Annotated in this window: 428 protein-coding genes, 5 tRNA genes and 2 pseudogenes; 255 read left to right on the forward strand and 180 right to left on the reverse strand. The window is 70.7% G+C overall.

Features of this window, described 5'->3' with window-relative positions; genetic code table 11:
- The first annotated feature begins 1,617 nt into the window (after positions 1-1,617).
- Complete coding sequence (locus tag FHX33_RS13830) at positions 1,618-2,040, forward strand: hypothetical protein (RefSeq protein WP_039924132.1); 423 nt, start codon at positions 1,618-1,620, stop codon at positions 2,038-2,040.
- Between the two features lie 419 nt (positions 2,041-2,459).
- Here the strand turns inward: FHX33_RS13830 and FHX33_RS13835 are convergent, their stop codons facing one another.
- Positions 2,460-2,786 carry a MerR family transcriptional regulator gene (locus FHX33_RS13835; RefSeq protein WP_039924134.1) on the reverse strand — a complete coding sequence of 109 codons (327 nt, stop codon included), beginning with the start codon at positions 2,784-2,786 and terminating at the stop codon, positions 2,460-2,462.
- A 100-nt stretch (positions 2,787-2,886) separates the two neighbouring features.
- Here FHX33_RS13835 and FHX33_RS13840 point away from each other — a divergent pair, with 100 nt between their 5' ends.
- The 6 genes from FHX33_RS13840 (at position 2,887) to FHX33_RS13865 (ending at position 8,982) form a co-directional block, all read left to right on the forward strand.
- Entirely contained in the window at positions 2,887-3,171 is a 285-nt protein-coding gene (locus FHX33_RS13840) for a hypothetical protein (RefSeq protein WP_039924135.1), read from the forward strand.
- Between the two features lie 74 nt (positions 3,172-3,245).
- On the forward strand, positions 3,246-3,674 hold the full coding sequence (locus FHX33_RS13845) for an Hsp20/alpha crystallin family protein (protein ID WP_021765466.1): 429 nt from the start codon (positions 3,246-3,248) through the stop codon (positions 3,672-3,674).
- Between the two features lie 219 nt (positions 3,675-3,893).
- Positions 3,894-4,811, forward strand: coding sequence for a carbohydrate ABC transporter permease (locus tag FHX33_RS13850; RefSeq protein WP_021765467.1), 918 nt, complete (start codon positions 3,894-3,896; stop codon positions 4,809-4,811).
- Between the two features lie 3 nt (positions 4,812-4,814).
- Complete coding sequence (locus tag FHX33_RS13855; protein ID WP_021765468.1) at positions 4,815-5,747, forward strand: carbohydrate ABC transporter permease; 933 nt, start codon at positions 4,815-4,817, stop codon at positions 5,745-5,747.
- Positions 5,748-5,788: 41 nt separating this feature from the next.
- On the forward strand, positions 5,789-7,162 hold the full coding sequence (locus FHX33_RS13860; protein WP_021765469.1) for an ABC transporter substrate-binding protein: 1,374 nt from the start codon (positions 5,789-5,791) through the stop codon (positions 7,160-7,162).
- An 80-nt stretch (positions 7,163-7,242) separates the two neighbouring features.
- Positions 7,243-8,982, forward strand: a complete 1,740-nt coding sequence (locus FHX33_RS13865; protein ID WP_183428634.1) for a glycoside hydrolase family 35 protein — start codon at positions 7,243-7,245, stop codon at positions 8,980-8,982.
- A 21-nt stretch (positions 8,983-9,003) separates the two neighbouring features.
- On the opposite strand, the gene FHX33_RS13870 is transcribed toward FHX33_RS13865, so the two are convergent.
- Positions 9,004-10,956, reverse strand: coding sequence for a beta-galactosidase (locus tag FHX33_RS13870; protein ID WP_021762742.1), 1,953 nt, complete (start codon positions 10,954-10,956; stop codon positions 9,004-9,006).
- Between the two features lie 65 nt (positions 10,957-11,021).
- Here FHX33_RS13870 and FHX33_RS22180 point away from each other — a divergent pair, with 65 nt between their 5' ends.
- The gene (locus FHX33_RS22180; RefSeq protein ID WP_051336948.1) at positions 11,022-11,858 is read left to right on the forward strand and encodes a MurR/RpiR family transcriptional regulator; all 837 of its coding nucleotides are present in this window, start codon (positions 11,022-11,024) and stop codon (positions 11,856-11,858) included.
- A gap of 5 nt (positions 11,859-11,863) precedes the next feature.
- Here FHX33_RS22180 and FHX33_RS13880 read toward each other — a convergent pair whose 3' ends face one another.
- Positions 11,864-14,098: an FAD-dependent oxidoreductase gene (locus FHX33_RS13880; RefSeq protein ID WP_183428635.1), complete on the reverse strand. Its 2,235-nt coding sequence runs from the start codon at positions 14,096-14,098 to the stop codon at positions 11,864-11,866.
- Between the two features lie 133 nt (positions 14,099-14,231).
- On the opposite strand from FHX33_RS13880, the gene FHX33_RS13885 reads away from it, so the two are divergent.
- Entirely contained in the window at positions 14,232-15,740 is a 1,509-nt protein-coding gene (locus FHX33_RS13885; RefSeq protein ID WP_039921977.1) for a glycoside hydrolase family protein, read from the forward strand.
- 62 nt (positions 15,741-15,802) lie between these two features.
- On the opposite strand, the gene FHX33_RS13890 is transcribed toward FHX33_RS13885, so the two are convergent.
- Positions 15,803-16,639 (reverse strand): alpha/beta fold hydrolase, encoded by an 837-nt coding sequence (locus tag FHX33_RS13890; protein WP_021762737.1) that lies wholly within the window; start codon positions 16,637-16,639, stop codon positions 15,803-15,805.
- A gap of 166 nt (positions 16,640-16,805) precedes the next feature.
- Complete coding sequence (locus FHX33_RS13895; RefSeq protein ID WP_021762736.1) at positions 16,806-17,744, reverse strand: NADP-dependent oxidoreductase; 939 nt, start codon at positions 17,742-17,744, stop codon at positions 16,806-16,808.
- A gap of 113 nt (positions 17,745-17,857) precedes the next feature.
- On the opposite strand from FHX33_RS13895, the gene FHX33_RS13900 reads away from it, so the two are divergent.
- Positions 17,858-18,391, forward strand: a complete 534-nt coding sequence (locus FHX33_RS13900; RefSeq protein WP_021762735.1) for a MarR family winged helix-turn-helix transcriptional regulator — start codon at positions 17,858-17,860, stop codon at positions 18,389-18,391.
- 183 nt (positions 18,392-18,574) lie between these two features.
- Here FHX33_RS13900 and mraY read toward each other — a convergent pair whose 3' ends face one another.
- Entirely contained in the window at positions 18,575-19,681 is a 1,107-nt protein-coding gene (gene mraY / locus FHX33_RS13905; RefSeq protein WP_021762734.1) for a phospho-N-acetylmuramoyl-pentapeptide-transferase, read from the reverse strand.
- A 103-nt stretch (positions 19,682-19,784) separates the two neighbouring features.
- Entirely contained in the window at positions 19,785-20,810 is a 1,026-nt protein-coding gene (locus FHX33_RS13910; protein ID WP_021762733.1) for an aldo/keto reductase, read from the reverse strand.
- A gap of 169 nt (positions 20,811-20,979) precedes the next feature.
- Here FHX33_RS13910 and FHX33_RS13915 point away from each other — a divergent pair, with 169 nt between their 5' ends.
- On the forward strand, positions 20,980-21,558 hold the full coding sequence (locus tag FHX33_RS13915; protein ID WP_021762732.1) for a TetR/AcrR family transcriptional regulator: 579 nt from the start codon (positions 20,980-20,982) through the stop codon (positions 21,556-21,558).
- A gap of 11 nt (positions 21,559-21,569) precedes the next feature.
- Here the strand turns inward: FHX33_RS13915 and FHX33_RS13920 are convergent, their stop codons facing one another.
- Positions 21,570-21,743 (reverse strand): hypothetical protein, encoded by a 174-nt coding sequence (locus tag FHX33_RS13920; RefSeq protein WP_021762731.1) that lies wholly within the window; start codon positions 21,741-21,743, stop codon positions 21,570-21,572.
- Positions 21,744-21,910: 167 nt separating this feature from the next.
- On the opposite strand from FHX33_RS13920, the gene FHX33_RS13925 reads away from it, so the two are divergent.
- From FHX33_RS13925 to FHX33_RS13935, 3 genes are read left to right on the forward strand one after another with little or no spacing between them, the layout of a single operon-like run.
- On the forward strand, positions 21,911-22,708 hold the full coding sequence (locus tag FHX33_RS13925; protein ID WP_021762730.1) for a helix-turn-helix domain-containing protein: 798 nt from the start codon (positions 21,911-21,913) through the stop codon (positions 22,706-22,708).
- Positions 22,709-22,748: 40 nt separating this feature from the next.
- Positions 22,749-23,780: a GlxA family transcriptional regulator gene (locus tag FHX33_RS13930; RefSeq protein ID WP_039921975.1), complete on the forward strand. Its 1,032-nt coding sequence runs from the start codon at positions 22,749-22,751 to the stop codon at positions 23,778-23,780.
- A gap of 17 nt (positions 23,781-23,797) precedes the next feature.
- Positions 23,798-24,340 carry an MmyB family transcriptional regulator gene (locus tag FHX33_RS13935; protein WP_155829004.1) on the forward strand — a complete coding sequence of 181 codons (543 nt, stop codon included), beginning with the start codon at positions 23,798-23,800 and terminating at the stop codon, positions 24,338-24,340.
- Here FHX33_RS13935 and FHX33_RS13940 read toward each other — a convergent pair.
- From FHX33_RS13940 to FHX33_RS13950, 3 genes are all read right to left on the reverse strand, one after another.
- Positions 24,241-25,173, reverse strand: coding sequence for a helix-turn-helix transcriptional regulator (locus FHX33_RS13940; RefSeq protein ID WP_021762727.1), 933 nt, complete (start codon positions 25,171-25,173; stop codon positions 24,241-24,243). The two genes, FHX33_RS13935 and FHX33_RS13940, sit on opposite strands and share 100 nt — an antisense overlap.
- A 99-nt stretch (positions 25,174-25,272) precedes the next feature.
- A complete protein-coding gene (locus FHX33_RS13945) occupies positions 25,273-26,520 on the reverse strand; it encodes an MFS transporter (RefSeq protein WP_021762726.1) in 1,248 nt (415 codons plus the stop codon).
- Complete coding sequence (locus FHX33_RS13950) at positions 26,517-27,578, reverse strand: helix-turn-helix domain-containing protein (RefSeq protein WP_021762725.1); 1,062 nt, start codon at positions 27,576-27,578, stop codon at positions 26,517-26,519. Before FHX33_RS13950 ends, FHX33_RS13945 begins: the two co-directional genes overlap by 4 nt.
- Positions 27,579-27,791: 213 nt before the next feature.
- On the opposite strand from FHX33_RS13950, the gene FHX33_RS13955 reads away from it, so the two are divergent.
- Complete coding sequence (locus FHX33_RS13955; RefSeq protein ID WP_051336947.1) at positions 27,792-28,337, forward strand: MmyB family transcriptional regulator; 546 nt, start codon at positions 27,792-27,794, stop codon at positions 28,335-28,337.
- 105 nt (positions 28,338-28,442) lie between these two features.
- Positions 28,443-28,724 carry a hypothetical protein gene (locus FHX33_RS13960; protein WP_021762723.1) on the forward strand — a complete coding sequence of 94 codons (282 nt, stop codon included), beginning with the start codon at positions 28,443-28,445 and terminating at the stop codon, positions 28,722-28,724.
- A gap of 3 nt (positions 28,725-28,727) precedes the next feature.
- Here FHX33_RS13960 and FHX33_RS13965 read toward each other — a convergent pair whose 3' ends face one another.
- A complete protein-coding gene (locus FHX33_RS13965) occupies positions 28,728-29,873 on the reverse strand; it encodes an FAD binding domain-containing protein (protein WP_039921974.1) in 1,146 nt (381 codons plus the stop codon).
- A gap of 96 nt (positions 29,874-29,969) precedes the next feature.
- Between FHX33_RS13965 and FHX33_RS13970 the strand changes: the two genes are divergently transcribed.
- Entirely contained in the window at positions 29,970-30,947 is a 978-nt protein-coding gene (locus FHX33_RS13970) for a Dyp-type peroxidase (RefSeq protein WP_021762721.1), read from the forward strand.
- A complete protein-coding gene (locus tag FHX33_RS13975; protein WP_021762720.1) occupies positions 30,944-31,405 on the forward strand; it encodes a nuclear transport factor 2 family protein in 462 nt (153 codons plus the stop codon). Before FHX33_RS13970 ends, FHX33_RS13975 begins: the two co-directional genes overlap by 4 nt.
- Here FHX33_RS13975 and FHX33_RS21380 read toward each other — a convergent pair.
- Positions 31,402-31,887 (reverse strand): MarR family winged helix-turn-helix transcriptional regulator, encoded by a 486-nt coding sequence (locus tag FHX33_RS21380; RefSeq protein ID WP_211235394.1) that lies wholly within the window; start codon positions 31,885-31,887, stop codon positions 31,402-31,404. The two genes, FHX33_RS13975 and FHX33_RS21380, sit on opposite strands and share 4 nt — an antisense overlap.
- Before the next feature lie 73 nt (positions 31,888-31,960).
- Between FHX33_RS21380 and FHX33_RS13985 the strand changes: the two genes are divergently transcribed.
- Positions 31,961-32,395: a hypothetical protein gene (locus FHX33_RS13985; protein WP_021762718.1), complete on the forward strand. Its 435-nt coding sequence runs from the start codon at positions 31,961-31,963 to the stop codon at positions 32,393-32,395.
- A 9-nt stretch (positions 32,396-32,404) separates the two neighbouring features.
- Here FHX33_RS13985 and FHX33_RS13990 read toward each other — a convergent pair whose 3' ends face one another.
- A complete protein-coding gene (locus FHX33_RS13990; protein WP_021762717.1) occupies positions 32,405-33,013 on the reverse strand; it encodes an AAA family ATPase in 609 nt (202 codons plus the stop codon).
- Between the two features lie 19 nt (positions 33,014-33,032).
- Positions 33,033-33,650 (reverse strand): TetR/AcrR family transcriptional regulator, encoded by a 618-nt coding sequence (locus FHX33_RS13995; protein ID WP_021762716.1) that lies wholly within the window; start codon positions 33,648-33,650, stop codon positions 33,033-33,035.
- 119 nt (positions 33,651-33,769) lie between these two features.
- Between FHX33_RS13995 and FHX33_RS14000 the strand changes: the two genes are divergently transcribed.
- From FHX33_RS14000 to FHX33_RS14020, 5 genes are all read left to right on the forward strand, one after another.
- Positions 33,770-35,098: an MFS transporter gene (locus FHX33_RS14000; protein ID WP_021762715.1), complete on the forward strand. Its 1,329-nt coding sequence runs from the start codon at positions 33,770-33,772 to the stop codon at positions 35,096-35,098.
- A 31-nt stretch (positions 35,099-35,129) separates the two neighbouring features.
- On the forward strand, positions 35,130-36,074 hold the full coding sequence (locus FHX33_RS14005; RefSeq protein WP_021762714.1) for a sugar phosphate isomerase/epimerase family protein: 945 nt from the start codon (positions 35,130-35,132) through the stop codon (positions 36,072-36,074).
- Positions 36,071-37,618: a GMC oxidoreductase gene (locus tag FHX33_RS14010; RefSeq protein ID WP_021762713.1), complete on the forward strand. Its 1,548-nt coding sequence runs from the start codon at positions 36,071-36,073 to the stop codon at positions 37,616-37,618. The genes FHX33_RS14005 and FHX33_RS14010 overlap by 4 nt, the downstream gene beginning before the upstream one ends.
- A gap of 109 nt (positions 37,619-37,727) precedes the next feature.
- Complete coding sequence (locus tag FHX33_RS14015) at positions 37,728-38,168, forward strand: MerR family transcriptional regulator (RefSeq protein WP_021762712.1); 441 nt, start codon at positions 37,728-37,730, stop codon at positions 38,166-38,168.
- Entirely contained in the window at positions 38,165-39,190 is a 1,026-nt protein-coding gene (locus FHX33_RS14020; protein WP_183428636.1) for an NAD-dependent epimerase/dehydratase family protein, read from the forward strand. Before FHX33_RS14015 ends, FHX33_RS14020 begins: the two co-directional genes overlap by 4 nt.
- A gap of 19 nt (positions 39,191-39,209) precedes the next feature.
- Here FHX33_RS14020 and FHX33_RS14025 read toward each other — a convergent pair whose 3' ends face one another.
- The 3 genes from FHX33_RS14025 to FHX33_RS14035 are packed head-to-tail and all read right to left on the reverse strand — an operon-like array spanning position 39,210 to position 41,400.
- Complete coding sequence (locus FHX33_RS14025; RefSeq protein WP_021762710.1) at positions 39,210-39,641, reverse strand: VOC family protein; 432 nt, start codon at positions 39,639-39,641, stop codon at positions 39,210-39,212.
- A gap of 52 nt (positions 39,642-39,693) precedes the next feature.
- A complete protein-coding gene (locus FHX33_RS14030; protein ID WP_021762709.1) occupies positions 39,694-40,827 on the reverse strand; it encodes an epoxide hydrolase family protein in 1,134 nt (377 codons plus the stop codon).
- 27 nt (positions 40,828-40,854) lie between these two features.
- Positions 40,855-41,400, reverse strand: a complete 546-nt coding sequence (locus FHX33_RS14035) for an SHOCT domain-containing protein (RefSeq protein WP_021762708.1) — start codon at positions 41,398-41,400, stop codon at positions 40,855-40,857.
- Positions 41,401-41,565: 165 nt separating this feature from the next.
- Between FHX33_RS14035 and FHX33_RS14040 the strand changes: the two genes are divergently transcribed.
- The 3 genes from FHX33_RS14040 (at position 41,566) to FHX33_RS14050 (ending at position 43,609) form a co-directional block, all read left to right on the forward strand.
- A complete protein-coding gene (locus FHX33_RS14040) occupies positions 41,566-42,003 on the forward strand; it encodes a VOC family protein (protein WP_039921972.1) in 438 nt (145 codons plus the stop codon).
- Positions 42,004-42,009: 6 nt separating this feature from the next.
- Complete coding sequence (locus tag FHX33_RS14045) at positions 42,010-42,651, forward strand: winged helix-turn-helix transcriptional regulator (protein ID WP_021762706.1); 642 nt, start codon at positions 42,010-42,012, stop codon at positions 42,649-42,651.
- Positions 42,652-42,715: 64 nt separating this feature from the next.
- A complete protein-coding gene (locus tag FHX33_RS14050; protein WP_039921979.1) occupies positions 42,716-43,609 on the forward strand; it encodes a DUF5996 family protein in 894 nt (297 codons plus the stop codon).
- 27 nt (positions 43,610-43,636) lie between these two features.
- Here the strand turns inward: FHX33_RS14050 and FHX33_RS14055 are convergent, their stop codons facing one another.
- Entirely contained in the window at positions 43,637-45,847 is a 2,211-nt protein-coding gene (locus FHX33_RS14055) for an alpha-galactosidase (protein WP_183428637.1), read from the reverse strand.
- Between the two features lie 93 nt (positions 45,848-45,940).
- Here FHX33_RS14055 and FHX33_RS14060 point away from each other — a divergent pair, with 93 nt between their 5' ends.
- Positions 45,941-47,107, forward strand: coding sequence for an ROK family transcriptional regulator (locus tag FHX33_RS14060; RefSeq protein WP_183428638.1), 1,167 nt, complete (start codon positions 45,941-45,943; stop codon positions 47,105-47,107).
- A gap of 4 nt (positions 47,108-47,111) precedes the next feature.
- Here the strand turns inward: FHX33_RS14060 and FHX33_RS14065 are convergent, their stop codons facing one another.
- Entirely contained in the window at positions 47,112-47,948 is an 837-nt protein-coding gene (locus FHX33_RS14065; protein ID WP_183428639.1) for a PfkB family carbohydrate kinase, read from the reverse strand.
- 26 nt (positions 47,949-47,974) lie between these two features.
- The gene (locus tag FHX33_RS14070; RefSeq protein ID WP_021759493.1) at positions 47,975-48,769 is read right to left on the reverse strand and encodes a GntR family transcriptional regulator; all 795 of its coding nucleotides are present in this window, start codon (positions 48,767-48,769) and stop codon (positions 47,975-47,977) included.
- A 127-nt stretch (positions 48,770-48,896) separates the two neighbouring features.
- Here FHX33_RS14070 and FHX33_RS14075 point away from each other — a divergent pair, with 127 nt between their 5' ends.
- Genes FHX33_RS14075 through add form a run of 3 tightly spaced genes read left to right on the forward strand, consistent with a single transcriptional unit; the run spans position 48,897 to position 52,267 of the window.
- Positions 48,897-50,315 (forward strand): MFS transporter, encoded by a 1,419-nt coding sequence (locus FHX33_RS14075; RefSeq protein WP_021759495.1) that lies wholly within the window; start codon positions 48,897-48,899, stop codon positions 50,313-50,315.
- Positions 50,316-50,339: 24 nt separating this feature from the next.
- On the forward strand, positions 50,340-51,308 hold the full coding sequence (locus FHX33_RS14080; RefSeq protein WP_021759497.1) for a nucleoside hydrolase: 969 nt from the start codon (positions 50,340-50,342) through the stop codon (positions 51,306-51,308).
- Positions 51,302-52,267 carry an adenosine deaminase gene (add, locus tag FHX33_RS14085; protein WP_183428640.1) on the forward strand — a complete coding sequence of 322 codons (966 nt, stop codon included), beginning with the start codon at positions 51,302-51,304 and terminating at the stop codon, positions 52,265-52,267. The genes FHX33_RS14080 and add overlap by 7 nt, the downstream gene beginning before the upstream one ends.
- Before the next feature lie 27 nt (positions 52,268-52,294).
- Here add and FHX33_RS14090 read toward each other — a convergent pair whose 3' ends face one another.
- The 7 genes from FHX33_RS14090 to FHX33_RS14120 all read right to left on the reverse strand — a co-directional run bounded on the left by FHX33_RS14090 (position 52,295) and on the right by FHX33_RS14120 (position 59,473).
- Entirely contained in the window at positions 52,295-53,137 is an 843-nt protein-coding gene (locus FHX33_RS14090; protein WP_021762592.1) for an alpha/beta hydrolase, read from the reverse strand.
- A 92-nt stretch (positions 53,138-53,229) separates the two neighbouring features.
- Positions 53,230-54,957, reverse strand: coding sequence for a long-chain-fatty-acid--CoA ligase (locus tag FHX33_RS14095; RefSeq protein ID WP_021762591.1), 1,728 nt, complete (start codon positions 54,955-54,957; stop codon positions 53,230-53,232).
- 63 nt (positions 54,958-55,020) lie between these two features.
- Positions 55,021-55,842 carry a tyrosine-protein phosphatase gene (locus FHX33_RS14100; protein WP_021762590.1) on the reverse strand — a complete coding sequence of 274 codons (822 nt, stop codon included), beginning with the start codon at positions 55,840-55,842 and terminating at the stop codon, positions 55,021-55,023.
- A 242-nt stretch (positions 55,843-56,084) separates the two neighbouring features.
- On the reverse strand, positions 56,085-56,693 hold the full coding sequence (locus FHX33_RS14105; RefSeq protein ID WP_021762589.1) for a response regulator: 609 nt from the start codon (positions 56,691-56,693) through the stop codon (positions 56,085-56,087).
- Positions 56,690-57,718, reverse strand: a complete 1,029-nt coding sequence (locus tag FHX33_RS14110; RefSeq protein ID WP_248616246.1) for a sensor histidine kinase — start codon at positions 57,716-57,718, stop codon at positions 56,690-56,692. Before FHX33_RS14110 ends, FHX33_RS14105 begins: the two co-directional genes overlap by 4 nt.
- Before the next feature lie 10 nt (positions 57,719-57,728).
- Positions 57,729-58,625: a UbiA family prenyltransferase gene (locus FHX33_RS14115; RefSeq protein WP_183428641.1), complete on the reverse strand. Its 897-nt coding sequence runs from the start codon at positions 58,623-58,625 to the stop codon at positions 57,729-57,731.
- A 65-nt stretch (positions 58,626-58,690) separates the two neighbouring features.
- Entirely contained in the window at positions 58,691-59,473 is a 783-nt protein-coding gene (locus FHX33_RS14120) for a methyltransferase domain-containing protein (RefSeq protein ID WP_021762543.1), read from the reverse strand.
- Between the two features lie 34 nt (positions 59,474-59,507).
- Between FHX33_RS14120 and FHX33_RS14125 the strand changes: the two genes are divergently transcribed.
- The 3 genes from FHX33_RS14125 to FHX33_RS14135 all read left to right on the forward strand — a co-directional run bounded on the left by FHX33_RS14125 (position 59,508) and on the right by FHX33_RS14135 (position 62,415).
- The gene (locus FHX33_RS14125; RefSeq protein WP_021762542.1) at positions 59,508-60,542 is read left to right on the forward strand and encodes an alpha/beta fold hydrolase; all 1,035 of its coding nucleotides are present in this window, start codon (positions 59,508-59,510) and stop codon (positions 60,540-60,542) included.
- Between the two features lie 83 nt (positions 60,543-60,625).
- On the forward strand, positions 60,626-61,291 hold the full coding sequence (locus FHX33_RS14130) for a class I SAM-dependent methyltransferase (protein ID WP_039921841.1): 666 nt from the start codon (positions 60,626-60,628) through the stop codon (positions 61,289-61,291).
- A gap of 101 nt (positions 61,292-61,392) precedes the next feature.
- Positions 61,393-62,415 (forward strand): alpha/beta hydrolase, encoded by a 1,023-nt coding sequence (locus FHX33_RS14135; RefSeq protein WP_021762540.1) that lies wholly within the window; start codon positions 61,393-61,395, stop codon positions 62,413-62,415.
- Positions 62,416-62,558: 143 nt separating this feature from the next.
- Here FHX33_RS14135 and FHX33_RS14140 read toward each other — a convergent pair whose 3' ends face one another.
- On the reverse strand, positions 62,559-63,593 hold the full coding sequence (locus FHX33_RS14140; RefSeq protein ID WP_039921851.1) for a PDDEXK nuclease domain-containing protein: 1,035 nt from the start codon (positions 63,591-63,593) through the stop codon (positions 62,559-62,561).
- 186 nt (positions 63,594-63,779) lie between these two features.
- Between FHX33_RS14140 and FHX33_RS14145 the strand changes: the two genes are divergently transcribed.
- The 7 genes from FHX33_RS14145 to FHX33_RS14175 all read left to right on the forward strand — a co-directional run bounded on the left by FHX33_RS14145 (position 63,780) and on the right by FHX33_RS14175 (position 69,778).
- Positions 63,780-64,556 carry a C40 family peptidase gene (locus FHX33_RS14145; protein ID WP_021762538.1) on the forward strand — a complete coding sequence of 259 codons (777 nt, stop codon included), beginning with the start codon at positions 63,780-63,782 and terminating at the stop codon, positions 64,554-64,556.
- A gap of 36 nt (positions 64,557-64,592) precedes the next feature.
- Complete coding sequence (locus FHX33_RS14150; RefSeq protein WP_021762537.1) at positions 64,593-64,871, forward strand: hypothetical protein; 279 nt, start codon at positions 64,593-64,595, stop codon at positions 64,869-64,871.
- Between the two features lie 110 nt (positions 64,872-64,981).
- Positions 64,982-65,425 carry a hypothetical protein gene (locus tag FHX33_RS14155; protein ID WP_021762536.1) on the forward strand — a complete coding sequence of 148 codons (444 nt, stop codon included), beginning with the start codon at positions 64,982-64,984 and terminating at the stop codon, positions 65,423-65,425.
- Between the two features lie 173 nt (positions 65,426-65,598).
- Positions 65,599-66,729, forward strand: a complete 1,131-nt coding sequence (locus FHX33_RS14160) for an AI-2E family transporter (RefSeq protein ID WP_021762535.1) — start codon at positions 65,599-65,601, stop codon at positions 66,727-66,729.
- Between the two features lie 94 nt (positions 66,730-66,823).
- Positions 66,824-67,594, forward strand: a complete 771-nt coding sequence (locus FHX33_RS14165; RefSeq protein ID WP_183428642.1) for a FadR/GntR family transcriptional regulator — start codon at positions 66,824-66,826, stop codon at positions 67,592-67,594.
- On the forward strand, positions 67,591-68,859 hold the full coding sequence (locus FHX33_RS14170) for an MFS transporter (protein ID WP_183428643.1): 1,269 nt from the start codon (positions 67,591-67,593) through the stop codon (positions 68,857-68,859). The genes FHX33_RS14165 and FHX33_RS14170 overlap by 4 nt, the downstream gene beginning before the upstream one ends.
- 79 nt (positions 68,860-68,938) lie before the next feature.
- Positions 68,939-69,778 carry a helix-turn-helix domain-containing protein gene (locus FHX33_RS14175; protein ID WP_183428644.1) on the forward strand — a complete coding sequence of 280 codons (840 nt, stop codon included), beginning with the start codon at positions 68,939-68,941 and terminating at the stop codon, positions 69,776-69,778.
- Between the two features lie 100 nt (positions 69,779-69,878).
- Here FHX33_RS14175 and FHX33_RS14180 read toward each other — a convergent pair whose 3' ends face one another.
- Positions 69,879-70,970: an NAD(P)-dependent oxidoreductase gene (locus tag FHX33_RS14180; RefSeq protein ID WP_420870889.1), complete on the reverse strand. Its 1,092-nt coding sequence runs from the start codon at positions 70,968-70,970 to the stop codon at positions 69,879-69,881.
- Between FHX33_RS14180 and FHX33_RS14185 the strand changes: the two genes are divergently transcribed.
- Entirely contained in the window at positions 70,872-71,765 is an 894-nt protein-coding gene (locus FHX33_RS14185) for a LysR substrate-binding domain-containing protein (protein WP_183428645.1), read from the forward strand. The genes FHX33_RS14180 and FHX33_RS14185 overlap by 99 nt on opposite strands.
- Positions 71,766-71,843: 78 nt before the next feature.
- On the opposite strand, the gene FHX33_RS22185 is transcribed toward FHX33_RS14185, so the two are convergent.
- Positions 71,844-75,323 carry an Ig-like domain-containing protein gene (locus tag FHX33_RS22185; RefSeq protein WP_039921603.1) on the reverse strand — a complete coding sequence of 1,160 codons (3,480 nt, stop codon included), beginning with the start codon at positions 75,321-75,323 and terminating at the stop codon, positions 71,844-71,846.
- A 428-nt stretch (positions 75,324-75,751) separates the two neighbouring features.
- Between FHX33_RS22185 and FHX33_RS14195 the strand changes: the two genes are divergently transcribed.
- Together FHX33_RS14195 and FHX33_RS14200 are read left to right on the forward strand one after the other, a co-directional pair.
- A complete protein-coding gene (locus tag FHX33_RS14195; RefSeq protein ID WP_021761230.1) occupies positions 75,752-76,540 on the forward strand; it encodes a hypothetical protein in 789 nt (262 codons plus the stop codon).
- An 82-nt stretch (positions 76,541-76,622) separates the two neighbouring features.
- Positions 76,623-77,513: a L,D-transpeptidase gene (locus tag FHX33_RS14200; RefSeq protein ID WP_021761228.1), complete on the forward strand. Its 891-nt coding sequence runs from the start codon at positions 76,623-76,625 to the stop codon at positions 77,511-77,513.
- A 5-nt stretch (positions 77,514-77,518) separates the two neighbouring features.
- Here the strand turns inward: FHX33_RS14200 and FHX33_RS14205 are convergent, their stop codons facing one another.
- The 6 genes from FHX33_RS14205 to ctaD all read right to left on the reverse strand — a co-directional run bounded on the left by FHX33_RS14205 (position 77,519) and on the right by ctaD (position 83,449).
- Positions 77,519-78,934: an MATE family efflux transporter gene (locus tag FHX33_RS14205; protein ID WP_051336922.1), complete on the reverse strand. Its 1,416-nt coding sequence runs from the start codon at positions 78,932-78,934 to the stop codon at positions 77,519-77,521.
- A 92-nt stretch (positions 78,935-79,026) separates the two neighbouring features.
- Complete coding sequence (locus FHX33_RS14210) at positions 79,027-79,506, reverse strand: MarR family winged helix-turn-helix transcriptional regulator (protein WP_021761224.1); 480 nt, start codon at positions 79,504-79,506, stop codon at positions 79,027-79,029.
- 124 nt (positions 79,507-79,630) lie between these two features.
- A complete protein-coding gene (locus FHX33_RS14215) occupies positions 79,631-80,803 on the reverse strand; it encodes a thiolase family protein (RefSeq protein ID WP_021761222.1) in 1,173 nt (390 codons plus the stop codon).
- Positions 80,804-80,875: 72 nt separating this feature from the next.
- Positions 80,876-81,487: a vitamin K epoxide reductase family protein gene (locus FHX33_RS14220; protein ID WP_021761219.1), complete on the reverse strand. Its 612-nt coding sequence runs from the start codon at positions 81,485-81,487 to the stop codon at positions 80,876-80,878.
- A gap of 4 nt (positions 81,488-81,491) precedes the next feature.
- Complete coding sequence (locus tag FHX33_RS14225) at positions 81,492-81,740, reverse strand: hypothetical protein (protein WP_183428646.1); 249 nt, start codon at positions 81,738-81,740, stop codon at positions 81,492-81,494.
- Positions 81,737-83,449: an aa3-type cytochrome oxidase subunit I gene (ctaD, locus tag FHX33_RS14230; RefSeq protein WP_021765771.1), complete on the reverse strand. Its 1,713-nt coding sequence runs from the start codon at positions 83,447-83,449 to the stop codon at positions 81,737-81,739. The genes FHX33_RS14225 and ctaD overlap by 4 nt, the downstream gene beginning before the upstream one ends.
- Positions 83,450-83,587: 138 nt before the next feature.
- Between ctaD and FHX33_RS14235 the strand changes: the two genes are divergently transcribed.
- The gene (locus FHX33_RS14235; RefSeq protein ID WP_051337095.1) at positions 83,588-84,211 is read left to right on the forward strand and encodes a helix-turn-helix domain-containing protein; all 624 of its coding nucleotides are present in this window, start codon (positions 83,588-83,590) and stop codon (positions 84,209-84,211) included.
- On the opposite strand, the gene FHX33_RS14240 is transcribed toward FHX33_RS14235, so the two are convergent.
- Both FHX33_RS14240 and FHX33_RS14245 read right to left on the reverse strand, forming a co-directional pair.
- Positions 84,208-85,101 carry a hypothetical protein gene (locus FHX33_RS14240; RefSeq protein WP_021765773.1) on the reverse strand — a complete coding sequence of 298 codons (894 nt, stop codon included), beginning with the start codon at positions 85,099-85,101 and terminating at the stop codon, positions 84,208-84,210. The genes FHX33_RS14235 and FHX33_RS14240 overlap by 4 nt on opposite strands.
- A gap of 95 nt (positions 85,102-85,196) precedes the next feature.
- Complete coding sequence (locus FHX33_RS14245; RefSeq protein ID WP_183428647.1) at positions 85,197-87,743, reverse strand: MMPL family transporter; 2,547 nt, start codon at positions 87,741-87,743, stop codon at positions 85,197-85,199.
- A gap of 84 nt (positions 87,744-87,827) precedes the next feature.
- Between FHX33_RS14245 and FHX33_RS14250 the strand changes: the two genes are divergently transcribed.
- From FHX33_RS14250 to FHX33_RS14260, 3 genes are all read left to right on the forward strand, one after another.
- Positions 87,828-88,409 carry a TetR/AcrR family transcriptional regulator gene (locus tag FHX33_RS14250; RefSeq protein WP_021754402.1) on the forward strand — a complete coding sequence of 194 codons (582 nt, stop codon included), beginning with the start codon at positions 87,828-87,830 and terminating at the stop codon, positions 88,407-88,409.
- A gap of 190 nt (positions 88,410-88,599) precedes the next feature.
- The gene (locus FHX33_RS14255; protein ID WP_155828932.1) at positions 88,600-92,103 is read left to right on the forward strand and encodes a DUF7507 domain-containing protein; all 3,504 of its coding nucleotides are present in this window, start codon (positions 88,600-88,602) and stop codon (positions 92,101-92,103) included.
- Positions 92,104-92,133: 30 nt separating this feature from the next.
- Positions 92,134-92,541, forward strand: coding sequence for a hypothetical protein (locus FHX33_RS14260; RefSeq protein ID WP_021754405.1), 408 nt, complete (start codon positions 92,134-92,136; stop codon positions 92,539-92,541).
- A gap of 80 nt (positions 92,542-92,621) precedes the next feature.
- On the opposite strand, the gene FHX33_RS14265 is transcribed toward FHX33_RS14260, so the two are convergent.
- Positions 92,622-93,287, reverse strand: coding sequence for a TetR/AcrR family transcriptional regulator (locus tag FHX33_RS14265; protein WP_021754407.1), 666 nt, complete (start codon positions 93,285-93,287; stop codon positions 92,622-92,624).
- 96 nt (positions 93,288-93,383) lie between these two features.
- Between FHX33_RS14265 and FHX33_RS14270 the strand changes: the two genes are divergently transcribed.
- Positions 93,384-95,111, forward strand: coding sequence for an MDR family MFS transporter (locus tag FHX33_RS14270; RefSeq protein WP_246397383.1), 1,728 nt, complete (start codon positions 93,384-93,386; stop codon positions 95,109-95,111).
- A gap of 23 nt (positions 95,112-95,134) precedes the next feature.
- Entirely contained in the window at positions 95,135-95,629 is a 495-nt protein-coding gene (locus FHX33_RS14275; protein ID WP_246311529.1) for a MarR family winged helix-turn-helix transcriptional regulator, read from the forward strand.
- Positions 95,630-95,662: 33 nt separating this feature from the next.
- On the opposite strand, the gene FHX33_RS14280 is transcribed toward FHX33_RS14275, so the two are convergent.
- On the reverse strand, positions 95,663-96,799 hold the full coding sequence (locus FHX33_RS14280) for an ABC transporter permease (protein ID WP_183428648.1): 1,137 nt from the start codon (positions 96,797-96,799) through the stop codon (positions 95,663-95,665).
- 53 nt (positions 96,800-96,852) lie between these two features.
- Here FHX33_RS14280 and FHX33_RS14285 point away from each other — a divergent pair, with 53 nt between their 5' ends.
- A complete protein-coding gene (locus FHX33_RS14285) occupies positions 96,853-97,620 on the forward strand; it encodes a hypothetical protein (protein ID WP_246397386.1) in 768 nt (255 codons plus the stop codon).
- A gap of 11 nt (positions 97,621-97,631) precedes the next feature.
- Positions 97,632-98,219: a DUF4865 family protein gene (locus tag FHX33_RS14290; protein ID WP_021764322.1), complete on the forward strand. Its 588-nt coding sequence runs from the start codon at positions 97,632-97,634 to the stop codon at positions 98,217-98,219.
- On the opposite strand, the gene FHX33_RS14295 is transcribed toward FHX33_RS14290, so the two are convergent.
- Positions 98,206-99,216 (reverse strand): PHP domain-containing protein, encoded by a 1,011-nt coding sequence (locus FHX33_RS14295; RefSeq protein WP_021764321.1) that lies wholly within the window; start codon positions 99,214-99,216, stop codon positions 98,206-98,208. The two genes, FHX33_RS14290 and FHX33_RS14295, sit on opposite strands and share 14 nt — an antisense overlap.
- A gap of 51 nt (positions 99,217-99,267) precedes the next feature.
- Here FHX33_RS14295 and FHX33_RS14300 point away from each other — a divergent pair, with 51 nt between their 5' ends.
- The 3 genes from FHX33_RS14300 (at position 99,268) to acs (ending at position 103,147) form a co-directional block, all read left to right on the forward strand.
- Complete coding sequence (locus tag FHX33_RS14300; RefSeq protein WP_021764320.1) at positions 99,268-99,825, forward strand: dihydrofolate reductase family protein; 558 nt, start codon at positions 99,268-99,270, stop codon at positions 99,823-99,825.
- Between the two features lie 58 nt (positions 99,826-99,883).
- Entirely contained in the window at positions 99,884-101,071 is a 1,188-nt protein-coding gene (locus FHX33_RS21980) for a Fic family protein (protein WP_021764319.1), read from the forward strand.
- A gap of 84 nt (positions 101,072-101,155) precedes the next feature.
- Entirely contained in the window at positions 101,156-103,147 is a 1,992-nt protein-coding gene (gene acs / locus FHX33_RS14310) for an acetate--CoA ligase (protein WP_021764318.1), read from the forward strand.
- Between the two features lie 324 nt (positions 103,148-103,471).
- On the opposite strand, the gene glgX is transcribed toward acs, so the two are convergent.
- On the reverse strand, positions 103,472-105,556 hold the full coding sequence (gene glgX / locus FHX33_RS14315) for a glycogen debranching protein GlgX (protein WP_021764317.1): 2,085 nt from the start codon (positions 105,554-105,556) through the stop codon (positions 103,472-103,474).
- 222 nt (positions 105,557-105,778) lie between these two features.
- Here glgX and FHX33_RS14320 point away from each other — a divergent pair, with 222 nt between their 5' ends.
- Complete coding sequence (locus FHX33_RS14320) at positions 105,779-106,030, forward strand: toxin-antitoxin system toxin component HicA family (RefSeq protein ID WP_021764316.1); 252 nt, start codon at positions 105,779-105,781, stop codon at positions 106,028-106,030.
- Positions 106,027-106,353, forward strand: a complete 327-nt coding sequence (locus FHX33_RS14325; RefSeq protein WP_021764315.1) for a type II toxin-antitoxin system HicB family antitoxin — start codon at positions 106,027-106,029, stop codon at positions 106,351-106,353. Before FHX33_RS14320 ends, FHX33_RS14325 begins: the two co-directional genes overlap by 4 nt.
- On the opposite strand, the gene treZ is transcribed toward FHX33_RS14325, so the two are convergent.
- Complete coding sequence (gene treZ, locus FHX33_RS14330; RefSeq protein WP_183428649.1) at positions 106,350-108,068, reverse strand: malto-oligosyltrehalose trehalohydrolase; 1,719 nt, start codon at positions 108,066-108,068, stop codon at positions 106,350-106,352. The two genes, FHX33_RS14325 and treZ, sit on opposite strands and share 4 nt — an antisense overlap.
- Positions 108,065-110,413, reverse strand: coding sequence for a malto-oligosyltrehalose synthase (gene treY, locus FHX33_RS14335; protein WP_420870890.1), 2,349 nt, complete (start codon positions 110,411-110,413; stop codon positions 108,065-108,067). The genes treZ and treY overlap by 4 nt, the downstream gene beginning before the upstream one ends.
- A gap of 191 nt (positions 110,414-110,604) precedes the next feature.
- Between treY and FHX33_RS14340 the strand changes: the two genes are divergently transcribed.
- From FHX33_RS14340 to FHX33_RS14350, 3 genes are all read left to right on the forward strand, one after another.
- A complete protein-coding gene (locus tag FHX33_RS14340; RefSeq protein WP_021765607.1) occupies positions 110,605-110,778 on the forward strand; it encodes a CsbD family protein in 174 nt (57 codons plus the stop codon).
- 161 nt (positions 110,779-110,939) lie between these two features.
- Positions 110,940-111,473, forward strand: coding sequence for a DUF6611 family protein (locus FHX33_RS14345; protein WP_021765608.1), 534 nt, complete (start codon positions 110,940-110,942; stop codon positions 111,471-111,473).
- A gap of 49 nt (positions 111,474-111,522) precedes the next feature.
- Entirely contained in the window at positions 111,523-111,804 is a 282-nt protein-coding gene (locus FHX33_RS14350) for a hypothetical protein (RefSeq protein WP_021765609.1), read from the forward strand.
- 27 nt (positions 111,805-111,831) lie between these two features.
- On the opposite strand, the gene FHX33_RS14355 is transcribed toward FHX33_RS14350, so the two are convergent.
- From FHX33_RS14355 to FHX33_RS14365, 3 genes are all read right to left on the reverse strand, one after another.
- Positions 111,832-112,683, reverse strand: a complete 852-nt coding sequence (locus tag FHX33_RS14355) for a 3-hydroxyacyl-CoA dehydrogenase (RefSeq protein WP_021765610.1) — start codon at positions 112,681-112,683, stop codon at positions 111,832-111,834.
- Entirely contained in the window at positions 112,680-113,360 is a 681-nt protein-coding gene (locus tag FHX33_RS14360; RefSeq protein WP_183428651.1) for a TetR/AcrR family transcriptional regulator, read from the reverse strand. Before FHX33_RS14360 ends, FHX33_RS14355 begins: the two co-directional genes overlap by 4 nt.
- A gap of 79 nt (positions 113,361-113,439) precedes the next feature.
- Complete coding sequence (locus FHX33_RS14365; protein WP_183428652.1) at positions 113,440-114,189, reverse strand: DUF308 domain-containing protein; 750 nt, start codon at positions 114,187-114,189, stop codon at positions 113,440-113,442.
- A gap of 136 nt (positions 114,190-114,325) precedes the next feature.
- Here FHX33_RS14365 and FHX33_RS14370 point away from each other — a divergent pair, with 136 nt between their 5' ends.
- Positions 114,326-114,688 (forward strand): DUF2200 domain-containing protein, encoded by a 363-nt coding sequence (locus FHX33_RS14370; protein ID WP_021763817.1) that lies wholly within the window; start codon positions 114,326-114,328, stop codon positions 114,686-114,688.
- Positions 114,689-114,709: 21 nt separating this feature from the next.
- On the opposite strand, the gene FHX33_RS14375 is transcribed toward FHX33_RS14370, so the two are convergent.
- Entirely contained in the window at positions 114,710-115,654 is a 945-nt protein-coding gene (locus FHX33_RS14375; protein ID WP_021763818.1) for a quinone oxidoreductase family protein, read from the reverse strand.
- 311 nt (positions 115,655-115,965) lie between these two features.
- Here FHX33_RS14375 and FHX33_RS14380 point away from each other — a divergent pair, with 311 nt between their 5' ends.
- The 4 genes from FHX33_RS14380 (at position 115,966) to xrtR (FHX33_RS14395) (ending at position 118,776) form a co-directional block, all read left to right on the forward strand.
- Positions 115,966-116,130 (forward strand): LPXTG cell wall anchor domain-containing protein, encoded by a 165-nt coding sequence (locus tag FHX33_RS14380; protein ID WP_155829056.1) that lies wholly within the window; start codon positions 115,966-115,968, stop codon positions 116,128-116,130.
- A gap of 12 nt (positions 116,131-116,142) precedes the next feature.
- The gene (locus FHX33_RS14385; protein WP_021763820.1) at positions 116,143-117,498 is read left to right on the forward strand and encodes a glycosyltransferase family 2 protein; all 1,356 of its coding nucleotides are present in this window, start codon (positions 116,143-116,145) and stop codon (positions 117,496-117,498) included.
- Between the two features lie 106 nt (positions 117,499-117,604).
- Entirely contained in the window at positions 117,605-118,186 is a 582-nt protein-coding gene (locus FHX33_RS14390; protein WP_169730346.1) for a hypothetical protein, read from the forward strand.
- Between the two features lie 65 nt (positions 118,187-118,251).
- The gene (gene xrtR / locus FHX33_RS14395; RefSeq protein WP_039922854.1) at positions 118,252-118,776 is read left to right on the forward strand and encodes an exosortase R; all 525 of its coding nucleotides are present in this window, start codon (positions 118,252-118,254) and stop codon (positions 118,774-118,776) included.
- Positions 118,777-118,818: 42 nt separating this feature from the next.
- Here the strand turns inward: xrtR (FHX33_RS14395) and FHX33_RS14400 are convergent, their stop codons facing one another.
- Positions 118,819-119,793 (reverse strand): helix-turn-helix domain-containing protein, encoded by a 975-nt coding sequence (locus FHX33_RS14400; protein WP_021763823.1) that lies wholly within the window; start codon positions 119,791-119,793, stop codon positions 118,819-118,821.
- 85 nt (positions 119,794-119,878) lie between these two features.
- Between FHX33_RS14400 and FHX33_RS14405 the strand changes: the two genes are divergently transcribed.
- From FHX33_RS14405 to FHX33_RS14415, 3 genes are all read left to right on the forward strand, one after another.
- Complete coding sequence (locus FHX33_RS14405) at positions 119,879-120,097, forward strand: hypothetical protein (RefSeq protein ID WP_021763824.1); 219 nt, start codon at positions 119,879-119,881, stop codon at positions 120,095-120,097.
- A 32-nt stretch (positions 120,098-120,129) separates the two neighbouring features.
- Positions 120,130-120,783 carry an HAD-IA family hydrolase gene (locus FHX33_RS14410; protein WP_183428653.1) on the forward strand — a complete coding sequence of 218 codons (654 nt, stop codon included), beginning with the start codon at positions 120,130-120,132 and terminating at the stop codon, positions 120,781-120,783.
- A 132-nt stretch (positions 120,784-120,915) separates the two neighbouring features.
- Complete coding sequence (locus tag FHX33_RS14415) at positions 120,916-121,917, forward strand: aldo/keto reductase (protein ID WP_021762819.1); 1,002 nt, start codon at positions 120,916-120,918, stop codon at positions 121,915-121,917.
- Positions 121,918-122,010: 93 nt separating this feature from the next.
- On the opposite strand, the gene FHX33_RS14420 is transcribed toward FHX33_RS14415, so the two are convergent.
- The 3 genes from FHX33_RS14420 to FHX33_RS14430 form a co-directional block, all read right to left on the reverse strand.
- Entirely contained in the window at positions 122,011-122,376 is a 366-nt protein-coding gene (locus FHX33_RS14420) for a hypothetical protein (RefSeq protein ID WP_039922054.1), read from the reverse strand.
- Between the two features lie 197 nt (positions 122,377-122,573).
- On the reverse strand, positions 122,574-123,563 hold the full coding sequence (locus tag FHX33_RS14425; protein ID WP_246397392.1) for a quinone oxidoreductase family protein: 990 nt from the start codon (positions 123,561-123,563) through the stop codon (positions 122,574-122,576).
- An 8-nt stretch (positions 123,564-123,571) separates the two neighbouring features.
- Complete coding sequence (locus tag FHX33_RS14430; RefSeq protein ID WP_021765299.1) at positions 123,572-123,868, reverse strand: GNAT family N-acetyltransferase; 297 nt, start codon at positions 123,866-123,868, stop codon at positions 123,572-123,574.
- Between the two features lie 189 nt (positions 123,869-124,057).
- Between FHX33_RS14430 and FHX33_RS14435 the strand changes: the two genes are divergently transcribed.
- The 4 genes from FHX33_RS14435 to FHX33_RS14450 all read left to right on the forward strand — a co-directional run bounded on the left by FHX33_RS14435 (position 124,058) and on the right by FHX33_RS14450 (position 125,952).
- A complete protein-coding gene (locus FHX33_RS14435; RefSeq protein WP_183428654.1) occupies positions 124,058-124,858 on the forward strand; it encodes a dienelactone hydrolase family protein in 801 nt (266 codons plus the stop codon).
- A complete protein-coding gene (locus tag FHX33_RS14440; RefSeq protein WP_021764872.1) occupies positions 124,858-125,256 on the forward strand; it encodes an MmcQ/YjbR family DNA-binding protein in 399 nt (132 codons plus the stop codon). The genes FHX33_RS14435 and FHX33_RS14440 overlap by 1 nt, the downstream gene beginning before the upstream one ends.
- 36 nt (positions 125,257-125,292) lie before the next feature.
- A tRNA-Arg gene (locus FHX33_RS14445) sits at positions 125,293-125,365 on the forward strand.
- A 107-nt stretch (positions 125,366-125,472) separates the two neighbouring features.
- Positions 125,473-125,952, forward strand: coding sequence for a nucleoside deaminase (locus FHX33_RS14450; protein WP_021764871.1), 480 nt, complete (start codon positions 125,473-125,475; stop codon positions 125,950-125,952).
- A gap of 55 nt (positions 125,953-126,007) precedes the next feature.
- On the opposite strand, the gene FHX33_RS14455 is transcribed toward FHX33_RS14450, so the two are convergent.
- Positions 126,008-128,596 carry a family 78 glycoside hydrolase catalytic domain gene (locus FHX33_RS14455; protein ID WP_183428655.1) on the reverse strand — a complete coding sequence of 863 codons (2,589 nt, stop codon included), beginning with the start codon at positions 128,594-128,596 and terminating at the stop codon, positions 126,008-126,010.
- Between the two features lie 172 nt (positions 128,597-128,768).
- Here FHX33_RS14455 and FHX33_RS14460 point away from each other — a divergent pair, with 172 nt between their 5' ends.
- The gene (locus tag FHX33_RS14460; protein ID WP_183428656.1) at positions 128,769-129,800 is read left to right on the forward strand and encodes a LacI family DNA-binding transcriptional regulator; all 1,032 of its coding nucleotides are present in this window, start codon (positions 128,769-128,771) and stop codon (positions 129,798-129,800) included.
- Positions 129,801-129,803: 3 nt separating this feature from the next.
- Here FHX33_RS14460 and FHX33_RS22190 read toward each other — a convergent pair whose 3' ends face one another.
- The gene (locus FHX33_RS22190) at positions 129,804-130,712 is read right to left on the reverse strand and encodes a CPBP family intramembrane glutamic endopeptidase (RefSeq protein ID WP_021760773.1); all 909 of its coding nucleotides are present in this window, start codon (positions 130,710-130,712) and stop codon (positions 129,804-129,806) included.
- 97 nt (positions 130,713-130,809) lie between these two features.
- On the opposite strand from FHX33_RS22190, the gene FHX33_RS14470 reads away from it, so the two are divergent.
- The 11 genes from FHX33_RS14470 (at position 130,810) to FHX33_RS14520 (ending at position 142,014) form a co-directional block, all read left to right on the forward strand.
- The gene (locus FHX33_RS14470) at positions 130,810-131,406 is read left to right on the forward strand and encodes a class I SAM-dependent methyltransferase (protein ID WP_021760775.1); all 597 of its coding nucleotides are present in this window, start codon (positions 130,810-130,812) and stop codon (positions 131,404-131,406) included.
- 140 nt (positions 131,407-131,546) lie between these two features.
- The gene (aqpZ, locus tag FHX33_RS14475; protein ID WP_021760777.1) at positions 131,547-132,329 is read left to right on the forward strand and encodes an aquaporin Z; all 783 of its coding nucleotides are present in this window, start codon (positions 131,547-131,549) and stop codon (positions 132,327-132,329) included.
- Between the two features lie 99 nt (positions 132,330-132,428).
- The gene (gene cspE, locus FHX33_RS14480) at positions 132,429-132,632 is read left to right on the forward strand and encodes a transcription antiterminator/RNA stability regulator CspE (RefSeq protein ID WP_021760779.1); all 204 of its coding nucleotides are present in this window, start codon (positions 132,429-132,431) and stop codon (positions 132,630-132,632) included.
- Positions 132,633-132,749: 117 nt separating this feature from the next.
- The gene (gad, locus tag FHX33_RS21715; protein WP_021760781.1) at positions 132,750-134,105 is read left to right on the forward strand and encodes a glutamate decarboxylase; all 1,356 of its coding nucleotides are present in this window, start codon (positions 132,750-132,752) and stop codon (positions 134,103-134,105) included.
- Positions 134,106-134,163: 58 nt separating this feature from the next.
- The gene (locus FHX33_RS14490; protein WP_183428657.1) at positions 134,164-134,766 is read left to right on the forward strand and encodes a TetR family transcriptional regulator; all 603 of its coding nucleotides are present in this window, start codon (positions 134,164-134,166) and stop codon (positions 134,764-134,766) included.
- Between the two features lie 84 nt (positions 134,767-134,850).
- Complete coding sequence (locus tag FHX33_RS14495; RefSeq protein WP_246397396.1) at positions 134,851-136,551, forward strand: MDR family MFS transporter; 1,701 nt, start codon at positions 134,851-134,853, stop codon at positions 136,549-136,551.
- A 115-nt stretch (positions 136,552-136,666) separates the two neighbouring features.
- Positions 136,667-136,951: a hypothetical protein gene (locus FHX33_RS14500; RefSeq protein WP_021758324.1), complete on the forward strand. Its 285-nt coding sequence runs from the start codon at positions 136,667-136,669 to the stop codon at positions 136,949-136,951.
- A gap of 50 nt (positions 136,952-137,001) precedes the next feature.
- Positions 137,002-137,403 carry an SRPBCC family protein gene (locus FHX33_RS14505; RefSeq protein WP_039921192.1) on the forward strand — a complete coding sequence of 134 codons (402 nt, stop codon included), beginning with the start codon at positions 137,002-137,004 and terminating at the stop codon, positions 137,401-137,403.
- Between the two features lie 96 nt (positions 137,404-137,499).
- Positions 137,500-138,057, forward strand: coding sequence for a dihydrofolate reductase family protein (locus FHX33_RS14510; RefSeq protein ID WP_021758326.1), 558 nt, complete (start codon positions 137,500-137,502; stop codon positions 138,055-138,057).
- 233 nt (positions 138,058-138,290) lie between these two features.
- Positions 138,291-140,021, forward strand: coding sequence for an ABC transporter ATP-binding protein (locus FHX33_RS14515; RefSeq protein ID WP_039921187.1), 1,731 nt, complete (start codon positions 138,291-138,293; stop codon positions 140,019-140,021).
- A gap of 1 nt (position 140,022) precedes the next feature.
- Positions 140,023-142,014, forward strand: a complete 1,992-nt coding sequence (locus tag FHX33_RS14520) for an ABC transporter ATP-binding protein (RefSeq protein ID WP_021758328.1) — start codon at positions 140,023-140,025, stop codon at positions 142,012-142,014.
- Between the two features lie 68 nt (positions 142,015-142,082).
- Here FHX33_RS14520 and FHX33_RS14525 read toward each other — a convergent pair whose 3' ends face one another.
- Positions 142,083-142,364: a hypothetical protein gene (locus FHX33_RS14525; RefSeq protein ID WP_021758329.1), complete on the reverse strand. Its 282-nt coding sequence runs from the start codon at positions 142,362-142,364 to the stop codon at positions 142,083-142,085.
- A gap of 140 nt (positions 142,365-142,504) precedes the next feature.
- Between FHX33_RS14525 and FHX33_RS14530 the strand changes: the two genes are divergently transcribed.
- Positions 142,505-143,467 carry a formylglycine-generating enzyme family protein gene (locus tag FHX33_RS14530; protein WP_021758330.1) on the forward strand — a complete coding sequence of 321 codons (963 nt, stop codon included), beginning with the start codon at positions 142,505-142,507 and terminating at the stop codon, positions 143,465-143,467.
- A gap of 20 nt (positions 143,468-143,487) precedes the next feature.
- Here FHX33_RS14530 and FHX33_RS14535 read toward each other — a convergent pair whose 3' ends face one another.
- Entirely contained in the window at positions 143,488-144,030 is a 543-nt protein-coding gene (locus FHX33_RS14535) for a type 1 glutamine amidotransferase domain-containing protein (RefSeq protein WP_021758331.1), read from the reverse strand.
- Positions 144,031-144,085: 55 nt separating this feature from the next.
- On the opposite strand from FHX33_RS14535, the gene FHX33_RS14540 reads away from it, so the two are divergent.
- Positions 144,086-144,910 (forward strand): aldo/keto reductase, encoded by an 825-nt coding sequence (locus tag FHX33_RS14540; RefSeq protein ID WP_021758332.1) that lies wholly within the window; start codon positions 144,086-144,088, stop codon positions 144,908-144,910.
- Here the strand turns inward: FHX33_RS14540 and FHX33_RS14545 are convergent.
- Positions 144,852-146,096, reverse strand: coding sequence for an MFS transporter (locus FHX33_RS14545; RefSeq protein WP_021758333.1), 1,245 nt, complete (start codon positions 146,094-146,096; stop codon positions 144,852-144,854). The genes FHX33_RS14540 and FHX33_RS14545 overlap by 59 nt on opposite strands.
- A 210-nt stretch (positions 146,097-146,306) precedes the next feature.
- Between FHX33_RS14545 and FHX33_RS14550 the strand changes: the two genes are divergently transcribed.
- Positions 146,307-146,882: a TetR/AcrR family transcriptional regulator gene (locus FHX33_RS14550; protein WP_039921190.1), complete on the forward strand. Its 576-nt coding sequence runs from the start codon at positions 146,307-146,309 to the stop codon at positions 146,880-146,882.
- A 103-nt stretch (positions 146,883-146,985) separates the two neighbouring features.
- On the opposite strand, the pseudogene FHX33_RS14555 reads toward FHX33_RS14550, so the two are convergent.
- From FHX33_RS14555 to FHX33_RS14595, 9 genes and pseudogenes are all read right to left on the reverse strand, one after another.
- Positions 146,986-149,122 (reverse strand): annotated as a pseudogene (locus FHX33_RS14555) (S9 family peptidase).
- Positions 149,123-149,126: 4 nt separating this feature from the next.
- Complete coding sequence (locus FHX33_RS14560; RefSeq protein WP_183428658.1) at positions 149,127-150,626, reverse strand: FUSC family protein; 1,500 nt, start codon at positions 150,624-150,626, stop codon at positions 149,127-149,129.
- A 40-nt stretch (positions 150,627-150,666) separates the two neighbouring features.
- Complete coding sequence (locus tag FHX33_RS14565) at positions 150,667-151,560, reverse strand: ROK family protein (RefSeq protein ID WP_183428659.1); 894 nt, start codon at positions 151,558-151,560, stop codon at positions 150,667-150,669.
- Positions 151,557-152,297, reverse strand: coding sequence for a copper homeostasis protein CutC (locus FHX33_RS14570; protein ID WP_183428660.1), 741 nt, complete (start codon positions 152,295-152,297; stop codon positions 151,557-151,559). The genes FHX33_RS14565 and FHX33_RS14570 overlap by 4 nt, the downstream gene beginning before the upstream one ends.
- Positions 152,294-153,292 (reverse strand): asparaginase, encoded by a 999-nt coding sequence (locus FHX33_RS14575; RefSeq protein ID WP_183428661.1) that lies wholly within the window; start codon positions 153,290-153,292, stop codon positions 152,294-152,296. Before FHX33_RS14575 ends, FHX33_RS14570 begins: the two co-directional genes overlap by 4 nt.
- On the reverse strand, positions 153,285-154,220 hold the full coding sequence (locus FHX33_RS14580) for an amino acid ABC transporter permease (RefSeq protein ID WP_021763341.1): 936 nt from the start codon (positions 154,218-154,220) through the stop codon (positions 153,285-153,287). Before FHX33_RS14580 ends, FHX33_RS14575 begins: the two co-directional genes overlap by 8 nt.
- Entirely contained in the window at positions 154,217-154,861 is a 645-nt protein-coding gene (locus tag FHX33_RS14585; RefSeq protein WP_021763342.1) for an amino acid ABC transporter permease, read from the reverse strand. The genes FHX33_RS14580 and FHX33_RS14585 overlap by 4 nt, the downstream gene beginning before the upstream one ends.
- A 66-nt stretch (positions 154,862-154,927) precedes the next feature.
- Positions 154,928-155,872 (reverse strand): glutamate ABC transporter substrate-binding protein, encoded by a 945-nt coding sequence (locus FHX33_RS14590; protein ID WP_021763343.1) that lies wholly within the window; start codon positions 155,870-155,872, stop codon positions 154,928-154,930.
- 118 nt (positions 155,873-155,990) lie between these two features.
- Complete coding sequence (locus tag FHX33_RS14595; protein ID WP_039922480.1) at positions 155,991-156,743, reverse strand: amino acid ABC transporter ATP-binding protein; 753 nt, start codon at positions 156,741-156,743, stop codon at positions 155,991-155,993.
- A 160-nt stretch (positions 156,744-156,903) separates the two neighbouring features.
- Here FHX33_RS14595 and FHX33_RS14600 point away from each other — a divergent pair, with 160 nt between their 5' ends.
- From FHX33_RS14600 to FHX33_RS14615, 4 genes are read left to right on the forward strand one after another with little or no spacing between them, the layout of a single operon-like run.
- Complete coding sequence (locus FHX33_RS14600; RefSeq protein WP_021763345.1) at positions 156,904-158,106, forward strand: ROK family transcriptional regulator; 1,203 nt, start codon at positions 156,904-156,906, stop codon at positions 158,104-158,106.
- Positions 158,103-159,035 carry a Gfo/Idh/MocA family protein gene (locus tag FHX33_RS22195; RefSeq protein WP_338092033.1) on the forward strand — a complete coding sequence of 311 codons (933 nt, stop codon included), beginning with the start codon at positions 158,103-158,105 and terminating at the stop codon, positions 159,033-159,035. Before FHX33_RS14600 ends, FHX33_RS22195 begins: the two co-directional genes overlap by 4 nt.
- A 10-nt stretch (positions 159,036-159,045) precedes the next feature.
- On the forward strand, positions 159,046-160,746 hold the full coding sequence (locus FHX33_RS14610; protein WP_039922890.1) for a glycoside hydrolase family 13 protein: 1,701 nt from the start codon (positions 159,046-159,048) through the stop codon (positions 160,744-160,746).
- A gap of 60 nt (positions 160,747-160,806) precedes the next feature.
- A complete protein-coding gene (locus FHX33_RS14615; protein ID WP_039922891.1) occupies positions 160,807-161,247 on the forward strand; it encodes an SRPBCC family protein in 441 nt (146 codons plus the stop codon).
- A gap of 7 nt (positions 161,248-161,254) precedes the next feature.
- Here the strand turns inward: FHX33_RS14615 and FHX33_RS14620 are convergent, their stop codons facing one another.
- The 3 genes from FHX33_RS14620 to FHX33_RS14630 all read right to left on the reverse strand — a co-directional run bounded on the left by FHX33_RS14620 (position 161,255) and on the right by FHX33_RS14630 (position 164,730).
- Positions 161,255-161,839 (reverse strand): TetR/AcrR family transcriptional regulator, encoded by a 585-nt coding sequence (locus tag FHX33_RS14620; protein WP_039922883.1) that lies wholly within the window; start codon positions 161,837-161,839, stop codon positions 161,255-161,257.
- 55 nt (positions 161,840-161,894) lie between these two features.
- Positions 161,895-164,174 carry a transglycosylase domain-containing protein gene (locus tag FHX33_RS14625; RefSeq protein ID WP_039922885.1) on the reverse strand — a complete coding sequence of 760 codons (2,280 nt, stop codon included), beginning with the start codon at positions 164,172-164,174 and terminating at the stop codon, positions 161,895-161,897.
- A gap of 91 nt (positions 164,175-164,265) precedes the next feature.
- Positions 164,266-164,730 carry a MarR family winged helix-turn-helix transcriptional regulator gene (locus tag FHX33_RS14630; protein WP_021763844.1) on the reverse strand — a complete coding sequence of 155 codons (465 nt, stop codon included), beginning with the start codon at positions 164,728-164,730 and terminating at the stop codon, positions 164,266-164,268.
- Between the two features lie 375 nt (positions 164,731-165,105).
- On the opposite strand from FHX33_RS14630, the gene FHX33_RS14635 reads away from it, so the two are divergent.
- The 3 genes from FHX33_RS14635 to FHX33_RS14645 all read left to right on the forward strand — a co-directional run bounded on the left by FHX33_RS14635 (position 165,106) and on the right by FHX33_RS14645 (position 167,791).
- Positions 165,106-165,783, forward strand: coding sequence for a PadR family transcriptional regulator (locus tag FHX33_RS14635; RefSeq protein ID WP_021763845.1), 678 nt, complete (start codon positions 165,106-165,108; stop codon positions 165,781-165,783).
- A 161-nt stretch (positions 165,784-165,944) separates the two neighbouring features.
- Positions 165,945-166,958: an ABC transporter ATP-binding protein gene (locus FHX33_RS14640; RefSeq protein WP_338092034.1), complete on the forward strand. Its 1,014-nt coding sequence runs from the start codon at positions 165,945-165,947 to the stop codon at positions 166,956-166,958.
- Positions 166,955-167,791, forward strand: coding sequence for an ABC transporter permease (locus FHX33_RS14645; protein WP_021763504.1), 837 nt, complete (start codon positions 166,955-166,957; stop codon positions 167,789-167,791). Before FHX33_RS14640 ends, FHX33_RS14645 begins: the two co-directional genes overlap by 4 nt.
- A gap of 111 nt (positions 167,792-167,902) precedes the next feature.
- Here FHX33_RS14645 and FHX33_RS14650 read toward each other — a convergent pair whose 3' ends face one another.
- The gene (locus tag FHX33_RS14650) at positions 167,903-168,604 is read right to left on the reverse strand and encodes a winged helix-turn-helix domain-containing protein (protein ID WP_183428662.1); all 702 of its coding nucleotides are present in this window, start codon (positions 168,602-168,604) and stop codon (positions 167,903-167,905) included.
- Between the two features lie 395 nt (positions 168,605-168,999).
- Positions 169,000-169,632, reverse strand: a complete 633-nt coding sequence (gene upp / locus FHX33_RS14655) for a uracil phosphoribosyltransferase (RefSeq protein WP_039922897.1) — start codon at positions 169,630-169,632, stop codon at positions 169,000-169,002.
- A 38-nt stretch (positions 169,633-169,670) separates the two neighbouring features.
- Here upp and tadA point away from each other — a divergent pair, with 38 nt between their 5' ends.
- The gene (gene tadA / locus FHX33_RS14660; RefSeq protein WP_039922898.1) at positions 169,671-170,138 is read left to right on the forward strand and encodes a tRNA adenosine(34) deaminase TadA; all 468 of its coding nucleotides are present in this window, start codon (positions 169,671-169,673) and stop codon (positions 170,136-170,138) included.
- Between the two features lie 11 nt (positions 170,139-170,149).
- Here tadA and FHX33_RS14665 read toward each other — a convergent pair whose 3' ends face one another.
- Both FHX33_RS14665 and FHX33_RS14670 read right to left on the reverse strand, forming a co-directional pair.
- Positions 170,150-170,878, reverse strand: a complete 729-nt coding sequence (locus tag FHX33_RS14665; protein ID WP_021763879.1) for a glutamine amidotransferase-related protein — start codon at positions 170,876-170,878, stop codon at positions 170,150-170,152.
- Entirely contained in the window at positions 170,875-171,837 is a 963-nt protein-coding gene (locus FHX33_RS14670; RefSeq protein ID WP_021763880.1) for a cation diffusion facilitator family transporter, read from the reverse strand. Before FHX33_RS14670 ends, FHX33_RS14665 begins: the two co-directional genes overlap by 4 nt.
- 22 nt (positions 171,838-171,859) lie before the next feature.
- Here FHX33_RS14670 and proC point away from each other — a divergent pair, with 22 nt between their 5' ends.
- A complete protein-coding gene (gene proC / locus FHX33_RS14675; RefSeq protein ID WP_183428663.1) occupies positions 171,860-172,708 on the forward strand; it encodes a pyrroline-5-carboxylate reductase in 849 nt (282 codons plus the stop codon).
- 97 nt (positions 172,709-172,805) lie between these two features.
- Here proC and FHX33_RS14680 read toward each other — a convergent pair whose 3' ends face one another.
- The 3 genes from FHX33_RS14680 to FHX33_RS14690 form a co-directional block, all read right to left on the reverse strand.
- The gene (locus tag FHX33_RS14680) at positions 172,806-173,402 is read right to left on the reverse strand and encodes a hypothetical protein (RefSeq protein ID WP_248616223.1); all 597 of its coding nucleotides are present in this window, start codon (positions 173,400-173,402) and stop codon (positions 172,806-172,808) included.
- A gap of 415 nt (positions 173,403-173,817) precedes the next feature.
- Positions 173,818-174,489 carry a potassium channel family protein gene (locus FHX33_RS14685; protein ID WP_021758525.1) on the reverse strand — a complete coding sequence of 224 codons (672 nt, stop codon included), beginning with the start codon at positions 174,487-174,489 and terminating at the stop codon, positions 173,818-173,820.
- Positions 174,482-175,918, reverse strand: coding sequence for a TrkH family potassium uptake protein (locus FHX33_RS14690; protein ID WP_021758523.1), 1,437 nt, complete (start codon positions 175,916-175,918; stop codon positions 174,482-174,484). Before FHX33_RS14690 ends, FHX33_RS14685 begins: the two co-directional genes overlap by 8 nt.
- Positions 175,919-175,984: 66 nt before the next feature.
- On the opposite strand from FHX33_RS14690, the gene FHX33_RS14695 reads away from it, so the two are divergent.
- The 5 genes from FHX33_RS14695 (at position 175,985) to FHX33_RS14715 (ending at position 177,524) form a co-directional block, all read left to right on the forward strand.
- Entirely contained in the window at positions 175,985-176,407 is a 423-nt protein-coding gene (locus tag FHX33_RS14695; RefSeq protein ID WP_021758521.1) for an ArsR/SmtB family transcription factor, read from the forward strand.
- Between the two features lie 94 nt (positions 176,408-176,501).
- On the forward strand, positions 176,502-176,717 hold the full coding sequence (locus FHX33_RS14700) for a helix-turn-helix domain-containing protein (RefSeq protein WP_021758519.1): 216 nt from the start codon (positions 176,502-176,504) through the stop codon (positions 176,715-176,717).
- A 70-nt stretch (positions 176,718-176,787) separates the two neighbouring features.
- The gene (locus FHX33_RS14705) at positions 176,788-176,886 is read left to right on the forward strand and encodes a 30S ribosomal protein bS22 (protein WP_003792170.1); all 99 of its coding nucleotides are present in this window, start codon (positions 176,788-176,790) and stop codon (positions 176,884-176,886) included.
- Between the two features lie 81 nt (positions 176,887-176,967).
- Positions 176,968-177,231: a glutaredoxin family protein gene (locus FHX33_RS14710; RefSeq protein ID WP_039921259.1), complete on the forward strand. Its 264-nt coding sequence runs from the start codon at positions 176,968-176,970 to the stop codon at positions 177,229-177,231.
- Positions 177,228-177,524: a Dabb family protein gene (locus tag FHX33_RS14715; RefSeq protein ID WP_021758515.1), complete on the forward strand. Its 297-nt coding sequence runs from the start codon at positions 177,228-177,230 to the stop codon at positions 177,522-177,524. The genes FHX33_RS14710 and FHX33_RS14715 overlap by 4 nt, the downstream gene beginning before the upstream one ends.
- An 86-nt stretch (positions 177,525-177,610) precedes the next feature.
- Here FHX33_RS14715 and FHX33_RS14720 read toward each other — a convergent pair whose 3' ends face one another.
- The 3 genes from FHX33_RS14720 to FHX33_RS14730 are packed head-to-tail and all read right to left on the reverse strand — an operon-like array spanning position 177,611 to position 179,425.
- A complete protein-coding gene (locus FHX33_RS14720) occupies positions 177,611-178,312 on the reverse strand; it encodes a GntR family transcriptional regulator (RefSeq protein ID WP_183428664.1) in 702 nt (233 codons plus the stop codon).
- Entirely contained in the window at positions 178,312-178,995 is a 684-nt protein-coding gene (locus tag FHX33_RS14725) for a GntR family transcriptional regulator (RefSeq protein WP_021758511.1), read from the reverse strand. The genes FHX33_RS14720 and FHX33_RS14725 overlap by 1 nt, the downstream gene beginning before the upstream one ends.
- Positions 178,996-179,038: 43 nt before the next feature.
- Positions 179,039-179,425, reverse strand: coding sequence for an SHOCT domain-containing protein (locus tag FHX33_RS14730; RefSeq protein WP_021758509.1), 387 nt, complete (start codon positions 179,423-179,425; stop codon positions 179,039-179,041).
- Positions 179,426-179,517: 92 nt separating this feature from the next.
- On the opposite strand from FHX33_RS14730, the gene FHX33_RS14735 reads away from it, so the two are divergent.
- A complete protein-coding gene (locus tag FHX33_RS14735; RefSeq protein ID WP_183428665.1) occupies positions 179,518-181,449 on the forward strand; it encodes a hypothetical protein in 1,932 nt (643 codons plus the stop codon).
- 39 nt (positions 181,450-181,488) lie between these two features.
- Positions 181,489-182,343, forward strand: a complete 855-nt coding sequence (locus tag FHX33_RS14740; protein WP_021765102.1) for a polyphosphate kinase 2 family protein — start codon at positions 181,489-181,491, stop codon at positions 182,341-182,343.
- Between the two features lie 49 nt (positions 182,344-182,392).
- On the opposite strand, the gene FHX33_RS14745 is transcribed toward FHX33_RS14740, so the two are convergent.
- Positions 182,393-183,679, reverse strand: a complete 1,287-nt coding sequence (locus FHX33_RS14745; RefSeq protein WP_338092035.1) for an isochorismate synthase — start codon at positions 183,677-183,679, stop codon at positions 182,393-182,395.
- Between the two features lie 133 nt (positions 183,680-183,812).
- On the opposite strand from FHX33_RS14745, the gene FHX33_RS14750 reads away from it, so the two are divergent.
- The 4 genes from FHX33_RS14750 (at position 183,813) to FHX33_RS14765 (ending at position 188,583) form a co-directional block, all read left to right on the forward strand.
- Entirely contained in the window at positions 183,813-184,958 is a 1,146-nt protein-coding gene (locus FHX33_RS14750; protein ID WP_183428666.1) for a demethylmenaquinone methyltransferase, read from the forward strand.
- The gene (locus FHX33_RS14755) at positions 184,958-186,037 is read left to right on the forward strand and encodes a polyprenyl synthetase family protein (RefSeq protein WP_179700228.1); all 1,080 of its coding nucleotides are present in this window, start codon (positions 184,958-184,960) and stop codon (positions 186,035-186,037) included. The genes FHX33_RS14750 and FHX33_RS14755 overlap by 1 nt, the downstream gene beginning before the upstream one ends.
- Positions 186,038-186,055: 18 nt before the next feature.
- Positions 186,056-187,438, forward strand: coding sequence for an FAD-dependent oxidoreductase (locus FHX33_RS14760; protein WP_021758680.1), 1,383 nt, complete (start codon positions 186,056-186,058; stop codon positions 187,436-187,438).
- Between the two features lie 143 nt (positions 187,439-187,581).
- Positions 187,582-188,583 (forward strand): alpha/beta hydrolase, encoded by a 1,002-nt coding sequence (locus FHX33_RS14765; protein WP_021758678.1) that lies wholly within the window; start codon positions 187,582-187,584, stop codon positions 188,581-188,583.
- On the opposite strand, the gene FHX33_RS14770 is transcribed toward FHX33_RS14765, so the two are convergent.
- Both FHX33_RS14770 and FHX33_RS14775 read right to left on the reverse strand, forming a co-directional pair.
- The gene (locus FHX33_RS14770) at positions 188,570-189,058 is read right to left on the reverse strand and encodes a YajQ family cyclic di-GMP-binding protein (protein WP_021758676.1); all 489 of its coding nucleotides are present in this window, start codon (positions 189,056-189,058) and stop codon (positions 188,570-188,572) included. The genes FHX33_RS14765 and FHX33_RS14770 overlap by 14 nt on opposite strands.
- Before the next feature lie 90 nt (positions 189,059-189,148).
- Positions 189,149-190,405: an ROK family transcriptional regulator gene (locus FHX33_RS14775; RefSeq protein WP_039921285.1), complete on the reverse strand. Its 1,257-nt coding sequence runs from the start codon at positions 190,403-190,405 to the stop codon at positions 189,149-189,151.
- Positions 190,406-190,508: 103 nt separating this feature from the next.
- Between FHX33_RS14775 and FHX33_RS14780 the strand changes: the two genes are divergently transcribed.
- The 7 genes from FHX33_RS14780 to FHX33_RS14810 are packed head-to-tail and all read left to right on the forward strand — an operon-like array spanning position 190,509 to position 197,407.
- Entirely contained in the window at positions 190,509-191,582 is a 1,074-nt protein-coding gene (locus FHX33_RS14780; RefSeq protein ID WP_021758672.1) for a substrate-binding domain-containing protein, read from the forward strand.
- Between the two features lie 44 nt (positions 191,583-191,626).
- Positions 191,627-192,670: an ABC transporter permease gene (locus tag FHX33_RS14785; RefSeq protein ID WP_051336907.1), complete on the forward strand. Its 1,044-nt coding sequence runs from the start codon at positions 191,627-191,629 to the stop codon at positions 192,668-192,670.
- Positions 192,667-193,458, forward strand: coding sequence for an ATP-binding cassette domain-containing protein (locus FHX33_RS14790; protein ID WP_021758668.1), 792 nt, complete (start codon positions 192,667-192,669; stop codon positions 193,456-193,458). The genes FHX33_RS14785 and FHX33_RS14790 overlap by 4 nt, the downstream gene beginning before the upstream one ends.
- The gene (locus FHX33_RS14795; protein ID WP_021758666.1) at positions 193,458-194,450 is read left to right on the forward strand and encodes a nucleoside hydrolase; all 993 of its coding nucleotides are present in this window, start codon (positions 193,458-193,460) and stop codon (positions 194,448-194,450) included. The genes FHX33_RS14790 and FHX33_RS14795 overlap by 1 nt, the downstream gene beginning before the upstream one ends.
- A complete protein-coding gene (locus FHX33_RS14800) occupies positions 194,447-195,328 on the forward strand; it encodes a sugar phosphate isomerase/epimerase family protein (protein ID WP_021758664.1) in 882 nt (293 codons plus the stop codon). Before FHX33_RS14795 ends, FHX33_RS14800 begins: the two co-directional genes overlap by 4 nt.
- A gap of 16 nt (positions 195,329-195,344) precedes the next feature.
- Positions 195,345-195,989, forward strand: a complete 645-nt coding sequence (locus FHX33_RS14805) for a nucleoside/nucleotide kinase family protein (RefSeq protein ID WP_039921283.1) — start codon at positions 195,345-195,347, stop codon at positions 195,987-195,989.
- Positions 195,986-197,407, forward strand: coding sequence for a family 43 glycosylhydrolase (locus tag FHX33_RS14810; protein WP_021758660.1), 1,422 nt, complete (start codon positions 195,986-195,988; stop codon positions 197,405-197,407). Before FHX33_RS14805 ends, FHX33_RS14810 begins: the two co-directional genes overlap by 4 nt.
- Positions 197,408-197,491: 84 nt before the next feature.
- Here the strand turns inward: FHX33_RS14810 and FHX33_RS14815 are convergent, their stop codons facing one another.
- Both FHX33_RS14815 and FHX33_RS14820 read right to left on the reverse strand, forming a co-directional pair.
- On the reverse strand, positions 197,492-198,529 hold the full coding sequence (locus tag FHX33_RS14815) for a YeiH family protein (protein WP_021758658.1): 1,038 nt from the start codon (positions 198,527-198,529) through the stop codon (positions 197,492-197,494).
- Between the two features lie 112 nt (positions 198,530-198,641).
- Positions 198,642-198,956 (reverse strand): YbjQ family protein, encoded by a 315-nt coding sequence (locus FHX33_RS14820; protein ID WP_021758656.1) that lies wholly within the window; start codon positions 198,954-198,956, stop codon positions 198,642-198,644.
- 357 nt (positions 198,957-199,313) lie between these two features.
- Here FHX33_RS14820 and FHX33_RS14825 point away from each other — a divergent pair, with 357 nt between their 5' ends.
- The gene (locus FHX33_RS14825) at positions 199,314-199,529 is read left to right on the forward strand and encodes a DUF2283 domain-containing protein (protein ID WP_021758652.1); all 216 of its coding nucleotides are present in this window, start codon (positions 199,314-199,316) and stop codon (positions 199,527-199,529) included.
- Between the two features lie 92 nt (positions 199,530-199,621).
- Positions 199,622-199,999: a helix-turn-helix domain-containing protein gene (locus FHX33_RS14830; RefSeq protein WP_183428667.1), complete on the forward strand. Its 378-nt coding sequence runs from the start codon at positions 199,622-199,624 to the stop codon at positions 199,997-199,999.
- Positions 200,000-200,033: 34 nt separating this feature from the next.
- Here FHX33_RS14830 and FHX33_RS14835 read toward each other — a convergent pair whose 3' ends face one another.
- Entirely contained in the window at positions 200,034-200,594 is a 561-nt protein-coding gene (locus tag FHX33_RS14835) for an ATP-dependent Clp protease proteolytic subunit (protein WP_155829085.1), read from the reverse strand.
- A gap of 166 nt (positions 200,595-200,760) precedes the next feature.
- Here FHX33_RS14835 and FHX33_RS14840 point away from each other — a divergent pair.
- The 3 genes from FHX33_RS14840 (at position 200,761) to FHX33_RS22200 (ending at position 202,747) form a co-directional block, all read left to right on the forward strand.
- Positions 200,761-200,842: transfer RNA gene (locus FHX33_RS14840), tRNA-Tyr, on the forward strand.
- Positions 200,843-200,983: 141 nt separating this feature from the next.
- The gene (locus FHX33_RS14845; RefSeq protein ID WP_183428668.1) at positions 200,984-201,796 is read left to right on the forward strand and encodes an inositol monophosphatase family protein; all 813 of its coding nucleotides are present in this window, start codon (positions 200,984-200,986) and stop codon (positions 201,794-201,796) included.
- 54 nt (positions 201,797-201,850) lie between these two features.
- Entirely contained in the window at positions 201,851-202,747 is an 897-nt protein-coding gene (locus tag FHX33_RS22200; protein ID WP_183428669.1) for a peptidoglycan DD-metalloendopeptidase family protein, read from the forward strand.
- 40 nt (positions 202,748-202,787) lie between these two features.
- Here the strand turns inward: FHX33_RS22200 and FHX33_RS14855 are convergent, their stop codons facing one another.
- The 3 genes from FHX33_RS14855 to FHX33_RS14865 all read right to left on the reverse strand — a co-directional run bounded on the left by FHX33_RS14855 (position 202,788) and on the right by FHX33_RS14865 (position 206,668).
- Positions 202,788-204,518 (reverse strand): glycoside hydrolase family 13 protein, encoded by a 1,731-nt coding sequence (locus tag FHX33_RS14855; protein WP_021754440.1) that lies wholly within the window; start codon positions 204,516-204,518, stop codon positions 202,788-202,790.
- A complete protein-coding gene (locus FHX33_RS14860; RefSeq protein ID WP_183428670.1) occupies positions 204,515-205,639 on the reverse strand; it encodes a LacI family DNA-binding transcriptional regulator in 1,125 nt (374 codons plus the stop codon). Before FHX33_RS14860 ends, FHX33_RS14855 begins: the two co-directional genes overlap by 4 nt.
- A gap of 147 nt (positions 205,640-205,786) precedes the next feature.
- Positions 205,787-206,668, reverse strand: coding sequence for a pentapeptide repeat-containing protein (locus FHX33_RS14865; protein ID WP_183428671.1), 882 nt, complete (start codon positions 206,666-206,668; stop codon positions 205,787-205,789).
- Positions 206,669-206,804: 136 nt separating this feature from the next.
- Between FHX33_RS14865 and FHX33_RS14870 the strand changes: the two genes are divergently transcribed.
- The 4 genes from FHX33_RS14870 (at position 206,805) to FHX33_RS14885 (ending at position 208,995) form a co-directional block, all read left to right on the forward strand.
- Positions 206,805-207,761: an aldo/keto reductase gene (locus FHX33_RS14870; protein ID WP_183428672.1), complete on the forward strand. Its 957-nt coding sequence runs from the start codon at positions 206,805-206,807 to the stop codon at positions 207,759-207,761.
- Positions 207,762-207,868: 107 nt separating this feature from the next.
- Positions 207,869-207,940 (forward strand) — tRNA-Thr (locus FHX33_RS14875).
- Between the two features lie 29 nt (positions 207,941-207,969).
- A tRNA-Met gene (locus FHX33_RS14880) sits at positions 207,970-208,043 on the forward strand.
- Between the two features lie 100 nt (positions 208,044-208,143).
- Positions 208,144-208,995, forward strand: a complete 852-nt coding sequence (locus tag FHX33_RS14885; RefSeq protein ID WP_248616286.1) for a MerR family transcriptional regulator — start codon at positions 208,144-208,146, stop codon at positions 208,993-208,995.
- Between the two features lie 11 nt (positions 208,996-209,006).
- Here FHX33_RS14885 and FHX33_RS14890 read toward each other — a convergent pair whose 3' ends face one another.
- Positions 209,007-210,932 (reverse strand): DUF6807 family protein, encoded by a 1,926-nt coding sequence (locus FHX33_RS14890; RefSeq protein ID WP_338042939.1) that lies wholly within the window; start codon positions 210,930-210,932, stop codon positions 209,007-209,009.
- A 40-nt stretch (positions 210,933-210,972) separates the two neighbouring features.
- Complete coding sequence (locus FHX33_RS14895) at positions 210,973-212,346, reverse strand: MFS transporter (protein WP_021764630.1); 1,374 nt, start codon at positions 212,344-212,346, stop codon at positions 210,973-210,975.
- Between the two features lie 210 nt (positions 212,347-212,556).
- On the opposite strand from FHX33_RS14895, the gene FHX33_RS14900 reads away from it, so the two are divergent.
- The 3 genes from FHX33_RS14900 to FHX33_RS14910 are packed head-to-tail and all read left to right on the forward strand — an operon-like array spanning position 212,557 to position 214,270.
- The gene (locus FHX33_RS14900) at positions 212,557-213,045 is read left to right on the forward strand and encodes an SRPBCC domain-containing protein (protein ID WP_039923454.1); all 489 of its coding nucleotides are present in this window, start codon (positions 212,557-212,559) and stop codon (positions 213,043-213,045) included.
- The gene (locus tag FHX33_RS14905) at positions 213,042-213,359 is read left to right on the forward strand and encodes an ArsR/SmtB family transcription factor (protein ID WP_021764632.1); all 318 of its coding nucleotides are present in this window, start codon (positions 213,042-213,044) and stop codon (positions 213,357-213,359) included. Before FHX33_RS14900 ends, FHX33_RS14905 begins: the two co-directional genes overlap by 4 nt.
- A gap of 53 nt (positions 213,360-213,412) precedes the next feature.
- Positions 213,413-214,270 carry a patatin-like phospholipase family protein gene (locus FHX33_RS14910; RefSeq protein WP_221209638.1) on the forward strand — a complete coding sequence of 286 codons (858 nt, stop codon included), beginning with the start codon at positions 213,413-213,415 and terminating at the stop codon, positions 214,268-214,270.
- 7 nt (positions 214,271-214,277) lie between these two features.
- Here FHX33_RS14910 and FHX33_RS14915 read toward each other — a convergent pair whose 3' ends face one another.
- From FHX33_RS14915 to FHX33_RS14925, 3 genes are read right to left on the reverse strand one after another with little or no spacing between them, the layout of a single operon-like run.
- Positions 214,278-214,577, reverse strand: coding sequence for a DUF2277 domain-containing protein (locus tag FHX33_RS14915; protein ID WP_021762132.1), 300 nt, complete (start codon positions 214,575-214,577; stop codon positions 214,278-214,280).
- 44 nt (positions 214,578-214,621) lie between these two features.
- Positions 214,622-215,347, reverse strand: a complete 726-nt coding sequence (locus FHX33_RS14920) for a FadR/GntR family transcriptional regulator (protein WP_021762130.1) — start codon at positions 215,345-215,347, stop codon at positions 214,622-214,624.
- Positions 215,348-215,386: 39 nt separating this feature from the next.
- Positions 215,387-216,181, reverse strand: a complete 795-nt coding sequence (locus FHX33_RS14925) for an SDR family NAD(P)-dependent oxidoreductase (protein WP_021762128.1) — start codon at positions 216,179-216,181, stop codon at positions 215,387-215,389.
- 97 nt (positions 216,182-216,278) lie between these two features.
- Between FHX33_RS14925 and FHX33_RS14930 the strand changes: the two genes are divergently transcribed.
- From FHX33_RS14930 to FHX33_RS14965, 8 genes are all read left to right on the forward strand, one after another.
- Positions 216,279-217,004, forward strand: coding sequence for an SDR family oxidoreductase (locus FHX33_RS14930; protein ID WP_039921696.1), 726 nt, complete (start codon positions 216,279-216,281; stop codon positions 217,002-217,004).
- A 161-nt stretch (positions 217,005-217,165) separates the two neighbouring features.
- Positions 217,166-218,506, forward strand: coding sequence for an ABC transporter substrate-binding protein (locus FHX33_RS14935; RefSeq protein WP_021762124.1), 1,341 nt, complete (start codon positions 217,166-217,168; stop codon positions 218,504-218,506).
- Positions 218,507-218,572: 66 nt separating this feature from the next.
- Positions 218,573-219,499 carry a carbohydrate ABC transporter permease gene (locus FHX33_RS14940; RefSeq protein WP_021762122.1) on the forward strand — a complete coding sequence of 309 codons (927 nt, stop codon included), beginning with the start codon at positions 218,573-218,575 and terminating at the stop codon, positions 219,497-219,499.
- Positions 219,496-220,419: a carbohydrate ABC transporter permease gene (locus FHX33_RS14945; RefSeq protein WP_021762120.1), complete on the forward strand. Its 924-nt coding sequence runs from the start codon at positions 219,496-219,498 to the stop codon at positions 220,417-220,419. Before FHX33_RS14940 ends, FHX33_RS14945 begins: the two co-directional genes overlap by 4 nt.
- A 68-nt stretch (positions 220,420-220,487) precedes the next feature.
- On the forward strand, positions 220,488-223,373 hold the full coding sequence (locus tag FHX33_RS14950; protein WP_183428673.1) for a glycoside hydrolase family 2 TIM barrel-domain containing protein: 2,886 nt from the start codon (positions 220,488-220,490) through the stop codon (positions 223,371-223,373).
- On the forward strand, positions 223,373-223,903 hold the full coding sequence (locus FHX33_RS14955; protein ID WP_021764653.1) for a gluconokinase: 531 nt from the start codon (positions 223,373-223,375) through the stop codon (positions 223,901-223,903). The genes FHX33_RS14950 and FHX33_RS14955 overlap by 1 nt, the downstream gene beginning before the upstream one ends.
- Before the next feature lie 66 nt (positions 223,904-223,969).
- On the forward strand, positions 223,970-226,336 hold the full coding sequence (locus FHX33_RS14960; RefSeq protein ID WP_021764654.1) for an arylsulfatase: 2,367 nt from the start codon (positions 223,970-223,972) through the stop codon (positions 226,334-226,336).
- 44 nt (positions 226,337-226,380) lie between these two features.
- Positions 226,381-228,471 carry a vWA domain-containing protein gene (locus FHX33_RS14965; RefSeq protein WP_183428674.1) on the forward strand — a complete coding sequence of 697 codons (2,091 nt, stop codon included), beginning with the start codon at positions 226,381-226,383 and terminating at the stop codon, positions 228,469-228,471.
- Positions 228,472-228,517: 46 nt separating this feature from the next.
- Here the strand turns inward: FHX33_RS14965 and FHX33_RS14970 are convergent, their stop codons facing one another.
- Positions 228,518-229,534: a LacI family DNA-binding transcriptional regulator gene (locus FHX33_RS14970; RefSeq protein ID WP_021761657.1), complete on the reverse strand. Its 1,017-nt coding sequence runs from the start codon at positions 229,532-229,534 to the stop codon at positions 228,518-228,520.
- A gap of 79 nt (positions 229,535-229,613) precedes the next feature.
- Between FHX33_RS14970 and FHX33_RS14975 the strand changes: the two genes are divergently transcribed.
- From FHX33_RS14975 to FHX33_RS14995, 5 genes are all read left to right on the forward strand, one after another.
- Positions 229,614-230,978 (forward strand): ABC transporter substrate-binding protein, encoded by a 1,365-nt coding sequence (locus tag FHX33_RS14975; protein WP_039921643.1) that lies wholly within the window; start codon positions 229,614-229,616, stop codon positions 230,976-230,978.
- A gap of 13 nt (positions 230,979-230,991) precedes the next feature.
- A complete protein-coding gene (locus FHX33_RS14980; protein ID WP_021761653.1) occupies positions 230,992-231,906 on the forward strand; it encodes a carbohydrate ABC transporter permease in 915 nt (304 codons plus the stop codon).
- 4 nt (positions 231,907-231,910) lie between these two features.
- Positions 231,911-232,849, forward strand: coding sequence for a carbohydrate ABC transporter permease (locus tag FHX33_RS14985; RefSeq protein ID WP_021761651.1), 939 nt, complete (start codon positions 231,911-231,913; stop codon positions 232,847-232,849).
- A gap of 2 nt (positions 232,850-232,851) precedes the next feature.
- A complete protein-coding gene (locus FHX33_RS14990) occupies positions 232,852-234,966 on the forward strand; it encodes a glycoside hydrolase family 2 protein (protein ID WP_021761649.1) in 2,115 nt (704 codons plus the stop codon).
- Positions 234,967-235,052: 86 nt separating this feature from the next.
- Positions 235,053-235,397 carry a carboxymuconolactone decarboxylase family protein gene (locus FHX33_RS14995; protein WP_021761647.1) on the forward strand — a complete coding sequence of 115 codons (345 nt, stop codon included), beginning with the start codon at positions 235,053-235,055 and terminating at the stop codon, positions 235,395-235,397.
- Here FHX33_RS14995 and FHX33_RS15000 read toward each other — a convergent pair whose 3' ends face one another.
- The 3 genes from FHX33_RS15000 to FHX33_RS15010 form a co-directional block, all read right to left on the reverse strand.
- Positions 235,398-235,775: a VOC family protein gene (locus FHX33_RS15000; RefSeq protein ID WP_021761644.1), complete on the reverse strand. Its 378-nt coding sequence runs from the start codon at positions 235,773-235,775 to the stop codon at positions 235,398-235,400. It lies immediately after the preceding gene.
- A 91-nt stretch (positions 235,776-235,866) separates the two neighbouring features.
- Complete coding sequence (locus FHX33_RS15005; RefSeq protein WP_021761643.1) at positions 235,867-236,259, reverse strand: SRPBCC family protein; 393 nt, start codon at positions 236,257-236,259, stop codon at positions 235,867-235,869.
- A gap of 133 nt (positions 236,260-236,392) precedes the next feature.
- Positions 236,393-239,077, reverse strand: coding sequence for a lamin tail domain-containing protein (locus FHX33_RS15010; RefSeq protein ID WP_021761641.1), 2,685 nt, complete (start codon positions 239,075-239,077; stop codon positions 236,393-236,395).
- A gap of 174 nt (positions 239,078-239,251) precedes the next feature.
- On the opposite strand from FHX33_RS15010, the gene FHX33_RS15015 reads away from it, so the two are divergent.
- The 3 genes from FHX33_RS15015 to FHX33_RS15025 all read left to right on the forward strand — a co-directional run bounded on the left by FHX33_RS15015 (position 239,252) and on the right by FHX33_RS15025 (position 244,672).
- Entirely contained in the window at positions 239,252-241,606 is a 2,355-nt protein-coding gene (locus FHX33_RS15015) for an FUSC family protein (protein WP_338092036.1), read from the forward strand.
- 106 nt (positions 241,607-241,712) lie between these two features.
- On the forward strand, positions 241,713-243,092 hold the full coding sequence (locus tag FHX33_RS15020; RefSeq protein ID WP_021764985.1) for a flavin monoamine oxidase family protein: 1,380 nt from the start codon (positions 241,713-241,715) through the stop codon (positions 243,090-243,092).
- Between the two features lie 239 nt (positions 243,093-243,331).
- Positions 243,332-244,672: an alpha/beta hydrolase gene (locus FHX33_RS15025; protein ID WP_183428675.1), complete on the forward strand. Its 1,341-nt coding sequence runs from the start codon at positions 243,332-243,334 to the stop codon at positions 244,670-244,672.
- A gap of 9 nt (positions 244,673-244,681) precedes the next feature.
- Here FHX33_RS15025 and FHX33_RS15030 read toward each other — a convergent pair whose 3' ends face one another.
- Positions 244,682-246,181 (reverse strand): MFS transporter, encoded by a 1,500-nt coding sequence (locus FHX33_RS15030; protein WP_338042906.1) that lies wholly within the window; start codon positions 246,179-246,181, stop codon positions 244,682-244,684.
- Between the two features lie 51 nt (positions 246,182-246,232).
- Here FHX33_RS15030 and FHX33_RS15035 point away from each other — a divergent pair, with 51 nt between their 5' ends.
- Positions 246,233-246,943, forward strand: coding sequence for a TetR/AcrR family transcriptional regulator (locus FHX33_RS15035; protein ID WP_021762514.1), 711 nt, complete (start codon positions 246,233-246,235; stop codon positions 246,941-246,943).
- Between the two features lie 30 nt (positions 246,944-246,973).
- On the opposite strand, the gene FHX33_RS15040 is transcribed toward FHX33_RS15035, so the two are convergent.
- Positions 246,974-247,900 carry an aldose 1-epimerase family protein gene (locus FHX33_RS15040; RefSeq protein ID WP_021762513.1) on the reverse strand — a complete coding sequence of 309 codons (927 nt, stop codon included), beginning with the start codon at positions 247,898-247,900 and terminating at the stop codon, positions 246,974-246,976.
- A 128-nt stretch (positions 247,901-248,028) separates the two neighbouring features.
- Here FHX33_RS15040 and FHX33_RS15045 point away from each other — a divergent pair, with 128 nt between their 5' ends.
- From FHX33_RS15045 to FHX33_RS15055, 3 genes are read left to right on the forward strand one after another with little or no spacing between them, the layout of a single operon-like run.
- Complete coding sequence (locus FHX33_RS15045) at positions 248,029-249,702, forward strand: circularly permuted type 2 ATP-grasp protein (RefSeq protein ID WP_183428676.1); 1,674 nt, start codon at positions 248,029-248,031, stop codon at positions 249,700-249,702.
- On the forward strand, positions 249,696-250,622 hold the full coding sequence (locus tag FHX33_RS15050) for an alpha-E domain-containing protein (protein WP_021764031.1): 927 nt from the start codon (positions 249,696-249,698) through the stop codon (positions 250,620-250,622). Before FHX33_RS15045 ends, FHX33_RS15050 begins: the two co-directional genes overlap by 7 nt.
- Positions 250,619-251,479, forward strand: a complete 861-nt coding sequence (locus FHX33_RS15055) for a transglutaminase family protein (protein WP_183428677.1) — start codon at positions 250,619-250,621, stop codon at positions 251,477-251,479. The genes FHX33_RS15050 and FHX33_RS15055 overlap by 4 nt, the downstream gene beginning before the upstream one ends.
- 106 nt (positions 251,480-251,585) lie before the next feature.
- Here FHX33_RS15055 and FHX33_RS15060 read toward each other — a convergent pair whose 3' ends face one another.
- Positions 251,586-253,058, reverse strand: coding sequence for a PucR family transcriptional regulator (locus FHX33_RS15060; protein WP_183428678.1), 1,473 nt, complete (start codon positions 253,056-253,058; stop codon positions 251,586-251,588).
- A gap of 95 nt (positions 253,059-253,153) precedes the next feature.
- Between FHX33_RS15060 and gabT the strand changes: the two genes are divergently transcribed.
- The 4 genes from gabT to FHX33_RS15080 are packed head-to-tail and all read left to right on the forward strand — an operon-like array spanning position 253,154 to position 258,403.
- Positions 253,154-254,515 (forward strand): 4-aminobutyrate--2-oxoglutarate transaminase, encoded by a 1,362-nt coding sequence (gene gabT / locus FHX33_RS15065; protein ID WP_021756424.1) that lies wholly within the window; start codon positions 253,154-253,156, stop codon positions 254,513-254,515.
- Positions 254,512-255,999, forward strand: a complete 1,488-nt coding sequence (locus FHX33_RS15070; RefSeq protein WP_183428679.1) for an NAD-dependent succinate-semialdehyde dehydrogenase — start codon at positions 254,512-254,514, stop codon at positions 255,997-255,999. The genes gabT and FHX33_RS15070 overlap by 4 nt, the downstream gene beginning before the upstream one ends.
- Before the next feature lies 1 nt (position 256,000).
- Positions 256,001-256,870, forward strand: a complete 870-nt coding sequence (locus tag FHX33_RS15075) for a universal stress protein (RefSeq protein ID WP_183428680.1) — start codon at positions 256,001-256,003, stop codon at positions 256,868-256,870.
- Positions 256,871-256,882: 12 nt separating this feature from the next.
- Complete coding sequence (locus FHX33_RS15080) at positions 256,883-258,403, forward strand: APC family permease (protein ID WP_021763648.1); 1,521 nt, start codon at positions 256,883-256,885, stop codon at positions 258,401-258,403.
- Between the two features lie 72 nt (positions 258,404-258,475).
- Here FHX33_RS15080 and FHX33_RS15085 read toward each other — a convergent pair whose 3' ends face one another.
- Positions 258,476-259,912, reverse strand: a complete 1,437-nt coding sequence (locus FHX33_RS15085) for an MFS transporter (protein ID WP_021763647.1) — start codon at positions 259,910-259,912, stop codon at positions 258,476-258,478.
- A 213-nt stretch (positions 259,913-260,125) separates the two neighbouring features.
- Between FHX33_RS15085 and FHX33_RS15090 the strand changes: the two genes are divergently transcribed.
- The 3 genes from FHX33_RS15090 (at position 260,126) to FHX33_RS15100 (ending at position 263,239) form a co-directional block, all read left to right on the forward strand.
- On the forward strand, positions 260,126-260,764 hold the full coding sequence (locus FHX33_RS15090; RefSeq protein WP_021763646.1) for a Type 1 glutamine amidotransferase-like domain-containing protein: 639 nt from the start codon (positions 260,126-260,128) through the stop codon (positions 260,762-260,764).
- A 45-nt stretch (positions 260,765-260,809) separates the two neighbouring features.
- A complete protein-coding gene (locus FHX33_RS15095; protein ID WP_021763645.1) occupies positions 260,810-261,235 on the forward strand; it encodes a hypothetical protein in 426 nt (141 codons plus the stop codon).
- A gap of 189 nt (positions 261,236-261,424) precedes the next feature.
- Positions 261,425-263,239 (forward strand): Ig-like domain-containing protein, encoded by a 1,815-nt coding sequence (locus FHX33_RS15100; protein WP_039922694.1) that lies wholly within the window; start codon positions 261,425-261,427, stop codon positions 263,237-263,239.
- A gap of 78 nt (positions 263,240-263,317) precedes the next feature.
- Here the strand turns inward: FHX33_RS15100 and FHX33_RS15105 are convergent, their stop codons facing one another.
- The 8 genes from FHX33_RS15105 to FHX33_RS15140 form a co-directional block, all read right to left on the reverse strand.
- Positions 263,318-264,490, reverse strand: a complete 1,173-nt coding sequence (locus FHX33_RS15105) for a glycoside hydrolase family 1 protein (RefSeq protein WP_021763643.1) — start codon at positions 264,488-264,490, stop codon at positions 263,318-263,320.
- Positions 264,491-264,531: 41 nt separating this feature from the next.
- Positions 264,532-265,392: an alpha/beta fold hydrolase gene (locus FHX33_RS15110; protein ID WP_183428681.1), complete on the reverse strand. Its 861-nt coding sequence runs from the start codon at positions 265,390-265,392 to the stop codon at positions 264,532-264,534.
- Positions 265,389-267,056, reverse strand: a complete 1,668-nt coding sequence (locus tag FHX33_RS15115; RefSeq protein ID WP_021758240.1) for an ABC transporter ATP-binding protein — start codon at positions 267,054-267,056, stop codon at positions 265,389-265,391. Before FHX33_RS15115 ends, FHX33_RS15110 begins: the two co-directional genes overlap by 4 nt.
- Positions 267,053-268,021 (reverse strand): ABC transporter permease, encoded by a 969-nt coding sequence (locus tag FHX33_RS15120; protein ID WP_021758241.1) that lies wholly within the window; start codon positions 268,019-268,021, stop codon positions 267,053-267,055. Before FHX33_RS15120 ends, FHX33_RS15115 begins: the two co-directional genes overlap by 4 nt.
- Positions 268,018-268,998, reverse strand: coding sequence for an ABC transporter permease (locus FHX33_RS15125; RefSeq protein WP_021758242.1), 981 nt, complete (start codon positions 268,996-268,998; stop codon positions 268,018-268,020). The genes FHX33_RS15120 and FHX33_RS15125 overlap by 4 nt, the downstream gene beginning before the upstream one ends.
- A gap of 3 nt (positions 268,999-269,001) precedes the next feature.
- A complete protein-coding gene (locus FHX33_RS15130) occupies positions 269,002-270,615 on the reverse strand; it encodes an ABC transporter substrate-binding protein (RefSeq protein WP_021758243.1) in 1,614 nt (537 codons plus the stop codon).
- Between the two features lie 156 nt (positions 270,616-270,771).
- Entirely contained in the window at positions 270,772-271,869 is a 1,098-nt protein-coding gene (locus FHX33_RS15135) for a LacI family DNA-binding transcriptional regulator (protein WP_179700159.1), read from the reverse strand.
- A 109-nt stretch (positions 271,870-271,978) separates the two neighbouring features.
- Positions 271,979-272,206 (reverse strand): three-helix bundle dimerization domain-containing protein, encoded by a 228-nt coding sequence (locus tag FHX33_RS15140; protein WP_039923557.1) that lies wholly within the window; start codon positions 272,204-272,206, stop codon positions 271,979-271,981.
- A 58-nt stretch (positions 272,207-272,264) separates the two neighbouring features.
- On the opposite strand from FHX33_RS15140, the gene FHX33_RS15145 reads away from it, so the two are divergent.
- Together FHX33_RS15145 and FHX33_RS15150 are read left to right on the forward strand one after the other, a co-directional pair.
- Positions 272,265-272,963, forward strand: a complete 699-nt coding sequence (locus tag FHX33_RS15145) for a PhzF family phenazine biosynthesis protein (RefSeq protein ID WP_021764773.1) — start codon at positions 272,265-272,267, stop codon at positions 272,961-272,963.
- Positions 272,960-273,865: a Vgb family protein gene (locus tag FHX33_RS15150; protein WP_021764772.1), complete on the forward strand. Its 906-nt coding sequence runs from the start codon at positions 272,960-272,962 to the stop codon at positions 273,863-273,865. Before FHX33_RS15145 ends, FHX33_RS15150 begins: the two co-directional genes overlap by 4 nt.
- Positions 273,866-273,920: 55 nt before the next feature.
- Here the strand turns inward: FHX33_RS15150 and FHX33_RS15155 are convergent, their stop codons facing one another.
- Both FHX33_RS15155 and FHX33_RS15160 read right to left on the reverse strand, forming a co-directional pair.
- Positions 273,921-275,414, reverse strand: a complete 1,494-nt coding sequence (locus FHX33_RS15155) for a catalase (RefSeq protein ID WP_183428682.1) — start codon at positions 275,412-275,414, stop codon at positions 273,921-273,923.
- A 12-nt stretch (positions 275,415-275,426) separates the two neighbouring features.
- Positions 275,427-275,873, reverse strand: coding sequence for a Fur family transcriptional regulator (locus tag FHX33_RS15160; RefSeq protein WP_021759423.1), 447 nt, complete (start codon positions 275,871-275,873; stop codon positions 275,427-275,429).
- Between the two features lie 105 nt (positions 275,874-275,978).
- On the opposite strand from FHX33_RS15160, the gene FHX33_RS15165 reads away from it, so the two are divergent.
- Positions 275,979-276,479: a DUF4190 domain-containing protein gene (locus FHX33_RS15165; protein WP_155828976.1), complete on the forward strand. Its 501-nt coding sequence runs from the start codon at positions 275,979-275,981 to the stop codon at positions 276,477-276,479.
- A gap of 16 nt (positions 276,480-276,495) precedes the next feature.
- Here FHX33_RS15165 and FHX33_RS15170 read toward each other — a convergent pair whose 3' ends face one another.
- Positions 276,496-278,223, reverse strand: a complete 1,728-nt coding sequence (locus FHX33_RS15170) for a cation:proton antiporter (protein WP_183428683.1) — start codon at positions 278,221-278,223, stop codon at positions 276,496-276,498.
- Positions 278,224-278,251: 28 nt separating this feature from the next.
- On the reverse strand, positions 278,252-278,821 hold the full coding sequence (locus FHX33_RS15175) for a TetR/AcrR family transcriptional regulator (RefSeq protein WP_021758170.1): 570 nt from the start codon (positions 278,819-278,821) through the stop codon (positions 278,252-278,254).
- A gap of 171 nt (positions 278,822-278,992) precedes the next feature.
- Between FHX33_RS15175 and FHX33_RS15180 the strand changes: the two genes are divergently transcribed.
- The 3 genes from FHX33_RS15180 (at position 278,993) to FHX33_RS15190 (ending at position 281,787) form a co-directional block, all read left to right on the forward strand.
- On the forward strand, positions 278,993-280,663 hold the full coding sequence (locus FHX33_RS15180) for an MFS transporter (RefSeq protein WP_183428684.1): 1,671 nt from the start codon (positions 278,993-278,995) through the stop codon (positions 280,661-280,663).
- 189 nt (positions 280,664-280,852) lie between these two features.
- Positions 280,853-281,599: a hypothetical protein gene (locus FHX33_RS15185; protein WP_155829072.1), complete on the forward strand. Its 747-nt coding sequence runs from the start codon at positions 280,853-280,855 to the stop codon at positions 281,597-281,599.
- Between the two features lie 23 nt (positions 281,600-281,622).
- Positions 281,623-281,787 carry a hypothetical protein gene (locus FHX33_RS15190; RefSeq protein ID WP_021764231.1) on the forward strand — a complete coding sequence of 55 codons (165 nt, stop codon included), beginning with the start codon at positions 281,623-281,625 and terminating at the stop codon, positions 281,785-281,787.
- Positions 281,788-281,863: 76 nt separating this feature from the next.
- Here FHX33_RS15190 and FHX33_RS15195 read toward each other — a convergent pair whose 3' ends face one another.
- The 4 genes from FHX33_RS15195 to FHX33_RS15210 form a co-directional block, all read right to left on the reverse strand.
- The gene (locus tag FHX33_RS15195; RefSeq protein ID WP_021764230.1) at positions 281,864-282,676 is read right to left on the reverse strand and encodes a CPBP family intramembrane glutamic endopeptidase; all 813 of its coding nucleotides are present in this window, start codon (positions 282,674-282,676) and stop codon (positions 281,864-281,866) included.
- The gene (locus tag FHX33_RS15200; RefSeq protein WP_021764229.1) at positions 282,673-283,077 is read right to left on the reverse strand and encodes a hypothetical protein; all 405 of its coding nucleotides are present in this window, start codon (positions 283,075-283,077) and stop codon (positions 282,673-282,675) included. Before FHX33_RS15200 ends, FHX33_RS15195 begins: the two co-directional genes overlap by 4 nt.
- 139 nt (positions 283,078-283,216) lie before the next feature.
- A complete protein-coding gene (locus FHX33_RS15205; protein WP_021764228.1) occupies positions 283,217-283,768 on the reverse strand; it encodes a GIY-YIG nuclease family protein in 552 nt (183 codons plus the stop codon).
- Positions 283,769-283,799: 31 nt separating this feature from the next.
- Entirely contained in the window at positions 283,800-284,324 is a 525-nt protein-coding gene (locus tag FHX33_RS15210) for a DUF2087 domain-containing protein (protein WP_021764227.1), read from the reverse strand.
- Positions 284,325-284,535: 211 nt separating this feature from the next.
- On the opposite strand from FHX33_RS15210, the gene FHX33_RS15215 reads away from it, so the two are divergent.
- The gene (locus FHX33_RS15215; protein WP_051337020.1) at positions 284,536-285,192 is read left to right on the forward strand and encodes a GntR family transcriptional regulator; all 657 of its coding nucleotides are present in this window, start codon (positions 284,536-284,538) and stop codon (positions 285,190-285,192) included.
- Here the strand turns inward: FHX33_RS15215 and FHX33_RS15220 are convergent.
- The 4 genes from FHX33_RS15220 to FHX33_RS15235 all read right to left on the reverse strand — a co-directional run bounded on the left by FHX33_RS15220 (position 285,189) and on the right by FHX33_RS15235 (position 289,381).
- On the reverse strand, positions 285,189-285,815 hold the full coding sequence (locus FHX33_RS15220; RefSeq protein ID WP_021764225.1) for a GntR family transcriptional regulator: 627 nt from the start codon (positions 285,813-285,815) through the stop codon (positions 285,189-285,191). The genes FHX33_RS15215 and FHX33_RS15220 overlap by 4 nt on opposite strands.
- A gap of 168 nt (positions 285,816-285,983) precedes the next feature.
- On the reverse strand, positions 285,984-288,206 hold the full coding sequence (locus tag FHX33_RS15225) for an Ig-like domain-containing protein (protein WP_183428685.1): 2,223 nt from the start codon (positions 288,204-288,206) through the stop codon (positions 285,984-285,986).
- A 332-nt stretch (positions 288,207-288,538) separates the two neighbouring features.
- Positions 288,539-289,063, reverse strand: a complete 525-nt coding sequence (locus FHX33_RS15230; RefSeq protein ID WP_039920980.1) for a MarR family winged helix-turn-helix transcriptional regulator — start codon at positions 289,061-289,063, stop codon at positions 288,539-288,541.
- 36 nt (positions 289,064-289,099) lie between these two features.
- Entirely contained in the window at positions 289,100-289,381 is a 282-nt protein-coding gene (locus FHX33_RS15235; RefSeq protein WP_021757759.1) for a DUF7882 family protein, read from the reverse strand.
- Positions 289,382-289,557: 176 nt separating this feature from the next.
- On the opposite strand from FHX33_RS15235, the gene FHX33_RS15240 reads away from it, so the two are divergent.
- Entirely contained in the window at positions 289,558-289,881 is a 324-nt protein-coding gene (locus FHX33_RS15240; protein WP_021757760.1) for a hypothetical protein, read from the forward strand.
- Positions 289,882-289,934: 53 nt separating this feature from the next.
- A complete protein-coding gene (locus tag FHX33_RS15245) occupies positions 289,935-290,090 on the forward strand; it encodes a hypothetical protein (RefSeq protein ID WP_021757762.1) in 156 nt (51 codons plus the stop codon).
- Positions 290,091-290,151: 61 nt separating this feature from the next.
- Here FHX33_RS15245 and FHX33_RS15250 read toward each other — a convergent pair whose 3' ends face one another.
- The 3 genes from FHX33_RS15250 to tatA all read right to left on the reverse strand — a co-directional run bounded on the left by FHX33_RS15250 (position 290,152) and on the right by tatA (position 293,271).
- Positions 290,152-292,170, reverse strand: coding sequence for a sialidase family protein (locus FHX33_RS15250; RefSeq protein WP_183428686.1), 2,019 nt, complete (start codon positions 292,168-292,170; stop codon positions 290,152-290,154).
- Positions 292,171-292,246: 76 nt separating this feature from the next.
- Positions 292,247-293,014 (reverse strand): twin-arginine translocase subunit TatC, encoded by a 768-nt coding sequence (gene tatC, locus FHX33_RS15255; RefSeq protein ID WP_183428687.1) that lies wholly within the window; start codon positions 293,012-293,014, stop codon positions 292,247-292,249.
- 59 nt (positions 293,015-293,073) lie between these two features.
- Complete coding sequence (gene tatA, locus FHX33_RS15260; RefSeq protein WP_183428688.1) at positions 293,074-293,271, reverse strand: twin-arginine translocase TatA/TatE family subunit; 198 nt, start codon at positions 293,269-293,271, stop codon at positions 293,074-293,076.
- Positions 293,272-293,374: 103 nt separating this feature from the next.
- On the opposite strand from tatA, the gene FHX33_RS15265 reads away from it, so the two are divergent.
- From FHX33_RS15265 to FHX33_RS15280, 4 genes are read left to right on the forward strand one after another with little or no spacing between them, the layout of a single operon-like run.
- Positions 293,375-293,677, forward strand: a complete 303-nt coding sequence (locus FHX33_RS15265) for a twin-arginine translocase TatA/TatE family subunit (RefSeq protein ID WP_021758377.1) — start codon at positions 293,375-293,377, stop codon at positions 293,675-293,677.
- Positions 293,674-294,687 (forward strand): Gfo/Idh/MocA family protein, encoded by a 1,014-nt coding sequence (locus FHX33_RS15270; RefSeq protein ID WP_021758378.1) that lies wholly within the window; start codon positions 293,674-293,676, stop codon positions 294,685-294,687. The genes FHX33_RS15265 and FHX33_RS15270 overlap by 4 nt, the downstream gene beginning before the upstream one ends.
- Positions 294,684-295,727, forward strand: coding sequence for a Gfo/Idh/MocA family protein (locus FHX33_RS15275; protein ID WP_183428689.1), 1,044 nt, complete (start codon positions 294,684-294,686; stop codon positions 295,725-295,727). Before FHX33_RS15270 ends, FHX33_RS15275 begins: the two co-directional genes overlap by 4 nt.
- Positions 295,728-295,770: 43 nt before the next feature.
- Positions 295,771-296,727, forward strand: a complete 957-nt coding sequence (locus FHX33_RS15280) for an acetylxylan esterase (RefSeq protein ID WP_021764203.1) — start codon at positions 295,771-295,773, stop codon at positions 296,725-296,727.
- A gap of 232 nt (positions 296,728-296,959) precedes the next feature.
- Here the strand turns inward: FHX33_RS15280 and FHX33_RS15285 are convergent, their stop codons facing one another.
- The 6 genes from FHX33_RS15285 to FHX33_RS15310 form a co-directional block, all read right to left on the reverse strand.
- Positions 296,960-297,289: a carboxymuconolactone decarboxylase family protein gene (locus FHX33_RS15285; protein WP_021764204.1), complete on the reverse strand. Its 330-nt coding sequence runs from the start codon at positions 297,287-297,289 to the stop codon at positions 296,960-296,962.
- Positions 297,286-297,693, reverse strand: coding sequence for a (R)-mandelonitrile lyase (locus tag FHX33_RS15290; protein WP_021764205.1), 408 nt, complete (start codon positions 297,691-297,693; stop codon positions 297,286-297,288). Before FHX33_RS15290 ends, FHX33_RS15285 begins: the two co-directional genes overlap by 4 nt.
- A gap of 26 nt (positions 297,694-297,719) precedes the next feature.
- Positions 297,720-298,742, reverse strand: a complete 1,023-nt coding sequence (locus tag FHX33_RS15295; RefSeq protein WP_039923125.1) for a zinc-dependent alcohol dehydrogenase family protein — start codon at positions 298,740-298,742, stop codon at positions 297,720-297,722.
- A 113-nt stretch (positions 298,743-298,855) separates the two neighbouring features.
- A complete protein-coding gene (locus FHX33_RS15300) occupies positions 298,856-299,635 on the reverse strand; it encodes an alpha/beta fold hydrolase (RefSeq protein WP_021764207.1) in 780 nt (259 codons plus the stop codon).
- Positions 299,635-300,168 (reverse strand): hypothetical protein, encoded by a 534-nt coding sequence (locus tag FHX33_RS15305; protein ID WP_021764208.1) that lies wholly within the window; start codon positions 300,166-300,168, stop codon positions 299,635-299,637. The genes FHX33_RS15300 and FHX33_RS15305 overlap by 1 nt, the downstream gene beginning before the upstream one ends.
- 35 nt (positions 300,169-300,203) lie before the next feature.
- On the reverse strand, positions 300,204-300,869 hold the full coding sequence (locus FHX33_RS15310) for a FadR/GntR family transcriptional regulator (RefSeq protein WP_248616279.1): 666 nt from the start codon (positions 300,867-300,869) through the stop codon (positions 300,204-300,206).
- A 151-nt stretch (positions 300,870-301,020) separates the two neighbouring features.
- Between FHX33_RS15310 and FHX33_RS15315 the strand changes: the two genes are divergently transcribed.
- The 9 genes from FHX33_RS15315 to FHX33_RS15355 all read left to right on the forward strand — a co-directional run bounded on the left by FHX33_RS15315 (position 301,021) and on the right by FHX33_RS15355 (position 310,784).
- Complete coding sequence (locus FHX33_RS15315) at positions 301,021-302,634, forward strand: ABC transporter substrate-binding protein (RefSeq protein ID WP_021764210.1); 1,614 nt, start codon at positions 301,021-301,023, stop codon at positions 302,632-302,634.
- A 65-nt stretch (positions 302,635-302,699) separates the two neighbouring features.
- Positions 302,700-303,653 carry an ABC transporter permease gene (locus FHX33_RS15320; protein ID WP_021758276.1) on the forward strand — a complete coding sequence of 318 codons (954 nt, stop codon included), beginning with the start codon at positions 302,700-302,702 and terminating at the stop codon, positions 303,651-303,653.
- A 2-nt stretch (positions 303,654-303,655) separates the two neighbouring features.
- Positions 303,656-305,713, forward strand: coding sequence for a dipeptide/oligopeptide/nickel ABC transporter permease/ATP-binding protein (locus FHX33_RS15325; RefSeq protein WP_183428690.1), 2,058 nt, complete (start codon positions 303,656-303,658; stop codon positions 305,711-305,713).
- Positions 305,710-306,501: an ATP-binding cassette domain-containing protein gene (locus tag FHX33_RS15330; RefSeq protein ID WP_179700122.1), complete on the forward strand. Its 792-nt coding sequence runs from the start codon at positions 305,710-305,712 to the stop codon at positions 306,499-306,501. The genes FHX33_RS15325 and FHX33_RS15330 overlap by 4 nt, the downstream gene beginning before the upstream one ends.
- Positions 306,502-306,579: 78 nt before the next feature.
- Positions 306,580-307,506 carry a dihydrodipicolinate synthase family protein gene (locus tag FHX33_RS15335; RefSeq protein ID WP_211235428.1) on the forward strand — a complete coding sequence of 309 codons (927 nt, stop codon included), beginning with the start codon at positions 306,580-306,582 and terminating at the stop codon, positions 307,504-307,506.
- Positions 307,503-308,510, forward strand: a complete 1,008-nt coding sequence (locus FHX33_RS15340; RefSeq protein ID WP_183428691.1) for an ROK family protein — start codon at positions 307,503-307,505, stop codon at positions 308,508-308,510. The genes FHX33_RS15335 and FHX33_RS15340 overlap by 4 nt, the downstream gene beginning before the upstream one ends.
- Positions 308,507-309,202 (forward strand): N-acetylmannosamine-6-phosphate 2-epimerase, encoded by a 696-nt coding sequence (locus FHX33_RS15345; RefSeq protein ID WP_021765256.1) that lies wholly within the window; start codon positions 308,507-308,509, stop codon positions 309,200-309,202. Before FHX33_RS15340 ends, FHX33_RS15345 begins: the two co-directional genes overlap by 4 nt.
- Positions 309,199-310,182, forward strand: coding sequence for a DUF4862 family protein (locus FHX33_RS15350; RefSeq protein WP_183428692.1), 984 nt, complete (start codon positions 309,199-309,201; stop codon positions 310,180-310,182). Before FHX33_RS15345 ends, FHX33_RS15350 begins: the two co-directional genes overlap by 4 nt.
- Before the next feature lie 314 nt (positions 310,183-310,496).
- A complete protein-coding gene (locus FHX33_RS15355) occupies positions 310,497-310,784 on the forward strand; it encodes a hypothetical protein (RefSeq protein WP_183428693.1) in 288 nt (95 codons plus the stop codon).
- Positions 310,785-310,793: 9 nt separating this feature from the next.
- Here FHX33_RS15355 and wecB read toward each other — a convergent pair whose 3' ends face one another.
- The 6 genes from wecB to FHX33_RS15385 form a co-directional block, all read right to left on the reverse strand.
- Complete coding sequence (wecB, locus tag FHX33_RS15360; protein WP_021763262.1) at positions 310,794-311,915, reverse strand: non-hydrolyzing UDP-N-acetylglucosamine 2-epimerase; 1,122 nt, start codon at positions 311,913-311,915, stop codon at positions 310,794-310,796.
- Between the two features lie 363 nt (positions 311,916-312,278).
- The gene (gene xrtR, locus FHX33_RS15365; protein WP_021763261.1) at positions 312,279-312,905 is read right to left on the reverse strand and encodes an exosortase R; all 627 of its coding nucleotides are present in this window, start codon (positions 312,903-312,905) and stop codon (positions 312,279-312,281) included.
- The gene (locus FHX33_RS15370; protein WP_021763260.1) at positions 312,895-313,122 is read right to left on the reverse strand and encodes a hypothetical protein; all 228 of its coding nucleotides are present in this window, start codon (positions 313,120-313,122) and stop codon (positions 312,895-312,897) included. Before FHX33_RS15370 ends, xrtR (FHX33_RS15365) begins: the two co-directional genes overlap by 11 nt.
- A gap of 305 nt (positions 313,123-313,427) precedes the next feature.
- Complete coding sequence (locus tag FHX33_RS15375) at positions 313,428-314,219, reverse strand: NAD-dependent epimerase/dehydratase family protein (RefSeq protein ID WP_155829035.1); 792 nt, start codon at positions 314,217-314,219, stop codon at positions 313,428-313,430.
- A gap of 55 nt (positions 314,220-314,274) precedes the next feature.
- Positions 314,275-315,090 (reverse strand): alpha/beta fold hydrolase, encoded by an 816-nt coding sequence (locus FHX33_RS15380; protein ID WP_039922410.1) that lies wholly within the window; start codon positions 315,088-315,090, stop codon positions 314,275-314,277.
- Positions 315,091-315,122: 32 nt separating this feature from the next.
- On the reverse strand, positions 315,123-315,785 hold the full coding sequence (locus tag FHX33_RS15385) for a DUF4097 family beta strand repeat-containing protein (protein ID WP_021763257.1): 663 nt from the start codon (positions 315,783-315,785) through the stop codon (positions 315,123-315,125).
- Between the two features lie 228 nt (positions 315,786-316,013).
- Here FHX33_RS15385 and FHX33_RS15390 point away from each other — a divergent pair, with 228 nt between their 5' ends.
- A complete protein-coding gene (locus FHX33_RS15390) occupies positions 316,014-316,754 on the forward strand; it encodes a GbsR/MarR family transcriptional regulator (RefSeq protein WP_021763256.1) in 741 nt (246 codons plus the stop codon).
- 13 nt (positions 316,755-316,767) lie between these two features.
- On the opposite strand, the gene FHX33_RS15395 is transcribed toward FHX33_RS15390, so the two are convergent.
- Positions 316,768-318,234, reverse strand: coding sequence for an MDR family MFS transporter (locus FHX33_RS15395; RefSeq protein WP_021763255.1), 1,467 nt, complete (start codon positions 318,232-318,234; stop codon positions 316,768-316,770).
- Between the two features lie 73 nt (positions 318,235-318,307).
- Between FHX33_RS15395 and FHX33_RS15400 the strand changes: the two genes are divergently transcribed.
- Positions 318,308-318,940 carry a TetR/AcrR family transcriptional regulator gene (locus FHX33_RS15400; protein ID WP_021763254.1) on the forward strand — a complete coding sequence of 211 codons (633 nt, stop codon included), beginning with the start codon at positions 318,308-318,310 and terminating at the stop codon, positions 318,938-318,940.
- 40 nt (positions 318,941-318,980) lie between these two features.
- Here FHX33_RS15400 and FHX33_RS15405 read toward each other — a convergent pair whose 3' ends face one another.
- Entirely contained in the window at positions 318,981-319,535 is a 555-nt protein-coding gene (locus FHX33_RS15405) for a CGNR zinc finger domain-containing protein (RefSeq protein ID WP_039922407.1), read from the reverse strand.
- 70 nt (positions 319,536-319,605) lie between these two features.
- On the opposite strand from FHX33_RS15405, the gene FHX33_RS15410 reads away from it, so the two are divergent.
- The 5 genes from FHX33_RS15410 to FHX33_RS15430 all read left to right on the forward strand — a co-directional run bounded on the left by FHX33_RS15410 (position 319,606) and on the right by FHX33_RS15430 (position 323,763).
- Positions 319,606-320,589, forward strand: a complete 984-nt coding sequence (locus tag FHX33_RS15410; RefSeq protein WP_021763252.1) for a DMT family transporter — start codon at positions 319,606-319,608, stop codon at positions 320,587-320,589.
- Between the two features lie 329 nt (positions 320,590-320,918).
- On the forward strand, positions 320,919-321,365 hold the full coding sequence (locus FHX33_RS15415) for a MaoC family dehydratase N-terminal domain-containing protein (RefSeq protein ID WP_081703984.1): 447 nt from the start codon (positions 320,919-320,921) through the stop codon (positions 321,363-321,365).
- On the forward strand, positions 321,365-321,805 hold the full coding sequence (locus FHX33_RS15420; protein ID WP_021763250.1) for a MaoC family dehydratase: 441 nt from the start codon (positions 321,365-321,367) through the stop codon (positions 321,803-321,805). Before FHX33_RS15415 ends, FHX33_RS15420 begins: the two co-directional genes overlap by 1 nt.
- On the forward strand, positions 321,802-322,956 hold the full coding sequence (locus FHX33_RS15425; RefSeq protein ID WP_183428694.1) for a UDP-N-acetylmuramate dehydrogenase: 1,155 nt from the start codon (positions 321,802-321,804) through the stop codon (positions 322,954-322,956). Before FHX33_RS15420 ends, FHX33_RS15425 begins: the two co-directional genes overlap by 4 nt.
- A gap of 99 nt (positions 322,957-323,055) precedes the next feature.
- Positions 323,056-323,763: a hypothetical protein gene (locus FHX33_RS15430; RefSeq protein ID WP_183428695.1), complete on the forward strand. Its 708-nt coding sequence runs from the start codon at positions 323,056-323,058 to the stop codon at positions 323,761-323,763.
- A gap of 32 nt (positions 323,764-323,795) precedes the next feature.
- Here the strand turns inward: FHX33_RS15430 and FHX33_RS15435 are convergent, their stop codons facing one another.
- The 5 genes from FHX33_RS15435 to FHX33_RS15455 all read right to left on the reverse strand — a co-directional run bounded on the left by FHX33_RS15435 (position 323,796) and on the right by FHX33_RS15455 (position 329,750).
- Positions 323,796-325,892: a RecQ family ATP-dependent DNA helicase gene (locus tag FHX33_RS15435; RefSeq protein ID WP_021764002.1), complete on the reverse strand. Its 2,097-nt coding sequence runs from the start codon at positions 325,890-325,892 to the stop codon at positions 323,796-323,798.
- 109 nt (positions 325,893-326,001) lie between these two features.
- Positions 326,002-326,814, reverse strand: coding sequence for an ABC transporter permease (locus tag FHX33_RS15440; RefSeq protein WP_021764001.1), 813 nt, complete (start codon positions 326,812-326,814; stop codon positions 326,002-326,004).
- Positions 326,811-327,689: an ABC transporter ATP-binding protein gene (locus tag FHX33_RS15445; protein ID WP_021764000.1), complete on the reverse strand. Its 879-nt coding sequence runs from the start codon at positions 327,687-327,689 to the stop codon at positions 326,811-326,813. The genes FHX33_RS15440 and FHX33_RS15445 overlap by 4 nt, the downstream gene beginning before the upstream one ends.
- A 7-nt stretch (positions 327,690-327,696) precedes the next feature.
- The gene (locus FHX33_RS15450) at positions 327,697-328,134 is read right to left on the reverse strand and encodes a hypothetical protein (RefSeq protein ID WP_021763999.1); all 438 of its coding nucleotides are present in this window, start codon (positions 328,132-328,134) and stop codon (positions 327,697-327,699) included.
- A gap of 8 nt (positions 328,135-328,142) precedes the next feature.
- Positions 328,143-329,750 (reverse strand): PspC domain-containing protein, encoded by a 1,608-nt coding sequence (locus FHX33_RS15455; protein WP_221209639.1) that lies wholly within the window; start codon positions 329,748-329,750, stop codon positions 328,143-328,145.
- 116 nt (positions 329,751-329,866) lie between these two features.
- Between FHX33_RS15455 and FHX33_RS15460 the strand changes: the two genes are divergently transcribed.
- Positions 329,867-331,057, forward strand: coding sequence for an ATP-binding protein (locus FHX33_RS15460; protein ID WP_183428696.1), 1,191 nt, complete (start codon positions 329,867-329,869; stop codon positions 331,055-331,057).
- Positions 331,054-331,752 (forward strand): LuxR C-terminal-related transcriptional regulator, encoded by a 699-nt coding sequence (locus FHX33_RS15465; protein ID WP_021764073.1) that lies wholly within the window; start codon positions 331,054-331,056, stop codon positions 331,750-331,752. Before FHX33_RS15460 ends, FHX33_RS15465 begins: the two co-directional genes overlap by 4 nt.
- A gap of 5 nt (positions 331,753-331,757) precedes the next feature.
- Here FHX33_RS15465 and FHX33_RS15470 read toward each other — a convergent pair whose 3' ends face one another.
- Positions 331,758-332,651 carry a hypothetical protein gene (locus FHX33_RS15470; RefSeq protein WP_155829066.1) on the reverse strand — a complete coding sequence of 298 codons (894 nt, stop codon included), beginning with the start codon at positions 332,649-332,651 and terminating at the stop codon, positions 331,758-331,760.
- Positions 332,652-333,015: 364 nt separating this feature from the next.
- Between FHX33_RS15470 and FHX33_RS15475 the strand changes: the two genes are divergently transcribed.
- The 7 genes from FHX33_RS15475 to FHX33_RS15505 all read left to right on the forward strand — a co-directional run bounded on the left by FHX33_RS15475 (position 333,016) and on the right by FHX33_RS15505 (position 338,562).
- Positions 333,016-333,088, forward strand: a tRNA-Trp gene (locus FHX33_RS15475).
- A gap of 42 nt (positions 333,089-333,130) precedes the next feature.
- Entirely contained in the window at positions 333,131-333,403 is a 273-nt protein-coding gene (gene secE, locus FHX33_RS15480; protein WP_039923027.1) for a preprotein translocase subunit SecE, read from the forward strand.
- A 73-nt stretch (positions 333,404-333,476) separates the two neighbouring features.
- Positions 333,477-334,397 carry a transcription termination/antitermination protein NusG gene (gene nusG, locus FHX33_RS15485; RefSeq protein ID WP_039923029.1) on the forward strand — a complete coding sequence of 307 codons (921 nt, stop codon included), beginning with the start codon at positions 333,477-333,479 and terminating at the stop codon, positions 334,395-334,397.
- 101 nt (positions 334,398-334,498) lie between these two features.
- Positions 334,499-334,930 (forward strand): 50S ribosomal protein L11, encoded by a 432-nt coding sequence (rplK, locus tag FHX33_RS15490; RefSeq protein WP_021764077.1) that lies wholly within the window; start codon positions 334,499-334,501, stop codon positions 334,928-334,930.
- Between the two features lie 91 nt (positions 334,931-335,021).
- The gene (gene rplA, locus FHX33_RS15495; protein WP_021764078.1) at positions 335,022-335,711 is read left to right on the forward strand and encodes a 50S ribosomal protein L1; all 690 of its coding nucleotides are present in this window, start codon (positions 335,022-335,024) and stop codon (positions 335,709-335,711) included.
- Between the two features lie 231 nt (positions 335,712-335,942).
- Positions 335,943-337,937, forward strand: coding sequence for a S53 family peptidase (locus FHX33_RS15500; protein WP_021764080.1), 1,995 nt, complete (start codon positions 335,943-335,945; stop codon positions 337,935-337,937).
- Between the two features lie 85 nt (positions 337,938-338,022).
- Positions 338,023-338,562 (forward strand): GNAT family N-acetyltransferase, encoded by a 540-nt coding sequence (locus FHX33_RS15505; RefSeq protein WP_021764081.1) that lies wholly within the window; start codon positions 338,023-338,025, stop codon positions 338,560-338,562.
- 18 nt (positions 338,563-338,580) lie between these two features.
- On the opposite strand, the gene FHX33_RS15510 is transcribed toward FHX33_RS15505, so the two are convergent.
- On the reverse strand, positions 338,581-339,549 hold the full coding sequence (locus FHX33_RS15510) for an NADP-dependent oxidoreductase (RefSeq protein ID WP_021764082.1): 969 nt from the start codon (positions 339,547-339,549) through the stop codon (positions 338,581-338,583).
- A gap of 182 nt (positions 339,550-339,731) precedes the next feature.
- Here FHX33_RS15510 and FHX33_RS15515 point away from each other — a divergent pair, with 182 nt between their 5' ends.
- A complete protein-coding gene (locus FHX33_RS15515; RefSeq protein WP_021764083.1) occupies positions 339,732-340,460 on the forward strand; it encodes a DUF998 domain-containing protein in 729 nt (242 codons plus the stop codon).
- Here FHX33_RS15515 and FHX33_RS15520 read toward each other — a convergent pair.
- The 5 genes from FHX33_RS15520 to FHX33_RS15540 all read right to left on the reverse strand — a co-directional run bounded on the left by FHX33_RS15520 (position 340,396) and on the right by FHX33_RS15540 (position 345,681).
- Complete coding sequence (locus FHX33_RS15520) at positions 340,396-341,163, reverse strand: YqaJ viral recombinase family protein (protein WP_338092038.1); 768 nt, start codon at positions 341,161-341,163, stop codon at positions 340,396-340,398. The two genes, FHX33_RS15515 and FHX33_RS15520, sit on opposite strands and share 65 nt — an antisense overlap.
- A gap of 35 nt (positions 341,164-341,198) precedes the next feature.
- The gene (locus FHX33_RS15525; protein WP_021764060.1) at positions 341,199-342,242 is read right to left on the reverse strand and encodes a Gfo/Idh/MocA family protein; all 1,044 of its coding nucleotides are present in this window, start codon (positions 342,240-342,242) and stop codon (positions 341,199-341,201) included.
- A 264-nt stretch (positions 342,243-342,506) separates the two neighbouring features.
- Complete coding sequence (locus FHX33_RS15530) at positions 342,507-343,238, reverse strand: ThuA domain-containing protein (protein ID WP_021764059.1); 732 nt, start codon at positions 343,236-343,238, stop codon at positions 342,507-342,509.
- Positions 343,239-343,241: 3 nt separating this feature from the next.
- On the reverse strand, positions 343,242-344,321 hold the full coding sequence (locus tag FHX33_RS15535) for a Gfo/Idh/MocA family protein (protein WP_081704035.1): 1,080 nt from the start codon (positions 344,319-344,321) through the stop codon (positions 343,242-343,244).
- Between the two features lie 169 nt (positions 344,322-344,490).
- On the reverse strand, positions 344,491-345,681 hold the full coding sequence (locus FHX33_RS15540) for an ROK family transcriptional regulator (protein ID WP_021764056.1): 1,191 nt from the start codon (positions 345,679-345,681) through the stop codon (positions 344,491-344,493).
- Positions 345,682-345,830: 149 nt separating this feature from the next.
- Here FHX33_RS15540 and FHX33_RS15545 point away from each other — a divergent pair, with 149 nt between their 5' ends.
- From FHX33_RS15545 to FHX33_RS15565, 5 genes are read left to right on the forward strand one after another with little or no spacing between them, the layout of a single operon-like run.
- Positions 345,831-346,574, forward strand: a complete 744-nt coding sequence (locus tag FHX33_RS15545) for a sugar phosphate isomerase/epimerase family protein (RefSeq protein WP_420870886.1) — start codon at positions 345,831-345,833, stop codon at positions 346,572-346,574.
- The gene (locus FHX33_RS15550) at positions 346,571-347,668 is read left to right on the forward strand and encodes a Gfo/Idh/MocA family protein (RefSeq protein ID WP_021764054.1); all 1,098 of its coding nucleotides are present in this window, start codon (positions 346,571-346,573) and stop codon (positions 347,666-347,668) included. Before FHX33_RS15545 ends, FHX33_RS15550 begins: the two co-directional genes overlap by 4 nt.
- Positions 347,669-347,695: 27 nt before the next feature.
- Positions 347,696-348,829 carry a Gfo/Idh/MocA family protein gene (locus FHX33_RS15555; protein WP_338092039.1) on the forward strand — a complete coding sequence of 378 codons (1,134 nt, stop codon included), beginning with the start codon at positions 347,696-347,698 and terminating at the stop codon, positions 348,827-348,829.
- Positions 348,826-349,857 (forward strand): sugar phosphate isomerase/epimerase family protein, encoded by a 1,032-nt coding sequence (locus FHX33_RS15560; protein WP_021764168.1) that lies wholly within the window; start codon positions 348,826-348,828, stop codon positions 349,855-349,857. Before FHX33_RS15555 ends, FHX33_RS15560 begins: the two co-directional genes overlap by 4 nt.
- A 45-nt stretch (positions 349,858-349,902) precedes the next feature.
- Positions 349,903-350,505, forward strand: a complete 603-nt coding sequence (locus FHX33_RS15565; RefSeq protein ID WP_021764167.1) for a pentapeptide repeat-containing protein — start codon at positions 349,903-349,905, stop codon at positions 350,503-350,505.
- 61 nt (positions 350,506-350,566) lie between these two features.
- Here FHX33_RS15565 and FHX33_RS15570 read toward each other — a convergent pair whose 3' ends face one another.
- Together FHX33_RS15570 and FHX33_RS15575 are read right to left on the reverse strand one after the other, a co-directional pair.
- Entirely contained in the window at positions 350,567-351,238 is a 672-nt protein-coding gene (locus FHX33_RS15570; RefSeq protein ID WP_021764166.1) for an ABC transporter ATP-binding protein, read from the reverse strand.
- A 23-nt stretch (positions 351,239-351,261) separates the two neighbouring features.
- A complete protein-coding gene (locus FHX33_RS15575) occupies positions 351,262-352,839 on the reverse strand; it encodes an ABC transporter permease (RefSeq protein ID WP_183428697.1) in 1,578 nt (525 codons plus the stop codon).
- Between the two features lie 165 nt (positions 352,840-353,004).
- On the opposite strand from FHX33_RS15575, the gene FHX33_RS15580 reads away from it, so the two are divergent.
- The 8 genes from FHX33_RS15580 (at position 353,005) to FHX33_RS15615 (ending at position 359,548) form a co-directional block, all read left to right on the forward strand.
- Positions 353,005-353,775, forward strand: a complete 771-nt coding sequence (locus tag FHX33_RS15580; protein WP_021760255.1) for a response regulator transcription factor — start codon at positions 353,005-353,007, stop codon at positions 353,773-353,775.
- Positions 353,772-355,469, forward strand: coding sequence for a sensor histidine kinase (locus FHX33_RS15585; RefSeq protein ID WP_021760253.1), 1,698 nt, complete (start codon positions 353,772-353,774; stop codon positions 355,467-355,469). Before FHX33_RS15580 ends, FHX33_RS15585 begins: the two co-directional genes overlap by 4 nt.
- Positions 355,466-356,242 carry an alpha/beta fold hydrolase gene (locus FHX33_RS15590; RefSeq protein ID WP_021760251.1) on the forward strand — a complete coding sequence of 259 codons (777 nt, stop codon included), beginning with the start codon at positions 355,466-355,468 and terminating at the stop codon, positions 356,240-356,242. The genes FHX33_RS15585 and FHX33_RS15590 overlap by 4 nt, the downstream gene beginning before the upstream one ends.
- A gap of 242 nt (positions 356,243-356,484) precedes the next feature.
- Positions 356,485-357,000 (forward strand): 50S ribosomal protein L10, encoded by a 516-nt coding sequence (gene rplJ / locus FHX33_RS15595; protein WP_021760248.1) that lies wholly within the window; start codon positions 356,485-356,487, stop codon positions 356,998-357,000.
- Positions 357,001-357,068: 68 nt separating this feature from the next.
- The gene (gene rplL / locus FHX33_RS15600; RefSeq protein ID WP_021760246.1) at positions 357,069-357,455 is read left to right on the forward strand and encodes a 50S ribosomal protein L7/L12; all 387 of its coding nucleotides are present in this window, start codon (positions 357,069-357,071) and stop codon (positions 357,453-357,455) included.
- A 225-nt stretch (positions 357,456-357,680) separates the two neighbouring features.
- Positions 357,681-357,824 (forward strand): hypothetical protein, encoded by a 144-nt coding sequence (locus FHX33_RS15605; RefSeq protein WP_021760242.1) that lies wholly within the window; start codon positions 357,681-357,683, stop codon positions 357,822-357,824.
- Between the two features lie 103 nt (positions 357,825-357,927).
- Positions 357,928-358,881 (forward strand): DUF7507 domain-containing protein, encoded by a 954-nt coding sequence (locus FHX33_RS15610; RefSeq protein ID WP_039921469.1) that lies wholly within the window; start codon positions 357,928-357,930, stop codon positions 358,879-358,881.
- A 55-nt stretch (positions 358,882-358,936) separates the two neighbouring features.
- Entirely contained in the window at positions 358,937-359,548 is a 612-nt protein-coding gene (locus tag FHX33_RS15615) for a class I SAM-dependent DNA methyltransferase (protein ID WP_248616232.1), read from the forward strand.
- Here FHX33_RS15615 and FHX33_RS15620 read toward each other — a convergent pair.
- A complete protein-coding gene (locus tag FHX33_RS15620; protein ID WP_051336918.1) occupies positions 359,469-360,953 on the reverse strand; it encodes an amino acid permease in 1,485 nt (494 codons plus the stop codon). The two genes, FHX33_RS15615 and FHX33_RS15620, sit on opposite strands and share 80 nt — an antisense overlap.
- A gap of 94 nt (positions 360,954-361,047) precedes the next feature.
- On the opposite strand from FHX33_RS15620, the gene FHX33_RS15625 reads away from it, so the two are divergent.
- Together FHX33_RS15625 and FHX33_RS15630 are read left to right on the forward strand one after the other, a co-directional pair.
- Positions 361,048-361,518, forward strand: coding sequence for a MarR family winged helix-turn-helix transcriptional regulator (locus FHX33_RS15625; RefSeq protein WP_039921464.1), 471 nt, complete (start codon positions 361,048-361,050; stop codon positions 361,516-361,518).
- Between the two features lie 59 nt (positions 361,519-361,577).
- Positions 361,578-362,816: an MFS transporter gene (locus FHX33_RS15630; protein ID WP_021760233.1), complete on the forward strand. Its 1,239-nt coding sequence runs from the start codon at positions 361,578-361,580 to the stop codon at positions 362,814-362,816.
- A 165-nt stretch (positions 362,817-362,981) separates the two neighbouring features.
- Here the strand turns inward: FHX33_RS15630 and FHX33_RS15635 are convergent, their stop codons facing one another.
- From FHX33_RS15635 to FHX33_RS15655, 5 genes are all read right to left on the reverse strand, one after another.
- Positions 362,982-364,016: a LacI family DNA-binding transcriptional regulator gene (locus FHX33_RS15635; protein WP_039921463.1), complete on the reverse strand. Its 1,035-nt coding sequence runs from the start codon at positions 364,014-364,016 to the stop codon at positions 362,982-362,984.
- A 16-nt stretch (positions 364,017-364,032) separates the two neighbouring features.
- Entirely contained in the window at positions 364,033-364,272 is a 240-nt protein-coding gene (locus FHX33_RS15640) for a hypothetical protein (RefSeq protein WP_021760229.1), read from the reverse strand.
- A 4-nt stretch (positions 364,273-364,276) separates the two neighbouring features.
- A complete protein-coding gene (locus FHX33_RS15645; RefSeq protein WP_021760227.1) occupies positions 364,277-365,191 on the reverse strand; it encodes a carbohydrate ABC transporter permease in 915 nt (304 codons plus the stop codon).
- Positions 365,188-366,225, reverse strand: a complete 1,038-nt coding sequence (locus tag FHX33_RS15650) for a carbohydrate ABC transporter permease (RefSeq protein ID WP_021760225.1) — start codon at positions 366,223-366,225, stop codon at positions 365,188-365,190. The genes FHX33_RS15645 and FHX33_RS15650 overlap by 4 nt, the downstream gene beginning before the upstream one ends.
- An 85-nt stretch (positions 366,226-366,310) precedes the next feature.
- On the reverse strand, positions 366,311-367,597 hold the full coding sequence (locus FHX33_RS15655; RefSeq protein WP_021760223.1) for an ABC transporter substrate-binding protein: 1,287 nt from the start codon (positions 367,595-367,597) through the stop codon (positions 366,311-366,313).
- A gap of 232 nt (positions 367,598-367,829) precedes the next feature.
- Here FHX33_RS15655 and FHX33_RS15660 point away from each other — a divergent pair, with 232 nt between their 5' ends.
- The 3 genes from FHX33_RS15660 (at position 367,830) to FHX33_RS15670 (ending at position 375,083) form a co-directional block, all read left to right on the forward strand.
- A complete protein-coding gene (locus tag FHX33_RS15660) occupies positions 367,830-369,701 on the forward strand; it encodes an ABC transporter ATP-binding protein (protein ID WP_081703905.1) in 1,872 nt (623 codons plus the stop codon).
- A gap of 429 nt (positions 369,702-370,130) precedes the next feature.
- Positions 370,131-373,763: an adenylate/guanylate cyclase domain-containing protein gene (locus FHX33_RS15665; protein ID WP_169730321.1), complete on the forward strand. Its 3,633-nt coding sequence runs from the start codon at positions 370,131-370,133 to the stop codon at positions 373,761-373,763.
- 78 nt (positions 373,764-373,841) lie between these two features.
- Positions 373,842-375,083 (forward strand): Nramp family divalent metal transporter, encoded by a 1,242-nt coding sequence (locus FHX33_RS15670; protein WP_183428698.1) that lies wholly within the window; start codon positions 373,842-373,844, stop codon positions 375,081-375,083.
- A 135-nt stretch (positions 375,084-375,218) separates the two neighbouring features.
- On the opposite strand, the gene FHX33_RS15675 is transcribed toward FHX33_RS15670, so the two are convergent.
- Positions 375,219-375,887, reverse strand: coding sequence for a metal-dependent transcriptional regulator (locus tag FHX33_RS15675; RefSeq protein ID WP_179700031.1), 669 nt, complete (start codon positions 375,885-375,887; stop codon positions 375,219-375,221).
- A gap of 64 nt (positions 375,888-375,951) precedes the next feature.
- On the opposite strand from FHX33_RS15675, the gene FHX33_RS15680 reads away from it, so the two are divergent.
- The 3 genes from FHX33_RS15680 (at position 375,952) to FHX33_RS15690 (ending at position 379,107) form a co-directional block, all read left to right on the forward strand.
- Positions 375,952-377,316, forward strand: coding sequence for a cystathionine beta-synthase (locus tag FHX33_RS15680; protein WP_021762681.1), 1,365 nt, complete (start codon positions 375,952-375,954; stop codon positions 377,314-377,316).
- Between the two features lie 96 nt (positions 377,317-377,412).
- Positions 377,413-378,576, forward strand: coding sequence for a cystathionine gamma-synthase (locus FHX33_RS15685; RefSeq protein WP_021762682.1), 1,164 nt, complete (start codon positions 377,413-377,415; stop codon positions 378,574-378,576).
- Positions 378,577-378,690: 114 nt separating this feature from the next.
- On the forward strand, positions 378,691-379,107 hold the full coding sequence (locus FHX33_RS15690; RefSeq protein WP_021762683.1) for a VOC family protein: 417 nt from the start codon (positions 378,691-378,693) through the stop codon (positions 379,105-379,107).
- A gap of 25 nt (positions 379,108-379,132) precedes the next feature.
- On the opposite strand, the gene FHX33_RS15695 is transcribed toward FHX33_RS15690, so the two are convergent.
- Positions 379,133-379,945 carry a hypothetical protein gene (locus FHX33_RS15695; protein ID WP_183428699.1) on the reverse strand — a complete coding sequence of 271 codons (813 nt, stop codon included), beginning with the start codon at positions 379,943-379,945 and terminating at the stop codon, positions 379,133-379,135.
- Between the two features lie 122 nt (positions 379,946-380,067).
- On the opposite strand from FHX33_RS15695, the gene FHX33_RS15700 reads away from it, so the two are divergent.
- On the forward strand, positions 380,068-381,189 hold the full coding sequence (locus tag FHX33_RS15700) for a glutamate--cysteine ligase (protein ID WP_183428700.1): 1,122 nt from the start codon (positions 380,068-380,070) through the stop codon (positions 381,187-381,189).
- A 66-nt stretch (positions 381,190-381,255) separates the two neighbouring features.
- The gene (locus FHX33_RS15705) at positions 381,256-381,525 is read left to right on the forward strand and encodes a hypothetical protein (protein ID WP_021764468.1); all 270 of its coding nucleotides are present in this window, start codon (positions 381,256-381,258) and stop codon (positions 381,523-381,525) included.
- Positions 381,526-381,556: 31 nt separating this feature from the next.
- Here the strand turns inward: FHX33_RS15705 and FHX33_RS15710 are convergent, their stop codons facing one another.
- Both FHX33_RS15710 and FHX33_RS15715 read right to left on the reverse strand, forming a co-directional pair.
- Positions 381,557-381,763, reverse strand: a complete 207-nt coding sequence (locus FHX33_RS15710) for a hypothetical protein (RefSeq protein ID WP_021764467.1) — start codon at positions 381,761-381,763, stop codon at positions 381,557-381,559.
- An 85-nt stretch (positions 381,764-381,848) separates the two neighbouring features.
- Positions 381,849-382,055 (reverse strand): hypothetical protein, encoded by a 207-nt coding sequence (locus FHX33_RS15715; RefSeq protein WP_039923331.1) that lies wholly within the window; start codon positions 382,053-382,055, stop codon positions 381,849-381,851.
- A 203-nt stretch (positions 382,056-382,258) separates the two neighbouring features.
- Between FHX33_RS15715 and FHX33_RS15720 the strand changes: the two genes are divergently transcribed.
- The 5 genes from FHX33_RS15720 to FHX33_RS15740 all read left to right on the forward strand — a co-directional run bounded on the left by FHX33_RS15720 (position 382,259) and on the right by FHX33_RS15740 (position 388,555).
- Positions 382,259-382,462, forward strand: coding sequence for a cold-shock protein (locus tag FHX33_RS15720; RefSeq protein ID WP_179700025.1), 204 nt, complete (start codon positions 382,259-382,261; stop codon positions 382,460-382,462).
- Positions 382,463-382,695: 233 nt separating this feature from the next.
- A complete protein-coding gene (locus FHX33_RS15725) occupies positions 382,696-383,946 on the forward strand; it encodes a bifunctional glycosyltransferase family 2/GtrA family protein (protein ID WP_021765287.1) in 1,251 nt (416 codons plus the stop codon).
- Positions 383,947-383,950: 4 nt separating this feature from the next.
- Positions 383,951-386,029: a glycosyltransferase family 39 protein gene (locus tag FHX33_RS15730; protein WP_183428701.1), complete on the forward strand. Its 2,079-nt coding sequence runs from the start codon at positions 383,951-383,953 to the stop codon at positions 386,027-386,029.
- 40 nt (positions 386,030-386,069) lie between these two features.
- Positions 386,070-387,389: an APC family permease gene (locus FHX33_RS15735; protein WP_183428702.1), complete on the forward strand. Its 1,320-nt coding sequence runs from the start codon at positions 386,070-386,072 to the stop codon at positions 387,387-387,389.
- Positions 387,390-387,571: 182 nt separating this feature from the next.
- Positions 387,572-388,555: a LacI family DNA-binding transcriptional regulator gene (locus FHX33_RS15740; RefSeq protein WP_021765646.1), complete on the forward strand. Its 984-nt coding sequence runs from the start codon at positions 387,572-387,574 to the stop codon at positions 388,553-388,555.
- 21 nt (positions 388,556-388,576) lie between these two features.
- Here FHX33_RS15740 and soxR read toward each other — a convergent pair whose 3' ends face one another.
- The gene (gene soxR / locus FHX33_RS15745; protein ID WP_021765645.1) at positions 388,577-389,032 is read right to left on the reverse strand and encodes a redox-sensitive transcriptional activator SoxR; all 456 of its coding nucleotides are present in this window, start codon (positions 389,030-389,032) and stop codon (positions 388,577-388,579) included.
- A gap of 36 nt (positions 389,033-389,068) precedes the next feature.
- On the opposite strand from soxR, the gene FHX33_RS15750 reads away from it, so the two are divergent.
- Positions 389,069-390,517 (forward strand): MFS transporter, encoded by a 1,449-nt coding sequence (locus FHX33_RS15750; protein WP_420870887.1) that lies wholly within the window; start codon positions 389,069-389,071, stop codon positions 390,515-390,517.
- On the opposite strand, the gene FHX33_RS15755 is transcribed toward FHX33_RS15750, so the two are convergent.
- Positions 390,514-391,143: a TetR/AcrR family transcriptional regulator gene (locus FHX33_RS15755; protein ID WP_039923624.1), complete on the reverse strand. Its 630-nt coding sequence runs from the start codon at positions 391,141-391,143 to the stop codon at positions 390,514-390,516. The two genes, FHX33_RS15750 and FHX33_RS15755, sit on opposite strands and share 4 nt — an antisense overlap.
- Before the next feature lie 84 nt (positions 391,144-391,227).
- Here FHX33_RS15755 and FHX33_RS15760 point away from each other — a divergent pair, with 84 nt between their 5' ends.
- Positions 391,228-392,658: a purine-cytosine permease family protein gene (locus FHX33_RS15760; protein WP_021764892.1), complete on the forward strand. Its 1,431-nt coding sequence runs from the start codon at positions 391,228-391,230 to the stop codon at positions 392,656-392,658.
- Entirely contained in the window at positions 392,655-394,280 is a 1,626-nt protein-coding gene (locus FHX33_RS15765) for an amidohydrolase family protein (protein ID WP_183428704.1), read from the forward strand. Before FHX33_RS15760 ends, FHX33_RS15765 begins: the two co-directional genes overlap by 4 nt.
- Before the next feature lie 89 nt (positions 394,281-394,369).
- On the opposite strand, the gene FHX33_RS15770 is transcribed toward FHX33_RS15765, so the two are convergent.
- Both FHX33_RS15770 and FHX33_RS15775 read right to left on the reverse strand, forming a co-directional pair.
- Positions 394,370-395,698: a M20/M25/M40 family metallo-hydrolase gene (locus tag FHX33_RS15770; RefSeq protein ID WP_039922371.1), complete on the reverse strand. Its 1,329-nt coding sequence runs from the start codon at positions 395,696-395,698 to the stop codon at positions 394,370-394,372.
- Between the two features lie 16 nt (positions 395,699-395,714).
- Positions 395,715-397,154 (reverse strand): anaerobic C4-dicarboxylate transporter family protein, encoded by a 1,440-nt coding sequence (locus FHX33_RS15775; protein ID WP_183428705.1) that lies wholly within the window; start codon positions 397,152-397,154, stop codon positions 395,715-395,717.
- A 92-nt stretch (positions 397,155-397,246) separates the two neighbouring features.
- On the opposite strand from FHX33_RS15775, the gene FHX33_RS15780 reads away from it, so the two are divergent.
- Positions 397,247-398,227: a substrate-binding domain-containing protein gene (locus FHX33_RS15780; RefSeq protein WP_183428706.1), complete on the forward strand. Its 981-nt coding sequence runs from the start codon at positions 397,247-397,249 to the stop codon at positions 398,225-398,227.
- A 37-nt stretch (positions 398,228-398,264) separates the two neighbouring features.
- Here the strand turns inward: FHX33_RS15780 and FHX33_RS15785 are convergent, their stop codons facing one another.
- Complete coding sequence (locus FHX33_RS15785; protein WP_021763750.1) at positions 398,265-398,927, reverse strand: ThuA domain-containing protein; 663 nt, start codon at positions 398,925-398,927, stop codon at positions 398,265-398,267.
- 152 nt (positions 398,928-399,079) lie between these two features.
- Here FHX33_RS15785 and FHX33_RS15790 point away from each other — a divergent pair, with 152 nt between their 5' ends.
- The 5 genes from FHX33_RS15790 to FHX33_RS15810 all read left to right on the forward strand — a co-directional run bounded on the left by FHX33_RS15790 (position 399,080) and on the right by FHX33_RS15810 (position 404,805).
- Complete coding sequence (locus FHX33_RS15790; RefSeq protein ID WP_021763749.1) at positions 399,080-400,360, forward strand: MFS transporter; 1,281 nt, start codon at positions 399,080-399,082, stop codon at positions 400,358-400,360.
- A 128-nt stretch (positions 400,361-400,488) separates the two neighbouring features.
- On the forward strand, positions 400,489-401,649 hold the full coding sequence (locus FHX33_RS15795) for a Gfo/Idh/MocA family protein (RefSeq protein WP_021763748.1): 1,161 nt from the start codon (positions 400,489-400,491) through the stop codon (positions 401,647-401,649).
- The gene (locus FHX33_RS15800) at positions 401,646-402,803 is read left to right on the forward strand and encodes a dihydrodipicolinate synthase family protein (protein WP_183428707.1); all 1,158 of its coding nucleotides are present in this window, start codon (positions 401,646-401,648) and stop codon (positions 402,801-402,803) included. The genes FHX33_RS15795 and FHX33_RS15800 overlap by 4 nt, the downstream gene beginning before the upstream one ends.
- Positions 402,800-403,669 carry a TIM barrel protein gene (locus FHX33_RS15805; RefSeq protein ID WP_183428708.1) on the forward strand — a complete coding sequence of 290 codons (870 nt, stop codon included), beginning with the start codon at positions 402,800-402,802 and terminating at the stop codon, positions 403,667-403,669. Before FHX33_RS15800 ends, FHX33_RS15805 begins: the two co-directional genes overlap by 4 nt.
- 5 nt (positions 403,670-403,674) lie before the next feature.
- Positions 403,675-404,805, forward strand: a complete 1,131-nt coding sequence (locus FHX33_RS15810) for a glycerate kinase (protein ID WP_183428709.1) — start codon at positions 403,675-403,677, stop codon at positions 404,803-404,805.
- 219 nt (positions 404,806-405,024) lie between these two features.
- On the opposite strand, the gene FHX33_RS15815 is transcribed toward FHX33_RS15810, so the two are convergent.
- The 6 genes from FHX33_RS15815 to FHX33_RS15840 all read right to left on the reverse strand — a co-directional run bounded on the left by FHX33_RS15815 (position 405,025) and on the right by FHX33_RS15840 (position 413,435).
- Entirely contained in the window at positions 405,025-406,482 is a 1,458-nt protein-coding gene (locus FHX33_RS15815; RefSeq protein WP_183428710.1) for an FGGY family carbohydrate kinase, read from the reverse strand.
- Positions 406,483-406,588: 106 nt separating this feature from the next.
- Positions 406,589-407,779, reverse strand: coding sequence for a xylose isomerase (gene xylA / locus FHX33_RS15820; protein WP_039923941.1), 1,191 nt, complete (start codon positions 407,777-407,779; stop codon positions 406,589-406,591).
- Between the two features lie 48 nt (positions 407,780-407,827).
- The gene (locus tag FHX33_RS15825) at positions 407,828-410,170 is read right to left on the reverse strand and encodes a beta-xylosidase/alpha-l-arabinosidase (protein ID WP_021765253.1); all 2,343 of its coding nucleotides are present in this window, start codon (positions 410,168-410,170) and stop codon (positions 407,828-407,830) included.
- Positions 410,171-410,227: 57 nt separating this feature from the next.
- Entirely contained in the window at positions 410,228-411,121 is an 894-nt protein-coding gene (locus tag FHX33_RS15830) for a carbohydrate ABC transporter permease (protein ID WP_021765252.1), read from the reverse strand.
- Complete coding sequence (locus FHX33_RS15835; protein ID WP_338092040.1) at positions 411,118-412,101, reverse strand: carbohydrate ABC transporter permease; 984 nt, start codon at positions 412,099-412,101, stop codon at positions 411,118-411,120. The genes FHX33_RS15830 and FHX33_RS15835 overlap by 4 nt, the downstream gene beginning before the upstream one ends.
- A 47-nt stretch (positions 412,102-412,148) precedes the next feature.
- Complete coding sequence (locus FHX33_RS15840; RefSeq protein WP_021764502.1) at positions 412,149-413,435, reverse strand: extracellular solute-binding protein; 1,287 nt, start codon at positions 413,433-413,435, stop codon at positions 412,149-412,151.
- A 226-nt stretch (positions 413,436-413,661) separates the two neighbouring features.
- On the opposite strand from FHX33_RS15840, the gene FHX33_RS15845 reads away from it, so the two are divergent.
- Positions 413,662-414,660 (forward strand): LacI family DNA-binding transcriptional regulator, encoded by a 999-nt coding sequence (locus FHX33_RS15845; protein WP_021764501.1) that lies wholly within the window; start codon positions 413,662-413,664, stop codon positions 414,658-414,660.
- Between the two features lie 123 nt (positions 414,661-414,783).
- On the opposite strand, the gene FHX33_RS15850 is transcribed toward FHX33_RS15845, so the two are convergent.
- Positions 414,784-415,758, reverse strand: a complete 975-nt coding sequence (locus FHX33_RS15850; protein ID WP_183428712.1) for an acetylxylan esterase — start codon at positions 415,756-415,758, stop codon at positions 414,784-414,786.
- A gap of 26 nt (positions 415,759-415,784) precedes the next feature.
- On the opposite strand from FHX33_RS15850, the gene FHX33_RS15855 reads away from it, so the two are divergent.
- From FHX33_RS15855 to FHX33_RS15945, 19 genes are all read left to right on the forward strand, one after another.
- Complete coding sequence (locus FHX33_RS15855) at positions 415,785-416,825, forward strand: LacI family DNA-binding transcriptional regulator (RefSeq protein WP_021765329.1); 1,041 nt, start codon at positions 415,785-415,787, stop codon at positions 416,823-416,825.
- A 96-nt stretch (positions 416,826-416,921) separates the two neighbouring features.
- Positions 416,922-418,109, forward strand: a complete 1,188-nt coding sequence (locus FHX33_RS15860) for a Gfo/Idh/MocA family protein (protein WP_021765328.1) — start codon at positions 416,922-416,924, stop codon at positions 418,107-418,109.
- Positions 418,110-418,131: 22 nt separating this feature from the next.
- A complete protein-coding gene (locus tag FHX33_RS15865; protein WP_021765327.1) occupies positions 418,132-418,824 on the forward strand; it encodes a ThuA domain-containing protein in 693 nt (230 codons plus the stop codon).
- Entirely contained in the window at positions 418,809-419,906 is a 1,098-nt protein-coding gene (locus FHX33_RS15870; protein WP_183428713.1) for a Gfo/Idh/MocA family protein, read from the forward strand. Before FHX33_RS15865 ends, FHX33_RS15870 begins: the two co-directional genes overlap by 16 nt.
- Positions 419,907-420,407: 501 nt before the next feature.
- Positions 420,408-420,863, forward strand: a complete 456-nt coding sequence (locus tag FHX33_RS15875) for a hypothetical protein (protein ID WP_039921582.1) — start codon at positions 420,408-420,410, stop codon at positions 420,861-420,863.
- Positions 420,860-421,717: a Ppx/GppA phosphatase family protein gene (locus FHX33_RS15880; protein ID WP_021760893.1), complete on the forward strand. Its 858-nt coding sequence runs from the start codon at positions 420,860-420,862 to the stop codon at positions 421,715-421,717. Before FHX33_RS15875 ends, FHX33_RS15880 begins: the two co-directional genes overlap by 4 nt.
- 39 nt (positions 421,718-421,756) lie before the next feature.
- Positions 421,757-422,911, forward strand: a complete 1,155-nt coding sequence (locus FHX33_RS15885) for a hypothetical protein (protein WP_155828986.1) — start codon at positions 421,757-421,759, stop codon at positions 422,909-422,911.
- 61 nt (positions 422,912-422,972) lie between these two features.
- On the forward strand, positions 422,973-424,157 hold the full coding sequence (locus tag FHX33_RS15890) for an MFS transporter (RefSeq protein ID WP_169730322.1): 1,185 nt from the start codon (positions 422,973-422,975) through the stop codon (positions 424,155-424,157).
- Positions 424,120-425,121, forward strand: coding sequence for a glycosyltransferase family 2 protein (locus FHX33_RS15895; RefSeq protein ID WP_081703913.1), 1,002 nt, complete (start codon positions 424,120-424,122; stop codon positions 425,119-425,121). Before FHX33_RS15890 ends, FHX33_RS15895 begins: the two co-directional genes overlap by 38 nt.
- A gap of 38 nt (positions 425,122-425,159) precedes the next feature.
- Positions 425,160-426,383, forward strand: a complete 1,224-nt coding sequence (locus FHX33_RS15900; RefSeq protein ID WP_021760881.1) for an ROK family transcriptional regulator — start codon at positions 425,160-425,162, stop codon at positions 426,381-426,383.
- Positions 426,384-426,567: 184 nt separating this feature from the next.
- A complete protein-coding gene (locus tag FHX33_RS15905; RefSeq protein WP_021760878.1) occupies positions 426,568-427,878 on the forward strand; it encodes an ABC transporter substrate-binding protein in 1,311 nt (436 codons plus the stop codon).
- A 72-nt stretch (positions 427,879-427,950) separates the two neighbouring features.
- Entirely contained in the window at positions 427,951-428,910 is a 960-nt protein-coding gene (locus tag FHX33_RS15910; protein ID WP_021760876.1) for a carbohydrate ABC transporter permease, read from the forward strand.
- Entirely contained in the window at positions 428,910-429,809 is a 900-nt protein-coding gene (locus tag FHX33_RS15915) for a carbohydrate ABC transporter permease (RefSeq protein WP_021760874.1), read from the forward strand. The genes FHX33_RS15910 and FHX33_RS15915 overlap by 1 nt, the downstream gene beginning before the upstream one ends.
- A gap of 2 nt (positions 429,810-429,811) precedes the next feature.
- A complete protein-coding gene (yicI, locus tag FHX33_RS15920; protein WP_021760872.1) occupies positions 429,812-432,055 on the forward strand; it encodes an alpha-xylosidase in 2,244 nt (747 codons plus the stop codon).
- Between the two features lie 16 nt (positions 432,056-432,071).
- The gene (locus FHX33_RS15925; protein WP_183428715.1) at positions 432,072-433,265 is read left to right on the forward strand and encodes an ROK family transcriptional regulator; all 1,194 of its coding nucleotides are present in this window, start codon (positions 432,072-432,074) and stop codon (positions 433,263-433,265) included.
- A gap of 289 nt (positions 433,266-433,554) precedes the next feature.
- Positions 433,555-434,784 carry a multidrug effflux MFS transporter gene (locus FHX33_RS15930; protein WP_039920922.1) on the forward strand — a complete coding sequence of 410 codons (1,230 nt, stop codon included), beginning with the start codon at positions 433,555-433,557 and terminating at the stop codon, positions 434,782-434,784.
- A gap of 99 nt (positions 434,785-434,883) precedes the next feature.
- The gene (locus FHX33_RS15935; RefSeq protein WP_021757377.1) at positions 434,884-435,621 is read left to right on the forward strand and encodes a phosphatase PAP2 family protein; all 738 of its coding nucleotides are present in this window, start codon (positions 434,884-434,886) and stop codon (positions 435,619-435,621) included.
- 99 nt (positions 435,622-435,720) lie between these two features.
- Entirely contained in the window at positions 435,721-436,992 is a 1,272-nt protein-coding gene (locus tag FHX33_RS15940) for a saccharopine dehydrogenase family protein (RefSeq protein ID WP_021757375.1), read from the forward strand.
- A 33-nt stretch (positions 436,993-437,025) separates the two neighbouring features.
- Positions 437,026-438,834, forward strand: a complete 1,809-nt coding sequence (locus tag FHX33_RS15945) for a helicase HerA-like domain-containing protein (RefSeq protein WP_183428716.1) — start codon at positions 437,026-437,028, stop codon at positions 438,832-438,834.
- 31 nt (positions 438,835-438,865) lie between these two features.
- Here the strand turns inward: FHX33_RS15945 and FHX33_RS15950 are convergent, their stop codons facing one another.
- Entirely contained in the window at positions 438,866-439,651 is a 786-nt protein-coding gene (locus tag FHX33_RS15950) for a DeoR/GlpR family DNA-binding transcription regulator (protein WP_021765159.1), read from the reverse strand.
- 376 nt (positions 439,652-440,027) lie between these two features.
- On the opposite strand from FHX33_RS15950, the gene FHX33_RS15955 reads away from it, so the two are divergent.
- From FHX33_RS15955 to FHX33_RS15965, 3 genes are read left to right on the forward strand one after another with little or no spacing between them, the layout of a single operon-like run.
- Positions 440,028-441,269 carry an extracellular solute-binding protein gene (locus tag FHX33_RS15955; protein ID WP_021765158.1) on the forward strand — a complete coding sequence of 414 codons (1,242 nt, stop codon included), beginning with the start codon at positions 440,028-440,030 and terminating at the stop codon, positions 441,267-441,269.
- A 6-nt stretch (positions 441,270-441,275) separates the two neighbouring features.
- Positions 441,276-442,229, forward strand: coding sequence for a carbohydrate ABC transporter permease (locus FHX33_RS15960; RefSeq protein WP_021765157.1), 954 nt, complete (start codon positions 441,276-441,278; stop codon positions 442,227-442,229).
- Complete coding sequence (locus tag FHX33_RS15965) at positions 442,226-443,122, forward strand: carbohydrate ABC transporter permease (protein WP_021765156.1); 897 nt, start codon at positions 442,226-442,228, stop codon at positions 443,120-443,122. The genes FHX33_RS15960 and FHX33_RS15965 overlap by 4 nt, the downstream gene beginning before the upstream one ends.
- Here FHX33_RS15965 and FHX33_RS15970 read toward each other — a convergent pair.
- Together FHX33_RS15970 and FHX33_RS15975 are read right to left on the reverse strand one after the other, a co-directional pair.
- On the reverse strand, positions 443,115-443,960 hold the full coding sequence (locus FHX33_RS15970) for an aminoglycoside phosphotransferase family protein (protein WP_183428717.1): 846 nt from the start codon (positions 443,958-443,960) through the stop codon (positions 443,115-443,117). The genes FHX33_RS15965 and FHX33_RS15970 overlap by 8 nt on opposite strands.
- Positions 443,957-444,772: a helix-turn-helix domain-containing protein gene (locus tag FHX33_RS15975; protein ID WP_039920992.1), complete on the reverse strand. Its 816-nt coding sequence runs from the start codon at positions 444,770-444,772 to the stop codon at positions 443,957-443,959. The genes FHX33_RS15970 and FHX33_RS15975 overlap by 4 nt, the downstream gene beginning before the upstream one ends.
- A gap of 17 nt (positions 444,773-444,789) precedes the next feature.
- Between FHX33_RS15975 and FHX33_RS22205 the strand changes: the two genes are divergently transcribed.
- Entirely contained in the window at positions 444,790-445,398 is a 609-nt protein-coding gene (locus FHX33_RS22205; RefSeq protein WP_021757809.1) for a GNAT family N-acetyltransferase, read from the forward strand.
- Positions 445,399-445,407: 9 nt separating this feature from the next.
- Here the strand turns inward: FHX33_RS22205 and FHX33_RS15985 are convergent, their stop codons facing one another.
- Together FHX33_RS15985 and FHX33_RS15990 are read right to left on the reverse strand one after the other, a co-directional pair.
- The gene (locus FHX33_RS15985; protein ID WP_039920990.1) at positions 445,408-445,944 is read right to left on the reverse strand and encodes a hypothetical protein; all 537 of its coding nucleotides are present in this window, start codon (positions 445,942-445,944) and stop codon (positions 445,408-445,410) included.
- Positions 445,945-445,995: 51 nt separating this feature from the next.
- Positions 445,996-446,223 (reverse strand): hypothetical protein, encoded by a 228-nt coding sequence (locus FHX33_RS15990; protein WP_039920988.1) that lies wholly within the window; start codon positions 446,221-446,223, stop codon positions 445,996-445,998.
- 84 nt (positions 446,224-446,307) lie between these two features.
- On the opposite strand from FHX33_RS15990, the gene FHX33_RS15995 reads away from it, so the two are divergent.
- Together FHX33_RS15995 and FHX33_RS16000 are read left to right on the forward strand one after the other, a co-directional pair.
- Positions 446,308-447,360, forward strand: coding sequence for a LacI family DNA-binding transcriptional regulator (locus tag FHX33_RS15995; RefSeq protein ID WP_021757804.1), 1,053 nt, complete (start codon positions 446,308-446,310; stop codon positions 447,358-447,360).
- A gap of 125 nt (positions 447,361-447,485) precedes the next feature.
- Positions 447,486-447,812, forward strand: a pseudogene (locus tag FHX33_RS16000) (ABC transporter substrate-binding protein); the annotation flags it as partial.

A 447,812-nucleotide genomic window follows, 5' to 3' on the forward strand; every position in this document is an offset into this window, starting at 1 on the left:
GCCTGAATGGGCTCATCCGGAGGGAGCGATTTTCGCTCGTCACGGATTGGCGACTCGTCATTCGTCTGCGCGAGAGTTGTCCCCCGTGGTGGCCGCGTCGACCGGCAGGGGATTATTTCTGAGACTCCAGGGGATTACCAGAACAGGCGCCCGCGCCACGACTGGGCTGTAGAGGACCTTAGATAGGCCCGCCAGAGAAGCCCCCGGAATCGCAGTGATCCCGGGGGTTTTGCGTACCACGCTCACGTAATTTCAGTACGACTCCACGAGTCGGCAGCCGCGGCGTCGCACGCCGCCGAGCGCGCTCTACCTCTCGCCGCTGAAATCACGAACGTGTGCCGTCCAGAGCCCACGATTCGTGGCTGCCCGCCCGAAGCACGACCTCGACGATGGTTCCAGCCGGCGAATTGGGAAGAATGTCTGAGTATGGATCGGCAGGACGCGGCGAGCCTAACCCTTGGCGTCTACAACTGGTACCTAGATGAAGACAAGTTTTCGACGAAGACCTACCACGTGCCTCTTTCAGGTTTCACGTACACGAATCAGATTTGGAAGAACATGCAGGGTCACTTCACGGCGCTCAATGCCCCCAAGCCTCGAACCACACCAAGGCGGTCGGACGGTACGAGCGGATCGGTGCGTGCAGGCACACCGTCCAGCACGGTTGCTCACAACACAAACTACGGTCGCAGACGTTTCTTCTAGCCAACGAGGGTTGGGGCGGATGCGCGATTGCAGTTCGTAATGAGTATCGGAGCAAAAAGTTGAACCTCATTTCGAGGCTACGCAGTACGCCCGTTGCGGTACGGGTGGCCAGCTTGCTTGTTAGTGCCCGCTTTGCGGTGTCCGTCGTGGCACTGCTCGTTGGTGTTGTAGTCCAGGGGGTGGCGGGTCCGTCCGACTTGAGAGACCCGCGGACCGGACATGTGCCTTCTGTCGCGGTGACCGTCGTCATTCTCATCGTCCAGATTGCTGGTGTGCTTATTTGGTTGTTGCTTCCGGTGATTCTCCTTGTTCCTGTGAGCCGGGGTTACCGCTGGGGTCGCTGGGTGCTCTCGGGCATAGCCGCCGTGAATCTCTTGTTTTCGCTGTCGAGTGTGCAGATAGCATTGGTGTGGATCCCGTCGACGATGTTGCTCGTGGGGGCCGCGCTACTATGGGCCCCGAGCTCGAGACGGTTTTTCGCCAACGCACCCGAATGAAGATGGCTCGATCGATTGCGGCGGTTGCGCGTCTGACAAGACCTCAAGGCCGTACAGGCCGATGCCCGTAGTTTCTCGCCGTAAACGCCGATCGCTGTAGGGTCCGGGCGCGCGTGCCTTGGCTGGCAAACAGGCGACCAAGTTCCTCGGCCCGGCGGCCTCGGGGGATTTTCTTCCGGGTGTCAGGGGATTCTCGAAATTCGTGCCCGCGCCACCGGTAGCCACGGCGTCGCACCCCGCCGAGCGCGCTGGACTGGAATCCACCAGCCGGCGAAGACTCTGGCGAGGACCTGATTCCAGAAGAGCTCGACGGATAGGCAAGAGAAAGAGGATCGGGATGAATGAAGGGCCGGTGCAGCCGCCCTCTGTCTTCGCCTATCGAATGACCGTGGGCCCAAGCTCCAGTCGCGCACGCATGATCGCGCTCTACGCTTTCGAGTTCCGGTCGCGGCCTCGATGGATTGCGGCCGGCGTGTTGGCCTGTCTGATGCTTGTGGCTGCGGTTGTGATGCTGATCGCGGGAGGCCCGCTCGCGTGGCAGTGGTGCCTCCTCTGGATCGGAGGATGCTTGTGGTCGCTGGTGCCTTTCGGAATTCAGATGATGCGCAATATCCGTGCGGCGGGCCGCAGAGATCGGGTGGGTGACATCCTGGAGAGCGCCTTCGACGATCGCGCGATGTGGATTCGAAACGGTGAGCGTCTTACCCGGCTTCCGTTCGATGAATACTCTCTCTCTGGTCGTTCGAAGCGATTCGGGTATCTGGCTCCGAGCGAACGCGGAAGGATGGGCGTTGTTCTTCCCGTCGAGTTGTTCCCGCAATCTCCCGGGGTGAAGTGAACCGACGGTGTGTACTGGTACCCGAGCTTTCGTGTCGATGAACAGTACGTCTATTGGCCAGTGCCGGCGCGGACATGGTGGGCAGCAGCCCTCAGCTCGGTTGTGGTCTGAGACGTATCGCGCATGGGCTGCAGCTTGTGAAACACGCTCCGGCTGACAAGCCTGGCCGCCCGAGCAGCGAAGGGTCCCGGCGCGTGCTTTGGTCTGCGAACAGGCGACCATATTCCGTGGCCCGGCGCCCTGAGGGGATCTTCTTCCGGGGCTCAGGGGATCTCGAAATCCGTCCCCGCGCCAGCGCTGGTATCTGGGGCACCTTAGATAGGCCCGCGAGAGGAACCCCGCGGAATCGCAGCGAGCCCGGGGGTTTTCGTCGTTTCGGCCCGGGGGCCGGGCCCCTCTGGAGCCGGCGACTCCCGGGCTCAGGCGAACCCGGGATCGTCCATCCGAGCGTCGTCGGCGGCCTTGCCCCGCGCCTCCGCCAGATCCCGCCGCAGCGCCTCGTTCTGGTCCTCCAGATCGATCACCCGGCCGATGCCGGACAGGTGCAGCCCGTCGGCCTGGAGGTCGGCGATGCGGCGCATCCGTTCGACGTCGTCGGCGCTGTAGCGGCGTGTGCCGCCTGCCGTGCGGGCGGGGGTGAGCAGCCCCTTCTGCTCGTACAGGCGGAGCGTCGCCGGCGCCAGGCCGAGGAGTTCGGCGGCGATGGCCATGCTGTAGACCGGGCGAGCCGCGGGCGGTGTGTTCATCGCAGAAAGTCTGCAGAACAGGGTTGCATCCTGTCAATCATTGATGTAGAAAATCTGTATCAACTGATCCATATCTTGTCAGAGATGGAGGTGATGAGCCGTGACCGTGGCGGACAGTGTTGATCAGGTGTCGGCCGAGTTCGCCGACATCGTCTGCTCCGATCCGGAGTGGGTCGCTGCCGAGTTCGAGCAGATCGTCTCCGGCCTGTGGGACGAAGCGGCCCCCGCGTGCACCGCAGCATCCGGGTCCCATTCGGTGAGGGGACCGGCGAGCGGTGCTGCGCGTCGAGGCGACGGGGCATCGCGAACCCTGTGGTCGGCCGAGGTGCGCGCAACCACCCGCTCCCCACCGCGCCGGGCACGCCAGCTCGTCTGGCTCGTCTGACCCGGAAAGCAGCACAGCAGTAAGCAGTTCTGGCGGCCCGGAGTGCCGCCACCGATCGGAAGGAGAATCTCACCATGTCGATGTCATTCGATCCTTTCAGCCAGCTGGACCGCATCGCCCAGAGCGTGTTCGACACCAGCCGGCAGCCGCGCCTGATGCCGGTGGACCTGTTCCGCGAGGGTGATCGGTACGTGCTGAACGCCGACCTCCCCGGCGTCGACCCGGGCTCGGTCGATATCGATGTCGACGGCCACCTGTTGACCATCCGCGCCCAGCGCTCCGCCGGCAACCGGGAGAACTTCCGGTGGCTCGCCCAGGAGCGCCCGTTCGGCTCCTACATGCGGCAGTTCACCATCGGTGACGACGTGGATGCGGAGGCCATCAGCGCCAGCTACGACAACGGCGTGCTCAGCGTCGTCATCCCGATCGCGGAGCGCGCCAAGCCGCGCAAGATCCAGGTCGAGTCCGCGGCCGAGAACGGCCGGAAGGCCGTGGCCGCCTGACCGTCGCGCGGAGCGCTTCTCGACAGAAACGACGGCGCACCCGGGGCATCCCGGGTGCGCCGTTCGCTGTGCAGTCGAAGGGATCACACGCTTGCAAATAAGTATCAATTAAGTCACGCAAACTCCCAGCTTGTGCAAATCATTTGACAAGCGTCGGCGTCGCATGCGAATCTCTACTCCAGCAGCACGGCCCCCACGGCCCGCACGGATAGGACTCCCATGACGACGATGTCGAGCACGACACCGGTGACGGCGCGGCAGACGCGCCGCCGCCGTCCGCGCCGCTCCCTGATCGGCTGGGCCTTCGTCGCACCGTTCACGATCGCGTTCGCCTTCGTGCTCATCGCGCCGCTCGGTTACACGGTCTACCTCAGCCTCTTCCAGCACCGGCTCATCGGGGGCAACACATTCGTCGGCCTGACGAACTACGTCGAGCAGCTCACCAGCCCCGACTTCTGGGATGCGCTCCTGCGGGTGTGCCTCTACCTCGTCGTGTTCGTCCCCGTCATGCTCGGGCTCGCCCTCCTGACCGCGCTGGCCCTGGACTCGGCCCGGCTGCACGCCCCGCGGCTGTTCCGCCTCACGATCTTCCTGCCGCACGCGGTGCCCGGCGTGGTGGCCGCCCTGCTCTGGGGATACATGTACGGCACGCACTTCGGTCTCGTCGGCAACATCGACGACTTCCTCGGGATCACCCTCCCTGACCCGCTGTCGGGCAACCTCGTGCTGCTCTCGATCGGCAACATCATGGTGTGGCTGACGATGGGCTACAACATGCTCGTCTTCTACTCGGCGCTCCGCGTCGTGCCGACGGAGCTGTACGAGGCCGCCGACATCGACGGCGCGGGCCCGTGGCGCGTGATCGCGGCGATCAAGCTGCCGGCGATCCGTCCGGCGCTCGTGGTGACGGTGATGTTCTCGACCATCGCGGCATTCCAGCTCTTCAACGAGCCGAACATCCTCAAGGCTCTGGCGCCCAACGCGATCAGCTCGCACTTCACGCCGAACATGTACGCCTACAACCTCTCCTTCGCCGGCCAGCAGTTCAACTCGGCCGCCACCGTGGCGATCGTCATGGGTGTCATCACGATGATCGTCGCCTACGCGATCCAGCGCGTCGGAAACCGAAAGGGCTGAACCATGGCCATCGCCACTCTCCAGCGGCCGTCCGGCACCGAGCCCCGCACCGCCGACGACGGACGCCCGGCCCCGCGCCGGCGCGGCGGGATCAAGCCGCGCAAATCCTGGCTGCTCACCGCCCTCATGTCGGTGCTCTTCGCGTACAGCATGCTCCCGCTGTTCTGGCTCGTCGTCAGCTCCACCAAGACCCAGGGCGCCCTCGCCTCGAGCTTCGGCCTCTGGTTCTCCGGGCCGTTCGCGTTCTGGGACAACGTGGTCCAGGTGTTCACCTACCAGGACGGCACCTTCGGCCGGTGGGTGCTCAACACCATCCTCTACACCGTGGTCGGCGCGATCGGCTCGACGTTCCTCGCCACGCTCGGCGGCTACGGGCTGGCGAAGTTCGACTTCCCCGGCAAGCGCGTGCTGTTCGCGGTCATCATCGGAGCCGTGGCCGTCCCCGGCTCGGCGCTCGCCGTCCCGACCTTCCTGCTGTTCAGCCAGCTCGGCCTCACCAACACCCCGTGGGCGGTGTTCATCCCGTCGCTGGTCTCGTCGTTCGGGCTGTTCCTGATGTGGAGTTATTCGCGCGAAGCGGTGCCCAACGAACTCCTCGAGGCGGCACGGATGGACGGAGCGGGGGAGTTCCGGACCTTCTTCACGATCTCGTCCCGGCTCCTCGCCCCCGGTGTCGTCTCGGTGCTGCTGCTCGATGTCGTCGGCACCTGGAACAACTACTTCCTGCCCCTGATCATGCTGAGCGACCCGAAGTGGTACCCGCTGACCGTCGGCCTCAACCAGTGGAGCGAGCAGGCCAACACGGCCGGTGGTGAGACGGTCTTCAACCTCGTGATCACCGGCTCCCTGCTCACCATCGTCCCCCTCATCATCGCCTTCCTCTTCCTGCAGCGGTTCTGGCAGTCCGGCCTCGCCGCCGGAAGCGTGAAGGCGTGACACGTCCGGTTCCCCGGCAACCAAGAAAGGTGCACACCCGAATGATCAACCACAGCCGCTGGCGACTCGGTGCGAAGAAGCTCGTCGTCGCCGCCTCCGTGGGTCTCGCCGTCACAGCGGGTCTCGCAGGATGCTCCGGCGCCTCCTCCTCCGCCGGCGACACCCCCTCGGCGAGCGTCACCCAGGCGCAGATCGACGCCGCGATGAAGAAGAAGACGACGATCACCATCTGGACCTGGGCCACCACCCTGGGCGGAATCGTCGACGCGTTCGAGAAGAAGTACCCGGACATCACGGTGAACGTGGTGAACGTGGGCACGGGCGCCGCGCATTACCAGAAGCTCGAGAACGCGATCAAGGCCGGCTCCGGCGCCCCCGATCTCGCGACCGTCGAGTACCAGACCATCCCGCAGTTCGCGCTCGAGGGAAGCCTGGTCGACCTGAACACCTTCGGCTACGGGAAGTACAAGGACCTCTTCACGCCGGCCATCTGGAATTCGACCAACGTCAACGGCGGACTCTACGAGCTCCCGCACAACGCCGGCCCGACCGCGATGTTCTACAACAAGTCCGTCTTCGACAAGTACGGTCTCGACGCGCCGACGACGTGGGCGGAGTACGCGGCCGACGCGAAGACGATCCACGAGGCCGACCCGACCGCGTACATCGCCGCCGACACCGGAGACGCGGGGATGGTCTCCAGCATGCTGTGGCAGGCGGGCGCCAAGCCCTTCCAGGTCTCGGGAACGTCCGACGTCTCGATCGACTTCTCCGGCGCCGACGAGAAGAAGTTCACCGACTTCTATCAGCCGCTTCTGGACGACAAGCTCCTCATGCCGGCCTCCGGCTTCAGCAACGACTGGTACCAGGGCCTCGCCAACGGCAAGATCGCGACCGTCGTCAGTGGAGCGTGGATGGCCGGGTCGCTCAAGTCCAGCGTGCCGACCGGTGCGGGCCAGTGGCGCGTCGCACCGATGCCGCAGTACGAAGCGGGCAAGACCGCCAGCGCCATGAACGGCGGCGGCGGGTACGCGATGCTCAAGCAGAGCCCGAAGCAGCGTCAGCTGGTCGCGGCCGAGTTCCTGAAGTTCATGGAGACGGACAGCCAGGCCATCCAGCTCTCCATCGCGGCCGGGCAGTTCCCGGCGACGGTCAAGGAGCAGAACTCCAGCGAGTTCCTCGAGGCGAAGAACGACTACTTCGGTGGCCAGCAGATCAACAAGATCTTCTCCCAGTCGGCCGCGGACGCCCTCAAGGGCTGGCAGTACCTGCCCTACCAGTCGTACGCGAACTCCGTGTTCAGCGACACCGCCGGGCAGGCCTGGGTCGGCAAGACGACCCTGCAGGACGGGCTGAAGGCCTGGGGCGACAAGCTCGTCACCTACGGCAAGCAGCAGGGCTTCACCGTCAAGTAGAGAACGCGGAGCGGCCGGTGCGGGGGAGCATCGGCCGCTCCTCTGCGTCGCCGTGCCGCATCCCAGCCTCCAGGAGTGTCATGTCCACCTTCACGATCGGCGAGCGCGACTTCCTGCTCGACGGCCAGCCCTTCCGCATCCTCTCGGGCGCCCTGCACTACTTCCGGGTGCACCCGGAGCAGTGGGAGGACCGCATCCTCGCGGCCAAGGAGATGGGCCTCAACACCATCGAGACCTACGTGGCGTGGAACGAGCACGAACCCGAACGGGGCTCGTTCCGCAGCGACGGCGCACTCGATCTCGGGCGCTTCCTCGACCTCGTCGCCGAGGCCGGAATGCACGCCATCGTCCGTCCCGGGCCGTTCATCTGCGCCGAGTGGGACAACGGCGGGCTCCCCGGCTGGCTGACGCGCGAATGCGGCAGCCGCATCCGCTGCTCCGACCCCCGCTATCTGCGCGCCGTTGGCGAGTACTTCGCGCGGGTGCTCCCGATCGTCGTCCCGCGCCAGGTGGATCGCGGCGGCCCGGTCATCCTGCTGCAGGTCGAGAACGAGTACGGCGCATACGGGGCGGACAAGGAGTACCTGGCCACCCTCGTGAGCTGGATGCGGGCCGGCGGCATCACCGTCCCGCTGACGACGGTCGACCAGCCGGAGGACAGGATGCTCGAGGACGGGCGCATCGACGGCGCCCACCTCACGGCGTCGTTCGGATCGAACGGGATCGAGCGCCTCGGCCGGCTGCGGAGGCACCAACCCGACGGGCCGCTGATGTGCGCGGAGTTCTGGGACGGCTGGTTCGACCGCTGGGGCGGCCGCCACAACACGACCGATGCGACGGCCGCGGCCCGCGAGCTCGAGGAGATCCTCTCGACCGGCGCCTCGGTCAACATCTACATGTTCCACGGCGGCACCAACTTCGGCCTCACGAACGGCGCCAACCACAAGGGCTACTACGAGCCCACCACGACCTCGTACGACTACGACGCCCCGCTCAGCGAGGACGGCGTCGCGACGGCCAAGTACCGCGCATTCCGTGCCGTGCTCGGGAGGTACGTCCCGCTCCCGGAGCGGACCCGCCGCGATCCGGGGGAGGCGCCGGCGTTCTCCTCCCCGTTCGACGCTGCGTCCCGGCTCCTGTCGGTCGTGCCGCTCGCAACCGGTGGCGACCACCTGTCGGCGCCGAGCATGGACGAGCTCGGCGCGTATCGCGGGCTGGTGCTCTATCGGGCGGAGGCGGCCGCGGGCGTGCTCCGCGTCGGAGAGGTGCGCGACCGTGCCCAGGTGTTCGCGGATGGACGCCCGGTCGGTGTCCTCGAGCGGGAGCACAACGATGTCGCGATCGAACTGCCGGACGGCACCCGGCTGCTCGAGATCCTGGTGGAGGACCAGGGGCGGGTGAACTACGGGCCGCGGATCGGCGAGCCCAAGGGACTGATCGGACCCGTCACGCTGAACGGACGCGAGCTGCGGGGATGGTCCGTGGATCCGATCGACCTCGACCACCCAGACCGCTACCTGGAAGCCGGCCCCGACCATCGCACCGGTGTCGGCGGTCCCATCGTCGCCCGGTCGACGTTCCGCCTCGACGAACCGGCGGACCTGCACCTGGCCACCCGGGACCTGGGCAAGGGATTCGCTTGGGTCAACGGCTGGCCGCTCGGCCGCTTCTGGAGCCGCGGGCCGCAGCACTCCCTGTACGTGCCCGGCCCCGCGACGCGCGCAGGCGAGAACCAGCTCGTCGTGCTGGCGCTCGGCGGCGCCCTCCCGTCGCGCGTGACCTGGCTTGCCCGGCCGGATCGCGGTCCGCTGGAGGCGTGAGCGTCCGGCCGGGCGAGCCGGTCATCCCGCCGAGACGGCGAGCACGCCGTACGGCGCGAGCAGCGGCCGCTCGACGGCGTCGCCTGTGAGCCGATCGATGCCGGCGACGTCGACCCGCACGGCGACCGGGCCGTGGTTCACCACGAACGTCAGACCGCCCCGGCGCACGACTTCGACGCCGTCCGGGGACTCGCGCAGCTCGACGTCCGCGTCGGCGAGCACCGACGTCAGCGCCGCACGGATCCCAGCGTCGTCCGGGTCTGCCGCCAGGTACCACGCCGATCCGTCGCCGACCGCCGAGCGGGTGAAGGCGGGGCCGCCGTCTGCAAGGCCGCCGTCGAAGCGGGCGAGGACGTCTGCGTCGCGCGCGTGAACGACCTCCGACCACTGGCCCGTGGGACCGTCGATCGCGCCTGTCAGCCGGACGGGATCGGCGGGACCGTGCGGCGCGTACTCCTCGACCCGGACGCCGAGGACGTCGGCCAGGCGCCCCAGATGTCCGCCGTCGGGCAGAGCCGCATCCTGATCGGTGACCCCGGCCGGAGCAGCGACCAGCAGGGTGCCGCCGTCGCGAACATATGCGCCGAGCCGGTCCGCATCCTGCTCGCCGATGACGAAAAGGGCGGGAGCGATCACGACCCGGTAGGCGGAGAGGTCGCCGTCGCGGGCCACGAAGTCCGTGCCGACGCCCAGGTCGAGGAGAGCGTGGTGCCAGGTTGCAATGACCTGCGCGTAATCGATGCGGGCGGGCGTCGCCCGCTGCTCGATGCTCCACCACGAGTCCCAGTCGACGATGACCGCGACCTCCGGCCGTTCGACCAGGGTCCCGGCGAGATCGCCGAGCCGGCGCAGCTCGTCGCCGAGCCCGCACACCTCGCGCCAGATCCGCGTGTCGGTGCCGGCGTGCGGCACCATCGCGGAGTGGAACTTCTCCCCGCCCCGGCGCGACTGCCGCCACTGGAAGAACATCACGCCGTCCGCGCCGCGCGCGATCGCCTGATACGACAGGGCGCGCATCTGCCCGGGCCGCTTCGGGGCGTTGAGGTCGCGCCAGTTGACCGCGCTGGTCGACTGCTCCATGAGCAACCAGGGACGGCCGTCGCCGAGCGACCGCATGAGGTCGCGCTGCAGGGCCGCGTCCTTCCATGAGCCGGGATCGGCCGGGTCCGGGTACGCGTCGTCGCTCACCACATCCACTTCGCTCGCCCAGGACCAGTAGTCGGCGGGCTTGAACAGGCCCATGAAGTTGGTGGTGATCGGGATGCCGGGCGTCGCCTCCCGCAGGACGGCCACCTCCGCCCGGTAGCCGTCGAGCAGTGCGTCCGAACCGAACCGGTCGAAGTCGAGCAGCTGCGCCGGGTTGCCGAAGGTGGGGGCGGCCCGTGGTGGGAGGATCTCGTCGAAGGACGCGTAGCGCTGCGACCAGAACGCGGTGCCCCAGCGGGCGTTCAGCTCGTCGATGGAGCCGTAGCGGCGCCGCAGCCACTCGCGGAAGGCCCGCGCCGTCTCGTCGCCGTAGTCGCGCGGGTTGTCGTTGCCGAACTCGTTGCCGACATGCCACGCCACCAGGGCGGGGTGCGAGCCGTAACGCTCGGCGAGGGCGCGGACCAGCCGGACGGCCAGGCGCCGGTAGGTCGCCGAGCTCGGATTGACGTGCTGCCGGCTGCCGGGGGAGAGGACGTGACCCCACTCGTCCACCAGCAGCGTGTCGGGATGGTTCAGCGACAGCCACTGCGGAGGCGTGGCGGTCGCGGTCGCGAGGTCGACGCCGATGCCGGCCGCGTGCAGGCGGTCCAGCACCCGGTCGAGCCACGCGAACTCGAAGCGCCCCTCCTCGGGCTCGAGGAAGGCCCACGAGAAGACGCCGACGGTCGCGACGGTGACGCCCGCCTCCACCATGAGGCGCATGTCCTCGTCCTGGGTCTCCTCCGGCCATTGCTCGGGGTTGTAATCGGCTCCGTACCAGAAGCGCATGTCTCGTCCTCTCGTGTAATTTATTTTCAGTAGGCGCTTCGCGCCGCTCAGTGAGGGAGGCCGTCGTGAGCACCGCAGCAGAGCCCAGCCCGCTCGAGCTCGTCAGGCACGCGCTGCCGACATTGTCCGGTGCGCGCAAGCGGGTCGCCGAGATCGTCCTGGCCGACCCGTTCGAAGCGGGCCGCAACTCCATCACGTGGCTGGCGTCGCAGGCCGACACGCAGCCCGCGACCGTCACGCGGCTCTCCGTCTCGCTCGGCTACTCCGGCTTCCCCGCCTTCCGTGCAGCGGTGGCGAACGAGACCGGGCGCGAGTCGCAGGCGGGATGGGCGAGCGACATCGGGCCGGACGTCACTCCCACGGACTCGCCCGAACAGGTCATGAACGTGCTCGCCGGGCACGAGTTCCGGGCGCTGCGCAACGCGCTGTCGAACGTGGACCTCGGGCTGCTCTCCGCGGCGGCCGACACGATCGCTGTCGCGAAGCGGGTCGAGATCTTCGGCGAGTGGGGCGACCGCCCTCCGGCCGACGAGCTGTCGATGCGGCTCATGCGCCTCGGGGTGCCCGTCTGGATGCACGAGGGCGCCTACGCCGCGAAGGTCGGCGCGAGCCTCCTCGACGCGAAGGGTGTCGCCATCGCGGTGTCGCGCAACGGCGACAGCGACATCGTGAAGTCGTTCCTGCAGGAGGCCTCGGCCCACGGAGCGACCACGATCGTCATCACCGGCGTCCCGGACGGGCTCGTCACGCGCGACGCCGACCTGGTGCTCTACACCGGCACCGGCGGCGGTCGCACCTGGACGGAGTACTTCGCGGGGCGGGCGAGCGACGACTTCGTCGGTGCCGTGCTCTGGATGCTGGTGGCCCAGCGCCTCAAGGCGTCGTTCGCGCTCCCCGCCTGACCCGGTCACCCGAAGACGCGGACGGCGACGACGCTCGCCCACGCGGAACCGTTGGTCGCCTCGACGACGACGCGGAGGGCGTCCGTGGTCATTCCGCCGAGCGGATGGACGCGACGACGGCGGCGATTGCCCTCCACCTCGACGATGGTCATCCACCCGTCGCCGGTCGCGGCCTCGATGCGGTAATCGCGCACGAGCTCGGGGATCACGGGGAACGGCGTGCGGTGGTGGTGGAGGTTCACGAGGTCCTCATCCACTTCGTCGTTGAACACCAGCTCGACGCTTCCCGCGACGACGGGGGCGTCCCAGCGCAGCTCGAGCCGCTCCTCCCGCTGCGGCTCGATGCGGTCGGACGACCACAGGTTGGGGCCGCCGAACGGTCGCGCGTAGCCGCCGGCGACCTGGCCGGCACCGTAGGCGTGCGTCGCGGGCGTCGCATCGAAGACGGGGGCGTGCCTGCGCAGCTCCGCCGCCGACCATGCGTTGGACTGCGGCCGGTGCAGGTCGGTCGCGGGCGTTCGGCTGAGCAGGCCGAGCACTCCGGACGGAGCAGGCTCCGGGTTCACGATCACCGAGAGTCCCCGAGCGCGCCGGACGACGACGACCACGTCCTCCGGCGCTGTCGGCGCGTAGCCGAAGTCGGCTTCGATCCGGGTGCGGCCCGGCTCGACCTGCAGGGTCCGCCGGTCGACGAACCGCACGGGGATGTGGTTCTCGCCGCCGTCGGTGCTCCAGAGTTCGACGACCACCTCGGTCGGCCCCTCCGCCTGCACCAGCAGGCCGACGCGGTCCAGCCTCGGATCCACGGGGAGGTGGAGGCCGAAGTCGTGCTCGTCGAGGGGGTACGAGGTGGCCGCAGGCGACGCGTCGACGCGCAGCTCGGTGAGGGTGCTCGACGCGGTGATGTCCGCGGTGAGCGCGAGATCGTCCGGCGACGTCCAGGGCACGCCGAGCATGGAGGCGTCGCTGCGCAGCAGCAACTGCTGCAGCTCGCCCATCCGCTCGGTCGCGACCTGCCGCGGAGTGATCCCGTTCCGTGCCGCGAGGGCCGCGCCGGCGCCCGCAGCCTCCCCCGTGACGGCGCAGGTCGCCATCACGCGGGTGGTGCCGAAGGCCACGTGGCTGGCGGAGATGTCGCGCCCGGCCATCAGCAGGTTCCGGGTGTTCCGGGAGTACAGCGAGCGGAAGGGGACGTGGTAGACGCCGGACGTGAACAGGTGCTTGGAGCCGTGGTCGGTGGAGTACATCCCTCCGGGCGGATGGAGGTCGATGGACCAGCCGCCGAAGCCGATCCGGTCGTCGAACCGCTCCTGGGCCATGATGTCGCGCTGGGTCAGCACGTGATCCCCCACGAACCGGCGGTACTCGCGCTTGCCCGGCACCGAACCCACCCATTCCAGCGTCAGCGTCTCGGCGTCGAAGAGCCCCGAGTTCTTGATGTGGTCCCAGATCCCGTAGACCACCGCCCACAGCTCGTCGCGGATGCGCTCGTTGTCGTTCACCGCGTCGAGCTCGCCGCCCCACTCGATCCACCAGTAGTCGCAGCCGTTGGCGCGGGTGTCGATCCGGCGGTGGACCAGGATGCTGGTCTCCGCGATGTCCTTCGTGATCGACGGCGGGACGTAGCGCACGGGCTCGCCGACGTCTTTGGTGTAGAAGAACAGGGTGCTGCCGAGCATGTTGTCGTCGGGGACCTCGGGCGCCCATTCCTCGCCGTAGACGCTCGCCGCCTCCCGGCCGGACGCGTACCACGCTCCGGCGAGCTCGCCGACGAGTCCGTCGCCGCTGGCGTCGATGAACGCCGCGCCGGTGAAGGTGAGACGTCGCTCGGAGCCCTGCTGCCACCCGGTGACGGCGGTGATCCGACGGTCGTCGTCGGGTCCGTCGGCGTCGACCTCCGTCACGTCGGTGTTGAGGAAGAGCCTGATGCCGGGCTCGGCGCGCACCGCATCCAGCACGACCTGGTCCCAGAAGTACGGGTTGCCTTCGGGATTGCGGTACTGGTTCTCCAGGAACAGCTCTCCCATGATCCCGGTCTCTCTGGCGTATTTCTGGGCGCCGTGCGCCGTGGCACCACAGACCCAGACCCGGATCTCGGAGCTCGAGTTGCCGCCGAGGACCGGGCGGTTGTTGATCAGCGCGACCGTCGCGCCTGCCCGAGCGGCGGCGATGGCGGCGGCGACACCGGCGAGCCCGCCTCCGATGACCGTGACGTCCGAAGTGACCGTCTGTTGCTGCATGGTCGCGCTACTCCTTCGTACCGCGGAGGTGTCGATGCTCCCGGTAAATTATTTGTCACTACGCTTGCACAGCTCGCGAGAATGCGCAAATAATGAGCACGCAACAGTTTCCATCAACGGAGAGGGAACCTCGGTGAAACTCAACAGACGTGCTCTGGCGACCACGGTCGCCGCAGTGGTGGCCGCAGTCGTCGCCTCGATCGGGATGGCGGCGCTGCCCGCCCAGGCGGCCGGCCCCACCCCATCCATCGCGAACGACACGGTGTGGAACGATGACGCCGGCAATCCGATCCGGGCTCAGGGAGGCAACGTCCTCCACGTCGGTTCGACGTACTACTGGGTCGGGGTCTCGTTCAAGGACGGCCCGAACAAGAACGTGAACCTGTACAGCTCCACCGACCTCACCACCTGGCACTTCGACAAGACCCTGCTGTCCCAGGGGGTGGGCGTGCCGGGCGACACGGCGGGCGACCTGACGCCCGGAAACTGGCTCGGCCGGCCCCAGCTCGCGCAGAACCCGAACGGCACCTGGGTGCTCGACTTCGAGGTCCCGCATCTCCGGGCCGACGGCGAGCAGCGCAACGCCATCGCGTTCGCCACCAGCCCGACCATCGACGGGACGTACACCTACCTCGGCGCCTCGCTCGTCGACGGGAACACGACCGGCGACCACTCCCTGTTCGTCGACGGTGCGAACGCCTACCTCGTGTACGTCGGTGACAACGGCAGCTTGGACAACTACTGGGAGAGCATCGCCCTGCTGAACCCGAGCTGGACGGCGGTGCAGTCGATCGTCTACAAGGACTACAACAACCCGGGCAACCACCACGAGGCGCCCGCGATCATCAAGATCGGCTCGACCTACCACTGGTTCGCCTCCGGGATGAACTGGTGGGCGGGCACGGCGACCGGTCACCGGACGAGCACGAACCTCACGAGCTGGACGCCGTGGGCGAACGTCGCGACGGTGCCCGCGTCGGGCAACTCGTTCAACACGCAGTTCGAGCAGATCATCCCCGTGATCGGATCGTCGGGGACCTCGTATCTGTACAACGGCGACCGCTACTCGGAGTTCTACAAGGGCCCCGGCGACACGACGGCGCCGGGCGGCATCGGCCGCAACGACTGGTATCCGCTGACCTTCTCCGGCGACACTCCCACCCTGATCGGTGCGACCGACGTGCACGTGAACGCCGCTGCCGGGACGCTCGACTACAACGCCGTGGCGAACGGCCGCTTCGATCAGGATGTCGCCGGCACCGCGATCCCGCAGTGGGCCACGAGCTACACGGCCGGGGCGACCAAGGTCGAGGACACGACCGGCACCTCGAATCGGCAGCTGACCCAGACCTTCGCGACGTCGTACAGTGCGTGGGCGGTCCAGCAGGTCACGCTGCCCGCAGGCACGTACACCTTCAGTGCCGACGTGAAGAGCAGCGGGGGTCAGTCGTCCGCCTACCTCGTGGTCAAGAACTACGGGGGAGCGGAACTGCATTCCGATCTGTCGACGGCGGTGCCGGGCTGGCAGACCCGGACGTTGACCTTCACGGTCAGCACGGGATCCGCGACGATCGGGATCTGGTCGGCGGGGTCCGGCGGTCAGTGGCTGAACGTCGACGACGTGTCGATCTGGCGCAACTGAGACGACGACGGCGCACCCGGGAACCCCCCCGGGTGCGCCGTCGCTGTTTCGAGCGGGCTCGGCTACTGCTGGATGAACGCCAGGATGTCGGGGTTGATGACGTCCGCGTGCGTGGTCAGCATCCCGTGCGGGTAGCCCTCGTAGATCTTGAGGGTGGCGTTCTGGAGGAGCTCGGCCTGCTTGACCGACGCATCCTTGTAGGGGACGACCTGGTCGTCGTCGCCCTGCGTGACCAGCACCGGGACGGTGATCGCCTTCAGGTCCTCGGTCTGGTCGGTCTCGGAGAACGCCTTGATGCCCTCGTAGTGGGCGAGCGCGCTGCCCGTCATGCCCTGGCGCCACCAGTTGGCGATGACCGGCTCCGACGGCGTGACGCCCGGGCGGTTGAACCCGTAGAACGGGCCGGCGGCGACGGCCTGGAAGAACTCGGCGCGGTTGGCGGCCAGCGCCTCCCGGAAACCGTCGAACACCGAGATCGGGGTCCCCTCGGGGTTGGCGTCGGTCTGCACCATCAGCGGGGGCACGGACGAGACCAGCACGGCCTTGGCGACGCGTCCCTGGGGCTCCCCGTACTTCGCGACGTAACGCGCGACCTGGCCGCCGCCGGTCGAGTGCCCGATGTGGATGGCGTTGCGCAGGTCGAGGTGCTCGACGACGGCCGAGGCGTCGCTGGCGTAGTGGTCCATGTCGTGCCCGGTGCCGATCTGGGACGACCGGCCGTGGCCGCGGCGGTCGCTCGCGATCACCCGGTAGCCCTTGCCGAGGAAGTACAGCATCTGGGCATCCCAGTCGTCGGACGACAGCGGCCAGCCGTGGTGGAACATGATGGGCTGCGCGTCCGGGCTGCCCCAGTCCTTGTAGTAGATTTCTGCGCCATCGTCTGTGGTCACAAACGCCATGATCAACCTCCAGGTCGTGTCGAGCCGATCGGTGCGGTTCGACGGTGGGACGTTCTCTGCTGATTTCGGAGAGCGCGTTCACGGTAACCTCCGACGCCGCCTCCGTAGTCCTACTTTTGTCCAGAACGTCCTGGGCAGGAAGGGGTGACGCGTTCGGCTGCGACCGTCACGCGTTGTCCGGCACGACCACGACCTTCCCGCGCAGCGTCCCCGCCGCGGACTGCTCGTGGATGGAGGCCAGCTCGCCGAACGGGACGCGCCGCGCGATCTCGATGTGGAGGTCGCCGCTGTCCACCAGTGATGCGAGCTCGGCGAGCTGCTGCGCGTCGCTGCGGACGAAGACGACCGTGCTGCGGACGCCGCGGGCCTCGTCGCTCGGGGCGGGCATCCACGCGGTCGTGCTGACGACGATGCCGCCGTCGCGCACGAGGCCGACCAGCGCCTCGAACTCGGCCGGGTCGATCGGGGCGAGGTTGAGCAGCACATCCACCTGCTCGGTTACGGCGTCGAGCAGGGGCGTGGTCGTGTGGTCGACGACCTCGTCGGCGCCCGCAGCGGTGACGGATGCCCGGCTGCGGGGGCTGGCCGTCGCGATCACGTACGCGCCGGCCTTCGCGGCCAGCTCGACCGCGTACCCGCCGACGGTGCCGCCGGCGCCGACGATGAGGATGCGCTGACCCGACCGGAGGCTCCCCTCGTCGAAGAGCGCCTGCCAGGCGGTGAGGCCGACCGACGGGAGGGCGGCGGCATCGGTCAGCGGGATGCTCGAGGGAGCGGCGACGAGCACGTCCGCCGGGGCGACGACGAACTCGGCGGCTGCACCATCGGCCGTCATCGGGAGGAAGCCGATGACCGCATCGCCCACGGCGAAGCCGGTGACGTCGCTGCCGAGCGCGTCGATCGTGCCGGCGACGTCGTAGCCGGGGATGTGCGGCAGCGTCACCGGGATGGGGAGGCTGCCGGCGCGGATGCCGTTGTCGGCCGGGTTGAAGCCGGACGCGGCGACGCGGATGCGCACCTCACCGGAACCGGGGACGGGCTGCTCGACGTCCTCGATGGTGAGGACGCCCGGGGCGCCGAACTCGTGGAAACGCACTGCCTTCATGATCTTCTCCTTCTGCCGATCCGGGAGGCCGGATCCTCGTTTTGCTTCGATGTCGAAGCAACTGAGAGTGACGATAGCAGTGCTTCGATGTCGAAGCAAGTACAATCGGATGCATGACCGACGAATCCACCCCGCTCGAGCCTGCGCAGCTGCACGCGTACTTCGCGCTCATCGAGGTCAGCAGCCTCCTGCGCCACACGGTCGAGCAGCAGCTGCGGGATGCAGGCGGCCTGAGCTACGTGCAGTTCCAGCTCCTCGCGCGCCTCGGGGATTCACCCGGCGGCAGCCAGCGCATGACCGACCTGGCCGACGGCGTCGTCTACAGCCGCAGTGGGCTGACGCACCAGGCGGGGCTGCTCGAGAAGGCTGGCCTGGTCACCCGCGCTCCGTCCGTCGAGGACGAGCGGAGTGTGACGGTGACGATCACGGAGGGCGGACGCGCCGTGCTCGCCGCGGTGTTCCCCGGCCACATCGACGTGCTCCGGAGGATGTTCCTCGCACCCCTCACGGACGACGAGGTCGGCGTGCTCGCCGAGTCGCTCGGCAAGGTCCGTGACCACATGCGCACCACCCCGCCGCGATCGGCGGAGGCGCGGAGGCGCGGCGGTCGGGACTCGGGGGGAAGGGGAGCGCGGGCGGGTTCCTAGGCCGCGCCCGCGCTCTGTTCCGCTGGCGACCCGAACGCCGGCGGAAGCGGCCGAACGTCGCAACCCGCGACAGAGGACGGCCCGCGTCCACTCTGTGACACCGGAGGCCCGCGAGCGCGGTGGCGGGCGCAGAATCAGTAGCGACCGTGGTCGACTGCCGTAGTCACGGCCCGCTGCGGAGGGCTAGCCGAGCCACTCCAGGTAGAAGCCGCCGACGCCGACCGCCACGAGGATCCCGGCGACGATCCAGAGCCGCACGACGATCGTCACCTCGCGCCAGTTCATGAGCTCGAACGTGTGATGGATGGGCGTCATCAGGAAGAGCCGCTTGCCGTGCGTGGCCTTGAAGTAGGCCCGCTGGAGGATCACCGAGCCGGCCTCGATGACGAAGAGGCCGCCGATCAGGATGAGCAGGAGTTCCGTGTGCGTCTCGATGGCGAGGGCGCAGAGTGCGCCGCCGAGCCCGAGCGCGCCGGTGTCGCCCATGATGATCTTGGCCGGGTTGGTGTTCCACCAGAGGAAGCCGATGAGGGCGCCGCAGATCGCGGCGGCGACGATCGCCAGCGAGAGCGGGTCGGCCGTCGAGTAGCACTTCGCGACGTTGTCGGGATGGAGTGATCCGTTCGTGCAGGACTGCGTGAACTGCCAGAAGCCGATGAAGACGTAGGCGCCGATCGAGAGGATGGAGGCGCCGGTCGCGAGCCCGTCCAGCCCGTCGGCGAGATTCACGCCGTTGGTCGTCGCCGCGGCCAGCACGTTCACCCAGAGGACGTAGAGCACCAGCCCGACGATCGGCACCCCGGTCGCGATGCGGGCCAGGTCGAGCGCGGGGATGTCGCGGAGCGCGGAGATCGCGGTCGAGGCCGGGGTGACGCCCTCCGCGTTCGGGAGAGAGATCGCGAGCACGGCGAACAGGGTCCCGACGATGAGCTGGCCGGCGACCTTCGACCATCCGCCGAGACCGAGGCTGCGCTGGTTGCGCACCTTCAGATAGTCGTCGACGAACCCGACGCAGGCCATGCCGACGAACATCAGCAGGACGAGCAGCGACGAGGCGGTGATGCCCTCCCCGCCGTTCAGGAGGGCCGCAGCGAAGAACCCGAAGAGCGTCGCCAGGATGAAGACGATCCCGCCCATCGTCGGGGTGCCCCGCTTGACGTGATGCGTCTTCGGTCCGTCCTCCCGGATGAACTGACCGAGCTCGAGCTTTCTGAACAGGCGGATGAAGGCCGGAGTGAGCAGCAGCGAGAAAAGGAGCGCCAGACTGCCGGCCGTAAGAAGAGTCCCCACGGTATGTATCGTGGCAGATCGCCCGTGCCGAAGTTCACGACGTGGTCGCCATTCCGGGCGGAATGAGCGCCACGTCGTGAACTTCGGCGGAGGGTTCGGGGGCTTACGCGGCCGTGCGCTCCGCGACCGGGCGCCGGCGCAGCGCGGCGTCGCCGACCTCCGGCCCGCGGTAGACCATGTCCATCGCGCCGATGCTCTCGCCGGGCGGGACGATCGCGTCGATGCGGTCGAGGATTTCGTCCGACAGGGAGACGTCCACGCCCGCGAGGGTGTCCTCCAGCTGCTCCATGGTGCGCGGGCCGGCGATGGCGGAGGTGACGCCCGGGTGCGCGATGACGAACGCCATCGCGAGGTGGGTCAGCTTCACGCCGGTCTCATCGGAGAGCGCGACCAGCTCCTCCACGGCGGCGAGCCGGCGCTCGTCGCGGAAGTGGCGCATCCCGGTGCGGGTGGAGCGGAAGTTGTCGTTCTCCTGGCCCGCGCGGTAGCGGCCGGTCAGGGTGCCGCCGGCGAGCGGGCTGTAGACGAGCGTCCCCATCCCGTAGCGCTGGGCGACGGGGAGGATCTCGCGCTCGATCTCGCGGTCGAGGATGGAGTAGTTGGGCTGCTCGGTGCGGAACCGCTCGAAACCGCGGCGCTCCGACATCCACTGCGCCTCGACGATCTCCGAGCCGCGCATGGACGAGCTGCCGATCGCGCGGACCTTGCCCTGCCGCACGAGGTCGGTCAGTGCCGAGAGCGTCTCGTCGATGTCCGTGTCGGTGTCGGGGCGGTGCAACTGGTACAGGTCGATGTGGTCGGTCTGGAGGCGGCGCAGCGAACGCTCGACGGCCTCCATGATCCAGCGCCGGGAGGCCCCGCGGTGGTTGATGTCGTCGTCGACCGGGCCCCAGAACTTGGTGGCGAGCACGACATCGTCGCGGCGGCCCTTGAGTGCTTCGCCGACGACCTCCTCGGAGTCGCCGTAGCGGTCGGCGGTGTCGATGAAGTTGATACCGGCGTCGAGCGCGCGGTGGATGATGCGGATGCCGTCGGCGCGGTCGGGGTTGCCGAGCGACCCCAGCATCATGGCGCCGAGGGCGTAGGGGGTGACCTTGATGCCGGTGCGGCCGAGGGTTCGATACTGCATGCTGTCTGCTCCAGAACGGATCGGGATCGCGGCACCGGGAAGGTCGGGGTGTCGTATGATCGGTGAATCGGAACAATGCTCCGGTTGGAGGACCACTCTAACCGGAACAGCGTTCCGTTTACAAGACGACGATACCCGGGATGCGTCCCGCACGCCAGAGGGAGCCCGCATGACCGACTCCGCCGTCCGCCCCCGGCGGGCCGATGCACGGCAGAACGTCGCGTCCCTCGTGGAGGCGGCGAAAGCAGTCTTCGCCGAATCCGGCGTCGATGCACCGGTGCGCGCGATCGCCGAAAGGGCCGGCGTCGGGGTCGGGACGCTGTACCGGCACTTCCCGCTGCGCTCCGACCTGATCTCGGCGGTGTTCCGCCGCGAGATCGACGCGTGCGTCGAGGCGGCGCCCGAGATCGAGGCCGCGTACCCGCCGGGCGAGGCCCTGGATCGCTGGGTCATGCGGTACACACAGTTCGTGGCGACGAAGCTCGGTCTCGCCTCCGCCCTCCACTCGGGCGACCCCGCGTACGAACCGCTCGCAGAGTACTTCGCCACCCACCTCGCGCCGACGCTCGAGCGGCTGCTCGCGGCGGCGACCGCCTCCGGCGACGTCGTGCAGGAGGTCGACCCGTACGAATTGCTGGGCGCGGTCGCCAACCTGTGCCACGGGGGAGGCCCGGCGGGCACCGCGACCTCGCCGCGCGCGGAACGGATGGTGCGGCTGCTGCTCGCGGGGCTGCGGGCGGCCCAGTAGTCCTCGAGGGGCTAGTAGTCCTCGCGGCGCTCCGCGGCGACCCGGAGCTCGCTCTCGGCCCGCGCCCATTCCTCCAGCACGAGTGCGAGCTGGCGCTGCAGCCATTCGGCCTCGAGCTCCGCCTCGGCGGCGAGCTCGCTCAGCCGCTGCCGGCGCTCGTCGGCGGTTCCCGTCAGATCGTCCATGGTGTCCGTCCGCCTTTCCGTGTCGCTGCCGACGTTAGTCGCGGGCGGCGGGGAGGGGATAGGACGACTGTCGAATCACGGGGGCGGTGCATACGACTCGACCGCCGGTAGTATCCGAACGCAGGGTACTATTTCAAAATTGAAACACTTCCGGATGGGAGCTTCTCGTGGTCACGCGCGCGACAGTGCTGGGCGAGTACCTGCGCGCACGACGGGGGCTCGTCGCCCCGGAGGACGTCGGCATCCCCGTGGATCCTGGACGGAAAGTGACCGGTCTCAGGCGGAGTGAGGTCGCCGAGCTCGCCGGGGTCAGCGAGAACTACTACCTCCGGTTGGAGCAGGGCCGCGACCAGCGGCCGTCGGAGCAGGTGCTCGGCGCTCTGGCCCGCGCACTCCGGCTCGACCACTACGCCACCGAGTACGTCTTCCGGATCGCCTACGGCGAGCTCTCCGACCAGGACGCACCCGGCACCCCGGACGACAGCCTGCTCGAGCTCCTCAACCACTGGCGCCAGAACCCGGCGTACATCACGGACGGCAACCACGACATCGTCGCCTCCAACGCCCTGGCCGGAAAGGTCGGCCGCGGGTTCCTCGACGTCGGGCGGAACAACGTCGTCGCGTTCTTCAGCGACCACACGCAGGAGGTGGCCATCGAGTGGGAGGAGTCGGCTGCGCATCTCGTCGCCGCCCTCCGCTTCCACAGCGATCCGCTGAGCCCGCGACGGCAGCAGATCGTCGACGAGCTCTCGGCCACGAGCCCGGTCTTCGCTCGGCTCTGGCCGCGCCACGATGCCTGGCCGCTCGCCGACGGGATCGCCCGGCACGCGGTCGACGGCTTCGGCCTCGTCGACCTTCGCTACCAGAATCTCGCGATCCCCGGCCGACCCGGTCACGTGCTGACGACGATCTTCGCCGAGCCGAACACGCCGGGGGTGGCCGTCCTGGCCTATCTCGCGGTTTAATGGAATTTCGATTCCAGAATGACGATTCGAGAGGATCCCGATGGTCGCATCACCCGATGGGCGCCGGCGACCGCGAGTGGGCATCCTCGTCTTCGACGGGGTGAAGATGCTCGACTTCGTCGGGCCGGCCGAAGTCTTCCACGAGGCCTCCCAGCGGAGCGAGGGATACGACATCGTCCTCATCTCCGCATCGGGGGATGACATCACCTCGTCGATGGGGGTGCGCGTCGGCGTGCAGGCGTCGGTCGACGACGTCGGCGAGCTCGACACCCTGATCGTGCCGGGTTCCGAAGGGGCGCCCTCCGTCTTCACCGAGGAGGTGCTCGGCGCCGTGGCCGCTCTCGCCGGCCGCTCGCGCCGCGTCGCCTCCATCTGCACGGCCGCGTTCGCGCTCGCCGCGACCGGGCTCCTCGACGGCCGGACCACCACCACGCACTGGAAGTTCGCGCCGACGCTCCAGGTCGCCTTCCCGAAGGTGACCGTCGAGCCCGACGCGATCTTCGTCCACGACGGCCGGTTCCACAGCTCGGCCGGGGTGGCGGCCGGCATCGACCTCGCCCTGGCGCTCCTCGAACAGGACTACGGCGCCGACGTCGCGCGGAGCGTCGCGCAGCTCCTGCTGGTCTACATGAAGCGCTCCGGATCGCAGTCGCAGTTCTCGGCCTCCCTCAAGGGCCCGCCTGCCCGATCGCCCATCGCGCGTTCGGTCACCGAGTTCGTGCACGCGGACCCGACCCGGTCGTTCGCTGTGCGCGACCTCGCCTCCCACGTGAACATCAGCCCGCGCCACCTCACCCGGATCATGCGCGAGGAGCTCGACGCGACGCCGATCGAGTACGTCAGCGCGATCCGGCTCGACCTGGCCGTGAGCCATCTCGAGTCCGGCACGACCGTCGCCGAAGCGTCCGCCGCGACCGGCTACAGTTCCCCGGTCTCGTTCCGGCGGGCGTTCGTCGCGCGCTTCGGGATCACGCCGTCCGAGTACCAGCGCCGGTTCCAGACCAGCAGGTCGACCGTCGAGCCGTCGGCATCCGAAGGTGTGGATGCGGGGGTCACCTTCGGCCCGCGCTGACCACGTAGGTTCGAAGCATGAGCGCCAGGGAAGGCACCCCCGAGCAGAACGCCGGTCCGGATCGGCTCCTCGCGTTCCGCGACACCGTGCCGGCCATCCTCTACGACCGCCGGCTGCAGGTGCTCGACGCCACGCCGCTGGCCCGGGCGCTGTCCCCGGCCTTCGCGCCGGGAGTGAACCTGGCGCGATTCGCCTTCCTCTCGCCCGAGCGCAACGCGGAGCATCCGCGCTGGCGGGAGATGTCGGCCGTGGTCGCGGGGCTGCTGCGCGACTCCCTCGACCAGCACGACGAGGATCGCGCCTCGCAGCGGATCGTCGGCGAGCTGTCGGCCAAGTCGCGCGAGTTCTCCGAGATCTGGGCCGCTCCGGAGACGCTCCCGCGCACCTCGGGCTACATCGAGTTCGAGGGCACCGCCGTCGGCACCGTGCGGACGGACTACACCGTCCTGAACGTGCCCGACTACGAGGACAACGCCCTGATGGTGTTCGTCCCGGTCGACGAGGAGGCGCGGATCGCGGTCGCGCGGTTGTCATCGAGCGACGGTCGCGCCGCGAGGTAGGCGATCGCCTGGGCGGCCGCCGAGCCCGGCTCGCCGAAGAACGTCGTGATGAACTGACCGGCGGTCCGCGGGATCTCGAGCGTCTGCCAGCGGAAGTCGATCCAGCCGAGCGGCGGAACGAACGCGCGCTTCACCCCCGAGACGTGCGGTTTCGCGTCGTGCTCGGCCCAGATGGTGCGGAACAGGCGGTAGCGGGCCGACAGCGCGCCCACGATCTCCTGCAGCCGCGGGTCGTCGGGGTCGCCGTAGTAGCGCATGGAGGCCGTCAGCTCGCGGAGGGTCTGCTCCCACAGCTCGACGACCTCCAGCTCCTCCGCGGTCGGGTCGGAGAGCGTCGCGCTCAGTCGGGCGTAGCTCTCGAAGCCAGAGACGAGCATGTTGGTCCCCGGCACGAGGATCCCCGGCGCGATGCCGTCGATCAGGGCGTTGGCCGCGAGGATGTTCTGATTCGCGTCGGTGACGTACGCCGGGGTGTGGTCCCACTGCGCGAGCAGCTGGGCGACCCCGTCGCTGATCCGTCCGTCGTCGGGTGCCGGCCGGATGAAGGGGCGCGGGCGGGCGAGGCGCAGGAGGTACTGACGGCTGTCCTCGTCGAGCAGGAGGGCGCGGGCGAGGGCGGTGAGCACCTGCTCCGACGGGCGCCGGTCGCGACCCTGCTCGATGCGCAGGTAGTAGTCGGGACTCACGCCGGCCAGCTCGGCGACCTCTTCGCGGCGGAGGCCAGGGACCCGGCGGCCGGGCTGGACCACGATGCCGACCTGGTGCGGCTGGACCAGCTCGCGCCGGGCGCGCAGGTACTCGCCCAGTGGTGTGGTGCTTTTCGCGACGCTCATCCGTTCGTCCCTCGAGAGAATTCGGATACTGATCCCGAATCATTCTCGGCGGCCCGAGCGCTTGGGCATGAGAGCGGATCGGGCCAACTCTGGCGAGGTTTAGGACATCGTCGAACGCCGGCGCCGCGGAGCGCGGCGACGCATGATGCTGCCGGCGAGGGTCGTCGCGACGAGCACCACGGCGATGAAGACGAGGAGGACGGTCGTCGGGGGAGCGAAGGAGAGCGCGGCGCCCACGAGAAGGGCTGGGATCGCCAGGCCGGAGTAGGCGATCAGGAAGATGAGGGCGAGCGTCTCACCCCGGCGGGCGGGATCGGCGAGCGACATGGTCGTGGAGACGGCGCCCTTGAACAGCAGGCCGACCCCGAGTCCCGCGATGGCGCCCCCCGCGATGAAGACGGCGAGCTGCGGCACGAGGGCGCCCACGGCGACCAGGACGAGCCCGCTGCTGCAGGCCGCGACGGCGAGCCCGAACTGCGTACGGACCGGCAGAGGAGCGAGCAGGAGCTGGCCCGCGGCCGCCGCCGCGAACACGGCGAACGACGTCGCACCGGCGAGGAGGTGGTCCCCGGCCATGAATGTCGACACCAGGAAGGTGGGTGCGAGCGAGGTGAACAGCCCCAGGACGGCGAAGCCGGAGAACGCGCCGAAGGCCGCGACCAGGAAAGGTGCACGCGCACCCGCCGGCACCGAGAGCCGCTGCGGCCGGTAGCGCGGGGCGGTCTCGGGCACGTCGACCGTCTCCGGGACCAGCAGCAGGGCGAGCGCGGCGACGAGCAGGACGACCAGGAACACCAGGTGTGGGAGCATCAGGGGAGCAGGCAGGAAGTCGGCGAAGACGCCGCCGATGAGGGGTCCGAGCGACAGGCCGCCGAGGTTCGCTGCGCCGGAGACCGACGCCGCGACCACCGCGTTCTCGTCGGGCTTGACCACCGAGCGCAGCTCGCCCAGATGGGCGGTGGCCGTCGCCGTCAGGATTCCGATGCTGACGCCGTTGACGAAGCGTGCGGCGAGCAGCCCAGGGACCTCCGTCCACACCAGGAACATCAGGGCGGAGACGGTCGAGATGAGCACGGCGATCACCAGCACGCGCCGTCGGCCGAGCCAGTCGCTGACGTGACCCGCGAAGTAGAGGGCCACGATGACGCCGACCGCATAGGCGGCGAAGATCGCCGTGATCACGAACGGCGGGAACCCGTCGCGCTGCTGGTAGAGCGGGTACAGGGGAGTGGGCACCGTCGAGTACGCCATCACCAGCAGGAAGGCGACGGCGACGATCCAGAATCCGGCGCCGTGCGCAACGCGCGGCGTGCGCGCGCGGGCGGTGGCGTTTGTCGAGGCGGTCATGAGATGCGGCCCGTGGCCTTCCAGTAGCGCAGGAGCTTGAGGCAGATGTGCAGGGCGCTCCGGCTCATCCCGTCGTCGATGGCGGCGCGCACCGACTCGGGGAGGTTGTCGAGCCGGTAGTACAGCGTCGTGCGGTGGATGTGGAGCCGCTCGCACGCATCCCGGACGCGACCGCAGGTGTCGAGGAAGGTCTCGACCGTCTCCCGCTGGAGGGCGTTGCCCTCCTCCCAGAGCTTCGCCGCGGCCGGGGAGAACGAGCCGACGTGCGAGCCGTCGGCGTCGATCGAGTCGAGCAGCACCCACGCGCCGAGCTGCGCGAAGTCGGCCACGCCTCCCATGTGCGGCAGCCAGGCCACGATCTCGGCGGCGCGTCGTGCCTGCTCCGCCGAGACCGAGAGATCCTCGTCCCTCCGGTCGAGGCGAGCGGATCCCACCCCGTGCAGGCGCAGTCCGCGGGCGGCGGCCTCCCGCTGCAGGACGACGGCGGTCGGGTCGCCCGCGCCGTCAGCCGGCCGGTCGATCGTGCGCGCGACCCGCCCGACGAAGTACAGGATGTTGTCCCGCTGACCGATGAACGCCAGATCCACGCCCTTCAGCGTGGACATGTGCCGCCCGAAGGCGAGACGATCCAGGACGCCGGCGTCCGGGTCGACGGCGACGGCGCGCACGAGCGTCCCCTCACCGCGTTCGATCCATCTCCGCGAGGCCGCGTGCGCGAAGGCCCGGCGCCGCGCGCCCGCGTCGTCCGACAGCAGCCGGAGCATGACCGCCCCGTGCGAGGAGTCCTCCGGCGCGCCCGCCTCCTGCGAGAGGATCTGCCGCGCGGCGCCGGCGGCGACGTCGATGACGGAGTACTGCGCCGAGGTGAGCGGCCGGTCCTCCTCCGCGGCGAGCCAGAGCGTGCCCAGTTGGCCGCTCTCGTCGCGGATCGGCACCGCGAGCCGCCTCGGCTGGGCCCGTGAGCCGCTGGTCGCGACCGCCATCGCGTCCGCGCCGTCGATGATGACACTGCGCCCGAGGGTCTGGGCGAGTTCGTCGACGACGTCCTGCAGGTTCATCGAAGGGCCTGTTCCCGATGCGTGTTCATAGTGCCGATCATTGTGGATCCGCGCTTCCAGTTGCCTGGCCCGCTGCCACCCTCCCAGCGGCCGGCGGTCACCTCCGAACCGCGGAAACGCGCCGCGCCCGGGTGGATGATCGCGCCCTCGGCCGCCCAAGGTGGTCCCGGCAGACCCCCTTTCGCGGGCGGCCCCTTCGCTATGGTGACGGGCATGACTGTCGAGGGCTCATCGAGCGCCGTCCCCCCGGAGATCCGCGGGATGATCGAGTCGTGGCCGGCGATCCCGGCGTTCGTCCGCGACCGCCATCTGACGGTGCTGGCGGCCAACGATCTGGCGCGATCCCTCTCGCCCGCCTTTCACGACGGCGTCGACCTCGTGCGGGCGACCTTCGTCGACTCGGATGCGATGCGGACCAGCCCGAGCAGCGCGGTGATCGCCGAGCACTTCGCGGGCACGTTGCGCGAGTCGCTCGCCCGCCACGAGTCCGACGATGCCTTCGAGCGCATCGTGACGGACCTCTCCACGACGAGCAGCGCGTTCGCCGAGGCGTGGGCGAACGGGGGAGGCTCGCGCGACGAGGCGGACGCGTTCGCCTTCCCCAACGACGTCGTCGGACCGCTGACCCTGACCTACCAGCAGCTGAACATCCCGCGCGTCTTCGACCTCACCCTGGTGGTGTGGCGACCGGTGGACGAGAACTCGCGCGTGGCACTCGGCCGCCTCGCCGAGATCGTCGCGGGCGCCGCGGAGGCCTGACGGGCCCGAGCGTCCGGCGACGGGAACCTTGCGACAACCAGAGGGTGCCGCTCGGTCGCGCTCGCGGCTATCGTGGCGGGGCAACCGACGAAGGGAACACCCGCCATGACCGGAACGACGCCCGAGCACCTGAGCGAGCACCACCGCACGACCCTCGAGCAGATCGAGCGGCACCCCACGTCGCACAACCTCGAGTGGCACGCCGTGCTGGCCCTGCTCGAGGAGGCGGCCGACGTGCGCGAGGAGCATGACGGCAAGTACATCGTGAAGCTCGGCGAGGAGCGCCTGGTGCTGACCCGGCCGCGCCACAAGGACGTCGACGAGCAGATGATCGTCGACCTGCGCCACCTCTTCACGAGCGCCGGCTACCTGCCGACCGGCGAGTAGCCGTCACACCGGCTGGCGAGCCGCCCGGGCGAAGGGCAGGGACTCGCCCAGCCGCAGCCCATACTGGGCGATGGAGCGGCCGACCGGGAGGCGCTGCAGCTGGTACCGGTCGAGTGCCTCCGGCACCGGCAGCCGGTCGAGCAGGTCCGCGAGGGCGAGGGCGTCACCGGCGGCCTTCGCCGCGCCCATCGCCGTGTGCGGCCGGACCATGACGGCGGCGTCGCCGAGCAGGGCGACCCGGTCCCGCACCATCCGCGGCGGCACGTAGTCGACGATCGCCTGCAGGAAGGGCTCGGGCTCGGCGTCCACCGCGGTGGCGAACTCCGGCGGCAGGTCGGCGTGCGCGTCCGCGCGGAGTCGTTCGCGTGCGGCGTGCGGCAGGTCTCCGGGCGCCAGTGACAGGCTGCCGACGGGCCGCCCGCTCGCCTCCATCAGGTCGGCGAGGTCGACGACCGAGAGCGGCCGGTACCAGACCCAGTTGTACCGCCGCAGCCCCGGCGTCAGCTCGCCACCGGCGCCGGGGACGAGGTACCCGAGCATATGGGCGCCCGGCCCGGTGTAGAACGCGAACCGGCCCAGGAGGGTGTCCGCTGCGCGCCCGGTGAGTGCCTGCTCGGGGATCAGCCCCCGCCACGTGACGTATCCCACGTAGCGGTTGCCGCGGCCGTCCGGGACCACGACGTCGCGAGTGACCGAGCCGAGCCCGTCCGCCCCGATGACGACGTCGAAGAAGCGGCGCTCGCCGTCGTGCAGCTGCACCTCGGCGCTGACCTCGGTGGAGCGCACGGCGCGGACGGCGTTGCCGAGCAGATACGACTCGGGCGGGAGCTGCCCGAGGAGCACCTCGTAGAGGTGGTCCCAGGAGAGCTGCATCTGCGGGGTGCGGTCGCGCGAGACGACCCTCCCGCCTCGATCGAGCGCGATGCGCTCCTCGGCGATGACGCCGATCGCGGCGGCGTCGGGCCGTCCCACCCGCTCGAGCAGGGTGAGCAGCTCCGGCTGCGCCACCAGACCGGCTCCGCGGCGCGCGAGGCCGTGTCGCGACCGCTCCATCACCGTGACGTCGTGACCGCGCCTGGTCAGCAGGGCGGCCGCGAACAGGCCGCCGATCGAACCGCCGACGACTCCCACACCTCGTGCTCCGGACATGGGCACGACGCTAGTGAGCGTGCCGCCTCCCGCATTCCTACATCGGACGGAAAGCCTTTCGCCCTACGGCTCCTAGACTCCGGGGCAGGAGGTCGGATGACGGACGCAGCAACGACGACGGGGAACCGTCGCGTGCCCATCGAGGCGCAGAAGGTGGACGCGCCGCTCACCCGCACCGCGGTGTTCCTGGTGCTCACGGTCAGCAGCGCGCCGGGGGCCGTGGATCGCGTGCGCGATGCGCTCGGGGATCTCGCCGGCCTGACGAAGACGGTCGCGTTCCGTGACCTCGGTGCGAACCTGGCGTGCACCGTCGGGATCGGCGCGGCGGTCTGGACCGCACTCGCCGGCGAGCCGATGCCGCGCGAGCTGCGGCCGTTCGAACCGATCCAGGGCGCGCAGCACGTCGCCCCCGCGACACCGGGCGACCTCCTGTTCCACATCCGCGCGGACCGGCAGGACCTCTGCTTCGAGTTCGAGCGGCTGCTGCTCGACAGCCTGGGGGACGCCGTGGCCGTCGTGGACGAGACGGTCGGGTTCCGCTACTTCGACATCCGGGACCTGCTCGGCTTCGTCGACGGCACCGCGAACCCCGTGGGACGGCAGCTGCCCGATTCCACCCTCGTCGGCGACGAGGATGCGGATGCCGCCGGTGGCAGCTACGTCGTCGTGCAGAAGTACGTGCATCCGCTCGACGCGTGGCAGGCGCTCACGACCGAGCAGCAGGAGGCGATCATCGGCCGCACCAAGGCCGACAACGTCGAACTCGACGACGCGGACACCGGCCAGAAGTCGCACAAGACGCTGGCGACCATCGTCGACGACGAGGGCGTCGAGCACGACATCCTCCGCGACAACATGCCGTTCGGCCGTCCCGGGTCGGGCGAGTTCGGCACGTACTTCATCGGGTACTGCCGCAACCTGTGGGTGATCCAGAAGATGCTGGAGCGGATGTTCATCGGCGACCCACCGGGGCTGCACGACCGGCTGCTCGACTTCTCCACCGCGGTGACCGGCGGCGTGTTCTTCGTGCCGTCGCTCGGGCGGCTCGACACGCTCGGAAAGGCGAACTCGTGAATCAGGCGGACACCGGGACCTCCACGCTGGGCAACGTCGTGCAGCTGGCCGACGGCCGCGCCGTGCTCGACCAGGTCGACCGGATCGACGAGCTGCTCGGGCGTGGGGATGTGGAGTCGCTCGTCGGCCTCTTCACGGAGACGTGCGTCGTGCACCACCCCGAGGGCACTGCTCGCGGACGCGACGAACTGCGGCAGCTCGCGGCTCGGGTCCGGACGCTGCCGGACGGTGTCCAGCGCGTCCAGACCAGGAAGTCGGTGCGCGACCTCCCGGACGGTTCACTGGTCGTCTCGAGCGTGAGCGTCATGGTCGAGCGCGACCGCGACTGGTTGCAGGGCATCCCGTTCGAGGTCTGGCGGGACACGTTCACGGCGGACGCCGGCGGTGGCTGGCTGGTGCGCGAGCGGTGGGTCGAGCGGGCCGACGGTGCTCCGGAGCTGCACGGCCGCGCGGACTAGGAGCGCAGGTGCTCGGGGAGGAGGCCGCCGGTCTGCTCCCCGCGGAGGTGGAGCTGCAGGGCGCCGAGGATGCGGTGGGCCGATTCGACGTCCTCGCGGGACAGCGGAGCGATCGCCGCGTCGACGATCATGTCGTTCTGCGCCCGCGAGACCTCGAGCAGCAGCTCCCGCCCCCGGTCGGTGATGCGGGCGAGCACGCCGCGTTCGTCGTCCGGGGCGATCGCGCGCTCGACGAGCCCGGCCTTCTCCAGCTGCGACACCTGGTAGGTCAGGCGGCTCGGGCTGCTCACCAGCTTGTTCGCGAGCTCGGCCATCCGCAGCTCGCCGTCGGCGTTCCGGAGGCGGATCAGCACCTCGTACTGCGCGTAGCTGATGCCGGTGCGCGCCTTCGTCGCCCGGTCCGCCCGCCGCTCGATGAGCTTGCCGACGTCGAGCAGGCGTTCGAAGAGCGCGAGTTCGACGGAATCGACCCACTCAGCCACGACGTGCGCCTGCATCCATCGTCGAATCCCTTCCGGTTGCGACCGCGACCATGCTAGCCACTAACCTCGACCCATGGCTTCGGGGGGAGGCGCGACGAACGCGGGCGATCGTCGCTGGCGGATCGGGGGCGCCCTCGCGTTGCTCGTCCCCATCGCCGCAGTGACGTTCCTCGTCGCCACTGTCGTGAACGGGCTGCCCGATGCCCCGACGCCCGACGACGCCCGCGGGGAGGCCGCGGCGATCCTCCGGGAGGTCGACGCGGCAGATCTCGGCGCCCTGCGCACGCGCTTCGCGACGCCCTACCCTCCCGGCGCCGACGAGCTCTATGCGAACTGCCGCGTCATCGCACCGGAGGCGCGAGGGATCGAGGTCTCCGGCAGGGGGGACTTCCCCGCCTCCTTCGTCATCACGGTCGTCGGCGCCGCGCGCCAGGATCCCGAACGGCACGCCAGTTGCGCATTCAGCCTCGTCAGGAAGGACCGCCACTGGACGATCGGCGTGCGGTGAGGGCTGCCGTCAGAGCCCACGAACGTGCTGCAGACCGACCCGGAGGCGGCGCAACTGAAAGCGCCAGGGATCGAGCCGGGGGGTCGTGAGGGGGAGTCCTGCGTGATCCGCGATCCACTCGACCACCTCGTCGGTCGTGCGGTGGTCGGTGTGCACGTGCGTGGCGTAGCGGTCATCGGCGAGGGCGGCGACGCAGCGGTCGATCTGCTGCACAGCCCAGGTCTCGCGGCGCAGCCCGGTGCGGAGGAACGCGATCCGGGTGCTCAATCGGCGACGCAGGGTCTCGGGAGAGGCGAGCAGGGCGTAGTGCCGCACGTCCACGCCCCGCGAGCGCAGACCGCCGACGATCTCATCGAAGTAGTCGTCGCGGACGATGGTCATCGGGACGAGCACCGCACCGGGATGCGTCGCATCGGCTTGCTGCAGCGTGTCGACGACAGCGGAGCGCCACTGGGGGAGGTCCTGGAAGTCGGGGCGTGCCTCGGCCGGCAGAGTGCGCTGCAGGGCGAAGCCGAGTGGTTCCGGGTCGGCGACGTGCGCGCCCGCGAGTCGTCGTCGGAGCTCGAAGGCGGTGTGGGTCTTGCCGGCACCGAAGGCGCCGTTGATCCAGATCAGCACGATCCGAGCCGCCCTGCCGTCAGGCCACGCTCTTGGGGCGGCTCGCGGCCTTCGGGGCCGGGAACACGACGCCGGTCGCATCGAGGCTGCGCAGCACATCGTCGAGCACATCCGCGCGGGAGGCGGTGTGGTCGCCCGCCCACCAGCGCTCGGCGACGATCTCGAAGATCGTGATGGCGTTGCGCGCCGTCATCATCACGAGGAGGTCGTCTGCGAGCAGGCCCATCCGGACACCGAGTTCCTTCTCGAGCTCGCTGCGGGACTGCATGAAGACGTCCCAGAGCCGGGCGCGGGGGACCGGCGAGACGTCGATGACGTGGCGCAGCTCCGCGAAGCGCGGAGTGTCGTCGAACGACTCGATCGTGGCGAGCAGGGTTGCGGCGAGCGCCTCCGGGACGGGTTCTCCGGCGGGCCGCGAGCGGAGGGCTTCACCCAGCTGCAGCGACTCCGTCAGGCGGCCCAGGAGGAGCAGGTCCTTGCTGGGGAAGTAGCGGTAGAGCGTGGAGGGCGCGATCTCGGCGCTCTCGGCGATCTGTTCCATCGTCGTCTCGTCGTAGCCCTGCGACAAGAAGAGCTCCGCGGCGGCGTCCAGGATCTGGCCTCGCGTCCGCGCCGCCTTCTTCTCCCTCAATCCCATGCGCCCAGGATACCGCGGGAATTCGCAGTTGACACCAAATGAAAGCATCTACATACTGAGAGCCACTCCGATTTTGGAGAGACACCCAAACGGCATCACGTCACACAGAGGAGTGTGGAATGTCCCGACCGGCCGACATCGACGTCGCCCTGGAAACACCCGGCCCCGCGGCCACACCGTTGCCGCGCCTGATCGCTGCGATTCTCACCTCGAACATGGGCGCCCTGATCGCCCTGCTCACACCCCTGCAGCTCCTGCTCACCCTGCACCTCACCCGCATCGCCGGCCCCGGCGCCGCCGCGGCCTTCGGCGTGGTCACCGGCTTCGGCGCCCTGTTCGCGCTGGTCGCGAATCCGTTGGCCGGCCGGATCAGCGACCGCACGGCCGCCCGGTTCGGCCGTCGCCGCACCTGGATCCTCACCGGCGGCCTCGCAGGGTCGCTGGCGGTCGCCTCCCTCGCCTTCACCACCGAGGTCTGGCAGGTGGCGGTCGTCTGGTGCATCACGCAGACCCTGTTCAACTTCCAGCAGGCCGCGACGAGCGCGCTGCTGGCGGACCAGGTGCCCCCGCTCCGACGGGGCACGGTCTCGGGCTTCGTCGGTCTCGCCGCCGCTGCCGGCCCCCTCCTCGGCCTCACCGCCGTGAGCGCGATCGCCGACCCGGTCGCGCAGTGGGTCGTGCTCGGCGTCATCGCCCTGGTGTTCGCGGTCGTGGCGGTAATCCTGCTCCGTGACCCGCAGCACAAGCGCGAACCCCACCAGGCCGGGCTCAACCTGGTCGAGCTGGCGAAATCGTTCTGGCTGAACCCGTGGCGGCATCCCGCCTTCGGGTGGGCCTGGGCGGTGCGGTTCCTCATCACCTGCGCCTACGCGAGCGGAACGTACAACGCGTTCTTCCTCATCCAGCGCTTCGGGGTGGCGGAGGCCGACGTCGCCGCGATCGTGCTCGGTCTGTCCTTGCTCTCCGTCGCCCTCCTGGCCGTCACGAGCGTGATCGCTGGACTCGTCTCCGACCGCCTCCGGCGCCAGAAGCCGTTCGTCGTGGCCGCGGGTGTGCTGGCCGCCGCCGGCCTCGCGGGGATGGCGTTCGCGCCGAACATCGGCTTCGTCTTCATCGCCACCGCGGCGATCGGCGTCGGGACGGGCCTGTTCTTCTCGATCGACAGCGCTCTCTGCGTCCGCGTGCTTCCGAGCAGTGAGAACGCGGGCAAGGACTTCGCGATCATCAACATGGCGAACACGCTTCCGCAGTCGTTCGTCCCCTTCATCGCGCCCTTCATGCTCGCGCTCGGCGGCTACACCGCCCTCTACCTCGTGCTCGCGGTGCTGGGCCTGATCGGCGCGGCCTTCGTCCTCCGCCTCCCCGAGCTCGGCCGCGAGGGCGACCCGCGCTGGGCCGTCATCACCCGGGGAGAAGCGCGCCCTGCGCCCGAACCGACCGTCGTCTGAACACCCCGCTACTCCGAGGAGCACCATCGAAATGAATACTCTGTCCGTCTCCACCTACAGCGTGCGCGAGCAGCTCGGGCCCGTCGACTTCACCTTCGTCGACCCGTCCGGACGCGACGTGCACATCTCGTTCCCGTTCACCAAGGAGCTCGACCTCTCCGACTTCCCGGCCCGTGCGAAGAGTGCATTCGGGGTCGGCGCGATCGAGACCGTGGCGTTCCAGTTCGCCGGCGTGGACGACACCGAGCTCGACCGGTTCGCCGCCGCTCTGCGCGCCGAGGACGTGCAGCTGGTGAACGTCGCCATCGACGCCGGCGACCTGCTGGAGGCCAACCCGGCCAAACGTGCCGCCGACGTCGCCGAGATCGAGCGCTGGATCGACCGGTTCGCCGCGATGGGCTCGACCTTCGTTCGGGTCAACCCCGGATCGCCGATGGCGCAGCACACTGGCGACGACCTCCCGGACCACCTGGTCGAGGCACTCCGCCACCTCGGTGCGTACGCGAACGCGCGCGGTTCGCGCCTGCTCGTCGAGAACCACGGCGGCCCGAGCAGTGACCCGGCGTGGATGAACCGGCTGCTCGACGCGGTCGGGCACGAGCACCTCGGGCTGCTGCTCGACCTCGGCAACTTCGACGCCCTCATGCTCCCCACGATGGCGCTGCTGTTCGGCGGCCCGGACGGCGCGCAGGTCACCCCGGAGCAGGTCTTCGCCGGCCTCGACCTCACCTCCCTCTACGAGGGCATCGAGGCGCTCGCCCTGCGCGCCGAACTCGTGCACGTCAAGGCGCACGCCGTCGGCGACGACGGAGCCGTCGGCCCGGTCGACCTCGGCCGGGCGCTCGGGATCCTCGCCGCGCACGGATACAGCGGTCCGCTGACCGTCGAGTACGAGGGGACCGGCGGCGATCCGTGGGCCAAGAGTGCCCGCGTGGTCGAGGTGGCGGCCGCTTCGGCTTCGGAGATCGCCCGATGAGCGCCCGCGACACCGAGACCGTCGACGTCCTCATCGTCGGGTCGGGGCCGGCCGGTTCGACCTACGCCCGCACGATCGGCGACGCGGTCCCCGACGCCCGCATCCTGATGGTGGAGGTCGGACCCGCGGTACCCGGCACGCGCGGCGACCACACCCAGAACCTCGAGGAGGCCGAGCGCCTCGCCGTCCAGCTGCTCACGCAGGGCCCCGACGCGGGTATCGAGCGCGCTGCCGCGCTCTCCGACATCGCGCCCGGGATCGACCCCAGCCTCGAGTTCCGGCAGACGATCCTGCCCGGCCTGTTCTTCGCCGACCCGCGGCCCACGCTCGCCGACGGCGATGTGGGACTGCCGGCCGCGAGCATGTCCAGCGGCGTGGGCGGGATGGGGATCCACTGGGGCACGTCCTGCCCGCGGCCGCACCAGTCGGAGCGTATCCCCTTCCTTCCGGCGGAAGAGCTCGACGGTGCCCTCGCGCACGCGGAGCAGCTTCTCGGGGTGAGCACGCCGCCCGGCGGCGGCAGCGGCCTGTTGCGCGCGCTGAAGGACGCCATCGCCGCGGAATTCGACGGACCCGGCCTCACCCCGACCACCTACATGCCGACCGCGACCCAGTGGGACGGCGAGAGGCTGCGGTTCTCGGGCACCGGCGTGATCCTGGGCGACCTGGAGGCGACCGTGCCCGGCTTCGAGCTGCGGTCCGAGACGCTTGTGCGACGGGTGATCGTCGAGGACGGCAGAGCGGTCGGCGCCGAACTGGAGGATCGTGTCACCGGCGATCGGACCGAGGTGCGCGCCCGCTACGTCGTCGTCTGCGCCGACGGGCTGCGCACGCCGCAGGTGCTCTTCGCGTCCGGCGTCCGGCCGACGGCGCTCGGACACCACCTCAACGAGCACTTCCAGATGGCGACGATGGTGGCGCTGAGCGACGAGTTCGAGCCGACGCGCTACCCGGTGGATGCGGGCTCGATCGGCTCGGTGCTCGTCCCGTTCTCCGACGCCCGGCCGATGCAGGGCGGGATCATCTCGCTGGCGGGCTCCGCTTACAAGCTCCCCGGCATGGACGACGCGGCGACCGCGCGGCTCGGCGTGCTCGCCTGGTACGCCGCGAAGGACATCCAGTTCAGGGACGCCGTGGAGTTCAGCGAGACCGAGACCGACTTCTACGGCATGCCGAAGATGACCATCCACTACTCGCGCACCGCGAAGGATCTCGCGACGATCGAGCAGATGCGGCAGAACTCGCTGCGCAGCGCCGGCCGCATCGGCACCCCGCTGGAGCAGCCCGAGCTCGCGGCCGGCGGTTCGTCGCTCCACTATCAGGGCACCGTGCGCATGGGTGTCGTCGACGACGGCTCCTCGGTCTGCGACCCGTGGCTGCGGGTGTGGGGCGTTGGCAACCTGTTCGTCGGCGGCAACGGCGTCATCCCCACCGCCACAGCAGCGAACCCGACCCTCACGACGGTCGCCCTCGCCTGGCGTGCGGCGTCGCAGCTCGCGCGTGAGCTGCGGGAGGCGTCGGTCGTGGAGGAGGCGCACGCCTGATCGGCGGATGCGGTGAGGGGCCTCGGGCGCGGTGCGCTCGGGGCCCTTCTTGCGCGTGATCCCGATCCGGGCTTGACCTCAAGCGCTTGAGGTCTGTTCTGATGGACGCATGATCACGTTGGCCATCCAGGAGGTCTCCCGGCAGAGCGGGCTCAGCGAGCCCACCCTGCGGTACTACGAGGAGGTCGGCCTGCTCGGGCCGATCGCGCGCGACGAGAGCAGCGGGCACCGGCGCTACCGCGAGAGCGATCTCGACGACGCGCAGGTGCTCGCGTGCCTGCGCGCGATGGGCATCGGCATCGAGGACATGCGCACCTACCAGCTCAACCGGCGCCGGGGGCGTGCGGCGGCGGGGGAGCAGCGGGACATCCTGCTGCGTCACGCCGACCGGGTGGAGGAGCAGATCGCGACGCTCCGCGTGCACCTCGACTACCTGCGGGTGAAGTCCGCCCTGTGGGACGCCCGTGATCGCGCCGACGCCGCCGCCGAGGCGCGCGCGGACGCCGAACTCCGAACCATCCTGCCCCGACTCGAGGAGAGCTTCCGATGACCACCGCACCCACCGCACCCACCGCACCCACCGCACCCACCGCACCCACCGCACCCACCATCCTCGTCACCGGCGGCACCGGCTATCTCGCCACCCGGCTCATCGCCGACGTGCTCGCCACCGGTGCCGACGTGCGCGCCAGCGTCCGCTCGCTCGACCGGGCCGACGAGGTGCGGGAGGCCGTCCGCCGGGCCGGTGTCGACGACGCGGGCCTGTCGTTCGTCGCCGCATCGCTCACCGCCGACGAGGGATGGAGCGACGCCCTCTCCGGCATCACGGACGTCTACCACGTCGCCTCGCCGATGATCCAGACGGCGGACCCGGACGAGGTCGTCGTCCCGGCCCGCGACGGTGCGCTGCGCGTGCTCCGTGCCGCTCGCGACGCCGGCGCTCGCCGGGTCGTCCTCACCTCGTCGTTCGCCGCCGTCGGGTACTCGCCGAAGCCGGTGCGGGACTACGACGAGTCCGACTGGACCGACCCGGCGACGCCCGGCCTCCCGGCCTACCCGCTGTCGAAGGCGGTGGCCGAGCGTGCCGCCTGGGACTTCGTCGAGCGCGAGGGCGACGGTCTCGAGCTGGTCGTGGTCAACCCGACCTGGATCGCCGGCCCCACCCTGACCGCCTCCGCCCGCTCGTCGCTGGCACTCTTCACCGGCATGCTCGACGGCACGATGGCGGCGGTCCCCCGGCAGCGGTTCGGGATCGCGGACGTGCGCGACGTCTCGACGGCGCACATCGCGGCGATGACGACCCCGGATGCGGCGGGCAAGCGCTACCTGGTGCTGGCGGACGGCCCGACGATGACGTTCCTCGACGTCGCGAACGTCCTGCGCGCCGAACTCGGCGACCTCGCCGCCCGCGTGCCGACCGACGAGCTCCCGGGCGACGAACCGGCGCCCCTCGTCATCCACAACGACCGCGCGAAGGCCGAACTCGGCCTCCGCCCGCGGCCCGCGGTGGAGACGATCGTGGCGACCGCGGAGAGCCTGCGCGATCTCGGGCTGCTGGCGCCGACGTCCTGAGCGCCGACCGAGTCCCGCCTCACTGCAGGCAGAACTCGTTGCCTTCCGGGTCGCGCATCATGATGACGAACTCCTCGTACGGGCCCCAGTTGCCCAGGAGCGTCTTCTCCTCGGTCGCGCCGAGAGCGATGAGGCGGTCGCGTTCGGCCGCCAGCTCCTCCCGCGTCGCCCGGCGGTCGTCGAACGGCGTGATGTCGAGGTGCACGCGGTTGCGCTGCCGTTTCTCGTGGCGGTAGCGCGAGAAGTACAGGCGCTGGTGGGCGGGATCACCGTCCCACGCTTCGGCACGGTCGGCGATGGCTTCGTCGTCGAACCCGGACTCCCGGAGGGCGGCGATCTCCTCGTCGTCCCAACCGGTGAAGGCGGGATAGCCGAGCACCTCGCTCCAGAAGGCGGCGAGGGCGACGGGTTCGTCGGCGTGGAAGGTCACGTTGGCGATGCGCGCGGTCATATCGGGCAGGCTATCCCGGCGTGGTCGCGCCCGGAAGGTCCGGCCCGGAACGTCAGTCGCGCAGAGTGAGTCCCGCGAAGAACGCCCGGATGTGGTCGGCAGCCAGCTCCGGCTGCTCCAGGCCGAGGAAGTGGCCGCCCCGTGGCGCGCGCTCGAACGAGCGCAGGTCGTCGGCCGCCCGCTCGGCGAGCGACCGCGGGAAGCCGTCCATCACGGGCTCGCGGCTGAGCAGCACGCCGAGTGGCGCGGCGATCGGCGGCCGGGGCGGGTTCGCCTCGTAGTCGAAGTACTGGCGGAACGACGTGCCGATGCTGCCGGTCGCCCAGTAGAGCGTCGCGATGGTGAGCAGCGCATCCCGCGGCACCACCCGATCCAGGTCGCCGTCGACCCAGTCGTGCCACTTGTCGGCGATCCAGCCGAGCAGCCCGGCGGGGGAGTCGGCGAGGGCGGCGGCGATCGTGTCGGGCCGGGTGCCCATGATCTCGCTGTATCCGCTGTCGGCGGCGTCGTACTCGTCGAGGGCGGTCAGGTAGGCGCGCTCCTCGTCGGTGCGCGGCTCCTCGTCGGCCGGGAAGGGTGCGTGGATGAGCTGCACGCCGATCAGCTGGTCGGCGTGGTCGACGCCGAGCCAGGTCGCGGCCCCTCCGCCGATGTCGCCGCCGAAGGCCGCGTACCGGTCGTAGCCGAGCGCGGTGGTCATGAGCTCGTGGAGGTCTCGGGCGATCGCCTGCCGGGTGAGCGGCCCCTCCGGCAGCTCGGAGAACACGAACCCGGGCAGCGAGGGCACGATGACGTCGAAGGCGATGCGCGCGTCCGATCCCGAGCCCGCGGGGTTGGCCAGGCGTTCGGCGAGCGGCAGGTACTCGGTGTACGCGCTGGGCCAGCCGTGCAGCAGGAGCAGCGGGATGCGGACCTCGGCCGACCCCGCGGCCGGCAGCCGCACGAAGTGGAGGCGGTGCCCGCCCACGTCGGCCAGGTACTGGTCGTAGGAGTTGAGGTGCTCCTCCTGTGCCCGCCAGTCGAAGGCGAGCCACGAGTCCACCAGCTCGCGCAGCACCGGCTCGCCCGCGCCGCCGCTCCACGGCCGCGACCCGAGCGGTTCGACGAAGCGCGTGCTCGCGAGCCGCGCGCGCAAGTCGTCGAGCAGTTCGTCGGTCAGGTGGATGCGGAACTCGTCGATGCTCACCGGGGCCACGCTACCCTCGCCCCTTGTTCAGATGCGGGCCAGAAGCTCAGCCTTCTTCGCTGCGAACTCATCCTCGGTCAGGATCCCTGCATCCCGTAGCGACGCGAGCTTCACGAGCGCGTCGGTGTGATCCACCGCGGGTGCCGCCGCCGGTGCCGGTGCCGGCTCAGCGACGGCGGCCTGCTGCTCGGCCTGAGCGATCTGCTGCTGGGTGACGTGCTTTCCGAGCATCAGATCGGTGAGGACCTGCTTCACGACGGCAGCCTCTTTGTGGCTGACACGCATGTCGATCGTGTTGCCGACCGTGATGACGGAGACGATGGTGTTCAGGATCCCGTCGCGCTTGGTCGTGACCGAGCTGATCGACTTCACCGGGATCACCTCGGTACCGGACTTGCCGTTCCGCACCCCGGTCGCGAGGACCGACAGTCCGCCCGTGAGAACACCCGCGGTGATCTTCCCGCCGGAGACGCCTCGCGGCCGCACCCATTCGACGCGGTCCTCGAAGATCTGCACCTTCGCGTTCTTGCCGAGGATGTGCGAGGTGAACTGATAGAGCGGCGTCTCTGCCATGGGTGGTTCCTTCCTGGTGACTCCGATCAGCCTAGGAGAACCCTCGGATCGTCCTGTAGTCCCACCGCGGGGGACGGGGCGGAGAGAATCCCCTCTTGACGCCCCACTTGTTTTTTGCAAGTATCGGTCTCGACAGCACATCAGAACCCGTCGAAGGAGACCATGATGACCGCGATGTTCGTCAACCTGCCGGTGACCGACCTGGAGCGCGCGAAGGCGTTCTACACGGCGCTCGGCTTCACCATCAACCCGCTCTTCACCGACCACAACGCGGCCTGCGTCGTCGTCGAGGAGGACCACAGCTATTTCATGATCCTCGTGCGCGAGTTCTTCCAGACCTTCACCGACCTGCCCATCGGCGACCCGGCGACGAACCCCTCGGTCTCGACCGCGATCTTCCTCGACTCCCGCGAGGAGGTCGACAAGGCGGTCGCGGACGGCGTCGCCGCCGGTGGATCGGAGCCGCGCCCCGCCGCCGACTACGGCTTCATGTACCAGCGCCAGCTCGCCGACCCGGACGGCAACCTGCTCGAGTTCGGCTGGATGGACCCGACCGCCGCCCAGCAGGGCCCCGAGGCCGCCGTCGCGAACCAGCAGGCCTGAGGTCCGATGGCCGCACGCGACTACGGGCAGTACTGCGGCGTCACGCGAGCCGTCGAGCTCGTGGGCGAACGCTGGGCGCTGCTCATCATCCGCGACCTGCTCGTAGGGCCGCGCCGCTACGGCGAGCTCGCCGCGGGCCTCCCGCGCATCCCGAGCAACATCCTGGCGGCGCGGCTCAAAGAGCTGCAGGAGGCGGGGATCATCCGCCGGGCGCCGCGCTCGCGCGTGATCGTGTACGAGCTCACGCCGTACGGCCGCGAGCTCGAGCCGGTCGTGCTCGCGCTCGGCGCCTGGGGGTTCAAGGCGATGGGCGACCCGCGGGAGGAGCAGATCGTCACGCCGGACTCGATGACGATGGCGCTCCGCACCGCCTTCCGCCCGCAGATCGCCGCGGAGCTCCCCACGACCGTCTACGGCGCCCACTTCGGCGCCGCCGAGCTGCTCATCCGCGTCGACGGCCCGACCCTCGACGTCGCGCGCGGGGAGGGACCCGCCGACCTGGCCTTCTCCGCCGGCCCGGGCATCCGCCGGCTCATCTCGGGAGAGCTCGCGCCGACCGCCGCGATCGAGACCGGTGTGGTCGAGGTGCTGCACGGCCGCGACGACCTGCTCGGCCGGTTCGCGGACACGTTCCACCTCGCCGCCTGACGACTCGACAAACGGAGGGACCGCGCGCGGTCCGCGTCCGTCACACTGGGTGACGGAGGTCGAGATGGAGAAGCGCGGAGAATCGTGGCCGTCCCTGGAGGTGGAGGCCTGGGCCCCCACCCGGGAGACGCTGCACATGTGGCTGCAGATCATCGGGAAGCTGCGGATGGTCGGCTCGCCGTTCCTGAACCACTGGTGGCACGTGACGCTCTCGCTGAGCGCGCGCGGCCTCTCGACCGGCCCGATCCCGCTCGACGGCGTCATCCTCGACATCGAGTTCGACTTCGTCGACCACCGGCTCGTGCTGCGGACGAGCGAGGGAGGCCGGGAGGAGATCGCGCTGCAGCCGATGACGGTGGCCGAGTTCTACCGGCTCACCGTCGAGGCGCTCGGCCGGCTCGGCGTCGAGCTCGAGATCCATCCGACGCCGAACGAGGTGGACCCGGCGATCCCGTTCCCAACCGACGTCGAGCACCGCTCGTACGAGCCGGAGCAGGTGCACGCGTTCTGGCGGCAGCTCATCCGCGCCGACGGCGTGCTGCGCCGCCTGCGGGCCGAGTTCCGCGGCAAGGCCAGCCCGGTCCACCTCTTCTGGGGCGCGCTCGACATCGCGACGACCCGGTTCTCCGGGCGGCCCGCACCGCTGCACCCGGGCGGTGTGCCGAACTGCCCCGACCGCGTCATGATCGAGGGCTACTGCGACGAGATCAGCAGTTCGGGCTTCTGGCCCGGCGGCGGCCGCGAGGGCGCGTTCTACTCGTACGCGTATCCCGAGCCGGAGGGATATGCGCAGACGACGGTCCCGGGAGGCGCGTACTACGACCACGCGCTGGGGGAGTTCGTCCTGCCCTACGAAGTGGTGCGGCAGTCGGCGGACCCGACGGCGCTCGCGCTGGAGTTCCTGCGGGTCACGACGGCGGCCGCCGCGCGGCTGGCGGACTGGCCGCAGGAGGGCTGACGGAAGCGTCGCGCCGGGCCGACCGCGTCAGGCCACCCGGACGAGGTCGAACAGCATCGCCTGCTGCGGTGCGAGCGTCGGCAGCGGAACGCCGACGATCCCGAGCACCGAGCCGGGGAGCGTGATGCCCTCCGCCGTCAGCGCCGCGGCGAGCCACTCGGGGTCGGAGCTCTGGTGTCGGCGCGCCGTCCCGAACTCGTCCCGGACGCGCACCTCGTAGCGGGCGGCCGCATCGAGCCCCGGGAAACGGACGCGTCCCGACTGGCCCGCGGCCGAGGTCGCGAGCCGTGCCCAGGTGTGGATGGCGCGGCTGCCGTCCTGCGCGACGATGCCGGTCAGCACGGTCGCCTCGTCGGCGAGGTCGGCGTTGACGACGCGGCCGCTGTGGATGAGCTCGCGCAGTTCGCGGTACACCGCACCCCAGCGCGCGATGCGCTCCAGCTCGTCGTCGTCGGCCTCCTGCAGGTCCCACTCGATGCCGGCGTGGGCGGTGAGGGCGACGATCAGCCGGAACGAGAGGTCGGTGCGCCGGGACGTGGTGTGCGAGCGCTCCGCGCCGAGGTGCGAGCCGACGAGCTCCGGCGGCACGAGCATCCGGGTCCAGCGCTCGATCTGCAGGCGCTCGACGGGGTCGTTGCAGTCGGAGGCCCAGATGCGGTCCGTGCGGTCGAGGATGCCGAGGTCGACCCGGCCGCCGCCTCCCGAGCAGGTCTCGATCTCGAGCCCGGGGTGCCGCTCGCGCAGCGCGTCGAGCATCCGGTAGAGCGCGCGGGTCTGCTCGTGGACCGCGGGACGGTCGCTGCCCGACCGGCCGCTCACGGCCTCCGACAGGTCGCGGTTGTGGTCCCACTTGATGTAGTCGACGCCGTACTCCTCCACGATCGCGCTGATGCGGTCGAGCACGAGGTCGGAGGCCTCCGTACGGGTCAGATCGAGCACGTACTGGTCGCGCGACGTGGCGCCGAGGCCCGCACGCGGTCCGAGCACCCAGTCGGGGTGGAGGCGGGCCAGATCGGAGTCGAGGTTGATCATCTCGGGCTCGAACCAGATCCCGAACTGCATGCCGTGCGAGCGGACCCGGTCGACGAGCGGCGCCAGGCCCTCGGGCCACACCGCGCGGTCGACGAACCAGTCGCCGAGACCGGCGTTCGCTGCCCGTCTGCCGTGGAACCAGCCGTCGTCGAGCACGACGCGCTCCACGCCGACCCGGGCCGCGCGCTCGACCAGCGCGGAGAGCCGGTCCAGGTCGTGGTCGAAGTAGACGGCCTCCCACGAGTTCAGGGTGAGGGGCCGCGGAGTCGCGGGATGCGACGGCCGGGCCCGCAGCCGGCGGTGGAGGCGGTCGGCGACGCCGTCGAGACCGTCGCCCGACCAGACGAACAGGGCGGTCGGCGCGTCGTACCGGTCGCCGGGCGCGAGCAGGATCTCGCCCGAGCGCAGAGCCTCCCCGGCGCCGAGGACCGACGAGAACGCGCCGGCGCCCTCGGGAAGCCTCTCGACGACGTACTCGCTGTCGCCGCTCCAGGCGAGGTGGGCCGCCCAGGCCTCGCCCGTGCCGAACGCCAAGTCGCTCGTGCCGGCGACGACGAGGAAGGGGGAGTCGTGGCCCGGTTTGCCGCGCCGCGTGCGCCGCAGGTGCGTTCCGGAGAAGATCGCACCGCGCTGCGGGGAGCGCTCGCGGCACCACTTGCCGTCGAAGTCGAGGATGTCGACCGCGCGCTCGGGCAGGGGGAGGAGCACGCGCAGGGCGTCCAGCTCGTACGATGCGGCGGTGGCGGCGAGCAGCGCCTCATCGCGGACGACGGAGACGTCGACGGCCAGCACCCCGTACGGGTCGAGCGCGAGCGCCATCGTCGACCGCAGCCCGGTGATCTCGTCCACCAGGTCGATCTCGATCAGGCCGCCGCCGTCGCCGTCCTCGCCGTCGACGCGGTGCCGCACCGCCACCGCACGCGGGCGCGGGGTGGTCGCGGAACCGGCGGCGTGACCCTCCTGCGCGGGCGTTCCCGCCCATCCCTCGTACTCGGTCGCCCACAGGCTGAACGTGCGCGGGACGTCCGGGGCGTTGTTGAGTACGGCCGGTGCGCCCGTGACGCGCAGGGCGTCGGTGGCGGCCGGGTCGAGGGGGCCGAGATCCGCGCCCCAGTGCAGCACCCGGGGCACGGGCCCGGCCGCATCGATGACGAGGCATGCGCCTGCCGCGCGCAGCAGGAGAACGGCGCCGGAGCCGTCGAGCATGGTGGGCTCCTCGGGAGACGGATTACTTGACAGTGTAAATTAACCACGGCTACGGTGTGTGCGGCAACCCCCTCACGAGAAGCGGTGCAGCACATGGACGACGAGACGCGGGCCCGGACGGCGCTGCTCCGCTCCTCCTCCGACGCGGCCGCACGCGTGTTCGGAACGATCCTCACCCGCAGCCCGATCAGCCGCATCGAGGTCGCCCGCCGGACGGGACTGTCGCAGGCGGCCGTCACGAAGGCGGTCGCGCCCCTCGTCGCTGCAGGGCTGGTCGACGACTCGCTCGAGGCGACGCCCACCGGCCTCCCGGGCCGCCCGGTCAGCCCGATCGCCGTGGTGCCGGAGGCGCTCGTCGTCACCGGTGTGAAGGTGAATGCGGACGAGCTGGTCGGCGTCGTCACCGACCTCACCGACCGCGTCGTCGCCGCCGAGCGGGTGCCCCTGGCATCAGCAGAGCCCGCTGCGGTCATCGACGCGATCGTCGGCCTCTGCGCACACCTGCAGGCCTCCATCGGCCGGCTCGGCTCGCGGCTGGCCCGCGTCGGCGTCGCCGTCTCGGGCGATGTCGACACCGCAAGCGGCGTCGTGCGCGACTCTGTCCTCATGGGCTGGCGCGACGTCGAGCTCGGCGCCGCGCTCTCCGCACGGCTCGCGCAGGAGGTCGTCGTCGAGAACGACGTGCGCGCCCTGACCATCGGTGAGCACTCGTTCGGCGTCGGGCTCGGGACCGCCTCCTTCGCCATCGTGACGATCGGGCGCGGCGTCGGCAGCGGCCTCCACCTCAACGGGGAGGTCGTCGCGGGCGCGTACGGCGTCGCCGGGGAGATCGGCCACCTGCCGCTCGCCGCTCCCGACCGCCTGTGCGCCTGCGGCCGTCGTGGCTGCGTCGAGGCGGTCGCGGCGACCGGCGCGATCGTGGAGGCCGTCTCGGCCGCGCACGGCCGGCCGGTCCCGATCGACGAGGCGGTCGCCCTCGGCCGCGCGGGCGACCCCGCCGCCGTCACGGTCTTCGCGGAGGCGGGCCGCGTGATCGGCGCGGCCATCGCGAGCCTCGTCAACCTCGTCGGTCCGGAGCTCGTGATCATCGGCGGCGAGGGCGTCGCCGCCATCGACCTGCTCGAGGGGGCGCTCCGCGCCTCCTACGCCGAGCACGCGTTCGGCTCCGCCGGCCGGTGCCGCATCGAGGTGCGCCCGCACACCTTCGAGGACTGGGCGCGCGGCGCCGCGGCCTCCGCGATCCGGTCGCTCCTGGTCTAGGCCGTCACGCCGTGTAGGCGGCAAGCGGCGAGAACGGCGGCTGGCTGCCGGGATGCGCGACCGCGGCGGCGCCGACCGCGCACGCCGCGCGCAGGGCCTCCTCGGGCGTCGCGCCCGCGGTGAGCGCCATCGTCAGCGCGGCGCAGAACGCATCGCCGGCCCCGACCGTGTTCACCGGCTGCACGCGCACGGCGGGCACCCGCGCGACCTCGGTCCCCTTCTCATAGAGGGCGGCGCCCTCGCCCCCGTACGTGACGGCGACCCGCTCGGCCTTCGCGAGCTCGGGCATCAGCGCGTACTCCGACTCGTTGACGATGAACAGGTCGACGCGCTCGATGAGCTCGGCGGGGAGGGAGCGGGCCGGGGCGGCGTTGAGAGCGAGGAAGGCACGGGTGCGTGCCGCGAGCTGGAGGACGAGTTCGAGCTCGACCTCCAGCTGGGCGAGGACCACCTCGTCGTCCGCCACCTCGACGCCCGCGAGGGAGACCTCGGCGTTGGCGCCGGGGCAGACGACGATCTGGTTCTCACCGTCGTGGTCGACCGCGATGAGGGCGGTCCCGGTCGCGGCGGCCACCGTGCGCACATCGCCGACGTCGACGCCGGCCTCCCGCAGCTCGTCGAGCATCCACGCGCCGTCCGCGTCGTCGCCCACTGCGCCGACCATGCGCACGCGCGCACCGAGCCGGCTCGCGGCCGCCGCCTGGTTGGCGCCCTTGCCGCCCGCGTGGCGCTGGAGGAGGCCCCCGCCGATGGTCTCGCCCGGCGTGGGGAGGCGGTCGGCGATGGCGGTGATGTCGACGTTGATGCTCCCGACGACGACGAGGGGGCGGGGGTCGTGCACGGTAGGGCCTTTCGGGTCGGCGGCGGTCAGGAGACCGAGGCGGTGGACTGCATGACCGTGAGCTGGCCAACGTGCGACGACGTGATGCACTTCGCGAGGTAGAGCGGCGTGCCGGCCCGCTCGGCCACCTGCGTCAGCACGAGCACCGAGTCTGCGGGATCGATCCCGAGCAGCTTGGCGCGCGTCTTGCCCGCGACGCTCGCGGCGATCTGGCAGACCGCGGAGTCGAACTGCGGCCCGCGCCGGGCCGTGAGCGAGGCGAGCAGGGAGGCGGGAAGGGCCGCGGCCTCCTGCAGGTCGGAGGCGATGGCGGGGCTGACGTCGCTCAGGTACTTGCCGGCCGGGAGGTGCTCCTGCAGGATCGCGATCGGCTCGCCGTTGCGACGCACGAGCGACTCCCGGAACCACGTGTTCGCCGCGGAGTCGAGCGCGAGCTTGGTCGAGACGAAGTCGGTCGTCTGCTGCAGCTCGAACTCGAGGACCTCGACCTCGACGGGCGCCCCCGACTCGCTGAGCGCGACGTCGAAGGGCTGGAAGAGCTCGAGTCCGGAGCGGGGGATGGCGTCGGCGACGAAGCGACCGACCCCGCGCCGGGTGCGGATCAGGCCGTCCTCCTCCAGCAGCATCAGGGCTTCGCGCACCGGCGTGCGGCTGATGCCCAGCTGCTCGGCGAGCTCGGTCTCGCGGGGGAGCATGGCGCCCAGCGGGAACACACCGGACCGGATGCCGTCGGCGAGCCGTGAGTACACGGCGACCCGCAGCGGCTGCCCGGCGGGCGTCATCAGTCGCTCGCCCAGGAATTCTTCCGTCGTGGTCGTCATCGCCGCTCCTCGCATCGTCCGCCCATTCAAGCACCGGCCGACCGCTGTTTGCAAATGTTGTACCGGAGAGGTATAACTTCCTACTACCTGGCCGGAGGTCCTCCGGCGTCTCTGACATTGGAGTCACATGAGTCACCCGAACCTCTCGACCGCCGCAGCTCCGGCCGCGTCCGCGTCGCCCACTCTCAGAGGCGGCCGCGCGGTCGGCCTCGTCGCCACGCTGGTCCTCGGCGTGCTGTCGTACCAGCTCAACGCGAGCATGCTGTCGCCCGCCCTGCCCGACATGGCGAAGGAGCTGAACGTCGACGTCGGCTCGGTCTCCCAGGTCACCTCGCTGTTCTTCCTCGCGGGCTCGATCGGAGGCGTCGTCCTGTCGCGCTGGAGCGACTTCGTCGGCCGTCGACGGTCGCTCATCATCGTGCTGGCGATCCTCGCGGTCGGCACCCTGCTCTGCATCTTCGCGCCGAACCTGCCGATCCTCCTCGTGGGCCGCGTGCTCCAGGGGGCGTCGAGCGCCGCGTTCCAGCTGGCGTACATCATCCTGAGCGAGTCGCTCAGCGCCAAGATCTTCGGCACCACCCTCGGGATCATCACGGCGGTCAACGGCGGCGTCGGCGGTCTCGACGGCTGGGTCGGCGGTCTGCTGACGGACAACTTCGGCTTCCGCTCGGTGTTCGTCGTGATCTTCGTCTTCGGGATCGTCGCCCTGCTGGCCGTGATCGTCGCCGTGCCACGCGGTGGGCGACCGACTCCGACGGGCACGATGGACTGGTGGGGCGCCGCCGCGCTGTCCGTGGCCCTGATCGGCCTGACCTACTTCGTCTCGAACGGCTCCTCGCTGGGCTGGGTCGCCCCGCTCACGCTCGTGTTCCTCGCCGTCGGGGTGGTCGCCTTCGTGGCGTTCTGGCTGATCGAGAAGCGGCGCACCTCGCCCCTGATCGCGGTCGAGCACCTCCGTTCGCGCCAGGTGTGGCCGGTCATCGTCACGACGGTCCTGACGCTCTCGGGCATCTTCGCGGTGATCAACTTCACCGTCGTGCTGCTGAGCCAGAACGCCGAGATCGGCTTCGGACTCGATGCGGCCACGTCGGCGCTGCTCTTCCTCACCCCGGCCGCCTTGATCGGCGTCTTCGCCGCCCCGCTCTCCGGCTGGCTCGCGGGACGCGCGGGCTGGCTCCGCATCCTGCGCATCGGGCTGCTGCTGAGCACGATCGCGCTCATCGTCATCGCGTTCGTCCCGACCAACCAGGGTCTCGTGCTCGCCGCGGTCGCCTTCCTCGGGATCACCTACAACGGCCTCGTGCTGACGACCGTCAACGGCCTGGGCGTGCTGCTCTCGCCCCCGGACGCGCCGGCGGCGCTGCCCGGCCTGAACGGAGCGGCCTTCGGCATCGGCGCCAGCCTCGGCATCGGCATCGTCGCCCCGTTCGCGGCCTCCGGCTCGCTCGGCGGGGTCACGACGGCCCTCTGGATCTCCGTGGTCATCACCGTCCTGGCCCTCATCACCAGCCTGCTCATCCGCCCCCGCGCCGGCCAGCGCATCTGACACCCGAAACACCGAAAGAAGAGCATGAGCACCACCGATCAGCGCCTCCCCGTCTACCTCGACTGCGACACCGGGATCGACGACTCCCTCGCCCTCGCCTACCTGCTCGCCGCGCCCGGCGTCGACCTCGTCGGCGTCGGCACCGTGAGCGGCAACACCAGCGCCTCCCAGGCCGCGAGGAACACCCTCGACCTGCTCGCACTGGCGGGGCGGGAGGGCGTCCCGGTCGCGCAGGGGGCGGAGGACTGGTCGACGCGGGCGTTCGACGGCGGCGTGCCGCACATCCACGGCTGGAACGGCGTCGGCGGAGTGGAGCTGCCGCGTGGCGCGGGGGAGGTGGCCGGCGAGTCCGCGACCGACCTCCTCCTCCGGCTCTCGCGTGAGTACGAGGGCGAGCTGCGCCTCGTCACCGTCGGGCCGCTGACGAACATCGCCATCGCGCTCGAGGCCGATCCGGGTCTGGCCCAGCGGGTGAAGGACGTGACGATCATGGGAGGAGCGGCCCTCGTGCCCGGCAACGTCTCCGCCGTCGCCGAGGCGAACGTCTGGAACGACCCCGAGGCTGCGGGCATCGTGCTCGAGGCCGACTGGGACATCACCCTGGTGCCGCTCGACGTCACCCTGGAGAACACGCTGGACGAGTCCGACCGCGCCCGCCTGCTGGGCTCGGACGTGCCGCTGGCGGTCGCGCTGGGGCAGATGCTCGACCACTACTTCGACTTCTACGTCGACTTCTACGGGAGCCGCAGCTGCGCCCTCCACGATCCGCTGGCCGCCGCGATCGCCGTGGGCGGCGTGGTTCCGACCGTGGCGCCCGCCGTCGCGGTGGAGGTCGACGAGACCGAGGGCCCGGCGCGGGGTCAGACCATCTGCGATCTGCGCGGGCAGCGCCTCGGTCCGGTCGACCAGCCGGGAGCCCGGACGCGCGTGGTGCTCGGCACGGACCGTCCGCTCGGGCCGCACCTGATCGACCTGCTCACGACCGCATGCTGATCAACCTGCACACCCACCTCGAGGGGCGCGTCCGGCCGAGCACGGCGGCGGCCCTGGCGCCGGCCGCCGGGCTCGACGCCGGGATCGACTGGCAGCGGGCGCTCGAACTCGACGCGCCCTCCGACCTGACGGACTACCTGGCCAAGGTGTCGTCCTCCTACCCCTTCTTCGGGAGCCGCGCCTCCCTCACCCGCATCGCGAGGGAGGCGGTCGAGGACGCGCACGCGGACGGCCAGAGCTACCTCGAGCTGCGCTTCGGGCCCGCGACGCACGTCCGGGACGGCTTCGGCCTGACCGACGTGATCGCCGCCGTCTGCGAGGGGGTGAAGCAGGGGATCGCCATCACCGGGATGCCGGCGGGAGTCGTGGTCGCCGCACTCCGCCTGCACGACGCGGAGACCAACGAGGCCGTCGCACGGGCCGCCGCACGCTTCGCCGGGGACGGCGTCGTGGGCTTCGACCTGGCCGGTGACGAGGCGCGCTTCCCCGACCTGCACGCCTTCGCGGGAGCGTTCGCCATCGCTCGGGCGGCCGGCCTCGGCCTGACCTGCCACGCGGCGGAGGCCGCTCCCGCGCAGGCGGCGCTCGACGCGGTCGAACTCCTCGGCGTCAGTCGCATCGGGCACGGCGCGCACGTCGCCGACGACGCGGAGGTGCTGGCGCGGGTCGTCGACGCCGGCGTGGCCATCGAGGTGTGCCCGACGTCGAACCTCTACACCGGTGCCGTCGCCTCGCTCGACGCGCACCCGGCGGGCCGGTTCCGCGAAGCGGGCGTCGCCGTGGTCCTCGGCGACGACAACCCGCGGCAGACCGGCGCGCCGTTGTCGCGGGAGCACGCGCTCCTCGCCGACACGCTCGGTTTCGACGCACCCGCGCTCCGCCGGCTCGCCGACGACAGCATCCGCGTGGGCTTCATGGAGGAGCACGTCCGCACGGCGCTCGCCGTGCGCGCCGGCTGACGGCGCGGCACGACGGCGACGCACGCGCTACCCGCTGTGCCGCTGCACGAACTCGAGCGCCTCGTCCGCGACCTCCCGCCATCCCGGGTCGATGACGAGCGAGTGCCCGCGGCCCGGCACGACGATCAGCTCGGTGACCCCGGGGTTCTTCTGCTGGATCTTGAACTCGTTCTCGACGACCGCCTGCGGCACCGTGTGGTCGTCGCCGCCGGCGATGAGCAGGAGCGGGCCGCGGTCGTGGTTGTCGGTGATGACCTTGGTCTCGGCGAACGGGTTGAAGTTGGCGGTCGCGGCCTGGAAGATCGGCACGGCCGACGCGGGCACATGGTACTTCTCGTAGAGGGCCTTGCCCTCCTCCTCCGAGACCGCGTTGGTCCAGCCGTACGCGAACTGCTCGTACGTGAGCGTGACGCCGTGCTTCGTGCGGTTGAAGGTCAGGAGCGCGGGCGCCCCGGCCTTGAGGGCCGACGGCGGGAGGGCGGTGACGCCCTTGAACTGCGCCGGGTCGATGGCGACGGTGACCGCGTTCTTCGCCTCGCCGGCGAGCTTCTGCGCGATGAGCCCGCCGAAACTGTGCCCGATGACGACCGGCGCCTGATCGAGCGCGTCGATGGCCTCGGCGTAGTGGTCGGTGACCTGCCGCACCATCTTGCCCGCGAAGACGTCCGGGTCGGCCTTGGCCTGCTCCACCGTCTCGGGATCGTCGGGCCACCCCGGTGCGATGGTGGCGTATCCCTGGTCTTCGAAGAGGTCGCGCCAGGGCTGCCAGCTGCTGGAGAGCAGCCACAGGCCGTGCACGAACACGACGGGCGTGCGCCCGGAGGTGTTGGCGGCCTCGATCTCGTCGAGTTCCGTGGGGGTGAGGGTCATCGCGCGACTCCGTTCGTCTGTGAGAGTGCTTTCGCGCGAACGGTACCGGGTGCGAGGGGGTCGTGGGGAGGGGGGATCCGCCGGGCCGCCCGTCAGCCGCGATCCAGCCCCGCGAGGATCTCCTCGCGCACCGTCCGTCGGAGGACCTTGCCCACCAGCGATCGCGGCAGTTCGTCGACCTGCACGAACCGCTTGGGGATCTTGTAGGCCGCGAGATGCGCCCGGCAGTAGTCGCGCAGGGCTCCGGGGTCCACGGTGATCCCCTCGTTCATGACGACGGCGGCGACCACGTCCTCGCCGCCCGATCCGCGGGGCAGACCGACGACGGCGGCGGCGCTGACGTCCGGGTGGGAGGCGAGGGTCTGCTCCACCTCGCTCGGGCTGACGTTGAAGCCGCCGGTGACGATGAGCTCCTTGATCCGGTCGATGATGGTCACGAACCCGTCCTCCGAGACGGTCACGATGTCGCCGGTCCGCAACCAGCCGCCGTCGAGAAGCGCCGCACGCGTGTCGTCGGGGCGCCGCCAGTAGCCGTGGAAGACCTGCGGTCCGCGGATCAGCAGTTCGCCCGGTTCGCCCGAGGGGACGTCGACGGTCACGTCGGCGGGGTCCACGACGCGGATGTCGGTGCTCGGGAACGGCACGCCGACGGTGCCGGGCCGCCGCGACGGCCCCATCGGGTTGCCGAGGGCGATCGGGGAGGCCTCCGTCATCCCGTAGCCCTCGACGAGGAGGCCGCCGGTCGTCTCCTCCCAGCGGGTCACGGTGGAGACCGGGAGGCTCATCGCGCCCGAGATGGCGTACCGGATCCTGCTGAGGTCCAGCCTCTTCTGCTGGGCCGCGCGAGCCAGCGCGTCGTAGATCGGCGGGACGGCGGGGAGGAAGGTCGGCGGCGACGTCCGCGCGGCCGCGATCACCAGGTCGACGTCGAAGGTCGGGAAGAGCACGACGCGCGCGCCGATGCTGAGTGCGGTGGTGAGACAGAGGGTCAGTCCGTAGGCATGGAACAGCGGCAGGATGCCGTAGAAGACCTCGCCGCCCTCCCGGAGCCCCGGGACCCAGGCCCTGCCCTGTGCCGCGTTGGCGACGAGGTTGCCGTGGGAGAGGATCGCCCCCTTCGGCGTGCCCGTCGTGCCGCTCGTGTACTGCAGGAGCGCGGCATCCCCGACCCGCGGGCGCGGCGTGCGGCGCGGGAGGGGCCGGTGGGTGACGAGCTGTTCCCAGCGGACCACCCGCTTCGCCGTCGGGGTGGAGGTCATCGCGGCTCGTGCCGTGCGGGCGCGGCGCAGCGGCAGGCGGAGGGCGGCGCGTTTCCCGAACGGCAGGGCGCGCGTGATGTCGACGGAGATCACGCGCGCGGGCGCGGCGTCGGCGGGGAGACCCGCGATCATGTCGGTCGCCTTGTCCCAGACGATGGCGACCTTCGCGCCGTGGTCCTCGAACTGATGCCGGAGCTCGCGTGCCGTGTAGAGCGGGTTGTGCTCGACGACGATCGCGCCCAGACGGACGACGGCGTAGAAGGCGATCACGTGCTGCGGGCAGTTCGGAAGCACGAGGGCGACCCGATCGCCGGCGGCGACGCCGAGCTTGCGGAGTCCGTTCGCCGCGCGGGCGACCTGGTCCCCGAGCTCGCCGTACGTCGTCGTGCGACCGAAGAACTCCAGCGCCGCGCGCCGTCCGAACCGGCGCACGGACGCGTCGAGCGTGTCGACGAGCGTGGTCGTGGCGGGAGGGATGTCGTGGGGGACCCCCTCGGCGTAGGAGGTGAGCCAGGGGCGGGCTGCCCGGGCGCCGGGTCGATCCGAGGAAGGGGGCGTCATGGCCTCACCGTAGGCCCCCCACCTGGCGATCCCCCGCGTGCGGAGGACGCCCGGGTGGCCGGATCACTCCCGCGGGGTCGACTCCTGCCGGAGCGCCCCGCGCACGCTCGCGAGCTCCGTGTCGGTGAGGCCGCCGGAGCGCAGGTAGCCGGCGGCGTCGCCGTGGTTCGCGTCGACCCAGTCGAGCGCGGCGGTGATCGCCGAGGCCGGGGACTTCGTCGCGAGCGTCTCCAGGCGCGGCACGAGCGGGATGCCGAGCTGCGTGACGAGGCCGGTCAGCACGTCGGCGAAGGCGCCCGCCAGGTTGGCCTGCGTGAGCTCGTAGTCCGCGACGATCGCGTCCCGATCCGCACCGGCGATCGAGAGCAGCAGGGCCGCGGCGATGCCGGTGCGGTCCTTGCCGGCGGTGCAGTGGAACAGCACCGCGGGGCGCTCGGCGCCGACGGATTCGGCGACCGTGCGGGCGACCTGGGCGAACTGCGGGGCGCTGCTCTGCAGGATGGCGACGTAGAGCTCCTCCAGGGTCGGGATCTGCTCGACGAGGGCGGCGATCTGCTCCTGGCTCAGGGCGGTGCGGTCGCCGGAGGGGAGGAGCTGCTTCACCAGCTCGTCCATCGCGCCGCCCAGGATGGACAGCTCGACCAGCCGCGTCTCACCGCCGGCCGGCAGCACGTCCGGAGCGCGCAGGCGCTCGCTGTCGGTGCGGAGATCGATGGCCGTGCCGATCCGCAGATCGAGGAGGGCCTGCACGCCCGTGGGGGTCAGCGTCGCCAGAGCATCCGAGCGGAACACGACTCCCGGCGCGACCACGGCGCCTCCGTCGAGGGCGATGCCGCCCAGGTCGCGAGCGTTGTGGGTGCCGTCGATCACCGATGTCAGTTCCATGCGTTCCTCCAGGCCTGCGTGTGGGATGAGGATATCAACGGCGAATGCCGCGACCGAAACCTCTCTTGACCGGGGGATTAATCAGACGACCCGCGAGATGTGACCAAAGGTGTATTCACTTCGAGAAATGCGGGGATTACTTTCATTCTGTGCGCCATCGGGGGACGGCGCTGGCGGTGGCGGGCAACGGGGGTTCCTGCCACCGCCGCCTCTGTTAACGGCCCCGACCGCCGCCGCGGGCCTCAGTTCAGCAGCCCCAGCCGGGCGGCCTTCCGGACCGCATCGATGCGCGAAGTGGCGCCGAGCTTCTCGTACATGTTCGTCGTGTGCCGCTTGACAGTGCCCTCGGCGATGGAGAGCGACGTCGCGATGTCGCGGTTGGAGTACGCCTGCGCGATCATGCGCAGCACCTCCTGCTCCCGGATGGTGAGGATCGTGCCGGTGACCTCGGAGTCGGCGCCGGAATCGGCCGGCTCGTCCGCGGGCGGCGTCGCGCGCGCGATCACCGCGATCAACTGCTCGCTGTCCACGGTCTTGGTCACGAAGGCCGCGGCTCCCGCGCGCAGGAGCTGGCGCTCGAGCACGGCGTCGCTGTGCATGGTGAGGATGACGATCGCCGTCCCGGGGTGGTGCCGGCGCAGCCGCGAGACCGTCTGCTCGGCGGGCGACCCCGGGATCTCGACATCGAGGAGGAGCACGTCCGGGGCGTGGTCGGAGACGAGGGTCCACGCGTCGTCGCTGGAGCCCCCCTCGCCGACGATGCGGAAGCGGCCCTCGATGAGCGCGCGGATCCCCTGTCGGAACATGCCGTGGTCGTCGATCAGGACGACGGTTCGCGATTCGTCTGTCATGGAGTTCCCGGGCCTCTCGGAATGGTCAGGCTGAGTGTCGTCCCGGTGCCGAGGCCCGGGACGATGTCGAGTTCTGCGCCGATGAGCTCGGCACGCTCCTGCGCCACGATGAGACCGAGCGCTCCCGAGCGCACGGTCTCATGGGCGAAGCCGTGGCCGTTGTCGCTCACCGCGATGGTGAGGCTGCGCCGGTCCCAGTGCGAATGGACGCGGATCATCCCGGCATGGGAGTGGCGGCGGGCGTTGTGGACGGCCTCGCGGATGATGATGAACGCCTCCTCCTGCACTCCCGTCGACAGCCGGTACGGCGTCCCTTCGACCGTGGTCAGCACGGGCGGGCCGGAGTCGTCGAGGTCGTCGACGTAGTCGCGCAGGGCCTCGTCGAGCCGCTTGTCGCCGACCGCGTGACGGAGGTCGAGCGCGATCGCGCGCGTCTCATCCAGCGCGGCCCCGAAGAGCTGGAGCCCCTCCCGGAGGCGCGGGTCGGAGCCGTCGTCGATGCCGCCCAGCTCGAACCGCTGGAGGCCGGCGGCGATGCTGTGCGCCACCCGGTCGTGCAGCTCCCGCGAGATCCCGAGCCGCTCCTCGCTGTGGGCGACGGCGAGGCGTTCGAGCAGCACGTTCACGTAGCCGACGGACGCCGGGACGACGGCGGCCATGATGGCGGAGTTCAGCGCGCGCGCCAGATCGCCGAGGCTGATGTCGGCGTCGTGGTCCGCACTGATGATCGAGAAGGCCACGTCGAAGAGCTCGGTGGCGGCGCTGAGGCTGTCGACCGGGTGGATGTTCTGGCGGGCCCGCGTCTCGCCGACTCCGGAACCGTGTCGCGCCGGGGTGACGAGGCGTTCCGCGCTCGCCGGCCGGCCGAGGGTGTCGAAGGTGCGGTCGAGGATCCAGTCGACCTGGGTCGCCAGCTGCTCCTTCACCTCGGCGTCGGCGACGAGCGTGCTTTCAGCGGCGCGGAGGCGTTCGAACAGCGTCTCCAGGATGCGGTCGCGCAGCGCGACGCCGTCGTCACCGATCACCAATTCGACCTCAACCCCCCAGTGCGCCGAGCAGCGCTGCGATGTTCAGAGCGTACTGGCCGGTCATGAAGGAGCGGTAGGGACGCTTCTCGTCGCCGCGGTCGCCTCCCCGTGCGACGAGCACGAAGACGATGACGACCGGCCCCGCGAAGCCGAGCACGAGCAGCGCGCGCAGCTGCTCGACGACCGCTCCGAGCACGAGCGCCGTGGCGGACACCGCAGCGGTGCCGAGGGCGACCACGGTCCGCGCGCGCTCCTCGCCGAGCAGGACGGGCAGCGAGCGGCGGCCCTCCGCCGTGTCGCCCGCGACGTCGCCGAAGTCCTTCGTGTGGCCGACGACGACGATCCACGACGACGCCACGGTCGCGAAGGCGAACGCGGAGGTGGACACCGTGCTCGCGACGACGTGCGCCGCGGCGAGGTAGGTCAGGAACACGCCGCCCCCGGCGACCGCGAGCGCGGCGACGCCCGCCTTCTTGGCCGCCCACGGCCCGACCGAGTAGACGAGCCCCAGGCATACGAAGGCCACGACCGCGAGGGGGAAGGGGCTGGGGAACAGGGTCGCCATCAGCAGGGAGACGGCCAGGAGGGCGACCGCGATGACGATCGCCGGGCGCTTGTCGAGCCTCCCGCTGGCCAGCGGCCGCGACGACCCGTTGAGCCGGTCGCCCTCGATGTCGCTGATCCCGTTGATCAGGTAGACGGCCCACACGGCGAGCAGCCAGGACGTCCCCGCCGTCCACAGCATCGGCGACGACCACTCCGCGTCCGCGACCAGCAGCGTCCCCACGACGAAGCGGAGCGCGAAGACGCCGAGGACCACGGGTCTGCCCTCCAGAAAAGCCAGCCCCACCTGCGACGCGCACTCCGCGAGCGCACGGCGGTGCGGCTGGACCACACTGCTCATGGGCTCATTGTCGAGCCCTCCTCACCATTGCGGGCGGCGTGGCGGCTACAACGAAAGTCACATCTTCAGGCCGGGACTAGCCGTCCGACGATGAACAGTCTCCGGAATCCGAAGACGGTCGCGCCGTGCTCGGCCGGATAGGCGGCACGGAGGCGGGGCCGCAGCTCGTCGACGAACGCGTCGGCGCTCGGGCCGAGAGCGGCGAGATAGGGGCGCAGGCGGGTGCCGCTGAGCCACTGCAGCACGGCGTCGTCGCCGGCGAGGACGTGCTGGTACGTCGTCTCCCACCCCTCCACGCGATGGCCGGATTCCAGGAAGATGTCGAGGTACTCGCGCATGCTCCCGACGCGGGAGATCACGGTACCGACGCCGTCAAGAGCCCCCGCCCAGCGCGGTTCCGCAGCGAGCTGGCGCAGCAGCACCTGAGAGGGCGAGTCCTCGTTGCCTGGGATCTGCACCGCCACCGTCGCCGCGGGATGCAGGCGGGGGAGCCAGGAGCGCAGCAGGTCGCGGTGGCCGGGCACCCACTGCAGCGCGGCGTTGCTGACGACGAGGTCGACGTCGCCGGCGGGTTCCCACTCCTCGATCGCCTGCTGCCGGAACCGCAGGTTCACGCGGCCGGCTGCGACCGTCTCCGCGTCGGCGAGCATCTCGGCCGACGAGTCGATGCCGAGCATCTCCGCCTCGGGCCACCGATCGGCCAGCGTCGCGGTGAGCTCGCCGGTGCCGCAGCCGAGATCGACGACGCGCGCCGGGCTCAGGCCGTCCAGCCGGCTCGTGAGGTCGAGGAACGGGCGCGCCCGCTCGTCCGCGAACGTCCCGTACAGTCCCGGATCCCAGCGCACCATACGGGCATCGTACGCACGGGCTCACAATGGACGCATGCAGCAGCGCATCGCCCGCGTCGCGACGGTCGGGGGAGCGGAGGTGGCGTACGCGACCGTCGGCCCCCGCGACGGCCGCGCGATCGTGTACGTCTCCGGCTGGCTCAGCCACCTCGAGCGGGGGTGGGCGCTGCCGGAGGAGCGCTCCTTCTCCGCGGGTCTCGCCCAGGGCGCGCGGCTCGTCCGCTACGACCGCGCCGGTTGCGGACTGTCTCCGGAGCCCGTGCCGAGCCGTCCGCCGTCGCTCGCGTTCGAGCTCGAGCAGCTGGATGCCGTCGTGGCGACGCTCGGGCCCGAACCGTTCGACCTGGTCGGGGTGTCGATGGGTGCGCTCGTCGCCGTGGCGTGGGCCGCCGCGCACCCCGCGTCCGTGCGCCGCCTGGTGCTCTACGGCGGCTGGGCCTCCGGTGCGCAGGTCGCCGCGCCCGCCGTTCGGGAGCACCTCCTCGGCCTCGTCGAAGCGCACTGGGGTCTCGGCTCCGACGTGCTCACCGACGTCTTCGCGCCCGACGCGGGCGCCGCGCTGCGTGCGGAGATCGGCCGGTACCAGCGCGCCTGCTCGACCGCCGCGACCGCCCGCGCCCTGCTCGGGATGAGCTACGCGCTCGACGTCAGCGACCTCCTCGGCAGCGTGCGTGCCCCGACGCTGGTCGTGCACCGCGAGCACGACCGCGCGGCGCCGGTGGCAGAGGCCGAGGCGCTCGCCGCGGGAATCCCGGACGCACGACTCGTCGTGCTGCCCGGGCGATCGCACCTGCCGTACGTGGGCGACGCGTCGGCCCTCGTGGCGACCATCCGCCGCTTCCTCGGCTTGCGCGCGCTGCGGGAGGGCGGCGGGATGCTGACCGCCCGGCAGCAGGAGGTCGCCGCCCTCGTCGGCGAGGGCCTCACCAACCGGCAGATCGCGGCGCGGCTCGGCATCGAGGAGCGCTCCGCCGAAGGTCACGTCGACCGCATCCGGCAGCGGCTCGGACTCCGCTCCCGTGCGCAGCTCGCGGCCTGGCACTCGGCTCAGCGCGACGGCCGGGCGTGAGAGGCGGAGCCGATGCGGTCGGCGCAGCGAAGTGGGGTGGTTCCACGCCTGCCCGCGTGGCCCGGAGCGGCGACGCTGAGACCATGACCGAGACCGATACCGAGACCGTCCAGCCGCCCGCCTTCGAACAGCACGCCCTCCGCGGGCGTTTCAACGCCGCCTTCTTCCACGCGATGGACCCGGTGCTGCAGCGCAGCCTCCAGCCGCACAAAGACCGCGTCTTCGCCGACCTCCCCGGCACCGTCGTCGAGATCGGCTCGGGCGTCGGGGCCAACCTCCGCTACCTGCCCTCCGGCGGCACGCTCGTCGCCGTCGAGCCCAACCGGTACATGCACGACGGGCTCGCGGCCGCGGCGCGCGAGCACGGCATCCACCTGGACCTGCGCGCGCGGGTGGCCGAAGACACCGGCCTCGCCGCGGGGAGCGTCGACACCGTGATCTCGTCGCTGGTGCTCTGCACCGTGCGGCAGCCGGAGGCGGTGCTCGCGGAGATCCGCCGCATCCTGCGACCGGGCGGCACCTTTCGCTTTGTGGAGCACGTGGAGGCCGCGCCCCGCACCCCCACCCGGGCGGCGCAGCGCCTGTTCCGCCGGCCGTGGGCATGGACCTTCGAGGGCTGCTCCTGCGAACGCGACCTCGAGAGCGCGGTCCGGGCCGCCGGGTTCGCGAACGTGGACGTCGAGAGGTACCGCATCCACACGCCGTTCGTCCCGTTCAACACGCAGATCGCGGGGGTGGCGACGGTGTAGAGCGGCCCGGTCGAAGATGGTCCCCCGGGACGATCTTTCCGCTCGCGCCGCTGGTACTCCCGCCCGATCCGCCGCCGGGCCGGCCGCCATACGTTGAATACATGAATACCCGCACCGACGGATCCGGCCTTTCCTCCACCCCGAACGACCCTCACGACACCCCGCCGGCCCGCGCGCCGCGCCGCGGGAGGGCGTTCCTGAAAGTCACCGCGTTCTGGATCGCGGGCCTCGTGGCCGTCGTCGGCGTCACGCTCGCCGTGACCTCCATCTCCAATGCCGTCGCCACGTCGGCCGAGGCGAAGGAGATCGAACCGTACGGCCAGAGGGTCGACGTCGACGGCAAGAAGATGAACGTCGTCGTGAGCGGGCGGGGCGACCAGACCATCGTGCTGCTGCCCGGCTTCGGCACGTCGTCGCCGGCCCTCGACTTCGGCCCGCTCACCGAGAAGCTCGACGTGGACTACCGCACCGTCGTCGTGGAGCCGTTCGGCTACGGCCTGAGCGACCAGACCGACCGGCCTCGCACCTCCGCCAATATCGTCTCCGAGGTGCACGACGCGCTCGGCGAGCTCGACATCCACCGCTACGTGCTGATGGGGCACTCGATCGCCGGCATCTACGGTCTCGAGTACGCCAACGCCTACCCCGACGAGGTGACCGCGTTCGTCGGCATCGACAGCAGCGTGCCCACGCAGCCCGGGATGGATGACGAGCTGCCGATCGGAGCCATGCAGGCCATGAAGTCGCTCGGCCTGATGCGGGTGCTCACCGGCCTGGCAGGCGACCCGTATGCCGGGGCGTCGTTCAGCGATGACGCGAAGAAGCAGATGACGATGCTCTCGATGCAGAACAGTCTGAGCCCGACCTACGTGGATGAGACGGAGCACTTCTCGCAGAACTTCCGCGACGCGCAGCGGCTCACCTTCCCCCGCGACCTCCCGGTGCTCCTGTTCGTTCAGGACGACAACACCGATGTGAAGGGGTGGATGACGCTGCACGAGGAGCAGGCGGCGAGCGTCGACCGCGGCGAGGTCGTTCCCCTGCCGGGCGAGCACTACCTCCACCACACCCTGTCGGCGGAGATCGCCCAGGGCACCGAGCGGTTCCTGAACGAAACCCGCTGATCCGCCTGTCGGGTCTCGCTCGTCGCGCCCCGGCGCGGTAACGTGGCCCGACGTCGGGGGGACTCGCCTATCGGGGCGACTCGTCTGGTTCGATTTCCAGAGTCCTCCACCATTCGATCCGGGGCCCGAGGTCGCCGGCTCCCCTACGTTCCGGACGCCTCAGCCAGAGCCTTGGTGAGATCATCCGCGGACGGGAGGGCGTGCTTCTCCGCGAGCGGCAGGGCATCGTAGGTATAGGTGCTGACGGCGACAGGCTGCGCTGTGCCTCCGAGTGAGTACCGGACGACGGCTTCGTTGCGATCCGTGCACAGGAGTATTCCGACGGTGGGCGCATGCATCGGGAGGCGCAAGCGGTCGTCGACGAGCGCGACGTAGAAGCCCAATTGCCCGGCGCGGGACGGCTCGAAGCGTCCGATCTTCAGCTCGACGACGATGTAGCGCAATTGAACCGTGTGGAAGAAGAGCAGGTCGATGTAGAAGTCGTCCCCGTCGACGTCGAAGTGCTTCTGTCTGCCGACGAAGGCGAAACCGTCTCCGAGTTCAAGGAGGGTGTGTTCGATTCGTTCTGTGAGGGCCGCTTCGACGTCGCGTTCGCGCGCCTGATCGCCGACGGCGAGGAAGTCGAACACGTACGGGTCGCGCGTCAGTTGCTGGGCACGAGCGGAGTCGATCCCGTCGAGGTGGACTTCGAAGTTCGAGGGGGCTGCGCCGACCCGATTTCGCGTGTCGGCTGAGATGCGGTCGACGAGCAAAGCGCGCGACCATCCCAAGCGCACCGACTCCGCGGCGTACCAGTCTCGGGCTTCCCGGCTGTCCAGCTTGTCGAGGAGCGTCGTGACATGTCCCCAGGGAAGTTGTGCAACAGGCTGTTGCACAAACGCTTCGATGCTCTTGTCCGGCCACGCTTCCGAGAAAGCTCGCATGTACAGGAGGTTGCGGCGCGACAACCCCCGCATCTCGGGAAAGGAATCGGCAAGGTCCCTCGCCAGCTGATCGACGACACCGGCTCCCCAACCCGCGATCTGTTGCTGTTCGAGGATCGTGCGGCCGATCGACCAGTAGAGGCCGATGAGTTCCGAATTCGCAGCGCGTTGGGCGCGTGCCCGGGCCGCGCGAACCCGCTGACGCAGATCCGCGAGCACCATGCCGTAGCCGGGCGGGATCGCGATATCTTTCATACGACGAGCGTAGTCGCGGCCGCCGACCATGCGGCCCGCCTTGTCCGCGCGATCTGAGAGAACCCGAACCCGCAGCGGCGTCCTTTGCCGGTCGCGCCCAGTGTGGCCCGCCTAGGCTCGATCGGGTTGGGGAGGCCGGTCTGCACCGGGAGCACGCACTCACGGGGACGACGCGGAAGGAACGGGATGGCCACGAGCGGACGAGCGCGCCATCGGATCGAGGCCGGGACGACCCGCGCCGGGCGGAGACGGGCTGAGAAGCCCGAGACCGCGAGCCGCTCCGATGACCGTCACCGCACCGGCCGAGCCGCCGCCTTCACCGCCTCCGCCGCAGCCCTCGCCCTGATCGGCGTCGTCGCCGTCGTGCCACCGGCCGACGCGGCCACCTCCGCCACCGCGCTCGTCGACGCATCGATGCTCGCTTCGTCGTCGTCGTCCGCGGGCGGTTCCGGCGCCACGAAGAGTCAGCACCTGGCCTTGGCCCGCTTCGCCGCCTCCACCATCAGCCGCGACACGCCCGTCGCGTCCGCCCTGGCGGGTGTGGTGCAATCCGAAGGCGGCGCCGCCGGAGACCAGGCCGCATCGGCCATCATGGACTCCCTCGCCGCGGGAGGCGCCCGGGCCGCGATCGTGAACGCCGCACTGTCGTACCTCGGCACGCCGTACGTCCTCGGCGGCGCGTCGCACTCCGGCATCGACTGCTCGGGACTCGTGATGGAGGCGTATGCCGCTGCGGGCATATCCCTCGGCCACCTCGTGCACCTGCAGGACGACGCCGGCACCGTGATCCCCGAGTCGGAGGCGAAGCCGGGCGATCTGGTCGTCTTCGACGACGAGGAGCACATCGGGATCTACCTCGGGAACGGTACGCTGATCCATGCACCCGATGTCGGACGCGATGTGTCGATCACCACGGTCTGGCAGGGCGTCGCGCACCACTTCACCCGCATCCTTCCCGGCTGACCCGCCGCGGGAGCCTCGACGCGAACGGAGGAACCCATGTCCGTCAGAACCGTCCGAGCACTCTGGTGCATCGTCCCCTTCGCGCTGGTCGTCGCCGTCGTCGCCTTCGCCCTCGTCGGCGCTCCCGGGATCGATCACGGACTCTCGACCACGAAGGTCCCGTCGCACACCGTCCTGACCCGACGCGAGTGGGTCGACATCGGCATCGGCCTGCTCTTCACCCTGATCGCCGTGGTGACGGCCGCGCGACTGCTCGGCGGTCGCCGCCGCACCGCGCCAGCCCCAGAACCCGCTGACGCGCTCGTCACCAACTGACTTCGCCGAGCATCCCTCTCCGGGTGCCGAGGTTCACGTAGTGGCGGCTTCGGGTCCCGGAATGAGCGCAACGACGTGAACCTCGGCGCCACGCTGGCTAGGCTCCCGGCATGGGGACCTGGGGGAGGCGCATCGTGGCGGCCGGGCTGGCGGCCGCGCTCGCGCTGACACTCGCGGGTTGCGGGTCGTCGGCCCGTCTCGGGATCGACCGCTGCCTGCCCGCACCGCTCGAGGTGACGCCGCCAGGGCCGGACGCGGGAACCACGGTCACCGTCTCCAGCCCCGCTGCGGAATGCGACCTCGGCTACTCCGCGGGGCACACCTACTCCGTCACGCTCGTTGCGGAAGGAGTGCCGGGCACCCCGGGCACCCGGACGTCGCCGGTGGAGGTGGAGGTCGCCGCCGACGGTTCCTTCAGCGTCCCCCTCGCGATACCGGACGACTTCCCGCGCGGCGACGCGTCCGTCGTCGTGAGCGGGAGCCCGTACGACGAGTGCGGGAAGGACGGCACCGGATCCTGCGCCGGCTACACCGCGGCCGTTCACGTCCGCTGACCGAGGCCGAGGTTCACGTAGTAGCGGCTTCGCGGCACGGAACAGGCGCAACAACGTGAACCTCGGCGGATGTCAAGGTCCTCGGCCCCGGAATGGCCCGGTGGTACGGTCGTGGTCCGGGCCCGTGCGGGCGGGCGCGGGATGGCCGAGCACCCGCGCTGAAGGCAGGGGACATGAAGCGCAGAAGCGATCCGGAGGCCGTGGCGGGCTCGCCCGCCGCCAGCGCCGCTCCCCATAGAGGTGCCCTGCGCCGCATCCACCCCTTCACCTTCGGACTGGTCGGCGCCCTGGGCGTGCTGGTCGCCCTGCTGATCGGCTCCGTCATCGGCCAGCTCTCGACGGTGCTCGTCTACATCGGGCTCGCGCTGTTCCTGGCCCTCGGCCTCGACCCCATCGTCTCGTTCATCGAGCGCAAGCTCCCGCGCGGCGCCGCGGTCAGCATCGTGGTCGCCGTGGTGATCCTGGCGTTCGCGGGGATCATCCTCGCCATCGTCCCCGTGCTCGTGCAGCAGATCACGCACCTGGTGCAGACGTTGCCGACCACGATCGAGGACTTCACCAAGAGCAGTTGGTACAAGGACGTCACGAACCAGTACGGCGACAGCATCCAGCAGGGTCTGGACGGCGTGCTCAACTTCTTCAAGGACCCGGGCAACCTCGCCACCATCGGCGGCGGGCTGATCGCCGTCGGCGCGGGCATCGCCGGTGGCCTGACCGGCGTGACGATCGTGCTCATCCTGACCCTCTACTTCATGGCGTCGCTGCGCTCGATCAAGCGGATCGCCGCCCGCTTCGTGCCGGAGTACCGCCGCGAGGGCTTCGCCGAGCTCGTCGACGACGTCTCCGGTGCGGTCGGCCGCTACGTGATCGGGCAGGCGAGCCTGGCGCTGATCAACGGCATCCTGAGCCTGATCTTCCTCACGATCATCGGGGCGCCCCAGCCTGCGCTCCTCGCCCTGATCGCCTTCCTCGGATCGCTGATCCCGCTGGTCGGAACACTGATCGGCGCGATCATCAACTCGCTGATCTGTCTGCTCGCGTCGCCCCTCACCGCGCTCGTCGCGTTCATCTACTACCTGGTTTACATGCAGGTGGAGGCGTACGTGCTCAGCCCGCGCATCATGAACAAGGCCGTGGCGGTGCCGGGCGCGATCGTCGTCATCGCGGCGGTCGGCGGCGGCACGATCGGCGGGATCCTCGGGGCCCTCGTCGCGATCCCGGTCGCGGCCAGCGCGATCATCATCATCCAGAAGGTCGTCTTCCCGGCGCAGGACCGCAAGGTCGTTCCCCCGATCGACGCATAAGTCGGCCAGGGTCCGCCGAAGGGGCGATTCGGCCGTTTTGCCATGTCGGCAAACTTTGTCCGACATTTGATCATTTGCTGCTAGCGTGGCCGTCATGCCTCGCCTCGCCCCCAACGTTCCGCTTTCGGAACGCATCGCCAACCAGCTGCGCCAGCGCATCGCCGAGGGGGAGTTCCCGGTCGGCACGCTGCTCCCGACCGAGGTCGATCTGGCCCGGGAGTTCGACGTCAGCCGCGGCTGTGTGCGGGAGGCGGTCCGCTCCCTCGTGCACGCCGGGATGCTCGGCGCCCGCGCCGGGTACGGGACGTTCGTCGTCGCGACCAGCGATCTGGCACCCGCGCTCGCCCGTCGACTCGAGCACGACCGCATCGCCGATGTGCTCGAGGTGCGGCTGCTGCTGGAGCGCGAAGGCGCCCGGCTGGCCGCGACCCGCGCGACGCCGGAGCAGCGGGAGGTGCTGGCCGAGGCGCTGGCGGAGCGCGCCGCCGCCCGCGACACCGGTGACGCGCCCGCGTACGCCGAGGCGGACCGCCGGTTCCACCGCGCGATCTTCGAGGCCTCCGGCAACGTGCTGCTGGCCGAGCTCTACCGCGGGGCAGGCGGCAACGATCAGGCGCTGCTTCACCTGGACTCGCCGGACGTCGACCTCGACGCCCTCGCCGACGACATCGCGCGCATCGACGCGACGCACGTCGAGCTGGTGGCGGCGATCGAGGCCCGCGATCCGGATCGCGCCGCGGACGCCGCCGAACGGATGGTGCACGTCGCCCACGCGCAGGCCGGGTTCGAACCGTCGCAGGATGATCAACCCACGGCCCAGCCCAAGGCCCAACCCGCCGACCAGCCCGAGGAGAACGCCCGATGAGCACCGAGACCCGTCCCACCCCCGCCCAGCGGGCCGCGCGGACGCCCGCCGCCATCCGCCCGCTGCGCCCCGCCCTGGTCATCGCCGGACTGCTGCTCGTCGCCGGCAACCTCCGCGCCGGCATCACGACCGTCGGCCCGGTGCTCGCCGAGCTGCAGCACGACCTGGGGCTGTCGTCGCTGACGGCGTCGATCCTGATCAGCCTCCCGCTGCTCGCGTTCGCGTTCGTGTCGCCGGTCGCCCCGGCGTTCGCACGCCGCCTCGGTCTCGAGCGGGCGCTCGGCGTCGCACTCGCCGGTCTCGCAGTCGGGCTCGTGGTCCGCTCACTGCCGGGGCTGCCGCTCCTCTGGATCGGCACGGGGCTGCTCGGCGTCGCCATCGCGATCCTGAACGTGGTGCTCCCGGCGCTCGTGAAGCGCGACTTCCCGACCCGCATCGGGCAGGTCACGGGCGCCTACTCGGCGGTGCAGGCCTCCTTCGCCGCGATCGCCGCCGGTGCCGCCGTGCCGGTCGCCGCGCTCACGGCGTGGGGCTGGCGCCTCCCGCTCGGGATGTGGGCGGGCCTCGCGCTCATCGCCCTCGCCGTCATGGTGCCGCAGCTGCGCCGCCGCACCGTCGTGCCGCCGTCCGAGGACGACGTCGCTCTGACCGAGCCGCACCACGCCGCGCCCTCGGGTCGCGCGGCCGGCGCCCGGTCGCCCTGGGGCACGGCCATCGGCTGGCAGGTGACCGCGTTCATGGGGCTGCAGTCGGTCGGCTTCTACGTGTTCATCACCTGGCTTCCGTCGATGGAGGGCGCGGCCGGGGTGGATGCGGCCGCCGCCGGTGTGCACCAGCTGCTGCTGAACGCCTTCGGCATCGGGGGCAGCCTGCTCGCCTCCACGCTCATCCCGCGCTTCCGCGACCAGCGCCTGCTCGCCGTCGCCGGGCCCGCGCTCTTCGCGCTCGCCGCGCTCGGCGTGCTGCTCGCCCCGCAGCTCGGCGGTGTCTGGGCGAGCATGGCAGGCCTCGCCGGCGGGTCGAGCATCGTGCTCGCGCTCTCGTTCTTCGGCCTGCGCACCCGGCACCACGACCAGGCGGCGGCGCTCTCGGGGATGGCCCAGTCGGTGGGCTACGTGCTCGCCGCCGCGGGTCCGATCGCCGCGGGTGCGCTGCACGACGCGACAGGCTCGTGGACGCCGGCGCTCGCCATCCTCGTCGGCCTGCTCGCCGTGCTCGGCGTGTTCGGCTACCTCGCGGGGCGCGCTCGGGTGATCGCGGACTGAGCCCGCCGCCGCGGGCCCGGAGCCGCTCCCGCTGCCGCCGATCGCCGGTGCGCGACGCATCCCGTAGGCTCGGTGCACCATGAGCGAAGGGCCGTCGAACGAGGCACCGGCGCCGGCGGGATTCGGCTTCCGCCAGCGGACGGCCGGCGACGCCGTGGAGACGTGGGACGTCACGCTCGACGGCGTCGGGTTCGCCCGGCACCGGCACGAGACGTACGGGATCGGCGTGACGCTCTCCGGCGTGCAGCGGTTCTACTACCGCGGCGAGCACCACGCGGGCCTCGTCGGAGAGTGGCACATCCTGCATCCCGGCGAACTGCACGACGGGATGCCCGGAGACGCCGAGGGCATCGCCTACCGCATCTTCTACGTCGACCCGGCGGCGATCCGCGCGGCGGGCGGGACGACGGGCCTGCCGTTCGTGCGCGACCCGATCGCGCGGCCCGACCGACTGCCGCTTCCCGGCGCGGCCACGGTCGCCCGCTGGTCGGCCGCGGGCGACGAGCTGCAGGAGGTCGAGGTCGTCGAAGCGCTCGCGCGCGTGCTGGTCGCCGCCTCCGGGGGCCCGTCGCCGGCATGGTCGAAGCGGGTCGACCTCCCCGCCGTGCTGCGGGTGGCCCAAGCGCTGCGCGACGAGCCGCAGTCGGCCTGGAGCGCTGCGCGGCTCGAGGGGCTGTCCGGGCTCAGCCGGTGGGAGCTCGCCCGGCAGTTCTCGGCGGCCCTCGGCACGAGCCCGAGCCGCTACCGTTCGGCCAGCCGGGTGCGGGCGGCGCGTCGGCTCCTCGCCGACGGCTGGTCGCTCGCCGACGCCGCCGCCGCGGCCGGGTTCAGCGACCAGGCGCACCTGACGCGCGTGTTCCGCGAGACGCAGGGCCTGACGCCGGGCCGCTGGCGCGCCGCGCAGCGCGCTCCGCACTGAGCTCGCCCCACCTCCACTCCTCGCCGCCGAGTGGGCGAATTCTTCGCCGCCTCGGCCGTTTCGCGTGCACTTCGTGCCGCCTCGCCGCCCGGCCGCCTCGTCAGGGGCGCGAGGAGGGTGCCCGCGCCGCGAGCGCGGTGACCACCGCGGCCATGTCCTCGCCCGCCCGGCCGCTTGCAGCGGTCTCGGCGAACAGCTCGCGGCACACGGTGATGAGGGGATGGGCCGAGCCTGCTTCGCGCGCCGCGTCCTCGATGAGGGCGGCGTTCTTGAGCACGTCGCCGATCGCCGCCTGCGGCGAGAGGTCGCCGTCGACGAGCTTGGCCGCCTTGCCGCGCGAGACGGCGGAGGCCATCGGGCCGGCGTCGAGCACCTCCCGCAGCACCCGAGGGTTAGCCCCGGTCACCTCGGCGAAGTGGAACGCCTCCGCGAGCCCCGTCACCATCGTGATGAGGAAGGTGTTGACCGCGAGCTTCATCGTGAGCGCCGCGGGAACGGCGCCGCAGACGAACCGCTGCGCACACATCGCGTCGACGATCGGCGCGACCTCGGCGACCGCCTTGTCCGGTCCGGCCAGCATCGCGACGAGCGTCCCCTCGGTCGCGGGGCCGCGGGAGCCGGAGACGGGCGCCTCGACGTACGCGCCGCCCGCTGCCGCGATAGCGGTTGCGAGTCCGCGGGAGTAACCGGGCGTCACGGTGCCCATCTGCAGGACGATCCGGCCGGCTACCCGCGCGGCGAAGGCCGGACCGGCGCGGTCGAGCACGGCGTCGATCGCGTCCTCGGTGGCGAGCATGAGGATGACGGTGCGGCAGCGGGCGAACAGGTCGTCGACATCCCGGGCGATCGTGGCGCCGGCCTCGGCGAGCTCGGCGGCGGGGCCGGGCGAACGGTTCCAGACGACGAGGTCGACACCGGCCGAGAGGAGGTTGGCCGCCATCGGGCGCCCCATGATGCCGAGCCCGGCGAAGCCGACGGGGGAGGAGGTGGCGGAGAGCATGCTCCAGGGTCGCCCGCGACGGCACGCCGGGTCTTGAACGGATGTGCGACTACGGTGGGAGTCGCCACAACCGTCCCTTGTGTCTGGAGCCGCATGCGCGAACCCGATCTCGACAGCCTCCGCCTGCTCGTCGGCGTCGCCGCATCCGGGAGCCTCTCGCGAGCCGCGCAGGCGGCCGGCGTCTCGCAGCAGGCCGCGTCGGCGCGGATGGCCGCTCTCGAACGCGATCTCGGCGTCGCCCTCCTGACCCGCACCTCCCACGGCACCAGCCCGACCGAAGCCGGCGCGATCGTCGTCGAGTGGGCGACCGAGCTGCTCGCCGCCGTCGACCGGTTCTCGTCCGCCACCGCGGCGCTGCGCGCGCCCGCCTCCGGGAGCCTCCGCGTGGCCGCGAGCATGACGATCTCCGAGCACCTCGCCCCGGCGTGGCTCACGGCTCTGCGGGCGGCCGAGCCCGGCGTCCGCATCGAGCTGACCGCGGCGAACAGCGTCGGGGTGGTGGAGGCCGTGCGCGGCGGGGCGGCGGATCTCGGCTTCATCGAGACCCCCGACCTACCCTCCGGCCTCCCGCACCGCACGATCGCGACCGACGAGCTCGTGGTCGTCGTCGGCCCCCGGCACCCGTGGGCCCGACGCCGCTCGGGCGTGACCGCCGCCGAACTCGCCGCCGCCCCGCTCGTCGTCCGCGAGAGCGGCTCCGGGACGCGCCTGGCACTCGAACGGGCGCTCGCCGAGGCGGGGCTCGCACCCGTCGAACCGGCGCTCGCGCTCTCGACGACGAGTGCGATCCGCTCCACCGTCGCGGCCGGCGCCGGACCGGCAGCGCTCAGCATCCTGGCCGTCCGCGACCAGCTCGCGCAGGGCACGCTGGTGCAGGTGCGCGTCCTCGACCTGCGCGTCATCCGCCCCCTGACCGCGATCTGGAGCGGAGGCGCCACGCCTACCTCCTCCGCCGCGGCCCACCTCCTCCGCCTCGCCACCCGCTGACACCGCCCGCGCCAAACCGCCGAGTACGCGATTTCTCTGCGTACTCGGCGGTTTTCGGCCCAGGTTCTTCGTACTCGGCTACTCCGCGATGCGGCGGCGGCGAGAGACGGCCAGGAGGCCGGCTCCTGCGAGCAGCACGGTCACCCCGGCGAGCAGCCAGAGGCCGATCGCCGATCCCGTCTCGGCCAGCGCGTCGGCGCCGGTCGAGGCCGAACCCGTGCCGGCTCCCGAGCCGACCGATCCCGCTCCGTCCGTCCCGGATCCACCGGTGGAGGCCGCCGGCACGACGGTCACCGTGATCGGGTCCGAGGTGGAGGCGCTCGCGGTGGCGGTGCGGGCGAAGGAGGCCGTGATCGCGTGATCGCCGGCCGCGAGGCCGCCGGGGAGCGTCAGGGTGGCGACGCCGTCCACGATCTCCACCTCTCCGAGCACCGTCGGCGCAGCTGCTGCGGCGGCCACCGCGACGAGGGCGGAGGCCTTCGCCGTGGGAGCGGAGGCGGGCTCGCCTCCGTCGAGGAAGGCGATCGTGCCCGCGGTGTCGCGGCCGGTCACCGTGGCGGTGAAGGTGACCTTCTGCCCGGCCGTCGGCTTCGCCGGCGACACGGTGACCGTCGTCTCGGTCGGTGCGAGCACCGAGACGGACACCGTGGCGGTGCGGCCCGAACCGGAGCCCGTCGCCCTCGCGTCGGCGGGACCGAGATCGGCGTCCTCTGCGACGGGCACCACGACCGAGGCCGTGCCGTCCGCCTCCGCGACCGCGGTGCCGAGGTCGGTGGCGCCGTAGCGGAACGCCACGGTCTCGCCGGCCCGGTACCCGGTCGCGCGGAGGGTGAACGAGTCGCCAGGGGCGACGTCCTCGGCCGAGGTCTCGAGCGGGACGGGGTTCGTCGCGGCCGCGAGCTCGGCGCACACGTCTCCCTGCGCGCCGACCGGGGCCAGCGCGGGAGCGGCGCCCGTCACCCCGTCGTCCTCGCGGACGGTGAGGTTGGCGAACGCGCTCGCGCCCATGACGGCGTTCGTGCTGTTCGTCACGCTGACCTTGAAGGCCGTGCTGGGCGACGCGGAGGCGGCGGTGTTGCCGAGCGTCGGCACGGTGACCGCCTTGCAGGTCTCGCCGGGGGCGAAGGCGACCTTCTCCATCCCGATCCCGACGCCGACCGATCCCGCCGCCGCACCGATGACGCTGACGTACGCCGTGACCGCCGACTTCTCCGCGCGGTTCAGGTAGACCGCGACGTCGGCGCTGCCGGGGCCGTTGCCCTCCTCGACGATGGTGGGCGCGACGTTCACCGAGGTCCGCGTCTGCACCACGGCGGTCCCGACGGACGGGGTGTCGAAGGCCAGGTCGGAGAGGTAGACGCCTCCCGTGCCGGTGCCGTCCGCGCCGACCGCTGCCGTGAGACGCACCTCGCGCACGTCGGTCAGGTCGATGCCGGTGATGGTGGAGGTCGGGATGGTCAGCTGCTGCAGCACGACCTTGTTGAGGGTCGTGTTCGTCCCGCCCGGCATGCGGTTCACGGCGAGCGGGTTCACCGCGGAGGCGGCGATCGCGAACGTCTTGCCCGCGCCGTCCACGACGGTGATCCGGAAGTCGGTGCCGTTCTGCACGGCCTCGTCCGGCGCCGTCTTCAGCGTGAGCTGGGACTGTCGCGAGACGTCGCGGTATTTCGCCGGGACGGTCACGCGCAGCTCGCCCGTGCTCGGCACGGCGGGATCGGTGGTCGATGCTCCCGTCCAGAGGAACCGCGTCACCGGGAACTCGGGCACGTTCGGCGCGAACGATCCGGGCGTCCAGTGCGGCACCTGGGCGGAGGCCTTGGTCGTGGCGCAGAACGGGAGCGACTGCGGCACGGTGCGGCCGGTCAGGTTCGTGCAGACCGCGGCGGTCGCGCCTCCCGAGACCCGCACGAGCGAGCTCGTCTCGGTGAAGTCGTTCACCAGGGAGGTCTTCGAGGCGGGCTGGGTCGCCATCGTCCGCACGTCGGCGTACGCCGTCGACGCGGTGGACGGCTTGACCGATCCGTCGAACAGCGACTGGAACTGCGTCTCGCCGCCCATGGTGAGGCGGAAGAAGCCGGTCATGTAGCTGACGCCGACCTGGTACTGCTGAGCAGCCGTCATGCGCGTCGGGTCGGTGGTCGCGCAGGTCGACGTGGTGTCGGTGGTGCGCCAGTCGTCGCCCGTGGCGGCCGGGTAGAGGCCCGGCGTCCACACGGTGTTGAAGAAGTTGTGGTTCGCTCCCATCACCCAGACGGCGGAGCGGAGCACGTCGTCGTCGAACGCGTGGCGCGAGTCGTCGATGAAGTGCTGGCCCTGCTGGTTGGAGACGTCACCGTCGCAGTAGGGGAGGAACACGGCGGTCGGCACGTCGGGCAGCGTCATGCGGCCGAAGTCGACGGGTGCGAGCGGGAGCACCGACTCGATGCCGTACGGCTTCGCCAGCGCCTGGTTGAGGGTCGCCGCCGAGACGACGCCCTCGCCACCGCGCGAGTGGCCCATGATGCCGACGTGCCCGAGGTCGAAGCGTCCCTTCAGCGACGCGGCGGTGATGCCGGAGGCGGCGGCGGGCTGATCGGTGCGGGTGGTCGCCCGCACGAGGGCCTCATCCAGGGTCCGGGTCGTCGTGGTGCTCGGGACGGTGCTGGTCGCGGTGGTGATGTCGTCGAACGCGACCGCGTCGCCGGCCGTGGCCTTCGCCAGCATCCCGAGGGTGTCGAGGATGAGCTGGCCGCGGGCCTGCGCGCCGTAGTCGAGCGCGAGCTGGTTGTCGTTCGAGTTGACCGAGTTGGCCGCGATCGAGAGCACGTTGTAGCCGCGCGAGGCCAGCGCCCGCGCCGTGCCCTCGTAGCCGAGGTACGAGCGGATGTTCATCTGCGTCGGGCCGCAGGGCCAGCGCAGCGGGTTGGCTCCGGTGCCCGAGCACGAGGTGTGGCGGCCGTGCAGCAGGACGATCGTCGGCCGGGCGCCGGCCGCATTCGTCAGGTACATCTTGCCGGTGAGCTCGCCGCGGATGCCGCCGATCGCGGCCAGCGGCACGGCCTGGTCGCCGAAGTCGTACTCGGCCTCGGTGACCGCGTACGAGCCGAGGTCGGCCGGGTCCTCGACGGCGGCGAGCTGTGCGAACGACTTCAGCTGCTTGGTGAGGGTCGTATTCTCGGGGACGGCCGGTGTGGCCGGAGCCTCGGGCGTCTCGGCGGCCTTGTCGTCGTCACCGCTCGACCACCCCTTGGTGACCGAGGAGGCGTTCGCGACGGCCGGGTCGGTGGTGACGACCCCGAGGGTCAGTCCGTCGGCCGACTCCGTGGCGAGGCCGATCGGCTCGCCGTCGACGACGAGGGTCGGTGCGTCGTCGACCATGGGCAGCGGCTCGTCGAGCTCGAGGGTGACGACGTAGCCGCCGGGGGAGGTGGTGACCGCCCAGTCGGAGCCGGAGGCCACGACCGGGTCGGGGGCGGGAGCCGCGAGGGCGGCAGGGGCGGTCGTCAGCGCGACGACCGGAATGAGGGCTGCGGCGACGGTGAGCGCGATCCGTCGTCGTACAGGCAGGCGTGTTGGCACGGTTCTCCTAGCTCGGGGGCGTGGGGGAGGTCGTCCGGGCATGGCGAAGCAGCCGGTCCGGGCGGCGAGGAGGAGCAGTGAGAGACAGGCTGAACGGTCTCTCAGAAAGGAGGTTATGGGTACCTGGATGGCCGGAGGGGCCGCGGAAACGGACTGGTAACACAACGTTTACGGCGGGCAAATAAACCAGCCACCGGTGATCAGAAAGCGCTTGCAGATGTCAAGTGTCGGCCCTCCCCAATCCGAGGGGAGGAGGGTCTCCACCACTGGCCCAGCGGGACGTCGGCTGCGGAGAGGAGCGACGCGTCTACTGAACGCATGTTCGGCACTACGTAAATCGAGCCGGAGGCCGAGACCGCGCATCAGGCCGCCTCCTAGATTCGCACGTGGGCGACCTCGCCCGTCTACCTCACCAGTCAGGGAGTTCCATGCTTTCCACCACCAAGGTGCGCGCAGCGTCCGTTCTCGGTGCTGTCGCCGTCGCCGGTGCTCTGTCCCTCTCCGCCGTCCCCGCCAATGCGGCCGGCGCCGAGATCTCTCTCGCGTCGTCGACGTTCACCATCGGGGACTGGGGCTCCGGCATCGCCGTCACGGGTTCGGGCTTCGACCTCGACGCCGACGTGACCGTGTCGCTCGTGGACGTCGAGTCGACCGGCCCGACCGTGCTCGACAGCATCATCACCGAGAGCGACGACGCCGGCGCCATCCTGCTGGACTGGACGCCGACCGCCAACGCCATGACGGCCGACTACGACAACGGCTACCTCGCGGTGGTCGCAACCGACGGCTCCGGCAATCTGGCCGCCGAGGTCCCGCTGACCCTGTTCGCCCCCGAGGGCATCTGGACCGACGCCGCCACCATCACGACGGCCGAGCTCGCCGACGAGAACGTCGGCGCCATCGTCTGGGCCGGTGGTTACACGCCGGGCGAGAGCGTCACCACGACCATCGTCTACAACGGCTACACGTTCGAGCACACCGACCCGGCGGACCGGTTCGGCGGCATCGCGTTCAGCTGGTCGCTCGTCGGCGGCACCGTCGAGGCCGGGACCATCGACTTCACCGTCGTCGGAGCCGACTCGAAGCTCTCGCAGTCGATCAGCGTCGCGGTGACCGGCCCCACGATCGAACTCGGTGGCGCTCCCGATGGCGAGGTCACGCCGGTCCAGGTCTCGCCGGCAGGTGGCGCGGTCACCAGCCCGCGCGTCGCCGGCTGAGCGTCAGCGTCTCCGGCCGGCGGCACCTCGGGTGCCGCCGGCCGTTTTCCGTTCGATCAGCCCGGACCACCGGAGAGCGCTCATGCCGAAGCCCCCAACCCTCATCGCCGCCGCGTCCGCCGTTGCCGTCCTCGCTGCCGCCATCGGCCTGACGGGCTGCGCGCAACCGGACCCCACGCGTACTCCGAAACCCTCCGCGTCGGTCACGGCCGTACCGACCGAGGCCGCGTCCACAGCCCCGCCCGTTCCCGCTCTGACACGTTCTGAGATCGCCGCGCTGCCCGCTGCGGTCTATGACGCCGTCGTCCCCGGCCTCCTGCCAGCGCCGGCCGGGAAGCTGACGGCGCCGACAGCGCACCGAGTGATGTTCGACGTTCCGCTGTTCGGCGCGGACCGCGCGACACCCGTCGCCCGCATCCCGGCCACGGACTTCCGGGGCCAGCGGACCGTGGTCGTGCCCATCCAGCTCGACGGGCCCTGGGCGCTCGTCCTCACCCCGGCGCGGCAGGTGCTGCCCTCGCAGGTCGCGGCAGGTGAGGCCGCCCCCGCGCAGACCGCGGCCTGGATGCCGGCCGCGAGCCTGGCCGGCGCGACGACCCTCGCCAAATCGGTGCACATCTCGGTCGCCGGACAGTCGCTCAGCATCCTTGACGCCGCAGGTGCCACGACGGCTTCCTGGACGGTGGGAGTCGGCACCGACGAGACCCCGACGCCGACCGGCGTCACAGGCTACCTGCAAGCCCGCTACACAGACCCCGACCAGGGGCAGTCCGTGCACCCGATCCAGCTCACCTCGCTGCACGCGACCACCGCCGACGAGCCCTTCGGAGGCTCTGACGGCGGCTTGATCGGCATCCACTACTTCGAGCAGAGCAGCGGTGCGGTGTCCCACGGCTGCGTGCGCCTCCCGGCAGACGCGCTCACGGCCGTGAACGCGCTGCCGCTCGGCACCCTGGTCGTCATCGAGGGCTGAGCGCCTTAGGCGGCCACGGCCTCCTCGGCAGCAGCCAGTGCGGCCTCCGCCTGCTCGGGGGTGGCGACCAGCGCCTTCCGCGACGCGGCGAACAGGGCGGCGCCGAGGACGAGCACCAGCAGCTCCGTGACCGTCATCGCCCAGATGACGCCGGTGATCCCGAACACCGCGTTGCCGATGAGCACCACCGGGATGAACAGGATGCCCTGCGCGACCGACATGATCGTCGCGTTGCGCATCTGCTCGGTGGCCTGGAAGACCGCGATGATCAGGCCGGTGAAGCCGTTGAACAGGGTCGAGACCAGCATGGCGGTGAGGATGAGCGTGCCGTCCTCGATGACCGACGGGTCGGCGCTGAAGAGCGCGAACACCTGGTCGCGGAAGAGGAAGACGATCGTGGAGAAGACGAGCACGATCCCGGCGATCGCGACGGCGCTGCCGGTGATGGCCTTGCGCAGCCGGGCGCCGTTGCGGGCGCCGAACGCGTAGGCGAACAGCGGGATCGCGCCCATGAAGACGCCCATGCAGATCATCTCGGGCAGCTGGGCGATGCGCAGCGCGACACCCATCGCGGCGAGCAGGGAGGCGCCGTAGGCGATCGCGATCCAGTTCATGACCAGGGTCGTGACGATGAGGAACGACGACATCAGCAGCTCGGAGGCGCCGACGCCGAACACCGTGGTGAGCATCTCGCGGTCGGCGCGGAAGAAGCGCGGCGCGAGCGAGATGGACTCGCTGCGGCGGGAGAGCCACCACACGTAGTAGGCGACCGTCACGATGTTCGAGAGGCCGAGCGCGATGCCGGCTCCGAGCACGCCCCAGCCGAGGCCGAGGATGAAGACGACGTCGAAGAGGAGGTTCGCGATGGTCGAGGCGATGAGTCCGGTCATGGACGCGACGGCCGCGCCTTCCGCCCGCACCAGCTGCTCCAGTGCGAAGGCCGACACGTAGATCGGGGCGAAGGCGAACATCGCGCCGATGTACAGCGCGGTCGGTTCGAGCGAGGCGCCCGACGCTCCGACCGCCATGGCGATCGGCGTCGCGAAGATCACGCCGAGCACGCCGATGACGACGCCGCCGGCGATGGCCCCCCAGAACGTGAACGACGAGACCTGCTTGATGCGCGTGGCAGCGGCCTCGGCATCGGCGCCCGGCTCCTCCTGCGACCCGAGGAGGCGCGAGACGAACGTGCCGCCGCCGACGCCGAAGACGCCGCCGACCGCCATCACCAGCGCGAAGACCGGAAGGGAGAACGTCAGCGCCGCGAGCAGGGGGGTGGAGTGGAGGGCGCCGACGAAGCCGGCGTTGATGATGTTGTAGACGGCGCCGACCGAGAAGCCGGCGATCATGGGCACGCAGAGGTGCACGAGAGCCCGCCAGATGGGGGCCGACGAAAGGGTGAGGCGGTTGGATGAGGACATGACGATGTCTCCGTTCCGGTGAACGGCTGGGAAGCCTGGTGATCAGAGGATGCCGCCGCGAGGGCGGGTGCCGGCGCGGCGGCGTATGCCGGCTAGCGGCGGCGGCTGCGCTCGGTGGTGCCGGGCGGCGGGGCGTCGCCCGCTTCGACGATGGAGTCGGCGAGCGGCTGGAGCAGGGCGATGAGGGCGTCCTGGTCGGCGTCGTCGAGCACCGCGAAGATGCGCTCCTGCGCCGCGGTCATGACGTCGTCGAACCCGGAGACGACCCGGGAGCCCTCCGCGGTGGCGCGGATGAGCTTCACGCGGGAGTCCGTCGGGGACGGCTCGCGCGTGATGTAGCCGCGCTCCTCCAGCCCCTGCAGGAGGCTGGTGACGCTGGCCGGCGTGGTACCGGACATCTCGGCCAGTTCGCGGGCGATCACTCCGCGGTCCTGGTTCTCGTCGAGGTAGGCGAGGGTGAACGACTGCGAGCGGGTGAGCCCGCTCTGGCGGATCCACTCCTCTCCGGCGGCCCGCTGCGCGAACAGGATCGTGCGCAGGAGGTCGGCAAGCCGCTCGGTTCTCGATGTCATAGTTAGAACTCTAATCATTAGAATTCAAACTGTCAACATCCACCCGCCGAGTACGCGAATTCTCTGCGTACTCGGCGGTTTCGGGCCCACTTTCTGCGTACTCGGGGGCTGCTCGCCGGCCGGATCAGGCCTGAAGGACGACCGCCATGCCCTGGCCGACGCCGATGCAGATGGCGGCGACGCCGATCCCGCCGCCGCGCGCCGCCAGGGCGTGCGCCAGGTGCCCGACGATCCGGGCTCCGGAGGCGCCGAGCGGATGCCCGATGGCGATCGCGCCGCCGTGCACGTTGACCTTCGCCGGGTCGAGCTCCGGCCAGAGCCGCAGGCACGCGAGGGACTGTGCGGCGAACGCCTCGTTCAGCTCCACCAGGTCCACGTCGTCCCAGGTCAGGCCACTGCGGGCGAGGGCGCGTTCGACCGCCGCGACCGGCGCGATCCCGAAGGCGTCGGGCTCGTTGCCGACGATCGTGCGGGCGACGATGCGCGCCAGCGGGGCGGTGTCGAGCGCACCCTCGGCGCCGAGGAGCAGCATCCCCGCCCCGTCGTTGAGCGGGGAGGAGTTGCCCGCGGTCACCGTACCGCCCTCGCGCCGGAACGCGGGCGCCAGACCGGCCAACGCCTCCGCCGTCGTGTCGGGTCGGATGCTCTCGTCGCGATCGAGCGCGACGCCCGGCACGGGCACGGCCTCGACATCGTATGCGCCGGCGTCCCACGCCGCGGCCGCTCGCCGATGCGACTCCAGCGCGAACGCATCCTGCTCCTCGCGCGGGATGCCGAACCGATCGGCGAGCAGCTCGGCCGTCTCGCCGAGGGGCACGGTCCACGCGGACGGCATCGCCGGGTTCACGAGTCGCCAGCCGAGCGTCGTGGAGACCAGCGCCTGGTCGGCCGCGGGATACGGCCGGTCGGTCTTCGGCAGCACCCAGGGTGCCCGGGTCATCGACTCCACGCCGCCCGCGACGACGAGGGCGGCGTCCCCCGTCTCGACAGCACGGCTCGCCTGCACGACCGCCTCGACACCCGACCCGCACAGCCGGTTCACCGTGGCGCCCGGAACCGTGACCGGGAGCCCCGCGAGCAGCACGGCCATCCTGGCCACGTTGCGGTTGTCCTCGCCTGCCTGGTTGGCGTCGCCGAGGAGCACATCGTCGATGGTCGCCGGGTCGAGGCCGGGATGCCGGTCGACGAGGGCGCGCAAGGTGGAGGCGGCCAGGTCGTCCGGGCGGACCCCGGCGAGGGCCTTTCCGTATCGGCCGAACGGCGTGCGCACGGCGTCGTAGACGAACGCGGCGGTCATGCTGCCTCCTCCGGTCGCCGCTTCGTCGCGGGCGATCCTCCGCCAGCCTAAGACGTCGGGCGGGCGCGCGCGTCAGGCGAACGCGCGGTGGATCCAGTCGAGCTGGATCTGCGCGAGCACGGCGACCACCGCGTAGCTCGCGACCGTGAGCACGGGCACCCAGCCGGAGAGCGTCACGAAAACCCGGCGCGCTCGTTCGGGGACGGGGATGGTGCCCGACTTCAGGTTGTACAGCGTCACGCCCCAGAAGGTCGGGATGGTGACCGCCCACGTGACCATGCACCAGGGGCAGAGGATGTGCAGCACGGTCAGCGACGCCGTGATGAGGAACACCACCAGCGCCAGCGCGAGCACCACGCCCGCGTTGAAGGCGATCCAGAACCAGCGGGCCAGGCCGCCGCGGCTCGCCAGCACGGCGACGCCCGCGGCGATCGTCGCCGTCCAGCCGATCAGTCCGAGCAGCGGGTTCGGGAACCCGAGCAGCGAGCCCTGCCACGAGGCGAGGTTCGTCGCGCAGCCGATCAGGACGTTGAAGCTGCAGGTCAGCTGCGCGTTCGGGTCGCGCAGCATGTCCAGCTTGTCGATCGTCAGGAGGAAGGCGGCGGCCAGGCCGATGGCGCCCGCGACGATCAGCCAGATCGCGAGGAGACGCGGCCGCGGGTCGAGGCGGGAGGCGGTGGTCATCGGTTCACACCGGCCACGGAAGCATGCAGATGCCCACGACGAGCATGGTGGCCGCTGCGATCGCCGCGGCGCCGGCGGCGGAGTGCCGGCGCGCATCCCGGGTGGAGCCCCACAGCTCGGCCCGCGCGCAGGTGCGCTCCGCATCCCGCACGATCTCGCCGGTGCCGGGGAGGTCGAGGTCCAGCGCCCCGCGCCGCGCCTGCTGGCGGATGCGCGCGGCCTCCTCGACCGTCATCGTCGTCGTGCTGCTCATCGCGCCTGCTCCGACTCCTCGGCGGTGAGCGACTCGGGCGCCGCCCCGGCGGCCAGCGGCGCGAGCTGCGCACCGGTGCCGTGGTGCAGGTCGAAGGCGGGCGACTCCGAGCGGATGCGCGGGATCGACGTGAAGTTGTGCCGCGGCGGCGGGCAGCTCGTCGCCCACTCGAGTGACCGGCCGGTGCCCCACGGGTCGTTCACGGTGACCTTCGGCGCGCGACGCCAGGTCAGGTAGATGTTGACCAGCAGCGGGATCATCGACGCCGCCATCACCGCGGAGCCGAGGGTGGAGAGCTGGTTCATCCAGGTGAAGCCGTCCTGCGGCAGGTACGTGGCGTATCGACGCGGCATCCCGATGACGCCGAGCCAGTGCTGGATGAGGAAAGTCATGTGGAAGCCGATGAACAGCAGCCAGAAGTTCCACGTGGCGAGCGTCTCGTTGAGCATCCGCCCCGTCCACTTGGGCCACCAGTAGTAGAGGCCCGAGAAGGTCGCGAAGATGACCGCGCCGATCAGGACGTAGTGGAAGTGGGCGACGACGAAGTACGTGTCGGAGACGTGGAAGTCGAGGGGAGGCGAGGCGAGGATGACACCGGTCAGGCCGCCGAACGTGAAGTTGATCAGGAACCCGATGGCGAAGAGCATGGGCGATTCGAACGTCAGCGAACCCCGCCACATCGTGCCGACCCAGTTGAAGATCTTCACGCCCGTCGGCACCGCGATCAGCATCGTCATCAGCGAGAACCAGGGCAGGAGCACGCTCCCGGTCACGTACATGTGGTGCGCCCACACGGTGATCGACAGGGCGGCGATCGCGACGGTGGCGTAGACGAGGGTCTTGTACCCGAAGATCGGTTTGCGGCTGAAGACCGGGAGGACCTCCGAGATGATCCCGAAGAAGGGCAGCACGATCACGTAGACCTCGGGGTGGCCCCAGAACCAGAAGAGGTGCTGCCAGAGCAGCGCGCCTCCATTCGCCGCGTCGAAGATGTGGGCGCCGAAGACGCGGTCCGCCATGGCGGCGACGAGGGCCGCGGCGAGCACCGGGAACGCCATGAGCGCCAGGATCGAGGTGATGAGCGTGTTCCAGGTGAAGATCGACATCCGGAACATCGTCATGCCCGGCGCGCGCATGGTCATGATCGTGGTGATGAAGTTGACCGACGAGAAGATCGTCGCGAAGCCGAGCAGGACGGCGCCGGCGAACCAGAGGGTGTTCCCGAGTCCGGGCGAGAAGGTCGTCGAGGCGAGCGGCTGGTAGGCGAACCAGCCGAAGTCCGCGGCGCCCTGCGGGGTGAGCAGGCCGCCCGCGGCGATGAGGCCGCCGAACAGGAAGCACCAGAACGAGAACGCGTTCAGCCGCGGGAACGCCACGTCGGGCGCCCCGAGCTGCAGCGGGATGATGACGTTCGCGGCGCCGGTGAAGAACGGCATCGCGTAGAGCAACAGCATGATCGTGCCGTGCATCGTGAACATCTGGTTGTACTGCTCGCCCGACAGGATGTGCAGGCCCGGCTCCATCAGCTGCGCGCGGATGAGGAGCGCCATGATCCCGCCGATGGCGAAGAACACACCGGACGCGACCATGTACATGTAGCCGATGGTCTTGTGGTCGGTGGAGGTGATCCAGGTCACCACGATGTTGCCCTTGCGGGTCGGGCGGGTGAGCGCTCGCTGCTGCGGAGGGTCCGTGGTGGTCGCGGTCATCCCTCGATCGTGGTGGCCGGGGAGGCGCGCTGCCGGGCGGAATGCCGGAAATAATACATGCGTTGTGGCAGGCCCCCGAGCCCTTCTACGATGTGTAGAAAAGCCGTCCCGTTCGGGTCGGAGAGCGGAGAAGAGCACGTGGCGCAACGGCAGTCGACCGGCCTCCGGCGAACGCTGGTGTCATCGCCGCGCATCCGGCTCCTCGCACGCCTCCAGCACGAGAGCCCGCAGACCGCGCCGCGCCTGGCGGAGGATGTCGACCTCCATCACAACACCGTTCGCGAACACCTGGAACGCCTGATCGACGACGGCTTGGTCGTCCGCACGACCGAGCACCGCACCGTGCGCGGCCGTCCGCAGGTGCTGTACTCGGCCGCCAACGGGCTCGACGGGGCGAGCGAACGCGCACGAACCCAGACCGACGACGCGATCGCCCTGGGCCGCGCGTACCGCCAGGCGTACCCCGTCTCAGCGGAGGCCGGCACCGACACCGACACCGCGGCAGACGCGCAGCTCGATGTGCTCGAGGACTACCTCGACCGCTGCGGCTTCGAGCCTCGCGTCGACCGGCCCGCCCTCGAGATCCGCCTGACCTGTCCCTTCGGCGACCTGCGCTCCGAGCTCGCCGACTCCCTCTGCACGGTCGACCGGAAGGTGGTGTGCAGCGTCGTGGCGCGGGTAGAGGGCCCGCTCGACGTGACCGGCATCACGCCGACAGCGGATGCCGTGACGTGCGTCCTCACGATGAAGCGGCGGCTCTAGAACCGCCGGACGCTACTCAGCCCGAGCTCGCGGCGCCAGTGCGCCAGGAACTCGGCGCCGGCGTCGTCGTGGATGGCGTCGCCGATCGTGATCACCTCGTACGGGCGATCCAGGATGCCGTCGGCCGGGCGCACATCCACGTGCGCGACATCGAAGCCGGCGTCGTGCACATAGTCGGCCATCTTGTAGTCGCTGCGGGAGTCGCCGACCGAGCGCCAGCGGCGGGGGAGCGGACCGCGCTCGGCGAAGTACTCGAAGGCGCGCTGCGCACCGCGGTCCTTGTCGAGCAGCACCGACTCGATGTCCGTCGAGATGATGGTCGGATCGATGCGGAACGGCACCGCGCCGGCCGCGTCGGGCGTCGAGCGCTCGCCGTAGCGCAGGCCGATCCCGAGCCCGGTCAGGAGCTCGTACGCCGCATCCTGGAACCGCGGCTGCGCCTCCTTGTAGACGTCCGACTCCACGTCGGTGCGCTGCTCGACCGAGATCATCGCGCGCTTCGTCTCGTCGAAGAACATCGTGTCCGCGAACCGCTCGCGCACGAGCGAGCGGATGCCGTCGACCGCCTCCGGGGAGAACGCGACCGACTCGTCGACCGTCACCTCGCCCATCCCGTCGGCCGTGATCGCCGCCCAAGCGCCGCCCTTCTCGAAGACGCCGAACATCCGGGCGCCCTGCTGCTCGAGCGCATCCCCCAGCCCCGCGTCGAGGAGGGGTGCGACGACCTGGTGGCGGATGAAGTCGCCGGAGCGCCCCGTGATGAACGCGATCGGCACCCCGGCCGCCGCGATCGCGACGAGGTCGGTGACGATGCTGCGCACGTTGATGGTGCGGGTGACGGGACTGGCGAGCGGGCCGTCGACGTCGAAGAGGAGTCCGAGATTGTGCACACCCCATTCTCGCCGATGGCGCGCGCCTCCACATTCGTCACGAATGTCGTGAAAGCGACGCCCAAAGGCGACATTCGTGACGAATGTGATGACGACTAGCGCGTCGGGAGAGGCTCCGGGTCCGCCGCCGGGTCCGCAACAGCCGCGTCCACCGGGGTGCCGTCGACGTGGTGGCGGCGCTCGAGGTTCGCGCCCTCCACGTCCACGTTCGGGAGGATGCGGTCGAGCCAGCGCGGCAGCCACCAGGCGCCCCGCCCGACGAGGTGCATCAGGGCGGGCATGAGCAGCATGCGGACCACGAACGCGTCGAGCAGCACGCCGAAGGCGAGGCCGAAGCCGAGCGACCGGATGATCGTCGAGTCCGAGAAGATGAACCCGCCGAAGACCGACACCATGATGATGCCCGCCGCGATCACGACCGAGCGGCCGGCGCGGAAACCCTGCGCCACGGCCAGGCGTGCGGGCGAGCCGTGCACGTACGCCTCCCGCATCCCGGTCGAGAGGAACAGCTGGTAGTCCATCGCCAGTCCGAACAGGATGCCAACGAGGATGACCGGCAGGAAGCTCAGGATGGGCCCGGTCGTGTGGATGCCGAACAGCGCACCGAACCAGCCCCATTGAAAGACGGCCACGATCGCGCCGTACGTCGCGAACAGGGAGAGCACGAAGCCTCCCGTCGCGATCAGCGGCACCACGAAGGACCGGAACACCACGATCATGATGATCAGCGACAGTCCGACGACGACCGCGAGGTAGAGCGGAAGGATGCCGACGATCTTCTCGGAGATGTCGATGTTGCTGGCCGCCTGCCCGGCGACGCCGAGCGTGATGCCGTCGCCGACCGCGGGCAGGTCGCGCAGGTCGCGCACGAGCTGCTCGGTGGAGGCGCTGCTCGGCCCCTCCTTCGGCACCACCTGGAACGCGGTGAGCCGGTGGTCGTCCGAGACGGCGATCGGGGCGACGGCGGCGACATCGGACTGGTCGGCGAGCTTCTTCGCGATCGTCAGCTGCGTCGCGGTGACCTGGTCGTCGTCGAGACCGGCGGGCAGTGTGGCCGAGACGAGCAGGGTGCCGTTGGCACCGGCGCCGAAGGAGTCTTCGATCACCTGGTACGCGCGGGCGGTGGTGGAGCCGGCGGGCTCCTGGGCGCCGTCCGGGAGGCCGACGCGCATCGTGAGGATGGGCGCGGCGATGACGAGGAGGCCGACGATGGTGGCGACGACGGTCACGACGGCGCGCCACGTCTTCATCGGGCGCACCGGCTTCTGAGCGCGGTGCTCGTGGGCGGCGGCGCGGGCGCGGGCCTTCTTGGTGAGCACGCGCATCCCGACCAGGCCGAGGAGGGCGGGCGTCAGCGTGATGGCGATCAGCACGGAGACGGCCACGGCGATCGCGCCCGCTGTGCCCATCAGGCCGAGGAACGGGATGCCGGTGACGTTGAGCGCCAGAAGGGCGATGACGACGGTCGCGCCGGCGAAGACGACCGCGTTGCCGGCCGTGCCGGTGGCGAGGCCGATCGACTCCCGCACCTCGGCGCCCTGGAGGAGCTGCTTGCGGTGCCGGTTGATGATGAAGAGCGCGTAGTCGATGCCGACGGCCAAGCCCAGCATCACGCCGAGCACGGGAGTGACCGACGCCATCTGCACCACGCCGGAGAAGGCGAGGGTGCCGACCGCGGAGATGGCGACGCCGAGGATGGCGGTGACGAGCGGGAGCGCGGCGGCGATGACCGAGCCCAGCATCACGAGCAGCACGATGGCGGCGATGATCACGCCGATCAGCTCGCCGACACCGAGCACCTCGGGAACGCCCTGGGCGAGCTCGGTGGAGAAGTCGGCGGTGACGCCCTCGACGGGGTTCTTCTCGAAGTGGTCGATGACGGCGTTCTTCGACTCCTCCGAGAGCTCGAGGCGCGGCTTGTCGAACGCGACGCTCACGAGCGCGGCGGAGCCGTCGGAGGAGACGAGGCGGATGTCCTTGGCGAGACCGAGGAGTTCGGCTCCCTGGTCGAGCTTCGCGGTCTGCGTCGTCAGCTCGGTGCGGCCGTCGGTGAGCTTCTGCTGCTGCTCCGCGAGCTGGGCCTTGCCGGCGTCGAGCTGCGCCTGCTGCGCATCGAGGGCGGTCGTGGGCTGCCCGGCGGCGACGAGCTGCTGCTTCGCGGCGTCGAGCTGCGCCTGGGCCGCCTCCAGCTGGGCTGTGCCGGCGTCGAGCTGCGTCTGCCCGGCGTCGAGCTGCGCGGTCGCGGCGGTGATCTTCGCCCGGCCGTCGGTGATCTGCTGCTGCTGGTCGGCGCGCTGCTTCTCGGTCGAGAACGGGTCGGTCACGCCCGAGACGTCGGGCAGGTCCTTGGCGCTCTCGATGCGGTCGGCGATGGCGGTCTTCTGCGCATCGGTGAAGGCCGATCCGTCCTTCGTGGTGAGCACGACGGTGCCGGAGGCGCCGCTGAACTTCGGCAGCTTCTTCGCCAGATCGTCGGTCACCGCGCCGGAGGCCGTGCCCGGGATGTCGAAGCTCGAGCTGAGCCCCTTATAGCCGATGAGGAACCCGGCGCCCGCGATGGCGAGCACCACGATCCAGGCACCGATGACGACCCAGGCCCGCTTGGCGGATCCCTTTCCCAGGCGGTACAGCAACTCGGCCATCTCATCCTCTCCGTGGCGTCCACGCGCCGACTCGGTCGATGATACGCACCGTCTCGTATCGAAAGATGAACATAGGATGTGAGGATGACGGGCCGCAGCGGACGCTCGCGCAGCGAGGAAGCGCGCGTCGCCATCCTCGAGGCGACCGCGCGGCTCTTCGCGACCCGCGGCTACGACCACCTGACGATCGAGGGCGTGGCCGCCGAGGCGGGCGTCGGCAAGCAGACCATCTATCGCTGGTGGGGCTCGAAGAGCGAGCTCGTGGTCGACTGCCTGGTCGAGGGCGTGCTCATGCCCGAGCCGCTCATCCCGCCGGACACCGGCGACCTGCGCGCCGACCTGGTCTCCTGGCTGCACGACGTCTTCCACGTGCTGCAGCGCTCGGAGGGCGAGAACCTCATCCGTTCGTTCGCCGCGGCCGCCGCCGAGAACGCCGAGGTCACGCGCCGCATCCGCGATAAGCTCGGAGCGGGTTCAGCCCTCTCGGCCCGCCTGGAGTCGGCGGTGGCGGCGGGCCAGTTGGCGCCCACCGTCCCGATGTCCGAGTTCGGCGAGGTCCTCGTCGGTGCCATCATCCTGCGCGCCCTGGCCCGGGTCGAGACCGACGACGCGTCGGCCGAGCGGCTGATCGCGGTCGTGCTCGACGGGCCCGCGCTCGACCGCTGAGCGGTACGCGGGACTCCTCCTCTACATCCTGAACGTACTGCTCCGTCTACGGAGGACCAGCCCGTCGACACGGAACTTTCGTCGCGTGACACTGAGACCAGCGCAGCAGGCTCCGATGAGGCATATATGCCCGATACATTTCCGGTGGCCCTGTCCATGGGTGCGGTGATGCTGTGAGCGGAGTTTCGATATGCGCGGAGATGCGCCCCTGATCGGTCGGCCCTGGTGGAGGCGTGCGCTGGGCCTCATGATGGCCGCGCTGGTCGCCGTCGCCGCCCTCGCGGGGACACCGGCGGTGGCCGTGGATGCTGGCCTGTCCGACCCCGTGGGCGAGTTCGCGTCGATCGAGGTCGCCGTGCTCTACGACGGTCAGACCCCCGGAGCGCTGGACGACAGCCCGTCGAACGGGATCGTCGCGACGAACGACGTCGTCGGCTTCGCCTGGAACGTCACCGCGACGGACCTCAGCGGCGGAGTCCTCCGGCAGACCCTCCCGGAGGGCTGGACGTGGGATCAGCAGAGCCTGCTCCCGGCGAACAATTCGACGGACTTCTTCCGCGTGACGGGGACGATCAGCCCCGACGGACGGACCCTCACGGTCGTCGTCGAGACGCTCGCACCGGGGAACCCCGCGCACTTCGAACTCGGGGCGCTCCGCGCCATCCCTTCGTCGGACGTCCCGAACGGCTCGGTCTACGCAGCGCAGCTCAGCGCGCGCGACGCAGCCGGCGAGACCACCACGACGGCTCCCGCGATCACCGTGGTGAGCGAACCCCGCGTGGAACTGTGGAAGTCGTACGTCGCGACCGCGGCGAACTCGCGAGCACACGACTTCGGTGACGGTGCGGGAGCGGTGGATGCGCGGTACATCGACTACCGTCTGAGCGTCAGGGAGCCTGAAGGCGAGTTCGCGATCGGTGCCTCCGTTGCGACGCTCGGGCAGCCGCTGGTGCTCGGCGACTCCTTCACCGTGGCCGGCGCGAACGCGGCAGCGGAGTTCCAGGGCGAGGTGACGGCGACATCCGTCCCGGGAGCGCGTGCGGACCTGGTGCAGACCGGCCAGTCCTTCACCGTCAGCCTGGACGGTTTCGGAGCCGTGACCGCGGCCTGGATCGACGTGCGGATGTGGGTGCGGTACTCGGACCTTCCCAGTTCGGGATCGGCACTGACCGTGACCAACTCGGTCGCACCGGTCGGCGACTGGATGACCGCGGACGGGGTGCCGATCACTGTCGACCGGACGAATACGACCGTGGCCCGCACGATCTCCCGCCCCGCCGACACCGTGCCGGCCTACGCGTCCAAAGCGATCTACCTCTTCGCCGATCAAGCCGTCACAGGCGATGTCACGGGCGACCCGGCCCAGCTGTCGTCGGAGTTCATCGCCCTCACCACGGGCACCGCGCTCGATCGGGAGGTCGCCCCGGGCTCGCTGGTCGCGTCCCGGTTGCGGGTGCGGGCGGGGACGGTCGCGGAGCTGTCGACCGGTCTGACGAATCTCGTCGCGTACGACTTCTGGAACCCCGGCGAGCAGCAGATCGTCGACGGCGCCTCCATCTTCGTCGGGCAGAACCTCGCGACCTCGTCGATCTCGTCCACCCGCTACACGGTGCAGTACACCGCCGGTGGGGACGCTGCCCACCCCGAGGCGAACCCGTGGTTCGACACGATCGAGGCCGCCGGCGGCGTCACGGCCGTCTCCGGCATCCGCATCGCGTACACCGGGGGCACCTGGAAGAAGGACGCCGATCCGTTCTACGCGTGGTTCACCGTCGGCGTGCCCTTCCGGCTCGTCGGCGCGGTCGGCACGCAGGTCGCCGACACCGCCACCAACCGGTACGACGAGAACAGCGCCGGTCTCTCCGCGAGCTCGTACATCGCCGTCGGCAGCCACCGACTGTCGACCGATGTCGCGTCGTCGGCGAGCTCGATCATGTCGGGTGGCGCCATCGACTATGCCGTCACTCCGATCGCGACCGCCCCTCCCGGCGCCGAGTACGTCGCGACGATGCAGGGCCTCGGGGTAGACGTCGCCGTACCGCCCGGTCTGCGCTCGGTGCAGGTCGACGACGTGCCGGACGGATGGAGCGTCACCGTGGTGGGGGACGCCGCCTCCGGAATGACGCTCCGGTACACGTATGACGGGGAGTGGGACACGTCCAGCGTGCTGCCGACGTTCACCTACCATGTCGTGACCGACATCCTGGCACCCACCTCGAGGGCGTTCGTCACGACGGCGACCGTTCATGCGACCGGCAATCTGCAGACCGAGGCAACACGCACCGGCGTGAACACGGTCTCGGTGCAGCAGGTCGCCGCCGTGAGCGAGCAGAAGCTCGTCGTCGGCGACAGCACCCTGCAGCCCGGGGACACCGCGCGCTGGGAGGCGCGGTGGTACAACACCTCCAGCTCGAGCGCCGGCCGGTCGCATTTCATCGACGTGCTGCCCTTCGACGGCGACGGGCGGGGGAGCGCCTTCACGGGGGACCTCGTGGTCACAGGCGCCGAGATGACGGGCGCAGCCTCCGACGGGATGCAACTGCAGTACACGACGGCGCCCGGTGCCGAGGTCCGGGCCGCCGGGGAGGCAGAGAGCGGGATCGAGTGGGTCGACACGGACGGTACGGATCTCGCCGGGATCTCCGGCGTCACCGCGCTGCGCGTCGTCGTCGCGGACTTCGGCGCCACGGTGACCGGTTACATCGCGCTGCAGGTCTCCGCGCGCATCGACGGAGCCAAGGACGGCGACCGCTTCGTGAACACCGTGGACGCCTGGCTCGGCGTCGGCGGTCACCTCGGCGAGTCGAACCGCGCGACGATCGACGTCGTCGCCGGAACGATCGGCGGCACGGTCTGGCTCGAATCGCCCGATCCCCGCCTCCTCACCGACTGGCGGCCGGTTCCCGGCGCTGCGGTCAGCCTGCTCGACGACCAGGGCGAGTCGGTCGCCGTCGCGACGACCGATGCCGACGGCCACTATCTGTTCGACGGCCTCCGGGGTGGCGGCTACCGGACGATCGTCGACCCCACGACGCTCGGTGCCGCGGACCGCGAGCACATCGTGAACGTGTTCGACCGGGACGGGAACGTCGACAACGACTCGGGGCCCATCGCACTCGAGGTCGGCGAGACCGTCGGCGAGGTCGACTTCGGTTACCGCTTCGATCCCATCGCGATCGCGCTCCACAAGACGGGACGCGTCGGGAACGACCCGCACGCCGGCGATCCCGTGGAGTGGACCTTCACGATCACGAACACCGGCGCGACCGATCTGCTGGGTGTGACCCTGATCGATCACCTCGACGGTGTCCGCGATCTCTCCATCGCGTGGGGTGACGGCACGCCGGGTGAGCTTCCGGCGGGGGTGAGCGTCAGCGCCACGGCGTGGTCGCCGCTCGGCGCAGCCGACCTCGCCGCCGGCTCGATGACGAACACCGCGACGGCGGAGGGGACCGGCCCCGGCGGGATCGTCGTCACAGCAGACGCCGACGCAACGGTGACCTGGACGATCGCCGTGCCCGGTGCCGTGCCGGGGGACGATTCCCCAGAGGCCGGGAAGACCGCCCCAGGCGGCCTCGCCGTCACGGGCGCTGACGCCCGATCCGGCGCCCTGGCGGGACTCCTCGCTGTCGGTGCGCTGGCGGTCGGCGCGCTCGCGCTGCTCGTCTCGACGCGGCGCCGACGGACGCACTGACCGTTCGAGCGCGCGGCGTAGTCTGGGCGCATGACGCGCTACGCGATCGACGCCGCCGTCGCGCTGCGGCTGGTCGGATCGGCGGAGCCCGTCCCGGCGCTCGTCGCAGGAGCCTCCCTCGTGGGGCCGGCCGTGCTGCGCTCCGACGCACTGCGCTTCCTGTACGCGGACGTCCGCGCGGGAGACCTTGATGAGCGGGAAGGCCGCCGTCGCCTCGAGCGGCTCGCCGGGCTCCGCATCCGGCTCCTCGGCGACAGGGTGTCGCGAGCGACCGCCTGGCGGCTCGCCGTCGAGCTCGGCTGGGACGATCCCGGGCCGGCCGAGTACCTTGCCGTCGCAACGCTGCAGGCGGACGTGCTGGTCACGCTGGACCCGCTGCTCGAGCGAGCGGCGGCCGGCCGCATCCCGACCGCACCGATCGACGTACTCCTGAACTGAACGGGCTGGAACGATCGGTCAAGACGCGCCGCGCAGGCACGAACCTGCGCGGCGTGTTGTGACGACCAGATGGCCAGCGGCTACAGAACCGTCCCCATCGACCGCGCGATGGCGACCGTGCGCGCGGCGACCTCGTCCGCTGTGCCGGTCGCGCCCGCGTCCGCCCACTCGCGGACCGCGATGCGCACGGCTCCGATGCACACGACGACGAGCATCTCGGCGCGGGACTCGCGGTCGACGTCCGGGTCGGCGATCGCCGCACCCGCCTCCTCCGCGCGCTCGATCAGTTCGGCGACGGCCGTGATGAGCCCGTCGCGCAGATCGCCCAGGCGCCGGAGGCGACGGTGCACGACGCCGGAGTCGCGGGCGGCGAGCAGCATCCGCGCCTCGTGCAGCGACGGATCGCTGGTCTCGGCGGGGAGGCCGCGGAAGAGGGTGTGCACCACCGCCGCGACGAGGTCGCCGTCGTAGGCCTCGCCGAGCTGGGTGGAGACGAGCTCTCGATCGCCCCAGGCGCGGCGGATGCCGTAGAGGGCGTCCTCCTTGCTGTCGAAGTAGTTGAAGAAGGTGCGGTGCGACACGGGGACGCGGGCGCAGATGTCGTCGACGGTGACGTCGTCGGGGCCGTGGTCGAGGGCGAGTTCGACGGCGGCGCGCTCCAGGTCGGAGCGCGTCTGCGCCTTCTTGCGCTCGCGGAGGCCGGGGGCCGGCGACGCTGCCGGAGGGATGTGCGGAAAATCATGCATAAGAGGAAATTTTGCGCGAGTGCAGTTTGTTAGTTGACTTCGGTCACCTAATTATATATGGTTGCTCACTGTCAACCAATTGTGCGAAGGAATCACATGTCAGGAACTCTTACCAAGGAGGACGCAGCGCCCGCTTCGGCGATGTCGCACCGCCAGGTGCTCGAATCCCTCTCCGGGCTGCTGCTCGGGATGTTCGTCTCGATCCTCGCGGGCACGGTCGTGTCGACCTCGATGCCGCGGATCATCTCGGAACTCGGCGGCGATCAGACCGCCTACACCTGGGTCGTCACGAGCACGCTGCTCGCGACCACGGTCTCCACCCCGATCTGGGGCAAGCTCGCCGACCTCTTCAACCGCAAGCTGCTCATCCAGCTCGCCCTCGTGCTCTTCGTGCTCGGCTCGGCGCTCGCCGGCTTCTCGCAGGACACCAACATGCTCATCGGCTTCCGCGTGGTCCAGGGCCTCGGCGCCGGTGGCCTCACCGCCCTCAGCCAGATCATCATGGCCGACATCATCAGCCCGCGTGAGCGCGGCCGCTACATGGGCCTCTTCGGCGGCATCATGGCGGTCGGCACGGTCGGCGGACCGCTGATCGGCGGACTGCTCACCGACTCCATCGGCTGGCGCTGGAACTTCTTCGTGGGCGTGCCGGTCGCGATCGTCGCGATCATCCTGCTGCAGTTCACGCTTCGCCTCCCGAAGCGCGCGATCCGCAAGGTCCGCATCGACTACCTCGGCGCGATCTTCCTCGCCGGCGGCATCTCGCTGATCCTGATCTGGGTCTCGATGGCCGGCACCAACTTCGACTGGTGGAGCCCGGAGACCATCTGGATGGTCGGCGGATCGATCGCACTGCTCGCCGCCACGGTCGTCACCGAGCTGGTGGTCAAGGAGCCGATCATCCCGCTCGCGATGTTCAAGAACCGCACCTTCACCCTCGCGGTCATCGCCTCCATCTCGGTGGGCGTCGCGATGTTCGGCACGTCGGTATTCCTCGGTCAGTACATGCAGGTCGCCCGTGGCGCGACGCCGACCCAGTCGGGCCTGCTGACGCTGCCGATGATCCTCGGCCTGCTGCTCTCGTCGACGATCGTCGGCAACCTGATCAGCCGCTTCGGCAAGTGGAAGAGCTTCATGGTCGTGGGCTCCATCCTGCTGACCATCGGTCTGTACCTGATGAGCACGATCAAGTACGACACGAACTACGTGCTCGTCTCGCTCTACATGCTCATCCTCGGCGCGGGCGTCGGCATGGTGATGCAGAACCTCGTGCTCATCGTGCAGAACACCGTGCGTCCGGAGCAGCTGGGAGCGGCGAGCTCCAACGTGGCGTTCTTCCGCAGCCTCGGCGGCACCATCGGCGTCTCGGTCATGGGAAGCATCCTGGGCACGAAGGTCGCCGACGGGATGGCCGCACACGGCGCGGAGCTGCAGGGCATCCTCGCCAAGCTCGGGGCGAAGGGCGCCGAGATCGGGCAGTTGCTGAAGAGCGGAACGCTGCCGGAGGTGAACACCCTCCCGGCGAGCGTGCGCAGCATCGTCGAATCGGTCTACGGCCAGGGCGTCGCCGACGTCTTCCTGGTGGCGGTGCCGCTCGCGATCATCACCATCATCGCGATCGCGTTCCTCCCGAACAACACGCTCGGCACGAAGACCGCGGTCGAGCTGATGAAGGAGAAGGCCCCTGAGTCGGCCGTCGAGGCCGCCGAGGAGAACCTCCTGGAGGTCGCCGAGGCGATGATCGCGGCTCCGGTCACCGGCTCCGTCGGGGCGGTCCGCTCCGGGCCGGCGACGGGCGATCGTCCCGTTCAGGAAGACCGCTGATCGGACCGGTTATGATCGCGGCCATGGACAACACCGAGCGGGCGACGGCGCGAGACGCCGCCGCCCGTTCGGCCGCCCCCGACCCGGCGGTCGACCAGGCCATCGCGTCGGTCGAGGAGCAGTTCACCATCCTCTTCAACCAGGTGAGCTCGGGGATGCGGGAGCGCGCCGCGAAGGTGCATCCCGATCTCCAGCCGGTCGGCTACCGACTGCTCAGCACTCTGGTCCGCACGGGCCCGCTGCACGCCGGCGCCTTGGCCGGCCTGCTCTCGACCGACAAGAGCGTCGTGAGCCGACAGGTTCGAATCCTCGAAGATCTCGATCTGATCGAGCGCCGCGTCGATCCGTCCGACCGCCGCGCGAGCTTCCTCGTGGCGACGCCGCCCGCGATCGAGAAGGTCAACGAGGCGCGCGTGGCCGATCAGGCGCGGCTCTACCGCAGCCTGCGCAAGTGGGGCGCCGACGACGTCGGCCGCCTCGCCGACCTGCTCGCGCGGCTGAACTCGACCCAGCTCTGACGGGTCTCCGGGTCCGGTCCCGCTGGCCAGGGCCTAGGTGGCGGCCTCGGCGCCTGCGCTCGCGCCCGCCTGCCCGGGCCGCCGGGCGATGCTGCGCCAGGTGTGCAGGATGTCGCCGGGCGCGCCGGGACCGTAGCGGAACAGCCGCACGGCGGTGAACAGCCCGACCGAGGCGACCAGCCACACGGCCAGCACGATGTACGGCTCGAGATGCAGATTGTCCGGGAAGTACGTCAGGTCGCGCACCGCCCGGACCGTCGCCCCGGTCGGCAGCCAGCGGCCCATGAACTGGTAGAACGGCGGCAGCAGCTCGGGCGCGACCGCCCCGCCCGACGACGGGTTGCTGATCAGCACGAACACGATCCAGGTCGGCAGCATCGCCCACCGCGCGCCGATCAAGACCCTCCAGAAGCTGTACGTCGCTCCCGCGATCAGCATCGTGAGCGCGAGCACTCCCCAGACGGCGAAGAAGGGGATCGGCAGCACGCCGAGCAGCGGGCCGACCGTGAACGCGATCGCGAAGCCGCCGAGCACGGAGCGCACCACATCCCAGAACAGCTCGCCGCCGAGGGTCAGCTTGGCCGCGTTCACCCGGGTCTGGATGGCTCCGACGAATCCGATGACGACCGCGGCGAGGGCGACGTAGAACAGCACGAGGCCGTTCGGATCCTTCGGACCGAGCGGATGTGCGTCGATGACCGTCACCGGCTGCCCGATCGACTGCTCCAGGCGCGGGGCGTCCGCCTCCAGCAGGCGGGCGACCGAGGCTCCGGAGGCGCTCGAGACGTAGAGCCGCACCGAGCCGTTCAACTGCTCGACCAGTGCGCCGTAGACCACCTGCTCCCGGATCGCCGCCTCGGCGTCCGTCTCGGTGGCGTACGGCCGGACGACGAAGGTGGTCCCGGTCCGGGCCTGCAGCTCGGTCGCCAGCTCGTCCGGGGTGTGCGTCGTCGAGACCAGGCCGATCGGCACATCGTGCGGCTGCGGGTCGCCCATCGCCCAGGCGTAGGTGCCGGCGAAGAGCCCCGCGATGACAGTGACGATCAGCGTGACGACGAGGGCGGGCAGATGCGGGCCGTCGCGGAACCGGCGGGAGGGGGTGTCGGCGGGGACCTCCGCCGCCGTCGATGCGGTGCCCGTGGGCTCCGCTGCATTCTCGTTCGAGGTCATCGGTCCCTCCTCCCGGTTCCATTCCAGCACGCCTTTGGTACTCTCGGTCGGGTATGCAGCCCGCATCCGTCACCCCCGGCGCCCGCGGCCGCCGTTCGGCAGGCCGTCGCAGCGCAGCGCCCGCCCCGGCTCCCACGCCGGTGCGGAGCCTGGTGACCCGGATGCCGCTCCACCACCGCCTGGGCGTCACGCTCGCCCTCGTCGCCCTGGTCGCCGGCTTCTCGATCGTGCCCACCGACGCGGCGCTGGCCGCCACAGTACTCGCCGCCCCGGTCTCCACCCTCGCGCCGGGCCAGACCCCCGTGGACGGCACGCCGACGGAGCCCGACCAGCACCTCGCCGTCGACGCGACCATCGCCGCCCCCGTCATCGACCGCGACACGATCGGCGCGACCGACGGCCTCCAGACCCTCGCCAAGGTCGGCACCAACGAGGCGTGGGCCAAGCTCGTCCTGATGTTCGGCGGCTGGCCGCAGACCGAGGCCAACGTCACCGTCATGCTGCGCTGGATGCGGCAGGAGAACGGGCCGCCGGACTGGTGGAACCGTAACAATCCTCTCAACAACGGCTATGGCTCCGGAGGCGGAGCCGGCCTCGGCAGCTACACCGACCTCGTGAGCGCCGCCGAGTACTGCGCGAAGAACCTCCAGCGCGGATACCCCGGCATCGTCGCGGGCCTGCAGGCCGGCACGAGCGCAGACGCCACCGCCGCCGCGATCTGGGCGTCGCCGTGGGCGACGAGCCACTACGCCAACGGCGCGCACTGGAGCACCCGGCCCGTGGAGATCGTCCAGGCGCCCGCATCGGCCTGGGGCCAGTAGGTCGCAGCCCGATGATCGCCGCCCAGTACGAGATCCCGCTCCCGCGCGACTACGACATGGACATCATCCGCCGCCGCGTCGCGGAGCGCGGCAGCGCGCTGGACGATCGTGTCGGCCTGGGCCTCAAGGCCTATCTGATCCGGGATGTCGCCGACGGTGCGTCTCGCAACGCCTACGCGCCCTTCTACCTGTGGCGGGATCCGGCCGCCCTGGCCGCGTTCCACTGGGGCGGGCAGGGGTTCTCCGGGATCGTCACCGACTTCGGCAGGCCTCCCGTGCGCACGTGGATCGGCGGTAGCTTCAACCGGGGCGCCGACTTCGGCGCCCCTCCCGCTTTCGCCCTCCGCCGTCTCCGCGCCCTCCCCGCCGACAGCGATCCGGTCGACGCGGCCGCGGGGCTCGCCGCAGGGGACGCCGGTCCGGCTCCGGCGGGTGTGCATTCGCGAGCGTGGGGCGTCGATCCGACCGTGTGGCAGTCGGTGGAGTTCACGCTGCTGTCCCGACGCCCGGAGGGGGAGCCCGGGCCGGACGCCACCCTCTACCGCGTGCTGCACCTGTCGGCCCCGGAGATCGAGCACCTCGGCGCTAGCTCTTCCTGAGCCAGTCGCGCAGCCGCTCCAGCGGCCAGGTGGTGACGATCCGGTCGGCGGGCACGCCGTTCGCCGCCGCGCGGGCGGCGCCGTAGGAGAGGAAGTCGAGCTGCCCGGGTGCGTGCGCGTCCGTGTCGATCGAGAAGAGGCAGCCGGCGTCGAGAGCGAGCCGGATGAGGTCGTCGGGCGGGTCCTGCCGTTCCGGACGCGAGTTGATCTCGACCGCCACGTGGTTCTCCGCGCACGCCGCGAACACGGCCTCCGCGTCGAACTCCGACGGTGGCCGGGTGCCGCGGGACCCCTGCACGAGACGGCCGGTGCAGTGGCCGAGCACGTTGGTCTGCGGGGAGCGGATGCCGCCGAGCATCCGGGCGGTCATCGTGCGGCGGTCGGCGCGCAGCTTGGAGTGCACGCTCGCGACGACCACGTCGAGCCGGTCGAGCAGGTCCGGCGTCTGGTCGAGCGTGCCGTCCTCCAGGATGTCGACCTCGATGCCGGTGAGGAGGGTCACCGAGCCGGTGTCGAGGGCGGCGATGGCCTCCAGCTGCTCGGTCAGGCGCTCGGCGCTGAGGCCGTTCGCGACGGTCAGGTTGGGGGAGTGGTCGGTGATGGCCTGGTACTCGCGGCCGAGCAGCGCCGCGGCGGCCGCCATCGCCTCGATCGGCGTCGTGCCGTCCGACCACTCGGTGTGCGCGTGGAGGTCGCCGCGCAGTTGCGCGCGCAGCTCGGCGCCCGCGGCATCCAGCGGTTCGGTGTTCTTCGCGCGCAGGTCGGCGAGATAGTCGGGCACGTCGCCGGCGACGGCCTGCGAGATCACCTGGAAGGTGCGGTCGCCGATGCCCTTGGTGCGCTTGAGCCGGCCGTCGGCGACGCGGTCGGCGAGCTCGCCCGGGTCGAGAGGGGCGATGATCGCGGCGGCCGTCCGGAACGCCTTCACCTTGAAGCTGGGGGCCAGGTCGCGCTCCAGCCAGAAGGCGATCTCGGTCAGGGCGTCGACGGCATCCATGCGCCCATGCTCCCACCGAGGGGTGTCGGTCGTCACCGGTACCGTCGCCGCATGGGAAAGATCGTCTTCGACACCGCCACGTCCATCAACGGCTGGATCGCCGACGAGCAGAACTCGCTGGCCTGGCTCTTCGCGGTCCCGGGAGGGGACGAGCCCGCCGAGGGTCTTCTGCCGGACGACGCCGCCGTCATGGTCGAGGGATCGACCACGTACGAGTGGGTGCTCGCCGAGTCCGACATCCTCGCGCATCCCGAGCGGTGGCACGAGTTCCACGGCGACCGGCCGACATTCGTGTTCACGCATCGAGACCTGCCGGTGCCGGAAGGCGCCGACATCCGGTTCGTCTCGGGCTCCGTCGCCGACGCGCTGCCGACGATCCGGGAGGCTGCGGGCGACGGCGACATCTGGGTGGTCGGCGGCGGGGAGCTGGCCGGCCAGTTCCTCGACGCGGGTGCCCTCGACGAGCTCGCGATCTCGGTCGCGCCCGTCGCGCTCACCGGCGGCGCCCCGCTCTTCCCGCGCCGCATCGAGTCCGACCGGCTGACGCTCGAGTCGGCGGAGGCGATCGGGCAGTTCGCGCGGCTGCGGTATCGAGTGCGGAGCTCATAAGGCTTCCTCGCGCTTTTATGAGCTAAGCTCCTAGCTCATAAAGATAAGCGAGGATGTTATGGGATCGGGGCGTTGGCCTGCGCTGGATTCGGAGCCCCAGCTCTGGGTGCCGAGCGCCGTTATCGGCGACAGTATGCGATCGCGTGCGCGCCGTACCTCCTATGCGTCGTCCGTCCCACCCCTGATCGCCGCTCTCACTCCAGACCCGGGCGAAGAAGCGTCGGGGGCCGCCGATCAGGCGGCCCGCGAGCTGAGCCGTTTCGACGCGGAACTCGGTGTCCGGGTGAACTCGTTCGCGCCCGTCCTCCTTCGATCGGAGGCGGCGTCCTCGTCGCAGATCGAGAACCTCACGGCGTCCGCTCGCGCGATCTTCAGCGCAGAGCTGGGAGCGAAGAGCGGTCGCAATGCCGAGCAGGTCGCAGCGAACACACGTTCCCTGCAAGCCGCGATCGGCCTCTCGGAGGACATCAGCGCGGAAGCGATCGCGCAGATGCATCACGTGCTCATGGCTGAGCAGCCGCGGCACACTCCCGGAGAATGGCGGGAGGAGGCGGTGTGGATCGGCACCCGTTCCGACAGTCCTGTGGGTGCCGAATTCGTCGCTCCGCACCATGATCGCGTGCCGCAGCTGATCGACGACCTGGTGCTCTTCGCCAATCGGGAGGAGGTGCCGCCGCTCGTCTCCATCGCGATCGCCCATGCACAGTTCGAGACCATCCATCCCTTCACAGACGGCAACGGGCGCACGGGACGAGCACTCGCCCAATCGATGCTTCGCCATCGGGAGATCACGCGGAGCGTCGCGGTCCCCGTCTCCGCTGGTCTGCTCGCCGACGTGGAGGGATACCACGCTGCGTTGACGGCGTATCGCGCGGGCGATGTCGACCCGATCATCCTGGCGTTCGCCGATGCCTCCCTGCGCGCGGTCGGAAACGCGCGGCAACTGGTCGCGGAAATCGATGCCGTCCGTGCCGACTGGGATTCGCGGCTCACAGCACGTCGGGACAGCAACGCCTGGAAGCTGCTCGATGTGCTCGTGCGTCGGCCGGTGCTCGACTCGGCGACAGCGGCCTCCGAGCTCGGCGTCAAGCAGCCGAACGTCTATCCACCCCTGCGGGCGCTCGTCGACGCTGGCATTCTCAAATCGAAGGCGGAGCATCAGCTGGGTCCGTTCTGGCGGACGGACGAGGTGCTCGCGGCCATCGACCGATTCGCCAAGCGCGCCGGTCGCCGGGAGGCGCGCTGAGGCAGAGTCGCTGGGACGCTCGCCGATTACGCAGCGTTGCGCGCATCCCGGCGGCCCACGCAGCCGCTCGGCTAGCGTCGGAGCGTGAGTGCGCCCATCGAGAACCTCGGCCGTGAGAGCCGGCTCTACGAGCCGTCCCCCGAGTTCGCCGGGCAGGCGAACGTCGATGCGAGCGTCTTCGTCGACGCGGCCGACCCGGTGGCGTTCTGGGAGCGGCAGGCCGCCCGGCTCGACTGGGCCGAGCCCTGGCACACCGCGCACACCTGGGAGCCCGCGACCCGGGATGCGGACGGCGCTCTGAGCATCCCGCGCGCCGAGTGGTTCGCCGGCGGGCGCCTCAACGCCGCGGTGAACTGCGTCGACCGGCACGTCGACGCCGGCAACGGCGACCGCGTCGCGCTGCACTTCGAGGGTGAACCGGGCGACACCGAGACGATCACGTACGCCGAGCTCCAGCGACGCGTCGCGCAGGCGGCGAACGCGCTCACCGCGCTCGGGGTCGGGAAGGGCGACCGCGTCGTCGTCTACCTGCCCGTCATCCCCGAGACCGTCGTCATCACGCTCGCGATCGCCCGCGTGGGCGCCATCCACTCGCTCGTCTTCGGCGGCTTCTCGGCGGAGGCGCTGCGCTTCCGCGTGGAGGACACCGGCGCGAAACTGCTGGTCACCTCCGACGGACAGTTCCGCCGCGGGACGGCCGTGCCGGTGAAGGAGAACGCGGACGCCGCCGTCGCGGGCGACAACGCGATCGAGCACGTGCTCGTGGTGCGCCGCACCGGCGACCTCACCCCGGACATCCCGTGGACCGAGGGGCGCGACGTGTGGTGGCACGACGTGGTCGGCACCGCCTCCGACGTGCACGAGCCCGAGTTCTTCGACGCCGAGACCCCGCTCTTCATCATCTACACCTCCGGCACGACGGGGCGGCCGAAGGGCGTCGTCCACACGACCGGCGGCTACCTGACACAGGCGTCGTGGAGCCACTGGGCGCTCTTCGACGCGAAGGAGTCGGACGTCTACTGGTGCACGGCCGACCTCGCCTGGGTCACCGCACACACCTACGTGCTCTACGGGCCGCTCTCCAACGGCACCACCTCCGTCATCTACGAGGGCACGCCGAACACGCCGACGACCGGCCGCCACTTCGAGATCATCGAACGCTACGGCGTGACGACCTACTACACGGCCCCGACGCTCATCCGGACCTTCATGACCTGGTTCCCGGAGGGGCTCGGCGACCGCTGGGACCTCAGCAGCATCCGGCTGCTCGGCACCGTGGGCGAGGCGATCAACCCGGAGGCGTGGGTGTGGTTCCGCGACCAGATCGGCGCCGGCCGCGCGCCGGTCGTCGACACCTGGTGGCAGTCGGAGTCCGGCGCCGCCATCGTCGCGCCGCTGCCGGGCGTCACCGCGCTCAAGCCGGGGTCGGCGACGGTCGCGGTTCCGGGAGTGACGGTGCGTGTCGTGGATGAGCGCGGGGACGATGTGCCGCGCGGTTCGGGTGGGTCTATCGTGATCGACGGCACCTGGCCGTCGATGTCGCGCACCGTGTGGGGCGACCCCGAGCGGTACCGCGACTCGTACTGGGCGCCGTACGCCGACCGCGGCTACTTCCTCGCCGGCGACGGCGCGGCGGTGGATGCGGACGGCTACATCTGGCTGCTCGGCCGCCTCGACGACGTCATCAACGTCTCGGGCCACCGCCTCTCGACGATCGAGATCGAATCGGCGCTCGTCGCCCATCCCGCCGTCTCCGAGGCCGCCGTCGTGGGCCTCGGCGACGAGACGACGGGCCAGGCGGTCGCGGCGTTCGTCGTGCCGTCGGGAGGCGCGCCCACCGAGGCGGAGCTGCGCGACCAGGTGACGCGCGAGATCGGCGCGATCGCCAAGCCGCGTCACATCGTGCTCGTCGACGACCTCCCGAAGACCCGCTCGGGCAAGATCATGCGCCGCCTGCTGGTCGACATCTTCGACGGCCGCCCGCTCGGCGACACCACGTCGCTGCAGGACGAGACCGTCCCCGCCCGGATCGTGGAGGCCGTGCGTGCCACTGCCGCCCCGGTCCCGACCGCCTAGCCCGCCTAGCCCGCCTAGCCCGCCTAGCCCGCCTCCGTCGCCGCAACTCCGGCGAATTCCGGTCCCGCACCCCCGAATCGCCGTCCGAACGGCGAACTGAGCGGCGCGCCGTGACGTAACTCCGGAGTTCCGGCGGCGACGTTCCCCTGCCCGGCCGTCGGACGGCGGCGCACCGGAACTCCGGTGCCAGCCGCCGACACGCCGCTCAGTTCGCCGTAACTCCGGTTACCCGGGTGTGGGGGCGCCGTATCTCCGGAGTTCCGGAGTTCCGACGTTCCGGAGGCGTGGCCGCGGGAGTACCGCAGGCGCGTGCACCGCGCACGCCTACTCGTCCCGGTGGTCGTCCCCGTCCACGCCCTGGTTCTCATCCGAGCGGCGCGAGCGCAGCAGGGCGAAGGAGGTCTCGCCGAGGATGACGTTCGGTGCGTCGGCGGCCACGGTGAGTTCGGGATCGCTCGACAGCGCGAGCTCCCACGGCTGCCCGTCGGACGCGGGCAGCGTGAAGTCCACCCCGTTGCCCGCGGCGTTGAAGAGCAGGAGGAAGGCATCGGCGTCCTCGTGGCGCAGCACGAACCCGATCGAGCGCGCCTCCGGGTCGCCCCAGTCATCGTCGCCGAACGGCTCGCCGTCGGTGCGGACGATCTGCACGGTGTCGGGGCCGCCGACCTCGGGCGCGTGCCGGTACCACTCGGGGCGCAGCGCCGGCTCCGTGCGCCGCAGCCGGATGAGTTCTGTGGTGAAGCGGTGGAGGTCCCAGTCCGCGTTCTCCCAGTCGAACCAGGAGATCTCGTTGTCCTGGCAGTAGGCGTTGTTGTTGCCCTGCTGCGTGCGGCCGATCTCGTCGCCGCCGAGGATCATCGGCACACCGGCGGAGAGCAGCACCGTCGCGAGGAAGTTCTTGCGCTGCCGGATGCGGAGGGCGTTGATCGCCTCGTCGTCGGTCGGACCTTCGGCGCCGTAGTTGCGGGAGCGGTTGTCGGACTCCCCGTCGCGGTTGTCCTCCCCGTTGGCCTCGTTGTGCTTCTCCTCGTAGCTGGTGAGGTCGGCGAGGGTGAAGCCGTCGTGGGCGGTCACGAAGTTGACGCTCGAGAGCGGGGCGCGGCGGGAGTCCTCGTAGATGTCCGGGCTGCCCAGCACGCGCTGCGACAGGGTCGACAGCACCCCGGGCGTTCCGCGCCAGAAGTCGCGCACGTCATCCCGGAACTTGCCGTTCCACTCGGACCAGTCGGCCGGGAAACCGCCCAGCTGGTAGCCGGCGACATCCCACGGCTCGGCGATGAGCTTGACCTCGGCGAGCGTCGGGTCCTGCTGGATGAGGGTGAGGAAGGCGCTGTGGAGGCTGGCGTCGCCGCCCTGGCGGGTGAGCGTCGTCGCGAGGTCGAAGCGGAACCCGTCGATGTGCATGTCCTCGACCCAGTAGCGCAGCGAGTCCATGATCAGCTGCAGCGCGGCCGGGTGGCTCACGTTGACGCTGTTGCCCGTGCCGGTGGTGTCGAAGTAGTGTGCGGCGTCGCCCTCCACCAGCCGGTAGTACGAGGGGTTGTCGATGCCCTTGTAGCTGTACGTCGGGCCGAGGTCGTTGCCCTCCGCGGTGTGGTTGTAGACCACGTCGAGGATGACCTCGATACCCGCGGCGTGCAGCGCCTTGACCATGCCCTTGAACTCGTCGACCTGGTGGCCGGTGTCGCCGGTGGCCGCGTACTCGTTGTGCGGCGCGAAGAAGCCGATCGAGTTGTAGCCCCAGTAGTTGCGCAGACCCTTCTCGAGCAGGTGCGCATCCTGGACGAACTGGTGGATGGGCAGCAGCTCGACCGCGGTGACCCCGAGGTTCTTGAGGTACTCGACAGCGGCGGGGTGCGCGAGTCCGGCGTAGCTGCCGCGGAACTCCTCCGGCACCCACTCCATCAGCTTCGTGAATCCCTTCACGTGCAGCTCGTAGATGATGGTCTCGCTCAGCGGGGTGTGAGGCCGCTCGTGGTCGCCCCAGTCGAACTCCTGGCGGTCGACGGCGACGCCGAGCGCCACGTGCCGGGCGCCGTTCGTGTCGCTGCGGCGGCGCGGGCGGCCGAGCTGGTGCCCGAAGACGGCCTGGGTGTTGTCCCACGACCCGGTGACGGCGCGGGAGCGGGGAGGCAGCAGCACCTTCGCGGGCGAGAAGCGGAGGCCGTTGGCCGGGTCCCACGGGCCGTGGACGCGCAGGCCGTGGCGCGTGCCCGCGGTCAGCCCGGGGACGAAGCCGTGGAAGACGTGGCCGGTGCGCTCGGTGAGCACGGTCTGCTTCTCGCGTCCGCGGTGATCGAAGATCGAGACGACCACCTTGTCGGCGCGCTCACTGTAGACGGCGACGTTCGCGCCGCCCTCGACGAGCGTGACCCCGAGCGGGTACGGCCGGGACCGCTCCGCGGTCACCTGACGGCCCCGCGTGCGCGGGCTGCAGCTGGTGCAGTGCGGGGGTGGGATGGGCTGGGCTCGCTCACGGCGCCTCCGATCGTGGAACCGCAAGAGTACCGGGGCCCGACGCCCCCTCACCAGCGGTTGACAGCGGGGGTGCGGGTCGTTAACGCAGCGGGGAGGAGTGGAGGCTCCCTCCGCGCGCCTTGCAAAATGGTGGCAATAGTGACACCATTGGACATGACCGGCGTCGAGAAGATCCTCATTGAGATGCGCTCCAACCCGAAGGGCGTGTCATTCGTCGACCTGGTCAAGGTGTGCGAAGAATTCTTCGGGCCACCGCGTCAGAAGGGATCCAGCCACATGGTCTTCCGGATGCCCTGGCCCGGCGACCCGCGGGTGAACATCCAGAACGGTCGCGGAATGGCGAAGCCGTACCAGGTCCGTCAGGTGCTGACGGCGATCGACCGGCTGAAGGGACAGGGACGATGAGCGAATATCTGCATTACACGTACCGAGTCGAATGGTCCGCGGAGGATGGCGAGTTCGTCGGCAAGGTGGCGGAGTTCCCCGCCCTCTCCTGGCTCGCGGCGACCCAGGCCGGAGCCTTGACCGGGATCGTCGACCTCGTGCGCGAGGTGGTTGCCGACCTCGAGAGCGCGGGTGAGCCGATCCCTGTGCCGTTCTCGGAGCGACGCTACAGCGGAGAGTTCAAGGTCCGCGTCCCGCCAGAGTTGCACCGCGCGCTCGTGGTCCGTGCCGCCGAGGAGCACGTGAGCCTGAATCGTCTGGTGAGTATGAAGCTCGCCTCCTAAGCGACCAGGCGGGTCACGCGGACGGCGTCGGCGAAGGAGGCGACGGCCTCCCCGTCCGCCGCGTCCCGAGGCAGACTGCTGCCGCTCAGCGCCGCCTCCACCCGGAGGCCGCCGCGGGTGAACGCGAAAACGCCGCCATCCAACGTGACGTCGGTCGCGCGGGCGAGCGCCGGGATGCCGCGGCGCAGTGCGGTGAGGGTGCGGTACCAGTCGAGCAGGCGCGCGTGCTCCGCCCGCTCCGGCTCCGACCAGTCCAGCTTCGAGCGGACGAAGGTCTGCGGGTCCTGCGGGTCGGGCACGGTCTCCGGGTCCCAGCCCATGCGGGCGAACTCGGCGATGCGGCCGCGCGCGGTGGCCTCGCCGAGTTCCTTCTCGGGGTGGGAAGTGAAGAACTGCCACGGGGTCGTCGCGCCCCATTCCTCGCCCATGAAGAGCATCGGCGTGAACGGGCCGAGCAGGGTGAGGGCGGCGGCGACGGCGAGGGAGCCCGCGCCGAGGGTGGCGGTGAGGCGGTCGCCGGCGGCGCGGTTGCCGATCTGGTCGTGGTCCTGACTGAACGCGACGAGCCGAGTGAACGGGATGTCCGCGTCGAGAGGGCGTCCGTGGTGGCGCTCGCGGAAGCTCGACCAGGTGCCGTCGTGGAAGAAGCCGCGCTCGAACACCTTCACCAGGGCGGCAGGATCGCCGAAGTCGCCGTAGTAGCCGGTGACCTCGCCGGTCAGGTTGGCGTGCAGCGCGTGGTGCACGTCGTCATCCCACTGGGCGTCGAGGCCGTATCCGTGCTGGGCGCGGGAGCGGATGAGCTTCGGGTCGTTGAGGTCGCTCTCGGCGATGAGGGTCGTGGGGCGTCCCGTCCGCTCGGTCACGGCGGCGGCCTCCCGGGCCATCGCCTCCAGGATGTGCTCGGCCCGTGAATCGTGGAGGGCGTGCACGGCGTCGAGCCGCAGCCCGTCGACGTGCATGTCGTCGAGCCAGTACCGCACGTTGTCGAGGATGTACCGGCGCACCTCGTCCGATTGCGGGCCGTCGAGGTTCACGGAGGCGCCCCAGGTGCTGTGCGCGTCGCCGAGGTACGGCCCGAAGACGGGCAGGTAGTTGCCGCTCGGGCCGAGGTGGTTGTAGACGACGTCCTGGATGACGGCGACACCGCGCGCGTGGCAGGCGTCGACGAAGCGCTGGTACGCCTCCGGGCCGCCGTACGGCTCGTGCACGGCGTACCAGAGCACGCCGTCGTAGCCCCAGTTGTGCGTGCCGTTGAACGCGTTGACCGGCAGGAGCTCGACGGCCTCCACGCCGAGGTCGACGAGGTGGTCGAGCCGGCCGGCCGCGGCATCCAGGGTGCCCTCGGGGGTGAAGGTGCCGAGGTGAAGCTCGTAGATCACGGCTCCGGTCAGGTCGCGGCCGCGCCAGGCGGAGTCGCCCCAGGCGTATGCGCCCGGGTCGAACTCGCGCCCGGGGGCGTGCACGCCGCCCGGCTGCCGCAGGGACCGCGGGTCGGGACGCGGGTCCGACCCGTCGACCGAGAACGCGTAGTCCAGGGGATCGGGGGAGGCCGGGAGCGGCTCGGCCAGTCGCCACCAGCCGCCCTCGCCGCGGGTGAGTGGGAGGGGATCGCGGCCGGTCACGACGAGGTCGACGCGCTCGGCGCCCGGCGCCCAGACCGGGAAGGTGCGGGCGGGGAAGGTGCGGGCCGGGACGGGGCGGTCGTCGCTCATCGCGCGTCCTCCTCGGTGGTGGTGGCGGTGGCGGCGGCGTCGTCGCCCGGGACCAGCAGCGCGACCGGGTACCGCTCGAACACCTCGGCGAGCCGGGCGCGCCCGCGGTGGGTGCGGCCCGTGAAGGCGTCGCGCAGCATCCCGTCGCCCACCATTCCCTCGCCCAGGTCGAGCGTCGTCTCGCCCCAGCCTCCCGCCGCGGCGAGCCCGTGCGGCAGGCGCGTCGCGAGCGTGATCGCGCCGCCGCGGTCGAAGCCGACCAGGTGGGCGGCGGCCGGGCCCTCGGCGACCACCGGGCGGTAGCCGGTGAAGAGGTCCGGCCGATCGCGGCGCAGCCGGAGGGCCCGGGAGGTGACCAGCACCTTCGCCGCGCCCGACGAATCGATCGGCGGCTGCCAGCCTTCGTCGATGTGCGCGAGGAGCGCCTCCGCCGCCTCGAACTCGACCGGGCGCCGGTTGTCCGGGTCGACCAGCGAACGGTCCCAGCGCTCGGTGCCCTGATACACGTCCGGGACGCCCGGAACGGTCAGCTGGATGAGCTTGGCCGCCAGCCCGTTGCTCGCGCCCGGAGCCGCCACGATCGCGGCGATCGCCTCCACCTCGGCCCGCACGCGGTCGTCGTCGAAGGCGGAGTCGACGAGCGCGGCCATCCGCTCCTCGAACGCGGCGTCGGGGTCGATCCAGGAGGTCGAGGCCCCCGCCTCCCGCGCGGCCTTCAGCGCGTAGTCGTGCAACCGCTCGCGCGACGCCGGCCACGCGCCGACGATCGACTGCCAGAGCAGGTCCTCCAGCGGCTCGTCGCCGAGCGCGACCCGCTCGCGCACGGCGTGCAGGAAGCGCGCCCAGCGCTCGGGCAGCTCGGCCAGCACCGCGACGCGCGCACGGGTGTCTTCGCTGCGCTTCGTGTCGTGCGTCGTCAGAGCCGTGAGCGAGTGCGGGAGGTCGACCGCGCGCTCCTCCTGCACGCGGTGGAACGCCTCAACGGTCAGCGCGAACACGTTCGGCTCGCCGCCGACCTCGGTCAGCGACACCAGCCGGGGGTAGCGGTAGAAGGCGTTGTCCTCGACGCCCTTGGCCATGATCGCGCCGGTGGTCTGCTCGAACCGCGCCGTCGGGGAGCCCGGGCCGGGGGCGCCGACGCGCTCGACCACGGTGGCGATGGTCGCGGCGAGATCGGGCCGGGAGGCGGTCGCCGCCTCCTGCGCCTCCGCCAGGTGATCGGCGCCGAACGGCAGGTAGCTGCGGTACACGGGGAAGTTCGCGGCCAGCTCGGCGACGGCGTCGGCCGTGCGCTCGACGACGTCGGCGGGCTGCTCGGTGTCGGCCGCGCTCAGCTCCCGCACGACGCGCAGCACCTCCGAGCGCAGGATCCCGTCGGCGACCGCCCGCTTGCGCTCGCGCACCAGCGCGGTCCACTCGGGCGCCCCCGCCAGCGCGGTCAGCTCCTGCTCCCCGGCCGGGTCGGTGAGCACCCGGTCGACCAGCCCGAGCGCGTCGTAGCCGGTCGTACCGTCGACCGGCCAGGCCGGCATCCGCTCGTCGCCCTCGAGGATCTTCTCGACCCAGATCGGGGCGCCGTCGGCCAGGGCGGCGAGGCGCTCGAGGTAGGCGCCGGGGTCGCGCAGCCCGTCCGGGTGGTCGACCCGCAGGCCGTCGACCAGCCCCTCCCGCAGCCATCGCCCGATCTCGGCGTGGGTGTCGTCGAAGACGCGGTCGTCCTCCACGCGCAGCCCGGCCAGCGTGTTCACGGCGAAGAAGCGCCGGTAGTTCAGCTCGTCGTCGGCCCGCCGCCACGACATCAGCTCGTAGTGCTGCCGGTCGTGTACCTCGCGGGGGCTCCCGTCGCCGGTGCCGGGCGCGATCGGGAAGCGGTGGTCGTAGTACCGCAGCTCGCCGTCCTCCACGCGCAGCGCATCCAACTCGTCCGGGCCGTCGCCGAGGATCGGGAGCCGCAGCCTCCCGCCGCCGAAGTCCCAGTCGATGTCGAAGAAGCCGGCGTGCTCGGCGTCGCGGCCGTGGGTGAGCACCTCCCACCACCAGGCGTTGTCGCGCGGCGTCGCGACGCCCATGTGGTTCGGGACGATGTCGACCAGCACCCGCAGGCCGCGCTCGTGGGCGGCCGCGGAGAAGTCGCGGAGGGCCTCCGGGCCACCGCGGGACTCGTCCACGCGGCTGTGGTCGATCACGTCGTACCCGTGGTTCGAGCCGTGCTCGGACTGCAGCAGCGGCGACAGGTAGACCCAGTCGGCGCCGAGCCGGTGCACGTGGTCGAGCACCTGGGCGGCGTCGCGGAGGGTGAAGTCGGCGGAGATCTGGAGGCGGTAGGTGCTGGCGGGGCGGGGGATGCTCACAGCCATTCATTCTGTCCGTCGCGCCGGGGCAGGTGAAGAGGCGCACCGTCAGGTCGCAGGGGGTTGATTTCCCAGGGGTCCCGTGCGGGCTGGACGAGGGGCCGCGGCGGTGGGAACGTCGGAGATGTCCGAGAGGCGGACCACGTCACACGGACGACACGAACTCACGGACGAAAGGGGACGACATGGGACTCGACGACAAGATCGAGAACGCGGGCGAGAAGCTCGGCGGTCAGGCCAAGGAGACCACCGGCAAGGCCACCGGCGACGAGCGCCTCGAAGCCGAAGGCAAGGGCGACCAGGTCAAGGCCGACATCAAGCAGGCGGCCGAGAAGGTCAAGGACGCTTTCAAGCACTGACCCACGCGTATCGAACGCCCCCGCCCGCGATCTGCGGCCGGGGGCGTCGCGCGTGTGAGAGGCGTCGCGCGTGTGAGGGGTGCGTGAGGATGCGGCCGGAGGCCGTGAGGATCTCGTGAGGATCGCCCCATGGGAGGCCGCTCCCGCGCAGACCGGGATGCGTGACCACCACGATCCACCTCCCCGCACCGCGCACCCGCACCACCCGCCTCCTCGAAGGCGCGTACCGCTGGGGCCGGTTCGAGGAGAGCACCGCCCTCTTCACCGCGCGCACCGGCGTGTGCGTGCGGCAGCTCGTCGTCTACGCGCCCGGCACGGACGCGGCCGACCGCCGCATCCTGATGCTCTGGCGTTCGTGGCCGCTCGTCGGCGGCGCGCTGGCGTTCGCCGTCGCGCTCGCGCTCGCTCCGGTCGCCCCGCTGGCGGCCTTGGTCGGGATGCTTGCCGTTTACCTCGGAGGCTTGGCGGTCGTCGGGAGGCGTTCCCGGCGTGCGCGGCATGCCTGTCGGTCCCTCAAAGCTTCGAGCGTGCAGCTCAGCACCGGCGTGGAGACCGTGGGCGACGAGGAGGCGCTGGAGGCGGCGTTCGCCGAACTCGCCCTGCTCGAGAGCCTGCGCGATCGCGGCCGCATCGACGAGATCGGCTTCGAGTTCGGCTGGGCGCGCGTCTACGACCGCCTCGGAACCGGCCGTTAACTGCGCGTTCATCTGGTGTCCACCGCGCAGGCGGAGTAGTTTTCGCCGCATGGGAGACCGTGCGGAGCGCGCCCGGGCGTGGCGCGGAGTGAGTGCCGGGACCGTGCTCGCGGTCCTGGCCCTGATCGCCACGGCGGCGCTCGCCGTGGCCATTCCGACCCAGGGGGAGAACCCGCGGGCCTGGGGCATCATCGTGTGCGGCGTCGTGACCGCCGGGCTGTGCGCGTCGGTCGCGCGCCGCAATTGGCTGCTGCTGCGGCACTTCCGCGGCGACGACCTGAAGACGGTCGCCGCCGCGCGGGTGCAGCATCCGAGAGTGCGGCATCACTGAGGCGGGGGAGGCCCGCCCGGGTGCCGATCAGTACCGGTAGAAGCCCTCGCCGGTCGCGAGGCCCAGCTTGCCCTTGTCGATGTAGTTCTCCTTGAGGTACGCGGCGAACTCGCGCTGCTTGGGGCCGGAGACCGAGGAGATGTTGTAGGCCGTCGTGAGGCCGACGATGTCGAAGATCTCGAACGGACCCTTGGGTGCGCCCGTGCCGATGCGCCACGTCTTGTCGATCGTCTCGGGGTCGGCGATGCCGTCCACCAGCAGCTCGGCCGCCGCATCCAGCAGCGGGACGAGGAGGGAGTTGAGCACGTAGCCCGCCTTCTCCTTCTTCAGCTCGATCGGCACCATCCCGATCGCGGAGGCGAACTCGACGACCTGCTGGTACACCTCGGGGTCGGTCTTCGTCGTGCCCATCACCTCGGCGGTGTTGTTCACCCACACGTGGTTGGCGAAGTGCAGGGCGAGGAACTTGTCGCCCCGGCCGGTGTAGCCGACCAGGTCGCTCGGCAGCAGGGTGGAGGAGTTGGTGGCGAAGATCGTCTTCGCCGGCGCCAGCTCGCCCAGCTTCGTGTAGATGTCGCGCTTGAGGTCGAGGCTCTCCGGCACGGCCTCGATGACGAGGTCGGCGTCCTTCACGGCCTGCGCCAGGTCGTCGGAGTAGCGGATGCCGCCCAGCGCCTTCTGCGCGGCGCCGTCTGCAGCGCCCGCGACCTCCTTCTCGTACACGGCCGCGAGGCCCTCGAAGCGCTTCTTGGCGGCGTCGAGCGCGTCGGTGTTGATGTCGTACGCGGTGACGGCGAAGCCGTGGAACGCGGTCTGGAACGCGATCTGCGAACCCAGCACGCCGGTTCCGAGAACGGTGACATTCGTGATGCCGGTCATTTCTCTTGTTGTCCTGACTGTCCTGAGGTGGTCGGGTCTGTCTCGTAGCCGCGGACGATCACCTCGAAGTCCGCGGCGAGGTCGGTGAGCAGCTCACCCGTGGGGCGGCCGTGCGCTGCAGCGTCCGCGATGGCGAAGTGCAGCACGGCGGAGAGTGCGCGGGAGGCGGCGGCCGGGTCGGGCGCTGCGCGGTCGGGCGCGGCCGCTTCGGGTGCGGCCGCGACGGCCCGCGCGCGCTCCCACGTGTCGGAGAGCAGGGCGCCCATCCGCTCGCGGAGCTCGCCGAACAAGGCCAGCCCCTCCTCCCGGTACCGCTCGCCCTGGTCGCCGAACAGCAGCTCGCGCTGGTACGCGAGCGTGTTCTCGTCGTTGTCGCGACCGGCGAGGACCAGGGGGGTGATGAGGGCGAGGAGGCGGGCCGTCGCGGGAGCGGACGGGTCGTCCGCCTCGACGCCCACCCGGATGCGTTCCCGGCTGCGTTCGTTGCTGACCATCATCAGCAGCTCGGCCTTGGTGGCGGCGTACCGGAACACGGTCCCGGCGGCGACGTCCGCCTCGTCGGCGATGCGCTGGGTGGTGACGTTCGCGAAGCCCAGCTCGTCGAAGAGGCGCTCGGCGGCATCGAAGATGCGCGTCTGCTTCTCCTCCTTGTTGCGCTCGCGGCGTCCAGCCGGCATCGTCCTCAACTCCTTAAGTGAGTTTGCTCATTTATGAGTGTACTCACTTTTTGAGAAAGCGCCAGTGCCGGGAAAAGTGTCAGCGGAACTCCACGGTCCCGCTCGGGAGGCCGGACTCGTCCGAGACCGTCATGCTGAAGCCGGTGTCGGTGCGGGCGTACTCCAGCACCATCCCGGGTGGGAGGGAGCCGACGGGTCCGGTGGGGGAGGTCACCGTCCGGTCGTCGGCGACGGTGAGTGCATCCGGGTAGGCGCCGCCCGCGGCCTGCACGCACACGGCGTCGGCGAGCACGGCCACCGCGCCCTGCACCGCGTCCGAGCGCTGCTGCTCGGCACTGCTCGCCTCGGCCACCGCCACGGGCTCGGGCGACTCCACGCGGCACGCGGGCGCTCCCGCTCCGGCATCACCGGACGCCCCGCCGTGCGCCGCGGCCGGGATGCCGAACGCCGACGGAAGCGGGGGGATGGTGCCGGGCAGTCCCGCCGCGGCCAGACTCCAGATGCACAGGATGCTCCCGAGGAACCCGAGCGTGGCGGCGATCGAGGGGAGGACCGTCCCGCCACCCGCGTGCCGGTACCACAGCGCGATGGACACGGCGCTGACGCCGGCGGAGGTGACGGCCCAGCCGACGCCGGACGGCGAGGCCGACGACATCCCGAGCGGCCACACGACAGCGAACACGCCCAGCAGCAGGGCGACGGCCATCCACCAGCCGGTGGGGCGGGTGCGGCCGGTGCGGCCGGTGCGTTCGGCGGGGTGAGGCTGCGGGTGCGTCGTGGCCGGCTCGTCCCAGTAGCCCGCCGGTGACCAGTCCCGTGGTCCGCTCATCCTTCGCCCCCGCCCCTTCGCCCCTCGGCGTCCGCTGCCGACCGCGATCGGGCAGCGCAGCCCATCCGAGCACAGACGCGCGAACGTCCGCCGAACCGCGGGTTGCGGAGCGGTGACGGCTGGCTAGGCTCGGTGCATGGCCTCCCACCGCATCTTCGCGACGCCGTTCGCGAGCATCCACCCGCTCTACGTGGCCAAAGTGGAGCGCAAGGGGCGCGACGCGCAGGATGTCGACCGGGTCATCTCCTGGCTCACCGGCTACGACGACGCCGGCCTGCAGCGCGCCATCGCCGACGGCGCCTCGCTCGAGGAGTTCTTCGCGCAGGCGCCCGCCATGAATCCGGACGCCGAGCTCATCACCGGCGTGATCTGCGGGGTGCGGGTCGAGGAGATCGAGGACCCGCTGATGCAGCGCATCCGGTACATGGACAAGCTGGTCGACGAAGTCGCCCGGGGCAAGAAGATGGAGTCGATCCTCCGGTCGGCCGCCGCCTCCTGAGCCGCGGCGGGCCGCCCGGGATCAGGGGAGCAGGACGACCTTGCCGCCCGGGTGCCCCGATTCGACGAGATGGGCGGCATCCGCGGCCTCGGCGAGGGGGAACGTGCGAGCGATGTCGACCTCGAACTCCCCGCGCGCGATCAGGTCGAGCGCCAGTGCGTAGGCCTCGTCCCGGAGCGCGCTCTGCTCGGCCGTCAGCGGCACGGGGTTGCCGCCGGCCCAGGCCTGGATGCCCAGCTCGGCCGCGCGGCCGCCGACCACGACCGTGCCGATGCGCGACCGATCGTCGACCAGGGCGAACGAGGTCTCCAGTGCCTCGTCGGTGCCGACCGCGTCCAGGATGCGGTCGTAGCCCTGCGGGGCGGCTGCGCGCAGGCGCTCCAGCAGCCCGTCGCCGTACGCGACCGGCGTGGCGCCGAGCTCGCGCAGGCGCTCGTGGTTGGCGGGGGAGGCGGTGGCGACGACCGTCGCTCCCGCGCGTCGCGCGAGTTGCACCGCTGCCCGGCCGACCGCACCCGAACCGCCGTGGATGAGGAGCGTCTCGCCGTCCGCGACGCCGAGCGACACGAGCGCCTGGTGGGCCGTGCTCACGGGGATACCGATCGAGGCGGCCTGCTCCCACGTCACCTCCGCAGGCTTGCGCACCAGCTGGGCGGCGTCCGCCACGAGATGGGTCGCGTACGCGCCTTTCGCGCCGCGGACCACGACCTCGTCGCCGACGACCCAGCCGTCGACGCCGTCGCCGACCTCGACGATCGTCCCCGCCGCGTCGCCTCCCGGCACCCGCGGTCCCGTGAAAGGACCGCTCGGGCGGCCGCCGCTGCGGAGCTTGCCGTCGATCGGATTCACGCCCGCCGCGTGCACGCGGACCACGACACCGCCCGCGGGCGCCGTCGGATCGGGCACCTCGGCGACCTCCAGGACCTCCGGTCCGCCCAGCTGCTCGTACTGCACCACGGTCGCCATCGCGCGTCCTCTCGTCGTCGGCAGGCACGTCCGGCCCTCCCCAGGATGCAGCCATCGACGGCCGCAGCGCATTCCCGTGTGACCTCGTCTGACGCGTACTCCTTCTGCAGCCACTGGGTTCGCGTCCTCCGCTACGCGGGTGCGCGAGGCCCAGTGCCGAATGTCCCGCCCATCGCTACTTAACTCAGGCGGAGGGGGTCTGTCCCGCAGGTAGCGTCGACAGAGCGAATTCCGTGAAGAACACGAACTAAAGGGGAGTGAGCAGGTCTCTTCTTCGCATTGCGACCCGAGAGAAGAGAGAAAGAAGCAGCATGTACGGAAATGTGGGTGGAGGGCTGGGAACCGCCGGAGTTCTCGCCGCGACCGGTGTGACCGGCAACCCGGTGTTCATGATCCTCGGAGGATGCGTCGCCGTCTCGATCGGCGTCGCGTTGTTCGCACGGGAGCGCTGGCTGCGTCGCATCAGACCCAGCTGACGGGCGCGGCAGATGTTCGCGATCGTCAACGCGCTCACGCTGGTCCTGAGCGTCATGTTCGTCACCTACGTGTTTCTCATCCTGGTCCCCTTTCTGCGCCATGCGCCGGTGAAGGAAGGCTCTGTGGAACAGTTCGGATGGCACTTCTTCATCCCGTGCCGCGATGAAGCCGCCGTCATCGAAGCAACGATCTCGCGCGCACGCGAGACTTTTCCCGAGGCCCACGTGTGGGTCATCGACGACGACAGCGACGACGACACTCTGTCCATCGCGCAGTCGTTCGAGCGTCTCGACGACCATGTCCACGTCGTCTCGCGCCGACGCCCGGATGCCCGGTTCGGCAAGGGGGCGGCGCTCAACGCCGCGTACCGCCAGTTCGACGAGTGGCTGCCGGCGGACGCGGACAGGAGCCGCATCATCGTCAACGTCGTCGACGCCGACGGCGAGCTGGCCGAGAACGCCCTGCGCTCGGTCGCGTCCGACACGGTGTTCGGAGACCCCGCAGTGGGAGCGGCCCAGATCTCGGTGTGGATGAAGAATCGCGACGATCCCGAGCCGTTGCCGGGGCGCGGGTATCTGCCGAACCTCTTCGCTCGCCTGCTCGTGCGCGTGCAGGACATCGAATTCCGCACCTCGATCGCGGGCATGCAGTCGTTGCGGGCCCGGACAGGGACCGTCGCCCTGGGCGGGAACGGTCAGTTCACGCGGCTGTCCATCCTGGACGAGATCGACCGGGAGTACGGCGACCCCTGGCACGGCTCGCTGCTCGAGGACTACGAACTCGGAGTCCACGTGCTTCTGGCCGGTGCTGCGACGAGACACGTCTACGACACTCACGTGTCGCAGGAAGGCCTTCCCTCGTTCAAACGACTGGTGACGCAGCGGACGCGCTGGGCGCAAGGGAACATCGACTGCGTGCGCTACATCCCGAAGATCCTCCGGAGCCCGCACATCGACGCGGCGGGCGTGCTCGAAAGCTGCTACTACCTCGTGCTCCCGTTCCTGCAACTGCTGGGCATGATCGCGTTCCTTCTCGTCGGTGGTGCGACGATCGCGAAGGCCGCGAGCGATCCGGCCGCGTTCGCCGAGTATCTCGGGCAGGGGTGGGCGACGCTCATGCTGTTCGCCGTCTTCGCGATCGCCCCGTTCGCGTTGTGGGGTCCGGTCTACCGGTGGCGATGCGAGCCGCAGATCTCTCCGCCCGTGGCTGTCGGCTACGGCTTGGCCCTCTGGCTGTACATCTACTACATGTATTTGGTGATCCCGCGCGCCTTCTACCGTTCCATCCGCGGCAAGCGCGGGTGGGCGAAGACGCGGCGGAACGCCGAAGGTCACGCGAAGGGTGCGAAAATTGCACTCGAAGAGTAAACGGCACGTCGGACGGCTCGGCATCGTCGGCTGGTCTCTCGCGACACTGGCCTGGGACGTCGTCCTCGTCATCGTCGGTGCCGACATCCTGTGGCTCAACGGCGGGGTGACCGTGAGCACCGGCCCGCTCCTCGGGCTCGTTCTGTTCGTCGCGGCCCTTTCCGCGTGCTTGTTCGCGCGGGGTGTGTTTCCCGGCCGGCCGGCCGGCCCGGACTTCTCGAGCGCTTCGATCGCCTTCGAGCGGAACCTCGTCATCGGAGACGCGATCCTGCTTGCCGGGGCCGTCACCGCATGGATCGTGTCGTCCTCCTACTTCGTCGGCTGGATCGCCGTCTTCGGCGCGTCTCTCTACTTCACCGGCCTGGTGATCCAGCTCCTCACCGATGTTCTGACCGGTCGTGCGGCGCAGCGCACCACCGGGCGAAGAGAACGGAGGCGGCCGGTGCGCGCGTCGCTCGAATTCGCGCGCTTGCTCGCCATCGGGTGGGCAATCGTCGTGTTCCTGATCTTGGAACCCGTTCACCAGTGGCGCGAGCTGCTGCTGAACCCGCTCACCGTGATGCTGGTCCTCGCCATCGGCATCCACGACGTCTTCATCCGTTTGTTCGTGCTCCGTGCCGAGCCGGCGAGAGGAGAACGACCGAGCGCCACCCTTCGAACCCGAGAAAGAGGCCAACTATGGCTGTGACCCCGATCGCCCCAGACGATCTCGAATCCACACCCGGAGCCGCACCCGCGCGCAGACATGGCTGGGTGACCCGCGGTGTGAGTGCGGCTGTACTGCTCGCGATCGCCGTGGCGTTGGTCCTGCTCAACCACCCGGCCCGCCAGCTGGAGGCCGAACTGGCGGCCTGGGCGGCCGCTCACACCTTCGCGGACGGGGCGGCGACGGGATTCAGCAGCGGGTCGCCGATGTTCGCGTTCGGAGTGGACGGCGAGTGGCGCGCCCTCCGGATCACGACGGAGTGCGCGATCTCCTTCGTCATCGCACCGTTCCTGGTGATGTTCGCCGCGTTCACGCTCGTCCAGCGATTCCGCCTGCTGAGAATCGCGATCGCCGTGTCGGTGTCCGTCATCCTCTTCGTCCTGCTCAATCAGATCCGGTTCCTGGTGATCGCGATCGCTTTCGCCGACGGCGGACACAAGGGCTACAGCATCGCGCACTCGCTCGTCGGGAGCATCATCATGTTCGTCGGCATCGCCGCGATCGTCGTCATGTCACTGTTCATCGTCGCCGGGCGCCGGCGCCGCCGCGTCGTCCGTCAGCGGAGGCACTGAGCGCGGTCGATGCGCGCCGGGCGCGCGCCGTATCTCCGCCGCTCAGGAAACGGGCACCGCCTGCGCCTCGCGCTGCGCGAAGGCGGCGCGGTACCGGGTGGGCGGCACGCCGACCTCCTGGTCGAAGTGGTGGCGAAGGAGGGTGGCGCTGCCGAAGCCGCAGCGGCGGGCGACCTCGTCGATCGGGAGATCGGTGGTCTCGAGCAGCAGCCTTGCGTGCAGCACCCGCTGCGTGGTGAGCCACTGCATCGGCGAGACGCCGGTCTCCGCCACGAACTTGCGCGAGAAACTGCGGGTGGACATGTGGGTGCGGGCAGCGAGCCCGCTGACGGTGTGGTTCTCGTCGAGACGATCGGTCAGGTAGTCGATCAGCTCGCTGAAGGTGTCGTCCTCGCAGTCGGAGACCGGCTTGTCGATGTATTGGCGCTGACCGCCGTCGCGCTGGGGAGGCACGACCATGTTGCGTGCGATCGCGTTGGCGGCGGCGCTGCCGAGCTCGCGGCGCACGAGGTGCAGGCACGCGTCGATGCCGGCGGAGGTGCCGGCGCTGGTGATCACGTCGCCGTCGTCGATGAAGAGCACGTCGGGGTTGACGCGGGCGTTCGGGAAGCGGCGCTGCAGCGCGTCCGCGTAGCGCCAGTGGGTCGTGCACTCGCGGCCGTCGAGCAGGCCGGCCTCGCCGAGTACGAAGGCGCCAGAGCAGACGCTGAGCAGAGTGGCGCCGCGCGCGGAGGCACGGCGCAGCGCGTCGAGCAGCTCCTCGGGGTAGCTGTCGCGGATGTCGGCCGCGGGCACGGCGATGAGGTCGGCATCCTCCATCGCGCTCAGATCGTAGGGCGCGATCAGCCGCACGCCGTTGCGACCTGCGAGGGGCTCGGCGGGGTCGATCGTGCACACGCGGAAGTCGAACGGCTCGAGTCCGGCGTAGGTGCGGTCGAGGCCGAACACCTCGCACACGACCCCGAACTCGAACATGGCGAACTCGTCGATGAGCGGCACCGCGACGGATTTCAACATTCCCTCATGATACTGGCCGTATCTTTGCGAAGATAGACCCAGAGCCATCTCGTGGCCGTTTCTTTACGCTCGTAACGTCTATGTCATGGCTACTACGACATGGACATCGGGCATCGACCACGGCTGGATCGCCCATCCGGCCCGCACCGTGGACGGCGGGGAGCAGCCGCGCCGTCGGCGCTTCGTGCTGAGCGACTGGTTCGCCGCGGCGATCGCCGCGCGAGGCGGCACCCCCTCCCGCGAGACCGAGCGTGCGCTCTCGGACCTGCGCGCCGCCCACGACATCCAGGACCCGCGCCGCTGATCCCGTTCACGCCCGGCCCCTAGGGTGAAGGGATGGATGTGACAGCGCGTGGATTCCTCTTCGACATGGACGGCACCCTCGTCGACTCGACGCCAGTCGTCGAGCATGTGTGGGGCGAGTTCAGCGCGACGCACGGCCTCGACGCGGCCGGCGTGCTCGAGTACGCGCACGGCCGGCCGGCCCCCTCTACGGTGGCGCACTTCCTCCCGCAGTACTCCGCCGAAGAGCGCGAGCGCATGACCGACCGCCTCCTGGAGGAGGAGGTCACCCGCACCGACGGCATCGTCGAGATCCCCGGCGCCGCCGCGCTGATCGCGGCGTTGACCGACGCGGGCGCTCCCGTCGCCCTGGTCACGAGCGCCCCGCGCGCGCTGGCGGTGGCCCGCATGGAGGCCGCGGGCATCCCACTCCCGGCCGTCGTCGTGACGCCCGCCGACGTCGAGCACGGCAAGCCCGCTCCCGACCCGTACCTGCTCGGTGCGCGGAGGCTGGGTGTGCCGATCGCGGACTGCCTGGTCTTCGAAGACGTCGAAGCGGGCCTCCGCGCCGGCATCGACGCGGGCGCCCGCACGGTCGTCGTCGGGTCGTACGCGTCGGCGACGACCGAGGGGCTCACGCGCCTCCCAGACCACACCGGTGTCGCGGTGACCTGCGTCGGCGACGCGTTCCGCCTCCGCACCGCGTAGATCGGGCCGCACATTCGGCACGAATGTCGCGAATGGTGCGCGCCTTCTCGACATTCAGCACGAATGTCGTGGCGACGCTGGCGCCGGAAAAGCACGGTGGGACCGGTCCCGCGAAGTTGCTAGGTTGTGGGAGTGACTCATCTCGCCGACCCGAACCGCTACGACCGCATCCCGTACCGCCGAGCCGGACGGAGCGGCCTCGTGCTCCCCGAGCTCTCGCTCGGCCTCTGGCAGAACTTCGGGCACGCCCGCGCCTATGAGGTGCAGCGCGCCATCGTGCTGCGCGCCTTCGACCTGGGCATCACCCACTTCGACCTCGCCAACAACTACGGCCCGCCTCCCGGTGCCGCCGAGGAGGTCTTCGGCCGCATCCTCGCCACCGACCTCAAGGCCTACCGCGACGAGATCGTCGTCTCCACCAAGGCCGGTTACGAGATGTGGCCCGGCCCGTACGGCGATGGGGGCTCGCGCAAGTACCTCCTGTCGTCCCTCGACCAGTCGTTGAAGCGGCTCGGCCTCGACTACGTCGACGTCTTCTACCACCACCGTCCGGACACCGACACGCCGCTCGAGGAGAGCATGGGCGCGCTGGTGACCGCCGTGACGAGCGGCAAGTCGCTCTACCCCGCGATCTCGAACTACGGCCCCGAGCGCACGGTGGAGGCGGCCGGGCTGCTCGCCGCCGCGGGCACTCCGCTGCTGCTCCACCAGCCGCGCTACTCGATGTTCGACCGCACGGTCGAGCAGGGCGTGCTGGATGCCGTGGACGAGGTCGGCGCCGCCGCGATCGTCTTCTCGCCGCTGGCGCAGGGGATGCTGACCGACCGCTACCTGAACGGCGTGCCCGAGGGCTCGCGCGCGCTCACGAGCGTGTTCCTGCACGAGTCCGACATCACGGAGACCTACCTGGAGCGCGCCCGCGGACTCAACGAGATCGCGGCCGGTCGCGGCCAGAGCCTCGCGCAGCTCGCCCTCCAGTGGGTGCTGCGCCGCCGCACCGTCGCCTCGGCGATCATCGGCGCGAGCAGCGTCGCCCAGCTCGAGCAGAACGTCGGCGCGCTCGCCGGCGCCCCGCTCACCGACGCCGAGCTCGCCGCGATCGACGAGTTCGCCATCCACGGCACGCTCGGCTAGCCTCCCGCGGTCCGCCACGGCGAAAAGCGGCACGAATCACGCCGAGGCGGCGGACAATCCGCCGCCTCGGCGCGCTCGGAAGGCTCGGGAGGCTCAGAAGGCGAACAGCTGCCCGAGCACGACGAGCAGGATCAGCAGGATCACCACGACCGCACCGATGACCGTGAGGGTACGCACCGAGAGCTTCGCGATCCCGTACCCGACGATGAACGGCAGCGCCAGGCAGGCGAGCGCGAGCACCCACCAGAACGCCTGGAAGCCGAACTGCGACGCCGACTCCAGCCGTCCGCCGAACAAGCGCTGCGTGGCGGGGTGCGTCGCGAACGCGATGCTGGCCGACAGCGGGTACGCGATCAGGACGGCCGTGATCAGGCCGGCCAGCGCGCCCCACAGCCCGCGGTGATCGCGGATCTCGAGAGTGGTCTCCGGATGCGGCCCCTGGCGGCTCTTCGTGCTCATGCGGCACAGCATATCCAGCAGGCCCAGCGGTGACGAGAGGGCATCTCAGGTTGACTGCACCGTCTACTCCACCGTTACCCTGGAGGGGTCAGCCGGTTCGTGCAGTGCGCGCTAGGGGGCGTCTCGAACGGACCGGTGGCTTACCCGAATGCCCGTATGGGGGTGGTCCTTCCACTCCCATACGGCCGCGGGTGGGCTCAGACCGCGAGCACGACCTTCCGCCCGGGCTCGATCCGCTCCGCCGCGCGGTCCGCCTCCCACAGGTCGTCGAACGCGAAGACCTCCGGCGCGGCGACCCGGAGCCGCCCGTCGTCGATCGCGGCGAGCAGGCCGCCCAGCAGGGCGCGGTACTGCGGCCGCTTCGTGAGCACGAAGTACGGGACACTGCAGACGCGCTCGCGGGGATGCCCGCGCCGCCGCCCGGCCGCCTCCGCGGAGCCGCGCAGGGAGTCGGCGCGTTCGTGTCCGGCGCGGCCGGCGAAGGCGGTGTGCACGAGGATGCCGTCCGGTGCGAGCGTCTGGCGCACCTGGGGTGCGCCGGTGTGGTCGATGGCGGCGTCGAAGGGGCCGCCCGCCGCGCGGCGCGCCTGCCCCATCCAGTCGGCCCCGCGGTAGTCGACGACGGGGATGCCGAACCCCTCCGCGAAGGCGCGGGTGCGCGAGGACGCGGTGCCGACGACCGTACGGCCCTCCTGCGTCGCGAGCTGCACGGCGATCGATCCGACGGCTCCGGAGGCGCCCTGCACGAGCACGCGCCGGGCATCGCCCGTCATGCGCAGTGCGAGACCGGCGGTGACGGCGTCGAGCGGGGCGGTCGCCGCGGCGGCGGAGTCGAGACCGTCCGGCACGGCGACGAGGAAGGTCGGCGACAGCACGAGCCGGGTCGCGTGCGAACCCATCCGGGGCAGCACGCCGGCGACCCGCGCACCGGTGCGGAGGCCGAGGGCGACCGAGACGGCCGACTCCGTCTCCAGGACGCCGACGAAGTCGTAGCCGGGCGTGAATCCGGGGAGCGGCTGGAAGACGTAGCCGCCGCGGCGCGCGAGCACGTCGGTCGTGCCGACGGAGGCGTGCGTCACCCGCACGACGACCTCGTTGCCGCGGGGAGGGCGGAGCGACTGCTCCGCCAGCACCAGGGAGGTGGAGTCGCCGAACCGCGAGACCAGGACCGCTCGTCTGTCCGCCATCGTCGCGCTCAGCCCGCGCTGCGCTGCTGCAGCAGGCCGGCGCGCTCGGGGTGGTCGTCGAACCATTGGGCGACGTACCAGCACATCGGAACGATGGTCAGTCCGCCCGTGTGCGCGATGTCGTCGACCGCGTACTCGACGAGCTGGGCTGCGTATCCGTTGCCGCGCTTCGCCGGGACGGTGAACGATCGGGTCAGCGAGATCGACCCGCCCAGGACGCGGTAATCGAGCACACCGACGAGCTCGCCGTCCATGTGCATCGCGTACCGGCTGGCGTCCGTCTCGTTGCTGAACTGGGTGACCATGCGCCCATGGTACGACCGTCGCCTCCGCGTGGGCCGCCCGTCGCGCGCCCGGGGCGACCGAGGTAGGGTGTCGATGTGGGACCCGACCCGCACCGGGGTTCCGCGCGCAGTCCGCGACCGAGTCACAGCAGGCCAGGCCGCAGGCGACGTCCGTCGCCCGCGACGACGCGACCTGATGGAGAACATCCCGTGACGCTCGCCCGCCCGACCGCCCGTTCGACCACCCAGCCGACTGCTCTCTCGCCCGCGCACGAGCGGCTGCTCGCCCAGGTGCCCGTCGGCGAACGCTCCGTCATCGAGACCGAGACGATCGCGTACGACCACGAAGGGCTGCCGCTCGAGGGCTACCTCGCCCGCGACGCGCAGGCCGACGAGCGACGGCCCGCCGTGCTGGTGCTCCACGACTGGCACGGCGTCGGCGACAACGTGCGGATGCGCGCCCAGATGCTCGCGCGCAGCGGCTACGTCGCGTTCGCCGCCGACCTCTACGGCGCCGACGTGCGGCCGGAGGGCGATGCCGCCCGGGAGGTCGCCGGCACCTACTACCGCGATCTCGCGCTGCTGCGCGCCCGGGTCGCGGCCGGGTTCAGCTGGCTGCAGCAGCATCCCGCCGTCGACCCCGCCCGCCTCGCCGTGATCGGCTACTGCTTCGGCGGCACCGCCGCGCTCGAGTTCGCCCGCACCGGAGCGCCGGCGCGCGGCGTCGTCTCGTTCCACGGCGGCCTCATCGCCCACGACCCCTCCGACGCCGCCGCGATCGCCGCCTCCCTGCTGGTGCTCACGGGCGGGGACGACCCGGTCGTGCCCGACTCGGCGGTCGCGACTTTCCAGGACGAGTTGCGCGGCGCCCCACACGTGGACTGGCAGGTGACGACCTACTCGGGAGCGCCGCACGCGTTCACCATCCCGGGCCGCGACAGCTACCGGCCGGTCGCCGACGCCCGCAGCTGGCGCGCGCTGGTCTGCTTCCTCGACGAGGTGTTCGCCTGATGGAGCACCCGCTGCTGTTCGAGCCGGGCGACGAGCTGGTCGCCCGGGTGCGCGCCCGCAGCCTCCACCTCCCGGAGGCCGTCGAAATCCTCACGCACGGCCGCCCGGCGTTCAAGGCGGGGGAGAAGGGCCGCGTCTTCGCCCTCGTCGGCGCCATGATGGACCGCAGCGACTCCGTGGTCTTCAAGCCGGATCCGGCCGAGGATCCGGCGCTCCGGCAGGACGCGCGCGTCTTCATCCCCAAGTACTGGGGCGCCAGTGGGTGGCTCGGGATCGACATCGACCGCGCATGGCCCGACGACGCCGACCAGTGGACCGAGATCGGTGAACTGATCGAGACCTCGTACCGGCAGGTCGCGCTCCGCCGCCAATTGGCGGTCTTGGATGCGGTCATGTAAGCTCTAATCCGGCCCGCGCGAGAGCGTGACGGTCATGCGCCACTAGCTCAACGGATAGAGCATCTGACTACGGATCAGAAGGTTGGGGGTTCGAATCCCTCGTGGCGCACACTGGTTGAGACAGTAGGAGAAGCCCCGGTTCGCCGGGGCTTTCTTCGTTCCCGGGGCGCTGCGTTCGTGGGGGCCCGGCGCGAGAGCGCTCGGTAGGCTCGCAGCATGACTGACATCTCCGCCGATCTCGAGCATCTCCGCCGCGCCATCGCCGTCGCCGATGCGGCCCGCAGCCACGGCAACCACCCGTTCGGCGCCATCCTGGTCGCCCCCGACGGGTCGGTCGCGCTGGAGGCGGAGAACACGGTCAACACGGAGAAGGACATCACGGGGCACGCCGAGACGAACCTCGTGCGCCTGGCCGGCCGCGCCATCCCGGGCGACGAGCTGCCGGGCTACACGCTGTACACCTCGTGCGAGCCGTGCGCGATGTGCTCGGGCGCGATCTACTGGTCGGGCATCGGCCGCGTGGTCTACGCGCTGCCCGAGGAGGCCCTCTACGCGATGACCGGCGACCACGCGGACAACCCGACGCTCGCCCTCCCCTCGCGCACCGTGCTGGCCGCGGGGAGCCGCGTCATCGAGGTCTCGGGCCCGCACCTCGAGGAGGAGGCCGCCGCCTCCCACCAGGGGTTCTGGGGATAACCGCTCGCGAGAGGTGACTTGTTGCGGGTGAGGCGGGGGTTTTACCCGCAACAAGTCACCTCTCGGCGGAGGCGGCGGGCGCGGGGACGGTGAACGTCCAGGTGTGGGTGCCCGAGCCGACGGTCACGGGCGAGGGCCCGCCGGGCAGGTGCACCTCGGCGCGGGAGTTGGCCGGCACGATCGCGGAGAGCTCGACGCGGTCGCCCTCGCGGGTCCACGCCACCTCGGCGAGGCCGTACGGGGTCTCGTGGGCGCAGCGCACCCGGTCGAAGCCCGCGTAGCCCGCCGGATCGATCCGGATGGTGCGGTAGCCGGGGGAGGCCGGGGCGAGGCCGCCGAGGGAGCGGTGCATCCAGTCCACGATGCTGCCGAGCGCGTAGTGGTTGTAGCTGGTCATCTCGCCGGGGTTGACCGTGCCGTCGGGGAGGAGGGAGTCCCAGCGCTCCCAGACGGTGGTCGCGCCGAGGAGCACCTGGTAGAGCCAGGACGGGTTCTCGGTCTGGAACAGGAGGCGCAGCGCGTCGTCCACGTGGCCCGTGGCAGTGAGGGCGTCGAGCAGCACGGGAGTGCCGAGGAAGCCGGTGGGGACGCGGTGGCCGCCCTCCGCGACGAGCTCGGCCAGACGGTCGCCGAAGGCCGCACGGCGCTCGGGGCGGCCGCCGTCGAGGTCGAACGCGAGGGCGAGGGCGTACGCGGCGGGGGCGTCGGAGGCCAGACGGTCGCTGTCGCGCAGGTACTCGCGGTCGAACGCGATCCGGGTGTCGGCGGCGTGCGTCGCATAGCGCGAGGCGGCCTCCTCGTCGCCGAGGGTGCGTGCCGCGCTCGCCGTGAGGTCGAGCGAACGGACGAGGTAGGCGTTCGCGACGAGGTCCGGGTCGGTGCGCGCATCCATCGGCCGGTCCGGCGGTGCGGCCGGGTCGAGCCAGTCGCCGAACTGGAAGGGCGCCCGCCAGAGGCCGGCGTCGTCCGTGCGCGACAGGATGGCGTCGCACCAGGCGGCCATCTGCAGGAACTGGTCGGCGAGCGCGCGGCGGTCGCCGAAGCGCTCGAAGAGGGTGGCGGGGACGACGGTGGCGGCGTCGCCCCACCCGGCGGCCGGGGCGGCGCCCCACTCGCCGAGCACGTTCGGCACCACGTACGGGCACACGCCGCCGTTGCCGCGCTGCTCGACGGCGACATCCCGCAACCACGAGGCGAGGAAGGCGTCGCTGTCGTAGAGGAAGGAGGCGGAGGGGGCGAAGACCTGGGCGTCGCCGGTCCAGCCGAGGCGCTCGTCCCGCTGCGGGCAGTCGGTCGGCAGGGAGAGGAAGTTGCCGCGCATCCCCCAGACGGCGTTCTCGTGCAGGCGGTCGATCAGCGGGTCGGAGGTCTCGAGCCAGCCCGTGCGCCGCAGGTCGCTGCCGAGCACGACGGCGCTGACGGCGGCCGGGTCGGGGTCGTCCCAGCCGTCGACCTGCGCGTAGCGGAAGCCGTGGAAGGTGAACTCGGGTTCGAGCGTCTGCTCGCCCGCGCCGGAGAGCACGAACGTGTCGGTCGCGGCGGCGAAGCGCAGCGGGCGGAGGGCGAGCTCGCCGTGCTCCAGGACCTCGGCGTGACGCAGGGTGATCGTCTGCCCCGCCCGGCCGGAGACGCGCAGGCGCAGGCGGCCGACGAGGTTCTGACCGAAGTCGAGCACGGTCGCGCCCGACGGCGTGGTCAGCACCTCGACGACGGGGAGCAGCTGCGTGCGGCGCACGGGCTCGGCGCGCTCGGCCTCCGGGATCACCGTCGTCGGGGAGGTGCGCACCGGGGCCCAGCCCGCATCGTCGAAGCCGGGTGCGTCCCAGCCGGGGGCGGCGCGGCGGGTGTCGACCGTCTCTCCTTGGTAGAGGCTGGAGGAGACGATGGGCCCGTCGCCGGTGGCGCGCCACTGCTCGCCCGTCTCGATGGTCTCGACGGTGCCGTCCGCGTACTCGACGCGGACGAAGAGCGTCACCGCCGGCTGGTCGCCGTAGAACCGCTTCCCCTGGCCGGCGAAGCCGAACTCCTCGGTCCACCAGCCGCCGGCGAGGCGGACCCCGATCGCGTTGCGGCCAGGAGAGAGCAGGCCGGTGACGTCGGTGGACTCGTGGATGCGGCGCTCCTGGTAGACGGTCCAGCCGGGCTTGAGCACGGCGTCGTCCACGTCCCGGCCGTTGATCGACACCTGGTAGACGCCTTCGGCGGCGGCGTACAGGAGGGCCCGGGAGACCGGGCGGTCGAGAGAGAACTCGTGCCGCAGGGAGACGGGCTGCGCCGGTGCCGCGGGGTCGGCCAAGGCGATGGTGGGCGCGGTCCACTCGCCCGCCGCGAGGAAGACGGCGCGCACGGCGAGCGGGGCGCTCCACTCGGAGGTGCTCCCGTCGACGCCGGTGACGCGCACGCTCAGCTCGCCGGACTCGTGCGGGGCGAGCGGAGCGAACGGCCACTCGACGAACGACGACTCCGCGGTCTCGAGGGTCGCGGTCCGGTCGCCGAAGCGCAGCTCGACGCTCCGCTGCCACCAGTCCGGGAGGTCGGACTCGACGAGCCAGCCGAGCTGCGGGTCCGGGACGCTCGCGAGCGCGGCATCCCGTCGCCGGTCGACCCTGACCTCGGTGATGCGGACGGGGTGGGATGCGGACACGGTGTCTCCTCGGGGCGCACGACGGCTGTAGATCGATATACACACGGATGTCCGCCCCACGTTACCGAGCGGCTCCGACCCCGTCAATCGATATACGGGCAGCCGCGATCTCCGCTAGATTCGCCACGGCGGCCGCGCACACGGCCGCGCCGACGGCGAAGGGAGCTCGACCATGACCGACGGGTCGCGCCCCGCGTCACTGCGCGCCGCCACCCTCGCCGACGTCGCCCGCGAGGCCGGCGTCTCCCCGGCGGCGGTCTCCAAGGTCATCCGCGGCGCCTACGGTGTGAGCGACGGGATGCGCGAGCGCGTCGGAGCGGCGATCGAGCGACTCGACTACCGGCCGCGGACGGCGGCGCGGGCGATGCGCGGGACGACGACGACCTTCGGCATCACCGTGCCGCAGCTCGGCAACGAGTTCCTCACGACGGTGGTCCGCGGCGCCGTGGCCGCGCTCGACGGCACCGGGTTCGACGTCATCCTGGCGCCCTCGGAGTTCGCGTCGTCGATGCACGCGGTGGAGAGCCTCCTCGACCGTCAGGTCGCGGGAATCGTCGCGATCGCGCCGCCCTCCGATCCCGAGCGGCTCGACCGGCTCGCGCGCCACGTCCCGCTCGTGCAACTCGGCGGGCACCAGTACTCGGAGCGGTTCGACACCGTCGCCGGCGATGACAGGGCGGGCGCGCGGCTCGTGGTCGACCACCTCCTGGGCCTCGGGCACCGACGCATCGCCCACCTGACCCGCGCGTACGCGGCCGAGGACGAGCAGCGGGTGGACCCGCACTCGCTGCGGCTGGTCACGTACGCCGCCGCGATGCGCACCGCCGGCGCTGAGCCGCAGGTCACGCAGTCGGAGGCGTCGGAGGAGAGCGCGCACGCCGCCGCGCTTCGCTTGCTCGACGGCGCCGACCGGCCGACCGCGATCTTCGCGGCCAACGACACCCTCGCCCTCGGGGTGCTTCGCGCCGTCGCCGAGCGCGGGCTCACCGCCGCGGACGTCTCGGTCGCCGGCTACGACGACATCGACATCGCCCGGCATCCGCTGCTCGACCTCACGACGGTCGATCAGCGCGGAGACGAGATGGGGCGCACCGCGGCGACCATGCTGCTGGAGCGGCTGGACGGGCGGACGGAACCGAGGCGGTTCTGCACCGACCCGCGGTTACGCGTCCGCGGCACGACCCGCCCCGCACCCGTCGGCTGACGCTCAGGACAGCGTCGTCGCGGGCGGCTTCAGTCCGTACGCGGCCTCGCGGTCGACGCGACCGCGCACGAAGATCAGCGGGACGAGCGCGACGATCATGACGACGATGTTGCCGAGACCGGCGATCCCCGCGAGCGGACCCGGGTGGAGGGAGCCGCCCGTGGCATCGATCCCGCCGGTGAGCAGGAAGAGGCTCGGGTCGGTGGAGGCGTGCAGCAGGATGGGCCAGATCAGGTTGCCGGTCACCCGCAGGGCCGTGTACATCACCAGGCCGAACGCGAACGTGTAGACCACCGTGAATCCCACGGCGAGGGGGCTCTGGCCGCTGAGGATGTTGCCCGAGTGCATGGCGGCGAAGAGCAGGGAGGACAGCAGCATCACGCTGCGCTCGCCGTAGCCGCCGCGGCGCAGCAGGTTGACGGCGAAACCGCGGGTCACCACTTCTTCGGCGAAGCCGATGAACAGCCCGGAGATCAGCACGGCGGCGACCGCTCCCGCATTCCAGCCGGGGTAGTCCGCGCTGACGAAGCGCAGGACGTTGAACAGGATCACGACGCCGACGCCGATCCACATCCACCACGAACCCCGGATCGGCTGGGGGCCGAACAGCTCCTTCAGCCAGCCGAGCGAGAGCGCGAAGACGACGAGCAGGATGCTGCCGACCACGATCGGCGCGCCCACCGCGATGAACGTGCTGACGCCGTTCGCGAAGATGTCGTGCGGGTCGATCAGGCCGCCGAACGCCAGGCCGATCAGCCAGCCCGCGAGCTGGTAGAGGCCGTAGTAGACGGCGATGACGAGCAGCGCCTTCCACCAGCCGCCGCGGTTCCAGAACCGCCGCCAGCCCGACTCGGCCGTGTGCTCCGCGCCGCGCGGCTCCTGCTGGACCTGCTCCTGCTGTTCCGAACTCACGGGGCTCCCTCCGCCTCGTCTCGCGAGCCGGACGGCTCGCGTCACACTTTATCGGTGGCGGTGAGCCGTCGAGCGCGGAGAGTGGAATACTCGCGCTATGGCCACGGACGCCGAGGAGCTCTGGGACGACCACGCCGACGCCTTCGACGAGGCCGCCGACCACGGCCTGCGCGATCCGGACGTGCGGGAAGCCTGGCGGAGCCTCCTCACCCCGCTCCTCCCGGAGCCCCCGGCACGCGTGTGCGATCTGGGATGCGGCACCGGGAGTCTCTCGCTCCTCGTCGCCGCAGCCGGCCTCGCCGTGACCGGCCTCGACATCTCCACCCGGATGCTCGGGATCGCTCGCGGCAAGGCTGCCGCCGCCGGGGTCGACGTCGACTTCGTGCACGGGGACGCGGCCGATCCACCGCTCCCGGCCGCCTCGTTCGACGCGGTCCTGTCGCGCCACGTGCTCTGGTCGTTCGCCGATCCTGACGCCGTGCTGGCGCGCTGGGTCGCCCTGCTCCGTCCGGGAGGTCGGCTCATCCTGATCGAGGGCTCGTGGTCGACCGGGGCCGGGCTGACGGCGGAGGAGTGCCGGGCCGCCGTGCTCCGCCACCGCACGCACGCGGATGTCCGGTCGCTCTCCGCGGACGAGCGGCTCTGGGGTGGTCCGGTCGACGACGAGCGCTACGTGATCGTCAGCCGGTCCTGAGCCCGAGTCCGGCTGGCCCAGCGGCCACCATCAGCCCGTGACGCTCCGTCATATTCGCTGCGCGTTCCCGGTGCGTTCGCTACGTTGACCGTGGGAGTCTCCTCCCGATCGTCTCGAGATCACACCCGCCAAGGAGAGCCATGTCCGAAACCGTCCCTCCCGCCACCGTCTCGGCGGCGCCCACCGCTCCCGTCGCACCGACGCTCGGCGCGCGCCTCGCCGCCGAGGTCGCCGGCACCTTCGTCCTCGTCTTCGGCGTCATCGGCACCGCGATCTACGCGGCCGGTTTCAGCGGAGGCGACGGCGGGCTGAACGTCGGGTTCCTCGGCGTCGCGCTCGCGCTCGGCCTCAGCGTCGTCGTCTCGGCCTACGCGTTCGGACCGGTCTCGGGCGGCCACTTCAACCCGGCCGTCACCCTCGGCCTGGCGATCGCCGGCCGTTTCGGCTGGAAGGACGTCGTCTCCTACATCGTCGCCCAGATCGTCGGCGGCATCATCGCCACCTCCCTCCTCGTCGCCATCGCGGCGGGCGCACCGGACGGCTTCCTCGCCGCAGCGCAGAAGGGCGGCTTCGCCTCCACCGGCTGGGGAGAGCTCTCGCCGGGCGGATTCCCGCTCATCTCGTCGCTGCTGATCGAGATCATCACGACGGCCGTGTTCGTCTACGTGATCCTCGGCGTGACCAGCTCCCGCGCGGCCGACGGCTTCGGCCCGCTCGCGATCGGCCTCACGCTGACGCTGCTCGCGCTCATCACCATCCCGGTGTCGAACGCGTCGTTCAACCCGGCCCGTTCCATCGCGACGGCGATCTACGGAGGGCCCACCGCACTCGGCCAGCTGTGGCTCTCGATCGTCGCCCCGATCGTGGGAGCGCTCATCGCCGGCGCAACATCGCGACTTCTCTTCGACAGAACCAAGGCGTAAAACCGGCTTTTCGCGTATCCTGGACATCGCGCTTTCCGTAAGCAGCTCCGGAACGGTTCCGGCGGCGTCGGTCATCGCAGATTGAAAGAAGAAAAAACGATGGCAACTGGCACCGTCAAGTGGTTCAACTCCGAAAAGGGCTTCGGCTTCATCGCCCCGGACGACGGCTCGGCCGACGTGTTCGCTCACTACAGCGAGATCACGGGCAACGGCTTCCGCAACCTCGAAGAGAACCAGAAGGTCGAGTTCGAGGTGACGCAGGGCAACAAGGGCCCGCAGGCCTCCAACATCCGCGCTCTCTGAGCCTCCCCGAAGCGCCCCGTCCGATTCGTCTGGCGGGGCGCTTCGTGTTTCCCGGCGCGGTCGCTGCCCTCGTCCCGTGCGTTGCCGCGCCCGGGCGCCGCCGTTAGCATCGGCCCCATGACGCCTCAACGATTCGTCCCCGAAGGCTCCATCACACCGGCGTACACCGGGAGGCTGTCGCGGCAGAGCCCGCCCGACCGGCTCCCCGCCGAGCCCACCGATCCGGACGGCGTCTACCGCCTCATCCACGACGAGCTCCTGCTCGACGGCAGCTCCCGCCTGAACCTCGCCACCTTCGTCACGACGTGGATGGAGCCGCAGGCCGAGATCCTGATGGCGGAGTCGTTCGACAAGAACATGATCGACAAGGACGAGTACCCGTCCACGGCCGCCATCGAGCGCCGGTGCGTCTCCATCGTCTCCGACCTCTTCCACGCCGAGCCCGGGGAGCCGACCGGCGCTTCCACCGTCGGCTCGAGCGAAGCGGTCATGCTCGCCGGCCTCGCGCTCAAGTGGCGCTGGCGCGCCCGGCGCGGGCTGACCTCCGGGGGCACGCCGAACCTCGTCCTCGGCTCCAACGTGCAGGTCGTGTGGGAGAAGTTCTGCCGCTACTTCGAGGTGGAGCCCCGCTATCTCCCCATGGAGAAGGGGCGCTACGTCATCACGCCCGAGCAAGTGCGGGATGCGGTCGACGAGGACACGATCGGCGTCGTCGGCATCCTGGGCACGACCTTCACGGGCGAGCTGGAGCCGATCGCCGAGATCTGCCAGGTGCTCGACACCCTCGCCGACTCGGGCGGGCCGGACGTCCCCGTGCACGTGGATGCGGCCAGCGGCGGCTTCGTCGTGCCGTTCCTGCACCCGGACCTGGAGTGGGACTTCCGCCTGCCGCGCGTGGTCTCGATCAACGTGAGCGGTCACAAGTACGGGCTGACCTATCCCGGCATCGGCTTCGTGGTCTGGCGCTCGCCCGACCACCTGCCGCCCGAGCTGGTGTTCAACGTCAACTACCTCGGCGGCGAGATGCCGACCTTCACCCTCAACTTCTCCCGCCCCGGCAACCAGGTCATCGGCCAGTACTACAACTTCGTGCGGCTGGGCCGGGGAGGTTTCACCGCGATCATGAGCGCCCTGCGCGACACAGCGGTGCGCATCTCCACCGGGCTGGCGAAGGAGGAGGACCTCCGGGTGCTCACCGACGGCACGGCCATCCCCGTCATCGCGTTCGAGGTGAAGGAGGACGCGCCGTTCACCGTGTTCCAGGTCTCGCACGAGCTGCGCGCCCGCGGCTGGCAGGTGCCGGCGTACACGATGCCGGCGAACGCGGAGGATGTCGCGGTGCTGCGCGTCGTGGTCCGCGACGGCTTCAGCGCCGAGCTCGGCGACGACCTCGTCGCCGACGTGCGCGCGGTGTGCGCCGAGCTGCGCACCGGCGACCCCAGCCGCATCCCGAAGACCGCGTTCTCGCACTAGCCGCAGGGCACTCCCGCTCACATTGCACTTTCAGCTAGAGGGTGCAAGATTGCACTTCGTGAGCGAGAGTGCAAGGTCGACGCGAGAGCGTCGCAAAGAGGAGACCGCCCGCGGTCTGCGCGAGGCGGCCCGTCGGCTGACCATCGAGCGCGGGCTCGCCGGGTTCACGGTCGAGGAGCTCTGCGAGGAGGTCGGCGTCTCCCGCCGCACCCTCTTCAACTACTACGCGTCCAAAGAGAACGCGGTCATCGGCATCCCCGTCGATCTCGACGAGTCCGGAGCCGCCGAGCGGTTCCTCGCCGAGGGCCCGCGGGGCATCGAGCACCTCCTCGACGACCTGATCGCCCTCAACCTCGCGCGCTGGGATTACGGCGGCCTGACCGTCGCCGACATCCACGACCTCATCAAGGCCGTCGATCGCGAGCCGCGCCTCGCCGCGCACATGCTGAAGATGGCAGGCGAGGGCGAGCGGGAGGACATCCTGCTCGTCGAGCGCCGCGAAGGGCTCCCGTCGGGCGACCTGCGCGCCGCCGCCGCGGTCCAGCTCGCCGGCGGACTGCTCCGGGCCAGCGCCGAGGAGTTCTTCCGGCCCGAGGGCTCGGACGACCTCCCGGCCATCATCCGCCGCCGCATCGACGCCGTCCGCGAGCTCTTCGCCTGACGCTCGCCTGACGCCCGCCCCCTGATCACGCCTCACGGCACCACCCGCATCCCACCCCGCACCACCCGAGAACGAACGGACCCCATGACCGCCATCGCGCCTGCGCCACTGCTGCTGACCAAGCGGCGCATCTGGATCATCTTCAGCGCACTGATCGCCGGGATGCTGCTCAGCAGCCTCGACCAGACGATCGTCTCCACCGCCATGCCGACCATCGTCGGCGACCTCGGCGGCGTCGAGCACCAGGTGTGGATCACCACCGCGTACATCCTCGCCACCACCATCGTGATGCCGGTCTACGGCAAGCTCGGCGACGTGCTGGGCCGCCGGTGGCTGTTCATCATCGCCATCGCGATCTTCACCGCGGCCTCCATCGGCTGCGCGTTCGCAGGCGACTTCTGGACCTTCGTGGTGTTCCGCGCCATGCAGGGTCTCGGCGGCGGCGGTCTGATGATCCTGTCGCAGGCGATCATCGCCGACATCGTGCCCGCCAACGAGCGCGGCAAGTACCTCGGCCCGCTCGGCGCCATCTTCGGCCTCTCCGCCGTCGCCGGTCCGCTGCTCGGCGGCTTCTTCGTCGACCACCTGACCTGGCAGTGGGCGTTCTACATCAACATCCCGGTCGGCATCGCCGCGCTCGTCATCGCCCTCTTCGCGCTGACCCTGCCGAGCAAGCGCGCCACCAACCCGATCGACATCCTCGGCATCCTCTTCCTGTCGATCGCGACGACCTGCCTCATCTTCTTCACCGACTTCGGCGGCGACAAGGACCACGGCTGGGGCTCGTTCGCGACCTGGGCGTGGGGCATCGGGATGCTCCTCGCGGCCGTCGCGTTCGTGATCGCCGAGGCGCGCGCCAAGGACCCGATCATCCCGCTCAGCCTGTTCAAGAACCCGATCTTCATCAACGCGACCGCCATCGGCCTCGCGCTCGGCATCGGGATGTTCGCGGCCATCGGCTTCGTGCCGACCTTCCTGCAGATGTCGTCGGGCACCTCGGCCGCCGCCTCCGGCCTGCTGATGATCCCGATGATGGTCGGCCTGATCGGCACCTCGATCGTGTCGGGCATGGCGATCACCAAGACCGGCAAGTACAAGCTGTACCCGATCCTCGGCACGATCATCACCGGTATCGCCATGGTCTGCATGACGACGCTGGCCGCCTCCACCCCGATCTGGCTCATCTGCGTCTACCTGTTCATCTTCGGCGCCGGGCTCGGCCTGATCATGCAGGTGGTCGTGCTCGTGGTGCAGAACGCGGTCCCGGCCGCGCAGATCGGCACCGCGACCTCCACGAACAACTACTTCCGCGAGGTCGGCGCGGCGCTCGGCACCGCCGTTTTCGGCACGCTGTTCACCACCCGCCTGGGCGAGAACCTGAAGGACGTCTTCACTCGGGCCGGAGCCTCGCCGTCCGACGCGGCCGGCGCGACGGCGACGCTGAGCCCGGAGGCGCTGAACAAGCTTCCGGAGGCCGTGCACACCGGCGTCGTGAACGCCTACGCGGACGCGCTCGCCCCGGTGTTCTGGTACCTCGTGCCGTTCATCGCGGTCGCGCTCATCCTCGCCCTCTTCCTCAAGCAGATCCCGCTGTCGGACCAGGCCGGGCTCGTGGCCCGCGGTGAGGCCATCAGCGGCGAGGAGGCGGAACGCCTCGAGGCCGAGCAGCGCGGCGGCCGGGTGACCGCCGGCGCCGGTGCGGGAAGCGGGAGCGGAGGCGGGGGTGCCGTCGGACCGGGTGCCGGAGGCGCGAACGTCGCGCCGCCCACCGAACCCGAGGCCTGACTCACCGCGAAACGCCGTTCCGCTCGTACCGGAACGGCGTTTCGCGTACCCGGGGCGCCTAACGCGCTGCTCCGCCGTGCCGATAGTGGGCCAGTACCCGACGAGAAGGACCCCCATGGACGCCGACCCGACTCCCGCCCAGCTCCGCCGCGATCCCGTGGACGACGTCCCGGTCGTCGCCGACCCGTCCCACCTCTCGCGCACCGAGCGCAACCCGTACTGGCGCGAGTTCTGGATCAGCGCCGTGGTCGCGGCGCCGGCCGGCGTGATCTCCGGCGTGGTCCAGGTGAGCCGGGACACGCCTCCGGTCGACGCGATCCTCGGCGGCTCGATCGTGTTCCTCGCGGTGACGCTCATCACCCCGCTCATCCGCCACGCGGTCCTGCGCCGCTCGCGCTGATCGCACGCGCGGCCTAGACGCGGGGTCGCATCCGGTCGAGCATGGTCGGCATGAGCGGTCTCACCGTCGACCGGCGCATCCCGGCCCCTCCCGAGCGTGTCTGGCGTGCGCTCACCGACCCCGCCGAGCTCGCGACCTGGTTCTGGCCGCCGCGCTTCGAGACCGTCGTCGAGCTGGATGCGCGCGAGGGCGGTCCGCTCCGCATCGCGTCCGGTCCGGCGGCGATGGCCGTGACCGGCACGGTGACCGCCGTCGACCCCGGACACGGGCTCTCCGCCACCTGGCGCTGGGACGGCGAGGACCTCGAGACGCGCGTCACCATCGCGCTCACCCCGGACGGCGACGGCACGCGCGTCACCGTGCGGCACGACGGGTTCGCGGACGGGGAGGCCGCCGGCGAACACGTCCGCGGCTGGAACGACTGCCTCGACCGCCTGCCGGGCGCGCTCTGACGTATGGATGCCCCGGGCCTGACGTCCGGCGGCGTCCTGTCCTAAGCTGTTCGGCAGCGGACGGCCCTGCCTGTCGGCCGGTCGGAAGGGGAAGCCATGGGGACCATCGCAGTGCACGAGTTCGTCTCGCTCGACGGGGTCTTCCAGGATCCGAGCTGGACCGCCGAGTACGGCTTCGACCCCGCGATGGGCGACGACATCGGCCGCATCACGCGCTCGGCCGACGCCATCCTGCTCGGCCGGCGCACCTTCGAGATGTTCGCCCCGGCGTGGTCGACGCGCACCGCGGCCGACGACCCCGGCGCCCCGTTCTTCAACGACTCCACGAAGGCCGTCGTCAGCAGCACGCTCGACGACGCGGCCACCGAGGCCGCGTGGGGCAACTCGCGGTCGCTCGGCGCCTACGACGCCGGCCGCATCCGCGAGTACAAGGACAGCGTCTCCGGCGGCCTCTACATCAGCGGCAGCGGAACCCTCGTGCGCGCGCTGCTCACCGACGGACTGGTCGACTCGCTCCACCTCTTCGTCTACCCGGTCGTGCTCGGCACCGGTGCGCGACTCTTCCCCGACGGCTCGGCACCGGCGAAGCTGCGCCTGCGGCACTCCGAGGCCTACGACAACGGCGTGCTGCACCTGCACTACTCGCCCGCCTGACACACCTCGCCCGGCGCCGGATTGCGGTCACGACATGACCGCAAGTCCGCATAGCGTCGGGAGAGTCCACTCCTCCGGACACGTAAGTCGGAGGCCCGCGCTACCGTAATCGGTGTTCGAGATCACTCAGACAGCGACGTCATAGCGGCGGCCTTCCGGCGTCGTGTTTGACTGGGGCACTTGTGCTCCAGCCTCCCGGCACCTCACCAGCACTGCGACACACAGGAATTCTCGTGACTCTTCTCCGAATGGCTCTGCGGTTCGGTCGTCCCTATTGGCGGTCGGCCCTCGCGGTCGTGATCCTCCAATTGATCGCGACCCTCGCGGCCCTCTACCTCCCGACCCTCAACAAAGACATCATCGACAAGGGCATCGTCACCGGCGACACCGGATTCATCTGGTCGACCGGCGGGATGATGCTCATGGTCTGCTTCGTGCAGGTCGTCGCGGCCATCGCCGCCACCTACTTCGGCGCCCGCGCGTCGATGTCGGTCGGCCGCGACATCCGCCGCGACTTCTACCGCAAGGTGGACTCCCTCCCCTCGCTCGACCTGGCCCGCTGGGGCATGCCGACGCTGATCACCCGCAACACGAACGACGTGCAGCAGGTGCAGATGCTCGTGCTGCTCACGCTCAACTTCATGGTGTCGACGCCGATCATGTGCATCGCCGGCATCATCCTGGCCGTGCAGGTGGATGCGGGGCTCTCGTGGCTCATCTGGGTCTCGGTGGCCATCCTGTTCGTGGTGGTCGGCCTCCTGGTGTGGCTGCTGCTGCCGCTGTTCCGCCAGATGCAGGAGCGCATCGACGGAGTGAACGGCGTCATCCGCGAGCAGATCGTCGGCATCCGCGTGATCCGCGCGTTCGTCCGCGAGAAGTTCGAGAGCCTGCGCTACGACGAGGCCAACCTGGCCCTGACCCGCGTCTCGGTCCGGGTCGGCAACATCTTCGTGCTGATGTTCCCGCTCATCATGCTGATCCTCAACGCCGCCACCGCCGCCGTGCTGTGGTTCGGCGGGCACCGGGTCGGTGCGGGCGACATCCAGATCGGCGCGCTCACGGCCTTCCTGCAATACCTGCTGCAGATCCTCACCGCGGTCATGATGGGCGTCTTCATGGCGATGATGATCCCGCGTGCGATCGTCTGCGCGGAGCGCATCGACGAGGTGCTCAGCGCCGTCCCGTCGCAGGGGCAGGGCGCGCATGCCGCCGAGCTCCCCGCCGACGGCCGCGTGGAGATCGAGGGCGTGACCTTCGGCTATCCCGGTGCCGAGAAGCCGGTGCTGAGCGACGTGTCGTTCACCGCCGAGCCCGGGAAGATCACCGCCATCGTCGGCTCGACCGGGTCGGGCAAGAGCACTCTGGTCTCGGTGATCGCCAACCTGTTCACGCCGCAGACCGGGCACGTGCGCATCGGCGGCGTGGCCGTCGACGCCCTCAGCCGGCAGCAGCTGGCCGGCCAGCTCGGGCTCGTGCCGCAGCGGCCGTACCTGTTCTCGGGCACGATCGCCAGCAACCTCCGCTTCGGGCGTCCGGACGCCACGGACGAGCAGCTGTGGGAGGCGCTGCGCATCGCCCAGGCCGAGGACTTCGTGCGCGCCAAGGAGCACCGCCTCGACGAGCGGATCTCCCAGGGCGGCACGAACGTGTCGGGAGGTCAGCGGCAGCGGCTCTGCATCGCCCGCGCGCTCGTCGCCCAGCCGAGGGTGTTCCTCTTCGACGACTCGTTCTCGGCTCTCGACGTGGCGACCGACGCCCGCCTGCGCGCCGCGCTGGCGGAGTCGACCGGCGATGCGACGGTCATCGTCGTCGCCCAGCGCGTCTCGACCATCCGCGAAGCCGACTCGATCGTCGTCCTCGACGACGGCCGGGTCGTCGCCCGCGGCACCCACGACGAGCTGTTCGAGACGAGCGAGACGTATCGCGAGATCGTCGAGTCCCAGCTGAGCCTGGAGGTGGCCTGAGATGGCACGCGACAAGAAGACGAAGCGCGGCGCCGCCGGCGCGACCGAGGCCGACCGCGCCGCCCGCGAGAGCGCCGTCGAGGCGACCCTCGAAGAGGTCGACTACGAGTACACGCCGGGGGAGTCGGACGGCGACATGTTCGGCGACGCCCCGGCGCGCAAGGCCGAGAACTTCTGGCCGTCGTTCAAGCGCCTCCTCGGGCTGCTCGGCGCGGAGTGGGTCGGGATGACCTGGGTCACCCTGCTCGTCGTGATCTCGGTCGCGCTCGTCGTGATCGCGCCCCGGATCCTCGGTCAGGCGACCGACGTGATCTTCTCCGGCGCCGTCGGGACGATCGACGACAAGGGCACGCTGATCCCGGGCACCGGGATCGACTTCGTCCAGCTCGGCCGGCTGCTGATGATCGTGCTCGCGATGTACATCGTGGCGTCGCTCCTGCAGTGGTGGCAGGGCTACATCCTGAACGCCCTCGTCATGCGGGTGGTCTACGGCTTGCGCCGCGACATTGAGACGAAGCTCAACCGCATCCCGCTGCGCTACTTCGACGCCCGCCAGCGCGGCGATCTGATGTCGCGCGTGACGAACGACGTCGACAACATCCAGACCGCGCTGCAGCAGGCGTTCTCGCAGCTGATCCAGTCGGTCCTGATGGTCGTCGGAATCGGCATCATGATGTTCATCGTGTCGTGGCAGCTCGCGCTGATCGCGCTCATCTCCATCCCGCTGTCCGGCGTCATCGCCGGCGTGATCGGCAGCCGGTCGCAGAAGCTGTTCAAGCAGCAGTGGGCCTCGACCGGCAACCTGAACGGTCATATCGAGGAGTCGTACTCGGGTCTCGACCTGGTGCGCGCCTTCGGTCGCGACGGCGTGATGCTGGAGGAGTTCGACGGCCGCAACCAGAAGCTGTACCGCTCGATGGTCGGTGCGCAGTTCGTCTCGGGCATGATCATGCCGGCGATGAACTTCGTCTCGTACCTGTCGTACGTGCTGATCGCCGTCGTCGGCGCGCTCCGCGTGGTGTCGGGCCAGATGACGATCGGCGATGCGACCGCGTTCATCCAGTACTCGCGCGAGTTCTCGCAGCCGATCGGGCAGATCGCCGGCATGGCCAACATGCTGCAGTCGGGCGTCGCCTCGGCCGAGCGCACCTTCGAGTTCCTGGACGCGGAGGAGCAGACCCCCGACCACGAGACGCAGCACCTCCCGGAGCGCGCCGACGGACGGGTGGAGCTCGACGACGTGGAGTTCTCGTACGACCCCGAGACGCCGCTCATCCAGGACCTCAGCCTCTCGGTGAAGCCGGGTCAGACGGTCGCGATCGTGGGGCCGACCGGAGCGGGCAAGACCACGCTGGTCAACCTCATCATGCGGTTCTATGAGCTGAACGGCGGGGCCATCCGCCTCGACGGCATCGATACCACCGACCTCTCGCGGTCGGAGCTGCGCGGTCAGGTCGGGATGGTGCTGCAAGACGCCTGGCTGTTCTCGGGCAGCATCCGCGAGAACATCCGGTACGGCCGCCTCGACGCGACCGATGAGGAGGTCGTGGAGGCCGCCAAGGCCACCATGGTCGACCGCTTCGTGCGCCAGCTGCCCGACGGCTACGACACGGTCATCGAGTCCGACGGCGGCAACGTCTCGGCCGGCGAGCGGCAGCTGATCACGATCGCGCGGGCGTTCATCGCGAACCCCTCGCTGCTGATCCTGGACGAGGCGACCTCGTCGGTCGACACCCGCACCGAGCTGCTCGTGCAGCACGCGATGGCGGCGCTCCGCACCGACCGCACGTCGTTCGTGATCGCGCACCGCCTCTCCACGATCCGGGATGCCGACACCATCCTGGTGATGGAGAACGGCAGCATCGTGGAGCAGGGCGATCACGCGACGCTCCTCGAGCGTCGCGGCGCGTACTACGACCTCTACATGACCCAGTTCCGCGGCGCCGCCGCGGAGGCCGAGTCGGAGTCCGAGTCGAGCGCGCAGCCCGCGTAGCTCGCCGACAACGCGAAAAGTGCGCCGTCTCGCATCGAGACGGCGCACTTTTCGCGTTCTGGGCGGCTCTAGGCCAGCGCGCCGATGGCGAAGCTGACCGAGCCCTGCTCGTCGACCTGGGCGTCGAGCACCTTGTCGTCGAGCGCTGCGGCGGCTCCCTCTTCGAGGAAGAGGCGCGCACCTCCCGCGTCCACGATCTGGTCGGCGGGGTCGGGTGTCTCCGACACGGCGGCCGCGAAGGCCGTGTGCTCCGGGTTGCTGCTGCTGATGCGCAGTCCCGCGTCGTCGGCCGGCGACTGGTCGGTAAGGGTCTTGACGATCGTGCTGGCGTTCTCAGTGAGGGTGAGCATGTGCTCTCCTTCCGTTCGATGTCTCCAGGAGCCAGCCACGTTCCCGCGCCTCCGTCGGGCCCGCAACCCCGATGCATCCCATTGCCAGGAAACACTCACGAAGGCTCGGCACGCGGCCCGATCCGCGACAGAATGAGCGCATGACGGACTCGCACGACTGCTGCGCCCCCTCCCGCGCCGATCTGTTCCTGGGCGTTCGGGCGGAGTCCGTTCCGACTCCGGCGGCCGCGCCGGGCCGTCATCCGATCGCTCAGGCGAGCATCCCTGCCCAGACGTTCACGATGGGCGACGCCCACGGCGACGACCGCTGGCACGACGGCGAGACGCCGCTGCACGCGGTGACGCTCGAGGCCTTCACCATCGACACCACGAGCGTCACCAACGCCGCGTTCGCCGCCTTCGTCGACGCGACGGGCTACCGCACCGAGGCCGAGACGTTCGGCTACTCCGCCGTCTTCCACCTCGCGCTCGCGGCCGACGATGCGGACGTACTCGGACAGCCTCCCCAGACCCCGTGGTGGCTCGGCGTCGCCGGCGCGGACTGGCGGCATCCGGGTGGCCGTCATTCCGGAATCGATGGCATGGACGACCACCCCGCCGTCCACCTGAGCTGGAACGACGCCGTTGCCTACTGCGAGTGGGCCGACCGGCGACTCCCCACCGAGGCCGAGTGGGAGGCCGCCTCCCGCGGCGGCCTCGAGAGCGCGCGCTACCCGTGGGGCGACGAGCGCGGCGGCGTCGAGGAGGAGCCGGGAGGCTGGCGTGCGAACATCTGGCAGGGGGCATTCCCCGACCGGAATACGACTGCCGACGGCTACCTTGCGACCGCCCCCGTCCACACGTTCGAACCCAACGCGTACGGACTGTGGCAGACCGTGGGCAACGTGTGGGAGTGGGTCGCCGACTGGTACGACCCCGGCTACTACGCGGTGTCGCCCGGCTCCGACCCCCGCGGGCCGGAGCACGGGGCTCAGCGCGTCATGCGCGGCGGATCGTTCCTCTGCCACGACTCCTACTGCAACCGGTACCGCAACGCGGCGCGCTCGTCGAACACCCCGGACTCGTCCATGGCGAACACGGGGTTCCGCACCGTCGCGCGCTGAGCGCGGCCGGCGTTCCTGGCCTACCCCAGCGCCGCGAGCAGCTCCCGGTTGAACGCGGGCAGGTCGTCGGGCTTGCGCGACGAGATCAGGGTGAACGGTCCGTCGTCGACCACGACCTCCTCGTCCACCCAGGTCGCTCCGGCGTTGCGGTAGTCGGTCTGGAGGCTCGGCCAGCTCGTGAGCCGGCGGCCGTCGACGACGCCCGCCTCCACCAGCACCCAGCCGCCGTGGCAGATCACCGCGATCGGCTTGCCCGCGGCCGCGAACTCCTGCACCAGCTTCACCGCTCCGGGGAACGTGCGCACCTGGTCGCCGTTCGCGACGCCGCCCGGCAGCACCAGCGCGTCGAAGTCGTCGGCCGACGCCGCATCCAGCGTCACGTCCACCGGGAAGCGGTCGGCCGGCGTCAGGTGCTCGAACGCCTGCACCTCGCCCGAATCCTTCGAGATCAGCCGCGGAGTGCCTCCCGCGTCGGCCACCGCCTTCCACGGCTCGGTCAACTCCGCCTGCTCGATGCCCTCGGGTCCCACCAGGAATGCGATCGTTCGTCCGTCTGCAGTCATGTCGTCTCCTTACGTCACCTCCACTGGTACGCCGGGGGAGCGGGAGAATGAACCCATGACGAGCATCCCCCAGGTCACTCTCAACGACGGCAGCAGCATCCCGCAGCTCGGCTTCGGCGTCTACAAGATCCCGGAGGCCGAGACGGTGGATGCGGTGCTCGCCGCTCTCGACGCCGGATACCGGCACATCGACACGGCTGCGTTCTACGAGAACGAGCGCGGCGTGGGGGAGGGTGTGCGTCGCAGCGGCCTCGACCGCGACGACGTGTACGTGACGACCAAGGTGTGGTGGACCGAGAACGGCTACGACTCGACCCTGCGGTCGTTCGATGCGAGCCTGGAGCGGCTCGGCTTCGACACGGTCGACCTGTTCCTCATCCACTGGCCGGCGCCGAAGCACGACAAGTACGTCGACACCTGGCGCGCGCTGGAGCGCATCCGGGAGGAGGGCCGCGCCCGGTCGATCGGCGTCGCGAACTTCCACACGCACCACCTCGACCGGCTCGCCGCGGAGACCGACGTCGTCCCCGCGGTCAACCAGGTCGAGCTGCACCCGTGGCTGCCGCAGGAGGAGGTGCGCCGTTACGACCGCGAGCACGGCATCGTGACCGAGGCCTGGTCGCCGCTGGCGCGCGGTCGGGTGCTCGCCGACCCCACGCTGGACGGGCTCGCGCGGAAGCACGGCGTCACGCCGGCGCAGGTCGTCATCCGCTGGCAGCTGCAGCTCGGCAACGTCGTCATCCCGAAGTCGTCCACGCCCGCGCGCATCCGCGAGAATCTCGACGTCTTCGGCTTCGAACTCGACCAGGACGACCTCGCCGCTATCGCCGCGCTCGAGACCGGCGAGCGGACGGGGAAGGACCCGGACGACCTGGGGTGACCGGGCGCCCGACGAGGGTCGCGATCCAGCCGACGGCGACGATGCCGGCGGCGACGAGGAGGACCGGGGCTCCGCCGAGGCCATCGAAGAGCAGACCGCCGGCGAAGGCGCCGACGGCGATCGCGCCGTTGAAGACGCCCGACCACATCGCAGAACTCCGCTCCACCAGCGCCGGATTGGCGGACCGGATCCACGCCTGCGTCGCGACGCCGATGGCGCCGTATCCGGCTCCCCACAGCGTCAGCACGGCGAAAGCGGTCCAGATCGTGGCGACGGCGAAGGGGAGGAGCGCGGTGCCCAGTGCGATGGTGCTGAGCGCGATCAGCAGCACGACGCGGGGGCGGTCGGCGGCGAACGGGCCGAGGACGGCGTTCCCGACGATGCCGGCGAGACCGAACGCGGCCAGGGCTGCCACGACGAGAGGCGGAGTGATGTCCGGGTCGGTCTCGAGGACCGGCCGGATGTACGTGTAGGCCATGAAGTGCCCGGTCACCACGAGGGCGGTGATGGTGAATCCGGTCCGGACCCCTCGGTCGTGCCAGGGGAGGAAGATGCCCGCGAGGCGCGCACGTTCGACGACCGGGAGCCGCGGCATCGCCACGAGGGCGCAGAGCGCAGCCGTCGCACTCAGTGCCGCGACCGCCCAGAAGGCCGCGCGCCATCCGGCGAGTCCAGCGATGAACGTCCCCGCGGGCAGACCGAGGACCATGCCGATCGAGGTGCCGGAGAAGATCGCGGTCATCGCCCGGCCGAGGTGAGCCGGATCCGCCAGCCGCGGACCGAGTCCACCCGCCGACGCCCACACCACGCCCATCGAGACGCCGATGAGGACGCGGGCGACCGCGAACATCGCGAAGCTGGTGGAGAGGGCGCTCACGACATTGGCCAACGCCAGGAGCGCGAGGAACCCGACGACGAGCGTGCGCCGATCCCCGCGACCCGCGATCACGGGCGTGAGAGGAGCGACGATCGCCGCAAGGACGCCCGTGATGGTGAGCGACATGCCCGCGAGCCCGGTGTTCACCCGCAGGTCCGCGGCGATCGACGGGAGAATCCCGACCGGCATCATCTCGGCCGTGACGACGGTGAAGGTCGACAGCGCCACCGCGAGCACCGGAGCCCACCGGAAGGCGGGGACGGGAGGCGGGGTCGAGGGCGCCACGGGGTCGGTTCGCTGAGTCGTCATGGGGAGGAGCCGCTTTCGTCCGGTGGGCGGATACATACGCCGCGTATGTGGATGACGGTATTCACATACGACTCGTATGTCAATTCACATGCGCCGCGTATGCGAGCTAGACTGGAGCCCCACCCCGGACGACCCCCACCCCCGGACGACGGAGAATCGATGGCTGCGACCTCCACAGCACACAAGCCCGAGCGTCGTTCGCGCGCCCAGATGATCGACGAGACGCGGGACCAACTGCTCACAGCCGCGCGGGCGCATTTCGCCGAGCACGGGTACGCGGGGACCTCCATGGACGAGCTGACGGCGTCCGCCGGGCTCACCAGGGGCGCGCTGTACCACCACTTCGGCGGCAAGCAGGGACTGCTCGAAGCGGTCGTGCGGCAGCTCGATGCGGAGCTGTGCGCCGCGCTGAGGACGATCCTCACTGGCCACGACGATCCGCTCGTCGCGCTCGACGAGCGCAGCCGTGCCTACATCGAGAAGACCCAGTCGGCCGAGTTCCAGCGGATCATGTTCACCGACGCGCCCGCCGTCATCCCGGACGCCGTGGAGGAGACGTCGGCCGCGTGCATCGCGACCCTGGCCGAGGTCGTCGAGGAGGCCCGGGCCCGCGGCATCGTCGCCGAGCACGTGTCGCCGGTGGCGATCGCGACCATGCTCAACGGGGCGCTCGCGGATGCCTCGCGCTGGGTCGCCGCCGCGTCCGGGTCGGATGCGAGCAGACGTCGCAGGGTCGCCATCGAGTCGGCGTCCGCGCTCATCGGAGGCCTCCGCACGAACCGGTGACCCCGCGGCGGTGCGCTCCTCCCGAGTGCCTGACTGCGGTGCTGCGGGACATCTGCGGCTGCTCGCCGCGCCGCAGATGTCCCGAGGGACCGCAGCCGCGGGACTACTCCCCGGTCGGGTGCGCCCCGATCACGTCGAGCATCCACGCCAGCGAGAACGCGCGCTCGCGCCAGGCGGAGTAGCGGCCCGAGACGCCGCCGTGCCCGGCTGCCATCTCGGTCTTGAGCAGCGCATCCGCGCCGGCGACATCCCGCAGCTTCGCGACCCACTTCGCCGGCTCCACGTAGAGCACGCGGGTGTCGTTCAGGCTCGTGACCGCGAGGATCTTCGGATAGCGCGCCTCGTGCACGTTCTCGAGCGGCGAGTACGACTTCATGTACGCGTACACGTCGGCGTCGTGGAGCGGGTCGCCCCACTCGTCCCACTCGATCACGGTGAGCGGGAGGGAGGGGTCGAGGATGCTGGTCAGCGGGTCGACGAACGGCACCTCGGCGAGCGCCGGCGAAGTACTTCGGCGCCAGGTTGGCGATGGCGCCCATGAGCAGACCGCCGGCGCTGCCGCCCTGGGCGACGAGCCGGTCGGGGGAGGTCCAGCCCTCGTCGAGAAGGTGGCGCGCCGAATCGACGAAGTCGGTGAACGTGTTCTTCTTGTGCAGCTTCTTGCCGTTCTCGTACCAGAGCCGGCCGAGCTCGCCGCCGCCGCGCACGTGGGCGATCGCGAAGACGACGCCGCGGTCGAGCAGGCTGAGGCGCGGGATGCCGAACGACGGGTCCATGCTGGCCTCGTACGACCCGTAGCCGTAGAGCACCATAGGGGCGGGCTCGCCCGGCGTCACGAGGTCGCGGCGGTAGACCAGGGAGATCGGGATGCGGGTGCCGTCCTTCGCCGTCGCCCACTCGCGCTTCTGCTCGAACAGCCCGGGGTCGAACTCGCCGAGCACCGGCTGCTGCTTGCGCAGGGTCAGTTCGCGGGTGCGCACGTCGTAGTCGTAGACGCTCGACGGGGTGACGAAGCTGCCGTAGCCGAGCCGCAGCGACGGCTGGGTCCACTCGGGGTTGCCGCCGACGCCGACGGTGAAGAGCTCCTCGTCGAAGTGCAGCTCGTGGAGGGTGTCGTCGCTCGATCCGCCGTCCTCCGGGATGCACGCGACGGCCACGCGGGTGAGGCCCTCGCGCCGGTACTCCAGCGCCACGAAGTCGCGGAACGCGTCCACCCCTTCGATCCGGACGGCCGGGTTGTGGGGGAGGATCGTCTTGCGCGGCCCCTGCGGGTTCTCGGCGGAGACGCTCACCAGCTCGAAATTGACGGCCTCGTCGTTGTGGACGATGAGGAGGCGGTCGTGGCCGCCGACCACCACGTGCTCGATGTCGTACTCGACGCCGTCCTTGCGCGGCCAGACGACGGTGAACTCGCCGGTCGGGTCGTCCGATGACAGCAGCCAGGCCTCGCTGGTGACGCTGGACCCGGCTTCGATGACGAGGAAGCGGCGGCTCCGCGTCAGCCCCACGCCGATCCAGAAGCGCTCGTCCGGCTCGTGGAAGACCTGCACGTCCTCCTCGCCGTCCGGGCCGATGCCGACCCGGTGCCGCCAGACGGTGTCGGGCCGCCACGCGTCGTCGACGGTCGTGTAGAAGATGTGCTCGCCGCTCTGGTCGAAGAGCGCGCCGGCGCCGGTGCCCTCGATCTCGTCGGGGAATGCGTCGCCGCCGGCCGTCAGGGACCGCACGCGGATCGTGTACCGCTCGTCGCCCTCGGTGTCGACGCCGTAGAGCAGCCGCGTGCCGTCGGCACTCACGTCGAAGCTGCCGAGCGCGTAGAAGTCGTGCCCGTCGGCCTCCACGTTGTCGTCGAGCAGGATCTGCTCGCCCGGCAGCCCTTCGACCTGTGCTCTGTCGTCGAGTGCCGGCGGCTCCCAGTCGTCGGGGGAGGCGATGGGGGCGCGGCAGTGGATGCCGTACTGCTTCCCCTCCACGGTGCGCGTGTAGTACCACCAGTCGCCCTCGCGCACCGGCACGCTCAGGTCGGTCTCGCGCGTGCGTCCCTTGATCTCCTCGAAGATCTGCTCGCGCAGCAGCGACAGGTGCTCGGTGCGTGCGTTCGTGTACGCGTTCTCCTCGTGCAGGTGCGCCAGCACCGCCGGGTCGTCCTTGTCGCGCAGCCACTCGTACTCGTCGATGTAGACGTCTCCGTGCTGGATGCGTTCGGTCGGCTTCTTCGCAGTGACGGGCGGGGTGAGCATGTGCTCAGGCTACCGGGCCGCCCTGGAGCGCCGATACGAGTCCGTTCAGCCGTGCGCGCACGCGCTCGAGGTCGGCGGGGGCGGCGAGGCTGGCGCGTGCCAGCCGGAGTGCGTCGCGCACCCGCTCGCGCTGCTCCGGCGACATGCGGCCGCGCTCGGCTGCCGTAAGTCGCGTGTCGAGCGCCGGGCCCAGGGCGCTCGCCGCATCGATGCAGTCGATCGGCTGGACGCCCGTGCCGCCGAACAGGCGCCGGGCCCGGTGGGCGGGGGCGAGTTCCTCGACGCGCCGGAGCGCTGCACGGAAGGAGGCTGCACGTGCCTGCCGGTCGTCCGGCTCGGCCGTGAGCACCGCCCCGACCGCGATCAGGAGGTCGGCGAGCCGTTTGCGGAGCACGTCGGTCGAGCGGACCGGCAGCACGAACCAGGCCGCGCCGATCCCGAGGAGCGCGCCCACGACGATCGCGAGCACGCGCTCCAGGAGCAGCCCGACCTCCCCGGCGGGCGGGGAGACGCCGACGAGCTGCTGCAGGATCGTCAGCACGACGGTCACCGCGAGCGCCCAGAAGGCGTAGCTGTACGAGCGCAGCCAGGTGCCCGCGAAGAGGGCCACGAAGACGACGACCACGGCGGCGAACCCGCTCGCCGTCGGAGCCGCAGCCGCGAGCCCGAGGGCGAGCACGGTGCCGCCGATCGCGCCCGCCACGCGCAGCGCGCTCTTGTGCAGCACGTCGGCCCGGCCGCGGTTGCCGGAGTTGACGATGAACGCGGTGAGCACGACCCACATCGCGTGCTCCGGGAAGACCAGCCAGCCGACGACGAACGCCGCGGCGAGGGCGACCGCCATCTGGATGGCCATGCGCGTGCTCGCGGGGAGGCGGCGGCGCGAGGAGGAGGCCGAGGGCGTCGGGGAGGGCGAGGATGCCCTGCGGCCGGCCTCGGGCCGCGCAACCGTCGCCGTCGCCGCGACCGTCGCAGCCGGCTCGTCGTGGCCCGGGCCGATGCGCAGCAGCCCGAGCACCTCCCGCGCCACCGCCACCCACAGCACGGCGACCGCACCGGCGGCGGCCGTCAGCAGCGCTGCCGCCCACCACGGCGTCCCGGAGGCCGCGGGGACGACGGGCACGATCAGGACCGCCGTCAGCGGAAGTGCGATGAGGGCGCCCAGCCGGGCGGCGAACGGACCGAACCGGCGGAGCCAGATCGGGACGCTCATCCCGGCGATGTAGAGCAGCGCGCCAACAGCCGGCACGGTGACGAGCAGCCAGCCGACACCGGCCGCCGCGACGCCGATCACGGGCAGGAGCACCGCCGAGCGGGCGAACTCGCGGCGTCCGGCGACGGTGCGCCGGGCGAGGCTGAGGGCGACGACCGTGGCGAGCACCGCGGGAGACCCGGCGGCAGCCGGACCGGCGACGGCGCCGACGGCCAGCCACACGGTCGCGCACGCGGCTGCGGCGGCGGCCGTGGTGATCAGGGCCGCCAGGCCGAGCCGCAGGTGCTTCACCCGGTCATCCTCTCACCGAGCGCCGACCGGGAGGGGCGGCTCAGCGCGCCGCGCCGAAGGCGAGCAGTCCCGCGCCCGTGCGTCCGGCGTCGCCGCCGAGCGCACTCTGCACGATCGCCGGGGCCGCACGCCAGGCGAGCCCGTCGCGCACCTTCCGCTCCAGCGGCCCGAACATCGCGTCGCCGGCCTGCGAGACGCCGCCGCCCAGCACGATGACGCCCGGGTCGAGCATCAGGGTCATCGTCACGAGGCCCTGCGCGAGCACCGTCACGGCCTCGTCCCAGATCCGGTCGGCGAGGGAGTCCGAGCCGAGGCGGCTCACGATGGTCCGCGCACTGAGCGGCTCGCCCCCGGCCTCCGCGTAGCGGCGGGCCACGCCGGCGCCGGACATGTAGACCTCCAGGCAGCCGCGCTGCCCGCACGTGCACGGCTCGCCGCCCGGGATGACCGGGATGTGGCCGAACTCGCCGGCCGCGCCCGTGGCGCCGGTGATGGTGCCGCCCGCCGTGACCAGGGCCGCGGCCACCCCCGTCCCGATCGGGATGAGCACGAAGTCGTCGAAGCCGCGGGCCGCGCCCAGGCGCCGCTCGGCGAGGCCCGCCGCGCGCACGTCGTGCCCCACGGCGACCGGCAGCCGGAGCTGCGACTGCAGGATGTCGAGCAGCGGCACGTCCCGCCAGTCGAGATTGGAGGCGTAGTGGACGATGCCGCGCTCCTCGTCGAGGATCCCGGGGGTCGCGACGCCCGCGCCGACGACCTCGTCCGGAGCGACGTCGCGCAGGTCGCGCAGCAGGGTCACGAGCGCGCCGAGGATGTCGGCGGTGGGAGTCGGGCGCGTCAGCTCGGCGACGACGGCCCCGGCCTCGGACACGACGGCGCCCTTCATGGCCGTGCCGCCCAGATCGACGGCGAGGGCCAGCGGTCCGCCGCTCACGCCGCGACCTCGCGCAGCGCGTCCACGACCGCGGCGACGATGGTGGACGAGGTGACGTCGCGCATCCCGCTGTCGTATCCGCTGAGGACGAGGGAGGCGCTGGGCGCCTGCTCGACGGCCCGCAGGTGCACCTCGGAGACGCCGGAGCGCTGGACGAGATGTGCGACGTTCGTCGGGCGGACGCCGCCGCCGGCGAGCACCGTGATCCGGTCGGCGGCTTGCGCGACGAGCGCCGCGAGTTCGGCGACGCCGTCGGGTGCAGTCGTCGCGCCGCCCGAGGTCAGGACGCGCGAAACCCCGAGGGCGATCAGTTCCTCCAGGGCGGCCGCGCGATCGGGCGTCTGGTCGAACGCCTTGTGGAAGGTCACCGGTTCATCGCCGCAGGCACGCACGAGCGCTCGGGTCGCGTCCGCATCCACGGTGCCGTCCGGGTGCAGCGCACCGACCACGAAGCCGAGCGCCACGCCCTCCGGCCGGTCCAGAGCACGGAAGGCCCGGATGTCGGCGACCATCGCCGCCAGCTCGTCGTCGTCGAAGACGAAATCCCCGGGGCGCTGGCGGATGAGCACGTTCACACCGATGCGGCGAGCCAGTCCGAGTGCGGCGGCCACCGTCCCGATCGACGGGGTGAGGCCTCCCGTGGCGAGGGCGGAGCAGAGCTCGATGCGATCGGCGCCCGCCGCCTCCGCCCGCCGCACCCCGGCGAGATCGTCGAGGCAGATCTCGACGACGGTCACGCGATGCGCTCCAGCGCGGCGGCCAGGTCGGCACCGATCTCGATGCGGCCGACGGGCACGCCGCCGCCGAGCACGGGCAGTTCGACCAGCGACACGGCGCCGTCGATGGAGGTGCCGAGCGCTTCGAGCACCCGCAGGGCGATGAGCGTGGTGGCGCGCGGGCTGCCGTCGACGATCTTCATCGAGACGGCGGTGCCGTCCGCGGCGGCGACGCCGATGACGCCCTCCGCGCCGCCCTTGGCGAGGGCGCCGGGCACCTCCTCCATCAGCGAGGAGTTCTGGTGGCCCGAGCCGCCCACGTAGAAGGGATGGGCGCGCATCGCGTCCGCGACCGCGCGCTCGGGCGTTCCTGGTGCGGCCTGCACCAGGCGGCCGAAGGCGCGGGCGACACCGCGCACGGTGGTCCCGAAGAGCGGGGCGCCGCAGCCGTCGACCGCGTCGGCGGAGACGGGCACGCCGGTGAGCTCGGCCATGGTGGCGCGGACATGCTGCTGCAGCGGGTGCGCGGAGTCGAGGTAGCCGGCGACGTCCCAGCCGTTCGTGGCGGCGGCCAGGATCATGGCGGCGTGCTTGCCGGAGCAGTTCATCCGCACCCGGGCGCGGGGCTCACCGGCGCGCACCAGCCGCTCGAAGGTGCCCTCGTCCTCCGGCCGGTCGACCGGGCAGCCGAGCGCGGCGTCGTCGACGCCCGCGCGGGCGAGCAACTCGCGGACGACGCGCACGTGCTCGTCCTCGCCGGTGTGGCTGCCCGCGGCGATCGCGAGCTCCGGCCCGGCGAGCGGGGCGCCCGCGGTCAGGCAGGCGAGCGCCTGCAGCGGCTTGACGGTGCTGCGCGGCAGGATGACCGCGTCCGCGTCGCCGAGTTCCAGGAGGGTGCTCCCGTCGGGCGCGAGGGCGACGAGGCTGCCGAAGTGGCGGCTCTCGATCATCCCGGAACGACGGACGGCGGCGAGCTCGGCCAACCCCGCTCCGGGGTGGCTGGTGGTGCTAGGCATGGGACTCTTCCTGGTGCGGGGTCGCCGGCAGGGGCGGCAGAGGCGGCTGTGTCGAGGGGCGGCGACGCGAGCCGCGCCGCGAGCCGCGCTGCAGCCGGGACGCGAGCGCCGAGAGGCTGCCGTTGACGACGAGGTAGATGACGGTCACCGCGACGTAGGTCGGGATGAGCAGGTGCAGGTACGAGGCGAGCACCTGCCCGCGGTAGAGCAGCTCGGTGAAGGCGACGATGTAGCCCAGCGAGGTGTCCTTCAGGAGGCTGACGAGCTGGGTCACCAGCGACGGCGCGACGTTCCGCAGCGCCTGGGGGAGCACGACGTGGCGCATCGCCTGCACCGGCCGCATCCCGAGGCTGAGCGCCGCCTCGCGCTGACCGCGCGGGAGGCTGAGGACCCCGGCGCGGACGATCTCGGCGAACACCGCCGAGTTGGCGATGGTCAGCGGCACGACCAGCTTCCACAGGGTCGGCAGGTTGATGCCGAGCTGGGGGAGGCCGAAGAGCATGAGGTAGATCATCAGCAGCACCGGGATGGTGCGGGCGACCTCGATGTAGAAGGCGCAGAGCCAGCGCACCGGACGCAGCCGGCTGAGGCGGCCGAGGGCGAGCACGATGCCGAGGGCGCCGCCGAGCACGGCCACGATCGCCGCGGCCTCGAGGGTGCCGAGCAGGCCGACCAGCAGGTACTGCCAGATCGCCCAGTCGGTGAACGGCGCCCAGCGCTCCGCCGCGAACTGGCCGTGCGACGCGAGCTGCCAGATCCCGTAGCCGATGATGGCGGCGAAGGCCACGCAACTGATCAGGGAGCCGAGGAGGATGTTGCGGCGGCCGCGCGGCCCCGGGGTGTCGTACATGAACGAAGCGGCATACGTCCGCTTGGGGCGGCGGGGGCGTGCGGGTGCCGGGCGGTCCGGGATGAGCTGGGCGGTCATCGGGCGATCGCCACCTTTCGTTCGACCCAGCCGGCCGCCAGGCCGATGGTCAGCGCGATCGCCATGTAGACGAGTCCGGCGCTGGAGAAGATCAGGATGGGCTGCGCGGCCACAAGGTTCACCTTGTTGACCTCGGCCGTCAGCTCGACGACCCCGACCGCGGCGGCCAGGGCGGTGTTCATCGCGAGGGCGATCATCACGTTGCCGATGGGTTGCACGACCGCGCGCAGCGCCTGGGGCACGACCACGAGGCGCAGCGTCTTGGCGAGCGTGAAGCCCAGCGCGCGGGCCGCCTCCACCTGGCCGACCGGGACGGTGTTGACGCCCGACCGCACCGCCTCCGCCACGTAGGCGGCCTCGTACACGGTCAGCACGATGATCGCCGTGGGCGTCAGCGGGAGCAGCAGCCCGGCGTCGGGCAGCGCGAAGACGGCCAGCAGCAGCAGCGCCAGCAGGGGCACGTTGATGAAGAACTGCACGTAGAGGAAGGCCGCGGTGCGCAGGATCGGGATCGGGCTCACACGCGCGATCGTGATCAGCACGCCGAGCACGATCGAGCCGACACCGGCCACGACCGCCATCAGCAGCGTCGTGCCGAGGGCCTGGACCAGCGGTCCGAGGTTGTCGATCAGAGGGTTCATCGCTCGCTCACTCGTGAGAGAAGTCGGGGGAGGGCGGGGCCGGCGTACCGGCCCCGCCCCGGGGGCTCAGGAGCCGGGGACGGAGCCGATCTTCGGCGGCGTCGGGATGTCGGAGTCGGTCACGGTGCCGAGCGTGGTCTTCCACGCCTGACCCCACTGGCCGCCCTTCTGGATCTTGGTGAGCCAGTCGTTGACGAAGGACTTGAAGTCGGAGTCGCCGTGCTTCAGGCCGATGCCGTACGGCTCCTTGGTGAAGGGCTGGCCCACGACCTTAATCTGCTTCTCGCTGGCGGCGTCGCTCGCGAGCAGCGTGTAGTCCTGGACGTACGCGTCGCCGCGGCCCTGGATGAGCGCCTGTACGGCGGCCGGGTCGGTCGCGAACGCGGTGACGGTCGCGGTCGGGGCGATCTTCGGCACCTCGGTCACGGCCGGGGTGTTGGCGCCGACGATGACGGTCTTGCCGTCGAGGTCCTTGGAGCTCGTGATGTCCTTGTTGTCGCTCTTGACGGCGACGGCGAGGCCGGACTCGAAGTACGGGCCGGCGAAGTCCACCTGCTGCGCGCGCTCCTCGGTGATCGTGTACGTGTTGAACACGACGTCGACGGTGCCGTTCTGCAGCATCGCCTCGCGGGTCTCGCTCGCCGGCGGGACGATCTCCACGTTCGGCTTGCCGAGGATGTAGATCGCGAGGAGCTTGGCGAGGTCGGCGTCGAAGCCGGTCACCGAGTCCGGGTTGGTCGGGTCCTGCTGCGAGAGCAGCGGGGCGTCGAGCGCTTCGGCGACGACCAGCTTGCCGCGCTTCTTGATCTTCTCCATCGTCGAGCCCGAGATGATCAGGTCGGCCGAGGCGACGGGGGCGCCGGAGAACACGGCGTCGGCGGACGACGTGGAGCTCGAGCCGGAGCCGGGCAGGTTGGTGGAGCCGGACGAACAGGCGGTGACGGCGAGCGTCACGGCCGCGAGCAGGGCGCCGGCGAAGGCGGCCTTCCTGCGGGTCGTGCTGCGGGTCATGGTGCTTCCCTTTCTGGAACGGACGGGTCGTGGTGCGGTGGTGCGGTGGAACCAGTGGTGCGGTGAAGCCGGTGGTGCGGTGGAGCCGTGGTGCAGTGAAGCCGGTGGTGCGGAGGACTCAGTGCGAGAGCACGGAGGCCAGGAACGACTTCGCCCGCTCGGAGCGAGGCGCGTCGAAGAACGCTGCGGGCGTCGCCTGCTCGACGATCTGCCCGCGATCCATGAAGACGACCCTGTCGGCCGCCCGGCGGGCGAAGCCCATCTCGTGGGTGACGACGATCATGGTCATGCCGTCGCGGGCGAGGGAGGTCATCACGTCCAGCACCTCGCCGACCATCTCGGGGTCGAGTGCGCTGGTGGGCTCGTCGAACAGCATCACCTTGGGCTGCATCGCGAGCGCCCGGGCGATCGCGGCCCGCTGCTGCTGGCCTCCCGAGAGCTGGGCCGGGTGGCTGTGCGCCTTGTCGGCGATCCCGACGCGGTCCAGCAGCTCCAGGGCCTGACGCTCGGCGGCGGCCTTCTTCATGCCGCGCACCTTCATCGGGGCCAGTGCGACGTTGTCGAGCACGGTGCGGTGCGCGAAGAGGTTGAAGGACTGGAAGACCATGCCGACCTCGGCCCGCAGTCGTGCGAGTGCCGCGCCCTCTTCGGGCAGCGCCTCGCCGTCGACCAGGATCTCGCCGCTGTCGATGGTCTCGAGGCGGTTGATCGAGCGGCAGAGGGTGGACTTGCCGGAGCCGGACGGCCCGACCACCACGACGACCTCGCGCGGGGCGACATCGAGGTCGATCGTCTTGAGCACGTGCAGATCACCGAAGTGCTTCTCGACGCGGCGCAGGCTGACCATGGGCCGTGCGTTCGCTGCTTCCATCGTGTTCCTCGCATCATCGTCGGTCGGATTGCGATGAGCGTACTAAGTAATCAAAGTTCATGCAATTTTGATTTTGGTTAGATCGAAATCGAAGAAAGTGGCTACACTATCCTCAACACCAGCAGTGCGGCGCCGACCGCGCAGACGAGGGGGACGCGCGATGCCGAGCAGCACCAGGACCACGCCGCCGGATGCCGCCGTCACGCTCGCGTCGTCGTCCGGGCCGGGCGGCGTCCTCGACCTCGTGCGCTCCGGTCGCGCCGCCTCCCGAGCGGACATCGCCCGGCACACCGGCCTCTCTCCCTCCACCGTCGCCCAGCGGGTGGATGCGCTCCTCGCCGCCGGCTTCCTCCGCGAGGCCGGCGAGGGGGTCTCCCACGGCGGGCGACGGCCGCGCGCGCTCGAAGTCGATCCCAGCACCGGCGTGGTCCTCGCCGTCGACCTCGGCTCGCACCACGCCACCTTCGGGCTCTTCGACCTCGCGGGTCGCCTCCTCGTCTCGCGCACCGACACGATGGACATCGCGGCCGGCCCCGACCACGTGCTCGGCTGGATCGCCGCCGTCGCCGAGGAGTTGCGCGCCGCCTACGCCGAGCCGGGGCAGGAGCTCCGCGGCTTCGGGATCGGGCTGCCCGGTCCCGTCGACTCCACCAGCGGGCGCATGGTGTCGCCGTCGCGCATGCCCGGCTGGAACGGTCTCGACGTCGCCTCCGAGCTGCGGGCGCGCACCGGGCTCGTGGCCGTCGCCGACAACGACGCCAACCTGATGGCGCTGGGCGAGCACACCGCGCTCGGCGGGGGCACGGATCAGCTCGTGTTCGTCAAGGCCGGGTCGAGCATCGGCTGCGGCGTCATCGCGTTCGGCGGCGTCTACCGCGGCCACCACGGCATGGCCGGCGACATCAGCCACGTGACCGTCCCCGGCGTCCCCGAGGTCCTGTGCTCCTGCGGACGCATCGGCTGCCTCGACGCCGTCGCGGGCGGTGCCGCCATCGTGCAGGCGCTCCGCCGCGAGGGGGTCGACGTCGCCGACACCCGCGACATCCTGGCCCTGGCGCGGGATGCGCATCCCCTCGCCACCCTCATGCTGCGCGAGGCGGGTCTGCGCACGGGTGGCGTGCTCGCGACCATCATGAACTTCTTCAACCCGCAGCGGCTCGTGCTCGGCGGCATCCTGGGCGAAGCGGAGGCCTTCGTCGCGGGGGTGCGGTCCACGATCTACTCCGACTGCCTGCCCATGATCACCGACCAGCTCGACATCGCGATCACGGTCGCGAAGGAGGAGGCGGGCATCCGCGGCGCCGGACGCCTCGTGCTCGACGCCCTGTTCGACCCGGCGCAAGTCGACCGGGCGGTCCGGTGACGCTCTCCGGTGCGGCGACGCACGCCGCGGTCGTCGTCGGCGCCGGCCGGATGGGCCAGGCCCATGCCACGGCGTGGGAAAGCCTCGGCGTCCCCGTGCGCTGGGCGGTCTCGCCCCGGCGCCGGCCCGCGCTGGACGCCGCTCCCGACGCCCGGTGGGCGACCGACCTCGACCAGGCCCTGGCCGATCCCGCGGTCACGATCGTCTCGATCTGCACGCCGACCCCCAGCCACGCGGACCTCGCTGTGCGCGCCCTCGCCGCCGGGCGGCACGTCCTGCTCGAGAAGCCGATCGCCCTCACCGTGGCCGATGCGGAGCGCGTCGCCGCCGCGGCCGAGGACGCGCCCGGCATCCTGATGGTCGCCCACGTCGTGCGCTTCTTCCCCGCCTACGCGGACCTCCTCGAGCGCGTCGCCTCCGGCAGCGTCGGTCGTCCGCGCGCGGTCCGCGCCACCCGCCTCTCGGCAGCGGCGCCACCCGACGGGGCCCGCTGGCTGCGGGATGAGGAGCGCTCGGGCGGCCTGGTCGTGGACTTCGCCATCCACGACATCGACCAGGCGAACGCGCTGCTCGGCGCGCCTCGGGCGGTCACGGCCCTCCCGCTGCGGGGCGACGGTTTCGGCGCCCCGGTCGCCGTGACGATCGAGTACGCGGACGGCGGGATCGCGCAGGTGCTGGCCGTGGCGGATCTCCCGGCGGGCACGCCGTTCCAGACGTCGCTCGACGTCGTCGGCGACGTCGGCCTCGACGCGCTCGCCGACGCTCCGGGTGACCCGTTCGAGGAACAGGCGCGGTACTTCCTCGGATGCGTCGAGTCCGGAGTCCGACCTCGGCGCGCCCCGGTCGCGGCAGCGGTCGACGCGCTGCGCGTCAGCCTGGCGGCGCGGGAGTCGCTCCGCACCGGGGCGCGGGTGATCCTCGCCGAGTAGGGTGGCGTGCGTGAACGACAAGTGGTGGCAGTCGGCGGTCGTGTACCAGGTCTACCCGCGGAGCTTCGCGGACAGCGACGGCGACGGCATCGGCGATCTGCGCGGCATCATCCAGCACCTCGACCATCTGAAGGAGCTCGGCGTCGACGTGGTCTGGCTGTCGCCGATCTACGCGTCCCCGCACGACGACAACGGGTACGACATCAGCGACTACCAGCGCATCGACCCGCTGTTCGGCACTCTCGACGCCTTCGACGAGCTGCTCGAGGGTCTCCACGAGCGCGGCATCAAGCTGGTGATGGACCTCGTCGTCAACCACACCTCCGATGAGCATCCGTGGTTCGTGGAGTCCGCCTCCAGTCGCGACAACCCCAAGCGCGACTGGTACTGGTGGCGTGGGCCGCGCGACGGCGCCCAGCCGGGGGAGCACGGCGCCGAGCCGACCAACTGGGGCTCGTTCTTCTCGGGTTCCGCCTGGCAGCTCGACGAGCGCACCGGCGAGTACTACCTGCACCTCTTCTCACGCAAGCAGCCGGACCTCAACTGGGAGAACCCGGAGGTGCGCGGAGCCGTCTACGACATGATGAACTGGTGGCTCGACCGCGGCGTCGACGGCTTCCGGATGGATGTCGTCAACTTCCTCTCGAAGGACGTCTCGCTCCCCGACGGCGTCGTTCCCCCGGGTGCGCTCTGGGGAGACGCGTATCCGTTCTTCGCGCAGGGCCCGCGCATCCACGAGTTCCTGCACGAGATGCACGAGCGCGTGTTCGCCGGCCGTGACGACCGTTACCTGACGGTGGGCGAGATGCCCGGTGTCGACATCGCCGAGGCGCGCCGCTTCACCGACCCGGCCCGCGGCGAGCTGGACATGGTGTTCCAGTTCGAGCACGTCGACCTCGACCACGGTCCCGGTGGCAAGTGGGACCACCGCGACGCGAGCGTGCTCGACCTGAAGCGCAACCTCGCCCAGTGGCAGGAGGGCCTCGCGGAGGTCGGCTGGAACAGCCTCTACTGGAACAACCACGACCAGCCCCGCGTGGTCAGCCGTTTCGGCGACGACGGCGAGCACCGCATCCCGTCGGCGAAGGCGCTCGGCACCGTGCTGCATCTGATGCGCGGCACCCCGTACGTCTACCAGGGCGAGGAGCTCGGGATGACGAACGTCCCGTTCTCCACGATCGACGACTTCCGCGACATCGAGACCCTCAACCACTACGCCGAGGCGGTCGACGTGCTCGGGCAGCCCGCCGACGAGGTGCTGGTCGCGCTCCGCCGGACGAGCCGCGACAACGCGCGCACCCCGATGCAGTGGAGCGACGAGCCGAACGCCGGATTCACAACAGGGGAGCCGTGGATCACGGTCAACCCCAACTTCCCGCAGGTCAACGCCGCCGCGGCGCGCGCCGACGCCGACTCGGTCTTCGCCCACTACCGGGCGCTGATCGACCTCCGGCACCGGTCGCGCCTCGTCTCGGCGGGCGGCTTCGAGCTGGTGCTCCCCGAGCACGAGCAGATCTTCGCCTACGTGCGCGAACTCGACGGCGGGGCCCTCCTGGTGCTCGCGAACCTGACTGGGCGACCGGCCGCGTACGACGTGGCAGCGCTGCCGGGGTGGGAGTCCGCGGAGGTGGTGCTCGCATCCGGAGGCACGGGTACGACCGGGCTGACGGGCGTGCTCGGCCCCTGGGAGGCGGTGGTCCTGCAGCGCTGATCGGTCTTGTGCGCCGGCTCGCTGCGGGTGTGGGATGGGCGCGAGATGCAGGAGGCGATCATGGGCGATTTCGTCGCGCGCGCGGAGACGACGGTGCGGGCGCCGCGTCGTACGGTGTGGCAGGTGCTGACCTCGAACGGCGCGCATCCCGAGATCCTGTTCGGCGCCGAGGTGCGCTCGGACTGGCGCCTCGGTTCGCCGATCACGTGGCGCGGCGAGTGGGAGGGACGGTCGTTCGAGGACCACGGCCGGGTGATCGAGCTCGAGGACCGTGAGGAGCCCTGGCGCATCGTCCTCACGCACTTCAGCCCGCTGACCGGGTTGCCGGACGAGCCCGACAACTATCACACCCTCCGGTTCGAGCTGGAAGAGACGGCGACAGGCACCGTAGTGACCCTCGATCAGGACAACAACCCGACCCGGGAGGCCGCCGAGCACTCGCAGCGCAATTGGGCGCAGATGCTCGCGGGCGTCAAGGCCGTGGCCGAACGCCGCGCGTGAGCCGGGTTCAGTCGCCCAGCGCCTCGCGCAGGTAGGCGTCGAGGAAGAGGTCGAAGGCTGCGACGGTCGCCGCGCGGTCCCCGACGAGCAAGTAGCCGAACTGCAGTCCCGCCGCCGAATCCACGAGCCAGTGCGCCAGCACTCCCGCGCGGCGGGTCTCGACGCCCTGCTTCTTGAGCCAGGAGCGCACCAGCTCGCGCCATTCGGTGAACGCGGTCGTGATGCGCTTGCCGAGGTCGGGGTCGATCGGCTCCAGCACGCCGGCCTCGAACTGCAGGCGCAACGCGGTGCGGTTGCCTTCGCGCAGGGTGTGGCGGAACGCCTGGCGGTACCAGTCGCGGAACTGTTCGCGGTCGAAGGCGACGATGTCGACGCCGACCAACGACTCATTCTGCTGCCGCACGCCCTCCTCGAGGATGGCGTCGATCATCTCCTGGCGGGACCCGAAATGGTAGACGAACGAGTAGGTGCTCACGCCGAGGGACGTCGCGAGGCTCCGGAAGGTCATGCGTGAGAGCGGCTCCGTCGCCACGTGTTCCATGATGCGGCTGAGGAGCTCCGGTTTCCTGGTCGGATCAGGTGTGCGTCCCACGCGCCTAACGATAACGGAGTTTTCGTCATTTGTGAGTGGTCGATTTCGGGCGGAGTCAGCCTCGACCCGGCGGGTTCGCGCCCTGTCCTCCGGTGCCCGGTCCCGTGCCCGTGCCGGGCTGCGCCGGAGCGGTCGGGGTGGACGGCTTGGGGGCGGGAGCCGACGCCACGTACTTCGACGGGGGAGTCGGGAAGGCACTGCCGCCGTACGCCGCGTTGAGCGCTGCCACGATCGGCTTCACGATCGAGAACTTCACGTTGCCGCCGCCGACGCCGTTGAAGTTCTGGCTGCGGAGGGCGACGTCACCCGACACGTTGCCGACCCAGGTCGCCTGCGCCGTCTTCGTGGTGGAGGTCACGAGCCAGTTCTCGAGCGAGTTGTCGGTCGTGCCGGTCTTGCCGAAGATCGGGATGCCGTCGCCCGGGTTGGCCGAGGAGGCCGTGCCGCCGCCGCGCAGTACGCCCTGGAGGGCGTAGATGGCGGCTGCGGCCACTCCCGGGTCGATCGGCGTCGTCGAGCACTGGGTCTTGGGCACGGCGTGCTCGCTGCCGTCGGCGTCGACGATCTTGTCGATGGCGACCGGGCTGCAGGCGACGCCGTTGTTGGCGATGCCCGCGTAGGCCGTGGCCATCGTCAGCGGCGCGATGTAGTTGGTGCCGAGCACAGCCGAGGGATTCGACATGAACGGGTTGATCGATTCGTCCGCGCCGTGGACGAGCAGGTCCTGTGCGCGCTCCTTGATGCCGCAGAGGTCGAGCTGGGTGGCCATCTTGGCGAAGATCGTGTTGATCGACTGGGCGGTGGCGTTCATCACCGTGGTGCTGCCGACCGTCTCGCCCTCGTCGTTCGAGACGTTCCAGGGCGCTCCGCCGATGTCGTTGCACGGATCGCTGGCGTGGAACGAGCTCTGCGGGAAGCTGTGCTGGGTCCCGCTGACCGTCTGGTACAGCGAATGCCCCTCCTGCAGCCACTCGAGCAGGTCGAACGCCTTGTACGACGATCCGGTCTGGAAGCCCTGGGAGCCTCCCATGTCGCTGTCGGTGTTGTAGTTGACCGCCGTCGTGCCGGGCGCCGGTTGCGCCGTGTTGTCGTACGGTCTGTTCTGCACCATGGTGATCACCCGGCCGGTGCCGACCTCCACCGCCACATTGGCGGCACCGAGGTCGAGTCGGGGACTGGTCGGCGGGATGTACGCGCTGAGCGCCGACTGCGCCTGGTTCTGCAGGTCGAGGTTGAGGGTCGTGTAGATCTTCAGGCCGCCGCGGGTGAGGAAGCTGGAGCGTTCGTCGTCGGTCTTGCCGAAGGTGGCGTTCTGCTCGATGGTCCGCTCTACGTAGTCGCAGAAGAACGCCGCGTTGTACTGCTGCGCCGTCATGCAGCCGTTCTGCACGGGGGTGATCTTCGGCTCGACGGGAGTGGCACGGGCGGCGTCGTGCTCCTCCTTCGTGATCTTGCCGTTGACGAGCATCCGGTCGAGCACGTAGTTGCGGCGGTCGAGGGTCTCCTTGTAGCCGTTGGCCGCGCCGTTCTCCTTGCTGTCCGGCTGATCGATGCGCAGGTTGTCGGGGTTGTTCAGGATGGCGATGAGCGTCGCCGCCTGCTGCAGGTTGACGTCTTTGGCGGAGACGCCGAAGTAGTAGGAGGCCGCCGACTGCACGCCGTAGACGCGGCCGCCGAAGAGCGCGATGTTCAGATAGCTCTGGAGGATGTCGTTCTTCGAGTACTCCTTCTCGAGGCCGATGGAGTACCGCATCTCCTTGAGCTTGCGCACCGGGTCGACCTCGGTGGCGTCGTTGTAGCAGGCCTTGTAGGCGGCGAGCTGCTTCTTCTGCACCTCGGCCGTGGCCGTCAGGTCGGGCTGCTTGTTCTCGCAGCGCTGCACGAGGATGTTCTTCACGTACTGCTGCGTGATCGACGAACCGCCCTGGACCGACTTGTGCAGTGCCGTCAGCACCGCGCCGCGCAGGGTGCCCGTCACGTCGATGCCCCCGTGCTCGTAGAAGCGCGGGTCCTCGGTGGCGATCGCGGCGTCTTTGAGGTTCTGCGAGATCGCGTCCCAGCCGACCTCGACGCGGTTCTGGGAGTAGAAGGTGGCGATCGGCACCTCTTGGCCGTTCGAGCTGGCGTACATGGTGGAGGCCTGGGCGAGCGGCTCCACCTTGATGTACTCCGGGAGGCCGTCGAAGACGTCGATGGTGGAGTCGGCGGCCGATCCGGTGAGAGCGACGGCGGGTGTCACGGCGGCCGCGGCGAGGATCCCCGCGATGCCGCTCAGCGCGACGAATCCGACGAGCGCAGGCGCCCACTTCCATCTTCTGCGTGTCGTCGAGGCCATGGGCGTCATGATACGCGGAGGATCCAGGGCCTTCCCGTGGGCGACGCTCAGTTTGGGGAGAGTCGGCGCCGAGCCGGGGCTGTGGATGACGTCATGCCGCGCCGCGCAGCTTGTCGCACAGTGCCGCGAGCGTCTCCAGTTCGTCCGGGTCGAGGCGATCGCCCACCCGGCTGGTGATCGTCTTCATGTGCTCGACGGCGACGCTGCGGAACATCTCGAAGCCGGTATCGGTCAGCATGATGAGGGTGCCGCGCGCGTCGGCGGGGTCGGGGCACTTCGCGACGAGCCCCCGTGCGACCAGACGGTCGACGAGCCGGCTGACGCTGGGCTGCGTGAGGAGGACGTGCTTGTTGAGCTCGCGCAGGCGCAGCCGGCGGTCCGGCTGGCGGGAGAGGTTGAAGAGCACGTCGTACTCGTTGAAGGAGATGTCCTTCGTCGGGAACTCGGCGGCGAGCGAGCGCATCACGGCGACCTGCGCACGGAACAGCGACTCCCAGGCCGAGACGGCGTTGATGCGGTGTCGGGCCGGAGCCGTCCCGGTGACGCTGCTGCTCATGACGCCTGCCTCCTTGTTCGAAAACGCGTCTCAATGCATTCGCATCTTCTCATCATCCGCCGACAGGGCCATCCGTGCCAGCACGGGAGGGCGGACGGTGCCGGGACGGATTGAGGGCCGGCCGCAGAGGCTAGCGGCCGGCCCTCTCCCTTGCACCAAGAGTGTCCTGCAATCACATTCCGCGATGGCTGCCACAGCAAACAACCATTGCTCTTGAACTATATAACGAAGAGGTAACGGGATCTAGTTACCAAGTCGTTATTTTTGCTGCGAGTTCTCTATGGGTGCCTGACGGGATTTTCAGTGGCCCGATGAGGCGATCTGGACACAATGCTCGCGATCGAATACTCTGAGCAAAGTATTCGGAGGTGAGCAATGTCGAAGCGCGCGATCGCGAACCCGCTGGCCCTGGCCGTCCTGGCCTGCCTGTGGGAGAAGCCGATGTACCCGTACGAGATGACGACGACCATGCGGGAGCGTGGCAAGGAAGACAGCATCCGGCTCAACTTCGGCTCCCTGTACTCCGTCATCAAGTCCCTGGAGAAGCACGGCTTCATCGAGGTCGCGCAGACCGAGCGCGAGGGCAACCGGCCGGAGCGCGTGGTCTACCAGATCACCGAGAGCGGCCGACGCGAGGCCACTGAGTGGCTCAGCGACCTCATCGAGACGCCGGTGAAGGAGTACCCCGCGATCGAGACCGGGCTGTCGCTGCTCCCGATGCTGCCGCCGGCGACGGCTGCCGACCTCCTGGAGCGCCGCCTCGACCGGCTCGACGCCGACATCGCCGAGCGACGTGCGCTCGGTGAGGCCAGCGGGCCGGCGCTTCCCGAGCTCTTCATGATCGAATTCCGCTACCGGCAGGCCGTGCTCGACGCCGAGCGCGCCTTCGTCGCCGACCTGCTCGCACGGCTGCGCGCCGGGACGGTCGGCGGCTACGAGTGGTGGGAGCAACTGCACGTGCTGCTCGCGCACGGCCTCAGCATGGCCGAGATCCAGCAACGGGTCGCGGCCGGCGACTTCGGCGAGGAGGTGGCCGAACTGCTGGGCAACTGATCCACGCGGCATCCCGCCGCACACAAGACGATGGCCGGAGAGCGGCAACTCCCCGGCCATCGGAAACCTTCAGTCGTTCCTTACGGAACCTGCGTCAACAGTCACCGAGGGTCGTATCCGATGATATGCCCCCTTCGGTGACCTCTCAGAGAGGAACCATCGTGGCATCATCCACCGGTCCGGCGCTCGTCGCCGACCAGCTCGTCAAGTCCTATCCCGGCGGGAGGGGCGCGCCGCCCGTCCGCGCCCTCGACGGCCTCGACTTCGACGTCGAGGCCGGCACCGTCTTCGGGCTGCTCGGCCCGAACGGCGCCGGCAAGTCCACCACCATGAAGGTCCTGTCGACCCTCGCCCGCGCCGACTCCGGCCGCGCGTTCGTCGCCGGGATCGACGTCTTCCGGCATCCGGGGCGGGTGCGGCGCGCCATCGGGTTCGTCGCCCAGAAGCCCGTCTCCGACCCGATGGACACCGGGGCGGAGAACCTCGTGCTCGCCGGCCGGCTGCAGGGCATGAGCGGGCGGGATGCGCGAGCACGCGCCCGCGACCTCCTCGACCGCTTCGGCCTCGCCGAGCACGCCGGCCGCCAGGTCAAGACGTACTCGGGCGGCATGGCGCGCAAGCTCGACGTCGCACTGGGTCTGATGCACCGTCCCGAGGTGCTCTTCCTCGACGAGCCCACCACCGGACTCGACCCGGAGGCGCGCACCGAGCTCTGGCTCGAGATCGAGCGGCTCACCGCGGCCGAGCACATCACCGTGCTCCTGACGACGCACTACCTCGATGAGGCCGACCGGCTGGCGGGGCGGCTCGCGATCGTCGACCACGGTCGCGTCGTCGCGGGCGGAACCCCGGAGGAGCTCAAGAACGGCCTCCGCGGCGACACCGTGATCGTCGAGGTCGCGCCCGACGGCGACCCGCTCGCCGCCCTCGCCGCCCTGGAGCGAGTGGAGGCGCTGCGCGACATCGGCGGCGACGGCCGGACCCTCCGCGCCCGCGCCGACGACGGCGCCGCGACGCTGCCGCTCGCCCTCGGCGCGCTCGAGGCCGCAGCGATCGCGGTCGCGTCCGCCACCGTCGCGCGGCCCAGCCTCGACGACGTCTACCTGCGGCACACCGGCCGCACCTTCACGCGGGCGCAGGCGTCCGCCGAGCACGCCCTGGAGAACGCATCATGACCGCTGTCACCGCACCCGCACCGTCGCCCGTCCGCAGCGCCCGCAGGGGAGGCGGACCGACCTTCCTCACGCACACGCTGCTCCTCACCGGGCGGCAGCTGCGCTGGGCCGTCCGGATGCCGGCGTTCCTCGTGATGAACCTGGTGCAGCCCGTGATCTGGCTGCTGCTCTTCGGACAGCTGTTCAAATCCGTCGTCGAGATCCCCGGTTTCGGGGTCGGGCAGAGCTATCTGGAGTACCTGACCCCGGGCGTCGTGATGATGCTCGCGCTCTTCGGCAGCGCGTGGTCGGGGACGGTCTACATCCAGGACATGGAGCGCGGGGTGATGGATCGGCTGCTCACGTCACCGGCGAACCGGGGCGCGATGATCGTCGCCACGCTCGTCTACCAGTCGATCCTCGCGGTGTTCCAGTCGCTGATCGTGGTCGGGATCGCGTTCTGGGCGGGCGCCCGATTCGACGGAGGCGTCGGCGGCATCCTGCTGCTCCTCGTCGGGGTGGTGCTGCTCACCGCGGTGTTCTGCTCGCTGTCGAACGCCGTGGCGCTACTGGCCCGCGACCAGACCGCCCTCATCGGCATCTCGCAGCTGATCACCCTGCCCCTGATGTTCCTCAGCTCGGCGATCATGAACACGAAGCTGTCGCCGGAGTGGGTGCGGAACGTCGCGGCCTACAACCCGTTCGAGTGGGCGGTGATCGTCGGCCGGGAGGCGCTCAGCGCTCATCCCGACACCGCCGCCCTCTGGGGGCACGTCGGCCTGCTCGCCGCCCTCGCGGTCGTCATGGCCGCCCTCGCGACCAGCGCGTTCCGCGTCTACCAGCGCAGCGCCTGACTGCAGCCGCACAGCCCCGTCGCCTCGCAAGCCGTCGAGTACGCGAACTCTCTGCGTACTCGGCGGTTTCCGGGCGACTTTCTGCGTACTCGCGAGCTCCCGGGCCCGCGCTCAGAACAGGTCGGGGGAGGGGGCGCTCGCGTGGCGGATCGAGACGTCCGCGTGACGGTCGAACCGGTAGCCGACACCGCGGACCGTGCGCACGATGTCCTCGTAGCGGGCCAGCTTGGCGCGCAGGCGGCGCACGTGGACGTCGATCGTGCGCTCGTTCGGCACGTCCTCCTCGTCCGCACCGTTCCACAGCGACGAGATCAGCTCGGCGCGCTCGATCGTGCGGCCCTCGCGCAGCACCAGGTACTGCAGCAGCTCGAACTCCTTGTAGGTCAGCGCGACCGTCTGGTTGTCCAGGATGAGGCGCTTGCGGGAGATGTCCACGACCACGCCCGACGCGGCACGGTCCTCGTCCTCGTCGATCGCGGCCGTGTGGCGGTGCTTGGCGATCGCGGACGGGTCCTGCAGGGCGAGGCGGACGACATCCACGTCGCGGCCGCCGGCGCCGGCCGGGGCGATCGCGACGGCGGCGTAGGTCTCCGATGCCGGGGCGAGCTCGGCGGTGAGCGCCTTGAGCGCCTCCACGATGCGGCCGAGGTCGGTTCCGGCGGCGGCCGCCTTGGCCTCGTCGATGCCGACGTAGAGGACGAAGCCGCGAGCCTCCGTGCCGGTCGGGACGGCGCGGATCTTCGGAGCGGCGGGAGCGGCCTCGGCGGGGCGGAGGGCGGTGGGGGCGAAGGTGTCGATGGTGGCGAGAGACATGGGAGGAAGTCCTTAGATGATGTCGCGAGCCCGATGGTCCTCCGACGCCGTGGGACGGTCGTCCCGAGGAGTGAGATGCGCCAGATGGTGCGGGGATTCGCAGAATTTTCGTGTTGGCCGTATCAGAGACGGCTGATGCGCGGGAACGTGCGTGTGGCGTTCCCGGGGAGCTCTCGCCCGATCACGAGGTGGTGGTCGGAGGGCGTTCGGCTCGGCGAAGGGTCGTCAGATCAGCGACACATTCGGCAACACATGACGGAGTCGCGGCCGGCCATCATCATGCCGGCATCCCCAGGGGCCTCGAAGGAGGTCAGGGTACGCGAGTTGTCAGTCATGGAGTCAGTAAAGCGAACGATGACTCGCGGTGTCAAATCATTACGGAATATTGCAGGCGTTCACACAGTGCCGTAGAGGCGGTCCCCGGCGTCGCCGAGGCCGGGGACGATGTAGCCGTTCTCGTTGAGGCGCTCGTCGAGCGCGCCCAGGACGATCGTCACGTTGCGGCCTTCGGTGGCCTTCTCGAGCGCCGCCAGGCCCTCCGGGGCGGCGAGGATGCAGATCGCGGTGACGTCGACCGCGTTGCGCGCGAACAGGAAGTCGATGGCCGCGCCGAGCGAGCCTCCCGTCGCCAGCATCGGATCCAGGACGAAGCACTGACGGTCGGAGAGGTCCTCCGGCAGGCGCTCGGCGTAGGTGGTCGGCTCGAGGGTCTCCTCGTTGCGGGCCATGCCGAGGAATCCGACCTCGGCCGTCGGCATCAGGCGCACCATGCCCTCGAGCATCCCGAGCCCGGCGCGCAGGATGGGGACCACGAGCGGGCGCGGCTTGCTGATCGCGACGCCGGTGGTGGTCGTCACGGGGGTGTCGATCTCGATCGGCTCGACCCGCACCGCGCGGGTGGCCTCGTAGGCCAGCAGCGTCACGAGCTCCTCGGTGAGCGCGCGGAACACCGGCGACGGCGTGGTCTTGTCGCGGAGCACGGTCAGCTTGTGGGTGATGAGGGGGTGGTCCGCTACGTGCACTCGCATAGGCTCAAGGCTAGCCGACATCCCGCTTGGAGGAGCCCGTGTCCCTGTCCGTCCCCGCCGACTACGAGCAGTGGATGCGGCGCGCCGTCGCCGACGCGCGCTTCGCGTTCGACACGGGCGACGTCCCGGTCGCGGCGCTCGTGCTCGACGAGCACGGCGAGGTCATCGGCACGGGGCGCAACGAGCGCGAGCTGCACCACGATCCGACCGCGCACGCGGAGGTACTCGCCCTGCGACAGGCGGCCGCGGCGCGCGACGACTGGCACCTCGAGGGCTGCACCCTCGTCGTCACGCTGGAGCCGTGCGTCATGTGCGCCGGCGCCGTGCTCGCCGCGCGCGTCCCCACGGTCGTGTTCGGCGCCTGGGACGAGAAGGCCGGGGCGGCCGGATCGGTCTACGACGTGCTGCGCGACCGGCGGCTCAACCACCGGGTCGAGGTGTTCGCCGGTGTGCTCGCCGAGGAGTGCGCCGAACTGCTGCTCGACTTCTTCCGCGCCAAGCGCTGAGCTGCGCGCGTTCAGCGGGGCAGCGACTCCAGCCATTCCGAGAACGCCGCGCGGGACGCCTCCTGCATCCGGGCCGAGTACAGCTCGCGGTCGCGGCGCAGGGCGTCGGGATCGATCGCCTGCTCGTCGAGCTCGTTGTACCCGTCCGACACCCACGACTCGTGCATCTCGTCCGTGACCTCGGGATGGAACTGCACCGCCAGCGCGAAGCCGCCGATCGCGAACGCCTCGTTCGAGTAGTCGCTCGACGATGCCAGGCGCGTCGCCCGCTCGGGCAGCTCGAACGTGTCGCCGTGCCACTCCACGACGGGCACGCCCTCGAAGTGGCGGATGGGGGAGCTCGCGCCCGCCTCCGTCGTCTCGACCCGGCGGTAACCGATCTGGGTGGTGTCGCCCTTGTAGACGCGCTCGCCCAGCGCGCCGGCCATCAGCTGCGCGCCGAGGCACACGCCGAGCGTCGGCCGCTCGGCGTCGAGCCGCTCGCGTAGGAGCGCCTTCTCCGCCTCTAGGAACGGGTACTCGTCGGTCTGGTAGGCGCCCATCTCCCCGCCGAGCACCACCACGAGGTCGGCATCGGTCGGATCGACCGCGGCCACATCCTCCGGCGTGCGCACCTCGACCACGCGCAGCTCGTACCCGTGCTCCTCGAGCGTCGGGCCGATGTTGCCGAGGTGGATGGTCGGGTCGTGCTGCAGGACGAGTGCCGTGCGGGTGCCCGTGCTGGCGGCGTTGCTGGTCAATCCAGGCCCTTCAGGATGATGGTGTCGGTCGCCGGGTGCTTCTCGTTCGGGTCGATCCACACGTCGGGCTCGATGTAGATGACGCGCGCGGCCGGGACGGCGTCGCGGATGCGCCGCTCGACGAGGTTGATCGCCGCGGCGACGTCGGCCAGGCGCTGCTCGCCCGGGAGCGCCAGCTTGGCGGCGACCATCAGCTCCTCCGGGCCGAGGTACAGCGTCTTCATGTGGATGATGCGCTCGACCTCGTCGCCCGCCAGCACCGCGCGCTCGATCGCCTCGACGTCGGCGTCGGTCGCGCCCTCGCCGACGAGGAGGCTCTTCGTCTCGATGCCGAGGATGATCGCGACCACGATCAGCAGCGCGCCGATCAGCAGAGTGCCGACCGCATCCCAGATCCCGTTGCCGGTGAGGACCGTCAGGCCGACGCCGATGAAGGCGAACACCAGACCCGTGAGGGCGGCCACATCCTCCAGCAGCACGACCGGCAGCTCGGGAGCCTTCGCCCGGCGCACGAACTGCGGCCACGACATGCCCTTCTTGTGCGGGCGCGACTCGTGGACCGCGGTGCGCAGCGAGAACGACTCCAGGCCGATCGCGATCAGCAGCACCAGGACGGGCAGCCACCAGTTGTCGAGGGGGTGCGGGTGCGCCAGCTTCTCGAAGCCTTCGTAGAGCGAGAACACGCCGCCGACGGAGAACAGGATGATCGACACGACGAACGCGTAGACGTAGCGCTCGCGGCCGTAGCCGAACGGGTGCTCCTTGTCGGCCTGACGCTTCGCCTTGCGGCCGCCGAGGAGCAGGAGCAGCTGGTTGCCGGAGTCGGCGAGCGAGTGGACGCCCTCGGCGAGCATCGAGGAGGAACCGGAGAAGAACCAGGCGATGAACTTCGTCAATGCGATGCCGAGGTTCGCGGAGAACGCCGCGACGATCGCCCTGGTGCCTCCTGATGCGCTCATGGACTCATCCTAGGATGGCCGCATGACCGACACGCAGAACGTGACGCTGCCCACCATCGCGATGCTCGGAGCCGGCTCCATGGGCCGTGCGATCCTCTCGGGCCTGCTCGCCCCCGGCGTCTCCGTCGCCGGTGGGGTGCGTGTGACCAACCGCTCCGCCGCCCGCGCCGCCGAGCTCGCCGACACCCCCGGCGTCACCGCGTTCGCGACCGACGACGACCCCGAGGCGAACCGCCGGGCCGTCGAGGGCGCCGAGATCGTCATCGTGGCGGTCAAGCCCGCGATGGTGCCCGACCTCCTGCGCGAGATCGCGGACTCCCTCGCCCCCGGCGCGGTCGTGGTCAGCGTCGCCGCGGGCGTCACCGTCGCGACGTTCGAGTCGCTCCTGCCCGACTCCGTCTCCGTCGTCCGCTCGATGCCGAACACGCCCGCGGTCGTCGGCAAGGCCGTCACCGGCATCAGCGCCGGGACCCGCACCGAGCCCGAGGACCTCGCCCTCGTGCGCGCCCTCTTCGAGACCGTCGGCCAGGTCGTGGAGGTGCCCGAGTCGCAGCTGGACGCGCTGAGCACGATCTCCGGCTCCGGTCCCGCGTACGTGTTCCTCCTGATCGAGGCGCTCACCGACGCGGCCGTGGCCAAGGGCTTCACGCCGGAGCAGGCGGCCATCCTCGTGAACGGCACCTTCCTCGGCGCGTCGACCATGCTCGCCGCGTCGGACGACGACCCGGCCGAGCTGCGCCGCCGCGTCACCAGCCCCAAGGGCACCACCGAGCGCGCCATCGCCGTCCTCGCCGACGCCGACCTCCCCGCGCTCTTCGCGCGCGCCACCGACGCCGCCCTCGCCCGCGCCCGCGAACTCGCCGCCGGCTGACCCCGCGCCTGCCCGCTCGCTCGCGAGCCGGCTCCAGCGAGGCGGCACAAAGTGCACGCTTTTCGCGCGAGGCGGCGAACAATTCGCCGCCTCGGCATCAGGTCCGTCCTGAGGCCAGCCGGAGCGCTGCGCGGACGCGGCGGGCGACGTCGGTGAAGGAATCCGCCGCGGTGACAAAGATGACGCTCCACCCGCGTTGAACGAGCCATTCGCGCCGGGTGATGTCCTTGCGGTAGGCCGCCGCCGTCAAGCGATGGTGGTCGCCGAGATATTCGATCGCGACGCCGAAGGTCGGATAGGCGAGATCGATCATGGCCCCCACCCGGCCGTCATCTCCGGTCACCCGATAGTTCAGCTCGGGAGCGGGCAGTCCTGCGTCCTCGAGGGCGAGCCGCAGGCGAGATTCCTGAGGGGAGAGAGGACCATACCGGATCCGTGGTGATGCGAGCCGCAACGCTCGTGCCCCTCGCCTCGACCCATGCCGCGCCACGGCGTCGTCGAGTTGTGCGCGGGTCACGGGCGGGGGCGCGCCGTCATAGGGCTCGCTCCCGGTGATCAGGTAATCGCCGATCACCACGAGCTCGTCGGCTGCCAGCGCCTCGCCGAGCTGCACCCAGACCTCTTCGGGGGCGAAGACGTGCAGCCCGTCGATGCGCACGACGCGCTGACCGTTCACTGCGACGCGGTGGCCCACGGTCCCCTCCACTCGCGGTCGATGCTCCGGCTCGAAAACGCACACCTCCACCGCGACAGGCTCAGAGTGGCGAGGCAACGGCATCCCGTGCAGCATTGCCGCCGAGCGGTGCGAGATCACCGCACTCGGCGGAAGTGCCAGGGCGGCCGCACGGCATAGTTCGAGGTGATCGGCCGGCCTGTGATCCGTGCGGACGCCGTGGAACGGGCGATGGAGCCGCCCGTCGTACAAGCGGCGACGGGGCATCCCGACCGCCACCGCATCCGCGACTCTGAACCCGTCCATCCCGCCACCCAAGCGCACTTCGGCAGATCCCGCGGAATCTCTCCACAGGCGGGCAATCGAGGCGGCACGAAGTGCACGAAATCAGCGGGAAAAGGCAGACAATTCGCCGCCTCGGCGGAGGCGGCGCGGGTCAGGAGTCGAGGGCGGCGAAGCGCTCGATGTCGGCGGAGGTGCCCGAGATGATGATGAGGTCGTGGTTCGAGACGACGGTCTCGGCCGTGGCGTAGGTGAACGGCTTGCCGGGGCTCTTCACGCCGACGACGGTGATGTTGTACTTGCTGCGCACCCCGGACTCGGTGAGGTTGAGGCCGCGGATGGGCTTCGGCGGGTACATCTTCACGAGCGCGAAGTCGTCGTCGAACTCGATGAAGTCGAGCATCCGTCCCGAGACGAGGTGGGCGACGCGCTCGCCGGCCTCCGCCTCCGGGTAGATGACGTGGTTGGCGCCGATGCGCTCCAGGATCTTGCCGTGCGACTGCGAGATCGCCTTCGCCCAGATCTGGGGCACCTTGAGGTCGACGAGGTTGGCGGTGATGAGCACGCTGGCCTCGATGGAGGAGCCGACGGCGACGACGCCGATGGAGAAGTCCTCCGCGCCGATCTGCCGCAGCGTCTCGATGGAGCGCGCATCCGCCTGCACGGTGTGCGTGACGCGGTCCGCCCACTTCTGCACCAGTCCGGCGTCGGTGTCGATGGCGAGCACCTCGCGGCCGAGGCGGTCGAGCTGACCGGCCGTCGCGGCTCCGAACCGGCCGAGGCCGATCACCAGGACGGGGGCGTTGTGCTTGATCCGGTCAACCAACGAGCGGCCTCTCCTCGGGGTTCTGGTACAGCTGCTTGCGCTGGCTCTGCGCCAGCGCCGCGGCGAGTGTCACTGTACCAACGCGGCCGCAGAACATGGTGGCCGCCATCACGTACACCCCGGGGTCCGGAAGGGAGGCCGTCAGCCCGGTGGACAGGCCGCACGTCGCGAACGCGGAGATCACGTCGAAGAGCACGTGGTCGAGCGGCGCCTTGGTCATCTGGGTGAGGGTGATGGTCGACACTGCGACGATGGTCGCGCCCCACAGCGCGACCGCGACGGACAGCCGCAGCACGTCGATCGGGATGCGGCGGCGGAAGGCATCCATCGTCTCTACTCCGCGGGCCTCCGCGAACGCCGCCAGGAACAGCACCGCGAGCGTGGTGACCTTGATGCCGCCGGCGGTGGAGGCCGACCCGCCGCCGATGAACATCAGCATGTCGGTGACGAGCAGGCTCGACCCGTGGAGGTCGCTGATGTCGATCGTGGAGAACCCGCCCGATCTCGCCATGGTCGACAGGAAGAACGATTGGAAGACCGTGTGCCCGGCGTCGAGGTTCCCGAAGGTCTTCGGGTTGTCGAACTCGAGCACGATGTATATGACCGCGCCGGCGACGAGGAGGATGACCGACGTCAGCAGCGTCAGCTTGACGTGGATGGACCAGCGCCGCCGCTTCTTGCGCAGGTTGGAGGCGATGGCGAGGATGACCGGGAACCCGATCGCCCCGAGGAACACGCCGATCATGAGGGCGCCGAGGAACCAGAAGTCCTCCTTGAACGGCGTCAGCCCCTCCGCGTTCGGCGCGAATCCGGTGTTGGTGAACGCCATCGCCGAGTAGTAGAGGCTCTCCCAGAGCGCCGATCCGAACGACATCCCGGCGATCAGCATCCGGGGCAGGAGCAGCAGGGCGACGAGCCCCTCGATGACGACCATGCTGAGGGCGACGGTCGTGAGCAGCTTGCCCACCTCGCCGAGGCGCACGGCCTGACCCTCGGCGACGGGACCGGCGTGGATGCGCAGCGGGTTGCTGTCGCTGGCGGCCATGAGCTTGGCGCGCAGCCCGAGGCGGCGGGAGATGACGAGGCCCAGGATGCTCGCCATCGTGAGCACGCCGACCGCACCGATCTGCACGCCCAGGTAGACGAGCAGGTGGCCGAAGACCGACCAGTGCGTGGCCATGTCCACGGTGGACAGGCCGGTGACGCAGATGACCGAGACGGCGGTGAACAGGGCGTCCGCCAGCGGGGTGACCGTCTGCTTCACCGAGGCGATCGGCAGGGAGAACAGCAGCGTGAAGATCAGGATGAGGAGGGTGAACACCAGGATCGCGAAACGCGACGGGCTGCGGGAGGCGAATCCGTTGATCGCGCCGCGCACCCGGTTCAGGGGAACCGCGGTCCCGCGCCGGGCCGCCGGGGTCGTAGCCATGGTCCGTTCCCTCCCACCGAAGCTTCGGACATGGTACTCCGGGAGTGGAGTGACTAGCCTGGGGGGATGGCCGACATCTTCGACGTGATCGCCGACCCCACGCGGCGCGACATCCTCCGCGTGCTGCTCGACCGACACTCGGAGTCGGGGGACGGTGTCGGCGAGATCTCGGTCTCGGAGATCGTCTCGACGCTCGAGCTCAGCCAGCCGACCGTCTCGAAGCACCTCAAGGTGCTGCGGGAGGCCGGTCTCGTCTCGGTGCGCGAGGAGGGCCAGCACCGCTACTACCGGCTCGACGCGACGCCGCTCGAGCTGGTGGAGGACTGGATCATCCCGTTCACGACGGCCGACGTCGACGCGGCCGCGCTCTCGGCACAGCTCGCCGAGGAGACCCGGGAGTTCGCCAGCACCGTCGGCAAGGTGCTCGCCGACACCCGCCACGCGGTGTCGAGCGCGACCGAGCGCGTCACCAAGTGGCGCCGCGACTGACCTCCCGGTGCTTGCCGCGGGATCCCGCGGGCGCATAGAGTTCCTGTCACCCGCCGGTGGAGCCGAGTACCATGGCGGGCGGAAAGGTACGACGATGGCACACGATCTGCGCGACGTGCGCTTCCTGACGGTCGCCGAGGTGGCCGACATGATGCGCGTCTCCCGGATGACCGTGTACCGGATGGTGCATTCGGGTGAGCTTCCCGCGATCCGTTTCGGGCGCTCATTCCGTGTTCCGGAGTCGGCCGTCGACCAGGCTCTGGAGGCTCTCGTGACCTCCGAGAAGGGCGGCGTCGCCGATACGGCGTGACGTCGGGTAAACTGGTTGCTTGTGTCGCCGCGCACCCCGCGGCAAACCCCCCTAACTTTGTGAGGTCTACGTGGGTTCCGTTATCAAGAAGCGTCGCAAGCGTATGGCGAAGAAGAAGCACCGCAAGCTTCTCCGCAAGACGCGCCACCAGCGTCGCAACAAGAAGTAGACCTCAGAGTCTGCGGCTCAAGCGTCGGTCCGTCACGGCCCGGCGCTTTTTGCTGTGCTCGGGCGAGCTAGGCTGGACGCCGTGTCCGCCGTCTCCCTGACCCTCATCGGCAAGCCGGGCTGTCACCTGTGCGACGACGCCCGCGAGGTGATCCGCACGGTGGTCGACGGCCTCCCGGACGGCTCTCCCTCCGTCGAGGTGGAGGAGCTCAGCATCCTGGACGACCCGGCCCTGCACGAGAAGTACGTGGAGGAGATCCCGGTCGTGCTGGTCGGCGGGCGGATGCACACCTACTGGCGGGTCGATCCGGCCCGGCTGCGCACCGCGATCCTGGAGGACCGATGACCATTCGCCACGTCGTCACGTGGAAGCTCGCTTCGACCGACGAGTCCGAGCGGGCCGAACACGCGGCCGCCGTCAAAACGAAACTGGAGTCGCTCGTCGGCGTGGTGCCCGAGATCGAGCGTCTCGAGGTGGGTGTCAACGTGCTCCCCGGCAACTTCGACCTGGTGCTGATCGGCGACTTCGCCGACCTGGACGCCGTGGCGCGCTACCAGGTGCATTCCGCGCACGAGGAGGTCGCGGCGTACATCCGCTCCGTCGTCGACGCTCGCAGCGCGGTCGACTTCGAGGTCTGAGCCGCGTTCCCGCGTCTCTGTACGACGAAGCGCCCGGCCCCACAGGGGACCGGGCGCTTTCGCGCTGCTCCGGGTGACGTGAGCCGTCAGTAGCCGGGGGTGTCGTCGATGTCGCGGTCGCTGCGCCGGTACTCGGCGAGGAACTGCGTGAGCGTCGGCGCGTAGAGCTCGGCGACGAGGTCGCCGGCCTTCTGCCCGTCGCGCGCCTTGGCGGCCTCGAAGATCGCGGTGACGCGGGCCGGGAGGTCGTCGACGCCGAACGGCTGCGGCCAGACCGCGATGTAGCGCAGCAGCTGCGGGCTGAGGCCCTCGCTCACGCCGAGCAGCACCGCGTTGTCCGCGCTGCGACCGAACTCGAGGAGGAAGTCGTTGAGGGCCCGGCCGAGGGCGGGCTTGTCGCCGGCCTTCGCGGTCTTCTTGACCTCCTTCTGCGCCTTGTCGAGGCGGCTGACGGCCGCGTTGTCGAGGCCGGGGACGGCGGCGCGGACGGCGTGCTCGTGCAGCAGCCCGGTCGTGTAGATGGCCTCGTCGATCGCGCGGTGGTCGATGGGGGCGACCCGGGTGTAGCGGTTGGGCGCCATCTCGACCAGGCCGATGTCGGCCAGCTTCATCAGCGCCTCCCGGATCGGGGTGCGCGAGACGCCGAGCCACGCGGTGAGCTTGTCGTCGAGGAGGGTCTCACCCGGCTCGAGCGTGCCGTCGAGGATGCCGTCGTAGAGGCGGTTGTAGACGACGTCGCGCAGCAGCTGGCGCTCGACGGGGGCGGAGTCCTTCACGGGCAGCGGCATCAGAGGGCCTTCCCTTCGGTGGCGGCGAACTCGTCGACCACGGTCGCGATGCCGTTGTCCCAGTACTCGGTGACGGCCTGCGCGGCGCCGGCGGCATCGCCGTCGACGGCGGCCGTCGCGAGCGACTTGAGCGCGGGAACGCCCGCGGCGAACGCGTCGCCGGACGGGGCTGCGACGAGGGCGCGGCGCACCTCGGGCAGGTGCCGCTTGAAGAGACGGGCGATGGTGCGGTTGTCGAGGCGGCGGACGAAGACGTCGATGAAGCCCTCGACCAGGACGCGGTCGCGCTCCAGGGCGGTCCCCTTCTGCGCGCCGGCCGCACGCTCCGGGAGGCCGCGGAGCGTCTCCTTGTCGGCGTCGGTCAGGAGCGGCGTGGCGTCGCGGACGACCCCGCGCAGCAGCGTGCCGACCGTGTCGATGAGGCCGCGGAGGCGGACCGGGTCGATGGGGGTCACGCGGGTGCGCTTCTGCGGCATGATCTCGACCAGGCCCATGGTGGCGAGCTGGTTGAGGGCCTCACGGACCGGTGTGCGGGAAACGCCCACCCACCGCTCGATCTCGGCGTCGTAGAGCTGCTCGCCGGGTGTGAGGTCTCCCTCGACGATCGCGTCGAGGAGACGGAGGAAGACTTCGTCTCGGATGAGCCGTCTGGGGCTGACGGCCTCGGTTACGGGTACAGGCATACTTGAATATTACATCCGCTCAGCCTGGATACAATGCCGGGATTCAGAAGCGCTGGCCCAGTGCCTTCGCCTTCAGCGCGTCGAACTCGTTCCGGCTGATCACGCCGCGATCGAGCAGCTCCTTCGCCTGTGCGATGTCGCTCGACGGGCTGGAGGAGGCGACCGGGTGGAGGCCGTAGTCGTCGTCCTCGGGGACCGTCTGCCGCCGTTGGGCGTTCCGCTCGGCCATCCCGCGACCGCGCGCGATCAGGTAGACGAGAGCCGTCAGCCAGGGCAGGAACACCAGGAAGATGATCCAGAGCGCCTTCCACCAGCCGTTGAGCGACTGGTCGCGGAACAGGTCCGCCAGGATCCCGAACAGCACGAACAGGTAGGCGACGAAGGCGAACGACCAGAAGATCAGCCAGAGCACATCCCAGAAATTGTTCATCCGTGACTCCCATCCCGTGGCGCTCACCGTATCGGGCGGATCCGCCCGTGGCTAGACGCGGCCGCGCGCGGGGCCGGAGCTAGGCTGACCGCATGCCGCCGTCGTCGTCGCCACCGCACCTCTGGCGGGGGCGCTCGGCCGGCGGATGGATCGCGCTGATCGCGGGATTCGTCGTCGGCATCCCGCTCACGCTCGTGACCGGCGTCGTGCTGCTCGCACTGGCGGTCGTGGCGGCGGTGGTGGCCCTCGTCGTACGCCTGATCGGCCTCGCCGCGGCCTGGGTATGGTTCGTCGTGCAGCGCTCGCGCCGCGTCCCGTACCCGTTCCCTTCCCCGCCGCCGGTCCGCCGTCGCGCCCGCCGCGTCGCACTGAGCGGTCTCTACCTCTCCCTCGTCCCTCGCACGATCGGGGGGATCGCCCGACTGGCGGGCTGGCTGCTCGCGCCGCTCGCCCTCGGCGTGAGCGTCGCGGGCGTCGCGTTCCCGCGCTGGCGCGCCCGGCCGTACCTCGCCGTCTTCCGGCTGCCCGACCTGCTCCGGAAGGTCGTCGGCCTGGGGAGGCGGCGCGGACTCCTGCGCGACGGGTACGACGCCCGGCTGCTCGGCTACGACGAGTTCCTCGCGGCCGCCTTCCCCCTGCTGCACGACTTCTTCCGATGGTGGTCCGACCCGGAGGCGCCCGAGCCCTATCGTCCGCCGGCATCGCTCGGTGACGCCGCGGCGGCGGAGGCGGCGCGGCTCGGTCTGCGCCTCGGGCCGCCCGTCGACCCTCTGGGTCAGCCGGGCCTCGCCGCCGGCGCGATGCGACGCCGCGCCGTGCGGTCGCTGCGGGAGGTCTTCCTCAGCCAGCGCGAGATCGACGACCTCTGCGATCCCGACCTCGACGACCGCGCCGACGTCGGCGTGATCCGGGTGATCCACCGCGTGGACGCGGCGGGCCTGCGCCACTGGATCGTGCAGCTCCCGAGCACCAAGTCGTGGCACCCGCGGGCGGGCGCAGCCCCGAACGACCTCACCGCCGACCTCGTCATCGGCGCCGAGCAGCGGGCCACGATCACGCGCGCGGCGATCGCGACCATGCGCGCAGCCGGAATCGCCCGCGGCGAGCCGGTGCTGCTCACCGGCTTCAGTCTCGGCGGGATGGTCGCCGCCCAGATCGCGCTCGCCGCTGCTGCCGAGGGCTTCACGGTGACCCACCTCGTGGTCGCCGGGTCGCCTCTCGGGCGCTTCCCGCATCCTCCCGGCGTCCGGACGCTCGCGCTCGAGCACGTCCTCGACATCGTCCCGCGTATCGACGGACGCGAGAACGCCGTCGACGCCGGTCCGGACGACCTGCTCACGGTGAAGGCGCGACCCCCGCTCTCCGTCGGGTTCCGCCTCGGTGCGCTCCACCAGTCGACCGCGTACGCCGACACGGCGGGGATCGTGGAGGCGCGGCCACCGGATCCGCGCGTCGCCGCCTTCCTCACCGAACTCGCCCCCTTCCTGGGCGCCGGGCAGCACGTCGACGACCGGGCCGCCGTGCGTGCCGGGGACCTGCCGCCGCGGGCATCCGTGCCGATCTATCTGCGGAACACGGTGGAGGAGGGGATCACCCGGCAGAGCCTGCGGCAGACGGTGCGGCGGATCTCCGGGGTCATCGCCGTCGACGTCTACCAGTCGCGCTCGGGATTCGCGACGACGGTGATCTGGAACGCCGACATCCTCGCGACCGCGCTCGGCCCCTGGCTCTCGAACCGCAGTCGCGCCGCCGTCTACCGCGGCCTGCTCTCCCTGCTCGGGCGGCGCGGCGCGGTCGGCGTCCACCTGCGGGTGCAGGCCAAGCGGACACCGGGCATCACGTGGGAGGCGACGCTGCAGCGGATGGCCGACGGCCGCTGGCGCGAGACGATCGACATCACCGCCGACGACCGCGCCGACCGCGCGGAGGTCGCCCGGCTGTTCCCCGGCGGGACGCAGCCGATCGTCCTGGTGCACCCGCCGCGCGCCTTCGGCTCCATCGTGGGCGTGGCGCTCCCGCGCTGACCTCCCTACGATGGGCCTACCCGATCGAGGAGGACGCGGATGGGACGAGAGAGCTACTGGACCACCGATCCGGACGACCTGCTGCGGGTCGGGGACGGATTCCGGCTGTCGGAGCGGGACACCGGCGCGAAGCCCGGATTCGACGGGGACAAGCACGACGGCGAGAAGGCGCTCGCCGAGGGGGCCGGCATCCTGGCCGATCTCCAGGAGCGGCTTTACGCTGCGGGCACGCAGGGCGACCAGCGCCGCGTGCTGTTGGTACTCCAGGCGATGGACACCGCGGGCAAGGGCGGCATCGTCTCGCACGTCGTCGGGGCGATGAACCCCGGAGGCGTGCGGTACACCGGCTTCAAGAAGCCGACGCCGGAGGAGCTCGCGCACGACTTCCTCTGGCGCATCGAGAAGGCCGCGCCCGCCGCCGGCCAGGTCGGCGTCTTCGATCGCTCCCACTACGAGGACGTGCTGATCGGCCGCGTGCGGCAGCTCGCCCCGCCGGAGGAGATCGAACGCCGCTACCGTGCGATCAACGACTTCGAGCGCGAGCTCGCCGAGACCGGGACGACCATCGTCAAGGTGATGCTGCACCTGGGCAAGGACGAGCAGAAGAAACGCCTGGAGGATCGCCTCGATCGCGAGGACAAGCGCTGGAAGTTCACGACCAACGACGTCGACGAGCGGATGCTGTGGGACGACTACCAGGAGGCGTTCCAGCTCGTGTTCGAACGCACCTCCACCGACGTCGCGCCCTGGTTCGTGGTGCCCGCCGACCGCAAGTGGTACGCGCGGATCGCCGTGCAGCACCTCCTGATCGACGCGCTGGAGCGGATGGAGCTCGGGTGGCCCGTGCCTTCCTACGACGTGGAGGAGCAGCGCAACCGGCTCGCCGCGACCTGAAGCCGGTGCCGCGGGTCTGCCGGGCGCGTGCCCGGGCCCGGGCTCGGGCTCAGCCGAAGGCCTCCACGATCGGGCGGAACTTCATCGTCGTCTCCGCGAGCTCGCGCTCGGGGTCGGAGTCGGCGACGATGCCGGCGCCGGCGTATGCGGTCAGATCGCCGTCGGGATCGACCTGGGCGCAGCGGAGGGCGATCGCCCACTCGCCGTCGCCGTCGCCGCCGACCCAGCCGACCGGTCCGGCGTAGCGGCCGCGGTCGAAGGGCTCGAGCTCGCGGATGACCGCGAGGGCGTCCTGCCGCGGGGTGCCGGCGACGGCCGCCGTCGGGTGGAGGGCGTCGGCGAGGTCGAGCGAGCTCGCGCCGTCGCTGAGCGTGCCGGCGACATCGGTCGCCAGGTGCCAGAGGTTGGGGAGCTTGAGGGTGAAGGGGAGGTCGCTGGCGTCGAGGTCGGCGCTGTGCGGACGCAGGGCCTCCAACACGCTGGCGACCGCGAACCGGTGCTCCTCCTGGTCCTTGGTGCTGCTCGCCAGGGTGACGGCGGCGTCGTGGTCGGCGACCGCGTCCGCCCCGCGCGAGATCGTGCCGGCGAGCACGCGCGCCGTGACCGTGCCGTGGTGCACCCGCACCAGGGTCTCGGGCGAGGAGCCGACGAGACCGTCGACCGCGAACGTCCAGCACTCCGGGTAGCCCAGGGCCAGCTCGACCAGGGCGCGGCGCAGGTCGGACTCGAGGGGCAGGTGGCCGGCGAGGTCGCGGGCGAGGACGGTCTTGGAGAGGTCGTGCTCGCGGATGCGCGCCACGGCGGCGGACACGGCCTCGCGGTAGCCGTCCTTGCCGAGGGTGCCGGGAAGGAGGCTGAGCCGGTACTCGTCGCCCAGCGGGGTGCGCGGGGGGAGTGCGGAGGCGGTCGACGCGGGGGCTGCGGCGGCGTCGTTCGCGTCGACCCGCCGGATGCGCGTGATCCAGCTGCGACCGTCGCGGCGCCCCAGGATGATCTCGGGGACGATCAGCGTGCTCGTCGCCGCGCTCTCGTCCGCGAACGCGAACGTGCCGAACGCGACCAGTCCGGTGCCCGGGGTGCGCACCGCGTCGGCGATCGTCGCTGCGGCGACCGTCTCGCGCCACGCGGCGGAGGCGTCGGCGATGCGGTCGGGGCCGGAGAACTCGAGCCGGAGCGCCTCGCCGATGCCGGCGATCCCCTCGCCCTTGCGCAGCCACAGGAGGGGGGTGCGTGAATCGATGTAGGGGATGAGCTGGCGTACGTCGTCGAGGGGGGTCGTCTCGACCGAGAGCGCCGTCACGTCCGTCGCCTGGCGCGTGGTCGCTGGTGCTGTCACCGCTACAGACTACGCCCGGCACGCTGGGCGTCCGATGCGCGCCCCCTGCGCATTGACCGCGCATTCGCCGCGCAGGCGCCGTCCATCCCGGCCCGGGAATGCACGGGATCACGGCGCAGCCTAAGCTGGTGTGGTGAGTAAGGCCGACCTCGACAAAAAGCCCGCCCAGGTCGCCGCCATGTTCGATGAGGTGTCGACCCATTACGACCGGACCAACACGGTCCTCTCGGTGGGCAACGCATCCCTCTGGCGTGTGGCGACGACGCGTGCCGTCGGACCGCGCGCCGGCGAACGGATCCTCGACGTCGCGGCCGGCACCGGCACGTCGAGCGCGTCCCTCGCCCGCAACGGCGCGAGCGTCGTCGCGGCGGACTTCTCCGAGGGGATGATCGAGGTCGGGCGCCGCCGCCAGGCCGACAACCCCTACGTCACTTTCGTGCAGGCCGACGCGATGAAGCTGCCCTTCGACGACGATTCGTTCGACGCGGTCACGATCTCGTTCGGCCTCCGGAACATCGTCGACCCGCGCGCGGCGCTCGCGGAGTTCTACCGCGTGACCAAGCCCGGCGGCCGCGTCGTGATCTGCGAGTTCTCCCACCCGCCCATCGGGCTCATCCGCGCCGGGTACGGCGCCTACCTCAAGTACGGCATGCCGCTGCTCGCCAAGGTCGCGAGTTCCAACCCGGCCGCCTACGAGTACCTGATGGACTCCATCCAGGCCTGGCCGGCCCAGCCGGAGCTCGCGGGATGGCTGCGCGAGGCCGGCTACGAGTCTGTCGCCTGGCGCAACCTGACCGCCGGCATCGTGGCGCTGCACCGGGGCCGCAAGCCCGTGGATGCCGCGCCCGCCCAGGCGGCACCCGAGTCGGTGGCTGCGGAGCAGCCCGGTGCGGCGGTGAAGCCTGCTGCCGCGGAGAAGCCCGCTGCGGCGGTGAAGCCCGCTGCCGTGGCGAAGCCCGCCGACGCGGAGAAGCCCGCTGCCGCGAAGAAGCCCGCTGCCTCGGAGAAGCCTGCCGCCGCGAAGCCGGCGACCGCTGCTGCGAAGAAGCCGGCGACCGCTGCTGCGAAGAAGCCGGCGACCGCTGCTGCGAAGAAGCCCGCGACCGCTGCTGCGAAGAAGCCGGCGACCCCGGCCGCCAAGAAGCCCGCGACCACCGCGAAGCCCGCCGCCCCGGCGAAGCCCGTCGCGAAGAACCCCGCTGCGAAGAAGCCTGCTCCGGCGAAGCCGGCCGCCGACGGAACATCTTCGACACCGTCCGTCCCATCCGAGGGGGAGTAGTGCCACGAAGTGTTCCCGGAGTCCGCCGCCCCGCGTCGGTCTCCAGCCAGCTGGGGCTGACCGAGCGGATTTTCTCCCGCGGTGAGGATCGCGCCCTCGCGGCCGCCGTCGATGCCGGTCTGGTCCAGATCGAGGACGGTCTGCGCGCCCAGATGCAGTTCGCCGACGAGCTGGCCGACGTCACCGCCCGATACCTGCTCGAGGCCGGCGGCAAGCGCGTGCGCCCGATGCTGACCCTGCTCGCGGCGCAGCTCGGCCGGGGGACCACGCCCCAGGTGCTGCAGGCCGCCCAGGCGGTCGAGATCACCCACCTCGCGTCGCTGTACCACGACGACGTCATGGATGACTCGCAGATGCGCCGTGGCGTCCCCAGCGCGCAGTTCGTGTGGGGCAACTCCGTCGCCGTGCTCACCGGTGACCTGCTCTTCGCCCGCGCGAGCAAGCTCGTCTCCGCGCTGGGCGAGCGCGCCATCCAGCTGCAGGCCGACACCTTCGAGCGGCTGTGCCTGGGCCAGCTGCACGAGACGATCGGCCCGCGCGAGGGCGAGGACCCCATCGCCCACTACATCACCGTGCTCGAGGACAAGACGGGGTCGCTGATCGCCGTCGCCGCCCAGATGGGCGTCGTCTTCTCTGGAGCGGACGAGAGCTACGAGCAGCCGGTCGTGACGTTCGGCGAGAAGATCGGCGTCGCGTTCCAGATCATCGACGACGTCATCGACCTCTCGGCGAGGGGCGTCGAGGAGACCGGCAAGACCCCGGGCAACGACCTGCGGGCCGGCGTCGCGACCCTCCCCGTGCTGCGCCTGCGCGAGCGGGCCGCGACCGACCCCTCCGCCGCCGAGCTGCTCGACCGGCTCGAGCGCGATGTCATCGGCACCGCCGACGAAGGCCCCGTCACCCCGCAGGCCACCGCCGCGATCGCCGCGCTGCGTGAGCACGAGGTCACCCACCAGACCCTGGAGGAGGCCCACCGGTGGGCGCGCGAAGCCGTCGAGGCGCTCGCCCCCCTGCCGGACGGCCCCGTCAAGAAGGCGCTCGTCCGCTTCGCGGACACGATCGTCGAACGCTCCAGCTGAACACGAAGGATACGACGCATGACCAAACTCCGACTGGCCATCGTGGGCGCCGGGCCCGCCGGCATCTACGCCGCGGACATCCTGCTCAAGGCTGAACGCGGGTTCGACGTGTCCATCGACCTCTTCGAGCAGCTCCCGGCTCCCTACGGCCTGGTGCGCTACGGCGTCGCGCCTGACCACCCCCGCATCAAGGGCATCATCACGGCGCTGCGGGATGTGCTCGACCGCGGCGACATCCGCATCTTCGGCAACGTGAAGTTCGGCACCGACATCACGCTGGACGACCTCAAGCGCCACTACAACGCGGTCATCTTCTCGACTGGCGCGATCCGCGACGCCGACCTCGACATCCCGGGCATCGACCTGAAGGGCTCGTACGGCGCCGCCGAGTTCGTGAGCTGGTTCGACGGTCACCCCGACGTGCCGCGCACGTGGCCGCTGGAGGCCGAGTCCGTCGCCGTGATCGGCAACGGCAATGTCGCGCTCGACGTCTCGCGCATCCTGGCGAAGCACGCCGAGGACCTGCTGCCCACCGAGGTCCCGGACAACGTCTACGAGATCCTGCAGAGCTCGCCGGTGACCGACGTGCACGTCTTCGGGCGCCGGGGGCCGGCGCAGGTGAAGTTCACCCCGCTGGAGCTGCGCGAGCTCGGCGAGCTGCGCGACGTCGACATGATCGTCTACGACGAGGACTTCGACTACGACGAGCAGTCGAAGGACGCCATCGCGAGCAACAAGCAGGTCATGGTGATCGACCGGGTGCTGCAGCAGTGGCGCCAGCGCGAGGTGGGCGCGGCCTCCCGCCGCCTGCACCTGCACTTCTACGCCAAGCCGCTCGAGGTGCTCCCGGACGAGGACGGCCGCGTGCGCGCCTTCCGTTACGAGCGCACCGAGCCCGACGGCGAAGGCGGCGTGCGCGGCACCGGCGAGATCCGCGAGGTCGAGATCCAGGCGCTCTACCGCGCCGTCGGCTACTTCGGCTCCCCGCTGCCCGACATCCCCTTCGATGCGAAGCACGGTGTCATCCCGAACCACGAGGGCCAGGTGCTGCGCGGCGACGACAACGAGCGCATGTACGGCGTCTACGCCACCGGGTGGATCAAGCGCGGCCCCGTCGGGCTCATCGGACACACCAAGTCGGACGCGATGGAGACGATCAAGCATGTGATCAACGATCAGGGAAACTGGTGGTCCCCCACCGACCCTGACGAGGAATCTGTGGATAACCTCCTGCGCGAGCGGGGTGTGGAGTACACCGACCTCGACGGCTGGCACAACCTCGACGAGCACGAGCAGGCCCTCGGCGCGGAGCGCGGACGCGCCCGCATCAAGGTCGTGCCGCGCGACGAGATGGTGCGCGTCTCCAACCGCACGTCGGTGTCGGCCTCCTCCGAGGACTGAGCGCCGGCGCCCGCTGGTAGCGACTGCTACGCAGCGGGACGTCTGCGGCGCGGCGACCGGGCGCAGTCGTCCCGGGACGGCGCAGTCGCACGGCGCGCACGCCGGGTGTACCGGCGAGCCTCCCGACCTGGCACGCTGGGGGGATGACCCGCGGGCTCGAATGGCAACCGGATGTGCTCGGCGAGCCGTTCGAGCAGCTCACGCTGCCGCTGCAGCCCGACGGCGAGGGCGAAGTCGTCGCGACCCTCGTGCGGTACTTCCCGGCGCCGCGGCTCAGCGACCTGCGCCCGCACCGGCCGGCGGCCGACACGGACGTGCTCTACGTGCACGGCTGGTCGGACTACTTCTTCCAGGAGGAGCTCGCGCGGTTCTGGCACGACCGCGGGGCGCGCTTCTTCGCGCTCGACCTCCGCAAGTACGGTCGCAGCCTGCGGGAGGGGCAGACCCCGGGGTTCGTCGACAACCTGGCCACCTACGACGAGGACATCGAGGCCGCGCTCACGGTGATGGGTCACGGCGAGGGGTCGGCTTCCCACCGGAAGCTGATCCTGCTGGGCCACTCGACCGGCGGTCTCACCCTGAGCCTGTGGACGAACCGACACCCCGGGCGCGCGCACGCGCTCGTGCTCAACAGCCCGTGGCTGGAGTTCCAGGCCGGTGGACCCGGACGCGCCGCCCTCGCGCCGCTGATCGACCTCCACGCCCGGATCGATCCGAAGGCTGCGCTGCCGAACGTCGACCTCGGCTACTACACGCGCTCCGTCTCGAAGACGATGGACGGCGAGTGGGACTACGACCTGGCCTGGCGCCCGGTGCGCGGCTTCCCCGTGCATCCCGCCTGGTTGACCGCGATCCTGGCCGGCCACGCCCGCGTCGCCGCCGGCCTGTCCCTGGATGTGCCGGTGCTGACCCTGCTGTCGGCGCGGTCGGCCCTGCTGCCGTACTGGACGCCCGAGATGATGAGCAGCGACATCGTGCTGGTCGTGCAGGACATCGCGAAGCGTGCTCTCGGTCTCGCGCCGACCGTCACCGTCTCGCGCATCGACGGCGCCCTGCACGACGTGTTCCTGTCGCGGGAGCAGCCGCGGGGCGTCGCCTATGCGGAGATGGAGCGCTGGATCCGGGGATACGTCAGCGGAAGTTGACGAACTGGAGGGCGACGTCGAGGTCGGCGCCCTTGAGCAGTGCCATGGTGGCCTGGAGGTCGTCGCGGCTCTTCGACGAGACGCGCAGCTCGTCGCCCTGGATCTGCGCCTTGACCGACTTCGGGGCCTCGTCGCGGATCAACTTGGAGATCTTCTTGGCGGCGTCCTGCTCGATGCCGTTCTTGAGGCCGATCTCGATGCGGAACTCCTTGCCCGAGGCGTAGGGGTTGCCGGCGTCGAGGGACTTGAGGGTGATGCCGCGCTTGATCATCTTGGACTCGACGACCTCGAGCACCGCCTTCACCCGCTCCTCGGTGTTGGCCTTGAGCAGGATCTTCTCGCCGCTCCACTCGACCGAGGCGCCGACGTTCTTGAAGTCGTAGCGCTGCTCGACCTCCTTGCGCGCCTGGTTGACGGCGTTGTCCGCCTCCATCTTGTCGACCTTGCTGACGATGTCGAACGTGGAGTCTGCCACGGTATCTGCCTCACTCTTCGTAGAAAATGCTGATCATGATGACCTGTTGATCGGCCTGTTCCCTTGATTCTACGGCGATCGCTGTGGGCGCTACCGGGCGGCGCGTATCGACGATCGACCGGGAAAGAGCAGGACCGAGTCGATCGACGCGATCGAGAAGACCTCGTCGGCGACGAGCTCGGCGAGCCCGTAGACGCCTGGGTCGTCGATTCCCATCGACGTGACCTGAAGGTTCCGCGTGGCCAAGGGCAGCGCGCGGCCGTAGATCACCTCCCTGACCGTCGCGAGCACGATCTCGTCGAGTTCGGCGAGCTGCCCACCGAAGACGACCACTCGTGGGTTCACCATATGGACGATGTCGCTCACCGCTTCGCCGATGATCTGCGACGCTCGCCGCACCAGTTCCCGCGCCACCTCGTTGCCGCTCCGCACGGCTGTGATCACGTCGTTGATCGACGACGCGGGATAGCCGGCTGCACTGAGGTCGCGAGCGAGCGCCCACCCGCCGGCGTAGGCCTCGACGCATCCGACATTGCCGCATCGGCAGCGAGGCGGTTCGGTGCGGTGGTCACCGGCCACGGGGATGTGTCCGATGTCGCCTGCAGCGCCGTCGGCCCCCCGGTAGAGGTCGCCGCGGACGATCAGCCCGGTTCCCACCCCCGTTCCGAGCTTCACGAACACGAGTTCGCCGATCTCCGGGTACTGCTTGCGGTGCTCGCCGAACGCCATCGCGTTCGTATCCTTCTCGACGATGACCGGGCAATCGTATGTGCGCTGGAAATAGCCGGGAATGTCGAAGTTGTGCCATCCGGGCATGATCGGGGGGCGGATCACTCTGCGGAGAGTCTGATCGACCGGCCCCGGCAGATCGATGCCGATGCCGAGAACCCGCGCGGGATCGACTCCTGTGCGCGAGAGGAGTTCGACGAAGCGGGCGTCGACCCGGGCGAGGATGACCTCGGGACCGGAAGCGATGTCGAATGCTTCGTACATCTCGTCCATCAGGGTGCCCGCGGCGTCGAACAGGCCTGCCCTCATGCCGGTCGCGCCGGTGTCTGCAACGAGAAAGACTCCCCGGCCTGGGTTCAGCACGAAGCGTTCCGCGGGCCGGCCGCGGCCTTCGGGGGAGTCGTTCGTCTGCGCCACCAGGAATCCACGATCGGTCAGCGCATCCACCCGGCTTGAGATCGCGGTGCGCGAGAGGCCGGTGAGGCGCACGACCTCGGACTTCGTCAGGCCGCCGACGTGCTCTCGAAACAGCGAGAACACGGCTCCGGGACTATCGCGCAACCACGGCGTCGACTTGGGCATACGAAGACCCTGCCACTGTTCGGACGCTGTTGTCATTTCGTAATAATATCGTCGGAAGTCATTATTGCAACTTCGAAAAACATAAAGTAACGTGGCCGCACAAGCACGATCGTGCTTGCCCCTCACCGAAGGAGTTGAGATGTTCTCCGGCTTCGCCACCCGACACAAGAAGACGCTGCTGACCGCTGCCGCGCTCGCCGCTTCCGCACTGCTCCTCGCCGGCTGTTCAGCCGGTGGAGACCCCAAGTCCAAGACCATCCACGTGACGCTGATCACCAAGGACCCGGTCGATCCGTTCTGGGTCGCCATGATCAACGGCGCCAAGAAGGAGGCATCCGCCGAGAACGCGCAGATCACCGTCGCGTCGGGCAAGGACCAGACCGACACCGAAGGCCAGATCCAGGCCATCGAGAACGCCGTCACCCGCGGCGATGACGCGATCCTGATCGCCAACAACGGCCCCGCCGTCAATGACGCCATCAAGAAGGCCAAGGACGCCGGCCTCCTCGTCGTGGCCCTCGACACTCCGACCACGCCAGGCGATCTCGTGGACGCGACATATGCGTCCGACAACCTGCAGGCAGGCGAGGAGATCGGATCCTGGACCGCGGGGAAGCTGAAGGGCGAGAAGGCGACGATCGCCCTCCTCGACCTCTTCGGGGACAAGGCCGTCAGCATCGACTACCAGCGTGACCAGGGGTTCCTGAAGGGTATGGGGATCCCCCTGAACAATGCGGAGAAGAACGGCGACGAAGCCAAGACGGGCCAGTACTCGGGCGGCGACTACTCGATCGTGTGCAACGAGGCGACCGATGGGGCGCAGGACGGCGGTCGGACCGCGATGGAGAAGTGCCTCACGCTCGATCCGTCCATCAACGTGGTCTACACCGCCAACGAACCGTCGGCGGCGGGCGCATTCCAAGCGCTCAAGGCCGCGGGCAACACCAAGGCCATCGTCGTGTCGATCAACGGGAGCTGCGATGGGATCAAGCAGGTCGCATCCGGCGAACTCGGTGCCGATGCGCAGCAGTACCCGTCGAAGATGGGCGCCGACGGTGTGAAGGCCGCTGTGGACTTCGTCCGCACGGGGACCAAGCCGACCAACCCGGCCGGCAAGGACTTCACGAACACCGGGATCACCCTTGTCACCGACAGCCCGGTCGACGGCGTGAAGAGCATCACCTCGGACGAGGGCAGCAAGGAATGCTACTGAGCTCCGACTAGGCGCCGCCGTCCCGAAAGCGAGAAGGAAGAAGAATCGTGACATCCACGACAAGCCGCGGGGAACTCACCGCTGCCGAGGCGTTCAAGCAGCGCCCGGTGACGGGCCTGCAACGCATTCAGCGCGTGCTGCACAAGCACCCGGCGATCAGCCCATTCGCGGTGCTGGTCCTCGCGGTGATCGTCTTCAGCATCATCAACGAACGGTTCCTCTACCCGGCGAACCTCTCGCTGATCCTGCAGCAGGTGGCCATTGTGGGCGCACTGGCGGTGGCGCAGACACTGGTGATCCTCACCGCCGGTATCGACCTCTCGGTCGGCGCCCTCATGGTGCTCGTCTCGATCGTGATGGGCAACCTGGCAGGCGTCGCCGGCCTGCCAGGTCCGATCGCCCTCCTCGTCGGCCTCCTCCTCGGGGCGGCGGCCGGATTGCTCAACGGCGTTCTGGTCGCGCAGGTCAAGCTGCCGCCGTTCATCACCACCCTCGGCACACTGAGCATCTTCACCGCTCTCGCCCTCCTGCTCAGCAACGGTCAGGTGGTCGACGGGGACAAACTCGGCGGCTTCCTCACCTGGACCGCGACGTCGTTCGCCATCGGGCCGTTCAACTTCACCACCGGTGTCCTCCTCGTCATCGTCATGTACCTGGTCATGGGATTCGTCCTGTCGCAGACCCCGTGGGGACGGCACGTCTACGCGGTCGGCAGCGATCCGGCGGCGGCGCGGCTGGCCGGTATCAGCACGAAGCGGGTGCTGCTCAGCGTCTACGTCGTCGCGGGGATCCTCGTCGCGCTTTCGGCCTGGGTCCTCCTCGGCCGCAACGGTGCAGCGACGACGAGCACCGCTGTCGACGCCAACCTCGACTCGATCACCGCCGTCGTCATCGGCGGCACGAGCCTCTTCGGCGGCCGCGGACGCCTCCTCGGGACGTTCCTCGGCGCCGTCATCGTCGGAGTGTTCCGCAACGGGCTCTCGCTCGCCCGCGTCGACGTGCTCTACCAGACGCTCGCGATCGGCATCCTGATCATCGCGGCGGTGGCGCTCGATCAGTGGATTCGCAAGACAGGAGCCAAGCGATGACCGACACGACCCTCGAACGCACGCCGATCCTGTCGGCGCGCGGACTCGTCAAGACGTACGGACCGGTCGTCGCCCTCGACGGCGTCGACATCGACCTCTACGCGGGAGAGATCCTCGCCGTCATCGGAGACAACGGAGCGGGCAAGAGCACACTCATCAAGTGCTTGACCGGGGCGGAGGCTCCCGATGTCGGCACGATCCGCGTCGACGGCGAGGAGGTGCGGTTCCGTCGCCCTCAGGATGCGCGCCAGGTCGGGATCGAGACGGTCTACCAGACACTGTCCCTCGCACCCGATCTCGACATCGCATCGAATCTCTTCCTCGGTCGCGAACTCCGCCGAAAAGGACCGCTGGGGAGCATCGGGCGGATGCTCGATCACAAGGCGATGCGTGCAAAAGCACAAGAGGACATCAGCGCCCTCGGCATCCAGACGCTGCAGGACATCAGCCAGGTCGTCGAGACACTGTCCGGCGGTCAGCGTCAGGCCGTCGCGATCGCTCGTGCGGTGGCATTCGGAAGCCGGATCATCGTGCTCGACGAGCCGACGGCGGCCCTCGGCGTGCGCGAGACGGGTCAGGTGCTGGATGTACTGCGCCGCCTTCGCGAGCAAGGATTCGGCGTGATCCTCATCAGCCACTCGATGCCGAACGTCTTCGAGGTCGCCGACCGGATCCAAGTCCAGCGGCTCGGCCAGCGAGCCGGTGTCATCACACCGCAATCGCACACTCCCGCCGAGGCCGTAGCGATCATGACAGGTGCGATCGCGCTCGAGGACGGTACCGCGTGATGGCGCCCCGGAAGATCATCATCGACACCGACCCCGGGGTCGGCATCCCCGGCACCGACGCGGACGATCCGATCGCCCTCTATCTGGCGGTGAACGACCCCCGGCTCGATCTCATCGGAGTGACGACCACGTTCGGGAACTGCCCGCCGGAGCTGTCTGCGCGTGGAGCCGGGGCTGTGCTCCGAGCACTCGGGCGCGATGACATCCCGGTGTCGATCGGAAGCCCCGTTCCTCTATCTGGTGAACTGCCGCCCCAGCTGGCGCGCGCGTACGCCGGCGCGCGCGGCCGACCCGGTCGTATCGACCTTCCCGAAGCGCACGAGGTGGCCTCCGGCCGCACCGCGGAGGACTTCATCATCGAGGCCGTTCACGCGCATCCGGGTGAGGTGACGATCGTGGCGATCGGCCCGCAGACCAACCTGGCCCGGGCACTCCGCAAAGACCCCTCGCTCGCCGAGGACATCGCCGCCGTCGTCTTCATGGGCGGCGGCCTCGGCCTCGACCGGGAGTACGGGCGGGGCAATGTCACCCCTGTCGCCGAGTGCAACATCTACTTCGATCCGGATGCTGCCGACATCGTCTTCCGGTCGGGGATCGAGCTGACGATGATCGGTCTGGACGTGACCAACCCGAACACCGGCCTGCTTCTGACAGCCGACGCCATCGCCGGGATCGACCGCGACTCGACCGATCTCGCGTTGTTCGCCGAGATCTGCGACACCTATCTGGAATCGCCGATGTTCCAGCACGGACTCGGCTGCGTCCTCTACGACCCGCTCGCTGTGGCCGTGGCCGCGGACCCCTCGCTCGGAGCCTTCGAGCGGATGTCGTTGATCGTCGACACGTCGGACGCGGCGACTCGCGGTCAGACGCTGCGCACATCGGCGTCCGAGCCCAACGTCGACGTCATGGTGCAGGTGGACGGTGCAGCCGCCGTCCGCAGCATCGTCGAGACCATCACCAGCCGCAACACAACAGGAGCGAAGAGATGACGACCACCAACCCCCTCGGAGTCCATGCCTTGGTCTGGGTCGGGGACACAGCGCCGGCCTCCGTGGCGACAGCGATCTCGCAGACGGAAGCCGCCGGCTACGACCTCCTCGAACTCTCGCTGCACGACCTCGGCAACCTCGACACTGCGTCCGCGCGCACCCAACTCGAGGCTGCGGGACTCGCCGTCGCATGCTCGCGCGGCTTGGCATTCGACGCGGACGTCTCCAGTGAAGACCCGCAGGTGGTGGCTCGCGGCGCCCGCCTCCTGCAGGAGTCCCTCGCAGCGACATCCGCGCTCGGCGGCCGCATCTTCACCGGCGCGCTGTACAGCGCCCTCGGCAAGTATCCGCACGCGGTCACGTCGGCCGGCCGCGCCAATGCGGTCACCGTCATCCGAGAGCTCGCCGTCGAGGCCGCACGGCACGGCGTCACCCTCGGCCTGGAGATCTGCAACCGGTACGAGACGAATGTCGTCAACACCGCTCGCGACGCACTCCGGCTCGCCGACGACATCGGCGAGGACAACGTGATGATCCACCTGGACACGTACCACATGAACATCGAGGAGGACGACTTCGTCCGCCCGGTGCTCGACGTCGCGGACCGCCTGGGCTACGTCCACATCGGGGAGAACCATCGCGGCTACCTGGGATCCGGTCACCTCGATTTCACCGGCTTCTTCCACGCCTTGGCAGATATCGGCTACGCCGGTCCGATCACCTTCGAGTCGTTCTCGTCGAGTGTCGTCGCGAAAGGCCTCTCCGACGATCTGGCCGTCTGGCGTGATCTCTGGGATGACGGCTTCGACCTGGCCACCCACGCTCGCGCGTTCATGGCGAACCAGCTCGCTGCTCCTGGTGGCGCGCGTGCTGCCTGACGGATTGGCGGGGCGGGTGGCGGAGCTTCTCGCCCGTCACGAGCGGGTCATCCTCGGCGTCGCCGGCTCGCCGGGAGCGGGAAAGTCCACACTCGCGACCCAGGTCGTGGAGCACTTCTCCGGCCGCGGCGTTCCTGCGGCCTGGGTTCCGATGGACGGTTTCCACCTCGCGGACATCGAACTCGATCGGCTCGACCGGCGCCGATTCAAAGGCGCCATCGACACGTTCGACGCCCACGGCTACCTCGCCACGATCGAGCGGATCGCGCGGGAGATGGGGAACACCGTCTACGCACCCGCATTCGACAGGGCTATCGAGGAGCCGATCGCGGGCAGCGTTCCCGTGCTGCCCGGGACCCGTTTGGTCGTCACCGAGGGCAACTACCTGCTGGACGAGAGCGAGCCCTGGAACCGGGTCCCCGACGTACTCACCGAGATCTGGTTCGTCGACGTCGACGACGGCCTGCGGCGGGAGCGCCTCATTCGCCGGCACATCCGTTTCGGGAAGACCCCCGCGGAGGCACGTGACTGGGTGCGTGCCGTCGACGAACCCAACGCGCGACGCATCCACAGGACGCGATTCCGCGCCGCCCTGATCGTGAGCCCGGACGCGCTTCCATCCGACATCGAATCCACCGACTACGCACAAGGAAAAGCATGAGCCCCTTCCGCCGTCCCCTCTCTGCCGCAACCGCGGCGGCGGGCGACCCCATCCCGTTCCGGATCGGAGAGGAGACCCACCTGTTCTATCTCTCTTCACCGGCCGGCACGCTCGACTATCCCGAGCGCGTCCGCACGACCTGGCAGCATGCCCGGTCACGCGACCTCGTGTCGTGGGAGGAGCTGGCGCCCGCGGTCGCACCTGGCGACGTCGGGGCGTACGACGGTGGGGGAATCTGGACAGGGTCCATCGTCGAGAACGATGGGCGCTACTACCTCTTCTACACGGGGCATCACGTCGGCGCCCCGAACCCGCAGACCATCTGCCTCGCGGTCAGCGACGATCTGGTGAACTTCACCAAGTACGCGGACAATCCCGTCCTCCTCCCCACGGCGGACTACGAGCAGGTCGACTGGCGCGACCCCTACGTGTTCTTCAATGAGGACGAAGGGCTCTGGTGGATGCTGATCGCCACCCGCCTCGCCGAGGGACCGCACTGGCGTCGCGGCGCCATCGCCCTCGCCACGTCACCCGACCTGATGACCTGGACGGTCGAAGAGAAGCCGTTCTACACGCCGGGAGACACCTACTGCCCCGAGTGCCCCGAGCTCTGGGAGCTGGATGGACGGTGGTACCTCGTCTACTCGCGATTCTCCGAGGAGGTCGGAACGATCTACCGTGTCGCCGACCGCCCGCGCGGCCCGTTCCGGATCCCTGCGAACGAGAGTCTCGGCGGACGACGGTGGTACGCGTCGAAGTCGGCCGCGCACCCTGGAGGCCGGGCGTTCTTCGGATGGGTGCACGATCGCGTCACCGCCGACGGCGGTCCCCGCTGGTTGTGGGGCGGGGATTTCGCGCTCCCTCGTATCGTTCGTGCGAACGCCGCCGGTGACCTCGAGGTCGGTCTCGCGCGCGGCGTGATCGACGAATGGCCCCACGAGACGCTGAGGCGCGACGTCGCTCTCGACGGGGTCGGCGGCAACAGCGAGGTACGCCTGGGCGTGCTTCCCGATTCCGCCGTCATCCGGGCGACGTTCACCGACGCCACCGCAGCGATCGTCGGACTCGATCTGATCGTGGACGACCATGCCGCCGGGTGGCGAATCGAACTCGATCGCGGTCGCGGACGAGCCCGGCTTGCTGCCGTCCCATCGCCCCTCGACGACTTCTGGGCCGATCTGACCGGACGCGCGGGTCAGTACCGTGAGGTGGATGGTCCGATCCTCGCGTCGGCGGAATCCCTCGAACTCGGTGAACGAGTCGAGCTGGTCGTCGTCCTCGACGGCGAGATCGTCGAGATCTACCTCGATGGCCGGGTGGCACTGACGCAGCGTCTCGACCGGACGAAGCCGATCGAGCTCGGCGCCTACGCGCTGGCGGGAGACTCGAAGGTCACGGTGACCGTCTCGACCCGCTGACCCTGAGCCGGCTTGGCCGCCGTCCGAATGTCATCGGCACGATGGCGGCCAAGCCCCCATTCGGTTTCTCTCGGGCTCGACGAGCTACAGCTGCCCCATCACCCAGATCACGAGCAGGCTGGTCCCGGCGACGAGGGTCGACAGGGTGAAGCCGAGCAGGAGCGGTCGCCAGCCGGCGCGGCGGATGGCGGCGAGGTCGGTGGAGAGGCCGATGCCGGCGAGGGCGACGGAGACGAGGAAGACGCTGACCGCGACCAGCCCGTCGTGCACGCCGCCGGGGATCGGGATGAACGTGTTCGCGACGGCGACCAGCAGGAAGCCGATCAGGAACCACGGCACGAGCCCGAGCGCGCGGCGGGCGGTCATCGGCGTACCCGCGTTCGTCCGGCGGTTCTCGGCGATGGCGAGGCCGATGCTGATCGGGATGATCATGAGGGTCCGCACGAGCTTGACCACGACCGCGAACCCGAGGGCCGACGTCGCGAAGAGACTCGCCGCCGCGACGACGGAGCTGGTGTCGTTGACGGCGGTCCCGGCGAACAGCCCGAAGGTGTGGGGATCCATCCCGAGCGCGTGGCCGAGGTACGGGAAGACGACGACCGCGATGGCGTTGAAGAGGAAGATCGTGGAGACCGCGTAGGCGATCTCCGCGCTGGTCGCTCCGATGATCGGCGAGACCGCGGCGATCGCCGAGGCGCCGCAGATGCCGGTGCCGACGCCGATCAGGGTGCGCTCGCGGGTCGGGATGCGCAGGGCGCGGCCGATCAGCCAGGCCGCGAGCAGACACACGACGAGCGAGCTCAGCATCACGGGGAGCGATTGCACGCCGACGACGAGGATGCTGGACAGCGACAGCTGTACGCCGAGGAGCACCACGGCGAGTTGCAGCACGAACTTGCCGGAGTAGCCGACGCCGGGCGCGAATCGTCCCGTCGGCTTGCGGATGACCGCCACGACGACGCCGATCAACAGTGCGGGGAGCGCGCTGCCCAGGGCGGGCACGAGCCGCGCGATGCCCGTCGCGACGAGGGCGATCACCACCGTGATGCCTACGCCGGGTGCGACGTCGACCCCGCGGGTGACGAGACGGGCCGGGAGGGTGCGCACGGGGGAGACGTTCATTCCACCGAGCATCTCCCGGCCGGGGCCGCCTCGGCTACCGACGCGCGGTTGGGCCGTTGCAACCGTGGGTTGTGGCCGGACCCGCGACCGGGTTCGGAACCGGCGGAACCGATCAGGAGATCGTGACGGCGGTTCCGTACGCGCAGACCTCGACGCCGGCCTGGCCGTAGTCGTTGGTCTCGAAGCGGAACGCGAGCACAGCGTTGCCGCCCTTCGCCTGCGCCTCGTCGGCCAGGCGACCGAGCGCCTCGGTGCGCGCCTCGTGCAGCAGCGCGGTGATGCCCTTGAGCTCACCGCCCGCGAGCGACTTGAAGCTCGCCCCGAGGTTGGAGCCGAGGTTGCGCGAGCGCACGGTGAGGCCGAACACCTCGCCGAGGACGTTCGTCACGGTGTGGCCGGGGATGTCGTTGGTCGTCACGATCAGCATGGACAGACCATCCCACACCGCGGGTCGCGCCTCCAGCCTCCGATACGGGGCACACGACCGCCGGCCGCTTCGGCTACGCGGTCTCTCTCAACTCGGCGTAGTACGTCACGTGGCAGCCGTCACCGGAGCATTCCACGCACACGGTGATCTCCTCACCGTGCTGGGCGGGGTCGGCACCGGTCCCGTCGCACCGTTCGCAAATCTCCAAGGTCCTCATGCCGACGATTCTGCGCCCGGCCACCGACATCCGTGGAAGCGGCTGCGGGGTGTCGCCGATCGGTGTCCCTCTCACGGCGGACCCGCAGGGTGGTACGACGGTCCGACGACAGCACGGACGCCGCGCCGTAGCGTCGAGTCATGCGTATCGTCTACGACCCCGAACTGGATGTGGCCCACCTCCTGTTCGACGAGGGCGCGGCCGGAGCGCCCCTGCGCGGCGAGGTCACCGGGGTGCCGGCGGGCGGTTACGTCGACGCCGAGTACGACGCGGAGGGGCGGCTGGTGGGCCTCGAGGTGCTGGGCGCGCAGCGGGTGCTGCCGCCGGAGGTGCTCGCGGGCGCGGAACCGGCGTGACCGGCGGATCGATGTCGCTGCGCGTTCTGCTCTGAGCAGAATCGCCGGATCGCACTGGTCCGGATCCGGGCTGCGCGGCTTAGGCTTGCGCCATGCTTCTGCGGCACGCTCTCGGGTCCGTGCTCCGCCGGATACGGACGGAGCAGGGGACGACGCTGCGCCAGCTCTCCGAGACGTCGCGGGTGAGCATCCCGTACCTCTCCGAGATCGAGCGGGGCCGCAAGGAGGCGTCGTCCGAGATCCTCGCCGCGCTGTGCCGCGTGCTGGAGGTGCCGGAGGGCGAGCTGCTGACCCGCGTCGCCGCCGAGTTCGCGGGGGCGGCGGGTGTGCAGGCCGCCGCACCGGCGCAGGTGCTCAGCCTCGTCCCCGAGCGCGACGAGGTCCCTGCGTCGCAGACCGCGGTCGCGGCGGTCGCCGAGTCGGCCTCCACCACCGAGACCGCACCGGCCGCGCTGCTGCTCGTCGCCTGAGCGTCAGCGCTCGGCTCGGCTCCGGCGCCCGGGGTCAGGCCCGCAGCGCGCCCGTCGTGCCGACCACCGCATCCACGAATCCGTAGTCGAGCGCCTCGTCCGCGGTGAACCAGCGGTCCCGGTCGCCGTCCTCGACGATCTGCTCGACCGTCCGGCCCGTCTGCTCGCTCGTGAGCTGCGCCATCCTCCGCTTGAAGTGGAGGATCTGGTTGGCCTGCGTCTGGATGTCGGCGCTCGTGCCGCCGAACCCGCCGTGCGGCTGGTGCATCACCACGGACGCGTTCGGCAGGGCGTAGCGCTTGCCCTTCGCACCCGAGGAGAGCAGGAACTGCCCCATCGAGGCCGCGAAGCCGAGCGCCACGGTCGCGACGTCGGCGCGCACGAAGTTCATCGTGTCGTAGACGGCGAAGCCCGCGGTGATCGAGCCGCCGGGGGAGTTGATGTAGAGGTAGATGTCCTTGTCGGAGGCGATGGAGTCCAGCAGCAGCAGCCGGGCGCAGACCTCGTTCGCGGTCTCGTCGGTCACCTCGCTGCCGAGGAAGACGATGCGTTCTTCCAGCAGGCGCTGGACCGGGGAGTTCATGTCGGTGTCCATGCGCCCATCCTGAGCGGCGCCGAGGGCCCGTGTCATCGGCTTCTGCCGGGCGCGAATTCGCCGCGGGCAGACGCCGCGCACGGCCTGATTTCGCGACGGGGCGCGCGACCAGTATTCTTATGTGGCGCCTTCGGTCAGCAGTTGACTGGTGGTCGGGAGCGCGAACGGCGAGTTACCCTAGCGGCCAAAGGGATCTGACTGTAAATCAGACGGCGTAGCCTTCGGGGGTTCGAATCCCTCACTCGCCACAGCGAACAACCCCCGGTCTTCCACGACCGGGGGTTTCGTCGTTTCTGGGGTCGCCGCATTCGGCACGAATCGTCGTTATGCGGCGGCGAAAGTCGACATTCGGCACGAATCCGCGGTGCGGCGCGTGGGAGGGTGGACGCATGACCTCCTCCGCAGAGCTCCGCGACATCGCCGTGACCATCGCGAAGCGGGCGGCGACGCTCGCGCAGCAGCGCCGGCGTGACGGCGTGGAGATCGCCGCCTCCAAGTCGTCCGTGTCGGACATCGTGACGCGGGCGGACCGGGAGGCCGAGGACCTGATCCGCGGGGCGCTCGTGGCGGCCCGGCCGGCGGACGGCTTCTTCGGCGAGGAGTCCGGCGGCGACGCCGGGACGAGCGGACTCACCTGGGTGGTCGACCCGATCGACGGCACGGTGAACTACGCCTACGGCATCCCGGCCTATGCGGTGAGCATCGCCGTCGTGGAGGGTGATCCCGACCCCACGACCTGGCGGACGCTGGCCGGCGCGGTGGTCAACCCGGAGTCCGGGGACGTGTTCGCCGCCGCGGCCGGCCGGGGCTCGACCCGGAACGGTCAGGCGCTGCGCGTGAACGAGGGCGTGGAGCTCCCGCTCGCCCTGGTCGGGACCGGCTTCGGATACGACGCGGGCGTGCGGCGGCGACAGGCGGAGTTCGTGGCGCGGCTGATCGGCGAGGTGCGCGACATCCGCCGCATCGGGTCCGCCGCCCTCGACCTCTGCGCGCTCGCCGCGGGTCGGCTCGACGCGTACTACGAGCGCGGGCTGAACCCGTGGGACCACGCGGCCGGCGCGCTCGTCGCCCGGGAGGCCGGAGCGCGTGTCGGCGGCCTCGACGGTGGACCGGAGGATGGGCGGCTGCTGCTCGCCGCGGCACCCGCGCTCTACGAGGCGCTGGAGCCGATGGTGCAGGAGTTCTTCGGCGCCTGGGAGTAGGCGGACGCGCCGGCGAACTGGCGTGATGTTTATCGATTTGTTACTTTTGGTCGAGTGCGCCCCTCCACCGACCACAGCGCCGGCCGATCCGAGCCGGACGCACCGGTGACCCGACGGGCCGCACGAGCCGCCCGCGAGGCGCGCGAGGCCGAGAACCGCTCGACTAGGCGTGCGCGTCGCAACCGCGCCGCCGTGGTCGCGGCGAACGCCTCCGCGTCGCCCACGAGCAAGGGTCGCGCCGGCCGCGGCGTCAGTGTGATCGCCATGTTCGCCGTGCTCGGCATCGGCGTGGCCACGTCGCTCCCGGCGATGGCGCTCCTCACGGAGGAGCAGGTGCGCGCCACGGCCGTCGCCGAGGCGTTCCCCGATGCGGGGGCCGCCCGCGGAGACGTGCAGGCGCTGGATCGAGTGGAGTCGGACCAGACCGCCGTCGTCGACCGCGAGAGCCCGGAGGTGACCGCGGCCGAGCAGCTCGCGGCCGTGCGCTCGATGCGCATCGCCAACACCTTCACGAACAACCCGCGCGGCGCGATCCAGTGGCCGTTCCCGGTCGGCGTCCCGATCTCGTCGTGGTTCGGGCCGCGCGAGGCGCCGACGGCCGGAGCCTCCACCAACCACCTGGGCGTCGACTTCACCCCGGGCGAGGGGGTGCCCATCCAGATCATCGCCGACGGCGTGGTGCGGGAGGTCGTGCTCGGCGACAACGGCGGCTGCGGCGTCAACGTGACGATCGACCACATGATCAACGGTGCACTGGTGAGCAGCAAGTACTGCCACATGCAGCGCGGCTCGGTCCAGGTGCAGGCCGGGCAGATCGTCAAGGTGGCCGACATCGTCGGCAAGGTCGGCAACACCGGCGTCTCGACCGGTGCGCACCTCCACCTGGAGATCCGCCTGAACGGCACCGAGCCGGTCGACCCCTACGCGTGGCTGAAGGCCAACGCGTCCTGAGCCGACCGGCCCGTGGCCGAGACGGTTACCGCGGCTGCGGTCAGACCAGCCAGGCGGTGGTGTCGCGCGGGAGGCTGCGGCCCTCGAGCTCGCCGCTCGCCAGGACGATGTCGCCCGCCGGCAGCTCCACGAGCCGCTCGCCGAAGTTGGCGACCACCGTGACGCCGCCGGAGCGGAACGCGAGGGTGTCCGGGCCGAGGTCGAACCAGTCCAGCTCGCCGAACGCGAGGTCGTGCGCGCGGCGGGCGGCGAGCGCCTCCTGGTACATCGTCAGGGTCGAACCGGGCACGCCCTCCTGCGAGGAGCGCGTGTAGGTCGCCCACGACGCGGGCTGCGGCAGCCAGCTCTTCGCCGACGGCCCGAAGCCGTAGGACGGATCGGTGCCCTCCCACGGGATCGGGACGCGGCAGCCGTCGCGGCCGTAGCGCTCGCCGTTCGTGCGGAACCAGGTCGGGTCCTGACGGGCGTCGTCGGGCAGGTCGATCGCCTCGGGAAGGCCGAGCTCCTCGCCCTGGTAGAGGTAGGCCGAGCCGGGGAGCGCGAGCATGAGGGCGGTCGCCGCGCGGGCGCGATGCAGCGCGAAGACCGGGTCGGGCAGGCCGGTGGTCTTCGGGCCGATGCCGTGGCCCTGGAGGTTCTCGCCCGTCAGTGCGAGGCGCGTCGCGTGCCGCACGACGTCGTGGTTCGACAGCACCCAGGTGCTGGGCGCGCCGACGCTGCCGAAGACGGAGATCGACCGGTCGATAACGGTGCGCAGCGCCGCCGCCTCCCACGGCGTCTCCAGGTAGCCGAAGTTGAAGGTCTGCTGCATCTCGTCGGGCCGCACCCAGTGGGCCAGCTTCTCCAGCGGCTCCACCCAGGCCTCGCCGCAGAGCACGCGGTCGCCCTCGTACTCCTCGAGCACCCGGTGCCAGTCGCGGTAGATCTCGTGCACGCCGTCCTGTGCGAAGTACGGCGGGGTCGGCGGCTCGTCGCCCGCGTGGCCCTCGATGCCGGGCTCGAGCGCGACGGATCCGGCGCCCCCGCCCATGCTGCCCGCGTGCTCCGGCGGGGTGTAGTCGGGGAGGCCGGCCTCCTTGATCATGCCGTGGGCGACATCGACGCGGAAGCCGTCGACGCCCCGGTCGAGCCAGAAGCGCAGGATGTCGCGGAACTGCTCCCTGACCCACGGGTTCGTCCAGTCGAAGTCGGGCTGCGACTTGTCGAACAGGTGCAGGTACCACTGGCCCGGGTTGCCGTCCGCCTCGTCGACACGGGTCCACGCGGCGCCGCCGAAGATGGACTCCCAGTTGTTCGGCGGCAGCTCGCCGTGCTCGCCCTTGCCGTCGCGGAACAGGTAGCGCGCGCGCTCGGGGCTGCCGGGACCGGCCGCCAGGGCCTCCTGGAACCAGCGGTGATCGCTCGACGAGTGGTTCGGCACGATGTCGATGATCACGCGCAGCCCGAGCTCGTGCGCGGTCGTCAGCATGGTGTCGAAGTCGGCCAGGGTGCCGAAGAGGCGGTCGACGTCGCGGTAGTCGGCGACGTCGTACCCGGCGTCGCGCTGCGGCGAGGTCTGGAACGGGGAGAGCCAGACGGCGTCGACACCGAGGTCGCGCAGCGCGGGGAGGCGGTGCGTGATGCCCGGGAGGTCGCCCATCCCGTCGCCGTCCGCGTCGGCGAACGACCGCGGGTAGACCTGGTAGATGACGGCGGAGCGCCACCACTCGCGGCCGGGGGAGCTGGGCGCGAGGGCGGAGGAGTCGGGGGTGTTGGCGGTGATGACGGTCACCTCTCGTTCGGGCTGCCGGCGGACAGCGCTGGATGTGCGGGGTCTGGGGGCGCCGTGCTGGAGCGCACGACGAGGTCGACGGCGACCGGGACGGTGACGGGGCGCTCGTCGTCGGCGTCGGTGCCGTCGGCGAGTGGTGTCGGCAGCGCGGTCGCGGCGGTCGTGCGCGGCCCGGGGCGGCGGCGCCCGCGTTCCACGCTCCGCAGGAGGAGCTCGACGGCCTCCTCGCCCTGCAGTTCGGGGTGCTGGGAGATGGTCGTCAGGCCGAAGAAGTCTGCGAGGGGATGGTCGTCGACGCCGATCACCGACAGGTCGCCCGGCACCGAGAGCCCGAGCTCGCGCGCGGCGAGGATGCAGCCGATCGCCATCTCGTCGGAGGCGGCGAAGATCGCGGTGGGCCGGTCGGCGGGGTCGGCGAGCAGCTCCATCGCGGCCGCGTGCCCGCCGGGGATGGTGAAGTCGGCGCCGCGGTTGCGGTCGAGGTCGGGCGCGTGCCCGGCATCGCGCAGCGCGGCCTCGAATCCGAGCCGGCGCTTCGTGGGCGTGTGGAACTCGAGGTCCCACTCCTCACTGCCGCCGATGTAGGCGATGCGGCGGTGCCCCAGCCCGATGAGATGGTCGGTGGCGAGACGGCCCACCGCGATGTCATCGATCGTGATCGCGCTCGCGCCGGGCAGCGGGCCGCCGACGCCCGCGATGGGCTTGCCGAGCGAGAGCAGACGGCCGACCTCGTCCTCGTCGAGGGCGAGCGCGACGGCGATGACCGCATCCACCCGGTTGCGCAGGAGGTGGTGGTCGAACACGCGGCGGCGCTCGCCGTCGTCCCCGCTCAGGTTGTAGAGCGTGAGGTCGTAGCCGCGGCGCAGGAGGGCGCGCTCGGCTCCCTCGATCACGGACGTGAAGAACCAGCGGTTCAGGTGGGGGACGACGACGCCGATGTTGCGGGTGCGGCCCGAGGCGAGGCTGGAGGCGTCCGACGAGACGACGTAGCCGATCGAGGCCGCCACCTCGGCGACGCGCGTGCGGGTGCGGTCCGAGACGGAGCCGTTGCCGCTGAGCGCACGGGAGACCGTTGCGGTCGAGACTCCGGCGAGACGGGCGACGTCGTCGATGCCGGGCATCGCACCCCTTCCGCGGTCGTGTGAAGGCCGCGCACCGGGCGCGCGACCGGCCGGCGCCTGGCCGACGGGACGAGTCTAGTGGCGCAGACTGCGCGGAATGGAAGCGTTTCCAGTGAGCGGTCTGTGTACGATGCCCGATCGGCCGGCTCAGCCGCGCCAGTGCGAGGGTCGCGTGAGCCCGGCCGGAAGCAGCGTGCTCGCGTCGCCGGTCGCGGCGTTGACCTGGGTCTGCGTGACGAAGAGGGCGTCGCGCAGGTCGGCGCCGTGCACGCGCGCGTCACGCAGGTCGGCGCCGAGCAGCTCGGCGAAGGAAAGGTCGGCGTCGCGGAGGTCGGCCGCGATCAGGAGTGCACCGCGCAGCTCGGCGGCGCGCAGATCCGCCCCGCGCAGATCGGCGCCCAGGAGGTCGGCGCCCGGGCGGAGGCGGGTCGGGGCGACGCGGGGCTTGCGGGCGGCGGCGGACTTCGGGTCGCGCCGGCGGCCGGGGGAGCGGGTCGCCGCCTCCCGGGTCAGACGCGCGGCCTCCCGGAGCAGCTCGGCCGCGGGGGCGCGCAGGGCATCGACGTCGAGCGCACGGATGCGCTCCGGGGTGTCGTCGGCCGCGGCGCGGACGGCCCGTTCGGCGGCGCGGAGGCGCGGGTGGAGGCCCTCGGCGGCGGGCAGGCGCAGCGCCTCCCGCAGGTACCAGAGCAGTTCGTGCAGCTGGCGGACGATCGGGAAGACCGCGAACATCCCGTCGCGGGTGGTGCCCCCGTCGTGCCAGGTCGCGCCGCCGAAGGTGTGCTGGGTCACGTGCTGGCCGGCGCCGAAGCAGTCGAACACCGTGCAGCCCTTGAACCCGCGGTCGCGCAGCTGCGGGTGGATGCGGCAGAGGAAGTCGTCGTCGAGGTTGACGCACGGGTCGCCGGCCGGCTTGTCGAACGCGAAGTCGGCCGACTTCGCGAACGCCAGCGCCACGCAGCACAGCCCGGCGCAGTTCGCGCAGTCGGCCGAGAGCGAGGGAGGCGAGGGGAGGGCGGCGACGTCCATCCCTTCAGCGTACGGCCCTCCACAGCGCGGGGCTCCGCGTAACCTTTCCACATCTTCAGCGCCTCCCGGAATTTCGCTCGGCCACTCGCGTTACCGTGAATTGACCGACACGACACACGAAACCGGAGAGATCTCTATGACCGCACCCCGTCGCACCATCGGCAGTTCCGACCTCGAGGTCTTCCCCCTCTCGCTGGGTGGCAACGTCTTCGGCTGGACCGCCGACCGGGACACCTCCTTCGACGTGCTCGACGCGTACACCGCGGCGGGCGGCAACTTCGTCGACACCGCCGACGGGTACTCCGCGTGGGTTCCGGGCAACACGGGCGGAGACTCGGAGCGCATCCTCGGCCAGTGGTTCGACGCCCGCGGCAACCGCGAGGACGTCGTGCTCGCGACGAAGGTCAGCCAGCACCCCGACTTCAAGGGGCTCGCGGCCGACAACGTCCGCCGCGCCGCCGACGCCTCGCTCGAGCGCCTCGGCAGTGAGTACATCGACCTCTACTACGCGCACTTCGACGACGAGACCGTGCCGCTGGAGGAGACCGTCGCGGCCCTCTCCGGCCTGGTCGACGCGGGCAAGGTCCGCTACATCGGCATCTCGAACTACAGCCCCGAGCGCATCGAGGAGTGGTTCCGCATCACCGAGGCCGAGGGCCTCCACCGCGCCGTCGCCCTCCAGCCGCACTACAACCTGGTCGAGCGCTCCTACGAGCAGAAGTACCGCCCGATCGCCGAGCGCGAGAACCTCGGCGTCTTCCCGTACTTCGCGCTCGCCGCGGGCTTCCTCACCGGCAAGTACCGCGACGGCGTGACCGTCGACAGCGCCCGCGCCGCCGGTGCCGCGAAGTACCTCGACGAGACCGGCCGCTCCGTGCTGGCCGCCCTCGACGAGGTCGCCGCGGCGCACGACGCCTCGGTCGCGTCGGTGTCGCTCGCCTGGCTGGCCGCCCAGCCGACGGTCACCGCGCCGATCGCCAGCGCGCGCACGCTCGACCAGCTCCCGGACCTTCTCGCGTCGGTCTCGCTGGAGCTCACCCCCGCAGAACTGGACGCCCTCGATGGCGCCTCGGAGGCAGCGCGGGCCGCCTGACCGGCCCGCGCGCAGTCGCGTCCACGGTGGTCGGAAGCACCCTCGCGGTGATGGTATCCTCGTACGGTTGCCAAAATCGTTCGGGCCTTCCGGCCAGGACCGGCTTCGCCCCCTTAGCTCATTGGTAGAGCACTTCCTTGGTAAGGAAGAGGTAGTGGGTCCGATTCCCACAGGGGGCTCCGTCTCCCCGATGTTCGGTGGAGACCGCGGCGGGGTAGCTCAGGTGGTTAGAGCACACGGCTCATAATCGTGGTGTCGCGGGTTCGAGTCCCGCCCTCGCTACAAAACTTGAATCACTGGAAACGGCGGCTGATCATCAGCCGCCGTTTCTCGTTGTCGGACCGCTCGGCGTCGTGCGGCCATGGGCCTTGACCCTCACACCGTGTCAGGCTGGAGTGTGGCCTCCATCATGTACACCATCGGGGAATTCGCGGCGATCGGGAGAATCAGCGTGCGGATGCTGCGGCACTACGACGCGATCGGCCTGCTGCCGCCGGCGCACGTCGACGAGCACAACGGGTACCGCTTCTATTCGGACGTCCAGCTTGCGAACCTGCTCCTGATCGTCGAGCTACGACAGCTCGGGATCGGCCTGGACGCCATCGCCGCCCTGCTCGCCTCCGCCGACCCGCGGCCCGCCCTGATGGCGACGCTGCGGCAACGCCGGGCCGAGCTGGTGGCGGGAATCGCCCAGGACCGCGACCGGCTCGATCGGCTCGAGCGGCGCCTCAACATCCTGGAAGGAACGGAAACCATGTCCACACTCGTCGAGTACCGCCCCCTCGAGGCGGCCACCGTCTACGCCGTCAGCGGCACCGCGCCCGGGATGGGGCCCGAGCTCGTGGGGCCGATCGTGGGGCCGCTCATCGGCTCACTGGACCAGGCTCTGGAGGCAGCGGGGCGTCCGATCCTCGCGCCCTCGACGTTCTGGTACGAATCCCGGGACGATGAACGGCTCGAGGTGCACATCTCCTATCCTGCGGAGACGCCTCCCCAGTCAGGCGACGGCTACGACGTCGTCGAGCTGCCCGCCGTGCCCCTGGCCGCGACACTGATGCACCACGGCGACATGTCCGGCATCGGCGACTCCTGGATGGAGCTCATCGAGAGCCTCGTCGCCGACGGCTACCGCATCGTCGGCCCCACCCGCGAGGTCTACGTGCGCGCCACCGGCCACATCCCGGGCCCCGACTGGCTGACCGAACTCCAGGCGCCCGTCGAGCGGGCCTCCTGATCGAGGACGCCTCAGTCGCCCACGACCATCGCGATCGTCCGCATGACCGGCTCCTCACCCAGACGGAGGGGCCGGTCCCAGGCGAGGGCCGAGCCCACACCCGGGTAGTCGGAGACGCGGACGAACCACGGGTCGTCGGACTCGGGAGGGGCAGCGAAGCGCACGCTCGCCGGTCCGTCGGCGAACTCCGCCGTCCAGCTCAGCCACGGCGCGCGGGAGCCGTTCACGGCCTCCTCGCCGGTCGCTTCGGCCGTGCGGACCTCCACGTTCCGGCAGGGGGCGAACCGCCAGAAGAAGCCTCCGTAGCCGGCGCCGGCGCGGCCGTGCGAGCCGGGGCTGCCCAGCTCGACGGGGCCGCCGGCCGCCGTGAGCGTGAAGCGCAGGTCGAGCCGCCACGACACCGAGTCGATCGCTGCGAACGTCCATTCGCGCGTCTCGTCGACGAGCGCGGCGCCGTCCGGATCGCACCACGTCAGCCGTTGCCGGAGGGTGTCTGATCCGACGACGTCCTCCGCCGCCCGGCGGATGGTCCCGTGGGTGCGGCGCCAGCGGTATCCCTCGCCGTCGGAACGGTAGTCGGGACCGCCCCAGAGGTTGGTGCCGCCGACGTCCGGCATGGCCACACCGACGCCGAGATGCCACGCGTGGTCGATCGGGAAGTGATCGGTGAGCGCCACACCGGCGAGCGTGCGGACGGGGTGCAGGTACGGCCGGGGGGAGAGGGAGGCCGCGACGGCGTCCCCCGAGCGGAGCTCGGCGACGGGTCGGCCATCGACGCGGAGCGCATCGTCCGCAGCCGCAGCCTGCGCCGCCCACGGCAGCCCGAGCTCGGTGAAGGTGGCCTCGGCCGCGCACGCTCGGAGCACCGCCTCCTCGATGCCGCGGATGACGATGTGCTCGTCGTCGCCGGAACCGATCCGGTCGACGAACCGCTCCGGGATCGGGTGGGGCTCCGGGCCGGTGCGCACCGCCTCGAGCACGCTCATGTAGGCCTCGGTCCCGTCGAGCGGGCTGAGCAGCTCGCTCCGGCCCGCGCGGGCGTCGAGGAGGTTCTCGAGCAGATCGGTGCGATCGAAGCGCTTGATGCGCACCGAGCCGCCGGCGTCGACGCGCACCTCGTCGGTCACGTAGAAGAAGGTGGCGGTCGCCGCCGAGCCGTGCACGGTGACGTACGGCTCGGCCTCCTCCGGCCCGCACAGGGTGAGCGCGCAGGTGACGTCCGGTTCGGGCGCGGGTCGCCGCACCCGGACCACGGTGGTGTCGTCGCTCTCGGTGGGGTTGGCGCGGTGGAGGTCGACCTCCACGCGTTCGAGGTCGCTCGCGCGGCGTGCACCGGCGACGGTCAGGGCGGTGATGACCGCGTGCGAGAGGGCGTTGGTGGCGACGCCGTCGACGACATCCACCCCGTCGAGCGTGCGCCGGCCGGCCCAGGGGGAGCGGGAGAAGTACGCGCGGCTCCTGGTCCACAGCCCGGTGGCGGTGACGGCGCGCACGTCGCCGAACTCGCCGGCCTCGATCGCGGCGCGCAGCCACGGGATGGTGTGCGAGCCGAGGCTCTGGAAGCCGACCTGCACGCGCCGCCCGCGCTCGGCCGCGAGCATGCGCAACCGGTCGAACTGCTCGAGGGAGGTCACGGGCGGCTTCTCGAGATAGAGGTCGGCCCCGGAGGCCAGGACGGCCTCGGCCAGGCCGAAGTGCGTGTGCAGGGGAGTGGAGACGATGACGACATCCAGGTCGTGCTCGGCGGCGAGCAGTGCTGCCGCGTCAGAGTACGTCCGAACGCCGTCCGGCAGCTCGCCGGGCTGCAGCGGGGAGGGCTCGGCCACGGCGACAAGGGTCGCGTGGCCGAGCCCCTGCAGGCGGGCGAGGTTGCGGCGGTGGACGAGTCCGAAGCCGTGGGCGCCGATCAGGCCGACACGCGCCATGCCTGTGCTCACCTGCCGGCCCTCCATCCCTTCGCTCCCGCTGCCCGTCGGCTCATGCGCGCCGGGTGCGGGCTTCGTTCCGAGCCGTGCGCACCTGCTTGATCGGTGCGGTCTCGAGCTCCTCGAGATCCAGTTTGGCGGTCTCGCGCGAGCGCCAGGCGGCGAACGCGGAGATCAGCGAGAAGAGCAGGGTGAAGGCGCCGATGACCAACGGGACGCTCGCGCTGCCGGGAGGAGCGATCGCCGCGAAGACCGCGGGCAGGAACCCGGTGATGAACAGCGCCAGGTTCTGCGAGACGGCGAAGCCGGTGACCCGGGTGCGGGTCGGGAACAGCTCCTGGAAGTAGCTCGCGAAGGTCGCATTCCACAGCTGGTAGAGGATGCCGAAGATCAGGATGGCGAGCACGACCGTCAGCGGCACGTTGTTCGCCTGCACCACGAACAGGTAGGCGAACGACAGCACGCCGGCGCTCAGCGGACCCCAGATCATCAGCGGGCGGCGGCCGATCCGATCGGACAGCCTCCCGAAGAACGGGATGAGGATGATCGCGACGATGTTGGCCACGACCGGGATCCACAGGTACACGGAGGGCGACATCCCGACGCCGTACGAGGGCTGAGTGGCGTAGGCGGTGCCGAACACGACGACGGTGACCCCGATCACGTTCGCGAGGCCCATGCACACCGCACGGAAGACCGTGCCGCCGTTCTCGCGGAACAGCTGAGCGACCGGGACGCGCGGCACGCGCTGCTCCTGCTGCTCACGCTGGAACGACGGGGTCTCCTCGACCCGCGCGCGGATGATGAGGCCGGCGACGATGACCACGACGCTCAGCAGGAACGGCACGCGCCAACCCCACGCCACGAACTGGTCGTGCGAGAGGAAGGTCGAGAGCGGGATGAAGCTCGCCGAGGCCAGGATGCTGCCCGCCTGCGTGCCCTGGAGGCTGAAGCTGGTGAGGAAGCCGCGCTTGCCCTCGGGAGCGTGCTCGACGATCATCGCGCTCGCACCGCCGAGCTCGCCGGCGACGGCGAACCCCTGGATCAGGCGCAGCACCACCAGCAGGATCGGCGCGAGCACGCCGACCTGCGCATAGGTGGGCAGCAGGCCGACCAGCAGGGTGCAGATGCCCATCACCATCATCGCGAAGACGAGGATGCGCTTGCGGCCGTACTTGTCGCCGAAGTTGCCGAGGACGAACGCCCCGAGCGGGCGGGCGACGTAGCCGACACCGTAGGTGGCGAGGGAGGCGATCAGCGCGACCGCGGGACTCTCGCTCGGGAAGAAGATCTGCGGGAAGACCAGGGCGGCGGCCGCGGCGTAGATCGAGAAGTCGTAGTACTCGAGCGCGCTCCCGACCCAGCCGCTCATGGCCGCGCGGCGCGGCATGCGCCGGGCCTCGAGCGAGGTGACGTCTTCGGACATCCTTGTCTCCTGTCAACGTTGACGATGTGATGGTAGACGCGGTAAGCGCTTTCCAGTTGCTTGTGCACCGATGGTAGGCCTGAATCGATTCAAGGTCAAGCCGAGGCCCACGCTAGGTTTCTGCAACCAAGGGGTTGCGCTTGTTGCGGGATGGTGCAACTATTGGGTTGCAGGAGGGCGAACCGGCTCTCCCTCAGGGAAGGAGCCGAGATGGCAACCGAGAACCCGGCGGCAGTCGCCGACACCGAAGAGCTCACCGTCCGCCGCACGATCCGCATCGCCGCACCGCGGGAGAAGGTGTGGGCCGCCGTGACCGAGCCCGCGCACATCTCGCGCTGGTTCGCGGCGACCGTGCTCGACCCGCAGGGGGACGGCTCGATCACCTTCGAGGGCTACGGGACGGTCCCGCTGCGCGTCGCCGCGATCGACCCGCAGGACTCGGTCACGTACCTCTGGAACAACGACGACAACCTCGGCGTGCACCCGGCGGAGGTCGACGAGGCGAGCGCGACGCGGTTCACCTTCACGCTGGCCGACGACCAGGACGGCACCCGGCTGACCGTGGTCGAGTCGGGCTTCGGGGCCACCTCCGACCCCGCCGCGAACGTGCAGTCGCACCGGCAGGGCTGGACCGACGAGCTCGACAAGCTGGTCGCCCTCCTCGAGGACGGCGTCGAATTGGCCGGCGCGCGCGCGTGAGCGTGCCGACCCTGGTCCCCGTGTTCGCGGCGCTCGGCGACGACACGCGCTGGAGCATCCTGAGCGCGCTCGCGGAGGGGGAGGCCTCCGCGAGCGCGCTCGAAGCGGTGCTGCCGGTCTCGCGCCAGGCGATCGCCAAGCACCTGGCCGTGCTGCAGGAGGTCGGGCTCGTCGAGTCCGTCCGTGTCGGCCGCGAGGTGCGGTTCCGGGTGCTCGGCTCGGAGCTCAGCGCCACGGCCAGACGCCTCGACGCCATCGGCGCGGCCTGGGAGCGCCGCCTCGCCGAGATCAAGCGCATCGCGGAGGAACTGTAGGCGCGGATGCGATGCCATGCTCCGGCGTCACCGGTCTCGGGCAGAATGGCGGCATGTCGATGACGAGTGGTGCATTGGTCCTGGCCGGCGGCGGCGTGGCGGGAATCGCGTGGGAGACCGGCGTGCTGCTGGGGCTCCAGGATGTGGAGCCGGCGCTCGTCGAGAGCATCCTCTCCGCGGAGACGACGTTCATCGGGACGTCGGCGGGCTCGACGGTCGCCGCACAGCTGGCGGGCGGGACGGCTCTGAGCGAGCTGTTCGCACATCAGATCGTGGAGGAGACGGCGGAGATCGATCCGCAGGTCGACATGCAGGGCCTCATAGCGAGCTTCGCCGGCGCGATGACGGACGTCGCCTCTCCGGAGGAGGCGCGACGCCGTATCGGGGCGCTCGCGCTCGGCGCCCGGACCGTGCCTCCGGAGGCCCGGCTCGCCGCCGTCGACGCGCGACTCCCCGTGAAGACGTGGGGCGAACATCCGCTCCTGATCCCCGCCGTCGACACGGCGACGGGCGACCTCCGGGTCTTCGACCGCGACTCCGGCGTCGGCCTCGTGGATGCGGTCGCCGCGAGCTGCGCCGTGCCGGGAGTGTGGCCACCGGTCGCGATCGACGGGACGCTCTACATGGATGGCGGGACGCGCACCTCGGCGAACGCCGATCTGGCCGCCGGCGCAGACCGCGTCCTGATCCTCGTGCCCGGGCCGGAGGAGTCGCCGATGGGCGCCGCCCTCCCCGCGGCGGAGCTGGCCGCGCTCGAGCCGGCACGCGTGCGCGCGATCTTCGCCGACGACGCGTCGCTGGCGGCGATCGGCGTCAACCCGTTGGACCCGTCCACCCGGCCGGCGTCCGCGAGAGCCGGGCGGGAGCTCGGCCGGCGCGTGGCGTCGCAGGTCGCCGCGTTCTGGGGCTGAGCGGCGATTAGCTGACGGACGCCGTCCGGACCCTGACCTCGCGCTCCATGCGCTTCTCGTGCCGCTGCCGGCCCTTCACCGCCTCCGCCTCCCGACTCTTCGGCGGGGCGTTGGTGACGAGCTGGTCGAGCATCCGGCGGGTGGCCCGGGCGATCTCGTCGATCGCCTCGTCGAAGGCCGGGGTGTTCGCGCGCGACGGATGTGTGGACCCGCTCACCTTGCGGACGAACTGGAGGGCGGCCTCCCGCACCTCGTCGTCGGTCGTGGGCGGCTCGAAGTTATGAAGGCAGCGGATGTTGCGGCACATGCGCCGACGATAGTCCCGTTCGCGTCGCGGCGCAGCCCTCGCGCTCAGCCGTCGGATGACTCCAGCGCACTGCGCACCAGCAGCTCGCGCATGACTGTGAACGCCTCGTCGGCGTTGCGGGTCTGGATGGCGGTCGCGACGGCACCGTGCAGCGAGAGTGCTGTGGGGTGAGGATGCTGCGGGCCGAGCCCGTGGGCCAGCCAGCCGTGGAGGATCTCGCTCACGAGGGACTCGAGCTGGCGGAACATCGGATTGCCCGAGCAGGCCAGCACGAGCGAGTGGAACTGCACGTCGAGCTCGAGGAACGCCTCGCGGTCGCCCTCCTCGCTCGCGGCCCACATGCGCCCGGCGATGCCGACGAGTTCCGCGGCCTCCTGAGCAGTCGCGCGGGTGGCGGCGAGGCGCGCGGCCTCGGGCTCGATCGCGATGCGGAGCTCGGTGAGCGCGTCGATCTGCTCGGCGCGGTCGGGGGACTCCATGCGCCAGCGGATGACGCGCGGGTCGAGGAGGTTCCACTCCTCGGAGCCGAGCACGACGACACCGACGCGGCGCCGGGAGATGACGAGGCGCATGGCCTCCAGCACCCGGATGGTCTCACGGCCGACCGAGCGGGAGACCTCGTACTTGCGCTCGATCTCCTCCAGCGTGATGACCGTGCCCGCGGGCATGCGGCCCGAGCAGATGTCGGCTCCCAGCTGATCGAGCACCTGACCGTGCAGGCCCGGGAGGGACTGCTGGTAGTGCGCTGTACGCGGCGTGGGAGACGGCATGTCGGGAACCTATCACGTGGGGGAGGGGCGGGCGCCTGCTCAGAGCAGGCCGGCCCGCTCGTACGCCTTGGCCGGGATCTGGGTGGCGAATTTGCCGCCGCTGACGTCGATCAGCGTGCCGGTGATGTACCGCGCGGCGTCGCTGGCGAGGAAGAGCACGAGGTCGGCGACCTCGGCCGCATCCCCCCAGCGCCGCAGGGTCAGTGTGTCGAGCAGGCGCGACTGCGCGTCGGCCGGCAGCTCGGCGAAACCGTTCATCCCGGTGGGGATCATGCCGGGCGCGTACGCGTTGACCGTGACGTCCCACGGGCCGAGCTCCCCGGCGAGGACGCGGGTGAACTGCACGACCGCCGCCTTCGACGCCGCGTAGGCGGCGCTGCCGACGCTCGGGACGATGGCGGCGAACGACGCCGCGTTGATGACCCGGCCGTGGGCGCTCTCCTTGAGGTAGGGGATGGCGGCCTGGCAGACGCGGAAGACGCCGGTGACGTTGACGTCGAGGCAGCGTGAGAACGCGGTGTCGCTCAGCTCTTCGACAGTGCCGTCGACGTTGATGCCGGCGTTGTTGACCACGACGTCGATACCGCCGAACTCATCGGCGACCTGCCGCAGCGCGCGCTCGACGGAGGCGGAGTCGGTCACGTCGCAGGCGAACGCACTGGCGCGCCCTCCGGCGGACTCGACACCCTCGACGAACTCCCGCGCCCCGTCGAGCACGACGTCGAGTACGGCGACGGTCGCGCCGGCGTCGCTGAAGCTCTGCGCGATCGTGCGGCCGATGCCGCGGCCGGCGCCCGTGACGACGACCACGCGGCCGTTCAGTCCCCAGTCCATAACTGTTCCTCCCGAAAGTCTTTTACGCATACTATTACAGCGCGAAGCACCTATTAAGATGCTTTTTACATCGTGCGTGGACAAGGGAGGTTCACTGGTGAGCGATTCGCCGGTCATCTGGATCACGGGCGGCGGCAGCGGCATGGGCCGCGCCTCCGCCATCGCTGCGGCCGAGTCGGGCTGGCGGGTGGCCGTCAGCGGGCGCAGGCCCGACGCAGTGGAGGCGACCGTCGTGGCCGTCCGCGACGCAGGGGGAGAAGCGCTCGCCGTCCCGGTCGACGTCACCGATCCGGCCGCGCTCCGCGACGCGCACGCGGCCATCGAGCAGACCTGGGGCCCGGTCGCCGGGCTGGTGCTCGCGGCCGGGCTCAATGCGCCGCACCGCGCTTGGGCTGACCAGTCGGCCGACGAGTTCGCGGCGATCGTGGACACCAACCTCGTCAGCGTCGCCCGCATCGTCGACCTCGTCCTGCCCGGGATGCGCGCGGCCGCGGCCGGGAACATCGTCGTGGTCTCCTCGCGCTCGGCCTGGCGGTTCTCGCCCGGCGCCGGAGTCGCCTACATGTCCAGCAAGGCGGCCCTCGCGACGCTCGTCGCCTCCCTCAACGACCAGGAGAACGGCAACGGCGTCAAGGCCTGCCACCTGTGCCCGGGCGACGTGGACACGGACTTCCTCGCCCTGCGCCCGACGGTTCCGGATGCGGACCAGCGGTCCACGATGCTGAGCGCCGACGACATCGCCCGCGCGGTCCGGTTCGTGCTCGACAGCCCGCACCACGTGCGCATCGACGAGCTCGTCATCACTCCACTCGGCCAGAACTGACCGTCCGATAAAGCATACGTATTAACCGAATGCTGTGTTATCGTATCCCCACGCCCGGTCAGTGACGACGCGACCGAAGCGTCCGCGACCAGGCGAAAGGACTCCCGGCGCGGTTCCTCGCGACGACTCGTAGACGAGCCGTCCACAGCGGAAGGAAACCCATGTCTCTGAAACGCCGCTCCGCCGCGCTCGCCGCGGCCGCAGCGCTCGCGCTCATCCTCACCGGCTGCGCCGGTGGGACGACCGGGGGCGCGAAGTCCTCCTCCGGCCCGAGCGCGGACGAGATCGAGAAGGCGCTCTCCACCCCGACGACCATCGACTTCTGGTCGTGGGTGCCCGACATCCAGAACGAGATCGACGCGTTCCAGAAGGAGCACCCGGCGATCACGGTCAAGCTGCAGAACCAGGGCGGCGCCACGGCGCAGTACCAGAAGCTGCGCGCGGCCATCAAGTCGGGCGACGTGCCGGACGTGGCCCAGATCGAGTACTCGTTTCTGCCGTCGTTCACGATCACCAAGAGCATCCTCGACCTCGGCGCCTACGGTTACGGCGACTACAAGAAGGACTACTCGCCGAGCGCCTGGGCGCAGGTCTCCAGCGGCGACGCGGTCTGGGGCCTGCCGCAGGACCTCGGCCCGACCGGTCTGCTCTACCGCACCGACCTGCTCGAGAAGGCGGGTGTGCAGCCGCCCACGACGTGGGACGAGTTCGCGGCCGCGGCCAAGACGGTCAAGGAGAAGACGGGGTCGTACATCACCGACCTGCCGGGCAACAGCTTCTCGCCCCTCCTGGCTCTGCTCTGGCAGGCGGGCGCCAAGCCCTTCGGCTACGACGGCGACAAGACGGTGACCATCGACTTCGACAGCGCCGAGGTGAAGAAGGTCGTCGGCTACTGGGACGACCTGATCAAGCAGGACCTGATCGCCACCGAGCCGCAGCTCGACGACAACTGGTACCAGCGGATGTCGCGCGGCGACTACGCGACCTGGCTGGCCGCCGCCTGGGGTCCGGTGTTCCTGCAGGGGACCGCCGCGAACACGAGCGGCCTCTGGCGGGCCGCCCCGCTCCCGCAGTGGGATGCCGCATCCCCCGCCTCCGGCAATCAGGGCGGATCGGCGGACGTCGTGCTCGCGGACAGCAAGCACCCGATCGTCGCGGCCGAGTTCGTGAAGTTCCTCAACCACGACGAGGCATCCACCACGAAGCTCGCCACCGAGCAGTTCCTCTTCCCGTCGCTCGTCGCGACGCAGAAGGAGTCGGCGTTCCGCGACCAGAAGTCCGACTTCTACGGCGGCCAGGCGGTCAACGACGTGTTCGTCGACATCGCCGGCACCGTGCCGTCGGACTGGCAGTGGCTGCCGTTCAACGACTACGCCAGCTCGAGCTTCAAGGAGACGCTGGGCGCCGCGATCACGGAGCGCAGCGACCTCTTCACCGCCCTGGACGAGTGGAAGAGCCAGCTCGTCGACTATGCGAAGCAGCAGGGCTTCACCGTCAAGTAGCACCCCGGGTGCGGGGCGGGCGACCTCCCGCCCGCCCCGCACTCCCGGCCCCGGAATGGACCCCCGATGACAACGCTCTCCGCCCCGCGCCGGCGCCGCCGCTCGGCCGACACCCGCCGCAAGCACATCGCGGCCTACACGCTCCTGCTGCCCTTCCTCGTCGTGTTCGTCACGATGCTGGTCGTGCCGCTCTTCTACGCCGGTTACCTCAGCCTGTTCCGGGTGCAGCTCGTCGGCGGCGACGCCTTCGTCGGCCTCGACAACTACCTGCGGGCGCTCGGCGACAGCCGGTTCCTTGAGGGCGTGGGGAGGATGTCGCTCTTCCTCGTCATCCAGGTGCCGATCATGCTCGGCCTCGCGCTCATCTTCGCGCTCGCCCTCGACAGCGGCCGTGTGCGCGGCGGCAAGTTCGCCCGCCTCGCGATCTTCGTGCCCTACGCGGTGCCCGGCGTCGTGACGACGCTCATGTGGGGCTACCTGTACGGCCGCAACTTCGGCCCGATCGCGCAATTCTTCGAGGCGATCGGACTCGGCGCCCCCGACCTCCTCTCGTCCGGCACCATCCTCGGCTCGATCATGAACATCGTCACGTGGCAGTACATCGGCTACAACATGGTGATCATGTATTCGGCGCTGCGCGCCATCCCGCAAGAGCTGTACGAGGCCGCGCGTATCGACGGCGCCGGGCAGTTCCGCATCGCGTGGAGCATCAAGATCCCGGCCATCCGCTCGGCGATCATGCTGACCGTCATCTTCTCGATCATCGGCAGCTTCCAGCTGTTCAGCGAGCCGAAGCTGCTCTTCGAGATCGCCCCGAACGCCATCGGCACCTCGTTCTCGCCGAACCTCTACGCGTACAACCTCGCGTTCACCAACCAGGACATGAACTACGCGGCGGCCATCGCCTTCCTGCTCGGCTTCGTGATCATGATCGTCTCGTACGTGGTCCAGCTCAGCACCGCGCGCCGCGAGAAGAAGGGAGCGCGGCGATGACCGCGACGATGACCCGCCCCCGCGCTGCAGAGCGCGCGGCCACTCCGCGCCGCCGCGCCCGCAACCTGCCGCCCGGCGAGCGCCGCAGCTCGGTGCTCACCGTGCTCATCTGGCTCTGCGCGGCGTACTTCGTGCTGCCGCTGATCTGGCTGCTGATCGCGTCGACGAAGGACAACACGGGGCTCTTCACCACCTTCGGGTTCGGCTTCGCCGGGGAGTTCCACCTCTGGGACAACCTCACCACCCTGTTCACGCAGCGGGACGGGGTGTTCGCGCTCTGGGGCTGGAACACCATCCTCTACTCCGTGGTGAGCGGGGTCGGCGCGGCCGCGCTCTCCACCGCGGCGGGCTACGCGTTCGCCAAATACGAGTTCCCGGGCAAGAAGCTCTGGTTCGCCGTGGTGCTCGGCGCGATCATGGTGCCGACCACGGCCCTCGCCATCCCGACCTACCTCCTCTTCTCGGGTGCGGGCCTGACCAACACGATCTGGGCCATCATCCTGCCGTCGCTGGTGAGCCCGTTCGGCGTCTTCCTGATGCGCGTCTTCGCCGAGGAGGCCATCCCGGACAGCCTGCTGGAGGCCGCGCGGATCGATGGTGCGGGCGAGTTCCGCATCTTCGCGCAGATCGGCGTGCGGCTGCTCGGCCCCGGCATCGTGACGGTGCTGCTGTTCGCGCTCGTCGCGACCTGGAACAACTACTTTCTGCCGCTGATCATGCTGACCGACCCGTCGCTCTTCCCGCTGACGGTCGGGCTCGCGCAGCTCCAGGCCGCGAGCGAGGCCGGCGGCGGCGCCTCCGCCCAGTTCTCCACGGTCATCACCGGGTCTCTGGTCTCGATCGTCCCGCTCGTCGTCGCCTTCCTCTACCTGCAGCGCTACTGGCAGTCGGGCCTCTCCACCGGGAGCGTCAAAGAGTAGGCCGCCTCCGACACCCGAACATCGCACATCACGCACGCCCGCACGACACCGCCGAGGACGACGAAGCCATGACCTCCCCTGCCTATCTGACCGACTTCCTGCCCCGCCGGGGCACCCTGCCCGCCCGATCGTGGGCCCGCTCCGACGCCCCCGAGCTGAGCCTCAACGGGGAGTGGGCGTTCCGCTACGCCGAGCGCGCCGACCTGCCGGACGACTTCGCGTCGGCGGACTTCGACACGGCCGGCTGGGGGACCATCCCGGTCCCGGCGCACTGGCAGCTCAACGGCCACGGGGCGCCGGCGTACACGAACCGGCGCTACCCGTTCCCCGTGGACCCGCCGCACATCCCGGACGAGAACCCGACGGGCGACTACCGGCGCACCTTCGCCGTGCCGGCCGATTGGGCGGTCGAGCGGATGCTGCTGCGCTTCGACGGCATCGACTCGGTCGGGCGCGTGTGGCTCAACGGCATGAAGCTCGGCGTCACCAGCGGCAGCCGGCTCGCCAGCGAGTTCGACATCACCGACGTGGTCCGCCGCGGCGAGGAGAACGTGCTCGCCGTGCGGGTGCACCAGTGGTCCTCCGCGACGTACCTGGAGGACCAGGACATGTGGTGGTTGTCGGGCATCTTCCGCGACGTCACCCTGCTCGGCCGGCCGGCCGGCGCGATCGGCGACCACTGGGTGCACGCCGACTACGACCACCGCTCCGGCGAGGGCATCCTGCGGGTGGAGACGGATGTGCCGGCTCGAGTCACCCTCCCGGCCCTCGGCGTCGACATCGCCGCGGGCGAGGAGTTGCGCATCCCGGGCGTGCGGCCGTGGTCCGCCGAGGATCCGTGGCTGTACGACGGCGAGCTCGCGAGCGACGGGGAACGCATCCGGCTGCGCGTCGGCTTCCGCACCGTCAGCATCGCCGAGAGCGAGTTCCGGGTGAACGGCGTGCGCACCCTGATGCGCGGCGTGAACCGCCATGACATCGACACCGACACCGGACGCGTCGTGAGCGAGGAGCGGATGCGCCACGACATCCTGCTCATGAAGCAGCACAACATCAACGCCGTCCGCACCAGCCACTACCCGCCGCAGGCGCGCTTCCTGGAGCTGTGCGACGAGCTCGGGCTCTGGGTGATCGACGAGTGCGACCTCGAGACGCACGGTTTCTATCCCATCGACTGGTTCCACGAGTTGGCCGGCAACCCGGCCAAGGACCCGCGCTGGCGGGAGGCTCTCGTCGACCGGATGCAGCGGCTCGTCGAGCGCGACAAGAACAGCCCGAGCGTGGTCATGTGGTCGCTCGGCAACGAGTGTGGCACCGGCGAGAACCTCGGGGCGATGGCGCAGTGGGCGCGCGACCGCGACCCCTCCCGCCCGCTGCACTACGAGCGCGACTGGTCGACCGAGTACGTCGACGTCTACAGCCGCATGTACACGACGCAGGCGGAGCTGGAGGTCATCGGCCGCGGCGAGGAGGAGCCCTGGCCCGACGCCGACCTCGACCGCGAGCGCCGTGCGAAGCCGTTCGTGCTCTGCGAGTACGCGCACTCGATGGGCAACGGTCCTGGCGGCCTCGCCGAGTACCAGGAGGTCTTCGAGAAGCACCCGCGCCTGGCGGGCGGCTTCGTCTGGGAGCTGTACGACCACGGTCTGCGCACGCAGACCGAGGACGGCCGGGAGTTCTTCGGCTACGGCGGCGACTTCGGCGAGGAGCTGCACGACGCGAACTTCGTCGCCGACGGCCTCGCATTCTCCGACGGCACGCCCGCACCCGGGCTGCTGGAACTGAAGGCGGTGTACGCGCCGGTCGTGCTCCATGTCTCGGCAGACAGTCTCACCGTGACCAACCGCTACGACCACGGCGACACCGCGCACCTCGCGTTCACCGTCCGCGTGGAGCTGGACGGCGTGGAGCTGTCGAGCGAGCGCATCCAGATCGCCCCCGTCGGCCCGCGCCGCAGTGTCTCCGTGCCGCTCGCCGTGGCCGATCTACCGGAGGGCGCCGTCATCACGGTCTCCGCGGCGCTCGCGGCGGACGCCGCCTGGGCACCCGCCGGACACGAGCTGGCGTGGGGCCAGTTCGAGCAGCCGCGAGCGTCGGCTCCGTACGCGCAGGGCGCACCGGTCGTCCGCACCGACGGAGAGCTCGTGGTCGGCCCGGCGCGGCTGGATGCGCGCAGCGGACGTCTCGTCGGGCTCGGCGACCTCCCGGTCTCCGGCTTCGGCCCGGACGTCTGGCGCGCAGTGATCGACAACGACCGGCCGTTCTCGTGGGCGCCCAAGGAGCAGCGCTGGCGGCAGATCGGCCTGGATCACGCGCACGTCCGGACGGACGACGTCGCGGTGTCCGAGGCGGACGGCGAGATCGTGGTCACCGGTCACCTCGGCTTCCCCGGGAGCGACCTGGCCTACCGGGTGGAGCAGCGCTGGACGGCGAGCGCAGACGCCGCGACCCTGCGGATCGTCGCCGAGCCCATCGGCGCGTGGGACATCGAGCTCCCGCGCTTCGGCCTCCGGCTCGCGCTCCCCGGCGAGCTCGAACACGTGGAGTGGGACGGCTACGGTCCCGGCGAGGCCTACTCCGACTCCCGCAGCGCGGTGCGGCTCGGGCGCTGGTCGGCGAGCGTCGACGAGCTGCAGACCCCGTACGCCTTCCCGCAGGAGAACGGCAACCGCGCCGGTGTGCGCCGCGTGCTGCTCACGGGCGGAGGCGCGGCGCTGGAGGTCACCGGCCACCCCGCCGTCGATGCGACGGTGCGCCCGTGGACGACCGAGGCGCTCGACGCCGCGGCGCACCCGACCGACCTGGTGCGGGACGGGCTCACCTGGCTCAACCTCGACGCCGGCCAGAACGGCCTCGGCTCGGCCTCGTGCGGTCCCGCCGCCCTGCCGTCGGCACGCCTGCTGCCCGGTCGGTTCGACTACGCCGTGACGTTCCGCCTCCCGGGACGGGACTGATGGGCGCGCCCGGGCTGGGGGAGGTGTCCGTCGTCGTGATGGGCGTCTCCGGCTCGGGCAAGTCCGTCGTCGGCGCGCAGCTGGCGGCGGTGACCGGACATGTGTTCGTGGACGCCGACGACCTCCACCCGCCGGCCAACATCGACAAGATGATGCGGGGCGAGCCGCTCGACGACACCGACCGCGCGCCCTGGCTGGATGCCGTCGGCGACGTGCTCGCGACCGGAGGCGTCGTGGTGGCGTGCTCCGCCCTGCGCCGCGCCTACCGGGACCGGCTGCTCTCCCGTGCCCCGCACGCGGTCTTCCTCGAGCTGGCTGCCGACCCGGCCGTCATCCGGGCGCGGATGGGCGCCCGCCGCGACCACTTCATGCCGGTCGCCCTGCTCGACTCCCAGCTCGCCGCCCTCGAACCGCTCGGCGCGGACGAGCCCGGGGTGCGGTTGGATGCCACCGGCGACGTGGAGCAGATCGTCGCGGCGGCGGTGGCCGCGACGGTCACGCTGAGCGGCAGAGGGGCCTATACCCGCTAGCCGCGCCCGGCTTAGAGTGGCGCCGAGATCGACCGCCCGCTCAAAGAGAGAGTCGAGGACGACACCGTGACCACCGGCGACGACGTGCAGCGCAGCTCCCTTCCGATCCCCGACCTGGCCTACACCGGCACGGTCACCTACGACGCGACGGATCCGGATACGCACTATCCGCCGATCACGCCGATCCGGCCTCCCGCGGGCGCACCGAACGTCCTGGTCGTGCTGATCGACGACACCGGGTTCGGGGCGTCGAGTGCGTTCGGCGGCCCGGTGCAGACGCCGAACTTCGAACGCGTCGCCGCCGCGGGGCTGAAGTACACGCGCTTCCACACGACGGCGCTGTGCTCGCCGACGCGCGCCGCCCTGCTGAGCGGACGCAACCACCACTCGGTGGGGATGGGCGGGATCACCGAGATCGCGACCTCGGCCCCCGGGTACAGCTCCCTGCGCCCGAACGACTGCGCGCCGCTCGCCGAGACCCTCAAGCTGAACGGGTACAACACCGCCCAGTTCGGCAAGTGCCACGAGGTGCCGGTGTGGCAGGCGAGCGCCGTCGGCCCGTTCGACCACTGGCCGCATCCCGGCGGCGGGTTCGAGTACTTCTACGGCTTCATCGGCGGCGAGACCAACCAGTGGTACCCCGCGATCTATGAGAATACGTCGCCGGTCGAGCCGTGGGGGACCCCCGAGGAGGGCTACCACTTCATGGGCGACATGACCGACAAGGCCATCGCCTGGACCCAGCAGCAGAAGTCCCTCGCGCCGGACGTGCCCTTCTTCACCTACTTCGCCCCCGGGGCGACGCACGCGCCGCACCACGTCCCGGCCGAATGGGCCGACGCGTACAAGGGCAAGTTCGACCAGGGCTGGGACGCCGTGCGCGAGGAGACGTTCGCCCGGCAGCTCGAGCTCGGCGTCATCCCGAAGGATGCGGTGCTCACCGAGCGCAGCAAGGGCATCCCCGCCTGGGACGAGATGAGCGACCTCATCAAGCCCGCACTGGCGCGGCAGATGGAGGTGTACGCCGGGTTCCTCGCGTACGCCGACCACCACGTCGGCCGCCTGCTCGACGCCTACGAGGAGCTGGGCATCCTGGACGACACACTCGTCTACGTCATCATCGGCGACAACGGCGCCTCCGCCGAGGGCTCGATGCACGGGACGACCAACGAGGGCTTCACGATCAACCACATGAACGACATCGAGACCGAGCAGTACGTCGCCGACCACATCGCCGACATCGGCACCCCGAGCTCGTACAACCACTACGCCGTGGGCTGGGCGCACGCGATGGACACCCCCTACCAGTGGACGAAGCAGGTGGCGAGCCACTGGGGCGGCACCCGCAACGGGACGATCGTGAGCTGGCCGAACGGCGGGGTCGAGCAGGGCGGCATCCGGCATCAGTTCTCGCACGTCATCGACGTGGCGCCGACGGTGCTGGCGGCGGCGGGCATCCCGGAGCCGTCGACCGTCAACGGGGTGACGCAGCGACCGTACGAGGGCACGCCGATGAACTACACGTTCGACGGCGAGGGAGCCGAGGCGGACGAGCAGCACGAGACCCAGTACTTCGAGATGGTCGGCAACCGCGCGATCTACCACAAGGGCTGGACCGCGGTCGCGAAGCACAAGGACCCCTGGCTCAGCTCCGACCACGGTCTCGACGACGACGTGTGGGAGCTCTACAACGTCGAGCAGGACTGGACCCAGTCGCACGACCTCGCCGCCGAGGAGCCGGAACGGCTGGCGCACCTGCAGCGGCTGTTCCTCATCCAGGCCGCCCGCTACAACGTGCTGCCGCTCGACATCCGCACCGCCGAGCGGTTCAACCCCGACCTCGCCGGCCGGCCGCAGCTGCAGGTGGGCACCTCGCAGAAGTTCTACCCGGGCATGCGGCGGCTCAGCGAGAACACGACCATCAACATCAAGAACAAGTCCTGGACGGTCACCGCGCAGGCGACCGTGCCCGACGCGGGCGCCGAGGGCGTGATCATCGCACAGGGTGGTGCCTACGGCGGCTGGTCCTTCTACACGACCGGCGGGAAGCTGGCGTTCGCGTACAACCTCCTCGGCATCACCGTCGACATCGTGCGCTCCGACGCGGCGGTGCCGACGGGTGCGCAGGAGCTGCGCGCCCACTTCGCCTACGACGGCGGAGGCATCGGCAAGGGCGGGACCGTCACCCTGTTCGCCGGCGATCAGCAGATCGGGGAGGGGCGCGTCGAGCGCACCATCCCGTTCCAGTTCACCTTCGACGAGACCGTGGACGTGGGATGCGACCTCGCCTCCCCGGTCTCGACCGACTACACCGCGACCGGGAACGCCTTCACCGGGACGATCGACTGGGTGCGCATCGACCTCGGCGACGACGACCACTCCCACCTGATCGACGACCAGCACAAGATGGACGTGGCGATGCTCAAGCAGTGAGACGGGTCTTGATGGCGACGCTTCGATGAAGCAGGGTGGATGACATGCGCCGGTTCTCTCAGACGGCCGCGACGAGTGCGGTCATCCTCGCAGCCCTGGTCGTCACGGGTCTGGTCTCGGTCCCCCCCGCGTCAGCCGCGGTCCCCGCACCGGGGCCCGGCGAGGCGGTCGTGACCGTCCGCGTCGGCGGCGACCGCGTCGACGACGCGACGGTCGCCGGCCTGCCGGGCGTGACGCTGGGGCTGTTCGCGGGCCAGGCGGACACCACCCCGACGGCGACCTGCGTGTCGGACGCCGACGGCGATTGCAGCTTCGTGGTGACCGGCGCTCTGATCGGCACAGCGCCCTGGGTGGGCGAGGTCTCGGCGCCGGCGGGGTGGTTCACGAACGACAGCCTGCGCACGGGGCCGGGCAGCGGCAGTGGCTCGATCGACACCCCCTACCGCTTCCAGACGCCTGTGCTCGCCGCGGGCGGCACGTACCGGTCGACCTCCGACTTCATGTTCAGCTCCTCCAACTCCCTGAACACCCGCTCGAACGGGGTGTGGCAGCAGTCACGGGCGAACCCGCCGCTGCCCGTGCAGTGCGGGATGGACGTCGCGCTCGTGCTCGACCTGTCGGCGTCCGTCGGCTCGAACCTCCCGACGCTGAAGAGCGCGGCCGACTCCTTCGCCGACGCGTTCGTCGGCACGCCGTCGCGGATGGCCGTGTACAGCTTCTCGGCGCAGTCGCCGAGCATCGAGGACGGCAGCGGCGCCGTCGACGAGAACCGACCCGCGCTGCAGTCGGTCTCCACCCAGGCCGGAGCGGACGCCTTCAAGGCGACGTACGCGGGGTGGGGGCTCGGCGCCGGGACGAACTGGGACGCCGCGCTCCAACGGGTCGCGGAGTCGGGCGTGCACTATGACGCCGTCATCGTGCTGACGGACGGCAACCCCACCCGCTGGGGCGGCGGAGCGGTGCACGGCGACGGCGCGAACACGCACTTCACCGACGTCGAGGCCGCCGTGTTCTCCGCGAACACCATCAAGGCCCAGGGGACGCGGGTGGTCTCGTTCGGCGTGGGCAGCGGGGTGAGCGGCATCACGAGCCTCAACCTGGCCGCGATCTCCGGCCCGGTGCCGTTCGACCCCGCGAGCGACAACGTCGCGACCGCGGACTATTTCCAGATCCCCGACTTCTCGGGAGCCGGCGACGAGCTGCGGAACCTGGCGCTCTCGAACTGCTCCGGGGCGCTCACCGTCGTCAAGCAGATCGTCCCGGCGACCACGACGGGCGAGGACATCACGGGCGCGGTGCCCGCCGGGGCGGGCTGGCGGTTCGACGCGTCGGCGACGACCGCTCAGGCGACGGTCGACCCGGGATCCGCGGCCACGACGGACGACGGGACCGGCGCCGTCGCCTTCGAGGTCGGTTACCCGCCGGCGGCGACCGATGCCACCGTCGCCGTGACCGAGGTGCAGCAGGCCGGCTACACGCTCGTGCAACAGGCGGGGGCGAACGCCGTGTGCACCGATCTCACCACAGGCGACCCGGTCGCGGTCGGCGCAGGCGGTGCGCTCGGCTTCAGCGTCGGCGTCGCCGCCGATCAGGCCGTGAGCTGCGCCGTGTACAACCGCGCCCCGGCACCCGCCGCGACGGTCCAGGTCGACAAGACCTGGGTCGTCGATGGCACGTCGTACGCGAACGGTGCCCAGTCTGCGGGCCTGTCCGCGGCGCTCGCCGTGTCCCCGCCCGGGGGAGGCGCCCCGGTGGCGCAGCCCTTCGGCTCGGTCGTGGCCGGCTACCAGGTGGGCGACGCGGTCACCGTCACGGAGACCACCGCCCTCGGCTCGACGGGCTGCTCGCTCGCGAGCAGCAGAGTGACGGAGGCGGACGGCGCGACGGTCGACGCGCCGGTGCCCTACACGGCGACGCTCGCCGCGCCCGTGTCGCACTACACGATCACGAACGTGGTGACCTGTCCGACGGCACCCACGACGCCTCCCGCCCCGGCTGAACCGGCCGGAGCGCTGGCCGACACGGGCTCCGGCGTCGGCGGTGCCGGATGGGCCGCCGCCGCAGCGGCGCTCGCCCTGCTGGCCGGCGCCGGGATGATCGGCGGGGGCGCGCGTCGGCGGGGTCGCCGGGCCTGAGCGGGAGCGGGTGGATCGGCTCGCAGTCCGCCGAGGCTGACACGTCTCAGCCGGCGGTCGCCGTGCTCTCGCGCACGACCAGGCGGTGCGGGGCGACGACCTCTTCTGCCGGCAGTTCCGGGTCGTCGATCCGGGCGACGATCCGGCGCACGGCCTCGCGGGCGATGAACGGGGTGTCGAGTGAGACCGTGCTGAGAGACGGCCGGGCGAACCGTCCCTCGTCGACGTCGTCGATCCCGATGACGGCGACGTCCTCGGGCACACGGAGACCCGCGTCGAAGACCGCGCGCATGGCGCCGATCGCCAGGAGGTCGGAAAAGCAGAAGATCGCGTCGGGCCGCTCGTCGAGCTCGAGGAGCGCCTGCGCCGCCGCATAGCCGTCGGGGCGGCTGTAGTGCGCTGCGGTACGTACGAGCTCCGGCTCGTACGGGAGGCCCGCGTCGGCCAGAGCCTCCGCGTAGCCGGACGCGCGCTGCAGGGGAGTGGCGTACTCCTCGGCGGGCTGCGAGCCGATCGCGGCGATGCGGCTGCGGCCCGTCGCGACCAGGTGCGCCACCGCATCCTTCGCCGCCTGCACGTTGTCGATCGCGACGTGGTCGTAGCGGCCGTCGAAGTCGTGTTCGCCGAGCAGCACCAGCGGCATGCGGGTCGCGCCGTGCATGTCGAGCAGCTCCGCCTGGGTGACCAGCGGGCTGAAGAGCAGGCCGTCGAACAGCATCGTGCGGTCGTCGCCGAGCAGCAGCTGCCGCTCCCGCTCGTGGTCGTGGCCGGTCTGGTCGATCATGACGCGGTAGCCGACCTCCGCGGCGGCGTCGATGATGTCCCTGGCCAGTTCGCTGAAGTAGGGCACGTCGATCTCGGGCACGACGAGCGCGAGCATCCCGGTGCGGCCGGTGCGGAGCGTGCGCGCCACAGGGTTGGGGCGGTAGTCGAGCTCCTCGATCGCCGCCAGGACGCGCGCCCGCATCTGCTCGCTGACGTGCTCGTAGTCGCTCACCACGTTGGAGACGGTCCTCACGGAGACCTGGGCGAGCTGGGCGACGTCGCGGAGCGTTGCTGGCATGAAATCATCGTAGCGTTTGCAACGTACGCAAACGAGCGTTACAGTTTGCATACGTTGGCAAAACACGAGGGAGTGTCCCATGAACCACCACCCGAAACGGCGAGCGCGCGGCCTGGCAGTCGCCGGCGCACTCGTCGCGACCGCATTGACCCTGACCGCCTGCGGCCCGGACATCGGCAGCGGCGGCTCCGCCACCACGTCCGACCGGCTGCAGGCGCCGACCAGCGATCAGCCCTCGGGCGAGATCACGATCTGGGACCGGTCCGGCGACCTGTACAAGGTCTTCGACGGCGTCATCGCGGACTTCAACAAGAAGTACCCGAAGATCACGGTCCACCACGAGGCCGTCGACATCAACGCCAAGCTCCAGAACACGCTGATCACCGGGACGGACGTGCCCGACGGAGTGTTCCTCGACGACGCGATGGTCAGCGGCTACGCCGACCACCTCTGGGACCTCAGCGATGTCCTGAAGCCCTACCTGAAGGACATCGCCCCGCAGAAGGTCGACGCGAACACGGTCGACGGCGGGATCTACGGGGTGCCGTACGACCTCAACCCCGGCCTCCTCTACTACAACGCGAAGGCCCTGGAATCGGTCGGCATCGACGCGTCGAGCATCAAGACCTACGACGACCTGCTCGCCGCGGCCCGCGCCTACCAGAAGGCCAAGCCGGGCTCGCACCCCATCCACATCGAGCAGGGCGGGTTCCTCGGGCAGCTGCAGCTGGAGATGTTCGCCAGCCAGCTCGGCATGTCCCTCGCCGACGCGAAGGGCAAGCTGCGGCTCGACAGCCCGGAGTACAAGCAGATCCTCACGTACCTCGACACCGTGCAGAAGGAGGGGCTCGGCACCCGCGCCGAGTACCTCGGCCAGAGCGACATCGCCGAGATGGAGGCCGGAAACGAGGTCTTCTACCCGTGGGCCATCTGGTTCAGCTTCGCGCCGCAGCAGCTGCTCAAGGACACCAGCGGCGACTGGCGCGCGATGGAGCTGCCCGCCTGGAAGGACGGCGGGGCACGCAGTGGCGCGATGGGCGGATCGTCGTTCGTGCTGCCCAAGGACGGCAAGAACTCCCAGCTGGCCTGGCTGTTCTACAAGTTCCTGATGTACGACGAGGCCGGCTACTCGGCGGTGTGGGGCCCGAGCAGCACCTACCCGGAGGGGCTGAACACGTCCATCCCGGCCTACCTGCCCGCGGCCGATCCATCGAAGCCGCTGTTCAAGCCGGTGCCCGCACTCGGCGACCAGGACCTCTGGAAGGTCGCCACCGAGGCGGGCAAGCAGATCCCCGCCGGAACGGCGATCCCGTCCTGGTGGAACGCGTCGACCGACTACCTCGGCACGGACCTCCAGAAGATGTACGACGGCGACCTCACCCCCGACCAGGTGATCACGGATGCCGGCTCGTCCATCCAGACCAACCTCATCGACCGGCAGTGAGCACCACGACACCATGACGACGACAGCCCTCCCCTCCGCGGCCCGGCCGCGCGCCCGCCGCGGCGGCACCCGGATGCGACGGCGCATAGCGCCCTACCTCTTCGTGCTCCCGTTCGTGGCGATCTTCCTCGCCTTCAGCGTCTATCCGCTGATCTTCACGGCGCGACTGAGCTTCACGAACTGGCACGGGGCCGGCGCCGCGGAGTGGGTGGGCTGGGACAACTACACCTATCTGCTCGGGAGCCCCGCCTTCTGGAGCTCGCTCGGCAACTCGGCGGTGCTCTGGCTGCTGATCGTGCCGATCCAGATCGTGCTCGCGGTGATCGTCGCCGTGCTGCTCGACTCGGCGAAGCTGCGGCTGCGCGGGATGTACCGGGTCGCGTTCATCGTCCCTTTCGTCACCCCGCTCGTGGCGGTGGCGCAGATCTGGGTCGTGCTGTTCGACCAGGACCACGGAGCGGTGAACGCGCTCCTCGGCCTGGTCGGCATCCCGGACGTCGGCTGGCTCACGACCAGCGCGTGGGCCAAGCCGACGCTCGCCCTGCTGTTCCTCTGGAAGACCACCGGGTTCATCGTGATCATCCTGCTGTCGGGGCTGCAATCGATCGACCGCTCGATGTACGAGGCGGCGGACCTGGACGGTGCATCGCCGATCCGGCAGCTGTGGAGCATCACCGTGCCGCTGCTGCGCCGCACGATCATGTTCGCGGTCGTGCTGCAGACGCTGGCGGTGTTCCAGATGTTCGCCGAACCGTTCGTCGTGACGCAGGGCGGCCCGTACAACTCGACCACCACGGCCGGGTACTACCTCTACAACCACATCACCCGGGCGGACCTCGGCACGGGAGCGGCGAACTCGTTCCTGCTCGTCATCCTCGTGATGATCCTGTCGCTGTTCTTCGTCCGCATGCTCCGAGCGAAGGACTGACGCCATGACGACGACCCCCACCGTCCTCGACGGTCCGTCGGGCGCTGCCCCCGCCGCACCGTCACCCGCCGACCGGACCCCGCCGCCACCGCGGAAGCGACGCGCCCGCCCCAGGATCGGCACGCAGGCCTTCCTGCTCGTCCTGATGGTCGCCTTCCTCGCGCCGGTCGTCTGGGCGATCGTCTCGGCCTTCAAACCGGCCAACGACATCATCCGCGATCCGCTCGGATTCGACCCGGGCTCGTTCACCCTGGACAACTTCACGGCGATGTTCCACGACGTGCCGATCGCGCACGGGTTCCTCAACACGGCGATCGTGCTGGTGGTCAAGGGCGCGATCACGCTCTTCTTCGCCCCGCTCGCCGCCTACGCGTTCGCGAAGTACGACTTCATCGGCAAGAACGTCATCTTCGGCGCGGTGCTCATCACCCTCATGCTCCCGACGATCGTGCTGATCATCCCGCTGCTGCTGGAGATGAAGACCTTCGGCTGGGTGAACACGTACCAGGCGCTCATCCTGCCGGGCTCGGTCGACGCGTTCGCGATCTTCTGGATGCGGCAGGTCATCAGCGCCGTGCCCGACGAGCTGCTCGACGCGGCCCGCGTGGACGGCTGCGGCGAGTTCGGGATCTTCTGGCGCGTGGTCGTCCCGGTCATCCGGCCCGGACTGGCCGGGCTCGCCGTGCTGACCATCATGAACATCTACAACGACTTCGTCTGGCCGGTGGTCGCGGCGAGCTCCGACCGCATGGCCACCCTGCAGGTCGTGCTCTCCACGCTCGCGCAGAACATCACCGGCAACCGGATCGGCGCCGACTACGCCACGGTCACCGGCGAACTGCTCGCCGCGAGCTCCCTCGCCCTGATCCCTCTGCTGGTGCTCTTCATCGTGCTCCAGCGTCACTTCATCAACGGCATCCTCGCCGGCAGCGTGAAAGGCTGAACATGACACTCTCCCCGACCGATTCCCTCGTCTCCGCTCCGCCGGCGACGACGGATCAGCCCCGCCCCGAGTACCCGAGGCCCGATCTCGACCGCTCGCAGCGCTGGCTGAACCTCAACGGCCGCTGGGACTTCGACGGCGCCGACGCCCCCGGCAGCATCGTCGTGCCGTTCGCGTGGGAGACCGCCGCGTCGGGCGTGCAGCGCACGTGGCTCGAGCGCGCCGTCTACCGTCGCAGCGTCACCGTGCCCGAGGACTGGACCGGCTCGCGCCTCGTGCTGAGCTTCGGCGCCGTGCACCACCACGCCGTCGTCCGCATCGACGGCAGCCTCGTCGGCGAGCACACCGGCGGCTATGAGTCGTTCGAGTTCGACGTCACCGCGTTCCTGGTGCCGGGCATCCCGTCGGAGCTCTCCGTGGAGGTCGACGCCCCCGCCGACAAGCGCGCCATCGCGCACGGTAAGCAGCGCTCCATCCCGCGCGACGACTACGACGGCGTCTCGTTCACGCCGACCTCCGGCATCTGGCAGACGGTTTGGCTGGAGGCCCGCGGGCGCACCTACGCGCGTACCGTCACCCTGCGGGGAGACAGCCTGACCGGCATCGACCTCGTCGTCGAGACCGCGGGCGACTCCGCGGCCGGCGCCGTCGTGCACGCCCGGGTGCTCGAGACGGGGGAGGCCGTCGAGCTGCGCGCGGACGCCTCCGGCCACGCCGCCGGGCGGATCGTCCTGGCGGAGCCCCGGCTGTGGTCGCCCGCGCATCCCGAGCTGTACCGCGTGGAGGTGCGCGTCGGCGCCGAGGGTGACGATGACGGCATCGACACCGTCGTCGCGACGACCGGACTGCGCCGCATCGAGACGCGCGGCGAGCAGCTCTTCCTCAACGGGGAGCGCTTCTACATGCGCGGCGTGCTCGACCAGGGCTACTGGCCCGAGACGGGTCTGACCGCACCGGATGCCGCCGCCCTGGTGAAGGACGTCGCGCTCGCCCGCGAGCTCGGCTACACCCTGGTGCGCAAGCACCTGAAGTTCGAGGAGCCGCTCTGGCTGCACGAGGCCGACCGCACCGGGATGCTCGTCTGGGCCGAGCCCGCGTGCCCCAGCCGGTTCTCCGACGAGGCCGCGGCCGCGTTCGAGGCGCAGCTGCCCGCGATGGTCGAGCGCGACGGCAACCACCCGTCGATCGTGATCTGGGGCCTTTACAACGAGGAGTGGGGCCTGGACTGGGACATCCCGGGCAGCGCCTCCCGTGCCGCGGCCGCCGAGCGCGCCTACGACCTGCTGCGGGCGCTCGACGACACCCGGCCGATCGTCGAGAACTCGGGCTGGTCGCACGTGCGCTCCGACCTGGTCGACTGGCACTACTACGAGCCGGACATCGCCCGGTGGCGGGATGCCGTGGCCGCGATGGCCGACGGCTCGCAGGAGGCGTTCCCGGTGCGGCTCGGACCCGACTTCATCGTCGACAAGTCCTTCTACGCGTCGGCGGACTTCCCGCGCACCGGGGTCCCCATCGTCAACAGCGAGTACGGCGAGGGCTTCACGAGCCTGGAGCGCGCCTGGCACCTCCGCTGGGAGACGCAGGAGCTGCGCCGCCACGACCGCTTCGCCGGCTACGTGTACACCGAGTTCGCCGACGTCGAGCACGAGGCCGCGGGGCTCCTCACCACCGATCGTCGCGCGAAGGACTGGGGCGGCTGCATCCCGGCCGACGTCAACGCCGACACGGTGATCGTGCTCGACCTCGTCCCGCTCCGCGCCGGTGCGGACATCGAGCCGTCGGCCTCGCCGCTCGACCTGGTCGCGCACGTGTCGCACCACGGCACCGACGCGCTGCGCACACAGCTGCACGCCGCCTGGCTGTCCGCCGGCGCGCCGGTGGACGGAGCCTCGGCATCGTCCGCGCAGCTGCGGCCCGACGCGTCCAGTGCCGAGGTGGAGGTCGTCCCGTTCGAGCTCTCGGGTGAGCTTCGGCTCACCGTCCCGGCGCACCAGGGCACGGGCCGCCTCCTGCTGTGGCTGACCGATGCCGGCGGAGCGACGGTGGCCCGCGCGTTCCTCGACGCGGCGCCGGTCGAGGAGCCGAACCGTCGGGGAGCGCGCACCGCGGGGTGAGCCGGTGGGATGAGGCGGTGGGCCGTGCCGTCATGAACCGCAATCCCAGCGGGATCGGCGGCCCGGCCTCCGCTAGCGTCCGAGGCATGAGCGACTATTTCGACCGCGAAGCCGACAAGACGTACACCCGGGTCTACAAGAAGGAGACGCCGGACATCCTGAAGGCGTTCGTCGACTTCGACGAGGCCGTCTTCGCGTCCGAGGGCCGCGCCGTCCCGTTGAAGTTCCGCGAGCTCATCGCGGTCGCGGTCGGGATCACGACGCAGTGCGTCTACTGCATCGACGCGCACTCGAAGCGCGCCGTCGCCGCGGGCGCAACCGAGCAGGAGCTGGCGGAGGCCGCGTGGGTCGCGACCGCCATCCGCGCGGGTGGCGGCTTCGCCCACGGCCGCCTCGCCTTCAAGTTCGGCGAGGCGGAGCACTCGCACTGATCAGCGCGCGCCGAGCGGTGCGAAGACGTTGACGAGGTTGCCGTCCGGGTCGGCGACGAGGAGCGATCGGTTGCCCCACGGCATGTCCGCGGGCGCCTGGACGACGCGGGTGCCGCCGTCGCGCAGGGTCTCGAAGGCGGCATCCACGTCGTCCACGCGGAAATCGAGGCACACCGAGTGATTCGCGCCGGCGCGCATCCCGCTGTCGCCCATGGCCGCGGTGGTCTGCGTGCTCGCGATGGCCAGCTTGCCGGACGGGGTGACCAGCTCCGCGAAGAGCGGGTGGATGCGGTTCGCGGCCAGGCCGGTGACGCGCTCGTAGAACGCGACGAGGCCGTCGATGTCGTCGGTGAAGATGCGGGTGGCGGCGAGGTCCATAGGGTCGGAGTCCTTCTGATCGAGGGCCCCCGAGTCGGGACCCGCTCTCGACGCTAGGTCCGATTCCGGTCGGGAACCGTCCGCAATCCGGTCACGCCTTCTTCTGCAGGTTCTCCGCGATCGCCGCGAGCGAGCCGTCGAGCGCCTCCTGCATCCCCGGGAACTCCGAGGTGGTGTGGATGGTGAGCTCGACGCCATCGTCGGTCAGTTTGAGCGACCCGTGGTAGTCGTGCGGGCCGGGAGCCGACCAGGTCACCTCGCGGGCCGCGCGGTCCACGTCGAACTCGGCCTCGGAGGTGACGGTCTCGTCGGTGCCGTCCTGGTCGGCGTCGACGTGGGCGGTGGTCTCCACCTTGCCGTCGGGAAGCTCGTGGGCCTCCGTCATGCGCGGGAAGTAGGCGGGCAGGTTCTCCGGTTCGGCGATGTAGTCGAAGTACTCGTCGGCGTCTCCGTCGAGCGGACGAGTGGCGGTGTATGTGGGCATGCCGCGACGGTACGACCGGAAATCGCGTACCGGGAGGCGTTGACGTGGCGCGCTCGCGGGTGTCGCGATGCGTGCGGAACGGCCCCCGCTCCGAGTGGAGCAGAGGCCGTTCCGGGAAGCGCCGGCGATCGGGTCAGTCGCCGACCGCCTGTGCGCGCGTGCGGCGGCGGATCAGCATCCCGGCTCCCGCGAGGAGCAGTGCCAGTGCTGCGATGATCGCCGTCCCGCTGAGGTCGGACCCGGTGGAGGCGAGCGCGGAGGTGCCCGTGCCCCCGGTCGCCGCCACAGCGGTCACGCCGGTCGCGGCCGCGACGATCGTGAAGGGGGCCGAGGCGACCACGGTCCCGCCGATCGACGCCGTGATGGTGTGGGCGCCCGCAGCGACGTTCGGAACAGCGAACGTGAAGCTCAGCGTCCCGTCCGGGCCGGCCGTCGCGCTGCCCAGGAGGACCGGCGTCGAGTTGAACACGAAGCTGACCGCGGTGCCGGGCGTGAGGTGCGCAGCCGTGACGGTGATCCGGTCGCCGACCGTGCCCGAGCCGACGGAGAGCGTCAGTGCGGGCGCCGGTGCGTTCACCGGCGGCACGCCCTGCTCGCCCAGCTTCAGGTCGCAGGAGATGCGGCCGCTGTAGAGCGCGTGACCTTCACCCGCCGAGCCCGGGCCGCTGCCGTACACACCGTCGTCGGACCACACGGCCTCCTTGGTGCCGTCGATGCAGGTCGAGCTCGGCGCCAGGGCGAAGCCCTCCAGGTTGTCGACGGGCAGGCCGGCCGGCTTGCTGTAGGCGACCTCGGGGACGATGGCGCCGGTGGAGCTCACCTTGAGCACGGTCGAGACGACGCCGCAGGTGTTGTCACACAGCGCCCAGATGCGCTGCGTGTCGGCGTCGAAGGCCACATCCATGACGTGTCCCATGCCGGTGTCGACGACGGAGACCCGGTGGAAGGAACCGTCGGAGTTCAGCGCGTAGGCGTACAGCTTGCCGTCGTTCTCGAGCGCCGCGAAGTAGAGCCCGCTGCCGTGGGTCGGGTAGTCGGCCGGGCGGTAGGTCTTCCCGGTCGACTGGTCGACGAAGCCGTTGGTCGTCAGGTAGCTGTCCGGCACGAAGGTGACGCCCTCGAACCCGAGGTTCGCCTCGGTCTTGTTGCCCGCGTGCAGCTCCGGGAACTCGGCCGTCAGGTTCCACTGCTGCGTCGCCACGAGCTGCGTGCCCGGCTGGGTCGGGTCGATGCGCAGGATGGAGTTGAGCGGGATGGTGTTGGCCGCGTTGTTGCGCTCGGTGGTGACGTAGAGCGCGCCGTCCGGGCCGACCGTCAGCCCCTCGGAGTCGGGCTGGTTGGTCGCGGTGTCGGTGCTGCCCGGGAAGAAGATCTGCTTGCCCGCGCTCCAGCCGTTCGTGGTGTCGGCGACCCAGAGGCCGTCCTGCTTCACCATCCGGAACACCCAGCTCTTGTTCTTGACGCTGTAGAGCACGTTCGCGTTCGTCGGGTCGAAGACGAGCCCGCTGACGTCGCGGCCCTCGGGGCCGGTCGTGGTCGTCCACGCGCACTGCTTGTCCGAGACGGTGACGTCGGCGCTGCCCGGCCACGCGGCCGGGGTGAGGGCGGTACCGGGGAGGGTGCCGGTGCCGGACGGAGCCTCCGGCTCGCAGTTCAGGGTCGGGGAGCCGCCGGTGCCGCCGTCGGCGGGGTTGGTCAGCGGGGTGGCGCACGCGCCGGCATTGGAGGCGCCGAAGCTCTTGTCCTTCACCGAGACGAAGGCGCCGGTGCCGTCGGGGCAGCGGGCGAAGGCGCCTGCGCCGAAGTTGTTGCCCTCGTCCGTGCCGGCCTCGCCGGCCGTGTAGTCGACCGAGTCGACGAGCGTGCCCGCGGTGCCGTTCGCGCCGTCCGGGAGGTACAGCTTGACGCTGTCGCCGCCGCTGCCGAGGCCCTTGGTGGAGGAGAAGTAGACGTAGCCGTGCGCCGGGACGACCGTCGTCGCGGTGCCGTCCGCCAATTTGGCCGAGAACGTCGTCGCCGCGGTCGCTGCGCCGCTGTCGATCTGCAGCCAGCCCGCGATGCTCACGTCGGTGGAGCCGGTGTTGGCGAGCTCGATCGCGTCGCCCACCGGGGTGGCGCCGTTGTCGGACGACACCTCGTTGATGTGGACGTTCGCCCAGTCGGGAGTCGTGCCTCCGTCGGCCGGGGCGAAGCGGCTCTTCCCCGGCGAGCCGATGTTGCCGGCCGTGGAGGTCCAGGAGCCTTCCGCGTCCCCGACCGTGGCGAGCTGCCACTGCGACGCGTCGTTCGCGCCCAGCGCCGCGTCGGTCTTCGGGATGCCGGCGACGCCCTGGGTGCGCGGGCCCTTCACGGTGCCGGTGCCCTGGTCGTTGTAGGTCAGACGATCCACGAGGTTCGCGACCGGGTCGGACCCGTCGAAGACGTTGATCTCGTCGGCGCGGCCGAGGCCGGTGGTGTTGTCCGCGAGGACCTTCACGTCGGCCCCGAGCCCCCACTCGCTGCGGAACGCCGCGTCCGACAACTCGGTGACGACGGCGGACTCGCCCACCGCGAGCGTGCCCAGGCTGTCGAGCGGGACGGTGCCCGGCGTGCGGCTGTCGTCGTCGAACGACCAGCCGGCGAGGCTGACGGGGGCGGACCCGAGGTTGGTGATCTCGAAGAACTCGCCCGCACCGGTCAGCGGGTTGTACATCCACTCGGTGATGCGGACGGAGGGGGTGTCGGCGGCGCTCGCCGCGGCGGGGATCGCGATGGTGAGGGCGCCGGCGACGGCGGTCGCGGCGAGGGCCGCGACGGCACGGGAGAGGTGAGGTCTCATGAGACCGGACGCTATCGACGCGCGCGGTACGAAAGGCAAAGCACCGGTGAACGGAGAGAGAACGCCGTGATTCGCGAGACGTGACTTGTTGCGGGTGACGCGGAGGCTGCACCCGCAACAAGTCACCTCTCGCGGGAGGTTCTCCCCACGCCCGCAGGGCGATACCCTTCCGACGTGGCAGAGGGCGAGACGGGTCGGCGCGAGCGGCGAGTGGCTGTGCGTATCGCGGCCTGGTTGCGTCGCCACGACCCGGGCTTCAACGCCCTGCGCCGAGCGGGGCGGGCGGCGATCGTGATGCCGCTGCTGTTCCTCCTGGGCGGGCAGGTGCTCGGGAGCCCGGATGTGGCGCTGTTCGGGGCATTCGGCACGTTCGCCATGCTGCTGTTCGTCGACTTCGGCGGTCCGCTGCGTGAGCGGGTGCAGGCGCAGGTGGCGCTCGCGGTGGTGGGCGCGGTGCTCGTGTGCCTCGGCACGCTCGCGTCGGACCCGGCCTGGCTGTCGGCGGTCGCGATGGCGGTCGTCGCACTCGTCGTGCTCTTCGCCGGATCGGTGAGCTCGGTGACGGCGTCGGCCGGTACCTCCCTGCTGCTGGCGTTCATCCTCCCGGTCATGGTTCCCGGCACGATCGCGACCCTGGGTCCCCGGCTGCTCGGCTGGGGGATCGCCGCGGTCGTCAGCATCGTGGCGATCACGGTGCTCTGGCCCGCGCCGACGAGGGAGCCGCTGCGCGGCCCTGCCGCCGACGCCTGCCGCGCGCTCGCCGCCCGGTTGCGCGCAGAGACCGCCTACCTGCTCAGTGGCGCCGACCCGGACCTGCTCGCCGAGCGCGAACGCACGCGGGCGGTGGGCGACGACGCGGTCGCCTCGCTGCACGCGACGTTCCTGGCGACGCCGTACCGTCCGACCGGGCTCAGCACTCCGGCTCGCACCATCGTCCGGCTGGTGGACGAGCTCACCTGGCTGAACGCCGTCATCGCCCAGTTCGACCGGCTCGGCCGGCCTCCGTCGGGCGTGCCCGAGCCCATCCACGAGGCCGCCTGGACGGTGAAGAACGCCGCCGCCGACGTGCTCGACGAGAGCGCGATCGTGCTGGCGGAGCACGCGGGCGACCCGACCGCCCTGGAGGATGCGCTCGCCCGCCTCGCCCGCGCACGGGCACAGGTGGAGGCGGCGATGCTGACCCATCCGCCGGCGCGGCGCGACGCGGCCGCCTCGAATGCAGACGGCGACGGAGCCGATGCCGGCGGCTGGATGATCACCGCCCTCGACCCCGGATTCCGGGCCCAGGAGCTGGCCTACGCGGTCGCCACCGTGGCGGGCAACATCTCCCTCACGGCCCGCGCGGAACGGCGGACCTGGTGGCAACGGATGCTCGGCCGTCAGCCGGGCGACCTGCGCGGGCCGGTCGTCGCCGCGGCCGAGCGAGCCAGCGGGTTCGTCGGGTGGAACTCGGTCTGGCTGCGCAACAGCATCCGCGGCGCGATCGGGCTCGGCCTCGCGGTGCTGCTGGCCAAGCTCACCGGCGTGGAGCACGCGTTCTGGGTGGTGCTCGGCACCCTCTCGGTGCTCCGCTCGAACGCGCTGAGCACCGGCCAGACCGCGCTGCGGGGCGTGCTCGGGACGGTCGTCGGGGTCATCGTCGGCGCTGCTGCCCTGTTCGTGATCGGCGGCAACCCGATCGTGCTCTGGATCGTGCTGCCGGTCGCCATCCTGATCGCCGGCGTCGCTCCGGCGGCGATCTCGTTCGCGGCCGGTCAGGCGGCCTTCACGATCGTGATCGTGCTCCTCTTCAACATCATCGCGCCGACCGGGTGGACCGTCGGCCTCAGCCGCATCGAGGACGTCGCCCTCGGCTGCGCCGTGAGCCTGGTCGTCGGCCTGCTGTTCTGGCCGCGCGGCGCCTCCGCGTCGCTCCGCCGCGCCCTTGCCGACGCCTACCGCGAGGGGATGCGGTACCTGCGCGCGGTGGTCGACGCGGGAGTCGGGGAGGGGGCGCGTCGCGACGAGCGCGAGACGACCCGGACGCAGTCGCTGCGCGCGGCGGCGGCCTCCCGACGCCTCGACGACGCGTTCCGCACCTACCTGGCTGAGCGCGGCACCAAGCGCCGACCGCTCGCCGAGGTGTCGGCGTCCGTCACCGGGGTGGCAGGCGTGCGGCTCGCGGGCGACGCCATCCTGGAGCTCTGGGACGGGCAGGAGGTCGCCGGCGGCGGCACGGCGGAGGCGGGCCGGGTGCTCGACGCGTCGGTCGCGCGCCTCGAACGCTGGTACGGCGAGCTGGCGACGCAGCTGGCCGCGCGGGAGCCCCTCCCGCAGCCGGCGCCGAAGGATCCCTCCGCGCCCGCGCGGCTCGCGGACGCCGTGGCCGACGACCTCGAGTCGGGTTCCGCCGACGCGATGGGCACCGCGGTGCGCGTCATCTGGACCGCGGACTACCTGGAGGTCGTCCGCCGCCTCCAGAGCGCGATCGTCCCTCCGGCGCGCGTGCTGCGCGACGACACTCCGCGCCGGGCGTCCGAACGGGCCTGACAGTGCCAGACTGTCGATGCACCCTCCCGCGTTTCGACAGCCCGTACAGTCGCCGGGCTCGTCGCCCCGCCTAGCATCGCCGTGACCTGATCGAGGAGTGATAGCCATGAGCAGCATCGAACGTGACGTCGTCATCATCGGCGCTGGTGCGTCCGGCCTGACGGCCGCGACCGACCTGAAGAAGGCGGGCCTGACCGTCGCCGTCCTGGAGGCGCGCGACCGCGTCGGTGGCCGGCTGTGGACGGACGACATCGACGGGGCGACCCTCGAGATCGGCGGCCAGTGGGTCTCGCCGGACCAGGACGCCCTCATCGACACGCTGGCCGAGCTGGGCCTGGAGACCTACTCCCGTTACCGCGAGGGCATCAACGTCTACCTCGGCGAGGGCGGCGAGCGCCGCACCTTCGAGGGCGAGATCTTCCCGGTCGCGCCGACCACCGAGCGCGAGATCGTGAGCCTCATCGACCGGCTCGACGCGCTCGTCGCCGAGATCGACCCCGACCGGCCGTGGGACCACCCGCAGGCCAAGGAGCTCGACGAGATCTCGTTCCGCCGCTGGCTGGAGACGCAGACCGAGGACGAGGAGGCGCGGCGCAACATCGGCATGTTCATCGCCGGCGCCATGCTCACCAAGCCCGCCCACGCCTTCTCCGCGCTGCAGGCGCTGCTGATGGCCGCGAGCGCGGGCAGCTTCTCGCACCTCGTCGACGCCGACTTCATCCTGGACAAGCGCGTCAAGGGCGGCCTGCAGCAGGTGCCGCTCCTGCTCGCCGAGCGCCTCGGCGACGACGTCTTCCTGAACGCACCCGTTCGCACGCTGCGCTGGAGCGACGAGGGCGTCACCGCGATCGCCGACGGCGTGGAGGTGCGCGCCCGCCGCGTCATCCTCGCCGTCCCGCCCGTGCTGATCAGCCGCATCTCCTACGAGCCGCCGCTCCCGCGCCGCCAGCAGCAGATGCACCAGCACCTGTCGATGGGCTTCGTCATCAAGGTACACGCCGTGTACGAGACCCCGTTCTGGCGCGAGGACGGCCTCTCCGGCACCGCCTTCAGCCCGTACGAGCTCGTGCACGAGGCGTACGACAACAGCTACCACGGCGACCCGCGCGGTACGCTCGTCGGCTTCGTCTCGGACGAGGCCGCGGACGACGTGTTCCGCCAGTCGCCCGAGGAGCGCAAGGCGCGCATCCTCGAGTCCCTGTCGCACTACTACGGCGAGAAGGCCCTGAGCCCGGTCGTCTACTACGAGAGCGACTGGGGCAGCGAGGAGTGGACGCGCGGCGCCTACGCCGCCAGCTTCGACATGGGCGGCCTGGCCCGCTACGGCTCCGACCTGCGCACCCCGGTCGGCCCGGTGCACTTCTCGTGCAGCGACATGGCCGGTCGCGGCTACCAGCACGTGGACGGCGCGATCCGCGTCGGGCACGAGACGGCGGACGCGATCATCGCGTCGCTCGCCCCTGCAGGAGCCGCTTCGGCCTCCTGATCCCAGACGGCGTGCGGCCAGTCGTGGATGGCCGCACGCACCTTCTCCGTGCGGAGAGACGAACGGGCCGGCTCGGTGAGCCGGTCCGTTCCGCCGTCCCGGGAGGTGGCGGTCGGGGCTCGCGGTCACGGCACGCGGATCATCCGGTGGGATGACCTTCGCGCGTCTCCCGGCCGACGTGCGCGCCTCCTCCCGGAACCTACGGTGGGCCCATCACCCCGTACTGGAGGAGCCCACCCGTGCCCTGGATCGACATCTCCGTCGCCGCCCTGCTGCTCGCCGCCCTGATCGTGGGCGTCGCCACCCGCCGGCGCCGCGCCGTCCCCGTCCTGATCGTCGGATCGGCGACCGTACTGCTGCTCGTGATCGCGTTCGTGTTGGAGGGTGCGCGGCTGCAGCTGATCGCCGAGGCCGTGGCGGCCGTCGTGGTGGCGGTCGTCGTACTGTGGGCGCGGTCCGGGAGGACGCCCCGGCTCGCGGTCGCCGGCGCGACCCTCGTGGCGCTCGGCGTGGTCGGGATCGCCGGCGCCGCGTGGGCGCTCCCGCCGATGTCGGTGCCGACCCCGAGCGGACCGCACGCCGTGGGCGTCGCCACCCACGTGTGGACGGATCCCACCCGGGATGCGCACGGAGGGAGCACCCCCGGTCAGGTGCGCTCCCTCCCGGTGACCGTCTGGTACCCGGCCGCGCGGCCAGGCCCGGGCTCGGCGTACCTCCCGAACGCTGCGTCCGCGGCCGCGCTCACCGGCGCCCTGGCGGAGCAGTACGGGATGCCCGCCCTCCTGTTCGACAGCCTGAACCGCGCGCGGAGCACGGCGACCGAGAAGGCGTCGCCCGCGGACGGCTCCTTCCCCGTCGTCATCGCGTCGCCGGGGTTCAACAGCACCCGCTGGTTCTTCACCTCCTGGGCGGAGGAGCTCGCGAGCAACGGCATCGTCGTGATCGCGCTCGACCATCCGTACGACGCCGCGGCGACCGAGCTCGCCGACGGTTCCATCGCCTACGACGACCTGCGGACCACGGGCGACGACGCGGCCGACCAGGCCCTCGCCGACCAGTGGGCGGGCATCCGGGCCGCCGACATCCGTGCCGTGATCGACACGCTCGAGCGGCCGGCCTCCGACGCCCCTGAGCTGGCGGTCGCCGACCGGACGAGGATCATCGCCGCCGGGCACTCCGCGGGCGGCGCGGCGGCGATCGAAGCCGCCCGGCTGGACCCTCGCATCACGGGCGTCGTCGACATCGACGGGATGCCGCGCTCGCCCGCGGACACCCGGCTCGCCCAGCCGCTGCTCGCCGTCGTGGCGGGGGACATGCCAGCGAACCCGGATTACGACCGGGCCCTGAGCAGCCTCCTCGCGGACCGCAACGGCGCCCGGATCACGCTCGACGGCGTCGCCCACCTCGGCATGATCGACGCGGGGCGGCTGATCGGGCCGGTGCCGGGGCTCACCGGTGCGAACGGTCCACAGGGCGCGCGTCTCGCGGCGGAGGCGACGCTCCTGCTCATGAAGGCCGTCGACACCCGCACGCCGATCGACACCCGGGCTCTCGGTGAGCTGGGTGCCGTCGGGGAGTAGTGGCGCGGGCTACGCTGCGGAGTCTGCGGCGGCTTGAGCCGCGGTCCCGGTGTCAGCCGCGGCGCCCTCCGTGGAGTCGTCCTCGGCGTCGCCCGCACGACGCGAGCGGATGATCCCGAACACGACGAACGCGGCGGCGACCGCGGTCAGGACCAGCCCGCCGAGGGTGGCGGCTCCCTGGAACTCCGCAGCCTGCTGGGCAGTCCAGCCGGAGGCAGCGATGCTCCCGGTGAACACGGCCGCCAGGATCGTGCCGGCGACCGCGATGCCGACGCCGTTGGCGACCTCGGTCGTGGTGTCGGCGAGTGCCGCGCCGATCGTGGTGCGGTTCTTCGGCAGGCCGCTCAGGACGGTGACCGCCGCGACGACGCCGACCACGCGGAGCCCCGCGGCGACGAGCGCGAGGGCGATCGCGACGAAGACGTAGCCGAGGCTGTTGAAGACCGCATAGACGGCGAGGCCGGCGACGACGGCTGCGGCGCTCAGCCACGCCGCGCGCCGGATGCCGACGCGCTGCACGAACGGGTTCACGAACGGGCCGAGCGCCAGGAGCACGACGACCTGCGGCAGCATCCCGAGCGCGGCCAGCGCTGGCGGCCATCCCCACGCGAGCTGGAGCTGGAGGGTCACCAGGTAGCTCAGGCCCGCCGTGGCGAGACCCGCGCCCGCCTTGAACGCGAGACCGCTGGAGACGAGCGGGCGAGCGAGGAGGCCGAGATCGAGGAGGGGATGCCGCGCCGAGCGCTCCCGGAGAACGAATCCGGCGGCCGCGAGGATCGCCGCCGCCGTCATGGCCCACGGCATCCACGATCCCGCGCCGTCGTCGACGAACATCGTCGGCGCGACCAGGGCGAAGACGATCGTCGCGGTGGCCAGCAGTGCGCCGGGGATGTCGAGCGGATCGCGGTGCAGTTCGGCCGGGTCGTCCGCGGCGATGCCGGCCCGGATGCCGACGAGCGCGAGCAACGCGATCGGCACGTTGACCAGCAGCAGCACCTGCCAGGGCGCGACGGCCAGCACGAGGCCGCCGACCGTGGGGCCGATGGCGAGCCCGACCAGCCCGACCGTCGAGATGAGGGTGATCGCGCGGACGCGCAGGCTCTCCTCGTCGAACAGCCGGAAGGCGAGCGCCATCGATCCGGGCGTGGTCATCGCGGCGGCGATGCCCATCACGGCGCGGACCGCGATCAGCTGCTCGGCCGTCGTGACGAAGGCGGTCGCCAGGCTCGCGAGGGCGAGCAGCGCCAGGCCGATGAGCATCACCCGGCGGCGGCCGAACCGGTCCGCGATCGCGCCGAACAGCAGCATCAGGCCGCCGAAGACCACGGAGTACGCGCCGGTCACCCACTGGAGGGCGGTCGTCGAGGAGTGCAGCTCGCGGCCGATGGTGGGGAGCGCGACGTTCAGGATGGAGTTGTCGAGCATCTCGAAGAGGAAGACGGCGGAGAGCCCGGCGAGGGCCATCCACGAGCCGTGGAGGGTAGGAGTCGAACGCTGTTCGTTGTTCACAAACACTGTTCTACTCTCCGAACACCGTTCGAGTCAAGCTAGGATGGGGGAATGGCCTCCCCTCAGCAGCGTCGTGCGGCCCGGCACGCGACCAGCGACACCCCGAACGCCGCCCGCAAGGCGCCGATCACGGTGGAGCGCATCACCGATGCCGCGCTCGAGATCGTCGCGGCGCGGGGCTATGAGGCGCTGACCATGCGCAGTGTCGCCTCGCGTCTCGAGACCGGCCCGGCCTCGCTGTACGCGCACGTCGTCAACAAGGCCGATCTCGACGAGCTCGTCATCGGGCGCCTCTGCAGCCGGATCGACCTCCCGGAGCCCGAGCCGTCGGCCTGGCGCGAGCAGATCGCCGACGTCTGCGCGCAGCTCCGCGACCAGTACCTCGCCTATCCCGGCATCTCGCGCGCCGCCCTGGCGATGGATGTCACCGACCTCGATGTGCTGCGCGTCAACGAGGGGATGCTCGCCATCCTGGTCGCCGGCGGCATCGCCCCGCAGACGGCGACGTGGACCATCGACGCCCTGTTCCTGTACGTCGGCGCCTACGCCATGGACCTCGCGGTCGCCGGCACGGGATCCGGCACCGTGGACCGCCGTCTCGACGCCGACGACCGCAGCGACCTGATCGCCCGCTTCACGGCGCTCCCCGAGGACCGCTTCCCGAACATCCGTCGCTACGCGACCGAGCTCACCGCGGGCACCGAGCACGAGCGCTTCGACTTCACCCTCGGGCTCATCCTGGGCAACCTCGGCGGGGCGTGACTCGTTCCGGGCGGGCCGCCGGGAGCGGTCCTACCCCAGCGCCCGGATCGTCCACGACGCGCTCGACGACTCGCCGGGCTGCAGCACGATGAGGTCGGTGCGCGAGTTGAACGCGTCCGGCGGGCAGGTCATCGGCTCAACGGCGAGGCCCAGGCGGTTCAGGGCGGGGTCGGGCTGGTCGGCGGTGTGGATCTGGACCCACGGGCACGCGTCGTCCCAGACCATCTCGACCCCGGAGCCGTCGGCGGTGCGGAGGGCGACCGTCGCGATGCCGTCCGCATCCCGGGTCAGGCCGGTGAAGGCGTGGTCGATGAAGGTGTCGCCGATGGGGCGCGGGGTGCGGAAGTCGAAGTTGCCGTCGCCCTCGGCCTCCACGCTCGCGAGGCCGGAGGGGATGAGGCGCTCCTCGTCGACCGTCAGCACCGTGTCGGCGGGGAGGGAGAGCGTCCAGTCGTCCACGCGACCCTCGCCGGCGACGAGGTACGGGTGCGGGCCGGTGCCCCACGGCGCGGCCGTCGGACCGGTGTTGGTGGCGGTGACGACGGTGCGGAGGCCGCCTTCGCCGAGGCTGAAGGTGACCGAGACCTCCACGCGGTGCGGGTAGCCGGCCTGCGCCTCGATGGTGGCGGCGAAGGTCACGCTGTCGCTGGAGCGGTCCACGGGGGCGAAGTCGAGCCACGCGGCGAGGCCGTGCAAGGCGTGGCCGCGGTTCGGCTCGGTGAGGGGGAGCTGCTGCTCGACACCCTCGAAGGTGTACCGGCCGTCGACCACCCGGTTCGGCCACGGGGCGAGCGTGGCGCCGCGGAACGCCGGGCGCACCTCGTCCGCATCGAACGGCACGACGAGCGCGCGCCCCTTGTGCTCGAGGGTGCGCAGCGACGCGCCGACGGAGGCGATGGTGGCGTGGTAATCGCCGGCGCTCAGGCCGAAGTGGGTGCCGGAGATCGGAGTGGTCATCCGCCCATTGTGGCGTTCGCACCCGATCGGGCACAAAACCGGCGGCCTCCACATCCCGCCTCCCGCAGCGCAACGTGCCCGAAACGTGCGGAAACGTGGGGGTAACGACGCGGCGCTAGCGTCGGCCCATGGGAGATCTGTTCGGCGGGTACGGGGCGCAGACGGCGCGGCGCCGGCGCGGCCGGGCGACACCGTTCGACGAGATGTTCGGGGATGCGCGTCGCGCCCACACGTCCGAGACGCGTCCCGCCTACCGGGAGCTGTTCGCCGCGCTCGCGGCGTTGACCCAGGACGAGCTGCGCGGCCGCACCGACGCCCTGGCCAGCTCGTACCTGGCGCAGGGAGTGACGTTCGACTTCGCGGGGGAGGAGCGCCCCTTCCCGCTCGACGCCGTGCCGCGCGTGATCGAGCAGCCGGAGTGGGCGCACATCGAGGCGGGTGTTGGCCAGCGGGTGCGCGCGCTGGAGGCGTTCCTGAGCGACGTGTACGGTGCCCAGAACGCGGTGCGCGACGGTGTCATCCCGGCCGGGCTGATCACGTCCTCGGCGCATTTCCACCGCGCGGCCGCGGGCGTCGAGAGCGCGAACGGGGTGCGCATCCAGGTCTCCGGCATCGACCTCATCCGCGACGAGCTCGGCGACTGGCGGGTGCTCGAGGACAACGTGCGCGTGCCGAGCGGGGTCAGCTACGTCATCTCCAACCGCCGCGTCATGGCGCAGACCCTGCCGGAGCTGTTCACCTCCATGCGGGTGCGGCCGGTCGGCGACTACCCGTACCGGCTGCTGCAGGCGCTCAAGGCGAGCGCGCCGGGCGGGATGGAGAACCCGAACGTCGTCGTGCTGACCCCCGGCGTCTACAACTCGGCCTACTTCGAGCACACCCTCCTGGCCCGCCTGATGGGCGTCGAGCTGGTGGAGGGGCGCGACCTGTTCTGCTCCGCGGGCAAGGTGTGGATGCGGACCACCAGCGGACCGCAGCGCGTCGACGTGATCTACCGGCGCATCGACGACGACTTCATAGACCCGCTGCAGTTCCGCGTGGACTCGGTGCTCGGCACTCCCGGCCTCATGCTCGCCGCCCGGCTCGGCAACGTGACCATCGCGAACGCGGTCGGCAACGGGGTCGCCGACGACAAGCTGGTCTACACGTACGTGCCCGAGCTGATCCGCTATTACCTGGCCGAGGAGCCGATCCTCCCGAACGTCGACACCTGGCGGCTGGAGGAGCCGGACGCGCTCGCCGAGGTGCTCGACCGGCTGGACGAGCTGGTGATCAAACCGGTCGACGGCTCCGGCGGCAAGGGCCTTGTCATCGGGCCGGACGCCTCCCGCCGCGAGCTCGCCGACCTGCGCGCCCGGCTGATCGCCGACCCGCGCGGCTGGATCGCGCAGCCCGTGGTACAGCTGTCGACCATCCCGACGCTGGTCGAGGACGGGATGCGGCCCCGCCACGTCGACCTGCGCCCGTTCGCGGTCAACGACGGGCGCGACGTCTGGGTGCTCCCCGGCGGCCTCACCCGGGTGGCGCTCGCCGAAGGGCAGCTCGTCGTCAACAGCAGTCAGGGCGGCGGGTCGAAGGACACCTGGGTGGTCGGCACCGCGGGCAGCGCCGTCGAGGCGGAGGGCGGCCGCGAGCTCCGGGCGGTGGCCGGCCTCGTCGAGGACCAGGCGGCGGCCCTCCCGCTGCTGCCTGCACCGCACGCGCCCGACCACTCGGAAGAGGACGCTCCCCGCGCCGACCAGCAGCAGCAACAACAGCAGCAGCAGGCGCGTGCCGACCGGGAGGAGGGGCCCGCATGCTGAGCCGCATCGCATCCTCGCTCTTCTGGATCGGCCGCTACATCGAGCGCAGCGACGGCACGGCGCGCATCCTGGACGTGCACCTCCAGCTGCTCCTCGAGGATCCGTGGATCGACGAGGACACCGCCTGCCGCTCCCTGCTCGGCGTGATGGGGAGCGACGCGCCCGACGGGGCCCTGGTCCGCGAGGACGTGCTGCGCATCCTCGCCGTCGACCGCGGCGCTCCCGCCTCCATCGTCTACTCGCTCGGCGCCGCCCGCGAGAACGCCCGGCGCGCCCGCGAGATCGTCTCGACCGAGCTCTGGGAGTGCCTCAACACGACCGCCGCGCGGATGCCGCGCCGGGTCACGAGCGACAAGGTGCATGAGTTCTTCACGTGGGTCCGCGACCGCACGGCGCTGGCCGTGGGGATCATGGAGTCCGGGGCCAGCCGGGACGAGGCGTGGCACTTCTTCACGCTGGGCCGCAGCCTGGAGCGCGCCGACATGACCGCGCGGCTGCTCGCGACGCGTTCGCTCACCGAGGCCAGCGGGCCGAGCTGGACGACCATCCTCCGTTCCTGCGGCGCGTACGAGGCCTACCTGCGGACCTACCGGGGCGTGCCCTCCGCGCGCAACGCCGCGGAGTTCCTCCTGCACGACCGGCTGTTCCCGCGCTCGATCCTCTACTCGATCGCGGGCGCGGTCGACAGCCTGCGCGACATCGAACCGCGCACCGAGCGCGCCGGGGTGTCCGACCGGGCCGTGCGGCTGCTCGGCCAGGTGCAGAGCGAGCTGGAGTTCCGGCCGGTCGCCGACGTGATCGACGACCTGCCCGCCTACATGTCCGCGATCCAGGATGCGACGAGTGCGGCCACGGCGGCCGTCACGCAGCGCTACTTCCCGGAGCACGCGGCGCCGAGCTGGATCGGGGAGAGGGTATGAAGCGGCTCCGGGTCACCCACTCCACGGGCTACCGCTACGACGGCGAGGTCACCGCGTCGTACAACGAGGCGCGCATGCTGCCGCTCTCGGGGGAGCGCCAGCTGGTGCTGCACGCCTCCCTCGACGTGCAGCCGGTCTCGTCGCACCACCAGTACACGGACTACTGGGGCACGCGCGTGCTCGCCTTCGATGTGCTCGACCCGCACCGCGAGCTGACCATCACGGCGAGCAGCCTGGTGGAGGTGCTGGAGGCTCCGCATCCCGTCGCCGGCCTCGGCTGGGACGAGTTGCAGGAGGCCGTGCAGCGCTCGGGAGAGTGCGTGCAGCAGCTGCGGCAGACGGAGCTGACGGCGCCGCCCGCGTCGCTCGCCGAGCTGGCGGCGGAGGCGGCGGCGACGGCAGCGTCCGACGGCGCCGACGACCCGTGCTCCACCGCGCGCGCGATCGTCGCGGCGGTCGGCGACGGGATGGAGTACGTCAGCGGCGTCACCGGCGTGCGCACCACGGCCGCGGAGGCGTGGGAATCGCGCAGCGGGGTGTGCCAGGACATCGCCCACGTCGCCATCGGGGCGCTGCGCTCGGCGGGCATCCCGGCCCGCTACGTCTCCGGCTACCTGCACCCGAAGGCGGACGCCGCGATCGGCGAGACCGTGACCGGGGAGTCGCACGCGTGGGTCGAGTGGTTCTGCGGCTCCTGGCACGGCTACGACCCCACGAACGGCATCGACATCGGCGACCGCCACGTGCGCGTCGGCCACGGCCGCGACTACACGGACGTCACGCCCCTGCGCGGCGTCTTCGCGGGCGGCGGCGGCTCCGAACTGTTCGTCTCGGTCTCGATCACGCGCGAGGCCTGACCCCGACCCCGACCCCGAAGTTCACGAAGTGGCGCCTATTTCGGGTGGAATGAGCGCCACGTCGTGAACCTCGGCGGCCCTGGATAGGCGGGCGCGGGAGGCGCGCTCAGGCGGTCGCGCGCAGCGCCGCGTAGAGGTCGGCGCGGGCGGCGAAGCCGCTGAGATCGCGACCGAGCAGCCGCTCCGCCTCGGCGACGCGGGCGCGCAGGGTGTGGCGGTGGATGCCGAGGCGGCGGGCGGCGATGTCGTAGACCCCGTCGCTGTCGAGCCAGGTGCGCAGCAGGTCGGTCAGGGCGGGGTCGGCCGTGGTCAGCGGCGCGAGTGCGGTCTGCGCGACGGCGCGCGCGTCTGGCGTCTGCAGCAGGGCGAGCATCCCGGCCGCGGCGACATCGTCGAACGACGGGACCGGAGCCTTCGGGGTCGCCCGCTGCCGCGCCACCTCGGCTTGGGCCAGGGCGGTCGGGAGGTCGGCGAGCGCACTCGGTGCCGAGGTTCCGCCGCGGAGGTCGAACCGGGAGGCGGCCGCCGGCCCGGTCGCGGTCGCGGAGGGATCCCCCGCGTCCGACTCCACCAGCACAAGCTCCTGCCCATCGCGGGCGAAGAACCCGTCGGAGTGCGACTCCAGCCAGTCCGCGGCCGCCGTCAGGGCGGTCCCGGCCAGTACGGTCACGCGCACCGGCGCCTCCGGCAGCGGGCCCAGCACCGGCTCGGCGACCGACTCCGCCAGCGCTCGTTCGCCCGCGATCAGCGCCCGCCAGACGGAGGTGCGGAGGCGCGCGCGGGCGGCGTCGGTGGCCCGGCTCTGCTCGAGCGCGAGGCCGGCCAGCGCCACGACCCCGGTGACCACCTGCTGCGCGGCCGGGTCGAGTCCCTCGGAGCCGATCGCGAGCACCCCGCGCAGGCGTCCGGCGGCCCCGAGCGTCTGCAGCGCGAATGCGCCGGCCTCGGTGACGACCGAGCCGGCCGCGCGACGTCGACTGCGCAGCAGCGGGTCCGCGGCCGCGACCAGCGCTTCCCGCGACGCCGCGGAGACCGCACCGGAGGGGGAGACGCGGTCGAGCGCGCCGTCCGCCCCGATCAGCGCGACGGGACGCTCGATCTGCCGGGCGAGCTCGGTGAGCACCGCGGCGAGCGGGTCGGGCCGCAGCGCCGCGAGCGAGATGGCGCGGGAGGCGCGGAGCGCCCAGGTGCTGCGGGCGTACGCGTCGGCGGCGACGCGGTCGGCGATGAACCGCGCGATCGCGATGAACGGGGTGCGGTAGGGCACCTCGAACAGCGGGAGGCCGTGCCGCGTGCACGCCTCGAGTAGGGCATCCGGCGTCCCAGCTCGCACGACCTCCGTGCCGAAGCCGAGGGCCGCCACCCCGTGCTCGGCCAGCCGGGCGACGTAGTCGTCGATCTCGTCGGGCGCCTTCGTGATGAGGAGCACCTGGCCCGGGGAGAGGAAGGGCGTCGGGTCGGGCAGCTCGGAGCTGTGCGCCCACGGCACGAGCGTCTCGGGATCGCCGACGCCGGGCGCGGTGAGCAGCGTGAGGTCCAGCTCGGGGCGGGCGAGGAGCTGTGCGAGGGTGGCGGGCATCGGTGCCTTCCGATCTGACAGGGTGTCGAATCCGACTCAACGAATTGTACGGGGTGTCCAGGACAGCGGCGCGCCAGGCTCCTTACGATGCCGCCATGACCATCACCGACCCCGCCATCAGCACACCCGTCGGCGGACCTACGCTCCCGCAGGAGCGCCGGCTCGTCACCCCGATCCCCGGCCCTGAGTCGCGCAAGCGCTCCGAGCGCAAGTCGCGCGCCGTCGCCGCCGGTGTCGGTGCCACCATCCCCGTCTACACCGTCGCCGCGGGCGGAGGGGTCATCGTCGACGTCGACGGCAACTCCCTCATCGACCTCGGCTCCGGCATCGCCGTCACCGGTGTCGGCAACTCGGCCCCGCGCGTCGTCGAGGCCGTCACCGCGCAGGTCGCCGCGTTCACGCACACCTGCTTCACGGTCGCCCCGTACGACTCCTACGTCGACGTCGCCGAGGCGCTCAACCGCCTCACCCCCGGCGACCACGAGAAGCGCAGCGCCCTCTTCAACTCCGGCGCGGAGGCGGTGGAGAACGCGGTCAAGATCGCGCGCCACTACACCGGCAAGCAGGCCGTCGTCGCGTTCGACCACGCCTACCACGGCCGTACGAACCTCACGATGGGCCTGACGGCGAAGAACCAGCCGTACAAGAACGGCTTCGGCCCGTTCGCCCCCGAGATCTACCGCGCACCGCTCAGCTACCCGCTGCGCGACGGCGGCCTCTCCGGCGCCGAGGCCGCGAAGCGCGCCATCACGATGATCGAGAAGCAGATCGGCGCGAGCAACCTCGCCGCGATCATCATCGAGCCGATCCAGGGCGAGGGCGGCTTCATCGTCCCCGCCGACGGCTTCCTCCCGGCCCTGCAGGCCTGGGCGAGCGCCAACGGCGTCGTCTTCATCGCCGACGAGGTGCAGACCGGCTTCGCCCGCACCGGCACCATGTTCGCCTCCGAGCAGTTCGGCCTCGTGCCCGACCTCATCGTCACCGCCAAGGGCATCGCCGGCGGCCTGCCCCTCTCGGCCGTCACCGGCCGCGCCGAGATCATGGACGCGCCGCACGTCGGCGGCCTCGGCGGCACCTACGGCGGCAACCCGCTCGCCTGCGTCGCCGCCCTCGCCGCGATCGAGACCTACGAGCAGGACGGCCTCGTCGAGCGCGCCCGCCAGATCGGCGACATCCTCTTCGAGAAGCTCGGCGCCCTGCGCGACGCCGACCCGCGCGTCGCCGAGGTGCGCGGCCGCGGTGCGATGGTCGCCATCGAGCTCGTCGACGCCGAGACCGGGGAGCCGGACGCCGCGCTGACCTCGAAGGTCGCCGCCGCCGCCCACGCGGCCGGCGTCGTGCTGCTCACCTGCGGCACCTACGGCAACGTGATCCGCTTCCTGCCGCCGCTCAGCATCCCGGACCACCTCCTCATCGAGGGTCTGGACGTCGTCGCGGAGGCGGTGGCCAACGCATGAGCGCCGTCGACACCGCCACCGACCTGACCGCGACCGAGAGCGAGCTGCTCGCCCGCGTTCCCGACGGCCTGTTCATCGCGGGCCGCTGGGAGGCCGGGGCCCAGGACCCGATTCAGGTCCAGGACCCGGCCACAGGCCGCGTGATCAAGCGCATCGCCAACGCGCGCCCGGAGGACGGCATCCGTGCTCTGGACGCGGCCGCCGAGGCGGCGGAGGCGTGGGCGGCGACCCCGCCCCGCACCCGCGCCGAGATCCTCCGCCGTGCGTTCGACCTGCTGCAGGAGCGCCGCGACGACTTCGCGCTGCTGATGACCCTCGAGATGGGCAAGCCGCTCGCCGAAGCCAACGGCGAGGTCACCTACGGCGGCGAGTTCCTCCGCTGGTTCTCCGAGGAGGCCGTGCGCATCGCCGGCCGCTACGGCTCGAACCCCGAGGGCACCGGCACCATGGTCGTGTCCCAGCGCCCCGTCGGCCCGTGCTTCTTCATCACGCCGTGGAACTTCCCGCTCGCGATGGCGACCCGAAAGATCGCGCCCGCCCTGGCCGCCGGCTGCACGGTCGTCATCAAGCCGGCCGAGCTGACCCCGCTCACCACGCTGTTCTTCGCCCAGCTGCTCGCCGACGCGGGCGTGCCCGCCGGTGTCGTCAACGTCATCCCGACGTCGACCTCCGGTGCCGTCTCGGCCCCGATCATCGCCGACCCGCGGCTGCGCAAGCTCTCGTTCACCGGCTCCACGCCGGTCGGCCGCGCGCTGCTCGGGCAGGCGGGCCAGAACGTGCTCCGCACCTCGATGGAGCTCGGCGGCAACGCCCCGTTCGTCGTCTTCGAGGACGCCGACCTCGGCAAGGCGGTCGAGGGCGCGATGCTCGCGAAGTTCCGCAACATGGGACAGGCCTGCACCGCGGCCAACCGGTTCATCGTGCACGAGTCGATCGCGGAGGAGTTCGCGGCCCGCGTCACCGAGCGCGTGAACGCGCTGCGCGTCGGCCGCGGCACCGACGAGGGCGTCACCCTCGGTCCGCTGATCGACGACCGCGCGGTCGCCTCGATGGCGGCCCTGGTCGACGACGCCGTCTCGCGCGGCGCCCGCGTGCTCACCGGCGGCGCGGCCCCCGAGAGCGACGGCTTCTTTTTCGAGCCGACCGTCATCACCGACATCCAGCCCGGCAGCGAGATCCTCCGCGAGGAGATCTTCGGACCGATCCTGGCGATCTCGACCTTCTCCACCGAGGAGGAGGCCGTGGCGCGCGCCAACGAGACCGAGTACGGGCTCGTCGGCTACGTCTTCACGCAGGACCTCGCCCGCGGCCAGCGCCTGATCGACAGCGTCGACACCGGCATGATGGGGCTCAACACCGGCCTCGTCTCCAACGCCGCCGCGCCGTTCGGTGGCGTGAAGCAGTCGGGCCTCGGCCGCGAGGGCGGGCTCGAGGGCATCCACGAGTACCTGAGCACGAAGTACACGCTCATCCCGGCGAGCTGACATGACCACCACGACTCCACCGCGCATCCTCGTCGGCTACACGGCGACGCCGTCCGGCGAGGACGCCCTCGCCGCGGCGGCGGCGTTCGCCGGCTCGATCGGTGCGCGGCTGGATGTCGTGGTGGTGCTCCCGATGAACTCGCGGCCGTCGATCGTCCCGAACGATCCCGGCTACGACGCGCTCCTGCGCGAAACCGCGGAGGGCTGGCTCGCCGACGCCCGCTCCCGCATCCCGGACCAGGTGCCGTCGCGCGAGAGGGTCGTCTACGGCGACTCCCTCGCCGGCGGGCTCCTCACAGCCGCCGAGGCAGGCCGTGCCGCGCTCATCGTCGTGGGTGCAGCGCGGGACGGCCTGCTCGGTCGATTCACGGTCGGCTCGGTGGCGGGCTCCCTGCTGCACGCGTCGCCCATCCCCGTGATGCTGGCGCCGCAGGGCTCGCGCGAGACCGCCGCCCCGCTCGGCCGCGTGACCGGCATGGTCGGCACGCGCGAGGGCGCCGACGCCGTGCTCGCCACGAGCGCTCGGCTCTCCGCCGCCGGCACCGTGCCGCTCCGCCTCGTCTCGCTGCTCGCCCTCGACCTCCCCGGGGTGGATGCGGCCAAGGCGCGCGTGAGCGAGCACCACGCCGCCGCCGTGCTCCAGGAGGCGCGCGCGGCGCTCCCCGACGGCGTCGAGGCCACCGCCTCCGTCGCCCCCGGCGACAGCATCTCGCACGCCGTCGCCTCCCTCGACTGGCTGCCCGGCGAGGTCGTCGTCGTCGGCTCCAGCCGTCTCGCCCAGCAGAGCCGCCTGTTCCTGGGCACCACCGCGGCCACGATGCTGCGCGAACTCCCCGTCCCGATGATCGTCGTGCCCCGCGCGGGCCACTAGGAGCACCACCGAATGAGCACCCGCAGCGCCGCGGAATCCACCGAGACCAGCTCGACCCGCACCGCCAAGGGTCTGAGCGCCGGGTCGGTCGGCCTGATCGGCGCCGTCGTCATCGGCATCTCCTGCATCGCGCCCGCCTACACGCTGACCGGCGCACTCGGCCCGACCGTCTCGGAAGTGGGCGTCCACCTCCCCGCGATCTTCCTGGTCGGCTTCCTCCCGATGCTGCTGGTCGCGTTCGGCTACCGCGAGCTCAACAACGCGATGCCCGATTCCGGCACGTCGTTCACCTGGGCGACGCGCGCCTTCGGCCCGTATCTCGGCTGGATGGGCGGCTGGGGCCTCATCGCCGCGACGGTGGTGGTGCTCTCGAACCTGGCGGGCATCGCGGTCGACTTCCTCTACCTCCTGCTGTCGCAGGTGTTCCACAACCCGGCGATCGCCCATCTCTCCGACAACCCGTTCATCAACGTCGCGACCTGTCTGGCGTTCATGGCCGTCGCCACCCTCATCTCGTACCGCGACATGCAGACGACGCAGAAGGTGCAGTACGTGCTGGTCGGCTTCCAGCTGCTGGTGCTCGTGCTGTTCGGGGTCGTCGCGTTCGTCCACGTGGCGAACGGCACCGCCTTCGACGCGACCCCGCCGAGCCTCGACTGGTTCAACCCCTTCGGCGTCCCCTCGTTCTCGGCCTTCGCCGCCGGGCTCTCGCTCTCGATCTTCATCTTCTGGGGCTGGGATGTGACCCTCACGATGTCCGAGGAGACCAAGGGCTCCCGGTCGACGCCCGGCCGCGCCGCGACGCTCACCGTCGTGATCATCGTGGTCGCGTACCTGTTCGTGTCCATGGCGGCGATCTCGTTCGCCGGCACGGGCGAGGGCGGCATCGGCCTCGGCAACCCCGACATCCAGGAGAACGTCTTCTTCGCGCTCGCCGGCCCCGTGCTCGGCCCGCTCGCCATCCTGATGTCGATCGCCGTGCTCTCCAGCTCGGCGGCGTCTCTGCAGTCGACGGCTGTCTCGCCCGCGCGCACCCTGCTCGCCATGGGGCACTACGGCGCCCTTCCGGCGCGGTTCGCCCGGGTGAGCCCGCGGTTCATGACCCCCGGCTACTCCACCGTCGTCTCGGCCGTGGTCGCGAGCGTGTTCTACGCCGTCATGCGCTTCATCAGCGAGGACGTGCTGTGGGACACCATCACCACGCTCGGGATGATGATCTGCTTCTACTACGGCATCACCGCGTTCGCCTGCGTGTGGTTCTTCCGTGCGAAGTGGTTCACCTCGGTGCGCAACGCCTTCTTCACGTTCGTGTGCCCGCTCATCGGCGGCGGCATCCTGAGCGTGCTGTTCGTCACCACGCTGGTCGACAGCATGGACCCGTCCTACGGCAGCGGCTCGAACGTCGCCGGCGTCGGGCTGGTGTTCATCCTGGGGATGGTCATCCTGCTGTCCGGCGTCGTGGTGATGCTCGTGATGCGCCGCCGGCTCCCGGCCTTCTTCCGCGGGGAGACCCTCCCGCGCGCGCAGGCCTGAGCCCGGCCGTCACGGACGCGTGACCCGTGGCGGATGCAGGTCGTGCTGCATCCGCCACGTCGCGTCACCGGGTCAGTGCGCACCCATCGGCGCGTCGGCGTGCGCTGTCGCGGGAGCCGGCCGGCTCTTCGGCCCGCGGATGAGGCCGACCGCGATGCCGGCAGCGAGCACCATCCCGACCGCGGCGGCGACGAACACGACCGAGTAGCCGTCCGTGAGGTCGACCGGCTTGCCGCCGCCTGTCGGGAGGGCAGCGGCGTAGAGCGCGGTGAAGACCGAGAGGCCGACCGAGCCGCCGATCTGCATGGCGGAGTTCGCGGTGGCGGAGGCCGCGCCCGCGTCGTGCGGCTCGACCCCGCTGAGTGCGAGGTTCTGCAGCGGCACGAACACGCAGGCCATGCCGACGCCCATGATCACGAGGGCGGGGAGCACCTGCACGAAGTACGAGCCGTCGGCCGTGAGCCTGCTCAGGTACAGGAGGCCGACCGCGACGATCAGCGGACCGGCGATCATCAGCGGGCGCGCGCCGACGCGGCCGAGCAGGCGGGTCGCCACCGGAGCGGTCGCCATGATCGCCAGGGTGAGCGGGAGGCTCGCCAGGCCGGCCTCGAGCGGCGGCATCCCGAGCACGAGCTGCAGGTGCAGCGTCAGGTAGAGCGTCGCGCCGATCATCACGCTGCCGGCGACGGCCTGGATGAGGAACGCGCCGCCGCGCACGCGGTCGAGCACGACCCGCAGCGGGAGGAGCGGCTGGGCGACCCGGCGCTCGATCAGAACGAAGGCGACGAGAAGCAGCACGCCCGCGACGAGGAAGCCGATGGTGTCGACGCGGCCCCAGCCGTTCTCGGCGAGGCTGAACCCGTACACCAGCGAGCCGAGCCCGAGCGTGACGGTGACGACGCCCCACCAGTCGTAGCGGTTGCGGCCCTCGGCGCGGCTCTCGCCCAGCACGAACACTCCACCGACCAGGCCGACCGCCACGAAGAAGAGGTTCACGAGCAGGCACCAGCGCCAGTCGGCGAACTCGGTGAGTGCGCCGCCGAGGAGCAGACCGACCGCCGCGCCGGCTCCGGCGATCGTGCCGAACACGGCGAAGGCGGTGTTGCGCTCCCGCCCGCTCGGGAACGTCACCGTGAGCAGGGCGAGGGCGGCGGGGGCGAGCAACGCGGCGAAGACGCCCTGGAGGGCGCGGGCCCCGATCAGCTCGATGCCGTTCTGGGCGAGGCCGCCGATGGCCGAGGCGATGCCGAACCCGATCATGCCGACCAGGTAGGTGCGCTTGCGTCCCCAGTAGTCGGCCACGCGGCCGCCGAGCAGGAGGAGGGCGCCGAATGCCAACGCGTAGGCGGTGACCACCCACTGCCGCTCGGTGTCGCTGAGACCGAGGGCGAGCTGCGCCTGCGGCAGCGCGATGGTGACGATGGTGCCGTCGAGCACGACGACGAGCTGGGTGAGGGAGAGGACGGCGAGGGCGAGCCACTTGTGCGGCTGGCGGACGGCGCGGGACATGGAGGGACCTCCGGAGTCTTGTGAGGGATGCCGGAGGTTTCGAGCCTCGGACCGGCGGGGCGATGCCCGGCGACCGCATCGGCCGCGTGGCCGATCAGGCTTCTAGTCTACCGGGGACCCTCCGACACGACCGCGGTCTCCCGGGACGTCTGCTGCGCGGCGAGCGCCCGCAGACGTCCCGGGAGACCGCGGTCACGTCGGTAGCATCGACGGGTGCGTCTCCTCCTGCTTTCGTCCGGTGTCGGTGCGGTCCCCGCGTTCCTGGAGGAGGCGACCGGGAGGCCGGGCGCCCTCCGGGTCGGCTACGTTCCGGATGCGGCCCTGCCGTATCCCGATGCGCCCTTCGTGAACGCCGAGCAGGAGCGGATCGTCGCACTCGGCCACGACGTGGAGGTCGTCCGTGTCGGCGGGACGCCGCTGGACGAGACCGAGCGCGTCCTCGACCGCGTGGATGCGCTCTACGTCGCCGGCGGCAACACCTTCGCCCTCCTGCACGCGCTGCGCTCGACCGGCGCCGACCGCGCGATCGTCGACCGCGTGCGCGCCGGCCTGCCCTACATCGGCCTGAGCGCGGGGTCGGTCGTCGCCGGACCCACCATCGAGCCGATCACCCCGATGGACGATCCGGCGGAGGCGCGCGCGCTGGCCGACCGTGCCGGCCTCGGCCTGGTCGACGTGGTCGTGGTGCCGCATGCCGACGGGCTGTCGTATCCCGCCGCCGTGATCGAGCGCGTCGTCGCGGAGTACGGCGCGACGCATCCGCTGCGACTGCTGAACGACGACCAGGCGTTCCTCGTGACCGGTGAGGACGGTGGCGTCGGCAGCGGCCTGCGCCTCGTCCGGTCACCCTGACGGTCCGCTCCGAATCCCGGCGCGGACCGCGCCTACGCTGAAGGCATGAACGCCTGCGCCGACCTCGTCAGCACCGCCGCCCGCCTCGCTGCCGGGTCGACCAGCTCCCGCAGGTTCTTCATCGATCTCGGGGCGGAGGTCGGAGGGGTCGGCCGCGGCCCCTTCTGGTTCCTGGATGCCGCACGCGGTGGCCGCAACCGGCTGCGCGGACGCGGCTTCCAGTCACACGTCGACGATGGCACCGACGGCCAGGCGCGGCACTTCGCCGGCATCGCGGCCGTGGCGGCGCGCATCGGCGCCCGTCCCACCCGCTGGTTCGCCCTCCACGTGCTGCGGGACCCGGCGGACTCCGCCGACGGTCGGCTCACCGACCACGCGCTCGACCTCGTGCGCCTCACCCGCACCGGTGAGGTGAACCGGGGTTCGGTCGCCGAGTGGATACGCACCACGATCTGTGAGCCCCCTCGGTAGTCCCCGGCAGCGCTACGGAGCCGCTCGGGGTTCCCCGGCGAGTCCTCTCGTCCACCTCGGAGAAACCCCTCCACCGGCACTGCACCTCTCGCGAGCCGCCTCGGTGACCGCACGGCGGTCTGGTCGGCTGGAGGCGTGCGATGCGGCGCCGCTCGGGCTGCCGCACCGGGATGAAGGATGAGGTCTCTGATGAAGGTTCCCCTATCTCTTTCTCTGATCGCTGCCCTGGTCGGAGGGGTCGTCGGCGTGGCGGGGGCGGTGGTCGTCTCGCCGGTCTCAGCCGCCGAGACGGGCGGCATCGACCCGGCCTCCATCGAGATCACCCGCGACCCGGCCGGAACTGCCGGGCAGCCGCTGACCGTGGGCGATTCGGTCCGCGTCACCGCGGCGTGGTCGGTGCCGGACGGCACCGTGGCGGGGCACCGGTTCACCCTCCAGCTCCCCGACGTCTTCTCGACCGTCACCGTCACGCCCTTCGCGTTGGAGACGGCGTCGGGGGAGTCGATGGGCGACTGCACGGTCACCGGCGCGCCACCGCTGCTCGCGTGCACGCTGAACTCCTCGGTCGAGGGCAGAAGCAACGTGCGGGGCACCCTGTGGGCGGGCGTCCGCGCGAGCAGGGCCACGGATTCGACCTCGGTCGAGGTCGTCATCGACGGTGGGCGGACGCGGTCCATTCCTCTTCCCGGCGGCGGCGGGATCGTGCCGCGCGACACCGGCACCGAGCCGTCGACGCCGCCCGAGCCGACGCCGCCGATCGAGCGGTTCCAGAAGTGGGGAGAGAACTATCTGGCCAACGGGGAGGGATTCTGGTGGAAGGTCGCCGTGCCCTCCGCTGAGTGGCCGGACGACGGGACGTCTCCGCTGACGATCGTCGATCGCATCGGCGAGGGCTCTCCGCACCGGTTCCTCGACCCGGCCGCTTACCCCGGGCCGCAGTGGGCTCCGTACCTGGAGCAGAGCTGCGACGCGGATCCCGACCGGTATCCGCGCGTCGTGGGCGATCGGTCGCTCGCACGGTGGACGGTCTCGCCCGACGGCGGGACGATGACGGTGGAGGTGGACCGGGCGCTCGCCCAGAAGGCGGGCGTGGACGGCGCCTGCGCCATCCGCGTCAACTACATCACCCGGCCCAGCGGTGAGGTGCGGGCGGGGGACACCTTCTGCAACAGCGCCAGTGTCGGCGCGCTGGTCACGTCGAGCAGGATCGTCCTGTCCGGCTCGGGTGGAGGCACGGCCGACGGTGACGCGGTCGGACGCTTCTCGGTCGCCAAGTCGGTGACGGGTGCGGCGGCCGCGCTCGTCGAGCCGGGTACGGAGTTCCACGCGCGCTACTCCGCAAGCGGGTACGAGGACGGGGTCCTGAACGTGACGTCCGACGGCTCGGAGGTGGTGTCGCCGTGGTTCCGCGCCGGGACCCGCGTGGTCGTCGGCGAGGTCGACCTGCCGTCGATCCCGGGACTGGTCTGGGGTGACGTGCAGGTCCTCGTGGACGGCGTCGCGCACGGGCCGGGCGCCGAGTTCGTGATCGCGGGCGGGCAGAGCGTGCGCGTGGTGATGGTGAACACCGCCGACCCGGTGGCGGAGCCGGAGGTGCCGGTCGAGCCGGAGGTGCCGGCCGAGCCGGAGGTCCCGGCCGCGCCGGAACCCGAGCCGGAGGTCCCGACGGAGCCGGAGCTCGAGACCGAGGTGCCGGTCGTTCCGGAGCCCGAGCAGCCGGACGGTGAGACTCCGGAACCTCCGTCCCCGCTCGATCCGCACAGCGAGCCGGACCCGGGCGTGCTGGAGGTCCCGGCCGCTCCGACGGTTCTCGAGCCGACCCCGCCTGCCCCTGGTGCACGCGACGGCGGCCTGATCCGTCCGGCGGCCACGAACCGGTTGGCAGCGACGGGCGCGCGGATCGCCATCCCCGCGACCGCCGGGCTCACACTGCTGGCTCTCGGGTCCCTCGCGCTCGCCGTCGAACTGCGCCGGCGCCGCGCCGCAGAGCGGGCCGACGGGTAGTCGGGCAGGAGAACGGCGAATGCGCCGGATCGCGATGATCCGGCGCATTCGCCGTGGTCGGTGGTGGGTGCGTGGTGCTCAGAGCCCGTTCGCGCGGGCCACGCCGCCGAGCCAGCCGAGGCTGGGCTTCGGGGTGCGCACGAAGGTCTCGCGGTCGACCGCGATCAGGCCGAACGTCGGCCGGAAGCCGCTGGCCCACTCGTAGTTGTCGAGTGCGCTCCAGTGCAGGTAGCCCTCGATCCGCACGCCGTCCTGGATGGCCGCGTGCAGCTCGCGCAGCGCGCCGTCGGTGTACGCGATCCGGCGCTCGTCGTCGGCCGTGGCGATGCCGTTCTCGGTGATCATCACCGGCACGCCGCCGGAGAGCTCCCAGGCGCTGCGGGCACCCTCGGCCGCCGCCGGCGGGTAGAACTCCCAGCCGGTGAGCGTCGTCTCGACGTCCTCCGAGACCGGCAGCGGACCCTCCGGACCGATGAAGGTGCGGGTGTACGCCTGCACGCCGACGAAGTCGTCGCCGGCGGAGTTCTCGAGGTACCAGTCGTCGCGCGGGTACCCGTACTCGCGCAGCTTCTCCTCCGAACCGGGCTCGCCGGTGGCGCGGAACGCCTGCGTGGCGATGGTCCAGCCCGTCTTGAGGCCGCCCACCTGCGACAGCACCTCGCGCGAGCGGCGGTGGGAGTCGAGCAGCGCGTCCGCGACGCCGAGGTCCGGGTTGGGGAGGCCGTAGGCGACCAGGTTCGAGGCGTCCTCGCCGCCCGCGAGCATGGCGGCGATGTTCGGCTCGTTGATCGTGCAGACGTACTCGACACCGTCGGAGACGATGGGAAGGGCGAGCTCGGTGTAGCGAGCGAACAGGTCGGCGGCGTCGGGCGCGCGCCAGAACCCGTCGCGCTCGAACCAGCGCGGCACGGTGAAATGCATGAGCGTCACGACCGGCTTCAGGCCGAACTCGTGGCAGGCCTCCACCATGCGGCGGTAGTGGTCGATCTCGGCGCGCGACACGAAGCCGCGCTCGGGCTCGATGCGCGCCCACTCGACGCTGAACCGGTAGCTGTCGAGACCGGCGTCGGCGAGCAGCTTCATGTCCTCGCGGTACCGGTGGTAGCTGTCCATCGCGTCCCCGGAGGGCTCGACGATGCTGGTGCCGGGGGTGTGCTCGTGCACCCACCAGTTGCTGTTGATGTTATTGCCCTCGATCTGGTGGGCGGCGGTGGAGGCGCCCCAGAGGAAGCCGTCGGGGAAGGTGAGCACAGTTCTCCTTGTCGTGCGGATGGATGGGGAGGTTCGGGAGGTCAGGGGCCGGGCGCGGCGAGGAACCCGTCGAGGGCGTCGAGGGTCGCCTCCGGCGCCTCGAGCTGCGGCGAGTGCGCGCCGCCCGGAATCACGGCGTACCGCGCGCCGAGGCGCTCGGCCATGTCGCGCTGGGAGGCGATCGGCCACTTGTCGTCGTGCTCGCCGTGCGTCACGAGCACCGGGACGCCGGTCGCGCGCAGCTCGCCGGTCGTGTCCTCCTCGGAGCGGAGGATCTCGGCGCCGGCGAGGAGGTTGTCGCTCGACGTGTGCACCGCCCGCAGCCGCAGGAACGCCAGCTCGGGCTCCAGCGCGTCGTCGGCGAGGCCGCGGGTGTGCGGGTTGTCCCGGTACCAGAGCCCGATCGAGCCGGCCTCGGCGACCGTGTCGGTCGTCTCCTGGTGGCGTCCGGGCCAGCCGTGCGGGCCGGAGCACAGCATCGTCAGCGAGGCGAACGACGCGGGGGAGGCGACGACCGCCGCCCGCGCGACGACCCCGCCGAAGCTGTGGCCGACGAGGTGCACCGGCGAGCCCCCGCCCACGAGCCCGGCGACCTCCACCGCGTCCGCGGCGAATGCGTCGAGCGTGTACGCCTCGACCCCCGCGGGAGCGGCGGAGTCGGCCTGGCCGCGCTGGCTGTACGCCCACGCGTCCCAGCCGCGCGCGGCGAGCAGCGGGAGGAATACGCGGAAGTCCTCCTTCGACCCGGTGAAGCCGGGGACGATCAGCACCGTGCCCCGGCTGTCGCCGGCCGGCGCCGCGTGGAACGCCGTCAGCGTCCCGACCCGCGCCGGGAGGCCGACGACGTCGACCCCCGGCGGCACGGGCAGCGCACCGAACGGCGGCAGCGGAGCGAAGGTCACGCGAGCGCCTCCCGGGTCTTCGCCGGGTTGGGCACGGCATCGAGCAGCGCGATCGTGTACGGGTCGGTGGGATGGCGCAGCACGTCGGCGGTCCGCCCGCGCTCGACCACGCGGCCGCTGTTCAGCACCATGATGTCGTCGGTGACGAGCCGGGCCGAGAGCAGGTCGTGCGTGATGTAGAGCAGCGAGACGCCCCAGCGCTCGCGCAGCTCCTCGAGCAGCGCGAGCACGCCGGCGCGCAGCGTCACGTCGAGCATCGAGACCGGTTCGTCCGCGATCAGCACCTGCGGATCGCTGGCGAGCGCGCGGGCGATCACGACGCGCTGCCGCTGCCCGCCCGAGAGCTGGTGCGGCAGCTTCTGCGCGAACTGCTCCACGGGCGTCAGGCCCACCGTCTCCAGTAGCTCGAGCACCCGGCGACGGGCGTCCTTGCCGCGGAGACCGGTGTAGTTGACCACCGGCCGGGTGAGCGCGTACTCCACGGTGTGCAGCGGGTTGAGCGCCGCGTACGGGTCCTGGAAGACCATCTGCGCGTTCTTGTGGAGCTGGTGGATGCCGCGTCGCCCGAGCGACGCCACGTCGGTGTCGCCGAAGCGGACGGTGCCCGAGGTCGGCGCCTCCACTCCCGTGAGGAGCTTCGCGATCGTCGACTTGCCCGATCCGGACGCGCCCACGAGGGCGAGCGACTGGCCCGGCTCGAGCGTGAAGGTCACGTCGTCGACGGCCGTCACCGGGCTCTCGCCGCGGCGCGGGGCCGGGTAGACCTTGCTGACGCCCTCGACCGTGATCGCGGAGCTGGCTGCGCGGCCCTCCCGCTGCTGCACGTCCGAGGTGCGGGCCGAGCGGTCCGCCGGCAGACCCGGCAGCTCGACGACCTCGCCGCGCGGGTCGGCGTAGTGGCTCAGCAGCATCTGGGTGTACTCGTGCTGCGGGCGCTCCAGGATGTCGCGGCTGGTGGCGTCCTCCACGATGCGCCCGTCGTGCATGACGAGCACGCGCTGCGTGGCCTCCAGCACGACGCCGAGGTCGTGGCTGATGAGCACGGCCGTGAAGCCCTCCGACGCCTGCAGCTCGGTGATGGTGTCCATGATCGCGTGCTGCACCAGCACGTCGAGCGCCGTGGTCGGCTCGTCGAACACCATCAGGCGCGGTTCGAGCGACAGCGCGAGCGCGATCGAGACGCGCTGGCGCATGCCGCCGGACAGCTCGCCGGGGAAGCGCGCGAGCACCTGCTCCGGGAGGCCGACCTTGCCGACGAGCTCGCGCATCCGGTCGTCCCAGCGGCTGCGCTCGACGTGCCCGTGGGCGCGGAAGATGTCGGCGAAGTGCTTGCGGATGGTGCGCACCGGGTTCAGCGCGTTCATGCCGGACTGCAGCACCATGGCGAAGCCGCCCTGGCGCTGGCGGCGCAGAGACTCGTCGTCGAGCTCGCGGATGTCGTGCCCGTCGAAGCGGATGCTGCCGCCGTTGGTGCGCGCCGGCGGCTTCTGCAGCCGGCTGAGCGCGAAGCCGAGCGTCGACTTGCCCGACCCGGACTCGCCGACCAGGCCGACGAACTCGCCGGCGCCGATGTCGAACGACACGTGGTCGACCGCCTGCACCGGGACCTGCCCGGCCGACTCGTAGACGACGGAGAGGTCGCGGACCTCCAGCAGTGCGGTCATCGCTCGCTTCCTTCCTCGGTGCGGGCTGAAGGCGCGGTCCGGGTGGCCTTGGCCGACCCCTCCCGCAGGCGCGGGTTGCTGATCGCATCCACGCCGAAGTTGATCAGGGTCAGGCTCATCGCCAGCAGGGCGATGCACAGACCCGGGGCGAACAGGAGGATCCACTGGCCGGTCAGCAGGGCGTTCGAGTTCTGCGCCCAGTAGAGGATGGTGCCCCAGCTGACGATCGACGAGTCGCCGAGCCCGAGGAACTCCAGGCCCGCCTCGGCGAGGATCGCGGCGGTCGCGGCGCCGAAGAACGAGCCCGCGATGAGCGAGGTCATGTTCGGCAGGATCTCGTGGAACACCACGCGGAACGAGCTGTCGCCCGAGAACCGTGCGGCGGTCACGAAGTCGCGCGACCGGAGGGACTGCGTCTGGCTGCGCAGCACGCGCGCGCCCCACGCCCATCCCGTGATCACGATGACCGCGATGATCATCGCCAGGCCGCCGTTCTGCAGGTAGGCGGCGATCACGATCATCAGCGGGAGGCCCGGGATGACCAGGAACAGGTTGACGATGAAGTTGACCACCTCGGCGCCGAACCCGCGGATGTAGCCCCAGCTGAGGCCGATCAGCACGGCGACCAGGGTGGACAGCGCTCCGGCGATGAAACCGACGGTGACGCTGATCCGGGTGCCGTAGATGAGCTGGCTGAGCACGTCCTCGCCGGCGGCGGTGGTGCCGAACCAGTGCGCCCAGCTGGCGTCCGTGTTGCGCGGGAAGCCGTCCTGGGTGGCGCCGTACGGCGCGAGCCACGGGGCGAAGATCGCGACGAGCACGAACAGGCCGAGGATGATCAGGCCGAGGCGCGACTTCCAGTTGGCCCAGAGGGTCGCGAACGCCCGGCCGATGAAGGCCAGCCGGTGCGGCGGGCGCGCCACCTCTTCGGTGCTGATGGACTTGAAACTCTGCGTTGTGGTCATCGGCGGGTCCTTGGGTCGAGTACGCCGTACAGGATGTCGACGAGGAAGTTGGCGACGAGAACGCTCACCGTGATGAGCAGGAAGAGCGCCTGCATCAGCGGGTAGTCCTGCCCGATCACCGCGTTGAAGAGCAGGAAGCCGATGCCGGGATAGCCGAACACCTGCTCCACGAGGATGGAGCCGCCGACCACGCCGCCGAGCGCGAGCCCGAACCCGGTGAGGTTCGGCAGGATCGCGTTGCGCGCCGCGTACTTCATCGCGACGGTGCGGCCCTTGAGGCCGTTCGCCTGCGCGAACGTCACGTAGTCGTCGCCGAGGGTGTTGATCATCGCGTTGCGCATCCCGAGGATCCAGCCGCCGACCGAGGTGATGAGGATCGTCACCGCCGGGAGCACCGCGTGGTACGCCGCGTCAACGATGAAGTCCCAGCTGAACATCGGCGTGGCCGTCGGGCCGTAGGCGCCCGAGGTCGGGAACCAGTGGAGCACGTAACCCAGGAAGAACAGCAGGAGCAGCGCGGTCCAGAAGTACGGGAACGTGCTGGCGAAGGTGCCGGTCAGGGTGGGCAGGGAGTCGAGCCAGGTGTTGCGGCGCCAGGCGGCGAGCACGCCGGTCAGCGTGCCCAGCACGAACGCCACGATGGTGACGATGCCGACCAGCATGATCGTGTACGGGAACGCCTGGCCGATCAGCTCGCCGACGCTCTGCGGATAGAACGTGTACGAGACGCCGAAGTCGAACGTGACCACCTGGTGCAGGTAGCTCACGTACTGGTCCCAGAGGTTGCCGCCCGGCACGCCGAGCTGCGCCTCGATCGCGTCGCGGGTGGCCTGGGTGACCGGGCCGTTCTGCGACAGCTTCGCGATGGCGGCGTCGGTCGGGGAGCCCGGCATCAGCCGGGGCAGGAGGAAGTTCAGCGTGATCGCGGCCCACAGGGTGAGCACGAACAGGCCGAGTTTGCGAAGGGCGTACTTCACGGCCTATTCACCGTCCTTCCGGAGCTTGAGATGCGTGAACACGAGCAGCGGGGTCTGGTCGTACGTCTGCGGCGGCGCGTACGGGTCGTCCGCGTCGGGCCAGCCCGTGAACTTCGCGTCGTTGTAGAGACCCCACAGGCCGCCGTAGTACATGGAGATCACCGGGAGGTCGTCGTAGACGATCCGCTGCAGCTGGTGGCTGAGCTCGAGGCGCTTGGCCGGGTCGACCGTCGTCTTGTACTCGGCGAGGAGCTTGTCCGCCTCCGGGTTCGTGTAGCGGCCGAAGTTGCTCGCGGTCGCCTTGCCGATCGGGGTGGCGAACTCGCTGGACAGCGTCGCGTTGAACGCCTGGAAGACGACGCCGGCACCCATGCCGCCCATGGCGACCTGGAAGTCGCCGTTCTGGATGGCCTGCTGGTACCCCGGCGGCTGCGGCTGCTTGATCTGCACGTCGATGCCGAGGGCCGTCAGCTCCTTGCGCACCTCCTGGACCGCGCGCAGCCAGTCGGTGTAGCCGTTGGCGGTCGTGATGGAGAACGAGAACTGCTTGCCGTCGGGCCCGACGAGCTTGCCGCCCTGCTGGGTGTAGCCGGCCGCGGCGAAGGCGGCGAGGGCGCCCGCGGTGTCCTGCTTGATGAGGCCGCCGTCGGGGATGCTCGGGTCGAGCTCCTTCTCCTGGTTCGGGAGGATGAGGCCGGTCTGGCCGGCGGGTTTCATGTAGCCCTCGGTGGCCGAGTCGGCGATCTTGTCGCGGTCCAGCGCGAGCGCGATGCCCCGGCGCACGTTGATGTCGTTGAAGGGCGCGACCGTGAAGTTCGGCATCAGGCCGATGATGCCCCCCGGCGGGAACCAGTACTTGTTGTTCGGGTTCGCATCGACCCACGTGCCCTGCACGTCGCTCATGAAGGCGTACGCCCAGTCGAATCCCTTGGTGGCGATGTCGAGCTCGTTGGTCGCGGCGGGGAGCACGAGGTGCTTCACCTCGACCTTGTCGGCCTGCCAGTAGTCCTCGTACTTGTCCATCGTGTACTGCTGCGAGGTGAAGCTCGCGAGGGTGTACGGGCCGGTGCCGACCGGGTTCGGGTCGCGCCAGGTGTCCGGGCTCTTCTGGTCCTTCCAGATGTGCTCCGGAACGATCAGCGTCTGCGAGATGATGTCCTGCGCGGGGGCGTCGTCCTCCTTGAGGTGGATGACGAGGTGGTCGCCCTTCGTCTCGAGGGAGGCGATGTGCTGCCACGCGCCCTTGAGGTCGAGCGTCGGGAACTTCTTGATGAGGTTCAGGGTGAAGACGACGTCATCGACGGTGAACGGCTTGCCGTCGGACCACGTCACGCCGTCGCGGATCGTGTAGTCGATGGTGCGGGCGTCGGGCTGCGCGACCTTCGAGGCCAGCCACGGCGTCCCGGTGCCGTCGAGCACGTTGATGACGACGAGCGGCTCGTAGATGTACGACGAGGCCGCGCGCTTGTTCACCAGGTACGGGTTGAAGTTGCGCTCCATCATCGGAGTGCCCTTGTCTGCAGCCAGGAGCATCGTGTCCGCCGGGATGGACGGGTCCTGCTTGCTCTGGATCTTGATGCTGCAGCCGGAGAGCGCGAGGGCTGCGGCTGCGATCACGGCGAGCGCTCCGAGTCTCCGTCGGCGTCGCCCACCAGGGGGTCGTGAGTGCGTCATTGCCACCTTCTCTAGGTCGTTGCCCTCTGACTGTATGCGCATACATTTTCTTTTTCAACCCCGCGCGCCTGAAGCGCCCGCGCTGTGCGCGGCAGCCGGCTACGCGGGCTCGGAGGACTCGCGGAGGTAGACCCGCACCGGGAGGCGCACGGATGCGGCCGGTCGCTCCGGGTCCGTGAGGCGGCGCACGAGGGTCTGCACGGCCGCACGGCCCACCTCCTCCATCGGCTGCTCGACCGTCGTCAGGCGCGGGGTCGAGAGCCGGCCCGCGTCGATCCCGTCGAAGCCGGTCACGATGAGCTCGCCCGGCACGTCCACCCCGCCGATGCGGGCCGCGTCGATCACGCCGAGGGCCATCTGGTCGTTCGCGCACACGACGGCGCGGGGCAGACGGTCGCGCGAGACCAGCTCGCGGCCCGCGCGCCGACCGCCTTCGCGGGTGAACTCGCCGCGGTGGTCCGGGGCGTCCGGCGCCGGGAGTCCGCGCTCGGTCAGCGCCTCGCGGAACCCCTGCCAGCGCTCGTCGTCGTCGGGGGAGCCGATGCTGCCGGCGACGTAGGCGAGCTCGTGCACGCCGAGGTCGTCGATCAGGTGGCCGACGAGCGCGCGCATCCCCTCGGCGTTGCTCACCGAGACGTGGTCGACCTCGTCGCCGTGGCGACGGCCCGCCATCACGACCACCGGCAGCCTCCGGGCGAGGCGGCCGATCTCGTCCTCCGGCACGCTCCCGGCGAGCACGATGATCCCGTCGACGCGTCCGGCCATGTCGACGAACGTCTCGTGGGCCGTCGCCCCGCGGCCGACACCGACCATCAAGACGAAGCCGGAGCGCCAGGCCTCCACCTCGCTGCCGCGCAGCACCTCGTCGAAGTACAGGTCTCCGCCGCGGGTGTCGACGGAGCCGCCGACGTCGCGGACGATCGTCGCCGCGCCGTCGTCGCCCTCGTCGAGGCGACGGCCGGCGTCGGCATCCATCGCGTCGAGACCGGGGAAGAACAGGCCGATCACGCCGGTGCGCCGGGCGGCCAGACCGCGCGCGGCGCCACTCGGCACGTAGCCGAGCGCGTCCACCGAGGCGAGCACGCGCTCGCGCGTCGCCTCCTTGACCGTGTCCGGCTGCCGGAACACCCGGGAGACCGTGGCGATCGAGACGCCGGCGTGCGTGGCGACGTCGTAGACGGTCGGGACTCGGGTCATCGGTGGAGGCTCCTGGAGGTCGGGCACACCCATGATAGGCGCGTGCTCGTGCGCATCCGGGCGGTGGGCCGCGCGGCGGCGCGGCCGATCGCCTGGCCCGGGGCCTGATTCAGGCGGAGGCCCCGCCCGACTCCGATGCGAGCTGCCGCTTGACGTCGTGCTCCACGAGCACCGGCACGAAGTCGCGCACCGGTGCGCCGGAGAACTCCTCGTGGCGCTCCTTGACGAGCTCCTCGATGCGGTCCTTCGGGATGTGGGGGAACCGCTCCGACAGGCGGGTGGCGGCGTGCTCGACAGCGACGAGTTCTTCGTCAGGGCTCTGATCGTGACCGGTCATGCACGCATTATGCGCCTCGGGGGTGAACCGTGGCTGGATCATCTGTCAGGCTGGGGTCATGGACGAGTCGATCGAGGTAGTGGTTGTCCGCGTGTTCACCGACGAGCGCGGAGCGAACGGCAACGAACTGGGGATCGTGCGCAGTTCGCCGGAGACGGCGCAGCGCGAGCAGGCGATCGCCACGGCGCTCGGCTTCAGCGAGACGGTCTTCCTCGACGCGGTCGACGAGGGCGCACGCGCGGCCGACCTGCGGATCTTCACGCCGGCCCGCGAGCTCCCGTTTGCCGGTCACCCGAGCGTGGGCACCGCGTGGTGGCTGGCCGACCGCCGCACCCCGGTCGACGTGCTGCGCGAGAAGGCGGGGGATGTCGCGGTCTCGGTCGACGAGGATCAGGACACCGCGTGGATCACCGCACGCGCCGAGTGGGCCCCGGACTTCACCTGGCTGCCCCTCCAGTCGCCGGAGGACGTCGACGCGCTCGACCCCACCGCGTTCACGAGCGGCCACCACTACGCCTACGCCTGGATCGACGAGGCCGAGGGCCGCCTCCGGGCGCGGATGTTCGCGCCCGACATGGGCATCGTCGAAGACGAGGCGACCGGCGCCGCCGCCGTCTCGATCACCGCGAAGCTGGGGCGCGCGCTGCGCATCTCGCAGGGTGAGGGATCCGAGCTGACGACGGAGCCGCTGGCCGACGGGCTCATCCGCGTCGGCGGCCGCACCGTGTACGACCGCACCATCGACGTCACCCTGTGACCGCGCGGGACGACCTCGGCGGCGACGTCCGCGTCCTCCCCGTCGGCGAGCCCGGCGAGGGGCCGTACGCGGTCGCCGCGACCGAGGATGGCGCCGTCTGGTTCACGCTCGTGCACGGCGGCCGGGTGGGGCGCAGGGACGCGGACGGCTCGCTGACGTACCTCGCGTTCGGCGACGGTGCGCAGCCCTCCGGGATCGCCGCGGCCACCGAGTCCACGGTCTGGATCGCCGACACCACCGGCGACCGGCTGGTGCTCGTCGGCCCCGGCCCTCGCATCCTCTCGGAGATCGCGGTTCCGACCGCGGGTTCGCAGCCCTTCGGGGTCGTGGCGCTCGACGACGGGACCGCCTGGTTCACCGAGCTGGGCGGCAACGCCCTCGGCCGGGTGGGCATCCTCGGCGGCGTGGACGAGTTCCCCGTGACGCCGGCGGATGCCATGGTCTCGATGATCGCCGCGTCGGGAGACTCGATCTGGTTCTCGATGAACGCCGCGGACGCGCTGGGCCACGTGCGGGGCGGGGATGCGGCGATCGCCGTCACGGACCTCCCCGCGGGTTCCGGGCCGGTCGGCATCGCGGTGGCCGAGGACGGCGCGGTCTGGTCGGCGCTCATCCGCGCCGATGCGCTCGCGCGGGTCGCGAAGGACGGCACGGTCCGAGTGATCGACCTCGACACCGGCGCCAAGCCGCACGCCGTCGCAGCGGATCGCGATGGCGGGGTCTGGGCGAGCCTGTGGGGCGCGAACGCGCTGGCCCACGCGTCTGCGGCGGGCGAGGTCAGCCTCCACCCGCTCCCGGGCGACGTCTCCGAACCGCACGGCCTGGCCGTCGCGCCCGACGGCACGGTCTGGACCGCCCTCGAGTCCGGCGCCCTGGTCTCTCTGCACACTCCCGGGAGGTGAGTCGTTGCGGGTCACGGAGGCCCGTGACCCGCAACGACTCACGCTTCGCGGGGAGTTACTCTCCGACGCCCACGAACTCGGCGGCCTGGTCCGCGTCCTCCGTGGGGGAGGCCAGACGGGCGCGGAGCGCCAGGCCGAGGCCCGCGTCCACGTTCGTCCAGTACTGGATGGCGCGCTCGCGGATGTCGTCGCGCTTCACGCCGCCGACGGCTCCCGCGATCGTGTCGAGGAAGCGCGCGCGGGCGTCGTCGTCGAACACCTCGCGGTAGAGCGTGCCCGGCTGGCCGAAGTCGTCGTCCTCGGCGTGCAGCGTGGCGGCGGCGCGGACGAGCGCGCCGTCCGACTCCCACGAGCCCTCGCCGGCGCGCGCGGCGTCGGCGGTCGGGCCGCCGAACGAGTTCGGCGCGTACACCGGGGCGTCGGCCGGCTTGAACTCGTGGCGGGCGGCACCGTCCTGCGAGTAGTTGTGCACGGGCGCGACCGGGCGGTTGACCGGCAGCTCGTTGTAGTTGGTGCCGACGCGGTAGCGCTGCGCGTCCGGGTACGAGAAGACGCGCGCCATCAGCATCTTGTCCGGGCTGATGTCGATGCCCGGGACGGTGTTGGCGGGGGAGAAGGCGGCCTGCTCGATCTGCGCGAAGAAGTTCTCCGGGTTCTCGTTGAGCGTGTGCACGCCGACCTCGATCAGCGGGTAGTCCGCGTGCGGCCACACCTTGGTGAGGTCGAACGGGTTGAACCGGTAGGTCTTCGCGTCCTCGTACGGCATGACCTGCACGGAGACCTTCCACGCCGGGAACTCGCCGCGCTCGATGGCCTCGTAGAGGTCGCGGCGGTAGTAGTCCGCGTCGGCGCCGGCGATGGCCTCCGCCTCGGCGCCCGCCATCTCCTCGTTGCCCTGCAGGGCCTCGAAGTGGTACTTGACCCAGAAGCGCTCGCCCGCGGCGTTGATCCACTGGTAGGTGTGCGAGCCGAAGCCGGGCATGTGGCGCCAGGAGCGGGGGATGCCGCGATCACCCATCAGGTACGTGACCTGGTGCGCCGACTCGGGGGAGAGGGTCCAGAAGTCCCACTGCATGTCGGCGTCGCGCAGGCCGGAGCCCGGCAGGCGCTTCTGCGAGTGGATGAAGTCGGGGAACTTGATGCCGTCGCGGATGAAGAACACCGGGGTGTTGTTGCCGACGATGTCGTAGTTGCCCTCGGTCGTGTAGAACTTCACCGAGAAGCCGCGCACGTCGCGCCAGGTGTCGGGGGAGCCCTGCTCGCCGGCGACCGACGAGAAGCGCTGAACGGTGCGGGTGCTGGTGCCCGGCTGGAAGACCGCGGCCTTCGTGTACGCCGAGACGTCACCGGTGACGACGAACTCGCCGAACGCACCGCCGCCCTTCGCGTGCACGATCCGCTCCGGGATGCGCTCCCGGTTGAACTGCGCGAGCTTCTCGACGAGGTAGCGGTCGTGCAGCGCGGTGACGCCGTCGGCTCCCGCGGTCAGCGAGTGCGCGTCGCTGCCGACCGGGGTTCCGGTCTGGGTGGTCGTGTTGTTGTCGGTCATGGTTCTCCTTACCTATCCGGTGTGCGTCGCGGGATCGTCCGCGCGCTCCTGACAGGACGGGCACAGTCCCCAGAACGTCACCTCGGCGGTGTTCACCGTGAATCCCGACGCATCGCCGGGGTGCAGGCAGGGGGCGTGCCCCACGACGCAGTCGACGTCGGCCACGGCGCCGCACGAGGTGCAGACGACGTGATGGTGGTTGTCACCGGTGCGGCGCTCGTACCGCGCGGGGGACCCCGCCGGTTCGATGCGCCGCAGCAGCCCGACGGCCGTGAGGTCGCCGAGCACGTTGTGCACGTTCTGGATCGACGTGCCGGGCAGAGCGGGAAGCACCGCGCGGAACACCGAGTCGGCGTCCGCGTGCGGCAGCCGGGTCAGCGCGTCGAGGACGGCGAGCCGCCCCTGCGTGACGCGCAACCCGCCGGCGCGCAGTGCGCCTTCGAGCTGTGCCGTGTCCATCCTCCGACCGTAGCGGCTTGTTTTGAATAGATCAAAACAATGCGTGCATTCGGGCGCGTCGATGCACGGATGGGATACGGTGTGCGGGACGACCGGGAGGATCGGATGACGGACCAGCCGCAGGCGCCCCAGGGGCAGAACCAGGGTCAGCCTCAGCCCCCGCAGCAGCCGCAGTACCCGCCGCTGCCGCAGGGATACCAGCAACCGGCCTACCCGACGCAGCCTCCGGCCCCGTACCAGCAGCCCGGCTACTACCCTCAGCCCAACTACAACCAGCAGCCCGCTCCCTACCAGCAGCCCGGCTACGTCCAGGCGTACGGCGTCGCCGTCTACCCGGTCGTCCCGCCGCAGCCCAAGGGTCTCTCGGTCACCTCGATGGTCCTCGGCCTCGTCTCGCTCGTCGCGGGGTTCACCTTCGTCGTCCCGCTCATCGGCCTCATCCTCGGGATCCTCGGCGTGCGCCGGGAGCCGGCCGGTCGCGGGATGGCGATCGCCGGCATCATCATCAGCGCGTTGATCCTGCTGGTCTGGGTGGTCATCATCGGCCTCATCGTGTTCGCCGGGATCGTCGCGGCGGGCAGCGCCGCGACGTACCGCTCGGCGTGACGCCTGGCGCGGGCGCTCAGCGCGACCGCGACCGCAGTCGCGTCTCCTCGAGGTCGAGCATCGATTGCGCCTCGGAGAGGATGCGCGACGGGTAGAGCCCGCGCGAGCGCTCCAGCAGCAGGCGGTCGCGCTCGGCGTCCACCACGGCGAGCCGGAGCGTGCGGTACAGGTGGTGGGGTCGGCCCTCGGCCGGTGTGTCCGAGAGCAGGATGCGCTCCCACGCCGACTCCGCCTGCAGATACGACGATTGGCGCACGCGCTCGACGATCTCCGGATCGACGGGGGCGGTGCTCCCCGCGACCACCTCCGGCTCGTCGAGCACCTTAAGCCCGGTCTCGCTCAGGTCGTCGAGCAGCTGGGCGAGCAGGCGGCGGTCGTCCTTCACGTCGACGCCCTGCAGCCCGAGCGCCCGGATGAGCCACGGCAGGGTGCCGCCCTGCACGACCAGGCTGACGACCGCGACGGTGAACGCGATCAGGATGAGCTGCGGACGGTACGGGATGTCGGTCGGCAGCGACTGCGCGGCCGCGAGGGTCACGACGCCGCGCATCCCGGACCAGCCGAGCACGACCCCGCCCTTCCAGTCGATCGCCTCCTGCCGGAACTCCTCGAGGTCGCTCCGATGCCGCTGGTACCGCGTCTCGGCGCGCTGCTTGCGTATCGATTGCCAGCGGTACTTGACCGGATGGTCGCGGAAGTAGCTGATTAGGAGCCACTCCTTCAGCACCGCTTTCTCCGCGTGCTGGGCGCGTCTTCGCAAGGAGTAGATGAGCGGCACGATCAGCACGAATCGGATGACGACGAGGGACACCATCGCGATGAGGCCGAGGAGCACGGAGTCCCACACGCTCAGCACCTCGGGGTGGTCGACGTCGGCGACCAGGGTGCGGATCTCCAGCCCGATCAGCAGGAAGACGCCGTTCTCGAGCAGGAACTGGATGGTGCGCCAGTTGATCGTGTCGCTGATGCGCGCCTGAGCCGTGAAGTGCCGCGGCGCCGCGTGTCCCGTGTAGAGCCCCGCGATCACGACGGCGAGCACGCCCGAGCCGTGCAGGGCCTCCGTCGGCGCGAAGGCCGCGAACGGGACGATCACAGAGAGGGCCGTGTCGAGCACGGGGTCGTGGAGCTTCGAGCGCACCCACACGGAGACGAAGCCGACGATGAGCCCGATGATGGCGGCGAGGGCGACCGCCGTGAGGAAGTCGGCGACGCCGGCGAGCGGCGTGCTGAGCGAGCCGACCGCGGCCGCGAGGGCGGTGCGGAGCAGCACCAGGGCCGTCGCGTCGTTGACGAGGCCCTCGCCCTCCAGCACCGTCAGGACGCGGGGCGGGAGGCCGAGCTTGCGGCCGATGGAGGTCGCCGCGACCGCGTCGGGCGGGCTGATGATCGCTCCGAGGGCGATGGCGGCGGCCAGGTTGAGGTCGGGAAGCATCGTGTACAGCACGAAGCCCGAGGCGAACGCCGTGATGATCACGAGCACGACCGAGAGGCCGGCGATCGGCGCCAGGTTGCGGCGGAAGTCGGTGAGGGGGACGCTGATCGCGGCCGCGTAGAGGATGGGTGGCAGCAGCCCGTCGAGGATGATCTCGGGCGGCACGTCGATCTCGGGCACGCCCGGCAGGAACGAGAGCATGACGCCGACGATCACCAGGATGATCGGCGCCGCGACGCCGAGCTTGCGCGCGAACGCGGCCACGCCGACGATGACCGCCACCGCGATCACCGCGTATACGCCGAGCTCCATGAATCCGTAGGCAGTGCGGTCCGGGGCCCTAGCGGGCGCGCAATCCGTCGATGGCCATGGCGATCACGCGGTCCCGCTGCTCGTCGTCGTCGAACGCGACGCCGGCGATCCCGGAGACCATGCGGATGACGTCGCCGATCGTCGCGTCCTCGCGCAGCTCGCCGGCCTGCTGGGCGCGTTCGAGCAGCGGCTCGCCCGCGTCGTAGAGGGAGGTGCGGCAGCTGAGGAGCACGGGGGAGTCCTTGTTGAGACCCTCCAGCAGCGCCTTCTTGGTGCCGATGTAAGTGACGAACCGGCGCAGCCACGCCTCGACGCCGACCCAGGGGTCTTCGAGGTCCGCGGCATCCTCCGCGGCGTGGACCACGGCCTCCACCTCGTCGACGTAGACCGCCTCGACGAGCGCGTCGCGCGTCGGGAAGTTGCGGTAGAGCGTGCCGATGCCGACCCCGGCGCGCCGGGCGATGTCTTCGAGGGACGCGCTGGTGCCGTCCGACGCGAACGCCTCGCGGGCGGCCGAGAGCAGCGCGTCGAAATTGCGGCGCGCGTCCGCCCGCTGGGGGCGCACGACGCCGACATGGGCGGTCTGTGTGCCGGTCACAGCGGGTCCTTCCGAACGGGTCGTCGAAACAAGTATGCCAGAAAGGGTTGCGAAGCGGAGGCGGCCTCCGGTAATGTCATCAACGTAACCGGAGGCTCCCTCCGAACGGAGCCTGCCTCCAATTGTAGCCGCTCTCGCGGCATCTCCTCGAGAAACGGAAGAAAAACCGACATGTCTCGATCTCGACCCGGCATCACCTTCGCCATCCTGGCCCTCAGCGTGGCCTCATTCGCCCTCCTGCAGTCCCTCGTCGTCCCCGTCCTGCCCGTGATCCAGTCCGATCTCGGCACGACGACCTCCGGCGTGACCTGGACCATGACCGCCTGGCTCATCGCCGCCGCGGTCGCCACTCCCGTGCTCGGCCGCGTCGGCGACATCGTCGGCAAGCGCCGGGTGTTCGTTCTCTCCTTGCTCGCCGTGGCGCTCGGCAGCGTCATCGCCGCCGTCGCGCCGTCCATCGGCGTGCTGATCGCCGGCCGCGTCGTCCAGGGCGTCGGCGGGGCGATGTTCCCGCTCGCCTTCGGCATCATCCGCGACGAGTTCCCGGCCCGCCGCCTCCCGTCGGCCATCGGCGCCATCGCGTCCGTCATCGCGATCGGCAGCGGTCTCGGGACCGTGCTCGCGGGCCCGCTGGCCGAGGTGCTCAGCTGGCGTGGCCTGTTCCTCGTGCCCGTCGCGCTGACCGTCACCGGCGCCGTCCTGACGCTGATCTTCATCCCGGAGTCCCGCGAGCGCGCCGCCGGCGGGGTCAATCCGTGGTCGGCCGTGCTGCTCTCGGGCTGGCTGATCGCGCTGCTCCTGCCGCTCAGCACGGGCGCGCAGTGGGGCTGGGCCTCTCCGCAGGTGATCGGCCTGTTCGTCGCCGCGGCTCTCCTGCTGGCCGCCTGGGTGGTCGTCGAGCTGCGCTCGCGGCACCCGCTGGTCGACATGCGGCTGATGCGCGAGCCCGGCGTCTGGTCCATGAACGCCGCGGCGATCTTCATCGGCGCCGCCATGTTCGCCGTGTTCGCGTACTTCCCGCGGTTCGTGCAGACGCCGACCGCCAGTGGATACGGTCTCGGCGCCTCCGTGGCGGAATCCGGGATGCTCATGCTCCCGATGCTCGTGACCATGGCCGTGACCGGCTTCGCCAGCGGGCCGCTCGCCCGCTGGGTCGGGTTCCGCGCGCAGATCGTCGTCGCGGCCGTGCTCATGTCGGCGGCGAGCCTGTCGCTCGCGTTCCTGCACAGCTCGCTGTTCGACGTGGCCGCCGCCTCCGGCGTCTTCGGGATCGGTCTCGGCCTCATCTACGCCGCCATCACGAGCGTCGTCGTGCAGAGCGTCCCGGCCACCCAGACCGGAGTCGCCAGCGGGATGAACGCCAACCTCCGCACCGTCGGCTCGGCCATCGGCGCGGCCGTCATGACGGCGCTAGTGACCGGCGCGACCGCCGCGAACGGCCTCCCGGCCGAGTCCGGCTACACCGCGGGCTTCACGACCGCCGGCCTGCTGGCGCTCGGCGCCGGCGCCGTCACGGTGCTCGCCGCGGTGGTCATGCGCTCGCGCAGCCGTCGCGCCACGGCAGACGCCGAGCTGGCCGCGGTCGCCGGGCTCGCCCGGCTGCAGGATCGCGAGCCGGTCTCGGTGCCGCAGGCGCAGCCCGCACTGTCGCAGCCCGCACTGTCCCTGGCCGAGGTCGAGTCGCTCGCCGTGCCGGTGATGCTCGCCGAGCTCGCGGAGGCCGCCGAGTTCGACCGTCTCGCCGCGAAGGTCGAGGAGACCGTGGCGGCGGAGACCCCCGTCGCCGAGCCGCTCACGCACCCCGCCCACCCGGCCCGAACGGAGCAGCTCGAGGTCGCCTGACCCACCTTCACCTCCACCTCCCGCACCTCCCGCCAGACGTGACTAGTCGCGGGTGTCCAGGCCCGGACACGCGCGACTAGTCACGTCTCGGGTCGTGCGTCGTAATGTACTTATACTCTTGTTCAGAATTTGCGTAGATGAAACTCTGGATTTAAGGCGATCAACGGAGATCGCAGATCGGAGTTCATAATGAAAGGCCAATCGCGCAAACTGATAAGCGCACTCATTGGAATGGGGGCCGCTGTCCTTCTCGCCGTGACGACATCGCTGCCGGCCACTGCGGACGGAGCCGCCGTGGCCGTTCCAGCGGTGAGCACGCCGGCCAGCCAGACGAAGGACACCCTCGCTCAGATGCAAGGCATGGTCGACCGATGGAGGCCTCTCTCCGTGGAGGTCACTCGAACTCTGGCACAAAAGGCTCGCAGCCTGGAAGCGGAACAAGGCGGTCTACGTGTCGACTATTCCCGCGCATCCGCGTGGCAGGTTGATCGATCGACTCGAGTAGTTCGAATCCCCGCCGCGGACGGTCAGTCGGTGCTCAATGAGAGTTCCCTCTCGGTGGTGTTCGATGAATCGGACGCGGTCGTAGGCACGAGCGAGATGATCTTCACGCCGGTGTCGGAGGTCTCCGGACGGGTGCAATCGTGGGTGGACGGTGCGCTCCGATTGGATCAGACGGTCGACGCACCGGGTATCGACGCCGACGCGGCGTTCGCTTCCCGCGCGTATCAGAAGGGTGACTGGTGGGGGAACTTCAACCAGTGTCTTTCCAATGCGGGTATCGCGTCGTGGGTGATCGCCGGAATCGCCTTGGCTTGCTCGGCGATTTGCGTCGTCACTGTCGGGGCCGGTTGTGTTGCTTGCCTCGGGGCTGCTTCGGCAGGATTCAGCGGCACCGTTAGCTTTTGCATCACGACCGCGAATCTGAACTCATGACAAGGCCGATCACAGGGCGACCGATGGCATCCGCGCTCACGGTCGCTTTGAGCCTCGCCTTCGTCGCGGTCCTCCTGCTCGCCCTCGCCGTGCCGACGGCGTTCGTGGCATGGATGTGGGCGCTCGCCGCCGGTCTCCTGGTGGCTGCGACGACGTGCGCTGTCGTCGCCTACGCGCGGCGAAAGTAGTCACCTCCCGCCAGACGTGACGAGTCGCGGGTGTCCAGGACCGGACACCCGCGACTCGTCACGTCTCGCGGAACGCTCAGGAGTGGGCGCGCACCGTCATCAGGGTGGTGGAGACGAGGTTGAAGAACACGTGCGTCCAGATGCCGGGGCCGAGACGGCCCGTGCGGGCGGCGTAGATGCCGTTGACCAGGCCGAGGCAGAAGGTGACGACGCCCAGGTTGGTCATGGTGACCGGGCTGCCGATGCCCTCGTGCAGGTGCAGCGCGGCGAAGAGCAGCGAGCTGCCCAGCACGGCCACGACGACCGCCGTGCGCTGAGTGCCGCGGGACGGCTCCCCGACGGAGCGTCGGAGGATGCTGTTGCGGATGCCGCGCAGCACCAGTCCGCGCAGCAGCAGCTCCTCGCAGAACGGCGCGACGACCGCGACCGCGATGAAGCCGTTGACGACGAGCCACACGCCGTCGGACGAGGCCGCCTGGTCGTTCGAGGTGCTCACCTTGCCGTAGAGCGCTTCGATGATCGCACTGATCGGCGCGGTGACGAAGACGAGCCCCACTCCGGTGCCGAGGCCGATGAAGACGTCGTACCAGCGGAACGCCAGACCGTAGTCGACCCGCAGCGAGCCGGAGCCACGGTTCTTCGCGATGAGGACCGCTGCCACGATGACCGCGGCGTAGGTCACGACCCAGACGATCAGGCTCGCCAGGTTCTCGTCGATGCCGGCCGCCTTCACGATCGCGACGAGCACGATCCAGACGACCGCGACGGCGACGACCGCGAGCAGGGCCGTGGGAAGCCCCCACCGCACCCGCGGGTCGGGCGCGTACGGCACCCGCTTCTTCGTGGAGGCGGGTGGCGGAGCCGCCGGCTCGGTTTGCGCCGCGGTCATGCGCGGCGGAAGTGGGATCGGGCGGAGGGCAGCCACATCAGCACAGCCGCCACGACGACCGCGATGCCGCTGAGCAGGCCGATCAGGTCGCCGGTGAGGATGGTGGCCACGAGGCCGAGCAGCACGATCACGCCGATGATCGTGAGCACGATGCGCGACCAGTTCGCGCCGCGCAGCAGGAACAGGCCGAGGAAGACGCGGATCAGCGCGCCGATGACCGCGCCGGCGATGCTGCCGATGACGATGCCCGGGCCGGTCGCGGTGTGCACCGCCGGGTTGTCGAGCAGGGCGGGGAGGCCGAGGAAGAACGACAGCAGACCGAGGGCGGCGCTGGCGATCCAGATCCAGAACGAGGCGACGACGATGCGGGGCACGCCCACGGTGGTGAAGGGCTGGGACACGAGAGTTCCTTCGGGTAGAGGAGGGACGGATGGCGTGGACAGGGTCGTCCACTCCCACCGTTATCGGCACCTCCGCGCGATCCGTCATGGGCGACGTATCAGCCGTATCGCCCCGCGATTCCGTGCCAGGAATGCGGTATCAGGCCCGCGCCGCCCGCTCGCTCCGCCACCGCGCGAGGAGTGCCCACGGGTCGCCCGCGGCGGCTCGCAGACCGGCGACGTGCCGCAGCAGCCGCGCGTCGGTCTCGAACCATTCGGTGCCCGGGATGCGCAGGTCGGCGAACTCCGCGTGCCGCCGCTGCTCCCATGTCCGGTCGCCGCGCTCGAACGCGAGCACCTCGTCGTGCGGGAGGGAGGCGAACCGCTGCGCGGGGTTCGCCGTGGTGCCGATCTTGATCCGGTCGCGGAACCGCAGGTAGTAGACGACGTCGACCCGGGAGGCGGCCGCTCCCTCGGGCGGGAGCTCGCCGGCACGCCACTCGCACACCGCGCAGAGCCAGCCGGACGGGTACCGCACGCCGAGCCGCGATCCGCAGAACGCGCACGGCGACGGCAGCAGATCGGTCACCCCGAACTCTCCAGCGGCCCAATCGTGCGCCTCGAGCAGGTGCGCCAGGCACAGGGGGAGCGGCGCGCCGGGATGCCTGGCGTCCGCGCACACGGCGCAGGAGCCCGGCGGAGTCGTGGTCATGCCGGGACGCTACCGCGGCCTCCCGACAGTCTCACTCCGCGTCGGTGCGCGAGTACGACGATCCGGACGCGGTGCGGCCGACCAGCCCGCTGTCGACCAGGTGCCGCCGCAGTGCCGCCGTGTCGTCGCCGAATCGCTGCAGCCGTTCGCCCAACCGGGCTTCGTCGACGACCTCGCCGGGGGCGAGCACCGTCCCGGCGATGTGGCGGAACAGCTCGGCGCGATCGGCCGCAGACGACGGGTACCGGTCGATCCGTCCCTCTGCATCGAGGAAGCGGTCGACTCCGGTGCGCGGCGGCCGCGCGGGAGCGTTGCGGAGCGCGCGGGTGAACCGATCGACGGCGATGGAGGCGGTGCCCTCCTCGATCGTGATGAGCCCTGCCCGCGTCGCGGCATCCAGCGCGCGCTGACGACGGGACGGGCTCAGCCCCGCACCCACCTCGTCGAGCGGCCTCCCCAGCTCCACCTCCGCGAACACCCGACGCGTGTCGGCGTTGGCGAGCGCGGCGACGAGAGGGCGCCAGTCGGCCGGCTCGGAGGGGGCAGAGGAAGACATCTCCTGAGAATACGCGCGCGGAAGACGGCAGACGGTGCCTGTAGGGGCGGCGACTACGCAACCAGGGAGCGCGGGTACGTAACGACAGCGGTGCGATCATTTCCGATCTGATTTTGAACCTAATATGTTGATGTACTGGTTAGACACGATGTGTCGCTCGGTCCTGACGAATCCTGGAGATCCCGTGCCCGTCCCGACGAAAAGCAGCCCTGTGACAGGCAAGCGCGTGCTGCTGCGCGATGTCGTCCGCGACCAGCTGCGCGACGCAATCCTGGACGGGACGTTCCAGGCTGGCGAGGTGCTGCACGATGCGGAGCTGATGGAGTGGCTCGGCGTCTCCCGCACGCCGCTCCGGGAGGCGATCAACGATCTCGCTCGCATGGGGCTCATCGAGATGGAACCCAATCGCTACACCCGCGTGGTGAATCCGAAGCCCTCCGAGATGGTCATGGCCTTCCACACCCTGGGGGTGCTGCACGGCGGGGCTGTCGCGCTGGGGCTGCTTCGGCTCTCGCCCGAGCGCCGGCGTGAGGTGGACGACCTGGCCACCCTGTGGATGGCTGCCGTCCGTAAGCGTGACATGAGTGGTATCCGAGACTCGTTCAATGCCATCTTCGCGATCTGCGCCGAGGGCTCGGGCAACGCCATCTACCGCACGCTGCTCGGGGAGGAGACGTACGGGCTGCGGTACCTGACGATCATGGGCGTGCTCGCGCGGCTGATCGACGACAGGGGATGGACCGAACTCGAGAGTGCGGCCGGCCAGCTTCTCCGCGCGCTCGCGGCCGACGACGCCGAAGCGGCCCGGGTCGCGGTCGAACGCGCGCATCTGGGGTGGATCACGCCCGACGAGCACGACGCGCGTTAGCGGCACCACCTCCCGGCGACGTCGGTCGCGAGCGTCGAGAAGAAGAGGTTCACGCGGTGCCGGGCGGCCTCCACATCACCGGCGATGTCCGAGCCGAGTCGGCGCATCTCCCGCGCTCCGCCGGCCCGCTGAACGAGCTCGGGATGCGCGTGCAGCAGCCGGAGCGTGCGGAAGAGGACGAGCTCGGTCAGCTGCTCCATCAGAGGTGACCGGGCGTCCCGCATGACGAGGCGGATGATGGCCTCGAACTGGGCGACACCGTTGTCGTCGGTACGGTCGGCGAGGTCGAGCCGGTAGTCCAGCTCGAGCTCGAGTTCAGGGGTGATCCGATCCTCCTGGAGGCGAAGGTCGAGCGTGCTGTGCAGGATGCGGAGCGAGCGGACCGTATCGTCGTCGATGCGTTCGGACACTCGCGTATACCGGTTCGGCGAGGACTCGACGAGGCCGGCCCGGATCAGGCGCCCCAGTGCCTCCCTCACCGGCGTGCGCGAGACCCCGAATCGGTCCGCGAGGTGATCGACGTCGAGCTGGGTGCCGGGCGGGAAGGTGCCGTCGACGAGCTCATCGCAGAGGACGTCGAAGACGTCCTGGCTCAGAAGGCGTCGGTTCGCGAGGGGGGTCAAGAGCGGCGCCTCCGGTCGTCGTGGCTGAGTCTGTATGCCGATGGCCGCACTCGCGTTGTCGCGGGTGCGGCCATCGGGTGGAGCCTGCCCATTTCTCGGAGGCGCTCCGTGTGGAGAGTTGAGGGGGTGGTGGGCGGACGCCGAGTGCGTCCGCCCACCGGGGTGCTGCTAGTTGGTGCTGATGCTGCGGCGGCGGAGGATGCCGATGAAGGCACCGGCTGCGGCCAGGAGCGCCAGGGCGGCTCCGCCGGCGATCGCCGGGTCCATCAGCGGGGTGGCCTCGTCCTCACTGACCACGACGATGGCGCCGAGGTCGGTGCTGACCGGGTCCGCACCGGGGGTGGTGTGGGTGATCGTGACGTTGTTCGGGCCCTGCGGGAGGCCGCTGATCGGGGCGGACCAGTTGCCGTCGCCGTCGACCTCGGCCGAACCGATGGTGTTGCCGTCCTTGTCGGTGATGACGACGGTGGTGCCGGGCTCGCCCTTACCGGTGAACACGTCGCCGTTCTTGACGTCGGTCGACTCGGTCAGGTTCGGGGTGAGGACCTCGAACTTGTTCACGGACTCGGTCATCTCGTAGGTGTTGTCGGCGAGCTGGATGGTGTCGCCGTCCTTCGTGACGATCTCGATCGTCAGGTCGGTGTCACCGTTGGCCGGAGCCGGGGAGAGCGTGGTCGACCAGGAGCCGTCCGCGCCGACCTCGACGCTGCCGAGGACGTTGCCGTCCTTGTCCTTGATGTTCACGATGTCGCCATCGATGCCGGTTCCGGAGAACACGGTGTCGGGGGTGATGACACCATCCTGGCCCGGGGTGGCCACGGTGCGGGCATCCTCGGATCCTTCCATGACCACGTTGGTGTCGGCCACCTTGGTGCCGCCGACCTCGATGATCAGGTTGACGTCACCGTTCTTCGGGGCCGGGTCCAGGGTCAGCGACCACTGGCCGTCGTCACCGACGACACCCTCAGCGAGGATGTTGCCGTTGCCGTCCTTGATGACGACGGTCTCGCCCTTGCCACCGGTTCCGGTGAACACGGTGTCCGGGGTGATCGTGGCGCCGTCCTCGGGGCCGGAGTAGGCGGGGGCCTCGTCCGAGCCGGTCATCGTGATGGACGGGTTGGCGACCGTCTCGTCACCGATGGTGACGGTCAAATTGTGGTCGCCGTTGATCGGCGCCGGGTCGAGCTTCAGCGACCAGGTGCCGTCGGCACCGATCTCGGTCTGACCGAGGACGTTGCCCTGGTCGTCGGTGATGGTGACGGTCTCACCCTTGGTGCCGGTTCCGGTGAACACGGTGTCGGGGGTGACGGTGTCGCCGGTCTTCGGGCCGGTGTAGGCGTTGGGCTCCTCGGAGCCGGTCATGACCAGGTTCGTGTCCGCGAGCTGCTCGGTGATCTCGTCCGCGCCGGTGATCTCGATGACGAGGTTCACGTCACCGTTGGTGGGGACCGGGTTCAGCGTGGTCGACCAGTGGCCGTCCGGGCCGACGGTGGTGGTGCCGAGCACGGTGCCCGCGCCGTCCTTGATGACGACGGTCTCGCCCTTGGCTCCGGTTCCGGTGAACGCGGTGTCGGGGGTGATGGGCCCGGAGGTGGGGCCGGTGTAGGCACGCGCCTCATCCGACTGCGTCATCGTGTAGTTGCCGTCGGCCAGCGTGGTGGACTTGCCGTCGGTGTCGAGCGCGACGACCTTCAGCGCAACCGTTCCGTTGATCGGCGCCGGGTCAAGGGTCAGCGACCAGGTCTTGTCCGCACCAGCGGTCGCGGTGCCGATGGTCTTGCCGTCCTTGTCCAGGACGGTGATGACCGTGTTCTGCTCCGCCTCACCCGAGAAGACCGTACCGGGGGTGATCTCCGAATTCGGGAGCGGCGACGCCAACGACGGAGCGACCGTGACCGGAGCGGTCAAGGCATATCCCGCCTGGAAGTTTGTATCGCCAAAGTAGGCGCGCGGCTTATCCGTAGAGGGGCTCAAATTGAGGTTGGTCGACGCGTTCAGGAGTCCGAAGGTGTCCGCGCCCCACGACGTGCCCGTCCACATCTGAGAGGGAAGCGTGTCGTTGCAGGTGACGAACGTCGTGTAGCTACCGGTGGTTGCGGGCGACTGGATGCACTTCCCGTTGAACGAGATGGTTCCGGTGGCGCCCACTCCGGGGTACGTCCACAGTGGGATGGTTCCGTTGGCGACGCCCGCGGCGACGTTGCTGGACGTGCCCGTGGTTCCGTCTGCCTTGATGTAATACGTCGAGGAGACGAGCGGCCCGACGACCATGCCCGCGTTGTCGGCCGCGCTGGCCGGTGCCGCGAAGGCGAGGCCGGCGGCGGTGAGGCCGAGAAGGGTGGCGCCGGCGACAGCGGCGCGCCCTGCTCTCTTCTTGAATGTGTTGTTCACGGTGAACTTTCTTCTTCGGGTTGTGTCCGGCTCGTGGGCCGGACGTGGGAATCGCGAGCTCTAGGACGGCGCGCTCGCGTGCGCGGCGGGGCGATCGCGTTGCAGGTGTTCGCCTCGGGTTGACGTCGTCTCGGGCGAGGCTCGATTCGATCCTCGGCGGCGACAAGAAAAGCTAACCATTGCGCAAAGCCAACATTTCAGCATGCCAATGCACATTCCGTAGTCGTGGAACGTTGATTACGCAGCCGCGGAAAAAGTCCAGTAGGCGAGACCCGGGGAACTCAGCAGTTCGACGAGCGTGTCAGCCGTCGGCCCAGACCGGCCGAGCCGCGTCAGCGTCGGGCGCGTCCCGGCGGCGGAGTGTCGATGCGGTCCACCGCATCCCGGAGCCGGTCGATGAAGGCGACCACGGTGTCCGCCTCGGCGTCCGACAACGAGGCGGCGACCTCCACGAGCTCTTCGCGCACGTCGCCGAGGATGGCCTTCTGGGCGTCGTCGGTCGGGGTGGTCGGCTCGATGATCAGGGCCCGCCGGTCGAACGGGCTCGGGATGCGGCGCACGTGGCCCGCCTTCTCGAGTCGGTCGAGCAGGACGGTGATGGAGGAGCTCTGCACGCCGAGGTACTCCCCGAGCTCGCGCGGTCCGACGCTCACGCCGCGCTCTCGCGCGCGCAGCAGGTAGCGCAGCGCGGAGATGTCGTTCTCGCTCATTCGCATCGCGTGTTCGGAGCGGCGCTGGAGGGCCGTTTCGGCCGCGCCGTACGCGCGGATGGCCTCGAGCACGCCGACGGCACGCTCCCGATCCATGTCCGGACCGCGCCGGTTGTGAGGCGTCGAACTGCGCTCGCCCGTCGTCATGGCAACGATGATAGACCAGCCGGCCAGCCGGTTCGGCTATCCGGGCAGCACCACTCCGCTCGCCCGCGTGGTCATGTCCATGAGCTCATCGAGCCAGGCCTGATCGAGCCGGCCGACGTGTTCGGCGCCCACTTCGTACCGCAACGGGATGGCGTTGTCGATCCAGACGGAGGTGCGCGTGTCCTTCTCGCCCCGGGTCGGCCAGCTCAGGAGGAAGGGCTCCCGGCGGCGCAGTTTCACCGTGACGACGGCCAGGATGTGCGCGACGGTGCGGTCGTCGAACTCGTATGACTCCCCGTCGTAGACGAGCGCGCCCATCTCTGTCCTTTCGCTCGATAACTAGCCGATCTAGCTTTCCAAAGGATGGAAAACATTGCGGCCGACATAAGTAAATACCATCCCGAAACAGGCCGATCAACCCCTCCGGTGAAAGTTGCCTCGGCGCCTGTTTATCTCGATGATCTAGTTACTTGTCCAGTGAGAAGGAGCGCCCGATGAGCAGTGCAGTCGAGGAGACGTCCCGCGTCGCATGGCGCACGCCCGTCGACGGGCTCTGGGTCGCAGAGACTCCCGACGACTACCTCGGCATGGTGGACCGCTCGAACGACGGCTTCGTCGCGACGGGCGCCACCGGCCAGGACCTCGGCGTCTTCCCGACGCTGCAGGGCGCGCAGGTGGCCGTCTACACGCGGTGGTTCCGGGGCGACGAGTCGTCCTCGTCCGGTCGCTGGGCTCTCCCGGTGGCCTCGGCGACCGCGGTCGCCGTCGCGATCCCCGCGCTCATCGTCGGAGTCGCCGCGGCGGCCACTCTCATCTGACCGTCCGCGTCAGACCCTCACGCATCAGACCCCCGAAGAAAGAAGGCACACCCATGCTCGCACTCATCATCGTCCTCCTCGTGATCTGGGCCGTCCTCGCCGTCCTCGGCTTCGCGGTCAAGGGCCTTCTCTGGCTCGCGATCCTCGGCCTCGTGTTCTTCGTGATCACCGCGATCGTCGGCTGGCTCCGCCGCGGGAGCAAGGCCTGACACCACCTCGAGCCTGATCCGACGAGGGCGCCGCGGGAGACCGCGGCGCCCTCGTCGTGTGTCAGGAGACGCGCACGGGTGCTCCCAGGATGCGGCTGCTCCCCGTCACCGCGCCGGCCGTCACGGTCCACGTGGTGTCCGGCACGAAGTAGCCCTGCGCCGCCTCCGCCGCGGTGACCGTGTGGAGGGGGGTCGAGCACACATAGGACGCTCCCGCCGCGAGAGCGGTGTACCGGCAGTTCCCGGTGCCGCTCGGCACGAAGGGCGCGAGGTTGCCCGCGGTCGGCACCACGTTCGCGGTGGACGTTCCCGTGTTCGTCACCCGGAACGTGTACGCGACTTGGTCGCCGACCGCGTACGGGGAGGTCGCGACGTTCCGCTCACCGTCGGAGTCGGCGCCCGCGATCACCACGGACGCGAGAGTCGTCGTCCCCGAGGAGACACCGCCGGTCAGTGCCAGCGGCAGCCCGAGTACACGGGTGGCGGCGACGGAGTCACCGGTGCTCGTCCACGTGGTGTCCGGCACGACGTACCCCTGGGATGCCTCGGCCGCCGTCACCGTGTGGCGCGGGGTCGAGCAGGTGTAGGACGCGCCTGCGGCGAGGCCGGTGTAGCGGCAGTTCCCGGCACCGGCCGGGACGAGCGGGGTGAAGTTCCCGCTGGTCGGGGTGACGGTCGACGCTCCTCCGCCCTGGTTGCGCACGGTGAACGCGTACGGGACGACGTCGCCGGCTGCGTAGGGCGAGGCGCTCAGGTCGCGGGAGGTGTCGGTCCGGCCGCCCGAGATCGTCAGCGACGCCAACCCCGTCACGCTGTCGCAGGCCGCGCCGAGCCAGGCGTCGTCGAAGCGTGCGAGGGTCATCGCGGTGAAGGAGCTGTTCTCGTAGAGCACGCCGAACCATCCCGGGGCCATGCGGGTCGCCGTCGAGTATCCGGAGTACCCGGCGTTGATCTGCCGCGCGTACGGCCAGGTCGCACCGTCATCGCACGAGACCCGGGCCGTCAGATTCGAGCGGGCCGATTGCGAGGCCGTGTTGGTGAAGAGCAGCACCTTCGCCTCGGGAGAGCCGGCGGGTGCGTCCGGGTAGACGCGGGTGATCGACGCATTGTTCGTGGGGTCGGGTAGCTCGGTGTCCTGGCTGACCGGGCCATAGGTCTGGCCGCCGTCCGACGAGATCGCGACCTTGCGATAGCCGCCTCCGGCGTTGTCGCGCGAGTTCAGGAGCACTCGGCCGTCCGAGAGCTCGACCACCTTGTTCTCGTCCATCCGGGTCCCGACGAACGCGCCCCGCTGCCAGGTGGCGCCGTGGTCGTCGGAGTAGACGCTGTAGGCCTGGATGGCGTTCGTGCCGTCGGCCTGCCGCACATCTCCGGCGAACTGCTGGATGAGCCGGCCGGCGTGGGCGCCGTACCGCAACTGGATGCCCTCACCCGAGGTCGCGAACATGCTGCGCACGTCGCCGGCGACCGGGGCCGTGGTGCTCGCGCCCGGCTTCACGACCGTGGTGATCAGCCGCGGGGCGCCCCACGTCACGCCCGCATCCGATGACTCGGACACCTGCGCGCTGATGACCTGGCGGTTCGCGTCGTCGTTGCCGAACGCGCTGCCGCCGAACCCCTGGTCCTTGGAGTAGACGGAGAAGAGGAAGACCTTCCCGGCGACGGCGTCGTAGACCAGGCTCGGGTCGCTGTACCCGCTCTTCGGGGACGACGTCACCCCGGCGCGCACGGTGGTCAGTGCTCCCCAGGTCTGGCCACCGTCCGTGCTGCGCCGCAGGACGATCGAGTTGGGGTTGGGGGAGTCGGCGGCACTGCCGGGCCGGCCGTCCCAAGCGGCGAGGACGACACCGCCGCCGAGGGAGGCGAGGGCCGGGATGCGGTAGTTGGCGTACGGCGACGCGGGGGCACCGGAGATGTCCACGGTGCTGAATGAGCCGGGCGGGTCGGCGGGCGCCGCGGTTGCCGGCGCCGCCGGTGCGGCGAGAGCGGCTGCGGTGACGAGTGCGATCAGGCCGGCGGCGACGGTCCCCGCTCGAGATCGTCGACGGAGAGGGGCTCCGGTGGTGGGGCGTGGTGACATGACGTTCCTTCCTTCCAGTGGTGCACGACGGTGTGTCCGGGTGGGGTGCTAGGCGTGTCGGTGCCGCGTGAGCGGATCAGGGGAGCGGCAGCTCCGTGGGGGAGGCGGCGAGAAGTGCGGCCGCGCGCCGGTCGGTGCGGAGATCGTGCAGGGCGGCGACACCGGCCGCCGCGAAGTAGAGCGCGACCATCGGCACGGCGAGCACGAACATCGAGAGCACGTCGGCGGCGGGAGTCGCGATGGCCGTGAAGAGGGCGATCGCGATGATCGCCACGCGCCAGGAGCGCAGGATCGTCTTCGCGCGCAGCACGCCGACGAAATTGAGGAGCACCACGGCGACCGGGAGGACGAAGGCGATCCCGACCGCCAGGACGAGTTTGAGCACGAAGTCGAAGTAGGTCTTCGCCTGCACGATCGCCGCATCCTGCTCCGGCGCGAAGCCGGTAAGGACGCCGACCATGTGCGGCAGCACGAACCACCCGGCGGCGCACCCGACGAGGAAGAGCGGCACTGCGGTGAAGAAGAACCCGAACCCGTAGAGGCGCTCGCGGCGGGACAGCGCCGGGACGAGGAAGGCCCAGATCTGGAAGAGCCAGACCGGGCTCGAGACGATCACCCCGACGGTGATCGCGACCTGCATGCGCAGGTCGAACGCTCCGGTGATCGTGTCGTAGTTGAGCTCGGCCATCCGGTGCTGCGTGTCGGCGATCTGCTCGATCGGCACGCGCAGCGCGTCGAGCACGGGCGCGGCCAGGAACCAGCCGGCGACCGCGCCGGCCAGCAGCGCCGCGGCGGAGCGGAAGAGCCGGCGACGCAGCTCGGCGAGGTGGCCGGCGATCGGCATGCGCCCCTCGGGCGCCCGGCGACGCCGCCGGGTGGGAGCGGATGGCGCGCCGGCCGTCATCACCGCTCCGAGGCGGCCGGTGCCGGCGTCTCGGGAGTCTCGTCGCGGCCACCCAGCTCCGGCTTCACCTCGTTCTTGAAGATGCGCATCGACTGGCCGAGGCTCTTCGCCAGGGCGGGGATCTTCGGGGCGCCGAACAGCAGAAGGATGATGGCGACGATGATCAGGGCATGCCACCCGTTGAGGTTCGCGAACATCGGAAGAGGCCTTTCTCTGCGTGGTCCACGGCGACTGCCGTGCGGCACACTCAAGCACATATGACGTCTGATGTCCAATGGATTCTGTGCTACGGTCGCTCCCATGCTCGGTCTCACGTTCGACAAGATCGTCGTCGTGGGCGTCATCGCCGCCTTCGTCGTCGGGCCAACGCGCCTTCCCGGATACGCCGCCTCCCTCGCCGCCTTCGTGCGCCGATTGCGACAGACGGCGGCCGGTTTGAAAGCGCGCGTCGACGACGAGATCGGCGAGGAGATCGACTGGCAGAAGCTCGATCCGCGCCGGTTCGACCCGAGGTCCATCGTGCGCAGCGCCCTGCTGGACGACCTCCCCGCTTCCGCGGACCGAGCCGAGACCGGGGCCGACCCGGGAGAGGAACCACGATGACGTTCACGGTGGCCGTGCTCGGTACGGGCGCGTTCGCGAGGGAGCACCTCCTGGCGCTGCGAGGGATACCCGACGTGCGTGTGAGCCACGTCGCCGGGTCGAGCCTGGAGCGGGCGACCGAGCTCGCCGCCCTGGTGCCCGGGGCGCGAGCGACCACCGACCTCGCCGCCGTCGTCTCGCATCCGGAGGTGGACGGGGTCGATGTGTGCAACGCGACGCCCGACCACGCAGCGTGGACGATCGCCGCCGGGCGCGCGGGCAAGCATGTGCACGTGGACAAGCCCGCCACCCTGACCGTCGAGGCGTTCGACGAGATGGTCGCCGCCACCGAGGGGCGCGGACGCACCCTCATGGTCGGCCAGACCGTGCGGTTCCAGCCGGCGGTCGCCGAACTGCAGGCGCGGGCCGCCGCCGGCGCGATCGGCGACCCGCGCCTGCTGCACATCACCTGGTACACCGGGCACGTGTGGCCGGGAGGCTGGCGCGGCTGGCAGCTCGACACCGGGAAGTCGGGCGGTCATCCCGTGCACAACGGCACGCACGCGCTCGACCTCGCAGTCTGGCTGATGGGATCGGAGCCGGTCGAGGTGTTCGGCCGGGACTTCCCGACCTTCGCCGCCGAGATGCCGATGCCCGACAGCTTCCAGCTGCTGGTGCGCTTCGCGAACGGCGCGCTGGCCACGATCGAGCTCTGCTACGCGCTCACCCAGCCGGGACGGTTCCTGCGCCGGGTGCTGCTCGCCGGCACGGAGGGAACGCTGCTCCACGACACCGACGCGGAGCCCGGGCTCGCATCGCCCCGGCACAGCGCGCCCCCGGCGTCTCTCGACGGCGCGCTCGCCGATCAGCTCGCGCACTGGGTGCGGGCCGCCCAGGGGAGGGAACCGATGATCGTCACCACGGAGCAGGCACGGGCTGCGCTCGCCACCGCCGTCGCCGCCCAGCGCTCGCTGCGCACAGGGCGTCCGATCGCCGTCGAGTCCGCTCCGGTCGGGGTGGGCGCCCGATGACGGCGCTGCGGGTCGCCTTCGCGAGCGGTGTGCGCCACGCGGGTTCCTACCTGGACGAGCTGCGCCGGGATCCCCGGGTCGAGATCGTCGGCGTGGCCGAGGAGGCGGACGCCCCCGCGTGGATGCACGCCGACGGGCGCCGCGCGGCCGCCGACGCCGGCGTGCCCTGGCTGGAAGACATCCGCTCGGCCTCCGACCCGGACCGCGTCGACCTGACCGTGGTGTGCAGCGAGCCGACCCGGCACGCGCGGCTCGCCGCGGACGCCATGTCGGCCGGGGTGCACGTGCTGGTCGACAAACCGGTCGCGACGACGCTCGCCGACGTGGACGCCCTCCTCGACCTGGACCGCTTCACGCCAGGGACGGTCTCGGTCGTCAACCGGACGCACGCGGCCGCGCTCCGCCGCACCCGGGCGTGGATCGACGCCGGCCACCTCGGGCTGCCTCGCCACGTCGACGCGGAGTTCCTCGCGAGCGGCGCCTTCTTCGCCCGTTCCGTGGAGCGTCCCGAGCTGGTGGTCGACCCGGCGCTGAGCGGCGGAGGCGAGATCCTGAACTTCCTGGGCTACTGCGCCGATGCCGTCCTGCACCTGACCGGACTGGAGGTCGAGAGCGTCTACGCGATGTCCGGCGCCCTGTTCGCGGCCGGGCATGCCGAGCACGGCGTCGAGGACACGGCCGTCGTGTCGCTCGGGCTGTCGAACGGGGTCACGGCGACGCTGACCGTCGGCCGCATCCCCTTCGCCCCCGGGCTCGGGCCCACGAGCAGCTCGGTGCGCGTGCTCGGCTCGCACGGTCATGCGACCGCCGACGACGACCAACCGGCGGTGCTGCGGTTCGGCGCGGAGGGCCTCGCCGCGCATCCGATCGGCGGTGGCGGCGGCGTGGCCCCCGTGCGCGCCTGGCTGACGCACGTCGTCGACCGGCTGATCGCGGGGGCCGCCCCCGACTACGGTCTGGCCGAGGCGCGCGCCTCGCTCGCCGTCATCGACGCCGCCTACCGATCGATCGCCGCCGGAGACGCCGTCCGTCCCGGCTGACTCCGCCCGAACCGACCCTGGCCCGAACCGACCCTGGAGACCCGTGTTCACCGACCTCCCCGAGTCCGCGCTGCGCGACTACCGCAGCGCGGTCGCCGATCCGCCCGACTTCGACGCGTTCTGGGAGCGCACGCTCGCCGAGAGTCGTCGGCATCCCCTCCTGACGCGTCTGGAGCCCGTCGACACGGGGCTGACGACACTCGACGTCTACGATGTGCGGTTCGGTGGCTACGCGGGGGAGGAGGTCGCCGCCTGGCTGCGCGTCCCGCGGGGCGCCGACGGGCCGCTGGCGGCGGTGGTGCAGTTCCACGGCTACGGGCGAGGCCGAGGGGACGCGGTCGAGAACCTCCTCTGGGCGTCCGCCGGCTACGCCCACCTCGAGCTGGACACGCGCGGCCAGGGCTGGAGCGGCTCGCGCGGCGTCACGCCCGACTCCGGACCGGGCGCGGGACAGGTGCCGGGCTTCCTCACCCGTGGCATCGACCATCCCGAGACCTACTACTACCGCCGGGTGTTCGCCGACGCGGTGCGTGCGGTCGAGGTCGTCCGAGCTCTCGACATGGTGGATTCGGACCGCGTCTCCGTCTTCGGCGTCAGCCAGGGCGGCGGCATCGCGCTCGCCGTGGCCGGCCTGGTCCCTGGCCTCGCGCGGGTGGCGGCGCGCGTGCCCTTCCTCTGCGACATCCCGCGCGGCATCGTCGCCTCCGACCGCACGCCGTTCCGCGAGATCACCGATCATCTGGCCCATTACCGCGATCGCACGGACGACGTGCTGCGCACGCTCTCGTATTTCGACGGGGTGAACTTCGCCGCCCGCGCGAGCGCGCCCGCAACCTTCACGGTCGCGCTGATGGATCCGATCTGCCCGCCGTCGACCGTCTACGCCGCCTACAACGCGTACGCCGGTCCCAAGACCCTGCACACCTGGCGCTACAACGGCCACGAGGGCGGGGGGATCGACGACGACCTGCTGACGCTGCGCGCGCTCAGCGGGACGTGAGCCGGGAGGGGCCGGATGAGCACCGGGGGAATGTGCTCATCCGGCCCGATGCGCGAGCTTCCCGAAGCCGCGCATCCTCGCGGCCCTGGCAGCCGCGATCCGGAACATCCGGAGAGCTGCAAGTCTTGAGCATTCCCGGGTGGGGCCGGGTGGCACCCACCGCCATTTGGGCGGCGATCAGGTCGGAATTGCGACGTCGGAGCCTCCCGTTAGGGGGACAAAAGGCCCGGCCTCAGTCCCGTTCGAACACCTCTTTCGCCATCGTCATGGCCGACATCGCCTTGGGCCAGCCGGCGTAGAACGCGAGATGGGTGATCGCCTCGATCAGCTCCTCCTGCGTCGCACCGTTGTCGCGGGCGAACGCGAGGTGGAAGCGGAGCTGCTCGACGTTGCCGCCGGCCAGGAGGGCCGCCACCGTCACCAGGCTGCGGTCGCGCTTCGAGAGCTCGGGACGCTCCCAGACCTCGTCGAAGAGCACGCGGTCCGTGTAGTGGACGAGGCCGGGGGCGAAATCGCCGAACGCCTGCTGTCCGCCGGTCCAGCCGGTCGTCTCGTCGCTCACGCGCGGCGCCCCTCGTACTCGGCGTCGGTGATGTGCTCTTTCCACGTGGTGGTCGCGGCGGGGTCGTCCGCGGCCTCCAGGATCGCGAGATGCTGCATGAAGCAGTCCGGTGCGGCGGCGTGCCAGTGGTCCTGACCGGGCGGGGTGTAGAGCGTCTCGCCGGGATGCACCTCGATGACGTTGCCGTCGCGGTCGCCGAAGCGGGCCACGCCCTCGGTGACCCGCAGGTACTGGCCGCGGGCATGGCTGTGCCAGGCGGTGCGGGCGCCCGGCGCGAAGCGGACGAGCGCGACGGTCGTGCGCTGGTCGGCGTCGTGCGGGGCGACGATGCCGTCGACCCAGACGTCGCCGGCGAACTGCTCCGGCGGGTTCTTCGCCGTCGGCGTGCGGGGTTCGATGTTCATGGCGGTTCCTTTCGTGGTGGAGAGGCTCAGAAGGTGAGGAGCACTTTCGTCGCGGTCCGTCGATCCATAGCGTCGTACCCTTCGGCCGCGCGGTCGAGGGGCAGCGTCAGGTCGAAGACGCGGCCCGGGTCGATCTCGCGGTCCCAGATGAGCCGGATGAGGTCGGGGAGGAAGCGCCGGACGGGTGCCGGGCCGCCGAGCAGGTGCACCTCGGCGAAGAACAGCTCGTCGGCGGGCAGGGCGACGCCGTCGTGGGCGACGCCGACATACCCGACGTGGCCGCCCGGGCGGGTGGAACGGATCGCCTGCAACAGGGACTCCTGGGTGCCGACGGCCTCGATCACGGAGTGGGCGCCGAGCCCGCCGGTGAGCTCCTTGATCTTCGCCACTCCCGCGTCGCCGCGCTCCTCGACGATGTCGGTCGCGCCGAACTCGCGGGCGAGGGCCTGGCGATCCGCATGTCGCGACATCGCGATGACGCGCTCGGCACCGAGCTGCCTGGCGGCGAGGACGCCCATGAGGCCGACCGCCCCGTCACCCACCACGACGACGGTCTTGCCCGGGCCGGCCTCGGCGGCGACGGCGGCGAACCAGCCCGTCCCCAGCACGTCCGAGGCGGCCAGCAGCGACGGGATGAGGTCGGCGTCGGGCTGTCCGGGCGTCGCCACCAGGGTGCCGTCGGCCAGCGGGATGCGCGCCTTCTCGGCCTGGGTGCCGATCCCGCCCATCATCACGTTGTGCACGCACCGGGATTGGTACCCGGCGCGGCAGATCTCGCAGGTGTTGTCGGAGGCGACGAACGACCCGACCACGAAATCGCCGGGCTTCACGGTGGCGACGTCGGCTCCGACCTCCTCGACCACCCCGACGTACTCGTGCCCCATCGGCGCGTGGTCGGCGTGCTCGGTGCCGCGGTACGGCCAGAGGTCCGACCCGCAGATGCAGGTCGCCGTCAGGCGGATGATCGCGTCGGTCGGCTCCACGATCACCGGGTCGGGCCGCTCCGCGACGACGACCTCGCCCGGGGCGTTCATGATGACTCCACGCACGGCTGCGCTCCTTTGTTCTCGGGGTGTGCATCCAGTCCACCCCGTCCCGAACGCGCGTGGGAGTCCCTGACGAGCCGTGTACTGACAGGGCACCCCTCGCGGGCGTCCACGGCTCAGGAGGCCGGCGTCCCCATTTCGAACCGCTCCACAAAGCCGGCGATCCGCCGTGCGGCCTCCCGCGGATCGCGGATCATCGTCTCGTGCCGGTGGCCCGGCACCTCGGAGTACCGCGCGTCCGGGATGCTGTCCACCACGAACCGGCACCACCGGGGCGGGCACACGTGGTCGTCCGCTCCGCGCAGGACCAGGGTCGGCGCCGCGATCCTGGGGTATGCGAGCTCGGGGCGGTGGCTCAGCATCGCGTGCGTCTTGCCGCGCAGGTTCGGTCCCGCCCGCAGGTACTCGCGCCCGCCGCGGTAGAGCACGAGCGGGTTCTCACCCGCGAGGTCGCGGATGAGCCGCCCCAGCTGCGGCCCCAGGCGGCGGGCCCGCCGGTCGACCGTGGGCGCGACCAGGATCAGCAGTTCGACCAGCGCCGGATGTCGCGCGGCCAGCTCGGACGCCACCTGCGTCCCCATCGAGTGACCGATGACGACGACAGGTCCGAGCCGCGCGCCGCGGACGAACGCCGCCACGAGGTCGGCGGTGCGCTCCATCGTCAGGGTGCGCTCCGGTTCGGGAGCCGAACCGTATCCCGGCAGGTCCACGGCGATGACCCGCCCCCGACCGGCGAGGATCTCGGCCAGGCCGTCGAACACCTTCCTGCCCATCCCGATGCCGTGGAGGAGCAGGAAGACGGTCCGGCCGGCACCTCTCTCTTCTGCCACGAGCGTCGCGCCCGCGTGCGAGAACGACGTGACGACGGGATCGGCGGTGAGATCGGCGCCGGGCATCAGCCCTCGGGACGATCGGTCGACAGGTGATCGAGGAGCTCGTCGAGGCTCCCGAACGTGAGCGTCTCGACGTCGTCATCGTCGCGCTCGTCGATCTCGACGTCGTCGTAAGCGAGGTGCTCGTCGAGGAGCACGCGGATCACGCTGTCCGGGAACTGCCGCGGCGCGTCGAAGGAGAGCAGCACCGCGTCGACGAACACCACGACCGACTTCAGGGCGAGGTCGTCGCGCAGGTCCGCCTCCTCGGCGACGGAAGCGGGTCCGACGGACTCCTCGATCTCCGATACTGCCGCCTCGAGGATCTCGCGCCATGCGGTCGAGGACAGGCTCAGGAAGTGCTCGACCCGGTCAGCGAGGGGGTCGGCCTCGAGCGAACCGCGATCCTCGATCTCTGGATCGACGTTGACCATCACGTCACCGTCGATCGCAGCGAACCGGACCGGCCCATAGACGAAGGAGTCCTCGATCTCGGGAGACGGGATGAGGCCGCGGCGGGCGAGTTCGTCCTTCAGGGAGTCGAGGGATGCGTTCATGCCGCCCACGCTACCGGGATCCGTCGGGCATCAGGTCAGGACGCGGACCCGAGACCGCGTCGCAGCGGGATGTAGTGGGTCACGACGGCCTCACGGAAGGCGGCGACATCCCCGGCTTCGGCAGCGCGCAGCATGTCCCCGTGCGCCCGGGCGGTCTCGTCGAGGTCGGTCGCGGGCGGGAGCCCGAGACGCGGGTACACGACGGTGTTGACCTCCCAGAACGCGGTGACCAGCTGGCCGACGAGCGCGTTGTCGAGGTGGGCGAGCAGCTCCGAGTGGAAGGCGCGGTCCTCTTCGGCGAAGGGTTCGCCGAGGCCGCTCTTCTCCTCCATGGTCTCGACGAGCTCGTGGAGGCGGGGGTTGCTGGTGCCGACCATGGCGGCGCAGATCTGCTCGGCCATGGCGAGGTCGAGGGCTTCGCGCACCTCCACCACCTCGCGCAGCGCGGCGAAGTCGTCCTCCGGCCGGAGCACGCCGCGGAAGACGAGTCCCTCCACCAGCGGGGCGAGAGACAGCTGGCCCACGTAGGTGCCGTACCCGTGGCGCACCTCGACGATGTCGAGGGCGGCGAGGGTACGCATCGCCTCACGTACGCTGGAACGGCTCACCCCGAGCTCGGCGCAGAGTTCGGCCTCCGTCGGGAGCAGTTCGCCCGGCTTGAGACGGTGGATGAGGATGTAGTCCTTGATCTGGTCCGTCACCGACGTGCGGCGTTGACTGGGCGCAGAGGAGAACATTCCGGAGGGTGTGGGCTCAGGCGCCATCGTCGACTTGACCTTTCCGCGGGACGTGCATTACGTTCACTATACCCAAGTAGGACATCAGACGTCCGACATCACGAGAGGCACTTCAATGTTGAAAGAATCGCTCCACAAGGAGGCGAGCCGGCGGACGTTCCTCGCCGCCACCGGCGCCGCCGGGATCGTTGCAGCTCTCGCCGCGTGCAGCGGCCCTCCCAGCACCACCGGCAAGGCCGCCACCTCGGGTGCGACCGGCGCCGTCGACAAGAACGGCACGATCACGGCCGGGATGTCGTACGCCCTCGGCACCGGGTTCGACCCGATGACCACCACCGGCGCTCTCACGATGGCGGCGAACTGGCACACCCTCGAGGGCCTCGTCGAGCTCGACCCGGTCACCCGCAAGGCCTACGCGGCGCTCGGTTCGGCCCTCCCGAAGCAGGTCGACGACACCACCTACACGGTCTCCCTGCGCAAGGGCGCCACCTTCCACGACGGCAGCAGCGTGACGGTGGACGACGTCCTCTTCTCCTTCCAGCGGGTGCTCGACCCGGCCAACGCCTCCCTCTACGCCGGCTTCCTGCCCTTCCTCACCGCCGACAGCGTCACCACGGTCGACGACTCGACCGTCCAGTTCAAGACGGCCTACCCGTTCTCCCTCTTCGCCGAGCGCATCTCCGTCGTCAAGATCGTGCCGAAGGCCGTCGTGCAGGCCGACCCGAAAGCGTTCGACGCCCTCCCGACCGGCACCGGCCCCTACAAGATCACCGCGGCCACCGCGAACGACAAGCTCACCTTCGAGCGGTTCGACGCCTACAACGGCTCGCGCCCGGCTCTCGCCGCCGGCATGACCTGGAACCTGCTCGCCGACCCGTCGGCTCGCGTCAGCGCGATGCAGTCCAAGCGCGTGAACGCCATCGAGGACGTCCCGTACCTCAACATCGACGGGCTCTCCCGCGTCGTGAAGACCGAGTCTGTGCAGTCCTTCGGCCTCCTCTTCATGATGTTCAACACGTCGATGAAGCCGTTCGACGACAAGCGGGTGCGACAGGCCTTCTTCTACGCGATCGACATCGACAAGCTCATCGCGAACGGCATGCTCGGCAACGCCGAGGCCGCCTCCAGCTACGTGCAGAAGACCCACCCCGACTACGTCAAGGCCAAGACGGTCTACAAGCACGACGCGGCCAAGGCGAAGGCGCTCCTCAAGGAGGCCGGTGTCTCGAACCTGTCGATCACCCTTCTCACCACCGACACCGGCTGGGTGAAGGATGTCGCCCCGCTGATCAAGGAGGACCTCGACGCCGCCGGCATCGCGACCACCCTCGACATCAGCCAGTCGGCCGGGCAGTACAAGAAGGTCGACAACAACCAGTTCGAGGTCATGATCGCCCCCGGCGACCCGTCGGTCTTCGGCAACGACGCGGACCTGCTGCTGCGCTGGTTCTACGGGGACAACCTCTGGTCGCAGAAGCGCTACCGGTGGAACTCCGGCGCCGACTTCGAGAAGCTCCAGTCCCTCCTCGACCAGGGCGCCCAGGAGACGGACCGCAAGAAGCAGCTCGCCACGTGGGGCCAGATCTACGACCTGGTCTCCGACGAGGTGCCGCTCTACCCCCTGCTGCACCGCAAGCTGCCCACGGCGTGGAACCCGGATGCGCTCAGCGACTTCAAGCCGATCTCGATGACCGGCCTGTCGTTCCTCGGCGTCGGCCCGACGAAGTAGCGCCCACGGGCGGGGCCGGCCACGAGCCGGCCCCGCCTCCCGATCCGTCCCCTTAGGAGCACCGCATGGCCCAACTCGTGCGCCTCGCCGGCCGCCGCCTCATCGCGCTGCCGTTCATGATCCTCGGCATCACTCTGCTGGTCTTCCTCGTCCTGCAGCTCGCCCCCACCGACCCGGCGACGAACGCCCTCGGCGAGAGCGCGAGCGACGCGGCGAAGGCGGCGTGGCGCCAGGACAACGGCTACAACGACCCCCTGATCGTCCGCTACCTCGGCTTCCTCGGTCACCTGTTCCAGGGCAACCTCGGCAACACGGTCCCGCCGGCACAGCCGGTCGGCAGCCTCATCGCGACCGCCTTCCCCCTCACTCTGCAGTTGACCTTCCTCGGCCTGATCATCGCGGTGGTCGTCGCCGCGATCCTCGGCGTCGTCGCCGCGCTCTACCGCGACCGGTGGCCCGACCAGGTGATCCGCGTCGTCTCGATCGCGGGCATCGCGGTGCCGTCGTTCTGGCTGGCCATCCTGCTCATACAGCAGTTCGCCCTCACCTGGCCGATCTTCCCGACCGGTGGATACACGTCGCCGCAGGACTCGTTCACCGGGTGGCTGCAGTCGATGTTCCTCCCCGCCGTGGCGCTCGCCGTCCCGGTCGCGGCCTCCCTCACCCGCGTCGTCCGTACGTCCATGGTCGAGGAGCTCGACCGCGACTACGTGCGCACCGCCATCGGGAGCGGCCTGCCGCGCACGGTCGTGATCGGCCGCAACGTCTTCCGCAACGCGCTCATCACCCCGATCACCGTGCTCGGGCTGCGCGTCGGCTACCTCCTCGGCGGCGCCATCGTCATCGAGGTCATCTTCGATCTGCCCGGGATGGGACAGCTCATCCTCGGCGGCGTGACCGCGGGCGACACGAACCTCGTCCAGGGCGTCACCATCACGATCGCGCTCACCTTCGTGATCGTGAACACGATCGTCGATCTGCTCTACCTGGTCGTCAACCCCAGAATCAGGACGGTGTAACGATGAGACGCACCCTCGCCGAGCGGCTCTCCGCTCCGGGACTGCGCTTCCGGGCGCTCCCGATCTCCTCCAAGATCGCGCTGGTCTTCTTCGTGATCGTCGTCCTGGCGGCCGTGTTCGCGCCGCTCGTCGCGCCGCACGACCCTCTGAAGTCGGGCATCCCGGCCCAACCGCCGTCGCTCGACAACTGGTTCGGGACGGACCGCAGCGGCCGCGACATCTTCTCGCGTCTCGTCTACGGTGCGCGCTCGTCGCTGGCGATCGGCGTGGGCGCCACCGCCCTCGCCCTCATCGTCGGCGGCACGATCGGCGCCATCGCCGCGACCGCGCACCGCTGGGTCAACGAGGGCATCATGCGCGTGCTCGACGTGATCATGTCGTTCCCCGGCATCGCGCTCGCGATCGTCTTCGTCGCCGTGTTCGGCAAGAGCCTCCCCGTGCTCATCGCCATCATCGCCTTCCTCTACGTGCCCCAGTTGGCGCGCATCGTGCGGGCGAACGTGCTCAGCCAGTTCGGCGAGGACTACGTGGCAGCGGAGCGGGTGCTCGGCGCGAAGACCGCGTACATCCTGCTCAAGCACGTCTTCCGCAACTGCGCCGCGCCCATCCTCGTCTTCGCGACGATCCTGGTCGCCGACGCCATCGTCTTCGAGGCCAGCCTCTCCTTCATCGGGGCGGGCGTGCAGGAGCCCGCGCCGTCCTGGGGCAACGTGATCTCCAGCGGCAAGAACCTGCTCCTCGCGGGCGGCTGGTGGGCGACGCTCTTCCCCGGCCTGCTCATCCTGATCACGGTGCTGGCGCTCAACGTGCTCGCCGAGGGACTGACGGACGCCATGGTGCGGCCGAGCGTCCGCAAGCGCGCCGTGGCCCCGGAGGAGCTGCCGAACGACGCCGGCACCGCCTCCCTCGCCGCCGCGGAGCCGCTGGACGCCGCCGGTGCGCAGGAGGAGGAGTTCGAAGCGCTTGCCGACGCCGACCCGATGGTCGACCGCCGGCCCGACCCCGCCCTGGCGCAGCACCTGCAGCGTCTCGGCGAGGTGGAGGCGCGGCGCACCGACCGGCTCGTCTTCGACGCGGACGTGCCGCCCCTCCTGCAGGTGGAGGACCTCTCCATCCGCTTCCCCGAGCGGCACGGAGACGTCGCCGTCGTCGACCGGCTCGGATTCGCCGTCCGGCCGGGCGAGACCATGGCGCTCGTGGGCGAGTCCGGGTCGGGGAAGAGCCTTTCCAGCCTCGCGATCATGGGCCTGCTGCCCGCCAACGCCGAGGTCACCGGCCGCGTCCTCTTCGAGGGCCGCGACCTCCTCGCGATGACGGAGAAGCAGCGCAACACCCTCCGCGGCCACGAGATGTCGATGGTCTACCAGGACGCGCTCAGCTCCCTGAACCCGTCGATGCTCATCCGCGCCCAGCTCAACCAGCTGCTCAAGCGCGGCGGCACACGCTCGGCCGAGGAACTCCTCGAGCTCGTCGGGCTCGACCCGAAGCGCACGCTCAAGAGCTACCCGCACGAGCTCTCGGGAGGGCAGCGCCAGCGCGTGCTGATCGCCATGGCCCTGACCCGCAGCCCGAAGCTGGTGGTCGCGGACGAGCCGACGACGGCACTGGACGTCACCGTGCAGGCACAGATCATCGACCTGCTCAACGACCTGCGCGCCCAGCTGGGCTTCGCTCTGGTGTTCGTCAGCCACGACCTCGCCCTCGTGGCGGAGGTCGCCCACCGGATCACGGTCATGTACGCCGGTCAGGTGGTCGAGAGCGCCCCCACCGTCGAGCTGCTGCGCAACCCGCAGCACGAGTACACCCGCGGGCTCCTCGGCTCGGTGCTGTCGATCGAGTCGGGCGCGTCCCGCCTCCACCAGATCCCCGGCACGGTGCCGACTCCGCGCGAGTTCGCGACGGGCGACCGGTTCGCCTCGCGATCGGTCGAGCGCCCCGGCGTCGGCCGCGACGTGAGGCCCGAGCTGCGACTCGTCGACGGGACGAGCGACCACTACGTCGCCATGGCCGAGCCGTCCGTGCTCGCTGAGACGTTCGCACAGAAGGGAGCGGCCTCATGACTGGAGACGACATCCTCACCCTGGACCACGTCCATGTCGTCCACACCGCCCGCACCGGGAAGCTGTTCCGTCCGGACAAGGTGCACGCCGTCAACGACGTGAGCCTCTCCATCCGGCGCGGCGAGACCATCGGCATCGTCGGCGAGTCGGGATGCGGCAAGTCGACGCTGGCGCGGGTGATCGTCGGGCTGCAGCAGCCGACCGAAGGCGACGTGCTCTACCAGGGACGCAGCGTCCTCAGCCGCGATCGCGCCACCCGCCGGCAGCTCGGCCGCGCCGTGTCGATCGTGTTCCAGGACCCGTCGACCGCCCTCAACGCCCGGTTGAGCATCCACGACATCCTGCGCGACCCGCTCGACGTGCACGGGATCGGCACGGGCCCTCAGCGCGAGCGGCGCATCCTCGAGCTGCTCGACCTGGTCGGGCTGCCGCGCTCGGCGGCCGAGGTGCTGCCGAGCCATGTCTCGGGAGGCCAGCGGCAGCGCGTCGCGATCGCGCGGGCGCTGGCCCTGGAGCCGGACCTCATCGTCGCCGACGAGCCGACCAGCGCCCTCGACGTCTCCGTGCGCGCGCAGATCCTCAACCTGCTCGGCGACCTCAAGCAGCAGCTGAACCTCGCGATGGTCTTCATCTCGCACGACATCCAGACCGTCCGGTACGTCTCCGACCGCATCGTCGTCATGTACTACGGCCGGATCGTCGAAGAGGGGACGGCCGCCGAGGTCTTCGACCACCCGTCCGACGACTACACGCGCACGCTGCTCGGCGCCGCGCCGACGCTGCTCTGAACGGCCGGCCGGCGCCTGACCCGCCGGCCGGCACCGCACCACCTGCACTGCCATCACGCACCACCATTGGAGAGAATTGTGAGCACTTCCCGTTTCGCCGGCGTCGTCCCGCCGCTCGTCACCCCGTTCGCGCCGGACGGCGCGCTCGACGTGGCCTCGTTCGAGCGCCTGATCGAGTCGCAGATCGCGGCGGGAGTCGACGGGCTGTTCGTCCTCGGATCCTCGGGCGAGGTCGGTTTCCTGACCGACGCCGTGCGCAGCGAGGTGCTGCGTGAGGCCGTGCGCATCGCCGCCGGTCGCGTGCCCGTGCTCGCCGGTGTCAACGACATGTCCACCTCCCGCGTCGTCGAGCAGGTCCGTCTGGCCGAGTTCGCCGGGGTGGACGCCGTGGTCGCGACCGTCCCCTTCTACGTCCGCCCCAGCCTCGAGGAGATCGAGGCGCACTTCCGCACCGTGGCCGCGTCGACGGCCCTTCCGCTGTTCGCCTACGACGTGCCCGTCCGTGTGCACGTCAAGCTCGGCCACGAACTGCTCGTGCGCCTCGGCGTCGAGGGCGTGCTCGCCGGCGTGAAGGACTCCAGCGGCGACGACGTCGGCTTCCGCCGGCTGGTCGCGGCGAACCGTGCTGCGGGCAGCCCGCTGGTACTCTTCACCGGGCATGAGATCGTCGTCGACGGCGCCCTGCTCGCCGGTGCGGACGGCGTCGTGCCGGGCCTCGGCAACGTCGACCCCGCCTCGTACGTGCGGCTCGTGGCCGCCGCGCGCGCCGGGGACTGGGCCGAGGCCAAGCGCATCCAGGACGGTCTGGCCTCCCTGTTCGAGATCGTGTTCCAGGCACAGGGGGTGAGCGGGGAGGCGGCCGGGCTGGGCGCCTTCAAGACCGCCCTCCAGACGCTCGGTGTGATCGAGAGCAACCGGATGGCCCACCCCGTGCCCGCGCTCGAGGGCGAGACCGTGGAGCGCATCCGGGCGATCGTCGAGGAGTCGGGGCTCCTGGTCCGATGAATCTCGGGCCGATCGGGTACGCCGTCGGTGTCGACCTCGGCGGCACGAAGACGGCGGCCGGTCTGGTCGCCGCGGACGGCTCGGTGCTTCTTCGACGGGAGGTGCCCACTCCCGCGGCCGCGGGGCCGGAGGCGGTGCTCGCCACGGTCATCGGCCTCGCGGCCGAGGTCATCGCCGCCGCTCCCGAAGCGCTCGCGGGGGACGCCCCACTCGTCGGCGTCGGCATCGGTGCGGCGGGGGTCGTCGACCCGCGCACGCGCACCGTCCTCTCCGCGACGGACACCCTGCCCGGATGGGCGGGAACGAGGATCGGAGCGGAGGCGGAGACCGCACTCGGTCTCCCCGTCGCGGTCGACAACGACGTGCGCGCCCACGCTCTCGGCGAGGCCCGCTTCGGAGCCGGTCGCGCGCGGTCGAGCGTGCTGCTCGTCGCCGCCGGCACGGGCGTCGGCGGAGCCCTCATCGTCGGCGGCGTTCCGCTCGTGGGTGCGTCAAGCGCCGCCGGCCACTTCGGTCACCTGCCCGCGGTGGAGGCCCAGGGACTGCACTGCACCTGCGGCCGGCAGGGCCACGTCGAGACCATCGCCGCCGGGCCCGCGATCCACGCCGCCTATCTCCGCCGCGGCGGCACGGCGCCCGTGCCCGACGCGCGAGCGGTCTTCGCCCTCGCTGAGGCAGGCGACCCGTTGGCGCTCTCCGTGGTCGCGACCGCGGGACGAGCGCTCGGCCGCGCGATCGGCGGCCTCCTCAACGCCCTCGACCCCGACGTCGTCGTGGTCGGCGGCGGTCTCTCCCAGACGTCCGAGCTCTGGTGGGGCCCGCTCCGCGACGGCGTCGCGGCCGAGGCGATCGACCTCGTCCGCGACCGCCCGGTCGTGCCCGCCGCCCTCGGCACGGTTGCGGCCCTCGCCGGTGCCGGAGCCCTGGCCTTCGACGCCGCGGTGGCCGCTGCCCCTCCCTCATCCGACCCTCTCCATTCCTCTCCGACCGGAGCACGCGCATGACCTCTCACACTCTCCCCGTCCCGGTTCCGCTCGCGGCCCTCCACGGCGGCCTCGTCGTCTCCTGTCAGGCGTACCCGGGCGAGCCGATGCGCAGCCCGGAGACGATGGCGCAGATCGCCGCGTCGGCGCTGGCCGGCCATGCGGTCGGCATCCGCGCCCAGGGGCTCGGCGACATCGCCCTCATCCGCGACCGGGTGGACCTGCCCCTGATCGGCCTCTGGAAGGACGGGCACGACGGCGTCTTCATCACCCCCACGCTGCGGCACGCCGTCGCGGTCTCCGCCGCGGGAGCGGACATCGTCGCGCTCGACGGCACCCGACGGCCGCGGCCGGACGGGCTCGATCTGGCCGAGACCATCCGCCGGCTGAAGGACGAGACGGGCACGCTCGTCATGGCGGACACCGGATCGCTCGCCGATGCGGTCGCCGCTGTCGAAGCCGGCGCGGACTGCGTGGGGACGACGCTCGCCGGCTACACGTCCGAGCGGCCGAAGCTCGACGGGCCCGACCTGGACCTGGTGGCCGAGATCGCCGCCGCGGTGGAGGTCCCGGTGATCGCCGAAGGCCGCATCCACACCCCGGAGCAGGCACGAGCCGCGATCGACGCAGGCGCCTACTCCGTCGTCGTCGGCACCGCGATCACCCATCCGGCCACCATCACCCGGTGGTTCGCGGACGCCGTCGCCCGATGAGCGTCCTCATCGGGGCCTATGCGGCGTCTCCCGCGCACGCGCGATGGGCACCGGACGCCGAGGAGGAGTACTTCGACGGCCTCACCGCGCTCACCACGGTGCGGGGGCTGGAGCTGCCCTGGATCGACGGCCTCCACCCGCACGACGACGCATGGCTGCTGCGCCGGTTCCCGCGTCGGTTCGACGCCGTGTTGACCGGGATCCCCGGCACGATGCGCCGGCTCGGGCGGGACCCGCGGTTCGGTCTGGCCTCGCCCGACGCCGACGGCCGTGCTGCCGCCGTCGCCGAGGCGACCCGGATGTTGGAGGCTGCGGAGCGCCTCAACGACGCGTGCGGGCGCCGCGCGGTGGTCGCGGTCGAGCTGCACAGCGCGCCCGTCGCCTCCGTCGATCCCGCGGCCGAGCAGGCGGCGATCAGCGCATTGCGCGAGTCGCTGGAGTCCCTCGCAGCGAGCGGCGTCGGTGACGATGCGGCCCTCGTGGTCGAGCACTGCGACACGTTCGTGCCGGGCAGGGCGCCCGAGAAGGGCTTCCTCGCCGTCGCCGACGAGCTCGCCGCCCTCGACGGACTACCCGATCGGTTCGGGATGAGCGTCAACTGGGGACGCTCGGCGATCGAGCTGCGCGACGGGGATGCCGTCGCAGCTCAGATCGCGGCGATCGCGTCCTCCGGTCGCCTCCGCGGGCTCATGCTTTCGGGCGCTGCCGACCAGACCACTCCGTTCGGCCCGGCATGGGTCGACGCGCACCACCCGATGGTCCCGGCGCCCGGGTTCCCCTTCGGCGAGCCCGCGTCGCTCCTCACCGCGGATCGTCTCGACGCCGCAGTGGCGGCTGCCGGCCCGCTCGAGTGGGCAGGAGTGAAGTTCGGCTGGGCGGATGCCTCTGCCGGGGTCGCTCCGCGCGTTGCGATGGTCGCCGCTGCCGCCGCCCTGCTCACGCGTACTCTGGCCTCACATTCGGCCCAAATGTCGCGTTAGGCGACGCGAAACGCGACATTCGGGCCAAATGCTGGCGTTGCCTACCCAACAGCCCGGTCGGCACTACTGAAATCCGGAGGCGGCCTACCTCTCGGCGTTCTCGCGCGCTCTAACATCGGCGCATCCCGCGTGCCCGCGCGCGGATTCCGAGCGTCGAAGGAGATGGCCGTGCACGCCGAGATCTTCACAAGCCAGTTGTCGGGCGAACCGATCCGGGTCGGCTGCCTGTGCGGCGAACGTCACGATCACGAACCTCGCCTCGGCTCATCCTGCCGCAGCACGGACGACGCCGAGACCCCGTGGAGGACGGCCGGATGACCCGCGTTCAGCGACTCTTCGTCGGCGCCGTCGGAGTGGCATTCAGCGCGGTGGGGCTCTTCTGCCTCGCGGCTCTGACACTGGTCGTGATCGGAGCCCTGGTGCTTCCCGAAGCGGGAGAAGCGGGAGGCGGCGTCGTGCTCACCGCGGGAGCGGGCCTGGCGGCGGCCGCGGGCGGGTGCTGCTGCGCGATCGTCCTGCACCGGCGCCAGGGGCCGCCGCCGCGTCGAGCGTCCTTCATCGATCCGGCGACCGGGAAGGGCCGGCACGCGACGGGCGGCTGACCCGCGGGCTCAGGCGGCCCGACGCTCCGCGTGCGGGCTGCCGACGAGGGTCCGGATCTCCCGCGCGACGCGCACGGAGGCGGTGCCGTCACCGTACGGGCTCGGGAGGCGCTCCAGCTCTGCGTGGAGAGTGTCGAGATCGCCGATCCAGCGCTCGACGATCTCAGAGATCTGGGGCCCCGGCAGCACGCGATCGGCGAACGAGCCCATCACTTCGGGGCGCTCGGTGGACGCACGGATCACCAGCAGCGGGCGCTTGATCACGCTGCACTCCTCCTGCACCCCGCCGGAGTCGGAGACCAGCACGGCAGCAGAGGACGCCAGTGCGAGGAAGTCCGGGGGAGTCACGGGCTCGATGATGCGCAGGCCCTCGAGCAACGGGTCGAGCCCGAATGCGTGGATGCGGGCGCGGGTGCGCGGGTGGAGCGGCAGGACGACCGGAAGGGTCACGGAGCCGAGCTCCGACAGGATCGTCGACAGCGCGTCTCGATCGTCCGTGTTCTCGGGCCGGTGGATGGTCGCCAGCACGTAGCCGTCGACGGAGAGCCGCAGGCCGGCGAGCACAGCGGCAGCCGCTTGGCGGGGCAGCCGCTGCGCCTGGACCGCCTCGACGACCGTGTTGCCGGTGAGCACGATGCGCTCGGCCGGGATCTGCTCGGCGCGCAGGTTCTCGACGTTCACCGCGGTCGGCGCGCAGAGGAGGTCGGCGATGTGGTCGACCATCACCCGGTTGTGCTCCTCGGGCATGGCGCGATCGAAGCTGCGGAGCCCCGCTTCGACGTGCACCAGCGGGATGCCCAGCGCGTTCGCGGCGAGGGCACCGGCGAGTGTCGCATTGGTGTCGCCCTGGACGACGACGGCCTTCGGAGGCCGGGCGCTGAAGATCGTGTCGAGCTGCTTCAGCGTCGACGCGATCTGCGCTGCACGGCCGCTGCCGCCCACGGAGAGGACCGCTTCGGGCTCCGGGAGACCGAGGGCCTCCCAGACCGACCCGGAGAGGGCCTGGTCGTAGTGCTGGCCGGTGTGGATCACGCGGCTCTCGGGGCCGAGCTCGTGGATGATCCCGGCGAGTTTGACCATCTCGGGGCGGGTGCCGAGGACGATGGCGATGCCGTGGGGAGTGGCGGGCATGAGGGTTCCTCTCAGTCGGGTGCGCGGGAGGGACGGGTGTCGGGTCTGCGCGTCGGCCGTCGGGCACGGATCGGGCCGGGAGGTGCGGGTGGCGGGTGGCGGGTGTTGGGTTTCGGGAGTGGAGAGGCCGGCCGCCCAAGGGAGGGGCGGCCGACCTCTCAAGCGCATGGACCACCCGTTAGTCCAGATACGCAACGCCGCCGCCAGAGGTAGGCGAACGAGATGCAGATGACGACGGAGGCGGCGACGGCGAAGATCGGGACCATGGTCTACCCCTAACGGGTGGGTATCGGCGTTGCTGTTGAGCCTTCGGCGGGTGGTCCGAAACGGGCGGCTCCTGGGGAGAGAAGGATGCGCCCGGCTTCAGGCCTGGGCGGAGCGGCGGCCCTTGGCCGGGCGGCGACCGTCGGATGCGGGCCGCTTGAAGGCGACGATGGTCATCAGGATGAGCGCGGCGGCCATCCCGACGAGCATCAGGACCGTGCCGACGGGCCCGTGGACCCAGCGGAATGCTTCGATGCCCCAGGTGCTCCAGGCGAAGATCAGCAGGCCGAGGCGGAGCAGATTGAGGAGCATCATCCCGGTGATCCCCGCTGCCGCGGAGAGCAGGACCCGGTGGAGGCGCACGCCCCGTCGAAGGGCGAGCACACCGGCGAGGAAGGCGATGGGGCCGAGGTAGAGCGCGACCGCGCACTGGATCGTGATGACGACGAGAACCCAATCGGCGCCGGCGGGGAAGGCGACGCCCGGGTTGCCGTCCTTACGGGCGAGAACGGCGTCGGACCCGAACAGGTCGTTGGCGATCGTCACGAGCATGTGGGCTTCGACGTCGCGCACCACACCCTCGTTGAGCATCAGCAGCACGCCGGTCGTGACCAGTGCGATGGCGGTCAGCCATGCGACGATCCGGCGGAGCGGTATGCCGGGACGAGCGCGACGACGGGTGAGGGGGCGGGGAAGGGGGATCGCGGTGGTGAGGTCAGCCGACATGACGGCCTCCTGCCGTGTGACGCACCCCCGCCAGGGACGCGCTGCCGGCCTTCTCGCGACGGCGAAGAGTCGCCGCGCGGAGGAGCAGAAGTCCGCCGAGGAGGAGGAAGAGGGTGACGATGGTGACGCCGATGACGGTCATCATCGAACCGCTGCCGGTGGCGGCGAGAACGCCGCCGACGGTCAGCCCGCCGCCGATTGGTCCGGCCTGATACATGGGGAAACCTCGCTTCGTCTGGAGTCGGGTGCGTTGGAGATCCCTCGAGTGCCGACGCGACGGAGCGGGCGCCGCCCCGGCGCTAGGACGCCGGGTGCAGCTGCAACGGATGCGGTTCGGGTGGGGAGATCCTGATCGGGTGGGATCGGATTCCAGTGTGCGCTGGCATTACATGCATATCGGTAGTGCCTCCGGCCGCTCAGTAGTCGGTGCACCGGGATTCCGTAGGCGCACGCCGTCGGAAGACGTACCCGGACCCCTGCTTAACGGTGGAATACCGCGACTCGGTTGCGTTGTGGATCCCGCTACCACCGCAGCCCGACGGGATGCCGCTCGTCGCCGAACGGCGCGCCCAGCGGTTGCTCGGGGTCGGGCAGGTCGATGGCGGCACCACTGCGCTCCGCGATCGCGACCGCGTCGTCCTGCGGGAAGTAGCCGATCGCCTCGCCCTCTTCCAGGGGGAACCAGGCGGGACGGTTCGCGGAGACGCCCCACACGATCCGGTGGCCCGGCTCCGTGAGCGTCGCCACGGCCTCCACGAGACGCGTCGCGTCGCCCGGCGAGAGCCAGGTCGCCAGCGAGCGCGACGCCTCGGGATGCTCGGCGAAGGTGCAGATCCTGGCCGACACCACGGCCATCCCGAACTGGTCGGCGTACAGGCTGCCGAGCGCCTCCATCGCGACCTTGCTCACGCCGTAGTAGGTGTCGGGTCGTGGAGGGAGGATGCGGGACTCCCGTGCGGAGGAGGCCGGGGCCCGACCGACCGCGTGGATCGAGCTCGCCAGCATCACCCGGGGCACCCCGGCGACGTACGCGGCCTGGAGCGCGTTGCGGGTGCCGTCGATGTTCTCCTCGACGATCTCGTTCCACGGCCGTTCCGAGGCGACTCCGGCGAGATGGATCAGGGTGCCGGCGCCTTTCACCGCTTTCGCGAGCGCGTCCCTATCGGCGATCGACGCCTGGACGTGCTCCCACGTGGCGTCGTCCGGAGCCTCGGTGATGTCGATCGAGCGGACCTGGTGGCCGTGGCCGATCAGGCGCGGGATGATCGAACGGCCGATGCGTCCGTTGCCGCCGGTGATCGCGAACTGTGCCATTGCTGCCTCCATCGTCCGCACCATCAGTACACCGATCCGGGCCGATGGTCAGCGGTCAGCGGTCGGCGCCCAGGGCGGCGACCTCGCGGACGGCGGCGGCGACCGCCGCGTGATCCTTGCGGAGGATCGCGCCGTGGTTGCTCGGCACCTTCGCGCTGATCGCGATATTGGGGTTGCGGGCGATCACGTCGGCGAGGCCGGCGCGGATGACCTCCTGCTCGTCGCCGCGGCTGCCGAGCGATGTGCCGGAGGCGACGACGTGCCGGGTGGGCACCACGATGCCGTCGAGCACCGGGCCCAGCTCGCCGGTGCTGCCGAGACGGCCGAGCTCGATGTTGCTCTCGGCCTGCTGGGCGGCGCTCATCCGGGGCGTGAGTCCGGTGGGTCGCAGGAGCGGCGTAAACCACCCCATCCGCCGGAAGAGCGTCCGAATGCGGGCCTCCATCGCGTCGTCCAGCCAGTCGTAGGGCTGCGCGCCGTCGACCAGCACAGCGCCGATCGTGCGTGCGGGGTTGAGGTTGGCCCAGTGCGCCGCGACGTAGGCGCCGTACGACCAGCCCACCACCACGGCGCGGTCGACACCGCGCGCCGCGAGCACAGCATCGACATCGCGCACGGCGGCCGCGAACGAGTAGTCGGCCGAGCGGCCCGATTTCCGGCCGCGGGCGCGCTCGTCGTACGTGATGTGCCGCCAGGTGGGGCCGAGGTCGGCGATCACCCGGCGCCAGTAGCCCTGCGTGGCGAACTGGCCGTTCAGATAGACGATGGGCGTGCCCGAGCCGCCGGTGTCGGTGGTGGCGAGGGCTGTGTCGTCGACCGGCACCATGCCGGTCCAGGCTGCATGGGTGGAAGTCGTGCTGCGGTTCGTCATGATGTTCTCCCGAGTTCTGGTGGGATGCGCGGTCAGAGGGTGTGGGCGTCGATGTCGCCGGACGCGGTGGTGGTGCGGATCCGCACGGTCGCCGATCCATCGGTGTTCCGCAGGGCGTTGCTGATGCGGCCGTGAGGGGTGCCGGCGTCGAGGACGGCGGTGGTGCCCGCCGGGACGCCGACGGAGACGTCGCCGAGCTGGGTGATGACGACCACGTCGCCCCGCCGCGCCTCGGCGATCCGGATGTCGCCGCGCGCGGTGGAGATCTCGGCGGGGCCGGTGAGGCGACCGACGGCGATTGCGCCGTCGAGGGCGCTGAGGCGGACGGACTCCGCTTCGTCGAGCGCGATCGGTCCGACCGATCCCTCGACGACGACGTCACCGAGGCTCCCGGCCCCGCGCAATTCCGCGCTTCCGGTCGCTCGCACGCTGGAGCCGGCGGGCAGCTGGATCGTCACCTCGACGGAGCCGCTCGGCCCGAACGCGGCAGACGTCTCGGTCGTGCCGATGGTGAGCGTTCCGGCGGCGAACGCCGCGGTGGTGCGCTCCGCCGCTTTCACGTCGCGCGCCTTCGTGGCGTCGACGGGGCGGATGTCCACGCAAACGTCCGTGCGCTCGGTGGCGATGAACCGGAGGCGCCCGGCGGGCACGTCGACGACGGTGGTGACGGGGGACGGGGTGTCGAAGGTCTGCATGGTGCTCAACTCCTTGATCGGTGACGCTGATGGATGTTTCTGATACAGGAAACGCTACGTTGCGTTCACTGATCAGGCAATGCCATCATTGCGTTGTATATTCAAAAATGCAGATCAAAAGACATATATCGTTGCGATAGTTCAGAGAGTAATGCAATCGCCACCCGTAATCCTGTTGCGTTAGTGAGCGACTGAACGCTACGCTCGACTCGACGAAGGAGGCGACGGATGGCCGCAGGCAGGCTCACCAGGCAGGAACGCCACCAGATCGCGGTCGGCCTGGCCGACGATCTCGCGTACGCGGAGATCGCCCGGCAGCTGGATCGGCCGACCTCGACGATCACTCGGGAGGTGCTGCGCAACGGCGGACCCGGGGCGTACCGGGCCGACCTCGCGCAGCGGGCCACCGAGCAGCGCGCGCACAAGCGTCGCGGAACCGTCGCGGGAGCAGCCCGCGAACCGCAGGCGGACGGACGCGATTCGCCGGCCGTCCGCGCCTACGAGGAGTCCTTCACCACTCTCTTCATGCAGTCCGGTCTTCCGCGCGTGGCGGCCGGCATCCTCACCAGCCTCTACACCACCGACGCGGGCAGCCTCACGGCGGCCGAGCTGGTGCGGCGTCTCGAGGTGAGCCCCGCCTCCATCTCCAAAGCCATCAGCTTGCTCGAGGGACAGGGCCTCGTCATCCGCGAGCGTGGGGAGGGAAGGCGCGAGCGCTACATCGCCGACGCCGACGTCTGGTATCAGTCGATGATCGCGGCGGCGCGCTCCAATGCCCAGATCGCCGAGACCGCCCGCGAGGGCGTGCGCCTGCTCGGCGACGACACCCCGGCCGGCGTCCGGCTCGAGAACATGGCGCGCTTCATGGACTTCGTCGGCGAGAGCATCGCCCGCGCCGCCGAACAGGCGCGCGGGCTGCTCGGCACCGGCGAGGAGGGTTCGCCCTCCTCGCCGGCCGACGGCGCCTGATCCGGAGCGGACGTCAGACGGTCTCGATCACGGAGTCTGCCGCTTCGGACGGTGCGTTCTCGGCACGCTGGGCGGCATCCCGGACCCGGCGGGTGGCCGGGACGAGGAAGGCCAGGACGAGCGGCACCGCGCTCAGCGCCAGCACCCACCAGAACGTCGCGTTGAAGGCGCCGAGCGCCTGGTTCGCCGTGGTCGCTCCCGCGAGGTACTGCTGCAGGACGACGGCGATGACCGTGACGCCGAACGGGGCGCCCACCTGCTTCACCAGGTTGAAGGCGGCGCTTCCGCGGGGCGTCTCCGCGTGGCTGAGGCTGGCGAAGGCGAGCGTCATCACCGGGAGCGAGACGGCGGCCATCCCGAATCCCTGCAGGAACTGCCCGGCCAGGAGCAGCACGTCTCCGCCGGACGCGCCGGCCAGCGCGAACGGCAGCGTTCCGATCATGGCGAGCACCACGCCGCCCGCGATGACGAAGCGGGTGTCGATCCGGTCGCCGAGCCGGCGGTTGACGAGGATGAAGCACATCGTCCCGAGACCCTGGGGGATCAGCAGGAGGCCGGTCGTGAAGACGGAGTCGCCGCGGATCTGCTGGTAGAAGAGTGGCAGCAGGAACATGAGCGCGTAGATCGAGAAGCCGCTCAGGAACGTGATGACGCTGCCGATCCCGAAGCTGCGCCGCGCGAAGACGCGCACGTCGAGCAGGGCCGGCCGCTTCGAGCGCAACGACCAGGCGGTGAAGCCGGCGAGGAGGGCGACGCCGATCGCGAGGGGGAGCCACGCGTCGAGGGCGGCGAAACCGTCGGGGGTCGCACCTCGGCTGATCCCGAAGGCGAGCGCGACGACTCCCGGTGTCAGGAGGACGAAGCCGAACAGATCGAAGCGGTGCGCCGAGTCCCTCGCACCGACCGGGAGGAAGAGCGGTGCGAGCACGAGTGCGGTCAGGCAGATCGGGACGTTGACGAAGAACAGCCAGCGCCAGCCGACCGAGTCGATGAGCGAGCCGCCGATCAGTGGGCCGAGGATGGGTCCCAGCTGGGCGACCAGGCCGATCGTCGCGATCGCCCGGCCGATCCGTTCCTTGCCGGCCGCCCTGGTGAGGATCGTGATGGTGATGGGGAGCACCATCCCACCGCCGACGCCCTGCAGCACGCGGAAGCCGATGAGGCTCGGCAGGTTCCAGGCGAGGCCGCAGAGCACCGAGCCGAGCACGAAGGTGGCGACGGCGAACATCCACATGCGCCGCGCGCCGAATCGCTCGGACGCCCAGCCGGAGACCGGGACGACGGCGACGTAGGCGAGGAGGTAGCCGGTCACGACCCACTGCGTCTGGGCGACGGTGGCGTGGAACACGGTGTGGAAGTGGTCGAGCGCGATGTTCACGATCGTCGAGTCGAGGATCGTCGTGATCGCGCCGAGGATCAGCACGAGGCTGATCAGGTTGAGCCGACGAGAGCTCACGGCGGCGGGTGGGGTCATGGTCATGAGCAGTAAACTACACCGTGCAGTGTAGTAAGTAAACCGATGAGTAAGATCGTGAGGGAATCAGGGAGGTCCGATGCAGACGACGACGCCGGCGAAGGGTGTTCGCGAGGGGTCGGCGCAGAAGCGGGAGGCCATCCTCGCCGCCGCGCGCGAGCTGTTCCTCGCGGACGGTGTCGAGCGCACCAGCGTCGACGCGATCGCCGCGAGTGCCGGTGTCTCCAAGCGCACCGTCTACGACTACTACGGCGACAAGCGGAATCTGCTCCTGGCCGTCGTCGAGCAGGCCGTCGACGCGCTCGGCACGGCCGTGACCGCGGCCATCGACGCCGACCTCCGAGGCGAGATCGAGATCGAGGCCGCCCTGACGCGGTTCGCCCAGGACATCACGTCCACCGCGCTCGGGTCCTCCGACTACATCGCGCTGATGCGCCTGCTCTCCACCGAGTCGGTGAACCTGCCCGAGCTCTGGGACAAGCACTGGAGTGTCGGCGAGCCCGAGGATGCCGTGGCCGAGCGGTTCGCGGAGTTCGACCGTCGCGGGCTGCTCGTCACCCCCGACCCGCGCCTCGCCGCCGACCACTTCGTGGCCCTCACCGTCTCGTCGTTCGCCAACACCCTCGGGCGCCCGATCGAACGCGACGAGCAGCAGACGCAGCACCTGATCGTCGAGGGTGTGCGCGCGTTCCTGCGGGCGTACGGGGCCTGACGCACCGCGCCTGCTCCAGGCGGGCTGCGGATCGGTTCCGCTACGCCCCGCCCTCCTTGCGCGCGCGGAACGCGATCATGTTGACGCGGTTACCGCAGCGCACGCTGCAGAAGCGCTTGGAGCCGTTGCGGGAGAGGTCGAGCAGCAGTCCGGTGCAGTCGTCGGCGGCGCACACCCGCAGGCGGTCCGTCTCCCGCGCGCGGATCACGTCCACGAGGGCCAGTGCGACCTCCACCCGGATGCGCTCGGCGAGCGGCGCATCCTGCGAGGTCGCGTGCAGGTGCCAATCGAAGCCGTCGTGACGCAGCAGGTGGGGAAGGGCATGAGCGTCGGCGAGGATGCCGTTGACGGCCAGGGCCGCGTCGTCGCGGTCGAGTGACCAGACGCGCCGCAGCAGATCGCGGGTCGCGTGCACGTCGGCCAGTTCGGCTTCGGTCTCCTCCTTCCGGCCGGAGTACCGGTTGCGGGCGAGCAGTCGCGCCAGTTCAGCAGGGGTGGGGAGCTCGTCGTCTCCGCTGCGGGATGCGCCGGGCGCCGTGTTGCCGAGCTCGACGGCGAACTCGAGCGCGTCCACTGTGTCAGGGGCAAAATGCAAGTTGACTCCTTACTCGGCACAAGACTAGCGTCAGGCCCATCATCCCTTTCGATCCTGACAGGTGACTCTCATGTCGCACCGCCACCCGACGACGCTCGGCCTCCTCATCGCGCTGCTCGCGGCGGCGACCTTCGGGATGTCGGGTGCGTTCATCAAGCCCCTGCTCGAGAGCGGATGGTCGCCCGTCGCCGCCGTCACGCTGCGGGCGCTGATCGGTGGTCTCGTGCTCCTGCCGTTCGCCCTCCTCTCGCTCCGCGGGCGCTGGGCGGCCGTCTGGCGGGGCCGCTGGCGGCTCCTCGGGATGGCGCTGGTCGGCGTCGCGGGGACGCAGGTCCTGTACTTCTCGGCCATCCAGCGCATCCCCGTGAGCACGGGCATCCTGATCGAGTACCTCGCTCCCGTGCTGCTCGTCGCGGTGGCGTGGGCCCGTACTCGCCGTGCGCCGCACGCGGTCGTGCTCGTCGGATCGGCCGTCGCCGTCATCGGACTCGTGCTGGTCGTGTCGCCCGGCGGCGCCGGTCGCCTGGATCCGCTCGGGATCGTGCTCGCGACGGTCGCGATGATCGGATGCGCCGCCTTCTACGTGATCGCCGCCCGTCCGAGCGACGGCCTGCCACCGGTCGCGCTGGCGTCGGGCGGCCTGCTCGTCGGGGGACTCGCCCTCGGCGCCGTCGGTGCGACCGGTCTGCTGCCCTTCACCGTGCGGTTCACGGACGTCGAGCTGTTCGGCCGGCCGACGGCCTGGTGGGTGCCGCTCGCGGTGGTCGGCGTGCTCGCGACGGCAGTGGCCTACGCCTCCAGCATCACCGCCACCGAGCTGCTCGGCTCGCGCCTGGCCTCCTTCGTCGGGTTGCTGGAGGTCGTGGCGGCGAGCCTCTACGCCTGGCTGCTCCTCGGAGAGCGTTTGAGTGTCCTGCAGCTCCTCGGCGGCGTGCTCATCCTCGGCGGCATCGTCCTCGTCCGCGCGGACCGGGGCGCGGATCCGGAGGTCGTGGCGTCGGTGCCCGCGACAGAGGGCGCGACACGCCGACCTGACACCGCGACACGCCGGTGAGACTGCCGCCTCGGGCAGCGGAATGTCGGTGGTCCGCCGTAATCTCGGGGGAGAGCCAAAAAAAGTCGAAAACACTACATCTAGTGGAATGACAATCGTGTCATTCGGGTTATATAGTGGGTGAACACCGTGCGAAGCGGTGAAAAACGAGACTTCAGGGGAGGCCATCATGGACTACGAAAACGACAGCGTCGGCGGCTACGCGGTTCCCGTCGACCCGATGGACATGCTGCAGTGCGACAGCTGCCAGTAGGCGCCGACCACACGTAAAGAGAACCCCGGCCAGGTGGCCGGGGTTCTCTTTTTTCGTCTCCCCGTAGAATCGACGGGTGCCAGTGAATCCAGCTCTTCAGGGCCGCGCGTTCCCGCCGACCGCCCCGTACCTCGTGGGCCGGGAGAAGGTGCGCGAGTTCGCCCGCGCCGTGTTCGCGACCGACCCCGCCTCCTTCGACCTCGACGCGGCGCGCGCCGCCGGCCACGCCGACCTCGTCGCGCCCCCCACCTTCTCCATCGTCGTGCAGCAGCTCTCGCTCGACCAGCTGCTCGCCGACCCGGAGGCCGACATCGACTTCAGCCGCGTCGTCCACGGCGACCAGCGGTTCACCTTCACGCGCCCGGTCATCGCCGGCGACGAACTCACCGGCACGCTCACCGTCACCGCGGTGAAATCACTCGGCGCCCACTCGATGGTGACCGCCGAGACCGTGATCGTCGACGCGGCCGGCGAGCACGTCGTGACCTCCACCTCCACTCTGGTCGTTCGAGGGGACGAGTGATGACCCAGCTGACCTCCGCGCAGCCCGACTTCGACACGCTGACCGTCGGCGACGTGGTCGCCGAGCGCAGCTACGAGCTGACTCGCGACTCCCTCGTCCGCTACGCCGGCGCCTCGGGAGACTTCAACTCCATCCACTACCGCGACGACATCGCGACCTCCGTCGGCCTGCCCGGCGTGATCGCGCACGGGATGCTGACCATGGGTCTCTCGGTGCAGCCGGTCGTCGACTGGGCAGGCGACCCGGCGCGCGTCGCCGACTACCAGGTGCGCTTCACCCGGCCGATCCTGGTGGACCCGGTCACCGGCGCGACCGTCTCGGTCACGGCGAAGATCGGCCAGCTCGACGCGGAGGCCCGCGTCGCCCGTGTCGACCTCACCACGACGTTCAACGGCGAGACCGTGCTCGGCAAGGCGCAGGTGCGGGTCTCCCTGGCATGACCGACGCCCAGCCGCCCGCCGCGCCAACCGCACTCGCCGACCTCACCACGATGCGGGTCGGCGGCGTGCCCGCGCGCCTCGTCGCCCCGGCCGACCGCGACGCGCTCGTCGCCACGGCGCTCGAGGTGTGGGGGAGCGGCGACGACTGGCTGCTCCTCGGCGGCGGCTCGAACACCATCGCCGGCGACGATGGCTTCGACGGAACGGTCATCCGCATCGTCACCCGCGGCGTCGAGCGCCTGGAGGCACCCGACGGCCGCGTGCGCCTGCGCGTGCAGGCGGGCGAGCCGTGGGACGACCTGGTGGCCCTCACCGTGCGCAACGGCTGGGCGGGCATCGAGGCGCTGTCCGGAATCCCCGGATCGACCGGCGCCGCCCCCGTGCAGAACATCGGCGCCTACGGCCAGGAGCTCGAATCGGCTCTGCTCGGCATCGAGTTCCTCGACTACCGCACCGGCGAGGTGACGACGCTCACGAAGGCGGAGCTCGGCCTCGGCTACCGGATGTCGGCCCTCAAGGGCGGCCTGGCGGGCATCGTGCTCTCGGTCGACCTCGAACTCGCGGACAACACGGTTCCCGGCGGTGTCGGCGCACCGCTCAGCGCCCCGGTGGGATACGCGCAGCTCGCGGATGCCCTCGGCGTCGTGATCGGCGCCCGCGTCCCGATCGCGGAACTGCGTCGCTCCGTGCTCGCGCTGCGCTCGTCGAAGGGGATGGTCCTCGATCCGGACGACCCCGACTCGGTCAGCGCCGGCAGCTTCTTCACGAATCCGATCGTGTCCGAGAACTTCGCGCGGTCGCTGCCCCGCGACGCTCCGCGCTGGCCGGTGACCCCGCCGGAGCCGGACGCCGTGCTCGGCCTGGAGCCCGACGGGGTGCACCCCCTCGACGTGCCGCCGCTCCCCGACGGCCCGTACGACGTGAAGCTCTCGGCCGCGTGGCTCATCGAGCAGGCGGGCATCCGTCGCGGCTATGGGCTCCCGGGCTCGGCGGCAGGACTGTCCTCCAAGCACACGCTCGCGATCGTGAACCGTGGAGGCGCATCGGCGCAGGACGTCGTGCAGCTGGCGTCGTTCATCCAGGCCCGCGTGCAGTCGGAGTTCGGTGTGCTGCTGCGGCCGGAGCCGGTGCTCGTCGGCGTCGTGCTGTAGGCGACCGCCCGGCTTTCTCTGAGAACTCTCACACGCACGGAACCTAGGCTGACGGCAGCACGGCGCACCCGCACAGCCGTCGACCGAAGGGGCACGACCATGGGATTCCTCGACCGCCTTCTCGGACGCGAAGAGCCGCGTCCCGCCGGCCAGCAGTATCCGGCCGCGCCGGTGCCTCAGCAGGCGCCCGCTCCGCAGCAGCGCAGCGACGACGAGATCGCCGTCGAGCGCTACCGGTACCTGCTGCGCACCGCGCCGCCCGAGACCATCGAGCAGGTGCACGAAGAGGCGTTCACGAAGCTGACGCCCGAGCAGCGCCGCCTGCTCTTCCAGCAGCTCAGCGAGAACGCCCCGGCCGGCGAGCAGCCGCGCGGCGACGACCCGCGCTCGCTCGCGCAGTCCGCCACGCGCTCCGAGCTGCGTCAGCCCGGGACCCTCGAGCGCTCGCTCGGGGGCCGAGCGGGCGGCGGCGGCATGGGCTTCGGTGGGATGTTCGCGAGCTCCCTCCTCGGAAGCGTCGCCGGCTACGTCATCGGTTCCGCCCTGGTCGGCGCGTTCCTCCCGTCGCCGGCCGACAGCCAGGCGGGTGCGGACAACGGTGACGGCGGCGACAACGGTGGAGACGGCGGCTCCGGCGACGGCGGCTCCGGCGATGCCGGCACGACCGACGCGGCCGGTGCAGACGCGGGCGGCGCCGACATGGGCGGCGCCGACGCAGGCAGCTGGGGTGACAGCGGCGGTGGCTGGGGTGACTTCGGCGGCGGTGACTTCGGAGGCGGCGATTTCGGCGGCGGCGACTTCATCTAGTCGTCTTCATCTCGTCCTCGGCACCCCGACCCTCACCCCCTCAGCGCCGCCGCGAACGGGAGCACGGCCGAGGCACCCGCGTCCAGCAGGGCGCGCCCGGCGACGGTGATCGTCCAGCGGCTGTCGACGAGGTCGTCAACGAGGAGGACGGGGCGCCCGTTCGGCACGTCGAGACCCTCGGCGCCGAAGCGATCCCACACGGCGGCCAGCCGGAACGCGCTGTTGCCGCCCGGGTCGCCGGTCGGACCTCCTCCGCGAAGCGCGAGCGAGCCGAGGAACGGTAGCCGTCCGACGTCGGCCAGACCGCGCGCGAGCGACTCGACGAACACCGGGCGTCGTCGTGACGGCATCGCGACGACGGCGGCGGGCCGCTCGGCCCAGTCCCAATCCGCCAGGACCCGGATGCAGGCGGCGAGCAGCTCGGGAGGGCACGGCGCGTCCGGAGCTTGAGGAGAGAGCACCTCACGAAGGCGGTTGCCCCAGCCCAGGTCGGTGAGCCGGGCGAGGGCCCGGCCGGACTGGAGCTGCTCGGCAGGGGCGATCTTGCCGCGCACGGACACGCCCAGCCGGTCCGCGCCGGTCGGCCAGAGCTTGCGCGGCTCGACCTCCACTCCCACCCGATCGAGCATTGCCGAGACCGACCCGGAGGCCTCCGCGGCGATGGCGCTCGGATACCAGGCGCCTGCACAGTTGTCGCATCGGCCGCACGGTGCCGCTGCCGGGTCGTCGAGGGCCTCCTGCAGGAACTGCATGCGGCACATCCCGGTGCGCTCGTACTCGAGCATCGACTGCTGTTCCGCTTCACGTGCTGCGGCGATCCGCTCGTACCGGTCGCGATCGTAGACCCAGGGCTGCCCCGTCGACACCCAGCCGCCGGACACTCGGCGGACGGCGCCGTCCACATCCAGGACCTTGAGGAGCAGCTCCAGCGTCGACGCCTTGAGGTCGACCCGGCTCTCGAGCACGCGGGTCGACTGCGTCTCCTGTGAGAGGGCGTCGAGGACGGCCGCCGCCTTCTCCTCCGACGGCATGGAGGCGGTCGCGAAGTACTGCCAGATGGCGCGGTCCTCCGGGCCCGGCAGCAGCAGGACGTCGGCATTCTCTGTCGCGCGCCCGGCGCGACCGACCTGCTGGTAGTACGCGACGGGCGACGACGGCGCCCCCAGGTGGACCACGAAGCCCAGGTCGGGCTTGTCGAAGCCCATGCCGAGAGCGCTCGTGGCGACGAGCACCTTCACCTCGTTGCGCTTGAGCCGCCCCTCCAGATCCTCACGCTCGGCGGTGTCGGTCTGCCCGGTGTACGCGTGCGCCTCGAACCCCGCCTTCCGCAGCACGCGGGCTGTGTCCTCCGCGGCCGCGATCGTCAGCGTGTAGACGATGCCGCTGCCCGGGAGCGCATCGAGGTTGCTCGCCAGCCACGCGAGCCGCGACGTCGCGTCCTCCAGGGTCAGCACGCCGAGGCGCAGGGACCGCCGTGCGAGCGGTCCGCGGATCGTCAGTACCTCCGCGTGCCCACTGCCCTCGCCCATCTGCTCGGCGACGTCGGCGACGACGCGCTCATTGGCCGTCGCGGTCGTCGCCAGCACGGGCACGCCATCCGGAAGAGACGCGATCAGGTCGCGCAGGCGGCGGTAGTCCGGCCGGAAGTCGTGACCCCAGTCCGAGATGCAGTGCGCCTCATCGATCACGAGGAGGCCGCTGCGCGCGATCAGGTCGGGGAGGTGCTGGTCGCGGAAGTCGGGATTGTTGAGCCGCTCCGGGGAGACCAGGAGCACATCCACCGAGTCCTCGCGCAGCCGCGCGGACACGTCGTCCCACTCGTGGCGGTTGGCCGAGTTGATGGTGACGGCGCGCACTCCCGCGCGTTCGGCGGCGGAGACCTGGTCGCGCATGAGCGCGAGCAGCGGCGAGACCAGGATGGTCGGCCCGGCACCGCGCTGCCGGAGCAGCATGGTCGCCACGAAGTAGACGGCCGACTTGCCCCACCCGGTGCGCTGCACGACCAGCGCCCGTCGCTGCTCGTCGACGAGGGCAGCGATCGCCTCGTACTGCCCCGAGTGGAAGTCGGCGTCCTCCCGCCCGACGAGGGCGCGGAGGCTGGTGACGGCGAGGTCTCTGGTGGTGCTCATGCAGCCATCGTTCCAGAGGGGGCCGACGCCCGATCGCCCCGGGTGCTGATCCGTGGACAAGTCCCAGGCCCGGCCGGCTGTGCAGAACCCTCTGCCACGGCAGCGCCGATCAGCCGTCCTTGCGGATCCACCGGAACGTCAGCCGGCAGGCGATGAGCCCGGCGACCAGCCAGATCAGCAGGACCACGGCCATCCAGCCCAGCTGCCAGCTCCCGCTCGGCTCCTGCGACTCGAACGACGCGGGCAGGAACACGCTCCGCATCCCCTGCGCGATCCATTTCAGCGGGAACACGCTCGCGATGTTCTGCAGCCAGACGGGGAGGAGGTTGAACGCGAGGTAGACGCCCGAGATGAACTGCAGCACCAGCACGATCGGGATGATGACGGCCGTCGCACTCTTGCCCGTGCGGGGCACCGCCGACAAGGCGATCCCGAGCACCGCCGACGTCACGATCCCGAGCAGGTAGATCCAGATGAAGCGCAGCCACGCCTCGGGGTCGGTCGGCAGTTCGACGCCGAACGCCAATCGGGCGACCAGCAGCAGGAGCACGATCTGAAGGGCGCTCGTGACGATGACCTGGCCCATCTTGCCGATGAAGTACGAGACCACCGGCAGGGGTGTCCCGCCCAGACGCTTGAGCGTCCCGTTGCTCTTCTCGACGGCGATGTCGACGGCGAGGTTCTGGACGCCGCTGAGCAGGATGCCCGCGGCGATCATGCCGGGCAGGTAGTAGGCGGCCTGCGTGATGCCGCCCGAGCCGTCGGGCGCCGCTCCGACCTTCCCCAGCCCCTGGAACGCGACCGAGAAGATCCCGAGCATGACCACCGGGAAGAGGAAGGTGAAGAAGATCGTGTCGCCCTGCCGGAAGTAGGTGAGGGTCTCGTAGCGGGCACGGGCGATGCCGAGCGGGATGGTCGTCATGCGATCGCCTCCTGCTCCGCGGCCCCCGCCTCGCGCACGAGCTCGAGATAGATGTCCTCCAGGCTCGGCCGGATCACCTCGAGGTCGCGCGGTTCGCCGCCGAGCTCCGCGGTGATCCGGGAGACGAGTGCGCCCGGCTCATCGGTGCGTCGCCGCTGGAGGGCGCCGCCGCCGTCGCGCCAGCTGACGATCGGGATGCGCGCATCCGCGCCGCCGATCTCGTCGACGGCGCCGATGTCGATCAGGGTGCCGCGCGCGATCACCGCGACCCGGTCGCTCAGTTGGGCGGCCTCATCGAGGTAGTGGGTGGTGAGGAGGATGGTCGTGCCCTCGGGCTTGAGGTCCCTGATCAGATCCCAGAACTGGTGGCGCGCCTCCGGGTCGAAGCCGGTGGTCGGCTCGTCGAGGAAGAGCAGCTCCGGCCGGCCGATCACACCGAGCGCGACGTCGAGCCGGCGCCGCTGGCCGCCCGACAGATTGCGGATGCGCGTCTTCGCCTTGTCGGTGAGGCCGACCGCCGCGATGAGTTCGTCGACGTCGCGACGCTGAGGGTAGAAGCGCGAGAAGTGCACGAGCTGCTCGCGCACCGTCACGTCGGCGGCTTCGATGCCCGACTGCAGCACGATCCCGAGCCGGGCCTTCCACTCCGTGCCGCCGTGCTGCGGGTCGACCCCCAGCACCTCGGCCGTGCCGCCGCTGCGGTCGCGGTAGCCCTCGAGGATCTCGATCGTCGTGCTCTTTCCTGCACCGTTCGGGCCGAGGAGGGCGAACGTCTCGCCCTCCTCGATGTCGAAGTCGACTCCGCGCAGCGCCTCGAACGCGCCGTACGTCTTGCGGAGGTCGCGGACCGAGACCGCAGCGCGGTGGGGAGTCATGCCCCCATCATGCCGTCTGGCGGCGTCGCTGTGCCGACCGGATCGCACCGAGCAGTGCGAACACCACGATGAGCACGCCCGCGGCAGCAAGCCACAGAGCCCACGCCGTACCCGGTGTGAGGGCGGCGAGCCAGACCTCCACGGCGGCCAGACGCTCGGGGGCGGACAGGACGAACAGCGTCCCGGCGGCGAACAGCACGAGGAGCAGTCCCCACACCACCCCGCCCCACCGGATCGGCGGACGGGAGGCGGTGGAGGTCGCGGGCGACCACGCGGACGGGGGCGGCGGGGTGAGCCAGGGTTCGGCGGGCAGCGGGCGCGTCGGCTGAGAGACGGTCGGCTGCTGCGCGGTCGGCTGCTCCGTTGTCGGCTGCTCCGTCGTGGAGAGTGCCTCCGTCGGCTGCGTGTCGGACGGGTCGGGGGTCGGGTTCGCGTCGGTGGTCATGACGTTCCTCACTTCTGCTCGCGCTGGACGAGCACGTCGTCGAGCTGGGCGATCCGGACGACGGCGTCGGGATCTCCGCCCGGGCCGACGACGATGTTCGTGCTGCAGCCGCCGAGCGGGCGGGGCTGGCAGCGATGGACGTGCTCGGCGCCCGACGGGTCCGTCACGATCACGGCGGACGGTGTCGCCGCCTCCAGCCGCACGGTGGCGTCGGCGGGGATGATCAGTGTCGTCGCGTCCGAGCCCTTGGCCAGGTCGATCTCGGGCGTTCCCGAGGCCGTCACGGCGTCGGTCAGGTCGATCGTGGTGTGACCCCAGCCCTGCACGTAGGCGGCGTCCGACGACGGCGAGAGGGTCTGGTCGGCTCCCGCGACGATGGACGTCGCGGAGAAGCTCGCGCGAGCGCCCCCGGGGAGAGCCGCCGTGAGTGCGGTGAGAGCGGCGAGGATGATCCCGAACGTGATGAGGAATCCGCTGCGGCGGCGGGCGAGGCCCGCGATGAGTGCAGCGAGGCCGAAGACCAGCGTCGCGGCGGCGAGGGCGGCGGTCGACGCGTAACCGGACAGGCCGGTCAGCGGGATCCAGAGCGCCGAGACGGCAGCTCCCGCGATGATCGCGAGGCCGACGGTCAGCCAGCCCAGGGGCGCGCCGACCCGGGGATTGGCGGCGCGGTAGGCCGCGCGGCGCGCGTTGGCCGCGGCATTGGCGGCCGCCGCCTGGGAGCGGATCTCCGCCGAACGCTGCGCTTTGACGGCACGCATGTCCTCGGCGAGGCGCGCCTTCCAACGGGCGTGGTCGGCCTTCCATTCGGCCTGACGCTGCTGCCAGTCCGCGACGTCCTGAGGGCTGGCGCCCACGGTCGGTGCCGGAGGGGCGACCGGCTCGGCGGTGATGTCGAGCGGGGGCGTCGGAGCGCCGGCCTCGGTGGTCGGGTCCGCGCTCGCCGCGGTGGTCGTGGTCGCGCCGTCCGCTCCCGTGGCGAACGCGGCGGACGCGGCGGAGGTGGTGGGTGGGCTCGAGGAGTCGCTGGGTGCTCCCTCGGCCGTCGCGCTCGGCCATGCGCCGGGCGCGGGAGGTGCCGGCCGGCCCGCGGGGGTCGATGCACCCGGCCGTTTGTCGGCCGCCCGCACTGCGAAGACGATCAGCCCGGCGACGAGCGCCAGCACGAGGAGCGTCCAGAACACGCGGCCGACGATCTCGGCCCAGCCCCAGTCGTGCCAGACGCCGCCGCCGAACCAGCCGAGCCCGCTCGACCAGGGCAGCAGGGAGAGGACGATCAGAACGCCCGCCGCGACGATCGGCGCATCCACGTCGCCCTCGAAGAGGCGCTGGAGGTGGATGCGGCCGTCGCGATCGGGGAGGAGCGCCCAGGCGAGCGCGTAGACGAGGAGGACGGGCGCGCCCAGCACGGCGGCCACGACGGCGATGCCGCGGACGATCAGCGGGTCGATCCCGAGACGGTAGGCGACGCCGGCGCACACACCGCCGACCCAGCCGTCCGCGCGGACGACGCCGAGGCTGCGCATCCAGTCGAAGAAGCGGGAGCCGCGGCCGGAGAGGCCGGTGCTCGGGCCGCCGTACGGCGGCGGCGTGGTGGTGGAGTCGTTCTGTGACATGCTTCGATCCTGGCGTTCGGAGGCGGCGCTGCGACATGGGGTGACACCCTGAGCGGACCCTGATTCCCCTGCCCGTGGGCTGTCCGGGTGGCCCCGGGTCTGCTTGGATTCTGAACATGACCCCGACCGTCCCCGCTGTCCGGCCGCCGCTCGCGCGTCCGCGCGACTGCGTGTTCGGCGGTGTCAGCCAGGCGCTCGCCGACCACCTCGGGTGGCCGGTCGCGGCCGTCCGGTGGATCTTCGTCGGGACGACGTTCCTCGCCGGCGCGGGCGTCCTCTTCTACCTCTGGCTGTGGGCGCTCGTCCCCCTGCGCGCGGCGGAAGCGGACGAGGCCGTCCAGCGGGTGCACCGCCGCGTCAACATCCCCTGGTTCTTCGGGATGGCCGGGGCGGCGTCCGGTGTCGTGTCGATCGTCCTGGTGTCGACCGGTGCCCTGGGCTCGGCCATCGGCCTCCTCTTCCTCTCGATCGTCCTGGTCGTCGCCGCCGTGGCCTGGGACCAGCTCGTGGAGGACGACAGCCTCCTCCCCACGCCGTTGTCGGCCACCGCGTTCCGCACGGCCGCCGGCGCCTTCTTGGTCGTGGTCGCGCTCGTGCTGAGCGTGCTCCAGAACGGGCGCAGCTCGGGACCGTTGTGGCTCGGGATCATCGCCGCGACCTTCGCCGGGGCGGCCGTGCTGGTCGCGCCCTGGGCCCTGCGCCTCTGGCGGGAGCTGATCTCGGAGCGCACCGCGCGCATCAAGGAGGAGCAGCGCGCCGAGATGGCGGCGCACCTGCACGACTCCGTGCTGCAGACCCTCGCGCTCATCCAGAACCGCGCCGGGGCCTCGAGCGAGGTCGGCCGCATCGCCCGAGCCCAGGAGCGCGAGCTGCGCGACTGGCTGTATGCCGACGCCGCGCACGCGGCCGAGCGGGACGGCGCCGACCTGGCCGGGGAGCTGCGAGAGGTCGCCGCCGCGCTCGAGGTCGACCACGCCGTCCACTTCGATATCGTCTCGGTTGGCGAGCCGGTACGGAACGCGCCTGCCGAGCTCGGTGCCGCCTCCCGCGAAGCCATGCTGAACGCCGCGCGCCATGCCGGAGGCGAGGTCTCCGTGTACATCGAGAACGGCGCCGGCTCCGCCGACGTCTTCGTGCGAGACCGAGGGGCGGGATTCGACGTCGACGCCCTGCCCGACGGACGCCTGGGCGTGCGGGAGTCCATCATCGGCCGGATGCGCCGCGCCGGCGGCACGGCCACCGTCACCTCCCGGCCAACCGGCACCGAGGTCCACCTGAGCATCGAGTTCGCGAACGAGGCATCATGACAGACCACACCGACCCAGCCCACGACGGCGGGATCGCCGATCCCCGACGCATCACCGTCGTGATCGTCGACGACCACTCCATCTTCCGCTCCGGTCTGCGCGCCGACCTCGACGATCGTCTCGACGTTCTCGCCGAAGCCGCGGACGTGGACGCCGCCGTCGAGGCGATCGTGCGGACACGACCGGCCGTCGTGCTGCTCGACGTGCACCTGCCGGGCGGTGCGGGAGGCGGCGGGGCGGAGGTCGTGCGTCGCACGGTCTCCGAATGCCCGCACACCCGCTTCCTCGCGCTGAGCGTCTCGGACGCCGCCGAGGACGTCGTCGGCGTCATCCGCGCCGGCGCCCGCGGCTACCTCACCAAGGGCAGCTCCGGCGGCCAGGTGAGCGATGCCGTGGTGGCGGTGGCCGGAGGCGACGCGGTGTTCTCGCCGAAGCTCGCGGGCTTCGTGCTCGACGCCTTCGGAGCGGCTGCGGGCGAGCAGGCGGAGACCACGGACGAACTGGACCGGCTCTCGGCCCGCGAGCGCGAGGTGATGCGGCTGATCGCCCGCGGCTACGCCTACAAGGAGGTCGCGGCCGAGCTGTTCATCTCCATCAAGACGGTGGAGACCCACGTCTCCGCGGTCCTCCGCAAACTCCAGCTCTCGTCCCGGCACGAGCTGACGGCGTGGGCTCTGGAGCGCAAGCTGCTGTAGGCGCGTCACCCGTCTCCTCCCCTGTGCGCCGCGCGAGCGAGGATCGCCCGCACCCGGCGCGCGAGAGCGGGATCGCCCAGGTCGTCCGGCCCGAGTTCGACGATGGTCCAGCCGTCCGCCTGCAGGTCCATGCGCCGGCGGAGGTCGCGACGGTACTGCTCCTGCTCGCGGTCGTGGTCGCCCCGGTAGTCGAGGATCACCCGGCGCTCGGGGAACACGAGATCGCCGCGGTAGTTCTTGCCGGTGGTCGTCCGGATGGCGAGGTTCGACTCGAGACCCAGCAGGCCTCCGGCCACGAGCCGGAAGCGGAGGCGGGATTCCTGCGGCGACTCCGCCCGGGGATCCAGGAGGTCGAATGCCCGGAGCAGCTCCGGCCGGCCGCGCCGCGACGCACAGCGGCTCAGCGCATCGCGCAGGGCACGGAGTCGGTCGCGACCGGTGGAGCGACGCGCGACCGCATCGCCCGCGACCACCAGGTCTTCGACGCTGAACATCCCGGCGAGCTCGCACCAGGCGCGCGGGAGGGAGCTCAGCTGCAGACCGTTCTCGACGATCACATCCCCGAACGAGACCCTGACCGAGTGGCCGTGGATCCCCGGCCGGCGCGGAGCGCGCGCCGGCGCGGGGACCGACACGTGCAGACCCGACGGGAGGCGGGGGAGAGGGAGGCCGTGGAGCGCCGCGGCCGTCGGCCCGGAGAAGAACGCGCCGGGCGGGGCGACGGCGAGGTAGGCGCGGCACCAGTCGTCGAGCCCGCGGAGAGGAGCCGTGGTCACCACGCCGCGGAACGGCCGCTGGATGGTCGGCCCGCGCAGGCGCTTCTCCGTGGAACCGAGGGCGCGCGCCTCCCGCACGGCGAGAGGCTGGCGTCCGAGCTGGAGGGCGAGTGCACTGTTCATGCGCATCACTCTGCCGGGCCATCACCAGCCTGATCCGGTTGTCCACAGGATCATCCGGCACTGAGGCGGTGAGACGTCGCGAGGCGCCCTTTCCGACGGCGAGTGGACGCGGAAAAGGGCGTGTCACGACGGTTCACCCGCCCGAGGCAGGGCGCTTTTGCGCAGGTGGTGCAGCGTCCCGTACACTGGACGCGGTGGTTGAATCTGCCAAGCTTTTCTGCGCCTTTTTTCGGTTGTGGCGACGGCAGATGTGCCGAGCTGTGATCAGGCATTCGGAGCACATTCGGATGCGTGATCGGCTAGCCTTGACCGAGGCTAGGTTTGTCTCAGGACGTGCGGAGCGCTTCGCGGGTTCGTCTTCCCTAGGGCGGTAGCTCAATTGGCAGAGCAGCGGTCTCCAAAACCGCAGGTTGCAGGTTCGATTCCTGTCCGCCCTGCAAGTCGACATTCCGATGTCGGCCCACGAAAGGTGTAACGAGGTGGCCCGAAAAGTTATCGACGAGCCGAGTGAGGACATCGTCGCCAACGCGAAGAAGGATCGCGCTGCGAAGCGCAACCCCTTCGCGCGCATCGCGCTGTTCATCCGCCAGGTCATCGGCGAGCTCAAGAAGGTCGTCACGCCGACCCGCAAGGAACTCCTGAGCTACACGGGCGTCGTGCTCGTCTTCGTGGTGATCATGATGGCGCTCGTGTCCCTCCTCGACTGGCTGTTCAGCCTGGGCGTCGTCTGGGTCTTCGGCAATCCCACCTAGAGCGGACGACTCCCGCTCGAGTGGAAAGCTCGGCCGGACCACCGGCCACCCCGACAGAAATGGAATGAATTCAGTGTCTGAGACGAATCGCGACGACGTGGACTGGGCCACCGCAGCCGAGCAGTCCTCCGAGGACGACGAGGCGCAGACCGGCAACGTGCTCGAGCACGACGAGGACTCGTCGGACGCCGCCGAGCACGAAGCGCTGCACGTCGTGGCCGAGGACGGCACCCAGATCGATCTGGACGCCGTGCTGGACGCGATGGCGGAGGCCGTCGATCCCGAGGCCGATCACGCCGTCGACGAGGCCCTCGAGGTCCACGACGACGAGGAGGCCGAAGCCGCCCAGGAAGCCGTCGAGGACGAAGAAGAGGTCGCCACCGACCCCTACGAGGAGTTCCGCACCGAGCTCCGCGGCAAGATCGGCAAGTGGTACGTCATCCACTCGTACGCCGGCTTCGAGCGCCGGGTGAAGTCCAACATCGAGAACCGCATGGTCTCGCTGAACATGGAGGACTACATCTACGAGGTCCAGGTCCCGATGGAGGACGTGGTCGAGATCAAGAACGGCCAGCGCAAGATGGTCAACCGCGTGCGCATCCCGGGCTACGTGCTCGTGCGCATGGACCTCAACGAGGACAGCTGGTCGGTCGTCCGCCACACGCCGGGCGTCACCGGCTTCGTCGGCAACGCGCACAACCCGACGCCGCTGCGCTTCGAAGAGGCGTTCTCGATGCTGAAGAGCCTCGTCCAGATCGAGGCCGCACCGGTCAAGGGCGCCGCCAAGGGCCAGAAGGCCACCGCCCGGGTCATCCCGGCCGAGGTGGACTTCGAGATCGGCGAGACCATCACGATCAAGGAAGGCTCGTTCGCGGGCCTGCCCGGATCGATCAGCGAGATCAAGCCGGAGAGCGGCAAGCTCACCGTGCTGGTGTCGCTCTTCGAGCGCGAGACGCCGGTCGAGCTCAGCTTCGACCAGGTCACGAAGCTCTGACCCCCTAGTTTTCAGATCACCGGGTCTCGGAAGGGCCGAGAAACCGGGAGAGCGGCACGGAGAGATCCAACGCCGCTCGAATACACAAAGAAGGAAGAGACATGGCACCGAAGAAGAAGGTCACCGGTCTGATCAAGCTTCAGATCAACGCCGGCGCTGCCAACCCGGCCCCGCCGATCGGCCCGGCCCTGGGTCAGCACGGCGTGAACATCATGGAGTTCTGCAAGGCGTACAACGCTGCGACCGAGTCGCAGCGCGGCAACGTCATCCCGGTCGAGATCACCGTCTACGAGGACCGTTCGTTCACGTTCGTCCTGAAGACCCCGCCGGCTGCGGAGCTCATCAAGAAGGCGGCCGGCGTCGCCAAGGGCTCGGGTGTCCCGCACACCAACAAGGTCGGCAAGCTGACCCAGGAGCAGGTCCGCGGCATCGCCGAGCAGAAGATGGTCGACCTCAACGCGAACGACATCGACGCCGCGTCGAAGATCATCGCCGGCACCGCCCGTTCGATGGGCATCACCGTCGAGGCGTAAGCCCCGACCGCCCTCACACACCCTCCGCCGAAAGGCATCACAGTGGCAGAGCCGGCCAGGCTCGCACCACATTCTCGTTAGGAGAAAACTCATGGCACAGAAGTCCAAGGCCTACCGGGCCGCCGCCGAGAAGATCGAAGACGGCAAGTTCTACACCCCGACCGAGGCTGTCGCCCTCGCGAAGGAGACCGGTTCCGCGAAGTTCAACTCGACCGTCGAGGTCGCGCTGAAGCTCGGTGTGGACCCGCGCAAGGCGGACCAGATGGTCCGCGGTACCGTCATCCTTCCTCACGGCACCGGCAAGACCGCGCGCGTCATCGTCTTCGCGACCGGCCCTGCGGCCGAGGCGGCCATCGCGGCCGGCGCGGACGAGGTCGGCGGCTCCGAGCTGATCGAGAAGGTCGCCGGCGGGTGGACCGACTTCGACTCGGCCGTCTCCACCCCGGAGCTCATGGGCCAGGTCGGCCGTCTCGGTAAGGTGCTCGGCCCGCGCGGCCTCATGCCCAACCCGAAGACCGGCACGGTCACCCCGGACGTGGCGAAGGCCGTCTCCGACATCAAGGGCGGAAAGATCGAGTTCCGCGTCGACAAGCACTCCAACGTCCACTTCGTGGTCGGCAAGGCGGGCTTCACGCAGGAGCAGCTCGACGACAACATCAAGACCGCGCTCGAGGAGATCGTGCGTCTGAAGCCGTCGGCCGCCAAGGGCCGTTACATCCAGAAGGGCGCCGTGTCGACCACGTTCGGCCCGGGCATCCCGCTGGACGTCAACGCGATCTGATCGTCACGCAGACACTCGAAGGGGTCGGGACCGGCAGCAGCCGGTGCCGGCCCCTTCGGCGTTGCTGAAGCCCTCCCCACGATTCTGAGAGAACATACACACTCGTCATGGATCGCGACAGACCCGTCTACCCCCTCTTGTGTGGCAGAACGACGCGGGTTTACGCTCGCTCTGGCGCGCGCCGCGCGTCGGCTCGATGTCGAGTCCGTCCGAGTGAAGGATGACGTTTCCATGACTCCTCGCACCACACGATCCCTCCACAAGAGGGTCGTCGGAATCATCGCCACCGTGGCCGCCACGGTGGCTTTGTCATTGGCGGGTACCTCCGCGGCCACCGCCGCCGACCGGGTGACCTACACCGACTCCGTCCCGTCGTGGGCCACCGCCGCGAACGACGCCGGCGCCGCACCCGCCGACACGACGGTGGAAGGTGAGATCTACCTCCCGCTGCGCGACCAGAAGGGCGCGGAAGCGCTCGCGAAGCAGGTCTCGAACCCGGCGATCGCCGGCTACCGCAAGGCGCTCGCGCCGGCCCAGTGGATCGGGCGCTTCTCGCCGACGCAGGCCGACTCCGACGCCGTGGTCAGCTTCTTGACGACCGCGGGACTCACCATCACCGCCGTGCCCGCCAGCCGTCAGTACGTGGTGTTCCGCGGGACGCCCGATCAGATCGGGTCGATCTTCGGCACGTCCCTTCACTCGTTCAACTACGCCGGCCGCCAGCTGATCGCGCCCGCGACGGCGCCGTCCCTGCCCGCGTCGATCGGCACGAAGGTGTCGGGCGTCAGCGTCGAGCAGTCGCGGACCCTGACCCGGCCGGACTCGATCCAGCAGGGCGACCTCGGATCATCCGGTGAGCCGCAGCTCTCGCGCAAGGTCGCCGCGGCTCCGGTGGTCGACACTCCCTGCTCTCACTACTTCGGTGAGAACACGGTGACGGTCCCCGCCGCCTACAACGGCCAGACGAAGTACAGCACCTACAACTGCGGCTACACGCCGCAGCAGCTGCGCAGTGCCTACGGGCTGAGCGACCTCAGCAAGCGTGGCGTGAACGGCACCGGTCAGACAGTCGCCATCATCGACGCATACGCCAGCCCCAGCATCGTGAAGGACGTCAACTCGTACTCCGCGCAGAACGGCGAGCCGGGTCTGACCAACTCCTCGTACCAGCAGCTGGTGCCGAAGCCCGCCGACTTCACCGACCAGGAGCTGTGCCAGTACCCCAGCGGTTGGCAGGGTGAGCAGACGCTCGACGTCGAGTCCGTGCACGCGATCGCACCGGGAGCGCGCATCCTCTACGTGGGTGGCACGAACTGCGGCGGCGGCCTGGACGTGGCGATGTCCAAGATCCTCGACAACAAGCTCGCGACCATCGTGAGCAACAGCTACGGCAACGTCGGCGAGGCGGTTCCGGCCGACGTGATCCAGGGCGAGGTCAACCTCCAGCTGCAGGCTGCGGGTGAAGGCATCGGCCTCTACTTCTCGAGCGGTGACAACGGCGATGAGGTCGCGAACCTCGGTTACGCGTCTCCCGACTTCCCGGCCTCCTCGCCGTGGGTCACCTCGGTGGGCGGCACGAGCATGGCGATCGACAAGAACGGCAAGATCGCCTTCGAGACCGGCTGGGGCGACACCGTCGACCAGATCGTGAAGAACGCCGACGGCTCGCTGAGCTACGCGGAGCCGCTGCCGGGCAGCCGGTTCGTCGGAGGCGCGGGAGGCGGCACGAGCGCCGTGTTCGCGCAGCCGGACTACCAGCGCGGCATCGTCCCGGCTGCTCTGGCCGCGGGCAAGCGCGTCTCGCCGGACGTCTCGGCCCTGGCCGACCCGTACACCGGCTTCCTGATCGGCATCCGGCCCATCGTCGACGACGACACGCTCGCGGTCGGCGACTACATCAACGAGACGTATGGCGGCACCTCGCTCGCCTCGCCGATCGTGGCCGCGCAGATCGCGATCGTCCAGCAGTCGACGCACACGACGATCGGGTTCGCGAACCCGACGCTGTACGCCGTCAAGCGCGTGCTGCCGGGGAGCTTCCGCGACGTGCTGCCGCAGAACCCGACCCAGGCCGTCGCGTACACGAGCAAGACCAGCGGCAACAGCTACCTGGTGTCGTTCGATCAGGACACCACGCTGAAGACGGCCAAGGGCTACGACCCCGTGACCGGCCTCGGCGACGTGTCGTTCTCCCTGCTCAGCCTGGTGGCGCAGGGCCGGCACTAGTCGGCGCCGGAACGACCGGACCGGCCGCCCCATTCCCCCGGGGGCGGCCGGTCCCTCCATGCCCGCCAGCCGTTACCCTGGTGGCGTGACCGTCACCATCCGTCCCGCCCGCACAGGCGACGCCGCCGCGCTCGCCTCCGTCGCCGCCGTGACCTTCCCGCTCGCCTGCCCGCCGCACACCACGGAGGAGGCGAAAGCGCACTTCATCGCGACCGTGCTCTCACCGGAGCGGTTCGCGGAGTACGTCACCGACCCCTCCCGCCGCGTGCTGATCGCGGAGGACGAGACCGGGGAGGCGATCGGCTACACGATGGTCATCGTGGGGGAGCCTGCCGACGAGGACGTGCGCCGCGCCATCCGGGTGCGCCCGACCGCCGAGCTGAGCAAGTGCTACGTGCTGCCCGGCCATCACGGCGAGGGTGTCGCCGGCCGGCTGATGGTCGCGAGCGTCAGCGCGGCTGCGGACGCCGGGGCCGCAGGGATGTGGCTGGGCGTCAACGAGGAGAACGCGCGTGCCCAGCGCTTCTACGGCAAGCACGGCTTCGAGCACGTGGGGTCGAAGCGGTTCCTGGTCGGCGAGCGGTGGGAGGACGACTGGGTGATGGAGCGCAGCCCGATCTCCTGACCCGGCTGTTCGGAGCTCCTACCCCTCGGCGATCTTGAGCACGACCTTGCCGCGGGTGTGGCCGCTCTCGACCGCCCTGTGCGCGTCCGCGATCTGCTCGAGTGCGTAGATCTGGTCGACGTGGACGCGGACGTTCCCCGCCTCCAGCAGGCGCGAGATCACCCCGAGGGTGCTGCCGTCCGGGGCGACCCGGTAGCGGGTGCCGCGTACGCCGGCGGCAGCGATCTCGTCCTCGAAGCCGGGCCAGCTCCCGGTCGGCGCGTTGATGATCAGGCCGCCGGGACGCAGGACGCGCAGGGAGCGCGAGCCGGTGTCGTCGTGCACGTTCCCGATCAGGTCGATCACGACATCCACCTCCTCCACCGCGTCCTCGAACCGGGTGGTGGAGTAGTCGACCACCTCGGCGGCACCCAACGATCGCAGCCACGAGGCGTGGGAGCCCGAGGCCGTCGCGATCACGTGCGCGCCAAAATAGGAGGCGAACTGCACGGCGAAGTGACCGACTCCTCCGCTGCCCGCGTGGATGAGCATCCGCTGGCCCTCGTGCGCCTTGGCGACCTCCACGACCATGCCCCAGGCGGTGAGCGCGGCGAGCGGGGCGGCGGCGGCCTCGATGTGGGAGAGAGTGGAGGGTTTGCGCACGACGCTGAGGCTCGGCACCGAGATGTACTCGGCGTAGCTTCCCCCGAACCGCGGCACCATCACCATCCCGAAGACCTCGTCGCCGGGACGGAGGGGATGGGCGCTGTACGGCGACTCGACGACCACGCCGCTGAAGTCGTGGCCGAGCACGGCGGGAAAGGAGTGGATGGCGTCGAACACCCCGCGCCCGGCGCGCGTCTTCGCGTCGAGGGGGTTCACGCCGGCGGCGACGACCTTCACCAGGAACTCCGCGTTGACGCGGTCGGGGGAGACCGTGTCGCCGATCCGCAGGGACTCCGGCCCACCCGCCGCATCCAGGAGTGCGGCCCGCATGGTCTTCGGCATTCGTCGTCCCCTCGTCGGTCGCCCTCCACTGGCGCGATCAGGCTGAACCCAGTCAATCCCGGGATTGCGTCACCGGTGTTACGCCGGGGTCACCGCATGTGAACACTCTGTTTCGGATACCCCCAGGACGTTTCCAGGAGGGGTCGCGTTAGGATGCTTCGACCCGGACCCGAGGAGCCAGCGTGCAGCGATTCCTGCGCATCGTGCGCCAGCCCTTCGCGGTGCCTCCGCTCGCCCGCGGGTGGGAGCGCGCCGTGCCCATCCTGCTCGCCATCGGCACCGTCGCGGTGCTCGGCGGGCTCACGATCATCTGGGCCGCCCGGCTCACGGTCGACCGTCCCGTGTACGTGAGCGAGCTGGGCGCGGAGGGCGCCCCGACGGCGGGGATGTTCCGGGTCGCGCTGCTGCTCGTCGCCGCGGGCGGCTTCTCGATCGCCCTCGCGAGCGGGCACGTGCGCTCCCGCATCCGGCCGCTCGACCGCTGGGCGCCGGCCCTCAGCCTCGGCTTCGCGGCACTCTGCTTCGTGGTTGCCTCGCAGGTGACGTGCACGGCGAACTGCCCGGTGCCGATCGCCGATCCGCGCTCGACGGCGCAGGACCTGACCCACACCGTCTCCGCCGTGCTCGGCTTCGTCGCCGCCTGCTACGCGATGCTGCAGGTGGCGTTCGCCGCGCGGTTGCCGCGGGTCGCGCGATTCTCCCTCGCCAGCTGCGTCGCCGTCGCCGTCATCACGATCGTCGGGGGGATGCTCGCGATCGTGCACGTCGCCACGGACGTGGGCGCCTGGCTGGAATTGATCGGCACCACGGTGGCGATCGCGTGGATCGCCGTGTTCGCGCTCGCGCTCAGTAGAGGGTCGCGACCGGCGCGGGAACAGGGGCAGGCGCAGGTGCGGGTGCGGGTGCGCTGACCGGCACCGCCGTCGCCTGACGGAGCAGCTCGATCAGGTCGCCCGCGAGCCCGACGAGTTTCGCGATCTCGGCGTCGTCCCGGTCGACCCAGCGGCACTCGGGCTCGTCGTGCAGCGGCACGAAGCCGTCGTGCTGCTCCCAGACGAACAGGGTGCGCTCGGCGCCGAGCACGTACTGCTGCCACCAGATCTGGCGCAGATAACTGCGCGGGATGCTGCGGAACGGCTTGTTGGTGGTCTTGATCTCGCAGAGCTCGATCCGCTCGTCGGAGCGCACGGCGAGTCCGTCGGGCGTCGCAAGATGACGGCGATCCCGCTCGGCGTGGAAGAGGGCGTCCGAGGGCTGGATGCCGTGGGTCGCCGCAACCCAGGCTGCGATCTCCGGCTCCCGCACCCGACCGTGCTGCGTGTACGAGTTGCCCGAGAATCCGGTGCCGTGCAATTTGTCGTAGACGGCCGCGCGCAGGGAGCGCGGCGTCGAGAGCTTGGCGACGTCGGTCGCGGTGATGCCGCGGCTCCGCGCGCGAAGCCAGCCGACGCGGTCGCTGGAGCGCGCCACGACGCGGGCGAGGTGGCCGGTCTGGTCCGGCACCGCCGGGATCACCGGGACGGGAGCGGGCGCGGCGGCCCTCACCGGACCGAGGTCCGCCAGCACGCCCGGCCGGTAGAGGTCGGCGGAACGGGTCTGGGCGGGGTCGAGCACCCCTCCATTGTGCCTCGCTCCGGCGACGCTCGCTGTCAGCCCACGCCCGCTGCGCCGAGCTGGCGACGGGCTTCGTCGATCGTGGCGAGCGTCGAGACGGCCTCGTCCAGGGAGTGGAGCGGCGACTCGGTGCGGCCCTCGGCCACATAGCGGGCGAGCGCGGCACCCTCGTACGACATCCCCTGCCGGTGCGGGCGCCCGTACGGGTCGCGCCAGTGCGCGGCGAGGGAGCCGTCGGCGCGGTGCACGCGCAGGCCGCTCGGCCCCCAGAACGGCGAATCCGTCTCGATGCGTCCGGACGACCCGCTGATCGTGGCGAGCGACGGCGTGCCGGCCCGCAGCCCGGTGCTGAGCAGCGCCTGCGCTCCCGAGACCGTGCTGAGCACGAGGGCGGCCTGCTCATCCACGCCGGTGGGGGCGAGGGATCCGCTGGCGATGATGCCCGCCGGCGAGCCGAGAGCGAAGGACGCCCACGAGACGACGTACACGCCGAGGTCGAGGAGGGCACCGCCGGCCAATGCCGGGTTCCAGAGCCGGCTCGCCGGGTCGTAGGCGGCGTTCCCGCCGAAGTCGGCCGTGACGACCCGCACCTCCCCGAGGGCGCCGTCGTCGAGCAACTGGCGGGCGATGTCGGTCTGCGGCAGGTAGCGCGTCCACATCGCCTCCATCGCGAACACCCCCGCCTCCCGCGCCGCGGTGACGATGCGGCGCGCCTGGTCGGCGGTCGCGGCCATCGGCTTCTCGATCAGGACGTGCTTGCCCGCCGCGATGGCGAGCAGCGCGTGCTCGAGGTGCTCGCTGTGCGGTGTCGCAACGTAGACGACGTCGACACCGGGATCGCCGACCAGCGCCTCGTAGGAGCCGTGCGCTCGCTCGACACCGTGCTCGGCGGCGAACGCGGAGGCGCGCTCGGCGGAGCGCGACCCGCAGGCGACGACCCGCTGCGCCGTGTGGGCGTGGAGCGCCTTCGTGAAGTCGGCGGCGATCACGCCCGGCCCCAGGACGCCCCAGCGCAGCGGCGGCGCGTCGGCGGGATCGGGATGCCGTGGTGCGGGGAGGGAGGAGAGCACGTCCGTCATGTGTCCAGTCTGCCCTTCCTCCCCGCCGCGCGGTGAAGGGAGGAGATTCGGCGTCCTCGCGCGCCGACCTCCTCCCTTGCCTGCCATTTCCGGGTCGATCCCGAAAATCTCCTCCCTTTCCGGCCATGCGGCGAAGGGAGGAGATTCAGGAACGCGCGTCGGCGGGCCGCAGGCAACGGAGGAAATCAGCGCCACGATGGGCAGTGAGCTCCTCCGTTGGCGACGGGCGCAGGAGGATCGCCCCTCCGGAACGCGGCCCTCCGCCTAGATGGGTTGCGGGTTCGAGACGGCGGGGGCGACACGGGCGCCGGCCACGGGGGCCGCCCATTGCACGCCGTTGGCGAGCACTCGACGCACCTGCGGGTGGAAGTAGACCGGGTACTCCTGGTCGCCGGGGGAGAAGTAGAAGATCTTCCCGCGACCGCGGGTGAACGTCACGCCCGAACGGAACACCTCCCCGCCGGTGAACGAGCTGATGAAGACCAGGTCGTCGGGCGTCGGGATGTCGAAGAACTCCCCGTACATCTCCTGCGCCTCGATCACGATCGGCTGCTCGACCCCGGCGGCGATGGGATGCGTCGGGTTCACGTTCCAGACCAGCTCCCGCTCGCCGCCCTCGGGGTTGCGCCAGCGCAGGGAGCAGGTGGTGCCGAGCATCCGGATGAAGATCTTCGAGAAGTGGCCGGAGTGGAGGACGATGAGGCCCATCCCGCCGAGCACGTGCTCGCGCACCCGCTCCACGACCTCGTCGGCGACCTGGTCGTGGGCGATGTGGCCCCACCAGAGCAGCACGTCGGTCTCGGCGAGCACGGCCTCGCTCAGGCCGTGCTCGGGGTCGGCGAGGGTCGCCGTGCGCACGGCGACCTCCTCGCCGAGCAGGTCGCGGAGGCCCTCGGCGATCGCGCCGTGGATGCCCTCCGGGTAGATCGCGGCGATCGCGGGCTGGGTCGTCTCGTGGACGCCCTCGTTCCAGACGGTGACGCGCAGTGCGGCCATGGTTCAGGCTCCCTTCGTGGCGACGCTGGTGTCGTCGGTGCTGGTGTCGTCGGCGCCGACGGTGGCCGGCTGCAGCCGCACCTCGGCTCCGCGTTCGGCGGACGCGTAGGCGGCGTCGATCACCCGCGCGCGGTCCAGGGCGAGGGAGCCGTCCCACTGCGCCCAGTTCGCCTCGTCGGCGACGTGCTCGAGGAACGTCTCCACGACGGCGAGGTGGCCGCGGCCTGCGTCGGCGGCGACGCGGACGTCCGCCGTCTCCTCGCCGTCGCCGGTGAAGATGGTCAGCTCGCCGGCGGGGGCGTAGTCGACGACCCGCAGATCGGCACCGCCCTCGGTGCCGTACAGCGTGATGCCGAACTCGTCGCCGGCGGGACGGTACGCGGCCCAGCTCGTCTCGATGACGATGGAGCCGCCGCCCTCCAGGCGGAGCAGCACGCTCGCGAGGTCCTCGACCTCGTAGGCGGAGCCGACCAGCTGCTTGTCCGACGTCGCGCCGCCGCGACCGCGGACGCCGAGCTCGGAGTGGGTGACGGCCGAGACGGCGACGACCCGCGGCTCGCCGAAGAGGTGGAGCGCGTAGTCGAGCACGTGCACGCCGATGTCGATGAGGGGTCCGCCGCCGGCCATCTCGCGGTTGGTGAACCAGCTGCCGAGCGCGGGGATGCCGGCCCGGCGCAGCCAGATGGCGCGCGCGTGGTACGGGCGGCCGATCTGACCGGCGTCGATGGCCGCTTTGAGGGCCTCGATGTCGCCGCGGCGACGGTGGTTGAACGCGACCTCGAGCACGCGGCCCGAGCGATGCGCTGCGTCGACCATGGCCTGCGCCTCGGAGGCGGTACGGGCGATCGGCTTCTCGCTGAGCACGTGGATGCCCGCGTCGAGCGCTCCGACGGTGATCGGGGCGTGCAGGAAGGTGGGCACGGCCACGCTCACGACGTCGAGGCCGCCGTCGGCGACGAGGTCCTTCCAGTCGGCGTAGCGGCGCTCGACGCCGTACTTCTCGCCGAGGGCGGCGCGAGGTTCTTCCTCCATCCCGGCGATGGCGACGAGCTCGACGCCGGGAAGGGCGGCATAGGCCTCCATGTGCTGCTGACCGGCCCAGCCCAGGCCGATCACGCCGGCGCGCAGGGGTCGACCGGCAGCGGCGCCGGAGGAGAGGGATTCGGTGGTCACGAGGGTCCTTTCGAGGTGGGATTGAGCGGTATCGAATCGATTCGATGATCGATGCGGGTGGACGGGGTGATGGAGGGGGTCAGCGCGAGAGCGCGCGCACCGCCCCCGAGCCGGGATCGAGCACGTGCTGGATCACCATGATCGCGGCACCGATCACACCGCCGGTCTCGCCGGAGCGCGACTCGGTGATGGTGAGGTGCTGGGTGGCCAGCGGCGTCGACCGCTGGTAGACGACCTCCCGCACCCCGGCGAGCAGCTGTTCGCCGACCCGGGAGAGACCGCCGCCGACGATGACCATCGACGGGTTGAGGAGGTTGACGCAGGTCGCCACGACCTCGCCGAGATCGCGTCCGGCCTGGCGGATGGCCGCCTGCACGATCGGATTGCCGGTGCGTGCGAGGTCGACGACGTCGTCGGTGGTCTCGGCGGGGATGCCTGCAGCGGTGAGCGCCCGCGCGATCGCCGGTCCGCTGGCGAGGGCCTCGAGGTCCGCATCCTGAGCGCCGTGGCTCGGGGTGCCGTCGCCGAACGGCACGCGCACATGGCCCAGGTCGCCGGCGGAGCCCTGCGCACCGCGCTGGAGCCGGCCGCCGCTGATCAGGCCGGCGCCGATGCCGGTCGCGACCTTCACGAACAGCAGGTCCGTCTGCTCCGGCCAGACCCGGGCGTGCTCGCCGAGGGCGAGGAGGTTGACGTCGTTGTCGACGAGGACGGGCACGTCGAACACGCGACGGACGTAGGCGGGCACGTCGAAGCGGTCCCAGCCCGGCATGATCGGCGGGTTCACCGGGAGTCCGGTCGAGTGCTCCACCGGACCGGGCACGCCGATCCCGATGCCGACCAGGTCGCCGAGCGGGCGGTCGCTCTCCCGGTAGAGGCGCTGCGCGCTCTCGAGCGCCCAGTCGAGCACGGACTCCGGGCCGTCGGCGATGCGGATGCGCTTGGACTCGCGGGCGAGGATGTCGCCGGCGAGATCGGCCAGCGCCACCACGGCGTGCGTCGCACCCAGATCGATCGCGATCACGACGCGCGACGACGGGTTGAAGCGCACCCGCGCGGGCGGGCGGCCGCCGGTCGACACATCGTCTCCCGCGGGTGCGATCAGTCCGGAGGCGGTGAGCGAATCGATGCGCACCGCCACGGTCGAGCGGGCGAGACCGGTGAGCTCGGCGAGCTGGGCGCGCGTGCGTGGGACGCCGTCGCGCAGGATCGCCAGCAGGTCGGCGGCGTCCGTCGCGACCAGGCCCGTCTCGCGCGCGGTGTCGGTCATGCGGTCATTGAACCACACCGGTCGGCATCCATCCAAAGATCGCGTGGCATCCGTTGACTTTTGATTGACATCCGACAGAAGTCTCGGTTGAATGGAGCCATCGCCATCCGGCGGCCATCCATCCGCACCACCACTCGACGAGGAGTCCTGTGTCGACGTCAAAACTCTCCGTGCAGCTCTACACGGTCCGCGAACTGCTGACCGAGGACACGGCCGGCACCCTGCGCCGCATCGCCGACATCGGCTTCACCCAGGTCGAGCCGTTCGCCTTCCTCGAGTTCGGTGACGCCCTCCGCGACGGCCTCGCCGAGGCGGGGCTCACCGCTCCCACCACCCACCAGGGTTTCATCGGCGGGGATCTGGATCGCGTCTTCAGCGCTGCGCAGGCCCTCGGCATCCAGACGGTCATCGACCCGTTCGTCGCTCCGGAGCGCTGGCAGACCGCCTCCGACGTCGCCGCGATCGCCGACCAGCTCAACGAGGCGGCCGAGGTCGCCGCCCGCTACGACGTCCGCGTCGGGTACCACAACCACGCCCACGAGATCGAGAGCACCATCGAGGGCACGACCGCCCTCCAGTTCTTCGCGGGCAAGCTGGCCCCGGAGGTCGTGCTCGAGGTCGACACCTACTGGGTGACCGTCGGCGGACACGACCCGCGCACCCTCCTCCCCGCCCTCGGCGACCGCGTCGTCGCCCTCCACATCAAGGACGGCCCCGGCAGCACGGAGACGAAGGACCAGGTCGCCGTCGGTCAGGGCTCGCTCCCGATCGCCGAGATCATCGCCGCCGCACCGAACGCCCTGCGCGTCGTCGAGCTGGACGACTCGCGCGGCGACCGCTTCCAGGCCGTCGCCGACAGCTTCGCCTTCCTCACCGCCGAGGGCCTCGCGTGAGCGCCGGGCGCGTGGGCGTCGGCGTCATCGGCGCCGGTGTGATCAGCAACGAGTACCTGGGCAACCTCACCTCGTTCCCCGACCTCGAGGTGCGCTTCGTCGCCGACATCGACCAGGAGCGCGCTCGCGCGCAGGCCGACAAGTACGGCGTGCCGGGCTCGGGCTCGGTGGAGGAGCTGCTGGCCGACGACGGCATCGAGATCGTCGTCAACCTCACCATCCCCAAGGTGCACGTCGAGGTGGCGCTGCAGGCGCTCGCCGCGGGCAAGCACGTGTGGAGCGAGAAGCCGTTCTCGCTCGACCGTGCGACCGGCCAGGAGCTGCTCGACACCGCGAACGCCCGCGGGCTGCGCGTGGCCACCGCGCCCGACACCTTCCTCGGCGCCGGCATCCAGTCCGCCCGTCGCCTGCTCGAGAGCGGCCGCATCGGCGCCCCGCTCACCGCACTCACGCTGATGCAGTCGCCCGGCCCGGAGTCGTGGCACCCCAACCCCGACTTCCTGTTCCAGGAGGGCGCAGGCCCGCTGTTCGACATCGGCCCGTACTACCTCACCGCGCTGGTGCAGCTCTTCGGCCCGGTCGCCCGCGTGGCCGCCGTGGCGTCGAAGTCGCGCGAGACCCGCGTGATCGGCTCGGGCCCGCGCGCGGGCGAGGAGTTCGCCGTGACGGTGCCCACGCACGTCAGCGCTCTCTACCAGTTCGAGAGCGGGCAGACCGCGCAGGCGATCTTCAGCTTCGACTCGAAGCTCGGCCGCACGCTCTTCGAGGTCGCCGGTGTCGACGGCACCGTCGAGGTCCCGGACCCGAACACCTTCACCGGCGAGCTGCGCATCCACGGCGCCGACGGCGAGGAGACGGTCGCCTCGACCGGTTCGACGTCCTCCCGTGGCACCGGCGTCGTCGAACTGGCCCGCGCCATCCGCGCCGGCGTCCCCGAGCGCGCCTCGGGCGAGCAGGCGTTCCATGTGCTCGACGTGATGGTCGCGACCATCGAGGCCGGGGAGTCCGGCGTGCCGGTGGAGGTCGCGAGCACCGTGCAGGTGGCGCCCGCCCTCCCCGAGGACTGGGACCCGCGAGCGGCGACGCTGGCGTAGCCGGCACGGAGACGTGAGGACGTGACTGTGGGAGATGCGACGAACGGCGGCTTGACCCGCCGCGACGAGAGCCGGGCGGGCGAACGCCTCCGGGTCGCCATCGTGGGCGGCGGCTTCATGGCCGAGGTCCACACCCGGGCCGCACGCGCAGCCCGGGCCGAGCTGGCCGGGATCGTGTCGTCGACGGCCGAGAAGTCGGCCGCGGCGGCGGACCGCCTGGGCGTCGCCCGCGCGTACGGCTCGCTCGACGAGCTGCTCGCGGACGACAGCATCGACGTGGTGCACGTCACCACGCCGAACGCCCTCCACGCGAAGCAGGCCGGGGCGGTGCTCGCCGCGGGCAAGCACGTCATCTGCGAGAAGCCGCTGGCCACGACGACGGCCGATGCGGAGGAGCTGGTGCGCGCGGCCGAGGGACGCGTCGCCACGGTGCCGTTCATCTACCGCTTCCACCCGATGGTGCGGGAGGCGCGTCACCGCTTCGCGTCGGGAGAGGCCGGCCGGGTGCTCAGCATCAACGCCTCCTACCTCCAGGACTGGCTGCTCGGTTCGGGCGACGATAATTGGCGCGTCGACTCAGCGCAGGGTGGACGGTCCCGCGCTTTCGCCGACATCGGCTCGCACCTCGTCGACCTGGTCGAGTTCGTGTCGGGGGACCGGGTATCCCGCGTCTCCGCGACGAAGAAGACCGTGTTCGCCGAGCGGGCATCGCATTCCGCGATCACCACCGAGGACGCCGTCGCGGTGGTCGTCGAGACCGTGGGCGGTGCGCTCGGCACCCTCCTCGTCTCGCAGGTCGCACCCGGCCGCAAGAACAAGCTCTGGCTCGAGATCGCCGGCACCGCCGAGAGCGTGGCCTTCGACCAGGAGCAGCCCGAGACGCTGTGGGTCGGCCGCCGGGCGGGCAGCCTCCTCATCCCGCGCGACGGCGACCAGCTGAGCGCGGACGCCGCCCGGCTGTGCGTGGTCCCCTCGGGTCACCCGCAGGGCTACCAGGACGCGTTCAACGCGTTCATCGCCGACAGCTACGCGGCGGTCGCGGGGGAGAGCCCCGACGGCCTGCCGCGCTTCACCGACGGCCTGCGGGCCGTGCGGATCACGGACGCCGTGCTCGACTCCGCCGAGGCGGGCACCTGGATCGAATTGGGAACGGAACGATGACGGATCAGAACGAGTCGGGGCGCACTCACCCGGTCACCCTCTTCACCGGCCAGTGGGCCGACCTCACGCTGGAGGAGGTGGCGAAGCTCGCGAGCGGGTGGGGCTACGACGGCCTCGAGATCGCCGCGTCGGGGGAGCACCTCGACGTCTGGCGTGCCGCCGAGGACGACGCGTACCTGCAGGGGCGCCTCGACATCCTGGACAAGTACGGCCTCAAAGTGTGGGCCATCTCCAACCACCTCAAGGGCCAGGCCGTCTGCGACGACCCGATCGACTTCCGCCACCAGGCGATCGTCGGCTCGAAGGTCTGGGGCGACGGGGAGCCGGAGGGCGTCCGCCAGCGTGCCGCCGAGGAGCTGAAGCTCACCGCGAAGGTCGCCCGCAAGCTCGGCGTGGACACGGTCGTCGGGTTCACCGGGTCGAAGATCTGGCCGTACGTCGCCCAGTTCCCGCCGGTCCCCGCCTCCGTCATCGACGCCGGGTATCAGGACTTCGCGGACCGCTGGAACCCCATCCTCGACGTGTTCGACGGCGAGGGCGTGCGGTTCGCCCACGAGGTGCACCCGTCCGAGATCGCGTACGACTACTGGTCGAGCGTCCGGTCGCTAGAGGCCATCGACCACCGCGAGGCGTTCGGCTTCAACTGGGACCCGTCGCACATGATGTGGCAGGACATCGACCCGGTCGGCTTCATCGTCGACTTCAAGGACCGCATCTACCACGTGGACTGCAAGGACACCCGGCTGCGTCCGCGCAACGGCCGCGCCGGCGTGCTGGGCTCGCACCTGCCGTGGGGCGACCCGCGCCGTGGCTGGGACTTCGTCTCCACCGGGCACGGCGACGTGCCGTGGGAGGACTCCTTCCGTGCGCTCGAGTCGATCGGCTACACCGGCCCCATCTCGATCGAGTGGGAGGACGCCGGCATGGACCGTCTGCACGGCGCGAAGGAGGCCGTCGGCTACATCCGCTCCCTGCTCTGGAAGCAGCCGACCGCCTCGTTCGACGCCGCGTTCAGCAACCAGGACTGAGCCGGCCCCGGCCGGGCTGTCACCCCGGATGGCTAGGCTCGACCCGTGAGTACGGAGAGCATCATCCGGGGTGAGGACTGGTACGGGCGCGACCTCGACGGGGTGGAGTTCACCGACGTCGAGTTCGTGGGCGTCGACATGACGGAGCTGCGCTCCTCGGGCGCGACCTTCACGCGGTGCACGTTCCGGTCGGTGCGGTTCAACGTGAGCGAGCACACCGACTCGGCGTTCGTGAACTGCACCTTCCAAGGGTGCAACTTCTTCGACACGACCTTCCGGCGCTGCAAACTGACCGGCAGCACCTTCCACGCCTGCGACTTCGCGCTGCTCAAAGTGGAGGGCGGCAACTGGGGCTTCACCGGTCTCTCGCGCGCCGAGCTGCGCGGCGCGGAGTTCCGCGGGGTGCGCCTCCGGGAAGCCGATCTGGGCGAGGCCCGCTGCGCCGAGTCCCGGTTCGACGGGTGCGACCTCTCGGGCGCGACGCTGACCGGCGCCGACTTCACCGCCGCCTCCCTCGTCGGCAGCGACCTGACCGGCGTGGACCCGTCCGACGTTCTCCTGCGCGGCGCCACGATCGACGAACGCCAGGCGGTCGTGCTCGCCGAGGCCCTCGGGATGCTCGTCGTCCCGACTCCCACCGCCACGTGATTCGTGCCGAATGTCGACTTAGCGGAGGGCTAAGTCGACATTCGGCACGAATGTGGCGGGGCTAGGCGGCCTCTTTGACCTGGCCGTGCTTGATGTGGAGGCGGCGCTGGGCGCGCTTCGCGACCGCGCTGTCGTGCGTCACAATGACGAGGGTGAGGCCGCGGTCGCGCCAGAGCCCTTCCAGCAGGTCCATGATCTCGTCGCGGGTCTCCTCGTCCAGGTTGCCGGTCGGCTCATCGGCGAGCAGCACGTCCGGGTTCTTGACCAAGGCTCGAGCGATCGCGACGCGCTGCTGCTGACCGCCGGAGAGCTCGGACGGCAGGTGGGTGCCGCGGTCGCCGAGTCCGACGGACGCGAGCGCCTCCGCGGCCCGGCGCTTGCGCTCCTCCGCGCTCACCTTCAGCGGGGCGAGCGCGGTCTCCACGTTCTCCTGGGCCGTCAGCGTCGGGATGAGGTTGAAGCCCTGGAAGACGAAGCCGATCTCGTTCGCGCGGATGCCCGTGAGCTTGCCGTCGCCGAGCTTCGACAGGCTCGACGTGCCCAGCTCGACCGACCCCGTGGTGGGGCGGTCGAGGGCACCGAGCATCTGCAGCAGCGTCGACTTGCCGCCGCCGGTGGGGCCCTGGATGGCGACGAGCTGGCCGTCCGGGATCTCGAGGGTGACGTCCTTGAGGGCGACGACCTCGCGCTTGGACTGGGTGTACTTCTTGGTGACGTTCGCGAGGGTGTACACGGTTGCTCCTTGAGGCGGTGGGGTCAGGCGACCGAACGGAGGGCGGCGGCCGGGCGGAGGCGCGAGGCGCGCCAGCCGCCGATCGCACCGGCGATCAGGCCGCCGAGGACGGCGAGCCCGACGGCGCCGAGGATGATCCAGAGGGTGATGGGCGCGTGGAGGGCGATCTCGCTGGTGGAGGCCGCGGCCTGACGTGCGCCGGCGAAGCCTCCCCCTGCGCCGCCGAAGCCGCCTCCCGCACCACCGAAGCCGCCTCCCGGCGCGTTGGTCGCCGCCGTGCCGACGGCTCCCGCACCGCGACCCGCGGCGTCGGCGAAGCCGGAGCGGGTGTTGACGCTGCCGGTCAAGGTCGGCGAGACGAGGTTCACGATCAGCACGCCGAGGAGTCCGACGGCGACGCCGATGATGCCGCCGATGACGCCCTGCACGACCGACTCGCCCGCGACCTGGCCGACGATGCGGCCGTTGGACCAGCCGATCGCCTTGAGGGTCCCGAACTCACGGGTGCGGCGGGTGACGCCGGAGATCGTGAACAGGATCGCGATGAGGAACGCCGCCGCGAGCACGATGAGCGACAGCCAGGTGCCGAGGTTCGCGATCAGGTCGCCGGCGCTGCCGAGCGAGCCGGAGACGTCGGAGGCGAGGTCGGCCTCGGTGCTGACGGTCGCGGTGGGGAGCGCCTTGGTGAGGTCGGTCTTGATCTGCGAGATGTCGCTGGAGGAGGCCGCCGTCACGTAGACGGAGGAGATCTTGGCCGTCTGTCCCGAGAGGGTCTGCGCGACGTCGAGCGGGATGTACGCGTTGGAGGCCGTGGAGGAGTCGGACCCGGTCGCCGCGACGACGCCGATGACGCTGAAGTCGGTGCCGCCGATCGTGACGGTGTCACCGACGGCCTTGCTGGCCGTCTTCGCGTAGGCGGAGTCGAGCACGACGACGTCCTTGCCGGCGTCGGCCTTGGTGAAGGTCCGGCCCGAGGTCAGGGTGACCGATGCGAGCGGGCCGACCGACTTGCCGGCCGGGTCGAGCCCGAGCACGCTGAAGGAGTCGACGTTGAAGGAGCTGCCGCCTGCGCCGTCCGCGCCCCCGGTCGGAGCGGGGGAGGGAGCGGCCGCGTCGCCGCCGGCCGCGCCGGTGCCGCCGGCCTGCCGCTCCTGGCGCAGCTGCTGGAAGTCGGGGAGCGTGCCGCTGAAGCTGGTGTTGGTGAGGGAGAGCACTGCGGCCGCGGCCGAGACGTTCTGCACCTTCTGCACGGTCGCCAGGGTGGAGTCCGCCATCACGGTGGCCCCGCGCGTGGGCTCGAGCCGGGAGGTGTTGACGCTGCGGCTGCCGCCGGCGTCCGTCCCGGAGTTCGCGCCGAAGTCGAAGCGTCCGCCGCCGCCCGCCTGACCGGTCGCGGTGGGGGCGGTCGCGGGCTCGCTGACGGTGATGTCGGTGCCGACGCCGTAGACGGACTGGAGGACGCTGGCCTGCGCGTCCTTCACTCCGGCGGAGACCGCGTTGACGATGATCACGAGGGCGATCGCGAGGGCCATGCCGATCGCGATGATGATCGTCTGCTTGCGACGGTTGAGGAGTTCCCGTCGCAGATATGTGCCGAACATGTGGCTTCCAAACTGGGCTGTGGTCCGATGATGACGGGGGGACGCTAGGTCCGCACCCTTTCGGGCGCTTATGGCGTTCCTATGGTTTCGCTGAAGATGTGAGGGATCGAAGCTCTCAGAGGGCTCATAGGTTTCGCATAGCCAGTGCGAAGACCCCTCTTCATAATGGGAAAGGTGACCATCAACGCCCGCGCCGCCTCCAGCGCCTCCCCCCAGCCCCGTACCCTCCTGCGCCGTGCGGACGGCAGCTCCATCCGCGTGCTCGTCGTCGACGACGAGGCCACGCTGACGGATCTGCTGGCGATGGCGCTGCACTACGAGGACTGGGAGGTGAAGACCGCGGCCAACGGCCAGCAGGCGCTTCAGCTCTCGCGCGAGTTCAAGCCGGACGTCGTGGTGCTCGACATCATGCTTCCCGACATCGACGGGCTGCAGGTGCTCTCCCGGATGCGCGCCGACGGCAACGAGGCGCCCGTGCTCTTCCTCACCGCGAAGGACTCCCTCGACGACCGCATCGCCGGCCTCACCGCCGGCGGTGACGACTACGTGACGAAGCCGTTCAGCCTGGAGGAGCTGGTGGCGCGTCTGCGAGGGCTGCTGCGCCGGTCGCGCGCGGCGGTGGCGGACCAGGACGACCCGGTGCTGATCGTCGGCGACCTCGTGCTGGACGAGGACAGCTACGAGGTGCACCGCGACGGCGAGCCCATCCAGCTCACGGCCACGGAGTTCGAGCTGCTGCGTTTCCTGATGCGCAACCCGCGGCGCGTGCTCAGCAAGGCGCAGATCCTCGACCGCGTGTGGAGCTACGACTTCGGCGGCTCCTCGAGCGTGGTCGAGCTGTACATCTCCTACCTGCGCAAGAAGATCGACGCCGGCCGGCCCGCGATGATCCACACCGTGCGCGGCGCCGGGTACATGGTGAAGGCCGCCCAATGACCACAGCCCGCACCGCGGGCGCACCGGCATCCGGCGGCGGGACCAGCTGGTTCCGCCGCATCCGCCCCTTCCGCTCGTGGACGCTCCGCAGCCGCGTCGTGCTCGTCGTCGTGGCGATGCTCGCGGTGCTCGGCGCCGTGATCGGGACGGTCAGCGTGCTGTCGCTGCAGAGCTATCTCGTCGGACGGCTGGATTCGCAGCTCACCTCGTCGCTCAATCGGGGCCAGCAGCGGGCGAACTCCCTGTTCGGCGAGGGCCCGACCGGTCCCAACGTGACCCAGGTGGTGGCGGCTCCCGGTCAGCAGACGGAGACCTTCGGCGTCGTCCGCAGCGGTCAGAACCTCCTCTACCCGGTCATCCTGGCCGATCGCCCACCGGAGGGGACCCCCGACCAGTCCGCGGCTCCGCAGAGCGTGGCCATCAACCGCGCGGTCCTGCTCAAGCTCCCGGCCGACGGGACGCCGCGGACGATCACGCTCGGCCCGACCGTCGGCGACTACCGCGTCGCTGCCGTCCCTCTCGACAACGGCGACAGCGTCATCATCGGGCTGCCTCTCGCCCCGGTGAACGCGACCGTCGCCCAGCTCACGCTGGTCATCGTGCTCGTGACGCTCGCCGGCCTGATCTTCGCGTTCCTCCTGGCGAGCTTCATCGTGCGGCTCGCGATGAAGCCGCTGGAGCGTGTGACCGGCACGGCCGAGCAGGTGGCGAACATGCCCCTCGACCGCGGCGACGTCGCCCTCTCGGTCCGCGTGCCGGAGTCCGACACCGACCCGCACACCGAGGTGGGCAAGGTGGGCTCGGCGCTGAACCGGATGCTCGGCCACGTCGCCTCCGCGCTCACCGCGCGCCAGGCGAGCGAGCAGAAGGTGCGCCAGTTCGTCGCCGACGCGAGCCACGAGCTCCGCACCCCGCTCGCCTCCATCCGCGGCTACGCCGAGCTCACCCGCCGCGCCCCGCACGAGCTGCCGGCGGACGTGACGCGCTCGCTCGGCCGCATCGAATCGGAGGCCACGCGCATGACCTCGCTGGTCGAGGACCTGCTCCTGCTCGCGCGGCTCGACGAGGGACGAGAACTCGACCAGGACCCGGTCGACCTCTCCCTGCTGCTCATCGACGCCCTCAGCGACGCGCACGCGGCCGGCCCCGATCACCGCTGGCGCATCCTCGTGCCCGAGGAGCCGGTGGAGGTCGTGGGCGACGCCCCGCGCCTGCACCAGGTCGTGACGAACCTCCTCGCGAACGCGCGGGTGCACACCCCCGAGGGCACCGTCGTGACGGCGGCGCTCGCCGTCGACCGCGAGGCCGGCCGAGCGATCGTGACGGTGGAGGACAACGGTCCCGGCATCCCCGACGAGCTGCAGTCGACGCTGTTCGAGCGGTTCGCCCGCGGTGACAGCTCCCGCAACCGCGCGACCGGGTCGACCGGCCTCGGCCTGGCGATCGTGCAGGCCGTGGTGGAGGCGCACGGCGGAGAGGTGTCGGTGCGCAGCGAGCCCGGGGACACGGTGTTCACCGTGAGCCTGCCGCTCGTGGAGGGCGACGGCTCGTCCGTCGAGCCCGTGGCGATGATCGAGCCGGACGACGTCGAGCCGGACGAGATCGAGGTCGACGCTGTCGAAGGCGACGCTGTCGAGGCCGACGCTGTCGGAGGCGACGCCGTGGAGACCGCGCCGGGAACGGAACGGGAGTGACCCGCCCGGCCACGATCGCCGCGACGCCCTACGGCCCGGCCTCGGCGCCGCCCCTGGTGTTCCTCCGCGGCCTGCCCGCCGTCCCGCGCGCACCGCGTGGGATCGACGCGTTCACCGAGCGCCTGTCGCTCCGCGGGACCGACGGGCACCGCGTCTACGCGCTGGGTCGTCCCGACACGCTGGCCGGCGCCGTGACCATGCCCGAGATCGCGGACCTCTACGCGAGAACGCTCCGGCGTCGTTTCGGTGCGCCGGTCCCGATGGTCGCGACCTCCACCGGCGCGAGCATCGCCCTCCAGCTGGCCGTCGACCATCCCGACCTCGTGAGCGCCCTCGTCATCGTCTCGGGGGCGGGCCGGCTCGGTGACGAAGGGCGCCTGTTGCAGCGGCGCTACGCCGACCAGGTGGAGGCGGGGGACCGCCGCGCCGACGCCGAACTCGCACTGGCGACCCTCGACTTCCTCGGCGCCGGGCCGATGCTGCGGGCCGTGGCGCCGTTCCTGACGCCCCCGGAGGACGTCGGGACGCTCGTCCCGCTCGTCCGCGCCGAGGACGGCTTCGACATCGTCGACCGGGCGGACCGGATCACGGCGCCCACCCTCTTCCACAGCGGCGACCACGACGCCTTCTATCCGCAGGAGGTGGTGCGCGCCACCGCCGACCGCATCCCCGACTCCCGTGTCGTCGTCCACCGCGGCTGCGCTCACGGGGAGGTCGTGCTGCGGCCGGGCTACGGCGCCTCGGTCCGCGGGTTCCTGCGCCGTCACCGCTGACCGCGATTTGCGCCGGGACGCCACCATCACGTACCCTTGACGAAGCCAAAGACCGCTGGTCCCCGTGTCCGCACGGAGAGAAGATCCACTCAGGTGGGCGCCCGCGCAGGTGTATGAAGCAAGACTCGCAGGTTCCTGCGTCCTCCAGCTCCGTGCCTCTGCGCCGGAGCTTTTTTCTTTGCCCGCGGTCGAGGCGCACGCCGCTCCCGCGGTGTGCGACGAAGAAGATTGAGAGGTAGGCCATGGCGAACAAGGAAGCCACGGTTGCCGAGCTCGAGAACCTGTTCACGAGCTCGACCGCCGTTCTGCTGACCGAGTACCGCGGTCTCACTGTCGCTCAGCTCAAGAAGCTGCGCACGTCGATCAGTGAGCACGCGACGTACGCCGTGGTGAAGAACACGCTGACCAAGATCGCAGCGAACAAGGCCGGAATCTCGTCGTTCGACGACGAGCTCGCCGGTCCGTCCGCGATCGCATTCGTGCACGGCGACCCGGTCGCCGTCGCGAAGGCACTGCGTGACTTCACCAAGGCGAACCCTCTGCTGGTGGTCAAGGGCGGTTACTTCGACGGTAACCCGCTCACCGCCGAAGAGGTAGGCAAGCTCGCCGACCTCGAGTCCCGTGAGGTTCTGCTGGCCAAGCTGGCCGGCGCCTTCAAGGCCTCGCTGTTCGGAGCCGCATATCTGTTCAACGCACCGCTGTCGCAGGCCGTTCGCACGGTCGACGCGCTGCGTGAGAAGCAGGAGTCCGCTGCGTAAGGTCCCTCGAGGACCAGGCCCCCGGGCCCCGCAAGCGGTGAGTAACCACACACACTAAGGAGAAAATCATGGCAAAGCTGTCGACTGACGAGCTGCTCGACGCGTTCAAGGAGCTCACGCTCATCGAGCTGAGCGAGTTCGTGAAGAAGTTCGAGGAGACCTTCGAGGTCACCGCCGCCGCCCCCGTCGCCGTTGCTGCGGCCGGCGCCGGCGCTGCTGCCCCCGCCGAAGAGGTCGAGGAGAAGGACTCCTTCGACGTCGTCCTCGAGGCGGCCGGTGACAAGAAGATCCAGGTCATCAAGGAGGTGCGCGCCCTCACCAGCCTCGGCCTCGGTGAGGCGAAGGCTCTCGTCGACGGTGCGCCCAGCACCGTTCTCGAGGGTGCCAACAAGGAGACCGCTGAGAAGGCGAAGGCCCAGCTCGAAGAGGCTGGCGCCACCATCACCCTGAAGTAGTCGACGCCCCATCGGGGCTCTTCTACACGCAGGTTGACGCTGCTCGACGCGGACTCCTCTCACGAGAGTGTCCGCGTTGTGGAGGGCGTCGCCCCCGCTGCGGGGCGACGCCCTCCGTGCGTTTAACGGCGCGCGGACGCGGACGCTCATCCACATCGGAGCGTCCGATCGCGCCTGCCTGCGTGTGTCGGTGTGCAAGGACGCACAATCGGAAGAAGAACAACGATGAGTACATCGCTGTGGCGCAGCTGCGCCGCATACCTCCGCGGCTTCGGGGCCGCACTCCTGCACGGTGAGGACCGCGACAACGGTTGCCACCCGCCGGATCTCTGCCGCAGGACCCTCCTGTACGACCGGTACCTGCGGTAACCCGAACCACCTGAGACGCCCTCGGCGCCGGATCCGTCCGGTGCCGGGGGCGTCCGTGTGTGCGGTCTAGAGGGCTCCGATGAGGCTTCATAGGATGGAGCGCATGGGGAGATTCCGCGCACTCGCGCTCGTCGTCGTCGGGGTCGTCACGGCCGGATTGGCGGGGGCGGTGATCGCGGCGCCCGCGTCGGCGGCGCCCAGCGCCGAGCTGGTCCTCACCGCCACACCTGACACCCCTGCGGAGCTGACGGCCGGCACGACGATCGTGTTCACGTACGCGGTGACGAACACTGGCGACGCGGCGTTCTCCGGACTCGACGTCACCACGGTCGAGATCTCCGGGACGGGCACCCTGTCGCCCGCGACGTGCGTCGGCCTGCCGCTGGACCCGGGGGCGTCCACCACCTGCACAGCCGACTACATCGTCACCCAACGTGACGTGGATTCCGGGGGGATCGTGCACCGCGCGTTCGTCACCGCCACCGGCAACCCGGGCGAGACGATCGACACCCCCACCGAGGAACTGGTCATCGACACCGTGCGGGACCCGGGGCTCTCGCTCGCGAAGTCGGTCACCCCGGCCTCCGGGCCGGTCGCTTCCGGCGCTGTCGTGACCTACTCGTACACGATCACGAACACCGGCACGGTGACCGTCACCGCGCTGGCCGTCGTCGAGGGCGCGTTCACCGGGACGGGCACGCTCGGCGCGATCTCGTGCCCCGGCACCACGCTCCTGCCGGGCGAGGCACTGACCTGCACGGCTCCGTACACGCTCACGGCGGCCGATATCGCTCGCGGCACTCTCAGCAACACGGCCACGGCAACGGGCGGGACCCCCGAAGAGACGGTCGTGACTTCTGCCGCGTCCACTGCGACGCGGACCCTGGCAGCCGTCGTCGTCACCCCGACGCCGCAGCCGACGGCCTCTCCGTCGCCGATCGACCCCGCTGTGCTGGCGGACACCGGCTCCACCACCGCACTCGGCGGCCTCATCGCGGCCGCTCTGCTCATCGGTGGTGCCGCCCTCGTCCTGATGCGACGCGTTCGGAGGGTCTGACATCGAGACGACCGAACCCGGCGACCGCGGCGCCACCCGGATCGCCTACGACGCCGTGGCGCAGGACTACGCCGATCTGCTGCGCGACGACCTGCGCGCCAACACGTTCGACCGTGCGGTGCTCGGCATCTTCGCCGAGCAGGTGATCGACGGCGGCGGCGGACGGATCGCCGATCTCGGCTGCGGTCCCGGACGCATCACAGGTCATCTCGCGGGGCTCGGCCTCGACGTCTCGGGGATCGATCTCTCGCCCGGGATGGTGGAGGTCGCGCGGCGCGAGCATCCCGGCATCCCATTCTCCGTCGGCTCGATGCTCGACCTGCCGTTCGGGGAGGCAGAGCTGGCGGGCGCGCTCGCCTGGTACTCGATCATCCACATCCCGCAAGACGAGCAGGACGCCCTCTTCCGGGAGTTCGCGCGCGTCGTCCGGCCCGGCGGCCGGCTGGTGCTGGCGTTCCAGGTCAGCACGGCGGGGGACGAGGATGTGGTGCACCTGACGCACGCGTACGGCCACGACATCGACCTGCGGACGCGACGCCAGTCGCCGGAGCGGGTGCGCCGCCGGCTCGCCGCAGCGGGTTTCGCCGTCACGGGCGAGGTGCTGCGCGAGCCGGTCGCGCCGGAGAAGACGCGGCAGGCGTATCTTCTCGCTCAGCGAACGCGGTGACCCGGCGCCGCATCAGGTACCAGCCGCCGATCAGCAGCGGGATGACGATCACGACGGCGGCGCCGACGGTGAACGTCCCCGTGGGGTAGTCGAGCAGGATGAGCACGCCCACCGTGGCGAGGAAGGCGAGGGCGACATACCCGGACCACGGTGACCAGGGCATCCGGAACGACGGTCGCGCTTCCTCGCCGCGTCGCGAGCGGCGGTACAGGGTCAGCTGGCACAGCACGATGACGCTCCAGGCGGTCAGAAGGCCGACCGAGGTGAGGTTGATGCCGATCTCGAAGGCCTGCTCCGGCAGGAGCACGTTCAGGACGATGCCGAGCAGCGCGACGGTGCCGGTGATGACGATGCCGCCGTAGGGGACGCCCGAGCGGTTCATCCGCGCGGCGAAGGCGGGGGCCGCACCGCGCAGGGCCAGCGACCGCGCGATCCGGCCCGTGGAGTAGAAGCCGGCGTTCAGCGAGGACAGGGCTGCCGTCAGCACGACGAGGTTCATCACCACGTCCGCGCCCTGCACCCCGATGGAGGCGAAGAAGGTCACGAACGGGCTCTCGTCGGCGGAGTAGGCGCTCGACGGGAGCAGGAGGGCGAGCAGCAGCACCGAGCCGACGTAGAAGAGGGCGATGCGCAGGATGACGGAGTTGATCGCGCGGGGCATGGTCCGCTCGGGATCGGCGGTCTCGCCCGCGGCCGTGCCGACCAGCTCGATCGCGCCGTAGGCGAAGACGACGCCCTGGACGACCAGGATGAGCGGGACGACCCCGTGCGGGAACATCCCGCCGCTCTCGGCCAGGAGGGAGAAGCCGGGGGTGTGGCCGGCGACGGGGGTCCCGAGCACCACGAACAGCGTCCCGATGATGAGGAAGAGCACGAGCGCGGCCACCTTGATGAGCGCGAACCAGAACTCGAGCTCGCCGAACACCTTCACCGAGAGCAGGTTGAGTCCGAACACCAGCAGGAGGGCGCAGAGCGCCCACACCCACTGCGGCACCTCGGCGAAGAACGGAAGGTAGGCACCGAAGAACCGGAGGTAGACGGCGACGGCCGTCGCGTCGACGACGCCGATCATCGCCCAATACATCCAGTACATCCACCCGGTGACGAAGCCGGCCTTCTCGCCCAGGAACTCGCGCGCGTAGCTGACGAACGAACCCGAGTCGGGGCGGCGCAGCACGAGCTCGCCGAGCGCGCGGAGGATCAGGAAGGCGGCGAGACCGCAGACGGCGTAGGCGATGACGAGGGACGGGCCGGCCGAGGCGAGCCGTCCGCCCGCGCCGAGGAAGAGCCCGGTGCCGATCGCGCCGCCGATGGCGATCATCTGGATGTGCCGCGGCTTCAGCTCGCGGTGGTAGCCGCCGGAGCCCGCGGTTCCGGGCCGGTCGGGAGGAGTGCTTCGTCGCATCCTCCGATTCAAGCATCCCGGATGCTGTATATCACTAGCGTGTAATGAATGCATTCGCTTGATTTATATAGGCCAGCTATATAAAATGGAGGACATGTCCGAGAACCGCACCGAAGAACTGAGGAGCACGCTGGGCGACCTGGTCGTCGCCAGCCATCGACTCACCCGCCTCGCCGCCCGGGTCACCGGGAGCACCGAGTCGCCGGCCATCTGGCGCACGCTGAGCGTGCTGCAGACCTCCGGCCCGCTGCGCCTCGGCGAGCTCGCTTCGCACAGCCGGGTCTCGCAGCCGACCATGACCAAGCTCGTCCGCACGCTGGTCGAGTCCGAGTGGGTCAAGCGCATCGCCGACACGGACGACGCCCGCGCGTGGCAGATCGCCCTCACGACGAAGGGTGCGGACGCGCTCCAGTCATGGCGCGACGAGCTCTCCGCCGCCCTCGTCCCGATGTTCGCCGACCTCAGCGAGGACGAGCTCGCGGCCATGCGCTGCACGGTCGAGGTCATCGCCTCCCGCGTCGACCTCTCGACGGCGACCTCCGCCGCCCTCGCCGGCGCGCGCTGAGCGCGCCCCCGTTCACACCCCTCCCGCACCACCGAATCACCAGGAGCCGTCCACCCTCGATGTCCCACGACAAACCAGACAACATCCTCAAGCAGCCCACCGCCGTGTGGGCCGTCGCCTTCGCCTCCGTCATCGCCTTCATGGGCATCGGACTGGTCGACCCGATCCTCCCGGCCATCGCCAAGAGCCTCGAGGCGACCCCGACCGAGACCGAGATGCTCTTCACGAGCTACCTGCTCATCACGGGCCTGGCGATGTTCTTCACCAGCTGGATCTCGAGCCGCATCGGCGCGAAGCGCACCCTGCTGATCGGCCTGGCGCTCATCGTCGTGTTCGCGCTCGCCGCAGGCCTGTCGCAGAACGTGGAGTCGATCATCGGCTTCCGCGCCGGCTGGGGCCTGGGCAACGCCCTCTTCATCTCCACGGCGCTCGCGACCATCGTCGGCGCCGCCTCGGGCGGGACGTCGGCCGCGATCATCCTCTACGAGGCGGCCCTGGGCCTCGGCATCGCCATCGGCCCGCTCCTCGGCGGCCTGCTCGGCAGCTGGAGCTGGCGCGGACCGTTCTTCGGCACCGCCACCCTCATGGCGCTCGGCTTCATCGCGATCGTGATCATGCTGAAGAAGAACCCCGAGAAGCCCGTCCCGACGAAGCTCTCCGCTCCGTTCCGCGCCCTCGCGAAGCCGGCGCTCGGCTTCCTCGCCGCGGCCGCCCTGTTCTACAACATCGGCTTCTTCGTGCTGCTCGCCTACACGCCGTTCGCCCTCGTGCCGCTGGGCGTCGAGGACGCGATCACCCTCGGCCTGATCTTCTTCGGCTGGGGCGTCTCGCTCGCGGTGACCTCCGTCTGGGTCGCCCCGCTGCTCACGTCGCGCCTCCCGCGCACCCGGGTGCTGTGGATCGTGATGCCGCTGCTCGCGATCGACCTGGCGGCGGCCGGACTGTTCATCTCGTCCCTCGCGGCCCTCATCGTCTGCGTGATCATCGGCGGTCTGCTGCTCGGCATCCTGAACACCGTGCTCACCGAGTGCGTGATGGAGGCGACCGACCTGCCCCGCTCGGTCGCGTCGAGCGCCTACTCCGGCGTCCGGTTCCTCGGCGGCGCCATCGCCCCGCCGGCCGCGACGCTCCTGGCCGACACCATCAGCCCGGCCACGCCGTTCTTCGCCGGCGCCGTCTCGGTGCTGATCGCCGTCGCGCTCGTGATGATCGGCCACAAGCACCTGCGCCGGGTCGACGCTCCGCAGGAGTCGACGCAGCAGGAGGCCGAGGTGCTGTCGCTCGCCGACGCCGACTGAACGCGCCCGCGGCGCACGTCGTGGAATTCGAAGGGCCGCCCTGTCCTAGTCAGGGCGGCCCTTCTCGCGTCGAGGCCTAGGAGAGCCAGGAGCGAACAGCCACTGCGCACTCGATCGTGCCTACCCGAAAGGCGCGATCCGCGGCAGCGGCGCAGAAACATTCTTTCAGATGGACGGGGCTGCTCGGTACACGCCGCGCGGAGGGGCCGTCGAGGACCGCACGACGAGCGAGACGGGGGAGCGCACCGACCCGCGGCGCGGCTCGCCGCCGCCGAGTTCGTCGAGCAGGATGCGCGCGGCGACGGCGCCCTGCTCGAACGGGCTCTGCGCCATCGTGGTCAGCCCGAACGACTCGGAGAAGTCGTGGTCGTCGATGCCGATGACGGACAGATCGCCCGGCACGCTGAGCCCATGATCGCCCGCGGCGAGGATCGCCCCGAACGCCATCTCGTCCGACCCGGCGAACACCGCCGTGGGCCGTGGACCGGGACGATCGAGCAGCCGGTTCATGGCCGCCCGCGCGGCCGGAAGCGCGAAGCCGCCCGGCACGATCCACTCGGGCCGCACCGGCAGTCCTGCCGTCCGCATCGCGATGGTGAAGCCGCGCAGGCGCCCGGCCGGCACCTGGCTGTTGAGCCCCTCCTCGTCCTCGCCGCCGAGATGCGCGATCTCGGTGTGACCGAGGCTCAGGAGGTGCTCGGTCGCACGGCGCGCGGTGCTGCGCTCGTCGATGCCGACGCTCCGCAGACCCTTCACCGGGCCGCCCACCACGATCGTCGGGTGGCCGAGGGAGGCCAGCTGCTCGCGCTCCTCCACGGTGAAGTCGAGGCAGAGCGCGAGCAGGGCGTCGGTGCGCTTGCGCAGGATGCTGCGGTGGAACACCCGCTCCCGGTCGCCGCGGTGGCCGCCGAGGTTGAACAGGATCATGTCGTAGCTGGCGGCGCGCAGCTCGGCGTCGACGCCCTCCATCACCTGCGTGTAGAACCAGCGGCTCACCGACGGGACGACCACCCCGAGCGCGAGCGTGCGGCCGCTCGCGAGACCGGAGGCGCTGGAGGACGCGACGTAGCCGAGCTCGTCAGCCGCCCTCCGCACCGCCGCGCGCGTCGTGTCGGAGACGTTCGGGAGGCCGCGGAGCGCCCGCGAGACGGTCGCCGTCGAGACGCCGGTCGCGCGCGCGACCTCCTCGATCCCGGGCATCCGCATCGTCGGTCGCTCAGAGCTGCTCGGGCGCGGCCTGCTCCTGCTGCGCTCGGAGGCGCGCCGCCAGGATGCGGCGGCGCGCCTGCCAGAGCGCGATCAGGAGCAGGACCAGCACCAGGGTGATCAGTGCCCAGACGAGCGCCGGCTGGCCGGTCAGCTCGCAGACGAGCGTGATGACGAAGAACGCGACCGCGAAGAAGCCGACGAAGCCGATCCCGACGTCGACGGCTTCTCTCGGATCGCTCCAGCGCATCTGCTCAGCCCTTCACTCCGCCGGCGGTGAGCCCCGCGACGATCCGGCGCTGGAAGATCAGCACCAGGATGATGAGGGGGACGGTCACGATCGTACCGGCTGCCATCACGGCGGTGTACGGCTCCTGGTGCGGCTGACTGCCGGTGAAGGAGGCGATGGCCACGGTGACCGGCTGGGTCGCGTCGCTCGACAGCTGGCTGGAGATCAGGAACTCGTTCCACGACGAGATGAACGCCAGGATCGCTGTCGTGAAGACGGCCGGGGCGGCCAGCGGCAGGATGATCTTGCGGAAAGCCTGCGCCTGGGTGCAGCCGTCGATCCGCGCCGCCTCCTCGAGGTCCCACGGCATCTCCCGGAAGAACGAGGAGAGCGTGTAGACCGTCAGCGGCAGCGCGAACGAGATCTGCGGGATGATCAGCGCCTGGTAGGTCCCCATCCAGCCGATGCTCGTGAACAGCTGGAACAGCGGCGTGATGAGCGCGACGCCCGGGAACATCGAGGCGGCCAGGATGATGCCGAGCACGATGCCCTTGAACCGGAAGTCGAGTCGCGCCAGGGCGTAGGAGGCGAAGATGCCGAACACCAGCGAGACGACCGTGACGCACACGCCGATGATCAGCGAGTTCAGCAGCGCCTGACCGAGGTGGTTGCCGAGGTTGGTCGAGAACGCGGTCGCGTAGTTGTCCCACGTGAAGTGCGTGAACCACGGCGTCGTGTCGAAGGTGTAGCCGACATCCCGGAACGAGGTGACGACCATCCAGTAGAAGGGCAGCAGGCACCACAGGACGATGACGACGGCCTGCACGCCCGTGCGGACGCCGGCGTTGCGGCGACGGGAGGCGCCCTTCCTCTTCGTCTGGGTGCGGGGGAGGGCGTTCGCCTCGGCGGTGGCGGCGGCGGGGCCGGCGACTGCGGTCATTGCTTCGCACCCTTCTGCTGGGCTTCCTGCGTTCTCACGACGTTCGTCCCGAGTATTCGGACGAAGATGAACGCGACCAGGAAGATGATGATGAACGTGATGGTCGAGAGGGCGGCCGCGCTGTTGAAGCCCTGCCTGATCTGGTCGATGACCAGGATCGACAAGGTCGTGGTGGCATGGCCCGTACCTCCTCCACCGCCGGTGAGGATGGCCGGCAGGTCGTAGATGCGGAGGGCGTCGAGGACGCGGAACAGGATGGCGACCATGAGCGCCGGCTTGAGCAGCGGCATCGTGACCCGCCAGAACCGCTGCAGGGTGGACGCGCCGTCCATCTTGGCGGCCTCGTAGACGTCTTCGGGGATCAGCTGCAGACCCGCCAGGATCAGCAGGGCCATGAACGGCGTGGTCTTCCAGGTGTCGGCGATGATCACCGCGAACCGGGAGGCCCATTCGTCGCTGGTCCAGAGGATGTGCGCCCCGAGGATCGCGTTGGCGATGCCGGCGACCGAGAAGATGAAGAACCACAGCTTCGCGGTGACGGCGGTCGGGATGGCCCACGGCACCAGGATCGCGGCGCGGACGAAGCCGCGGCCGCGGAACGCGCGGTTCATGATGAGAGCGAACCAGAGGCCGAGGACGGTCTCGAGGATGACGGTCGTCACGGTGAAGAAGAAGGTGACGAACACGGCGTTCCAGAAGGTGGAGCCCAGGTTGCCGGGCGGGCACGCGATGGTGTTGCCGTCCGTCCCCATGCACTGCTGGAACAGCCAGTGCGCGTAGTTCTGGAATCCGGCGAAGCCGCCCTGGACGAACAGGCCGGTGGCCGGGTCGAGGCCGGCATCCTTCTGGAAGGACATGACGATGGCGGTCACGACCGGGTAGCCGATGACGACGGCCAGGAGGATGAGTGTCGGGATGATCAGGTAGAGGGCCCAGCGGCTCTGCTGGCGCCTGTTCTTCTTGATCCCGGCCCGGACCGGTGGTTTGCCGCTCTGATTGGTGGATGAGGGGGCGACGACGTTCGACGCTGACATGTGTGCCTCCGGTGACGTGGCAGAAGAGAGGGGGACCGGGCGGCGGGAAGGATCCCGCCGCCCGGTGACCGGTGGACCGGCCGGGTCAGCCCTGGCTGGCCGTCTGGATCGCCGACGCCATGTCCTTCAGCGCCTGGTCGACCGTCTTGTCGCCCTTGAGGGCGGCGTAGGAGTTGTCCTGAACGGCCTTGGTGATGGCCGGGTAGAACGGCGAGACGGGACGCGGCACCGCGTTCTCGATCGACGTCTTCAGGGTGGACAGGTACGGCAGCTGGGTGTTCAGGTCCGCGTCGTCGTACAGCGACGACAGGACCGGGGCCAGCGATCCCTGGGTGACGAAGAACTTCTGCGTCTCTTCGCTCTGCAGGAACTTGAGGAACGCGAACGCGGTCGCCTTGTGCTTGGAGTACACGCTGATGGCCGCGTTGTGACCGCCCAGGCTGGAGACGCCCGGCTTGTCGGCCGAGACGCCCGGCAGCGGAGCGACGCCGAAGGTGTCCTTCACCGTCGAGGAGCCGTCGGTCTTGGCCAGGTTGTAGACGTACGGCCAGTTGCGCAGGAACAGCAGCTTGCCGGCCTCGAACGCCTGCCGGCCCTGCTCCTCCTGGTAGGTGATGGCCTCGGCCGGGATCTGGCCGTTCTTGAAGCCGTCGACCAGGCGGGACAGACCCGCGTTGGCCTCCTTGCTGTCGACCGTCACCGTCTTGCCGTCGTCGCCGACGATGGTGCCGCCGTTGGTGTTGATGGCCTCGGCCACGTTCACCGTCAGGCCCTCGTACTGGGCGAACTGACCGGCGTAGCAGCCGATCCCGTTGGCCTTGGCGATGTCGCAGTCCTTGAGCATGTCGTCCCAGGTCTTCGGCGGCGTGGGCACGAGGTCCTTGCGGTAGTAGAGGATGCCGCCGTCGGAGGTCTGCGGCGCCGCGTACTGCGTGCCGTTGTAGGTGCCCGACTTGACCGTCGGGGCGAGCAGGGACGAGTTGTCCATCTTGAAGTCGCCGGTCAGCGGCTGCAGCCAGCCCTTCGCCGCGAACTCACCCGTCCACACCACGTCGACATCGACGACGTCGTAGTTGGAGTCCTTCGCCTGGAAGTGCTGCACGAGGTCGTCGTGCTGCTGGTCCGCCTGGTCGGTCTGCTCCTTGAAGGTGACCTTCTCGTCGGGGTGCGCGGAGTTCCACTTCTCGATCAAGGGGCGGACGACGTTCGAGTTGTCCTTGCCCTGCACGTAGGTGATGGGGCCTTTGCCCGTGAGGTTCTGGCTGGCGTCGCCGCCGCTGCTGCTTCCTCCCGATCCCCCACCCGTGCAACCGGCAAGCGCGAGGCCGACCAGGGCGACTCCCGCGACCACGGAGAGACGTGCTGCTTTCATTTCACTCCTCATTGAGCTCTTGGTGCGGGCGCGGGTGCGCCCGCCGTCACCGTACCCCCGGTCCGCGCGTCGATGCAAGCGTTTACGTCAAGCGCTTGCATCACGGTTCCGTCACGAGGTTCCACCCTCGGGCGGGGGACGGGGATGCGTGGGACCGGTCATACGCGCCGCGGACGGGCGCGTCGCACGGCGGAGTTAGGCTGAGGCCGTGAGCGGGATGCGCGGGATGGGCATGGGCGGCGGAGGCGGCGGCGGGATGCGGTCGCGCGTGAGCGGCGGCGACGCCGAGGCGCAGAAGGCGCTCAACGCGACGGCACCGAAGATCCCGCACCTGTTCCGCCGGATCGTCTCGCTGTTCGCCGCGCACCGCACCGCCATCATCGTCACGATGGTGCTCGTGCTGGTCGGCGCGGCCCTGTCGGTCATCCCGCCCCTCCTGACTCAGCGGGCCTTCGACGACGGCCTCTTCCCCAAGGGCGGCCCCGACATGCCCGTGCTGATCGAGATCGTGGTCGCGATGATCGTGGTCTTCGTCGGCTCCGCGCTGCTCGGCGTCTGGCAGACCTACCTCACGGCGTCCGTCGGCAACAAGGTGATGGGGGCGCTGCGCGTGCGCCTCTTCTCGCACCTGCAGTCGATGGAGCTCAGCTTCTTCACGAAGACCAAGACCGGCATCATCCAGTCCCGGCTGCAGAACGACGTCGGCGGGGTGGCGAGCGTGCTCACCAACACGATGTCGAGCATCCTGGGCAACACCGTGACCGTGATCGCGGCGCTGGTCGCGATGCTGCTGCTGAACTGGCAGCTGACGATCGTCGCGGTGGTGCTGATGCCCATCCTCGTGATCGCGCAACGGCGGGTCGGCCAGGTGCGTGCGCGGATCGCGACGCGCACGCAGGAGTCGCTGTCGGACATGACCGCGATCACGCAGGAGACCCTGAGCGTCTCCGGCATCCTGCTCTCGAAGAGCTTCAACCGGCAGGGCGCCGAGGTGCAGCGCTACTCCGACGAGAACGAGAACCAGATCCGCCTGCAGGTGTCGCAGGCGATGAGCGGCCAGTGGTTCTTCGCGATGGTCAACATCTTCCTGTCGTCCATCCCGGCGATCGTCTACGTGGTCTCGGGCTGGCTCATCCTGGGCGGCGCGACGGACATCACGGCCGGAACGATCGTCGCGTTCACGACCGTGCAGGCGCGCCTCCTCTTCCCGCTGCTCGCGCTGATGCGGGTCGCGCTCGACCTGCAGACCTCGGGTGCGCTGTTCGCGCGCATCTTCGAGTACCTCGACCTGAAGCCCGCCATCGCCGATCGCCCCGACGCCGTGCCCGTCGACCCCGAGCGCGACCTCGGCCGCATCGAGTTCGACCACGTCGTCTTCCGCTACCCGGACGCGCGCGAGGGCGAGCGCAACACGCTCGACGACGTGTCGTTCACGATCCGAGCGGGCGAGTTCGCCGCCTTCGTCGGGCCGAGCGGCGCGGGGAAGACCACCGTCTCGTACCTGATCCCGCGGTTCTACGACGCCACGAGCGGGCGCATCCTGTTCGGCGGGTCGGACATCCGCGGGCTGCAGCAGGAGTCGCTCGTCTCGCATATCGGCGTGGTCAGTCAGGAGACGTATCTGTTCCACGCGACCATCGCCGAGAACCTCCGGTACGCCCGGCCGGACGCGACGCAGGAGGAGCTGGAGGCGGCCGCCCGGCAGGCGAACATCCACGAGACGATCGTGAGCTTCCCTGACGGGTACGCGACGATCGTGGGGGAGCGCGGCTACCGCCTCTCCGGCGGCGAGAAGCAGCGCATCGCCATCGCGCGCGTGCTGCTCAAAGACCCCGAGGTGCTCATCCTCGACGAGGCGACCAGTGCCCTCGACACCATCTCGGAACGCGTGGTGCAGCAGGCGCTGGACACGGCCTCCCGCGGCCGCACCACGATCGCGATCGCCCACCGCCTCTCCACCATCGTCGCGGCCGACGTGATCTTCGTCGTCGACCACGGGCAGATCGTGGAGCGCGGCACGCACCGGGAACTGCTCGAGGCCGGCGGCGTCTACACGAAGCTCTACCGCGAGCAGATCGAAGGGTCCCTCAGCCCGGAGGCGTGAGGCGGCCGGGCCGGGGTGGGCCGGGATGCAGCCGCCGTAACTCCGGAGATCTCGGGGTTTTTGGGCGAGGACTCCGGTTGAACGGCGAACTGAGCGGCGTGTCCGCTCCCGGGACCGGAGTTGGGACTGCCGCGTCGGCGACGCGCGGCGCTCCGCGTCGTGCGTTTCGACTGCCGTGGTCCACTGCCGTAACTCCGGAGATCTCGGTCGACGCGCCGCTCAGTTCGCCGGAACTCCGGTGGATGGATGGCTGGGTGGCGGGATCGCCGGAGTTACGGAGTGCGGAAGGTGGGATTCGGGAGGTCGAGGTGCGCGGCCGGGAGCGTCGGAAGTCCCGGGTTTTCCGGCCGGGACTAGATGCGGCGGCGGGGCGGGCATAGCGTGCGAGCACAGTTGTATGCCGAGTTCTGCGCGACAAAAGGGGACCGCGTGACCGCCGACACGCTCGAGACCGCATCTGTTCCGCCCGAGGCGACGCCGCCCGGATCCGCCGTACCGCCGGCGTCCGCCCCGCCACCCGCGACACCGCGGCGCCGACGCCGGGGCGGGCTCAGCATCCAGTCGAAGCTCCTCCTGATGCTGCTCGGGGTGAGCATCTTCTCGGTGCTGGTCACGGGCGTCATCGGCTACGTGAACGCCACCGACTCGCTCAAGGAGGCGGCGCTCAAGCAGCTGACGAGCGTGCGGGAGACGCGGGCCGCCGAGATCGAGCGCGTGTTCGCCAACGTGCGCTCGGCGGTGGTGCTGGGCTCCAGCAACCAGAGCGCGATCGACGCGTCGGCCGCGTTCAACGACGCGTTCGCCCAGCTCGGGACGGCGACGCTGCCGCCCGCACGGTCGCAGGCGCTGGACGCCTTCTACGCGGACACGTTCGTGCCGGCGCTCGACAAGCGCAGCGAGAACACGTACTCCGCCGACGGATTCACGCCCGAAGGCGCGGGCGCCTACCTGCAGTCGTATTACACGGCGCCGTACAAGCTCGACTACGACAAGGCCATCGCCCAGACGGACGCCGGTGACGGGAGCGCCTGGTCGGCCGCGAACGCGCGGTATAACCACTACTTCAGCGATCTGGTCACCAACCTCAACTTCGACGACGCCCTGCTGCTGAACACGCAGGGCGACGTCGTCTACTCGGCGTACAAGGGCACCGACCTGGGCACCAACGTCCTCACCGGTCCCTACAAGAACTCGCTGCTCTCGACGGCCTACCAGCAGGTGCTCACCACCAACACACTCGACGCGACCGTGACGACGGACTTCGAGCGGTACCTCCCGTCGCTCGGCGTGCCGACGATCTGGGTCGTCTCGCCGGTCGGGCAGGACGGCAAGCTCTCGGGCGTGCTCGCCTTCCAGATCAACATCGACACCATCAACAACGTGATGACGGGCAACGAGGGCTGGGCGAAGCAGGGGCTCGGCTCGACCGGCGAGGTGTACATCGCCGGGCCGGACAAGACGATGCGATCGGCGTCTCGGCTGCTCATCCAGGATCCGAAGGCGTACGAGCAGCAGGCGATCGCGGCCGGAACGCCGCCCGCGGTCGCGAAGCGGATCGTCGACGTCAAGGGCACGGTGCTGCTGCAGCCGGTGAACACAGTCGCGGTGAACAACGCCCTGAAGGGGAAGACGGGGACCTCGATTGGGGCCAGCTACGTCGGTAAGGAGAACCTCGCCGCCTACGCACCCCTCGACGTCCAGGGCCTCAACTGGGTGATCGTCGCCCGCGAGGACACGTCGGAGGCGTTCGCGCCGGCGGCCGACTTCACCCGCAACCTCGTGCTCTCGACCGCAGCCCTCGTGCTCGTGGTCTGCCTGTTGTCGCTGCTGCTCGCGCAGGTGTTCCTGCGACCGCTCCGCCGCCTCCTCGACGCGGTGAAACGCGTGGCGGCGGGGGAGGTCGGCGTGCAGGTCGACACGAAGTCGCGCGACGAGATCGCCGACCTGGGCGCGGCGTTCAACGACATGTCGCGCAGCCTCCAGGTGAAGGCGGACCTGCTCGAGGCGGAGCAGGAGGAGCACGAGCGGCTCCTGCTCACCCTGATGCCCGAGGGCGTCGCCAAGCGGTACCGGCAGGGCGACGAGACGATCGCGGAGGACCACCAGGACGTCACCGTGCTCTTCGCCGACATCGCCGGCTTCGACGACTACGCCCGCGGCAAGGACTCGGCGGAGTCGCTCGCGCTGCTCAACAGCATCGTCCGCAGCTTCGACGAGGCGGCCGAGAAGCACGGGGTCGAGCGGGTGCGGACGACGCGGCAGGAGGGGTACCTGGCCTCGTGCGGACTCACCGTCCCTCGGGTCGACAACGCCAGGCGGATGGTGGAGTTCGCGATCGCGATGCAGGGCATCCTCGACCGCTACGGCGCCCAGAACGGCATCGAGCTCAAGTTGCGCGCCGGCATCGACAGCGGCACGGTGACGAGCGGCCTCGTCGGCCGGACGAGCGTCGTCTACGACATGTGGGGCGACGCCGTGAACCTCGCGCACCGGGTGCAGGACGTCTCCAGCAGCCCGGGCATCTACCTGACGCAACGGGTCGTCGACTCCTCCCGGATTCCGTCGGCTACTCCGATTCGGGAGTGCTGGAGACGCAGACCGGTCGCGTGCGGGTCTGGCGCATCGATGCGGAGGCGGCGCGTGTCTGACATCACCGGCCAGCCGTGGTTCTGGCCCGCGCTGATCATCGTGATCGGGCTGCCGGTCGTGCTGCTCGTGCTGACCGAGCTGATCGCGTGGATGACGCGGCGCGGCAACCCGGCGGCGAAGATCGTGCGGCTGGTGCGCAACTACGTGCTCCCGCTGGGGGCGCTGCTGATCCTGCTGAGCCAGGTGGACCTCGGCTCGCGCGACGTGACGTCGACGAAGGTGGTCGCGACCGTCTTCGGCTTCCTGCTCATCCTCGTGCTGCTCAACGGGCTGAACGTGGCCCTGTTCGCGACGGCCGACCGCGGCTCGTGGCGGGCGCGCATCCCGTCGATCTTCGTCGACATCGTGCGGCTGCTGCTCATCGTGATCTGCCTGGCCGTGCTCTTCGCCTGGGTCTGGGGCGCAGACGTCGGCGGCCTGTTCACGGCGCTCGGGGTGAGCTCGATCGTCATCGGCCTCGCGCTGCAGAACGCGGTCGGTCCGATCGTCTCCGGCCTGTTCCTGCTGTTCGAGCAGCCGTTCCGGCTCGGCGATTGGCTCGACACCGGCAGCGTGCGCGGCCGCGTGATCGAGGTCAACTGGCGGGCGGTGCACATCGACACCGGCAACGGCATCCAGATCGTGCCGAACGGCTCCCTCGCCGACGCGTCGTTCACGAACCTGTCGAAGGCGCCCGGTCCCTTCCTGCTCTCCTCCACCCTGACCTTCACGACGGACGACGCACCGCAGGACGTGGTGCGGCTGCTGCGGACGGTGGCGGCGGAACTGCCGATGCTGGCCCGGGGGGCGTCGCCTGCCGCGTACCCGGTCGGCGGCGGGAAGTACCAGATCGACATCCCGGTCGACAGCCCGTCGCAGGGCGACCAGACTCTGGCGCTGTTCCTCACGTGGCTCTGGTACGCGGCGCGCCGGGCCGAGCTGCACCTCGACGGCGACCTCACCGACGACTACCGCACGCCGGAACGCCTGCGCGAGCTGCTGGCACGGGTGGCGGCCACCCTGCACATCGCCGAGGACGAGGTCGAGGAGTTCGCGTCGCGCGCGACGCTGGAGCGCTACGGGGCCGGGGAGACCATCCAGCGCGCCGGCGGCATCCCGGACTCCACCGGCGTGATCGCGGTGGGGGAGGCCCGGCTCGACGCTGTGGCCGAGGACGGCTCGCTGCTGCCGCTCGGCCAGCTCGGCGTCAACGACTACATCGGGCTGACCGCGCTGACGGGCGAGAAGCTGTTCACCTCGGTGGTGGCGCTCACCGACGTCACGCTGGTCACGGTGCCCGTGCCGGTGCTGGAGGAACTCGTGCGACGCCGTCCGCTCCTGGCGCGCGAGATCGGCCAGACGATCGACAACCGCAAGGCCATGGCCGAGCGGGCCGGTGGAGACGTCTCAGAGACACGGGGACTGCGCCGCTGACGCGTCGAGCGGGAGCCCTCGCGGCGCGCGCTCATCAAGTGTTAGCCTGGCCTAACACTTGAGTTCGGGAGGGCGTAGATGGCGGTCACGACGACGGAGCGAGCCGCCGGCTCCCGCGCCCGGCTGCTGTTCCTCCTGGGACCGGCGTTCGTCGCCGCCATCGCCTACGTCGACCCCGGCAACGTCGCCGCCAACCTGACGGCCGGCGCCCAGTACGGTTACCTGCTCGTGTGGGTGCTCGTCGCCGCGAACGCGATCGCGGTGTTCGTGCAGTACCAGTCGGCGAAGCTCGGCATCGTCACCGGGAAGAGCCTCCCGGAACTGCTGGGCTCGCGCCTCGGCACCGGATCCCGGCGGGCGTACTGGGTGCAGGCGGAGCTCGTCGCCGCCGCGACCGACATCGCCGAGGTGATCGGCGGCGCGATCGCGCTCAACCTGCTGTTCGGTCTGCCGCTGCCGATCGGCGGGCTGATCGTCGGGATCGCGTCGATCGGCATCCTCAGCATCCAGTCGCGCCGGGGGCAGCGGCCGTTCGAGGTCGTCGTGATCGCCCTGCTCGGCGTCATCGCGGTGGGCTTCCTCGCCGGGATGTTCGTCAGCCCGGTCGACTGGGGTGCGGCGGCCGGGGGACTGGTGCCGCGGTTCGACGGTGCGCCCACCGTGCTGCTCGCGGCGAGCATGCTCGGCGCGACCGTGATGCCCCACGCGATCTACCTGCACTCGGCGCTCGCCCGCGACCGCCACGGCGTCTCGGCCGACGCGGGGCGGGTGCGCACCCTGCTGCGCGCCACCCGGCTCGATGTGGTGCTCGCGCTCATCCTCGCCGGCGCCGTCAACATCGCGATGCTGCTCGTGGCGGCGGCGTCGCTGCGCGGCGTCGACGGGACGGACTCCATCGAGGGCGCGCACGCCGCGATCTCCTCGGCGCTCGGACCGGTCGTCGGCGTCGTCTTCGCGATCGGCCTGCTCGCATCGGGCCTCGCTTCCACGTCGGTGGGCAGCTACGCGGGAGCCACGATCATGGGCGGGCTGTTGAAGGTGCGCGTGCCGCTGCTGGCCCGGCGGGTCGTGACGCTGATCCCGGCGGTGGTCATCCTCGCCGCCGGCGTCGACCCGACGTGGGCGCTCGTGCTCTCCCAGGTGTTCCTGAGCCTCGGCATCCCGTTCGCGATGATCCCGCTGCTGCGGCTGACCGGGTCGAAGGAGGTCATGGGCGAGCGCGCCGACGCGGTCTGGGTGCGCGTGGCCGGGGGAGTGGTGGCTGGCCTGGTCGTGGTGCTCAACCTCGCGCTCGTCGTGCTGACCGTGACCGGAGCGTGAGGCGACGGGGCGTGGCGAACGGAGGAGTCTTCGCCCGACACGCAGCGCGAGAGCGGGCAACGGAGGAGGTACGGGGCGCTCGGGCCCGGGATCTCCTCCGGTAGCGGCGCCCGTGGCGGTGCGCGGGAGGGCGGGTCAGGCGGTGACGACCCAGACGGCCGCGGCGGCGGTCGCGCCCAGCACGATCGTCGCGTCGGCGGTGCGCACGGTGACGTCGCCCGCGAACTCGCGGTGCTCGTCCACGGTCAGCGCGGTGTCGAGGCCGATCCGCAGTTCGCCGAGGTAGCGCAGGATGGCCGGGTCGGCGTCCGAGATGCGCGCCACCACGACCTCCACGCCGGTCTGCGCGGACAGCAGCGGGACGGCGTCGGGCCGTCTGGGCTGGCCGTCCGCGGTGGGGATGGGGTCGCCGTGCGGGTCGCGGGCCGGGAAGCCGAGGCGGCGGTCGATGCGCTCGACGAGGTCGTCCGAGACGGCGTGCTCCAAGACCTCGGCCTCGTCGTGCACCTCGTCCCAGCCGTAGCCGAGCTCCTCCACCAGGAAGGTCTCGATGAGGCGGTGGCGGCGCACCATCGCGACCGCGTGCCGCCGCCCCTCCTCGGTCAGCTCGATGCCGCCGTAGGGCTCGTGGGCGAGGAGGCCCTGCTCGGTCAGGCGGCGGATGCCGTCGGAGACCGTCGCCGCGCGCACGCCCATCCGCTCGGAGAGCTGCTTCACGGTGACGGGGTCGCCCTCCCATTCGGTGGCGGACCAGATGAACTTCAGGTAGTCCTGCGCCACGGGCGAGAGGTCGGACACGGGCATGCACGAAAGTCTACGGGCTGTAACAGGATCGATCCGCGGTGCCCGCGCTGTTACCGTTGGAGCCGTGAAGTACGCAGAGACCATCACAGACCTGGTCGGCGACACCCCGCTCGTGAAGCTCAACCGGCTGACCGAGGGGATCGCGGCGACGGTGCTCGTCAAGCTCGAGTACCTGAACCCCGGAGGATCCTCCAAGGACCGCATCGCGAGCCGCATCATCGACGCTGCGGAGCGGGACGGCCACTTGAAGCCCGGCGGCACCATCGTGGAGCCGACGAGCGGCAACACCGGCGTGGGGCTGGCGCTCATCGCCCAGCAGCGCGGCTACCGGTGCGTGTTCGTGCTGCCCGACAAGGTGGGCGAGGACAAGCGCAACGTCCTGACCGCCTACGGGGCGGAGATCGTGGTGACGCCGACGTCGGTGCCGCCCGAGCACCCCGACTCCTACTACTCCGTCTCGGACCGCCTGACGGCCGAGATCCCGGGGGCCTTCAAGCCCAACCAGTACGCGAACCCGAACGGGCCGCGCAGCCACTACGAGACCACCGGTCCCGAGATCTGGCGCGACACCGACGGCCGGGTGACGCACTTCGTCGCGGGCGTCGGGACGGGCGGCACCATCTCCGGCACCGGCCGCTACCTCAAGGAGGTGTCGGAGGGCGCGGTGCGCATCATCGGCGCCGACCCCGAGGGCTCCGTCTACTCGGGCGGCACCGGCCGTCCGTACCTGGTGGAGGGCGTGGGCGAGGACTTCTGGCCGAGCGCCTACGACCCGACCGTCGTGGACGAGGTCATCCCGGTCACCGACGCCGAGTCGTTCCACATGACCCGTCGCCTGGCGCGCGAGGAGGGCATCCTCGTCGGCGGCTCCAGCGGCATGGCCGTGGTCGCCGCCCTGCGCGCGGCGAAGAGCCTCACGGCCGACGACATCGTGGTGGTCATCCTGCCCGACGGCGGACGCGGCTACCTGGCCAAGATCTTCAACGACAAGTGGATGCAGTCCTACGGCTTCAGCGAGGTGCCGGACGAGTCGACGGTCCAGGACGTCATCAAGACCAAGCGGGGCGACCTCCCGGACCTGGTGCACACGCACCCGGCCGAGACGGTGCGCGACGCCATCCAGATCATGAACAAGTACGGGGTCTCGCAGCTGCCGGTGCTGACGGCGGAGCCACCCGTCGTGATGGGCGAGGTCGCCGGCGCGCTCGACGAGACGTCGCTGGTCGACGCCGTGTTCAGCGGACGGGCCGCCATGAGCGACCCGGTCGCCAAGCACATCGGCGACGCGCTGCCGCTGATCGGCGTCAACGAGCCGGTGACGGCGGCCCGCGCCGCGCTCGGCACGGCCAACGCCCTGCTCGTCACGGAGGACGGCAAGCCGCTCGCGGTGCTGACCCGGCAGGACCTGCTCAACTACCTCAGCGACTGAGCCGTGCGGGGTGCGCTCGCGCATCCCGCACCTCCGCGCCCGCGCATCCCCGCGGCCTTCCCACCGAACGACACGAACGACACGAAAGACACCGCCATGACCGCCGAGCACGACACGAACCAGGGCTTCGCCACCCGCGCCATCCACGTGGGCCAGGAGTTCGACCCGACGACCGGCGCGATCATCCCGCCGATCTACCAGACCTCCACCTTCGTGCAGGACGGCATCGGCGGCCTGCGCAACGGCTACGAGTACGGACGCGGCGGCAACCCGACGCGCACGTCGCTCGAGACGCTGCTCGCCTCGCTCGAGGGCGGGGTGAGCGCCCTGTCGTTCGCCTCGGGCCTCGCTGCGGAGGACGCGCTGCTGCGCGCGGTGCTCGTGCCGGGCGACCACGTCGTGCTCGGCAACGACGTCTACGGCGGCACCCACCGGCTGATCAACCGCATCCACCGGGCCTGGGGCATCGGCAACACCACCGTCGATCTGACCGACCTCGACGCCGTGCGCGCCGCCCTCACCACCGAGCGCACCCGCGTGCTCTGGATCGAGACGCCCAGCAATCCGCTGATGAAGATCAGCGACCTGGCCGCCCTCGTCGAGCTGGGCCACGCGGCGGGCGCCCTCGTCGTCGTGGACAACACGTTCGCGTCGCCCGCCCTGCAGCAGCCGCTCTCGTTCGGTGCCGACGTCGTCGTGCACTCGACGACGAAGTACCTCGGCGGCCACTCCGACGTCATCGGGGGCGCCCTGGTGTTCGCGGACGAGGAGGTGGCGGAGAAGGTGCAGTTCATCCAGTTCGCGGCCGGCGCGGTGTCGGCCCCGATGGATGCGTGGCTCACGGTCCGCGGCATCAAGACGCTGGCGGTGCGCATGGACCGCCACACCGCCAACGCGCAGGCGATCGCCGAGGCGCTCGTCGGACACGCCGGCGTCGACGCCGTCTACTACCCCGGCCTCCCGACCCACCCCGGGCACGACCTCGCCGCCCGCCAGATGAGTGGCTTCGGCGGCATGATCTCGGTCGCGCTGAGCGGGGGCGCCGCGGCGGCCCGGGCTTTCGCCGAGTCGACGACGGTCTTCCAGCTCGCCGAGTCGCTCGGGGGCGTGGAGTCGCTCATCGGCTACCCGTCGGAGATGACGCACGCGTCGGTGCGCGGCACCGAGCTCGAGGTGCCGGACAACATCGTGCGCCTCTCCGTCGGCATCGAGGACGTCGCGGACCTGCTCGCCGACATCGACCAGGCCCTGGCCCGCTGACCCGCGCGTCGAGACGGCGGATTCTTCGCCGTCTCGACGCTTTTCGCGCCACTTCTCGCCGCCTCGGCGTCCAGCGCGGCGAGGGTTGTGGGAGGTGCGGAGTAGGGTCGCCGCATGGACCAGCGACTCAGTCTCGTGACCCTCGGCGTCGACGACCTCGCGCGGGCGCGCGCCTTCTACGAGGACGGCCTCGGCTGGCGCCCGGACGACGCCCCCGAGGGCGTCGTCTTCTACCAGCTGCCCGGGATGGCGTTCGCGCTCTGGTCGCGGAGCGAGCTCGCGGCGGACGCCCGCACCCCCGTCGACGGCGCGTTCAGCGGCATCGCCCTCGCCTGCAACCAGCGCACCGAGGACGACGTGGACCGGGTGCTCGCCCAGGCGGAGGCGGCCGGGGCGCGCATCCTGAAGCCGGCGGTCCGCGCGGAGTGGGGCGGCTACTCCGGCTACTTCGCCGATCCGGACGGCCACGTGTGGGAGATCGCGTACAACCCCGGCTGGGCGCTCGCCGAGGACGGCACCGTCACGGTCTGAGCGCTCACCACCGCGGCGCGGACCGTCACGTGGTCAGCGCCGACGCCTCCCGCGCCACGTCGAGCCGTGCGCCCAGCGCCGTCAGCCGCGCCTTCTTCAGGTTCTCGCGGGCGATCCAGCGGGCGTCCGCGTCGGCCGCGGTGGCGAGGCGTTCGAGCAGGGGGATGCCCTCGTCGGGCGCCGCAGCCGCGACGACGCTGACCGCGTAGCCGAGCGCTTGGCGCAGGACCCGCACGTCCGACTCGCGGCGCTGATCCGCGGGGACGGCGAGCAGCAGGTCGATGGCGTCGCCGACGACCGCGCACGCCTCCGCGCCGTGCGGAGCCTGCTTCAGGAGGCGGGGCTCGGCGACGGCAGCGACGGCCGCGCGAGCGGGGAGGGCGCGGGCAGCGGGCGCGTCGTCGCCCCGGAGCCACACCCGCACCTCGTGAAGGCCGCCCGTCCAGTCCCGGTCCAGGATGCGCTGCATCCCGGTCGCCGCCAGCTCGCGCACCCGCCAGCGGTCGTCGCCGGCGGCCCGGGTCAGCAGCGGCACCTCGCCGAGCGCACCGGCCGCGAGGGCGGCGCAGGCGGCGACGTACTCGCGGTGCGGTTCGGGGAGGTCGGCGGCGAAGCGTGGGGGATCCGCCAGCCAGCCATCGAGGAGGGCGAGCGCGGCATCCCGGTCTGCGGCAGGCGTCGCGCCGGCGGTGTCGGCCAGCCGGGCGGCGAGCTCGAGGTCGGCGCGAGGCCCCGGGAGTCTGCTGTTCTCACCGAGCGCCCGCTCCAGGCCGGCCGGTTCTCCGGCGAGGGCGGTGGCCCAGAGGGCGGCGAGGGCGGAGGCGTCGGGAGCCGTCATGCGGCCGAGTCTAAAGGGCCGTGCGCCCGGCGTCAGGAGCCGGTCCGGCGGCCCCGGTCTCACGGCCGATTCATGGCGGGCGGGGATTGCCGGTCCCGGCGGTCCGCGCGCATAGTTGTCGCGTGAGGACGGTCGGGGTCGAGGAGGAGCTCCTGCTCGTCGACGCGCGCGGGTTCGCGGCGCCGGTGGCACCCCTCGCCCTGGCGGACGCACCTCCCGAGGGCGACGGCCCGGCGGTCAGCGCAGAGATCCAGCAGGAGATGCTGGAGACGCAGACGCCGCCGCAGACGTCGATGACCACGCTGCTCGCCGACATCGTCGCGGGCCGCGAACTCGCCGATCGGCTCGCGCTGCGGCATGGTGCGCGGGCGGTGGCGCTCGCGATGTCGCCGCGCCGGCTGCGCCCGCACGCCACGCCCGACCCCCGGTACGACCGGATGATGGAGCGCTACGGGCTGACTGCCCGCGGCACGCTGGTCTGCGGCTGCCACGTGCACGTCGGCATCGCCTCCCGCGAGGAGGGTGTCGCGGTGCTCGACCGCATCCGCACCTGGTTGCCGGTGCTGCTCGCGCTGACGGCGAACTCGCCGTTCGCGGGCGGCGTGGACACCGGCCACGCCAGTTACCGGTTCGTCGTCTGGCACCAGTGGCAGAGCGCCGGGCCGACGGACGTGTTCGGCTCGGTGGAGGCGTACGACCTGTTCGAGCGGATCCTGGTCGACACCGGGGTCATCCTCGATAAGGGGATGCTCTACCTGGACGCCCGGCTCTCGCACAAGCAGCCCACGATCGAGATCCGCGTCGCCGATGTGTGCCTGGATGCCCGGGACACCGTCGTGCTGGCCGCTCTCGTGCGCGCGCTCGTCGAGACCGGGGCGCAGCAGTGGCGTGCCGGGGTGCCGCCGGTCCCGCTGCCGTCGGCCGCTCTGCGCCTCGCCGAGTGGCAGGCGGCGCTCACGGGTACGACGGGCGGGCTTCCGCATCCCGAGTCCGGTGTCGCGGGCACCGCCGCGGACGCGGTGACCGCGTTGCTCGCCCACACCGCGCCGGAGCTGGAGCGGGCGGGCGACCTCGCGATGGTCCGGCGCGGGCTGGCGCGCATCCTGCGCACCGGGGGAGGGGCGGGCCGGCAGCGCGCGGCGTTCGCGCGTCGCGGCCGGATGCGGGACGTGGTGGAGGCCGCGGTGGCGGCCACGCACGAGCAGTCCGAGGACGACGACGGCGACGATGCCGACGTGGCGTGACGGCACGCCGGGGGCCGGCGCGACAGTCCCTTCCGTGCGGCGGCGAAGACGCCTATCCTGCCGAACATGACGGACAACCAGCTCGCTCACCAGCATGCCGTCTACACCTACGGCTCGCTGCCGCTGACCCTGATGTACAGCCCCACCTCCACGGCGGCGTGGGAGGTGTACTACGGCGGGGATTACCTCGGGCTGGTCGAGGAGCAGCACCCCGCGGGCGAGGCGTGGCCGACGTTCGTCGCCCGGCTCCCCGGCGAGGAGGAGACCGGCGAGGGCATCCCGTCGGTCGATTGGCGCGCGGCCGTCGACGTGCTCGCCGCGCAGGCCGGCCTCTGACGCCCACGTCGCTCAGAGGTTAATCGTCGGCTCAGAAGGCGAACTGCGCCCATTCCTCGCGCGGCAGCTCGACGCGCTGCCCGCGCGACTCCACGATCCAGTCGTGGGGCGTCCCGGCCAGATACGTGCACAGCAGCGTCTCGCTGCTCCACCCGTCCGCCCGATGCACCCAGCGGACCAGATGGATGTCCTGCCCTGCCTTCGGCGCATTCCCGATCGGCGTCTCATAGGTCGTCACGCGGCACCCCTCCCCGAACGTGCAGCTTGCTTTGCTCGACCATAGCGGGGTACACGGCCGGGGGACAAGGGGTGCTGGGTGAACGTCAGTCGTACGGATCGTCGCGGCTCACATCCACGCCGTCGAACTCCTCGTCGCGGACGGCCTCGTCGTCGTCAGCCGTCTCGTCGTGCTCGGGCTCGACGATGCCGTCGGCGTCGTACGGGCCCTGCCCGCCTCCCTCGGCGATCGCATCCACGTCGATCGGTTCGCCCGACGGCGTCTCGGGGAACTGCTCCTTCGCGTCCGTCATGGCCGCCTCCTCGCTCACCGTGCGGCCGGGTGTGCGACCGCGCTGGCCCGGATGGTAGGCGCGTGCGGACCGCGCGGGAAGGGGGCGGGATGCGCGGATACCGAGCGTCACGAACGATCGGGATACTCGCGTTTCAGCCGCACTTGGGGGACACTGGCGGTGGGCCGTTCGTGTGGCCCGCGCAGAAGAGAAGGCAGAAAACGATGGCAATTGGCACCGTCAAATGGTTCAACTCGGAGAAGGGGTTCGGGTTCATCGCCCCGGACGACGGTTCGCCCGACGTCTTCGCCCACTTCAGTGAGATCTCCGGGGATGGCTACCGCAACCTCACCGAGAACCAGCGCGTCGAGTACGAGGTGACGCAGGGCCCCAAGGGCCTGCAGGCGTCGAACATCCGTCCGGCCTGACGCACCTCCGCTCCACCGGCGAGACCCGCCGCCGCGCTCGCCGTCGAGCGCGGCGGCGGGCGCGGTCGCGCGTGCTCACATTCGTGCCGAATGTCGCGAATGGCGCGGTCAGAGTCGACATTCGGCACGAATGTAGAGAGTTCCGTGGCGCATAGGAACCCCGCAGAGAACGCATGAACCGCGCATAGGCCCGCGAAAGGTCACGGGCATGTAACGGCGCGAGGGTTGTGCGCATGTCGTACGAACCCGCCACCCTCTCGCTCGACATCGCCGTGCCCGTGTACAACGAGCAGGCGACGCTCGAGTCGTCCATCCGCCGGCTCCACGCCTATCTGACCGACTCCGTCGAGCAGACCTGGCGGATCACCATCGCGGACAACGCCAGCACCGACGAGACCGCCGCCATCGCGGACCGCCTCGCCGGAGAGCTGAGCGGCGTCGTCGCGGTGCACCTCCCCCTGAAAGGGCGCGGTCGCGCGCTCAAGCAGGTGTGGGGCGCCTCCGAAGCCGAGGTGCTCGTCTACCTGGACGAGGACCTCTCCACCGATCTCGCCGCGCTGCCCCCGCTGGTCGCCCCGCTGCTCTCCGGGCACTCCGACCTCGCGATCGGCACGCGGCTCGGCCGCACCTCGCGGGTCACGCGGGGCGGCAAGCGCGAGTTCATCTCGCGCAGCTACAACCTGCTGCTCCGGCGGACGATGTCCGTCGGGTTCAGCGACGCCCAGTGCGGGTTCAAGGCGATCAGGAAGGACGTCGCGCAGCGCCTCCTCCCGCTCGTCGAGGACGACGCCTGGTTCTTCGACACGGAGCTGCTGATCCTCGCCGAGCGTTCGGGCCTGCGCATCCACGAGATCCCGGTCGACTGGGTCGACGACCCGCAGAGCTCCGTCGACATCATGGGCACCGCCGTCGAGGACCTCAAGGGGATGGCGCGGGTCGGCACGAACATCGCCCGCGGCCGCATCCCGGTCGAGTCGATCTACGCGGAGCTGGGGAGGCGGCCGTTCGCGCCGCCGCGACCGCCGAGCTTCTTCGGGCAGGTCGTCCGCTTCGGCCTCGTCGGGGTGCTCTCGACCGTCGCGTACGCGCTGCTCTACCTGCTGCTGCAGGCGGTCGTGACCCCGCAGGTCGCGAACTTCGCCGCCCTGCTCATCACCGCGGTCGCGAACACGTGGGCCAACCGGCGCTTCACCTTCGGGGTGAGCGGGCCCGGGATGGTGCGCCACCAGTTCCAGGGGCTCATCGTCTTCGGGATCGCGTGGGTGCTCACCAGTGGATCGTTGCTGGGCCTGCACGCGTTCGTGCCCGACGCCTCGGCCCGGCTGCAACTGGTCGTGCTCACGGTGGCGAACCTCGTCGCCACCGTCGTGCGGTTCGTGCTGCTGCGGCTCTGGGTCTTCCGCGCCTCCCGCCGCGCACCGGTCGCAGCCGCCGCACCGGCGGCCTCCCGGACGCTCTCCCTCACCACCAGCGAAAGCGAGTGACACCATGACCACCACGACCACCGCCGCCACGCCCGTGGCGCCGCCCCCGACGGCCGCCCCCACGCGCGGCCGCACCCGCACCGTCCTCCGTCGACTCGTGCGCGGCCGGGAGGATGCCGCGGCCTGGGAGCGCCCCGCGCTGCTCGGCCTCCTGGGCGTCACCCTCCTGCTCTACGTGTGGGACCTCGCCGCGAGCGGCTGGGCCAACTCGTTCTACTCGGCCGCGGTGCAGGCGGGCTCCGTCAACTGGGAGGCGTTCTTCTACGGCTCCAGCGATGCGGCCAACTCCATCACGGTCGACAAGCCGCCGGCCAGCCTGTGGATCATGGCGCTCTCCGTCCGGATCTTCGGGCTGAGCTCGTGGAGCATCCTGCTCCCCGAGGCGCTGATGGGCGTCGCGACCGTCGGCCTCGTCTACGCCACGGTGCGCCGCCACTTCACCGCCCGCACGGCGCTCCTCGCGGGTGGCGTGCTCGCGATCACCCCGGTCGCCGCCCTGATGTTCCGCTTCAACAACCCGGACGCGCTGCTGGTGCTGCTGCTCACGCTCGCCACGTATCTGACGCTGCGGGGGATCGAGTCGGGCCGCATCCGCTGGGTGGTGTGGGCCGGTGTCGCGATCGGCTTCGGCTTCCTCACGAAGCAGTTGCAGGCGTTCCTCATCCTGCCCGTGCTCGCGGGCGTCTATCTGGCCGCGGCGCCGATCTCGTGGCGGAAGCGGTTCGGGCACCTCTTCGCCGCGCTCGGCGCCGTGGTCGTGGCTGCCGGCTGGTGGGTCGCGATCGTCGAGCTGGTCCCGGCGTCCTGGCGGCCGTACATCGGCGGTTCGCAGACCAACAGCTTCCTGGAGCTGACGTTCGGCTACAACGGGCTCGGGCGGCTGACCGGTGACGAGACCGGAAGCGTCACCGGTGGCGGGGCCACGACGGGCGGCGGGATGTGGGGCGCCACCGGCATCACACGTCTCTTCGACGGTGAGATCGGCGGCCAGATCACCTGGCTGCTCCCCGCTGCGCTGGTGCTGTTCGCGCTGGCACTGGTGCTCGGTCGGCGGATGGCGCGCACCGACGGCCGGCGTGCGACCCTCCTGCTCTTCGGCGGCTGGCTCATCGTGACGGCGCTCGCCTTCAGCTTCATGGCCGGCATCTTCCACGCCTACTACACGGTCGCGCTGGCCCCGGCTCTGGCCGGGGTCGTCGCGATCGGTGCGGCATCGGCGTGGGGCGCACGCGACCGGCTGTGGGTGCGGATCGTCTCGGCCGTGGTGATGCTCGGCACGGGAGTCTGGGCCTGGGTGCTGCTGGACCGCGCCACGGACTGGCTGCCGTGGCTGAAAGTCCTGGTCGTGGTGCTCTCGGTCGTCGCGGCGGCGCTGCTCCTGCTGCCGCAGCGCGGCCGGGCGCTGCGCACCGCGACCATCGCCGTCACGCTCGTCGCCGGCCTGCTGGCGCCGTTCGCCTACACGATCCAGACCGTCACCACCGCGCACACCGGGTCGATCCCCACGGCCGGACCGACCGTGGCCGGCTCCATGGGCGGACCGGGCGGAGGGGGAGGCCGCGGCTTCGGCGGCGGCGGACAGGGCGGCCCCGGAGGCCAGGGCGGCACCCCGCCCAACGGCTTCGGGGGTCAGACCCAGGGCGGGACCACCGGCGGGACCACCGGTGGCACCACCACCGGCGGCACCGGGACCCAGACCGCTCCGGGCGGCACGGGCGGCGGCGGTGGATCGCTCCTCTCCTCCGGCACCGTGGGCTCGGCACTCTCGGCTCTGCTGAAGGCCGACGCCTCCTCCTACACGTGGGTGGCCGCGGCCATCGGCTCCAACTCGGCGGCCGGATACCAGCTGGCGACCCAGGAGGCGGTGATGCCGATCGGCGGCTTCAACGGCTCCGACCCGTCCCCGACGCTGGCGCAGTTCGAGGAGTACGTCGCGAAGGGCGAGATCCACTACTTCATCGCCGGAGGCGTCGGCCAGTCGAACGGCGGGAGCAGCGCTTCCAGTGCCATCTCCAGCTGGGTCGAGCAGAACTTCACCGCGAAGACGGTGGACGGCGTGACGGTCTACGACCTGACCGAGTAACAGAGCGAGGAAAGTCGGGGGCCCGGGCCATCATGGACACATGACGGACGGGCCCCCACTCACGCGCGCGCCCGAGACGGTCGACGACGGTGCGCCGCACGGGCGGATCGGGGTCGCCGGCGGCACCGCCCTCTACGTCGCCGCCGTGCTGGGCACCGGCATCCTCGTGCTCCCGGCGCTCGCTGCGTCCGCCGCCGGGCCGGGCTCGATCCTCGCGGTCGCCGCTCTCGCCCTCGTCTCGGTGCCGCTCGCGGCGACCTTCGCGGCGCTCGCACGGCGGCATCCCGATGCGGGCGGGGTCGCGACCTTCGCCCGTCGCGCGTTCGGGCCCACGGCGGCCCGGATCGTCTCGTACTGGTTCTTCTTCGGCACCCCCATCGGTGCGCCGATCGCGGCCCTCATGACCGCGCGCTACGTCGTCGCCGTGATCGGCGGCGACGCGGTGAGCACGACCGTCATCGCCGTCGCGCTGATGGTCGTGCCGGTGGCGGTCACGGCGTTCGGCGTGCGCTTCGCCGCCTCGGTGCAGCTGGTGCTGTCGGGCGCGCTGGTCGCCGTGCTCGTCTTCGTGCTCGCGGTGGCGGTCCCGCACGGCGACACCGCCCACCTGCAGCCGTTGCTGCCGCACGGCTGGGCCGGGGTCGGCCTCGCGATGAGCCTGTACATCTGGGCCTTCGCCGGGTGGGAGGCCGTGGCCGGCATCGGCGGCGAGTTCCGCGATCCGCGCCGCGACATCCCGCGCGCGACCGCGCTGGCGCTCGTGATCGTGTCGGTCGCCTACTTGGCTATCCAGACGGTGACGGTGCTCGTCCTGGGCGATGCGGCCTCGGCCAGCGAGGTGCCGCTGCTCGATCTCGTGACGGTCTCGACCGGGGGCGGCGGCGGGATCGTCGTGGCCGTGATCGCGGCGATCGTCGTCACCGGCGTCTTCAACGCCTACCTCGCCGCCTTCTCCAAGCTGGGCGCCGCGATGGGCCGCGACGGCGACCTCCCGCGCTGGTTCGGCCGCGGCGCCGAGAACGGCGCGATCGCGCGCCGTGGCCTGCTGCTCTCCGCCGTGGTGATGGCCGCGTACTCCGTCGTCGTGCTGGCCAGCGGCGACCTCCAGCCGTTCATCCTCGTGCACACGAGCATCGCCGCGGCCGTCTACGGGCTCGGCGTCGCCGCCGCGGTGGTGCTGCTGCCGCGCTGGTCCGTGGGGTGGTGGATGGCCGTGCTGTCCTGCCTGTTCGCCGCCGGCCTCCTGGTGCTGGCCGGCTGGCACCTCGTCTTCCCGGCCGGCGTCGCGGTCGTCGCCGTGCTGGTCGGCGTCGTGGCGCAGCGCTCCCGGCGCGCAGCCGTCGCCCGCACCGGCACGTGACGGGAGCGCCCAGCGGCTGAGCCGGGATCGCGCATAATGAGGGGAACCCGCGCCCGATGGGTGGCGCGCATCCGAAGGGGGACGCCGTGACGGCAGACGAGCACGCCGAACCGCCGCAGCCGTCCACCTCGGCCGCCCCGGCCGCCTCAGCCGCTCGCCCGCATCCGCCGCGCGCGTCGAGCATGCGCGACGTCGCCGCTCTCGCCGGGGTCTCCCACCAGACGGTCTCACGCGTCATCAACGGGCACGCGAGCATCCGCGACGAGACGCGCGAACGGGTGCTGCGCGCGATGGACGACCTGAACTACCGGCCCAACCGCGCCGCGCGCGCACTCGTCACCGCCCGGTCGCGCACCATCGGCGTGCTGTCGACGTCGGCCGCCGCGCTGTACGGGCCCGTGTCGAGCATCAACGCGATCCAGGACGCGGGACGCGCGGCCGGGTACTACATCGCGGTCGCCCAGCTCGCCGACCTGAGCCCGGCCGGCATCGAGGCGGGCCTCGACCACCTGCTCGCCCAGGCCGTCGAGGGCATCATCGTGATCGCCCCGCAGGAGGCCGTGCTGGAGCAGATCGCCGCGGCCCGGCTGGGAGTGCCCTACATCACGTTGCAGAGCGGCACCGCGAGCATCGACCGCGAGCTGTCCGTCGACCAGGTCGCGGGGGCGCGCGCCGCGACCCGTCACCTGATCGAGCTCGGGCACCGCGCGATCGCGCACCTCGCCGGACCGCAGGCGTGGTTCGAAGCGCAGGCGCGCCGCGCCGGCTACGAGGAGGAACTGGCGGCCGCCGGGCTGCCGGTGCCCGTCGTCCCGCACGGCGACTGGACGGCCGAGTTCGGCTATCGCGCCGGTCTCCAACTGCTCGCCGACCGCGCGCTCACGGCCGTCTTCGCCTCCAACGACCAGATGGCGCTCGGCGTCTATCACGCGGCCCACGAGCTCGGGCGGCGCATCCCGGAGGACCTGAGCGTGGTCGGCTTCGACGACATCCCGGAGGCCGCGCACTTCTGGCCGCCGCTGACGACGGTGCGGCAGGACTTCACGGCGCTCGGCCGGGGGAGCGTCGAGCGGCTCGTCGCCGAGATCGAGGGAGGGGCGGAGCCGTCGGCCGCCAGCATCCTCCCGGACCTGATCGTGCGCGCCTCGACCGCGCCGCCGCGCTGAGCGGAGTGGGGCGGCCCTGGTTCAGTCTTCGGTGCCGTCCGCCCACAGCCGGGGCCCGGAGCCGGAGGCGGCGAGCTCGTCGGACGGGTTCTGCAGCGAGCACCTGCGCAGGCTGAGGCAGCCGCAGCCGATGCAATCGGTCAGGTCGTCGCGCAGGTGCTGGAGGTCGCGGATGCGCGCGTCCAGCTCCGTGCGCCAGAGGCGGGAGAGGCGTGCCCAGTCCTTCTTGGTCGGCGTGCGGCCTTCCGGAAGGGAGTCGAGGGCCGCGCGGATGTCGGCGAGCGGGACTCCCACCCGCTGCGACACCCGCACGAAGGCGATGCGGCGCAGCACGTCGCGCCGGTAGCGGCGCTGGTTGCCCGCGGTGCGCTCGCTGGCGATGAGGCCCTGGCGCTCGTAGAAGTGCAGGGTCGAGACGGCGACGCCGCTGCGGGCGGCGACGTCGCCCACGGTGAGGACGGGTTCTGCCGGAGTCATTGACCTCAACCATAGTTGAGGTTCTAGGCTCGGACCATGACCTCCCGCGACACCGACGCCGACCCCGCCGGCGCCCCTCTTCCGGCCGCCCCCGCGGCTCCGCCCGCCGGCGACGAGACACCCGCCGACCGCTCTCCGCCGGGCGGCGTGCTCAGCGCGCACTACCGCTGGGTGAGCATCGGCATGTGCCTGCTCATCATGCTCGCCGCGTTCGAGGCGCTCGCGGTGACCACGATCATGCCGACGGTGAGCCGGGAGCTGGACGGCGCCGCCCTCTACGCCTTCGCGTTCGCGGGCCCGCTCGCCGTGAGCGTGGTCGGCATGGTGATCGCCGGCGCGTGGGCCGACCGCGGCAACCCGCGCTCGGCGCTGTACGGCTCGGTCGTGTTCTTCGTCATCGGCCTGCTGGTCGCCGGGACCGCGCAGACGATGCCGCTCTTCGTCGCCGGCCGCCTCATCCACGGCCTCGGCGGCGGAGCGCTCACCGTCGCCCTCTACGTGATCGTCGCGCGCGTGTACCCGCCACGGCTCCACCCGCGCATCTTCGCGGGCTTCGCCGCCGCCTGGGTCGTGCCGTCCCTGATCGGGCCGCTGATCGCCGGGCTGCTCGCCGAGAGCGTGGGCTGGCGCTGGGTCTTCCTCGGCGTCGTGGGGCTGGTCGTCCTCGCGATGTTCATGGTCATCCCCGCGATGCGCGGGGTCCACGGGCCGGAGGCCGGAGCCGAGCTTCCGCCCCGCGACCTGGGCCGGATCGGCCTGGCGCTGCTGGTCGCCGTCGCCGTCCTCGCGCTCACGCTCTCGGCGGAGGCGACCGGGCCGGTGCAGTGGATCGTGCCGCCGATCGCGGCCGTGGGGGCCGTCGTCGCGCTCCGTCCGCTGCTGCCGGCGCGGACATTGCGCGGAGCCCGCGGCCTCCCGAGCGTCATCCTGACCCGCGCGCTCGTCGCCGGCACCTTCTTCGCAGCGGAGGTCTACGTCCCGTTGCTGCTCGTGACGCAGTACGGGCTCTCGGCCGCGCTCGCGGGCCTCGCCCTCACGGCCGCCGGCCTCAGCTGGGCGGCCGCCTCCTGGGCGCAGGGACGCTTCGACGGCCTCACGAACCGCACGACCGCGTGGCTCGGGCCGCTCGGGCTGTCGATCGCGATCGCGTCGCTGGTCGTCACCGCCGCGTTCCACCTCGCGCCCGCGGTCGTCGTCGTCGGCTGGGCGTTCGCCGGCGCCGGGATGGGCGTCCTGTACCCGCGGCTCGGCGTGCTGACCCTCCAGTACTCCACCCGTGACGACCAGGGCTTCAACAGCTCGGCCCTCTCGATCGCCGACGCCATCGGCTCGGCCATCGCGCTGGCCGCGACCGCGATCGTCTACGCCGCACTGCACGCGGCGGGAGGGGCGTGGCCGTTCGTCGGTGCCTACGCCGTGACCGCTGTGCTGTGCGTGCTCGCGTGGCTGGTCGGCCCGCGCATCCTGAGCCGCCGCGACGGCTAGCGGGCGACGACCCGCGCCAGGGTGCCGGGGGCGAGCCCCAGGGTCCACTCGGCGACGTCGGCGACGAACCGCGCCTGCGCCGGGTGGCTGAGGTCGCCCGTGCTGTTGACGTAGGAGCCGCTGCCGTCCACGGCGATGAGGAGGCGGATGCTCGCCGCCTCCGGGTCCACCTCGGCGAACTCGCCGGCCGCGACACCGGCGGCGATGATCGCCCCCAGTTCGGCGCGGTCGAGGTCGTCCTGCTCCCGCAGGGTGGCCTCCAGCGACGGGGCGAACCGCGAGAGGTGGCGGGCGTTCAGCCAGAGCCGGGCGAGCGGCAGGGAGGCGCCGCTGTCGATGTGGTCGACGAAGTGCGCCAGGCGCTCGATGGGAGCGCCCTCCGCCGGGAAGAACTGCACGCGCTCGACGGTGGCGGCGCGCACGAAAGCCTCCTCGACCAGGTCTTCCGCTGCGGGGAAGTAGTGCGAGATGAGGCCGGGCCGCACGCCGAGGCGCGTCGCGACCGCCCGCAGCGTGATGCGCTCCAGGCCCTGTTCGAGGGCGATGGAGGCCGCTGCCGACAGGATCTCCTCGCGCCGCTCCTCCGGTGCTTTCCGCGAGCGGGACGACGGCGTGCTTGACTCCATGACCTCCATGCTATTGAATGACTGACCAACAGGTTATTGGCCATGTGACCAACAGCAACGATGCTGAGTCGGGAGAGAGACCATATGTCCGCAGAACGGATCGGCGCCGAGGAGTTCGTGGACGCCTCCACGGCACCGGAGACACGGGGGATCGAGGTCATCGGCGATGCCGAGCGCCACGGCCGCGCCCGCGACCTCTTCTTCGTCTGGGCGGCGCCGGGGGTGAGCATCCTCAACTTCACCGTCGGCGCGACGCTCATCCTCCTGGGCCTGGAGATCTGGCAGGCCGTCGCGGTGATCCTCGCTTCGTCGCTGCTCTGGGTCTTCCCCGGCCTCATCGCCGGGAGCGGACCGGCCGCCGGGACGTCGGGCTCGGTGGTGACCCGCGCGATGTACGGCGTGCTCGGAAACAAGCTCTTCGTCGCCTTCGTCGGCTGGTTCATCGGAGCGGTGTTCCTGTCGCTCACCTGGCTCGCCTCGTCGTTCATGGGTGCCGACCTGCTGCGCCGGATCGGGCTCGACGACCCGGTGTGGGTGCCGATCGGCGTGACGCTGGTCGTCTCGGCGGTGACGGTCCTGGTCGCGATCTTCGGCCACGGGCTGATCCTGCGGATCTACCCGATCATGGCCGTGGTCCTCTTCGTGATCTTCCTGCTGGTCAGCGCGTTCATCCTCCCCACGGTCGACTGGGGGTACACCGCCCCGCAGCAGTTGAGCGGCGGCCAGCTGTGGTCGGCGATCTCGATCGGCTTCACGATCCTCGCCTCCACCCCGCTGTCGTTCATCAACAGCCCCGACATCGCGCGCTACCTGCCGCGCTCGACCAAGCCGTCGCACATCGCCGCCGCCACGGCGTTCGGCGGCGCCCTGCCCTTCATCGTGTTCACGAGCGTCGGCGTGCTGCTGGCGACCGGGCTCAAGGCCGGCGCGTTCGACGCGGGCATCGATGTCGCGCTCTTCGACCTGCTGCCCGGCTGGGTCGGGCCGGTGCTGGTCATCGGCGTCATCGTGAACACCATCGCGCTGAACGCGATGACGACCTACACGTCGAGCATGGCGCTGCAGGCGATCGGCTTCCGGCTGCGCCGCATCCCCTCCGCGATCATCGTCGGCGCCGTGGGCACCGCGCTGACGATCTACCTCGTGCTGTCGTCGAGCCTGCTGGAGGCCGCCAACATCCTGCTGCAGCTCTTGGTGATCGTGTCGGGCCCGGCGATGGCGATCTTCGTGGTCGACGTGCTGCGCCGCCGCTACGTCTACGACGGCGCCGAGCTCTTCGACGACTCCCGCGGCGGCCGCTTCTGGTACTCGGGAGGCTGGAGCATCCCGGGCATCGCGGCCCTGCTCCTCGGCGGCCTCGCGACGGCGCTCTGCCTCTCCACCGACGTCTGGACCGGCGCGATCGCCTCCGCCCTCGGGCACGTGGACCTGTCGGTCCCGGTCGGCATGATCGTCGCCGCCGCCACGTATCTTCTCCTCAGCCGCACTCGACTCGGAAAGGAGGGCCGGCTGTGACCGACCCCACCACCACCCTCTACCGCGACGGCCGCGTCTTCACGGCCGACACCGACCCGGCGCGCGCCTGGGCGACCGCCTTCGTCGTCACCGGAGACCGCATCGTCTGGGTGGGCGCGGGGAGCGACACCGCGCCCGCCGCCGACCGCGTCGTCGACCTCGGCGGACGGCTCGTGCTCCCCGGCTTCACCGACGCGCACACCCACCTCCTGATGATGGGTGCCGCGCTCGGCCAGGTGTACCTGACGGACGCGCGTTCGCTGGACGACATCCTGCGACTGCTGCAGGAGGCGCGGGCCGCGGACCCGGAGGCCACGGTGCTGCGCGGGCGCGGCTGGCTGTTCGACGCGGTCCCGGGCGGAGCACCGACCGCGGCGATGATCGACGCGGTGCTGCCCGATCTGCCCGTCTACCTCGATGCCAACGACTACCACTCGTGCTGGGTGAACACGGCCGCGCTGGCCGAGCTCGGCATCACGCGCGACACCCCCGACCCGATCGGGGGCGAGATCGTGCGCGACGCGGACGGGAACCCGACGGGGCTGCTGCTCGAGACCGCCGCGACCGAGTACGCGTGGGGGCAGCGCGACGCCGCGACGACCGACGCCGACCGCGACGCGCACGTCGAGCGCGCCATCGAGGCGTACCTCGCGACCGGCGTCACCGGCGTCGTCGACATGGCGATGGACGAGTTCGGCCTGGCCGCGCTGAAGCGGGCGCAGGAGCGGCACGGGGGCGAGCTGCCGATCCGGGTCGCCGCGCACTGGCTCGTCACGAACACGGGTGACGACGCCGCCAACCTCGCGCAGGTCGAGCGGGCCGCGCAGCTCGCGGCCGAGCCCTCGACCTCCTGGCTGCGGGTGGTCGGGATCAAGCTCATCCTGGACGGCGTGATCGACGCGTGCACCGCGGCCATGCGGCAGCCGTACGCGAACGGCACGAACGCCGACCCGATCTGGCCGCTGGAACGGCTGAAGCCGGTCGTCGCCGCGGCGGACGCGGCCGGCCTCCAGATCGCCCAGCACGCGATCGGCGACTACGCGAGCACGATCGCCCTCGACGCGATCGAGCACGCCGTGGCCGAGAACGGCGACCGCCCGCGCCGCCACCGCATCGAGCACCTCGAGTACGCGGCCCCCGGCACGGCGGAGCGGATGGCGCGGCTCGGCGTCACCGCCTCGATGCAGCCGGTGCATTCCGACCCGGCGATCTTCGACAACTGGGTCGAGATGCTCGGCGACGACCGCGTCGACCGCGCCTTCCCCTGGCCGGAGTACGAGGACGCGGGCGCGCTGCTCGCGTTCTCGACGGACTCGCCGACCGCTCCGCACCAGGCGCTCGCCAACATGTATGTGGCGTCGACGCGCGCCTCGGCGCTCGACCCCTCCGTGCCCGCGAAGCAGCCCCAGCACGCCGTGCCGCTGGAGCGGGCCGTCGGACATGCGACGCGGGATGCGGCGGCGTCGGTCGGCGACGGCGACTGGCGCGGGAGGATCGCTCCGGGCTTCGCCGCCGACGTCGCGGTGCTCGACGCCGACGTCTTCGAGGACGGTGCGGCCTCCCTGCTCCGCGCCCGCGTCATCGAGACGGTCGTCGCGGGCCGGAGCGCGTACAGCGCGTAGCGCCCGCACCCCTGCCGCACATTCGTGCCGAATGTCGCCTTTGCGTCGCGCAGAGTCGACATTCGGCACGAATGTGCGGGGGTGCGACGTCAGCGGGCGGAGGCGAACTCGCGGATGAAGAGCGTCTGTGCGTCGATCATCCGCCGGATCTCCTCGGGGTCGACCGACTCGTCGGAGGCGTGGATGCGCGACTGCGCGGTGTCCTCCGCTCCCCAGAGCACGATCGCGGCGTCGGGGGAGACCTTCTTCAGCGACGCGACGAGCGGGATCGATCCGCCCGCTCCGATCGACTCGGCCGGGACGCCGAACGCCGTCCCGAGCGCATCCATCGCCGACGTGATCGCCGGGTGCGACTCGTCGACCCGGAAGGCGTGGCCGACCTTCACCTTCTCGACCTCCACCTCGCAGTTCCACGGCCGCTGCGCGCGCAGGTGCGCCATCAGCGCCTCGAGCTGGGCGTCGCCGTCGGAGCCCGGGACGATGCGCATCGAGAGCTTCGCCGTGACGGAGGGGAGGAGGACGTTCGACGCCGCGGCTGTGTTCGGCAGGTCCATCCCGAGCACCGTGACCGACGGCTTCGCCCAGATGCGGTCGGAGAGGGTGCCGGTGCCGAGGTAGCCGACACCTGGCAGGATGGCGGATCCGGCCCGGTAGGCGGCCTCGTCCATGTCGGCGCCGGGCCAGGTGCCCGCATCCACGCCGGGGATGACGGTGTCGCCGTTCTCGTCGTGCAGGGTGTCGAGGATGCGGATCATCGCCGTCATCGCGTCCGGCGCCGCACCGCCGAACTCGCCCGAGTGGACGGGGTTCGCGAGGGTCCGCACCGTGACGGTGCACGCGACGTCCCCGCGGAGGGCCGTGGTGAGCGCCGGCCGCCCGGCCTCCTGCGGGCCGAGGTCGGCGATCACGAAGGCGTCTGCTGCCATGAGCTCGGGGTTCGCCTCGACGAACTCCTCCAGGTGCGAGATGGTCTCCTCCTCGCCCTCGATCAGGATCTTCACGCGGCACGGCCGGTCGGGCCCGAGCAGGCGGAGGGTGCCGTAGTGGATGACGAGCCCCGACTTGTCGTCGGCGGCGCCGCGACCGTAGATGCGGCCGTCGTCCTTGCGCGTCGGCTCGAACGGTTCGGAACTCCAGCCCTGGCTCGCGGGCGCGGGCTGCACGTCGTAGTGCGCGTACAGCAGCACGGTGGGCGCCCCGTCGGGGCCCGGGAGGTCGGCGTAGACGCAGGGATAGCCTCCCGGCACGTCGAGCAGGCGCACGCCGTCGGCGCCCGCCGCCTCGAAGAGCTCGACCACGGCGCGGCCCATCGCGTGGACCGGCTCGGCGTCGAAGCCGGGGAAGGCGATCGAGGGGATGCGCACCAGCGCGTCCAGACGATCGAGGACGTCGGGCATGAGGGCTTCGGCTTCGGACACGGGCGCTCCTAACGGTTCAGGATGGGATGACGAGCTGGATGAGCAGCCCCGACACGACGACGGACACCCACGAGACCAGCATAGGAATCGTGAACGAGTGCCAGATCGGCACCGGCGTGAGCCGCGTCGACCCGGTGCGGTCGGTCTCCACCGCCGCGATCTGCGAGCCGTTGGCCGGGAACAGCCAGACGCCGATCAGCGACGGCCACATGGCGGTGATCACGCCGGGGGCGAGACCGGCGGCCAGGGCGATCGGGATGAGGGTGTTGGTCGTCGCCGACTGGCTGGTGGTCAGCCCGGCGACGAGGAAGAGGGCGACCGCCAGCAGGAGGGGCTGGGCCGTGATCAGCTGGCCGAGCGGTTCGATGATGGTCTGCTGGTTGGCGGAGATGAAGGTGTCCGCCATCCACGCGATGCCGAAGAGGGCGACCGCCGCGACGTAGCCGGAGCGCAGGAGGGGCTGCTCCACGACCAGCGACGGCTTCACCTTGCGCACCAGGATGATCACCAGGGCGACCGTGAACATCACCATCTCGATCACGGGCGACATGCCGATCGGCACGAGCTTCCCGTCCGCGTCCGGGAACGCCGGGCGGAGGGAGGGGAACAGCCCGAGTGCGACGACGAGGAGCGTGCCCACGATGAAGATCCAGGCCGCGGTCTGACCGCCCGGCGGCACCGTGTGCTCGACGGGGGCGGCGCCCGCGCTGGTCAGGCGCGCGGCCTTGGCGGATGAAGCGGAACCGGAACCGGCCGCGGCCTCCGCTCCGCCCGACGCCTGGGCCGCGAAGCTCGCCTCCAGCGCGGCGGGCACCTCGACCGTGCCGGCCTCGACCCGCTTGCGGAACACCGGGTCGGCGATCAGCTCCTTGCCGATGCGCTGCTGCACGAAGGAGGTCACGATGCAGGCGACGATCGCGGACGGCACGGTGATCGCCAGCACCTGCGGCAGCCCGAACCCCTTGGCCTCCATCAGCACCAGGTATGCGGCCATCGCCGCCGAGACCGGGCTCGCGGTGATCCCGAGCCCGGAGGTCACGGTCGAGGCCGCGAGCGCCCGTTCGGGCCGCTGCCCGTTGCGGTACGCCGTCTCGTAGATGACCGGGATCAGCGCGAAGAAGATGTTCGACGTGCCCGACAGCACCGTGAACACGAACGCCACGAGCGGGGCCACGTAGGTCAGCCTCCGCGGGTTGCGCTGGATGATCTTCGACGCGATCGACACCAGGAAGTCGATGCCGCCCGCCGCCTGCATGGCGGACGACGCCGTGATCACCGCGATGATGATGAAGAAGGCGTCGACCGGGGGAGAGCCGGGCGGCAGGCGGAAGACGAACACCAGGATCGCGGTGCCCACCACGCCCCACAGTCCCAGCCCGATCCCGCCGACGCGCACGCCGAGCACGATCGCGCCGATGACGACGCATGCCTGCAGGATGACGAGAACGACTTCCATGGCGACCTCCCCCTCGGCGACAGCATGCCCGATGGCGGGCGCGCTGTGAAGGCCCGGCGCGGGGACGGCCGGTGCGCCGGTAGGTTGGGCGTGTGAGCGAGAACGCCCCGACCCTGACCGACGTGGCGGCGCACGCGGGCGTATCGCTCGCGACGGCGTCGCGAGCCCTCAACGGCAGCGCGCGCAAGGTCAACCCGGAACTGCAGGACCGGGTGCTCGCCTCCGCGCGCACGCTCGGCTACAGCGCGAACGTGCAGGCGCAGGCGGTCGCGCGCGGCACCAGCAACGTCGTGGCGCTCGTCGTGGGCGACATCGCCGACCCGTACTTCGCCTCCATCTCGTCGGGGGTCGTGCGGGTGGCCGACGAGCGCGGGCTGATCGTGACCATCACCGCGACGGGGCCCTATTCCGGACCCGAGTCGATGGCCAGGGAGGAGGCCGCTCTCGATGCGCTGCGCGGTCAGCGCCCGCGGGCGGTGGTGCTAGCCGGCAGCCGCGTCGCCGGGGCAGGGACCCGCGTCGGCGACCGCGAACGCGTGGCGGTGATCGGCACGGGCGCGGCGGACCTCCGCACGGTCGACGTCGACAACCGCGGTGGTGCGGCGGCACTCGCCACCCAATTGCTCGCGCTCGGCTACGAGGACTTCGCCGTGCTCGCCGGCCCCGAGGAGCTCGTGACGGTGCGCGACCGGGTCGACGGCTTCCGGTCGGTGGTGCCCGCCGCCCGGGTCGTGCACGCCGAATTCACGCGCGCGGGCGGCCACCGGGCGATGTCCGGCCTGCTCGCGGCGGGGGACCGGCCGGCGTGCGTCTTCGCCGTCAGCGACGTCATGGCGATCGGCGCGATGGCCGCGCTCCGGGAGGCGGGCATCGCTCCGGGCGCGGAGGTGGCCGTGGCGGGCTTCGACGACATTCCCCTCGTCGCCGATGTGACGCCCGCTCTGACCTCGGTTGCGCTCCCGCTGGCCGACATCGGGGCGCGGGCGCTGGAGCTGGCCCTGGCAGACGACCCGTCGCCGGCGGTGCCGGTCGTGGCCGAGGTGCGCCTGCGCGCCTCCACCCCGCGCCGCTGACCCGCGGCGCTGCCGCTGCCGCTCTGCGCGCCGTCGCTCAGGACACGAGCCAGCGCACCGCCCGCTCCAGGATCCGCCGGTGCGTGGGCGCGTCGTACGACGCCGCGTCGTGGCCGAGCGCGTCGTAGAACACCTTCGCGTCGCCGTAGCGCCGCGCCCAGATCAGCGGGTGCTCCCGGCCCTCGTGTTCGTGCGAGGCGAGCGCGACCACCGCAGGATCGACCCGCAGGTCCGTGTAGCGCTCGTCCACCACGGTGAAGTCGCCCAGCCCGGCGACGAGGGGGTCGCGGTCCGGGTGCACCAGGATGGTCGCCGGGCCGCGGTCCGGGTGGAACGTCGTGCCGCGCACCCAGACTCCGCCGAGGATCGCCTCCCATTCCGGGATGCCGCGGAGCGACGTCGAGGTGACGTGCGACGCCAGCAGCGGGTGGCCGCGGCCGAGATACGCGAGGAGCCCCTCGCGACCGCGCGCCTCCGCCTCGGGATCAGGCTCGCCCGTGTGCGCCGGGTCGCCGACGTTGAGGACCAGGAGGTCGGGGTCGTCCTCGGTCAGCGCGGCCAGGCGCGCGTCGACGTCCTCCGAGGTCTCGACCTCCAGGCCCTGGCCGCGGAGGATCCCGGCCAGACGCTCCGAGGTCTCGGCGAAGGGATGCCACGGGTCGGCGTAGCGGCCGGCGCCGCTCAGGATCAGTGCTCGCATGGGGGTCCTCCTGGTGTTCACGCTACGGGATGGTAAGCGCTCTCCACGACGCCGCGCCAGGGTTGACAGCCGTGGGAGGTGGTCTACGGTGACCCTCCGGTAAGCGCTCTCTCGCGCCGCGAAACCGATCATCGTCGATCGTAAGGAGAATCGTGTCCGACACCACCGCCGCCTCCCCGCGCCTCAGCCCCGACCAGCGCAACGCGTTCGCCGCGTCGCTGCTGGGCTGGATGATGGACGCCTTCGACTACTTCATCATCGTGCTGGTCTATGCCGACATCGGCGCCGAGTTCGGGGTCCCTCTGGAGCAGATGGCCTTCCTGACGACCATCACGCTCATCATGCGCCCCGTCGGCGCCTACCTGTTCGGGGTGTGGGCCGACCGGGTCGGGCGGCGCATCCCGCTGATCGCCGACGTGTGCTTCTACTCGGTCGTCGGCTTCCTCTGCGCGTTCGCGCCGAACTTCACCGTGCTCTTCATCCTGCGCCTGCTGTATGGGATCGGGATGGGCGGCGAGTGGGGCCTCGGCGCCGCACTGACGATGGAGAAGGTGCCGCGCACCCGTCGTGGGCTGTACTCCGGCATCCTGCAGGCCGGCTACTCGGCGGGTTATCTGCTCGCGGCGCTCGCGTTCCTCCTCGTGCACTCGGTGTTCGGGCTGAGCTGGCGCTGGCTGTTCGCACTGAGCATCCTCCCGGCCCTGATCTCGCTGATCATCCGGTCGCGCGTGCGGGAGTCCGAGGTGTGGGAGACGTCGCGGGACAAGCTGCGCGCGAGCGGCAGCTCGATCCGCCGGGTCTTCTTCGACGGTGCGGTGCTCCGCCGGTTCGTCTACCTGGTGCTCCTGATGGCGGCCTTCAACTGGATGAGCCACGGCACGCAGGACATCTATCCGACCTTCCTCAAGGCCACCGACAACGGCGGAGCCGGGCTCGATGCGGCGACGGCGGGATGGATCGCCGTCGTCTACAACATCGGCGCGATCATCGGGTGCATCGTCCTCGGCTCGCTGTCCGATCGCTGGGGGCGCAAGGCGACGATCATCCTCGGGGCCGCGCTGACCCTGCCGATCATCCCGATCTTCGCCTTCTCCACGACGGCCGGGATGCTGTGCCTGGGCTCCGCGCTCATCCAGTTCACGACCCAGGGGGCGTGGGGTGCCATCCCCGCTCATCTGAACGAGATGTCGCCGAACGCGATCCGCGGCTTCTACCCCGGAGTCACGTACCAGCTCGGGAACGTCATCGCCGCGTTCAACCTGCCGATCCAGCAGGCGCTGGCGCCGCAGCTGGGCTACCCCTGGGCGATGGCGTCGACGGTCGGGGTGGCGGCGATCGCCGTGATCGTGCTGACCGCGATCGGCAAGCAGGCCCACGCGGTGTCGTTCACGGAGGAGAACGCCGGCGAGGCTCCTGCGGCCAGGGAGGCGTGAGCGGGAGGCGGACGGCGCGGCGCCGCGCAGGGCTTGCGCCGCCCGGATCGGGCCGGTACCGTGCTGGTAAGCGCTTTCCAATCGGACGAGACGGAGCGCGCATCGCACGCTGAGACAAAGGAGTACACGTGTCGTCGATCGGCATCATCATGAACGGCGTCTCCGGGCGCATGGGCTACCGGCAGCACCTGGTGCGGTCGATCCTCGCGATCCGTGAGCAGGGCGGCGTGCTGCTCTCCGACGGCACGCGGGTGCAGGTCGAGCCGCTGCTCGTCGGCCGGAGCGAGCAGAAGCTCGCCGAGCTCGCCAAGCGCCACGACATCCCGGACTACACGACCGACCTCGACGCCGCGCTCGCGGACGACCGCTGGCAGATCTACGCCGACTTCCTGGTCACGAAGGCGCGCAGCACGGCGATCCGCAAGGCGATCGCGGCCGGCAAGGCGATCTACACCGAGAAGCCGACCGCCGAGTCGTTCGAGGAGGCGCTCGAGCTCGCCCGTCTCGCCGACGAGGCCGGCATCAAGAACGGCGTCGTGCACGACAAGCTCTACCTGCCCGGGATGCGCAAGCTCAAGCGGCTCATCGACTCCGGCTTCTTCGGCCGCATCCTCTCGGTGCGCGGGGAGTTCGGCTACTGGGTGTTCGAGGGGGACTGGCAGGCGGCGCAGCGCCCCTCCTGGAACTACCGCGCGGAGGACGGCGGCGGGATCGTCGTCGACATGTTCCCGCACTGGAGCTACGTGCTCGAGAACCTGTTCGGCCGGGTCGAGTCGGTCTACGCGCACGCCGTCACCGAGATCCCGCAGCGCGTCGACGAGCAGGGCCGGTCGTACGCCGCCACCGCCGACGACGCCGCGTACGCCATCTTCCAGCTGGCCGGCGGCGTGACCGCGCAGCTGAACTCCAGCTGGACCACGCGGGTCAACCGCGACGAGCTGGTCGAGTTCCAGGTCGACGGCACGCACGGCAGCGCCGTCGTCGGGCTCTTCGGCTGCAAGATCCAGCCGCGCAACGCCACGCCCAAGCCGGTGTGGAACCCCGACCTCGCGGACGCCCACGACTACGACGGGGACTGGATCGAGTCTCCCGCCAACGACGTCTTCGAGAACGGCTTCAAGACGCAGTGGGAGGAGTTCCTGCGCCACGTGCTCGAGGACGGTCCGAACGCGCTCGACTTCCTCGCCGGCGCACGCGGCGTGCAGCTCGCGGAGGAGGGCCTCCGCTCGTCGCGCGAGGGCCGCCGCATCGACCTCGCCGAGGTGCGCCTGCCCGAGGTCGCCCGATGACCGACGTCGCGGTGCGCGCCGTCACCCTGGTCGGCGCCGACGGCACCACCTCCACCGCCGACCTCGCCGCGCCGGCCGTGACCGAGCGCCCGTCCTCCCCGCTGCGGTCGCGCGTCGCCTACGCGGCGGCGCACGTCATCCCGAAGCCCTGGGCCGACAACGTGCCCGGCGCGCCGGCCGACATCGACTGGGATGCGACGCTCGCGTTCCGACGGCACGTCTACGGCTGGGGCCTCGGGGTCGCCGACGCGATGGACACCGCCCAGCGCAACATGGGGCTCGACGCCGCCGCGACCCGCGAGCTCATCCGCCGCAGCGCCGACGAAGCCCGCGCGGTGGGTGGCTCGGTCGTCGCCGGGGTGAACACCGACCACGTCGCAGACGAGGTCATCAGCCTCGACGCCGTGATCGACGCCTACGTCGAGCAGCTGCACTTCACCGAGGATGCGGGCGCCGGAGTGGTGCTCATGGCGAGCCGGCACCTCGCGCGCGCCGCGCAGTCGCCCGCCGACTACGAGCGTGTGTACGGCGCGGTGCTGGCGCAGGCGGGCGCCCCGGTCGTCCTGCACTGGCTCGGGGAGGCGTTCGACCCGGCGCTGGCGGGCTACTTCGGCGACGCCGACACGGTCCTGCGGATCATCGAGGCGGGCGGCGACGGAGTGGCGGGCATCAAGATGAGCCTCCTCGACGCGGAGGCCGAGATAGCGTTGCGCTCCCGGCTGCCCGAGGGCGTGCGGATGTTCACCGGCGACGACTTCAACTACGTCGGGCTGATCGAGGGGACGGGGGAGGCGCACTCCGACGCGCTGTTGGGTGCGTTCGCCGCGCTCGCGCCGAGCGCATCCGCCGCCATCCAGGCGCTCGACGCGGGCGACGCCGAGCGCTACCGCGCCATCCTCGGGCCGACGGAGGCGCTGTCGCGGCAGGTGTTCGCCGCACCGACCTACTTCTACAAGACCGGCGTCGCCTTCCTCTCCTGGCTCAACGGCCACCAGGACGCCTTCGCCATGGTCGGCGGCCTGCACGCTGCGCGCAGCCTCCCGCACCTCTCGGAGATCGTGCGGCTCGCCGGAGCGTGCGGCGCCCTCGAACGCCCCGACCTGGCAGCGCAGCGCTGGTCGGATCTGCTGCGCCTGAACGGGGTGGACGCGTGACCGCCCCGGCGCGACTGTCGCTGAACCAGGCGACGATCAAGTACGCGAACCTGGCCGACGCGCTGCGCCTGACCGCGGCGGCCGGCATCGAGGCCATCGGCGTCTGGCGCGAGCCCGTCGCGGAGGTGGGGCTGGCGGAGGCCACGCGGATGGTGGCCGACAGCGGCCTTCGCGTCTCCAGCCTGTGCCGCGGCGGGTTCTTCACGCTGCGCGAGGGCGCCGAGCGCCGCGCCGCGATCGACGAGAACCGCCGCGCGATCGAGGAGACGGCCGCGCTCGCCGCGGCCGGCGCTCCCGGTTCGGCGGCGGTGCTCGTGCTCGTCGCGGGCGGCCTGCCCGAGGGGTCGACAGATCTCGTCGGCGCGCGCGGACGCGTCGGCGACGCCCTTGCCGAGCTGGAGCCGGAGGCGCGCGCGGCCGGGGTGACCCTCGCCATCGAGGCCCTGCACCCGATGTACGCGGCCGATCGTGCCGTCGTGTCCACCCTCGGGCAGGCGCTCGACCTGGCGGAGCCGTTCCCGGCGGAGTCGGTCGGCGTGGTGGTGGACACCTTCCACATCTGGTGGGACCCGCAGGTGCTCGAGCAGATCGCCCGCGCCGGTGCCGCGGGGCGCATCGCGAGCTACCAGGTCTGCGACTTCCTCACCCCGATCCCCGCCGACGCGCTGCTCGGCCGGGGGATGATGGGCGACGGCCACATCGACTTCGCGAGCCTGACCGCCGCGGTCGAGGCGACCGGATACGCCGGCGACATCGAGGTGGAGATCTTCAACGCCGACATCTGGGCCGCCGATCCGGAGGAGGTCGTTGCCCGCACCGTCCGGGCGTTCGAGCGCAGCATCCCGCTGCGGTCTGTGCCAGTGTGAGACGCGTGACCGCCCGCACCGTCGTCGTCGCCCCGGACTCGTTCAAGGGCTCCGCCACGGCCGCCGAGGTGGCGGAGGCGCTCGGCGAGGGCTGGCACAGCGTGCGGCCGGGGGACACGGTGGTGCTCGCCCCCACGGCCGACGGCGGCGAGGGGACGCTGGACGCGTTCGCCGTCGCCGTGCCCGGTTCGCAGCGGCAGCCGGTGCGCGTGCTCGGCCCGTCCGGCGAAGCGGTGGACGCGGCCTGGCTGGCGCTGCCCGACGGCGCGGCGGTCGTGGAGCTCGCCGCGACCAGCGGACTGGGACTGCTGCGGGCTCCCGCGCCCTTCGACGCCCACACGGTCGGGTTCGGCCAGGCCATCGCCGCTGCGCTCGACGCCGGGGCGACCTCCCTGCTCCTCGCGATCGGGGGGAGCGCCTCGACCGACGGCGGCGCCGGGGCGCTGACCGCGCTCGGCGCCCGGTTGCTTGATGCGGGCGGCCAGCCGGTCGCGCCCGGCAACCGCGGCCTGGCGCAGCTGGCGCGGGCGGATCTCTCCGGCCTCCGGGCGCTGCCCGCCGGTGGCGCGCGCATCCTGAGCGACGTGACCAGTCCGCTGCTGGGGTCGGACGGCGCTGCGGCGGTCTTCGGGCCGCAGAAGGGCGCGACTCCGGAAGATGTCCGGGAGCTCGACGCCGGGCTCGCGCGGCTGGCGGCGGTGCTGGAGGCCGCGGGCGGTAACGGCACGTTGGGGCCGATCGGGGTATCCGTCGACGAGCCGGGCACAGGGGCCGCGGGGGGCACCGGGTACGGCCTGCGGGTGTGGGGCGCGACGATGGCCCCGGGAGCGGCGGCCGTCGCCGACGCGCTCGGACTGCCGGAGCGCATCGCGGCGGCCGACCTCGTCATCACGGGGGAGGGCCGCTACGACAGCCAGTCGGCCTCCGGCAAAGCGCCGGACCACGTCGCCGCACTCGCGCGCCGGGCCGGCATCCCGGTGCTGCTCGCCGCCGGGGCGATCACCGCGGAGCCACACGGCTTCGCCGACGCCGTCGCCCTCACCGACCTGGCCGGCGGCACCGACGCTGCCCTGGCCGACCCGCTCCGCTGGGCCCGCGCCGCCGGCGCCGCCCTCGCGTCCCGCGTCGCCGACTGACCCGGCCGCCTCCGCGGCAGGCAACGGAGGAGTTCCGTGACCACCGCTCGCGCATCCCCTCCGTTCCCTGCCCGATCCGGGCGTGTCGCGCCGCGCCTCCTCCGTTGCCCACGGCGTGGCCAAGGGAGGAGATCCCATCACGGTGACGGCGTGTCGACCGGGAACGGAGGAGGTTCGGGGTGGGGAGGGACGGATCTCCTCCGATGGCGCCGCGGGCGCCTACGGCCGCGCGGCCGCGTACTGCTCGCGGATCACGGCGCGGGTGTCGACGGGGAGCGGATCCGCCGCCTCCACCGTCCACACCGGACGCTCGCCGGTCAGCGCCCACGCGGCCTGCACCGCACCGCCGTCGGCGACGTACTCCCCGGGCGCCGGGATGACGACGGGCGCGTCGAAGACCTGTGCGGCCACCGCGGCGACGGCCGGGTTCTGCGCTGCGCCGCCGATCAGCAGGATGCGCTGCTCGGTCACGCCGACCCCGCGCACGGCGTCGAGGCCGTCGGCCAGCCCGCACAGCATCCCCTCGATCGCCGCGCGGGCGAGGTTGGCGGGGGTGGTGGAGGCGAGGGTCAGGCCGTGCAGACCAGCCTTCGCGTCCGGGAGATTGGGGGTGCGCTCGCCCTCGAAATAGGGCACGAGCACCACGCCGCCGGCACCGGGCTCGGCGGTGAGGGCGAGTTCGGCGAGGCCGTCGTGGTCGAGGTTCAGGAGGCGCGCGATCGCGTCGAGCACACGGGCCGCGTTGAGCGTGGCGATGAGCGGCAGGGAGAGCCCGCTCGCGTCGGCGAAGCCGGCGACCGTTCCCGTCGGGTCGGCGGACGGGGTGTCGGTGACGGCGAAGACCGTGCCGCTGGTGCCGATGGAGACGACGACGTCGCCGTCCGCGGCACCGAGGCCCAGCGCGGCGCCGGCGTTGTCGCCCGCTCCCGGGCCCACGAGCACACCGGACGGGGTGCGGCCGGCGGCCTCGCCCGGCCCGAGCACACGGGGAAGCACCACGCCGGGTGCTCCGGCATCGGCTCCCGGATCGCCGTCCGACGTGCCGCCGGCCTCCCGGCCCGCCACGCCGAGGGCGCGCGAGAACAGATCCAGGTCGTACTCACCGGTGCGCGCGCTCCAGTAGGCGGTGCCGCTGGCGTCGGAACGGTCGGTGGTCAGTGCCTCCAGATCCGGTCCGAGCTGGCTCTCGTCGGCGGGGCCGTAGCCGCGCAGCCGCCAGGTCAGCCAGTCGTGCGGGAGGGCGACGGCGGCGACGCGCGCGGCGTTCGCGGGCTCCGCCTCCCGCAGCCAGCGCAGCTTGGTGGCGGTGAAGGAGGCGACCGGCACGACGCCGACGCGCTCGGCGTACGCGTCCGCGCCGACCTCGTCGATCAGGTCGCGGGCGGCCTGCGCCGAGCGGGTGTCGTTCCAGAGCAGGGCGTCGCGGATGACGCGCCCCTCCGCGTCGAGCACGACCATCCCGTGCTGCTGCCCGGCGATGGAGATCGCGGCCACGTCGTCGAGTCCGCCGGCGGCGGCCAGCGCCTCCTGCAGGGCGCTCCACCAGGCGGCGGGCGCGACCTCGGTGCCGTCGGGATGGGCGGCCCGGCCGCTGCGCACGAGCGCGCCGGTCTCCAGGTCGCGCACGACCACCTTGCAGCTCTGCGTCGAGGAGTCGACGCCGGCGACGAGTGTCACGTCACTGTGTCCTAACGATCGATCGAGGTGCACGTCGTGGTCGTCATCCTCGCAGGGATGAGCGCCACGACGTGCACCTCGACGGTGAAGCGGGGTGGGGGAGGGGTCAGCGGGCGTTCAGGAGGTGCTCGAGCGCCAGCTGCTGCAGGCGCACGAAGCCGAAGCCCTTGCCGCCGAAGTAGGCGCTCGCGTCGAAGTCCTCGTAGGCGCTGCGGTCGGCGAGCAGGTCGTCGTAGCTCTCGCCGGCGCCGAGCGTCGTCTGCGACAGCTCGTTGACCTTGGCGGCCTCGAGCGCCTCCTGCACCTCGGGGTCGGCGCGGAAGGCGGCCGCGCGCTCCTTGAGCAGCAGGTAGGTGCGCATGTTCGCCGCGGCGGAGTCCCAGACGCCCGTCGCGTCCTCGGTGCGCGACGGCTTGTAGTCGAAGTGGCGTGGGCCTTCGTAGGCCTGGCCGCCGTTCGGGCCGCCGTTCTCGAGCAGGTCGACCAGGGCGAAGGCGTTCTGGAGGTCGCCGTGACCGAAGACGAGGTCCTGGTCGTACTTGATGCCGCGCTGCCCGTTGAGGTCGATGTGGTAGAGCTTGCCGTGGTAGAGCGCCTGCGCGATGCCGGCGGCGAAGTTCAGGCCCGCCATCTGCTCGTGTCCGACCTCGGGGTTGAGGCCGACGAGTTCCGGGCGCTCGAGCGAGTTGATGAAGGCGAGCGCGTGGCCGACCGTCGGCAGCAGGATGTCGCCGCGGGGCTCGTTCGGCTTCGGCTCGATGGCGAAGCGGATGTCGTAGCCCTTGTCGGTGACGTAGTCGCCGAGCAGGTTGACGGCCTCGCGGTAGCGCTCGAGCGCGGCGCCGATGTTCTTGGCGGAGTCGTACTCGGCGCCCTCGCGACCGCCCCACATCACGAACGTCTTGGCGCCGAGCTCGGCGGCGAGGTCGAGGTTGCGCAGCACCTTGCGCAGGGCGAAGCGGCGCACGGAGCGGTCGTTGGAGGTGAAGCCGCCGTCCTTGAAGACCGGGGCGCTGAAGAGGTTGGTGGTGACCATCGGCACGATGAGGCCGGTGTCGGCGAGGGCCTGCTTGAGGCGGTCGATCTGGGTCTGCCGCTCGGCGTCGGTGGAGCCGAACGCGAACAGGTCGTCGTCGTGGAAGGTGAGGCCGTAGGCACCGAGCTCGCTGAGCTTGGTCACCGCCTCGACCACATCGAGCTGGGGGCGGGTCGGGCCGCCGAACGGGTCGGTGCCGTTGTAGCCGATCGTCCACAGTCCGAACGAGAACTTGTCGGCGCGGGTGGGGGTGAGGCTCATGGTTCTGCTTTCCTTCAGCGTCATCGGTGATTTGTTGTTTCGATAAACTTATACCAGGCCGGACACGGGCTCGTCCAGTGCCAACCCCTCGATCGACTCGCGTTCGATCGAGACGGCCACGAAGCGCTGGTGGTCCGGCGTGACCTCGTGCACGTCGCCGGCGACGACGACGGTCGCCGTCGTCGCGCGGTCCGCACAGGAGGCGCCGACCCACAGGTCGACCGCACCCGGTTCCACGATCCGCCGGAATCGGCGATCAGTGAAGGCCAGCCGCGTCGACGGCACGGTGAATCGCACCACGGCCTCCTCGCCCGCCTCGAGCTCGACGCGCTGATAGCCCAGCAGCTGGGCGACGGGCCGGGTGACGCTCGCGCTCACGTCGTGGCCGTAGAGCTGCACGACGTCCGTGCCCGCGCGGTCGCCGCTGTTGCGCACGCGGACGGTCGCCGTGAACGCCTCGCCGGCCGCGACCTCCGCCTCCACCGCGAGCTCGCTGTGCTCGAACGAGGTGTACGTCAGGCCGTGGCCGAAGGGCAGCGTGGGCGTGCTGTCCGCGCTCGTGATCTCGGTGGGGCCGCCCAGCCGGGGGTGGAGGTACGAGTAGGGCTGGGCGCCCGCGGACCGCGGAAGCGACACGGGCAGCCGTCCCGAGGGGGACACCCGGCCGGAGAGCACGGAGGCGATGGTCGCCCCGCCCTCCTCGCCGGGGAAGAACGCCTGCACGACGGCGGCCGGTGCTCCGTCGTCGGGGTGGAGGTCGCCGACGGCCCAGTCGAGCGCGTACGGCCGGCCGGAGAGCACGACCATCACGACGGGGGTCCCGGTGCGCACGACGGCCTGCACCAGTTCGCGCTGCACCCCGGGCAGCTCGAGGCTCTCCACGTCGTTGCCCTCGCCCACGGTCCCGCGCCCGAAGAGCCCGGCGCGGTCGCCGACCACGACGATCGCCACCTCCGCGGCCTCGGCCGCCTCGACGGCGTGCGCGAAGCCGGACCGGTCGTCGCCCTCCACGTCGCACCCGCGCACGTGCGCGACAGCGGACTCGGAGAACTCCGCCGTCACCGCCTCCAGCAGCGAGGGGATATCGAAGCCCAGGGGGACCTCCGGATGATGCGCCAGCACATGGTTGGCGAAGGAGTAGCAGCCCATCAGCGCCTCGGCGGCGTCGGCGTTGGGTCCGAGCACCGCGATGCGGCGGGTCGCCGGGCGCGTGTCCAGGGGCAGCAGGCCGTCGTTCGTCAGCAGCACCACCGACTCCTCCGCCAGCTGCCGCGCGACGGCACGGTGCTCCGGGGTGTCGAGGTCGATGGAGGCCGGGGGCTCGGCGAAGGTCTCGTCCAGCAGCCCGAGCTCCTCCTTCTGCGCCAGCACCCGCAGCACGGCCTGGTCGACGAGCGCCTCGTCGGTCTGCCCGGCGCGCACCCGTGCGGCGAGCGGCTCGAGGAAGGCGTCGCCGGTCGGCAGCTCCACGTCGATGCCGGCGGCGAGGGCCAGCTCGGCCGCCTCGCCCCGATCGGCCGCGACCGCGTGCATCGTGCGGAGGAAGTCGACCGAGAAGTAGTCGGAGACCACGACCCCGTCGAAGCCCCACTCGTCGCGCAGCACGCCCGTCAGGTACTCGGGGTTCGCGGCGACGGGCACGCCGTCGATCTCGGCGTACGAGTTCATCACCGACCGCACCCCGCCGTCCCGGACCGCCATCTCGAACGGCGGGAGCAGCACATCCCGCACCTCCCTGGTACCCGCGTGCACCGGGGCGTGGTTGCGGCCGGCCTGCGAGGCCGAGTAGCCGACGAAGTGCTTGAGGGTCGCGTGCACGCCGGCGGACTGCAGCCCGCGCACGTACGCGGTGCCGATCGTGCCGACCACGTACGGGTCCTCGGCGATGCACTCGTCCACGCGTCCCCAGCGCGGGTCGCGGATGACGTCGAGCACCGGGGCCAGGCCCTGGTGGATGCCCAGCTCGCGCATGGAGCCGCCGATCAGGGCGGCCATCCGCTCCACCAGCACCGGGTCGAACGAGGCGCCCCACGCGAGCGGCGTCGGGAACGTCGCGGCCTTCCAGGCCGCCAGCCCGGTCAGGCACTCCTCGTGGACGAGGGCCGGGATGCCGAGCCGCGTCTGCTCGACCAGCCGACGCTGCTCGCCCCACAGCCAGGCGGCGCGCTCGGCAGGCTCCACCGGCCGGGTGCCGTACACGCGGGTGAGCTGGCCGAGCCCGTGCTCGGTCGCCTCCTGGTACGGCGCCGCATTGCCCAGCTCGCCGGCCATCGGCGCGACGACCTCGTCGCCTTTGTCCACCCAGTAGCCCACCAGCTGGGCGAGCTTCTCCTCGAGGGTCATCCGGGCGTGCAGGTCGCGCACGCGGTCGGTGGGGTCGAGAGCGGTCATGGTCAGATCACACTTCTTTCTGCGGCGCGCGCGGGGCGTCGCCAGGGGAGGGGCCGGTCAGCCCTTGACGGCGCCGGTCAGCCCGCCGACGATGCGGCGCTCGAACAGGCTGAAGAAGATCAGCGCCGGGATCATGGAGAGGGAGGTGAACGCGAGCACCTGCGCCGTGTCGGTGGCGTACTGCGACGAGAACGCCTGCACGCCGAGCGGGAGGGTGAAGGTCGCGTCGTTGTTGAGGATGAACAGCGGCAGCAGGTAGCTGTTCCAGCTGCCGATGAAGGCCAGGATGCCGGTCGTGATGACGCCGGGCAGCGACAGGCGCAGCACCATCCGGAAGAAGAAGCCCAGGCGGCTGCAGCCGTCGATGAAGGCCGCCTCCTGGATCTCGTCCGGGATGGCGCGCAGGAACGGCACCAGGATGATGATCGTCGTCGGCAGGGCGAACGCGATCTGCGGGATGATGACGCCGCCCAGCGAGTTCATCAGGCCGAGGTTGCGCACCACGATGTAGAGCGGTGTGATGGCCACCGTGATCGGGAACATCAGCCCGGCGGCGAACAGCGCGTAGAGGGCGCCGCGGCCGCGGAACTGGTACCGGGCGAGCACGTAGCTCGCCATCAGGCCGAGTCCGACGGCGCCGATGGTGGTCACCAGCGCGACGATCGTGGAGTTGAGCACCTGCCCCCAGAACACGCTGCCGCCGAGGATGCTCAGATAGTTCTGCACGTTCCACGGGTTCGGGAAGCCCGCCGGGTCGACGGTGATCTGCGAGTTGGTGCGGAAGCCGCCCAGGATGATGTAGATGATCGGCACGATCATCAGGGCGATCACGACGAACGCGATGAAGTAGACCGTCGGCGAGCCCCAGGGCAGGCGCTCCTTCGTGGAACGCTTGGTCGGGTTCGTGCCGCTCCCGCGGCGCCGGGTCCGCCCGGCGGTGAGCGCGGTCATCGGGTCTTCCTTTCGGTGAGGGCGCCTGCGGTGTCGCGGCGGAGCACGAAGCGCTGGTAGATGAGCGCGACGACGAGGGAGATCAGGAAGATCACGACCGCGACCGCGTTGCCGTAGCCGTAGTTGCCCGCGTTGCGGCCGTTCGCGACCATGTAGGTCGCCATCGTCGAGGTGCCTGCCGTCGATGCGACGTACTGGCCCCAGATGATGTAGACGAGGTCGAAGAGCTGCAGCGCGCCGATGATCGACAGGAACGCCCAGATCCGCAGCGTCGGTCCGAGCAGGGGGAGGGTGATCCGGCGCTGCATCTGCCAGTAGGAGGCGCCGTCGAGGGCGGCCGCCTCGTACAGCTCCTCCGGGATGCCCTGGAGGCCGGCGAGGAAGAGGATGACGGCGAACCCGACGTACTTCCAGGTCAGGATGCCCATCAGGGTCCAGATCGCGATGTTCGGGTCGGAGAGCCAATCGTGAGCGAGGCTGCCGAGCCCGAGGTTGTGGAGCATCCCGTTGAGCGCCCCGTTGGTCGAGAGCATCAGGCTCCAGCCCGTGCCGACGACGACCTCCGAGATCACGTAGGGGACGAAGATCAGGATGCGGATGATCGACTGGCCGCGCATCCGGCGGTTGAGCAGCAGCGCCAGCAGGATCGCGATCGGTCCCTGGATGATCAGGGACATCACGACGATGAAGGCGTTGTGGCCGATGGCCTGCAGGAACGCCGGGTCGGTCAGGATGACGACGTAGTTCTGGAGTCCGACGAAGTCGGTGGGCGGGCCGTATCCGGCCCAGCGGTAGAAGCCGTAGTAGGCGGCCATCGCGACCGGGAGGATCACGAAGGCCAGGAAGACGATGACGGCCGGGCCGGCCAGGATCGCGATCTCTGCGCGGCCGGCCCAGCCGGCGCCGCGCCGGCGCGGCCGCGACGGGAGCGACGCTGTCGCGCCGCTCCCGTCGTGCTGCGCGAGATCCGACGTCGACACGGAGCCGGGGCGGGTGGTCTCGCGGGTGCTGCTCACGAGTGGTCCTCTCAGCCCTTCTTGGCTGCGTCGTTCGCCGCCTGGATGAGGCCCTTCGGGTCGCTCTTGCCCGCCAGCATGTCGACGACCGCGACGTTCAGCGCGTTGCCGATGTTCTGGCCGAGCACCGTGTCGAGCCACTGCGAGACGTACGGCGCCTTGTTGTAGGCGGCGAGCACGTCCTGCAGGTAGGGCTCGGTGACCTGCTTCTGCGCGTCCGTGTTGACCGGCGGGGCGTTGAAGGCCTTGTAGTAGGCCTCCTGCACCGGGGTGGTCGCGATGTAGTTGAGGAAGTCGGCGCACTGCTTCGGCGCCTTGGCCGAGCACGAGTAGCCGTCGACGCCGCCCATGATGGAGCCGGGCTCGCCCTTGCCGCCCGAGAGCTCGGGGAAGGGGTAGAAGCCCAGGTCGGGCAGCGGCTTCTGGTCAGGGGTGAGGGAGGCGATCACTCCCGGGTCCCAGGCGCCCATGAGCTCCATGGCCGCCTTGTGGTTGGCCACGAGGCCGGCCGAGCTGCCGGCGCCCTGCTGGGCCGAGGTGGTGAGGAAGCCCTCGTTGAAGGGATCCTGCGCGGCGAAGTCCTGCAGGTCCTGCGCGGCCTTCAGCCAGCAGCCGTCGGAGAAGCTCTTCGAGTCGGCGGTCTTCTCCATGGTCGAGCCGGAGCACTCGCGCAGCGCGAACCAGTAGAACCAGTGCGCGGCCGGCCAGGCGTCCTTCGCGCCGAGCGCGATGGGGGCGACGCCGGTGGCCTTGAGCTTCTGCACGTCGGCGCTCAGGTCGTCGATGGTCGCGGGCGCCTCGGTGATCCCGGCGGCCTTGAACAGGTCCTGGCTGTAGAACAGCCCACCCGGCAGCACCGAGACCGGCATTGCCCAGACCTTGTCCTGGTACGTCTCGGCCTTGAAGGAGCCGTCGGAGACGACCTTCTTGGTGTCGGACGAGACCTTGTCGCTGAGGTCCATCAGCTGCCCGGCCTGCACCATCGCGGCCATCTTGCCGCCGCCGCGCTGCAGGAAGATGTCAGGGGCGTCGCCGGAGTTCAGCGCGGTCTGGAGCTTGCCGTCGAGGTCCTCGTTCTGGATCGCCTGGACCTTGATGGTGACGTCGGGGTTCGCCTTCTCGAAGTCGGCGACCGTGGTCTTCCAGAACGCCGCACCGGGACCGGTGGTGGCGTTGTGCCAGAGGGTCATGGAGACCTTGCCGTCGCTGGAGCTGTCGGACGGACCGCTGCAGGCGCTGAGCGCCAGCGATCCGAGAACCAGGACAGCCGCCCCTGTCAGGAGCTTCATGCCTTTCATGTGATTCCAACCTGTTCTCTTCGTTGAGTGGGGCGCCGCCGCGCGGTGCCCCGGTTCGGGTGTCGTCTCGACCGCCGTGCAACTGCCTCGTTCGCGGCGGCGGGGTCGACCTCGCAGGACCCGGGATGACCCGGACGGTGACTGAAGTGTCGCAACCCCGCCGAGACGTGTCAAACGTTTTCAATATCGTTTTCAATACCGTTTTCCGGTGCTAGGCTCGCGCTCCATGGGACGCCGACCGACGATCAACGACGTGGCCGAGGCCGCGGGCGTCTCGGTCGCCACGGTGTCGAAAGCGGTCAACGGGCGCTACGGCGTCGCCGTGCAGACCGTGGAGCGTGTGCTCCAGGTGGTGCAGGAGCTCGGCTACGAGTCCAGCCTCGTCGCCAGCAGCATGCGGTCGCGCCAGACCGGCGTGATCGGCGTGCTCGTGGCCGACTTCGAGCCGTTCAGCGCCGAGATCCTGAAGGGCGTCGGCGCCGCCCTGCACGACTCCCGCTACGACCTCCTCGCGTACAGCGGGTCGCGCCAGCTCTCGCCCGAGGGCTGGGAGCGCCGCTCGCTGAGCCGGCTGAGCGGCACACTGATCGACGGCGTGATCATGGTCACCCCGACCGTCGTCAACGTCTCCGCCGACGTGCCGATCGTCGCCATCGACCCGCACACCGGCCGTGCCGACCTCCCCACGGTCGAGTCCGACAGCTTCGGCGGCGCACGCCAGGCCACGGAGTTCCTGGTGCAGCTCGGCCATCGGCGCATCGGCTTCCTCGCCGGCCGACCGGATCTGCGCTCCTCCGGGCTGCGCGATGCCGGTTACCGGCGCGCGCTGGGGGAGGCGGGGCTGCCGTACGACCCCGAGATCGTCGCCATCGGGCGCTACGAGCCCGAGACGGTGCGGGAGGCTGCGCTGAGGCTCCTCGCCCAGCCGGGGCGCCCGACCGCGGTGTTCGCGGCGAACGACCTCTCGGCGCTCACGGTGATCGAGGTCGCGGCGGAGCTGGGGATCGACGTCCCCGGCGACCTGGCCGTCGTCGGCTTCGACGACGTGCCCGAGGCGTCGCAGTCGACTCCGCAGCTCACGACCATCCGGCAGCCCATCCAGGGCCTCGGCGCCGCCGCGGTCGGCATGCTCACCGCCCTGATGGCCGGCGAGACCCCCGAGAAGACGCACCTCGTCCTCCCCACGCGCCTCATCACCCGCGGCACGACCGCGCCCCCGCGCTGAATCGCCTGCGCCGCGACTGCGGTCCCGCGGGACGATTGCGGCGCGTCGACGGCGCGCAATCGTCCCAGGACGGCGCAGTCGCGGGCGGCAGGGCGCAATGCGGAGCGCGAAGCGCCCGGCGCCTCAGGCGACGAAGCGCTCCGCCAGCCAGACCGTCTGCTTCTGCCAGTGGACGGTGCCGCCGCCCTCGTGGTTGTTGAAGGCGTACGCCTCGATCGTGCGATCCTCCGAGGCGAGGTGGTTGAAGGCGGCGAAGGTCGTCGACGGGGGCACGATCGTGTCCATCAGGGCGACCGAGAACAGCGCGGGCGCGTGGATGCGGCGGGCGAAGTTCACGCCGTCGAAGTACGACAGCGTGCGGAAGACGTCGTCCACCCGGTCGCGGTGCACCGACAGGTACTGCGCCAGCTCGATGAACGGGCCGTCCGCCGCCACGTCCGCGCCGCGCCGGTACGCGCACAGGAAGGCGATGTCGGGCAGCACGGCGGCCACACCGTCGGCCAGTGCGCCGGCCGCGATCGCGATCCCGCCGCCCTGGCTGCCGCCGGTCACCGCGACGCGGTCGCGGTCGACGAACGGCAGCTCGCGCGCGGCATCCACCGCGCGCACCGCGTCCGTGAACACCCGGCGGTAGTAGTAGTCGTCCGGGTGCTCGATGCCGCGCGTCATGAAGCCGGGGACCGACGGCCCGGCGCCGTGCGGGTCGGCCGTGTCGCCTCCCGAACCCCACCGGCTGCCCTGGCCGCGCGTGTCCATCATCACGTGCACGTATCCCGCGAGCGCCCACAGGGCGTTGTCGCCGGGGAGGCCGCGGCCGCCGCCGTAGCCCTGGTACTGCACGACCGTGGGGAGCGGCCCGTCGGCCCCCTTCGGCCGCGTCACCCACGCGCTCACCGGGTCCCCGTCGAAGCCGGGGAACGTGAGATCCTCCACGATCAGCTGCGTGATCGGCGTCTCGGCCGGGACGAGGGTGGAGCTGCCTCCGGCCGCACGCGCCTCGGCGAGCGTCCGCGTCCAGAACGCGTCGAAGTCGGCCGGTTCGTCGACCTCCGGGCGGTAGGCGAGCAGCTCGGCGTGGGTGAGGTCGGAGAGAGGCATGGCCGACATTGTGGCACAGTGACAGCATGGCCGAACGACGGGTGGGCGCATCCCCCGCCTCCCCTGCATCTGCGCGGCCCACGCTGGAGGCGATCGCCCGCGAGGCGTCCGTCTCGCTCTCGACGGTGTCCAAAGTGCTCAACGGCCGCCCGGGCGTCTCGGCCGCGACGCGACAGCGCGTCGAGGACCTCCTGCTCCGCTCCGGATACGCCCGCCGCGGCCTCGACCCCGAGCGCGGCGGCACGGTGGAGGTGGTGGTCGAGAACATCGAGAGCGAGTGGTCCATCGAGATCCTGCGCGGAGTGGAGCGGATCACGCGTGAGAACGGGCTGGTGCTCACGCTCAGCGTGGTCGGCGACCATCGGAGCTTCGGCGACGACTGGATCGCCGGCGTGCTCCAGCGCAAGCCGCTCGCGGTCGTCCTGCAGTTCTCGAACCTCACGGCCGTGCAGCGCACGCAGCTGCGCACCCGCAACATCCCGGTGGTCGTCGTCGACCCCGCCGGGGACCCGCCGCCGGACATGGCCGCCGTCGGCGCGACCAACTGGGCGGGCGGCGTCGCCGCGACGCGACACCTGCTCGACCTCGGCCACACCCGCATCGGGGTGATCTCCGGTCCCACCGACCTGATGTGCTCGCGCGCCCGCGTCGCCGGGTACCAGTCCGCGCTCGCCGAGGCGGGCATCCCGTTCGACCCGGAGCTCGCGCGGGTCGGCACGTTCGGTCAGGCGTCGGGGGCGAAGGAGGGGCGTCGGCTGCTCGGCCTCCCGGAGCGCCCGACCGCGATCGTCGCGGCGAACGACACGCAGGCGCTCGGCGTCTACGACGCGGCGGCGGCGCTCGGGCTCCGCATCCCGGAGGACGTGTCGGTCTTCGGGTTCGACGACGTGCGGCCGGCGCTCTGGGCGCGGCCCCCGCTCACCACGGTGCGTCAGCCCCTGCAGGAGATGGCGGAGGAGGCGACCCGGCTCGCGCTGCGGATGCGGGCTGGGGAGGCCAACGTCACGCGGATCGAGCTGGCGACCTCCCTCGTGGTGCGCAGCTCCACGGCCGCCCCGCCGACGTGACCCACGAAAGTTTTCCAATCGGTCCGCGGTAACTTGCGGGCCGCTCCGAGCCGCCGTTAGCGTCGCCACCGGACGTGCGCGAGGGAGCGGGACACGATGACGGATGCGACGGGCCGCCTGCGGGTGGCGATGGTCGGCTACGGCTTCATGGGGGCCGCCCACTCGCAGGGCTGGCGGGTCGCGCCGCGGTTCTTCGACCTCCCGGCCGAGCCCGTGATGCGCACGATCGTCGGGCGCGACGCCGAACGCGTCGAGGCCGCTCGCGCGAAGTTCGGCTGGGAGCGGGCGGAGACCGACTGGCGTCGCGTGATCGACGATCCGGACATCGACGTCGTCGACATCTGCTCGCCGGGCTCGTCGCACGCCGAGATCGCGATCGCGGCCCTGGATGCGGGCAAGCACGTGCTCTGCGAGAAGCCGCTCGCCAATACGGTCGACGAGGCGGAGGCCATGGTCTCCGCCGCCGAGCGCGCCGCCGCCCGGGGCGTGCGGTCGATGGTGGGGTTCAGCTACCGGCGGGTGCCCGCGATCGGCTTCGCGCGGCGGCTGGTCTCGGAGGGGCGCCTCGGCACGATCCGCCAGGTGCGGGCCCTCTACCTCCAGGACTGGCTCACCGACGAGGACGGCCCGATGACGTGGCGGCTCGACAAGGAGCAGGCGGGCTCCGGCTCCCTCGGCGACATCGGCGCCCACGCGATCGACCTCGTCGAGCACCTGACCGGATCGCAGCTGTCGAGCGTGTCGGGCACGCTCGCGACGTTCGTCGAGGAGCGCCCGTTGCTCGGCGAGACCGTCGGGCTCTCGGGGACCGCCTCCGCGGAGCGCGGACGCGTGACGGTGGACGACGCGGCCTGGTTCACCGCCCGCCTCGACGGCGGCGCGGCGGCGGGGGCGATCGGCGCCTTCGAGGCCACCCGGTATGCGACCGGACGCAAGAACGCGCTGCGGATCGAGCTGTCCGGATCCCGCGGCGCGATCGCCTTCGACCTGGAGGCGATGAACGAGCTGCAGTTCTACGACGCCACGGCGCCCGCGGGGGAGCAGGGCTTCACCCGCATCATCGTGACCGAGCCCGAGCACCCGTACATGGCCAACTGGTGGCCGACCGGGCACGCCATCGGCTACGAGCACGCCTTCAGCCACGAGGTCGTCGACCTCGTCACCGCGATCGCCCGCGGCACCGACCCCGAGCCGTCGTTCGCCGACGGCCTCCACATCCAGCGCGTCCTCGACGCCGTCGAGCGCAGCGCCGCCGCGGGCAGCGCCTGGACCCAGACCGCCTGACCCGCGGACCACGGAAGGAATCATGACCAAGCACGCACTCGTCGTCCGCGGCGGCTGGGACGGGCACATGCCCGTCGAGACCACGGACCTCTTCATCCCCTTCCTCGAGGCGAACGGCTTCACCGTGCGCGTCGAGGACTCGCCCGCCGTCTACGCGGACGAGCCGTTCATGGACACCGTCGACCTCATCGTCCAGATCAACACGATGAGCACCATCGAGCCGGCCGAGCTCGCCGGGCTGCAGCGCGCCGTGCTGAACGGTGCGGGTCTCGCGGGCTGGCACGGCGGAATCGCCGATGCGTACCGGAACAGCGCCGACTACCTCCACATGATCGGCGGCCAGTTCGCCCACCACGCGGGCAAGGACCCCGCCGAGCGCACCGGCGAGCAGAGCGACAACTACATCCCGTACACGGTCCGCATCACCGAGTACGGGAGGACCCACCCGATCACCGCCGGGATCGACGACTTCGACCTCGTGAGCGAGCAGTACTGGGTGCTCTCCGACGAGTACAACGACGTCCTCGCCACCACGACGCAGTCGGTGCGGCCGTGGGATGCGTGGAACCGGCCTGTGACGGCGCCGGCGATCTGGACGCGCCAGTGGGGCGAGGGACGCGTCTTCGTCTCCGCCCCCGGCCACCGGCTCGAGATCGTCGAGAGCCGGCCCGTCCGAACCATCATCGAGAGGGGACTGCTGTGGGCAGCCCGTTGAACATCGGCGTCATCGGCGTCGGGAACATCAGCCGGCAGTACTTCGCCCAGTTCCCGGCGCTGCCCGGGCTGCGGCTGGAGGCGGTGGCCGATCTGGACCTCGCACGGGCGTCCGCGGTCGCCGGTGAGCAGGGCGTGCGCGCCCTCTCGGTGGACGACCTGCTCGCCGATCCGGGCATCGACGCGGTGCTCAACCTCACCATCCCGCAGGCCCACGCCGAGGTGGCGGTGCGCGCGCTGGAGGCGGGCAAGCACGTCTACGGCGAGAAGCCGCTGGCGCTCGCCACCGCCGAGGCCGCACCGGTGCTCGCCCGCGCCGCCGAGCTCGGCCTGCGCGTCGGCAGCGCGCCCGACACCGTCCTCGGCACCGGCATCCAGACCGCGCGCGCCCTGATCGATGACGGCCGCATCGGCACCCCGGTCGCCGCGGCCGTGGCGTGGAGCGCGCCCGGGCACGAGCTGTGGCATCCCGCCCCCGCGTTCTACTACCAGCCGGGCGGTGGCCCGCTCTTCGACATGGGGCCGTACTACCTCACCAGTCTCGTCACGTTCTTCGGCCCGGTCGTGCGCGTCTCCGGCGTCACGGGGCGGTCGTCGCGCGAGCGCACCGTCGCGACCGGACCGCTCGCCGGCGCCGCCCTCCCGGTTGGCGTCGACACCCACGTGACCGCCATCCTCGAGCACGCATCCGGCGTCGCCTCCACCGTCACCATGTCGTTCGAGGTGTGGGCCACGCGCATCCCGCTCTTCGAGGTGCACGGCACCGGCGGCACGATCGCGGTGCCCGATCCGAATCAGTTCTCCGACGCGGTGCTCATCGCCACCGCCGACGACCGGGAGTTCCGGGAGGTCCCCGTCGCCGCCGGCTACGCGGACGCCGGCCGCGGCGTCGGGTTGGCCGATCTGGCCCGGGCGATCGAGACGGACCGCCCGCACCGCGCCTCCGGCGACCTGGCCTTCCACGTGCTGGAGATCATGGAGGCCGTCGTCACGGCCGGCCGCGAGCACGCGGTCGTCACCCTCAGCTCGACGGTCGAGCGGCCGACGCCGGTGCCGCTGGGGGCGCGGCCGGAAACCTGGTGACGGAGCGGCCCAGGTTCAGTGGCCTCCTCTTCCACGCTACAGACCACTTCGGGGCAATCACGGACGTCTCCGCACTGCGTGACCGGGCGCGGATTCCAATCGGCTCGACGCTACACAAAGCCTTCGCGCCCGCTTCGCAGCTCGGGCGGCCCACTCTCGATCGAGGCGCTCGACGTGCACACGAGGCAAGAGGTGTGGGTGATATTCCACGGGCACAAGCGCACGCAAGGCAGGGGTGCCATCACCGTTTATTGGGAACCTCGTACTGCTTGGCGTGCCTCGCGATACTGCATTGATCTCAACCGGTACTCAAGCGCGATCGGCAAGCCTGGCCGCGCTGGCAACGATGGCTAGCCTCCCACCAGTGCTTAGACAACAATGTCTGCCTTTCAGATTGCGAGGGAAGTCAACGATGACAATGCGAATTCCGAACCCACATCCGATCTCGCACCCCAGCACGATAAGGATTTCTAGCCGGGCCGAAGCGCGCGGAGCACGCCGATGACCGCAAATACCATCGCACTCAAGGCGGTAATCAGCGGCTCTTACAGACGTCATTTCACCGAGATGCTAGCGCTGAAGGCTTCGCTTGAAGCCGAACAAGTGGGAGTGCTCGCACCTGTCAGCGAAACGGTCATCAATCCCACCGACGAGTTTGTGTTGCTGGACATCGATCCCACGACGGACCCTCGCACCCTTCAAGACTCGATCTTCGCCATGATCCGACACTCGACGTTCATCGTCGTAGCGAACATCGACGGATATCTCGGAGCGGCAGCAACGATGGAGATCGGATACGCGATCGCCCAAGGCGTTCAAGTCCTCACTCATGAGCCAGTCAGCGACCCCAATCTTGCCGGATACACCCGTCCGATTGGCGAGGTATTCCCTCTGTTGCCAACGCGCTACTCGGCGACGCTCGCTGCTCTGAAGGAGAAGCACGAGGCCGTGGCATGAGTGATGTTGAGCGGTTGGCGGTGGTCTCCCAGGTACGACAAATTCGGTCCGATCAGTCCGAGTCAGCGATTCACACTCTCGATCTCGGTAGCCACAGCGTCAAGCTGTACCGGCGGGAAGGCGAATCGCTCCGACTCGTCCGGACGGCAACCTGGGAGATACTCGACGCGGAAATCAGCGCCGATCAGATGGTCGAATTCCTCGAGCGGTTTCTGGACGGAGTACTGGATCTCGGAGGAGTCACGGCATTGGCGACTGCGGCGTTTCGCCGTCGCCCCAAACTCGCTGACACGCTGGCGGCAGCCTGCGCATTCCTCGGCATCTCGTCCCAAATCATCGATCAAGAAGTCGAAGCGAGCCTGATGAGGCGTGCTCTGGCAAAGGAATCTGACGTTGCGTCCCTCGACGCCATCAACGTTGGTGGCGGAAGTATCCAGGTCACGTCGCCTCGGGGTTCAACCCACTTGCTTCCTTTTGGCATTGCGGATCTGAATCGCCAGTTCTCGCTCTCAGCAGAGCCGTCTGAGCGAGAGGTGGGAGCCTGTCGCAGTTTCGTTGCCAGCCAGTTGCCCGACTGGTTGGGCGAGTTCGCATACACCGGAGGAGAGCGGACCTACCTCGAGAGCTTCGATGTCCCTCTACACGGTATTTGGTGCTCTGCCGATGACTTCGAGCGATTCGCTTCGCGGATCGAGCGCTGGTCGAACCACGATCTTGAGAGGCGATCGCCGTACGATGCGCGTTGGATGTCAGGCGCCATCGCGTCGAACTCGATCGTTGTCGCCTGCTTGCAACGAAGTGGAGTCAATCGGTTCGCTCCCGTTGACCTCAACATTGCGCACGGTAACCCGTGAGCCGGCGCTCATGCATCGGCAATCGGCGGTGAGAAGCATATGAGGCAGAAGCGTTTGTTGCTCACCTCGTGGGGGCGTGGTCATGGACACATCACCCGGCTAGAGAAGATCGGGCGCGCCTTCGGCGACGAGGGCTGGATCCCAATGATCTACGGGCACTCCAACTCAATGCACGTCAAACGGATTGTCGATGCCGGATGGCAATACGAGTGCTATGAGCCGTGGGCTGAAGCTATCGACCCGTGGCTTGATTGGAATAGGGCTGGCGTTCTGTCAGCATCTGTATCTCTGGATCGAAACCTCCTGCGCCGCGTGAAGCCTGATCTGGTAGTCAACGACAACCGTGTGTCCATGATGCTCGCCGCGCTCGCTGAGCAGATACCAATCGTTTCTATTTGCCAAGACAATCAGCTACCGGGCTATTGCTACGACGGGCAAACAATTCCGGCGACGTGGCTTCTGCCGATCGATGCGATAAACCATGAGCTCACTGCCCTCGGCCTCGCTCCGATCAGTGACGATGCTCGGTGGCTGTTCTGCCGCAGCCGCATAGCCATCCCGAGCTCCGAAGAACTTGAGCCGGTCGACTGGCTCGGCTCGCCCGAGGTCGATGTAGTGCACACCGGACTGCTCGATCGCGGCTTCGACGCAGCAGATCCTGACCCAACGAATCTGCTGTTCTATCGCACTGTTGGAAGTGTGGATGCCGAGTTCGAGGAGGCCTTCGCGGATTGGCCGGGAAGAATCTACGTGGCCACCGGTGGTAGGCAACTGACTCCGGACGGTGCCCGACAGGGCATACGGAGCCTCGACGTCGCGCCGCTCTGGGATCTGGACCGGATCGGTCCCGGCCTCCGAGCGATTGTCCATCATGGAGGGCACGGAATCACGCTGAGGTGTCTCGCTGACCAGATCCCGTCAGTCGCACTTCCAGGCCACAACCCGGAACGGCTTGCCAACGGAATCCGCGCAGCGAGCGAGGGCCAGAACGTGGTCTTCCGCCCAAGCACACCCGTTGAAACCGTGTGGGGAGCGGCAGTTGACGAGACGGGCGACAGGCCGGCGTGGACCGAAATAAGATCGGCGATCGACGCACTACCCCGGCGGGCGACGGCCAAGACAACTGCGGTCGACATGAAGACGTATCAGAACCGTCTCGTCAATGTGCTCACGGCCGCGTCACATGCGCCGTAGCGATGCCCCCTCTTCGAATCGAAGTGGGACAGGAAGTTCTGCGCCGCGGCTCACCCGCCGGTTGTTGATCGGACCGAAAGCGTCAACGGTAATACTGCTGTTCCTCAATGCTGTCTTCTCAGGAAGTCTGGGAGTTTCACTCGTCCTGACCCTCAACCACGCTGGAGTATCGAAATGGGGAATTGCGGCGTTCTTCGTCGTGTGGAACGTGAGTGGAGCGGCGATCAATTTGATGCCGCATCAGTGGCTCAAAGGGATGTTCAGCTCGTCAACAATCCTGCTGGGGTCGTCGGTGGCCGTGCTGGCGGGAATCGGATTGCTCACGTGGGCATTCGCAATGCCTCTTCCAACGATCCTCGTCGCCGCGCTGTTGATGGCCGCCTACTCGCTCCAATACCCGATCTACCTCGGCCGCATCGCGTCCGAACAGGAACCACGCGCACGCCTCGGCTCTTCGATGGCTACTGTTCGACGCGTCTGGATCCTTGGCTACATTGTGGGTCTGGTCCTGTATTCCGGCGTCTCGCTCATCGGATGGGCCGAGTTGGAGGTTCCGCTCTTCGCCCTGCTTATGACGTTCGTACTCCAAGTCGTGTGGCGTCGGCCAAGGGATTTGCGTACCACCCCTGTCCCGCGCGGAGATTCTCCGAGGGTGACGCCGCGAAACCAGATGAGTGTGCTTGTGGTTCTCGGGCTCGCGATTTCATTGCTGCGCGCGACGGACTCGTTGAGATCCACGTATTTCCCGCTTTTCGCTCAACAGGCGGGTGTTGCCGCCGCGGTAATCAGCCTCCTCTTCGCGGCGACGGCCATCAGTGAACTCGTCATATTGCGGCCGTTGGGCCGCCTCGGCGACCACGCAGGGAGCACGGTTCCTCTGATGGGGGTCGCTGCTGTTGGAATCTGTTCGATGGCGTTAGTAGCCTCCGGAACATCGCCCTGGACGCTGGTCGGGTCGCAGGTCCTGTACGCCGTGTTCACCTCAGGTTTCCAGCTGTTCGGTGTGCAGAAGTTTGTTGAAGCATCAAGACACGCGGAACGCGGCGCCAGTCTGTATCAAGGAAGTTTGCAGGTTGGAGGCCTGATCGGAATTCTGTTGCCGCTTCTGATCGATGGCTACGGACCGGGCATCTTCCTGATCGGGTCGGCTCTGAGTGCGACTGCTCTGGTCATGCTCTTCATCAACGCACGAAAGGAAGGAGGGGCAAATGCCTCACGTGACCGTGGTAATACCCACGCGGGATAAGGAGTTCTACCTGGGATTGACCCTGGCAGGATTCTCCCAACAGTCGTATGACGACTTCGAGCTGATAGTTGTCGATGATGGCGGAGCAGCTGACTTGCGGCCGGCGATCGATTTTTTTCGCGGTCGCGTCGATGTTCGGCTCATTTCCCAGACCAACGCAGGCAGGGGCGCTGCACGGAATACGGGTGCTCATTGCGGTAGTGGTGGACTTCTCATCTTCTGCGACGACGACCGAGTCCCCGCACCAGACTTTGTCGCCGCTCACGTTCAAGCCGCATCGAAATCGGAACAGATTTCAATCGGCCAGAAGAAGCAAGCGCTCACACGGTGGGTCCCAGATTCGCTTCCCGCCGCGGCACACCTCGTCGCTGCGGCCTCCCTGCGTGGTTCACTGCAACAGGAGGCCGACCTTGTGTCCGTGGAGGACATCCTGAAGCTCGGCGTAGTGGAGGCACTGCGCCAATTCGTGCTTCCAAGCCACCGGGACAACTTCGATATGGTGCGGAGGAGTCATGGCGACTCGTTTTCTGGGTTCCGACTTCCGTGGTTGGCGATGACGACCGCAAACGTGTCGATGAGTCGTGCCGCATTCGAGAACGTCGGCGGTTTTGAGGCTTCGTATGCGGGCTGGGGCGCCGAGGACACGGACCTGGGCTATCGCCTCTGGCGTGAGGGAAGCTCCTTCATTTACATAGCAGACGCGATCAATTATCACCAGGTGCATCCCATCGGAACAACCGGTGACTATGACCTGGATCTCATCCTCAGGCAGCAGGAGTTGCAGCGAAACGCGACGCAGATGGCCCGTAAGTACGAGACGCTTGAGGCGTTCGTGTTCCAGGGGATGTGCGAGAGCCGATACTCGCCGGCCGAAGCCTCCGCGATCGTCCAGGACCTCGACGATCGACGTCTGTCGGATCGGGTGATGCGAGAGATCCTCTCGCTATACCGCAAGGCGGCCTAGTCGAACGGGTGCACCTCGACGGGCGTTATTGTCGGAACATGTCGACGGCCTCCGAGCTCAGCACCGTGCGCCACGCCTCCGGCGGCGCCACGGACGCGCTGCGCCGGAGCAACCTGGCGACCGTCCTCGGGCTCGTGCATCGCGAGGGCGCGCTCTCGCGCAGCGACCTCACGCGCCTGACCGGGCTCAATCGCTCGACGGTCGGCGCCCTGGTCGGTGAGCTCTCCGGCCTCGGGCTCGTGGAGGTGGACGAGACGCCACCCACCGGAGCCGGCTCCGGGGCTCCCGCCCCGCGCGGCCGGCCGAGCCCGCTCGTTCGGGTGTCTGATCGCGTCGCCGCGGTCGCGGTGAACCCCGAGGTGGATGCCGTGATCGTCGGACTCGTCGGCCTCGGTGGTCGCGTGCTCAAACGCATCCGGGTCGAGACGGCCTCGGCGCGGAGCGTCGCCGAGACCGTCGCGCTGGCCTCGGCCGGCATCGCCGGGATGCTTGCAGGCGAGACCGGCGTGCGGATCGCCGGCATCGGCGTCGCCGTGCCCGGCCAGGTGCGGCTCTCGGACGGCATGGTGCGGGAGGCCACCCACTTCGGCTGGGTCGACGAACCGCTCGCGCGGATGCTGGCCGAGACGACCGGGCTCCGGGTCTGGGCGGCGAACGCGGCCGTGCTGGGGTTGCGCGCCGAGAGCGCCTTCGGCGCCGGACGCGGCATCGACGACCTGGTTTACCTGATCGGCGGGGCCTCCGGGATCGGCGGCGGCGCGATCAGCGGCGGCCGGTTGCTCACCGGGGCGGCCGGCTACGCGGGGGAGTTCGGGCACACGTTCGTGCGTTCGGACGGCCGGACCTGCTCGTGCGGTGCCCGCGGCTGCCTCGAAGCCGAGGTCACCCAGGCCGAGCTCCTCGGGGCGGTCGGCCTCGACTCCGCCCACGCCGCCGCACTGGCCGACGAACTGGTCGCCACCGACGAGCCGAGCGCACGGGCCGTCGTGGCCGCCCAATACGCAGCCCTCCGGATCGCGACGCGCAACGCCGTCAACGTCTTCAATCCCTCCGTGGTGGTGCTCGGTGGGTTCCTCGCCGCGCTCCACCGGGCTGCCCTGGCGCACGGCTCCGCCGATCTGCTCGACGGCGTCATCCACTCGTCCCGCGACGGCGTGGTGGTCGCGGAGGCGCAGCTCGGCACGGACCAGATGCTCATCGGTGCGGCGGAACTGGTCTTCTCCGACCTGATCGCCGACCCGGCGCACGTCCTCGCCGCGTGACGCCCGCGCGGGCATTGTTGCGCTCGTGAACTAAATCGTTCAAGGCTCTGTAGCGGCCCGTCTGCGCAGAATTCGCGCTTGCAATCCGTCTCGGCCTCCTTTATGTTGTGGTCACCAACAAAATGCATCGGAGTGGCTGCGAGGCCTGCAGACGCGCGTCCACTCCACTACAAGGAGGTAAACGATGCGCAAGAGGCACCTCGCATTCGGCGCCGCTCTGGCCGCCGGCGCGCTGCTGCTGGCCGGCTGCTCCGGCACGTCGGACTCCGGCTCCGACAGCACCGACGGGACCGGCAAGACGCTCACCCTGTGGCACTACGAGGGCGAGGACTCGGCGATGGGCAAGGCCTGGAACCAGGCCATCGCCGACTTCGAGAAGGAGACCGGGGCGAAGGTGAAGTTCGAGGCGAAGGCCTTCGAGCAGATCCGCTCCACGGCCTCCCAGGTCCTCAACTCCAACGAGGCCCCCGACATCCTGGAGTACAACAAGGGCAACGCGACCGCGGGTCTGCTCGCCAGCCAGGGCCTCCTCACCAATCTTGACGACGCGGTGAAGAAGTACGGCTGGGACAAGAAGCTCGCGACCAGCCTCCAGACGACCGCCCGGTACGACGACAAGGGCATCATGGGCTCCGGCTCCTGGTACGGCGTCCCGAACTACGGCGAGTACGTCGAGGTCTACTACAACAAGGACATGTTCGCGAAGTACGGCATCGAGGTGCCGAAGACGCAGGACGAGTTCGTCGCCGCGCTCCAGAAGTTCAAGGACAACGGAATCACGCCGCTCGCCGAGTCGGCCGCCGAATACCCGCTCGGCCAGCTCTGGTACCAGCTGGCGTTGACGAAGGCCGACCGCTCGTTCGTCGACGACTACCAGCTCTACAAGGGCAAGGTCGACTGGCAGGGGTCCGAACTCTCCTACGCCACGAAGACCGTCGACGACTGGGTGCAGAAGGGATACATCTCCACGGACGCCTCCGGTCTCAAGGCCGAGGACGCCGGAACCGCCTTCATCGCCGGCAAGTACCCGATCTTCTTCTCGGGCAGCTGGTGGTACGGCCGGTTCCAGTCCGAGATCACCGGCTACGACTGGGGCACCTTCCTCTACCCGGGCACGAAGCTGTCGCCCGGATCGGCCGGCAACATGTGGGTGATCCCCGAGAACGCCAAGAACAAGGGCCTCGCCGAGAAGTTCATCGACATCACGATGAGCGACAAGATCCAGGCCCTGATCGGCAACAACGGTGGCGTGCCCGTCGCGGCGAAGACCAGCGACATCACCGACGAGAAGTCGAAGGAGCTGATCGCCAACTTCAACACCCTCACCGGTGAGGACGGCATCGCCTACTACCCCGACTGGCCCACCCCGACCTTCTACGACCAGCTGAACGCCGGCCTGCAGGAGCTCATCAACGGGACGAAGGACCCGGCCGCCGTCAACAAGGAGCTCGGCAGCGAGTACCAGGACGGCGTCGACCAGATCGTCAACCAGTAACCACCCGTCGCGGGGCCGGCCGTCCGCTCGACGGAGGCCGGCCCCGGGACGGCACACAGCAAGGAGTAACGCATGGTCGCAGTCGACGTGCGCGCGGCGACGTCGCGGAAGCGCGGCGGGGACTCGCTGCTGCCCAGCGGCGGGCGCGGATCGTTCTGGTGGTACCTGCTGCCGGGGTTCGTCCTGCTGGCGGTGATCGTCCTGATCCCGCTGGTCTGGAACATCTACCTCAGCTTCACGAGCTACCGCGGCATCCGGCCGCCCAAGTTCATCGGCCTGAACAACTGGGTCCGGCTCTTCGGGGACGACAAGTTCTGGACCTCGTTCGGCAACTCGATCGCGATGATCGTCGCGATGGTGGTCATCCCCACCCTCGTCGGCCTCATCCTGGCGGCGATGCTGTTCGACCTGATCGGCAAGAAGTTCGGCGGCCGGTTCGCCAGCTTCCTGCGCGCCACCTACTACCTCCCGCAGATCCTCCCCGTGGTCATCGCCGCGATCGTGATCGGCTGGATCCTGCGCCCGGACAACGGCGCGCTCAACACGATCCTCGCCGCGATCGGCCTGGGCGACCTTCAGCACAACTGGCTCGGCAGCCCGGACACCGCCCTCGCGTCGATCATGGCGGTGATGGTGTGGGTGCAGCTCGGCTACCCGGTCGTCATCTTCATGGCCGCCCTGCAGCGCGTCGACCCCGAGCTGTACGAGGCGGCGGAGCTCGACGGGGCCAACTGGTTCCAGCGGTTCCGCGCCATCACGGTGTCGATCATCCGGCCCGAGATCTTCGTCGTCACCCTCACCTGCACCATCGCGGCCCTGAAGGTGTTCGGCCCCGTCTACACGCTCACCCGCGGCGGCCCCGGCACCGCGACGATGGTGCCGAGCTACTACTCCTACAGCGAGTTCTTCCAGAGCCAGCAGGTGGGATACGGCGCGACGATCGCGACCGCGCTGACCGTCGTCATCGTGGCCGTGTCCATCCTCTTCATCGTCGCCCAGAACCGGGCCGAGCGCCGGGAGAACCAGAGCTGATGTCCACCACCATCGACCGCCCCCGCACCGGCGCGCCCGCGCCCGCCGCCCCGCGCAAGCTCAAGCGGCAGAAGCCCAAGAAGACCGTGACCGACTGGATCATCCTGGTCGTGGCCGTCCTGATCGGCGTCGGGATCGCGTTCCCGTTCCTGCTGATCGTGCTCAACTCGTTCAAGAGCCCCGCCGACTACAACTCGGGCGGGCCGCTCCAACTGCCGACGTCGTTCTACACGGACGGCATCGTGAACTTCTGGAACCGCGTGAACTTCCCCGAGAAGCTCTGGAACTCCGTGTTCATCTCGGGCGTCGTCTCGATCCTCGCGGTCGTCATCTCGGTGCTCAACGCCTACGCGCTCGGCATCGGCCGCGTGAAGGCGCGCACCTGGATCATCGTGCTGTTCCTGCTCGCGAACATGCTGCCGCAGGAGTCGCTGCTGTACCCGCTGTACTTCATGTTCAAGCAGGTGGGCCTCTACGACAATGTGTGGAGCGTCATCATCATCTTCACCGTGATCCAGAGCGCCTTCGGCACCTACCTGCTGTCGAGCGTGTACGGCACGTTCCCGAAGGAGGTGCTGGAGGCCGCGTCGCTCGACGGTGCGGGGCGCTGGCGCATCCTGTGGCGCGTCGTGGTGCCGATCTCGCGGCCGACGCTGAGCGTGCTGCTGATCTTCTTCTTCATCTGGACGTGGAACGAGTTCCTCATCCCGCTGACGTTCCTGGTCTCCAACGACAACCAGACGGTCCCGGTCGCGATCAGCGCGCTGCAGGGCGACCGGCTGATGGATGTCACCACCACGTCCGCGTCGGCACTGCTGGGGCTCATCCCCACCCTCGTGTTCTTCCTCATCTTCCAGCGCACTCTCACGCGCGGCATCACAGCAGGAGCGGTCAAGTAGCAATGAAGTTCACCGATGGATTCTGGCAGCTCCGCGACGGCGTCACGCCCGTCTACGCCCAGGAGGCGTACGACGTGGAGGCCGGCGACGGCACCGTCACGGTCACCGCCCCTGGCGCGGTCATCGCGCGCCGGGGCGACACCCTCAACCGGCCGACGCTCACCGTCACCCTCCACTCGCCGATGCCGAACGTGATCGGCGTGCGCGTCGAGCACTGGCAGGGCGCTCGCGCCGAGCGCGGGTTCGCGCTCGCGACGGAGGACGCCCCGGTCGAGGTCATCGTCGACGACGAGAGCGGGATGCTGCGCGCCGGCGACCTCGTCGCGACCGTCCGCCGCGGTGCGCCCTGGTCGCTCACCTTCTCGGCCGGGGACACGGTGCTCACGTCGAGCGGTCGCAAGTCGCTCGCCCACATGACGGTCGCGGGAGACGGCACGTACGTGCACGAGCAGCTCGCGCTCGGCGTCGGCGAGCTGGTCTACGGGTTGGGGGAGCGGTTCGGGCCCCTCGTGAAGAACGGCCAGACCGTCGACATCTGGAACGCCGACGGCGGCACCTCGAGCGAGCAGGCCTACAAGAACATCCCGTTCTACCTGACCAACCGCGGCTACGGCGTGCTCGTGGACCATCCCGGCCACGTCTCCTACGAGATCGGGTCGGAGTCGGTCGAGCGCGTGCAGTTCTCGGTGCCGGGGGAGAGCCTCGAGTACTACCTGATCTACGGGCCGACGCCGAAGCAGATCCTGGAGCGGTACACCGCGCTGACCGGCCGGCCCGCCACCGTGCCGGCGTGGTCGTACGGGCTCTGGCTCTCCACGAGCTTCACGACGGCGTACGACGAGGCGACCGTCACCTCCTTCATCGACGGCATGGCCGAGCGCGACCTCCCGCTCTCCGTCTTCCATTTCGACTGCTTCTGGATGCGCGAGTTCAACTGGTGCGACTTCGAGTGGGACCCGCGCACCTTCCCCGACCCGGAGGGGATGCTCGCCCGCCTGCACGGCAAGGACCTGCGCGTGAGCGTCTGGATCAACCCGTACATCGGTCAGCGCTCGCCCCTCTTCGCCGAGGCGGCCGCCGCCGGGTATCTGGTGCGGCGACCGGACGGCGACGTCTGGCAGTGGGACATGTGGCAGGCCGGGATGGGGCTGGTCGACTTCACCAACCCGGACGCGACCCGCTGGTACCAGGACCAGCTGCGCCGCCTGGTCGCGCAGGGCGTCGACTGCTTCAAGACCGACTTCGGGGAGCGCATCCCGGTCGACGTCGCGTACTTCGACGGCTCGTCGCCCGAGCGGATGCACAACCTCTACACGCAGCTCTACAACGAGGCGGTGTTCGAGGTGCTCCAGGAGGCCCGGGGCGCCGGCGACGCGGTGCTGTTCGCACGCTCGGCGACCACCGGGGGCCAGACCATGCCGGTGCACTGGGGCGGCGACAACACCTCCTCGTACGAGTCGATGGCGGAGACCCTCCGCGGCGGCCTCTCCCTCGCGTTCAGCGGCTTCGGGTTCTGGAGTCACGACATCGGGGGCTTCGAGGGCACCCCCGACCCGGGCGTCTTCAAGCGCTGGACCGCGTTCGGTCTGCTGTCGAGCCATTCGCGCCTGCACGGCAGCGACTCGGTGCGCGTCCCGTGGGCGTTCGACGAGGAGGCGGTCGAGGTGACGCGCCGGTTCACGACACTCAAGCTGCGGCTCATGCCGTACCTGTTCGCCGCGGGCCAGGAGGCCGCGCTGCGAGGCACGCCCGTCATGCGACCGCTCCAGCTCGAGTTCCCCGGCGACCCGGCCGTCGACCACCTCGACCGGCAGTACCTGCTCGGCGGCGACCTCCTCGTCGCCCCGGTGTTCTCACCGGCCGACGTCGAGTTCTACCTGCCGGCCGGGACATGGACCGAGTTCTTCTCGGGCGAGCAGGTGGAGGGCGGCCGCTGGAGGCGCGAGACGCACGGCTTCGACAGCCTCCCGCTCTACGTGCGCGAGGGTGCCGTGCTCCCGCTCGGCGGGCGCGACGACCGCCCCGACTACGACTACCGCGAGGGGCTGACGCTGGCCGTCTATCCGGGTCCGGACACGACGCGCACCGTCACGGTGACGACGCCGGAGGGCGAGGTCGCCGAGTACGCGGTCACGCGATCGGGTGACGCGCTGCGGGCGTCGGGTCCGGAAGCGCATCCCTTCACGCTCCGGGATGTCGCGACCGGCCGCACCGTCGCGTCCAGCGGAGGTCGCGCCGAGCTGTAATACAGTACTCGGGACCATGAACGGCAACACGACGGCGGGGACGAACCTCGACACGGTGCGACGGCACAACCTCTCCACCGTGCTCGGGATGGTGCACCGCGGCGGTCCGCTGGCGCGCTCGGCGCTGACCCAGGCGACCGGGCTGAACCGGTCGACGACGGGTGCGCTCGTCGCCGAGCTGGTGGAGTACGGCCTCGTGCGGGAGCGCGATCCGGAGACCAGCAACCGCGTCGGGCGCCCGTCGCCGGTCGTCGCCGCGGACGGCCGCGTGGTCGCGCTCGCCGTGAACCCCGAGATCGACGCGGTCACCGTCGGCGTCGTCGGGCTGGACGCCACGGTCCACCGCCGGGTGCGGTTCCCCACCGGTCACGTGCCGACCGCGCAGGAGGCCGCCGCCATCGCCGCCGCGGTGATCGACGGCTTGCGGCCCGACCTGGCCGCAGCCTCCCGCGTCGTCGGCATCGGCGTCGCCGTCCCCGGGCTCGTGCGGGAGGAGGACGGCGTCGTGCGCCTCGCCCCGCACCTGGAGTGGGCGGAGGAGCCGTTCGCCGCCGAGCTCGCGGCCGCCACCGGTTACCCCGTGCTCGCCGCGAACGACGCGAGCCTCGGCGCGAACGCCGAACGGCTCTTCGGGGCCGGCCGCGGCGCGTCCGACCTGGTCTACCTCAACGGCGGCGCGTCCGGAATCGGTGCGGGCGTCATCGTCCGCGGCGAGCCCCTGACCGGCATCAGCGGGTACGCGGGCGAGCTGGGGCACACCCTCGTGAACTCGGCGGGCATCCGCTGCCACTGCGGCGCGATCGGGTGCCTCGAGACGGAGGTCAGCCAGCGCGCTCTGCTCGGTGTGCTCGGGATGCGCGCCGCCGACGGCGAGGAGCTCTCGCTCGCGCTGACCGCAGCGGTCGCGGCGGGCGACCCCGCGGTCGCGGCCGAGGTCGACCGGCAGCTCGGCTTCCTCGCCACGGCGCTGCGGAACGCCACGAACGTCTTCGCGCCCGAGCTGATCGTGCTCGGCGGGTTCCTCGGCGCGCTCCACGCGCTGGCGCCCGAGCGCCTGCCGCAGCTCGTCTCGGATCAGGCGCTCGCGGCCAGCGCCGAGCGCCTGCGGATCGTGCGCGCCGAGCTCGGCGGCGACATCCTCATGATCGGCGCGGCCGAGCTGGCCTTCGGCCCCCTCCTCGCCGCCCCTGCGCCTGCCCCCGCGCACTGACTGCGGGCTCGGCGAGGCGGCACGAAGTGCACGCGAAAACGCCGAGAGGGCGGAATGTTCGCCGCCTCGGGTGTCGGCGCAGCGCCTCCACCCCCGGAATGCGGGGGATGCGCACGGTAACATCGGGCGGCCGCCTGCGATAGGATGAATGGTGTCGCCGAGTCGAATCGATTCGATTCCCGGCTTCGACCGACACCGGCACCGCGTGAACGCAGCGCGGTGCTTCTTCGTGCGTCCGCCGCCCGTGCGCCACTTCTCCCGCACCTCCGACCCAGCAAGGACCTTCTTCGTGACCACCGTCGTGCATCCCGGCGACTCCCTCTCCGGCCGTCAGCGCCTGGCGTACATCCTGATCCTCGGCGCGCTCACCGCGCTCGGGCCGTTCACGATCGACACCTATCTGCCGGCACTGCCGACGCTGCAGTCCGACTTCAACGTGTCGACCGCGGCGATCCAGTTGACGCTCACCGCGACGACCATCGGGTTCGGTCTCGGGCAGCTCCTGGTCGGTCCCTGGTCCGACAAGATCGGCCGGCGCACCCCGCTGATCGCGTCGACGGCCGTCCACATCCTGGCCTGCCTCGGCGCCGCGGTGGCGCCGAACGTCGAGCTGCTCGGCGTCGCCCGCGCGATGCAGGGGATCGGCGCGGCGGCGGGCGGTGTCGTCGCGATGGCGATGGTCCGCGACCTGTTCGGCGGCCGTCCGCTCGTGCGCATGCTCAGCCGCCTGGCGCTCGTGAACGGGCTCGCCCCGGTGCTCGCCCCCGTCATCGGATCGTGGCTGCTGCTCGTGATGCCGTGGCGCGGCATCTTCGTCGTGCTCGCGTTCTACGGGCTCTTCGTCATCGTGTGCGTCTCGCTCTGGATCGTCGAGACCCTCCCGAAGGCGCGTCGCCACGACGCCGGACACTCGACCGTCCGCCAGCGGTACAAGGCCGTGCTCTCCGACCGGGTGTTCGTCGGCATCGCGATCGTCGGCGCTGCGAACTTCACGGGTCTGTTCGCCTACCTGTCGTCGAGCTCGTTCATCTTCCAGGAGATCTACAAGTTCAACGCCCAGGAGTACGGCCTCCTCTTCGCGGTCAACTCCATCGGCATCATCATCGGAGTCCAGTCGTCGGCGCGGCTCACGAAGTACGTCGGCCCGCAGTGGATCCTCGCCGTCTCCACCGTCGTCATGTTCGTCGCGTCCGTCGTGATCGTGGTGCTCGATCAGGCGCACGTCGGCCTCTGGGGCACGGCCATCCCGCTGTGGTTCTTCATCGCGGCCTGCGGATTCGGCTTCCCGTGCGTGCAGGTGCTGGCGCTCAACAATCACGGCCACGAGGCCGGCACCGCGGCGAGCCTCCTGGGTGCGCTCAACTTCGGCATCGCGGGCATCGTCTCGCCGATCGTGGGCATTCTGGGCGTCGGCAGCGCGGCGCCGATGGGCTACGTGATGGCGGCCTGCGCCCTGGTGTCCATCTCCGCCCTCTGGCTGATCGTGCGCCCGCGCACGGTCCCCGCCCTCGCGCACTAGCCTCCCCGTTCCGCGAGACGTGACTCGCTGCGGGTGCGGAGGCGCCCGCACCCGCAACCACTCACGTCTCGTGTCAGGTTTCGCGGGTACGGTGGGGCGATGGATGCGGACGACCAGCCAGACGCCCCGGCCACCCAGCACGAGCAGTTGCGGCAGGCCGCCCGGATCAGCCGCTTCTGGCCGGTGATCTCGGCCTCTGTCGCCGTGCTCCTCGTGCTCGGTCTCGGCGCGATCATCGCGTTCCGCCCCACCGAGCCGTTCTCCCTCGACCTCGAGTGGATGCAGGAGATCGTCGAGCACCGCTCGCCCTTCTGGCTCGGCCCGGCCCTCTTCTTCAACTACGCCGGGGGAGGGATCGTCGGCTCGGCGGTGATCCCCGTGGTGATCGTGCTGCTGCTGCTCGCGTTCCGTCGGCCGTGGGGTGCCCTGTTCTTCGCGTCGGCCAGCATCCTGTCGGTCGTCCTCGTCCAAGTGCTGAAGCACACGGTCGGGCGGGCGCGGCCGACTGAGATCCTGGTGAACGCCGACGCGGGTTCATTCCCGTCCGGGCATACGGCGAACGCGGCCACGATGGTGGTCGTGCTCGCCATCCTCTTTCCGCGCGTCTGGGTCTGGTGCCTGGGCGTCGCGTGGGCGCTGCTCATGGCGGTCAGCCGCACGTATCTCGGCGCCCACTGGATGAGCGACACGGTCGGCGGCCTGCTGCTCGGGGCGGCCGTCGCCGTCATCGTGTGGGCGCCGCTCGCCTACCGCCTCGCCCGTGAGCGCACCCTTCCGCACCCCTTCCTGCGCTCGCGCGCGCCCGGCACCCCCTCCTCCACCTCTCCGACGCCATAGCCCGAGGTTCACGACGTGGCGGCCATTCGCGCCCGAATGGCCGCCACGTCGTGAACTTCGCAGGCCCGAGGAGGCGCAGCGGGCAGTACTGTGGCGGCCATGAGGATTCTGCTGGTCGGCGCGGGCGGCGTGGGCGACGCCATCGCCAAGATCGCCGCGCGCCGCACGTTCTACGACACCATCACCGTGAGCGACTACGACGTCGCGCGCGCCGAGCGGACCGTCGGGTGGATCCGCGCCCGGCACGGTGAGGAGGCGGCGTCCCGCTTCCGCACCGCCGCGATCGACGCCTCCGACCCCGACTCGGTGGAGGCCGTGGCGCGCGAGCACCGCGCGACCCACGTCATGAACGCGGTCGAGCCGAAGTTCGTGCCGACCATCTTCGCCGGCGCCTTCGCGGCGGGAGCCGACTACCTCGACATGGCGATGAGCCTGTCGGAGCCGCATCCGACCGACCCCTACGAGAAGACGGGCGTGAAGCTCGGCGACGACCAGTTCGCCCTGCGCGGCGACTGGGAGGCAGCCGGCCGGCTCGCCCTGGTCGGCATGGGGGTCGAGCCCGGGCTCTCGGACGTCTTCGCGCGCTTCGCCGCTGACGAGCTGTTCTCATCCATCGACGAGCTCGGCACCCGGGACGGCGCGAATCTCGTGGTGCGCGACGAGGCCGGCAACGAGATCTTCGCGCCGTCGTTCTCGATCTGGACCACCATCGAGGAGTGCCTGAACCCGCCCGTGATCTTCGAGAAGGACACCGGATGGTTCACCACCCCGCCCTTCAGCGAGCCGGAGGTCTTCGACTTCCCCGAGGGAATCGGCCCAGTGGAGTGCGTGAACGTCGAGCACGAGGAGGTGCTGCTCATGCCGCGCTGGCTCGACGCCAAGCGCGTGACGTTCAAGTACGGGCTGGGGGAGGAGTTCATCGGCGTGCTGAAGACCCTCCACCTGCTGGGCCTCGACTCAACGACGCCGGTCCGCGTGCGCAGCGCCGGCGGCCCGGTGGAGGTCGCGCCGCGTGATGTCGTCGCCGCTGCCCTGCCCGACCCGGCGACGATCGGGCCGCTGATGACGGGGAAGACCTGTGCCGGTGTGAACGTGACCGGCATCGGAGTGGACGGCGCCCCGCGCGAGGTCTACCTGTACCACGTCAGCGACAACGAGTGGACGATGCGCGAGTACGAGTGCCAGTGCGTCGTCTGGCAGACCGCGCTCAACCCCGTCATCGCACTCGAGCTGCTGGCGAAGGGCGCCTGGCGCGGGACGGGCGTGCTCGGGCCGGAGGCGTTCCCCGCGCGGCCGTTCCTCGAGCTCATGGAACGGCCCGAGCGCGAGGGCGGCTACGGGCAGGCGTGGGGGATGCGCGAAGCACGCTAGGCGGCGCACCGGCCCGTCAGTAGGCTGAGCCGCATGAGCGACGCTGAAGCGCTGGCGGAGACCGCCGCGAAGCTGCAGGCCGAGGCGGAGGAGGCGCTGCGCAAGGCGCAGGAGGCGGCGGCTGCGGCCGCTGCCGCGCAGGAGGCGGCGCAGGCGGCACCGGCGGCACCGCCCGCATCCACTGCCTCCGCCGAACCCGCGGCCGGCCCGCTCTCCGCCGACGCCGTCGCCGCCGTCCGCGCCGGCTACGCCTTCGACGCACCCGCCCTCGAGATCGGCGCGCTCGTCAACGGCGACCCGCTCGCCGACGTTCCCGTGCGCATCCCGCTCGCCATGACCAACCGGCACGGGCTGGTCGCCGGCGCGACCGGGACGGGCAAGACCAAGACGCTGCAGGTGCTCGCCGAGCAGCTGGCCGCGGCGGGCGTCCCGGTGTTCGCCGCCGACATCAAGGGCGACCTCTCGGGCATCGCGGTCCCCGGCGAGTCCAGCGACAAGCTGCTGGAGCGCACCCGCGGCATCGGCCAGGACTGGACCCCGCGCGCGGCCACGACCGAGTTCTTCTCGCTCGGCGGCGTCGGCCGCGGCGTGCCCATCCGGGCGACCGTCGCCGGGTTCGGCCCGCTGCTGCTCTCGAAGGTGCTCGGACTCAACGACACCCAGGAGTCGAGCCTGGGCCTCGTCTTCCACTACGCCGACCAGGCCGGCCTCCCGCTGCTCGACCTCGCCGACCTCCGCGCCGTGCTCACCTACCTGACGGGCGATGACGGCAAGGCCGAGCTCGCCGGGCTGGGCGGCCTGTCGAGCGCGACCGTGGGCGTCATCCTGCGCGAGCTGATCGCGTTCGCCGACCAGGGCGCCGAGGCGTTCTTCGGCGAGCCGGAGATCGACACCGCCGAGTTCCTGCGGGTCGCGCCGGACGGGACGGGCGTGGTCAGCCTCCTGGAGGTGCCCGGCGTGCAGGACAAGCCCGCCGTCTTCTCGACGTTCCTGATGTGGCTCCTCGCCGACCTGTTCAACGATCTGCCGGAGGTCGGGGATCTGGACAAGCCGAAGCTGGTCTTCTTCTTCGACGAGGCGCACCTGCTGTTCAAGGGAGCCTCCAAGGACTTCATCGCCTCGATCACCCAGACCGTGCGCCTCATCCGGTCGAAGGGCGTCGGCATCTTCTTCGTCACGCAGACGCCGAAGGATGTGCCGAGCGACGTGCTCGCGCAGCTCGGCTCGCGCGTGCAGCACCAGCTGCGCGCCTTCACGCCCGACGACGCGAAGGCGCTCAAGGCGACGGTGTCGACCTACCCGAAGTCGGGCTACGACCTGGCCGAGGTGCTGCAGTCCCTCGGCACCGGGGAGGCCATCGTCACCGTCATGAACGAGAAGGGCGCGCCCAGCCCGGTCGCCTGGACCCGGCTGCGCGCACCGCAGGGGTCCATGTCACCGGCCCCGGAGGCGCAGATGGAGGCCACGGTCGCCGCCTCCCCGCTGCAGGCGAAATACGGCACCCCCGTCGATCGCGACTCGGCGCGGGAGCAGCTCGCCCGCAAGCTCGACGCCGCCGCGGCCGCAGCCGACGCCGCAGCGCAGGCCCAGGCGCAGGCGGAGGCTGCCGCTGCCGCGGAGAAGGCGGCAGCAGCGCAGGCGAAGGCCGACGCGAAGGCCCAGGCCGCCGCGCAGAAGGAGTACGAGCGCATCCTCAAGAGCACCTCGCCCACCCGGACCACCCGCCGGACGACCCCCAAGCCCGCCCCCAACGTGCTGGAGCAGGTGCTCGGCTCGAAGGCGACCCGTGACATCCTCACGGGCGTGGTGGAGGGGATCTTCGGTACGCGCAAGCGGCGCTAGCCGCCGCTCCTCGCAGCCTCTGGACCTCGTCTCAGACGACGATGATCTCGTATCCGCGTTCGATGAACGCAGCGCGCTGCTCGTCGGTGATGCCGGTGTCGGTGATGAGTGTGGTGAGACTCGTGGGTCCGGTCACAGTGGCGAAGGCCGTCCGGCCCATCTTCGACGAGTCGGCGACGAACACGGCGCGCGTCGCTCGCCGGGCCATGAGGGAGTTGACGCTCGCCTCGCCCTCGTCGTGCACCGTCGGCCCGATGACGGGGTCGATGGCGTCCACGGCGATGAACGCGACGTCCATGGTGATCTTCTCCAGGACCGCGTCGGTGTAGGGGCCGACCAGCTCGTACGAACGCGAGTGGACGACGCCCCCGGTGACGACGATCTTGATCTGCGGGCGGATGACGAGCTGCGCCGCGATGTTGATCGCATTGGTGACGACGGTGAGGTTCGGGTAGGGCGACGGCTCCAGCAGGTCGGAGCGGGAGGCCAGTGCGGTCGCGATCGCCGTGCTCGTGGTGCCCCCGGAGAGGCCGACGACGGCGCCGCGCGGGACGAGGGCGCTCGCCGCCTGCGCGATGCGCAGCTTCTGCTGGGCGTGCTGATCGTGCTTGTAGCGGAGTGGCAGGTCGTAGGCCACGGACTGGCCGATCGCTCCGCCGCGGGTGCGCGTGAGCATCTGCTGCGAGGCGAGCGCGTCCAGGTCGCGGCGGGCGGTCGCCGCGGAGACGTTGAGCGTCGTGACGATGTCCTCCACCTCGACCTGGCCGGTCTCGGCCAAGAGGTCGAGGACGGCGCCGAGCCGCTGGGCTCTGCTCATCGCCGTGCGTTCGCGGTTCCGCTCGCCCGGTCGCGCCGGGCCGGACAGCGCGAGCGCGCCGTCGTCGTCGTGTGCCCCGGCGGTGGATGAGCGTGTCACGGGCCGCTCCTGTCCTGTGCCGTCGGGCGGTTGCGCGAATGTCTCTGGCAATGATTCCGCATGATCGAAGCCCTTGTCTAGTGATCACATTCGATCACTTCTATTTCGGGCTCGATGCTTGACGTCCTGCCCCCGAAAGGGGCATGATCGCCAGCATCCATTGAGTGAAAGTGCTTGTTTCCCACGGGAACACGTCAATAAACATCAACGGCTCCGCATTGACGCGCAGGCACCTCAGCAGTATCGGCACGTGTTTCTTCGAGAAGTGGGGAAGTCAATGAAGAAGTCACTCCGGTGGGGAGCGGCGGTCGCGACCGTCGCCGTCACCACCATGACACTCGCCTCCTGCGGCTTCAGCGGCGGGTCGGGAGGCTCGTCCGGCGGCGCGCAGACGCTCGACCTGATGGTGGCGAGCTATTCGGACAATACGAAGGCCGAATGGCAGCAGATCATCAAAGACTTCGAGGCCAAGAACAGCGACATCACGGTCAATCTCGACGTGGAGTCCTGGACGGACATCAACAACGTCATCAAGACGCGCATCCAGGCGCAGAAGCAGCCCGACATCCTGAACATCGACGCGTTCGCGGGATTCGCGGCGGACGACCTGCTCTACCCCGCCAAGGACATCGTCTCGGCCTCGACGTTCGACGACTTCCAGGACGCGTTCAAGAAGAACGCGAGCATCGACGGCACGCAGTACGGCCTCCCGTTCATCGCCTCCGCGCGCGCCCTGTTCTACAACAAGGACGACTTCGCGAAGGCCGGCATCTCGGCGCCGCCGAAGACGTGGGCCGAGTTCGAGGAGGACGCGGGCAAGCTCAAGGCGGCCGGGGTCACGGCGTACGGGATGCCGCTCGGAAGTGAGGAGGCGCAGGCGGAGACGGCGATCTGGTTCTACGGAGCAGGCGGCGGCTACGGCGACGCCAAGAAGCTCACGATCGACAGCTCGCAGAACGTCGAGGGTGCCACCGAGATGAAGAAGATCATCGACCAGGGCTACACCGAGCCGAACCCGGGTTCGACCAACCGCACTCCGCTGCTCAACGTCTTCATCCAGGGGCAGCTGGGCATGCAGATCGGCCTCCCGCCGACGGTCGGGCAGATCAAGGACAAGAACCCGTCGCTCAACTACGGGGTCGCGCCGATCCCGACCAAGGACGGCTCCTCCTTCACCCTGGGCGTCGCCGACCACCTGATGGCCTTCAAGAACAAGACCGACAAGAAGGCCGCGATCACGAAGTTCCTCGACTACTTCTACTCGCCCGCCGTCTACACCAAGTGGGTGGGCGCGGAGGGCTTCCTGCCGACGACCAAGTCGGGCGCGAAGGAGATGGCCTCGGACGAGACCATCAAGCCGTTCCTCGACCTGCTGCCGGACGCGAAGTTCTACCCGTCCACCAACCCGGACTGGTCGGCCGCGCAGGGCGCGATCCAGAGCCAGATCGGACAGCTCGGCCAGGGCGCGGTCCCGGCCGACCTGCTGAAGTCCATCCAGGCCAAGGCCGACGGCCAGTAATCCCGGATGACCAGCACCGCTGAGTCGACGCGCGCGGGGGCGGCTTCCGGCCGCCCCCGTCGCGGGTCCCCACCGAGGCGCTCCGGCGCGTCCGACCTGCTCCACGCCGTGCCGTGGACGCTGCCCGCCCTCCTCCTGATCTTCGGGATCGTGCTGTTCCCGGCCGGCTACATGATCTTCAACTCGACGCGGAAGATCTCCATCGCCGGCGTCGACCACGGTTCCGTGGGGCTGCAGAACTATCTGACGGTGCTCTCCCGCCCGGAGCTTCCCGGCATCCTGCTGAACACTCTCGTGTGGGTCGTCGCCGTCGTCGCCATCACCGTGGTGATCGGGCTCGCGCTCGCCCAGTTCCTCGACAAGAACTTCCCGGGCCGCCGCTGGGTGCGGATGGCGATCATCGTCCCGTGGGCGGCGAGCGTCGTGATGACGACGACCGTGTTCGTGTACGGTCTCGACCCGTTCTACGGGATCATCAACAAGTTCCTCGTCGACATCCACCTGCTCGCGGAGCCGTTCGGCTTCACGAAGGAGCCGGTGCCGGCGTTCATCTCCTCGATCGCTATCGCGGTGTTCGTGTCGCTGCCGTTCACGACCTACACGATCCTGGCGGGGCTCGCCGGCATCCCGGGCGACATGCTGGAGGCGGCGAAGGTGGATGGGGCGAGCGCCGCCCGCTCCTACTTCGGCGTGACACTCCCGAACCTGCGGAACGCGATCGCCCTGGCGGCGCTCATCAACATCATCAACGTGTTCAACTCGCTCCCGATCCTCAAGCTGATGACGGGCTCGATCCCCGGCTACAAGGCCGATACGACGACGACCTACGTCTTCAAGCTGCTGCAGAACGAGCAGCGCATCGACCTGTCGAGCGCGCTCAGCGTGATCAACTTCCTGATCGTCCTGGTCGTCGTCGCGCTGTACCTGTGGATCGTGAAGCCGATGAGGGAGGTCGCATGACCGCGCCGGCCCCGACTCTGGTGGCGGGGGCTCCGCAGGTGCGCCGTCGTCGTTCCCGCCTCTCGGGCTCCCCGGGGCGCGTCGTCGGCAAGACGCTCGCCGGAGTGGTCATCGCCCTCGTCTTCATCGCGCCGTACCTGATCATGCTGGTCGGCTCGTTCAAGTCGCGGAACAACATCCTCCAGGTGCCGCCGACCTATCTGCCCGACCAGTGGCATCCCGAGAACTACCTCACGATGTGGTCGACGCCGGAGACGCCGCTCCCGCTCAACCTCATCTCGACCATCGTGATCTCGGTGTTCGCGACGCTGCTGGTACTCGTGGTCTGCGTGCCCGCCGCGTACTACACGGCGCGGTTCCGGTTCCCGGGTCGCGGAGTGTTCCTCTTCCTGGTGATCGTGACGCAGATGCTGCAGCCCACGGTCCTCGCGACGGGCCTGTTCAAGGAGATGGTCGCGCTCGGGATCAACGACACCTGGCTGGCCATGATCCTCATCAACGCGGCGTTCAACCTCGCGTTCGCCATCTGGATCATGCACACCTTCTTCGCCGGAGTGCCCAAGGAGGTGGACGAGGCCGCGCAGCTCGACGGGGCCGGCAAGTGGACGGTGCTCTTCCGCGTCCAGCTCCCGCTGGTGTGGCCCGGCATCGTGACGGCGATCATCTACACCTTCGTCGCCTCGTGGAACGAGTTCGCCGCGAGCCTGGTGATCCTGTCCACGGACGCGAACCAGCCGCTGTCGGTGGCGCTGACCAAGTTCGTCGGTCAGTACGACGCCGCGTGGCAGTACGTGTTCGCGGTCTCGGTCGTGGCCGTGATCCCCGTCGTGGTGCTCTTCGCGCTGATCGAGAAGCGCCTGGTCGGCGGACTCACCGCCGGCAGCGTCAAGTGAGGGGCCGGACTCCGAGGAGGGTGCGGACGCGCTGACCGACTCCGATCGCGATGGGTGCGTCCTCCCCGCTCCGCTCGCTCCAGGCTGCGGAGAGTGCGGTCCAGGCGAGCGCCCAGCGCAGCAGGGCGCGCTCGTCGAGGCCCGACTCCGCCGCGATCACCCCGGCCGTGCGCTCCAGGCGGCCAGGGCGGAGCGCGACGGCGGCGTCGGGGTTGCACAGGATGTTGAGCAGGTCGAAAGCGGGGTCGCCGTGCAGCGGCTTCGAGTCGATCGCGAGCCAGCCGCGCTCGCCGAAGTCGAGCACATTGCCGTGGTGCAGGTCGCCGTGAAGGACGACGTCGGCGGTGGGATGCGCGAGCAGCGCCCGCGCCTCGGCGGCGGCCGCCGGGTAGAGCCCGTCGTGGTCGTCCGGCCGGTCGGCGGCCTGCTCGAACAGCTCGCCGAACCACTCGTCGAGCGGATGCAGCCCGGCCGGCCGCGCGCCGGCACCCACGGTGTGGAGGCGGCGGCCGGCGCGGCACAGGATGCGCGTGGCGTCGTCGTCGCCCGCCGGACCCGAACGCGCGAGCTCGATCAGCGACCGCGGTCCCTCCGCGCGCTCCAGCAGCACGGCTCGCCCGTCGTCCCCGAACTCCAGCACCTCCGCCGCGCCCGCACCGGACCACCAGCGCAGCACGTGCGCGCCGGCGGCCTCCTCGTCGACGAGGGCGCACTTGAGGAACGCCGGCCGGCCATCCCGGCGCACCGGCTGCAGGGCGCTCGACGGGGTGACGAACGGGTCGCCGTCCGGGGTCAGCGCCCAGCGCTCGCGCCAGCCGGCGAGCAGCGAGTCGCTCATCGCCCTCCTTCGCGCGCGGCGTACGCGCCCGGCGGTGCACCGATCACGGCCCGGAACTCCCGACTGAAATGCGCCTGGTCCGCGTATCCGAGGTCGAGCGCGAGTGTGGCGAGCGCGGGAGGTTCGGTCGAGCGCAGAGCCGCCGCGGCCTCCTGCAGCCGGTAGCGCTGGATGAGCCATTTTGGGCCGAAGCCGATGTGCCCGGCGACCAGGCGCTGGAGGTGTCGGACGCCGAGGCCGAACCGCGCGGCGAGATCCTCGACGCGGCGCAGTTCGCGGTCCTCCTCGACGGTTGCGACGATCTCGTCGACGAGCCGGGCCTCCTCGCCCGGCACCGGGAGGCCGCCCAGCCAGCTCTCGACGACGGTGACCGCGGCCGCGTCGTCGCCGTCGGCCATCGCGACGCGGACCACGGGCAGCAGGTCATCCAGCCCGTCGAGGGCGAGCTCGCTCGCGGGAAGGGCGGCGGGCAGCGAACGGAGGGAGGCGCCGGTCCAGCCGCGCGCGACACCCGGGCGCAGCAGCATCCCGAACGCCCATCCCGATCCGCGCAGGGTGCGGCCGCTCACGCCCCGGCTCGCCCGGTGCAGCAGGGCGGAGTCGGGCTCGATCACGAGGTTCGCCGCCGGGTACTCGAGCACCTGCGGGCGCAGGGTCCGCCCCTCCGGCAGGGTCCAGCGCGGCAGCCAGTAGTGCCGGACGAACGCGCTCGCCGCGTCGCCGGGGAAGACCCGGCCGATCCGCACGGGCTCGTCGCCGGTGCGCGTGAGCAGGCCGTTGCTGCGTGGCACGGCGGCGGTGTGCGGACTCACGCTGCCATACTTTCACGGTGAGCTCGATCCGTCCCTTCCAGCCGGCCGACCGCGACGATGTCTACGCGATCTGCGTCCGGACCGGGGCGAGCGGTCAGGACGCGACCGGTGCGTACTCCAGCGACGACCTGCTGCCCGACGTCTTCGCCGGGCCGTACATCGCCTACCAGCCCGATCTCGCCTTCGTCGTCGACACCGGCGATCACGTGGCGGGCTATGTGATCGCCGTCGCCGACAGCCTCGCCTTCGCCGACTGGTACGAGGCGGAATGGCTCCCGGCGTTCCGCGCGAAGTACCCGCTGGAGCGGGCCAGGGACGACGCCGAACGCCAGGCGATCGGCTTCGGACTCGACGTGCGCGAGGCGATCGTGCCCGAGGTCGACCGGTTCCCGGCGCACCTCCACATCGACCTGCTCCCCGAACTGCAGGGCCAGGGCTTCGGGCGCGCGCTCATCCGCACCCTGCTCGCTGCGCTGCGGGAACGCGGCGTGCCCGGCGTCTACCTCACGATGTCGCCCTCGAACCACGGCGCCCGGGCGTTCTACGAGCGGCTCGGCTTCACCGAGCTGCCGTCGAGCACACCGGACGCTCCGGCCCTCGGGATCGCGACCGACGCGACGCTCTGACGCCCGGGTTCAGCGCCCGACGAGCGCCGGGACCCGCTCGAACCAGTAGAGCAGTTCGGGGGAGGTGCGCCGCAGCTGGGCCAGCGTCATCGAGTCCTGCGGGCGCGTCACGGGGATGTCGAGCTCCTCGGCCACGCGCTCCATGTCCTCGAGGGACCAGAACTGCCCGCGCATCCGGATCAGGAGGCGGCCGTCCAGCCCGGTGATGAAGAGCTGGGGCAGGGTGTCGAGTGTGCTGCTCTCGTAGAGCTGCACCAGGAGGACAGATCCGACCTCCGCCGGACGCACGGCGACCACGCGGCCGAAGAAGCCGCGCTCCCGCACCCCGTCGGTGCCCACGGTGATCGTGACGCTCAGGAACGAGTAGACGCAGAGCACGGTGGCCGCGACGACCAGCAGGTGCGCGATCAGCACGAGCGGCCAGCCGCCGGTCGGGATCGACAGCCAGTAGAGCACGGCGAACACGGGGGTCGTCAGCGCCAGGATGGCGATCACGCCGCGCGTGAACAGGTACCGGAAGGGGCGCAGCACTGTTTCGCGCGTCACGCCTGTCTCCCGTCCGAGTTCCCGTTGCTCTGTCATCGAACCGAGCCTGACTTATCGGTCGGTGTCTCCGGTAGCGGCATTTTGGGGGACACGGGCCGCTTTCGCGGCGAGTTCGCGGGCCCGGATGCTGCGCACGCGGAACGCGCTCAGGATGGTCGCGAGCACCCCGACGGCGAAAAGGATGACGGTGCCGGCGTCGTGCATCGAGCGCCCGATGAGCAGCGTGATCACCGCGATGACCGCGGTGGCGCACAGCTGGGAGAACATCTTCTTGCTCATCGTCCCCATCTAACAGGAACCGGGTTCGCGGTGCCGACCCGTGAGGTGTGAATAGGATGTCTCCAGATCGAGGAGGGGTGAGAGGTGGCGACGCTCCGGGATGTCGCGGCCTTGGCGGGGGTTTCCGTCAAGACCGTTTCTAACGTTGTGAACGATTTCGAGTTCGTGCGCCCGTCGACCCGTGCGAAGGTCCAGGCCGCGATCGCCGAACTCGGTTACCAGCCGAACCTCGCCGCCCGCCAGCTGCGCGCCGGCCGCACGGGTGTGATCGGCCTCGCCGTCCCCGAGCTCCGCTTCAGCTACTTCGCCGAGCTGGCCGACGCCGTGCTGGAGGCGGCACGCGCCCGCGACTACGTGGTGCTCATCGAGCAGACCGGAGGGGCGCGAGAGGCTGAGATCGCCCTGCTCACCGGCTCGCGGACGGCCATGATGGACGGTCTCTTGTTCTCGCCCCTCGGCCTCTCCATCGACGACGCGGAGGTGCTCGACGTCTCGTACCCGCTGGTGCTGCTCGGAGAGCGGATCTTCGACGGACCCACCGATCACGTCGTCATCCAGAACGTGGAGGGCGCCGCCCTGGCCACCCGCCATCTGCTCGACGGCGGCCGGCGGCGCATCGCGGTGCTCGGCGCGCACGAGGGGGAGCGGGTCGGGTCGGCTGCGCTGCGCCTCCGCGGCCACCGCAACGCCCTCGATCAGGCCGGGATCGCGTTCGACCCGGCGCTCGTGGTCGCGCGGGAGGGGTGGCACCGCCGGGACGGCGCGGAGGCGATGCAGGAGCTGCTGGACAGGGGAGTCCCGTTCGACGCGGTCTTCGCGCTCAACGACGAGCTGGCCCTCGGTGCCCTGCGCACCCTGGCCCAGCACCACGTGGCCGTTCCGGAGGAGGTCGCCGTCATCGGCTACGACAACGTGACCGAGTCGCAGTTCGCGATGCCGAGCCTGTCGACCGTGGACCCGAATCGTGCTCGCGTCGCCGAGATCGCGGTGGAGGCACTGGTCGAGCGGATCGCCGGCCGTGTTCCGGCCGGGACGGGCCCCCGCCTGTTCGACGTGCCCGCGACCCTGGTGAAGCGGGAGTCCGCTCCCGCGCTCGCTGAAGCCGGCGCCGGGACGCCGGTCTCCGCCTCGGTCTGAGGCGTCGGGGAACCGACGTTGACGGAGCCCGGCGACGTTTGTACAATCGCTTCTACAACGTTGGAATTGCATCGTTGTAAACCCGACCCGATCCACGACGCGATCGGGCACACGAGAGGCATTCAATGAAGAAACTGCTTGCGACGCTCGCCGCCGCGGCCGGCGTCTCCCTGGCGCTCGCGGGCTGCTCCGGCTCGTCGGGCACGGACTCGTCCGGCCCCGTCACGCTCACCTTCTGGCACGGCTACACGGAGGCCGACGGCAAGGTGCTCGACCAGATCGTCGACGACTTCAACAAGTCGCAGGACAAGATCACCATCAAGACCACCACCAAGACCTGGGCCGTCATCGGCGACACCCTCCTCCCGGCGCTGTCGGCCAAGAAGGGGCCGGACATCGTCGCCATGCCGGCGGAGAATCTCCCGGTCTACGCCTCCAAGGGCGCCTTCGCG

This window comes from Leifsonia aquatica (assembly GCF_014190775.1).
Lineage (GTDB): Bacteria > Actinomycetota > Actinomycetes > Actinomycetales > Microbacteriaceae > Leifsonia > Leifsonia aquatica.

What these genes read in the sequence shown, in the direction of transcription:
- FHX33_RS14780 (WP_021758672.1), top strand. Translation starts at nt 190,509, where the DNA reads ATGTTCTCCGGCTTCGCCACCCGACACAAGAAGACGCTGCTGACCGCT.
- FHX33_RS15370 (WP_021763260.1), bottom strand. Translation starts at nt 313,122, where the DNA reads ATGTATCAGGCCGGACCAATCGGCGGCGGGCTGACCGTCGGCGGCGTT.
- FHX33_RS15990 (WP_039920988.1), bottom strand. Translation starts at nt 446,223, where the DNA reads ATGAGCAAGAAGATGTTCTCCCAGCTGTGCGCCACCGCGGTCATCGCG.
- FHX33_RS15785 (WP_021763750.1), bottom strand. Translation starts at nt 398,927, where the DNA reads ATGCGAGCACTGATCCTGAGCGGCGCCGGCCGCTACGCCGACCCGTGG.
- FHX33_RS14200 (WP_021761228.1), top strand. Translation starts at nt 76,623, where the DNA reads ATGCCGAAGCCCCCAACCCTCATCGCCGCCGCGTCCGCCGTTGCCGTC.
- FHX33_RS15525 (WP_021764060.1), bottom strand. Translation starts at nt 342,242, where the DNA reads ATGACGGACGTGCTCTCCTCCCTCCCCGCACCACGGCATCCCGATCCC.
- FHX33_RS14125 (WP_021762542.1), top strand. Translation starts at nt 59,508, where the DNA reads ATGCAGCAGCGCATCGCCCGCGTCGCGACGGTCGGGGGAGCGGAGGTG.
- FHX33_RS15585 (WP_021760253.1), top strand. Translation starts at nt 353,772, where the DNA reads ATGACCACAGCCCGCACCGCGGGCGCACCGGCATCCGGCGGCGGGACC.
- FHX33_RS14735 (WP_183428665.1), top strand. Translation starts at nt 179,518, where the DNA reads ATGCCGCCGTCGTCGTCGCCACCGCACCTCTGGCGGGGGCGCTCGGCC.
- FHX33_RS14420 (WP_039922054.1), bottom strand. Translation starts at nt 122,376, where the DNA reads ATGAGCACGAAGAGCCGCCAGGGGCCGCATCCGGAGACCACTCTCGAG.
- FHX33_RS14530 (WP_021758330.1), top strand. Translation starts at nt 142,505, where the DNA reads ATGACGGACTCGCACGACTGCTGCGCCCCCTCCCGCGCCGATCTGTTC.
- FHX33_RS14270 (WP_246397383.1), top strand. Translation starts at nt 93,384, where the DNA reads ATGTCAGGAACTCTTACCAAGGAGGACGCAGCGCCCGCTTCGGCGATG.
- FHX33_RS14130 (WP_039921841.1), top strand. Translation starts at nt 60,626, where the DNA reads ATGACCGAGACCGATACCGAGACCGTCCAGCCGCCCGCCTTCGAACAG.
- FHX33_RS15660 (WP_081703905.1), top strand. Translation starts at nt 367,830, where the DNA reads ATGGGCGGCGGAGGCGGCGGCGGGATGCGGTCGCGCGTGAGCGGCGGC.
- FHX33_RS15895 (WP_081703913.1), top strand. Translation starts at nt 424,120, where the DNA reads ATGCCTCACGTGACCGTGGTAATACCCACGCGGGATAAGGAGTTCTAC.
- FHX33_RS15845 (WP_021764501.1), top strand. Translation starts at nt 413,662, where the DNA reads ATGGGACGCCGACCGACGATCAACGACGTGGCCGAGGCCGCGGGCGTC.
- FHX33_RS14830 (WP_183428667.1), top strand. Translation starts at nt 199,622, where the DNA reads ATGCTTCTGCGGCACGCTCTCGGGTCCGTGCTCCGCCGGATACGGACG.
- FHX33_RS14585 (WP_021763342.1), bottom strand. Translation starts at nt 154,861, where the DNA reads ATGAACCCTCTGATCGACAACCTCGGACCGCTGGTCCAGGCCCTCGGC.
- FHX33_RS14725 (WP_021758511.1), bottom strand. Translation starts at nt 178,995, where the DNA reads ATGCCTGTACCCGTAACCGAGGCCGTCAGCCCCAGACGGCTCATCCGA.
- FHX33_RS15460 (WP_183428696.1), top strand. Translation starts at nt 329,867, where the DNA reads ATGACCCCGACCGTCCCCGCTGTCCGGCCGCCGCTCGCGCGTCCGCGC.
- FHX33_RS15540 (WP_021764056.1), bottom strand. Translation starts at nt 345,681, where the DNA reads ATGACCGACACCGCGCGCGAGACGGGCCTGGTCGCGACGGACGCCGCC.
- FHX33_RS15730 (WP_183428701.1), top strand. Translation starts at nt 383,951, where the DNA reads ATGACCACCACGACCACCGCCGCCACGCCCGTGGCGCCGCCCCCGACG.
- FHX33_RS15400 (WP_021763254.1), top strand. Translation starts at nt 318,308, where the DNA reads ATGCAGACGACGACGCCGGCGAAGGGTGTTCGCGAGGGGTCGGCGCAG.
- FHX33_RS13920 (WP_021762731.1), bottom strand. Translation starts at nt 21,743, where the DNA reads ATGGACGATCTGACGGGAACCGCCGACGAGCGCCGGCAGCGGCTGAGC.
- FHX33_RS14895 (WP_021764630.1), bottom strand. Translation starts at nt 212,346, where the DNA reads ATGTCCGAAGACGTCACCTCGCTCGAGGCCCGGCGCATGCCGCGCCGC.
- FHX33_RS14220 (WP_021761219.1), bottom strand. Translation starts at nt 81,487, where the DNA reads ATGACCACCGCCTCCCGCCTCGACCCGCGGCCGCGTCTCCTCGCGATC.
- FHX33_RS14295 (WP_021764321.1), bottom strand. Translation starts at nt 99,216, where the DNA reads ATGGATGCCGTCGACGCCCTGACCGAGATCGCCTTCTGGCTGGAGCGC.
- FHX33_RS15325 (WP_183428690.1), top strand. Translation starts at nt 303,656, where the DNA reads ATGAGACGCACCCTCGCCGAGCGGCTCTCCGCTCCGGGACTGCGCTTC.
- FHX33_RS14900 (WP_039923454.1), top strand. Translation starts at nt 212,557, where the DNA reads ATGGCAACCGAGAACCCGGCGGCAGTCGCCGACACCGAAGAGCTCACC.
- FHX33_RS14350 (WP_021765609.1), top strand. Translation starts at nt 111,523, where the DNA reads ATGGGAGACCGTGCGGAGCGCGCCCGGGCGTGGCGCGGAGTGAGTGCC.
- FHX33_RS15740 (WP_021765646.1), top strand. Translation starts at nt 387,572, where the DNA reads ATGCGCGACGTCGCCGCTCTCGCCGGGGTCTCCCACCAGACGGTCTCA.
- FHX33_RS13830 (WP_039924132.1), top strand. Translation starts at nt 1,618, where the DNA reads ATGATCGCGCTCTACGCTTTCGAGTTCCGGTCGCGGCCTCGATGGATT.
- FHX33_RS15185 (WP_155829072.1), top strand. Translation starts at nt 280,853, where the DNA reads ATGAAAGGCCAATCGCGCAAACTGATAAGCGCACTCATTGGAATGGGG.
- FHX33_RS14815 (WP_021758658.1), bottom strand. Translation starts at nt 198,529, where the DNA reads ATGAACGTCTCCCCCGTGCGCACCCTCCCGGCCCGTCTCGTCACCCGC.
- FHX33_RS15080 (WP_021763648.1), top strand. Translation starts at nt 256,883, where the DNA reads ATGAGCACCCGCAGCGCCGCGGAATCCACCGAGACCAGCTCGACCCGC.
- FHX33_RS14500 (WP_021758324.1), top strand. Translation starts at nt 136,667, where the DNA reads ATGGACGCCGACCCGACTCCCGCCCAGCTCCGCCGCGATCCCGTGGAC.
- FHX33_RS13930 (WP_039921975.1), top strand. Translation starts at nt 22,749, where the DNA reads ATGGTCGCATCACCCGATGGGCGCCGGCGACCGCGAGTGGGCATCCTC.
- FHX33_RS15705 (WP_021764468.1), top strand. Translation starts at nt 381,256, where the DNA reads ATGACGGACAACCAGCTCGCTCACCAGCATGCCGTCTACACCTACGGC.
- FHX33_RS15695 (WP_183428699.1), bottom strand. Translation starts at nt 379,945, where the DNA reads ATGACGGCTCCCGACGCCTCCGCCCTCGCCGCCCTCTGGGCCACCGCC.
- FHX33_RS14795 (WP_021758666.1), top strand. Translation starts at nt 193,458, where the DNA reads ATGGCGCCCCGGAAGATCATCATCGACACCGACCCCGGGGTCGGCATC.
- FHX33_RS15435 (WP_021764002.1), bottom strand. Translation starts at nt 325,892, where the DNA reads ATGAGCACCACCAGAGACCTCGCCGTCACCAGCCTCCGCGCCCTCGTC.
- rplK (WP_021764077.1), top strand. Translation starts at nt 334,499, where the DNA reads ATGGCACCGAAGAAGAAGGTCACCGGTCTGATCAAGCTTCAGATCAAC.
- FHX33_RS15955 (WP_021765158.1), top strand. Translation starts at nt 440,028, where the DNA reads ATGAAGAAGTCACTCCGGTGGGGAGCGGCGGTCGCGACCGTCGCCGTC.
- FHX33_RS14835 (WP_155829085.1), bottom strand. Translation starts at nt 200,594, where the DNA reads ATGGACACCGACATGAACTCCCCGGTCCAGCGCCTGCTGGAAGAACGC.
- FHX33_RS14945 (WP_021762120.1), top strand. Translation starts at nt 219,496, where the DNA reads ATGACCGCGACGATGACCCGCCCCCGCGCTGCAGAGCGCGCGGCCACT.
- FHX33_RS14940 (WP_021762122.1), top strand. Translation starts at nt 218,573, where the DNA reads ATGACAACGCTCTCCGCCCCGCGCCGGCGCCGCCGCTCGGCCGACACC.
- FHX33_RS13895 (WP_021762736.1), bottom strand. Translation starts at nt 17,744, where the DNA reads ATGAAGGCAGTGCGTTTCCACGAGTTCGGCGCCCCGGGCGTCCTCACC.
- FHX33_RS14365 (WP_183428652.1), bottom strand. Translation starts at nt 114,189, where the DNA reads ATGAGCGGACCACGGGACTGGTCACCGGCGGGCTACTGGGACGAGCCG.
- FHX33_RS14225 (WP_183428646.1), bottom strand. Translation starts at nt 81,740, where the DNA reads ATGAGCAGCACGACGACGATGACGGTCGAGGAGGCCGCGCGCATCCGC.
- proC (WP_183428663.1), top strand. Translation starts at nt 171,860, where the DNA reads ATGACCGACACGCAGAACGTGACGCTGCCCACCATCGCGATGCTCGGA.
- FHX33_RS14020 (WP_183428636.1), top strand. Translation starts at nt 38,165, where the DNA reads ATGACCACCGCACCCACCGCACCCACCGCACCCACCGCACCCACCGCA.
- ctaD (WP_021765771.1), bottom strand. Translation starts at nt 83,449, where the DNA reads ATGACCGCGACCACCACGGACCCTCCGCAGCAGCGAGCGCTCACCCGC.
- FHX33_RS13970 (WP_021762721.1), top strand. Translation starts at nt 29,970, where the DNA reads ATGACGGACGCAGCAACGACGACGGGGAACCGTCGCGTGCCCATCGAG.
- FHX33_RS14870 (WP_183428672.1), top strand. Translation starts at nt 206,805, where the DNA reads ATGACCGCACCCCGTCGCACCATCGGCAGTTCCGACCTCGAGGTCTTC.
- FHX33_RS14150 (WP_021762537.1), top strand. Translation starts at nt 64,593, where the DNA reads ATGTCCGTCAGAACCGTCCGAGCACTCTGGTGCATCGTCCCCTTCGCG.
- FHX33_RS14825 (WP_021758652.1), top strand. Translation starts at nt 199,314, where the DNA reads ATGCGTATCGTCTACGACCCCGAACTGGATGTGGCCCACCTCCTGTTC.
- FHX33_RS14695 (WP_021758521.1), top strand. Translation starts at nt 175,985, where the DNA reads ATGGCCGACATCTTCGACGTGATCGCCGACCCCACGCGGCGCGACATC.
- FHX33_RS14980 (WP_021761653.1), top strand. Translation starts at nt 230,992, where the DNA reads ATGACGACGACAGCCCTCCCCTCCGCGGCCCGGCCGCGCGCCCGCCGC.
- FHX33_RS14175 (WP_183428644.1), top strand. Translation starts at nt 68,939, where the DNA reads ATGAGCGAAGGGCCGTCGAACGAGGCACCGGCGCCGGCGGGATTCGGC.
- FHX33_RS14635 (WP_021763845.1), top strand. Translation starts at nt 165,106, where the DNA reads ATGTCGAAGCGCGCGATCGCGAACCCGCTGGCCCTGGCCGTCCTGGCC.
- FHX33_RS14440 (WP_021764872.1), top strand. Translation starts at nt 124,858, where the DNA reads ATGGAGCACCCGCTGCTGTTCGAGCCGGGCGACGAGCTGGTCGCCCGG.
- FHX33_RS14510 (WP_021758326.1), top strand. Translation starts at nt 137,500, where the DNA reads ATGGGGACCATCGCAGTGCACGAGTTCGTCTCGCTCGACGGGGTCTTC.
- FHX33_RS14080 (WP_021759497.1), top strand. Translation starts at nt 50,340, where the DNA reads ATGAGCACCACCGATCAGCGCCTCCCCGTCTACCTCGACTGCGACACC.
- FHX33_RS15910 (WP_021760876.1), top strand. Translation starts at nt 427,951, where the DNA reads ATGGTCGCAGTCGACGTGCGCGCGGCGACGTCGCGGAAGCGCGGCGGG.
- FHX33_RS13935 (WP_155829004.1), top strand. Translation starts at nt 23,798, where the DNA reads ATGAGCGCCAGGGAAGGCACCCCCGAGCAGAACGCCGGTCCGGATCGG.
- FHX33_RS14700 (WP_021758519.1), top strand. Translation starts at nt 176,502, where the DNA reads ATGGCACACGATCTGCGCGACGTGCGCTTCCTGACGGTCGCCGAGGTG.
- FHX33_RS14775 (WP_039921285.1), bottom strand. Translation starts at nt 190,405, where the DNA reads ATGACAACAGCGTCCGAACAGTGGCAGGGTCTTCGTATGCCCAAGTCG.
- FHX33_RS14845 (WP_183428668.1), top strand. Translation starts at nt 200,984, where the DNA reads ATGACCTCCTCCGCAGAGCTCCGCGACATCGCCGTGACCATCGCGAAG.
- FHX33_RS15755 (WP_039923624.1), bottom strand. Translation starts at nt 391,143, where the DNA reads ATGGAGTCAAGCACGCCGTCGTCCCGCTCGCGGAAAGCACCGGAGGAG.
- FHX33_RS14460 (WP_183428656.1), top strand. Translation starts at nt 128,769, where the DNA reads ATGACCGACGGGTCGCGCCCCGCGTCACTGCGCGCCGCCACCCTCGCC.
- FHX33_RS14400 (WP_021763823.1), bottom strand. Translation starts at nt 119,793, where the DNA reads ATGTTGAAATCCGTCGCGGTGCCGCTCATCGACGAGTTCGCCATGTTC.
- FHX33_RS15450 (WP_021763999.1), bottom strand. Translation starts at nt 328,134, where the DNA reads ATGACCACCGACGCGAACCCGACCCCCGACCCGTCCGACACGCAGCCG.
- FHX33_RS14325 (WP_021764315.1), top strand. Translation starts at nt 106,027, where the DNA reads ATGAGCGAATATCTGCATTACACGTACCGAGTCGAATGGTCCGCGGAG.
- FHX33_RS14160 (WP_021762535.1), top strand. Translation starts at nt 65,599, where the DNA reads ATGAAGCGCAGAAGCGATCCGGAGGCCGTGGCGGGCTCGCCCGCCGCC.
- FHX33_RS15605 (WP_021760242.1), top strand. Translation starts at nt 357,681, where the DNA reads ATGAGTACATCGCTGTGGCGCAGCTGCGCCGCATACCTCCGCGGCTTC.
- FHX33_RS15425 (WP_183428694.1), top strand. Translation starts at nt 321,802, where the DNA reads ATGACCGACGCCCAGCCGCCCGCCGCGCCAACCGCACTCGCCGACCTC.
- wecB (WP_021763262.1), bottom strand. Translation starts at nt 311,915, where the DNA reads ATGCCCGCCACTCCCCACGGCATCGCCATCGTCCTCGGCACCCGCCCC.
- FHX33_RS14210 (WP_021761224.1), bottom strand. Translation starts at nt 79,506, where the DNA reads ATGACATCGAGAACCGAGCGGCTTGCCGACCTCCTGCGCACGATCCTG.
- FHX33_RS14265 (WP_021754407.1), bottom strand. Translation starts at nt 93,287, where the DNA reads ATGCATGATTTTCCGCACATCCCTCCGGCAGCGTCGCCGGCCCCCGGC.
- FHX33_RS15235 (WP_021757759.1), bottom strand. Translation starts at nt 289,381, where the DNA reads ATGGGCGCGCTCGTCTACGACGGGGAGTCATACGAGTTCGACGACCGC.
- upp (WP_039922897.1), bottom strand. Translation starts at nt 169,632, where the DNA reads ATGCGAGTGCACGTAGCGGACCACCCCCTCATCACCCACAAGCTGACC.
- FHX33_RS13960 (WP_021762723.1), top strand. Translation starts at nt 28,443, where the DNA reads ATGACCGGAACGACGCCCGAGCACCTGAGCGAGCACCACCGCACGACC.
- FHX33_RS15775 (WP_183428705.1), bottom strand. Translation starts at nt 397,154, where the DNA reads ATGGAAGTCGTTCTCGTCATCCTGCAGGCATGCGTCGTCATCGGCGCG.
- FHX33_RS15350 (WP_183428692.1), top strand. Translation starts at nt 309,199, where the DNA reads ATGAGCGTCCTCATCGGGGCCTATGCGGCGTCTCCCGCGCACGCGCGA.
- FHX33_RS13955 (WP_051336947.1), top strand. Translation starts at nt 27,792, where the DNA reads ATGACTGTCGAGGGCTCATCGAGCGCCGTCCCCCCGGAGATCCGCGGG.
- FHX33_RS15950 (WP_021765159.1), bottom strand. Translation starts at nt 439,651, where the DNA reads ATGAGCAGAGCCCAGCGGCTCGGCGCCGTCCTCGACCTCTTGGCCGAG.
- FHX33_RS14290 (WP_021764322.1), top strand. Translation starts at nt 97,632, where the DNA reads ATGATCGCCGCCCAGTACGAGATCCCGCTCCCGCGCGACTACGACATG.
- FHX33_RS14520 (WP_021758328.1), top strand. Translation starts at nt 140,023, where the DNA reads ATGGCACGCGACAAGAAGACGAAGCGCGGCGCCGCCGGCGCGACCGAG.
- FHX33_RS15165 (WP_155828976.1), top strand. Translation starts at nt 275,979, where the DNA reads ATGACGGACCAGCCGCAGGCGCCCCAGGGGCAGAACCAGGGTCAGCCT.
- FHX33_RS14380 (WP_155829056.1), top strand. Translation starts at nt 115,966, where the DNA reads ATGTACGGAAATGTGGGTGGAGGGCTGGGAACCGCCGGAGTTCTCGCC.
- FHX33_RS14760 (WP_021758680.1), top strand. Translation starts at nt 186,056, where the DNA reads ATGACCAAACTCCGACTGGCCATCGTGGGCGCCGGGCCCGCCGGCATC.
- FHX33_RS15465 (WP_021764073.1), top strand. Translation starts at nt 331,054, where the DNA reads ATGACAGACCACACCGACCCAGCCCACGACGGCGGGATCGCCGATCCC.
- FHX33_RS14965 (WP_183428674.1), top strand. Translation starts at nt 226,381, where the DNA reads ATGCGCCGGTTCTCTCAGACGGCCGCGACGAGTGCGGTCATCCTCGCA.
- FHX33_RS14260 (WP_021754405.1), top strand. Translation starts at nt 92,134, where the DNA reads ATGACGCGCTACGCGATCGACGCCGCCGTCGCGCTGCGGCTGGTCGGA.
- FHX33_RS15085 (WP_021763647.1), bottom strand. Translation starts at nt 259,912, where the DNA reads ATGTCCCGCGCCGTCCGCCAGCCGCACAAGTGGCTCGCCCTCGCCGTC.
- FHX33_RS15670 (WP_183428698.1), top strand. Translation starts at nt 373,842, where the DNA reads ATGGCGGTCACGACGACGGAGCGAGCCGCCGGCTCCCGCGCCCGGCTG.
- FHX33_RS14425 (WP_246397392.1), bottom strand. Translation starts at nt 123,563, where the DNA reads ATGGCGGACAGACGAGCGGTCCTGGTCTCGCGGTTCGGCGACTCCACC.
- FHX33_RS13940 (WP_021762727.1), bottom strand. Translation starts at nt 25,173, where the DNA reads ATGAGCGTCGCGAAAAGCACCACACCACTGGGCGAGTACCTGCGCGCC.
- FHX33_RS13965 (WP_039921974.1), bottom strand. Translation starts at nt 29,873, where the DNA reads ATGTCCGGAGCACGAGGTGTGGGAGTCGTCGGCGGTTCGATCGGCGGC.
- FHX33_RS15375 (WP_155829035.1), bottom strand. Translation starts at nt 314,219, where the DNA reads ATGGCACAGTTCGCGATCACCGGCGGCAACGGACGCATCGGCCGTTCG.
- gabT (WP_021756424.1), top strand. Translation starts at nt 253,154, where the DNA reads ATGACCATCACCGACCCCGCCATCAGCACACCCGTCGGCGGACCTACG.
- aqpZ (WP_021760777.1), top strand. Translation starts at nt 131,547, where the DNA reads ATGTCCGAAACCGTCCCTCCCGCCACCGTCTCGGCGGCGCCCACCGCT.
- FHX33_RS15610 (WP_039921469.1), top strand. Translation starts at nt 357,928, where the DNA reads ATGGGGAGATTCCGCGCACTCGCGCTCGTCGTCGTCGGGGTCGTCACG.
- FHX33_RS15305 (WP_021764208.1), bottom strand. Translation starts at nt 300,168, where the DNA reads ATGAACGCATCCCTCGACTCCCTGAAGGACGAACTCGCCCGCCGCGGC.
- FHX33_RS14810 (WP_021758660.1), top strand. Translation starts at nt 195,986, where the DNA reads ATGAGCCCCTTCCGCCGTCCCCTCTCTGCCGCAACCGCGGCGGCGGGC.
- FHX33_RS15100 (WP_039922694.1), top strand. Translation starts at nt 261,425, where the DNA reads ATGAAGGTTCCCCTATCTCTTTCTCTGATCGCTGCCCTGGTCGGAGGG.
- FHX33_RS15925 (WP_183428715.1), top strand. Translation starts at nt 432,072, where the DNA reads ATGAACGGCAACACGACGGCGGGGACGAACCTCGACACGGTGCGACGG.
- FHX33_RS15855 (WP_021765329.1), top strand. Translation starts at nt 415,785, where the DNA reads ATGGCCGAACGACGGGTGGGCGCATCCCCCGCCTCCCCTGCATCTGCG.
- FHX33_RS15135 (WP_179700159.1), bottom strand. Translation starts at nt 271,869, where the DNA reads ATGACCCGAGTCCCGACCGTCTACGACGTCGCCACGCACGCCGGCGTC.
- FHX33_RS14925 (WP_021762128.1), bottom strand. Translation starts at nt 216,181, where the DNA reads ATGGACTGGGGACTGAACGGCCGCGTGGTCGTCGTCACGGGCGCCGGC.
- FHX33_RS14505 (WP_039921192.1), top strand. Translation starts at nt 137,002, where the DNA reads ATGAGCGGTCTCACCGTCGACCGGCGCATCCCGGCCCCTCCCGAGCGT.
- xrtR (WP_021763261.1), bottom strand. Translation starts at nt 312,905, where the DNA reads ATGTCGGCTGACCTCACCACCGCGATCCCCCTTCCCCGCCCCCTCACC.
- FHX33_RS13845 (WP_021765466.1), top strand. Translation starts at nt 3,246, where the DNA reads ATGTCGATGTCATTCGATCCTTTCAGCCAGCTGGACCGCATCGCCCAG.
- FHX33_RS15620 (WP_051336918.1), bottom strand. Translation starts at nt 360,953, where the DNA reads ATGCGACGAAGCACTCCTCCCGACCGGCCCGGAACCGCGGGCTCCGGC.
- FHX33_RS15885 (WP_155828986.1), top strand. Translation starts at nt 421,757, where the DNA reads ATGAGGCAGAAGCGTTTGTTGCTCACCTCGTGGGGGCGTGGTCATGGA.
- FHX33_RS14955 (WP_021764653.1), top strand. Translation starts at nt 223,373, where the DNA reads ATGGGCGCGCCCGGGCTGGGGGAGGTGTCCGTCGTCGTGATGGGCGTC.
- FHX33_RS15640 (WP_021760229.1), bottom strand. Translation starts at nt 364,272, where the DNA reads ATGCGCTGGAGCGATCCGAGAGAAGCCGTCGACGTCGGGATCGGCTTC.
- FHX33_RS14730 (WP_021758509.1), bottom strand. Translation starts at nt 179,425, where the DNA reads ATGAACAATTTCTGGGATGTGCTCTGGCTGATCTTCTGGTCGTTCGCC.
- FHX33_RS15535 (WP_081704035.1), bottom strand. Translation starts at nt 344,321, where the DNA reads ATGGAGGCCTATGCCGCCCTTCCCGGCGTCGAGCTCGTCGCCATCGCC.
- tatA (WP_183428688.1), bottom strand. Translation starts at nt 293,271, where the DNA reads ATGTTCGCGAACCTCAACGGGTGGCATGCCCTGATCATCGTCGCCATC.
- FHX33_RS14495 (WP_246397396.1), top strand. Translation starts at nt 134,851, where the DNA reads ATGACCGCCATCGCGCCTGCGCCACTGCTGCTGACCAAGCGGCGCATC.
- FHX33_RS21980 (WP_021764319.1), top strand. Translation starts at nt 99,884, where the DNA reads ATGGGATCGGGGCGTTGGCCTGCGCTGGATTCGGAGCCCCAGCTCTGG.
- FHX33_RS14385 (WP_021763820.1), top strand. Translation starts at nt 116,143, where the DNA reads ATGTTCGCGATCGTCAACGCGCTCACGCTGGTCCTGAGCGTCATGTTC.
- FHX33_RS14670 (WP_021763880.1), bottom strand. Translation starts at nt 171,837, where the DNA reads ATGAGCGCATCAGGAGGCACCAGGGCGATCGTCGCGGCGTTCTCCGCG.
- FHX33_RS14300 (WP_021764320.1), top strand. Translation starts at nt 99,268, where the DNA reads ATGGGAAAGATCGTCTTCGACACCGCCACGTCCATCAACGGCTGGATC.
- FHX33_RS15300 (WP_021764207.1), bottom strand. Translation starts at nt 299,635, where the DNA reads ATGCCCGGCGCCGATCTCACCGCCGATCCCGTCGTCACGTCGTTCTCG.
- FHX33_RS14800 (WP_021758664.1), top strand. Translation starts at nt 194,447, where the DNA reads ATGACGACCACCAACCCCCTCGGAGTCCATGCCTTGGTCTGGGTCGGG.
- FHX33_RS14525 (WP_021758329.1), bottom strand. Translation starts at nt 142,364, where the DNA reads ATGCTCACCCTCACTGAGAACGCCAGCACGATCGTCAAGACCCTTACC.
- FHX33_RS14375 (WP_021763818.1), bottom strand. Translation starts at nt 115,654, where the DNA reads ATGGCGACCGTGGTGCAGTACGAGCAGCTGGGCGGACCGGAGGTCCTG.
- FHX33_RS14250 (WP_021754402.1), top strand. Translation starts at nt 87,828, where the DNA reads ATGACGGGCCGCAGCGGACGCTCGCGCAGCGAGGAAGCGCGCGTCGCC.
- FHX33_RS15510 (WP_021764082.1), bottom strand. Translation starts at nt 339,549, where the DNA reads ATGCCGAAGACCATGCGGGCCGCACTCCTGGATGCGGCGGGTGGGCCG.
- FHX33_RS15685 (WP_021762682.1), top strand. Translation starts at nt 377,413, where the DNA reads ATGACCGCCGAGCACGACACGAACCAGGGCTTCGCCACCCGCGCCATC.
- FHX33_RS14095 (WP_021762591.1), bottom strand. Translation starts at nt 54,957, where the DNA reads ATGACGCCCCCTTCCTCGGATCGACCCGGCGCCCGGGCAGCCCGCCCC.
- FHX33_RS14615 (WP_039922891.1), top strand. Translation starts at nt 160,807, where the DNA reads ATGGGCGATTTCGTCGCGCGCGCGGAGACGACGGTGCGGGCGCCGCGT.
- add (WP_183428640.1), top strand. Translation starts at nt 51,302, where the DNA reads ATGCTGATCAACCTGCACACCCACCTCGAGGGGCGCGTCCGGCCGAGC.
- FHX33_RS14145 (WP_021762538.1), top strand. Translation starts at nt 63,780, where the DNA reads ATGGCCACGAGCGGACGAGCGCGCCATCGGATCGAGGCCGGGACGACC.
- FHX33_RS15120 (WP_021758241.1), bottom strand. Translation starts at nt 268,021, where the DNA reads ATGACCACAACGCAGAGTTTCAAGTCCATCAGCACCGAAGAGGTGGCG.
- FHX33_RS14715 (WP_021758515.1), top strand. Translation starts at nt 177,228, where the DNA reads ATGACCATTCGCCACGTCGTCACGTGGAAGCTCGCTTCGACCGACGAG.
- FHX33_RS14590 (WP_021763343.1), bottom strand. Translation starts at nt 155,872, where the DNA reads ATGACCCGCAGCACGACCCGCAGGAAGGCCGCCTTCGCCGGCGCCCTG.
- FHX33_RS14360 (WP_183428651.1), bottom strand. Translation starts at nt 113,360, where the DNA reads ATGCCGGCTGGACGCCGCGAGCGCAACAAGGAGGAGAAGCAGACGCGC.
- FHX33_RS14580 (WP_021763341.1), bottom strand. Translation starts at nt 154,220, where the DNA reads ATGACCGCCCAGCTCATCCCGGACCGCCCGGCACCCGCACGCCCCCGC.
- FHX33_RS15725 (WP_021765287.1), top strand. Translation starts at nt 382,696, where the DNA reads ATGTCGTACGAACCCGCCACCCTCTCGCTCGACATCGCCGTGCCCGTG.
- FHX33_RS15825 (WP_021765253.1), bottom strand. Translation starts at nt 410,170, where the DNA reads ATGACCGCTCTCGACCCCACCGACCGCGTGCGCGACCTGCACGCCCGG.
- FHX33_RS14915 (WP_021762132.1), bottom strand. Translation starts at nt 214,577, where the DNA reads ATGTGCCGCAACATCCGCTGCCTTCATAACTTCGAGCCGCCCACGACC.
- FHX33_RS15865 (WP_021765327.1), top strand. Translation starts at nt 418,132, where the DNA reads ATGACCAAGCACGCACTCGTCGTCCGCGGCGGCTGGGACGGGCACATG.
- FHX33_RS14135 (WP_021762540.1), top strand. Translation starts at nt 61,393, where the DNA reads ATGAATACCCGCACCGACGGATCCGGCCTTTCCTCCACCCCGAACGAC.
- FHX33_RS15385 (WP_021763257.1), bottom strand. Translation starts at nt 315,785, where the DNA reads ATGCAGACCTTCGACACCCCGTCCCCCGTCACCACCGTCGTCGACGTG.
- FHX33_RS14355 (WP_021765610.1), bottom strand. Translation starts at nt 112,683, where the DNA reads ATGACCGGCATCACGAATGTCACCGTTCTCGGAACCGGCGTGCTGGGT.
- FHX33_RS15935 (WP_021757377.1), top strand. Translation starts at nt 434,884, where the DNA reads ATGGATGCGGACGACCAGCCAGACGCCCCGGCCACCCAGCACGAGCAG.
- FHX33_RS15580 (WP_021760255.1), top strand. Translation starts at nt 353,005, where the DNA reads ATGGGAAAGGTGACCATCAACGCCCGCGCCGCCTCCAGCGCCTCCCCC.
- FHX33_RS14575 (WP_183428661.1), bottom strand. Translation starts at nt 153,292, where the DNA reads ATGCCTAGCACCACCAGCCACCCCGGAGCGGGGTTGGCCGAGCTCGCC.
- yicI (WP_021760872.1), top strand. Translation starts at nt 429,812, where the DNA reads ATGAAGTTCACCGATGGATTCTGGCAGCTCCGCGACGGCGTCACGCCC.
- FHX33_RS14140 (WP_039921851.1), bottom strand. Translation starts at nt 63,593, where the DNA reads ATGAAAGATATCGCGATCCCGCCCGGCTACGGCATGGTGCTCGCGGAT.
- rplA (WP_021764078.1), top strand. Translation starts at nt 335,022, where the DNA reads ATGGCACAGAAGTCCAAGGCCTACCGGGCCGCCGCCGAGAAGATCGAA.
- FHX33_RS14010 (WP_021762713.1), top strand. Translation starts at nt 36,071, where the DNA reads ATGAGCGCCCGCGACACCGAGACCGTCGACGTCCTCATCGTCGGGTCG.
- FHX33_RS14165 (WP_183428642.1), top strand. Translation starts at nt 66,824, where the DNA reads ATGCCTCGCCTCGCCCCCAACGTTCCGCTTTCGGAACGCATCGCCAAC.
- FHX33_RS14320 (WP_021764316.1), top strand. Translation starts at nt 105,779, where the DNA reads ATGACCGGCGTCGAGAAGATCCTCATTGAGATGCGCTCCAACCCGAAG.
- FHX33_RS14540 (WP_021758332.1), top strand. Translation starts at nt 144,086, where the DNA reads ATGACGAGCATCCCCCAGGTCACTCTCAACGACGGCAGCAGCATCCCG.
- FHX33_RS15035 (WP_021762514.1), top strand. Translation starts at nt 246,233, where the DNA reads ATGGCCTCCCCTCAGCAGCGTCGTGCGGCCCGGCACGCGACCAGCGAC.
- FHX33_RS15655 (WP_021760223.1), bottom strand. Translation starts at nt 367,597, where the DNA reads ATGAAAGCAGCACGTCTCTCCGTGGTCGCGGGAGTCGCCCTGGTCGGC.
- FHX33_RS14410 (WP_183428653.1), top strand. Translation starts at nt 120,130, where the DNA reads ATGGATGTGACAGCGCGTGGATTCCTCTTCGACATGGACGGCACCCTC.
- FHX33_RS14280 (WP_183428648.1), bottom strand. Translation starts at nt 96,799, where the DNA reads ATGACCTCGAACGAGAATGCAGCGGAGCCCACGGGCACCGCATCGACG.
- FHX33_RS14405 (WP_021763824.1), top strand. Translation starts at nt 119,879, where the DNA reads ATGGCTACTACGACATGGACATCGGGCATCGACCACGGCTGGATCGCC.
- FHX33_RS14910 (WP_221209638.1), top strand. Translation starts at nt 213,413, where the DNA reads ATGTCGATGACGAGTGGTGCATTGGTCCTGGCCGGCGGCGGCGTGGCG.
- FHX33_RS15180 (WP_183428684.1), top strand. Translation starts at nt 278,993, where the DNA reads ATGTCTCGATCTCGACCCGGCATCACCTTCGCCATCCTGGCCCTCAGC.
- FHX33_RS15000 (WP_021761644.1), bottom strand. Translation starts at nt 235,775, where the DNA reads ATGGACCTCGCCGCCACCCGCATCTTCACCGACGACATCGACGGCCTC.
- FHX33_RS14790 (WP_021758668.1), top strand. Translation starts at nt 192,667, where the DNA reads ATGACCGACACGACCCTCGAACGCACGCCGATCCTGTCGGCGCGCGGA.
- FHX33_RS14015 (WP_021762712.1), top strand. Translation starts at nt 37,728, where the DNA reads ATGATCACGTTGGCCATCCAGGAGGTCTCCCGGCAGAGCGGGCTCAGC.
- FHX33_RS14025 (WP_021762710.1), bottom strand. Translation starts at nt 39,641, where the DNA reads ATGACCGCGCGCATCGCCAACGTGACCTTCCACGCCGACGAACCCGTC.
- FHX33_RS14070 (WP_021759493.1), bottom strand. Translation starts at nt 48,769, where the DNA reads ATGACGACCACGACGGAAGAATTCCTGGGCGAGCGACTGATGACGCCC.
- FHX33_RS15095 (WP_021763645.1), top strand. Translation starts at nt 260,810, where the DNA reads ATGAACGCCTGCGCCGACCTCGTCAGCACCGCCGCCCGCCTCGCTGCC.
- FHX33_RS15005 (WP_021761643.1), bottom strand. Translation starts at nt 236,259, where the DNA reads ATGCCCACATACACCGCCACTCGTCCGCTCGACGGAGACGCCGACGAG.
- FHX33_RS14595 (WP_039922480.1), bottom strand. Translation starts at nt 156,743, where the DNA reads ATGGAAGCAGCGAACGCACGGCCCATGGTCAGCCTGCGCCGCGTCGAG.
- FHX33_RS15830 (WP_021765252.1), bottom strand. Translation starts at nt 411,121, where the DNA reads ATGACCGCGCTCACCGCCGGGCGGACCCGGCGCCGCGGGAGCGGCACG.
- FHX33_RS14120 (WP_021762543.1), bottom strand. Translation starts at nt 59,473, where the DNA reads ATGGTGCGCTGGGATCCGGGACTGTACGGGACGTTCGCGGACGAGCGG.
- FHX33_RS15735 (WP_183428702.1), top strand. Translation starts at nt 386,070, where the DNA reads ATGACGGACGGGCCCCCACTCACGCGCGCGCCCGAGACGGTCGACGAC.
- FHX33_RS15645 (WP_021760227.1), bottom strand. Translation starts at nt 365,191, where the DNA reads ATGACCGCAGTCGCCGGCCCCGCCGCCGCCACCGCCGAGGCGAACGCC.
- FHX33_RS15045 (WP_183428676.1), top strand. Translation starts at nt 248,029, where the DNA reads ATGGGAGATCTGTTCGGCGGGTACGGGGCGCAGACGGCGCGGCGCCGG.
- FHX33_RS13835 (WP_039924134.1), bottom strand. Translation starts at nt 2,786, where the DNA reads ATGAACACACCGCCCGCGGCTCGCCCGGTCTACAGCATGGCCATCGCC.
- FHX33_RS13860 (WP_021765469.1), top strand. Translation starts at nt 5,789, where the DNA reads ATGATCAACCACAGCCGCTGGCGACTCGGTGCGAAGAAGCTCGTCGTC.
- FHX33_RS14990 (WP_021761649.1), top strand. Translation starts at nt 232,852, where the DNA reads ATGACACTCTCCCCGACCGATTCCCTCGTCTCCGCTCCGCCGGCGACG.
- FHX33_RS14765 (WP_021758678.1), top strand. Translation starts at nt 187,582, where the DNA reads ATGACCCGCGGGCTCGAATGGCAACCGGATGTGCTCGGCGAGCCGTTC.
- FHX33_RS15875 (WP_039921582.1), top strand. Translation starts at nt 420,408, where the DNA reads ATGACCGCAAATACCATCGCACTCAAGGCGGTAATCAGCGGCTCTTAC.
- FHX33_RS13945 (WP_021762726.1), bottom strand. Translation starts at nt 26,520, where the DNA reads ATGACCGCCTCGACAAACGCCACCGCCCGCGCGCGCACGCCGCGCGTT.
- FHX33_RS15625 (WP_039921464.1), top strand. Translation starts at nt 361,048, where the DNA reads ATGTCCGAGAACCGCACCGAAGAACTGAGGAGCACGCTGGGCGACCTG.
- FHX33_RS15800 (WP_183428707.1), top strand. Translation starts at nt 401,646, where the DNA reads ATGACCGACGTCGCGGTGCGCGCCGTCACCCTGGTCGGCGCCGACGGC.
- FHX33_RS15115 (WP_021758240.1), bottom strand. Translation starts at nt 267,056, where the DNA reads ATGACCGCACTGCTGGAGGTCCGCGACCTCTCCGTCGTCTACGAGTCG.
- FHX33_RS14255 (WP_155828932.1), top strand. Translation starts at nt 88,600, where the DNA reads ATGCGCGGAGATGCGCCCCTGATCGGTCGGCCCTGGTGGAGGCGTGCG.
- FHX33_RS15240 (WP_021757760.1), top strand. Translation starts at nt 289,558, where the DNA reads ATGAGCAGTGCAGTCGAGGAGACGTCCCGCGTCGCATGGCGCACGCCC.
- FHX33_RS15430 (WP_183428695.1), top strand. Translation starts at nt 323,056, where the DNA reads ATGGGATTCCTCGACCGCCTTCTCGGACGCGAAGAGCCGCGTCCCGCC.
- FHX33_RS14645 (WP_021763504.1), top strand. Translation starts at nt 166,955, where the DNA reads ATGACCGCTGTCACCGCACCCGCACCGTCGCCCGTCCGCAGCGCCCGC.
- FHX33_RS14920 (WP_021762130.1), bottom strand. Translation starts at nt 215,347, where the DNA reads ATGCCGTCTCCCACGCCGCGTACAGCGCACTACCAGCAGTCCCTCCCG.
- FHX33_RS14195 (WP_021761230.1), top strand. Translation starts at nt 75,752, where the DNA reads ATGCTTTCCACCACCAAGGTGCGCGCAGCGTCCGTTCTCGGTGCTGTC.
- FHX33_RS15650 (WP_021760225.1), bottom strand. Translation starts at nt 366,225, where the DNA reads ATGTCAGCGTCGAACGTCGTCGCCCCCTCATCCACCAATCAGAGCGGC.
- FHX33_RS15040 (WP_021762513.1), bottom strand. Translation starts at nt 247,900, where the DNA reads ATGACCACTCCGATCTCCGGCACCCACTTCGGCCTGAGCGCCGGCGAT.
- FHX33_RS15720 (WP_179700025.1), top strand. Translation starts at nt 382,259, where the DNA reads ATGGCAATTGGCACCGTCAAATGGTTCAACTCGGAGAAGGGGTTCGGG.
- FHX33_RS14650 (WP_183428662.1), bottom strand. Translation starts at nt 168,604, where the DNA reads ATGTCTCTCGCCACCATCGACACCTTCGCCCCCACCGCCCTCCGCCCC.
- FHX33_RS14060 (WP_183428638.1), top strand. Translation starts at nt 45,941, where the DNA reads ATGGACGACGAGACGCGGGCCCGGACGGCGCTGCTCCGCTCCTCCTCC.
- FHX33_RS15420 (WP_021763250.1), top strand. Translation starts at nt 321,365, where the DNA reads ATGACCCAGCTGACCTCCGCGCAGCCCGACTTCGACACGCTGACCGTC.
- FHX33_RS15500 (WP_021764080.1), top strand. Translation starts at nt 335,943, where the DNA reads ATGACTCCTCGCACCACACGATCCCTCCACAAGAGGGTCGTCGGAATC.
- FHX33_RS15715 (WP_039923331.1), bottom strand. Translation starts at nt 382,055, where the DNA reads ATGACGGACGCGAAGGAGCAGTTCCCCGAGACGCCGTCGGGCGAACCG.
- FHX33_RS14340 (WP_021765607.1), top strand. Translation starts at nt 110,605, where the DNA reads ATGGGACTCGACGACAAGATCGAGAACGCGGGCGAGAAGCTCGGCGGT.
- FHX33_RS15270 (WP_021758378.1), top strand. Translation starts at nt 293,674, where the DNA reads ATGACGTTCACGGTGGCCGTGCTCGGTACGGGCGCGTTCGCGAGGGAG.
- FHX33_RS14970 (WP_021761657.1), bottom strand. Translation starts at nt 229,534, where the DNA reads ATGCCAGCAACGCTCCGCGACGTCGCCCAGCTCGCCCAGGTCTCCGTG.
- tatC (WP_183428687.1), bottom strand. Translation starts at nt 293,014, where the DNA reads ATGCCGATCGCCGGCCACCTCGCCGAGCTGCGTCGCCGGCTCTTCCGC.
- FHX33_RS14170 (WP_183428643.1), top strand. Translation starts at nt 67,591, where the DNA reads ATGAGCACCGAGACCCGTCCCACCCCCGCCCAGCGGGCCGCGCGGACG.
- FHX33_RS15070 (WP_183428679.1), top strand. Translation starts at nt 254,512, where the DNA reads ATGAGCGCCGTCGACACCGCCACCGACCTGACCGCGACCGAGAGCGAG.
- FHX33_RS15960 (WP_021765157.1), top strand. Translation starts at nt 441,276, where the DNA reads ATGACCAGCACCGCTGAGTCGACGCGCGCGGGGGCGGCTTCCGGCCGC.
- FHX33_RS14995 (WP_021761647.1), top strand. Translation starts at nt 235,053, where the DNA reads ATGAGCGACTATTTCGACCGCGAAGCCGACAAGACGTACACCCGGGTC.
- FHX33_RS15690 (WP_021762683.1), top strand. Translation starts at nt 378,691, where the DNA reads ATGGACCAGCGACTCAGTCTCGTGACCCTCGGCGTCGACGACCTCGCG.
- FHX33_RS15445 (WP_021764000.1), bottom strand. Translation starts at nt 327,689, where the DNA reads ATGACTCCCCACCGCGCTGCGGTCTCGGTCCGCGACCTCCGCAAGACG.
- FHX33_RS14600 (WP_021763345.1), top strand. Translation starts at nt 156,904, where the DNA reads ATGCCGAGCAGCACCAGGACCACGCCGCCGGATGCCGCCGTCACGCTC.
- FHX33_RS15330 (WP_179700122.1), top strand. Translation starts at nt 305,710, where the DNA reads ATGACTGGAGACGACATCCTCACCCTGGACCACGTCCATGTCGTCCAC.
- FHX33_RS15055 (WP_183428677.1), top strand. Translation starts at nt 250,619, where the DNA reads ATGAAGCGGCTCCGGGTCACCCACTCCACGGGCTACCGCTACGACGGC.
- FHX33_RS14090 (WP_021762592.1), bottom strand. Translation starts at nt 53,137, where the DNA reads ATGACCCTCACCCCCACGGAACTCGACGAGATCGAGGCCGCCAACACC.
- FHX33_RS15380 (WP_039922410.1), bottom strand. Translation starts at nt 315,090, where the DNA reads ATGACGAACCGCAGCACGACTTCCACCCATGCAGCCTGGACCGGCATG.
- FHX33_RS15230 (WP_039920980.1), bottom strand. Translation starts at nt 289,063, where the DNA reads ATGACGACGGGCGAGCGCAGTTCGACGCCTCACAACCGGCGCGGTCCG.
- FHX33_RS15020 (WP_021764985.1), top strand. Translation starts at nt 241,713, where the DNA reads ATGAGCAGCATCGAACGTGACGTCGTCATCATCGGCGCTGGTGCGTCC.
- treZ (WP_183428649.1), bottom strand. Translation starts at nt 108,068, where the DNA reads ATGAGCGACGACCGCCCCGTCCCGGCCCGCACCTTCCCCGCCCGCACC.
- FHX33_RS15470 (WP_155829066.1), bottom strand. Translation starts at nt 332,651, where the DNA reads ATGAACAGTGCACTCGCCCTCCAGCTCGGACGCCAGCCTCTCGCCGTG.
- FHX33_RS14205 (WP_051336922.1), bottom strand. Translation starts at nt 78,934, where the DNA reads ATGTCCTCATCCAACCGCCTCACCCTTTCGTCGGCCCCCATCTGGCGG.
- FHX33_RS15345 (WP_021765256.1), top strand. Translation starts at nt 308,507, where the DNA reads ATGACCTCTCACACTCTCCCCGTCCCGGTTCCGCTCGCGGCCCTCCAC.
- FHX33_RS15900 (WP_021760881.1), top strand. Translation starts at nt 425,160, where the DNA reads ATGTCGACGGCCTCCGAGCTCAGCACCGTGCGCCACGCCTCCGGCGGC.
- rplJ (WP_021760248.1), top strand. Translation starts at nt 356,485, where the DNA reads ATGGCGAACAAGGAAGCCACGGTTGCCGAGCTCGAGAACCTGTTCACG.
- FHX33_RS15635 (WP_039921463.1), bottom strand. Translation starts at nt 364,016, where the DNA reads ATGCCCGGGATCGAGGAGGTCGCGCGCGCGACCGGCGTCTCGACGGCG.
- FHX33_RS15940 (WP_021757375.1), top strand. Translation starts at nt 435,721, where the DNA reads ATGAGGATTCTGCTGGTCGGCGCGGGCGGCGTGGGCGACGCCATCGCC.
- FHX33_RS15355 (WP_183428693.1), top strand. Translation starts at nt 310,497, where the DNA reads ATGACCCGCGTTCAGCGACTCTTCGTCGGCGCCGTCGGAGTGGCATTC.
- FHX33_RS14115 (WP_183428641.1), bottom strand. Translation starts at nt 58,625, where the DNA reads ATGAGCAGTGTGGTCCAGCCGCACCGCCGTGCGCTCGCGGAGTGCGCG.
- FHX33_RS15390 (WP_021763256.1), top strand. Translation starts at nt 316,014, where the DNA reads ATGGCCGCAGGCAGGCTCACCAGGCAGGAACGCCACCAGATCGCGGTC.
- FHX33_RS15205 (WP_021764228.1), bottom strand. Translation starts at nt 283,768, where the DNA reads ATGACCACGACTCCGCCGGGCTCCTGCGCCGTGTGCGCGGACGCCAGG.
- FHX33_RS15850 (WP_183428712.1), bottom strand. Translation starts at nt 415,758, where the DNA reads ATGCCTCTCTCCGACCTCACCCACGCCGAGCTGCTCGCCTACCGCCCG.
- FHX33_RS14105 (WP_021762589.1), bottom strand. Translation starts at nt 56,693, where the DNA reads ATGACAGACGAATCGCGAACCGTCGTCCTGATCGACGACCACGGCATG.
- FHX33_RS15750 (WP_420870887.1), top strand. Translation starts at nt 389,069, where the DNA reads ATGACCTCCCGCGACACCGACGCCGACCCCGCCGGCGCCCCTCTTCCG.
- FHX33_RS14625 (WP_039922885.1), bottom strand. Translation starts at nt 164,174, where the DNA reads ATGGCCTCGACGACACGCAGAAGATGGAAGTGGGCGCCTGCGCTCGTC.
- FHX33_RS14000 (WP_021762715.1), top strand. Translation starts at nt 33,770, where the DNA reads ATGTCCCGACCGGCCGACATCGACGTCGCCCTGGAAACACCCGGCCCC.
- FHX33_RS15145 (WP_021764773.1), top strand. Translation starts at nt 272,265, where the DNA reads ATGGACGAGTCGATCGAGGTAGTGGTTGTCCGCGTGTTCACCGACGAG.
- FHX33_RS15840 (WP_021764502.1), bottom strand. Translation starts at nt 413,435, where the DNA reads ATGAAAGGCATGAAGCTCCTGACAGGGGCGGCTGTCCTGGTTCTCGGA.
- FHX33_RS15195 (WP_021764230.1), bottom strand. Translation starts at nt 282,676, where the DNA reads ATGACCGCGGCGCAAACCGAGCCGGCGGCTCCGCCACCCGCCTCCACG.
- FHX33_RS15410 (WP_021763252.1), top strand. Translation starts at nt 319,606, where the DNA reads ATGTCGCACCGCCACCCGACGACGCTCGGCCTCCTCATCGCGCTGCTC.
- FHX33_RS15340 (WP_183428691.1), top strand. Translation starts at nt 307,503, where the DNA reads ATGAATCTCGGGCCGATCGGGTACGCCGTCGGTGTCGACCTCGGCGGC.
- FHX33_RS15250 (WP_183428686.1), bottom strand. Translation starts at nt 292,170, where the DNA reads ATGTCACCACGCCCCACCACCGGAGCCCCTCTCCGTCGACGATCTCGA.
- FHX33_RS13995 (WP_021762716.1), bottom strand. Translation starts at nt 33,650, where the DNA reads ATGGGATTGAGGGAGAAGAAGGCGGCGCGGACGCGAGGCCAGATCCTG.
- FHX33_RS14935 (WP_021762124.1), top strand. Translation starts at nt 217,166, where the DNA reads ATGTCTCTGAAACGCCGCTCCGCCGCGCTCGCCGCGGCCGCAGCGCTC.
- FHX33_RS13850 (WP_021765467.1), top strand. Translation starts at nt 3,894, where the DNA reads ATGACGACGATGTCGAGCACGACACCGGTGACGGCGCGGCAGACGCGC.
- soxR (WP_021765645.1), bottom strand. Translation starts at nt 389,032, where the DNA reads ATGACTCCGGCAGAACCCGTCCTCACCGTGGGCGACGTCGCCGCCCGC.
- FHX33_RS14430 (WP_021765299.1), bottom strand. Translation starts at nt 123,868, where the DNA reads ATGGTCACCCAGTTCAGCAACGAGACGGACGCCAGCCGGTACGCGATG.
- FHX33_RS13910 (WP_021762733.1), bottom strand. Translation starts at nt 20,810, where the DNA reads ATGCAGTATCGAACCCTCGGCCGCACCGGCATCAAGGTCACCCCCTAC.
- FHX33_RS14185 (WP_183428645.1), top strand. Translation starts at nt 70,872, where the DNA reads ATGCGCGAACCCGATCTCGACAGCCTCCGCCTGCTCGTCGGCGTCGCC.
- FHX33_RS15560 (WP_021764168.1), top strand. Translation starts at nt 348,826, where the DNA reads ATGACGGATCAGAACGAGTCGGGGCGCACTCACCCGGTCACCCTCTTC.
- FHX33_RS15965 (WP_021765156.1), top strand. Translation starts at nt 442,226, where the DNA reads ATGACCGCGCCGGCCCCGACTCTGGTGGCGGGGGCTCCGCAGGTGCGC.
- FHX33_RS15170 (WP_183428683.1), bottom strand. Translation starts at nt 278,223, where the DNA reads ATGGAGCTCGGCGTATACGCGGTGATCGCGGTGGCGGTCATCGTCGGC.
- FHX33_RS14630 (WP_021763844.1), bottom strand. Translation starts at nt 164,730, where the DNA reads ATGAGCAGCAGCGTCACCGGGACGGCTCCGGCCCGACACCGCATCAAC.
- FHX33_RS14690 (WP_021758523.1), bottom strand. Translation starts at nt 175,918, where the DNA reads ATGGCTACGACCCCGGCGGCCCGGCGCGGGACCGCGGTTCCCCTGAAC.
- FHX33_RS15060 (WP_183428678.1), bottom strand. Translation starts at nt 253,058, where the DNA reads ATGCCCGCCACCCTCGCACAGCTCCTCGCCCGCCCCGAGCTGGACCTC.
- FHX33_RS15160 (WP_021759423.1), bottom strand. Translation starts at nt 275,873, where the DNA reads ATGGACACGGCACAGCTCGAAGGCGCACTGCGCGCCGGCGGGTTGCGC.
- FHX33_RS14285 (WP_246397386.1), top strand. Translation starts at nt 96,853, where the DNA reads ATGCAGCCCGCATCCGTCACCCCCGGCGCCCGCGGCCGCCGTTCGGCA.
- FHX33_RS14155 (WP_021762536.1), top strand. Translation starts at nt 64,982, where the DNA reads ATGGGGACCTGGGGGAGGCGCATCGTGGCGGCCGGGCTGGCGGCCGCG.
- FHX33_RS14035 (WP_021762708.1), bottom strand. Translation starts at nt 41,400, where the DNA reads ATGGCAGAGACGCCGCTCTATCAGTTCACCTCGCACATCCTCGGCAAG.
- FHX33_RS14450 (WP_021764871.1), top strand. Translation starts at nt 125,473, where the DNA reads ATGACTGACATCTCCGCCGATCTCGAGCATCTCCGCCGCGCCATCGCC.
- cspE (WP_021760779.1), top strand. Translation starts at nt 132,429, where the DNA reads ATGGCAACTGGCACCGTCAAGTGGTTCAACTCCGAAAAGGGCTTCGGC.
- FHX33_RS13870 (WP_021762742.1), bottom strand. Translation starts at nt 10,956, where the DNA reads ATGCGCTTCTGGTACGGAGCCGATTACAACCCCGAGCAATGGCCGGAG.
- FHX33_RS14550 (WP_039921190.1), top strand. Translation starts at nt 146,307, where the DNA reads ATGATCGACGAGACGCGGGACCAACTGCTCACAGCCGCGCGGGCGCAT.
- FHX33_RS14820 (WP_021758656.1), bottom strand. Translation starts at nt 198,956, where the DNA reads ATGCTGATCGTGACGACCAACGACATCCCCGGCCACACCGTGACGAAC.
- FHX33_RS15630 (WP_021760233.1), top strand. Translation starts at nt 361,578, where the DNA reads ATGTCCCACGACAAACCAGACAACATCCTCAAGCAGCCCACCGCCGTG.
- FHX33_RS15320 (WP_021758276.1), top strand. Translation starts at nt 302,700, where the DNA reads ATGGCCCAACTCGTGCGCCTCGCCGGCCGCCGCCTCATCGCGCTGCCG.
- FHX33_RS15140 (WP_039923557.1), bottom strand. Translation starts at nt 272,206, where the DNA reads ATGACCGGTCACGATCAGAGCCCTGACGAAGAACTCGTCGCTGTCGAG.
- FHX33_RS14050 (WP_039921979.1), top strand. Translation starts at nt 42,716, where the DNA reads ATGGAGAAGCGCGGAGAATCGTGGCCGTCCCTGGAGGTGGAGGCCTGG.
- FHX33_RS15050 (WP_021764031.1), top strand. Translation starts at nt 249,696, where the DNA reads ATGCTGAGCCGCATCGCATCCTCGCTCTTCTGGATCGGCCGCTACATC.
- FHX33_RS14275 (WP_246311529.1), top strand. Translation starts at nt 95,135, where the DNA reads ATGGACAACACCGAGCGGGCGACGGCGCGAGACGCCGCCGCCCGTTCG.
- FHX33_RS15275 (WP_183428689.1), top strand. Translation starts at nt 294,684, where the DNA reads ATGACGGCGCTGCGGGTCGCCTTCGCGAGCGGTGTGCGCCACGCGGGT.
- FHX33_RS13900 (WP_021762735.1), top strand. Translation starts at nt 17,858, where the DNA reads ATGACCGACGAATCCACCCCGCTCGAGCCTGCGCAGCTGCACGCGTAC.
- FHX33_RS15455 (WP_221209639.1), bottom strand. Translation starts at nt 329,750, where the DNA reads ATGTCACAGAACGACTCCACCACCACGCCGCCGCCGTACGGCGGCCCG.
- FHX33_RS15190 (WP_021764231.1), top strand. Translation starts at nt 281,623, where the DNA reads ATGGCATCCGCGCTCACGGTCGCTTTGAGCCTCGCCTTCGTCGCGGTC.
- FHX33_RS15530 (WP_021764059.1), bottom strand. Translation starts at nt 343,238, where the DNA reads ATGGCCGCACTGCGCGTCACCGTCTGGAACGAGGGCGTCCACGAGACG.
- FHX33_RS14470 (WP_021760775.1), top strand. Translation starts at nt 130,810, where the DNA reads ATGGCCACGGACGCCGAGGAGCTCTGGGACGACCACGCCGACGCCTTC.
- FHX33_RS15860 (WP_021765328.1), top strand. Translation starts at nt 416,922, where the DNA reads ATGACGGATGCGACGGGCCGCCTGCGGGTGGCGATGGTCGGCTACGGC.
- FHX33_RS15970 (WP_183428717.1), bottom strand. Translation starts at nt 443,960, where the DNA reads ATGAGCGACTCGCTGCTCGCCGGCTGGCGCGAGCGCTGGGCGCTGACC.
- FHX33_RS14865 (WP_183428671.1), bottom strand. Translation starts at nt 206,668, where the DNA reads ATGGACGTCGCCGCCCTCCCCTCGCCTCCCTCGCTCTCGGCCGACTGC.
- FHX33_RS14535 (WP_021758331.1), bottom strand. Translation starts at nt 144,030, where the DNA reads ATGACTGCAGACGGACGAACGATCGCATTCCTGGTGGGACCCGAGGGC.
- FHX33_RS13950 (WP_021762725.1), bottom strand. Translation starts at nt 27,578, where the DNA reads ATGAACCTGCAGGACGTCGTCGACGAACTCGCCCAGACCCTCGGGCGC.
- FHX33_RS14370 (WP_021763817.1), top strand. Translation starts at nt 114,326, where the DNA reads ATGGCCTCCCACCGCATCTTCGCGACGCCGTTCGCGAGCATCCACCCG.
- FHX33_RS15880 (WP_021760893.1), top strand. Translation starts at nt 420,860, where the DNA reads ATGAGTGATGTTGAGCGGTTGGCGGTGGTCTCCCAGGTACGACAAATT.
- xylA (WP_039923941.1), bottom strand. Translation starts at nt 407,779, where the DNA reads ATGAGCCTCACCCCCACCCGCGCCGACAAGTTCTCGTTCGGACTGTGG.
- FHX33_RS14860 (WP_183428670.1), bottom strand. Translation starts at nt 205,639, where the DNA reads ATGCCCGGCATCGACGACGTCGCCCGTCTCGCCGGAGTCTCGACCGCA.
- FHX33_RS15675 (WP_179700031.1), bottom strand. Translation starts at nt 375,887, where the DNA reads ATGCCCGTGTCCGACCTCTCGCCCGTGGCGCAGGACTACCTGAAGTTC.
- FHX33_RS14245 (WP_183428647.1), bottom strand. Translation starts at nt 87,743, where the DNA reads ATGGCCGAGTTGCTGTACCGCCTGGGAAAGGGATCCGCCAAGCGGGCC.
- FHX33_RS13915 (WP_021762732.1), top strand. Translation starts at nt 20,980, where the DNA reads ATGACCGACTCCGCCGTCCGCCCCCGGCGGGCCGATGCACGGCAGAAC.
- FHX33_RS15575 (WP_183428697.1), bottom strand. Translation starts at nt 352,839, where the DNA reads ATGTTCGGCACATATCTGCGACGGGAACTCCTCAACCGTCGCAAGCAG.
- FHX33_RS14100 (WP_021762590.1), bottom strand. Translation starts at nt 55,842, where the DNA reads ATGGAACTGACATCGGTGATCGACGGCACCCACAACGCTCGCGACCTG.
- FHX33_RS15245 (WP_021757762.1), top strand. Translation starts at nt 289,935, where the DNA reads ATGCTCGCACTCATCATCGTCCTCCTCGTGATCTGGGCCGTCCTCGCC.
- FHX33_RS13985 (WP_021762718.1), top strand. Translation starts at nt 31,961, where the DNA reads ATGGCTTCGGGGGGAGGCGCGACGAACGCGGGCGATCGTCGCTGGCGG.
- FHX33_RS14040 (WP_039921972.1), top strand. Translation starts at nt 41,566, where the DNA reads ATGACCGCGATGTTCGTCAACCTGCCGGTGACCGACCTGGAGCGCGCG.
- gad (WP_021760781.1), top strand. Translation starts at nt 132,750, where the DNA reads ATGACGCCTCAACGATTCGTCCCCGAAGGCTCCATCACACCGGCGTAC.
- FHX33_RS15155 (WP_183428682.1), bottom strand. Translation starts at nt 275,414, where the DNA reads ATGACCGACAACAACACGACCACCCAGACCGGAACCCCGGTCGGCAGC.
- FHX33_RS14005 (WP_021762714.1), top strand. Translation starts at nt 35,130, where the DNA reads ATGAATACTCTGTCCGTCTCCACCTACAGCGTGCGCGAGCAGCTCGGG.
- FHX33_RS15210 (WP_021764227.1), bottom strand. Translation starts at nt 284,324, where the DNA reads ATGTCTTCCTCTGCCCCCTCCGAGCCGGCCGACTGGCGCCCTCTCGTC.
- FHX33_RS15315 (WP_021764210.1), top strand. Translation starts at nt 301,021, where the DNA reads ATGTTGAAAGAATCGCTCCACAAGGAGGCGAGCCGGCGGACGTTCCTC.
- FHX33_RS14720 (WP_183428664.1), bottom strand. Translation starts at nt 178,312, where the DNA reads ATGCCGCTGCCCGTGAAGGACTCCGCCCCCGTCGAGCGCCAGCTGCTG.
- FHX33_RS13865 (WP_183428634.1), top strand. Translation starts at nt 7,243, where the DNA reads ATGTCCACCTTCACGATCGGCGAGCGCGACTTCCTGCTCGACGGCCAG.
- FHX33_RS15395 (WP_021763255.1), bottom strand. Translation starts at nt 318,234, where the DNA reads ATGACCATGACCCCACCCGCCGCCGTGAGCTCTCGTCGGCTCAACCTG.
- rplL (WP_021760246.1), top strand. Translation starts at nt 357,069, where the DNA reads ATGGCAAAGCTGTCGACTGACGAGCTGCTCGACGCGTTCAAGGAGCTC.
- FHX33_RS14045 (WP_021762706.1), top strand. Translation starts at nt 42,010, where the DNA reads ATGGCCGCACGCGACTACGGGCAGTACTGCGGCGTCACGCGAGCCGTC.
- FHX33_RS15440 (WP_021764001.1), bottom strand. Translation starts at nt 326,814, where the DNA reads ATGACGACCATCCCGCTCGGCATCGCCCGTGCCCGCTACGAGACCCTC.
- FHX33_RS15905 (WP_021760878.1), top strand. Translation starts at nt 426,568, where the DNA reads ATGCGCAAGAGGCACCTCGCATTCGGCGCCGCTCTGGCCGCCGGCGCG.
- FHX33_RS15290 (WP_021764205.1), bottom strand. Translation starts at nt 297,693, where the DNA reads ATGAACATCGAACCCCGCACGCCGACGGCGAAGAACCCGCCGGAGCAG.
- FHX33_RS14975 (WP_039921643.1), top strand. Translation starts at nt 229,614, where the DNA reads ATGAACCACCACCCGAAACGGCGAGCGCGCGGCCTGGCAGTCGCCGGC.
- FHX33_RS15915 (WP_021760874.1), top strand. Translation starts at nt 428,910, where the DNA reads ATGTCCACCACCATCGACCGCCCCCGCACCGGCGCGCCCGCGCCCGCC.
- FHX33_RS14215 (WP_021761222.1), bottom strand. Translation starts at nt 80,803, where the DNA reads ATGACCGCCGCGTTCGTCTACGACGCCGTGCGCACGCCGTTCGGCCGA.
- FHX33_RS14075 (WP_021759495.1), top strand. Translation starts at nt 48,897, where the DNA reads ATGAGTCACCCGAACCTCTCGACCGCCGCAGCTCCGGCCGCGTCCGCG.
- FHX33_RS15010 (WP_021761641.1), bottom strand. Translation starts at nt 239,077, where the DNA reads ATGAGACCTCACCTCTCCCGTGCCGTCGCGGCCCTCGCCGCGACCGCC.
- FHX33_RS14950 (WP_183428673.1), top strand. Translation starts at nt 220,488, where the DNA reads ATGACCTCCCCTGCCTATCTGACCGACTTCCTGCCCCGCCGGGGCACC.
- FHX33_RS13890 (WP_021762737.1), bottom strand. Translation starts at nt 16,639, where the DNA reads ATGGCGTTTGTGACCACAGACGATGGCGCAGAAATCTACTACAAGGAC.
- FHX33_RS14545 (WP_021758333.1), bottom strand. Translation starts at nt 146,096, where the DNA reads ATGACGACTCAGCGAACCGACCCCGTGGCGCCCTCGACCCCGCCTCCC.
- FHX33_RS15945 (WP_183428716.1), top strand. Translation starts at nt 437,026, where the DNA reads ATGAGCGACGCTGAAGCGCTGGCGGAGACCGCCGCGAAGCTGCAGGCC.
- FHX33_RS15075 (WP_183428680.1), top strand. Translation starts at nt 256,001, where the DNA reads ATGACCACCACGACTCCACCGCGCATCCTCGTCGGCTACACGGCGACG.
- FHX33_RS13855 (WP_021765468.1), top strand. Translation starts at nt 4,815, where the DNA reads ATGGCCATCGCCACTCTCCAGCGGCCGTCCGGCACCGAGCCCCGCACC.
- FHX33_RS14740 (WP_021765102.1), top strand. Translation starts at nt 181,489, where the DNA reads ATGGGACGAGAGAGCTACTGGACCACCGATCCGGACGACCTGCTGCGG.
- FHX33_RS14985 (WP_021761651.1), top strand. Translation starts at nt 231,911, where the DNA reads ATGACGACGACCCCCACCGTCCTCGACGGTCCGTCGGGCGCTGCCCCC.
- FHX33_RS15760 (WP_021764892.1), top strand. Translation starts at nt 391,228, where the DNA reads ATGTCCGCAGAACGGATCGGCGCCGAGGAGTTCGTGGACGCCTCCACG.
- FHX33_RS14055 (WP_183428637.1), bottom strand. Translation starts at nt 45,847, where the DNA reads ATGCTCGACGGCTCCGGCGCCGTTCTCCTGCTGCGCGCGGCAGGCGCA.
- FHX33_RS15265 (WP_021758377.1), top strand. Translation starts at nt 293,375, where the DNA reads ATGCTCGGTCTCACGTTCGACAAGATCGTCGTCGTGGGCGTCATCGCC.
- FHX33_RS13880 (WP_183428635.1), bottom strand. Translation starts at nt 14,098, where the DNA reads ATGCAGCAACAGACGGTCACTTCGGACGTCACGGTCATCGGAGGCGGG.